Annotated in this window: 427 protein-coding genes, 5 tRNA genes, 2 other RNA genes and 5 pseudogenes (2 of these 439 running past the window's edge); 250 read left to right on the top strand and 189 right to left on the bottom strand. The window is 65.7% G+C overall.

Annotated features, from left to right (window positions below):
* The 6 genes from ACOGXA_RS07805 to ACOGXA_RS07780 form a co-directional block, all read left to right on the top strand.
* Positions 1-217, top strand: the 3' portion of a protein-coding gene (locus ACOGXA_RS07805; RefSeq protein ID WP_419926699.1) for a trans-sulfuration enzyme family protein. The gene continues 1,028 nt to the left of window position 1, outside the view; only the last 217 of its 1,245 coding nucleotides appear in the window; the start codon falls outside the window, past its left edge; it ends in the stop codon at positions 215-217.
* Between the two features lie 12 nt (positions 218-229).
* Positions 230-1,027, top strand: coding sequence for a DNA-formamidopyrimidine glycosylase family protein (locus tag ACOGXA_RS07800; protein WP_419926954.1), 798 nt, complete (start codon positions 230-232; stop codon positions 1,025-1,027).
* Between the two features lie 62 nt (positions 1,028-1,089).
* A complete protein-coding gene (locus ACOGXA_RS07795) occupies positions 1,090-1,371 on the top strand; it encodes a hypothetical protein (RefSeq protein WP_419926698.1) in 282 nt (93 codons plus the stop codon).
* Positions 1,371-1,598 (top strand): hypothetical protein, encoded by a 228-nt coding sequence (locus ACOGXA_RS07790; protein ID WP_419926697.1) that lies wholly within the window; start codon positions 1,371-1,373, stop codon positions 1,596-1,598. The genes ACOGXA_RS07795 and ACOGXA_RS07790 overlap by 1 nt, the downstream gene beginning before the upstream one ends.
* A gap of 9 nt (positions 1,599-1,607) precedes the next feature.
* Positions 1,608-2,210, top strand: a complete 603-nt coding sequence (locus ACOGXA_RS07785) for a DUF4202 domain-containing protein (RefSeq protein ID WP_419926696.1) — start codon at positions 1,608-1,610, stop codon at positions 2,208-2,210.
* Between the two features lie 61 nt (positions 2,211-2,271).
* A tRNA-Gly gene (locus ACOGXA_RS07780) sits at positions 2,272-2,347 on the top strand.
* Positions 2,348-2,379: 32 nt separating this feature from the next.
* Here the strand turns inward: ACOGXA_RS07780 and ACOGXA_RS07775 are convergent.
* The 6 genes from ACOGXA_RS07775 to ACOGXA_RS07750 form a co-directional block, all read right to left on the bottom strand.
* The gene (locus tag ACOGXA_RS07775) at positions 2,380-3,309 is read right to left on the bottom strand and encodes a hypothetical protein (protein ID WP_419926695.1); all 930 of its coding nucleotides are present in this window, start codon (positions 3,307-3,309) and stop codon (positions 2,380-2,382) included.
* 5 nt (positions 3,310-3,314) lie between these two features.
* Positions 3,315-4,292 (bottom strand): LLM class flavin-dependent oxidoreductase, encoded by a 978-nt coding sequence (locus ACOGXA_RS07770; protein ID WP_419926694.1) that lies wholly within the window; start codon positions 4,290-4,292, stop codon positions 3,315-3,317.
* Between the two features lie 10 nt (positions 4,293-4,302).
* A complete protein-coding gene (locus ACOGXA_RS07765) occupies positions 4,303-5,253 on the bottom strand; it encodes a DUF7065 domain-containing protein (protein WP_419926693.1) in 951 nt (316 codons plus the stop codon).
* Positions 5,254-5,295: 42 nt separating this feature from the next.
* A complete protein-coding gene (locus ACOGXA_RS07760; RefSeq protein WP_419926692.1) occupies positions 5,296-5,706 on the bottom strand; it encodes a type II toxin-antitoxin system VapC family toxin in 411 nt (136 codons plus the stop codon).
* Positions 5,703-5,960 (bottom strand): antitoxin family protein, encoded by a 258-nt coding sequence (locus ACOGXA_RS07755; protein WP_419926691.1) that lies wholly within the window; start codon positions 5,958-5,960, stop codon positions 5,703-5,705. Before ACOGXA_RS07755 ends, ACOGXA_RS07760 begins: the two co-directional genes overlap by 4 nt.
* Before the next feature lie 106 nt (positions 5,961-6,066).
* On the bottom strand, positions 6,067-6,753 hold the full coding sequence (locus ACOGXA_RS07750; protein ID WP_419926690.1) for an alpha/beta hydrolase: 687 nt from the start codon (positions 6,751-6,753) through the stop codon (positions 6,067-6,069).
* Between the two features lie 82 nt (positions 6,754-6,835).
* On the opposite strand from ACOGXA_RS07750, the gene ACOGXA_RS07745 reads away from it, so the two are divergent.
* The 3 genes from ACOGXA_RS07745 (at position 6,836) to ACOGXA_RS07735 (ending at position 7,977) form a co-directional block, all read left to right on the top strand.
* A tRNA-Cys gene (locus tag ACOGXA_RS07745) sits at positions 6,836-6,909 on the top strand.
* Positions 6,910-6,975: 66 nt separating this feature from the next.
* Positions 6,976-7,356, top strand: a complete 381-nt coding sequence (locus ACOGXA_RS07740; RefSeq protein WP_419926689.1) for a TA system antitoxin ParD family protein — start codon at positions 6,976-6,978, stop codon at positions 7,354-7,356.
* A gap of 39 nt (positions 7,357-7,395) precedes the next feature.
* A complete protein-coding gene (locus ACOGXA_RS07735; RefSeq protein ID WP_419926688.1) occupies positions 7,396-7,977 on the top strand; it encodes an AAA family ATPase in 582 nt (193 codons plus the stop codon).
* Between the two features lie 98 nt (positions 7,978-8,075).
* On the opposite strand, the gene ACOGXA_RS07730 is transcribed toward ACOGXA_RS07735, so the two are convergent.
* The 4 genes and pseudogenes from ACOGXA_RS07730 to ACOGXA_RS07715 all read right to left on the bottom strand — a co-directional run bounded on the left by ACOGXA_RS07730 (position 8,076) and on the right by ACOGXA_RS07715 (position 10,904).
* Positions 8,076-8,861, bottom strand: coding sequence for a nucleotidyl transferase AbiEii/AbiGii toxin family protein (locus ACOGXA_RS07730; RefSeq protein WP_419926687.1), 786 nt, complete (start codon positions 8,859-8,861; stop codon positions 8,076-8,078).
* The gene (locus ACOGXA_RS07725) at positions 8,854-9,642 is read right to left on the bottom strand and encodes a hypothetical protein (protein ID WP_419927065.1); all 789 of its coding nucleotides are present in this window, start codon (positions 9,640-9,642) and stop codon (positions 8,854-8,856) included. Before ACOGXA_RS07725 ends, ACOGXA_RS07730 begins: the two co-directional genes overlap by 8 nt.
* Before the next feature lie 39 nt (positions 9,643-9,681).
* Positions 9,682-9,840: pseudogene (locus tag ACOGXA_RS07720) on the bottom strand (transposase); the annotation flags it as partial.
* A 254-nt stretch (positions 9,841-10,094) separates the two neighbouring features.
* On the bottom strand, positions 10,095-10,904 hold the full coding sequence (locus tag ACOGXA_RS07715) for a DUF6226 family protein (RefSeq protein WP_419926686.1): 810 nt from the start codon (positions 10,902-10,904) through the stop codon (positions 10,095-10,097).
* Between the two features lie 597 nt (positions 10,905-11,501).
* Here ACOGXA_RS07715 and ACOGXA_RS07710 point away from each other — a divergent pair.
* Both ACOGXA_RS07710 and ACOGXA_RS07705 read left to right on the top strand, forming a co-directional pair.
* Complete coding sequence (locus ACOGXA_RS07710; protein WP_419926685.1) at positions 11,502-11,990, top strand: cation:proton antiporter regulatory subunit; 489 nt, start codon at positions 11,502-11,504, stop codon at positions 11,988-11,990.
* 3 nt (positions 11,991-11,993) lie between these two features.
* Complete coding sequence (locus tag ACOGXA_RS07705) at positions 11,994-13,220, top strand: cation:proton antiporter (RefSeq protein WP_419926684.1); 1,227 nt, start codon at positions 11,994-11,996, stop codon at positions 13,218-13,220.
* 111 nt (positions 13,221-13,331) lie between these two features.
* On the opposite strand, the gene ACOGXA_RS07700 is transcribed toward ACOGXA_RS07705, so the two are convergent.
* The gene (locus tag ACOGXA_RS07700; protein WP_419926683.1) at positions 13,332-13,643 is read right to left on the bottom strand and encodes a hypothetical protein; all 312 of its coding nucleotides are present in this window, start codon (positions 13,641-13,643) and stop codon (positions 13,332-13,334) included.
* A 100-nt stretch (positions 13,644-13,743) separates the two neighbouring features.
* Between ACOGXA_RS07700 and ACOGXA_RS07695 the strand changes: the two genes are divergently transcribed.
* From ACOGXA_RS07695 to ACOGXA_RS07680, 4 genes are all read left to right on the top strand, one after another.
* A tRNA-Val gene (locus ACOGXA_RS07695) sits at positions 13,744-13,817 on the top strand.
* 4 nt (positions 13,818-13,821) lie between these two features.
* Positions 13,822-14,694 (top strand): DMT family transporter, encoded by an 873-nt coding sequence (locus ACOGXA_RS07690; protein ID WP_419926682.1) that lies wholly within the window; start codon positions 13,822-13,824, stop codon positions 14,692-14,694.
* Positions 14,695-14,777: 83 nt separating this feature from the next.
* Entirely contained in the window at positions 14,778-15,020 is a 243-nt protein-coding gene (locus ACOGXA_RS07685; protein WP_419926681.1) for a FitA-like ribbon-helix-helix domain-containing protein, read from the top strand.
* A gap of 10 nt (positions 15,021-15,030) precedes the next feature.
* A complete protein-coding gene (locus tag ACOGXA_RS07680) occupies positions 15,031-15,453 on the top strand; it encodes a type II toxin-antitoxin system VapC family toxin (protein ID WP_419926680.1) in 423 nt (140 codons plus the stop codon).
* 5 nt (positions 15,454-15,458) lie between these two features.
* On the opposite strand, the gene typA is transcribed toward ACOGXA_RS07680, so the two are convergent.
* Positions 15,459-17,330 carry a translational GTPase TypA gene (typA, locus tag ACOGXA_RS07675; protein ID WP_419926679.1) on the bottom strand — a complete coding sequence of 624 codons (1,872 nt, stop codon included), beginning with the start codon at positions 17,328-17,330 and terminating at the stop codon, positions 15,459-15,461.
* Between the two features lie 121 nt (positions 17,331-17,451).
* The gene (locus ACOGXA_RS07670; protein ID WP_419926678.1) at positions 17,452-19,140 is read right to left on the bottom strand and encodes a PQQ-binding-like beta-propeller repeat protein; all 1,689 of its coding nucleotides are present in this window, start codon (positions 19,138-19,140) and stop codon (positions 17,452-17,454) included.
* A gap of 67 nt (positions 19,141-19,207) precedes the next feature.
* On the opposite strand from ACOGXA_RS07670, the gene ACOGXA_RS07665 reads away from it, so the two are divergent.
* Positions 19,208-19,393 carry a carboxymuconolactone decarboxylase family protein gene (locus tag ACOGXA_RS07665; protein WP_419926677.1) on the top strand — a complete coding sequence of 62 codons (186 nt, stop codon included), beginning with the start codon at positions 19,208-19,210 and terminating at the stop codon, positions 19,391-19,393.
* A gap of 21 nt (positions 19,394-19,414) precedes the next feature.
* Positions 19,415-19,768 (top strand): carboxymuconolactone decarboxylase family protein, encoded by a 354-nt coding sequence (locus ACOGXA_RS07660; protein ID WP_419926676.1) that lies wholly within the window; start codon positions 19,415-19,417, stop codon positions 19,766-19,768.
* Between the two features lie 27 nt (positions 19,769-19,795).
* Here ACOGXA_RS07660 and ACOGXA_RS07655 read toward each other — a convergent pair whose 3' ends face one another.
* The 3 genes from ACOGXA_RS07655 to ACOGXA_RS07645 all read right to left on the bottom strand — a co-directional run bounded on the left by ACOGXA_RS07655 (position 19,796) and on the right by ACOGXA_RS07645 (position 22,950).
* Positions 19,796-20,383 carry a hypothetical protein gene (locus tag ACOGXA_RS07655; protein WP_419926675.1) on the bottom strand — a complete coding sequence of 196 codons (588 nt, stop codon included), beginning with the start codon at positions 20,381-20,383 and terminating at the stop codon, positions 19,796-19,798.
* A 286-nt stretch (positions 20,384-20,669) separates the two neighbouring features.
* Positions 20,670-22,022, bottom strand: coding sequence for an IS1380 family transposase (locus ACOGXA_RS07650; RefSeq protein WP_419924313.1), 1,353 nt, complete (start codon positions 22,020-22,022; stop codon positions 20,670-20,672).
* Complete coding sequence (locus tag ACOGXA_RS07645) at positions 22,012-22,950, bottom strand: hypothetical protein (protein ID WP_419926674.1); 939 nt, start codon at positions 22,948-22,950, stop codon at positions 22,012-22,014. Before ACOGXA_RS07645 ends, ACOGXA_RS07650 begins: the two co-directional genes overlap by 11 nt.
* 116 nt (positions 22,951-23,066) lie before the next feature.
* On the opposite strand from ACOGXA_RS07645, the gene ACOGXA_RS07640 reads away from it, so the two are divergent.
* Positions 23,067-24,764 (top strand): DNA methyltransferase, encoded by a 1,698-nt coding sequence (locus ACOGXA_RS07640; protein WP_419926953.1) that lies wholly within the window; start codon positions 23,067-23,069, stop codon positions 24,762-24,764.
* On the opposite strand, the gene ACOGXA_RS07635 is transcribed toward ACOGXA_RS07640, so the two are convergent.
* From ACOGXA_RS07635 to ACOGXA_RS07625, 3 genes are all read right to left on the bottom strand, one after another.
* Positions 24,761-25,933: an epoxide hydrolase family protein gene (locus tag ACOGXA_RS07635; protein ID WP_419926673.1), complete on the bottom strand. Its 1,173-nt coding sequence runs from the start codon at positions 25,931-25,933 to the stop codon at positions 24,761-24,763. The two genes, ACOGXA_RS07640 and ACOGXA_RS07635, sit on opposite strands and share 4 nt — an antisense overlap.
* Positions 25,934-25,988: 55 nt before the next feature.
* The gene (locus tag ACOGXA_RS07630) at positions 25,989-27,587 is read right to left on the bottom strand and encodes an ABC transporter permease (protein WP_419926672.1); all 1,599 of its coding nucleotides are present in this window, start codon (positions 27,585-27,587) and stop codon (positions 25,989-25,991) included.
* Positions 27,588-27,715: 128 nt separating this feature from the next.
* Entirely contained in the window at positions 27,716-28,792 is a 1,077-nt protein-coding gene (locus tag ACOGXA_RS07625; RefSeq protein WP_419926671.1) for an ABC transporter ATP-binding protein, read from the bottom strand.
* Between the two features lie 106 nt (positions 28,793-28,898).
* Between ACOGXA_RS07625 and ACOGXA_RS07620 the strand changes: the two genes are divergently transcribed.
* On the top strand, positions 28,899-29,675 hold the full coding sequence (locus ACOGXA_RS07620; RefSeq protein WP_419926952.1) for an alpha/beta fold hydrolase: 777 nt from the start codon (positions 28,899-28,901) through the stop codon (positions 29,673-29,675).
* Positions 29,676-29,693: 18 nt separating this feature from the next.
* Here ACOGXA_RS07620 and ACOGXA_RS07615 read toward each other — a convergent pair whose 3' ends face one another.
* Together ACOGXA_RS07615 and ACOGXA_RS07610 are read right to left on the bottom strand one after the other, a co-directional pair.
* Entirely contained in the window at positions 29,694-30,893 is a 1,200-nt protein-coding gene (locus ACOGXA_RS07615; RefSeq protein WP_419926670.1) for an acyl-CoA dehydrogenase family protein, read from the bottom strand.
* A gap of 33 nt (positions 30,894-30,926) precedes the next feature.
* On the bottom strand, positions 30,927-31,874 hold the full coding sequence (locus ACOGXA_RS07610) for a DUF222 domain-containing protein (protein WP_419926951.1): 948 nt from the start codon (positions 31,872-31,874) through the stop codon (positions 30,927-30,929).
* Here ACOGXA_RS07610 and ACOGXA_RS07605 point away from each other — a divergent pair.
* Entirely contained in the window at positions 31,815-32,099 is a 285-nt protein-coding gene (locus ACOGXA_RS07605) for a hypothetical protein (RefSeq protein ID WP_419927064.1), read from the top strand. The two genes, ACOGXA_RS07610 and ACOGXA_RS07605, sit on opposite strands and share 60 nt — an antisense overlap.
* A gap of 122 nt (positions 32,100-32,221) precedes the next feature.
* On the opposite strand, the gene ACOGXA_RS07600 is transcribed toward ACOGXA_RS07605, so the two are convergent.
* From ACOGXA_RS07600 to ACOGXA_RS07590, 3 genes are all read right to left on the bottom strand, one after another.
* On the bottom strand, positions 32,222-33,343 hold the full coding sequence (locus tag ACOGXA_RS07600; RefSeq protein WP_419926669.1) for a hypothetical protein: 1,122 nt from the start codon (positions 33,341-33,343) through the stop codon (positions 32,222-32,224).
* A 64-nt stretch (positions 33,344-33,407) separates the two neighbouring features.
* Positions 33,408-34,226, bottom strand: coding sequence for a sugar phosphate isomerase/epimerase family protein (locus ACOGXA_RS07595; RefSeq protein WP_419926668.1), 819 nt, complete (start codon positions 34,224-34,226; stop codon positions 33,408-33,410).
* Between the two features lie 9 nt (positions 34,227-34,235).
* Entirely contained in the window at positions 34,236-35,306 is a 1,071-nt protein-coding gene (locus tag ACOGXA_RS07590; protein ID WP_419926667.1) for an LLM class F420-dependent oxidoreductase, read from the bottom strand.
* Between the two features lie 62 nt (positions 35,307-35,368).
* Between ACOGXA_RS07590 and ACOGXA_RS07585 the strand changes: the two genes are divergently transcribed.
* Positions 35,369-36,592, top strand: coding sequence for an aspartate aminotransferase family protein (locus ACOGXA_RS07585; RefSeq protein WP_419926666.1), 1,224 nt, complete (start codon positions 35,369-35,371; stop codon positions 36,590-36,592).
* A 1-nt stretch (position 36,593) separates the two neighbouring features.
* Here ACOGXA_RS07585 and ACOGXA_RS07580 read toward each other — a convergent pair whose 3' ends face one another.
* The 5 genes from ACOGXA_RS07580 to ACOGXA_RS07560 all read right to left on the bottom strand — a co-directional run bounded on the left by ACOGXA_RS07580 (position 36,594) and on the right by ACOGXA_RS07560 (position 41,576).
* Positions 36,594-37,382 carry an SDR family oxidoreductase gene (locus tag ACOGXA_RS07580; protein ID WP_419926665.1) on the bottom strand — a complete coding sequence of 263 codons (789 nt, stop codon included), beginning with the start codon at positions 37,380-37,382 and terminating at the stop codon, positions 36,594-36,596.
* 257 nt (positions 37,383-37,639) lie between these two features.
* Entirely contained in the window at positions 37,640-38,437 is a 798-nt protein-coding gene (locus ACOGXA_RS07575; protein ID WP_419926664.1) for an SDR family NAD(P)-dependent oxidoreductase, read from the bottom strand.
* Positions 38,438-38,479: 42 nt separating this feature from the next.
* Complete coding sequence (locus ACOGXA_RS07570; RefSeq protein WP_419926663.1) at positions 38,480-39,565, bottom strand: Zn-dependent alcohol dehydrogenase; 1,086 nt, start codon at positions 39,563-39,565, stop codon at positions 38,480-38,482.
* Positions 39,566-39,656: 91 nt separating this feature from the next.
* Positions 39,657-40,862, bottom strand: coding sequence for a DegT/DnrJ/EryC1/StrS family aminotransferase (locus ACOGXA_RS07565; RefSeq protein ID WP_419926662.1), 1,206 nt, complete (start codon positions 40,860-40,862; stop codon positions 39,657-39,659).
* Between the two features lie 150 nt (positions 40,863-41,012).
* Entirely contained in the window at positions 41,013-41,576 is a 564-nt protein-coding gene (locus ACOGXA_RS07560; protein WP_419926661.1) for a M48 family metallopeptidase, read from the bottom strand.
* 96 nt (positions 41,577-41,672) lie between these two features.
* Here ACOGXA_RS07560 and ACOGXA_RS07555 point away from each other — a divergent pair, with 96 nt between their 5' ends.
* Entirely contained in the window at positions 41,673-42,785 is a 1,113-nt protein-coding gene (locus ACOGXA_RS07555) for a DUF1214 domain-containing protein (protein ID WP_419926660.1), read from the top strand.
* Here the strand turns inward: ACOGXA_RS07555 and ACOGXA_RS07550 are convergent.
* On the bottom strand, positions 42,763-43,920 hold the full coding sequence (locus tag ACOGXA_RS07550) for an amidohydrolase family protein (RefSeq protein WP_419926659.1): 1,158 nt from the start codon (positions 43,918-43,920) through the stop codon (positions 42,763-42,765). The two genes, ACOGXA_RS07555 and ACOGXA_RS07550, sit on opposite strands and share 23 nt — an antisense overlap.
* 66 nt (positions 43,921-43,986) lie before the next feature.
* Between ACOGXA_RS07550 and ACOGXA_RS07545 the strand changes: the two genes are divergently transcribed.
* From ACOGXA_RS07545 to ACOGXA_RS07520, 6 genes are all read left to right on the top strand, one after another.
* Positions 43,987-44,328, top strand: coding sequence for a hypothetical protein (locus tag ACOGXA_RS07545; protein ID WP_419926658.1), 342 nt, complete (start codon positions 43,987-43,989; stop codon positions 44,326-44,328).
* 55 nt (positions 44,329-44,383) lie between these two features.
* Positions 44,384-46,390, top strand: a complete 2,007-nt coding sequence (locus tag ACOGXA_RS07540; RefSeq protein WP_419926657.1) for an acetoacetate--CoA ligase — start codon at positions 44,384-44,386, stop codon at positions 46,388-46,390.
* Positions 46,391-46,430: 40 nt separating this feature from the next.
* Positions 46,431-46,895 (top strand): pyridoxamine 5'-phosphate oxidase family protein, encoded by a 465-nt coding sequence (locus ACOGXA_RS07535; protein WP_419926656.1) that lies wholly within the window; start codon positions 46,431-46,433, stop codon positions 46,893-46,895.
* Positions 46,896-46,993: 98 nt separating this feature from the next.
* Positions 46,994-49,345: a transglycosylase domain-containing protein gene (locus ACOGXA_RS07530; RefSeq protein ID WP_419926655.1), complete on the top strand. Its 2,352-nt coding sequence runs from the start codon at positions 46,994-46,996 to the stop codon at positions 49,343-49,345.
* Positions 49,342-50,064, top strand: coding sequence for a zinc ribbon domain-containing protein (locus tag ACOGXA_RS07525; RefSeq protein WP_419926654.1), 723 nt, complete (start codon positions 49,342-49,344; stop codon positions 50,062-50,064). Before ACOGXA_RS07530 ends, ACOGXA_RS07525 begins: the two co-directional genes overlap by 4 nt.
* Before the next feature lie 22 nt (positions 50,065-50,086).
* On the top strand, positions 50,087-50,587 hold the full coding sequence (locus ACOGXA_RS07520) for a hypothetical protein (protein WP_419926653.1): 501 nt from the start codon (positions 50,087-50,089) through the stop codon (positions 50,585-50,587).
* Here ACOGXA_RS07520 and rnpB read toward each other — a convergent pair.
* Both rnpB and ACOGXA_RS07510 read right to left on the bottom strand, forming a co-directional pair.
* Positions 50,581-50,954, bottom strand: an RNA gene (gene rnpB / locus ACOGXA_RS07515) — RNase P RNA component class A. The genes ACOGXA_RS07520 and rnpB overlap by 7 nt on opposite strands.
* A gap of 61 nt (positions 50,955-51,015) precedes the next feature.
* On the bottom strand, positions 51,016-52,455 hold the full coding sequence (locus ACOGXA_RS07510) for an FGGY family carbohydrate kinase (RefSeq protein WP_419926652.1): 1,440 nt from the start codon (positions 52,453-52,455) through the stop codon (positions 51,016-51,018).
* 45 nt (positions 52,456-52,500) lie between these two features.
* Here ACOGXA_RS07510 and trpD point away from each other — a divergent pair, with 45 nt between their 5' ends.
* The 8 genes from trpD (at position 52,501) to ACOGXA_RS07470 (ending at position 60,317) form a co-directional block, all read left to right on the top strand.
* Positions 52,501-53,553 carry an anthranilate phosphoribosyltransferase gene (gene trpD / locus ACOGXA_RS07505; protein WP_419926651.1) on the top strand — a complete coding sequence of 351 codons (1,053 nt, stop codon included), beginning with the start codon at positions 52,501-52,503 and terminating at the stop codon, positions 53,551-53,553.
* Positions 53,553-54,845 (top strand): hypothetical protein, encoded by a 1,293-nt coding sequence (locus ACOGXA_RS07500; RefSeq protein ID WP_419926650.1) that lies wholly within the window; start codon positions 53,553-53,555, stop codon positions 54,843-54,845. Before trpD ends, ACOGXA_RS07500 begins: the two co-directional genes overlap by 1 nt.
* Positions 54,842-55,873, top strand: a complete 1,032-nt coding sequence (gene queG, locus ACOGXA_RS07495) for a tRNA epoxyqueuosine(34) reductase QueG (RefSeq protein WP_419926649.1) — start codon at positions 54,842-54,844, stop codon at positions 55,871-55,873. The genes ACOGXA_RS07500 and queG overlap by 4 nt, the downstream gene beginning before the upstream one ends.
* A 3-nt stretch (positions 55,874-55,876) precedes the next feature.
* Positions 55,877-57,019 (top strand): glycosyltransferase family 4 protein, encoded by a 1,143-nt coding sequence (locus tag ACOGXA_RS07490; RefSeq protein WP_419926648.1) that lies wholly within the window; start codon positions 55,877-55,879, stop codon positions 57,017-57,019.
* 94 nt (positions 57,020-57,113) lie between these two features.
* A complete protein-coding gene (locus ACOGXA_RS07485) occupies positions 57,114-57,620 on the top strand; it encodes a hypothetical protein (protein ID WP_419926647.1) in 507 nt (168 codons plus the stop codon).
* Positions 57,613-58,074: an SRPBCC family protein gene (locus ACOGXA_RS07480; RefSeq protein WP_419926950.1), complete on the top strand. Its 462-nt coding sequence runs from the start codon at positions 57,613-57,615 to the stop codon at positions 58,072-58,074. Before ACOGXA_RS07485 ends, ACOGXA_RS07480 begins: the two co-directional genes overlap by 8 nt.
* 29 nt (positions 58,075-58,103) lie before the next feature.
* Positions 58,104-59,279 carry an aminotransferase class I/II-fold pyridoxal phosphate-dependent enzyme gene (locus tag ACOGXA_RS07475; RefSeq protein WP_419926646.1) on the top strand — a complete coding sequence of 392 codons (1,176 nt, stop codon included), beginning with the start codon at positions 58,104-58,106 and terminating at the stop codon, positions 59,277-59,279.
* 6 nt (positions 59,280-59,285) lie between these two features.
* Positions 59,286-60,317, top strand: coding sequence for a 6-phosphofructokinase (locus ACOGXA_RS07470; protein WP_419926645.1), 1,032 nt, complete (start codon positions 59,286-59,288; stop codon positions 60,315-60,317).
* A 43-nt stretch (positions 60,318-60,360) separates the two neighbouring features.
* On the opposite strand, the gene ACOGXA_RS07465 is transcribed toward ACOGXA_RS07470, so the two are convergent.
* Genes ACOGXA_RS07465 through ACOGXA_RS07450 form a run of 4 tightly spaced genes read right to left on the bottom strand, consistent with a single transcriptional unit; the run spans position 60,361 to position 64,153 of the window.
* Positions 60,361-61,161, bottom strand: coding sequence for a GerMN domain-containing protein (locus ACOGXA_RS07465; RefSeq protein ID WP_419926644.1), 801 nt, complete (start codon positions 61,159-61,161; stop codon positions 60,361-60,363).
* Positions 61,158-62,591, bottom strand: a complete 1,434-nt coding sequence (locus ACOGXA_RS07460) for a sensor histidine kinase (protein ID WP_419926643.1) — start codon at positions 62,589-62,591, stop codon at positions 61,158-61,160. The genes ACOGXA_RS07465 and ACOGXA_RS07460 overlap by 4 nt, the downstream gene beginning before the upstream one ends.
* Positions 62,592-62,602: 11 nt before the next feature.
* Positions 62,603-63,283 carry a response regulator gene (locus ACOGXA_RS07455; protein WP_419926642.1) on the bottom strand — a complete coding sequence of 227 codons (681 nt, stop codon included), beginning with the start codon at positions 63,281-63,283 and terminating at the stop codon, positions 62,603-62,605.
* Between the two features lie 45 nt (positions 63,284-63,328).
* A complete protein-coding gene (locus ACOGXA_RS07450; protein ID WP_419926641.1) occupies positions 63,329-64,153 on the bottom strand; it encodes an inositol monophosphatase family protein in 825 nt (274 codons plus the stop codon).
* Positions 64,154-64,177: 24 nt separating this feature from the next.
* Between ACOGXA_RS07450 and ACOGXA_RS07445 the strand changes: the two genes are divergently transcribed.
* Complete coding sequence (locus ACOGXA_RS07445) at positions 64,178-65,215, top strand: threonine aldolase family protein (protein WP_419926640.1); 1,038 nt, start codon at positions 64,178-64,180, stop codon at positions 65,213-65,215.
* Between the two features lie 129 nt (positions 65,216-65,344).
* Here ACOGXA_RS07445 and ACOGXA_RS07440 read toward each other — a convergent pair whose 3' ends face one another.
* From ACOGXA_RS07440 to ACOGXA_RS07405, 8 genes are all read right to left on the bottom strand, one after another.
* The gene (locus tag ACOGXA_RS07440; protein WP_419926639.1) at positions 65,345-65,632 is read right to left on the bottom strand and encodes a hypothetical protein; all 288 of its coding nucleotides are present in this window, start codon (positions 65,630-65,632) and stop codon (positions 65,345-65,347) included.
* A gap of 97 nt (positions 65,633-65,729) precedes the next feature.
* The gene (locus ACOGXA_RS07435) at positions 65,730-66,140 is read right to left on the bottom strand and encodes a hypothetical protein (protein WP_419926638.1); all 411 of its coding nucleotides are present in this window, start codon (positions 66,138-66,140) and stop codon (positions 65,730-65,732) included.
* Positions 66,141-66,200: 60 nt separating this feature from the next.
* Entirely contained in the window at positions 66,201-67,511 is a 1,311-nt protein-coding gene (locus tag ACOGXA_RS07430; RefSeq protein WP_419926637.1) for an AAA family ATPase, read from the bottom strand.
* Between the two features lie 126 nt (positions 67,512-67,637).
* Positions 67,638-70,772, bottom strand: a complete 3,135-nt coding sequence (locus tag ACOGXA_RS07425) for a type I restriction endonuclease subunit R (RefSeq protein ID WP_419926636.1) — start codon at positions 70,770-70,772, stop codon at positions 67,638-67,640.
* Entirely contained in the window at positions 70,769-72,019 is a 1,251-nt protein-coding gene (locus ACOGXA_RS07420) for a restriction endonuclease subunit S (RefSeq protein WP_419926635.1), read from the bottom strand. The genes ACOGXA_RS07425 and ACOGXA_RS07420 overlap by 4 nt, the downstream gene beginning before the upstream one ends.
* Before the next feature lie 17 nt (positions 72,020-72,036).
* Positions 72,037-73,581 carry a type I restriction-modification system subunit M gene (locus tag ACOGXA_RS07415; RefSeq protein ID WP_419926634.1) on the bottom strand — a complete coding sequence of 515 codons (1,545 nt, stop codon included), beginning with the start codon at positions 73,579-73,581 and terminating at the stop codon, positions 72,037-72,039.
* A gap of 494 nt (positions 73,582-74,075) precedes the next feature.
* Complete coding sequence (locus ACOGXA_RS07410) at positions 74,076-75,440, bottom strand: KAP family P-loop NTPase fold protein (RefSeq protein WP_419926633.1); 1,365 nt, start codon at positions 75,438-75,440, stop codon at positions 74,076-74,078.
* 171 nt (positions 75,441-75,611) lie between these two features.
* Positions 75,612-75,761, bottom strand: coding sequence for a hypothetical protein (locus tag ACOGXA_RS07405; protein ID WP_419926632.1), 150 nt, complete (start codon positions 75,759-75,761; stop codon positions 75,612-75,614).
* A 496-nt stretch (positions 75,762-76,257) separates the two neighbouring features.
* Here ACOGXA_RS07405 and ACOGXA_RS07400 point away from each other — a divergent pair, with 496 nt between their 5' ends.
* Complete coding sequence (locus tag ACOGXA_RS07400) at positions 76,258-76,947, top strand: DUF6338 family protein (protein WP_419926631.1); 690 nt, start codon at positions 76,258-76,260, stop codon at positions 76,945-76,947.
* A 370-nt stretch (positions 76,948-77,317) separates the two neighbouring features.
* On the opposite strand, the gene ACOGXA_RS07395 is transcribed toward ACOGXA_RS07400, so the two are convergent.
* A complete protein-coding gene (locus ACOGXA_RS07395) occupies positions 77,318-78,763 on the bottom strand; it encodes a HEPN domain-containing protein (protein WP_419926630.1) in 1,446 nt (481 codons plus the stop codon).
* 318 nt (positions 78,764-79,081) lie between these two features.
* On the opposite strand from ACOGXA_RS07395, the gene ACOGXA_RS07390 reads away from it, so the two are divergent.
* The 7 genes from ACOGXA_RS07390 (at position 79,082) to ACOGXA_RS07360 (ending at position 83,813) form a co-directional block, all read left to right on the top strand.
* Positions 79,082-79,261, top strand: a complete 180-nt coding sequence (locus tag ACOGXA_RS07390) for a hypothetical protein (RefSeq protein WP_419926629.1) — start codon at positions 79,082-79,084, stop codon at positions 79,259-79,261.
* Complete coding sequence (locus ACOGXA_RS07385; RefSeq protein WP_419926628.1) at positions 79,261-79,608, top strand: hypothetical protein; 348 nt, start codon at positions 79,261-79,263, stop codon at positions 79,606-79,608. The genes ACOGXA_RS07390 and ACOGXA_RS07385 overlap by 1 nt, the downstream gene beginning before the upstream one ends.
* Positions 79,601-79,843: a hypothetical protein gene (locus tag ACOGXA_RS07380; RefSeq protein WP_419926627.1), complete on the top strand. Its 243-nt coding sequence runs from the start codon at positions 79,601-79,603 to the stop codon at positions 79,841-79,843. Before ACOGXA_RS07385 ends, ACOGXA_RS07380 begins: the two co-directional genes overlap by 8 nt.
* 219 nt (positions 79,844-80,062) lie before the next feature.
* Positions 80,063-81,358, top strand: coding sequence for a DUF222 domain-containing protein (locus tag ACOGXA_RS07375; RefSeq protein ID WP_419926626.1), 1,296 nt, complete (start codon positions 80,063-80,065; stop codon positions 81,356-81,358).
* A gap of 166 nt (positions 81,359-81,524) precedes the next feature.
* The gene (locus ACOGXA_RS07370; RefSeq protein WP_419926625.1) at positions 81,525-82,046 is read left to right on the top strand and encodes an NUDIX hydrolase; all 522 of its coding nucleotides are present in this window, start codon (positions 81,525-81,527) and stop codon (positions 82,044-82,046) included.
* Positions 82,047-82,059: 13 nt separating this feature from the next.
* On the top strand, positions 82,060-83,322 hold the full coding sequence (locus tag ACOGXA_RS07365; protein WP_419926624.1) for a DNA polymerase IV: 1,263 nt from the start codon (positions 82,060-82,062) through the stop codon (positions 83,320-83,322).
* Positions 83,323-83,417: 95 nt separating this feature from the next.
* Complete coding sequence (locus ACOGXA_RS07360) at positions 83,418-83,813, top strand: DUF3040 domain-containing protein (RefSeq protein WP_419926623.1); 396 nt, start codon at positions 83,418-83,420, stop codon at positions 83,811-83,813.
* Positions 83,814-83,885: 72 nt separating this feature from the next.
* Here ACOGXA_RS07360 and ACOGXA_RS07355 read toward each other — a convergent pair whose 3' ends face one another.
* From ACOGXA_RS07355 to ACOGXA_RS07340, 4 genes are all read right to left on the bottom strand, one after another.
* Positions 83,886-86,315: a transglutaminaseTgpA domain-containing protein gene (locus ACOGXA_RS07355; protein WP_419926622.1), complete on the bottom strand. Its 2,430-nt coding sequence runs from the start codon at positions 86,313-86,315 to the stop codon at positions 83,886-83,888.
* Complete coding sequence (locus ACOGXA_RS07350; RefSeq protein WP_419926621.1) at positions 86,312-87,580, bottom strand: DUF58 domain-containing protein; 1,269 nt, start codon at positions 87,578-87,580, stop codon at positions 86,312-86,314. Before ACOGXA_RS07350 ends, ACOGXA_RS07355 begins: the two co-directional genes overlap by 4 nt.
* 13 nt (positions 87,581-87,593) lie before the next feature.
* Positions 87,594-88,553 (bottom strand): AAA family ATPase, encoded by a 960-nt coding sequence (locus tag ACOGXA_RS07345; RefSeq protein WP_419926620.1) that lies wholly within the window; start codon positions 88,551-88,553, stop codon positions 87,594-87,596.
* Between the two features lie 78 nt (positions 88,554-88,631).
* On the bottom strand, positions 88,632-89,435 hold the full coding sequence (locus ACOGXA_RS07340; protein WP_419926619.1) for a DUF2889 domain-containing protein: 804 nt from the start codon (positions 89,433-89,435) through the stop codon (positions 88,632-88,634).
* Between the two features lie 68 nt (positions 89,436-89,503).
* On the opposite strand from ACOGXA_RS07340, the gene ACOGXA_RS07335 reads away from it, so the two are divergent.
* A complete protein-coding gene (locus ACOGXA_RS07335; protein WP_419926618.1) occupies positions 89,504-90,733 on the top strand; it encodes an MFS transporter in 1,230 nt (409 codons plus the stop codon).
* Between the two features lie 87 nt (positions 90,734-90,820).
* Complete coding sequence (locus ACOGXA_RS07330) at positions 90,821-91,927, top strand: Zn-dependent alcohol dehydrogenase (protein WP_419926617.1); 1,107 nt, start codon at positions 90,821-90,823, stop codon at positions 91,925-91,927.
* 39 nt (positions 91,928-91,966) lie between these two features.
* Here the strand turns inward: ACOGXA_RS07330 and ACOGXA_RS07325 are convergent, their stop codons facing one another.
* Positions 91,967-92,821 (bottom strand): TIGR03619 family F420-dependent LLM class oxidoreductase, encoded by an 855-nt coding sequence (locus ACOGXA_RS07325; RefSeq protein ID WP_419926616.1) that lies wholly within the window; start codon positions 92,819-92,821, stop codon positions 91,967-91,969.
* Positions 92,822-92,887: 66 nt separating this feature from the next.
* Between ACOGXA_RS07325 and ribA the strand changes: the two genes are divergently transcribed.
* Positions 92,888-93,496 (top strand): GTP cyclohydrolase II, encoded by a 609-nt coding sequence (ribA, locus tag ACOGXA_RS07320; protein ID WP_419926615.1) that lies wholly within the window; start codon positions 92,888-92,890, stop codon positions 93,494-93,496.
* Positions 93,497-93,503: 7 nt separating this feature from the next.
* On the opposite strand, the gene ACOGXA_RS07315 is transcribed toward ribA, so the two are convergent.
* From ACOGXA_RS07315 to ACOGXA_RS07275, 9 genes and pseudogenes are all read right to left on the bottom strand, one after another.
* Positions 93,504-94,247, bottom strand: a complete 744-nt coding sequence (locus ACOGXA_RS07315) for a glucosamine-6-phosphate deaminase (RefSeq protein ID WP_419926614.1) — start codon at positions 94,245-94,247, stop codon at positions 93,504-93,506.
* Between the two features lie 16 nt (positions 94,248-94,263).
* A complete protein-coding gene (locus ACOGXA_RS07310; RefSeq protein WP_419926613.1) occupies positions 94,264-95,025 on the bottom strand; it encodes an ATP-binding cassette domain-containing protein in 762 nt (253 codons plus the stop codon).
* Positions 95,022-96,233: an alanine racemase gene (locus ACOGXA_RS07305; protein ID WP_419926612.1), complete on the bottom strand. Its 1,212-nt coding sequence runs from the start codon at positions 96,231-96,233 to the stop codon at positions 95,022-95,024. Before ACOGXA_RS07305 ends, ACOGXA_RS07310 begins: the two co-directional genes overlap by 4 nt.
* Before the next feature lie 2 nt (positions 96,234-96,235).
* Positions 96,236-97,246: an ABC transporter permease gene (locus ACOGXA_RS07300; protein ID WP_419926611.1), complete on the bottom strand. Its 1,011-nt coding sequence runs from the start codon at positions 97,244-97,246 to the stop codon at positions 96,236-96,238.
* Positions 97,247-97,256: 10 nt separating this feature from the next.
* The gene (locus ACOGXA_RS07295; RefSeq protein ID WP_419926610.1) at positions 97,257-98,393 is read right to left on the bottom strand and encodes a substrate-binding domain-containing protein; all 1,137 of its coding nucleotides are present in this window, start codon (positions 98,391-98,393) and stop codon (positions 97,257-97,259) included.
* Between the two features lie 56 nt (positions 98,394-98,449).
* On the bottom strand, positions 98,450-99,697 hold the full coding sequence (locus ACOGXA_RS07290) for a M20 family metallopeptidase (protein ID WP_419926609.1): 1,248 nt from the start codon (positions 99,695-99,697) through the stop codon (positions 98,450-98,452).
* Positions 99,694-100,653 carry an ROK family protein gene (locus tag ACOGXA_RS07285; protein ID WP_419926949.1) on the bottom strand — a complete coding sequence of 320 codons (960 nt, stop codon included), beginning with the start codon at positions 100,651-100,653 and terminating at the stop codon, positions 99,694-99,696. Before ACOGXA_RS07285 ends, ACOGXA_RS07290 begins: the two co-directional genes overlap by 4 nt.
* 39 nt (positions 100,654-100,692) lie before the next feature.
* Positions 100,693-100,815 (bottom strand): annotated as a pseudogene (locus ACOGXA_RS07280) (MarR family transcriptional regulator); the annotation flags it as partial.
* Between the two features lie 168 nt (positions 100,816-100,983).
* A complete protein-coding gene (locus tag ACOGXA_RS07275) occupies positions 100,984-102,003 on the bottom strand; it encodes an LLM class flavin-dependent oxidoreductase (protein WP_419926608.1) in 1,020 nt (339 codons plus the stop codon).
* Between the two features lie 113 nt (positions 102,004-102,116).
* Here ACOGXA_RS07275 and ACOGXA_RS07270 point away from each other — a divergent pair, with 113 nt between their 5' ends.
* Positions 102,117-102,644 (top strand): pyridoxamine 5'-phosphate oxidase family protein, encoded by a 528-nt coding sequence (locus ACOGXA_RS07270; RefSeq protein ID WP_419926607.1) that lies wholly within the window; start codon positions 102,117-102,119, stop codon positions 102,642-102,644.
* A 27-nt stretch (positions 102,645-102,671) separates the two neighbouring features.
* On the opposite strand, the gene ACOGXA_RS07265 is transcribed toward ACOGXA_RS07270, so the two are convergent.
* Positions 102,672-104,621, bottom strand: a complete 1,950-nt coding sequence (locus tag ACOGXA_RS07265; RefSeq protein ID WP_419926606.1) for an ABC transporter permease — start codon at positions 104,619-104,621, stop codon at positions 102,672-102,674.
* Entirely contained in the window at positions 104,618-105,673 is a 1,056-nt protein-coding gene (locus ACOGXA_RS07260; protein ID WP_419926605.1) for a quaternary amine ABC transporter ATP-binding protein, read from the bottom strand. The genes ACOGXA_RS07265 and ACOGXA_RS07260 overlap by 4 nt, the downstream gene beginning before the upstream one ends.
* Before the next feature lie 68 nt (positions 105,674-105,741).
* Between ACOGXA_RS07260 and ACOGXA_RS07255 the strand changes: the two genes are divergently transcribed.
* The gene (locus ACOGXA_RS07255) at positions 105,742-106,326 is read left to right on the top strand and encodes a TetR/AcrR family transcriptional regulator (RefSeq protein ID WP_419926604.1); all 585 of its coding nucleotides are present in this window, start codon (positions 105,742-105,744) and stop codon (positions 106,324-106,326) included.
* Here the strand turns inward: ACOGXA_RS07255 and betA are convergent.
* Positions 106,320-107,972 (bottom strand): choline dehydrogenase, encoded by a 1,653-nt coding sequence (gene betA / locus ACOGXA_RS07250; protein WP_419926603.1) that lies wholly within the window; start codon positions 107,970-107,972, stop codon positions 106,320-106,322. The genes ACOGXA_RS07255 and betA overlap by 7 nt on opposite strands.
* 78 nt (positions 107,973-108,050) lie before the next feature.
* Entirely contained in the window at positions 108,051-109,037 is a 987-nt protein-coding gene (locus tag ACOGXA_RS07245) for a glycine betaine ABC transporter substrate-binding protein (RefSeq protein WP_419926602.1), read from the bottom strand.
* An 88-nt stretch (positions 109,038-109,125) separates the two neighbouring features.
* Here ACOGXA_RS07245 and ACOGXA_RS07240 point away from each other — a divergent pair, with 88 nt between their 5' ends.
* Complete coding sequence (locus ACOGXA_RS07240; RefSeq protein WP_419926601.1) at positions 109,126-109,578, top strand: nuclear transport factor 2 family protein; 453 nt, start codon at positions 109,126-109,128, stop codon at positions 109,576-109,578.
* A gap of 20 nt (positions 109,579-109,598) precedes the next feature.
* Here ACOGXA_RS07240 and ACOGXA_RS07235 read toward each other — a convergent pair whose 3' ends face one another.
* From ACOGXA_RS07235 to ACOGXA_RS07220, 4 genes are read right to left on the bottom strand one after another with little or no spacing between them, the layout of a single operon-like run.
* Entirely contained in the window at positions 109,599-110,810 is a 1,212-nt protein-coding gene (locus ACOGXA_RS07235) for a DegT/DnrJ/EryC1/StrS family aminotransferase (RefSeq protein WP_419926600.1), read from the bottom strand.
* A 17-nt stretch (positions 110,811-110,827) separates the two neighbouring features.
* A complete protein-coding gene (locus ACOGXA_RS07230) occupies positions 110,828-111,307 on the bottom strand; it encodes a nitroreductase/quinone reductase family protein (RefSeq protein WP_419926599.1) in 480 nt (159 codons plus the stop codon).
* Positions 111,308-111,324: 17 nt separating this feature from the next.
* Positions 111,325-112,191: an amidohydrolase family protein gene (locus ACOGXA_RS07225; RefSeq protein ID WP_419926598.1), complete on the bottom strand. Its 867-nt coding sequence runs from the start codon at positions 112,189-112,191 to the stop codon at positions 111,325-111,327.
* A 15-nt stretch (positions 112,192-112,206) separates the two neighbouring features.
* Entirely contained in the window at positions 112,207-113,409 is a 1,203-nt protein-coding gene (locus ACOGXA_RS07220) for an amidohydrolase family protein (protein ID WP_419926597.1), read from the bottom strand.
* Positions 113,410-113,632: 223 nt separating this feature from the next.
* Here ACOGXA_RS07220 and ACOGXA_RS07215 point away from each other — a divergent pair, with 223 nt between their 5' ends.
* From ACOGXA_RS07215 to ACOGXA_RS07200, 4 genes are all read left to right on the top strand, one after another.
* On the top strand, positions 113,633-115,327 hold the full coding sequence (locus ACOGXA_RS07215; protein ID WP_419926596.1) for a methylmalonyl-CoA mutase family protein: 1,695 nt from the start codon (positions 113,633-113,635) through the stop codon (positions 115,325-115,327).
* Positions 115,324-117,522, top strand: a complete 2,199-nt coding sequence (gene scpA, locus ACOGXA_RS07210; protein ID WP_419926595.1) for a methylmalonyl-CoA mutase — start codon at positions 115,324-115,326, stop codon at positions 117,520-117,522. Before ACOGXA_RS07215 ends, scpA begins: the two co-directional genes overlap by 4 nt.
* A complete protein-coding gene (gene meaB, locus ACOGXA_RS07205) occupies positions 117,519-118,493 on the top strand; it encodes a methylmalonyl Co-A mutase-associated GTPase MeaB (protein ID WP_419926594.1) in 975 nt (324 codons plus the stop codon). The genes scpA and meaB overlap by 4 nt, the downstream gene beginning before the upstream one ends.
* A gap of 304 nt (positions 118,494-118,797) precedes the next feature.
* Entirely contained in the window at positions 118,798-119,757 is a 960-nt protein-coding gene (locus tag ACOGXA_RS07200) for a hypothetical protein (RefSeq protein ID WP_419926593.1), read from the top strand.
* Positions 119,758-119,882: 125 nt separating this feature from the next.
* Here the strand turns inward: ACOGXA_RS07200 and ACOGXA_RS07195 are convergent, their stop codons facing one another.
* The 5 genes from ACOGXA_RS07195 to ACOGXA_RS07175 all read right to left on the bottom strand — a co-directional run bounded on the left by ACOGXA_RS07195 (position 119,883) and on the right by ACOGXA_RS07175 (position 126,155).
* A complete protein-coding gene (locus ACOGXA_RS07195) occupies positions 119,883-120,677 on the bottom strand; it encodes an amino acid ABC transporter ATP-binding protein (protein ID WP_419926592.1) in 795 nt (264 codons plus the stop codon).
* On the bottom strand, positions 120,674-122,098 hold the full coding sequence (locus ACOGXA_RS07190; protein ID WP_419926591.1) for an amino acid ABC transporter permease: 1,425 nt from the start codon (positions 122,096-122,098) through the stop codon (positions 120,674-120,676). The genes ACOGXA_RS07195 and ACOGXA_RS07190 overlap by 4 nt, the downstream gene beginning before the upstream one ends.
* 3 nt (positions 122,099-122,101) lie before the next feature.
* A complete protein-coding gene (locus ACOGXA_RS07185; RefSeq protein ID WP_419926590.1) occupies positions 122,102-123,649 on the bottom strand; it encodes an ABC transporter permease subunit in 1,548 nt (515 codons plus the stop codon).
* A gap of 105 nt (positions 123,650-123,754) precedes the next feature.
* On the bottom strand, positions 123,755-124,876 hold the full coding sequence (locus tag ACOGXA_RS07180) for an amino acid ABC transporter substrate-binding protein (protein WP_419926589.1): 1,122 nt from the start codon (positions 124,874-124,876) through the stop codon (positions 123,755-123,757).
* Positions 124,877-124,985: 109 nt separating this feature from the next.
* Positions 124,986-126,155: an LLM class flavin-dependent oxidoreductase gene (locus ACOGXA_RS07175; RefSeq protein ID WP_419926588.1), complete on the bottom strand. Its 1,170-nt coding sequence runs from the start codon at positions 126,153-126,155 to the stop codon at positions 124,986-124,988.
* A 91-nt stretch (positions 126,156-126,246) separates the two neighbouring features.
* On the opposite strand from ACOGXA_RS07175, the gene ACOGXA_RS07170 reads away from it, so the two are divergent.
* Positions 126,247-126,735 (top strand): NUDIX hydrolase, encoded by a 489-nt coding sequence (locus tag ACOGXA_RS07170; protein WP_419926587.1) that lies wholly within the window; start codon positions 126,247-126,249, stop codon positions 126,733-126,735.
* An 11-nt stretch (positions 126,736-126,746) separates the two neighbouring features.
* Here ACOGXA_RS07170 and ACOGXA_RS07165 read toward each other — a convergent pair whose 3' ends face one another.
* Together ACOGXA_RS07165 and ACOGXA_RS07160 are read right to left on the bottom strand one after the other, a co-directional pair.
* Positions 126,747-127,004: a hypothetical protein gene (locus ACOGXA_RS07165; RefSeq protein WP_419926586.1), complete on the bottom strand. Its 258-nt coding sequence runs from the start codon at positions 127,002-127,004 to the stop codon at positions 126,747-126,749.
* Positions 127,001-128,029 carry a glycosyltransferase gene (locus ACOGXA_RS07160; protein ID WP_419926585.1) on the bottom strand — a complete coding sequence of 343 codons (1,029 nt, stop codon included), beginning with the start codon at positions 128,027-128,029 and terminating at the stop codon, positions 127,001-127,003. The genes ACOGXA_RS07165 and ACOGXA_RS07160 overlap by 4 nt, the downstream gene beginning before the upstream one ends.
* 58 nt (positions 128,030-128,087) lie before the next feature.
* On the opposite strand from ACOGXA_RS07160, the gene ACOGXA_RS07155 reads away from it, so the two are divergent.
* Positions 128,088-129,245, top strand: coding sequence for an MGH1-like glycoside hydrolase domain-containing protein (locus tag ACOGXA_RS07155; protein ID WP_419926584.1), 1,158 nt, complete (start codon positions 128,088-128,090; stop codon positions 129,243-129,245).
* 56 nt (positions 129,246-129,301) lie between these two features.
* On the opposite strand, the gene ACOGXA_RS07150 is transcribed toward ACOGXA_RS07155, so the two are convergent.
* Both ACOGXA_RS07150 and ACOGXA_RS07145 read right to left on the bottom strand, forming a co-directional pair.
* Positions 129,302-129,868, bottom strand: coding sequence for a septum formation family protein (locus tag ACOGXA_RS07150; RefSeq protein WP_419926583.1), 567 nt, complete (start codon positions 129,866-129,868; stop codon positions 129,302-129,304).
* Positions 129,869-129,911: 43 nt separating this feature from the next.
* Positions 129,912-131,291 carry a sortase gene (locus ACOGXA_RS07145; protein ID WP_419926582.1) on the bottom strand — a complete coding sequence of 460 codons (1,380 nt, stop codon included), beginning with the start codon at positions 131,289-131,291 and terminating at the stop codon, positions 129,912-129,914.
* 75 nt (positions 131,292-131,366) lie between these two features.
* Between ACOGXA_RS07145 and ACOGXA_RS07140 the strand changes: the two genes are divergently transcribed.
* The 3 genes from ACOGXA_RS07140 to ACOGXA_RS07130 all read left to right on the top strand — a co-directional run bounded on the left by ACOGXA_RS07140 (position 131,367) and on the right by ACOGXA_RS07130 (position 134,115).
* Entirely contained in the window at positions 131,367-132,902 is a 1,536-nt protein-coding gene (locus tag ACOGXA_RS07140; RefSeq protein ID WP_419926581.1) for an AMP-binding protein, read from the top strand.
* A 138-nt stretch (positions 132,903-133,040) separates the two neighbouring features.
* Positions 133,041-133,655, top strand: coding sequence for a hypothetical protein (locus ACOGXA_RS07135; protein ID WP_419926580.1), 615 nt, complete (start codon positions 133,041-133,043; stop codon positions 133,653-133,655).
* A complete protein-coding gene (locus tag ACOGXA_RS07130; RefSeq protein WP_419926579.1) occupies positions 133,648-134,115 on the top strand; it encodes a TIGR02391 family protein in 468 nt (155 codons plus the stop codon). The genes ACOGXA_RS07135 and ACOGXA_RS07130 overlap by 8 nt, the downstream gene beginning before the upstream one ends.
* A gap of 92 nt (positions 134,116-134,207) precedes the next feature.
* Here the strand turns inward: ACOGXA_RS07130 and ACOGXA_RS07125 are convergent, their stop codons facing one another.
* The 3 genes from ACOGXA_RS07125 to ACOGXA_RS07115 all read right to left on the bottom strand — a co-directional run bounded on the left by ACOGXA_RS07125 (position 134,208) and on the right by ACOGXA_RS07115 (position 137,053).
* Positions 134,208-134,489, bottom strand: a complete 282-nt coding sequence (locus ACOGXA_RS07125; RefSeq protein WP_419927063.1) for a hypothetical protein — start codon at positions 134,487-134,489, stop codon at positions 134,208-134,210.
* Between the two features lie 417 nt (positions 134,490-134,906).
* On the bottom strand, positions 134,907-136,541 hold the full coding sequence (locus ACOGXA_RS07120) for a fumarate hydratase (RefSeq protein WP_419926578.1): 1,635 nt from the start codon (positions 136,539-136,541) through the stop codon (positions 134,907-134,909).
* 23 nt (positions 136,542-136,564) lie between these two features.
* Positions 136,565-137,053: a hypothetical protein gene (locus tag ACOGXA_RS07115; RefSeq protein ID WP_419926577.1), complete on the bottom strand. Its 489-nt coding sequence runs from the start codon at positions 137,051-137,053 to the stop codon at positions 136,565-136,567.
* 42 nt (positions 137,054-137,095) lie between these two features.
* Between ACOGXA_RS07115 and ACOGXA_RS07110 the strand changes: the two genes are divergently transcribed.
* From ACOGXA_RS07110 to ACOGXA_RS07070, 9 genes are all read left to right on the top strand, one after another.
* Complete coding sequence (locus ACOGXA_RS07110; RefSeq protein WP_419926576.1) at positions 137,096-137,896, top strand: hypothetical protein; 801 nt, start codon at positions 137,096-137,098, stop codon at positions 137,894-137,896.
* Positions 137,897-138,010: 114 nt separating this feature from the next.
* Positions 138,011-138,508, top strand: a complete 498-nt coding sequence (locus tag ACOGXA_RS07105; protein ID WP_419926575.1) for a flavin reductase family protein — start codon at positions 138,011-138,013, stop codon at positions 138,506-138,508.
* 6 nt (positions 138,509-138,514) lie between these two features.
* Positions 138,515-139,033: a gamma carbonic anhydrase family protein gene (locus tag ACOGXA_RS07100; protein ID WP_419926574.1), complete on the top strand. Its 519-nt coding sequence runs from the start codon at positions 138,515-138,517 to the stop codon at positions 139,031-139,033.
* Between the two features lie 52 nt (positions 139,034-139,085).
* Entirely contained in the window at positions 139,086-140,489 is a 1,404-nt protein-coding gene (sufB, locus tag ACOGXA_RS07095) for a Fe-S cluster assembly protein SufB (RefSeq protein WP_419926573.1), read from the top strand.
* Entirely contained in the window at positions 140,489-140,860 is a 372-nt protein-coding gene (locus tag ACOGXA_RS07090; RefSeq protein ID WP_419926572.1) for a hypothetical protein, read from the top strand. Before sufB ends, ACOGXA_RS07090 begins: the two co-directional genes overlap by 1 nt.
* Positions 140,857-142,128, top strand: a complete 1,272-nt coding sequence (sufD, locus tag ACOGXA_RS07085; RefSeq protein ID WP_419926571.1) for a Fe-S cluster assembly protein SufD — start codon at positions 140,857-140,859, stop codon at positions 142,126-142,128. Before ACOGXA_RS07090 ends, sufD begins: the two co-directional genes overlap by 4 nt.
* Complete coding sequence (locus ACOGXA_RS07080; protein ID WP_419926570.1) at positions 142,125-142,466, top strand: non-heme iron oxygenase ferredoxin subunit; 342 nt, start codon at positions 142,125-142,127, stop codon at positions 142,464-142,466. The genes sufD and ACOGXA_RS07080 overlap by 4 nt, the downstream gene beginning before the upstream one ends.
* Positions 142,459-143,253, top strand: a complete 795-nt coding sequence (sufC, locus tag ACOGXA_RS07075) for a Fe-S cluster assembly ATPase SufC (protein ID WP_419926569.1) — start codon at positions 142,459-142,461, stop codon at positions 143,251-143,253. The genes ACOGXA_RS07080 and sufC (ACOGXA_RS07075) overlap by 8 nt, the downstream gene beginning before the upstream one ends.
* Entirely contained in the window at positions 143,244-143,543 is a 300-nt protein-coding gene (locus ACOGXA_RS07070; protein ID WP_419926568.1) for a 4a-hydroxytetrahydrobiopterin dehydratase, read from the top strand. Before sufC (ACOGXA_RS07075) ends, ACOGXA_RS07070 begins: the two co-directional genes overlap by 10 nt.
* A 585-nt stretch (positions 143,544-144,128) precedes the next feature.
* Here the strand turns inward: ACOGXA_RS07070 and ACOGXA_RS07065 are convergent.
* The 7 genes from ACOGXA_RS07065 to ACOGXA_RS07035 form a co-directional block, all read right to left on the bottom strand.
* Entirely contained in the window at positions 144,129-145,004 is an 876-nt protein-coding gene (locus tag ACOGXA_RS07065) for a nucleotidyl transferase AbiEii/AbiGii toxin family protein (protein ID WP_419926567.1), read from the bottom strand.
* Between the two features lie 289 nt (positions 145,005-145,293).
* A complete protein-coding gene (locus tag ACOGXA_RS07060) occupies positions 145,294-145,956 on the bottom strand; it encodes a hypothetical protein (RefSeq protein WP_419926566.1) in 663 nt (220 codons plus the stop codon).
* 348 nt (positions 145,957-146,304) lie between these two features.
* Positions 146,305-146,586 carry a Rieske 2Fe-2S domain-containing protein gene (locus ACOGXA_RS07055; protein WP_419926565.1) on the bottom strand — a complete coding sequence of 94 codons (282 nt, stop codon included), beginning with the start codon at positions 146,584-146,586 and terminating at the stop codon, positions 146,305-146,307.
* Between the two features lie 94 nt (positions 146,587-146,680).
* Complete coding sequence (gene sufU, locus ACOGXA_RS07050; protein ID WP_419926564.1) at positions 146,681-147,151, bottom strand: Fe-S cluster assembly sulfur transfer protein SufU; 471 nt, start codon at positions 147,149-147,151, stop codon at positions 146,681-146,683.
* Between the two features lie 79 nt (positions 147,152-147,230).
* A complete protein-coding gene (locus ACOGXA_RS07045) occupies positions 147,231-148,463 on the bottom strand; it encodes a SufS family cysteine desulfurase (RefSeq protein ID WP_419926563.1) in 1,233 nt (410 codons plus the stop codon).
* A 37-nt stretch (positions 148,464-148,500) separates the two neighbouring features.
* Positions 148,501-149,259, bottom strand: a complete 759-nt coding sequence (sufC, locus tag ACOGXA_RS07040; RefSeq protein WP_419926562.1) for a Fe-S cluster assembly ATPase SufC — start codon at positions 149,257-149,259, stop codon at positions 148,501-148,503.
* A gap of 71 nt (positions 149,260-149,330) precedes the next feature.
* Positions 149,331-149,939 carry an MBL fold metallo-hydrolase gene (locus tag ACOGXA_RS07035; protein ID WP_419926561.1) on the bottom strand — a complete coding sequence of 203 codons (609 nt, stop codon included), beginning with the start codon at positions 149,937-149,939 and terminating at the stop codon, positions 149,331-149,333.
* Between the two features lie 157 nt (positions 149,940-150,096).
* On the opposite strand from ACOGXA_RS07035, the gene ACOGXA_RS07030 reads away from it, so the two are divergent.
* Genes ACOGXA_RS07030 through ACOGXA_RS07015 form a run of 4 tightly spaced genes read left to right on the top strand, consistent with a single transcriptional unit; the run spans position 150,097 to position 152,628 of the window.
* The gene (locus ACOGXA_RS07030) at positions 150,097-151,212 is read left to right on the top strand and encodes an acyl-CoA dehydrogenase family protein (protein WP_419926560.1); all 1,116 of its coding nucleotides are present in this window, start codon (positions 150,097-150,099) and stop codon (positions 151,210-151,212) included.
* A gap of 29 nt (positions 151,213-151,241) precedes the next feature.
* Positions 151,242-151,679 (top strand): hypothetical protein, encoded by a 438-nt coding sequence (locus ACOGXA_RS07025; protein ID WP_419926559.1) that lies wholly within the window; start codon positions 151,242-151,244, stop codon positions 151,677-151,679.
* 2 nt (positions 151,680-151,681) lie between these two features.
* Positions 151,682-151,873 (top strand): hypothetical protein, encoded by a 192-nt coding sequence (locus ACOGXA_RS07020; RefSeq protein WP_419926558.1) that lies wholly within the window; start codon positions 151,682-151,684, stop codon positions 151,871-151,873.
* The gene (locus tag ACOGXA_RS07015) at positions 151,870-152,628 is read left to right on the top strand and encodes an alpha/beta hydrolase (protein ID WP_419926557.1); all 759 of its coding nucleotides are present in this window, start codon (positions 151,870-151,872) and stop codon (positions 152,626-152,628) included. Before ACOGXA_RS07020 ends, ACOGXA_RS07015 begins: the two co-directional genes overlap by 4 nt.
* Positions 152,629-152,742: 114 nt before the next feature.
* On the opposite strand, the gene ACOGXA_RS07010 is transcribed toward ACOGXA_RS07015, so the two are convergent.
* Positions 152,743-153,318, bottom strand: coding sequence for an HhH-GPD-type base excision DNA repair protein (locus tag ACOGXA_RS07010; RefSeq protein ID WP_419926556.1), 576 nt, complete (start codon positions 153,316-153,318; stop codon positions 152,743-152,745).
* A 45-nt stretch (positions 153,319-153,363) separates the two neighbouring features.
* Here ACOGXA_RS07010 and ACOGXA_RS07005 point away from each other — a divergent pair, with 45 nt between their 5' ends.
* The 18 genes from ACOGXA_RS07005 (at position 153,364) to ACOGXA_RS06920 (ending at position 170,968) form a co-directional block, all read left to right on the top strand.
* Positions 153,364-153,570 carry a hypothetical protein gene (locus ACOGXA_RS07005; RefSeq protein ID WP_419926555.1) on the top strand — a complete coding sequence of 69 codons (207 nt, stop codon included), beginning with the start codon at positions 153,364-153,366 and terminating at the stop codon, positions 153,568-153,570.
* 96 nt (positions 153,571-153,666) lie between these two features.
* Positions 153,667-154,176 carry an HNH endonuclease gene (locus ACOGXA_RS07000; RefSeq protein ID WP_419926554.1) on the top strand — a complete coding sequence of 170 codons (510 nt, stop codon included), beginning with the start codon at positions 153,667-153,669 and terminating at the stop codon, positions 154,174-154,176.
* 105 nt (positions 154,177-154,281) lie between these two features.
* Positions 154,282-154,950: a lipoyl protein ligase domain-containing protein gene (locus ACOGXA_RS06995; RefSeq protein WP_419926553.1), complete on the top strand. Its 669-nt coding sequence runs from the start codon at positions 154,282-154,284 to the stop codon at positions 154,948-154,950.
* A gap of 182 nt (positions 154,951-155,132) precedes the next feature.
* A complete protein-coding gene (locus ACOGXA_RS06990; protein WP_419926552.1) occupies positions 155,133-155,540 on the top strand; it encodes a division/cell wall cluster transcriptional repressor MraZ in 408 nt (135 codons plus the stop codon).
* A gap of 266 nt (positions 155,541-155,806) precedes the next feature.
* Positions 155,807-156,787, top strand: coding sequence for a 16S rRNA (cytosine(1402)-N(4))-methyltransferase RsmH (gene rsmH / locus ACOGXA_RS06985; protein ID WP_419926551.1), 981 nt, complete (start codon positions 155,807-155,809; stop codon positions 156,785-156,787).
* A 98-nt stretch (positions 156,788-156,885) separates the two neighbouring features.
* Positions 156,886-157,167 carry a hypothetical protein gene (locus ACOGXA_RS06980; RefSeq protein ID WP_419926550.1) on the top strand — a complete coding sequence of 94 codons (282 nt, stop codon included), beginning with the start codon at positions 156,886-156,888 and terminating at the stop codon, positions 157,165-157,167.
* Positions 157,164-159,176 carry a peptidoglycan D,D-transpeptidase FtsI family protein gene (locus ACOGXA_RS06975; protein ID WP_419926549.1) on the top strand — a complete coding sequence of 671 codons (2,013 nt, stop codon included), beginning with the start codon at positions 157,164-157,166 and terminating at the stop codon, positions 159,174-159,176. Before ACOGXA_RS06980 ends, ACOGXA_RS06975 begins: the two co-directional genes overlap by 4 nt.
* Positions 159,173-160,627, top strand: coding sequence for a UDP-N-acetylmuramoyl-L-alanyl-D-glutamate--2,6-diaminopimelate ligase (locus tag ACOGXA_RS06970; RefSeq protein WP_419926548.1), 1,455 nt, complete (start codon positions 159,173-159,175; stop codon positions 160,625-160,627). Before ACOGXA_RS06975 ends, ACOGXA_RS06970 begins: the two co-directional genes overlap by 4 nt.
* On the top strand, positions 160,624-161,655 hold the full coding sequence (gene mraY, locus ACOGXA_RS06965; protein WP_419926547.1) for a phospho-N-acetylmuramoyl-pentapeptide-transferase: 1,032 nt from the start codon (positions 160,624-160,626) through the stop codon (positions 161,653-161,655). The genes ACOGXA_RS06970 and mraY overlap by 4 nt, the downstream gene beginning before the upstream one ends.
* Positions 161,652-162,974, top strand: coding sequence for a UDP-N-acetylmuramoyl-L-alanine--D-glutamate ligase (murD, locus tag ACOGXA_RS06960; protein ID WP_419926546.1), 1,323 nt, complete (start codon positions 161,652-161,654; stop codon positions 162,972-162,974). Before mraY ends, murD begins: the two co-directional genes overlap by 4 nt.
* On the top strand, positions 162,971-164,137 hold the full coding sequence (gene ftsW / locus ACOGXA_RS06955) for a putative lipid II flippase FtsW (protein ID WP_419926545.1): 1,167 nt from the start codon (positions 162,971-162,973) through the stop codon (positions 164,135-164,137). Before murD ends, ftsW begins: the two co-directional genes overlap by 4 nt.
* Positions 164,134-165,339, top strand: coding sequence for an undecaprenyldiphospho-muramoylpentapeptide beta-N-acetylglucosaminyltransferase (gene murG / locus ACOGXA_RS06950; RefSeq protein ID WP_419926544.1), 1,206 nt, complete (start codon positions 164,134-164,136; stop codon positions 165,337-165,339). Before ftsW ends, murG begins: the two co-directional genes overlap by 4 nt.
* Positions 165,340-165,344: 5 nt before the next feature.
* On the top strand, positions 165,345-166,718 hold the full coding sequence (gene murC / locus ACOGXA_RS06945; protein WP_419926543.1) for a UDP-N-acetylmuramate--L-alanine ligase: 1,374 nt from the start codon (positions 165,345-165,347) through the stop codon (positions 166,716-166,718).
* Positions 166,715-167,662, top strand: a complete 948-nt coding sequence (murB, locus tag ACOGXA_RS06940; protein ID WP_419926542.1) for a UDP-N-acetylmuramate dehydrogenase — start codon at positions 166,715-166,717, stop codon at positions 167,660-167,662. Before murC ends, murB begins: the two co-directional genes overlap by 4 nt.
* Before the next feature lies 1 nt (position 167,663).
* The gene (locus tag ACOGXA_RS06935) at positions 167,664-168,455 is read left to right on the top strand and encodes a cell division protein FtsQ/DivIB (RefSeq protein WP_419926541.1); all 792 of its coding nucleotides are present in this window, start codon (positions 167,664-167,666) and stop codon (positions 168,453-168,455) included.
* 105 nt (positions 168,456-168,560) lie between these two features.
* The gene (ftsZ, locus tag ACOGXA_RS06930; RefSeq protein ID WP_419926540.1) at positions 168,561-169,646 is read left to right on the top strand and encodes a cell division protein FtsZ; all 1,086 of its coding nucleotides are present in this window, start codon (positions 168,561-168,563) and stop codon (positions 169,644-169,646) included.
* 30 nt (positions 169,647-169,676) lie between these two features.
* Positions 169,677-170,336, top strand: coding sequence for a YggS family pyridoxal phosphate-dependent enzyme (locus ACOGXA_RS06925; protein WP_419926539.1), 660 nt, complete (start codon positions 169,677-169,679; stop codon positions 170,334-170,336).
* Positions 170,337-170,449: 113 nt separating this feature from the next.
* Positions 170,450-170,968, top strand: coding sequence for a cell division protein SepF (locus ACOGXA_RS06920; protein WP_419926538.1), 519 nt, complete (start codon positions 170,450-170,452; stop codon positions 170,966-170,968).
* Between the two features lie 54 nt (positions 170,969-171,022).
* Here the strand turns inward: ACOGXA_RS06920 and ileS are convergent, their stop codons facing one another.
* Positions 171,023-174,208 (bottom strand): isoleucine--tRNA ligase, encoded by a 3,186-nt coding sequence (ileS, locus tag ACOGXA_RS06915; protein ID WP_419926537.1) that lies wholly within the window; start codon positions 174,206-174,208, stop codon positions 171,023-171,025.
* 100 nt (positions 174,209-174,308) lie between these two features.
* Here ileS and ACOGXA_RS06910 point away from each other — a divergent pair, with 100 nt between their 5' ends.
* The 3 genes from ACOGXA_RS06910 to ACOGXA_RS06900 are packed head-to-tail and all read left to right on the top strand — an operon-like array spanning position 174,309 to position 176,245.
* A complete protein-coding gene (locus ACOGXA_RS06910; RefSeq protein WP_419926536.1) occupies positions 174,309-174,767 on the top strand; it encodes a TraR/DksA family transcriptional regulator in 459 nt (152 codons plus the stop codon).
* A complete protein-coding gene (lspA, locus tag ACOGXA_RS06905; RefSeq protein ID WP_419926535.1) occupies positions 174,757-175,311 on the top strand; it encodes a signal peptidase II in 555 nt (184 codons plus the stop codon). Before ACOGXA_RS06910 ends, lspA begins: the two co-directional genes overlap by 11 nt.
* Positions 175,292-176,245, top strand: coding sequence for an RluA family pseudouridine synthase (locus tag ACOGXA_RS06900; RefSeq protein WP_419926534.1), 954 nt, complete (start codon positions 175,292-175,294; stop codon positions 176,243-176,245). Before lspA ends, ACOGXA_RS06900 begins: the two co-directional genes overlap by 20 nt.
* 50 nt (positions 176,246-176,295) lie before the next feature.
* On the opposite strand, the gene ACOGXA_RS06895 is transcribed toward ACOGXA_RS06900, so the two are convergent.
* Positions 176,296-176,739, bottom strand: a complete 444-nt coding sequence (locus tag ACOGXA_RS06895) for an RrF2 family transcriptional regulator (RefSeq protein WP_419926533.1) — start codon at positions 176,737-176,739, stop codon at positions 176,296-176,298.
* 120 nt (positions 176,740-176,859) lie between these two features.
* On the opposite strand from ACOGXA_RS06895, the gene ACOGXA_RS06890 reads away from it, so the two are divergent.
* The 16 genes from ACOGXA_RS06890 to rfbD all read left to right on the top strand — a co-directional run bounded on the left by ACOGXA_RS06890 (position 176,860) and on the right by rfbD (position 195,132).
* Positions 176,860-178,047 carry an alkaline phosphatase family protein gene (locus ACOGXA_RS06890; protein ID WP_419926532.1) on the top strand — a complete coding sequence of 396 codons (1,188 nt, stop codon included), beginning with the start codon at positions 176,860-176,862 and terminating at the stop codon, positions 178,045-178,047.
* 44 nt (positions 178,048-178,091) lie between these two features.
* Positions 178,092-178,595 (top strand): proteasome activator, encoded by a 504-nt coding sequence (locus ACOGXA_RS06885; RefSeq protein ID WP_419926531.1) that lies wholly within the window; start codon positions 178,092-178,094, stop codon positions 178,593-178,595.
* A gap of 534 nt (positions 178,596-179,129) precedes the next feature.
* Positions 179,130-181,847, top strand: coding sequence for a choice-of-anchor R domain-containing protein (locus tag ACOGXA_RS06880; RefSeq protein WP_419926530.1), 2,718 nt, complete (start codon positions 179,130-179,132; stop codon positions 181,845-181,847).
* A 222-nt stretch (positions 181,848-182,069) separates the two neighbouring features.
* A complete protein-coding gene (dnaE, locus tag ACOGXA_RS06875; RefSeq protein WP_419926529.1) occupies positions 182,070-185,597 on the top strand; it encodes a DNA polymerase III subunit alpha in 3,528 nt (1,175 codons plus the stop codon).
* 151 nt (positions 185,598-185,748) lie between these two features.
* Positions 185,749-186,417 carry a hypothetical protein gene (locus ACOGXA_RS06870; protein WP_419926528.1) on the top strand — a complete coding sequence of 223 codons (669 nt, stop codon included), beginning with the start codon at positions 185,749-185,751 and terminating at the stop codon, positions 186,415-186,417.
* 88 nt (positions 186,418-186,505) lie between these two features.
* A complete protein-coding gene (locus ACOGXA_RS06865) occupies positions 186,506-187,066 on the top strand; it encodes a nitroreductase family protein (protein WP_419926527.1) in 561 nt (186 codons plus the stop codon).
* Positions 187,063-187,554 carry a nuclear transport factor 2 family protein gene (locus ACOGXA_RS06860; RefSeq protein ID WP_419926526.1) on the top strand — a complete coding sequence of 164 codons (492 nt, stop codon included), beginning with the start codon at positions 187,063-187,065 and terminating at the stop codon, positions 187,552-187,554. The genes ACOGXA_RS06865 and ACOGXA_RS06860 overlap by 4 nt, the downstream gene beginning before the upstream one ends.
* 45 nt (positions 187,555-187,599) lie before the next feature.
* Positions 187,600-187,989, top strand: coding sequence for a Zn-ribbon domain-containing OB-fold protein (locus ACOGXA_RS06855; protein WP_419926525.1), 390 nt, complete (start codon positions 187,600-187,602; stop codon positions 187,987-187,989).
* A 79-nt stretch (positions 187,990-188,068) separates the two neighbouring features.
* A complete protein-coding gene (locus tag ACOGXA_RS06850) occupies positions 188,069-189,271 on the top strand; it encodes a thiolase family protein (protein WP_419926524.1) in 1,203 nt (400 codons plus the stop codon).
* A 45-nt stretch (positions 189,272-189,316) separates the two neighbouring features.
* Positions 189,317-190,387, top strand: a complete 1,071-nt coding sequence (locus tag ACOGXA_RS06845; RefSeq protein WP_419926523.1) for a zinc-dependent alcohol dehydrogenase — start codon at positions 189,317-189,319, stop codon at positions 190,385-190,387.
* A 12-nt stretch (positions 190,388-190,399) separates the two neighbouring features.
* On the top strand, positions 190,400-191,215 hold the full coding sequence (locus tag ACOGXA_RS06840) for an SDR family NAD(P)-dependent oxidoreductase (protein WP_419926522.1): 816 nt from the start codon (positions 190,400-190,402) through the stop codon (positions 191,213-191,215).
* Positions 191,215-191,460, top strand: a complete 246-nt coding sequence (locus ACOGXA_RS06835) for a NifU family protein (protein ID WP_419926521.1) — start codon at positions 191,215-191,217, stop codon at positions 191,458-191,460. Before ACOGXA_RS06840 ends, ACOGXA_RS06835 begins: the two co-directional genes overlap by 1 nt.
* Positions 191,461-191,550: 90 nt before the next feature.
* The gene (locus ACOGXA_RS06830) at positions 191,551-192,657 is read left to right on the top strand and encodes a glucose-1-phosphate thymidylyltransferase (RefSeq protein WP_419926520.1); all 1,107 of its coding nucleotides are present in this window, start codon (positions 191,551-191,553) and stop codon (positions 192,655-192,657) included.
* Positions 192,658-192,662: 5 nt separating this feature from the next.
* Complete coding sequence (locus tag ACOGXA_RS06825; protein WP_419926519.1) at positions 192,663-193,223, top strand: dTDP-4-dehydrorhamnose 3,5-epimerase family protein; 561 nt, start codon at positions 192,663-192,665, stop codon at positions 193,221-193,223.
* 70 nt (positions 193,224-193,293) lie between these two features.
* Positions 193,294-194,256, top strand: coding sequence for a dTDP-glucose 4,6-dehydratase (gene rfbB, locus ACOGXA_RS06820; protein ID WP_419926518.1), 963 nt, complete (start codon positions 193,294-193,296; stop codon positions 194,254-194,256).
* 30 nt (positions 194,257-194,286) lie between these two features.
* Positions 194,287-195,132, top strand: a complete 846-nt coding sequence (rfbD, locus tag ACOGXA_RS06815) for a dTDP-4-dehydrorhamnose reductase (protein WP_419926517.1) — start codon at positions 194,287-194,289, stop codon at positions 195,130-195,132.
* Between the two features lie 75 nt (positions 195,133-195,207).
* Here the strand turns inward: rfbD and ACOGXA_RS06810 are convergent, their stop codons facing one another.
* On the bottom strand, positions 195,208-198,126 hold the full coding sequence (locus tag ACOGXA_RS06810; RefSeq protein WP_419926516.1) for a SpoIID/LytB domain-containing protein: 2,919 nt from the start codon (positions 198,124-198,126) through the stop codon (positions 195,208-195,210).
* Positions 198,127-198,445: 319 nt separating this feature from the next.
* On the opposite strand from ACOGXA_RS06810, the gene ACOGXA_RS06805 reads away from it, so the two are divergent.
* The 4 genes from ACOGXA_RS06805 to ACOGXA_RS06790 are packed head-to-tail and all read left to right on the top strand — an operon-like array spanning position 198,446 to position 205,396.
* Positions 198,446-201,424 (top strand): glycosyltransferase, encoded by a 2,979-nt coding sequence (locus tag ACOGXA_RS06805; RefSeq protein WP_419926515.1) that lies wholly within the window; start codon positions 198,446-198,448, stop codon positions 201,422-201,424.
* A complete protein-coding gene (locus ACOGXA_RS06800; RefSeq protein WP_419926514.1) occupies positions 201,417-202,244 on the top strand; it encodes an ABC transporter permease in 828 nt (275 codons plus the stop codon). Before ACOGXA_RS06805 ends, ACOGXA_RS06800 begins: the two co-directional genes overlap by 8 nt.
* A complete protein-coding gene (locus tag ACOGXA_RS06795; RefSeq protein WP_419926513.1) occupies positions 202,241-203,467 on the top strand; it encodes an ABC transporter ATP-binding protein in 1,227 nt (408 codons plus the stop codon). Before ACOGXA_RS06800 ends, ACOGXA_RS06795 begins: the two co-directional genes overlap by 4 nt.
* Positions 203,468-203,482: 15 nt before the next feature.
* Complete coding sequence (locus ACOGXA_RS06790; RefSeq protein WP_419926512.1) at positions 203,483-205,396, top strand: methyltransferase domain-containing protein; 1,914 nt, start codon at positions 203,483-203,485, stop codon at positions 205,394-205,396.
* Between the two features lie 6 nt (positions 205,397-205,402).
* On the opposite strand, the gene ACOGXA_RS06785 is transcribed toward ACOGXA_RS06790, so the two are convergent.
* The 5 genes from ACOGXA_RS06785 to ACOGXA_RS06765 form a co-directional block, all read right to left on the bottom strand.
* Positions 205,403-206,470 carry a glycosyltransferase gene (locus tag ACOGXA_RS06785; RefSeq protein ID WP_419926511.1) on the bottom strand — a complete coding sequence of 356 codons (1,068 nt, stop codon included), beginning with the start codon at positions 206,468-206,470 and terminating at the stop codon, positions 205,403-205,405.
* Positions 206,467-207,327, bottom strand: a complete 861-nt coding sequence (locus tag ACOGXA_RS06780) for a hypothetical protein (protein WP_419926510.1) — start codon at positions 207,325-207,327, stop codon at positions 206,467-206,469. Before ACOGXA_RS06780 ends, ACOGXA_RS06785 begins: the two co-directional genes overlap by 4 nt.
* Positions 207,320-207,646 (bottom strand): hypothetical protein, encoded by a 327-nt coding sequence (locus ACOGXA_RS06775; RefSeq protein WP_419926509.1) that lies wholly within the window; start codon positions 207,644-207,646, stop codon positions 207,320-207,322. The genes ACOGXA_RS06780 and ACOGXA_RS06775 overlap by 8 nt, the downstream gene beginning before the upstream one ends.
* The gene (locus ACOGXA_RS06770; protein WP_419926508.1) at positions 207,643-209,037 is read right to left on the bottom strand and encodes a glycosyltransferase family 2 protein; all 1,395 of its coding nucleotides are present in this window, start codon (positions 209,035-209,037) and stop codon (positions 207,643-207,645) included. The genes ACOGXA_RS06775 and ACOGXA_RS06770 overlap by 4 nt, the downstream gene beginning before the upstream one ends.
* Before the next feature lie 65 nt (positions 209,038-209,102).
* A complete protein-coding gene (locus ACOGXA_RS06765) occupies positions 209,103-210,863 on the bottom strand; it encodes an acetyl/propionyl/methylcrotonyl-CoA carboxylase subunit alpha (RefSeq protein ID WP_419926507.1) in 1,761 nt (586 codons plus the stop codon).
* A 98-nt stretch (positions 210,864-210,961) separates the two neighbouring features.
* On the opposite strand from ACOGXA_RS06765, the gene ACOGXA_RS06760 reads away from it, so the two are divergent.
* A complete protein-coding gene (locus tag ACOGXA_RS06760; RefSeq protein WP_419926506.1) occupies positions 210,962-211,696 on the top strand; it encodes a biotin--[acetyl-CoA-carboxylase] ligase in 735 nt (244 codons plus the stop codon).
* Here ACOGXA_RS06760 and ACOGXA_RS06755 read toward each other — a convergent pair.
* From ACOGXA_RS06755 to ACOGXA_RS06745, 3 genes are all read right to left on the bottom strand, one after another.
* Positions 211,671-212,510 (bottom strand): aminotransferase class IV, encoded by an 840-nt coding sequence (locus tag ACOGXA_RS06755; RefSeq protein ID WP_419926505.1) that lies wholly within the window; start codon positions 212,508-212,510, stop codon positions 211,671-211,673. The genes ACOGXA_RS06760 and ACOGXA_RS06755 overlap by 26 nt on opposite strands.
* On the bottom strand, positions 212,507-213,523 hold the full coding sequence (locus tag ACOGXA_RS06750; RefSeq protein ID WP_419926504.1) for a chorismate-binding protein: 1,017 nt from the start codon (positions 213,521-213,523) through the stop codon (positions 212,507-212,509). The genes ACOGXA_RS06755 and ACOGXA_RS06750 overlap by 4 nt, the downstream gene beginning before the upstream one ends.
* Before the next feature lie 77 nt (positions 213,524-213,600).
* Complete coding sequence (locus tag ACOGXA_RS06745; protein ID WP_419926503.1) at positions 213,601-214,185, bottom strand: DUF222 domain-containing protein; 585 nt, start codon at positions 214,183-214,185, stop codon at positions 213,601-213,603.
* A 171-nt stretch (positions 214,186-214,356) separates the two neighbouring features.
* Between ACOGXA_RS06745 and ACOGXA_RS06740 the strand changes: the two genes are divergently transcribed.
* The 4 genes from ACOGXA_RS06740 (at position 214,357) to ACOGXA_RS06725 (ending at position 222,321) form a co-directional block, all read left to right on the top strand.
* On the top strand, positions 214,357-216,009 hold the full coding sequence (locus ACOGXA_RS06740) for a hypothetical protein (RefSeq protein ID WP_419926502.1): 1,653 nt from the start codon (positions 214,357-214,359) through the stop codon (positions 216,007-216,009).
* Entirely contained in the window at positions 215,934-217,598 is a 1,665-nt protein-coding gene (locus tag ACOGXA_RS06735) for an Eco57I restriction-modification methylase domain-containing protein (RefSeq protein ID WP_419926501.1), read from the top strand. The genes ACOGXA_RS06740 and ACOGXA_RS06735 overlap by 76 nt, the downstream gene beginning before the upstream one ends.
* A 5-nt stretch (positions 217,599-217,603) precedes the next feature.
* A complete protein-coding gene (locus ACOGXA_RS06730) occupies positions 217,604-220,915 on the top strand; it encodes a helicase-related protein (protein ID WP_419926500.1) in 3,312 nt (1,103 codons plus the stop codon).
* A gap of 116 nt (positions 220,916-221,031) precedes the next feature.
* Positions 221,032-222,321, top strand: coding sequence for an LCP family protein (locus tag ACOGXA_RS06725; RefSeq protein ID WP_419926948.1), 1,290 nt, complete (start codon positions 221,032-221,034; stop codon positions 222,319-222,321).
* Here the strand turns inward: ACOGXA_RS06725 and ACOGXA_RS06720 are convergent.
* Positions 222,279-223,256, bottom strand: a complete 978-nt coding sequence (locus ACOGXA_RS06720; RefSeq protein ID WP_419926499.1) for a GDP-L-fucose synthase family protein — start codon at positions 223,254-223,256, stop codon at positions 222,279-222,281. The genes ACOGXA_RS06725 and ACOGXA_RS06720 overlap by 43 nt on opposite strands.
* Before the next feature lie 61 nt (positions 223,257-223,317).
* Between ACOGXA_RS06720 and ACOGXA_RS06715 the strand changes: the two genes are divergently transcribed.
* The 5 genes from ACOGXA_RS06715 to ACOGXA_RS06695 all read left to right on the top strand — a co-directional run bounded on the left by ACOGXA_RS06715 (position 223,318) and on the right by ACOGXA_RS06695 (position 228,788).
* Positions 223,318-224,451 (top strand): glycosyltransferase family 4 protein, encoded by a 1,134-nt coding sequence (locus ACOGXA_RS06715; RefSeq protein ID WP_419926498.1) that lies wholly within the window; start codon positions 223,318-223,320, stop codon positions 224,449-224,451.
* Between the two features lie 49 nt (positions 224,452-224,500).
* The gene (locus ACOGXA_RS06710; protein WP_419926497.1) at positions 224,501-225,631 is read left to right on the top strand and encodes a glycosyltransferase family 4 protein; all 1,131 of its coding nucleotides are present in this window, start codon (positions 224,501-224,503) and stop codon (positions 225,629-225,631) included.
* Positions 225,632-225,671: 40 nt separating this feature from the next.
* Positions 225,672-226,931: a glycosyltransferase family 4 protein gene (locus ACOGXA_RS06705; RefSeq protein WP_419926496.1), complete on the top strand. Its 1,260-nt coding sequence runs from the start codon at positions 225,672-225,674 to the stop codon at positions 226,929-226,931.
* 31 nt (positions 226,932-226,962) lie between these two features.
* Positions 226,963-227,730 (top strand): hypothetical protein, encoded by a 768-nt coding sequence (locus ACOGXA_RS06700; protein ID WP_419926495.1) that lies wholly within the window; start codon positions 226,963-226,965, stop codon positions 227,728-227,730.
* Positions 227,731-227,801: 71 nt separating this feature from the next.
* Positions 227,802-228,788: a sugar phosphate nucleotidyltransferase gene (locus tag ACOGXA_RS06695; protein WP_419926494.1), complete on the top strand. Its 987-nt coding sequence runs from the start codon at positions 227,802-227,804 to the stop codon at positions 228,786-228,788.
* A 6-nt stretch (positions 228,789-228,794) separates the two neighbouring features.
* Here ACOGXA_RS06695 and cofE read toward each other — a convergent pair whose 3' ends face one another.
* The 4 genes from cofE to ACOGXA_RS06675 are packed head-to-tail and all read right to left on the bottom strand — an operon-like array spanning position 228,795 to position 232,417.
* Positions 228,795-229,490 (bottom strand): coenzyme F420-0:L-glutamate ligase, encoded by a 696-nt coding sequence (gene cofE, locus ACOGXA_RS06690; RefSeq protein ID WP_419926493.1) that lies wholly within the window; start codon positions 229,488-229,490, stop codon positions 228,795-228,797.
* Positions 229,487-230,443, bottom strand: coding sequence for a 2-phospho-L-lactate transferase (cofD, locus tag ACOGXA_RS06685; RefSeq protein ID WP_419926492.1), 957 nt, complete (start codon positions 230,441-230,443; stop codon positions 229,487-229,489). Before cofD ends, cofE begins: the two co-directional genes overlap by 4 nt.
* 29 nt (positions 230,444-230,472) lie before the next feature.
* A complete protein-coding gene (gene gmd / locus ACOGXA_RS06680; protein WP_419926947.1) occupies positions 230,473-231,465 on the bottom strand; it encodes a GDP-mannose 4,6-dehydratase in 993 nt (330 codons plus the stop codon).
* Between the two features lie 25 nt (positions 231,466-231,490).
* The gene (locus ACOGXA_RS06675) at positions 231,491-232,417 is read right to left on the bottom strand and encodes a GDP-mannose 4,6-dehydratase (RefSeq protein ID WP_419926491.1); all 927 of its coding nucleotides are present in this window, start codon (positions 232,415-232,417) and stop codon (positions 231,491-231,493) included.
* 109 nt (positions 232,418-232,526) lie between these two features.
* Between ACOGXA_RS06675 and ACOGXA_RS06670 the strand changes: the two genes are divergently transcribed.
* Genes ACOGXA_RS06670 through ACOGXA_RS06655 form a run of 4 tightly spaced genes read left to right on the top strand, consistent with a single transcriptional unit; the run spans position 232,527 to position 239,025 of the window.
* On the top strand, positions 232,527-232,862 hold the full coding sequence (locus ACOGXA_RS06670; RefSeq protein ID WP_419926490.1) for a hypothetical protein: 336 nt from the start codon (positions 232,527-232,529) through the stop codon (positions 232,860-232,862).
* Positions 232,862-235,798: a glycosyltransferase gene (locus tag ACOGXA_RS06665; protein ID WP_419926489.1), complete on the top strand. Its 2,937-nt coding sequence runs from the start codon at positions 232,862-232,864 to the stop codon at positions 235,796-235,798. The genes ACOGXA_RS06670 and ACOGXA_RS06665 overlap by 1 nt, the downstream gene beginning before the upstream one ends.
* Positions 235,795-237,333, top strand: coding sequence for a DUF5719 family protein (locus ACOGXA_RS06660; protein ID WP_419926488.1), 1,539 nt, complete (start codon positions 235,795-235,797; stop codon positions 237,331-237,333). Before ACOGXA_RS06665 ends, ACOGXA_RS06660 begins: the two co-directional genes overlap by 4 nt.
* A gap of 30 nt (positions 237,334-237,363) precedes the next feature.
* Complete coding sequence (locus ACOGXA_RS06655; protein WP_419926487.1) at positions 237,364-239,025, top strand: AMP-binding protein; 1,662 nt, start codon at positions 237,364-237,366, stop codon at positions 239,023-239,025.
* 8 nt (positions 239,026-239,033) lie between these two features.
* On the opposite strand, the gene ACOGXA_RS06650 is transcribed toward ACOGXA_RS06655, so the two are convergent.
* The 3 genes from ACOGXA_RS06650 to ACOGXA_RS06640 all read right to left on the bottom strand — a co-directional run bounded on the left by ACOGXA_RS06650 (position 239,034) and on the right by ACOGXA_RS06640 (position 242,048).
* Positions 239,034-239,765, bottom strand: coding sequence for a helix-turn-helix domain-containing protein (locus ACOGXA_RS06650; RefSeq protein ID WP_419926486.1), 732 nt, complete (start codon positions 239,763-239,765; stop codon positions 239,034-239,036).
* Positions 239,766-239,835: 70 nt separating this feature from the next.
* The gene (locus ACOGXA_RS06645) at positions 239,836-241,041 is read right to left on the bottom strand and encodes a CaiB/BaiF CoA transferase family protein (RefSeq protein ID WP_419926485.1); all 1,206 of its coding nucleotides are present in this window, start codon (positions 241,039-241,041) and stop codon (positions 239,836-239,838) included.
* The gene (locus ACOGXA_RS06640; RefSeq protein ID WP_419926484.1) at positions 241,038-242,048 is read right to left on the bottom strand and encodes a D-2-hydroxyacid dehydrogenase; all 1,011 of its coding nucleotides are present in this window, start codon (positions 242,046-242,048) and stop codon (positions 241,038-241,040) included. The genes ACOGXA_RS06645 and ACOGXA_RS06640 overlap by 4 nt, the downstream gene beginning before the upstream one ends.
* A gap of 326 nt (positions 242,049-242,374) precedes the next feature.
* Here ACOGXA_RS06640 and ccmA point away from each other — a divergent pair, with 326 nt between their 5' ends.
* The 10 genes and pseudogenes from ccmA to ACOGXA_RS06590 all read left to right on the top strand — a co-directional run.
* Positions 242,375-243,079: a heme ABC exporter ATP-binding protein CcmA gene (gene ccmA, locus ACOGXA_RS06635; RefSeq protein ID WP_419926483.1), complete on the top strand. Its 705-nt coding sequence runs from the start codon at positions 242,375-242,377 to the stop codon at positions 243,077-243,079.
* Positions 243,069-243,737, top strand: a complete 669-nt coding sequence (locus ACOGXA_RS06630) for a heme exporter protein CcmB (RefSeq protein WP_419926482.1) — start codon at positions 243,069-243,071, stop codon at positions 243,735-243,737. The genes ccmA and ACOGXA_RS06630 overlap by 11 nt, the downstream gene beginning before the upstream one ends.
* Entirely contained in the window at positions 243,734-244,522 is a 789-nt protein-coding gene (gene ccsA / locus ACOGXA_RS06625) for a cytochrome c biogenesis protein CcsA (protein WP_419926481.1), read from the top strand. Before ACOGXA_RS06630 ends, ccsA begins: the two co-directional genes overlap by 4 nt.
* Positions 244,519-244,665: a hypothetical protein gene (locus ACOGXA_RS06620; protein WP_419926480.1), complete on the top strand. Its 147-nt coding sequence runs from the start codon at positions 244,519-244,521 to the stop codon at positions 244,663-244,665. Before ccsA ends, ACOGXA_RS06620 begins: the two co-directional genes overlap by 4 nt.
* Positions 244,658-245,212, top strand: coding sequence for a cytochrome c maturation protein CcmE (locus ACOGXA_RS06615; RefSeq protein WP_419926479.1), 555 nt, complete (start codon positions 244,658-244,660; stop codon positions 245,210-245,212). The genes ACOGXA_RS06620 and ACOGXA_RS06615 overlap by 8 nt, the downstream gene beginning before the upstream one ends.
* Before the next feature lie 37 nt (positions 245,213-245,249).
* Positions 245,250-247,211, top strand: coding sequence for a heme lyase CcmF/NrfE family subunit (locus ACOGXA_RS06610; RefSeq protein ID WP_419926478.1), 1,962 nt, complete (start codon positions 245,250-245,252; stop codon positions 247,209-247,211).
* Between the two features lie 64 nt (positions 247,212-247,275).
* Positions 247,276-247,797 carry a TlpA family protein disulfide reductase gene (locus ACOGXA_RS06605; protein WP_419926477.1) on the top strand — a complete coding sequence of 174 codons (522 nt, stop codon included), beginning with the start codon at positions 247,276-247,278 and terminating at the stop codon, positions 247,795-247,797.
* Positions 247,794-248,312 (top strand): cytochrome c-type biogenesis protein, encoded by a 519-nt coding sequence (locus ACOGXA_RS06600; protein WP_419926476.1) that lies wholly within the window; start codon positions 247,794-247,796, stop codon positions 248,310-248,312. The genes ACOGXA_RS06605 and ACOGXA_RS06600 overlap by 4 nt, the downstream gene beginning before the upstream one ends.
* On the top strand, positions 248,305-249,408 hold the full coding sequence (locus tag ACOGXA_RS06595) for a tetratricopeptide repeat protein (protein WP_419926475.1): 1,104 nt from the start codon (positions 248,305-248,307) through the stop codon (positions 249,406-249,408). The genes ACOGXA_RS06600 and ACOGXA_RS06595 overlap by 8 nt, the downstream gene beginning before the upstream one ends.
* 144 nt (positions 249,409-249,552) lie before the next feature.
* Positions 249,553-250,662, top strand: a pseudogene (locus ACOGXA_RS06590) (IS256 family transposase); the annotation flags it as partial.
* Here the strand turns inward: ACOGXA_RS06590 and ACOGXA_RS06585 are convergent.
* Positions 250,616-251,809: an IS110 family transposase gene (locus ACOGXA_RS06585; RefSeq protein WP_419926946.1), complete on the bottom strand. Its 1,194-nt coding sequence runs from the start codon at positions 251,807-251,809 to the stop codon at positions 250,616-250,618. The pseudogene ACOGXA_RS06590 and the gene ACOGXA_RS06585 overlap by 47 nt on opposite strands.
* A 254-nt stretch (positions 251,810-252,063) precedes the next feature.
* Between ACOGXA_RS06585 and ACOGXA_RS06580 the strand changes: the two are divergent.
* Together ACOGXA_RS06580 and ACOGXA_RS06575 are read left to right on the top strand one after the other, a co-directional pair.
* Positions 252,064-252,282 (top strand): annotated as a pseudogene (locus ACOGXA_RS06580) (transposase); the annotation flags it as partial.
* A 122-nt stretch (positions 252,283-252,404) separates the two neighbouring features.
* Positions 252,405-254,753 carry a GmrSD restriction endonuclease domain-containing protein gene (locus ACOGXA_RS06575; protein ID WP_419926474.1) on the top strand — a complete coding sequence of 783 codons (2,349 nt, stop codon included), beginning with the start codon at positions 252,405-252,407 and terminating at the stop codon, positions 254,751-254,753.
* On the opposite strand, the gene ACOGXA_RS06570 is transcribed toward ACOGXA_RS06575, so the two are convergent.
* Genes ACOGXA_RS06570 through serC form a run of 3 tightly spaced genes read right to left on the bottom strand, consistent with a single transcriptional unit; the run spans position 254,746 to position 256,755 of the window.
* A complete protein-coding gene (locus ACOGXA_RS06570; protein ID WP_419926473.1) occupies positions 254,746-255,018 on the bottom strand; it encodes a hypothetical protein in 273 nt (90 codons plus the stop codon). The two genes, ACOGXA_RS06575 and ACOGXA_RS06570, sit on opposite strands and share 8 nt — an antisense overlap.
* 43 nt (positions 255,019-255,061) lie before the next feature.
* The gene (locus ACOGXA_RS06565; RefSeq protein ID WP_419926472.1) at positions 255,062-255,628 is read right to left on the bottom strand and encodes a YqgE/AlgH family protein; all 567 of its coding nucleotides are present in this window, start codon (positions 255,626-255,628) and stop codon (positions 255,062-255,064) included.
* A gap of 2 nt (positions 255,629-255,630) precedes the next feature.
* Positions 255,631-256,755 carry a phosphoserine transaminase gene (gene serC, locus ACOGXA_RS06560; RefSeq protein WP_419926471.1) on the bottom strand — a complete coding sequence of 375 codons (1,125 nt, stop codon included), beginning with the start codon at positions 256,753-256,755 and terminating at the stop codon, positions 255,631-255,633.
* 99 nt (positions 256,756-256,854) lie between these two features.
* Between serC and ACOGXA_RS06555 the strand changes: the two genes are divergently transcribed.
* From ACOGXA_RS06555 to leuA, 4 genes are all read left to right on the top strand, one after another.
* On the top strand, positions 256,855-258,036 hold the full coding sequence (locus ACOGXA_RS06555) for a pyridoxal phosphate-dependent aminotransferase (protein ID WP_419926470.1): 1,182 nt from the start codon (positions 256,855-256,857) through the stop codon (positions 258,034-258,036).
* Positions 258,033-259,946, top strand: coding sequence for a prolyl oligopeptidase family serine peptidase (locus ACOGXA_RS06550; RefSeq protein ID WP_419926469.1), 1,914 nt, complete (start codon positions 258,033-258,035; stop codon positions 259,944-259,946). Before ACOGXA_RS06555 ends, ACOGXA_RS06550 begins: the two co-directional genes overlap by 4 nt.
* A gap of 69 nt (positions 259,947-260,015) precedes the next feature.
* The gene (gene serA / locus ACOGXA_RS06545) at positions 260,016-261,596 is read left to right on the top strand and encodes a phosphoglycerate dehydrogenase (protein WP_419926468.1); all 1,581 of its coding nucleotides are present in this window, start codon (positions 260,016-260,018) and stop codon (positions 261,594-261,596) included.
* A gap of 179 nt (positions 261,597-261,775) precedes the next feature.
* On the top strand, positions 261,776-263,479 hold the full coding sequence (leuA, locus tag ACOGXA_RS06540) for a 2-isopropylmalate synthase (protein WP_419926467.1): 1,704 nt from the start codon (positions 261,776-261,778) through the stop codon (positions 263,477-263,479).
* 4 nt (positions 263,480-263,483) lie between these two features.
* Here the strand turns inward: leuA and ACOGXA_RS06535 are convergent, their stop codons facing one another.
* Genes ACOGXA_RS06535 through greA form a run of 5 tightly spaced genes read right to left on the bottom strand, consistent with a single transcriptional unit; the run spans position 263,484 to position 269,299 of the window.
* Positions 263,484-265,778: a beta-propeller domain-containing protein gene (locus tag ACOGXA_RS06535; RefSeq protein ID WP_419926466.1), complete on the bottom strand. Its 2,295-nt coding sequence runs from the start codon at positions 265,776-265,778 to the stop codon at positions 263,484-263,486.
* A 57-nt stretch (positions 265,779-265,835) separates the two neighbouring features.
* Positions 265,836-266,429: a 3-isopropylmalate dehydratase small subunit gene (leuD, locus tag ACOGXA_RS06530; RefSeq protein ID WP_419926465.1), complete on the bottom strand. Its 594-nt coding sequence runs from the start codon at positions 266,427-266,429 to the stop codon at positions 265,836-265,838.
* Complete coding sequence (gene leuC, locus ACOGXA_RS06525) at positions 266,426-267,826, bottom strand: 3-isopropylmalate dehydratase large subunit (RefSeq protein WP_419926464.1); 1,401 nt, start codon at positions 267,824-267,826, stop codon at positions 266,426-266,428. The genes leuD and leuC overlap by 4 nt, the downstream gene beginning before the upstream one ends.
* Positions 267,827-267,860: 34 nt before the next feature.
* A complete protein-coding gene (locus ACOGXA_RS06520; RefSeq protein ID WP_419926463.1) occupies positions 267,861-268,769 on the bottom strand; it encodes an alpha/beta fold hydrolase in 909 nt (302 codons plus the stop codon).
* Between the two features lie 56 nt (positions 268,770-268,825).
* Entirely contained in the window at positions 268,826-269,299 is a 474-nt protein-coding gene (greA, locus tag ACOGXA_RS06515) for a transcription elongation factor GreA (RefSeq protein WP_419926462.1), read from the bottom strand.
* A 56-nt stretch (positions 269,300-269,355) separates the two neighbouring features.
* Between greA and ACOGXA_RS06510 the strand changes: the two genes are divergently transcribed.
* The 5 genes from ACOGXA_RS06510 to ACOGXA_RS06490 are packed head-to-tail and all read left to right on the top strand — an operon-like array spanning position 269,356 to position 274,867.
* The gene (locus ACOGXA_RS06510; protein ID WP_419926461.1) at positions 269,356-270,336 is read left to right on the top strand and encodes a 3-isopropylmalate dehydrogenase; all 981 of its coding nucleotides are present in this window, start codon (positions 269,356-269,358) and stop codon (positions 270,334-270,336) included.
* Positions 270,337-270,391: 55 nt separating this feature from the next.
* Complete coding sequence (locus ACOGXA_RS06505; protein ID WP_419926460.1) at positions 270,392-271,312, top strand: branched-chain amino acid transaminase; 921 nt, start codon at positions 270,392-270,394, stop codon at positions 271,310-271,312.
* A complete protein-coding gene (cimA, locus tag ACOGXA_RS06500) occupies positions 271,299-272,951 on the top strand; it encodes a citramalate synthase (RefSeq protein WP_419926459.1) in 1,653 nt (550 codons plus the stop codon). The genes ACOGXA_RS06505 and cimA overlap by 14 nt, the downstream gene beginning before the upstream one ends.
* Positions 272,952-272,993: 42 nt before the next feature.
* Entirely contained in the window at positions 272,994-273,518 is a 525-nt protein-coding gene (locus tag ACOGXA_RS06495) for a hypothetical protein (protein ID WP_419926458.1), read from the top strand.
* A complete protein-coding gene (locus tag ACOGXA_RS06490; protein ID WP_419926457.1) occupies positions 273,515-274,867 on the top strand; it encodes a glutamate--tRNA ligase in 1,353 nt (450 codons plus the stop codon). The genes ACOGXA_RS06495 and ACOGXA_RS06490 overlap by 4 nt, the downstream gene beginning before the upstream one ends.
* Before the next feature lie 55 nt (positions 274,868-274,922).
* Here the strand turns inward: ACOGXA_RS06490 and ACOGXA_RS06485 are convergent, their stop codons facing one another.
* Positions 274,923-275,585 (bottom strand): Abi family protein, encoded by a 663-nt coding sequence (locus ACOGXA_RS06485; RefSeq protein ID WP_419926456.1) that lies wholly within the window; start codon positions 275,583-275,585, stop codon positions 274,923-274,925.
* A gap of 196 nt (positions 275,586-275,781) precedes the next feature.
* Between ACOGXA_RS06485 and ACOGXA_RS06480 the strand changes: the two genes are divergently transcribed.
* The 6 genes from ACOGXA_RS06480 (at position 275,782) to ACOGXA_RS06455 (ending at position 281,684) form a co-directional block, all read left to right on the top strand.
* Positions 275,782-275,853 (top strand) — tRNA-Gln (locus ACOGXA_RS06480).
* A gap of 111 nt (positions 275,854-275,964) precedes the next feature.
* Positions 275,965-277,536 carry an ABC transporter substrate-binding protein gene (locus ACOGXA_RS06475; protein ID WP_419926455.1) on the top strand — a complete coding sequence of 524 codons (1,572 nt, stop codon included), beginning with the start codon at positions 275,965-275,967 and terminating at the stop codon, positions 277,534-277,536.
* A gap of 67 nt (positions 277,537-277,603) precedes the next feature.
* Positions 277,604-279,835: an ABC transporter permease gene (locus ACOGXA_RS06470; protein WP_419926454.1), complete on the top strand. Its 2,232-nt coding sequence runs from the start codon at positions 277,604-277,606 to the stop codon at positions 279,833-279,835.
* On the top strand, positions 279,816-280,580 hold the full coding sequence (locus tag ACOGXA_RS06465) for an ABC transporter ATP-binding protein (protein ID WP_419926453.1): 765 nt from the start codon (positions 279,816-279,818) through the stop codon (positions 280,578-280,580). Before ACOGXA_RS06470 ends, ACOGXA_RS06465 begins: the two co-directional genes overlap by 20 nt.
* On the top strand, positions 280,577-281,311 hold the full coding sequence (locus tag ACOGXA_RS06460) for an ABC transporter ATP-binding protein (RefSeq protein ID WP_419926452.1): 735 nt from the start codon (positions 280,577-280,579) through the stop codon (positions 281,309-281,311). The genes ACOGXA_RS06465 and ACOGXA_RS06460 overlap by 4 nt, the downstream gene beginning before the upstream one ends.
* On the top strand, positions 281,304-281,684 hold the full coding sequence (locus ACOGXA_RS06455) for a hypothetical protein (RefSeq protein ID WP_419926451.1): 381 nt from the start codon (positions 281,304-281,306) through the stop codon (positions 281,682-281,684). Before ACOGXA_RS06460 ends, ACOGXA_RS06455 begins: the two co-directional genes overlap by 8 nt.
* Positions 281,685-281,705: 21 nt before the next feature.
* On the opposite strand, the gene ACOGXA_RS06450 is transcribed toward ACOGXA_RS06455, so the two are convergent.
* The 3 genes from ACOGXA_RS06450 to ACOGXA_RS06440 all read right to left on the bottom strand — a co-directional run bounded on the left by ACOGXA_RS06450 (position 281,706) and on the right by ACOGXA_RS06440 (position 285,077).
* Positions 281,706-282,809 carry a phosphotransferase family protein gene (locus ACOGXA_RS06450; protein ID WP_419926450.1) on the bottom strand — a complete coding sequence of 368 codons (1,104 nt, stop codon included), beginning with the start codon at positions 282,807-282,809 and terminating at the stop codon, positions 281,706-281,708.
* Between the two features lie 7 nt (positions 282,810-282,816).
* Positions 282,817-284,010 carry an LLM class flavin-dependent oxidoreductase gene (locus ACOGXA_RS06445; RefSeq protein ID WP_419926449.1) on the bottom strand — a complete coding sequence of 398 codons (1,194 nt, stop codon included), beginning with the start codon at positions 284,008-284,010 and terminating at the stop codon, positions 282,817-282,819.
* 80 nt (positions 284,011-284,090) lie between these two features.
* Positions 284,091-285,077 (bottom strand): NADPH:quinone oxidoreductase family protein, encoded by a 987-nt coding sequence (locus ACOGXA_RS06440; RefSeq protein ID WP_419926448.1) that lies wholly within the window; start codon positions 285,075-285,077, stop codon positions 284,091-284,093.
* Between the two features lie 46 nt (positions 285,078-285,123).
* Between ACOGXA_RS06440 and ACOGXA_RS06435 the strand changes: the two genes are divergently transcribed.
* From ACOGXA_RS06435 to ACOGXA_RS06420, 4 genes are all read left to right on the top strand, one after another.
* On the top strand, positions 285,124-285,939 hold the full coding sequence (locus tag ACOGXA_RS06435; RefSeq protein ID WP_419926447.1) for an enoyl-CoA hydratase/isomerase family protein: 816 nt from the start codon (positions 285,124-285,126) through the stop codon (positions 285,937-285,939).
* Positions 285,940-285,941: 2 nt separating this feature from the next.
* Positions 285,942-286,682 (top strand): NIPSNAP family containing protein, encoded by a 741-nt coding sequence (locus tag ACOGXA_RS06430; RefSeq protein WP_419926446.1) that lies wholly within the window; start codon positions 285,942-285,944, stop codon positions 286,680-286,682.
* Between the two features lie 330 nt (positions 286,683-287,012).
* The gene (locus ACOGXA_RS06425; protein ID WP_419926445.1) at positions 287,013-287,444 is read left to right on the top strand and encodes a hypothetical protein; all 432 of its coding nucleotides are present in this window, start codon (positions 287,013-287,015) and stop codon (positions 287,442-287,444) included.
* A 47-nt stretch (positions 287,445-287,491) separates the two neighbouring features.
* Complete coding sequence (locus ACOGXA_RS06420; protein WP_419926444.1) at positions 287,492-288,391, top strand: nucleotidyl transferase AbiEii/AbiGii toxin family protein; 900 nt, start codon at positions 287,492-287,494, stop codon at positions 288,389-288,391.
* 159 nt (positions 288,392-288,550) lie between these two features.
* On the opposite strand, the gene ACOGXA_RS06415 is transcribed toward ACOGXA_RS06420, so the two are convergent.
* Together ACOGXA_RS06415 and ACOGXA_RS06410 are read right to left on the bottom strand one after the other, a co-directional pair.
* Positions 288,551-289,717, bottom strand: a complete 1,167-nt coding sequence (locus ACOGXA_RS06415; RefSeq protein ID WP_419926443.1) for an amidohydrolase family protein — start codon at positions 289,715-289,717, stop codon at positions 288,551-288,553.
* Between the two features lie 250 nt (positions 289,718-289,967).
* The gene (locus tag ACOGXA_RS06410) at positions 289,968-290,708 is read right to left on the bottom strand and encodes a maleylpyruvate isomerase family mycothiol-dependent enzyme (protein ID WP_419926442.1); all 741 of its coding nucleotides are present in this window, start codon (positions 290,706-290,708) and stop codon (positions 289,968-289,970) included.
* A gap of 119 nt (positions 290,709-290,827) precedes the next feature.
* Between ACOGXA_RS06410 and ACOGXA_RS06405 the strand changes: the two genes are divergently transcribed.
* From ACOGXA_RS06405 to ACOGXA_RS06355, 11 genes and pseudogenes are all read left to right on the top strand, one after another.
* Positions 290,828-293,836, top strand: a complete 3,009-nt coding sequence (locus ACOGXA_RS06405) for an ABC transporter permease subunit (RefSeq protein ID WP_419926441.1) — start codon at positions 290,828-290,830, stop codon at positions 293,834-293,836.
* Between the two features lie 73 nt (positions 293,837-293,909).
* Positions 293,910-295,367, top strand: coding sequence for an ABC transporter substrate-binding protein (locus ACOGXA_RS06400; protein WP_419926440.1), 1,458 nt, complete (start codon positions 293,910-293,912; stop codon positions 295,365-295,367).
* Between the two features lie 93 nt (positions 295,368-295,460).
* A complete protein-coding gene (locus tag ACOGXA_RS06395) occupies positions 295,461-296,618 on the top strand; it encodes a CaiB/BaiF CoA transferase family protein (protein ID WP_419926439.1) in 1,158 nt (385 codons plus the stop codon).
* Positions 296,619-296,664: 46 nt separating this feature from the next.
* A complete protein-coding gene (locus ACOGXA_RS06390) occupies positions 296,665-298,242 on the top strand; it encodes a FadD3 family acyl-CoA ligase (RefSeq protein WP_419926438.1) in 1,578 nt (525 codons plus the stop codon).
* Between the two features lie 19 nt (positions 298,243-298,261).
* On the top strand, positions 298,262-299,071 hold the full coding sequence (locus tag ACOGXA_RS06385; RefSeq protein ID WP_419926945.1) for a sulfite exporter TauE/SafE family protein: 810 nt from the start codon (positions 298,262-298,264) through the stop codon (positions 299,069-299,071).
* A gap of 114 nt (positions 299,072-299,185) precedes the next feature.
* Entirely contained in the window at positions 299,186-299,449 is a 264-nt protein-coding gene (locus tag ACOGXA_RS06380; protein WP_419926437.1) for a helix-turn-helix domain-containing protein, read from the top strand.
* A complete protein-coding gene (locus ACOGXA_RS06375; RefSeq protein WP_419926436.1) occupies positions 299,450-300,397 on the top strand; it encodes a PhoH family protein in 948 nt (315 codons plus the stop codon).
* Complete coding sequence (gene ybeY / locus ACOGXA_RS06370) at positions 300,394-300,915, top strand: rRNA maturation RNase YbeY (RefSeq protein WP_419926435.1); 522 nt, start codon at positions 300,394-300,396, stop codon at positions 300,913-300,915. Before ACOGXA_RS06375 ends, ybeY begins: the two co-directional genes overlap by 4 nt.
* Positions 300,912-301,754 carry a hemolysin family protein gene (locus ACOGXA_RS06365; RefSeq protein WP_419926434.1) on the top strand — a complete coding sequence of 281 codons (843 nt, stop codon included), beginning with the start codon at positions 300,912-300,914 and terminating at the stop codon, positions 301,752-301,754. Before ybeY ends, ACOGXA_RS06365 begins: the two co-directional genes overlap by 4 nt.
* Before the next feature lie 37 nt (positions 301,755-301,791).
* Positions 301,792-302,403: a DNA-3-methyladenine glycosylase family protein gene (locus ACOGXA_RS06360; RefSeq protein WP_419926433.1), complete on the top strand. Its 612-nt coding sequence runs from the start codon at positions 301,792-301,794 to the stop codon at positions 302,401-302,403.
* Between the two features lie 121 nt (positions 302,404-302,524).
* Positions 302,525-302,710, top strand: a pseudogene (locus tag ACOGXA_RS06355) (transposase); the annotation flags it as partial.
* A gap of 19 nt (positions 302,711-302,729) precedes the next feature.
* Here the strand turns inward: ACOGXA_RS06355 and ACOGXA_RS06350 are convergent.
* The 5 genes from ACOGXA_RS06350 to smpB form a co-directional block, all read right to left on the bottom strand.
* Positions 302,730-303,413 carry a nucleotidyl transferase AbiEii/AbiGii toxin family protein gene (locus ACOGXA_RS06350; protein ID WP_419926432.1) on the bottom strand — a complete coding sequence of 228 codons (684 nt, stop codon included), beginning with the start codon at positions 303,411-303,413 and terminating at the stop codon, positions 302,730-302,732.
* 5 nt (positions 303,414-303,418) lie between these two features.
* Complete coding sequence (locus ACOGXA_RS06345) at positions 303,419-303,739, bottom strand: hypothetical protein (protein WP_419926431.1); 321 nt, start codon at positions 303,737-303,739, stop codon at positions 303,419-303,421.
* Positions 303,740-304,099: 360 nt separating this feature from the next.
* Positions 304,100-304,237 (bottom strand): hypothetical protein, encoded by a 138-nt coding sequence (locus tag ACOGXA_RS06340; RefSeq protein WP_419926430.1) that lies wholly within the window; start codon positions 304,235-304,237, stop codon positions 304,100-304,102.
* A 137-nt stretch (positions 304,238-304,374) separates the two neighbouring features.
* Positions 304,375-304,763: a transfer-messenger RNA gene (gene ssrA / locus ACOGXA_RS06335) on the bottom strand.
* 113 nt (positions 304,764-304,876) lie between these two features.
* A complete protein-coding gene (smpB, locus tag ACOGXA_RS06330; protein WP_419926429.1) occupies positions 304,877-305,377 on the bottom strand; it encodes an SsrA-binding protein SmpB in 501 nt (166 codons plus the stop codon).
* Between the two features lie 62 nt (positions 305,378-305,439).
* On the opposite strand from smpB, the gene era reads away from it, so the two are divergent.
* Positions 305,440-306,378: a GTPase Era gene (gene era / locus ACOGXA_RS06325; protein ID WP_419926428.1), complete on the top strand. Its 939-nt coding sequence runs from the start codon at positions 305,440-305,442 to the stop codon at positions 306,376-306,378.
* 10 nt (positions 306,379-306,388) lie between these two features.
* Here the strand turns inward: era and ACOGXA_RS06320 are convergent, their stop codons facing one another.
* Complete coding sequence (locus ACOGXA_RS06320; protein WP_419926427.1) at positions 306,389-308,272, bottom strand: ATP-dependent DNA helicase; 1,884 nt, start codon at positions 308,270-308,272, stop codon at positions 306,389-306,391.
* Positions 308,273-308,388: 116 nt separating this feature from the next.
* On the opposite strand from ACOGXA_RS06320, the gene uppS reads away from it, so the two are divergent.
* The 7 genes from uppS (at position 308,389) to dnaG (ending at position 315,236) form a co-directional block, all read left to right on the top strand.
* Positions 308,389-309,111, top strand: a complete 723-nt coding sequence (gene uppS / locus ACOGXA_RS06315) for a polyprenyl diphosphate synthase (RefSeq protein WP_419926426.1) — start codon at positions 308,389-308,391, stop codon at positions 309,109-309,111.
* A 52-nt stretch (positions 309,112-309,163) separates the two neighbouring features.
* Positions 309,164-309,877, top strand: coding sequence for a DNA repair protein RecO (gene recO, locus ACOGXA_RS06310; RefSeq protein WP_419926425.1), 714 nt, complete (start codon positions 309,164-309,166; stop codon positions 309,875-309,877).
* Between the two features lie 52 nt (positions 309,878-309,929).
* On the top strand, positions 309,930-310,169 hold the full coding sequence (locus tag ACOGXA_RS06305) for a type II toxin-antitoxin system HicA family toxin (protein WP_419926424.1): 240 nt from the start codon (positions 309,930-309,932) through the stop codon (positions 310,167-310,169).
* 22 nt (positions 310,170-310,191) lie between these two features.
* Positions 310,192-310,383, top strand: a complete 192-nt coding sequence (locus ACOGXA_RS06300) for a hypothetical protein (RefSeq protein ID WP_419926423.1) — start codon at positions 310,192-310,194, stop codon at positions 310,381-310,383.
* A gap of 65 nt (positions 310,384-310,448) precedes the next feature.
* Positions 310,449-311,786 (top strand): glycine--tRNA ligase, encoded by a 1,338-nt coding sequence (locus ACOGXA_RS06295; RefSeq protein WP_419926422.1) that lies wholly within the window; start codon positions 310,449-310,451, stop codon positions 311,784-311,786.
* A 10-nt stretch (positions 311,787-311,796) separates the two neighbouring features.
* Positions 311,797-313,317 carry a putative PEP-binding protein gene (locus ACOGXA_RS06290; protein ID WP_419926421.1) on the top strand — a complete coding sequence of 507 codons (1,521 nt, stop codon included), beginning with the start codon at positions 311,797-311,799 and terminating at the stop codon, positions 313,315-313,317.
* A 41-nt stretch (positions 313,318-313,358) separates the two neighbouring features.
* Entirely contained in the window at positions 313,359-315,236 is a 1,878-nt protein-coding gene (gene dnaG / locus ACOGXA_RS06285; RefSeq protein WP_419926420.1) for a DNA primase, read from the top strand.
* Positions 315,237-315,244: 8 nt separating this feature from the next.
* On the opposite strand, the gene ACOGXA_RS06280 is transcribed toward dnaG, so the two are convergent.
* The 6 genes from ACOGXA_RS06280 to valS all read right to left on the bottom strand — a co-directional run bounded on the left by ACOGXA_RS06280 (position 315,245) and on the right by valS (position 324,097).
* Entirely contained in the window at positions 315,245-316,204 is a 960-nt protein-coding gene (locus ACOGXA_RS06280) for a ribonucleotide-diphosphate reductase subunit beta (RefSeq protein ID WP_419927054.1), read from the bottom strand.
* Positions 316,205-316,332: 128 nt separating this feature from the next.
* The gene (locus tag ACOGXA_RS06275) at positions 316,333-318,747 is read right to left on the bottom strand and encodes a ribonucleoside-diphosphate reductase subunit alpha (protein WP_419926419.1); all 2,415 of its coding nucleotides are present in this window, start codon (positions 318,745-318,747) and stop codon (positions 316,333-316,335) included.
* Between the two features lie 157 nt (positions 318,748-318,904).
* Positions 318,905-319,945, bottom strand: coding sequence for a sulfate/molybdate ABC transporter ATP-binding protein (locus tag ACOGXA_RS06270; protein WP_419926418.1), 1,041 nt, complete (start codon positions 319,943-319,945; stop codon positions 318,905-318,907).
* Positions 319,942-320,742 carry a molybdate ABC transporter permease subunit gene (modB, locus tag ACOGXA_RS06265; RefSeq protein ID WP_419926417.1) on the bottom strand — a complete coding sequence of 267 codons (801 nt, stop codon included), beginning with the start codon at positions 320,740-320,742 and terminating at the stop codon, positions 319,942-319,944. Before modB ends, ACOGXA_RS06270 begins: the two co-directional genes overlap by 4 nt.
* A gap of 56 nt (positions 320,743-320,798) precedes the next feature.
* Positions 320,799-321,533 (bottom strand): molybdate ABC transporter substrate-binding protein, encoded by a 735-nt coding sequence (modA, locus tag ACOGXA_RS06260; protein ID WP_419926416.1) that lies wholly within the window; start codon positions 321,531-321,533, stop codon positions 320,799-320,801.
* Positions 321,534-321,547: 14 nt separating this feature from the next.
* The gene (gene valS / locus ACOGXA_RS06255) at positions 321,548-324,097 is read right to left on the bottom strand and encodes a valine--tRNA ligase (RefSeq protein ID WP_419926415.1); all 2,550 of its coding nucleotides are present in this window, start codon (positions 324,095-324,097) and stop codon (positions 321,548-321,550) included.
* A 345-nt stretch (positions 324,098-324,442) separates the two neighbouring features.
* Between valS and ACOGXA_RS06250 the strand changes: the two genes are divergently transcribed.
* From ACOGXA_RS06250 to ACOGXA_RS06225, 6 genes are all read left to right on the top strand, one after another.
* The gene (locus ACOGXA_RS06250) at positions 324,443-324,958 is read left to right on the top strand and encodes a hypothetical protein (RefSeq protein WP_419926414.1); all 516 of its coding nucleotides are present in this window, start codon (positions 324,443-324,445) and stop codon (positions 324,956-324,958) included.
* Between the two features lie 45 nt (positions 324,959-325,003).
* The gene (locus ACOGXA_RS06245) at positions 325,004-326,215 is read left to right on the top strand and encodes an alpha-hydroxy acid oxidase (protein WP_419927053.1); all 1,212 of its coding nucleotides are present in this window, start codon (positions 325,004-325,006) and stop codon (positions 326,213-326,215) included.
* Positions 326,216-326,278: 63 nt separating this feature from the next.
* Positions 326,279-326,530, top strand: a complete 252-nt coding sequence (locus tag ACOGXA_RS06240; protein ID WP_419926413.1) for a type II toxin-antitoxin system Phd/YefM family antitoxin — start codon at positions 326,279-326,281, stop codon at positions 326,528-326,530.
* Entirely contained in the window at positions 326,527-326,874 is a 348-nt protein-coding gene (locus tag ACOGXA_RS06235; protein ID WP_419926412.1) for a type II toxin-antitoxin system VapC family toxin, read from the top strand. The genes ACOGXA_RS06240 and ACOGXA_RS06235 overlap by 4 nt, the downstream gene beginning before the upstream one ends.
* A gap of 124 nt (positions 326,875-326,998) precedes the next feature.
* Entirely contained in the window at positions 326,999-330,166 is a 3,168-nt protein-coding gene (locus tag ACOGXA_RS06230) for a helicase-related protein (RefSeq protein ID WP_419926411.1), read from the top strand.
* On the top strand, positions 330,166-333,600 hold the full coding sequence (locus ACOGXA_RS06225; protein WP_419926410.1) for a type ISP restriction/modification enzyme: 3,435 nt from the start codon (positions 330,166-330,168) through the stop codon (positions 333,598-333,600). Before ACOGXA_RS06230 ends, ACOGXA_RS06225 begins: the two co-directional genes overlap by 1 nt.
* Before the next feature lie 73 nt (positions 333,601-333,673).
* On the opposite strand, the gene ACOGXA_RS06220 is transcribed toward ACOGXA_RS06225, so the two are convergent.
* Genes ACOGXA_RS06220 through ACOGXA_RS06210 form a run of 3 tightly spaced genes read right to left on the bottom strand, consistent with a single transcriptional unit; the run spans position 333,674 to position 337,041 of the window.
* Positions 333,674-335,047: a KAP family P-loop NTPase fold protein gene (locus ACOGXA_RS06220; protein ID WP_419926409.1), complete on the bottom strand. Its 1,374-nt coding sequence runs from the start codon at positions 335,045-335,047 to the stop codon at positions 333,674-333,676.
* A gap of 2 nt (positions 335,048-335,049) precedes the next feature.
* Positions 335,050-335,340, bottom strand: a complete 291-nt coding sequence (locus ACOGXA_RS06215) for a ribbon-helix-helix domain-containing protein (RefSeq protein WP_419926408.1) — start codon at positions 335,338-335,340, stop codon at positions 335,050-335,052.
* Between the two features lie 51 nt (positions 335,341-335,391).
* Complete coding sequence (locus ACOGXA_RS06210) at positions 335,392-337,041, bottom strand: ADP-ribosylglycohydrolase family protein (RefSeq protein ID WP_419926407.1); 1,650 nt, start codon at positions 337,039-337,041, stop codon at positions 335,392-335,394.
* A gap of 287 nt (positions 337,042-337,328) precedes the next feature.
* Between ACOGXA_RS06210 and ACOGXA_RS06205 the strand changes: the two genes are divergently transcribed.
* Positions 337,329-337,781 (top strand): ASCH domain-containing protein, encoded by a 453-nt coding sequence (locus tag ACOGXA_RS06205; RefSeq protein WP_419926406.1) that lies wholly within the window; start codon positions 337,329-337,331, stop codon positions 337,779-337,781.
* A gap of 52 nt (positions 337,782-337,833) precedes the next feature.
* On the top strand, positions 337,834-338,256 hold the full coding sequence (locus ACOGXA_RS06200; protein WP_419927052.1) for a DUF222 domain-containing protein: 423 nt from the start codon (positions 337,834-337,836) through the stop codon (positions 338,254-338,256).
* A gap of 119 nt (positions 338,257-338,375) precedes the next feature.
* Here the strand turns inward: ACOGXA_RS06200 and ACOGXA_RS06195 are convergent, their stop codons facing one another.
* Both ACOGXA_RS06195 and ACOGXA_RS06190 read right to left on the bottom strand, forming a co-directional pair.
* Positions 338,376-339,176, bottom strand: coding sequence for a nucleotidyl transferase AbiEii/AbiGii toxin family protein (locus ACOGXA_RS06195; RefSeq protein ID WP_419926405.1), 801 nt, complete (start codon positions 339,174-339,176; stop codon positions 338,376-338,378).
* Positions 339,173-339,976, bottom strand: a complete 804-nt coding sequence (locus tag ACOGXA_RS06190; protein ID WP_419926404.1) for a type IV toxin-antitoxin system AbiEi family antitoxin domain-containing protein — start codon at positions 339,974-339,976, stop codon at positions 339,173-339,175. Before ACOGXA_RS06190 ends, ACOGXA_RS06195 begins: the two co-directional genes overlap by 4 nt.
* A 706-nt stretch (positions 339,977-340,682) precedes the next feature.
* Between ACOGXA_RS06190 and ACOGXA_RS06185 the strand changes: the two genes are divergently transcribed.
* Complete coding sequence (locus ACOGXA_RS06185; protein ID WP_419926403.1) at positions 340,683-341,309, top strand: HAD-IA family hydrolase; 627 nt, start codon at positions 340,683-340,685, stop codon at positions 341,307-341,309.
* Here ACOGXA_RS06185 and yihA read toward each other — a convergent pair.
* The 6 genes from yihA to ACOGXA_RS06155 all read right to left on the bottom strand — a co-directional run bounded on the left by yihA (position 341,299) and on the right by ACOGXA_RS06155 (position 346,150).
* Positions 341,299-341,895, bottom strand: coding sequence for a ribosome biogenesis GTP-binding protein YihA/YsxC (gene yihA / locus ACOGXA_RS06180; RefSeq protein ID WP_419926402.1), 597 nt, complete (start codon positions 341,893-341,895; stop codon positions 341,299-341,301). The genes ACOGXA_RS06185 and yihA overlap by 11 nt on opposite strands.
* A 30-nt stretch (positions 341,896-341,925) precedes the next feature.
* On the bottom strand, positions 341,926-343,230 hold the full coding sequence (locus ACOGXA_RS06175; protein WP_419926401.1) for an acyl-CoA dehydrogenase family protein: 1,305 nt from the start codon (positions 343,228-343,230) through the stop codon (positions 341,926-341,928).
* Between the two features lie 49 nt (positions 343,231-343,279).
* Positions 343,280-344,458: an amidohydrolase family protein gene (locus tag ACOGXA_RS06170; RefSeq protein WP_419926400.1), complete on the bottom strand. Its 1,179-nt coding sequence runs from the start codon at positions 344,456-344,458 to the stop codon at positions 343,280-343,282.
* 62 nt (positions 344,459-344,520) lie between these two features.
* The gene (locus ACOGXA_RS06165; RefSeq protein WP_419926399.1) at positions 344,521-345,552 is read right to left on the bottom strand and encodes an NADPH:quinone oxidoreductase family protein; all 1,032 of its coding nucleotides are present in this window, start codon (positions 345,550-345,552) and stop codon (positions 344,521-344,523) included.
* 2 nt (positions 345,553-345,554) lie between these two features.
* Complete coding sequence (locus tag ACOGXA_RS06160) at positions 345,555-345,854, bottom strand: HigA family addiction module antitoxin (RefSeq protein ID WP_419926398.1); 300 nt, start codon at positions 345,852-345,854, stop codon at positions 345,555-345,557.
* Between the two features lie 5 nt (positions 345,855-345,859).
* Positions 345,860-346,150, bottom strand: coding sequence for a type II toxin-antitoxin system RelE/ParE family toxin (locus ACOGXA_RS06155; protein WP_419926397.1), 291 nt, complete (start codon positions 346,148-346,150; stop codon positions 345,860-345,862).
* A gap of 236 nt (positions 346,151-346,386) precedes the next feature.
* Here ACOGXA_RS06155 and ACOGXA_RS06150 point away from each other — a divergent pair, with 236 nt between their 5' ends.
* On the top strand, positions 346,387-346,797 hold the full coding sequence (locus ACOGXA_RS06150) for a flavodoxin family protein (protein WP_419927051.1): 411 nt from the start codon (positions 346,387-346,389) through the stop codon (positions 346,795-346,797).
* A 63-nt stretch (positions 346,798-346,860) separates the two neighbouring features.
* Here ACOGXA_RS06150 and ACOGXA_RS06145 read toward each other — a convergent pair whose 3' ends face one another.
* Positions 346,861-347,370 carry a protein-tyrosine phosphatase family protein gene (locus tag ACOGXA_RS06145; protein WP_419926396.1) on the bottom strand — a complete coding sequence of 170 codons (510 nt, stop codon included), beginning with the start codon at positions 347,368-347,370 and terminating at the stop codon, positions 346,861-346,863.
* Between the two features lie 68 nt (positions 347,371-347,438).
* Here ACOGXA_RS06145 and ACOGXA_RS06140 point away from each other — a divergent pair, with 68 nt between their 5' ends.
* From ACOGXA_RS06140 to ACOGXA_RS06120, 5 genes are read left to right on the top strand one after another with little or no spacing between them, the layout of a single operon-like run.
* Complete coding sequence (locus tag ACOGXA_RS06140) at positions 347,439-347,663, top strand: type II toxin-antitoxin system HicB family antitoxin (RefSeq protein ID WP_419926395.1); 225 nt, start codon at positions 347,439-347,441, stop codon at positions 347,661-347,663.
* Positions 347,585-347,902 carry a type II toxin-antitoxin system HicA family toxin gene (locus ACOGXA_RS06135; protein WP_419926394.1) on the top strand — a complete coding sequence of 106 codons (318 nt, stop codon included), beginning with the start codon at positions 347,585-347,587 and terminating at the stop codon, positions 347,900-347,902. The genes ACOGXA_RS06140 and ACOGXA_RS06135 overlap by 79 nt, the downstream gene beginning before the upstream one ends.
* Positions 347,892-348,494: an SDR family NAD(P)-dependent oxidoreductase gene (locus ACOGXA_RS06130; RefSeq protein ID WP_419926393.1), complete on the top strand. Its 603-nt coding sequence runs from the start codon at positions 347,892-347,894 to the stop codon at positions 348,492-348,494. The genes ACOGXA_RS06135 and ACOGXA_RS06130 overlap by 11 nt, the downstream gene beginning before the upstream one ends.
* Before the next feature lie 32 nt (positions 348,495-348,526).
* The gene (locus ACOGXA_RS06125; RefSeq protein ID WP_419926392.1) at positions 348,527-348,781 is read left to right on the top strand and encodes a type II toxin-antitoxin system Phd/YefM family antitoxin; all 255 of its coding nucleotides are present in this window, start codon (positions 348,527-348,529) and stop codon (positions 348,779-348,781) included.
* Complete coding sequence (locus ACOGXA_RS06120) at positions 348,781-349,203, top strand: type II toxin-antitoxin system VapC family toxin (RefSeq protein WP_419926391.1); 423 nt, start codon at positions 348,781-348,783, stop codon at positions 349,201-349,203. Before ACOGXA_RS06125 ends, ACOGXA_RS06120 begins: the two co-directional genes overlap by 1 nt.
* A 242-nt stretch (positions 349,204-349,445) precedes the next feature.
* On the opposite strand, the gene ACOGXA_RS06115 is transcribed toward ACOGXA_RS06120, so the two are convergent.
* Positions 349,446-350,732: an amidohydrolase family protein gene (locus ACOGXA_RS06115; protein WP_419926390.1), complete on the bottom strand. Its 1,287-nt coding sequence runs from the start codon at positions 350,730-350,732 to the stop codon at positions 349,446-349,448.
* Between the two features lie 95 nt (positions 350,733-350,827).
* Between ACOGXA_RS06115 and ACOGXA_RS06110 the strand changes: the two genes are divergently transcribed.
* On the top strand, positions 350,828-351,643 hold the full coding sequence (locus ACOGXA_RS06110) for a coniferyl-alcohol dehydrogenase (RefSeq protein WP_419926389.1): 816 nt from the start codon (positions 350,828-350,830) through the stop codon (positions 351,641-351,643).
* An 18-nt stretch (positions 351,644-351,661) separates the two neighbouring features.
* Here the strand turns inward: ACOGXA_RS06110 and ACOGXA_RS06105 are convergent, their stop codons facing one another.
* The gene (locus ACOGXA_RS06105; protein ID WP_419926388.1) at positions 351,662-352,180 is read right to left on the bottom strand and encodes a DUF7700 domain-containing protein; all 519 of its coding nucleotides are present in this window, start codon (positions 352,178-352,180) and stop codon (positions 351,662-351,664) included.
* Positions 352,181-352,253: 73 nt separating this feature from the next.
* Between ACOGXA_RS06105 and ACOGXA_RS06100 the strand changes: the two genes are divergently transcribed.
* Positions 352,254-354,332: an acetate--CoA ligase family protein gene (locus ACOGXA_RS06100; RefSeq protein ID WP_419926387.1), complete on the top strand. Its 2,079-nt coding sequence runs from the start codon at positions 352,254-352,256 to the stop codon at positions 354,330-354,332.
* 17 nt (positions 354,333-354,349) lie between these two features.
* On the opposite strand, the gene ACOGXA_RS06095 is transcribed toward ACOGXA_RS06100, so the two are convergent.
* The 4 genes from ACOGXA_RS06095 to ACOGXA_RS06080 are packed head-to-tail and all read right to left on the bottom strand — an operon-like array spanning position 354,350 to position 359,047.
* Positions 354,350-355,213 (bottom strand): NAD(P)-dependent oxidoreductase, encoded by an 864-nt coding sequence (locus ACOGXA_RS06095; protein ID WP_419926386.1) that lies wholly within the window; start codon positions 355,211-355,213, stop codon positions 354,350-354,352.
* Positions 355,214-355,218: 5 nt separating this feature from the next.
* Positions 355,219-356,799 (bottom strand): PEP/pyruvate-binding domain-containing protein, encoded by a 1,581-nt coding sequence (locus ACOGXA_RS06090; protein WP_419926385.1) that lies wholly within the window; start codon positions 356,797-356,799, stop codon positions 355,219-355,221.
* Entirely contained in the window at positions 356,796-358,034 is a 1,239-nt protein-coding gene (locus ACOGXA_RS06085) for a M24 family metallopeptidase (RefSeq protein ID WP_419926384.1), read from the bottom strand. The genes ACOGXA_RS06090 and ACOGXA_RS06085 overlap by 4 nt, the downstream gene beginning before the upstream one ends.
* 11 nt (positions 358,035-358,045) lie before the next feature.
* Positions 358,046-359,047, bottom strand: a complete 1,002-nt coding sequence (locus ACOGXA_RS06080) for a zinc-dependent alcohol dehydrogenase (protein WP_419926383.1) — start codon at positions 359,045-359,047, stop codon at positions 358,046-358,048.
* 95 nt (positions 359,048-359,142) lie between these two features.
* Between ACOGXA_RS06080 and ACOGXA_RS06075 the strand changes: the two genes are divergently transcribed.
* On the top strand, positions 359,143-359,514 hold the full coding sequence (locus ACOGXA_RS06075) for a VOC family protein (RefSeq protein ID WP_419926382.1): 372 nt from the start codon (positions 359,143-359,145) through the stop codon (positions 359,512-359,514).
* Positions 359,515-359,533: 19 nt separating this feature from the next.
* Here ACOGXA_RS06075 and ACOGXA_RS06070 read toward each other — a convergent pair whose 3' ends face one another.
* Entirely contained in the window at positions 359,534-360,313 is a 780-nt protein-coding gene (locus ACOGXA_RS06070; protein WP_419926381.1) for an SDR family NAD(P)-dependent oxidoreductase, read from the bottom strand.
* Positions 360,314-360,440: 127 nt separating this feature from the next.
* On the opposite strand from ACOGXA_RS06070, the gene hisD reads away from it, so the two are divergent.
* The 3 genes from hisD to ACOGXA_RS06055 are packed head-to-tail and all read left to right on the top strand — an operon-like array spanning position 360,441 to position 364,136.
* Positions 360,441-361,715 carry a histidinol dehydrogenase gene (hisD, locus tag ACOGXA_RS06065; RefSeq protein WP_419926380.1) on the top strand — a complete coding sequence of 425 codons (1,275 nt, stop codon included), beginning with the start codon at positions 360,441-360,443 and terminating at the stop codon, positions 361,713-361,715.
* Positions 361,716-361,728: 13 nt separating this feature from the next.
* Positions 361,729-363,084 (top strand): dihydroorotase, encoded by a 1,356-nt coding sequence (locus ACOGXA_RS06060; RefSeq protein WP_419926379.1) that lies wholly within the window; start codon positions 361,729-361,731, stop codon positions 363,082-363,084.
* Between the two features lie 44 nt (positions 363,085-363,128).
* Entirely contained in the window at positions 363,129-364,136 is a 1,008-nt protein-coding gene (locus ACOGXA_RS06055; RefSeq protein WP_419926378.1) for an amidohydrolase family protein, read from the top strand.
* Between the two features lie 4 nt (positions 364,137-364,140).
* Here ACOGXA_RS06055 and ACOGXA_RS06050 read toward each other — a convergent pair whose 3' ends face one another.
* Positions 364,141-364,809 (bottom strand): dienelactone hydrolase family protein, encoded by a 669-nt coding sequence (locus tag ACOGXA_RS06050; RefSeq protein WP_419926377.1) that lies wholly within the window; start codon positions 364,807-364,809, stop codon positions 364,141-364,143.
* A gap of 21 nt (positions 364,810-364,830) precedes the next feature.
* Complete coding sequence (locus ACOGXA_RS06045) at positions 364,831-366,051, bottom strand: M24 family metallopeptidase (RefSeq protein ID WP_419926376.1); 1,221 nt, start codon at positions 366,049-366,051, stop codon at positions 364,831-364,833.
* A 143-nt stretch (positions 366,052-366,194) separates the two neighbouring features.
* On the opposite strand from ACOGXA_RS06045, the gene ACOGXA_RS06040 reads away from it, so the two are divergent.
* Positions 366,195-367,406, top strand: coding sequence for an FAD-dependent monooxygenase (locus ACOGXA_RS06040; RefSeq protein ID WP_419926375.1), 1,212 nt, complete (start codon positions 366,195-366,197; stop codon positions 367,404-367,406).
* Between the two features lie 15 nt (positions 367,407-367,421).
* Here ACOGXA_RS06040 and ACOGXA_RS06035 read toward each other — a convergent pair whose 3' ends face one another.
* The 3 genes from ACOGXA_RS06035 to ACOGXA_RS06025 form a co-directional block, all read right to left on the bottom strand.
* Entirely contained in the window at positions 367,422-368,330 is a 909-nt protein-coding gene (locus tag ACOGXA_RS06035) for a DMT family transporter (protein WP_419926374.1), read from the bottom strand.
* A 14-nt stretch (positions 368,331-368,344) separates the two neighbouring features.
* Entirely contained in the window at positions 368,345-369,298 is a 954-nt protein-coding gene (locus tag ACOGXA_RS06030; protein ID WP_419926373.1) for a cyclase family protein, read from the bottom strand.
* A 116-nt stretch (positions 369,299-369,414) separates the two neighbouring features.
* On the bottom strand, positions 369,415-370,611 hold the full coding sequence (locus ACOGXA_RS06025; protein ID WP_419926372.1) for an NADH:flavin oxidoreductase: 1,197 nt from the start codon (positions 370,609-370,611) through the stop codon (positions 369,415-369,417).
* Between the two features lie 94 nt (positions 370,612-370,705).
* Here ACOGXA_RS06025 and ACOGXA_RS06020 point away from each other — a divergent pair, with 94 nt between their 5' ends.
* Positions 370,706-372,448 carry a CocE/NonD family hydrolase gene (locus tag ACOGXA_RS06020; protein ID WP_419926371.1) on the top strand — a complete coding sequence of 581 codons (1,743 nt, stop codon included), beginning with the start codon at positions 370,706-370,708 and terminating at the stop codon, positions 372,446-372,448.
* Positions 372,449-372,459: 11 nt separating this feature from the next.
* Here the strand turns inward: ACOGXA_RS06020 and ACOGXA_RS06015 are convergent, their stop codons facing one another.
* Both ACOGXA_RS06015 and ACOGXA_RS06010 read right to left on the bottom strand, forming a co-directional pair.
* The gene (locus tag ACOGXA_RS06015; RefSeq protein WP_419926370.1) at positions 372,460-373,023 is read right to left on the bottom strand and encodes a carboxymuconolactone decarboxylase family protein; all 564 of its coding nucleotides are present in this window, start codon (positions 373,021-373,023) and stop codon (positions 372,460-372,462) included.
* A gap of 1 nt (position 373,024) precedes the next feature.
* Positions 373,025-374,122: a ring-opening amidohydrolase gene (locus ACOGXA_RS06010; protein ID WP_419926369.1), complete on the bottom strand. Its 1,098-nt coding sequence runs from the start codon at positions 374,120-374,122 to the stop codon at positions 373,025-373,027.
* Positions 374,123-374,203: 81 nt separating this feature from the next.
* Here ACOGXA_RS06010 and ACOGXA_RS06005 point away from each other — a divergent pair, with 81 nt between their 5' ends.
* From ACOGXA_RS06005 to ACOGXA_RS05995, 3 genes are all read left to right on the top strand, one after another.
* Positions 374,204-375,394 (top strand): amidase family protein, encoded by a 1,191-nt coding sequence (locus ACOGXA_RS06005; protein ID WP_419926368.1) that lies wholly within the window; start codon positions 374,204-374,206, stop codon positions 375,392-375,394.
* Between the two features lie 177 nt (positions 375,395-375,571).
* Positions 375,572-376,981, top strand: a complete 1,410-nt coding sequence (locus ACOGXA_RS06000) for a Fic family protein (RefSeq protein WP_419926367.1) — start codon at positions 375,572-375,574, stop codon at positions 376,979-376,981.
* Between the two features lie 67 nt (positions 376,982-377,048).
* Positions 377,049-377,477, top strand: a complete 429-nt coding sequence (locus tag ACOGXA_RS05995; RefSeq protein WP_419926366.1) for a RidA family protein — start codon at positions 377,049-377,051, stop codon at positions 377,475-377,477.
* Positions 377,478-377,502: 25 nt separating this feature from the next.
* Here the strand turns inward: ACOGXA_RS05995 and ACOGXA_RS05990 are convergent, their stop codons facing one another.
* Positions 377,503-377,682, bottom strand: a complete 180-nt coding sequence (locus ACOGXA_RS05990) for a hypothetical protein (RefSeq protein WP_419926365.1) — start codon at positions 377,680-377,682, stop codon at positions 377,503-377,505.
* 14 nt (positions 377,683-377,696) lie between these two features.
* Here ACOGXA_RS05990 and ACOGXA_RS05985 point away from each other — a divergent pair, with 14 nt between their 5' ends.
* The 8 genes from ACOGXA_RS05985 to ACOGXA_RS05950 all read left to right on the top strand — a co-directional run bounded on the left by ACOGXA_RS05985 (position 377,697) and on the right by ACOGXA_RS05950 (position 385,944).
* A complete protein-coding gene (locus ACOGXA_RS05985; RefSeq protein WP_419926364.1) occupies positions 377,697-378,644 on the top strand; it encodes a DUF1989 domain-containing protein in 948 nt (315 codons plus the stop codon).
* Positions 378,645-378,685: 41 nt separating this feature from the next.
* Complete coding sequence (locus ACOGXA_RS05980; RefSeq protein ID WP_419926363.1) at positions 378,686-379,180, top strand: (2Fe-2S)-binding protein; 495 nt, start codon at positions 378,686-378,688, stop codon at positions 379,178-379,180.
* Positions 379,181-379,253: 73 nt separating this feature from the next.
* Positions 379,254-380,327 carry an alpha/beta hydrolase family protein gene (locus ACOGXA_RS05975; RefSeq protein ID WP_419926362.1) on the top strand — a complete coding sequence of 358 codons (1,074 nt, stop codon included), beginning with the start codon at positions 379,254-379,256 and terminating at the stop codon, positions 380,325-380,327.
* A gap of 3 nt (positions 380,328-380,330) precedes the next feature.
* On the top strand, positions 380,331-381,521 hold the full coding sequence (locus tag ACOGXA_RS05970; RefSeq protein ID WP_419926361.1) for an NADH:flavin oxidoreductase: 1,191 nt from the start codon (positions 380,331-380,333) through the stop codon (positions 381,519-381,521).
* The gene (locus tag ACOGXA_RS05965; RefSeq protein ID WP_419926360.1) at positions 381,521-382,372 is read left to right on the top strand and encodes an FAD binding domain-containing protein; all 852 of its coding nucleotides are present in this window, start codon (positions 381,521-381,523) and stop codon (positions 382,370-382,372) included. Before ACOGXA_RS05970 ends, ACOGXA_RS05965 begins: the two co-directional genes overlap by 1 nt.
* Entirely contained in the window at positions 382,369-382,848 is a 480-nt protein-coding gene (locus ACOGXA_RS05960) for a (2Fe-2S)-binding protein (RefSeq protein WP_419926359.1), read from the top strand. The genes ACOGXA_RS05965 and ACOGXA_RS05960 overlap by 4 nt, the downstream gene beginning before the upstream one ends.
* The gene (locus ACOGXA_RS05955; protein ID WP_419926358.1) at positions 382,845-385,154 is read left to right on the top strand and encodes a xanthine dehydrogenase family protein molybdopterin-binding subunit; all 2,310 of its coding nucleotides are present in this window, start codon (positions 382,845-382,847) and stop codon (positions 385,152-385,154) included. Before ACOGXA_RS05960 ends, ACOGXA_RS05955 begins: the two co-directional genes overlap by 4 nt.
* Before the next feature lie 31 nt (positions 385,155-385,185).
* Positions 385,186-385,944, top strand: a complete 759-nt coding sequence (locus ACOGXA_RS05950) for a glucose 1-dehydrogenase (RefSeq protein WP_419926357.1) — start codon at positions 385,186-385,188, stop codon at positions 385,942-385,944.
* 19 nt (positions 385,945-385,963) lie between these two features.
* On the opposite strand, the gene ACOGXA_RS05945 is transcribed toward ACOGXA_RS05950, so the two are convergent.
* From ACOGXA_RS05945 to ACOGXA_RS05905, 9 genes are all read right to left on the bottom strand, one after another.
* Positions 385,964-386,773 carry an isochorismatase family cysteine hydrolase gene (locus ACOGXA_RS05945; protein ID WP_419926356.1) on the bottom strand — a complete coding sequence of 270 codons (810 nt, stop codon included), beginning with the start codon at positions 386,771-386,773 and terminating at the stop codon, positions 385,964-385,966.
* 88 nt (positions 386,774-386,861) lie between these two features.
* Positions 386,862-389,156: a xanthine dehydrogenase family protein molybdopterin-binding subunit gene (locus ACOGXA_RS05940; RefSeq protein ID WP_419926355.1), complete on the bottom strand. Its 2,295-nt coding sequence runs from the start codon at positions 389,154-389,156 to the stop codon at positions 386,862-386,864.
* A gap of 19 nt (positions 389,157-389,175) precedes the next feature.
* Entirely contained in the window at positions 389,176-390,699 is a 1,524-nt protein-coding gene (locus ACOGXA_RS05935) for an ABC transporter ATP-binding protein (protein ID WP_419926354.1), read from the bottom strand.
* The gene (locus ACOGXA_RS05930) at positions 390,692-391,852 is read right to left on the bottom strand and encodes a M24 family metallopeptidase (protein ID WP_419926353.1); all 1,161 of its coding nucleotides are present in this window, start codon (positions 391,850-391,852) and stop codon (positions 390,692-390,694) included. Before ACOGXA_RS05930 ends, ACOGXA_RS05935 begins: the two co-directional genes overlap by 8 nt.
* Entirely contained in the window at positions 391,845-394,013 is a 2,169-nt protein-coding gene (locus ACOGXA_RS05925) for a xanthine dehydrogenase family protein molybdopterin-binding subunit (RefSeq protein ID WP_419926352.1), read from the bottom strand. The genes ACOGXA_RS05930 and ACOGXA_RS05925 overlap by 8 nt, the downstream gene beginning before the upstream one ends.
* An 11-nt stretch (positions 394,014-394,024) precedes the next feature.
* Positions 394,025-395,392: a RidA family protein gene (locus ACOGXA_RS05920; protein ID WP_419926351.1), complete on the bottom strand. Its 1,368-nt coding sequence runs from the start codon at positions 395,390-395,392 to the stop codon at positions 394,025-394,027.
* Between the two features lie 151 nt (positions 395,393-395,543).
* Positions 395,544-396,740 carry a BMP family lipoprotein gene (locus ACOGXA_RS05915; protein WP_419926350.1) on the bottom strand — a complete coding sequence of 399 codons (1,197 nt, stop codon included), beginning with the start codon at positions 396,738-396,740 and terminating at the stop codon, positions 395,544-395,546.
* 74 nt (positions 396,741-396,814) lie between these two features.
* A complete protein-coding gene (locus tag ACOGXA_RS05910) occupies positions 396,815-397,747 on the bottom strand; it encodes an ABC transporter permease (RefSeq protein ID WP_419926349.1) in 933 nt (310 codons plus the stop codon).
* Positions 397,747-398,715, bottom strand: a complete 969-nt coding sequence (locus ACOGXA_RS05905; protein WP_419926348.1) for an ABC transporter permease — start codon at positions 398,713-398,715, stop codon at positions 397,747-397,749. Before ACOGXA_RS05905 ends, ACOGXA_RS05910 begins: the two co-directional genes overlap by 1 nt.
* Positions 398,716-398,925: 210 nt before the next feature.
* Here ACOGXA_RS05905 and ACOGXA_RS05900 point away from each other — a divergent pair, with 210 nt between their 5' ends.
* From ACOGXA_RS05900 to ACOGXA_RS05870, 7 genes are read left to right on the top strand one after another with little or no spacing between them, the layout of a single operon-like run.
* A complete protein-coding gene (locus tag ACOGXA_RS05900) occupies positions 398,926-399,333 on the top strand; it encodes a hypothetical protein (RefSeq protein WP_419926347.1) in 408 nt (135 codons plus the stop codon).
* 3 nt (positions 399,334-399,336) lie between these two features.
* A complete protein-coding gene (locus tag ACOGXA_RS05895) occupies positions 399,337-399,711 on the top strand; it encodes a cupin domain-containing protein (RefSeq protein WP_419926346.1) in 375 nt (124 codons plus the stop codon).
* Positions 399,708-400,562, top strand: a complete 855-nt coding sequence (locus ACOGXA_RS05890; protein ID WP_419926345.1) for a nitrilase-related carbon-nitrogen hydrolase — start codon at positions 399,708-399,710, stop codon at positions 400,560-400,562. Before ACOGXA_RS05895 ends, ACOGXA_RS05890 begins: the two co-directional genes overlap by 4 nt.
* On the top strand, positions 400,559-401,401 hold the full coding sequence (locus tag ACOGXA_RS05885) for an FAD binding domain-containing protein (protein WP_419926344.1): 843 nt from the start codon (positions 400,559-400,561) through the stop codon (positions 401,399-401,401). Before ACOGXA_RS05890 ends, ACOGXA_RS05885 begins: the two co-directional genes overlap by 4 nt.
* Positions 401,398-403,686, top strand: coding sequence for a xanthine dehydrogenase family protein molybdopterin-binding subunit (locus ACOGXA_RS05880; RefSeq protein ID WP_419926343.1), 2,289 nt, complete (start codon positions 401,398-401,400; stop codon positions 403,684-403,686). The genes ACOGXA_RS05885 and ACOGXA_RS05880 overlap by 4 nt, the downstream gene beginning before the upstream one ends.
* The gene (locus tag ACOGXA_RS05875) at positions 403,683-404,159 is read left to right on the top strand and encodes a (2Fe-2S)-binding protein (RefSeq protein ID WP_419926342.1); all 477 of its coding nucleotides are present in this window, start codon (positions 403,683-403,685) and stop codon (positions 404,157-404,159) included. Before ACOGXA_RS05880 ends, ACOGXA_RS05875 begins: the two co-directional genes overlap by 4 nt.
* A complete protein-coding gene (locus tag ACOGXA_RS05870; RefSeq protein ID WP_419926341.1) occupies positions 404,156-406,360 on the top strand; it encodes a xanthine dehydrogenase family protein molybdopterin-binding subunit in 2,205 nt (734 codons plus the stop codon). Before ACOGXA_RS05875 ends, ACOGXA_RS05870 begins: the two co-directional genes overlap by 4 nt.
* On the opposite strand, the gene ACOGXA_RS05865 is transcribed toward ACOGXA_RS05870, so the two are convergent.
* The 4 genes from ACOGXA_RS05865 to ACOGXA_RS05850 all read right to left on the bottom strand — a co-directional run bounded on the left by ACOGXA_RS05865 (position 406,341) and on the right by ACOGXA_RS05850 (position 411,415).
* Positions 406,341-407,846 (bottom strand): AMP-binding protein, encoded by a 1,506-nt coding sequence (locus ACOGXA_RS05865; protein ID WP_419926340.1) that lies wholly within the window; start codon positions 407,844-407,846, stop codon positions 406,341-406,343. The two genes, ACOGXA_RS05870 and ACOGXA_RS05865, sit on opposite strands and share 20 nt — an antisense overlap.
* A gap of 65 nt (positions 407,847-407,911) precedes the next feature.
* A complete protein-coding gene (locus ACOGXA_RS05860) occupies positions 407,912-409,063 on the bottom strand; it encodes an acyl-CoA dehydrogenase family protein (protein WP_419926339.1) in 1,152 nt (383 codons plus the stop codon).
* 25 nt (positions 409,064-409,088) lie between these two features.
* On the bottom strand, positions 409,089-411,077 hold the full coding sequence (locus ACOGXA_RS05855; protein WP_419926338.1) for an acetate--CoA ligase family protein: 1,989 nt from the start codon (positions 411,075-411,077) through the stop codon (positions 409,089-409,091).
* Positions 411,074-411,415, bottom strand: coding sequence for a cupin domain-containing protein (locus ACOGXA_RS05850; protein ID WP_419926337.1), 342 nt, complete (start codon positions 411,413-411,415; stop codon positions 411,074-411,076). The genes ACOGXA_RS05855 and ACOGXA_RS05850 overlap by 4 nt, the downstream gene beginning before the upstream one ends.
* Before the next feature lie 62 nt (positions 411,416-411,477).
* Between ACOGXA_RS05850 and ACOGXA_RS05845 the strand changes: the two genes are divergently transcribed.
* Positions 411,478-412,503, top strand: a complete 1,026-nt coding sequence (locus ACOGXA_RS05845; protein WP_419926336.1) for a ketopantoate reductase family protein — start codon at positions 411,478-411,480, stop codon at positions 412,501-412,503.
* Here the strand turns inward: ACOGXA_RS05845 and ACOGXA_RS05840 are convergent.
* The 4 genes from ACOGXA_RS05840 to ftsH form a co-directional block, all read right to left on the bottom strand.
* A complete protein-coding gene (locus ACOGXA_RS05840) occupies positions 412,500-413,279 on the bottom strand; it encodes an enoyl-CoA hydratase/isomerase family protein (RefSeq protein WP_419926335.1) in 780 nt (259 codons plus the stop codon). The genes ACOGXA_RS05845 and ACOGXA_RS05840 overlap by 4 nt on opposite strands.
* Complete coding sequence (locus tag ACOGXA_RS05835; RefSeq protein ID WP_419926334.1) at positions 413,272-413,883, bottom strand: class I SAM-dependent methyltransferase; 612 nt, start codon at positions 413,881-413,883, stop codon at positions 413,272-413,274. Before ACOGXA_RS05835 ends, ACOGXA_RS05840 begins: the two co-directional genes overlap by 8 nt.
* An 86-nt stretch (positions 413,884-413,969) precedes the next feature.
* Positions 413,970-414,395 (bottom strand): hypothetical protein, encoded by a 426-nt coding sequence (locus tag ACOGXA_RS05830; RefSeq protein WP_419926333.1) that lies wholly within the window; start codon positions 414,393-414,395, stop codon positions 413,970-413,972.
* Positions 414,380-416,413, bottom strand: coding sequence for an ATP-dependent zinc metalloprotease FtsH (gene ftsH, locus ACOGXA_RS05825; RefSeq protein WP_419926332.1), 2,034 nt, complete (start codon positions 416,411-416,413; stop codon positions 414,380-414,382). The genes ACOGXA_RS05830 and ftsH overlap by 16 nt, the downstream gene beginning before the upstream one ends.
* A gap of 52 nt (positions 416,414-416,465) precedes the next feature.
* On the opposite strand from ftsH, the gene ACOGXA_RS05820 reads away from it, so the two are divergent.
* From ACOGXA_RS05820 to mtnA, 6 genes are all read left to right on the top strand, one after another.
* A complete protein-coding gene (locus ACOGXA_RS05820; protein ID WP_419926331.1) occupies positions 416,466-417,248 on the top strand; it encodes a CPBP family intramembrane glutamic endopeptidase in 783 nt (260 codons plus the stop codon).
* A 37-nt stretch (positions 417,249-417,285) separates the two neighbouring features.
* On the top strand, positions 417,286-418,446 hold the full coding sequence (manA, locus tag ACOGXA_RS05815) for a mannose-6-phosphate isomerase, class I (protein WP_419926330.1): 1,161 nt from the start codon (positions 417,286-417,288) through the stop codon (positions 418,444-418,446).
* A 34-nt stretch (positions 418,447-418,480) separates the two neighbouring features.
* Positions 418,481-418,717, top strand: a complete 237-nt coding sequence (locus ACOGXA_RS05810; protein WP_419926329.1) for a Trm112 family protein — start codon at positions 418,481-418,483, stop codon at positions 418,715-418,717.
* Positions 418,718-418,769: 52 nt separating this feature from the next.
* Complete coding sequence (locus tag ACOGXA_RS05805; protein ID WP_419926328.1) at positions 418,770-419,801, top strand: SIS domain-containing protein; 1,032 nt, start codon at positions 418,770-418,772, stop codon at positions 419,799-419,801.
* A gap of 145 nt (positions 419,802-419,946) precedes the next feature.
* Positions 419,947-421,383 (top strand): adenosylhomocysteinase, encoded by a 1,437-nt coding sequence (ahcY, locus tag ACOGXA_RS05800; protein WP_419927050.1) that lies wholly within the window; start codon positions 419,947-419,949, stop codon positions 421,381-421,383.
* 68 nt (positions 421,384-421,451) lie between these two features.
* A complete protein-coding gene (mtnA, locus tag ACOGXA_RS05795; protein WP_419926327.1) occupies positions 421,452-422,372 on the top strand; it encodes an S-methyl-5-thioribose-1-phosphate isomerase in 921 nt (306 codons plus the stop codon).
* 45 nt (positions 422,373-422,417) lie between these two features.
* On the opposite strand, the gene ACOGXA_RS05790 is transcribed toward mtnA, so the two are convergent.
* Together ACOGXA_RS05790 and ACOGXA_RS05785 are read right to left on the bottom strand one after the other, a co-directional pair.
* Positions 422,418-422,798, bottom strand: coding sequence for a PIN domain nuclease (locus tag ACOGXA_RS05790; RefSeq protein ID WP_419926326.1), 381 nt, complete (start codon positions 422,796-422,798; stop codon positions 422,418-422,420).
* Positions 422,795-422,998: a hypothetical protein gene (locus tag ACOGXA_RS05785; protein ID WP_419926325.1), complete on the bottom strand. Its 204-nt coding sequence runs from the start codon at positions 422,996-422,998 to the stop codon at positions 422,795-422,797. Before ACOGXA_RS05785 ends, ACOGXA_RS05790 begins: the two co-directional genes overlap by 4 nt.
* A gap of 217 nt (positions 422,999-423,215) precedes the next feature.
* Here ACOGXA_RS05785 and ACOGXA_RS05780 point away from each other — a divergent pair, with 217 nt between their 5' ends.
* From ACOGXA_RS05780 to ACOGXA_RS05710, 15 genes are all read left to right on the top strand, one after another.
* Entirely contained in the window at positions 423,216-423,878 is a 663-nt protein-coding gene (locus ACOGXA_RS05780) for a ComF family protein (RefSeq protein WP_419926324.1), read from the top strand.
* Positions 423,869-424,201: a ribosome hibernation-promoting factor, HPF/YfiA family gene (gene hpf, locus ACOGXA_RS05775; protein WP_419926323.1), complete on the top strand. Its 333-nt coding sequence runs from the start codon at positions 423,869-423,871 to the stop codon at positions 424,199-424,201. The genes ACOGXA_RS05780 and hpf overlap by 10 nt, the downstream gene beginning before the upstream one ends.
* Before the next feature lie 75 nt (positions 424,202-424,276).
* Positions 424,277-426,976 (top strand): preprotein translocase subunit SecA, encoded by a 2,700-nt coding sequence (secA, locus tag ACOGXA_RS05770; protein ID WP_419926322.1) that lies wholly within the window; start codon positions 424,277-424,279, stop codon positions 426,974-426,976.
* A 22-nt stretch (positions 426,977-426,998) separates the two neighbouring features.
* Complete coding sequence (prfB, locus tag ACOGXA_RS05765) at positions 426,999-428,099, top strand: peptide chain release factor 2 (protein ID WP_419926321.1); 1,101 nt, start codon at positions 426,999-427,001, stop codon at positions 428,097-428,099.
* Positions 428,100-428,223: 124 nt separating this feature from the next.
* Positions 428,224-428,901 carry a cell division ATP-binding protein FtsE gene (gene ftsE, locus ACOGXA_RS05760; protein WP_419926320.1) on the top strand — a complete coding sequence of 226 codons (678 nt, stop codon included), beginning with the start codon at positions 428,224-428,226 and terminating at the stop codon, positions 428,899-428,901.
* 53 nt (positions 428,902-428,954) lie between these two features.
* Positions 428,955-429,848, top strand: a complete 894-nt coding sequence (locus ACOGXA_RS05755; protein WP_419926319.1) for a cell division protein FtsX — start codon at positions 428,955-428,957, stop codon at positions 429,846-429,848.
* A 146-nt stretch (positions 429,849-429,994) separates the two neighbouring features.
* On the top strand, positions 429,995-431,077 hold the full coding sequence (locus tag ACOGXA_RS05750; protein WP_419926318.1) for an S-(hydroxymethyl)mycothiol dehydrogenase: 1,083 nt from the start codon (positions 429,995-429,997) through the stop codon (positions 431,075-431,077).
* 146 nt (positions 431,078-431,223) lie between these two features.
* Positions 431,224-431,616 carry a hypothetical protein gene (locus ACOGXA_RS05745; protein ID WP_419926317.1) on the top strand — a complete coding sequence of 131 codons (393 nt, stop codon included), beginning with the start codon at positions 431,224-431,226 and terminating at the stop codon, positions 431,614-431,616.
* A gap of 45 nt (positions 431,617-431,661) precedes the next feature.
* Entirely contained in the window at positions 431,662-432,312 is a 651-nt protein-coding gene (locus ACOGXA_RS05740) for a protein-L-isoaspartate(D-aspartate) O-methyltransferase (RefSeq protein WP_419926316.1), read from the top strand.
* Positions 432,313-432,396: 84 nt separating this feature from the next.
* Complete coding sequence (locus ACOGXA_RS05735; protein ID WP_419926315.1) at positions 432,397-432,813, top strand: Mov34/MPN/PAD-1 family protein; 417 nt, start codon at positions 432,397-432,399, stop codon at positions 432,811-432,813.
* Positions 432,814-432,823: 10 nt separating this feature from the next.
* Complete coding sequence (locus ACOGXA_RS05730; RefSeq protein ID WP_419926314.1) at positions 432,824-433,774, top strand: PLP-dependent cysteine synthase family protein; 951 nt, start codon at positions 432,824-432,826, stop codon at positions 433,772-433,774.
* A 190-nt stretch (positions 433,775-433,964) separates the two neighbouring features.
* Complete coding sequence (rph, locus tag ACOGXA_RS05725) at positions 433,965-434,696, top strand: ribonuclease PH (RefSeq protein ID WP_419926313.1); 732 nt, start codon at positions 433,965-433,967, stop codon at positions 434,694-434,696.
* Positions 434,693-435,289, top strand: coding sequence for an RdgB/HAM1 family non-canonical purine NTP pyrophosphatase (rdgB, locus tag ACOGXA_RS05720; protein ID WP_419926312.1), 597 nt, complete (start codon positions 434,693-434,695; stop codon positions 435,287-435,289). Before rph ends, rdgB begins: the two co-directional genes overlap by 4 nt.
* Positions 435,290-435,301: 12 nt before the next feature.
* Positions 435,302-435,386 (top strand) — tRNA-Leu (locus ACOGXA_RS05715).
* A 78-nt stretch (positions 435,387-435,464) separates the two neighbouring features.
* Positions 435,465-436,055 carry an ATP-dependent Clp protease proteolytic subunit gene (locus tag ACOGXA_RS05710; protein ID WP_419926311.1) on the top strand — a complete coding sequence of 197 codons (591 nt, stop codon included), beginning with the start codon at positions 435,465-435,467 and terminating at the stop codon, positions 436,053-436,055.
* Here the strand turns inward: ACOGXA_RS05710 and ACOGXA_RS05705 are convergent.
* From ACOGXA_RS05705 to ACOGXA_RS05690, 4 genes are all read right to left on the bottom strand, one after another.
* A complete protein-coding gene (locus ACOGXA_RS05705) occupies positions 436,033-436,515 on the bottom strand; it encodes a hypothetical protein (protein WP_419926310.1) in 483 nt (160 codons plus the stop codon). The genes ACOGXA_RS05710 and ACOGXA_RS05705 overlap by 23 nt on opposite strands.
* 2 nt (positions 436,516-436,517) lie before the next feature.
* Positions 436,518-437,201 carry a ribulose-phosphate 3-epimerase gene (rpe, locus tag ACOGXA_RS05700; RefSeq protein ID WP_419926309.1) on the bottom strand — a complete coding sequence of 228 codons (684 nt, stop codon included), beginning with the start codon at positions 437,199-437,201 and terminating at the stop codon, positions 436,518-436,520.
* Between the two features lie 65 nt (positions 437,202-437,266).
* The gene (locus tag ACOGXA_RS05695; RefSeq protein ID WP_419926308.1) at positions 437,267-438,031 is read right to left on the bottom strand and encodes an SDR family NAD(P)-dependent oxidoreductase; all 765 of its coding nucleotides are present in this window, start codon (positions 438,029-438,031) and stop codon (positions 437,267-437,269) included.
* 4 nt (positions 438,032-438,035) lie between these two features.
* The gene (locus tag ACOGXA_RS05690; RefSeq protein ID WP_419926307.1) at positions 438,036-438,803 is read right to left on the bottom strand and encodes a hypothetical protein; all 768 of its coding nucleotides are present in this window, start codon (positions 438,801-438,803) and stop codon (positions 438,036-438,038) included.
* A gap of 77 nt (positions 438,804-438,880) precedes the next feature.
* Here ACOGXA_RS05690 and ACOGXA_RS05685 point away from each other — a divergent pair, with 77 nt between their 5' ends.
* From ACOGXA_RS05685 to ACOGXA_RS05670, 4 genes are all read left to right on the top strand, one after another.
* Positions 438,881-440,044, top strand: a complete 1,164-nt coding sequence (locus tag ACOGXA_RS05685; protein WP_419926306.1) for an aromatic ring-hydroxylating oxygenase subunit alpha — start codon at positions 438,881-438,883, stop codon at positions 440,042-440,044.
* Positions 440,045-440,108: 64 nt separating this feature from the next.
* Positions 440,109-440,369, top strand: coding sequence for an antitoxin (locus ACOGXA_RS05680; RefSeq protein ID WP_419926305.1), 261 nt, complete (start codon positions 440,109-440,111; stop codon positions 440,367-440,369).
* Positions 440,353-440,661 (top strand): type II toxin-antitoxin system PemK/MazF family toxin, encoded by a 309-nt coding sequence (locus ACOGXA_RS05675; RefSeq protein WP_419926304.1) that lies wholly within the window; start codon positions 440,353-440,355, stop codon positions 440,659-440,661. Before ACOGXA_RS05680 ends, ACOGXA_RS05675 begins: the two co-directional genes overlap by 17 nt.
* A 129-nt stretch (positions 440,662-440,790) precedes the next feature.
* On the top strand, positions 440,791-441,213 hold the full coding sequence (locus tag ACOGXA_RS05670) for a hypothetical protein (protein ID WP_419926303.1): 423 nt from the start codon (positions 440,791-440,793) through the stop codon (positions 441,211-441,213).
* 41 nt (positions 441,214-441,254) lie between these two features.
* Here the strand turns inward: ACOGXA_RS05670 and ACOGXA_RS05665 are convergent, their stop codons facing one another.
* The 3 genes from ACOGXA_RS05665 to ACOGXA_RS05655 are packed head-to-tail and all read right to left on the bottom strand — an operon-like array spanning position 441,255 to position 446,505.
* Complete coding sequence (locus tag ACOGXA_RS05665; protein ID WP_419926302.1) at positions 441,255-441,962, bottom strand: type ISP restriction/modification enzyme; 708 nt, start codon at positions 441,960-441,962, stop codon at positions 441,255-441,257.
* Positions 441,959-442,084 (bottom strand): hypothetical protein, encoded by a 126-nt coding sequence (locus tag ACOGXA_RS05660; RefSeq protein WP_419926301.1) that lies wholly within the window; start codon positions 442,082-442,084, stop codon positions 441,959-441,961. Before ACOGXA_RS05660 ends, ACOGXA_RS05665 begins: the two co-directional genes overlap by 4 nt.
* Positions 442,081-446,505: a type ISP restriction/modification enzyme gene (locus ACOGXA_RS05655; RefSeq protein WP_419926300.1), complete on the bottom strand. Its 4,425-nt coding sequence runs from the start codon at positions 446,503-446,505 to the stop codon at positions 442,081-442,083. Before ACOGXA_RS05655 ends, ACOGXA_RS05660 begins: the two co-directional genes overlap by 4 nt.
* Before the next feature lie 205 nt (positions 446,506-446,710).
* Here ACOGXA_RS05655 and ACOGXA_RS05650 point away from each other — a divergent pair, with 205 nt between their 5' ends.
* Positions 446,711-447,970 (top strand): DUF222 domain-containing protein, encoded by a 1,260-nt coding sequence (locus ACOGXA_RS05650; RefSeq protein ID WP_419926299.1) that lies wholly within the window; start codon positions 446,711-446,713, stop codon positions 447,968-447,970.
* A gap of 148 nt (positions 447,971-448,118) precedes the next feature.
* On the opposite strand, the gene ACOGXA_RS05645 is transcribed toward ACOGXA_RS05650, so the two are convergent.
* Positions 448,119-448,940 carry an enoyl-CoA hydratase-related protein gene (locus ACOGXA_RS05645; RefSeq protein ID WP_419926298.1) on the bottom strand — a complete coding sequence of 274 codons (822 nt, stop codon included), beginning with the start codon at positions 448,938-448,940 and terminating at the stop codon, positions 448,119-448,121.
* Between the two features lie 84 nt (positions 448,941-449,024).
* Here ACOGXA_RS05645 and ACOGXA_RS05640 point away from each other — a divergent pair, with 84 nt between their 5' ends.
* A complete protein-coding gene (locus tag ACOGXA_RS05640; protein WP_419926297.1) occupies positions 449,025-450,224 on the top strand; it encodes an amidohydrolase family protein in 1,200 nt (399 codons plus the stop codon).
* Between the two features lie 40 nt (positions 450,225-450,264).
* Here ACOGXA_RS05640 and aceE read toward each other — a convergent pair whose 3' ends face one another.
* Entirely contained in the window at positions 450,265-452,961 is a 2,697-nt protein-coding gene (gene aceE / locus ACOGXA_RS05635; protein WP_419926296.1) for a pyruvate dehydrogenase (acetyl-transferring), homodimeric type, read from the bottom strand.
* Between the two features lie 45 nt (positions 452,962-453,006).
* On the opposite strand from aceE, the gene ACOGXA_RS05630 reads away from it, so the two are divergent.
* Positions 453,007-453,465 (top strand): ribonuclease H family protein, encoded by a 459-nt coding sequence (locus ACOGXA_RS05630; protein ID WP_419926295.1) that lies wholly within the window; start codon positions 453,007-453,009, stop codon positions 453,463-453,465.
* Between the two features lie 233 nt (positions 453,466-453,698).
* Here ACOGXA_RS05630 and ACOGXA_RS05625 read toward each other — a convergent pair whose 3' ends face one another.
* Positions 453,699-454,595, bottom strand: coding sequence for a TIGR01777 family oxidoreductase (locus ACOGXA_RS05625; protein WP_419926294.1), 897 nt, complete (start codon positions 454,593-454,595; stop codon positions 453,699-453,701).
* 99 nt (positions 454,596-454,694) lie between these two features.
* Between ACOGXA_RS05625 and ACOGXA_RS05620 the strand changes: the two genes are divergently transcribed.
* Together ACOGXA_RS05620 and lpdA are read left to right on the top strand one after the other, a co-directional pair.
* The gene (locus ACOGXA_RS05620; RefSeq protein WP_419926293.1) at positions 454,695-454,997 is read left to right on the top strand and encodes a lipopolysaccharide assembly protein LapA domain-containing protein; all 303 of its coding nucleotides are present in this window, start codon (positions 454,695-454,697) and stop codon (positions 454,995-454,997) included.
* A 196-nt stretch (positions 454,998-455,193) separates the two neighbouring features.
* Positions 455,194-456,464 carry the 5' portion of a dihydrolipoyl dehydrogenase gene (lpdA, locus tag ACOGXA_RS05615; protein WP_419926292.1) on the top strand. Its footprint extends 127 nt past the window's final position, so the window shows 1,271 of its 1,398 coding nt (coding positions 1-1,271); it begins with the start codon at positions 455,194-455,196; its stop codon lies beyond the right edge, outside the window.

The raw sequence follows: 456,464 nt of genomic DNA, 5'->3' as shown, positions 1-456,464 counted from the left end.
AGTGAGGCTGGCCCAGGTCGCCACTTCCCTTGGCGGCCCAGAGACCTTGGTCACCCACTCGGCGTCCACCACCCACGCCGGATTGACGCCCTCGGAGCTGGAGGCAGCCGGGATCGGACCGGGCACCATCCGGGTCTCGGTGGGCCTGGAGCACGGCGATGATGTGGTCGCCGACTTGCGGCACGCCGCCGACAAGGCCACCGCCGAAATCCACTGAGGGGCGGATCCCCTGCCTGAGATCATCGAGGTCGAGTACTACCGTCGGGCTGCCGAAGCGGCGGTGGGGCGCACGGTCGCACAAGTGCATGCTCCCGATGACTGGTTCATCAAAGGAGGCGCTGACGCCGACGCGCTGGGCCTGGCGCTAGACGGACGGACCGCGGCCGGAGTGCGCCGGGTCGGAAAGCTCCTGATGATTGACTTCGGCGACCCCGGCAGCTCGCCGAGTGCTGTGCTTGGCTTGCGGTTCGGCATGACCGGGAGGCTGGTGGTGGATGACCACGCCGTGATCGAGAAGCTGGAGTATTCCAGCGCTCGCGAAGCTCCCGAGTGGCGGCGCTTCGAGCTGGGTTTCGCCGACGGGGGGACTCTGGCCATCGTTGATCCCCGGCGCTTGGGCGGCGTGGAGTTGGACCCCGATGTCTCCCAGCTCGGCCCCGACGCCTACGGGCTCAGGACGGGGCAGCTGGCCGGCGCTCTCGAAGGCAGCCGCACTGCGCTGAAGGCCCGGTTGCTCGACCAGCGGCGAGTGGCCGGGCTTGGCAACCTGCTGGTGGACGAGATCTTGTGGCGGTCTGGGCTGGACCCGGCCCGGGAGGCGGGTTCGCTGAGCACGGCCGAGCAGGAGCGGCTGGCCGAAGCGGTGTGTACCACGGTCGACGAACTGGCTGAGCGGGGAGGCTCTCACACCGGCGATCTCCACGTGGCCCGAGTCCGGGGCGGGTCTTGTCCCCGCGACGGCGAGCTCTTGGATCGACGGACCTTCGGCGGCCGCACCACTTACTCCTGCCCCCGACACCAGCGGTGATCGGCCCCGCGGCGGCAATTTGCCGCGCGAGACTGGACGCTGTGCAGATGAGGTGGCCGGCGATGGGGATCCTTGCCCTGGCGCTGTTGTGGGGGACTGCCGCATGGGGAACAGCGGCGGTGGCCTCAGACCTATCTGATCCGACCGCACAAGAGCAGCCGGCCGAACCCCCGTCGCCGTCTGATTCCGACGACGAGGTTCGCCTGGTGATGGCCCTGTTGATAGCGGTGGCCGTGATAGCCCTGTTGGGCACGTTGGTTTATTGGGTGCGAACCGGTGACAGCCCCCGGCTGGGTAGCGGCGATTCGCCGGACGGCCCAGAGCCAGAAGATACGCTCGGCTGATGGCCGACGAATTGGACGTGGAGGCGATGATCAACCGGTTCCGGGAGCGGGCCGAGGCGGTGAGGAGCCGCCCGCTGCCCCCGGTGGGTGGTGAGGAGCGGACCCTGTTCATCCGCCGGGCCCAGGAGGACTTCCAGGATTTCGCCATAATCGGCGACGCCACCGGTGCCATTGAGGACGGCTTTCTGATTTTGCGGGTAGACCTGCGCCCGCCCGCCGACTCTTGATCTCGGGAAATGGGAGCTGAAGCCACCGCCGCGAGCGAGCGGCTGAGCGCCGCGCTCGCCGCCATCGACGCGGCCAACGCCGACGATCCCCACACCATCGTGGTGGACGGGGCGGCCCGGCCCAAGGAACTGGCCCACGCCGAGCTGATGACCGAATGGGTGCAGCGTCTCGATCCCGATGCCGACGACGCCCAGCTGGTGGCCGCCCGAGCCCACCATTTGCGGCGCTGGGCTCTGGCTCGATCTGACTACCCCGAGGGCCGGGCCGGCTACCTGCGGTGGCGGGCCGCCCAGGCCAGGCGCCACGCCGCCGAGGTGGCCGACATTGTCACCGCGGCGGGCTATGACGACGACTTCGCCGCCGACGTGTCGGCCATCGTAGCCAAGCAGGGCCTGGGTACCGACCCCCGGGTGCAGACCCACGAGGACGCCTTGTGCCTGGTGTTCCTGCAAACCCAGTTCGACGATTTGGCCGACAAGCTGGGCGACGACCGCATGGCCGAAGTCCTGGCCAAGACCCTGGTCAAGATGAGTCCTGTCGCCCGCCGTATCGCCCAAGACCTGGATTTGGGCGACCGGGCCGCGGCCCTGTTGGGGGCAGCGAAGGGCTGATTCCGGCATTGGCCTATTGCAATGGGTGTCTAGTTGGCTGCTTGCTATGCTGGGCAGCCCTGCGGATGTAGCTCAGTTGGGAGAGCGACACCTTGCCAAGGTGTAGGTCGCCGGTTCGAGCCCGGTCATCCGCTCCAAGCTGATGATTCCTGTCAAGCGTTTGCGCTGATCAGGAAGTTGCGAACCGGTAGGCCTCCGGCGGCGTGGCCTCGGGGTCTTTGAACAGCATCACCCGGCAGGGCCCCGCGTCCAACCCCTTGGGGCACTGGATCACCGGCCACGGCACCCCGGTGCGCTCCATGGGCACCACAAAGTGCATAACCGCCACATGGGTGCGGTAGACGGGGGCGGGGCCCTGTCCGAAGGTGAGAGGGTGATCCTCGGCAACCACGGCTAAGTCCAGGTTCTCTCCGTAGCAGCCGTCGGACACCTGCCGCCCGCAGGTGCCGCACGGGTGCAGGGTTATTGTGAAGGCGTCGTCGGTCTCGGTCACGGTGATGTCGGCGAAGTTGCCCTTCTGCATGGCGGCCCACTGCCGCACCCGCACCTCGGCCGGTCGGGCCACGTCGTGGGGCATCCACCCCAGCAGCGTCTGCTCACCGGAGAAGCGGATGCTCTCCTCCAGCACATCGGGCCCCCAGGCTCGGTACACCTGCGACAGCACCGACGCCACCCGGTCGCGTTCCACATCGTGGATCCGGCGGTAGCTGGCCTCCAAGGCGTCGAAGGCGGCCATGGCGGCAACGTGATCGCCTGCTTCGATGAGCTGCGCGATGGCGTCGGCCCGGTCGGGCTGGTGGCGGCCGGTGATGTCCTCGTCGGTCAGCCCATGCAACAGCGCCGACCGGTAGGCGTCGTCGGCCGAGCCCACCTGCGCCAGGCCGTCTGTGCCGTAGCGCTCGGCCACGAACCGCTGGGTGGTGGCGATCCACGCGCCGAATCCGTCGGTGAAGTTCCGGTAGGCCCGGTCGATGCGCCGAAACACCTCGATGGCGGTCTCTGGGCTGTCGGCTAGTGCCTCAACCAGATCGGCCCGGGGCGGTTGGCTGAGCTTGGCCAGCTCTTCCGGGCTCAGCAGGCGCTCGCCGGCCTCACCCATCGCCGTTATCCATCGGCAGCCAGCAGGGGCATGACCTTGTTCTTGGTCAGTTCCAGGCTCTCCCAGCCGATGGCCGGGTCGATGCCGCCCACCAGCGGGTGCAGCATGGCGCTGCCCTTGTCCCGCACCAACTGCGCGCACTGCTCGGGGGTGACCACATCCCACTGCCCGCTGGCCGCCAGGCCGGCCACATCGTGGGCATCCACCGCGGTGAGGTTGTGGTGGTCGTCGTACTGCCAGCTGTTGTACAGCCCAGCGTCGTAGAGGGCGTGGCGCTCGATGGCCGCCCAGGTGCGCTCGGGGTCCTCGGTGACCATCACCATCGACGGGCCGTCGGGCACGATGGCGAACGGGGTCTCATACCCCAGCCGGGCTGCTTCTTCGTAGTAGAGGTCGGCCAGCGACTGGTCGGGGGTGGATGGGGAGAAGGGCAGCCCCAGCCGGGCCGCCCGCAGGGCCGAGGCCCGCACCGAACCGCCTACCATGAGCACCGGATGGGGCTCGGTGACCGGCTTGGGGGTGACCCAGATGGTGCGGCCCTCGTGCTCGAACGGCTCGCCCGACCAGCACTTCAAGATGAGCTTGATGGCCTCCTCGGTGTCGCGTCCCCGGCGGGTGCGGTCTTTGCCGAACATGTCGAACTCGAACTCCCGGTAGGCCACCCCCATGGTCACCGACAGGCGTCCCGGCGCCATCAGGTCGATGGCCGCGATGTCCTCGGCGATGCGGATGGGGTCGTGGAACGGCAGCAGCAGCGCCGAGATGGCCACCATGATGTTGTCGGTGCGGGCCAACGCGGCGCTGGCCAACACCAGCGGGGAGGCCATGAACCCGTCCTCTGCGCCGTGGTGCTCCGACACGATGACCGTGGAGATTCCATTGTCGTCGCACCACGACACCATGTCCAGGTACTCGCGGTGCAACTGGGCGTGGGTCACATCGGCGAACGGGGGAACTCTCAGCTCGAATCGGCAGGTGAACATGGCGCAGAGACTACTGGCGGAGGCTGCGGCGGTAGCGGGACCACTGGTCGGGGCGCCAGCAGTCCTGGTCTTCGCCCCAGCCGATGCCGCCGTCGAAGTTCCAGGCGGTGGTGCTCACCCAGGTGAGCATCTTGGGGTAGGGGTTGAAGATGATGCGGCTCACCGGGGTGCCGGTTGCCCGCAGCTCCCGGCCCAGTTCGTCGGTGGCCTCTATCTCGAAGGCGGTAGCGTAGCCGTGCTCGGAATCGCGCTCCACCCGGCGCTGGCCACTGACGATGTCTGCTCGCACCCCGTCGCGTAGGTAGTAGCCCGCGTTGATCGGATCGCTGTCTTCTTGGGGCAGCGAGTAGCACAGAAAGGCGCTCTGGCCCGACGCGGTGGCAAAGGAGTAGCCGATGCGAAAGCCCCGCAGGTCGCTACGGGGCCCCCAAGACCGGTCCCGCATGGCGCAGCAGTCCACTTCGATCTCTTCGCCGTGCAGGCGGAAGCTCCCGGTGACCCGTCCGGGCTGGTCGATGTGGCTGGCGATGGTGAACGGCGGCTCGCCCCGGGTGAACACATGGGGCGGGGTGAGTGCGTCGAAGCGCAGCTCGGCCTCGAACATGTCGCCCCGGCGATAGCGGTAGCCCAGCTCGTAGCTGGTGAGCGGCTCAATCACCTTCACCCGCATCCCGGTGGGCAAAACGGCATCGCGGAGGTCGAGCCCGTCGGGCAGCGGGATGCTGTGGTTGTAGTCGAAGAACGGAACCTCCCACGGCAGATGCGCGGTGTCGTCCCACGCCATGGCCCCGCCCCCGGCAATGCCCAGGTTGGGGCGGATCCAGGTGTACAGGTAGCCCATCATGTTGCGCTCAGGCACGCAGAAGGCGTACCAGCACGTCTCTGTCTCCCACGGATCGTCGGAAGGGGGGTGGAAGTTGTCGTCCTCCGGCCCGATCAGGGCATCCTCTGCTGCTCCCATGCGGTGGCTCCTCTATTCCAATGGATTTGCGATCTGTATTTGTTATCGGAGCAGGGCAGTGAATCCCGCTTGCTCGAAATCCCGGTCGTAGGCGAGGGCATCGGTGATGTTTCGCTCCTCCATGACGAGGAAACTCACGCAGTCTGTGAGGCTCCACCGCTTATCGGATCGGGCGGCGTAGCGTTCCACGGCGGCTCGGAACTGTCCGTCCGTCTGCGGCACGATCTCGACGTCTGGATCTTGTTCCATTTCCCGAACCATCTGCACTGCAAACCGGCGGCGAAACTCGTCCGCAGCGGCTAGGGCGTTAAGTGTCTCTGTCAGCACCAACTGTGTCGTCACTACTGCGATGGCCCCCAGGTTGCCTGCCACGGTTGCCGCCCGCTCATTCAGCGCGTCCCGGGGCCTCCAGAGAGCGATCCAGTAGCCCGCGTCCGCGAAGACGGCGTTCATGCATCCTCCTCTTTGGGATGACCGTATAGGTAGTGCTTCTTGTTCATGGCGAGGTCGGCGGGGAGGCCGTCCCTCGCGTCGGGGGGCATGGACTTGTGGAGTTCCTTGACCCGCAGAGCAATTGCGGCCAATCCTCCACCTGCTGTAGGTGCGTCGTCGATCGAGACCGTCACCTCCCTGCCCTCCTCGATGTCGAGGGGCTCCGTAGGTGTGAGCACGCCGTTGGCGTAGGTGGCCTTGACGGTCGTGGTCATAGCTGGTCCTCCTGGCGAGCGGCTGCTCCTTAGCCTACCGAGCCGTCTCATCGAGCCGAGGCCGCGGGATCAGGGCGTCCTCAGCTGCTCCCATGCGGTGGCTCCTCTATTGGTTGGCGTGCTCGGCGAATCGGGCCGGTATCCAATCGGCGAGCGTAGCGGCGATCTCATCGGCCACCGAGGCCAGCCCGTGGTCGGCGTCGGGGTAGACGATCAGCTCGCCGCCCCCCGCCAGCGCCCGCACCGCCTCGCTGGCGTATACCGGCAGGATCTGGTCCATCCCGCCGTGCATCAACAGCAGGGGAGTGCCCCCCAGCGCCGCCGCGTTCTCGCACCCCGCCGACTGGGTGGCCAGCCCAACCACCCCCGCGGTGTGGTCCCCCAGGGCGATCCCGGCCTGCACTGCTACCGCCCCTCCAAAGGAGTGCCCCATGAAGATGAACCGCCGGGCCTGCTCCCGAGCGGCCAAGTCGGCTGCTGCGGCCGCGTCCAACAAGCAGCGCTCGATGATCCCCGGCCGCCGGTAGTGAACCCGGATCACCGCAATGCCGTCTGCGGCCAGCCCCTGGCCCAATTGCAGATAAAGCGCCCGGGCCGGCCCCAGCAGCCCCCCGATGGCCCCGCCCAGGGTGACCACCACATCGGTTGCATCTCGAGGCCCATGCCACAACAGCGTCAACAGCCCGTCAGGGCAGTACACCTCCAAGTGCCGCAGCTCCGGCCCCGCTTCGGCTTCCACGATCCCCATCACGTCGAGCAACTCCAAAGGAGAGCGAACGTCGCCATCACTCATGCCCGAAACCCTAAACCCCTGTGTGGCCCCACCGGGCCGATCCCGTACACTGTCAGCGCTGGCCGCTCCGGCGGCCACACCTGCGTCGGTGCCCGAGTGGACTAAGGGAGTGGCCTGCAAAGCCATGATTCACGGGTTCAAATCCCGTCCGGCGCTCTAGAGGGCTTCGTAGGCAGCGCATTCTTGTAGCTGTCTGCTACGGTGGGGCTAGGAGGTTTTGGCATGGCTCTGAGCAATCCCATCCGCATCGACGACGGCATTTACGCTTCTGCCAAGGCGGTGGCCCCGGCCATGGACCGCAGCGCCGCCCAGCAGGTTTCCCATTGGGCGCGGATCGGACGTGAGATGGAGAGGTCGCGCGAAATCCCCCACCGCGAAATTGCCGCCGTCCTAAACGGCGAAGCCCGCTTCGACGACCTCGACGATCCCCGCGCCCAGGCGATCGTTCGGGCTTCTTGGGCCGAGCAGATGAAGCAGTGGCGCGAGACTCTCGATCTGGAGGCGGAGTTCATCGCCAAAGGCCTCCCGTACGCCGAGCTGAACGAGAGCGGCGAAGTCGTCGTTCACGATCCCGCCGACCCGACATTGGCATCTAGACGCTGATCTTGGTGGCCGGGTCGTCTGCTGCTGCGGGCTGAGCGGATGGGCGGTGCCCGGACGCTGATCTTGGTGGCCGGGCCGAACGGCGCCGGGAAAACACTGTTCGCCGGTCGGTTCGCCGCCGAGTCCTGCCTTGAGTTCGTGAACGCCGACGTGATCGCCGCCGAGCGGTGGCCCGGCGAAGAGGAGTCTTATGGCTATGAGGCCGCCGCCGCGGCTGCAGAGCGGCGCTCTGAGCTGATCGCCGCCGGACGGTCGTTCGTTGCCGAGACTGTGCTCTCCCACCCGTCCAAGATCGACTTCGTCCGCGCCGCCTTGGACGCCGGATACACCGTGGGCATGCACGCCGTCATGGTGCCGGAGGACCTCGCTGTCTCACGGGTCCGCAACCGCGTCCGCTCCGGTGGGCACAGCGTCCCCGAGGAGAAGATCCGGGGCCGATGCCGGCGGCTGTGGGGACTCGTGGCGGAAGCGGCGGGTATGTGCGACGAAGCCTTCTTCTACGACAACACGTCGGCCCGCAACCCGTTCAGACTGGTGGCGGAGCTCGACAGGGGAGTGCCGGTCGGAGTTCTCGCCTGGCCGGACTGGGTGCCGCCCGAACTTGCCGCCCTCGGCCGCTGACCGCCTAGCGGCGAGCAGAGAGCGCTTGAAACCCAAGGCAGTTCTCTAGTTACGTTTCATCGGCTGGCCAGTTAGCCAGGATTTGGGTTTATCTGTGCTTAGCGGTTCTTATCCGAGAGGGTTCCGAGGGACTCGTCGAAGTCTGGGGTGAGGCCGGCGGCGCTGATCCTGTCGGGAGGGTCTTGGGTGGTCGGGCCGCTGTGTTCTATTCGCATTTGGTGTAGGAGCTGTTCCAGGGCGGGTGCGCGATCTGCGAGGTACTGGAGAACCTCGACTTTGCGATCTCCGAAATGGGGATCGTGGTCGAGGTCTCCAGGGCTTTCGAGAAGGCTGATGATGCGGGCGGCGTCGGTGGATGCGGGGGTGATGCCGTAGCGGTGCATGTGGAATCGCAGCCCGTCTTCGAGTGTGTAGGGGCCTGCTGTGTCTATGGCCACCAGGTCGACGTAGTCGCGCAGTTTCGGCCGGTACATGATCACGTCGAGTTTCGAGGCGAGCAGGTCTGGCAGGGAGGCGACGGGCAGTCCGTCTAGCTCAACGGGCTGTTTGAGGGTTTTGACGTAGCCGGGGTTGGCCCCCCGGTGCGGTGTCTTGAACACCTGCACTTGCACGCCGTCGACTCTGGCGTGCATCTGGTCGGGGCCGCTGGTGTAGATATCGATGCTGTCCGCGGCCTTCTCGAACTCCCTGGCAAGGTGGTCGCCGGAGAAGCCATCGGCGGTCATATAGTCGAGGTCGAAGGACACGCGGTGGCGCAGATGGATGGTCAGGGCGGTGCCGCCCGTCAAACAGCCTTCGAGCGGATGCGTGGCCTTTTGCAGGATGGGCCACACTGCCCGCATTTGGTCTGGGAGCACGTCCTTCCATGCGTCGATCTCAGCCATCGGCGCGCTGGGCGATGGCCTTGTCGATTCTGGCCGCGATCTCGCCCGTGTCGTAGCCGCGCATGTCCCGGCATCTACGCAGGTCGTCGATGGGGAGGCATCTCAGCGCCCAAGTGCGCGCCACCGGGTCGGGGCCGTCCAGCAGGGAAGTTGCCACGAAGAAGGCGTCGTCGGGGAGCCTCAGGTCCTTGGCGCTCGCCCCGTTCCAAAACAGGCTCCAGAACTCGGGCGGCACCCGCTCAGGGCAGGTGTCGTCGTCCCGTCGGGGCCGCGGTGGCAGGTACGCCAACGCTGTCACGCACTCTTCGGTGAGGTCGAGCGACCACAGGACGGTCTTCAGCGATCCATAGCCCCAAGGGACGCTGGCGTCTTCTCGCCGCGCAAAGCCCTTTTCGGCAAGGGCGTTCAGACATCGCCGCGCATGGTCTTCGGACAGTCTGGCTTCGATGGCCACCTGGCTGAGCGCTGTGCCCCTGATCCTGCCCCTCAGGACTCCCATTACGGCCCGCTGGCCTCTGCTCAGGCCAGCGACAGGGCTGGCATCTGGATCGAACGTGCAGGGCAGGCGGCTCCGAAGCGCCGCTTCGGGATCGCTGGGCTGATTCACCAGTGCCTTCAGGCGGCCCTCTCCGGGCGGCTGCCCTGTCATCTCCAATGCAGCGGCCATGCGCTGGGCGGCAGGAGCGGACACATCGAGTTCGCGTGCCAGAACCGCAGGGCGGATATCGGAAAGCCAGGCCGCTTTGACCCACTTGGAGACACCGACTCTCGATCTGTGCATGGCCGTTCCCGTTGTGACCGTGAAGTCGTACCGGCATGAACGACACCTCCACGTCGAGCGCCCAGGCCGAAACACCGGCTCTCCGGCTTTGCACCTCGGGCACTCCACGCCACTCGGCCACCTGACCCCAACGAGGCGATCCCAAGCGGATCCCTCGGAATGAGCCCGCTGGGTGGAGGGGGCGCAAGCGGTATCCATGCCCCAATTCTACCAGAAGCATGGGGAATTATCGTTCAAAACGTCGGGAGTGAGTCGATCCGCTTTCCGCTGCAAAACCCTAGGGGAAAGAGAGCTATCTAGACTCTTCCGCCTCTCGGAATACGGGCCTGGTTAGCCTCCCCGTGTTTCACGCAGGAGGTGGGTTACCGTAGCGGCAATGGCTTTCCAGTTTGAGTGGACCGGTCGCACTCTTCGGGTTGTGCTTTCTGGGTGGGACCGCTTTGTGAGAGTTGTCATTGCTGGCCGTTGCCACTGAGCCAGGATGATCCGTGGAGCTGGTGCCATCCTCTTGGGCGCGCCAAGATCTTCTTGACCTTGTTTCGGTTGTTGCGGCGGCGGCCTGACTTTTGGGCGATGGCGCTTCGAAGGGCGTGGAGCCATCTGGGCCTGCATTGCCGGTTGGTGGTGAAGTAGTCGTCGGTGGCCGCAGCCGGACTGGCCCCAAACCGGCGTCCCACGAATCTCCTGAGGTTCATCCGGCGCCGATGGAAACCCGACCAGCCCATTTCGTCCTCCGAGTAGACGGTGATCTCGCGTTTGCCTCGCCAGAGTTTGCGGTATGTGCCGGTCACCACGCAGATCACGTATTCGTCGAGTTCGTCGAGGGCGTCTTGGGATCCAGAGTCGCATGCATCGCATGCGCAGTCGGGCACCACTTCCAAAACGGCGGCGGGGTCGCCGGCACCTAGTGCGACGGCTGGCCATTCAACTTCTTCAAAGCCGGTCATTGCCACAACTAGGGGGATTGCGCCCGGGGCCAGCGGCACAGCCCTAATAGTGCGGGCCGCGGGGAATTTCGGCGGCTCCTGCCAGGCCACTTCCGCTTCTGCCTCTATCTCTGCGAGGCCCGCGGCGGCCAGCGCTTCGAACCAGGCCTCGACCCGGGCGGCCAATATCTTCCACCTTTGCGGGTTCGTAACCCGGGAATACTCCTCTTCCAAGGGACTGCGATCAGGGTGAGGATCCCGCCACCCGGACAGCCCGCGTCCCGTCTCGACAAACGCAGCATCCACCGCGGCCACTAACTCATCGACAGAACCCACCGCACCATCATGACCCCACTCGCATCAGCTCACGCAGCGATTTCAAACCTGGCCCTCGTGGAGGGCTTCGGCCGCGGTGGTCGGCTTTCTGTATGGTTCGGCGATGGAGAGGGCGGCTTTTTGAGCGGAGATAGTGTCGAGAAGTTGGGCAGTCGGCTTGGCTAAGTGGTGCGAGATGCCAGAAGGTTGGCGAGTTGGGTTGCGGCGCGGTGGCCGACGGTCGAATCGCATCGGAGCAGGCAGTGGCCAGCGCTTCGCTCAATGAGCCGATGCCTCGTTCAGGCATGTACAACTTGCCGCCGCTCAGCACCGTTTCTCCGATGTAGGCCTGCATCAGCGCCTGGCTGGCGGGCTCGGCATCGCCCAAGATCACTTTAAGGGGGCCGCTGAGTGTCACCCGCACCGACTATGACTACCCGCCTAGTGCTCATGTGAACGGCCCCCTTCTTGCCACCATCCATTGGGCAGGCGCTGGCTATGAGGCGTTAGCACCGGGTGGACCGATGCGTCCTGTACTGCGAACCACAGACCCCTGTGGTTGCGCTGTTCTGTCAAGATTGGTGTTACCGCCTTGACGACGACCGGGAGGAGAGACCAGTGGGAAAGGCCACCGAGACTGATTTGCCCGGTGTGGGGGTTCGCTTCGACCTGGACACGAACGCCGGCCGCGCCGTCGGCGTGGTCGTTCATCAGACCGGTCGGCGCGATCTGGTGATCTATGACGAACGGGATGTTGATCGCGCCTGCGAGAGCGTGGAGCTTACCGAGGAGGAGGGGCACACCCTCGGTGAGTTGCTGGGAGGCAACCCGGTCTTGGAGCATCTCGATGACGTCGTGCACCGGCTTGAGGATCTCGTGATTTCTTGGGTGAAGATCGACTCGAAGTCGTCTCTCGCCGGGCTCACCCTCGCCGAGGCCGGGCTTAGGGCACAGACCGGTGCGGGCGTCGTCGCGCTCGTCACCGACGCAGGCTCCATCCCCATCCCGGGGGGAACCGACCGTCTCGACCCCGGCGACACCGCGGTTGTGGTCGGCGTCCCGGCCGCGGTGAAGGCCGCCACCAAGCTGCTGACTCAATCGGGCTAGCCCATGCACACGGCTGGCGATCTGTTTGTGATCGAGCTCGGGGCGGTGGTGCTGGTCTTGGCCTTCGTCGCCCGCTTGGCCCGACGAATTGGCCTGCCTGCGCTTCCGCTGTACCTGCTGGTGGGACTGGCCCTCGGCGACGGCGGCCTCGTCGAGTTGCCGGCGTCGACGGAGTTCATCGAGGTGGGCGCCGAGATCGGCGTCATCTTGATGCTGCTGATGCTGGGACTCGAGTTCTCAGCCCAAGAGCTGATCGACAATGTGCGACGGTCGACGCTCGCCGGGATCGTCGACCTAGTCCTCAATTTCCCTCCCGGTTTCCTAGCCGGCCTGCTCTTGGGATTCGACCCAATCGTTGCCGTCCTGCTCGGCGGAGTGACCTACATCTCGTCGTCGGGCATTGTGGCGAAACTCGTGGCCGACCTCGACCGCATCGGCAACCACGAGACATCGGTGATCCTGAGCGTGCTGGTCATCGAAGACCTCGCCATGGTGCTTTATTTGCCCATCGTGTCGGGCGTGCTATTCGGCGGGTCGCTGTTGAGCACCACCGTCACCGTAACCGTCTCGTTGCTCGTGGTAATTGCCGTGCTCGGTGCCGCCTACCTGTTCGGCGACCGGCTGAGCGCCATCGCGTTGAGCCAATCCAGCGAAGCGCTGTTGTTGACCCTGCTCGGCGGCACGCTTCTCTTTGCTGGCATTGCCGGACGACTCAACCTGTCAACGGCGGTGGGAGCCTTCGTCGTGGGTGTCGCGCTGTCAGGCGACATAGTCTCGCATGCCCGCGGGCTGCTGTTGCCGCTGCGCAATCTCTTCGCCGCGGTCTTCTTCGTGTTCTTCGGCCTGCAAGTCGACATTCGCCTCCTTCCCGACGTTGCCGTCGCGGCAGTGGTCATCGCCGTCGTCACCATTGCTACCAAGTTCGCCACCGGCTGGATCGGAGCAGGACGAGCCGCCATCGGAAAACCCGGCCGGGCCCGTGCCGGAGCCGTCCTCATCGCCCACGGGGAGTTCTCAATCGTCATCGCAGAGCTCGGCATTACTCGCGAGAGCGACCTCGGAGCGCTTGCCGCCACCTACGTCATCATCCTCACCCTCGTCGGCGCGGTGCTCTACCAGTACTCCGACTCAATAACCCTCCGCGCACCGACCAGGAGCGCTCGTCTCCGGCCAGGGACATCCCGCCTGGCGCTAAGGACTCGCAGGCGTCGACGGTCGCCAACGCGCTAGCCGCCTTGCCCCGAGCTGAGATTCGTTCTCCGACCTTTGTGGCCAATTGGAATGGCGGGGTTTTGCAGGTGGTTGCACTGACAGACTTGGCGCCGATGCTGTTGTCGGCGGCTACACCATGCTGGTGACGTTGCCTCCGCCGATGGCGACGATTCCGGTGGCGTTCAGTCCGCCGATGGCCACGATGCCGATCGAGTTGACCCCGCCCAGCGTGACCAAGCCGATGGCGTTTACGCCACCCACCGTTACGATGCCCATTGAGTTGACCGCGCCAAAAGTCACCAGGCCCATCGCATTCAAAAAGCCCAGCGCCGCGATGCCAAGGGCGTTGATGCCGGCCAGGGCAGCGAGCCCGATCGCGTTGAAGCGATTGAGAGCGACAAAGCCGACCGTGTACTTCTCCATCGTGGTATCGCCTGACATCTTCGCTCCTCAAAAGTGATTCGACTGCTTGTGTGGCACTAGTTCCTATCACATATGCATCGGCGTACTCGGCGGTGATCCTGCTAGCCTGACTCATTCCGGGCCGTTAGCTCAGTTGGCTAGAGCACCTGCATGACGCGCAGGGGGTCAGGGGTTCGAGTCCCTTACGGCCCACCGAATGGATGTCGCCCAGTCCAGTGATCGACGGCGGGTGGGCTGGTTGCTCGCCGGGGTGGGCATGCTGTCGGTGTCCACCGATTCGCTGTGGATCCGGCTCTCGGAGGCCGACGGCATTGACGTGGCGTTCTGGGTGGCGTGCTGCTCGGTGCCCCTTTACACCGCGCTGAGCCATCGGGTGGACGGCTGCTGGCCGCTGGAGGCGTTCCGCCGCCACCCCTGGCAGCAGCTGGTAATGGGTGCTTTGACCGGTGGCAGCCAGTTCTGCTTCGTCATCGCCGTCACCCAGACCCGGGTGGCCAACGTGGTGGCCATCGTGGCCGCGGTGCCGCTTTTGGCCGCGGTGAGCGCCTGGATATGGCTGCGGGAGCGCATCTCCCGGGCGATGGCCATCGCCATCACCATCACCATGGCGGGAATAGGGGCGATTGTGTCGAGCTCGGTGGGCGAGCCCACCCTGAAGGGCGACCTGCTGGGGGTCTTGGCCATTCTGGGTTTCTCGGTGAGCCTGACGATGTGGCGCCGGTATCCCGACATGAGCCGCTTGGTGGGACTGTCCATAGGCGGGGTTATGACCGTGGCGGCCCTGGTGTACTCGGCGTCGCCGCTCTCGCTGGACGTACGGGCCTACCTGTCGATCGCCGCCATGGGCCTGGTGTTCAACCCCTTCGGCCGATTGGCGCTGTCCAACGCGCCCCGCTTCGCCCCGGTGGCCGACGTGGCCTTGTTCTCGCCCATTGAGACGGTGGCCGGCACGATATGGGCCGCCGCTTTCTTCAACGAACTGCCCCGGCCCGTCGCCGCCATCGGGGCTGCCGTCGTCCTGGTTGGCGTGTTTTATGGCACCGTCGCCACTACTCGGGCCAAAGCTTGAATCGCCTGGGGCTAGCGGAAAAAGTGATTGCACTGCAATCATATTGCCAAGGTAGGCTGACGGAAAGCGATCGAGGGCCGTAAATGGCGAGCATCACCATTCGCAATCTTGACGACGAAGTGAAGATCAGACTTCGCATTCGGGCCGCCAGTCATGGTCGGTCGATGGAAGAAGAGGCTCGTCAAATCTTGCGCGACGCCGTTGAGCAGAGCGTGGGCCCCACGAATCTTGCTGCTGCAATTCGCGAGCGCTTCGCCCATCTCGGTGGGGTGGAGTTGGAGTTGCCCTCAAGAGAGGCCATGCCAGAGCCGCTTCGTTTCGAATGAGGTAGGCGCGGTGATTGTTCTCGACACCAACGTTGTCTCTGAATTGATGCGTCCGCTGCCGAATCCGGCAGTTGAAGCGTGGGTGGCTGACCGTGCAGCAACGACATTGTTCCTCTCCGCTGTGAGTGGGGCAGAGTTGCTCTATGGCATCGCCATCATGCCTGCGGGGCAGCGTCGAGACGCGCTGGAAACAGAGGTTGAGGCGATGCTGTGCGAGATCTTCGCCGGTCGTGTGCTGCCGTTCGACAGTGACGCGGCACGCGCCTACGCAAGAATCGCTGCCTCCTGTCGGGCCTCAGGACGTCCTGTGTCCCAATCCGACGGCCAGATCGCCGCGGTCGCCCGTTCTCGCGGCATGGCCGTGGCGACGCGCAACATCCGACAATTCGAGGGCATGGCAGTCGATATCATCGATCCCTGGGCGGGGTGCTGACCGGGTCATCGGTTTTCTATTTGTTTGGCCTGGCGCTTCTTGTTGCGGACGCGGGTGCCGGCGTCGAGGGTTGTCTTGCGGAGGCGGATGGAGTGGGGGGTTACCTCGATGCACTCGTCGTCGGCGATGAACTCAAGGGACTGCTCGAGCGACAAGATGCGGGGCGGGGTCAGCCGGACGGTGTCGTCGGAAGCGGCGGCGCGGACGTTGGTCTGCTTCTTCTCCCGGCAGATGTTGACGTCCATGTCCTCGGGGCGGGGGTTCTCGCCGATCACCATGCCCTCGTACACCTCATCGCCGGGAGCGACGAAAAGCGAAGCCCGTTCTTGGATGGCAGCCACGGCGTATCCGGTGACCGGGCCCTTTCGGTCGGCGACGATCGAGCCTGAGCGACGGGTGCGAAGCTCGCCCATCCAGGGGGTGTAGCCCTCGAACACATTGGCCATCAGGCCGGTTCCTTGGGTCTCGGTGAGGAAGTCGGTGCGCAGGCCAATGAGGCCGCGGGCCGGCACTATGTAGTCGAGCCGAACCCAGCCGGTGCCGTGGTTCGACATGTTCACCATAGTGGCCTTGCGTTCTCCCAGAAGCTGGGTGACTGCGCCGACGAAGCTCTCGGGGATGTCGATGGTGACCCGCTCGGTGGGCTCGTGGAGCTTCCCGTCGATGGTGCGAGTGACCACCTCGGGTTTCCCGACGGTCATCTCGAAGCCCTCACGGCGCATGATCTCCACCAGCACCGCGAGCTGGAGCTCGCCTCGGCCCTGGACCTGCCAGGTGTCGGGGCGGTCGGTGTCGAGAACCCGGATCGACACGTTGCCTATCAACTCGGTGTCGAGGCGGTTCTTGATGAGGCGAGCGGTGAGCTTGTCGCCTTCGAGTCCCGCCATGGGAGACGTGCTGGTTCCGATCGTTATGGAAAGGCTGGGCTCGTCCACCGTGATGCCGGGAAGCGGGGCGGGGTTGGCGAGATCGGCCAGCGTTTCGCCGATGGTGATTTCGGGGATGCCGGAGATGGCGATGATCTCGCCGGCACTGGCCACCTCGGCGTCCACCCGGTTGAGGTCCTCAGTCACGTAGAGATCGGTGACCTTGGCGGTGGTGATCGTTCCGTCGGTGCGGCACCACGCCACGTCCTGGCCCCTCTTGACGGTTCCGTGCATGACCCGGCACAGCGCGATGCGCCCCACATAAGGGCTGGCATCAAGGTTGGTGACCCAGGCTTGGAGCGAGTGCTCGGGATCGTGGCGGGGTGCGGGGACAGCCTCGATCAGCGTCTCGAACATGGGGCGCAGATCAGTGCCCCCTCGATTTGGGTCGAGCGTCGCGGTGCCTTGGCGGGCGTTGCAGTAGACGATGGGGAAGTCGATCTGGTCTGCGGATGCGTCGAGATCCAGGAACAGCTCGTATACCTCGTCGACAACTTCGGAGATGCGGGCATCGGGCCGGTCGATCTTGTTGACCACCAGCACGACCGGCAGCTTGAGCCCTAGTGCCTTGCGAAGGACGAAGCGCGTCTGTGGCAGCGGGCCCTCGCTCGAGTCGACCAGGAGGAGGACCCCGTCGACCATGGTCAGGGCCCGCTCCACCTCGCCGCCGAAGTCGGAGTGGCCCGGCGTGTCGACGATGTTGACCTTGATCTCCTCGCCGCTGTCGCGGGTGTAGCGGACTGCGGTGTTCTTGGCCAGGATCGTGATGCCCTTCTCCCGCTCAAGGTCCATTGAGTCCATAACGCGCTCGGCCACTGTCTCGTTGGACCGAAAAGCTCCCGATTGCCAGAGCATCGCATCGACGAGGGTGGTCTTGCCGTGGTCGACGTGGGCGATGATCGCCACATTGCGCAGGTCGGAGCGCGCCGCAAGGTAGGGGTCTTGAGCCATTGTGAGCCTCACGTGCCGATGGCGCCATCCCAGAGCGGGACCTTGGCAGCGGCGATACTGTCGCAGTTTATGGCGGGACCCAACATCCTACTGGTGATGGCCGATCAGTTGGCACCGCGCACTATTGCTTCAGCCGCAGGGCCAGCAGGTGGGGGACTTGGGGTTCCTCGACCAGGCCGATGGGGTAGATGATCATGTCGCCGGCCACCGAGGGCCAGCCGTTGGTGGCGCCTTGAGCCTGGTGGCGCCACACGACCTCGCCAGTGTGTCGATCGAGGGCCAACAACTCGCCGAAGAAGGCGGAGGTGAACAGCAGGTCGTTCACCACCGTCATGCCGCCCAACACGTCTGCTGAGGGAACTTCGGGGAGCTTGGAGATGATCTCCACATCCCAGACGATGTCGCCGGTGGCGATGTCGATGGCCACCACGTTGCTGGGCCGGGTGAACAGCTGGGTGCCCTCGCCGCCACTGGTCACCTGGTCGGACTCGTAGTAGGAGGGGGCGTTCACGACCGCGGCGTAGAACACGCCGTCGGCGACGGCCACCGGGGTGACCATGCCGCCCTGGGCCCCGGGCAGCACCTCCACCGGAGCGCTGAAACCATTGAGATTGTCGTTGCGGTGCACACCCACCGAGGTCCGCCACAGCACCTCGCCGGTGGCGGGGTCGTGGCCGAAAGCCACCCCGCCCTTGCCGGCCGACACCAGCACATCGTGGTCCAGGCCGTGGTCCTCGGCCTCGGCCAGCGTCACCAAAACGTGGTCCCGGTCGAAGATGTCGTGGGGGAAGGCCTGGAACCCCCAGCGCAGCTCGCCAGTTTTGACGTCCAGCGCGACGGTGCCGCTGGTCCAGCGGTTGTCGCCCGGGCGGCTCGAACCCGCGGGCCAGCCCGGGGCGCCGGGGAACGGGTAGGGGTTGCCCACCCCGTAGAACAGAGTGCCGGAGTCGGGGTCAAGCGCCGGCGGGTACCACGCGCCGCCGCCGCTGTTGATATCGGGGTTGCCCCACAAGGATTCGTCCTCGACGGTGGCAAACGTCCACACAACGTCGCCGGTGGCCTGGTCCAAGGCGTAGATGGTGCCCCGCACCCCGGCGGGGAAGCCGCTGGTAGAGGCGAACACCATCCCGTCGTGAACGAAGGGCTGCACGTTGAGCTCGCTGCCGCCGTCTGCGATCTCAGTGGCCCAGATCTCCTCGCCGGTGTCAGCGTCGTGGGCCGCGACCATCTGGCCCCGCAATCGGTTGCCGATCTTGATGGCGAACACCTTGCCCCAGCCCACCGCCGCCCCTGAAGGGCCGTACATGCCGCCCCGGTTTCCCGCCGTCCACAGGTTCTCTCCAGTGGTGGCGTCGAAGGCGTGGACTCCGCCGTCGAGTCCGGCCACAAACACCCGGTCGCCCAAGATCAACGGCGAGGTGGCCAGGTTGCCCCACGTGCTCCCGCCGGGGACATCGCCTGTCCAGGCCACCTCCAGGCGATCGACGGTGGTGGAGTTGATCGGGCTATTGAACACCGCTCGAGTGGCGGCGAGGTCGCGGTTGGGCAGCGGCCAGTCGTCGGCGTGCGCGACCACCTCGGGCGGGCTGCCCAGAAGCGAGGTTTCAGCCGCCGGCTCGGGCCCGGAATTCGTCTCGGGGGACGCCGAGGGCGTCGCCTCAGCGGGTGCCGCCTCAGCAGATTCTGGTGGCGTTGACGCCGGCGGGGTCGGATCTATTGCGTCCTCCGACGATGCGCAGGCGGCCAGGACCAATACGGCCGTGATCGCGGCAACGGCCATCCGCCGAGCGGCATAAAACCTGCTGCCCATGCCCCGACTGTAAGTGCTCATCGGGTGCGAGCCATTACTGTGTTGGCACCCCAGCCAAGGAGGAGGCATGGCACGAATCAAGATCCCCGATGGCCCCGAGGAGGAGCTGCATCGGTTGTGGATGATGACCCCGGAGTTGTCCGGCCCGGCATCGGCGTTCAGCGGCGCGGTGTACAACGAGAGCAAGCTTCCCGTGCGACTGCGGGAGCTGCTTCGAATGAGGATTGCCCAGATCAACCAGTGCGTGGTTTGACTGGACACTCGCATTGCGTCGTTGGCGCAATATGAACTGAGCGAGGACGACTACCTCAACGTCGGCAGTCGGGACGACTACGACGGCTTCAGCGAGGCCGAGCGCGACGCCCTGGAGTACGCAGAGAAGTTCGCCACCGACCACCTGTCCATCGACCAGGAATTCATGGACCGAATGGTCGGCCATTTCGGCGACGAACTGGTGGTGGAGATGACCCTTGCCATCGGCTGCTGGATCGCCTTCGGGCGCCTCAACCAGGTGATGGACGTGGTGGTGTCCTGCCCGCTGCGGATGAAGGGCCCCGACGAGGCTCGCGAGGTGCAAGAGGCTGCCGACGGCGACCTCCTGGCCATGCGCTCCGCCCGATTCGCCTAGCGAGTATCGCTGCCAGACAGCAGCGGCCTAGCGGAATCGAACCTTCTGGATGTCAAGGGCGTCTAGTCCCTCTTTGCCATCTTGTCTGAGCCAATCTTCTTGACCGAGCCACATAGGGAGCAAGACCCCTTCGATATCTGGTGTGAGTCGATCTTCGGCTAAACACCTAACTAAAGCCGCGGGCAGTTCCCCGAGTGCTCGAAGTGCCCAAAGACGGGCATTGCGACCGCCTCCGCACGCCTCCAACAACGAGTCGACACAACCATGGCGCTGGAGAAGTTGAGCGGCAGCGGAGGCCTGGATTGCGTCGCCTCCTTCCATCCAGCCGACAAGTGTTCGCTGGAGATCACTTGACAGCTCGTCAACAGCCGAGATCGCATGCAATGCGACTATGGGTTCTGGATCGACGATTCTGTCGAGCAACAGTTCCGGTCTTCGTGCTGCACCCTGACCCATCCCCCAAGCCGCCGCCGCCCTCAATTCACTTGGAAGATCTAATGACGCCGCGATTTCAGCAAGAGCTTCGGCAGCAGCATCAGATGGGAGTTCGGAAACTGCAAGAACCGCTTCCATCTGCTGATCGGCTTCTGTCATAGGGTTGTAGATTTGCTGCATGATCTGGCTGATCCACGCACTTGGTTCAAGTCGAGCCAGAGCAACTTGGGCTTCAAGCCGGATCCTCCAGTCCTCTAGCCCTGATTGTTCATGAGAATTGAATAGTCCCGGGTTTCGTGGGGGCTCTGTTCTTTGGGCGGGTGGGGTTTGTGTGTTTTCGTGTGGTTTCGGTGTTGGGGTTGGGGGGTTGGTGAATTCCTCTGGTGGTCGGGGGGTCTGGTGGGGGGTTTGGGGCGCGTCGGGTCGGGGTTTGGGGCCGGGGTCGGGGTGGGAGCGGGGCGTGGGGCTATGGGCCGTGGGGTTGGCAGGCGTGGAGGAGTTGGGGGGTTGTGGGCCACCAGTCGAGCAGGCGCAGGGTCCATTTGCGGGAGGAGCGGACGAGGCGGGCGGGTGCGTGCCATAGCTGCCATCTGAGGCGTTTGGGGGCTGCTTGGGCTAGGGGTCCGGTGAGGCGGAGTTGTTGGAACCATCTCACGAGAGCCAGGCTGAGCGCGACGAGCTGTGTCCAGGCGGCGTTGGCGTCGAAGTCGGTGAAGGGCATGCGTTTGAGGCCGGAGTCTTTGAGGTCTGAGATGGTGTTCTCAATGCGGGCGTGGCCTCTCATGTGGGCGTCGAGTTGGGCGGGGTCGCCTGCGGCGTCGGTGTAGAACCCGCGGTAGCGCCAGTTGCCGGAGTCGAACAGGGTGCGCTGCGCTCCGGGGTGCAGCGGCTCTCGGCGGGCGATGAAGCGGGTGCGCTCGGGCCAGCCGGCCAGATCGACGCTGCCGGTGAGGTCGGCGACCTGGGCCCGCCTCGAGGGCTCGCCGTCGGCGCCGAGCGCCGGCTGCCACTTCCCGGCGTCGAAGCGGACGCGGTCTATCGCCGCTGTGACCTCGAAGTTTGAGCGGGCTGTCATGAAGAACCCGATGTTGCGGTCCCGGCAGGCCTCGGCGATGCCGACAGAGCAGCCCGCCGCGTCGACCCGCAGGTGCACCTCCCCCAAGGGCGCATGCCCGTCGCCTGGGCGATGGCCCCTGGCGACGGCGGCGGGCAGCTGCGCGATGGCGGCGTCCATGACCTCTATGTGGTCCAAGATGTGGTTGGCCGCGGCGTTGCCCGCCCGCAGCTTTATCGACAAAGGCTCCCCCTCGTCTGTGGCGCACAGCATCGGGTGGAACCCGAACCCGCCCTTGAAGTGCGCAGCCGCTTGCTGCTTGTTCTCGGAGTGGACCTCCACCAAAGTCGAGTCGATGTCCAAAACCACCGGGCCCGCAGCGTCGCCGCGGCGCTCCCACACACCGGCCCGCACACCGGCCACCGCCCCCAACACAGCCTCTGTCGCGCCGGGGCCCAAACCGCGCAGCGTCCGGTACAGAGTCGAGTCAGAAGCCACCTCGCCGAACAGCACCGGCTGCGCCCGCAGATGCTCGATGTCGCTGCAAGCCTCACCGCCACCGGCCAACATCAACAACGAATGCGCCAGCACCTTGCCCCGGTCATGAACCGGCGCCCGCTCCCCGCCCCGGGGCACCGCCGCCGACAACGCCTCCCCCAGACCCAAACCATCGGCGAAACGCCCCAAAGCGAACAAACCCGAATGCGCCGCCACCTGACCGCCGCCGCCCGCCACCCTCACATCGCGCGTGCTGCTAACCTGCATCCCGGAGATGCCCCTCTCTGTGGAACCAAAACGTGCCTAACAACACACATCGTCCCACACCAGAGGGGCTTTTCCGCGGACGCGCACCCCCCAACACCACACCCCCATGAACAATCAGGGCTAGACCATTTTCGCCAACCTCAGATAGAACGCCGATGAGCCCAGGATGTTGCAAAGCTCCTGCTGCCTTTACCGCCGCAAACCGTTCGACGACGTCGCTTGAGCGCAGGGCAGCCACCAAGTCCCAAGATTCTCCTGAACACACCGGGTTTGATTCTTGTTCGACAACCCCTGCTAGAACTTTCTCGTCTCCTTGAAAGAACTCGCCGCGCTTCGAATAGACGAATCTCGGGCCTGTCCAGTTCCGCCAGTGCCAGTACCGCTGCACCTTGCCATCTTCTCCCTCGAAGACGATGCGATCTTCATCGTCGACACGGACAAACCGACCTCGCTTGGCCGGCACCCAACTCGGCCATGTCAGGGTGACCTCTGAACCCTCCGATGCCGCTTTTGGGGCGGACCTCTTGGCTTGCGTGATGCTTGCCCGCAGGGCTCCAGTCGCAAAGTAGACCGGAGGACCGCAGTAAGGAGGGTCCTGCTTGATATCGGCCATGAGGAAGGCGAACAGGTCTTCGTCCCGCATGCCACCTGCATCCCACTCGCGCCCAGGAGTATCCGAGTGCGACAGCATGATCTTGAGCTTCGACTTTGCCCGCGATTCGACCCTTAACCCGCAACGCACACAAAGCAGGTCGGGCAACCGAAGCCGCTTGACCTTCGTCTGCCAAACCTTGTTGGACATGGCATAGCGCTCAAGCTCTATCGGCTGGTGGTCGTATCGGCCTCGAAGGTGGTCAGCTACTGCGGCAGTGCCGATTGCGCCGACCGACACGAAGCGTGCGAAGTCAGCGTCTTCCTTGAATCCCACTAGGTCCTACTTGCGCTCATGCCTGCCGGAGTGTACCGACGCATTACCCGTTGCTGTCACCCCTAGTAGGTAAGGTCGGAGCCGTGAGCAAGACCGTGCTTCGAGACCTGCCTTCGATGGTGGCAGTCAAGCGCAGCGACCCCGTCTACATGGCCCACGCGTACCTAACCAAAGTGCCGGTGGCGGGCATTGTGCCCTTCCTCGAGGCGTTTACCAGCGAGGGCGAAATCGTGCTCGATCCATTCGCGGGCTCGGGAATGACCGGTGTTGCCGCGCTCATGACCGGTCGTCGGGCTCGGCTCTTCGACGTCTCGGTACTCGGACGCCACATAGGGACCAACTATGTGAACCAGGTTTCGGAAGAGCACCTGCGCAAGCGGGCCGATGAAGTCATTGACCAAGCAAGAAAGCGTGTGGGCCAGGTGTATGGCGTGAAGTGCGGCCTCTGCGGGGATCACTCAGAGGTCGCCAAGACGGTCTGGTCAGCAATCATGGAGTGTCCAGCGTGCGGACAGGATTTCAACTTTTACTACTGCTTGGAGGCTGCCGACTGGAAAAAGTCGCAGATGGTTTGCCTTAGCTGTGATGCGTCAGTGACGAGTAGGTGCCGAAGGCTCTACGAGAGGCCGGTGGTGGATTCGATCTCCTGTGATTGCTCCCGGACCCAGATCGAGCAACCCCATCGATCTCCGATCGAGGAAGCAGATCCATCCGGCCTCAAGTGGCCTGAAGTGGCCATCGAGAAGTCCCGCCAGATGTATGTTGCCTCTGCACTGGGCCGACATGGCCTGACTTCGGTTTCATCGTTCTACTCGCATCGCAATCTCTGTGCCCTGGCTGCGCTACGCGAGGCGATCGACGAAATTGACGAAGAAGACCTGCGTGAGAAGTTGCGGTTTGCCTTCACGGCCATACTGACCAGGGCAAGCAAACGGTACCAGTGGTCTCGCCAGCGTCCGCTCAATGCGGCGAACGCCAACTACTACGTCGCTCCGGTGTTCTACGAGTGGAACGTCTTCGACCTGTTCAACAGGAAGGTCGATGCTGCAATCCGCTCCGACCGGTGGATCACCGAAGAACGCCGTACTCGCCTCAATTGGGACACAGACCACAGGCTAGATGTCACTTACCAGCGCGCGAGCGCGGAGTCTCTACCTCTCGAGGACAATTCTGTCGACTACGTGTTCACCGACCCACCATTTGGGGCCAACATCTTCTATTCGGATATGAACCTCTTCCAAGAGGCATGGTTGTCGGAGTTCACTGATCCAGAAAAAGAAGCTGTGATTGACCGGGTAGACACTGGCGCGGTCAGGACTGCCGAGCGATACGAGCAGATCATGACTGATGCACTGCGAGAGTGCCTCCGTGTTGTGAAGCCAGGAGGGTTCATCACTCTGCTCTTTGGCAACAGCTCAGGAAAGGTGTGGCAGCTCCTCCAGCGGTCCATAGCAGCCGCTGGCCTAGAGGTGGTCCCTGAACTCATCGCCATGCTGGACAAGGGGCAACGGTCGGTGAAGGGACTGGCATCTGGGTTCGAGAACACAGCCACACTCGATCTCATGCTCACCATGCGCTCAGCCCAAGGTCCACCTCGTGAGCTAGTAGACCCACCGCTCATCGTGATTGAGCAGATCGTCGAACAGCACTTGACCGAACAGGCAGAGGTCAGCCCAAGCCTGCTCTATCTTGAGCTGCTTCGCCACGGATTCCGATCAGGCTGGAATCTCAGCCAACTCGATTTGAGCAGCGTGGTCAGGATCATTGAGAGTGCTCAGCGGACGGTAGACCGTCGTACTGCTCTGGTGGTCTAGGGGCGGAACAGGCGGCCGAAGGCCCGCAGGTCTTCGGTGAACAGTTCCGGCTGTTCGAAGGGGGCGAAGTGGCCGCCTTTGGGCTGAACCGACCAGTGGACGATGTTGTAGCGGCGCTCGGCCCATGCCCGGGGGGTTTGCAGCAGCTCCCGGGGGTAGGCGGCATGGCCGGTGGGAACGGTTATCTGGCCGGCCCAGGAGTCCAGCGCAGAGGTGCCGGTGCGGGCCGACTCCAGGTAAAGCCGCCCCGATGAGGCTGCGGTGCCGGTGATCCAATACAGCATCACGTTGTCGAGCAGCTGGTCTTTGGTGAACACGCTCTCAAGGTCGCCGTCTTCTAAGTCGCACCAGTGCTGGTACTTCTCGATGAACCAGGCGGCCAGCCCGGCGGGGGAGTCGTTGTGGGCCATGGCCAGGGTCTGGGGCTTGGTGCTCAACATGGCCATGTACCCGGTGCCCCCGCTGATCACCTCGAAGGATCGGGCCATGGCGGCCTGCTCGGCCTCGGTCACCCCCTCCATCACCTTGGCCTGATCGGCTGACTCCTCAGCGGTGGGCTGAGCGAAGAGCATGTTGAAGTGGGCGGCGATGAGCCGGTCGGCGTAGGCCTCGGCCATCCGCCGGGTGACCAGTGCCCCCCAGTCGCCTCCCTGCACTATGTAGCGGTCATAGCCCAGTTGTTCCATTACCCCGGCGATGGCATCGGCGCAGCGGTGCATGTCCACGCCCGGGTTGGCGGTGGGCCCGGAGAAGCCGTAACCGGGCAGCGAGGGGACCACCAAATGGAAGGCGTCGGCCGGGTCGCCGCCGTGGGCCGCCGGGTCTGACAGCGGCCCCAACATCTCCCGGAACTCCACCACCGAGCCCATGTATCCGTGGATCAGCACCATGGGCAGGGCGTCGGGCTCGGGAGAGCGCACATGGTAGAAGTGGACCCGCTCGCCGGCCGCGGTGGCGGTGAACTGGGGAAAGGCGTTGAGATACGCCTCCCGGGCCTGCCAGTCGTAGCCGTCGGCCCAGTAGTCGCATAACTCCTGCATGTAGGCCACCGAAGCGCCGTCCTCCCATCCGGGCCGCACGGTGTCGGGCCACCGGGTCGTGGTCAGACGCCGGTGCAGGTCATCCAGGTCGGCTTGGGGGATGTCGATCTCAAATGGCTCGATGCTCATTCCCGCAGCGTGTCACGCTGGTGTTGCCGAATCGAAATGGCCGGGTCGAAATCGCCTAGTCGAAATGATCGGCGCGGCGGACGACGAACAGCCAGGTGAGCACGGCCGAGAGCACCACGAGCACCCCCGACCACACTCCGGCTTCGGCCACGAAGGCCTCTTCGATGCTGTTGAAGGCCTTGGTGGTGAGGGTGGGGAAGTCGAACGGGGCGATGAGCAGCGTGATGGGCAGCTCCTTCATAACCGACAGCATCACCAGCCCTCCTCCGGCCAACAGCCCCGGCGCCATGAGCGGCAGCTCCAGCGACCGGAAGCGGCGGACCCAGTTGGCCCCCAGGGTGCGGGCGGCGTCGGTCAGCCGGTTCGACACCGAGGAAACCGCTACTTGTGAAGTGCGCATGGTCTGGCCGCCGAAGCGCACCACGTAGGCGAACACCAGCAACACCAGGGTGTTGCGCAGATGGCTGCCGACATCGGTTTTCAGCGTCCAGAACAACAGCGCCAGCCCGATGAGGATCCCGGGCAGCGCGAAGGACGACACGATCACCCCGTTGGCCGCTGTGCCGATCCGGGATCGGTAGCGCACCACCAGATAGGCGGCCGGCAGCACTGCTGCCACCGCCACCACCGCAGCCACCACACTGCCGAAAGCGGTGTTCCAGGTCGGTGTCCACACGTCGTCCCAACCCACCAGCAGATCCCGTCCGCCGGAAGCGTCGAGCCGGATGCCGTCGATGGTCCAATCGGCCAGCGATGCCAGCGGGCCGAACAAGCTCACCGCCACCACGGCGACAAGGAACGCCACCGCCAAGGGCCTGGCCCGGCCCAGGGGATACACCACCGGGCGCCTCGAGCGCACTGGAGCGGCTACCTCATATCGCCGGGTGGCCGCTCGCTCGATCAGCACCACGATGGCGGCCAACACCAGCAAGATTACGCTGAGGGCCAGCGACACCGGCTGGTTGTTGAGCCGGGTGGTGTAGATGGCCCGGCTGAGGGTGTCGTAGCGCATTAGCTGCACCGCGCCGAAGTCGCTGATGGCGTAGAGGAACACCAGCAGGGTGCCGGCGCTGATTGCGGTGGCGGTCTGGGGCAGCACCACCCGCCGGATGATGGTCGGCGGACCGTCGCCTAGCAGCCGGGCGGACTCCTCCACCGATCCGGGCAGCCGGCGCAGCCGGGCGGCCACCGGCAGGTACACATAGGGATAGGTGAATAGGGTCAGCGCCAGCCACGCCCCGAACAAGCCCCGCATCTCCACGTCCCAAGCCACCCCCACATTGTCGAGCCAGTCGGCCAACAGCCCGCCGGGGTTGAGCGTGCGGATGAGGGCCGCGGCGCCGATGAAGGTGGGGAACACCAGCGGCAGCGGCAACAGCGTCTGCCATAGCCGCCTCAGAGGCACGTCGCAGCGGGTGGTCAGCCAGGCCAAAGCGGTGCCCAACACCGCGGTCGCGGCCGACACCAGCACCGCCAGCCGCAGTGTGCGCAGCAGCGGCCCTTGCGTGCGCTGGGAGAACAGCACCCCCAGAGGGTCGCTGCTGAAGGTGAAGTTTCGCCACACCAGATAGCCCGCGGGGAAGGCGAACCCCGCGGTCACCACCACGGCGACGACCCTCAAGAGCGCCGGTGACCGGGCGGTCGGCAATGACACAAGGGCCGACATTATCCACAAGCGCCAGCAAAGGTAAAGCTTGCTTTACATATCCGAGGCCGACTGTGGCTTGCAAGCGGCTCTCAGTTGTCGGTCGGGTTCGGAGGGGGCGGAGTTGGCGCCGCCGTTCAAGGCAGCCGGGCGTCGGGTTGCCGGTCGGGTTCGGAGGGGGCGAAGGCTTTCGCTGGTGCCCCGGTGTAGGCGGGGGACACCGGGGCGCCGGGGGCAAGGCTCAAAGTGCCGTTCACCCGGGCGCGGAGGCGGGCGCCGATGGGGCCGACCACGGTGGCCATGCCATCGGGTCCCCGATATTCATAGTGCTCCACGGTGTGCTCGGAGGCGCGGCCGCCAGTCGACAGCTCTACGTCCTCGGGCCTCACCGCCACTTCAACCGGGCCGTTGTTGGGATCAAGCAGGGGGATGGGGCCGAAATCGGTCTCGGCGACATCGCCGGCAGCTACCCCGGGATACAGGGAGACATCACCCACGAATGCCGCCACCCACGGGGTGGCCGGGTTCTGGTAGACCTCAGCCGGAGTGCCGGTCTGCACGATCCGGCCCGCGTCCATTACCGCCACCCGGTCGCCCAACACCAGCGCCTCCTCGCGATCGTGGGTCACGAACACAGCGGTCATCTCCGCGTGTCGCAGCAGTTCCCGCACCTCTGAGCGCACCTCGCGCCGCAAGGCCGCGTCCAGGTTGGAGAAGGGCTCGTCCAGCAGCAATACCGTGGGCTTGGGCGCCAGCGCCCGGGCCAGAGCCACCCGCTGCTGCTGGCCGCCCGAGAGGGTTTCGGGGGCGCGGTCCTGCATTCCCGGCAGGTTGACCAACTCCAGCGTTTTCGCAACTTCCGCGGCCCGCTGGCGGCGGGGGATCCCGTAGCCCACGTTTTGGGCCACATCCAGGTGGGGGAACAGCGCCCAATCTTGGAACACCATGCCCACTTGGCGGTCTTCTGGCCTCAGCCAGGCCCCGTCCCCGTCCACCTTGGTCCCGTCCAGGCTGACGCTCCCATGGTCGGCCCGCTCCAGTCCGGCGATGAGCCTCAGCAGTGTGGTCTTGCCGCATCCGCTCGGCCCCAGAAGCGACAGCATCTCTCCGGCGTGCAGCGTCAGGGTGAAGTCGGCCAGCACCGTCGTGGCGCCGAATGACTTGTGGATGCCCTCGACGGACAGCAGCGGCGGGGTGGTTTCATCGACAGCCATGTCCGCCGACAGGCTAACCGGCATCCTCGGAATTCGGCGGGCCAAGTGATCCGTGGTGCCCTGCTCGTCTCGCCGACAGGCCCCTGAGTTACAGTCCGAGGCCGTGATGGTCTCCACCGGCGACGGGCCAATCGAGGTGCGCCTCCGCGGCGAGGGGCCGCTGGTGGTCATGCTGCCGTCGATGGGCCGGGGGGCGGGCGACTTCGAACTTCTGGCCGCCGACGTGGCCGCGGCGGGCTACCGGGTGGCCTGCCCCGAGCCCCGGGGCCTGGGGGCCAGCGCGGTGCCCGACCGGGAGGAGACCCTGTCGACGCTGGCCTCAGATGTGGCCGCGGTCATCTCCGAACTCGGCGGCGGCCCCGCGGTGCTGGTGGGGCACGCCTACGGGAACCGCATCGCCCGCATGACCGCCACCGAGCATCCCGATTTGGTGGAAAGCCTGGTGCTGTTGGCCTGCGGCGGGTTCATTCCGGTCACCGAGGAGATGGGCGTGGCGATGAGGACGATCTTCGACACCCGCAACCCGCCCAACGTTCGCCTCGATGCGGTGGCTCGGGCGTTTTTCGCCCCGGGAAACGACGCCAGCGTGTGGGCCGGCGGCTGGTACGGGTCACTGGCCCGCCATCAAGAACAGGCCACCGTGAACACCCCAGTTGGCGATTGGTGGGCCGGAGGCACCGCCCCCATGCTGGCCGTGCAGCCCGCCGACGACCGGCTGGCCGTGCCCGCCAACGCCGAGGCCCTCGTGCAAGCAGTGGGCGACCGGGTGGAGGTGGTGGTCATCCCCAACGCCGGCCACGCCCTTTTGCCCGAGCAACCCGAGGCGGTGGCCGAAACGGTGATCGCCTGGCTCGACCGCCGCCGGGCCGAGGCGCGCGCCTAGTCGGGTTCCGGCGCTCGGCTAGTTGCGGGGGACCTCGTTCCAGGGGATGGCCTTGTCCACCCGGGGTTCGCCGGGGAGGCCGAGGATCTGCTCGCCCAAGATGTTGCGCATGATCTCGGTGGTGCCGCCTTCGATGGAGTTGGCCCGAGACCGCAAGAAAGCATGGCCGATCCCGTTCTCGACACCGGTTTCCGACACTACGTCGGGCCGGCGGAAGGCGTAGTCGAAATCCACTGAGCCGGCCAGGCCCTGGAGGTTTACGCACTCTTCGAAAATGTCCTTGTTCAACTCTGCGTGGATGGCCTTGGCCACCGAGCCCTCAGGACCAGGGTTGCCGGCCCGGCGGTTCTGCGACGCCCTCATGTTGGTGAGCCGCAGGGTCTCGGCCTGGCTCCACAGCTGCATCATCCGGTCTTGGCGGGTCGCCGTTCGCTGTTCAGCAGGCAACTTGGCCCACACCCGGACCAACTCGGCGATGCTGCCCGAGCCCCGCTTGGGCGAGCCCCCGCCCCCGATCACGGTGCGCTCATTCATCAGCGTGGTGAGAGCCACCCGCCAACCCTCTCCCTCATCGCCGATGCGGTCGGCGTCGGACACCCGCACGCCGGTCATATAAACCTCGTTGAACTCGGCCTCGCCGGTGATCTGGCGCAGCGGGCGCACCTCCACCCCCTCGGCGTGCATGTCCAGGGCGAAGTAGGTCATGCCCTTGTGCTTGGGGGCATCGGGGTCGCTGCGGGCCACCAGCATGCCCCTGTCGGCCAGGTGAGCCAGGGTGTTCCACACCTTCTGGCCGTCAACTGTCCATACCTCGCCGTCGCGTACCGCCCGAGTGGCCAATCCGGCGAAGTCGCTCCCCGCTCCCGGCTCGGAGAACAGCTGGCACCAGCGCTCCTCGCCAGTGAACATCGGTCGCAGGAACCGGCGTTTTTGCTCGTCAGAGCCGTGGGTCACGACGGTGGGCCCGGCCAGCGTGAAGAAGAAGGCGCCGGCATCGGCCGGCCCCGCTCCAGCGTCTCGCAGTCGCCCTTCGATATGGCGCTGGTAGCGAGGGGCCAAGCCGAGACCGCCAAAGCCCGCCGGGAAATGGACCCAGGCCAGCCCGTAGTCGTACTGGTAGCCCCGGAACTCATCCACCGACATGACGGCGGGATCGTGTTCAGCCAAGAGGGAGTCGATGGCGTCGTCGACTTCTGCGGGGATTGCGTCAGTGCTCACAGGGCCAATCTAGCTTTACGTTAGCGAAGAAGGTCATCTGATCATCACCTTGCGGGATTGCCCGCGTGGACTGTTGTGCCTGTGGGTTTTGCGGTGGCACTTGGGGCAGAGCAGAACAAGATTGGGAACGTCGGTGGGGCCTCCGTCTTCCCAGGGCAGGATATGGTGGAAGTCGCAGGCTTGAGGTCTCAGCCCGCAGTTGGTGCAGGCTCTGTCTCGTCTGATTATGGCGAATCTCTGGGCTCTTGTGGGAGCCCGCCGAGCGCGTCCCATGTAGAGGGGCTGTGAGTCGGCATTGAAGATGGCCGGCAGGATCTCTGCTTCGCAGGCCAGACGGCGGATCTCGTCCAATTCCACGGGTGTTCCGTCAATGAGGCTGGCGCTCTTGAGCTGTCGGGTTATGGCGTCGTAGTCGGCGGTGAGGATCAGCGTAGTCTTTTGCGGCTTCGGCGCAGTATGCATCCAGTCGCCGCAGCCAGGCCCTTCGCAGCCGCAATCTTCCTCGCCTTCGGAGGCCACGCGAGCGCTATTTCTGGACTTGCCGGGTTCCTGGGTTACCAGTGCCACCAGAGCGTCGGCGTTGCGCTGCTCGAAAGTGCGCTGGCCGCCGGTTTGCGAGTCGTGCTTGAGCATCTTGGTGCTCATGGCATCCAGAGCAACCCTGAGTCGCTCGCCTGCGATCTGATCGAACTCGGCGTGCAGCACCACCATCTCGAGGTCGCCGTCGAACACCTTGGCCGTGCGGCGTGCCCTTTGATGCTGGGTCCGAGACTTGCCCTGTCGGGCCAGCCGGCGATCCTCCCAGCTGGCGACTGTTCGCTTGAAATTATCGCAATCCTGCCTGAGGGCCAGCGCCACCAATTCGAGTTGCTCTTCTTGGTTCATGGGACAGCGGCTATGCGAGTCAGCTAGCAACTCAGCATGGTCAAGCGTGATGCGCCTGTCTTGAACAGCTTCCAAAACAGCGGGAGCATCGGCCAGCCGCTTGGCCGTTCTGGCCTGACGCGACCGCTTGTGTCGGGGCAGTTCGAATTGCTCGCACATCGCATCCACGGCATCCTTGCCCATCAACTCGCCCAACCGCGCCAACAAAGCCGCCAGGTAACTTTCAATCTCGCGGCGAGCGCAGTTGGCCTGCAACGCCAACTTGATAACGTCAGAGGCATCGCAATCAGAGAAGTCAACCAACTCAATGCCAGCTGCTAGACCGACACCATTGTTGTTAGAAACCTTAGCTATGGATCCTAGTTCCATGTATGTATTTTATCGGGCTGGATGACACATCCCACCACGAATTATAGAATTCTTCTTGGTACTGTGAGGTTATTCTACTCACCAACCAGAGTAAGTTGTGTGCCATATGTCAAGTCAGCCACATCACAGACTAGCTCAATTTTCTGGATAACAGCTTTGACATTAAGGTTTGCACCCATCCACCAACCATCGCCGAGATTCTTATAGTCGTAATCCTCATGGAGTGTTTGGAACAGCTCGCTGCGCTGTTTGGAGATGAAGACTCTCTTCCTAGTCCGATTGCGGGGGTCACTATAAAGGCGGCTCAAAAAGCTGAGGTCTTGGCTTTGAAGGTCCTTCACTATGGCCATCAGGGTAGCGATAGCATTTGAGCACTGAACTTCGTTGCCGTGTAGCCGATACCCAGCAATCTTGATTGAGTGGTTAGCAGAATTTGTTTGTCTTGTGCTTCGACCCTGTTGGGAAGATGGTGTTGTTGTGGTCCTCGATGTCCTTCGGCCAGATGAAGTCTGGCCTGAAGGTGAGCGGGAAAGCTGGCAGAGAAACCCTTCCACGTCCTCGTTGCGAGGTCGGACTCCACATACGCTCTCAACCTCTTCAGCGAGAAGATCAATGAGCAGTTCGTTGGGTGGATTGAGCAGGTGTTGCCAGACATCGGGGAGAGCCTCCCTGGCCTGTGCTCGACGGCGGGCATCTTCATGGAGGGTTTCGGCATCGCGTTTGGCCGATCCGGAAGCCACTTGTTCCTTTGCCAAGAACTTGTGAAACAACTCCCCGAGCCTAGGGGGTTGATTGCCCCCTACCGCGCTGAGTTCAATTCGATTGAAGCGACGGCTAGCAGGTTCACCGGCTGCCATGCTCAAGTAGAAGTCCCAGATGCTGCCGTCGGTCAAGACCAGAAGTGGGATTCCCTGGTTGGCTGCATAACTGAAGAGCTGCTCCTCTGCCTTGAGACTCAGATTGCCCAATCGCTTGGCCTCAACGAATACCTGGGGTTTCTGGTGTATCAGCAGCGCGAAGTCCACAAAACCGTTGTCTACCTGGTACTCGGGCACGAATTCGCCGGGGTCTGTGTCATTCCAGCCCAGCGCCCTCAGGACTGGAACGATCACGGCCTGCTTGATTTGAGCCTCATTCTTCAGCAAACCCGACTCCACATGCCGGGTCGCCTGTTCAAGTACCTGCGGAAACTCCATCTCTGTCCCCCGTCCTGTTCTCGCATGTGGCTGAACACCCTACTTGTTGTTCTCCCTTTGGGGTTCAGCTGGGATTGGGTCGCACCATCTTTAGGCTTGTCATTGCCCGGCGGGCCGCCACATGGGTTTCCAGGGCGTTGAGTTCGTCCGAGAAAACCTCGACGGCGACTGGGGCATCGACACCGCGGTCGACCAGATCAGCGAGCAGCCCGGCGATGTTGCCGTGGCCGTCGCCGGGCAGAAGGCGGTGGTGGATGCACTCGTAGGCCAGTTCGTCATCGGATGGCCTGATGGCCGGCACCGGGCCGGTGTCTCCGATCTGGATGGCTTTGATCATGGCCGGGTCGATGGCGGTGTCGAGCTGGCCCCGTTCCGGTCCCCGCCACAGGTGCCAGGTGTCGAGCAGGAGTCCGGCGTTGGGCCGGTCGGCCCGAGCGACGATCTCGGCGGCCACCCGGTGGTCGTCCAGCGGCGACCAGGCGAATGGCTCTATCAAGGCCAAGATGCCGTGCTCAGCGGCTTGGTCGGCGATCTCAGCCAGGGTGGCCGCGGCTTGTTCCGGGTGCTCGCCCGGCAGCCAGTCGGAATGCTCCAACACCGTGATTGACCGGGCGCGCAAGGCCGCGGCTGAGGCCACCGCATCCTCGGCGCCCTCTGGCGACCGCATTGTCATCACCACTCCGTCGTACTCGGCGACCCGAAGGCTCAACTCGTCCAACAGGCCGAGAATGGCAGCATCGTCCCATCCCCGCTCATGGAGTTTGCGGTGCTCCCACCCGTAGATCGACAGCCGGGCAAACCCAGCCTCAGAAGCAGCCCGGGCCTTCTCTTCCCACGGCACCCGGCCTAGCGTTCCGGTACAGATATACGGGGGATGGTCCACGGGTCGGGGCTACGAAGAGCTGTCCAGCCTAGGTTTCGCCTCGGCGAGCTCGGCGATGTAGGCCAACTCCTCGTCGGTATCGGCCCGGATGGTGAGGCCGGTGGCCTTGGTGTCGCTCCAGCGGGAGAAGCGCTCCTTGATGCGCTGGCGGGAGCCGATCAGCGCACCGTCGTCGATGTATTCGTCGGGCACGGTGGCCACCGCCTCATCGCGGCGTCCGGCCATGAACAGCTCCTGGATGCGCTCGGCGGCCTCGCCGAAGCCCCGCCGCACCATTGCGTCGCGGTGGAAGTTGTGCTCCCGGGTGCCGTAGCCCCCCACCAGAAAAGCGAACTGGGGCTTGGCCTCATCGATGGCCCCCTGCACGTCATCGGTGATCGACACCCGGGCTCCGGCTTGGATCTCGATGTCGTCCCAGGTGCGCCCCGCCCGGTCGAGGCCCTTCTGGATGGCCTCGGTGTAGAGGTGGGCGCTGCCCGGCGTGTACCCCAGCGGCAGCCACCCGTCGGCCAACTCGGCCATCAAAGCGGTGTTGGCCGGCCCGCCGGTCGCCAAGAACACGGGGATGCCGGGATTCATGTGCAGGATCGACTTGAGCGGCTTGCCGATACCCAAGGCGCCGTCGCCGTCGTAGGGCAGGCTGATCTGCGATCCTTTGTGGGTCACCGGCCCCTCTCGGGCGAACACCTTCTTGATGATGGACACATAGTCGCGCAGCACGGCGTTGGGCTTGCCCCACGGTTGGCCGTACCACCCCTCCACGATCTGGGGACCCGACAGACCCAGCCCGCAGATGGCCCGCCCCTCCCCGGCCAGCGCCTCCAGGGTGCCGAACTGCATGGCGGTGGTAACCGCCGGGCGGGCCGCCACCTGGCACACCGCGGTGCCGAGGCGGATGTGGCGGGTGTGGGCCGCGATCCAAGCCAGCGGGGTGATGGCGTCGGTGCCATATATTTCTGCCGACCACACCGAGTCGTACCCCAGCCGCTCGGCCAGCTTCACCCTGGCCAACTGCTCTTTGGCCAGCGGAATATCCAGCCTGGCCTGGTTCCAAAGATCGACCCCGATTCCCAGCTTCATATGCCCTGACTATCCCACTCCCGGTGGCCGGTGGGTGAATTGGCGCTGGGTAGACTCCGACGGTGCCTTCAAAGTTCCTGCACCCCTTCTCTCCGGCCGCGGCCGAAGATTTCATCACCATCGTTCGGGCCGAGGGCTGCACGCTGTGGGACGACCAGGGCAACCGCTATCTGGATGCCCTGGCCAGCCTGTGGTATTGCCAGGTGGGCCACGGCCGGGCCGAGATCATCGACGCGGTGGCCGGCCAGATGCGGTTGCTCGACGCCTACCAGACCTTCGCCCCGTTCACGAACCAGCCGGCCGAGGAACTGGCTTCGATGGTGGCCGAGCGGTCGCCGCATCCCGACGGCCGGGTGTTCTTCTGCGGCTCGGGCTCCGAGGCGGTGGACTCCGCCCTCAAGATCGCCCGGGGCGTGCACCAGCTGAGGGGAGAGCCCCACCGCCAGGTGATCATCCGGCGCACCGACGCCTACCACGGCACCAACTTCGGCGGCACCTCAGCCCAGGGCATCGCGGGCAACCGGGAGGGCTGGGGCGATCTGGTGCCCCACTTCGTGGAAGTTCCCCGAGACGACATCGAAGCGGTGAGCACCGTCATGGCCGCCAACGAGGGAAAGGTGGCCGCCGTCATCACCGAGCCGATGCAGGGGGCTGGGGGAGTGTTCCCACCCCAAGACGGCTACCTGAGGGGATTGCGGCGGCTGTGCGACCAGCACGGCGCCCTGCTCATCATGGACGAGGTGATCTGCGGTTTCGGGCGCACCGGGCAGTGGTTCGGCGCCCAGCACTATGGCGTCGTTCCCGATCTGATGACGTTCGCCAAAGGGGTCACCTCCGGGTACCAGCCGGTGGGCGGGGTGATTTGCAGCCGAGAGGTGTGCGACGTTTTGGAGCAGCCCGGCTTGGTGCTGAGAACCGGGTACACCTACGCCGGGCACCCCACCTGCATGGCCGCCGGGGTGGCCAACCTGGCCCTCATGGAAGAAGAGGGGCTCGTTGAGCGGGTGCCGCACTTGGCCGACAAGCTGACCGAGGGGCTGGCCGCACTCCAAGCCGACGGTCTCATCCGAAGCTACCGAGGTGCCGGAGCGGTGTATGCCGCGGAGCTGGGCTACGACGCCGCGGCTGCCCGGATGCGGCTGTTGGGGGCCGGAGTGGTGCTGCGGCCCATCGGAACTGCCTTGGCCTTATGCCCGCCCCTGGTCATCACCGACCATGAGATAGGCACCCTTTTCGACACGATGGCCGACGTGCTGGCCGAGGCGCCTGAGAAGGGTGAGGCCTGAATCAGCCGATCAGCTGGCCGGCGTCGACTCGGATCTCTAGGCCGGTCACACCTCGGCCCCGCTCGGAGGCTAGGAACAGCACGGCCTCGGCGATGTCCTCAGGGTCGACGTGGCGGTTCAAAGCGGCGGCCCGAGCGGCCCGATCGGAGACCTGCTGGGCGGTCTTGCCGGTTTGGTCGGCGATACCGTGCCACAGCCGGTCGAGGTTGTCGCCGGTGATATAGCCCGGCGTGACGATGTTCACCCTGATGTTGTGGGGGCCGAGCTCCCGGGCCATCACCATCGAAGCGGTGTGCATGGCCGACTTGGTGGAGGTGTAGATGGCCATCTTCTCGGGCACCGAGTGGGTGCTCAGGGTGCCGATCTGCACGATCGAGCCCCCGCCGGCAGCCTTCATGTGGGCGGCGGCTCGGCGGCTCACCTCCAAGGTGCCGATCACGTTCAGCTCGAAGGAATGGCGGTAGTCCTCCCAGTCGATGTCGGCCACCGCGGCCCGGGCCCCGCCGGCTGTGGCCACGTTCACCACCGCGTCCACTCCGCCCAACTCGGCGGCCGCGGTGTCGGCCAGGGCCGCGGCCGAGTCCAGGTCGGCGATGTCGGTGGGGATCGCCAGAACTCTTCGTCCCGTGGCCTCGGCCACCTCAGCGGCCAGCGCCGAAAGAGGCTCGGCCCGGCGGGCGGCCAGGGCCAAATCAGCGCCGTCGGCCGCCATGGCCAGCGCGCACGACCTCCCCACCCCCGGCCCCGCCCCGGTGATGACGGCCACCTTGCCGGCCATCGAGCGGTTCATCTGGTTCCTTTGCGCGTCACGGTGCCTCGGTCCGATGCTGGCGGTTTGGTTTGCTGTTCACGGTGCCTCGGTCCGACGCCGGCGGTTTGGTTTGCTGTTCACGGTGCCTCGGTCCGACGCCGGCGGTTTGGTTTGCTGTTCACGGTGCCTCGGTCCGACGCCGGCGGTTTGGTTTGCTGTTCACGGTGCCTCGGTCCGACGCCGGCGGTTTGGTTTGCTGTTCACGGTGCCTCGGTCCGACGCCGGCGGTGTCGGCGCTATGCAGTCTCGGGCATGTCGGGGGCCCAGTTGGCCCCGTTGATGTGGCTGCCGCCGTCCACGTACAGGGTGTTGCCGGTGAGGTATTGGGCGTCCTCGGTCGACAAGAACAACGCCACTGGGGCGATGTCTCCCTCGGGATCGCCCATCCGGCCCATGGGGTTGGCCGCCTCGGCGTTGCGGATGAGATCGGGCATCATCTGCTCTACCCGGCGAGCCGACGCGGTCTTGGCCCCCGGGCAGATCACGTTCACCACGATGCCGTAGGGGGCCCACTCCCGGGCCGCAGTGCGGCTGAGGGTCCGCAGCGCCTCCTTGGCGCAGTTGTACTCCAGCGTGCCCATGTGGGCGTTCACCCCGTTGAGCGAGCACAGGTTCACGATCCGGCCGTACTGCTGATCCCGCATGACCCGAAACGCAGCCTGCATGGCCCACAGCGGGCCGTACAGCCCCACATGTATGGCATCGTCCATGAGCTGGTCGGTCTTCACCTCCACCCGGCACAGCTCCCCGCCGCCCCAGGCATTGTTGATGAGCACGTCGAGGCGGCCCCAGTGATCCACCGCGGCGTCCACCATGGCCAGCACCTCGGCCTTGTCGGCCACGTCTGCCCGCAGCGGCCGGGCGTCGGCGCCGAACTCGTCGTGCAGCTCGCCGGCCACCCGCTCGGCGGCCGCGTTGTCGATATCGGTGACCAGGAGTCGGGCCCCCTCAGCAGCGAACCGGCGGCAGATCCCGCGGCCGATGCCGTCGCCTCCGCCGGTTACCACCGCCACGCGGTCGTCGAGTTGTCCCATGGTCGTGCTCCTTTCAGATATCGATTGCGGAAGAGGGGGAGGTCAAAAAGCGATGACCGAGCGCAGGGTCTCGCCGGCCTTCATGGCCGCATAGCCGTCGTTCACCTCGGTGATGTCGATGGTGGCCGACACCATCTCGTCGAGCTTGAGGCGCCCGTCGAGGTAGAGGTCGATGAACTTGGGCATGTCCAGGCGGAAGCGGTTGCCGCCCATGAGAGACCCCTGGAGTTTCTTCTCGCTCAAGATGATCTCCCCGCCGGGGATGGTCACCTGGCTGGTCATGGGCAGCATGCCGATTATGGTGGCTGTGCCGCCGACGCCGATCATGGCCCAAGCCTGCTCGGCGGTGGCCGACAGCCCGATGGCCTCGAAGGAGTAGTCGGCCCCGCCCCCGGTGATCTCATGGACCGCAGCCACAGGATCAACCTCGGAGGCGTTGACCGTGTGGGTGGCGCCAACGGTGCTGGCCATCTCCAGCTTGGAGGCCACCAGATCTACGGCGATGATGGGCGTGGCCCCCACGATGCGGGCCCCCTGCACGGCCGACAGGCCGATGCCGCCGCAGCCGATCACCACCACGCTCGACCCCGCAGGCACCGCTGCGGAGCGCATGACTGCGCCCAACCCGGTGGTGACCCCGCAGCCGACGAGCGCGGCCCGGTCCAGCGGCATGTCGTCGCGGATCTTGACCACTCCCCGCTCATGCACCAGCAGTTCCTCGGCGAACGATCCTAGCCCGGCGAAGGCGATGCAGCTTCGGCCGTCGTCGAACCTAAGCGAGGGGGTGGGGCGGCCCGAGCGCATGGTGTCGCCGTCGAGGCACAGGTAGGGCTTGCCGTCGAGGCACATGCGGCAAACTCCGCACCACATGGACACGCAGGTGATGACGTGGTCGCCGGGCTTCACGTAGGTCACGTCCTCGCCCACCGCGGCCACCACCCCGGCCGACTCGTGGCCCATGACCATCGACTCCGCCACCGGCCAGTGGCCGTCCATGAAGTGCAGGTCGGAGTGGCACAGCCCGGCGTGGGTGGTGCTGATGAGCACCTCGTTGGGATTCGGCTTGTCGACGGTCAGGTTCTCGACGACCAACTCGCCGGGGCTGGTGTGCAAAACGGCGCCGCGCATGGGGTTCTCCTTGGTTTTGGCTTTTGGAAAGAGTAAACGCGCCCGGCCGTGTCGGCAGTGTCCGAGCGGCGGGGCAGCTTTTGGAGATTGGCTAGAGACCGGCCAGGAAGTCGTCTACGAGGCTGATCACGTAGCCGATGTCGTCGTCGTCTAGGGAGTGGTTCATGGGGAGCACCACGCCCCGCTCCATGATGGCGTCGGCGCTGGGCAGACCTCCGGCGGGCTGTCGGAAGTCCACACCGGCCATGAACGGCTGGCGGGCGGCGTTGCCGGTCCACACCGTGCGGGTGTCCACGCCGTTGCCGTCAAGGTGGGCTTGCAGATCGGCCCGCGCGAAGCCGGCGTCGGTGGCGATGGTGAGCGGGTAGCACAGCCAGGCGGTCTCCAGCCCCTCGGTCTGGCGGGGGAGGCGGAAGCGGTCGGCGTGGGCGGAGAAAAAGTCGGTGTAGAGATCGAAGCTGCGGGTGCGGCGGGCGAAGTTCTGGGGCACTTTGCCGAGCTGTTGGCGACCGAAGGCGGCGCCGATCTCGGAGGGCTCGAAGTTCCAGGCCAGTTCGTCGAAGATGAACTGGTTGTCGTAGTGGATGCCGTCGAGGTCCTCCCAGAAGTCTCGGTTTCGGCGCTTGGACCCGTAGAAGTGAAGCTCGGAGCGCCGTCCCCAGCGCCGCAGCAAAAGGCCCCGATCCCGCAGGCCCTCGTCGTCGAGCAGCACCATGCCGCCGCCTCCGGCGCAGGTGATGATGTGCGACGAGGCGAAGCTGGTGACCGTCAGGTCGCTGCGGGCGCCGGTGGGGGTTCCCCGCAGTGTCGGCCCCAGGGCATCGCAGCTATCCTCGATGACGAACAGCCCGTGGCGGTCGGCGATGGTCCGGATGGCGTCCCAGTCGGGGGCGTTGCCAATCAGGTTGGGGGCCAAGATGGCCCTGGTGTCGGGGCCGACCAGGGCCTCAATGGAGTCGATGTCGATCTGGTAGGTGTCGGGGTCCACATCGGCGAACACCGGCACCAGCCCGGCCCGCACCAACGGGGCCACATCGGTGGAGAACGTCACCGCCGCGGTGATCACCTCGCTGCCCGGGGGCAGGTCGGCCAGCTCCACCGCCAGATACAGCGCCGATGAGCCAGAGTTGCACATGAGCCCCCTCTGCTTGCCGAACCGCTCAGCCACCGCCCATTCGAAAGCGGTGACATTGCGCCCCGGCCACAGGGCCGCTGCCCCGCCCCGCAGCACCTCCACCACGGCTTCGATCTCGGCCTCATCGTGAACACTGGCCGCATAGAAGATCCGCTCGCCCATCAGCCCTCAGTCTGCCCTACCCGCGTTGTGGAGCCATGATCAGCGCAGCGGGCCAAGCCTTTGCCGAACTGGTCGGCAAATTGCGCTCAAACAGCGTGGTGCTCAGACAGTGTTGCCCTCAGACAGCGTGGCGCTCCGACAGCGTGGCGCTCAAACTGTGTGGCAGGGGTCGGAGTGGCCGGCGGACATGGCTTCCAAAAAGCCGGAGGCGCGCTCTTGGCGGGGGAAGCGGTTGGCCAACTCCCAGAAGGCGGGGCTGTGGTTGGGCTCGTGGAGATGGGCGATCTCGTGGACGATGACTGCGTCGAGCACCCACCCGGGTACCCGGGCCAAGCGGGTGGAGATGCGGATGGTGCCCCGGGCCGAGGTACACGACCCCCAGCGGTCGTTCTGCTCGGCCCAGGTGATCGACACCGGAGGCTGAAGGCCGTAACGCTGGGCCAGCTTGGCGGCGCGCTCGGCCAGGTTCACCCCGCCGGCTTCGGCGACTCGCTTGCGCTCCAGGCGAACAACCAGACTGGCCACCATTTCGGCCTCGGCATCGGGGGTCATCCCCGCGGGAACCCGCACCTCGATGCAGTCGGGCTGGATCTTGGCCGCAGCCGTCTTCCGGCGCTTTGGACTGCGGATGACGCGGACTGGCAGCCGGGGCAGCGCCTCTGGGACGGCGTCAACGGCAGCGCCCAAAGCCGGGTCCAAGAGGGTCGAACTCACGCTGCGACCATACCCACGAGAGATGACGGTTTGGTGGATGGTGGCGAGTCCAAGCGGGCGCGGTAACGTCCGGCGAAAACCAAGGGGGAGATTGAAATGGCCGATCAAACCAAGACCCAGGCGGCGTGGTCCGAGATGGTTGACGCCCTGTCGGAGGCAAGCGAACGCTTCTGCGGCGAGGAATGGGGGGTGTCCGGCGACCAGGACATTGCCGACAGCCACCGCCTGGTGCTGCACATCCTCCAGTCGGCATTATTCTCCCACGCCGAATTCGACCCCGAGCGGCCGGTGTGGCGCCGAATCGTGTCGCCCACCCGCAAGTTCACCGGCGACAACGCCGATGCGGTGTACTTCGAGGCCCCGGTTAGCGGCGACCTGGCCTACCGGGTCACGGGGAATCTGACCGGCGCGGTCTACACGTCGTTCACCGTGGAGCTGGGCTCTGCCGACGGCAAGTACGCCACCGGCACCGGCGGCGTGCTCAACGACGATGACATCGACGTGGACGCCGACGGCAACTACGAGGTGTTCTTGGGCGGCGAGCCCCGGGATCGCAATTGGCTGGACCTGCCCCCCGACGCGGGCCGGATCACCACCCGGCACTACTTCGAGGTACCCAAACCGGCCGCGGCCGACGAGTCGCTCCACATTCCCCTCACCATCGAGTGCCTGTCGCCGGTGGGCCCGGCCACGCGGTGGACCGACGAGACGGTGGCCGAGGCCATCAACCGGGTCAACAACCACGTGCTGGGCAAAACCCTCCAACAGCCCATCCCCGGCACCTACCCCATGCCGACGTGGGTCAGCCGCGAGCCCAACGTGCTTCCCGACCCCCAGCCCCCCGGCACCATGGGTTTCGCGGCCTTCGACGCCTACTACACCCTGGGCCGGTATGTGCTCGGCCCCGACGAGGCCCTGGTGATGACCGGGCGCTGGCCGGAGTGCAAGTTCGGCAACGTGTGCCTGTGGAACGCGGCTGGCCAGACCTACGACTACGCCAACCGTGTCACCAGCCGCAACCGGGCCAACACCACCTTGGAGGCCGACGGCTCGTTCAAGATGGTCATCGCCCACGAAGATCCCGGTGTGTACAACTGGCTGGACACCGAGGGCCGCCCCTCCGGCAGCATCTTCTGGCGGTTCTTCCTCCCCACCGGAAACGTGGAGCGGATCGAACCGGAGTTGGTCAAGCTCTCAGATCTGCGCTGAGCGCGCTCAAGGCATCGACGTCGAACCCGTAGAGGTCGGCGGCGTTGCCCCCCACCAGCTGGGCCAGTTCGCCGCCAGGCCGCTCGGCGAACTGCTCGACCAGCATCTCCTGAGAGTGGGGCCACGTGCCCTCGATATGGGGGTAGTCGGAGCCCCACATCATCTGTTCGGCGCCAAGCAGATCCACCACCTCCACTTCACCGGGATCGGTGAAGCCTGCCCCTAGGAACACCTGGCGGCGAAAGTACTCGCTCGGCTTGAGCGTCAGGTCTCGTCGGAGTTGGTCGAACATTCCCAGCTCGTAGAAGTGGTCCAACTCGTCCAGCGTTGCCGGGGCCCAGGTAGACCCCTGCTCGTTCATCACCATGCGAAGTCGGGGGTGGCGCTCGAAGGCGCCCGACCACATGAGCAGCCAGAACGGGCGGTGGGCATACCAGCTGATTTCGGTAAGGAAGATGCCCAGCGAGCCGGTGAAATCTCCGTAGTTGGGGGTCCAGCCGGAGTGGGTGTGAACCGGCAGCTCCTCATCCGCGCTGGCCGCCCACACCGGCTCATATCGGGGGTGGTTGTACAGCGGGTTGTCGCCGGTGCCGCTGCACAGCAGCACGCCCCCGAAAAGCCCCAGATCTCGCATCTGTTGGATCTCGGCCACTGTGGTTTCGATGTCGTCCACTGTGATCAGGCCCACTCCGGCCCGGCGCCCGGGGGCTTCGTTGCAGAAGTCGCCCAGCCAGCGGTTGTAGGCCCGGCATCCGGCCAGCCACAGGGCCGGGTCCTGATCGTACTGATAGGTCATTAGTCCAACGTCGAAGGGTGTCACCGAAGGGTCGCCCGCTCCGGGATACAGCACCTCGGCCACTGTCCCGTCGGCCTCGAGCTCCCGCAGCCGCCGGGCCGAATCCCAGCCACCGCCAACGCCGCCGGCGGCCACCTCCTCGATCGTGCCGAATTCTTCTAGGGCTTGCTCGCTGTAGATGGCCGCGCCGGTGTGCTCAGCCCTCCTCCTCTTTTTGCCTTCGGTGTCGCCGAGCCACTGGTCGTACGCGTCTTCGAAGCCGGGATCCAGATACTGCCGGTAGGTGTCGGGCAGCGCACTGGCGTGGCAGTCGGCAGAGATCATCATCAGGCCGTCCATGCCCCAATTGTGGCCGCCGACAGTGGGGTGCGCGGAATCAGGCCGCCGGTCGGGGAGAATGTCGGGATGCAATTGCTGGGTCAGACACCTGAGCTGCCCGACGGGCTGGACTGCGTCGACCCCGATCTGCTGGAAAAACTGCGCAACGGAGTGATCGACAAGCTCCCCGAGCGCGCTCTCGACTGCTTGCCCGCAAATGTTCGGGATCAGATCCCCGACGAACTGGTCGAGTTCGCCACGACCAATCCTGAAGTGGCGCTGGTGGCAGTGGTCGTCGCCGTGGTGGCCACGCTGGTGTTTCTGCGCAAGCTGGCCAAGCGGGCCTTCATCGTCGCCCTCGTGGCCGGAGTGGTCGCAGCCGCGGCCTGGTGGTGGTGGCTGGCGGAGCCCAATATCGTCTGGCCATGAGGTTCGAGTGCCACCGCGGTTTGCCGGTGTCTGATGGTGCGGGGAGCAGGGGGAAATGAGCAGCCGGCCGCTATGGGCCCCCGATCCAGATCAAGCTGCCCAGACCAACCTGGCCCGATTTGCCGCCGGGGTGGGGATCGACGTCGGGGCCGACGGGGGATACGAGAGGCTGCACCGGTGGTCGGTGGAAGACCTGGGCGGTTTCTGGTCGGCGGTGTGGGACTTCTGCGGGGTGGTGGCCTCAGAGCGGGGGAGTGCGGGCGTGGTGGAGGCCGAGCACATGTCCGACGTGCGGTTCTTCGACGGGGCCCGGCTCAACTTCGCCGAGAACCTGCTGGCCGGCGACGATGCCGAGACCGCCATGGTGTTCGCCAACGAGGCCGGCGACTATTCCGAAACCAGCCGAGGCGAACTGCGGGCGCTGGTGTCCCGGCTGGCCGGGGCCATGCGAGCCCAGGGGGTGGGCCCCGGCGACCGGGTGGTGTGCTGGATGCCCAACGTTGTCGAGGCCTATGCCGTGATGCTGGCCGCGGCATCGATCGGTGCGGTGTTCTCATCCACCTCGCCCGACTTCGGCACCGCCGGAGTGCTCGACCGCTTCGGTCAGATCGAACCGGTGATCCTGATCGCGGTTGACGGATACTCCTACGGCGGCCAGCGGTTCGACTGTCGAGAACGCCTGGCTGAGATTCGAGCCGGCCTGCCCACCGTGGGGGTCACTGTGGTGCTGAACCGCACCGGTCTCGACGACCCGCCCAGCGGCACCGTGGACTTCGACGCCTGGATCGAGTCCCATCCCGCCGGGCCGATCCAATTCGAGCAGCTTCCCTTCGACCACCCGCTGTACGTGCTGTACTCCTCGGGCACCACCGGTCGGCCCAAGTGCATCGTGCACCGGGCGGGCGGGATCCTGCTCAAGCACCTGTGCGAGCACCAACTGCACTGCGACGTGCGCCCCGGCGACCGGGTGTTCTACTTCACCACCACCGGCTGGATGATGTGGAACTGGCTGGCCTCGGCGCCGGCCTCGGGGGCTGCTGCGGTGGTCTGGGACGGGAATCCCGTGCATCCCCATCCGGACACCCTGTTCGACCTGGCCGACCGCGCCGGGGTCACGCTGTTTGGAACGTCGGCCCGCTATATCGACTCACTGCGCAAGGCCGGGGTCTCGCCCCGCCGCACCCACAGCCTGGGCGCGCTGCGCACCATCTGCTCGACCGGCTCTCCGCTGTCGCCCGGCGCTTTCGGATACATCTACAACCAGGTGAAAGACGATGTGCATTTGGCCTCCATCTCGGGAGGCACCGACCTGTGCGGCTGCCTGGTGGCCGGCGACCCCACCGGGCCGGTGTGGTCGGGTGAGATCCAGCGGCCCGCTCTGGGCCTCGACATCCAAGTGCTCGACGGTGACGGCTCGCCGCTCGGTCGGGGCCAATTCGGCGAGCTGGTGTGCGCTTCGCCGTTCCCATCGCAGCCTCTGAGGTTCTGGGGCAAGGGGGGCGACGAGCGATACCGCGCCGCCTACTACGGGCGGTTCGAGGGCCGCTGGCACCAGGGCGACTACATCTGCGCCACCGAGCACGGCGGTTTCGTGATCTCCGGCCGCTCCGACGCCACGTTGAACCCCGGCGGGGTGCGAATCGGCACCGCCGAGATCTACCGCCTGGTGGACGCCATGGACGAGGTGGTCGAAAGCGTGGTGGTGGGCCAGCCGGTTGACGGCGACACTCCGGCAGCAGGCGAGGAAGGCGAAGCTCCGGTCGGCGGCGACACCCGGGTGGTGCTGTTCGTGAAGCTGGCGGACGGCGTTGTCCTCGACGACGATCTGGAGGCGGCCATCCGCGCAGAGATCCGAGCCGGCGCCACTCCTAGGCATGTGCCGGAGGTGATCGGCGCGGTGGATGACATTCCCCGCACCCGCAGCGGCAAGACGGTTGAGCTTGCCGTGCGCGACGCTATCTGCGGGCGGCCCATCGCCAACCTCGAGGCACTGGCCAACCCCGAGGCCTTGGACCAATTCCGCACAAATGACAATCGTCCGGCGGGCCCGGGCGCTGCTTGATGAATGACCGCGGCAATGTTCGGTATGCGAAGCTGAGAACATGGCAAAGCGACGCGACAAGATCCGCCTCACTCCCGAAGAGCTAGAAGTCTTCATCGATGAGCAGAAGAGCCTCCAGGTGGCCACCATCAACCAAGACGGGACCCCCCATCTCAGCACCCTGTGGTTCGCGGTGGTGGACGGCGACATCGTGTTCGAGACCTACACCAAGTCGCAGAAGATCAAGAACCTGGAGCGGGACAGCCGCATCGCCCTGCTGCTGGAAGACGGGCTCGAGTACGACAAGCTCCGCGGCGTGGCCATCAACGGGCATGCCGAGCTGCACACCGACCCCGAGATGGTCCACCGCTACGCCTTGGAGGTCATGGCCCGCAACAACCCCGACATCGAACGGGAAATGCTGTCGAAAGCGGCTGAGGGCATGGCTTTGAAGCGCACAGCAGTCGTGGTCAAGGCCGAGAAGACCATCAGCTGGGACCACACCAAGCTGGGCGGTTCCTACTGAAGGCCGGGAGGCACCTGCTGAGCCCGCCCGGGCGCCCGCACCGTCGCCGGTAGTGCGCGCCCACTGTCGACTGACCGGCCGGTAGCGTTGGGGGCCTGGTGAAGGACTTGCTGAGGTGGCTGTCCCACCTGCTCCGGCTCGCGGTGCTCATGCCCATGCTGGCGCTGGCCTTGGCCGCCACCCTGTTCGTGGCATGGCCTCCGGCGGCCGATGTGCTGAGGTCGTGGGAGTCCACCCCGGTGGAAGTGAACCTCACCGAGAACGTGAGCCTGAACGAGCTGTCCATCCGCTCCTACGTCTACGACGCCGACCGCCGGATCATCGATGTGTTCAGCTACGTAGAGAACCGGGGGCTGGTGGATCTCGACGACATCTCCGAGCAGGTGAGGCACGCGGTGATCGCCATCGAGGACGAGAACTTCTACCTGCACACCGGCATCGACCTCAGCGCGGTATTCCGGGCCGGCCTCGAGAACGTCGGCGCCGGGGGCATCACCCAGGGCGGGTCCACCATCACCCAGCAGCTCATCAAGAACCTGGTGGTGGGCAACAAAGTCGAGGCCGAGCGCAAGCTCCAGGAGATGGCCATGGCCAAGCGCCTGGAGCGGGAGATGGGCAAAGACGAGATCCTCCACCTCTATCTCAACACGGTGTACTTCGGTCAGGGCGCCTACGGCGTGCAGGCTGCCGCCGAGGTGTACTGGGGGCTGGACGCCGCCGATCTGGGTTGGGGGGAGGCTGCGCTGTTGGCTGCTCTCATCAGCAACCCCAGTGGCTATGACCCCATCTACAACCCCTTGGGGGCCCTGCGCCAGCGGCGCATCGTGCTGAACCGGCTGGCCGTGCTGGGCTATATCACCCAGGAGCAGGCCGACCTGTTCCACCTCCAGCCGCTGCCCACCGAGATTGACGAGATCGAACTGCCCCCTAGGAGCTACTTCGTGGAGGAGGTGAAACAGCAGCTCCTAGACGACCCCCGGTATCTGGGCGGGAGTCCTGAGGATCGCTTCAACCTGGTATTCAACGGCGGCCTCAGCATCCACACCACCTTCGACCCCGTCGCCCAGCAACAGGCCGAGGCCGCGGTGGCCGCCACCCTGGTTGAGTACAACGAGGGAGAACACGGCGGCGTGGAGGCCACCATGGCCCTCGTCGCCCTCGAGCCCGATACCGGGGCGGTGCGAGCGGTGGTGGGCGGACCAGGATTTGCCCAGGATGAAGAGGAGTTCAACCTGGCCACCCAGGGCACCCGGCAGCCGGGGTCGGCGTTCAAGACGTTCGTGATGATGACCCTGTTCGAGCAGGGGTACCAGCCCAGCGACCGGATCAGCGGGCGGGGACCGTGCCAGATTCCCAATCCCGGCGGCGTCCCCGACCCCTATGTGGCCAACAACTTCGCCAGCTCCCCGGGCCAAGTGGATACCATCACCGATCAGATCAGGGTCTCCTCCAACTGCGCGTTCTTGCGGCTGGGGCGGGCAGCGGGAATTGGGCCGGTCATCGACACCGCGTCGAAGATGGGCATCACCACCGAACTCGAGCCGGTGGCGTCGCTCCCGCTGGGCTCCGAGGAGGTCCACCCCATCGATATGGCGTCCGCCTACGGGGTGATGGCCACCGGTGGATTCCGCTATGAGCCGTACTTCATCGAGCGGATTGTCGACCGCCAGGGCAATGTGCTCTACCAGCATGAGCTGTCGGGCCAGCGGGTGGTGTCGCCGCGCTCGGCCTGCTGGGCCACCGATGTGCTGGAGAACAATGTCATCAACGGCACCGGGCGCCGAGCCCAGCTGCCCGCCCAGACTGCCGCGGGCAAGACCGGCACGACCGAGGAGTCGGCCGATGCCTGGTTCGTCGGGTTCACCCCTCATCTGGCCACCGCGGTGTGGCTGGGCAACCCCAACGAGCGCATTCCCATGCGCCGGGTGACCGGCAGCTCCTATCCGGCGATGGCTTGGGGGCGGTTCATGACCAGCTACCACGAGGGCCGGGCTGTGGTGGACTTCCCGAACTGTCCCGGCGAGCCTCGGCTCAGCGACCTGATCGAGTTGGAAGACGTGTTCACGGTGGGCGTGCCCTGCGCGACACCGCTCGCGCCCGAAGACCCCGAGGTGATCGTGCCGGTAATCGTGCCGGTGGACACCGACGACGACGGCACCCACGACACCTGCGTCGACCTGTTGATCACCGTGGGCGTCGAGCCCTGCGGGTTCAGCGAATTCGCGGTGGAGGGCGGGGAGCCCATCCCGCTGTACTGCGGGACCCCCTCGTCAATCGAGGTGGAGTGCCCCGACGGCCAGTTCCCCTTCGACGCCGATGACGACGGCATCGTCGACACCTGTGTGGGATCGGTGGCCGGCTCAGAGTCGCCGGCCGAACCCGGCGCGCCGGCCGAACCCGGCTCCAGCCCTGATGTCGAGGACGCGGCTGAACCTAGTATCGAGCCGTGAGCAACGATCAATTCCAACGCCTGTTGTCGGTGCAGGATCATGACACCCGAATCGACCAACTCCGCCACCGCCACGGCACCCTTCCCGAGAGGGCCGCGCTGGCCGCCCGCCAACAGGACTGCAAGAGGATCTTCGAACAGCGGGAGTCCATGCAGGTCGAACGGCTGGAGCTTCAGCGGATCCTCAAGCGGAACGAGGACGAACTGGCTGCCCTGGAAGACCGAGCCAAGCGGGATCGCGACCGGCTGTACTCGGGGGAGGTCACCGGCACTCGCGAACTGCTGACCCTCCAAGAGGAAGTCGACGGGCTGCGAGCCCGCTGTTCCACCATGGAGAGCGATGCCTTGGAGCTCATGGAGGCCATCGAGGAGATCGACACCCAGGTGAAGGCCCTGGGGGCGAGCCTCGAAGCAGCCGAAGCCGAGGCGGTCGCCGCCCAACGCCGGCTCGAGGAGGCCGAGGCGGTGGTGCAGGCCGAGGTCGACCAGGAGGCCGCGGCCCGCTCCACACAGGCCGCCGACATCGCGGAGGCGGCGCTGGCCAAATATGAGAGCCTGCGGTCCAGCATGGGCGGAGTGGCGGTGGCCCGGCTTCGCAACGGAACCTGCGAAGGCTGCCACTTGGCGCTGTCGGCCATGGAGGTCGACCGCATCCGCCACGCACCGGTCGACGAGATATGCCACTGCGAGGAATGCGGCCGCATCTTGGTGCGCGCCTAGCGGCCTAGCCGAGACCCGCCCGATGTTCTTCTGGTTCGCGGCCCTCAGCTTCGTGCTGGTGGCGCTGGTGTTCGACTCTCCGGTGCTGGACTTCCGGGTGGTGATGCTCGGATCGGTGCTGCCGGTGGTCGAACTGCTGGTCGGCGGTCCGTGGGCGCTGCACATCCTGCTTGGCCCACTGGTGGTTCTGGTGGTGGTGATGCTGGTAACCCACCGGCGCCGCCTGGTCCGGCGCCGCTGGCTGGGCCTGCCCATCGGGCTGCTCATGTACCTGGTGCTGGATGGGGCGTGGCTCCGCACCGAGCTGTTCTGGTGGCCCGTGCTGGGGGTTTCAGTGGACAGCGCCGACTTGCCCGAGTTCAGGCCGCTGGGTGTGCTCGTAATCCTGGAGCTGGTCGGCCTGGCCGTAGGGGCTTGGGCGGTGCGACGTTACGGCCTCACCGACCGCCAGCGACTGCGGCTGCTGTGTACCCAGGGTCGGCTCGACCGAGCCCAGATGGGTACAACGCGGCGCCGACGGTGAGCCGGCCTGTAGGCGGGATTCTGTCCAGGTCCTCGCGGACCGTGGGTGGCCATCCATCTATGCGGCCTACCCGGGGACTGCCCCTGGCGGGGCGGCGGGCCACCTAGTCCCCTGCTTGGCCTTGCTCCCGGTGGGGTTTGCCGAGCGAGCCGGGTTGCCCCGGCCCCTGGTGCGCTCTTACCGCACCGTTTCACCCTTGCCTGTGCCCGGAAAACCGGGCCATCGGCGGTCTGTTCTCTGTGGCACTTTCCTTCGAGTCGCCCCGACTGGCCGTTAGCCAGCACCGTTGCCCTGCGGAGTCCCGACCTTCCTCGGCACCGAGGCCCGAAAGCCCGGGCCCCGACGCCGCGGCCACCCGGCCGGCTCACCGTCGCAACCAGTCTGCCAGCCCCGCCATCTTGAGGCGAAGGGGTTTTGGCGGTTGATTCCTAAAGGCCGATATCGGAGAGCTCGGGGTACCAGCGGGAGGCCCGCTCCACGGCATCTTGCCAGCGGTCGCGGTCCACAGCCCCCTGCGGCTCGACCACCGCGCGGGGCGACCAGGATTCGGCCACCGCCTGCCAGCTCGACCACTGGCCCAGCGCCCGCCCGGCCAGCACCGCCGCGCCCAGCGCAGTGCCCTCCGGCACCGGGCACAACTCCACGGTCCGGCCCAGGGTGTCGGCCAGGATCTGGATGAACACCGGATTCTGCGACATCCCGCCGTCCACTCGGATCTGCTCAATGCGGTAGCCGCTGTCTGCCTCGGCCGCTTCCATCAAGTCGGCGGCTCGCTGGGCCACCCCGTCGAACACCGCCCGCACAATGTGGGCCGCGGTGGTTCCCCCGGTGATGCCGAACAGCGCGGCCCGGGCGCCGAAGTCCCAGTGCGGAGTGCCCAGTCCGTACAGGGCCGGCACATACACCACCCCGCCAGAATCGGCCACGCTGCCGGCCAACTCGGCCGACTCGGCCGCGTCGGCCAGCAGGCCCGCGTCGTCGATCAGCCAGCTCATGTTCGACCCGGCGGCGATCATCATGGCCTCCACCCCCCAAACGATGGCCCCGCTTTCCTGCCAGGCCACGATGGGGAACGTTCCCCGGTCGCTGCGCTTGTCTGAGATCGGCCGGTCGGGGCCGGTACACACGTCGAGGAAGGCGCCGGTGCCGAAAGTGAGCTTGGCCAGTCCTTCGAGCACGCAGCGCTGTCCGATCAGCGATGACTGCTGGTCGCCGATGATCCCGGCGATCGGAGGGGCACCGGGCAGGGCAGCGGCGGTGCCCACCACTCCGGTGGAGTCCACGATCTCGGGCAGGCAGCTGCGGGGAACTCCGATCCTGTCGGTGATCTCGGCCGACCAGCAGCTTCCGTCATCGGCCAGCATCCCGCTCATGGCCGCGTTGGAGGGGTCCACCACATGGCTGGCGCCTTGCGACAGGCACCACACCGCCCAGGTGTCCACGGTGCCGAAACAGAGGTCCCGGGTGCGGTCGGGGTCGTGCTGGTCGAGCAGCCAGACCAGCTTGGTGGCCGACTCGTTGGGCACCAGCCGGAGCCCCTCGGCCTGCCACCCCAGGCATTCGCCCACGGTGCGGAGATCCTGCCAGCCCAAGGCCGGGCCTACTGGTTCGCCGGTTCGGCGGTCCCAAACCACCGCCGATCCCCGCTGGTTGGTCACAGCCACGGCGTCGACGCCCCCCACCTCTTCGATCACCTCAGTGGCGGTCTGGAGGATGACTCCGGCCATCTCGTTGGCGTCGAACTCCACCAGTCCCGGCTCGGGCAAGTCAGGCGGCGTGCGCCGCTGGCGAAAGCAGGTCACCCGGTGCCCGTCGGTCACCGCCGAGCGGATGCTGCTGGTGCCCACATCGATAACGCAGATCTTCATGAAAGAGATTGTGGCAGGGCGGCGATGATGGTCCACACTAAGACAATGAGCCTCGATGAGCACGGGGGGTGGGCTGGGATATTCCGGCGGCTGACGAGGGGTGAGCATCTCGTCGAGGAGGTGGCCCACGCGGCCATGACCGAGATTCTGGGCGGGATGGCGACACCGGCGCAGATGGGGGGATTCGCCATTGGCCTGCGTACCAAGGGAGAGACCGCGGAAGAGCTTGTGGGGTTGCTGTCGGCCATGAGGGCGGCGTCGGAATCAGTCCCGTTGAACCCCGCCGGCCTCATCGATACCTGCGGGACCGGCGGCGACAACAGCGGCAGCATAAATGTGTCCACCGCCGCGGCGCTGGTAGCCGTCGGCGCGGGGGCCAGAGTGTGCAAGCACGGCAACCGTTCGGCCTCGTCGCTGTGCGGGTCGGCCGATGTGCTGGAGGAACTAGGCGCGGTCATCGACCTCGGCCCGGTCGGAGTGGCCCGGTGCGTGGCTGAAACCGGCTTCGGTTTCTGCTTGGCGCCTCGATTCCACCCGGCCATGCGCCACGCCGGCCCGCCCCGCCGGGAATTGGGGGTGGGCACGGTGTTCAATTTTCTGGGACCGCTGGCCAATCCGGCCGGGGTCAGGCGCCAGTTGGTGGGAACCAGCGACCGGGCCATGGCTGAGATCATGCTGGAGGTGCTGGCCGCCACCGGTTCGGAGCGGGCCATGGTCGTACACAGCCACGACGGTTTGGACGAGCTGTCGACCACTGGCCCGACCGATGTTTGGGAGCTGCGCGACGGCGATGCGCTCCGCCACACAGTAGATCCAGCAGAGCTCGGTTTGGCGCCGGCATCCCTACATGACCTGAGGGGAGGGGATGCCACGGTCAATGCCGACTGCCTGCGCCGGGTGTTCGACGGCGGTGGGGGAGCGCACCGGGATATCGTGGCGCTCAATGCGGCTGCGGCCCTGGTGGTGGCCGAGGTGTCCGACACATTGCCAGAAGGGCTGGAGGCAGCCGCGGCATCTATCGACCGCGGCTCGGCCAAGCGGGTTCTTGAGAACTTCGTATTAGCCTCCAACAGAGCCCGCACCGAGGAGGAAGAATGATGGAAACGGGAGATAGTCCTACAAGTGAAGCGCTGAAGGAAGCACTGATTGCCGTAGTGGAGGCGGCTCGGGAACAGCAGAAGGAGAAGCCTCCGGTGGACCCGCCGACGCGGTTGAAGCAGCTCCTGACATTCAAGAAGTTCTCGGAGCGGGCTTTGGGCCAAGTGCGCCAAGTGGTGGAGAGCGACGAGGAGTTCCGAAGGCGGATGGCAGAGGCCGTCGACGAGGAGAAGACGGGCCGGGCCGGGTGGCTGTGGCTGGCCCGCCCGGACGGCTGGGAGCAGGAGTGCGCAGAACTGGCCGCCGCTGCGGAACAGGAGTCGGAGCAGGTCGCGGATGCCCAGAGCACCCAGGCGCTTGAACAGAAGCTGCAACGGGCCGAATCCGCTCGGAAGAAGGCCGAGCGTCAGCGGGAGAAGTCCGACCGCGACCGCGACGCGGCGCGAACTGGAGCGACCCAGGCTCGCACCGAAGCCCGCCGGGCCGCCGACAAGGCGAAAGAACTGGCCGAACAGATGAGCCGGATGCGGGCCGAGCGGGACGATGCCCACAAGTCCTTGGAGCGTGCGGAGCGCACGGAGGCCCGCACCGAGGCCAGGCTCAGGAGTTCGCAGGCCCAGATCGACCGGCTCAAGAAGGAGCTGCGGGGCGCCCGGGAGCAGCACCGGGCCGAAGTTGACAGCCTCAAGCAGCGGCTGGCCGGCGCGGAGGGCGAGCTGGCGCTGGCCCGCGCGGCCGGGTTCGAGCCCCCGGCCGAGGCCGAGGCCGAGTCTCCGCCTCCGCTTACCCGCCGGACGCCGGTCTCGTTGCCTCCCGGTGTGCTCAAAGAGGCTGTGGAGGCCGCCGAGCATCTGCTGCGGACGCCCAAAGTGGTGATGTTGGTGGACGGTTACAACGTGACCTTCAAGAACTGGCAGGAGATGCCGGTGCGGGAGCAGCGGGTGCGGTTGTTGCAAAAGCTCGACGAATTGAGCGCCCGATACCCTGAGGCCGAGATCGTGGTGGTGTTCGACGGCACCCAGACCGACTACGACTACATCTCCACCACCGCTCGCTCGCTGGGGCCGAAAGTCCATTTCTCAGAGCCGGGAGTGGAGGCCGACGACGTCATCATCAAGTGGTGTCGCGACTATCCGTTCTGGCAGCCGCTAGTGGTGGTCTCCCACGACAACCGGGTTCGAGAGAGCGCCCGGGAATTAGGGGCCAATCTGGTGCAGCCCAGCAATCTGCTCATGTTGATGGGAATTGAAATGGAGATCGAGGACGGCTTCCTGGGATTCGTGGGCCAGTGAGCACCCTCGACGCCGATGAGGTGATCGCAGCCGGTTTGGCTGCGGGCCTCGACGCCGTTGGAGTGGCCTCAGCCGAGCCGTTCGAGTCCACCCGAGTCGCGCTGTTGGAGCGGCGGGAACAGGGCCTGCACGGAGGCATGGCCTTCACCTATCGCAACCCCGACCGTTCCACCGACCCCTCCCGGACCGTGCCCGGTGCCCGCTCTTTGGTAGTGGGAGCCAAGGGGTATCGGCGTTCGACCCCAGAGGTGCCGGATCGGGCCGCGGGGCGGGTGGCCGCCTACGCCCGAAGCGACCACTACGCCAAGCTGCGAGCCTCCCTGGGCCACATAGCCGAGATGCTGCGCGGTGTTGGGCACAAGGCTTCGGTGGCGGCCGACGACAACGCCTTGGTGGATCGGGAGGCGGCTCGGCGGGCTGGGCTGGGATGGTACGGCAAGAACAGCAACATCTTGTTGCCCGGGCATGGAAGCTGGTTCGTGCTGGGCTCGGTCATCACCACCGCGGTGCTTGATCCGTCGACGCCGGTCCCCGATCAGTGCGGGCCGTGCCGGCGATGTTTGGACGGCTGTCCGACCGGGGCGATTGTGGCCCCCGGCGTCGTTGACTCCCGGCGCTGCCTGGCGTGGCTGGTGCAGGCCGAGGGGGACTTCCCCCTCGAGTTCCGCAAGGCCCTGGGCGACCGGATCTACGGCTGCGACGACTGCCAAGAAGTGTGCCCGCCCAACCGGCAGACGCCGTCGGCTCGCGATGTCGGCGACGACACTGCGTGGGTGGACCTGGTTGAGCTGCTGGGGTTGGAAGACGATGAGCTGATGGCCCGCTACGGCCGTTGGTACATACCCCGACGCGAGCCCCGCTACGTGCGGCGCAACGCTTTGGTCGCTTTGGGCAACTCTGGGCGGGGGGCCGACCCCGAGGTGGTTGAAACCGTGGGCCGCTATCTGTCGGATCCCGACCCCATGCTGGTGCGCCACGCAGATTGGGCCGCCCGCCGCCTCGGCGTGGGCGCAGCGGCGCCGGTTTGACCAATGGCCCGACACTTGCTGGTCACCAACGACTATCCCCCCAAGCTCGGGGGCATTCAGAACTACCTGTGGGAGCTGTGGCGCCGACTGCCGCCCGACGAGTTCTGCGTGCTGACCCGCTCCCATCCCGGAGACGCCGAATGGGATGCCCGGCAGGACCACCAGATAGTGCGCTCTCCCCGCCAGTTCCTTCTCCCCACTCGGGAGATGGCTGAGGAGATCACAAAGCTGGTGGCTGAAATCGGAGCGGAGCTGGTTCTCTACGACCCCGCTGTTCCCCTGGGAGCGCTGGCCCCGCGCCTGCCCCACCCCTACGGCGTGATTCTCCACGGTGCCGAGGTGACCGTCCCAGGGCGGCTGCCCGGCACCAGGCAGCTCTTGGCCCAAGTGCTGCGCGGCGCGCAGGTGGTTGTCACCGCCGGCCGGTATTCGGTGGTCGAGGCCGAAAGGGCCGCGGGCGGGCCGCTGCCCGCAGTCATCGTGCCCCCCGGCGTGGACATCGAGCGCTTCAAGCCCCTCGATGCCGTCCAGCGGCGAGAAGCCCGCCATCGGTTCGGGCTGCCCGCCTACGCCCCGGTCGTGGTGTCGATCAGCCGCCTGGTGCCTCGCAAGGGCATGGATGTGCTGATCGCGGCGGCGGCCCGCCTGGCCGACCGGCATCCGGGGCTCACCCTGGCGGTGGCCGGGGCGGGGCGCGACCGGGCTCGGCTGGACCGCCTCATAGGCCGCACCGGCGCCCCTGCCCGCCTTCTCGACCGGGTGGCCGACTCAGATCTGCCCGACCTCTATGGCTGCGCCGACGTGTTTGCCATGATGTGCCGCCAGCGCTGGGGGGGCTTGGAGCAGGAGGGCTTCGGCATCGTGTTCTTGGAGGCGGCCGCCGCAGGAGTGCCGCAGTTGGCCGGAGACAGCGGGGGGGCAGCCGAGGCGGTGGAACACGGAAGGACCGGCCTGGTGGTGGACCGGCCCAGCCATCGCGATGGCGTGATCGCCTCCCTGGACGCCCTTCTGTCGGACCGGGTTCGCCTCCAGCAGATGGGGCTGGACAGCCGGCTGAGGGCGGTGGCCGAGTTCTCCTACGACCACATGGCCGAGCGGCTTCGCACCGTGATCGCCGAGGTCATCGTCCGCGGAAGGCACCGCTGATGGCGATGGGCGACTGTGGGGCAGGGTGAGCTGGCGATGGGCGACTGTCGGGCAGGGTGAGCTGGCAATGGGCGACTGTCGGGCAGGGTGAGCGATGTCCACCGGTTTGCCCGGACGCCTGGTTCCTTCGGGAGTCGAGGGCCGGGGCCTCATTCGAGCGTGCTGGACAGGCACCGGTGCGTTCACCGCGACGGCCGCCGCCGCCACCGTGTCTCCCGACCCGATGGCCGTTCCCATGGCGGTGGTGTCGCTCGGATTGCTGGCCGCCGGGTGCGCGGCCATGCTCTGGGCCTACCAACGGGCCCTGGGCCGCAGCCGCTACGAGCTGATAGGCGTGGGTGGTCTGTATTTCCTGGCTGGCTGCGCCCCCCGCTCGGTGCGGCTCTCGATGATGGCCGCGCTGGCCTGCGAGGCGGCCGTGGCGCTGGCCGCCGCCTCAGTTCGCCCGTTCACCGCCGCCGCGTTCGGTATCCTGGTGCCTGTGTATGCGCTGGGCTTGTCGGGCGCCTGGGGGGCCAGGCACGGAACCTTCCCGCCACGGCCCTCCGACAGCACAACCTCAGAGTGCGGCTACCCCAGCAGGAACGGTGACGATGTTTGACCAGGCCACCAAGAGCATTTCCATCGAGGCATCGCCCCAGCGGTGTTTCGAGGTGGTGTGCGATTTCGAGTCCTACCCCCAATGGGCCACCGAGGTGAAGAATGTGGAGGTGGTCCGGCGGGATGACGACGGCCGGGGCGGTTTGGTGTCGTTTCGGGCCGCGGCCATGGGCCGCAGCACCAACTACCTGCTGGAGTACTACTACGGATCCAACCCGCTGCGGGTGTCCTGGCGGCTGGTGCAGGGCGACCTGACCCGGCGCCTCGACGGGGAATACTGCTTCAACCCGGTGCCCGGCGAGCCGGATCGCACCGAGGTCACCTACCACCTGGCCGTCCAGATGGTGATGCCCCTTCCTGGTTTCGTGAAGCGAAGAGCCGAGGCCCGGGTCATGCGAACCGCCCTGGACAACCTTCGCCGCCGGGCCGAATCCGGTGTCGGGAAACCGCAGTAGATCAGCGTCTCGGAAAGTAGATTGGTGTTGTGGAGTTCCGTCGGATCAACAACCTGCCCCCCTATGTCTTCACCATCATCAATGATCTGAAGGTGGAGGGCCGCCGCGCCGGCCACGACATCATCGACCTGGGGTTTGGCAATCCCGACCTCCCGTCGCCGGATATCGCGGTGGAAAAGCTGGCCGAAGCGGCCGGCAACCCCCGCAACCACCGCTATTCGGCCAGCAAGGGCATTCCCAAGCTGCGCGAGGCAGTCGCCGGCTACTATGCCCGGCGATTCGGGGTGTATCTCGATCCCGATACCGAGGTGATCAACACCATCGGGGCCAAAGAGGGTTTCTCCCACCTCATGTGGACTCTGCTCCAGCCGGGGGACGCGGCCCTGGTCCCGTCGCCGTCCTATCCGATCCACCTGTACGCCCCGCTGTTCGCCGGCGCCGAGGTGCGTGAGATCCCGCTGAGCACGGGAACCGATTTCTTCGGGACCATGCAGGAGCGCTGGCGGTACTCGTGGCCCAAGCCGCGCATCATCGTGCTGTCGTTCCCCCACAACCCCACCACCACGTGTGTGGACTTGGAGTTCATGGCCGGAGTGGTGGCCTTCGCCAAAGAGCACGATGTGCTGCTGGTCCACGATTTCGCCTACGCCGACCTGGGATACGACGGCTACCTGCCCCCGTCCATCATGCAGGTGGAAGGGGCCAAAGACGTTGCGGTGGAGCTCTACTCCATGACCAAGTCGTTCTCCATGGCCGGTTGGCGGGTGGCGTTCATGGTGGGAAACCCCCAGGTGGTGGCGGCGCTGGCCAAGCTCAAGTCGTATCTGGACTACGGCACGTTCCAGCCCATTCAGATCGCGGCAACGGTTACCCTGAACGAGGCCCCCGGCCACCCCAAAGCGGTGTGCGACATATACCAGAGCCGCCGAGATGCCCTGTGCTTGGGGCTGAACCGCCTGGGCTGGGAAGTGGCGCCGCCGAGGGGGACCATGTTCGTGTGGGCAAAGATCCCCGAGCCCTATCGGGAGATGGGGTCGGTGGAGTTCGCCTCGTGGCTGGTTAGGGATGCCCGAGTGGCGGTTTCGCCCGGCGTGGGCTTCGGTCCCGGCGGAGAGGGGCATGTGCGGTTCGCCCTGATCGAGAACGAGCAGCGCACCGCGCAGGCCGTCCGCCAGCTTCGCCAATCTCTGACCAAGCTGGGTTAGCCCTCCATGAGAGTAGGGGTGCTGACCGGAGGCGGCGACTGCCCTGGGCTGAATGCGGTGATCCGGGCCATCGTGCGCAAGGGCGAGCGCCACTACGGCGACACCGTGCTCGGCTTTATGGACGGGTGGCGGGGGGTGCTGGAGGGGGAGTTCATCGACTTGGACGTGGAAAAGATGCGAGGCTCCCTGCCCCGGGGCGGAACCGTTCTGGGCACCTCTCGGATGTCCCCCCGGATGCTCGACGACGGGATCGAGCGGGTGCGCTCGACCATGGAGGCGACGGATACCGACGCCCTGATCGTCATCGGGGGTGAGGGCACGCTGTCGGCGGGCGTCGGGGTGCAAGAAGCGGGAGCGGCCAACGTGGTGGGTGTGCCCAAGACCATCGACAACGACATCGGCCTCACCGAGCTCACCTTCGGTTTCGACACCGCCGTTGGGGTGGCCACCGCGGCCATCGACCGGCTGCACACCACGGCCGAGTCGCATGATCGGGTGATGGTGGTGGAGGTGATGGGGCGCAACGTGGGGCACATCGCCACCTGGGCGGGCATTGCCGGAGGGGCCACGCTCACCCTGATTCCCGAGGAGCCCTTCGACATCGAAGCGGTGGCCGAGGCCATCATCCGGCGCCACCGGCGGGGTCGATGGGCGTCGATCGTGGTGGTGGCCGAGGGTGCCCGGCCCATAGAGGGGACCCTGGAGATGCCCGAGCCGGAGATCGACCAGTACGGCCATGCCCGGCTGGGGGGAGTGGGCCAGGTGGTGGCGGCCGAGATCGAGGGCCGCACCGGTTTCGACACTCGGGTAACGGTGTTGGGCCACGTTCAGCGGGGCGGCACCCCTTCCTCGCTGGACCGGGTGCTGTGCTCGCGGTATGGAATTGCGGCCATCGACGCCGTCCACGACGGCGATTGGGGGTCGATGGTGGCCCTCCGCGGCGGGGAGATCGCCCGGGTGCGGTTGGCCGATGCGGTGGCCGAGCTGAAACCGGTCAGCCCCGACCTCTACCAGGTGGCCAAGGCCTTCTTTCCCTAGATCCCCTGGAGCGGTCCGTCTGCCAATCGGCCATGGCGTCCTGCTAGCCGTCGCTATTCGCCCCGTCGTCGCCGGCGGCGGAGAAGTCGAGTTCGAACCCGGGAGGCAGGGTGGGGATCGGGGCCGGGGTTGGAGTGGGCTCGGGAGTCGGCTCGGGGGAGGGCACCGGTGTTGGTGTCGGTGTCGGCGTGTCGGGGACGGGGGCCGGCTCCGCGCTCGGGGGTGGCTCGGGGGTGGGCTCAGGCTGATAGTCGGGGTCGACCGACTGGAAGCCGTCGCGCGTCACCGGAACGTCGCTCTCGCCGTCGTCGGTGGGAAGCGGCACGGGGTTGCCGTTCAGCAGCAATGAGAAGCGGGTGGCCCCGGTGGTCTCGGTGGACGTGAACACCAACTGCGCCACGGCTAGCTGGCGGTTCTCGCCCTCGAGGCGCTCCTCGAACACCTCCGATTCCAGGGCCACGGTCACGAGGTCGTTGGGTTGGTCGGCGTCGACGGAGACCACTTCGACATCGGCGGGCAGAGCGGTGGACAAGGCCTGTTCGGTCTCCGCTTCGTTGGGCGCGGAGAACAGGGCTTCCAGCACTGTGATGGGCCGGGCCGGGCTGGCCACTTCGCGTCTCGCGGCCCACAGCAGGTTGTTCTCGTCGATCAGATAGATGAAAACCTCCTGGGTGACCAGGGGGGTCGGTTCGGGAGGCTCAGCGGTGGCCACCAGGTTGTCGGGGAGCCGGGACAGGTCCAGCGCACGGGGACGGCTGTCCTCGGGCACTGAGCAGGCGGCAGCCACCAGAGCGGCCGCGGCCAGGCCCGCGAGCAGGCGGCGGGGCAAAGCTGGCCGGGTCATAGGACGGCGATGGGAAGGTGGACAACGAAGCGGGTGCCTGAGAGGCCGTCGATCCGGTTCTCACACCAGACTCGACCCTGGTGGAGGCGCACGTGCTCGGCTACCAGCGCCAGCCCCAAGCCCACGCCAGTGCTGGCCCCTCGCTCTCCGGCTTCTCGGCCCCGGGAGAACCGGTCGAAGATGTGTTCCCGCTCGTCGGCGGCCACGCCCGGCCCGGCGTCCTCCACCACGATCTCGATGTTCTTTCCCCAATGCCACAGGACGATGCCGGTGGCGCCTCGAGCGTACTTCTGAGCATTGTTCAAGAGGTTGTCGATGACTTGCATCAGCCGGCGCTTGTCGGCTTGCACCCGCACTCGGGCGGTGGCCGGATCGCAGAGGATGGGCACGGCGACCGGGCTGGTGGCCGACACCGCGTTCTCAACGAACTCAAGCAGATTGAACACGTCGAGGTGCAACTCGGCGGTGCCCACGTCGAATCGGGAGATCTCCAGCAGATCCTCTACGAGGTGCTCGAATCGCCTGACGTCCTCGGTCAAGAGGTCCAGCGCGGTCCGGGCCCGCTCGGGCAGCTCGGCCCGACGGGTGTTCATGACCTCCACCGAGGCGGAAAGGGTCATGAGGGGCGACCTCAGTTCGTGGCTCACTTCAGAGGCGAACCGCTCGTCCTGGGCGATCCGGTGCTGGAGGGCGCCCACCATTTCGTTGAAGGAGTCGGTGAGCGCGGCCAGCTCCCGGGCGGCCCCGGCCTCCAGACGAGTGCTGAGATCGCCGCGGGCGATCGACTGGGCAGCTTCGCCGATGCTCACCAGCGGGCGCAGCAGGCGGCGGCTGGCCCAGATGCCGACCCCGGCCGACGCCAGCGTCACACCCGCGCCGGCGCTGGCCAGAATGATTCCCAGCGAGCCCAGGGTGTCCTCGATCTCGTCCAACGGCGTGGCCTCGTAGTAGGAGGCGTTGCTGTCGGGGATGGGGATGCCCACCACCAAGAAGGGCTTGCCCCTGACCCGGTAGCGCATCTGAGCCGGCCTCCCGCCTTCCACCGTGCGGCGCAGTCGCTCGTCTATGTCGCCTGATTCGAACTCGAAGGACTGCTGGAACCAGTCGCCGCCCACCCGCAAAACCGGGCGGGAGCCTTCCGGTGTGGCCAGCGTGCTGATCAGGTTCTGGAGGGCTTCCGACTCTGTGTCGGGATTGAGGCGGCGGCTGACCGTGGAGGCGTTGAACCCCACCGTGGCCAAGGCGTCGTTCTCCCGCCCGTTGAGCAGGTTTTGGCGGGTCAGCGCGAACACGGTCACGCTGAGCAGGGCCGACAGCAAGAGGGTGGTGAACACGAAGGCCAAGATGATGCGGGTGCGGAGACCCAACCGCCGGGCCCGGGAGCCCGCCCGGTGCCAGATGGGGGGACGGTGTCCCGGACGAGTGGGCATCGGCTGCGCCCTCACCCCTGGAGCTTGTACCCCAGGCCGCGGACCGTGACCACATACCGGGGGTTGGCCGGGTCGGTTTCGATCTTGGTGCGCAGTCGCCGGATGTGGACGTCCACTAGACGGCCGTCGCCGAAGTATCCGAGATCCCACACCCGCTCGAGGAGCACTTCTCGGCTGAGCACCTTGCCCGAATTGGTGGCCAGCTCCACCAGGAGTCGGAACTCCGTCTTGGTGAGGGGGGCCTCTTCGCCGCTGACGGTCACCATCCCCTGCTCGGGCATTATCTCCAGCTGCCCGAAGCGGAGGTCGGTCATCGCGGTGTCGGTGATTCGCACTCGGCGCAGCAGGGCGCGGATGCGGGCGGAGAGCTCCTTGGGGGCGAAGGGCTTGGTCAGATAGTCGTCGGCCCCTGCCTCCAGGCCGGCCACCACGTCATGGGTGTCGGCTCGGGCGGTGACCATGATGATGGGCACGTCGCTGGTCCGGCGCAACGTGCGGCACACCTCGAATCCGTCGATGTCGGGAAGCATGATGTCGATGAGCACCACATCGGCGGGCGTCTCGGAGAACGCGGCCAGCGCCTCCTGGCCGTTGGCTGCCTCCTGGACCTCCCAGCCCTCGTCCTCGAGAGCCAGGCGGACCGCGGTACGAATCCTCTCGTCGTCCTCAATGGCCAAGATGCAGGTTTCCACCCTTGAATGGTGCCCGATTTTCGGCCGTCATGGGTAGCAGGGGGCTTATAGCTGGTCGGCCTCGGCGTCTTGCAGCAGGTCGAGAAGGGCGTCGGCCACCGCGGGGGCAGCGGCGAACACGAAGTCGGGGCTGGGGGGGTTGCCGTGCAGATCTTGAACGACCGCACCGGCCTCGCCGGCGATGAGCGCTCCGGCGGCGTAGTCCCACGGGTTGAGCCCCACCTCGAAAAAGGCGTCCACTCGGCCGCAGGCCACCGTGCAGAGGTCGACCGCGGCGCCGCCCACTCGCCGGATGTCGCCGATGAGCGGCAACAGCTCTCCCAACACCTCGGCTTGGCGCCGCCGCCGCTCGTGGGCATAGGAGAACCCGGTGGCCACCAGGGCCAGGGCGGGGTCGCCGTTGGGCCGAACGGCGGTTGGGCGTCCGTTGAGCCGGGCCCCGCCTCCCCGGTGGGCGGTGAAGGTCTCGTTCAGCACGGGGTCGATCACTGCGCCCGCCACAACTTGGCCGTCCGCCTCGGCAGCCACCGACACCCCGAAGCCGGGATGGCCGTAGACGAAGTTCACCGTGCCGTCTATGGGGTCGATGATCCAGCGAACGCCGCTGGTGCCGTCTCGACCGGCGCCCTCTTCGCCCAGCATGGCGTCATCGGGCCGATGGGCCGTCAGGAAGTCGACGATGGCGGCCTCGCAGGCCAAGTCCAGGTCGGTCACCAAGTCGGTGCGCGACGATTTGGCCGTGATCTGGCGTTGGGCGCCGATCTCGGCCCGCAGCAGAGATGCCGCCACTCCTGCGGCCTCAGCGGCCAGCTTCTCCAAGCGCTCCCACTCTGGATTCGCCGCCGTGGACAAGGGTTCAGGTTCTGGCACGGTTGAAACTCTACGCTCATTGCCATGTCATCTCGTGGAGTGGTGGACCTGCGCTCGGACACGCTGACCCAGCCGACCGAGCCTATGAGGCAGGCCATGGCCTCAGCGCTGGTGGGCGACGACCGCTACGGGGAGGATCCCTCGGTCAATCGGCTGGAGGAGCGGTTTGCGGCGCTGGTGGGCAAGCCTGCTGCGGTGTATGTGCCGTCGGGCACGATGGGCAACCAGATTGCCCTGCGGCTGCACGGAACACCGGGAAGCAACGTGGTGGTGGGCAGGCGGCAGCATCTGATGTCCTATGAGAGCGGGGCTGCTGGATTGAACAACGCCTTCCAGATCTACGCAGTGGACGATGCCGGCGGTGTGATCGATGACGCGGCGGCGACCGAGGCGGTGGCCGCGGGCCGCGGTGGCTTTTGGCCACCGGTGTCGCTGATCTGCGTGGAGAACACCCATCTGGCCTCGGGCGGCCTGGCCCTCGGGACCGAGGAGCTGGTGGCTGCTGCCGCGCTGGGGCCGCCGGTGCATCTGGACGGCGCCCGGTTGTTCAACGCCGCCATCGCCCGGGGAACCACCGCCTCGGAGTTGGCCAGCTCGACAGCCACGGTCATGTCGTGTGTGTCAAAGGGGCTGGGCGCGCCGGTGGGGTCGCTTTTGGCCGGGCCGGCCGATCTGGTGGACGAGGCCCGACTGCACCGGCGGAGGCTGGGCGGGGCCATGCGCCAGGCCGGGGTGATAGCCGCTGGCGGCCTTTACGCGCTGGACCATCACATCGACCGTCTGGCCGATGACCATGCCCGGGCCGACCGTTTGGGCCAGGTGGTGGCTGAGCGGTGGCCCGGCGCCCGGTTGGGCGAGTCGGAAGCGGCCTGCGGGCGCCCGCTCACCAATGTGGTGGCCTTTCGCCATCCCGATTCCCTGGGATTGTTGGACCACCTCCGGCAGGCCGGTATCCGGGCCGGGCTGCTGGCGCCCGGCATCGTCCGCTTCGTCACCCACTTGGATGTGGACGACGCCGACATCGACCGGGCCGTCGCCACGCTGTCTTCTGCTCCTGATTAGAAGCGCCGTCCGCAAAGGGGATTCCGCAAAGGCGATGCGGCACCGGTCCCTGCGGGGACTTTGCCGACGTGTCTGGTGCGGGGGGCCATGCAGCACGCGGTGCCGGTTCCTGCGGAGACTTTGCGCCGGTTAGCGGCGATCGCGGTCTTGGCGGCGACCTCCGAACCGGCGCCACTCGTCCATGGCCCGCAGGGTGAGGATCGCCACCACGGCCAAGCCCACTGCCCCGGCCACCGCACCGATCAGAGCGCCGAGCCCAGTCCACAGTCCGCAGTCGCCGTCGCACTGGAGGTCGATATAGGCGAACCCGATCAGCCCGCCGCACAGCCCCCCGAGCAATATCGCCGCAAACGCCAACCAGCGAGCCCCTCTCGGAGGCGCAGCCGAGCGTTCCCCAGGAGAAGCCGGATCGACCATCCGCCCATGTTACGGGGGCGGTACACCAAGTATTCGTGTTGAGTCCCAGTTGCTGTGAACAGGTGGATCGGGGCTGCGGCTTGAACGGGTTGCGCGACTAGCTGTGCGCCGACAACTCGTCATCGAGCGTCCACACCTCGACCCTGGCGTGGGCCGTCTTCGTCTTGAACTGATCCCGCTCGACCAGTATCGCCACATCCCCGGTGCCTAGTCGTCCGTCTCCGAGAAGAGTCACGAGATCCGATCCTGTCGAATCGCCGTTCAACAGGTCATTGACAAAGTCCTCGTCCATTGCGGTTTCACGGAGGATCCACGGAGGGTCTGGCGTGTTCGCGGCCTCAATGAGCTTTCTCAACTGCTCTGCAAGGGCCCGCCGACCGGAGGACCGTTGGGCTATGTGGTTGCCCGCTTCGATGAGTGCAGTCGCTGTGAGTATCAGCCGCTGACCTTGGTCTCGTCTCTCGTCGAACTCGACGGCGGCGTTTGTGGCCTGGTCGATACCGTCCATGCCAATAAGGCGGAGGATGACGGACGTGTCGACAAAGACGACATGCGGTACGGCCATGTCCTAGCGGAGCCCCAACACGTCCACTAGCGAACGACTGCTTTGCTCACTTTCGTTACTAGGACGAAGTTGGTCTCGCACAGCAGCGATGCCGAGTGGCGAGCGGCCTACAACCTCGAAGTAGTCGGGAAAGTCGGTGAGCCTTGTCGCTGTGCTCCATCCGTCGGGGCGGCGGCTGCACACGACCACGCTTGAGTGGTCTGCGCCGTCGAGCGCATCGAGGATTGCCGGGCTATGGGTGGTAGCTAGTGTTCGGACTCCGCTTTTCGCCGACTCCTTGAGTTGGTTGAGGAGCACCGCGGCTTGCGATGGGTGCAGACCGCTCTCGATCTCCTCCACGACAAGCATTCGTCCGCCAATGATTGATTCTTCAGATCCGCTGCTTTGGCGCGAGAGGTCGAGGAGTGCTGCCGCGATGGCCAGGAATCGCAGGGTGCCGTCGCTCAACAAGCGGGCCGGCGTCTGTTGGTCAGTTGGCCCGATCTGCTCCTGGATCGTGATCATCACGTCGCCGAGTTCGCTAGCCACCGCGTTCATCTCTGAGACCTGTGCCTCCGACAGCGAGCGGATCATGTCGAGCAGAACCGAACGGGTCGCACCATCATTGAGGAGATTTGCTAACACTGGCGAGAGGTTTTCTGCATTCCTGCGGAGCCGTACGTCCTTCTCGGGGTGGTATTCACGCATCTGGTGTGGAACCGGATCGAGAATAAACACGCTTGAAAGCGCCTCGAGCACCTGTTCAGCTATGTCCCGCACATGGCGGCCTGCCTGTGAAGTGACAGGCACTCGAGTCGCCACCTGTGCGGTCAGAAGCTGCGAGGCTCGAAAGGTAATTTGAGGATTCGGTCCCTGTTTGCTGTTGTCCCATCGTGCCACGATGTCGCCCGAGTCTGGTTGGGGCGGGTCTGTCTTCAACAAATCCTGGGGCTCACCGCGGCGAGGACCGCCGCGGCGTTTGGTCCATAGCCTCTCGGTGAGGATCTGCACTGACGGACGTACCGAGATTTTTAGGTCCAAGTGATACGGGACTCTGTTGATGACAACTGAACAACCGACTTCAAACGAGTCATTGCCCATTGGAGCGCACCCCTCGGATCCGCCGCGCACCAGGGGTCCTGAACGACCACCGTCTAGTGCATCTCGCAGCGTGGCACCGCTGGCCAGCGAGGACATTACGGCAAGGGCATCAAGGATGTTCGACTTGCCACTGCCGTTGCGCCCTACGAGCAGGGTGAGGGGCCCAAGCGGAATAGACGTCCGTCTCATGTTCTTGAACGCAGGGAGGCGCAAGCTCGTCAGCGTGGCTGCCACAGCGATGATGCTAACCGCGCGGCATCGGGCACCCACCCATGTTGCGGGGGCGATCAGCTATACACCCACTCCCCGTTGTTGTGGTCCCAAGCGCTCAGCCGCTTGGCGACCGTGGCCCGATCGCGATCAGCCGTACACCGACTCCCCGTTGTTGTGATAGCTGGTGTAGATGTGGTCGAAAACGGCATCGACTTTGCGGTCGAAGAGCTCGCGTTCGTAGACGTCGGGCAGCTCGGCGTCGAGGATGTCCTTCACCGTGGTCTTGACGGCTGAGCGGGTTTGTTGTTTGCGCTTCCAGTCGAGGACGAGCTTGTCGGCGATGTGGTCGAGCAGTTTCTTGGCGGCGCCTTTGACTTCGATGGCTTGGGCGCGGGTGAGGTCGGGTTCGGGTTTGGTGAGCAGGTCGAAGATGGCGAGTTCTTCTTCGGTTATGCCTTCTCGTACGGCGCGTTGTTCCTCGTCGGAGAGTTCGTCGTTGATGGCCTTGAGCCGCCGCAGGAATTCTTCGAGGTTGTGGGTTCCGGCGTTGTATTCGTCGATGAGGCGTCGGAACCGCTCGGCGAGGTCGTGGCGGGTGGGGTTCTTGCGCACCGCGTCATCGAGGCGTTCTTCGATGTTCTTTTCGATGGCTTTGGCGGCGGTGCGCTTGCGGCCCTCGAAGCGCCCGATGAGCTGTTCTAAGTCGAGTTGGTTCAGGTCGATGAGCGGGTCGGCGCCGGCGGTGGCGATGATGTACTCGTTGGCGGCGACGGAGCGGTCGAGCAGTTCCGACACCGAGTCCATGACGCCGGATATGTCGGGGGCCTCGGTGGACGATTCGATCTTGGAGGCGATCGTGCGGATCACCGCCACCCGGTGAGCGACTGCCATGGCCTCGGGGTCGGGCAAAAGGGCTTTGAAGGTCTTCCGGACTTGGCGGGCCAGCGTTACGTAGCGGCGGCGGGTTTGCTCGTCGACGAGCAGGGCTTCGACGGCGGCCTTTTGGAGTGCGATGAACTCGAAACCCGAGGTGGCTTCCATGGCGGCGATGTCGATGTCGTTGTCGTTGCAGAAATCGATGACTTCGGCCAGCGCGGCAGCAAGTTCGGCGGCCAGCTCGTCTTTGGGCCGGATGGGGGAGTCGATCCCCGGCCCGGCGCCGTAGATGGCTAGGGCATTCTCCAGGTTTCGGAACACGCCGATGTAGTCGACGATGAGGCCGTTGTCTTTGTCAGGGAACACCCGGTTGGCCCGGGCAATGGTCTGCATCAGGGCGTGGTTGCGCATCGGCTTGTCGAGGTACACCGTGGAGGTGGATGGCGAGTCGAAGCCGGTGAGCCACATGGCGCACACGAACACCAGCCGGAACGGGTCGTCGGGGTCCTTGAACTTGGCGTCGAGGTTTTCTTCGACCATGCGCCTGCGGTGTTTGGCGATGTCGAGTCCGGCCTCGGCCATATCGGCCACCTCGTTTTGCGCTTGCGACACGACGACGGCCATGTCGGTGGTGGCCATGAACTCGATCAGCGACTCCAGATGGACGCGCCCCAGCTCGGGCGCGTCGGCCAGCTCGGCCTCCAGTTCGGCCCGGTAGCCGGCCCATTCGGCCTCGACCAGGCCGTGCATCCGCACCGCGGTGGCCTTGTCGATGGCCACGTACATGGCCTTGCCCCTGTACCCCCGGTTGACGAAGTGGCGGACCAGATCGGCGGCGATCTCCTCGAGGCGCCGGGGCCGGGTGACCAGCTGGTACTGCCGGGAGAACTGGCGGGCCACCGCCTTCTCCTGGGCATCGTCCAGCGCGGCGGCCTCCAGGAGCTGCTCGAGCTCGTCGTCGAAGTCGTCGTTCACCAGCTGGAGCTCGGGGATGCGGTTCTCATAGAACAGCGGAACAGTGGCGCCGTCGGCGATTGAGTCCCGGAAGTTGTAGATCGACACGTAGTCGCCGAACACCCGTCGGGTCTCTTCTTCGCTGACGATAAGCGGGGTGCCGGTGAACCCGATGAACGACGCGTTGGGCACCGCCTGGCGCATGTTGGCGGCCAGCGTGTCGTACTGGGAGCGGTGGGCCTCGTCGGTGATCACCACGATGTCGTCGCGTTCCGACAGCACCGGCATCTGCTGGCCCCTCTTGGGAGGGATGAACTTGTGGATCAGCGTGAACACATACCGATGATCCTGGCCTAGCAGCTCCCGCAGATGAGCCGACGTCTCGGCGTGGACCTGCTGGCCCGAGGTGATCACCCCGCAGTCGGCGAAATCCCCATAAAGCTGATCGTCGAGCTCTGAGCGGTCGGTGACCATCACGAACGTCCAGTTGCCCGGCTCTTGGCGCAGAACCTTCTGGGTGAACCACAGCATCGACAACGACTTGCCCGACCCCTGCGTGTGCCAGAACACCCCGAGCCGCCCCTCTCGCCGGCCCACCTCCCGCAACGCCTCCAGCGAGTTGTTCACTCCTAGAAACTGGTGGTTCTTGGCCAATGCCTTCACCAGACCGCCCGGCCGCTCCATGAACGCGACGAAGTTTTCCACCAGATCCAACAGACGCTGCGGCTGACACGTCCCCCGCAGAGCGGTCTCCAGCGAAACCACACCCTGCTCGCCCTCCGAGTCGATCTTCTTCCACTCGGCGAAATGCCCCCAATCCGCAAACGTGGAACCGACCAGCGTGTCGCCGCCATTGGAGAGCATCACGAACCCGTTGAACCAGAACAAATGCGGAACCGTGTCCCGGTAGTCCCGCAGATTTCCGTCGAACGCGTCGCGGACGCTCTTGTGCGACACCTTTAACTCCACCAGCACCAGCGGGATGCCGTTCACGAACAACACCACATCAGCCCGCCGCCGATACATGTCACCCGCAATCCAAAACTGCGACACCGCCAACCAGTCGTTGGCCCCAGCGCGATCCCAGTCAATGAACCGGACCACCACCATCTGCCGCTCGCCATCGCTGCCGGTCATCTCGACCCTTGCTCCATCCCGCAAGAGGGAATAGACCTCCCGGTTCGCCCGAACCCGATCCATCGCCGACCGATCCCGTACCAGTTGCTCGACGGCCTCATCCAACGCCGACTGCGGCAGCCCAAGATTCAAGGAGCGCAGCACATCCTTGAGCCGATGGCTGAGCACCGGCTCCGACTGGGAATCCCGCCCCAGCGTCCCCGCCGGCCCCAAATCCTCGTCGAACCCGTCCACCACCTCCCACCCCAAATCCGCCAACAACCGCAACGCCGGCCGCTCCACCAGCAAATCCTCACTCAACCGCCCCGGACTCACGCCCCCACAGCCTCCAACCCCAAATCAAGCTCCGACACATCGAGCTCGCCAGACACCAGACGTGGCAAAAGCAGATCGCGAGCCTCGCGCAATACCCGGTTTTGCGTCGCAAGGTTCTTTCTCAGGTAGTTCATCGGTCTCACTGCCTCGCTGAAGGCCTGCTCAACTCCGTGGGTCGGGTGAGGTATTCTGTAGCCCATCAGAATCTTGGTGTTCGCTCTCGGCATCCTCGTCCCGTTTGAGGTTGCAGTTGCGACTCCAACAAATTCATCGCTTGAAGCAATTGCCAACGCCCGGCTTTGGAAGATCTCCTCGATGGGCCTGAAAATGATTGCATCGGTCGAACAGCAACCAGAGGTAGGTGCATCAACCACCTTGTGAAAGTACGGGCGGATCTTTCCAAACAAGATGTCGCCTTCGTCGAAGAATTTTCGACGGCTTCCTACGTCATAGGCGCTCTCCCAATCTTGCAGTGTTGTAGATCGCCTCGGGAAATGCTCAAGGCCCACGACTGGGGTTCTCACTGCGATTTCTTCTGGAGCAGCTGTTTCCGAGACTTCGGCGACGAGGTCTGCGAACTCGCCAACCTCCCACCCTTCGGGGATCGGGCCGAGGTCGGAGTCGACCAGCCCGACATCCTCATGCCCCGGAAACCGGAAGTACACAAACCACTCCCGATACAACAACCGAGCCATCTCCTCCAAAACCTCAATCCGCCGCCGATTGTTCTCGATCAGGTCGTTGAGCGAGTCCAGTACTTCCACGATGGCATCTTGCAAGGCAAGCGATGGATACTGCACCGGCAGCTGTTGAACGACCCCGGCGCTCAGATTGGACATCGTCGCCCCTACCGCGTGGCCCTTCAACCACCCGATGGTTTGGTCGAGTCCGAGGAAATAGAAGAGATACCTAGGGCGGATATTCACAGACCCATTGACGGAAATCCGCATGGATCCTGTGCCACAAAGCCAGCCTTCCTCTGCTTCACTGGTCCAAGCTCGGCGACCGATGTCTCCTCGCCTGCCGAGCACAATGTCACCCGTGCGCAACATGTGTGAACTCAGGCGCTCGACCACCTCAGCGTCGACTCGCGCGATCGCAGACGAATCGATCTTGCCGTCTGACATGTCCTTCGGCATTACGACCGGTGTGGCGGCAGGGTCATCGATGTAGTCGCTCTTGTGGAGTTGCGTGCCGAACGGGCCGGTACGGACCTCGCCTCCTGCTTGGCAGGCGAGATCCCCCAACGTAGAGGTCGTCCACGTCACTGGCGCAGCACCCTGTCAATTTTCGTCTGCACGAAATCCGACAACGCCGTCGCTTCTGCTGTCAAAGTCGCGAACTGCTCTTCAAGGAGTTCCATCGTGGCGAAAAATTCGATGTCATCGACACCGTGGGAAGCAAGTCCGACATACCTGCCCGGGTTCAAGCTCCAGTCCTGTCCCTCAATCTGCTCTACCGTCGCGACAGCACAGAGGCCGGCAACGTCTGAATAAGAGCCTTCGGAGAACCTGTCGCTGAGCATCTCTCTACTACCGGCGTCGAACTCCGGCTCTCCGCCTCGCCAGAGTCGGACGATGTTGGCGAGGAACTCGATCTGCTGGGGTGTCCAGTCTCGGTGAGCCCGGTCGATTGGGTTGTAGATCTCTCTTGCGTCAATGAAGAGCACTTGGTCGGCTTGGTCGGTGTACTTCTTGCCGCGGTCGAGGAACCACAGGGTCACGGGCAAGGTCACGGTGTAGAACATGTTGGTGCCGACGGCGATGATCACGTCGACGCTGCGGTCCTCGATCAGCTTGCGGCGTATCTCGAGTTCGCTGCCTCGGGCGTCTGATGCCGAGTTGGCCATCACGAACCCGGCCCTCCCGTTTCGGTTGAGCGCGGAGTAGAAGGTCTGGATCCACAGGTAGTTGCCATTGTCGGGCTTGGGCAGCCCGAACGGGAACCGGGGGTCGTCTTCGAGCTTGGCCTTGTCGATCTTGTTGACATTGAACGGGGGATTGGCCATCACGAAGTCGAACTCGCCGACCGCGTCGTGGAGGTCTTCGTAGTAGGTGTTGCCCTCTTTGATGTCGCCGGCCAGACCGTGGGCCGCGAGGTTCATCTTGGCGAGCTTGACGGTGTCGCCGGTCTTCTCCTGGCCATAGACCGACAGCTCCCGGCTGGGGTCGCTGCGGTGGCGCTCCACGAAGTGGGCCGACTGTATGAACATCCCGCCAGAGCCGCACGCGGGGTCGTAGATCTTGCCGTGGAACGGCTCGAGGATTTCCACGATGAGCCGCACGATCGAGGTAGGGGTGAAGAACTCCCCGCCCTTTTGCCCCTCCGAGAAGGCGAACTGACCCAAGAAGTACTCGTAGATCAACCCGAACCCGTCCCCCTCGATCGCCTCCGGCAGACGGCTCAACAGCCGCAACAGCTCTCCTAGGATGTCGTCTGGGATGCGCGAGTAGTCCTTCGGCAGCACCCCCTGAAGGTCCGGGTTGCAAGCCTCTATGCCAGCCATCGCCTGGTTGACCGCTCTGCCCACATCGGCACCCTCAGGCAGGTCGAGCAGCCCCTCAAACCGCGACTCCTCCGGCAGATACAGCGCCCCAGCAGCCTGGTAATCCTCCGGCCCAATCGGCCGCCGCTCAGACCCCGACCCCACCACCTCCGCAGCCTGGGCAAACCGTTCATCCGCATACCGCAGAAAGATCAGCCCCAACACCGGCGACGCATACTCCGAAGCCTTCAACCCCGAGTTCGCCCGAAGCTGATCCGCCGCCTCCCACAACTTGTTCTGAAGCTCACCAAGATCCGTCGCCACGCCTGCCCTCTCTGTCGTGCCATTCTTGCCGCGCCTGCAAGCTCAGATCACAATGCAGCCCAATTCAGTCGCGGGAATCGGCGTGGACTTGCCTCGGGAGGTCACCCTCTCACAACCCAAGACCCCGTTCTTGAGAAGACACCGGTATCTTCAGGTCTTGGAGAATCAAGTTTCCAAGGAGGCATATCGGTGGGAGTGGTTCAAGCGGGAAAGAGCGCGCGCTCGCCACAGGGAATCTTGGTTGAGTGGGCCAATGAGCAGGCTCCTTGGGCACGCGTCCTCGTCATGGCCGTGTATGAAAAGCGCGGGCCTGTCGTGAGCGGCCTCCATCGGTTGGTTGCTGCAACACGCCGGACATCGTGGCCGACCCGCTGCAACCACTGATGGAGTTCCCCCCACCTGAAATGCATTCAACTACATCCATCGAAAGAGCCTGCCGAATCCTCACCTGGAAAAAACAACAGGGTCCGGTCATGGTCAATGCTCCCGGTTCATCAGGTTGTCATTTCTACTGCTGCCAGTACCACCTGTGGAACCTGGCCGTTGAGGTGCCGCATGATCTGTTGCCTGAAGCTGTTATAGCGGGAATAGGTCTCCCGGTGGTTTTGGAAGGAGTAGAGGTCTGCTATCTCTTGGAACTGTTCCTCGGTGACCTGATTCCCACCAGTTTCCGCTGAGAGCAAGTCAAAATACGCGGTCATCGCGAACGCTGCGTGAGCCGATTCCGGTTCGGCTCCCAAGAGATGGCTGTGCAATCGCAACATGGCCGAATGGGGATTCGCCTTTGCCTCAGTGAAGAGCCGGTAGCCCTCCGGGTCGAGATGTCGCAGGATCAACAGCGCCAACGCGGCTCGAACACACTCGGCGTACCGCTCCGGGCTGTTGATGCGCCAGCTTGCCGCCGATTCAAGGCCGACAGCCATCGTCCACCGGAGAGCCTGAGCGACCCGTTGCAAGTCCCTCAGAGCGCCGCCGGTTGCCAGCGCAGTGGTCGTCAGCAATCCGTCGATGTAGCCGCGGCTGGTGTCTGCTTCTACTTCGATCTCCAGGTGCTCCCGCAGGTGGTTGACCAAGCCGGATAAGTCGTCGCTGCCCGTTGCGCCGGGGAGACTCATCCGCAGGTCGAAGAAGCGCTGCAAGTACCGCTCAGAGCCGTATGCGCTTCCATAGACCGCTTCCAGCCCTTTCGCCGTCTCTTCTAGGTTGATTGCCAGCACTACAACCACCCCTGGCACTGCCAGCAGGTTGTGAATGGCCCCCAGATATTCGACGACCTGCTGGGGCAAACAGCGGTCCAGTTCGTCCACCAGCACTACCAGCGGGCCGTCTGCTTTTTCTGCTTCTTGTTCCAGCGCCTTTTTGAATCGTCGGACGCAATTGCGGTACTCAGGCAGGCCGTTTGGGAATGCTTGGTCCTGGGCGATTGCCTCTGCCGCCTCGGTCACAACTTCGCCGACCTTGAGTGGCAGATTCTTCCCGGCAGCCACGACTATGGCTTTCGCCGCTCCAAGCAGTTTGGCACGCCGGTCCTCTTCCACTACTTCAGCCAGTGCCGAGGCGAGATTGAACACCGGGTCAGCCGTGTAGCTCTCGGTCCAGGCGTTGAACTCGGCGACCCTAACTTCCTGCTGCTCTAGGTAGGCCTTGCACATCATCAGAAACGCAGTTTTGCCAGTACCCCACCCCCCATCGACGGCGATTACCGCATGGTCGGAGACCGATCTGCCGAAATCGCAAAGCAGCCTCACCCGCGGCCCACGATCCAACAGATCATTGGCAAAGGGGCTGGCCACTTCTGCGACAAACTCGGGAACAGCAATCTTCACCGTCTTGCTCACCCCTTCTGTTGCTTCCTCCATGCCCTCCTCCTTTCGCTGCTTGGACATCAGACTCCTTGCACATCGCCAGAATCTTGTTATCGCCCGCAAGTGATCTAGTTGCAGGTGGCTAGCTATCTCGCTGCGAGTGTATGGGCCTGCGGTGACAGTTTGAGGGGATGCCACAGAAGAGCTCAGACTCCTCCAGAGGGGTCACGCCAAGTGCAAGCCGACGATTCTTCGGTCTTTTGTGGCGTCCCATTCAGCGATGGACTGGACGCCCTCCCCTACGAAGGTCACCGCTGTTTCGGTCTCGAAGATGAAGGCAAGGCGGCGATCCACGCCAAAGGTCTCTTCAGGCATCCTCGAGAAGCTACGCGTCTGTGGTCACTGCGACTTCATGAATTCGAGAGCAAGCTGCTGCTGCACCCCCAGCCCGTCATCGGCGTCGTCCCCGATGTACCGAAGCCATCTTTTCCGCCCTCGGAGATGACGAGTTCTTCAACCCGGAAGAGGCGTTCGACTTCGACGCGATGCCGGAAGAGCTTACCGAAGGGCTATCCAAGCAGCAGGAGCACTAGAAAACACTGTCTGAGCAGCCAAAATAGCCTGTCCGGCTCTGGATTATCTGCCCTGGAGCCGTCCGTGGGTATTGATTCGCAGGAAAGCACCGCTAATCTAATGTCAATGGTGCGGCTCACGGACTGGAGTTGACATGGGCGAAAAGCGCGAGGTTTTCGGGCAGCGGCATGTGAGGGACAGAAGCAGGACCAGCGACGAATCGCGCCAAAGACGGGCTGAGGCCCACAACGCCAGATCACAGAGCCAAGGCAGTGCTCAGAGGGGCACTCAGCAGTAGGTGACCGGCGCATTCACAGGAGTGCTGGCCCTGGGACTGGTCCTAGTCCCAGGCTTCAGCTACAGGATTGGCAGGGAATCCGGCAGGCAGTCAGGCCTTGCCGCCAAGAGGCCTCTGGGATTCAGAGAAACGGCGCTGCTGATCGTCCCGGGTTTCTTAGCGACATTTGCCGGACTCTGCGTATTCGCCGTCATAAGAGCAGCCAGTCCCTCGCACACTCCTGACATAGGGCGGATCGCGGACGATCCCGGCCAGTACCTGAGCAACCACCTGTCCTACGTGTTCTGGTGGTGTGCAGTGGTTCTGGGGATATCCAGCGGATTGGCCCTTGTCGGAGGAAGGGCTGTAGCCGGCTGGCTGGACAGACATGGACGGACACAGCGCTCCTCGTGGAGCGACTGGTTGGAGCACCCAGAAGGCGACACAGTTGTGTACTGCCACCTCACTGACGGATCGGTGGTCGCCGGTATCCTGCTCAGCTTCAACGAGGACTACGAGGAAACAGAGGAACGAGATCTGTGCCTCCTCGATCCTTGGTACTGGCCACTTGAGGACTCGGACGAACGAGGCGAGCGCTACGAATGGTACGACGACATAGCAATCATCAGCGCGTCCCGCATCCAGTTCCTGAGAACGTCATCAGTCCCGGAAGACGGGCCGGAGGTTGATGACGCGGAGGATTCAGACTGAACTGCACATGCGCGTTTGCCCGGCACCACTACGCTTGGCGCGTAGTGGTGCCGGGCGCGTCGACCTCTCTCTGATCTCGACGGCCGCCGCCAACGCAATGGAATTAAGAGGCTTCGCGGATAGGCGACACGGATCTCGGTGGATTCCGTTCGGACCGCGATGTGCCCCAGCAAAACTGCAGGTCAAGGAACTGGAGTCGCAGTCCGGGGTTCAGATGTTTCCGCAGGTCAGCGCCTATCCGCTCGGCCCCTAAGAGGCAGGCGCTGAGAGCAGGCGATTGATCTTCGATTACGGCACGCCACTATCGGGTATACGTCCCTCGGTATCCGTTGCAACTCACCACACCACCTCGACAGCAATCCCCACCAGGTTAGGCGGTGCCTGATGCGTGGCGGGCCTCGAGGCGTCGCAGTTGATTCTTGAAGGTGAAGTTTGGGAGGATGATGGCGTCGCATTCCGCCGTTGCGATTCCGAGTGCTTGGAGCAGGGAATGGCGCAGTAGCCACTGACTGCCGATGAGCACGTCAATCTGACCGGTTGGATCTTTCGGCTTCGTGTTGGCATGCGCTGCTCTCGTGCGGAATTTGTTGATGTCTGGGACCAGGTTGGGGTAGGCCTCCAAGATGGCTCGTCCCGTGTCCCCACAGCTTTGGGCGATCTCGTCTGTCTTTTCAATAAAGCTCTTGTTCCGGGTAGTCGCCAGCCGGTTTGAGAGGAGGTCCTTGTGGCTGGCGGGCACGGTATCTTGAAGTCGAGTCAGTATCTCCTTCGTGGCGGCGTCTTCAGAAACGCTTCCATCGAAGCAAGCAGCGTGAAGGCTCTCGAGGCCGTTGCAGGCATGCAAGAGAGAGTCATCGAACGAAAAACCTGATGTCTTCGCTTGGGAGTCCGCGAGACGCTCGAAAGCCACGCGGAGCTTGTCATTGCCCTGGACAGTAAACCAGCCTCCTAACAAGGCCTCGAAAGTCACTCCCGCCTCTTGTAACCCGACACGGGTGACAAGCATCTCCAACTGTCGGGGGACGATGCCCTCGTCCGCGTCGTCCTCGTCTACATGGTCCAATGCCTGTGGAATCCGAATGTCGATTTCAGTGGGGCGCTCTCGCCCGAACCTCTCCAAGAGATGTGCGCGGATGCTTATTGGAAAGCTCGGGCGCATGGCGAGCAGCGACATCAGGTCATTGATGGGACGAATCCACTTTTCGGCTACCTGCTGGAGCTTCAGCGTGTCGGAGATCGTGATTGATGCGGACGCGTTTGCAACGAAGCGGCTGTCGGATGACGACCAACTAAAGCCATGACGAAGCCTGACCGAGCAGTCCTGCACCAGGCTCTCTTCGTCGTTCCATGTCCCATGGAACGACATGACATGCGCGTCAGCATCGAAGGTGAATGGACTATTCCTGACGTCTGTCGCCCACGCAGCGAGGTCGCGGAACGAGATGGAGATTTCCTCGACCTCCGAGTCGGGGCCTACCCATGTGCCATCCCCTTCGACAATGGTGCTCACCGCCCAGCGCTGCACCCCATCGCGGATGCTTGAGGACTGCATAATCGAGTTGGTGTCGTAGCACCCAAGCAAGCTGTATGACTTCCCAGCGCTGTCCGTGCCCCTGATGGTGACAAGGTCGTCTTCGGTCATGACAACGGGACTTCCCGTATGTTGCCAAATTGACTCAGCAGTCAGACTTCCGATCGTCTCCAAAGCCCAATCAGACATTCCATCAGCCAGGAGATCTCCCGCGACGGTGTGTATTGGAGGCTTGTAATTTTTCGGCGGACGCTTGCGCGCCTCGATCCACCACTCTCCGTACAACTAGCCGCTGCCTCCTTGAGGCGTACTACTCCTGTCGCCCGTTGACCAGCGCAAGGCACCCGACACACATGGGGGATGTTCTGCGCTCGTGCTGAGCATACGCCCCGTCGCCCTCATGTCCTGCCGATTTGCCGCCGGAGCCACATCGCCCCAATTCGGTGAGTCACGCTTCGCAAGTCACCCACTTTTCGTCGAGGCAAGCACTACAAGGCGGAGCTGTGTCCAGGCCACGACTGAAGTTCGAGGCTCCCCAATCGGGATTTGTGAATCCATTTCGCATCCGAGGCGCAGAGTTCGAGCCGCCTATCGTGTTCTTGCATGGCCGACAAGCAGATCTACGTGATTGCTGGCCCTAATGGTGCGGGAAAGACCACGTTTGCGATGAGGCATCTGCGAAGCGAGGCGCCTGGTCTGCACTTCGTCAATGCCGATCTCATTGCCGCCGGGTTGTCGCCGCTTAGTCGCGGAACAGGTGTGGAAGCCGCAGCCGCCGGCTGATGCTGGCCGAGATCAACAGTCTGGCTGGCCAGGGGCGCAGCTTTGCTTTCGAGACCACCCTGGCGGGCCGCAGCTACTTGAGGCGCATCGATCGATGGCGATGCGACGGTTATTGGGTTGTTCTGGTGTATCTGAGTCTTGGCAGCCCCGAGGATGCTGTGCGGCGGGTAGCTGAGAGGGTGAGACAGGGGGGCCATCCGGTGCCTGAAGATGTGGTTCGCAGGCGCTTCGATGCTGGACTGCGGAACTTGTATGAGCACTACATTGGTAGGGTTGACGAGTGGAGGGTGTTGGACAACTCTGGGCCGGTGCCGCTGCTCGTCGAGCAAGGCATGAACCGTGACTGATCCGAGCGATAACGACCAAGAGGTCTTTGCCGACCATCCTCCTGTCTTGCGCGGCGAGGAATTGACCGAATCCATCTTGCGGTCGCTGAGGCTGGCCGCCAAGGACGCGCACCTCTTGGCTTATCAAACCGGCACAGGGGTCGTGACGCGGCACAATGGCAAAGTGGCGGTCGTGCCCCCCGACCCAGCCATGTATGAAGACCTCATTCCGCCTCCCTTCCAATCGAGCGATTAGGGGGACTCGGCAGGGCTCGAAGGCGTACGCGCCGCATGGACTGAGGGCAGATACAACGCGTTAGCGGGGCATTGCACATATCGTGTGTCTCATACTGTCGCCCCGTAATGTGGGCCTTGTTGTTTATGTTCAAGTCGAAGTCAATGAATTCCAGGATGTATTCGCCTGTATGCGCTTATCCAAGGGGTTGTTGTCACTGGGGTGGGTATACTTGCATGTATGGAGTTTAGGTCCTGTGAACAGGGGAAACAGGTTGGTTGCGGGCCGTCGGGGCTGGTTTGGCCGGAGGCGGTTGATGTGGCTGGGCTGTCGTTGTCGGAGTTGCGGGCGCGGTTGGGGTTGATCAAGAAGGCCGAGGCCCGGCTGGCGGCGATGAAGGCGGCTGCGCTGGCTGAGTATTCCTGCCGGGGTGGCGAGGGTTTGGCCCGTCGGGTGGTGTTGGAGGAGTTGCAGGCTTCCAAGCAGCAGGCCCGCCGCGAGGTGGAGGCGGCTTCTCAGCTTTCTGGGGTTCCCGAGACTCTCGACGCTCTGGGCGCCGGGGAGATTCCCGCGGCCCACGCCACCCAAATCGCCAGGGCTGCTTCGCAGGGGCCGGTTGACGAGTCCGTGTTGGTGGAGGCGGCCCGGCGCGAGGATTTCGGCACTTTCTCCCGAACGTTGCGCGACCATCAGCATGAGCGGTCGGGCGATGACGGCAAGTCGTTGATGGCCAAGCAGCGGGAGCGGCGTTCGTTTAGTTTCTTCAAGTCTGCTGACGACGGCATGTTCGTTTTGAACGGGCGGTTCGACCCGGTTGCGGGGAATCGTATGGAGGCGGCGCTGGCCGATGAGGTGCGCCGTCTGGCCAACAGCAGCAAAGATGGCGACCAGACGGCGTTCGACCAGCGGATGGCCGACGCCTTGGAGAATCTGGTCTGTGCTGACACCAAAGACCGCAGACCGCAGGGTGCCACCTTGATCTTGACTGCCGAGTGGGACGCTTTGAACCAGAAGCTGGCTGATGCCCGCCTGTGCGACGGCACGCCTTTGCCTGTGTCTGAGGCTCTGCGGCTGGCCTGCAACGCCGACATCGTGCCTTCTGTGTTCAACACCAAGAACCAGGAACTGTGGGTAGGGCGCAAACACCGCTTGGCTACCGAGGCTCAGCGGGCTGCGCTCATCATCCGCGACAAGCACTGCATCGGCTGCGGGCGATCAGCGGTATGGTGCGAGGCCCATCACATCGAAGAATGGCTGACAGGCGGCCGCACCGACATCGACAACCTGGTGCTCGTCTGTAGAAGCTGCCACCACAACATCCACGACGACGGCTGGACGGTACAACGAAACCGAATCGGCACCTACGAACTGCGACCACCGCCAGCGCCCTACGCCGACTTCCCCCCTGGGCAGGCACGCTCGGGGCCATCCCATGCAAGATCGCAATCCAGCCCCGATGCCCTTACGGACACCTTCCCCGAAGTGGGAGTCACGACCTGGCGGCCTGAGAGTTCCAAGCAGCTGCTGTTGAACTGACGCAGGATTGCAGAGTTGATGTGCCACCTTGCGGTTCTTGATCTCGCAGCCAACGCCAAGCTCAAGGTCGAGTTCATTGCCAGACTCCTGCGGTTGAACTGATGCTGCGCTGGGCAGGCTGCATTGCTCGCGGCGTGCTGTCACCGGATCGGGCCATACTGGGGGGATGCCGGAGGGGTTCCCGGAATTGAGGCCGAAGCGAGTTCGGGATTGGCAGGTAGCGGGGGGAGTTGTCCTTCAGGGGGAGCAGATGCTGCTTGTGCGCAACCGGCGACGCAACGACTCGGTTGAGTGGAGCACTCCCGGAGGGGTAGTCGATCCTGGAGAGACCTTGTTGGAGGCGCTGGACCGGGAGGTGCTTGAAGAGACCGGCATCGAGGTTCACGTGTGGGAGGGGCCGCTATATGAGATCACCGTGGATTTCGCCGACCTGGGCTGGTGGCTGCGGGTGGAGGTCCATCGAGCGGTGGACTGGAAAGGCGAGATCGTGCTGGAAGATCCCGACGGCATCGTGGAGCACGCTGATTTCTTTGACCTCGATGATTGTGAGGCCCGCTTGGTCCAGAGCCCTCGCTGGGTGCGGGAGCCTCTGTTGGAGTGGTGCCGCCAGAGCCCCGAGCAGATGGTGAGCTACCGCTACGAGGTGACCGGCACCGAGATCGACGGCCTCGCGGTCACAAGGCTGTAGCGAGGCTCCAACAATGGCGATGGAGAAGTCCAGGGAGAAGTCCAGCAGTGACAGCATCCAGACTCAGTCGGGCACCATCCTGCACGTAGACATGGATGCCTTCTTCGTGTCGGTGGAGCAGATTCGCCGTCCCGAGCTTCGGGGCCTGCCGCTGGCGGTAGGTGGGCTTGGCAACCGGGGTGTGGTGGCTTCGGCTTCTTACGAGGCCCGGGCCTATGGGGTTCACTCAGCCATGCCCTCGGGGCAGGCGCGGCGGCGGTGCCCTGAAATCGTGTTCTTGCCCGGCGACCATGAGCTGTATCAGGAGGTGAGCGGGCGCATTATGGAAATCCTGCGGTCATTCACCCCGCTGGTGGAGCCGTTGTCGGTGGATGAGGCATTCTTGGACGTGTCCGGCGCCCATCGCCACCCGGTGGAAATCGGCCATCTCATCCGAAGGAGGGTGCTCGCTGATGAGGGCATCAACTGCGCGGTAGGGGTGGCCGCGGTCAAGTTCTTGGCCAAGCTTGGGTCGAAGCTGGCCAAGCCCACCCCCACGCCGGAGGGGCCGTCGCCCGGGGTAGGGGTGTTCGAAGTTCCCGCCGGCGAGGAGCGAGCATTCTTGGCTCCCCGCCCGGTCACCGACATCTGGGGGGTGGGTCCAGTCACACTGGCCCACCTAAACCGCATCGGGGTAGCCACCATAGGGGAGTTGGCCGAGTTCCCCCTGGAGAGGCTGGAGCAGGTTGTCGGCAAGGCCCACGCCCGCCATCTGCACAGCCTGGCCAACGCGTTGGATCCCCGTCCGGTGGTGCCGGATACGGCGCCCAAGTCGATGAGCCGCGAGGAGACTTTCGCCCGCGACCTGCACTCCCAAGAGGAACTCGGGGCTGAGTTGGTGGCGCTCAGCGATTCGGTGGCCTCCCGGCTGCGGGCCGCGGGAATGGCGGGCAGGACGATTACGGTCAAAATCCGCTTCAATGATTTTCGCACCATCACCAGGTCGCGCACCTTGGCCAGCGCAGTCGATTCTGGGGTGGTTCTGGCTCGAGAAGCCAAGCAATTGCTGAAGGCGGTGGATGTGGCGCCGGGCGTGCGCCTCATCGGGGTAGGGGTGTCCGAATTGGAGGATCCCGACCATCGCCAGCTCTCCCTAGACGATGTGGGCACCCCCTTGTGGCACGACGTCGACCGGGCCATCGACCGCATCAGGGACCGTTTCGGGGGAGAAGCCATCGGCCCGGGCGGAACAAAGGCGGCTGGCCCCGGAACAACGGGCTGGCTCCGGCCGAACTGAGCGGACATGCCGGCTCAGCTAGGCCCTGCTGAACCTCAGTCACAGTCTGAGCCTTAGGCATTGTCTGATGGGTCGGCCTGTGAGACACTAAACAGGTGCCACTATCCGAGGACGAGCAACGCATCCTCAGCGAAATAGAGGAGCAGCTTTATGAAACCGATCCGGCGCTGGCCCGCGAGGTCGGCCGGACCACGGTGTTCACCCACCCGGCCCGCAATCTTAGGTTGGCCATACTGGCCTTCATCGCCGGGCTGGTGTACATGATCCTGACACTGTCCACATCGTTTTGGCTGTCGTTCCTGGGGTTCTTGGTCATGCTGGCCGCGTCGCTTTGGGGCTGGAGCAATCTGCGGCAGCTCGGACGGTTCGGGCTCCAGCAGATCAGCGACAGCATCAGCCGGGGCGACGTGAGCAGCTACCTGCGGTCGCCGGGCAGCCGCATCCTCAACCGTTTGCGCCGCGGCGGCGCCGAGCAAACCGGCCGCGACTAACCCGAACTCGCTGGTGAATCAGGCAAGTCTGAATCAGGCAAGCCAGGGGTTCCCGCTGAATCAGGGCATTTGTCAGCGCCAATCCCGGTGCCTTGAGCTGAACCTTGAGCCGAACAAAGGGCGAGGACTGTAAGCGGCCATCAGCTTCTGCCGGCGGCTCACCCTGAAGTTGACCTCGGCCCGCACCGACAGCGACCAAGTCCGGGCCAGCCACTGATTGCGATCGGAGGGCTCTGTCGGAGCGAAGGTCGCGGCCGCGGTCAGCTCGCCCAGTTGCCGCAGGTCGGGGCTGTGGAGCGGGATTTGCTCAATGGCCCGACGGGCGAACTCGGCGTATGTCTCGTCGAGCCGGGGGACCATGCTGATTTGGGCCAGCGACTCAACCGTCTCATCCCAAAGCAACCTGATCTTCCCCCGGTTGCCCTGGACTCTTAGGAATCTCCGCTGATTTCGGATTTGCTTGAACCAGGGAATGAGCAAGATCGTCAAGACCACCAGAAGAGAGGCGGAGATGGCGATCCAAGTCCTCCAGGTCAACCCGCCCCGGCCGCTGCCGGCCGGTGGCAGTGTGCCTCCTAGATCGTCCAACTCGGGGGGGATAAGACTCTCGAAGTCGGTCGGAGGGTTGAGGGAGTCGGCCTGGTCGGTAGCTGAATCCTCCTCAGGCAGCGCCACTTCGGATCCGCTGATCGCCTGGTTCTCGGCCAAACCGGTGTAGTTCTGAGCGCCGGGAGCTCCTCGGCCCGGGGTGGGCTCGAAGGCCACCCAGCCGACACCAAACAGATGGACTTCGGGCCAAGCGTGGGCATGCTTTCCCCGCACCACATAGTGATTGGGGTCGTCCAAGTCGGCCTCGCCCACGGTGAAGCCCACCGCCACCCTGGCCGGCAGTCCCAGCGACCGGGCCATGGCGGCAAATGTCCCGGCGAACTGCTCGCAGTATCCCCTCCGGGTGTCCAAGAACTCTTCGATCCGGTTGGCGGAGTGGCCGGAAGCCGCATTGGCGTCGTAGACGAAGCCCCCGTTGCGGAAGAAATCTTGCAGGGCCAGAGCCTGCTCGTAGCCTGACTCGGCCCCCGCGGTCAGCCGTTCGGCCAGAGCCTTCACCTGGGGGCTGAAGCCGGACGGCAGCGCGGTGTATGCGGAGATATATTCGGCCGCGTTTCCGGCTGAGTTTCCGGCTGCGTCAAGGGGGATGGATTTGAGCACCTCGGGGTCGAATCGGGGCAGCGCCGACGAGACGGTGTAGGTGAGTCCGTTGGAGGTGGCCAGCGAGCGGCCCACGATGAGCGTGGAAGACGAGGGCTCATAGCTGATATCGCTGTTGCTGATGTCGCTGCTGCTGATGTCACTGCTGCTGATATCGCCGTTGCTGATGTCACTGCTGCTTGTTTTTCCATTGCTTGTGCCGTCAGTGCCCACCACTAGCGACCGGGGTTCGAACGCGGCGGGCAGCCACACGGCGCCTAGCTGTTCGATGCTGAACTCCTGGACCGATTCCTGCACGCTGGAGCCCGACTGAAAAAGCGACGGGAGCTGCGTGGGCCGGGCCGCGTAGTCGGCTCGGGATGTCCACACCTGCCCGTCGAACCGGTCCAGCGAGGTGAGGCGCCAATATGACCGCTCTTGTGACTTCACTCGGAACATCACCGTCTCGGATTGGCTCACCAAACGGCCCCTGATGTCCACCAGAGGGCTGATCACCACCCTCCCCGAGCTCCTCCTGTCCCGCTCCACGGCCTCGGCGAGGTCGATGATCGGGTCTTCGTCGCTGCCCAGAACCGGTCCGGCGGCTATCGCTGCTGCCAGAGCGACGGCGGCAATAGCCGCACTGCCGGCCAACAGCGCCCGGCGTCCGGTTGACGCCCGCCCGTCGCCTCCCAGCCAAACGGCATCCCCGGCGCGCGCGGCCACCCGGTGGACCGAGGCGAACGCCAGCAGGGCCGCAGTGAACACCCCGATGGTGAGAATCCGATGCTGATCGCCGCCCACCAGCCCCACGAAACCGAAGGCAAGAATCGGCAGAACCATGGGCTCGAAAACGGTCCGCGTCCGCATTGCGGTCCAATCGTTGACAAAGGCAACCAGCCAAACCGCGGCCATAGCGCTCACGATGAAACCGTCCAACGGCTCTACGGGAGGGCTGAGGTCGCCGAATGCGGTCCAGGCCTCCTCCAAATCATCGGCCAGCGCAGTCCGGGTGCCTCCGGTGGGCAAACCCCAGAACGCGGTGTCCCAGTAGAGGGTCCAGGTGACCGTCGCGACCAATCCCACGCCGGTGGCCAGAGTCGAGATCAGCATTCCCCAGCCGATGCGGCGAACGGCCAGCGCCAGCAGATGGCTGACCGCAGCAGCGATGGCCACGGGCAGTATCCAAGCGCTGCCCTCGAAGGTGCGGACAAGGCTGAAGGCGGTGGCCGCGGTCAATGTCGGCCCGGCGATTTCCAGCCCGGCTTCCCACCCGGCCGATTGTCTGCGGTTGGATCCTCGAGAGGGGATCATGGCCGGTTATCGGCGATGGGCGAGGGGGTCGCACTGGGCTTGGCCGAGGGGTGCTCGCCCGAGTCCGTCGGCGCGGCCCACGCGTCGGCGAAAGCCGATGGCTGGTCAACCAGCACCAAGGTCGTGCCCGGTATGAACGCGTTGGGCAGTGGCCCCGATTGGGCTGACCCTCCGTTGGCGAACAGCACCACCGTCTTGGAGTTGAAGTGCGAGTCCAGCGATATAAGCGACCCCGGCTCGGTTCCGTCCACCGCCGCCGCAACCAATACCACCAGTCCGCCGCCTTGCCCTCGGCTTAGCCAGTCGATGGCCCCGAACAGGCTGCCCTGATCGGGATTGACCAATGCCAGGTGTCCGAAGATCTTGTGCAGGTGGGCGGAGTCCGACCCGTAACCGCTGTCGAAATCGGCTGCGGTCACCAGCCGGATCTGATCTCCCCGGCGCTGGCTGGCCCGACAGATGCTGGCGGCGGCCGACACCATGGCCTCGAATCGCTCTCCATCTACGAAACGCGACTGGGAATCCCTCACAGCAGCCCGGGTGTCTAGAAGAACGGTGGTGTGGGTGTGGGAGAACTCTTCGAACTGGCGGACGATCAGCTCGTCGTGGTGGGCCGACGAACGCCAGTGGATGCGCCGCGGGTCGTCGCCCTTCTGGAAGGGCCGCAGTCCGTACAGCTCATCGCCGCTTTGGGCCATGGGGCTGCGCCGTACTGCGTCGAATGTGTTTCCCGGCAGGCGAGGAGGGGGGCTGATGGGGAGTACGGCGGGGTAGACCAGGGCCTCGACAGGCTCGCCGGCCTCGAAGCGCCGAGTTGAGATACCAAGCGGATCGGCCAGTGTCAGGGCGAGGGGGCCGGTTTTCAGCCGTCCCCGCTTCGCGGTGGGCAGCCGGTAGGCAACCGTCAGCCCGTCTCGGCCCGGAATCGGCGCCGCCATCATATCGGGCGACCAGACAAGGTCGGAAGAGGCCTCGGTGGAGAAAGTCTGGCTGTCGGCAAGCCGCAGTACCGGGCTGCGCAGGCGGCTGGGGTTGGCCAGTTCAATGCGCACTTGGCAGTCGTGGCCGACATGCACCTGCTGTGGTTCGAGCGAACGCGCGGTCACCCGCAGCGGTTGGCGGACTCTGACGTAGGCCAGCGAGAGGATTGCCACCGCGGTGCCGGCCACGCCCACGGCCAGCAACTCGTTGATGCCGAGCAAACGGCCTGCCGCCCCCAGCAGAGCGGAGGCGATCAGCAGCAGCCAGCCCGTTGGGGTGAGCACGTTCGGCGGGGCCCTAGTCGACGGGGGCCGGAACTGAGCTCATGATGTCGTCCACGATCTGAGCGGGCGGTGTGCCCTGGGCTCGGGCCTGCGGGTTCAATAGCAGCCGGTGGGCCAAAACGGGCACGGCCAGTTGCTTCACGTCGTCGGGGAGCACGTAATCGCGCCCCTGCGACGCCGCCCGCACTCGGCTGGCCCGTTGCAGCCCAAGGGTGGCCCGGGGGGACATCCCCAAAATCAGGCTGGGGTGCTCCCTGGTCGAATTGGCGATCTGCACCAGATAGCGCTTGACGCCCGGTGCGGTGAAAACCGCGTTGGCCTGGTCGGCCAACTCGCTGACTGCTCGGGAGTCCACCATGGGGCGAAGGGCATCAAGCGGGCTGTCGGCGCCGTGGGCGTCGAGGATGTCCAGCTCGGCCTGTTTCGAGGGGTAGCCCACCTGGATTCGCATCAAGAATCTGTCGAGTTGGCTCTCGGGCAGCGGATAGGTGCCCTCATGCTCCAGCGGATTCTGGGTGGCGATCACCATGAACGGCCGAGGGAGGCCGTGGGTGGTGCCGTCCACGGTTACCTGGCGCTCCGCCATGGCCTCCAATAGCGCCGATTGGGTTTTCGGAGAGGCTCGATTGATCTCATCGGCCACCACGATGCCGGAGAACACCGGCCCAGGCTGGAAGTCCAGCGTGTTGGCCGCTCGATTCCAGATTGTGGCGCCCACCACATCGGAGGGGAGCAGGTCGGGGGTGAATTGAATTCGGCCGAATTCGGCCTGGACGGTAATGGCCAGGGCCTTGGCCAGGCTGGTCTTGCCGACGCCGGGGGCATCCTCGATGAGCAGGTGCCCCTCGGCGAGCAGGCAGGTCACGGCCAGCTCCAGCACACTGGGCTTCCCCAAGATGGCCTGGCCGATGTTGGCTGTGATGGATTGGAACTGCTCGGCGAACAGATTCTCCTCTGCTCTGCTCATCGCCATGTTGCTGAGTCTCCCGGGTGTGGCAGCAGCTGGCCTGGGGGCTGGTGGGCTCTGCTCATCGCCATGTCGCTGAGTCTCTCAGGTAGCGCGGAGTTGGGGCCAGCGCGCGGGCATGTCTGCCAGCATTCCGTCGGGACTGGGGCCGTGGTCGCGCAAGGTACCTCGACGCCGGAAAGCGACTTGGTAGCGCTCGGGTTGGGAAGTCCAGCACACGTTGGCCACCAGACCCGATTCAATGGCGTCGTCGCAGTCCTCCAGTTCGCTGCGCCGGGCCCCGGACAGCCAGGTAGTGCGCTGGAGCACCCATGCGGCTTCGGCGCCGTCGGCGTCGAACATTTGCTCGCACCAGCGGACGAAGCCGCCTTTGAGGGCTCGGCCGGCGAACGGCTCGGGTGACGCGATCTTGAGGGTTTCGGCCATCTGCCAGCGGAGCACCTCTCTTCCGTCCTGGACGATCCAGGCAGCGAAGGGGGGCTGGTCCCAGTCGGGCACCGTGGCGTCGTACTGGCGAGTGCCTAGCTTGCCCCGGGCGGCGTGGAGCACCCCGAGCACGGCCGCATCGTAGAGGTGGGTGCATTGCTGGCGGACCTCGGTCCAGGCGAAAACCTCGGAGGCGGCTTCGGTGAGCGGGCAGCCCACCAGGGCTTGGAGCTGGTCGAGCGCCCCCGAGCACGGCTCCCAAGGCATCCGAGGGCCGGCGGCGGCCACTCCGGTGATCCTGGCCCCATCGTGGGTGAGGGCCGCCTCATAGTGGTGCATGTCGTCTTCGAGGCCGACCACCACGGTGTTGAGATCGGGGGCGACCATGCGCAGCCGCCGGCGGAACGCACCGCTGCCGTGTCGATTGCGGATCAGCTCAGGCTGGAGTTCATGCTGGGGCACCGGCTGATGTTCGCACACCATCGCTCCGCGACCAGATTTGTCATCGGGGCAAGTACTGTCGGCTGATCGTGCCCGCCCAGCGTCCCGCGTTTCGCGCTCTGTCGCATAGATCGTTCCGGCTTTTCTTCATCGGGGTGTCTATCGCCACCACGGGTCAGTTCATGCAGTCGCTGGCCGTGCCCTTCTACATGAACGAGCTGACCGACTCGAATTTCTGGGTGGGGGGCTCGGCTTTCGCGGTGCTGGTCCCGTCGCTGATCATGACCCCGGTAGCGGGCATCTGGAGCGACCGGATCAGCCGCAAGGCCATCTTGTTCGGGTCGTTCCTGACCCAGTTGGCCTGCTCGGCCGCGTTCTTGGTTCTGTTCGCCTCCGACCAGCTGACCCCGTGGCTGATGATCGGGATCCAGGTGGTGGTGGGGATGGCGTCGGGGTTCCAGTGGGCCCCCACCCAGGCGATGACCGCGCTGCTGGTGCCGCCGGAGGACTTGCTGTCGGCGGTTCGGTTCGTGTCACTGTCATTCACCGCCGGGCGGGCACTCGGCCCAGGCCTGGCCGGGCTCACACTGCTGTATTGGGGGCCGGGTCCGGCGTTTGCGGTGACCATCGTCGGCTTTGCGGCCAGCCTCTTGCTGATGGCCCCGATGAGGCTTCGCGTGGCGGCGCCGGTTGAGCAGGAGCCGTTCTGGTTGCAGTTCCGTCACGGCATGGAATACATCTGGCGCCGCCCGGAGATGAGGCTGGCGGTGTCCACGTCGTTCGTCGTGGCCGGCATCGGAGCGGTATTCGCCTTTGCCCTGGTGGCCAGCGTGGCCGACGACGTATTCACCCTGGGCGACGGCGGGCTGGGTTGGCTCACGGCTACGTTCGGATGCGGATCGCTGGCGGCGGGCCTGTATGTGACCCGACACGGCGACCGCCACCTCCGCTCCCGAGTGGAGATGGCCGCGGTGGGGGTGTACGCCCTGGGGGTGCTGCTGGTGGGGGCCACTCCCTGGGTGGTGTTCGGGCTATTGGGCTATTTCGTGTTCGGGGCGGCCCACATGGCCCACGGGGTGACGATGAACAGCGCCCTGCAAGTGCAGGTGGACGAGGAGTATCGGGGTCGTGTGATGTCGGTATGGCTGATGTCGGTATTGGCCGGTCTGCCCATCGGCTCGCTGATCGGCGGGTTATTGGGCGACCTGGTGTCGATGCGGTTCGTGCTGCTGCTCTTCGGAGGCCTGCTGGCCTTGTTCTGGCTCATCACCGTGGTGCGGTCCGACGGCTTCGCCGGCCTTGATGTCGGCGCCGAATGAGCTGCTGGCTCGGGGTGAGCCCCGCGGTGGTGCGACAAGTACCGTGGTGTGGGCTGTGGAAGAGACTGCTCTAAGGGAGGCGAGGGCGTGAAGACACGGGCTGCGGTGTATCGGGCGCCGAACGCGCCGCTGGACCTCGTTGAGCTGGACATTTGCAATCTGGCGGCCCAAGACGTGCTTGTGCGGATAACCCACAGCGGCATCTGCCACAGCGACCTTCACGTGTACCACGGCAACCGCGACTGGGAGACCCCCATGATCTTGGGCCATGAGGGAGCCGGTGTGGTGGAGCAGGTGGGCGAGGGCGTGTCCGGGATAAAGCCCGGCGACCGAGTGGTGCTGTCGCTGGTGGCCAGTTGCGGGCGGTGCCGGTCGTGCGCCTCGGGCTACGCCAACCGCTGCCAGGTGCTGCCTGCCTTCCCCATCGGCACCTACTACGACGGCGGCCACCGCTTCGAACGGGACGGGGAGGTACACCACTCGTTCTGCACGGTGGGGTCTTTCGCCACCCACGCCGTGGTCCACTTCTCCAAGGCGGTAAGGGTGCCCGACGACGTGGGGCTGGACGTGGCCTGTTTGGTGGGCTGCGGGGTGCCCACCGGGCTGGGCTCCGCGGTCAACACCGCCCAGGTGCGCCGGGGCAGCACCTGTGTGGTCTACGGCTGCGGCGGTGTGGGCCTCAACGTGATCCAGGGCTGCCGGCTTATGGGCGCGGCCGAGATCGTGGCGGTGGACCTGTTGGCCGACAAGCTGGCGCTGGCCGAGAAGTTCGGGGCCACCCACACTGTGAACGCGTCGGACGACGACCCGGTGGCCGCGGTGATGGAGATGACCGGGGGCCGGGGGGCCGATTACGCCTTCGAGGTAATCGGCACCGGGGCCACCTACATGAACGCCTGGAACTCCATCGGCATGGGTGGTTTGGCGGTCATGGTGGGCGGGCCGCCGGCGGGCACCCCGTTTCACATCGATGCCAACGAGATCTACTTCGGCAAGGCGTTGACCGGCAGCATGTACGGCAACTCCTCGCCTGCTCGGGACTTTCCGTGGATCTTCGACCTCTACCGATCGGGCGAGCTCCTGCTCGACGAGCTCATCACCCAACACCGACCCCTTGACGACGTGACTGCCGCCCTCGACGAGTTGGACACCGGCGGCGTGGTCCGCACTGTGCTGGACATCGGCGAGGAGTGAGGCGTCAAGCACCCCGCCCGGCGGATTATCGCCGGGCGATCAAGAACAGCCGAATTCCTCGATCCAGTGGGTGTAGTCGTCGAGCACCGGCAGCACGTCGTCGGCTGAGCCGCCGTGGGGGAACCTCAGCACCACCTCGGTGATGCCGAGATCGCGGTAGTAGGCCAGCTTTCCGGGGTCGGGGTGGGTGCCGTAGGTGATGAGTTCCAACTCGTCGATGCTGCGGCCGGCGGTGGCCATGGCCTGGGCCAAATCTGCCAGTGCGGCCCGCATTCCGGCCCCGCCGATGGGCATCCATCCGTCGCCGAATTCTGCGATGTGGGCGAACGTGGTGGGCCCGGGGGCCGCGCCGATGACGGTGCGGATGCGGGGCTGCTGGATCGGCTTGGGCCAGCACCACGAGGGCTCCATATGAACGAACTCCCCGTGGTACTCAGCGGCCTCGTTCCCCCATAGTGCCTGGGCACAAAGCAGGTGCTCTCTGACCAGCGCTCGGCGTCGACTTACGTCGATGCCGTGGTTCTCCATCTCCTCGTGGTTCCACCCGTAGCCGATGCCCAGCACCAGTCGGCCTCCGCTGATCCAGTCGAGTGTGGCGCACTGCTTGGCGAAGGCAATGGGGTCGTGTTGGGCGGGCAGCGCCACTCCCACTCCCAGACCGACGGAGTCGGTGGCTTGGGCGCAGGCGGCCAGGGCGATATAGGGGTCTAGCGTCCGGAAGTAGGTTTCAGACAGCTCGTCGGTGCCGGTGGGCGGCGGGGTACGCCGGCTGGTGGGGATATGGGTGTGCTCGGGCAGGTAGATGCAGGCGTAGCCCCGGGCCTCGGACTCCTGGGCTAGGCGTATCGGCGACATCGACCGGTCGGTGGTCTGCATCATCACCCCGAATCGCATGGCAAGAGCGTATGTCGCTTGGGCTGCCAGTTTCGCTGCTGGCAGGGGTACTCTCAGGGCCACCTCATGACACGCCAACCGGAGATCAGGCTGATCGCCACCACTGAGGTGCCCACGAACTGGGGCCGGTTCACCTGCCACGCCTTCGAGTCCATGGACGATGGTGAAGAGCACGTGGCGTTCGCCCTCGGTGACGTGGACTTAGCCGACGAGGTGCTGGTACGAGTACACAGCGAGTGTCTAACCGGCGATGTGTTCGGCTCGTGGCGCTGCGACTGCGGGGCCCAGCTCCACGCGGCTATGGATTCCATTGCTGCCCGCGGCACCGGTGTTCTGGTGTATCTGCGGGGCCATGAGGGTCGGGGCATCGGCATCGGCCACAAGGTGCAGGCCTATGCCCTTCAAGACCAGGGTCGCGACACGGTAGACGCCAACCTGGAACTCGGCCTGCCGGTGGATGACCGTACCTATGGCATTGGAGCCGCCATCTTGGCCGAGCTGGGGGTCAAGCGAGTGGAGCTGATGACCAACAACCCCACCAAGCATGACGGCCTGGCCTCTTTCGGCTTGGAGATTGCCCGCCGCGTTCCTCTAGAAGTGGCCCCCAGATCCGAGAACATGGACTACCTCCGCACCAAACAACAGCGCCTCGGCCACCTGCTGGATCTGGCATAGCCGACAATCAGCTCTCTGGCCTTAGATTCGAAAGAAGCGAGGCCGCCTCGCGATCGAGGACCACGGCGACATTGGGGTGCAATTGGACCGCTGAGGCCGGCGTCTCAGTTGAAACCGGGCCTTCCAGGGCATCGCGGACCGGGCGGGACTTGTGCGATCCCTGAGCCACGAGCAGGATCTGCTTTGCTTGCAGGATGGTCCCAATCCCCTGGGTAATGGCATTGCCGGGGACATCATCAAGCGAGTCGAAGAATCGGGCGTTGTCCCGCCGTGTCGCTTCGCTAAGCGAGACCACGTTGGTCTTGGCATCGAATGGCGTGCCGGGTTCGTTGAAGGCGATGTGGCCGTTGCCCCCGATCCCGAGAAGTTGGATGTCTATGCCGGCGGCGCGCACGAGGCGGTCGTAGCGCCGGGCTTCTCCGTCGAGGTCGGGTGCTTGGCAATCGGGGGCAAACACCGCGTCATTCCGCAGGTCGACAAGTTCGGTGAAGCTCCTTGTGATGACGTTTCGATAGGTCTGGGGATGGTCGGCATCGAGGCCGATGTATTCGTCGAGCAGATAGACCGTGGCTTCGGAGAAGCTGAGCGTGCCCTCTCGGCATCGCCGGGCCAAAGAGCGGTAGACCCCTACCATCGTGCTGCCGGTGGCCAGTCCGATGCCCGGGTGGGGAGTCGATCGAATAGCACCCTCCACGATGTCGGCTGCCCTCTCGGCGGTGGCTGCGGCATCGGCGAGGATATGGACGCGCACCATTGGTCCTCGGCGCTCACCCTGTGCCGCGGGCACCGGTGATGAACGACACCAAGTCGTCCTTGGTGACATCGGGAACGTCGACTTCGGCGCACTTCCGGCCTTGGTAGAGCACAACTGCCTGGTCGCAGACCGCCAGCACTCTGTCCATGTTGTGGGTGATGAGCAGAACCGCCACGCCCTGATCGCGCATGTTGGCGATGAGATCGAGAACTCTCTGGGTCTGCTCGACGCCGAGTGCTGCGGCTGGCTCGTCGAGCAGAACGATCTTTTGGCCCCACGCCACCGCTCGGCCAATGGCGACCGCTTGGCGCTGCCCGCCGGAAAGCGAGCCGACTGGGCGCCGCAGCGACGGGATCCGGATGTCGAGGCCTGACAGCGTGGCCGCGCATTCCTCGCGCATACGCCTCTTGTCGAGCAGGCCGATGCGCGCACCCAGCCATCCGCCTCGGGTTTGCTCCCGATTCAAGAAGAGGTTTTCCGCCACGTCGAGCGGGTCGATGACCGACAAGGCTTGGTGAACTGTCTCGATGCCCAGCTCTCGCGCATGACGCGATGAGTTGATGCGATGCTCGGTGCCCTCGACAAAGATGCTGCCCGCGTCGGGCTGATAGAGGCCCGCAAGACATTTCACCAGCGTTGATTTGCCGGCGCCGTTGTCGCCTAGAAGCGCGGTGACTCGACCGTGGTGCAACTCGATGGATACGTCGTTGAGGGCCTGCACGGCCCGGAATGATTTTGAGATTCCAGAGGCAGCCAGCGCGGGAGTCATGCTCATCGGCTGCCCCGGTTCACGGGGTTACCCAGCACATCTGAGATACCGGCGACCGACGGCGCTCCAGACCGCACACCGGCCACGCCCGCGACAAATGCCCTCGTCACGAAGGCCTGGATGCGGAAGCCAAACACCACCGTGTCGCCCTCGCTGACCGTGCGATCCGATTCGGGGTTCAGTTTGGCGTAGTAGTCGATGGCCGCAGGGTCGGGCATATCCACGGGAATGGGCTTGGTGGCCGCCTCTCCGGGGTCGCGCGCCACCACAGCAGTGGTCTGGTAGTCCCCGAAGACCGGGTCGATGTAGAGACCGCCGCCGAAACAGAATGGCATGCCCTGGTGGATGTGGGCGACCTCGCTGACGTAGCACACCGCGGGCTGCTCGGGCAGGTCGTCCACCGCATGCAGGGGAGTGGTTCCGGTGAGCCCGTGCCCCGGCTCCACCTGGGTGGCACCTGCCTCCGCCAGCTGGGCCAGCACCGCGGAAGACGTCGTGCCCGGGGCGTTGATCTGGAGTTGCCCCTGGTTGTTAGGGCCTAGGTACTGCCCGGCCGACTCCGCAGCCCGGGCCAGGGTTGCCATGTTGGGAGTGGTTCGGGCTCGGCCGGTGGCCGGGTCGAAGAGCAGCGCCGGAAACGTGGTGAGTCCGGCGAACCGGGCCCCAGAAAGCCCGGCGATGTGGGCGATCATTGCGGGCAGGTCTTCGAGCGGAATACCCCCCTCGTGGCCCGGGTAGAACTCATCGCCGGGAGCAAAGACCCGTACCAGCAGATCCTGGACCCGTCCGATGCGGGAGGCGGCAGCCGATGCCTCTGCCGCCTTGTTGGGCGTGAAAACTGTCCAGTAGTCGGGATGCATGGCCACGGCTTCGCGGGCTTCGCCCGCGGCCACCTGCACGAGATGCCCAATGTGTCCGAGGTTGTGCCCGTTGGCGGATATGGGCCGGGCGCAGGCCATGTCCACAGCCACATAGCCGTCCACCCCAGCACCGGTGATGGCATCGAGGACGTCTGGTGCCCTTCCGAGTTGTTTGGTCATGGCGTACACCGTCAATCCCAGCTTCTTGGCCTCGTACATGAGGTGCGAGGTGTTGGCTGCCACCGCGTCGAGGTCGATCACGTAGCTGTTGGCCGGGATGGAACCGGCCTGATGCAACGCCACAACGGCTTCCACGAAAGCCGGGTTCTTGCGCAGCAGCGATCTCAGGAACACGGTCAGCTCTCCTTGGCTTCTCTCATACTCAGCGCTACGGCCAAGATGATGATCACTCCTCGGGCAATGCGCTGATCGGCTACTTCCAGCCCCATGAGGATCAGACCGTTGTTGAGCATGGCCATGATGAGGGCACCGGTGACGGCTCCGATAACCGAAGCCCTCCCTCCGAACAGGTTGGTCCCGCCGATCACCACCGCGGCGATCACGGTGAGCAGGTAGTCCTCTCCGAAGTTGTGGCGACCGATGCTGAGTCGGCCGGCGAGGAGTACCCCGGCGAAGCCCGCCGCGGTGGCACTGGCCACCAGCGCGGAGATCTTCACTCGGGCGGTGTTGATCCCGACTGCGTTGGCCGCGTCGCGGTCGGCGCCGGTGGACAACACATGGCGTCCCCAGCGCAGGTGGTGCAGCGCGATGTGACCAAGGCCGCCGACAACGATGATCCAGATGAGCAGCGAGGAGACAGGACCCAGTCCGCCGGCGCCGAACAGCCCGCTGAATCTGTCGTTGCGGATGGGCAGCGACTGCAAGTCGTTCCAGTTGCGGGCAATCCCACTGATGATGCCCAACATGCCCAGCGTGACTAGGAATGACGGGATTCGCACCTTCACCGTGATCAGCCCGTTTACGAGGCCGACGAGCACTGACGCTCCCAAGGCCACCAGCACGCCGACCAGGAATCCATAGTTGCCCACCATTTCCGCGGCCACCAGTGATGAGAGTGCCACCACTGAGCCTACGGAGAGGTCGATTTCCCCCGCGGCCAGGGCGAAGGCCATCCCAACCGCCATGACCGCGATGGGGGCTGCTTGCCGGCCGATATTGAGCAGATTGGAGGAGCTGAGGAAACCGTCGTCGTGCAGGATGATGCTGAACGTCGCCAGAATCAGAGCGAACGCAAAGTAGACGACGAACCGGCGGAGGCCGCCGTCATGTTTGTAGCGGTCGATCCAGGCCTCGACCGGGGAGGGGAGTCCGGTCGAGGCCTGTCTGTGGATCGATCTCCTGGTCACCTGTCCAGGTCTAGCCGCCGAGGGCGTCTAGCACCTGTTGAGGCGGATCAGCGGCCAGCGACACCCTGTATGCATCGACGATGTTGTCGGCGGTTACCTCTATGGCAGGTACAACCACGAAGGGCGGCGCTTCTTTCCCGAGCAGGCCGTAGGCGCCCTCGGTAGCCATCGTGCGGCCGATCTCATAGGCCTCGTCGGCCGCGATGCCCACGATGTTGCCGCCTTCCACGAGGTCGAGGGAGACGTTGGTGTCCAAGTCAATGGTCACCACCGCCACATCGCTGGCACCCACCGCCCGCAGCGCGGCGAGCACGCCGTCGGCCGGTCCGGCCGACCACGGAGCGTAGATGCCGTCGAGGCCGGGATTGCGGGTCAGCATCGTAGAGGCGATGTCCTCCGCGGTCGCAGGGTCGGCCAGGCCCTGCTCGGCCACGATCTGGATTCCGGGGAAGTTGATCTCGATCCAGGCCTTGAACGCCTGGTCGCGCTGGTTGGTCACGTAGAACGGGGCATCGTGGAAGATGAAGCCGATCTCGCCTTCACCTCCGAGCGCGTTGCCGAGCAGATTGGCCGCGGCAATGCCCATAGCGGCCAAGTCGTCGGTCACCACCCCCACGAACTCCTCGCCCTGCGTATACCCCTCGGGAGTTGTCGACAAGAACACGAGTTGAACGCCTGCCTCTACCGCGGGCCGGAAGCCCTCTGCCGCAGAGACCGGATCGATGGTGAGGCTGAGGATGATGTCGGGGTTCAGGGCCATGGCGGTTTCAACGTCATTGGCCTGCTGGGCGGCGTCGAAACCGGCCTCGGTCTCGACCACCACCTCGATGCCCATCTCCGCGAAAGCGTCTCGCGCCCCTTGGCTCACCGCGTCGGTGAACGCGCCGGAGATGTGCCAGAGAAGGGCGGCGGTGTAGTCGCCCTCTTGTATCTGGCTCAGCTCGCCGGCGGTCAGCGCTATGTCGCCTGACGGACTGGCCGGCTCGCCGTTCGGCCCCTGGGTTACCGGGGCCTCCATCGCCGGGGCGTCTTCAGTCGGTTCGGGAGCGGCTGTGGGCGCGGCGGTAGCTGGAGCAGCCGGGGCATCGCTTTCGCTGTCGTCGTCGTTGCCGCAAGCTGCGGCCAACAGAACGAAAACAGCAAGCAAGGCACTGAGCGCGAGCCATCTCGATCTCTTGTGTGGGTGCATGGGTTTCTCCTTCGTTAGGTGGTTGGGGCTGGTTCGAGACCGCACCACGACGCCACGAAGTGGGCCAGGGTGCGGGTGGCGGCTATGAGTTCGTCGATCTCCACGTGCTCGAACGGTGTGTGGCAGTTGGATATGTCACCGGGCGCGAAGTACACGCCGGGCACACCGAGGGAAGCGAGGAATGACTTCTCCGACCAGAACGGCGCGGCTTCGATCCGGGGCGCTTCGCCCGTTACCGCTGAAATGGACTCCCCCAGAGCCTGTACCGCGGCATGGTCGGTGGGTATCTCGTCTGGAGTGCCGCCCACCGGGTGGTCGCGAGAGGCGGAGAACTCTACCGAAGCCTCTACTTCGTGATCAGAGGCCACCTGGGCTGCGATGTCTCGGATGGCATCCGCCGCGGCATCGAGGCGCTCGTCAGGGAGGACCTTGCGGATCAACGACAGGTGGAACTGTCCGGGAACAGCGATGTTCCCTCCTGAGTTGACCTCGGTCACAAGCAGAAATGCCGGCCCTATCAGTGGGTGCTGGGGCTGGGCGCGCAGATCATCGGAGTGCGTCCAAAGCGCGGACAAAAGGCGGTGCCCGGCCCAGAGGGCGTCCACACCGAGTTCGGGGCGTCCGAAGTAGGCCGATTGACCGGTCAGCGTGATTTGGGCGATGAGAAAGCCCATTTGAGCGGTGTAGATGGCCGAGGTGGAGGGCTCGGTATAGATGAGGAAGTCAGGCGGGTGATCTTGCGGAATGACCCCATCGGCGATGGCAGTCTTCATGCCGGCCGAAACGCCGCTGCCAGGCTGGCCCGACTCCTCATCGCAAACGAACAGCGCAGTGGCGCGGCCCTTCGGTTGGCAGCCAGTTCGACCGATCGCTCGGAAGGCCTCAAGAATGGCGCAGATGCCTGCCTTTTGGTCTGCGGCCCCTCGGCCCCAGATCGCCCGGTCGATGATCGGGGCCGCATAGGGATCAGCTCGGTCGGTCCCAGCCCAGTGCGCCTTCCAGTCGTCGGCATGCACGGTGTCGAGATGTCCGGCCAGAACCAACGAGGGACTTGTCTGTCCGGCGCTGGCGTAGACATTTGGGCGGTAGTCGGCGCAAGGGGAGAGCTGGGCTCGTTCCCAAACCCCATCTTGGAGCTGCTCATGCACCCAGTGGGCGAAGTCCCCCTCATGGGGAGTCACGCTGGGGATGCGGACGGCCTCTTGGACGAGTTCGATGAGTCCGTCGGGGTTGACGGCATCGGCAACGGCCTCAGGGGTCACCGCTGGCTCCCGAGGGTGTCGGTGACCAGTGACTCATGCAGCTCATCGAGCGCCCACGACACAGCCCCGAGGAATGTGGCGCGCCGGCCGAGCGTTGAAGCAGAGATTTCCACCGGTTGGGAGTGCCGCCGATATAGCTCGGCATTGACCGCCTCCACAAACACCTGGTTGGCCCCCACGCCGCCGCCGAACACAATCCGCTCCGGATCGATGATCAGGCACAACTGCATTACTGCGGTCGCCATGGCTGACGCCGCGTTCTCCAAGACATGCACGGCTGCCGGGTCGCCCTGGGCGGCTGCGTCGAAGATCTCCGGAACGTCAGCACTGCCGTGCAGCTCAGTCGGGTACCCGGACTCAGCTGCCTGCCCGAATTGCTTGCGGATGGCCGGTGCCGACGAGACGTCTTCCAAGATGAGGGGGGCATTGGAGTCGGCGGGGGAGCCATGGAGCTCCAGCGACCCGACCTCTCCGGCCGCTCCCGTCCCCCCGCGGTACAGTTCCCCGCCCGCGATGATTCCCATTCCGATTCCGGTGCCAATGGAGATGGCGGCAAAGTTGGTCTGGTCTATGTCCAGGTCTGCCTCGGCTAGAGCAGCCAGATTCACGTCGTTGTCCACGCGGACTTCCATGTCGAGGAGTTCTTCGAGTTTGGCTCGTACTTGCAGACCCTCGAATCCCGGCAGATTCAGCGCCTGTTCGACACCGTCGGAATGCGGGCGGTAGATGCCGGGAACGCCGATACAGGCCGATCCGGCCTGCCCGCCGATCTCTGACAGCATCTGATGGGCCGTTTCCGCCACGCGGTTGAGCGCAGTCTCAGCGTTTGGCCCGGTCTCCAATTCCCGTTCGGCGACCACTGTCCCCAAGAGATTGGCCACGCCGACAATGATTTTGGTGGCGCCGATATCGGCCGCCACAACGAAACCTGCCTCCGGCACGAATTCGTAGAGCATGGCCGGCCTGCCCACGCTTCCGGTTGTGGTTGGCACTGGGGACAGACGGATGAGCCCCGAGGCCTCAAGATCTGCCACCAGATTTGAGACAGTCGGTTTGGATAGCCCAGTCACGCGGGCTATGTCGGCTCGCGAGATGCCATGTGGCGCGGCGTCGAACATGGCATCGACAATCCGCTGGCCGTTCAACAGCCTGAGCAACCGTGAATCAGAGGCCCCTCGCACTAGTTTGTAAGCATAACTAACAAATAAGGCGACCGCAATAGCAATTACGTGGGATTTCCGGTTCAGATTGGTTATCCGATGCGATTGCGGGGGGACGATCGAGGGTCAGCAGAAAACGGGGGCGATGTGCTGGGCGAAGGCGCGCATCCAGGTTTCCTTGTCGTCCATGAACTGGGCCAACACCATTTTGTTCACACCCCGCTCGGCCAGTTCGGCCAAGCGGTCGATGCAGTATTCGGGCGGGCCCGCGATGGTGCCCCGGCTGGCCAGGAATTCGGTGAGTCCGTGCTTGTCGGCCAGCCCGGCATTCACGTTGGCGCCATCGGCGAAGGCGTGATGGCGGCTGTCGTACTCGGCCATCATGGCGGCCACCCGGGGCTTGATGTGATCGGGCAGGCCCTTGCCGTCCATGTGGAATCGGTACACATGGTTGGCGGTGCCCGCGATCAAGAACTTGATCTGCTCCAAGCCGGCCTCCTCCGACTCGGCGAACAGCAGGTTGGCGAACCACCACACCTCGATCTCTTCGGGGTCCCGGCCCACTGAGCGGGCGCCTTCGGCGATGTTGTCCAGCACGATCTCGCACACGTCGGCGGGCAGGCTGTTGGACAGGATCACCCCGTCGGCGATCTGGCCGGCCATGTACTGGGTGCGAGGCCCTTCCGCCGCGATCCACACCGGGACCGGGGCCGGACCCCAGCGCATGTGCAGTTCCCTGCCTTCCCAATGAGCCACCTGGCGATTGCTGAGCGCTTTGACCGCCGAGGTGTAGTCCCGCAGATAGTCCACCGACGCCGGTTTCTCCCCGATGTTCAACAGCGCGCTGTCGCCCGAGGCGATGCCGTAGCGGAACCGCCCCCCGGAGATCTGCTGGAGCGCCATGGCGGTGGATGCGGCCGCCGCCGGGTGGCGGGTGACGGGGTTGGTGACGGTGGTGGCCAGCAGGGCGTTTTCGGTGTTGTCGGCCGCCACGGTGAGGGTCATGAACGGATCGGCCCACAGCGACTGGGAGTCGCCGGCCACAACCATGGAGAACCCGGAACTCTCGACTTGGCGGGCCCAGGCCCCGTAGGTCGAGAGGTCTTCGGGGACCTTGCCGGTGCCGAATGCGATGGAGGCGCTCATGGTCTGAGACTAGATGCCTTGCCTCGTGGAAGCCTTTTGCCGCAGTCCACTGGGCAAGATCACCCGATCCCAAGTACAAACAATGGTCGTAGGTTGAGCGGGCGGAGGTGCCCATGAGCGACGAACATCGATCCGAGGCGGCGGCAGCCGACTATGAGGATGTGACGGGGTGGGGTTTGGGTGCCGACGCCGAGGAGGCCATGCTGGCCGCTCAAACCGAGTGTACGTTCATCTGGGCCAACAAGGAGGGGTGGCCGGTGGGGGTCATCATGAGTTTCATTTGGCGCCAGGGGCGCTTCTGGCTCACGGCCAGCGGCCAGCGAGCCCGCATCGCCGCGGTGCGCCGCGACCCCCGAGTGTGCATCGTGGTGACCAGCACCGGTGCCGCCGGGGTGCCTCAGCGGCAGACGGTGACCTACAAGGGCATCTGCCGCCTCCACGACGACGATGAGACCAAAGCCTGGTTCTATCCCGATCTGGCTGCCGCCTTGCATCCCGACGAGGAGGTGCAGCGCCACTTCGCCCGATTCTTGGATTCCCCCCGGCGAGTGATCATTGAGGTGGAGCCCACCCAGCGCATCTCTTTCGATGGCACCAAGCAGGAGGCCGCCACCGCGGCGTGGATCGAAGACAGCCAGTAATCGCCTACGGCTGAGCAGCTGAGCGGCTCAGACCGCCGCCGGGGGGCGGAGGCGATCGGCGATGGCCCGGGTGAGCCGGTCGAGGATGCTGGCCAACAGCACGATGGCGATGCCGGCCTCGAATCCCCGGCCCACCGCGTCGCTGCGCCGCAGGCCCCTAACGGCCTCCAAGCCCAGCCCGCCGCCGCCCACCAAGCCGGCAATCACCACCATGGCCAGAATCAGCATGATGACCTGGTTCACCGCCACCATCAGCTCGGGGGCGGCCAACGGCATCTCCACCCGTCTAAGGCGTTGCCCGCGAGTAGCGCCGAAACTCTCGGATGCCTCGTGGATCTCCGCGGGCACCCGGCGCAGCCCGAGGTCGGTGTAGTGGACCGCCGCGGGAAGGGCGTAGATCACCGAGGCGATGATGCCGGGGATGCGGCCCACATGGAAGAGGGTGATCACCGGAACCAGCAGCACGAAGCTGGGAATCGTCTGGAAGAAATCCAGAACTGGTTTCAAGGCAGATCGGAGCAAGTCATTGTGGGAGGTGAGAATCCCCACCGGCACGCCGATGGCCAAAGTGGCGGCCACCCCCACGATGGTCTGGGCCAAGGTGTCCATCGACAGTGCCCACATGCCCAAAAAGCCTATGGCGAACAGCGCGGCCCCGATGCCGACGGCCAAGCGAACCCCTTTGGCCCACAGGCCGAGGACGACCCCGATCCCGATCATGGCGGGCCAGGGGATGTCCGACGCCAGCAACTCGCGTAGCGGGGTCACGAACTCGAGGGTGACGAAGTCGCTGAACGGGCCGGTCCCGATGCCCGAGCCGCCGATGTCGTACAGATTGTCTCGGGCCCAATCGGAGACGTCATTCATGTAGGGGGCGAACTGCCAGTTAAGCGACTCAGGGAACTCGTTCCACCCGGCGATTCCTCCGACAAGGGCGACGACCGACGTGCCCGCGGCCAACCACCGCATGAGCCGGGCGTCGCGGCCGGGGTCCGCAGTGGCGATACCGGTGGAGAAGCGATCCAAGACGATGGCCATGATCACGATGGCGATGCCGGCTTCGGAGGCTTTCCCTACGTTGATGTTCTGCATGGCCCGCAGCACCACTTGGCCCAGCCCTCCCGCGCCGATGAAGGCCGCGATGACCACCATGCTCATGGCCAGCATGGTGGTCTGGTTCATGCCCGCGTAGATGGCCGGGCGGGCTTGGGGGAGCCGCACCAGCCGCAGCGTCTGGCGTTCTGTGGCTCCGAACATCTCCGATGCTTCAACCGTGATCTGAGGAACGGTGCGCAGCCCAACCTCGGTGAGGCGGACCACTGGGGCCAGGGCGAATATCACGGTGGAGATCAGGGCCGGAACCCGCCCGAACCCGAACAGCAGCACGAAGGGGATTAGGTAGACGAACCCCGGCATGGTCTGCATGGCGTCGAGGGTGGGACGGACCATTCGAGCGACGACATCGCTGCGCCAGGCCGCGATGCCAAGTGGGATGCCGATGGCCATGGAGATGAGCACCGACACTCCCATGAGGGCCAGGGTGGCGAACGACTCCTCCCAGAGATCGACCACCCCGATCAAAGCCACGCCGGCCAGCCCCAGCGCACCGGCAACCCGGCCCCGAGTCCACCACAACCCGATGCCGGTGAACAGCGGATAGGAGTACCACGGGAACCATTTGAGGATGGACTCCAGCCGGCGGATGCCCCAGTCGATGGCGTCGGTGACGGGGTTCAAAAAGACGGTGTAAAGCCAGTGAGAGGTTTGGTTGTTTATCAGCCACCGCCGAGCCCGGTCGATGGGGTCGGCTAGCCCGACGTCCCAGGAATCGGGAAACACGCTGAAATTGGTGAACAACCGAAACACCAGAACCAACACGACAACGGTGCCGGTGGCCAAGACGAAACGGGCCAAGCGGCTGTCCGGCGCGGTCCTCAGCCCAGTGGTTTTGGAGCGGGCTTCTTCCACCGCCGTCATGGGCGGTTCTCAGAGATCACGTCGGCGACATCGTCCCCGTGGAGCAAACCCATTGGAGTGTTGTCCTCATCGCACACCACCACTGGGTTGGTGGAACCGAGCAAATGGGGGAGCGCATTCTCCAGCGGGGTGGCCAACGAGACTTGTGGCCATCGGGGTTCGACGGTCCTCCCGTCGAGAGGCCGCATCAAGGAGCAAGCCTGCAAGACCTTGGCCACTGGGGCATCCTGGGTGAAGGCCCGCACGTAGTCGTCTGCCGGGTTGGTGAGAATCTCCACCGGGGTTCCGACCTGCACAAAGGCGCCATCGTTCATGATGGCGATCCGGTCGGCCAGCTTCAGCGCTTCGGCGAAATCATGGGTAATGAACACCAGCGTCCGCTGGAGCTTCATCTGGAGGTCGATCAGCTCATCTTGCATGTCCCGGCGGATGAGAGGGTCTAAAGCAGAGAACGGCTCGTCGAAGAACAACACCTCGGGATCGACGGCTAGGGCCCGGGCCAGGCCCACCCGCTGCTGCATGCCGCCGCTGAGCTGCTGGGGATAGTGGTCGCCCCAACCCTCTAAACCAACCGTGTCCAACAGCTCTCGGGCTCGGTCTTGCCGGGCTTGGCGATCCACTCCCTGCACTTCGAGCCCGTAGGCCACGTTGTCCACCACTTTACGGTGGGGGAACAAACCGAAATGTTGGAACACCATCGCCATCTTCTGGCGGCGCAGCTCGCGCAGCGTGGCGTTGTCTGCCCGGGTGAGCTCGGTGCCGCACAGCTCGACCATTCCCTCGGTGGGCTCAACCAAATGGGAGACGCACCGGATGAGGGTGGACTTGCCCGAGCCGGAGAGGCCCATGACCACGAACGTCTCCCCGGGGGCTACCTGGAAGTTGACGTCTCGAACGGCGACCACGCTGCCGGTGTCGGATTGGATCTCCTCACGAGTGGCCCCGGCTTCTGCCATAGCCTGGGCCTCGCGGGGTTTTCGGCCGAAGATCTTCCACACGCCCTCGACCTTGACTTGTGCCGATACTTCAGCTGTGCCTGGCGCAGTGTCCATCGTCGCCCCTGAAACAGACATTACCGGCCGCGCGGACGGGTATCGGTTTGGCCTAGCCTGACACCGCGATGGCGGAGGCGAGAGAGCGGTCCAGAAGTCAGCCGGTGCAAGAGCGCGCCGTTATGACCCGCGACCGGATTCTGCAAGCGGCCACCGAGGTGATCACACAGGAGGGGGTGTCGTCGCTGACCCTCGACAAGGTGGCGGCCCGAGCCGGGGTGAGCAAGGGCGGTTTCCTCTACCACTTCGGCTCCAAGGACGCGCTGATCATCGGGCTGCTCAACCAGGTGATGGGAGTGCTCGACCACGAGCTCAATGTTCTGTCCGAGGGCATCGACTCCCGCGAGGGAGCGTTCGCACTGGCCTATCTCGATTATGTGCGGGAGCCGACCCAGGCCGCCACCGATACCGCGGTGTCGATTCTGGCCGCGGCTGCGGTGGACGACGATCTGCTGGACAGCACCCGGGCGACCTTCCGACGGTGGCAAGATCGGCTGCGGAACGACGATGGGATCAGCGATGTAGAGGCGCTGCTGGCCCGCATTGTCGGCGACGGGCTGTGGCTTATCGACCTGTTCGGATTGGCACCGCCCAACGCGGAGGAGCGCCGCAAAGTGCTCGACCTTGTCTCGGACATGATCGCCGATCATTGAGCGGCTCGGGACCTGATCGGCCCAGCGGAATAGAACGGGGCATCCTGGGGGGGAGTCGGCTCGTTGCCCAGAATGAGGTCGGCTGCTTTCTCGGCGATCATCATCACCGGGGCGTAGATGTTGCCGTTGGTAACGGTGGGCATCACCGAGGCGTCGACCGCCATCAGCCCCTCAGTTCCGTGGACTCCCATGGTCTTGGGATGCACCACCGACTGGCTGTCGGTTCCCATGCGGGCCGTTCCAGCGGGATGCAGCGCGGTCTCGGCGTCGCGGGCCACCCAGTCCATGATCTCCGGATCGGTGGAGACGTCGGGTCCCGGTGAAAGCTCTCCGGCGTTGTAGGGGGCAAAAGCAGGCTGGTTCATAATGTTGCGGGTCACCCGGATGGTCTCCACCCACTCGCGGCGATCCTGTTCGGTGGACAGGTAGTTGAACTGGAGGGCGGGCTTCACCCGGGGGTCGCGCGACTTGATCCGAAGACTTCCCCTGGCGTCCGAATACATGGGCCCTACATGAACCTGGTAGCCGTGCCCGCTGCTCGGCGACGAGCCGTCATAGCGGATAGCCAGTGGCAGAAAGTGGAACATGAGGTTCGGGTACGACTCCTCGGAGTTGGACCTCACGAATCCGCCGCCTTCGAAGTGGTTGGTGGCGCCGGGCCCTCTTCGGGCCAGCCATTGCAATCCGATCCAGGGCCGGCGCCACAGTTGGAGGGCGGGCTGCATGGACACCGGTTGGCTGGAGGCGTACTGGATGTACACCTCTAGGTGGTCTTGGAGGTTCTCGCCCACTCCAGACAAATCGGCCACCACCGGGATGCTCAACGAATCCAGCAGGTCAGCCGGGCCCACGCCGGAGAGCTGAAGCAACTGGGCCGAGCCGAATGCCCCGGCGCACAAGAGGACCCTGCTGCCCCGGGCGATGTGCTTGCGTCCCCGTCGGTGGTACTCCACGCCGATCGCCCGGTTCCCGTCGAACAGCACTCGGCTGATGAGGGCGCCGGTTTTGGTCTCGAGATTCTTGCGGTGCATCACAGGGTGCAAATAAGCCCGTGATGCCGAGAGCCGCCGACCCCGGTAAACATTGCGGTCGAAGGCGGCGAAGCCCTCTTGGCGGTACCCGTTGACGTCGTCAGTCAGTTCATACCCGGCCTCCTGCACCGACTTGAAGAAGGCCGCGTAGAGAGGGCTCTCAGCGGGCCCCCGCTCCAGCACCAGCGGGCCCTCGCCGCCCCGCCATTGGTCGGCTCCCGACAAGCAGGTTTCCAGGCGCTTGAAGTAGGGCAGGCAGTGGCGGTAGTCCCAGTGCTCCATGCCGGGTTCGGTGGCCCACTTGTTGTAATCGGCGGGATTTCCCCGCTGGAAGATCATGCCATTGATGGAACTGGAGCCGCCTAGCACTTTGCCGCGGGCGTGGTAGACCCTTCGGCCTCCCATGTGGGGCTCGGGTTCGCTTTCGTATTTCCAGTCGTAGAAGCGGTTTCCGATGGGAAAGGCCAGGGCCGCGGGCATGTGGATGAACACATCCCACTTGTAATCCCGCCGCCCCGCTTCCAAAACCAGGACTCTGTTGCCCGCGTCTGCGCTCAGTCGGTTGGCCAGCGCGCAGCCAGCAGAGCCGCCTCCCACGATGATGAAGTCGTACAACGACTGCTCCTCGATGAAAATAACAGAACCGGTGTCGGCGGCTCCCGCAAGCCGCCGACACCGGTTCTCAGCTGGAGCTTAGGAGGGGAGCCAAGCGCTCCAGATGCTTTCGTTGTCCTCGATCCACGCTGCCGCAGCAGCGTCCACCGACTGACCGTCGTTCTCGATAGCGGCCAGCATTTGGATCTGGTCGGCGCTGGTGTAGTTCATTGCCCGCAAGAAGGCATCGGCATCAGGGGCGTTTTCAGCCAAGTCGCTGCTGATGATCTTGAACAGCACGTCTGCTGGGTAGTCGCAGTCAACATCTTCAGGTGCGCTCGCCGCGGCCTCGCCGCATGCGTCGGTGTACTCGGGCAGGAGCACATTGGTGAGGTCATAGTTGTTGAATGCCGAGTGCGGCGTCCACAAGTAGACCAGGATCGGGTCTTGACGGCTGTATGCCGAGTCGACCGCGGCCAGGATTGCGGCCTCGGAGCCGGCGTAGACCACCTGGAGAGGCAGGCCTAGGTTGTTGATGATCGCCTCGTCGAACTGCACGAAGCTTGGATCGCCGCCCAAGAACTGTCCGAGGTCACCGGTCTCGGCGGTGGCGAACATCCCGGCTAGCTCAGGATTGGCGAAACCCTCCCAAGTAGCTAGTTCCGGGTACTGGTCCACCATGTAGGTGGGGATGAACCAGCCGATCTTGCCGACAGGTCCGAGCAAGCCAGCGTTGTCGATGTTTGCATCTGGATTGTCGATGAAGTCGACGATGTCCTGGGCGTGCCCAGAAGGCCAGATTTCGAGCGATACGTCGATGTCGCCGATGTTGATGGCTGGCCACTGGGCGTTCTCGTCGATGTCCACCCGAGCAACGTCGTATCCGAGTTCACTCTCAAGCAACTGGGCGGCCACCGCGGAGTTCGCCGCAGCCCCGTTCCATCCATTTACTGCAATCGTGATCGTCTCCTGCGAGCCCCGGGAGTCGTCGTCGTTGCCGCAGCTGACGGCGACGAGCGCCAATACAGCCAAGAGCAGGGCGACAAGCCTCCAGCTTCGAAGTGATTTGGTCTCATTGGTCCGCATGGGATCCCCCCTACTGTCAAATGCCAAAACAGGCTAGCTGGACTGTTTTGTAAGATAGCACATGTGACAGCCGTGCGCTAGAAGGTCCTTGCCATTTGGCAAGGTGGGCCTGCGGCAGGCCAAGCTGGTCATTCCGACAACAGGTTTCGACGACTGGAGAATGACCATGGCTGATCTGCCGGCAGATCCCAGCGAGCTGGTGAGCCAATTCTGCGCCGCGTGGGCCAATGGCGACGCCGACGAGCTCATGGCCTACTTCAACGACGACGCCGTCTACCACAACGTGCCAATGGATCCCCTAGAAGGGGCCGAGGCCATTCGGGCGTTCTTGGAGGGATTTTTCCCCGCCTCCGGGGGCATCTCGTTTGAAACCCACCATCAGGCGGCCAATGGCAATGTCGTGCTGAACGAGCGGACCGACTACATCAACACCGCCGACGGCCAAGTGGCTCTTCCGGTGTGCGGGGTGTTCGAAATACGCGACGGGCGGATTGCCCGCTGGTCGGACTACTTCGACATGGGCCAGTTGGGCCGCACCTGAGCAATCGGCTCCGCAGGGCGCTAGCCGCCGAACAGCTCAGCGAGGGTGTCGACCACGTAGCCGACGTCGTCCGACCCCATGCCGTGGTGGGTGGGGATGCACAGCGCGTTGTCCATCACTAGGTTGGCGTGGGGAAAGCCATCGACGGGTCCCCGGTGCTCGATGCCCGAGAAGCCGGGTTGGCGGAGGATGTTTCCGGTCCACACCATACGGGACTGCACGTTTCGGTCTTCGAGATAGTTCTGCACATCGGTGCGGTCGTAACCTGACTCGGGCCGAAGGATGAACCCGTAGCGCATCCAAGTGGTCTCCAACTCGGGCGTTGTGCGGGGAAGGATCACCTTGTCGGTGTGGTTGACCAGCAGGTCGTTGTAGCGATCGAAGGCGTGGCGGCGGCGGGCGTTGAACTCCTCGAGCTTGGAGAGCTGCACCAGTCCATAGGCCGCGCCCAGCTCAGAGGGCTCGAAGTTGTAGCCCAGGTCGTCGAAGATGAAGATCTGATCGTACATTGTCCCGTCGTCCAACGGGCCCCATCGGGTGTCCTGCCCTTTGCGGGAGCCATACAGGTACGACTCCGAGCGCCGCCCCCAGCGGCGCCGGGTCAGGCACTTGTCGTGCAGCTCGGGATCGTCCATGGCCACCATGCCGCCGTTGCCCGCACAGGTGAGCGAGTGGGAGATGGCGAAGCTGGTCAGGCTGATGTCGCTGCGGGCGCCGATCCGGGTTCCCCGCAGCCGGGTGTCCAGCACATCGCAGGAGTCCTCGATCACCTTCAGCCCGTGCTCGTCGGCGATGGCCCGGATTGCGTCCCAATCGGGGCAGTTGCCCATCAGGTTGGGGGTCATGATGGCCTTGGTGCGGGGTCCGATCATCTCAGCGATGCGGCTCACATCGATCTGGTACGTGTCGGGCTCCACGTCGACGAAAACTGGAACCAGGCCCAACTGCACGATGGACGACACGTCGGTGGAGAAGGTGAGCACCGAGGTGATGATCTCGTCTCCGGGCTCCAAGTCGAGCAGGCTGATAGCCAGCAGCAGCGCCGAGGAGCCGGAGTTGACCATCACCCCTCGTTCCTTGCCCAATATCGTGGACACCTCGTCTTCGAAGCGGGCCACGTTCTCGCCGATGTTGAGGTTGCCAGAGCGCAGCACCTCGAGCACGGCTTCGATCTCGCGCTCGTCTTGGATAGCCCCCGCGGGCGGCAGGGTGCGGACTGGTCGGTCGGTCACGATTGAACTCCTTTGACCTATGCCGGGCGCTGTTCCACCAGCCGCACCAGGGGGATCTGGCGATGGGGGGCTTTGGCCTGGTAATCGGCATACCAGGCCCGGTCGGCCACCAAGCCTTCCCAGGTGGCCTGGTAGTCGTCGCCCTCACAGATGTCGGCCACCGCCCAGAACTGCCGGCCTTCGTCGGTGACCAGCAGCTCGGGGTTGGAGTCCTTGTCGGCCAGGTTGAAGTACCACGAGGGGTGGGCCTTGGCCCCGGCGAAAGACGCCACCACAATGCGGTGGCCATCGGGATCGCGCCAGTAGGGCAAGGCCACCTTGTGCTCTTTGCCCGAGCGCCGGCCGATGGTGCGGATAAGCACATGGTGCATGCCCACTTGGGCCCACACCATGGGGTCGTCGCTCGACTCCATGGCCTCCACGTGCATCTTCGTTATGACCGGGATCTCCTCCAAAGAGGGTGTCTCCCAGGTCTGCTCTACTCGCTGATCGCTCATGTTCTGTCTCCTGTGGCTCAATCCAACTTGAGAACTCGGCGGGCGTTCTCCCGCAAAAAGCCAGGCCAAACCTTGTCGCGGAAGGGCACGTCTTTCATGTCGGTCATGATCCGCTCCAACGACAGGCCCATGGGGAAGTAGCCGGCGTAGATGATCTTCTCCGCGCCCCGGGTGTTGGCGTAGCGGATAATGGCCTCGGGGTAGTGCTTGGGGGCGAACGCCGAGGTGGAGTAGTGCAACCCGGGCCACTTCAGCATGAGCTTGACGGCCAAGTCCTCCCACGGCTCGCAGCCGTGGCGGGTGACGAAGGTGAGCTCGGGGAAGTCGTACATCACCCGGTCGATGCGCTCTACGTGCTGGGGAGAGAACGGGAACCGGGGGCCGGGCACGCCGGCGCACACGAAGATGGGCAGATCCAGCTCCACGCACTTGGCGTAGACCGGATAGAACTTGGCGTCGTCGATGGGCACCTGGGGGAAGCAGCCCGCCGGAAACGCCCCCACCGCCTTCACGCCCCACTCCCTATGGAGCTGGTCTATGCGCCGCACCTGGCCCATCACATCGTTGGGGTCGACGCTCATGGTGGCGATGAAGCGCTCGGGATGGGTCTTCAGCGCCCGTTGGCCGGACTCGTCCTCACAGGAGATGAGGGCCAACTCGATGTTGAACCGGTCCATCTCCTTGAGCGTTACCTGAACGGGGTCGTCATCGGTGCCGTACAGCTCTTTCGGCACGCCTTTGAACATGTACTCAACCGGGAAGTCGAACTCCTCCGATGTCTGGGCGTCTTTGGTCTGGGTCCGGATGAAGTCGTAGGTGGAGAAGTCGGGCTTGGGGAACCCGATCATGGTGTCGATGATCGGGATGTCTGTGGGCATGGCCATGGTGTGCTTCCTCTCTCAGGCGGCCAGTGCGGAGCGGGGAGTGATCACATCCCACGCGTTGTCCCGCATCATGGCCTTGGCCTCGGCGTCGGTGAAGTTGGGGATGTCGTAGATGAAGTCGGTGGGCACCTCCAGCCCCTCGGCGTGGGGGTAGTCGGAGCCGAACAGCATGTGGTCGGCGCCCATCGTCTCTTTGATCAGGTCGATGTCGTCCTCGTAGTAGGGCGACACCCAGACGTGGTTCACGAATTGCTCCACCGGATCGGTGCGGAACTCCTGGGGCATCTTGCCGTAGGCGATCTTCAGCTCCTCCACCAGCCGGGGGGCGAACATGCCCCCGTTCTCGATGCAGGCAATCCGCAGATTGGGGTGGCGGTCGTAGAGGCCATGGCATACCAGGGCGGCCATGGTGTCGAAGATCTGGCGGTCGTGGCCGGTGATCTGCTTGAACGTGGAGGTGCGGAACGACTGGAAGTCGGCGGTGGGCTCCCACCGCTCGTTGTAGTCGTGCAGGCCACCGTCTCCGCCGTGCATTCCCACGGTTATTCCGGCCTCGGCGATGCGGGCCCACACCGGGTCGTAGTGGGGCATGCCCGGCGAGCGGTCGCCTCCGTCGGGAGTGGGCACCGGCCCGGGCACCATCACCACCATGCGGGCATCGTTGGCCAAGGCCCACTCCACTTCGGATACCGCCCAGTCCACGTCGATCATCGAGATCACTGGGGCGGCGAATATGCGCTCTTGGTAGGCGAATCCCCAATCTTCGGCCAGCCACCGGTTGAATGCGGTGAAGGCGGCGACCACGGCCGGAGGGTCGTGGCGCAGTGACTGCTCCATGCCCACGCCCAATGTGGGGAAGAACAGGGCGGCTTCGATGTTCTGAGCGTCCATCAACTCCAGGCGCTTGTCGCGGTCCCGGTACTCGGGCCGTTCAGAGATGGGGTCTAGCTCGCCGAACATGGTCTTCACGTCCACCCCGTCTTTGTTGCGGCCCCGGAAAAAGTCTTGAAGCGCCCCCGGCTTGGACACCGGGTCGAACGTGGGGTTGGGTATGAAGCGGTTGACCTTGCCCGCCACCAGCAAGCGCTCTTTGCCGTCGATGGTGGCCCACTGCATGCAGCGCTTATTCATGGCCGGGTCGATGTGTCGGATGAAGGCGTCGGTGGCCTCGTAGTAGTGGTTGTCGGCGTCGAACGCCTTGAACGGCAGGTCTGCCATGTCGCTACCTCGATTTTGGAAGGGGGTGGGATGGGGGAGGAACCCAATGAGTTTCCTTCTCGCCGGTTATCGGCAACAAGTTGCGGTAGCCAATGGCCCACTGGGTCTTGGCTTTTCAAGGCGGGTTCGCCGGGGGCACCTGGCGGCAGAACACCCAGACCCTCACTGGGTCTTGGCTTTCCAAAGCGGGTTCGCCGGGGGGGCTACGCGTATCATCGCGGCTGTGAGCGATGCCGTGATGAGCTTGGCCGGGGATTTCGACCTGGCGGGGCGGGACCAGTGGATGGCGCTGGTTGAGCAGGTGCTGCGGGGGGCGCCATTCGACAAGAAGCTGGTTCACACCACCTATGACGGCATTGCAATTCAGCCGCTCTACACCGGTGCCGACCACGCGGGCGATCCCAGCCTGCCCGGCGTGGCGCCGTTCACTCGGGGCAGCAGGGCTGCCGGCGGCGCGTGGCAGGTTCGACAGGCCCATGCCCCTGCCACCGGCAATGAGGCCGTACTCGCCGACCTCGACGGGGGCGTGGATGCCATCGAACTGCTGGTCGACGGTTCAAGCAGCGTCGATGAGATCGACAGGCTGCTTCGGGGAGTTCCCGATTCGGTGCCGGTCATGCTTGGTCCGGGAAGCGAGGCCGCCGATGCCCTGGTCGGCCTGTGGGGGCGAAGGGGTGTGACCCCGGCTGAAGCCAGAGGAGGGTTCGGGGCTGATGCCGCCGATCCCAGGGTGGGGGCGGCGGTGAGCCGGTCGCTGGACTATCCCGACGTGGTGGCCGCGGTGGCCAATGGGGCGCGGTTGGCCGACCAAGGCGCCAGCGAAGCCCAAGAGCTGGCCGGCTCGCTGGCCCACGGGGTGGCCTATCTGCGGGCCTGTGAGGACGCAGGCATCGATTTGGGGGAAGCTGCGGCCAAGCTGGAGTTCCGCTACGCCGCCGGGGTTGACCAGTTCTTGACCATGGCCAAGCTGCGGGCTGCCCGCAGGCTGTGGGCTCGGGTGACCCAGGTGTGCGGCATCGAGCCCGCCGTGCAACGCCAGCACGCGGTGACCGCCGGGGCCATGATGAGCCGCCGCGACCCGTGGGTGAACTTGATCCGCACCACAGTGGCCTGTTTCGCCGCCGCGGCGGGTGGTGCCGACGCCATCACCGTGAGCCCGTACGACGCGGCCATCGGGGCGCCCGACCCGCTGGGTTTGCGGATCGCTCGCAACACGCAGCTCTTGCTGCGAGAGGAGTCCCACATTGATCAGGTGATCGACCCTGCCGGCGGTTCCTACTACGCCGAGTCGCTGACCGATGCCCTGGCGGCCACCGCTTGGGGCTTGTTTCAGGAACTGGAAGCGGGTGCGAATCTAACCGAGTGCATCGAAGCGGCCCACGCGGCCCGTAGCCGCGATGTGGCCACCCGCCGTCTGCCGCTCACCGGGATAAGCGAGTTCCCCGACTTGGACGAGCCAGAGGTGGAGAGGCCGCCGATGAAGGGGGTTCCCGGTCTTCGCCGGCTGGCAGAGCCGTTTGAGGCATTGCGGGATGCCGCCGATGCCGCCCCATCTCGCCCAACCGCGTTCTTGGCCAATCTAGGGCCGATGGCGGTCCACAGCGCCCGGGCGGCGTTTGCCGCCAACCTGCTGGCTGCTGGCGGCATCGGTGTTCTGGGAAACGACGGCTTTGACACCCCAGAAGAAGCGGTCGCAGCCTGGGCAGCCTCGGGCTCGCTCATCGCCGTGGTGTGCTCGTCGGATGAGGTGTACCAGGAAAATGCCGCTGCCGCGGTGGCCGCCCTCAAAGAAGCCGGATGCGGCTATGTGCTCCTCGCCGGACGCCCTGATGACCGATGGGGGGCCGATGGCTGCATTTACATGGGGTGTGACGCAATAGCCGCCCTCCGATTCCTCCACGAAAGGCTGGGCCTGTGACCATCCCAGATTTCACCGGGGTGGACCTCTATGGCGAACCGGCGCCCAGCGCAAACGGAGCGAGTTGGGCCGATCTGGTGGCCGAGCAGTCTGGAGAGGCCCCTGACCGACTGACTTGGGCCACGCCGGAGGGATTCGACGTGCGCCGCCTGTACACCGCCGAGGATCGGGCGCCGCTGGATTTCTGTGACACCTACCCCGGGCTGGAGCCCTACCTGCGGGGTCCCTACGCCACCATGTACGCCACCCAGCCGTGGACCATCCGCCAGTACGCCGGGTTCTCCACCGCCGAGGATTCCAACGCCTTCTACCGGCGCAACCTGGCTGCTGGCCAGAAGGGCTTGTCGGTGGCCTTCGACCTGGCCACCCATCGCGGCTACGACTCCGACAACCAGCGGGTGAGCGGGGATGTGGGCATGGCCGGGGTGGCCATCGACTCCATCGCCGACATGCAGATCCTGTTCGACGGCATTCCGCTGGACCAGATGACCGTGTCGATGACCATGAACGGCGCGGTGTTGCCGATCATGGCGATGTACATAGTGGCTGGAGAGGAGCAGGGGGTAGAGCCCCAGAAGCTGGGTGGGACCATTCAAAACGACATCTTGAAGGAGTTCATGGTCCGCAACACCTTCATCTACCCGCCGGTGCCGTCGATGCGGATCATCTCTGACATATTCGCCTTCACCTCGGCCAACATGCCCAAGTTCAACTCCATCTCCATCTCCGGCTACCACATGCAAGAGGCCGGGGCCACCCTTGATCTGGAGCTGGCCTACACCCTGGCCGACGGCGTGGAATACGTGAGGGCAGGCCTGGAGTCCGGTCTGGACATCGACGCCTTCGCCCCCCGGCTCAGCTTCTTCTGGTGCATCGGCATGAACTTCTTCATGGAGGTGGCCAAGCTGCGGGCCGCCCGCCTGCTGTGGGCCAAGCTGATGCGGCCTTTTGATCCGGCCAACCCCCGGTCACTTTCGCTTCGCACCCACAGCCAGACCTCGGGGTGGAGCCTCACCGCCCAAGATGTATTCAACAACGTGGTCCGCACCACCATCGAGGCCATGGCCGCCACCCAGGGACACACCCAGTCGCTGCACACCAATGCCCTGGATGAAGCGCTGGCCCTGCCCACAGACTTCTCGGCCCGGATCGCCCGCAACACCCAGCTCCTGTTGCAGCACGAGTCGGGCACCTGCCGGGTGGCCGATCCCTGGGGCGGCTCCTATTACGTGGAGCGGCTCACCCACGACCTGGCTCAGCGGGCGTGGGAGCACATCAGCGAGGTGGAGGCCGCGGGCGGCATGGCTGAGGCCATCGAGGCCGGTATCCCCAAGATGCGCATCGAGGAGGCCGCCGCTCGCACCCAGGCCCGGATTGACTCCGGCGTCCAGACGGTGGTTGGCGTGAACCGCTATCAGGTGGGCGGCGAAGAGGGCATCGAGGTGCTGAAAGTGGACAACGCCGAAGTGCGGGCCTCCCAGATCGCCCGGCTGGAGCGGCTGCGGGCCGAGCGGGACAACGACGCCTGCGGACGCGCCTTGGACGCGCTTGCCGCGGGGGCCGGGCGCCCAGTCGGCAGTCGGGATTCCAACCTGCTGGCCTTGGCGGTCGACGCGGCCCGGGCTCGGGCCACGGTGGGGGAGATCAGCGACGCGCTGGAGAAGGTGTATGGTCGCCACGCGCCCCGGATCCGCACCATCTCCGGGGTATACCAATCAGAAATGGGACAAAGCGACGACAACGGCGGCGGCACCGGCGAGGTGAGGGAAGCGGTAGCTGGTTTCGCGTCCCGAATCGGGCGCAGACCCCGCATACTGGTGGCCAAGATGGGCCAAGACGGCCACGACCGAGGCCAGAAAGTCATCGCAACCGCATTTGCCGACCTCGGCTTCGACGTGGACGTCGGGCCACTGTTCCAGACCCCGGCCGAGGTGGCCCGCCAGGCGGTGGAGGCCGATGTACACATGGTGGGGGCTTCGTCGCTGGCCGCTGGGCATTTGACTCTGGTGCCCGAGCTGCGGGCTGAGCTGAAGCAGCTGGGACGGGGCGACATCATGATCGTGGTCGGCGGGGTGATCCCGCCCAGCGACCACGACGAACTGCGGGCTGCGGGGGCGGAGGCGATCTTTGGGCCGGGCACAGTTATCGCTGATGCCGCCCTGGAGCTGTTGGTCGCTTTGGACGAGCGTCAGTGATCGACCTCGACGCTTGCGTCGAGGGGGTGCTGGCCGCCGATCGCACCTGGCTGGGCCGGGGGGTCACCCTGGTAGAGAGCACCCGACCCGAGGACCGGGTGGCGGCCACCGAGCTGCTGAATCGGCTTCTGCCCCACACCGGTGGAGCTCGACGGGTGGGAATCACCGGTGTGCCCGGGGTGGGCAAGTCCACTTTCATCGACGCGTTGGGAACCTTCCTCACCTCACAAGGACACCGGGTGGCCGTGCTGGCGGTTGACCCGTCCTCGTCGGTATCGGGGGGCAGCATTCTCGGCGACAAGACCCGAATGCCCAACCTGGCCATAGACGACTCCGCGTACATTCGGCCGTCGCCTTCCTCGGGATCGCTGGGCGGGGTGACCCGCACCACCCGGGAGACCATGGCGGTGGTGGAGGCGGCCGGATTCGACGTGGTGCTGGTGGAGACCGTGGGCGTGGGTCAGTCGGAGACCGCGGTGGCCGACATGGTGGACTTCTTCTTGGTGTTGATGCTGCCGGGCGCTGGCGATGAGCTCCAGGGCATCAAGAAGGGAGTGCTGGAGCTGGCCGACGCCTTGGTGGTGAACAAAGCCGATGGCGGCAACGAGATCGCCGCCCAGCGTGCGGTGCGGGACTACCGGGCGGCGCTGTCCCTGACCGCCCCGGCCAATCCCAGCTGGGTTCCCCCCGTGCTGGCAGTCAGCGCCATCGAGGGCACCGGGCTCGACCAGGTGTGGACCCAAGTCCAGGCTTACTTTAAGGTGCTGGCCGACTCCGGTGAGCTCGCTGACCAACGGGCCGGCCAGCAGGTGCGCTGGATGTGGGCCATGGTGGACGACCGCATCCGAGACCACCTCAAGTCCTCCCCTGAAGTGGCCAACATCGCCGATCTACTAGAGCAACAGGTGGCAGCCGGCCAAGTGGCCGCCGCCGCCGCCGCCGATCAGGTTCTCGCCGCTTTCGACATCTGATCTAGGTGTTTGCGGTTCTTGCACCATTTGCTGGAGGCGACGCTTGGCGCGCCGGAAGTCCGCGTCGGCGTTGCGGCCCGCCCCAGCAGCCTTGGCCCTCTCAGCAGCGTCTTTGGGCTTGAAGCTCTTGTGCGACGTATCAGAACTCCGCTACCGTGGTCACAAGAACAGCAGCCTGTATACGGAACACTGAAGTTTCGTATGCAGGACTGGCACACGACATAGGGAGTTCAAGATGGTACCGCTGTCCCCCCGCACATCCTCATCGATAGGGCACAAATCATCTGCGTTGATCACAGCGACGGTGGCGCTGTTCTTGGCGGTGCTGCTGATCTCGCCCGCCGCCGCCCAGGAGGCTGACACCGGCCTGCCTGACTCGGATGTCGCCGATCCATGGGTGAATGCGGAAGGCATCCCAATCTGTTCGGCCGACATTCTGCCCCTTGTGTCAGTCGAGATTGTTGATCCTACTGATCCCCAGATGCAACGGAAGATCACTGTGCAGATAAGACCGAATCGCAGCGAACTCTGCAAGGGCAGTACGAACCCGCTCGGGTACACCACCATGCCGCCCGGCATCAACGAGCCGCAAAAGCCGTTGCCGATGGTCGAGCGCTCAGTCGTGACGTACAACGAGACCACAGATGCCTGGGAGACAACGCGCCAGACAGTGCCCGATATCTTCGCCGTCAACAAGGCATGGGAAGCATACAACAGGGAGGTCCTGGCTCGAGATGCGGCCCGGAAAGCCTACTCCGACTACGTGAACCCCAATCCGCCCGACGGCTACGTGAAGCCCACCGAACCGCCGGAGAAGCCAACCCCGTGGCAGTCGTGCGGCGAAACCGCCAATGACTGCAACACGTATGATTCAAAGTATGGTGAGCCTGGAAGGGACTACAGTGCTTCGGGCGGAAACACGGCGCCCACAGCCACGAGCACGTACACTACCAGTACCGATTCGGACGGCGATACGACGGCTACGGTCACGCCGGTAATGGTCACTCGCAACACCGACCTAACTGCTCGGGAACAAGCGAATAAGACGTGTACCAACAACTGTGAAAAGGCCGGAGATAAGGGTATGGCCTACCCGGCGATCTTCAAGCCGGACAATTGGATGGAGAATGCCGGCGAGTTCTTCGAGGCTTACGATCAACTCGACGACGGGGGAAATGGATCGCCGTTCTACACCTGCGAATACATGTATCCAGACCACAAGCCGGACGAGTTCACCTGCTACCTCCAAACACCGGGTTCGTAATCCCGCCAGCCAGGCGGCAAGCGGCCTCAGTCAGCAGGGAATCAACGTTCATTCCGCCAATGGTACCGGGAGACCGGATTGCTCTGTTTCCGACCCCACTGGGCCGCGAACAGCGAGTGCGGAGGCTAGAGGATCTGGGACAGGAAGAGTTGGGTGCGTTCTTCTCGGGGGTTGGTGAAGAAGTGCTCGGGCTCGCCCACTTCGACGATCTCGCCGTCGGCCATGAAGATGACCCGGTCGGCAGCCTCCCGGGCGAAGCCCATCTCATGGGTTACCACGATCAAGGTCATGCCCGTCTGTGACAGTTCCAGGATCACCTCGAGGACCTCGGAGATCATCTCGGGGTCTAGCGCAGAGGTGGGCTCGTCGAACAGCATGATCTTGGGCTGCATGGCCAGCGATCGGGCGATGGCCACCCGCTGCTGCTGACCGCCGGAGAGCTGGCCGGGGAACTTGCGGGCCTGCTCGGGGATCTTGACCCGCTCCAACAGCTCCATTGCCCTGTCTTCGGCCTGCTTCTTGGGCATCTTCAGAACTTGTCGGGGCCCCAGGGTGATGTTGTCGATCACGGTGAGGTGGGGGAACAAGTTGAACTGCTGGAAGACCATCCCGGTTTCCCGGCGAATGAGGGCGATGTTGCGCACGTCATCGGTGAGCTCGATGCCGTCCACCACGATGTGGCCCCTGTCGTGGTGCTCCAGCCGGTTGATGCAGCGGATGAGCGTGGACTTCCCCGATCCCGATGGCCCGATCACCACCACCACCTCGGCGGCGCCCACCCTCATGTCGATGTTCGAGAGCGCCTTGAACGTTCCAAAGAACTTGTCCACGCCGGACATTTCGACCATGGTCTCTCGCCCACCGATCTGGGTCGCGTCGCGGTTTACGCTGGCAGTGGAATTGCTAGTTGTATCTGTCATCGCTCTCCGACTCCGAGGTGGCGCTCGAGGCGCTGACTCTCTTTGGACATGGTGTAGCTAAGCGCCCAGTAGGCGATAGCCACGAACACCAGGGTTTCTGCAATTGCAGTAGTTGAGAACTCTTGCTGAGAGTGGACTAGCTCTCGGGCTCTGTAGAACTCCACCACACTGATGATGGCGAACAGCGAACTGTCCTTGAACAGGCTGATGAACTGCCCCACCATTGCCGGGATGACCGCCCGTAGCGCCTGAGGCAGAACGATGAGGCGCATGACTGCGGGGGGTTGAAGCCCGATGGCTTGGCCAGCCTCGATTTGGCCCTTGGGCACGGCTTGCAGGCCGCCTCGCACCACCTCAGCCAAATATGCCGAGCTGAAGATGGTGAAGGCAATGAGGGTTCGGGTCGTCAGCGAGAGTGGCGTCTCCACGTCTAGGAAGAAGTCGATGAAAATCTTCGCCACAAACAGGAGGGCAATAAAGGGAACGCCACGGAACAACTCGATGTAGCCTACGCAGAGCCAACGGACCACAGGCAGCGAGGAGCGCCGCCCGACAGCCAAGAGCAGGCTTAGCGGGAAGGACAAGGTGATGGCGGTAACTGTGGCCACCAAGGTGAGGTAAAAGCCCGACCAGTGGTCCCAGCTTATGCCGGACTTCTCGCCTATGAGCCAGTAGGCAATGCGGACGACAGCAATCGCGGCCACGATGGCTGTGATGCGCCAAGCGCTGCGGTGCCAAGGCGTGTCTGATTCCATCTTGGCCGTGGCTTGCATGGCGACAAATGCGCCTAGACCCGCAGTCCACCACCAAGCGCTGCCGTGTGTGCCCGAAACCACCTGGAAAGACGCTATGGACAACAAGGCCGATGCGTACCAAGAGGGCTGTCTAGCAGTACGTGGCAGTCGCATGGCCATCGACCGCGCCAAAAGACCTATTACCAGCGTGGAAAGTGTGAACAGCGTCGGCCAGATAGTGCGGGTGAACAGCAAGATGAAAGCCAGCAAGAAGAGGACTGGCCAATACCGGCGGAACAGACCCAAGGGCTTGGTCAGGCGAAATTCCACGCCGGTGTCTTGGGCTCGATCTCTGCTTTGCGCGGTTGAGGTCCCCCATGCCAGGCCAATTGCTGTTGCCACCAGGTACATCTGAGCCACAAGGCGCCATTGCTCGTCGCGGGGGTATGTGCCTGTCATGAGCAGCGTGAGGTTTTTCTGCACCGCCTCCCACTGAGCCGTGACCAACATGAAGCGACCGCCGTAGTAGAGGAGAATCGCCCCCAGCACAGTTGCGATTACCGAGACAAGGCCGTTGTACCAGGTGTTGAAGAGGTGTTTGCGCGCCCAATCAACCGCAGAAAGCTTGGCATCTGGGGGAAGGCTCTCTTTGGGGTCGGGACCAACAGGCGGTGCGGGCGTCGTCATTCCCTATCTCTCCTTTAGCTGAAGAGATCGGTTGTACACATTCAAAAGCGCCGAAACCACGAGGTTGATGGTCAAGTAGACCACCATCAAGATGAGCACGAGTTGAGGGGCGGGGAAGTTGATACCCCAGGCTGTGACCGCAACCTGCGTCAGGTCTGGATAAGCAACCAGGATGCCAAGGGAGGTGTTCTTGATGAGGTTGGCGCACTCACTTATGTAGGGGGGTATGGCAATCCTCTGGGCTTGGGGCAAGACGACATGGCGGTAGCGCTGACCTGTCTTCAGCGCTACCGACGTTGCTGCTTCGGTTTGGCCCTTGGGCACAGCGAGTATTGAACCCCGGACTATCTCGGCCACAAAGCTGGCGGTGTACAAGCCCAAAGCCAGGGTAAGAGACATGTAGCCGGAATTGGTGCTGAATCCCCCTACCACTCTTCGGCCAGATTCAGAAACGGCCGGCCAAGACCACGAATATGGCAAGCCTGTGGCGAGGAAGGCCAGCACGGCGATCACCGCAAGGGTGGCTAGCGACCAAATGACGCGGCGGTGGGGAATGCCGGTGCTGTCATTGCGTCGGGTGCGCCAGACCCAAACTGCCCCGGCGATGATTGCCGCAGCCAGCATGGCTAACCAGAAGGCGGCCAAATTGCCGTCTTCTGAGAGCGAGGGGATGGCCCAGCGGTCCTTGCTGACGATGATCCAATTGCTGTCTGAGCCTGGCAACTTGCCCTGCCACGGAGGATTGGCGGCGTTGAACCGTGGAAGAGGGCCGTAGGTAAAGATGGCAAACCCGAAGAAGACGATCACCACCAACGGGGGGATGTTGCGCAGGGTTTCCACGTAGATGGCTGCCCCCTTGGCCAATAGCCAGTTGGACGACAGGCGGGCAATTCCCACGAATAGTCCTACAAGGGTGGCTATGAAGATACCGACCAGTGATGCAGCAATGGTGTTCTTGAAGCCTATGAAGAGCGCCTTCCAAACGGTGTCCCGCACGTTGAAGCCGAAGGCGTCGCGGAGGGCCACTCCGTAGGGTTTGTCGAGGAAGTCGAAATCCTTGGGCAGGCCCAGCTCGTCCATCTTCACGATGAGGTTGTGGAACATCCAGCGGATGAGCGCTACCACCACGATCAGTGCCATTACTTGGCTGGCCACACGCAGCACGCGCACATCACGCCAAAGGGCTGGGGTGGCCGGTATGGGCACTCGTGGATCGCTGGTAGGGAGGGTCCTCTTTTCGACGCCATCCAGTACCGTGCGTATTCCAGCTACGGCCTTGCCTGGGGTCTGGCCAATTCGCACGGCGTCAATAGCCATGATTGCAACGGCGGCCGCGGGAACCGGCACGAGGAAGAACCAGGCAAGGACCAACTCTGGGTGGTCGCTGTATCCGTCGAGCAGCCTGAAGCCGAGCTGCCAGACCGACACCACCCCCACAAAGGCCAGCACCAGCAGATCGACCGCCCAGGCAATAGCCCTGCGGCCGATCGGTGCAGACGGGACTCCGGTGAGATCAGCTTGGGTATCGGCGGTTCCGGCAGTGCTGCTCATAGCAATGTGGCCTAGAACACTAGACGAGGGAAGCCCGCCGGTCACCGACCGGCGGGCTTATCAGCAAATCAGTTGCCTCCTGTCAAGAGGCGGGAGGATTTTCCCCTAGCGGTAGGGCGGGACGTACATGAGCCCGCCGTTGGACCAGAGGTCGTTCACACTTCCATCGAGGACGCCCAACTGCGGATAGCGGTTGAAGATCTCCTCGTAGTTGCCAACCTGCTCCACCACGTTCACCGCAAAGTCGGAGGGCAGGCCGAGCCCGGGATCGAAGCCGTCGCGGCCCAGGAAGTTCAAGATGTTGGGATCGGTGCCGGAGTAGCTGCCGATGTTGCTGGAGTCGAGTCCGAACTCCCAGGCCTGCACGGTGGCCATGGTGGCCCAGTTCACGACCTGGGCCCACTGGGTGTCGCCGTCACGCACCACGGTGCCGAGGGGCTCCTTGGAGATGAGCTCGGCCATGATGTGCTGGTCGGGGCCATTATTGCCCTCGATCTCGAACTTGAACACGCCGAGCACGCTGCTGTCAGCAGTCATGGCCTCGCACTGGCCCTGTTCGTAGGCCGGCACCAGGGTGTCGAAGCCTTCGAACGTGACTGGGTTGAACAGGATGCCCCGGGCCGCGAACACCGCGGTGAGGTTCAGCTCGGTGGTGGTGCCGGTGCTCACGCAGATGTTGGCCTCGGCCAAGTCGTCGAGCGTGGTGAACCCGGTGGAGGCCGGCACCATTAGGCCCTGGCCGTCGTAGTAGGTGGTGAACAAGAAGTTGGCGCCCTCGGTGCCGTCACGGGTGGCAGTCCACGTGGTGTTGCGGTTCATCACGTCGAACTGGCCCGATGCCAGTGCGGTGAAGCGCTCGGCGCTGGTGACCGGCACGATTTCCACGGCATCGGCATCGCCGAAGACAGCAGCGGCTACCACCCGGCACATGTCGATGTCGAAGCCTTCGTACTCGGCGTTCTCATTCAACAGAGCGAAGCCGGGCACGTCGTCGCGGGAGCCGCACAGCACATGGCCGCGGTCCATGACGTTCTGCAAAGTGCCATCGTCTTGGACTAGTTCGACAGTGGCTTCCGGGGCCTCAGTCGGCTCAGGTGCCTGTGTGGCCGCCTCGGTGGCCTCAGGGGCCGCGCCGTCGCTGTCGTCGTTTCCGCACGAGGCGGCAATCAACGAGAAGGCCAGCACCACCCCGAGCAGGGCCAGCAAGCGTTGAACGGATTTCTGCATGTCTTTGCTCCCAACGTTGGACTCAAGGGATGGTGAAACGCTAGCGGCTGGATTGCATCCTGACTAGGCCCCCCGAGATTTGTAACGGTTTCTTCAAGAAAGTGGCAGATCAGCCCTCGGCGGCGGCCATGGCGGCCTCGCGCTGGCGGGTCGAGCGGTGTACCGGGTCGGTGTCGAATACCGGGATGACGTGCTTGCCGAAGTTGGCGATGGTCTCGCGCACCACGTCCATGGGCAGCGTGGAGGTGAGCGGGCTAATCACGTATTGGTCGGCGCCCACCCGCTCGTACTGGCGGGACACATGGATGCAGTCCTCGGCGTTGCCCACGCACAGCGAACCGCCATCGATGGCCATCTTGACGTCGTCGTGGGTCGGCTCGGGTATGACGGCGGGCCACTCGGGGATGCCCTCTGGCTTGGGGAAGGTGTCAAGCCACCGGTACACGAGGCACTGGTAGTAGTACATGTGGCTCCGGGTGGACAGGTCGATGGCCATCTCCCGATCGTCGAGGCAGATCCCGAAGCCCACACACATGACGTTGTCGTGTACGTAGTCACCCACCGGGTTCTTGCAGCTCGCGATCTCGTTCTTGTAGATCTCGATCAGCGGGGCGATCTCGTCGGGTGTTCCGATGGTGAAGCACAGCACCCCGATGCCCAGCTTGCCCGCCTTCTCGAAAGTGCTCGGGCTTCCGCAGGCCACCCAAAGCGGGGGGTGAGGCTTGGTGACCGGCTTGGGGAAGATCTCCCGGGGCGGCATAGAGAAGCTGTCGCCCTCGTAGCGGTACGCCCCCTCGCGCCACATGTGGGGGATCTGGGCGATGGACTCATCCCACAGGCCGCGGGTGATCTCGGTGTCGGCCAGGCCGGTGGCCGGGTCGCGGGGCGCCCCGGGCATGCCGAAACCCATCACCTCGGTGGAGGACGACCCCCGGCCGGTGCCCAGCTCGAAGCGGCCATTCGACAGCACATCGATCATGGCGGCCCGCTCGGCCGAGCGCACCGGGTGGTTCACCGGGGCGGTGATGTTGAAGATGGCCGAGCCCAGATGAATGTTCTCGGTGGTGGACGCCACCGCCGACAAGAACACCTCGGGGGCCGACATGTGGGAGTACTCCCGCAAGAAATGGTGCTCGGAGGCCCAGATGTACTTGAACCCGTTGCGGTCGCAAAGCTGGGAGATCTCCAGGTTGTCGCGGATGCGCTGGGCCTCCCAGTCGGGATTGTCCTCGTAGCCGAAATCGGGCACGAAGCACTGGGCGAAATATCCGAACTCCATCTTGGGCCACCCCCGGGTGTTGGCTTGTTTGGCGGGACTGTACCGGAAACCTGCTGCCGGCTATCCATTCGGACGGGTATGGTCGGCGCCCATGGCATGGACCCTGCGCCGCCCCGCAGCCCGAGTGGTGCTGCTGGACCGGCAAGGACGCATTTTCTTGATGCAGGCCAGCGACCCCGTTGATCCCCACAAGGGGCCGTGGTGGGAGATTCCCGGGGGCGGTCTGGGGCCGGGGGAGGACTCTGCTGCTGGTGCCCGCCGGGAGCTGTGGGAGGAGACCGGATTCACCGACGTGGAAGTCGGCCCCTGCATTTGGACCCAGCATGTGGAGTTCGACTTTGCCGGCATCCACTTCGATTCCAACGAGCGCATACATGTGGCCTGGTGCCCCGATGGCGGCGAGTGGGACCCCCAGCATCTTGAGGCGCTGGAAGCGGCGGCGTTCGAGAATGCCCGTTGGTGGAGCTTGGAGGAGGTGCTGGCCTCAGAGGAGAAAATGCTGCCTGAAAGGCTACGCGAGTTCTTGCCCGCAGTGGTTGCCGGGCGGTTGCCCGAGGCGCCGATAGACATAAGCCCCTAGGGCAAGAGCCCCTAGGGCAAGGGCTCCTCGCGGTCGGCGGCTCGTACCGCGTAGGAGAAGATGATGGCGGGAGCGAGCACGAGCGAGCCGACGAGGAGGCAGGTGATGATGGCGGTGACCATGCTGCCGCGGAAGCTGGTGGCGAAGCCGGTGAAGAACAGGGCGGCGGCGGCCAGATAGAGCAGGTAGCCCAGCCGCTGGCCGATTGCGGTCAACCGGGCGATTAGTCGTCGGCGGTTGGCCAGATCGTCGGTGCTCTGATCGCTCATGGGCGCCATCCGGCGTCATCCAGCAGTGCGACCAGGTCGGATCGGACTCGTTCCAGGGAGAAATGCCGGCAGGCGATGGCTTGATTCTTGTCCAGCAGGCCGGCATCGGGGCAGTCCAAGAACGCCTGCACCTCGTCGAGGCGCTCGGGGGAGAACCACCGAAAGCCGAACTCGGCCAGCTCGCGGGCCACCGGATAGCCGCCCACGACGCAGGGCCGTCGCCATATGGCCGCCTCCACCGGGGGATTGCCGAACCCCTCCCAGGTGGAGGGGAACACAACCAGATCGGCGGCTGCGTAGATGTCGGGGGTTCGGGCCACGGGCCGGTGGATGACCGGGCAGCGGGCCTCGGCCAGCAGCCGGTTCAGGGTGGCGCCGTAGCCTTCTTCGGCTTGCCCCATCAGCCAATAGGCGCCGCCCACCGCTTCGGCGATGGCGATGGCCGCAGGGATGTTCTTGCGGGGGATGGCTCGAACGGGGTGGGCAACCAGCAGGGTTTCATCGGCCACTCCCAGCTCTTTTCGCATCGCGGCCCGGTTGCCCTCGGGTTTGTGGGTGTCGAAGCCGTTGTAGATCACCGTGGTTTCGATTCCCCGCTGGGCGAACTGTTCGGCAGTGAGTCGGTTGATGACCACATGGCGCCAAGAGGAATGGTGGGCGGGCAGTTCGGTTACCGAGGCGAACCGCTCTCGCTGCCACGGAGGATCGTGGTGGTGCAGGATGGCGGGACGACCGGCCAGTGTTCGGGCAACGGTGCGAGCGGCCGGGAGGTTCAGCGGGATGGTGCAGAGGTTTTCCACCACAACCAAATCGACGTCGGCCACCGCAGCGGAGAACGCGTCGGGGTCCGGCCCATCAAGCTGGCCGATGCCGAGACCGGGGATCAGCCGGTCAACTGGGCCTTCGCCGGCCACCGTCACCATGTCGAAGCCGATGTCGGCCAGCATCTCCTGCCAGAGCCGGGCCACGACGGACACGCCGTCGCTCAACCCCAGTCGAAATGAGACGATCGCGCCGCGGGCCATTCCCGCGAGGTAACCAGATGTGCCCCTCTTGTGAGACTTTTTTGTGAGACTTGGGGGGATGGAAGGGCCAGCCGAACAAAGTCGCTCGGAGGTGCGGGAGGCGGCGCGGGCGGTTTTGGAGGCCCACTGGGTTCCCGAGGGCTACGCCGCGCCGAATCCTGCGACCTACCCGTGGCAGTGGCTGTGGGATTCGTGCTTCCACGCGGTGTGCTGGGCTGGCCTGGGCGACGACCGCGCCCTGACCGAGCTTCAGACGGCGCTGTCGGTTCAGAGCGAAGACGGATTCGTCCCCCACATGAACTATGCCCGCAATCCCGGTGCGGCAGTTGACTTGTGGGGACGGGAAGGCGCCTCGTCCATCACCCAGCCCCCCATGTACGGGCATGCCGTTGCCGAACTGGTGCGCCGGGGCGCCTATGTCGATCCCGAGACCGTGGCCCGAGCCGAGCACGGCCTGCGGTTTCTGCTGTTCGACCGCCACCGCCTCCCCAGCGGGCTGGTGGCGCTGTGCCATCCGTGGGAGAGCGGTGCCGATGACAGCCCCCGCTGGGATGACAACTGTCCGGGCGGTTTCTCTCTGGAAGCTTGGCGTCGGACCAAGAACCAGCTGGTGATGTCGATCGAGCGCAGCTCGGCACGCTCCCCGGTGGCCAATCCCGCGTTTGAGTCAGCGTCGGCGGGGTTCAACGCTTTGGTGGTGTTCAACGCCTGGGAGCTGGCCGCGGTGGCCGGGCGGTCGGAGGCAACCGACCGGGCTGACGAACTGGCCGGCCACCTGGCTGCTCGCTGGGACGGCTCTCTCCGCACCTGGGCAGACGCCGGCGCGTGCGAGTCGGGCTCGGGGCGGGCGCGCACATTGGACGGCCTGCTGCCGATGCTGGTTTCCGCCGAGCCCGAACGGATCGACGCGGTGGCTGCCGACCTGGTTGATTCGGCGGCCTACGGCGGAGGCTGCGGGCCGGCGGGTGTTCACCGCCAGGAGCCCGGTTTCGATCCCCGGGCGTATTGGCGAGGACCGGCATGGCCCCAGCTCAGCTACCTGATGTGGGTGGGATTGCGCCGACACGGCCGGGTTGAGGCCGCCGAGGCGGTGGCCTCAACCACGGTGAGGGGGGCGATGCGGAGCGGCTTTGCCGAGTACTGGGACCCAGACAACGGTGCCGGGGGTGGCGCTGTGCCGCAGTCGTGGGCGGCTTTGGCCGCGCTGATGGCATGACGCTTTCTCGCGGCTCAGAATCACTTGGCCCAGAGCGGGCATTTACGAGCAGGCATTCAGAGGCCGATGTTTTCCACATCGGTCTTTAGGAGCCACCGATTGCGGTCGAACAGATAGCAGGAGATCCGGCGGTGATAGTTATCGCCTTCCCAGTCGGTTCGGCTAGGGGTGATCATGCCGATGTCGAGCTCTGACAGCTCATAGACCAAGCCCACAAACGGCTCGAATTGCTCATAGCACTGCATCTGCCCCCAATCGTCGACCGCCTTTTCTCCGGGATATGGGGCGCCGGGCGGGGCGTCGTGGATCACTATGGCGTACACCTGGGCGTTGTGGGGCCGGGTGCAGCCGATGGCGGTGGTCAACTGCGCGGGCAGGTCGTTGCGGTCCAGATACCGGTACTGGTTGAAGCAGGTTCCCACCAGCAGGTCGTAGGGCTCGGTGACGATCCCCTCGAACCGGTCCCGCAGATCCTCCTCAGTGGGCAGCAGATCGGGCTCGGCCGTGGGCTCGACAAAAATCTCGTTGGGCCGGGACTCCTCGGACTCGTCGCCGCCGCAGCCGGCAGTGGCCAGTGCCAGTGCCAGCGCCACGGCCATCAGGACGCGGTTCGCGCTCGGCATCTTGTGGCCCATTGACCCGTGGTGTGAACCGTGGCCCATTGGATCAGTAGGAGGGGAGGATCCGGTCGATATGCCAGAACGCCATGAACAGCACGACTAGGAAGGGTAGGGCGGACAGGGCGTAGGCGGGCAGCCTCCTCCACCGGTGGCCCGCGAACAGGGCGGAGCTCCAGACTGCCAGCGCGGCCAAACCCCACAAGATGGCCGGCGCCCACGCATCGGTGTCGCCATTGAGTCCCTCGCCGAAAGAATCGGTTGCCGGGGCGGGCGGCTCCGCCGCTGGCACGGGGCTGCGCGGCTCGGTTGGCGGCTGATCTCCGGCGGTGGTTATCGGCGCTTGTTCAGGAGCCTCTTCGGCGGCCTCCGCGGTCGGGGTTTCAGCCGGAGCCTCCTCTGATGCCGCTGCCGTTGGCCCATTGGTGTCCGTCGCGGGGTCGCCGGCGGAGCTGTCAGTGGTCGGGGCTGTGGCGGGGTCGGCCGCAGTTGGGGTCGGGATAGGGGTGGCTGCTTCGGCAGGATCGGCCGGTTCGGCGGGATCGGCCGGCTCGCTTACGTCCTCATCGGCCAACTGCACGTCGGCTTGACCCTCCTCGCCGAGTTGGCGATAGGAGGGAGCGGGCTCGCTCACCAACTCGGCCACCACGATGATGCGCTGGCGGGCCGAGCCCTTGGGATGGCAGGCGGTGAGGGTGAGGCGGTTGGGGTATTCGCTGAAATCCTGGTCGAGCACCTCGACTGCGCTGGGCGCCACGATGATGTGACCGTTGCCGTTTCCCAGGTCTGCCACTTGGTAGACGAACCTTCCCTGGATGGTTTCAACGAAGATCTGGTTGCCGGGGACCAGCTCGTCGATTTCCCCGAAGGGGGCCCCATAAGTGGTGCGGTGCCCGGCGATGGCCGCGTTTCCCGCCTGGCCGGGCAGGGCGGTGTTGGGGTAGTGGCCCGGGGCCTTGCGGAGGTCGCTGACCCGGACTCCCTCGATCACCGTCTTGGACACCCCGAGGGAGGGGATGTGGATCCGGGCGACGGGCGATCCCCAGTCGGGGTAGAGCAGGTCTAGCCAGGCAGGATCAGGAGTGGGCTCGGGAGTGGGCCCGGATGTGGCGGTGGGTTGGGGAGTGGCTGTCGGGGTCGGGCTTGCCTCTACCGGGTCGGGCTCTTCGACAACAAGCGTGTCTTCATTGGGTTCAGGGGTGGGCTCGGGGGGAGGTTCGAGGGTGGCGGTCGGTACCGGGACGGGAGCCGGGGGGCTCAAGGTCCCTGAAGCCTCCAGCAGGCTGGAGAACTCGCTTTCTAGATCTTGCTGGGCTCGAGCCTCGATGACACCGGTACCCCATAGCTGGAAGATCCCGAACAGCAGGATGATGAGCCCGACGGAGATGACGGTCTTGCCGACCACTCCTAGAACCCGCGCAACCGTCACGACCGGAATTGTACGAGTGGACTGGGGCGAACCCACAGCAGGCGCTCTACGCCATGCGGTGGATACGGTGGGGGCATGAAGGTTGCTTTGTGCGTGGGGGACTTCCTGGACCGGGCCGAGTCGGTGTACGGCGACCGGGTGGGCATTGTCGACGAGCCAGATCAGCCGGCGGAGAGCTGGGGGGAGCTGACCTATGCCCGGATGGCCGAGTTGGCCCGGGCTCAAGCCGCATCTTTGGACGAGCACGGGGTGGGTTTCGGCGAGAGGGTGGCCATCGTCTCCCACAACGCCGCCCGGCTGATGGTCTCGCTCTTCGGTGTGAGCGGGAGCGGCCGAGTGTGCGTGCCCATCAACTTCAGGCTCAACCAGGACGAGATCGGCTATATCGTGGAGCACTGCGGGGCGTCGATGCTGCTGATCGACCCGGAACTGGCCGACACGCTGGCCGATGTGGACTGCCGCCACCGATATGTGCTGGGCGACGAAGCTGATGACGCCCTGTTTCGGTTCGACGTCGAGCCTGAGCAGTGGACGCCCGATGAGGACGCCACCGCCACCATCAACTACACGTCGGGCACCACCGCCCGCCCCAAGGGCGTGCAGATGACCCACCGCTCCCTGTGGCTCAACGCAGCCACTTTCGGCTGGGCTGCCGGGGTGAGCGACCGGGATGTGTACCTCCACACTCTGCCCATGTTCCACTGCAACGGGTGGGGGATGCCCTATGCCGTCAGCGGGGCCGGCGCCCGCCACATAGTGCTGCGCAAGGTGGACGGCGTGGAGATCCTGCGCCGGGTGGAGCGCCACGGGGTGACGTACCTGTGCGGAGCGCCCGCAGTGGTGGCCGCGGTGCTGGACGCGGCCCAGGACTGGGAAGGGGAGATTCCCGGCTCGGGCCGGGTGCGGATGACCGTGGCCGGCGCCCCTCCGCCCACCCGCACCATCGAGCGGATGGAGACCGAGCTGGGCTGGGAGTTCATGCAGCTCTACGGCCTCACCGAGACCGCTCCCTATCTGACCATGAATCGACGTCGAGCCGAGTGGGACAAACTGAATCCGGCCGAGCGGGCCGTCAAGCTCTCCCGTCAGGGTGTCCCCGCTTTGGGCATATCGCTGGACGTCGACGAATCCGGCGAGGCGCTGGCTCGGGGCAACCATGTTATGACTGGTTATTGGGAGCAGCCCGAGGAGTCCGCTAAGGCCCTGGCCGGGGGTTGGTTCCACACCGGAGACGGCGGGCATATCGACGAAGAGGGCTACCTCACCCTGTTGGACCGCAAGAAGGACGTGATCATCTCCGGCGGGGAGAACGTGTCGTCCATCGAGGTGGAGGACGCCCTGTTCGCCCATGAGGCGGTGGCCGAGGCGGCCGTCATCGGGGTCCCCGATGAGAAGTGGGGCGAAACCGTGAAGGCCCTGGTGGTGCTGTCGCCCGGAGCGGCGGCCTCCGAGGCCGAGTTGATCCAGCACTGCCGCAGCCGCCTGGCCCACTACAAGTGCCCCACCTCAGTGGAGTTCCGCGGCGAACTGGCCCGCACCGCCACCGGCAAACTCCAAAAATACCGCCTCCGCGAGCCCTACTGGACAAGCCGCGACCGCCAGATCAACTGATCTTCTGCCCTCCCAGCGTTCTCGGCGGAACCGAGGATTCAACTGGTGCAGCACCTTGGTACAATTCTGGGAAAGGCATGTCCGACTTGGCGCTGTCGGTCAAGTTCTCGCAATAGAGTCGTACGAAAGGATCAAACGGTGCCAACCGACCTGGATGACTTGGCTGGGATCGTCGCCACAGCCAAAAGAGCAACTGAAGAGTTGTCGGATGCCGATCTTCGCCGGGTTGCATTTGAACGAGTGCTGGATCACCTTCTCAAGAACGGAGAATCCAGTCCCGCAGGCGAGTCTGCCAAAACGGTTGCGGTCCAAGCAGCTACGCCGGTCAACGCAGCTACACCGAGCGCCGATGGCGTGTTCGCAAAGGAGCAGCAGCGCGTTGACGCTATAGCCCGCTATTTCAAGATCGAGCCAGAGGAAGTTAGGCACATCTTTGAAACCTCAGGCGAGGAGCCTGTCTTGCAAGTCCATTCGGGCGGATTGGCCGATTCTCGGGCTGAAGCGGCCCGCGAGATCGCACTTCTTGTTGGTGGGGCGCGAACTGCCTTGGGCCAGGAGACTTCAACTTCCGATATCCGCTCAGCGGCCGATGGCTACGGGAAACTTGACACTGGCAACTTCATGAAGACATTGGGTGCCATGTCGGAGATCTCAGTCCTTGGTCGACACGGTTCCCCGAATCGGGTTGTACGGATGAAAGTGCATGGTGCCGAAAAAGCCCGGACTCTTGCCCAGCGGCTGATCGGTGGCTAGCGCAGCGGCACGGGGGGAACAGGAATCACCAACTGAAACTGCAATCGGATCTCCACCGATCCACGTAGGGCGGTTTCACTTCGAGGTTGAACGGGCTCTAGCCCTGTTCGAGGATGGCCATCACGACGAGGCGGTGCGAAAGGCCTCCCAGCGGTTCATCAACCGGGTGCAGGGATGGGTCAACCGGCCCGACCTTGACGGTGTCGCCTTGATCAACAAGGTCTTCTCTTCGGACGCCCCGCTTCTGATATTCAACGACCGCTCTACTCCCATTGAGCGAGACGAGCATGACGGCTACAGGTACCTTGCCGTGGGCTTGGCCAGCGCACTGCGAAATGTTGTCACTCATCATGATGACTATGGTTTAGATCATGAAGCAGCGTGGGAATGGCTGGTGTTTATCAGCGCCATGCACCGTCGTCTGGATCAGGCCGAACAGGTGACTGAGCATTCAGCTTGACCATGCCAGAATGGCGATGCGAGAAGGCTGGCTTGGCGAATTGGATGACATGAGCCCTTCTTGGGAAGCGGCTAGGCGGAGCGGGCGGACAATCAGCTCAGCAGATTCTCGACGGCGCTTTCCATTGATCTGCCCTCGGGGGAGGTTTCAAGCCAGGCTCGAAGGTTCTTGCGGGTAGTCGCAACGGTGGCCTGCTCATTGTCGGCGAGGATTGCATTGAGCTGCCGCTTGGCCGCCTCCTGGGCCGCTGTGCCGGCGTTGCACACCACGAGATGGTTGTCCTTGTCGATGGGAAGCACAGCTCGAAGAGGCGGCAGCGTGACGTAGGGGGCGACGGTCTCTCCAAGATGCACGTCGACCAGGTGGGACTCCATCTACTGTGCCGGGAGTTCTCAGCTCGATGAGGGGGAGGCTGCGCCACGGCTCTTTCGCCTGGCTGCTGACTCGGGGCCGTGTGCGCGCGATGCCGGGGCGCGTCATCTTCGACGGTGCGCCTTATGGCCGCGACCAGGAAAGAACCGGATCCGCAGGCGGGGTCGAGCACCCTGTCGCGCAGCGGCTCGGCCACGGCTGACTCCACGATGGCCGCCGCCAACCAGGGAGGGGTGTAATACTCGCCAAGCCTCTGCCGCTCAGACGACGGGATAACTGTCTGATAAAGGACTGAGGCGAGGTCGGCCTGGTATCCCCCCTTCTGCGACTGAACCTTAGAGGCGATATCCGCCTTGCGTTTGCTCGGATGGTGCGGGCGCGCGCCTCAATCAAGGCATCGGCATCGGAAAATAGGCGGCCTAGCCCAGCGAAACTGGGGTAGACACCTCGGTGAAGAAGTCGTTGCCTTTGTCGTCGGTGATGATGAAGGCGGGGAAGTCCTCCACTTCGATCTTGTATACCGCTTCCATGCCCAGCTCGGGGTACTCCAGCACGTCCACTTTGCGGATGGAATCCTTGGCCAGCCGGGCCGCGGGGCCGCCAATCGAGCCCAGGTAGAACCCGCCGTGGCGGGCGCAGGCGTCTATCACTTGGCGCGACCGGTTGCCCTTGGCCAGCATCACCAGGCTGCCCCCCGCGGCCTGGAACTGGTCCACATAGGCATCCATGCGCCCCGCTGTGGTGGGGCCAAATGAGCCGGAGGCGTAGCCCACGGGGGTCTTGGCCGGACCGGCGTAGTACACCGGGTGGTCGCGCAGGTACCCGGGCATGGGCTCGCCGGCGTCAAGCCGTTCCTTGATTCGGGCGTGGGCGATGTCTCGGCCCACCACCAAGGTGCCGGTGAGCGACAGACGAGTTTTCACCGGGTGCTTTGAAAGCTCGGCTCGGATGTCGGCCATGGGCTGGTCCAAGTCGATGCGCACCACCTGGCCGCTCAGCTCATCTTCGGTTATCTCGGGGAGAAAACGGGCCGGGTCGGTCTCCAGTTGTTCCAGGAATATCCCCTCCGCGGTGATCTTGCCCAGAGCCTGGCGGTCGGCCGAGCACGACACCGCAACTCCGACAGGGCAGGAGGCGCCGTGGCGGGGCAGCCGGATCACCCTCACGTCGTGGCAGAAGTACTTGCCGCCGAACTGGGCCCCGATCCCGAAGTTCCGGGTCAGCTCCAAAATGCGGTTCTCCCACTCCAGGTCGCGGTAGGCGTGGCCGGTGGCCGACCCCTCGGTGGGCAGCGTGTCCAGATAACGGGCCGAGGCGTATTTGGCCACCTTAAGCGTGTACTCCGCGGAGGTGCCGCCGATGACCACCGCCAAGTGATAGGGCGGACAGGCGGCCGTGCCCAGGGTGCGGAGCTCCTCGTCCATGAACCGGGTGAGCGAGCCGGGGTTGAGCAGCGCCTTGGTCTCCTGGAAAAGGTACGACTTGTTGGCCGAGCCTCCGCCCTTGGCCATGAACAGGAACGAGTAGGCGTCTCCCGGCGTGGCGTAGATCTCGATCTGGGCGGGCAGGTTGTTGCCGGTATTGCGCTCCTCGAACATGGACAGAGGGGCCAGCTGCGAATAGCGCAGGTTCGAAGTCTGGTAGGTGTCAAACACTCCTCGGGCAATGGCCCGCTCATCGTCGGCGTCGGTCAGCACTCGCTCGCCCTTGTGGCCCACCACCACCGCGGTCCCGGTGTCCTGGCAGCCGGGCAGCACCCCGCCGGCGGCGATGTTGGCGTTGCGGAGCAGCTCGACAGCCACAAACCGGTCGTTGGCCGAGGCCTCGGGGTCGTCCAAAATGGCGGCCAGTTGGGCCAGGTGTCCGGGCCTCAGCAGGTGGGCGATGTCCCTCATGGCCTCGCTGGTGAGCAGCCGGATGCCCTCGGGGTCGACTTGGAGGAACTGGCGGTCGCCCAGCTTGATGGGCGATACGTAGTCCGCAGTCAGCAGCCGGTATTCGGTGGTGGTGTCAGGCTCCTTGGGGAGCAGTTCTGTGTAGGCGAATTCGGCCATTTGCTCGCCTCTGTCGGCTCATCTCAGCCTAGTGCCGGGGTGCCGCTGAACGGCGATGGGTCTCCGGCATCGGGAATCACGGGAGGTTGCCAGCTCATCGCCTTGCTGAGTTGCGCCGCGAAGTTTCTCCAGTCGGGCGGGTTCCAGCCTTCGGCGGACGCCCGCAGGTTGAGCTGGTGGTCGAGGTGGACGATGGCGGGCAGCGACTCCAGCCCCAGGGCTCGCACCACTGAGCGGTCCTGATCGGCGAACGCCAGGATCTCCTCGGCCCACGGCCCCAGGAACTCCTGGGCTTCATCAGGCGATGCGGTGACCAAGAACGCCACTCGGCAGTCGGCACCGACAAAGTTGCGCAGAACACGGCCAGCGGTGTCGATCATCCACGAGCTCTCGTAGGTGTACGGGTCGAGCACCACCATGACCAGGTGGAAGACGGTAACCCAGTCGCCAATGGGGCGGGGTTCGCCGGTCAGCGGCCTCAAAGCCACATCGGCGTCAAGCGTGGTGGACATCGCATTCGAAGTTACCCCAGGACAGTGGCATAACCTCATGTCGTGCACCCGATAGAGCACCTTCGCTATGTGGCCCGGTCGTCAGGGGTGGGTCAGGAATCCCTGGTTCGGGAGACGGCGGGAGCGCTGTTGAGTTTCGGCCACGACCCCGCCGGGCTGGTCACGACCTGCCGGCGCATGATCGCCCGCCAGCCCTCCTCGGGTCCCCTCATGTGGCTCGCTTCTCGGGTTCTCACCGCGGCCGACCCCTGGTCAGAAGTCCGGGCGTGTATGCAGGCAATCACCGAGGACAGAACCGCCCGCATGCTGTCGCGCGAGTTGCCCGCCGAGGTTGCTGTCTGCGTGCTCGGATGGCCCGACCTGATCGGAAGCGCCTTGCGGCTGAGAGGTGATCTGCGGGTACTGGTCGTGGATGTGCTGGGGGAGGGCCACCATTTGGTGCGCCGTTTGTCTGAACAGGACAGCTGGGTTGATGAGGTGGACGAGAGCGGGCTGGGAGCGGCGGCGGCCTCATCAGATTTGGTGCTGTTGGAGACGACCGCGGCGGGCCCCGACGGGTTCTTGGCTGTTTCCGGTTCTCGGGCCGCAGCAGCAGTGGCCCGCGCCGCCGACGTGCCTGTTTGGCTGGTGGCCGGCAGGGGGACAGTCTTGCCGGGCCCGATGTGGAGCTCGCTGACCGAGAGGGCATTGGGAATGGTAGAGGCGTGGGAGGCTGACGAAGAGGTTGTACCCCTAACGTTGGTGGACGCAGTGGCTGGTCCCGACGGACTGGTCTCAGTGGCCGAAGCGGTTTCCGGCACCGACTGCCCGGTGACCCCTGAGCTGTTCTGCGCAGCCATTTGACCGGCCACCGCCTGCTTCGGCCATGGGCGCGCTTCTCGACGCGGGGTCGTTAGAGGGCAGGCACTAACCTCCGTGCTGCCAGGGGCAAAGTCTGCCCCTCTCCGAGGAGTCCATGTGTCTGACAGCCCGCCGTTCGACTCGGCCAAGTTTCGCCAAGTGCTCGGACAGTTTCCCACCGGTGTGACCGTGGTGACTGCCTCGGGGCCCGACGGACCCGCCGGGCTGGCCATCGGCTCGTTCGGCTCGGTGTCGCTCGACCCGCCGCTGGTCATGTTCATGCCGGGCAAGTCGTCCACCAGTTGGCCGGCCATCGAGGCTGCGGGCCATTTCGGGGTGAACATCCTGGCTGAGGACCAAGGGGAGATGTCGAACCTGTTCGCCTCCAAAGCCGAGGACAAGTTCGCCGGCTTGGAGTGGGCGGCGAAGATCACCGGCGCTCCCATCTTTGAGACCTCCCTGGCGTGGATCGATTGCGAGATCGACCAAGTGGTGGAGGGCGGCGACCACTGGATCGTCCTGGGCCGGGTGTTGGATCTGGGCGTCCAGCGAGACGACGTGGGGCCGCTGGTGTTCTTGGCCGGCAAGTACGGCTCGTTCGACCTGATGGGCTGACGGGCCATGCCTCTGTATGCACTGGGGGACTTCGAACCCGAGATCCACCCAGGGGCGTTCATCCATCCCCAGGCGGTGATCATCGGCCGGGTGAGCGTTGGAGCCGAGTCCACAGTGTGGCCGGGCGCGGTGCTCCGAGGCGACGGAGCGGGCATCGCTATAGGCGCCCGTACCTCCATCCAAGACAACGCCGTCATCCACAACACCGAGGATCTGCCCACGGTGGTGGGCAGTGATGTGACCGTCGGCCATCTGGCCCACCTGGAGGGCTGCACGATAGAGGACGAAGCCCTGGTTGGAACCGCCTCGGTGGTTTTGCACGAGGCGGTGGTGGGCCGGGGGGCGTTGGTGGGGGCCAGTGCGGTGGTCACCAATCGGATGAGGATCCCCCCGCTGGCACTGGCCGTTGGCGTCCCCGCCAAAGTGCGGGAAGGCTTCATGTCTGAGGGGCAGAATCGAGAAGATGCCCAGAGCTACGTAGACCGCGGCCGCCGATATCGGGCAGAGATGCGCTTATTGGGCTGATCGCCGGTAGTATTCCGCTTAGACACGTCGCACCCGTAGCTAGGATTTGGATATGTCGTCGGAAGCCCTCGCCCTTGATCTCGGCCGATACAAGCTCGGCTGGAGCGACGAGGAAGATTACGTTTTCAAGCCCAAGAGAGGGCTGAACACCGACATCGTGCAGGAGATGTCGTGGATGAAGAGCGAGCCCGAGTGGATGCGGAACTTCCGCTTGAAGTCGCTCACCCGGTTCGAGAAGCGGCCTATGCCCTCGTGGGGCGGCGACATGTCGGGCATCGACTTCGACAACATCTACTACTACATCAAGCCCACCGAGGGTTTGGCTGACGACTGGGATGCGGTGCCCGACTCGATCAAGGACACCTACGAGAAGCTGGGCATCCCCGAGGCCGAGCGCAAGTACCTGGCCGGGGTGACCGCCCAGTATGAGTCCGAGGTGGTGTACCACCGCAACCGGGAGGACTTGGAGCGCCAAGGCGTGCTGTTCTGCGACATGGACACCGCGCTCAAGGAGTATCCCGAGCTGGTGCAGGAGCACTTCGGCTCCATCATCCCGCCGGGCGACAACAAGTTCTCGGCCCTGAACTCCGCGGTGTGGTCGGGGGGCAGTTTCATCTATGTGCCGCCCGGTGTGACGGTGGAGATGCCGCTTCAGGCCTACTTCCGGATCAACGCCGAGAACATGGGCCAGTTCGAGCGGACCCTCATCATCGCCGACGAGGGCTCGCAGGTTCACTACATCGAGGGGTGCTCGGCCCCGGTGTACACCAGCGACTCGCTGCACTCCGCGGTGGTGGAGATCCTGGTCAAGAAATCGGCTCGGGTCACCTACACCACCATCCAGAACTGGTCCAACAACGTGTACAACCTGGTCACCAAGCGGGCCAAGGTCGAGGCCGAGGGCCACATGGAGTGGATCGACGGCAACATCGGCTCCCGCCTGACCATGAAGTACCCCGCGGTGGTGATGGTCGGTCCCAAGGCCTCCGGCGAAGTGCTGTCGGTGGCCTACGCCGGTCCCAACCAGCATCAAGATGCCGGGGCCAAGATGACCCACGCCGCCCCCGAGACCACCTCCAAGATCGTGTCCAAGTCGATCTCCAACGGCGGTGGTCGCACCAGCTACCGGGGCTTGGTCCGGGTGGAGGACGACGCCTACGGGTGCCGCAGCCATGTGCAGTGCGACGCGCTGATCTTGGACGAGGACAGCGTGTCCGACACCTACCCCTATATGGAGGTGGGCACCCGGGACGCCGAGATCGGCCACGAGGCCACCGTCTCCAAGGTGGCCGATGAGCAGCTGTTCTATCTGATGAGCCGGGGGCTGACCCAGGAGCAGGCCATGGGCATGATCGTCAACGGCTTCATCGAGCCCATCACCCGAACCCTGCCGATGGAGTACGCCGTGGAGTGGAGCCGGCTCATCGAGTTGCAGATGGAGGGATCTGTCGGCTGATGCCCATGCGGCAGGATTGCAAGTACTTCGAGAGCCGGTCCTACCCCAATGGGGAGACCGTGCGGAAGTGCGATTTGGACTTGGCCCCCGAGGCCCCGTGGCGCTGTCCCGACGACTGCTCGGCCTATGAGCGCCGCATGGTGGATGTGAACTGGTCTCACGGCACCTTGGTAACACCTCCCACTCCCGAGGCCCCGGCCAGCGTGGGAAGCGATGAGAGCATCGGCGCCCTTCTGGACGCCGCCGAGGACATTGTCAACGAGGCCGGCCCCCGGGTGTTGGCCGAGCTGGAGAAAGAAAAGTCCCGGCGACGGTTGAGAGCGGGCGGCGGCGGAAAGGCCAAGCGGCGAAAGCGCCGTCGGCGTTCGTGATCGATTCACAATTCACTCCCGATGCGGCCGGTGCCCTACCCGGCCCCGATTGGCTGGCCCGCCGTCGAATGGCTGCCGCCGAGCAGGTGGCTGCTGCTCCCATGCCCTCGGTGGAAGAAGAACTCTGGCGGTATACCCCCATCGGACAGCTAGATCTCGGCCGCTATCGGATGGCTTCCGACGCCGGTGCCCGATCTCCGACCTCTGCTCCCGGACACTGCGCGATCGTAGACACCAGCAACGGGCGGTTGTGCGGCGTGGAGCTGGCCTCTGAGGCGGCCGACCAAGGGGTGGAGGTCCGCCCGCTGGGCGATGGCGATGCCGAGTTGGCCGCATCGGTTGACGTCGACCTGTTTGCCCTTATGAATGCCGCGTTCTCCGTTGAGCCGCTGCTGGTGCGGGTGCCCCCCGGAGCAAATGTGGAGGGGCCCATCGTGGTGCGCCACTGGGTCGACGCCGACGGGGGTGCGGTTTTTCCCCGGCTGATCGTGGACGCCGGGGCCGATTCCTCGGTCGAGGTGCTGGAGCTGTACGGCTCAGCCGACGTTGCCGCGTTCGTGAGCCCGGTGGTCGAGATCAGGGTGGCCTCCGCCGCCCGGGTCGGCTACCTGACTTTGCAGGAACTCGGGCCCAAGGTGTGGCACATCGGCTCGCAAGTCAGCCACATCGGCTCGCAGGCCCACCTGCGGGCGTCATCGGCCGCATTGGGCGGCGAATACGCCCGGATGCGGCTGGACACCCATCTGTCCGGCCGAGGGGCTACCGGTGATCTGATCTCGCTGTATTTCGGCGACGGCGACCAGACTCTGGACTTTCGCACCTTCCAAGATCACGCCGCGCCCGACACCACCAGCAGCCTGTTGTTCAAGGGAGCGGTGGACGATGCATCCCGCTCGGTGTACACCGGGCTGATCAGGGTTCGGCCCAACGCCCGGGGGACCAACGCCTACCAGACCAACCGGAACATCAAGCTGTCGGAGGACGCTTGGGCCGAGTCGGTGCCCAACCTGGAGATCGAGAACAACGAGGTGCATTGCAGCCACGCTTCTGCGGTGGGCCCTATCGACGGTGAGCAGCTGTTCTACCTGGAGAGCCGGGGAGTGCCCACCGAGGCCGCCGAGCGGCTCATCGTGACGGGGTTCTTCGACGAGGTGCTCGACCAATTTCCTGTCCTCGAGGCGGTGCCTGCGGTGCGAGATCGGCTCCAGTCCAAGATCGAGGGGTTTAGCCATCACCATGCCATCGAGAGAGGCGGGTCGGGGGCGTGACGGGGGATCGAGTGGTGCTGTGCCCGTTAGACGAGTTGGGCGACGGCGAAGCCCGGCGGTTCGACGTCGAGGATGGCGGCTTGGCTCACCAGGTGGCGGTTGTCCGGTTGGGAGACGACCTGTACGCCCTGGGCGACATATGCAGCCATGCCGATTACTCGCTGGCGGAGGGCGAAGTGGATGCCGAAGAGGGCACCATCGAGTGCTGGAAGCACGGCAGCCTGTTTTCCTTGGCCACCGGGGAGGCCGAGACTCTGCCCGCCACCCGCCCGGTGCCCATCTACAACGTGGGCGTGGAGGACGGTCAGATCTGGTTGGAGGTCGGCCAAGATGAGTAGGCCCGCAGAGAGCGAATTGGTTGTCTCGGGCCTGCATGTCCGAGTCGGCGGGCAGATGGTGCTGAATGGGGTTGACCTGCGGGTGGCGTCCGGTGAGGTTCATGCCGTGATGGGGCCCAACGGCTCGGGCAAGTCGACCTTGGCCTACGCCATCATGGGCCGTCCCGGCTATGAGGTCACCGCGGGGTCGCTCACTCTGAATGGTGTTGATCTGGTGGAGCTTTCCCCGTGGGAGCGGGCCCACGCTGGCCTGTTCTCCACTCAGCAGTATCCCACCGAGGTGCCGGGTGTGGGTTTGGAGGTCATGCTGGAAGAAGCGGTGGCCGCTACGGGCGGAGACCGCAGCGCTGTAGAGGCCCAAGTGGCTGTCGAGGCCGGGCTCGTCGGCTTCGATCCCGAGCTGTTGTACCGGTCGTTGAACGTGGACCTGTCCGGGGGGGAGATGAAGCGCAGCGAGGCGGTGCAACTCGGCGTGCTCCGCCCCCGTATCGCCATCTTGGACGAGCTAGACAGCGGCCTCGATGTGGATGCTCTGGCCGCGGTGAGCCATCGCATCGAGCAGGCCACCCACCAGGACAATTTGGGCGTGCTGGCCATCACCCACTTCAGCCGCCTTTTGACGGTGCTCCATGCTGATGTGGTCCACATCCTCATCGACGGCGTAATCCGGGAGACCGGTGGCCCGGAACTAGCCGCCCAACTGGAGGACACTGGCTACGATCCGTGGGTCGATGACCGCTCTGTCGCCCCCGTTGAAATACACCTAGGAGGAGACCCATGGCCGTAGACGCCGATGCCAAGAGACTGCTCAGCGATGATGAGATCACCGCCGCCTTGGAAAACCTTCCCGGATGGGAGCGCCAAGGCGAAAAGCTCGCCGCCGCGTTCCAGTTCGCAGACTTCTCCGAGGCCTTCGGCTTCATGTCCCGAGTGGCGCTGATCTCCGAGCGCCTGTTCCACCACCCCGAGTGGTCCAACGTCTGGTCCACCGTGGAGATCGCCATCACCAACCACGCCGCCGGAGGCCTCACCGAGCTCGACTTGGAGTTCGCCCGCCGCGTCAACGCGATGGGGTGAACCTGCCTGATCAGGCTATATGCCGGGAGGAGGGGCATTATCTCTGGGCCCGGGGGCTCAGGCAGAGTTGGCAGCTTGCTTGAGCACAGGCACACCGAGCGGCTCGTTGGCAGAGAACTCGGCGTGCCCGAAACCGCAGCGGTTCCTACCGCTGCGAGAGGGACGCGCCGCCCTAGGTGCAATAGGCCGATGAAGCAGGTTCCGGGGCGGTGTATACGCCCCGACGGGCACAGCGGAAGATGCCGCTCGAAATAAGAAAACTGGCAATTATTTGGGGATTATCTCCGATTCTAGCCGTGTTCCGTCACTCATGGCAGTTGCCGCACCTCCCGTCGTCGTGCAGAATGTCGGGATAGACGGTCTCTCGATGGCACGATGAGCACTCATGCCGACTAGGGGCAGGCTCAGGTTGGTCTGAGCAGTATCCGACGACCCGATGTGCCTGCTGGCCACCCCGATTGGTCGGGGCTGCGCCTGGGCAGCCCAATTCTGCGCCAGCGAGCGCTTGGACGAGATGACATCTCGCACGCCAACCGTTGTCCCGTTGTCCGAACACGAGGTGGAAAGCCGCAGGACGGGTTGGGTTCAGATCCGATGAGCGCTGCTGTGGATTATTGCAATAGCATCCTCGAACTCGATCCAGTCCTCGTCGCTGTAGACCAGATTCCTGATTCTCGGATATGCACCTCTGAGAGCTTCGTTAGATGGGTGGCCTGATTGGAATGCCTTGGCTGCTGCAAACCCATCCTCGGGCCGAGGCGTTGCTCTGCCGGCGAGGCCTGGCGGAATCGACTTCACCACGATTTCGTGCATCTCGGATACGAGAGAGGCATTGAGCTCGGCCCTTACCTCGACATGGGAGAGCAAGCGGGCAAGGTCGTAGATGTCGCGGGCCCGAGTAGCGATCTGCTCGGGGTTGTCCGATTCGCTTCTCCAGTTCAAAGCATCAAGTTTGTCCACAACTGCGATTGCCGGGTCGGCCGTGAGGACTTCGAACGGCTTGAGGTGCGGGTATTCCTCCAGCAGCGCGGGGTCCAGTTCGGATGCGGCTTCGCCGGCAAGTGAGGTAACCGATCTCATCCCGCACATTCCCGGGGGTTGCTCGCGAATGCTCATCTCGACGAGGACTGAGCCGAAGGTCATGCCCAGAACGGCCCCGCTTCCCGGAGTGGCCGACGCATAGGTGATGGCAGAGGTGGCGAAATTGGTGCCTTCTCGTTTGTGGTCAATGTCCAACGGGATGCCCTCGTCCAGCCTGGTATGGAGTTCCTTTCGGGCTTTCTTCCGCCGGCTGTGCCCGAATTCCCGGCCGGGCGGCGGGATGATGTTCACATCAACATCCTCCGAGAAGCGGTTGAGGAAGGGGTACGCCTTGGCCAGGGACGTTCCCCCCTTGAAGACAGTGCGAACATCTGGGTATGCCTCGGACGGGGCAATGGCGTGTCGGATCGCCTCGGTCACATAGAGATCCTTCTCGACGATACGCGGCAGCAGGCGTGGTTGGTGGATTCTCTCGGACAAGACATCGAGGATGTCTTCCCACGTTCCCGTGTCTTCGACTAGGGCGCTGACCCCCCAGGTGGGGATAGCTGTCAGCCCAAGGTCTGCGGCGATGCCGAGGACTGTGCCTCCGAGAGCGGGAGCGGCAGCTCTGCCGGAGCCGTGTTTGTGGCAGTATTCCGAGTTCTTCTGGGCAGGCAATCGACAGGGTCGGTCGTCGCCGCCCGGGATCGGCACCCGTCCCCGGCATCTACGCGGCAATCGCTGGTCCCTCTGTGCTCGCCACCTCGCCCAGGTCGCGGCAGCGCCCCTGGAACAGGGGGCCGAGGCCGCGTTCAGAAGATGCGGCGTCAAGGAACAGGGCGATGCGGACGGGGGCGCTGTAAAACCCCCGTGCTTTGTTGTCGCCGTACTTCTCCATGGCTTCTTCCCAACCCACTTCGGCCCAGGCGTCGAAGCACCTTGCGGCCTCGATGAGCGAGACTTCCCACCTGTTCAGAGCCAGGCGCTTCTCGTTAGAGCGGCCCTCGTATTTCGTAGCGCTGTCCGGGGCCTGCGGCGGGCGGCCCACAACAGCGATCCACCGGCTCGGCGGCACTTGCGTGCTCCAACCGATCTGGTTGATGAGATCGGGCCCGGTGAGCCCCGACCCGGGCCCGGCGATGAGCCAAGGCAGTGCCTCGCGCGCCTCGACAGGGATCGGCGCCTGCCTGCGCTGGCCCAATCGGCGGCGACAGTAGATGCTGCGAACAGCGCGGGCCACAAGCGGGTCGTCTCCCCCGCACAGTCTGCCCAACGCCATCTTGATCGCGGCCCTGGACTTGCAGGGGAAGGCTTCTTGCACCTCGTCAAGGGTGAACAAAGCAGCCACGGGCAGGCGTTCGGCCCATTCGCGTATCTCGCCATATGCCATCGCCCGCCTCCCAAGTGCGTTACTTCATTGTAGCAGGTATGGTGTGACTTATCCCGCCCCTGAAGGGGTGGGAGGCGATATTGCCCATTTCTGCCATCCTTACAACGTAGAAGAGCCATCATCTAAGTCACGGGCTAGTGCGATCCCGAGGGTCTTTGGAGCTATCGCAGCCATGGAATTAGAAGATATTCAGAGAATGTTGGACCACGGCATGTTCTCGGGTCCGGCACGACTCGGGCCGATCGCTGACGCAATCAGTCGGAATGGCAGGACCCGCGCCAGAGCGACAGAACTTTGACTCGTATATTGCAGGGCACGCTTTTGACTTTTGCCCACGGCGTCAACACCCTAGTGGCCCCGATGCTGGCACACGTTGTAAAACGCCCGAAGCTCACCATCGAGACCGCGGATGGCAAGAATCGGCTGCCCGGCGATGGCTTCGGCTACAAAGCTGCCCCGGGCGCGGAGTTTCTCGCTATGGCAGATCCACAGCCAGCTCCGACTGATGATCGCTGATTGGTCGGCGTCGAACCACCGCTTCTTGGTGTAGGCATCGGCGTGCAGCGAGAGCGAAGAGCTGGGGTCGGGATGCCAACCCTGCCCGATGTCTGCAACAGCCCCTTCGCTCATTGGGCGTCGTTTTGGTTTGGAATACGGCCCCGCAGCACTGATCCCAAACTAGCAGTATTGAACGACCGTTCAAGACAGAACGGCGTAGCCGAGATCAGGCGGTGGTTTGGGCTTCTTGGAGGGCTTGGGTGAGGGTGTGCCAGGACAGGGTGGCGCATTTGATCCGCACGGGGAACTTGACCACGCCCTTGAGGGCCTCGAGGTCGCCCAGCTTGATGTCGGCGCCGTTGCCGTTGACGGGGGCCGGGTCGCCGGGGTCGGGCTCGATGGACATCATGGACTTGAAGGCCCGGTTGAGCCGATGCAGCTCCTCGGTGGTGCGGCCTTTGACGGTGGCCGACATCATCGAAGCCGATGCCTGGCTGATCGAGCAGCCCTGGCCGCCCACCTTGATGTCGTCGATCACCCCGCCGGCCAAATGCACATAGACGATCACCTCGTCGCCGCACAGGGGGTTGAAACCCTCGGCTCGGACCGCGGGAGGAGTGTCCAGCTCTCCCCGATTGCGGGGATTGCGGTAGTGGTCGAGGATGATCTCGCGATAGAGGTCTTCTAGGTCAGGCATGGCGGCGAGCCACCAGTTTACGAGCGGAGGCTCGGAGATATGCAGTCATTCGGTGCTCAGTCATTCCGTACCCAGGACTTCACTCGATGAAGAACGCGTCGGCGTCGGAGAGAGCATCGGCCAGGGCGTCGACATCGGACTCGTCGTTGTATACGTACATGGAGGCCCGACTGGTGGCGGTGCAGCCCAGCACCCGCATGAGCGGCTTGGCGCAGTGGTGGCCAGCCCGCACGCATACCCCGGAGCGGTCCAGCACCTGGGCCACATCGTGAGGGTGGATCCCCTTGTACTCGAACGACAGCACCCCGCCGCGCTCAGCCGGCTCGGTCGGCCCGTGGATGGTGATGTCGTCTCCGTAGCGATTGGCCAGCGTCCGAAGGGCATAGCCGGTTAGGGCCACCTCGTGCTCTCGCACCTGCTCCATGCCCAGACCGGTCAGATAGTCCACCGCCGCCCCCAGCCCCACCGCCTCGGCGATGGGCGGGGTGCCGGCCTCGAACTTCCAAGGGACCTCAGCGGTGCTGAACCCCTCCTTGGTCACATTCAGGATCATCTCGCCCCCGCCGAGGAACGGCGGCATGGCCTCCAGCAGCTCGGATTTGGCCCACAGCACCCCAATCCCGGTGGGCCCGCACATCTTGTGGCCGGTGAAGGCCACGAAGTCGGCCCCCATCTCCACCACGTCGGTGGGCAGATGCGGGGTGTACTGGCTGGCGTCCACCATCATGAGGGCCCCGGCCCGATGGGCGGCGTCGGCCAGTTGCCGGATGGGGTTGATGGTGCCCAGCACATTGGACACCGCAGCCACGCTCACCAGGCGGGCCCCGTCAAGGAGGCGGTCTAAATCGGTCAAGTCGAGGTGGCCGTCGCTGCTGATCGGGATCCAGCGCAGCTCGATGCCCAGCTCGGCGGTCAGCATGTGCCAGGGGACGATGTTGGCGTGGTGCTCCAACTCGGTGATGACCACCGGATCGCCCGGCCCCAAGTTGGCTTTGCCCCAGGTTCGGGCCACCAGGTTGATGGCCTCGGTGGCGTTCTTGGTGAAGATCACCTCGGAATCCCGGGGGGCCCCGATGAAGTGGGCCACCTTGGACCGGGCCTGTTCAAGGGCCTCGGTGGCCTCTACCGCCAGTTGGTAGGAGCCCCGGTGAACGTTGGAGTTGAAGCGCTCGTAGTAGTCGACGACGGAGTCGATCACCGCCTTGGGCTTGTGGGAGGTGGCCGCCGAGTCGAGATAAACCAGGCGATGGCCGTGTACCTGTCGGCACATGATGGGAAAGTCGCCCCGGACGGCGGCAGGCTCTAGCGCCATGCCCCATGCCCTTCACCAACCGAGGGGGCAGCCGATCTCAGCGCCATGCCTCGTACCCCTCGGCGTCCAACTGGGCGGCCAGCTCGAAGCCGCCGCTGGCCGCGATCTTCCCGTTCATCAAGATGTGGACGTGGTCGGGCTTCAGATGGTCGAGCAGGCGGCGGAAGTGGGTGATGGCCAGCACCCCCATGTCCGGGCGGGTGTCCCGCACTTCCTGCACCCCGCTGGCCACGATCTTGAGGGCGTCGATGTCCAACCCGGAGTCGGTCTCGTCCAAGATGGCCATCTCCGGCTCCAGGATGGCCAACTGGAGCACCTCATTGCGCTTTTTCTCGCCTCCGGAAAACCCGTCGTTTAGGTAGCGGTCGGCGAATGACGGGTCCATGTCGAAGCGCTCCATCCACTCCATCACGGCCAGGCGCAGCTCCAGCACCGACAAGTCGATCCCCTTGCGGGCCGACAACGCCTGGCGCAGGAAGTTCATCACCGACACCCCGGGAAACTCTTGGGGGTATTGAAAGGCCAGGAACAGACCGGCCTTGCCCCGCACATCGGCGGGCCAGTCGGTGATGTCGTCGCCTTTGAAGCGGATCCGCCCTCCGGTCACCTCGTACTCGGGGCTGGCCAACAGCGTGCTGGCCAGGGTTGACTTGCCCGAGCCGTTGGGCCCCATGAGGGCGTGAACCTCACCGGCCCGAACGGCGAGGTCGATGCCCGACAGGATCGGGGTGCCGTCTTCAGCCGTGGCGACGTGCAGGTTCTCGACCTCGAACAGCGGGGCCTCGGGGCGGCTCACCGGATCAGTCTACGCCGGTATTGGGACCACCCCTATCACCGGAAAGCGGGAACACCGTCCGATGGGTCGGCTTACCAGCCCCGGTCGATCCACTCCTGAAGATGAGGGGCCTCGGTGCCGATGGTGGTCTGATCGCCGTGGCCGGGCAGCACCACGGTTTCGGACGCCAGCGGGGAGAACATCCGCTGCTCGATGGAATCGATGATGGTGTCGAAATCACCGCCTTCAAATCCGGTGGCGCCGGGACCGCCGGGGAAGAGGGTGTCGCCGGAGAACAGAACGGGCGACCCCTCGAGGCGAAACGACATGGATCCCGGGGTGTGGCCGGGAGTGTGGACGCAGTGCAAGCGGAGCCGGCCCACCTCGACCACCGACTCGTCCTCGAGCAGATAGTCGTAGGAGTCGAGCATGGCGGCATCCTCGGCGGTCACTCCCACCTCATAGCCGGCGTCGCGCACTGCGGGAATGGCCTGGATGTGGTCCCAGTGCCCGTGGGTCTCCAAGACGGTGCGGACGCCGAGGGACGAGCACAGCTCCAGGAGCCGCTCGTGCTCGTTGGCGGCGTCGATCAGCACCGCATCGCCGGTTTGGCGGCAGCGGACGACGAAGACGTTGTTGTCCATCGGGCCCACCACCACTTTGTGGATCTCGGCCTGGGTGTCTTGCCAGTGCAGGGTCATGGCTGCTCTTTCTGCTCTCGTGCTCGCGTTGAGGAAATGATTGTGCCCCATCGATCGGCTCGGTGACAGGTCATCAGCGGGGAGGGCAGCGAGCCAATCGACAGGGCAGGGGGTTGCAGCGTGGCTACTCGTGCTGTCGTCTAGTAGAAACAGGGCCGTGAACTTTGCCTTCAGCGAGGAACAAGAAGAGCTGCGGCGCTTCGTCCGGCAGTTCTTAGAGGACAAGTCACCCGAGTCGGCGGTCCGAGAGCAGATGGACACCGAGAAGGGATACGACGACGCGGTCTGGAACCAGATGGCCGAGCAACTCGGGTTGCAGGGGCTCATCATCCCCGAGGAGTACGGGGGCAGCGGTTTCAGCTATGTCGAGCTGATCGTGGTGCTCGAGGAGATGGGCCGGGCGCTGCTGTGCGCCCCGTTCTTCTCCAGCGTCGTGTTGGCCGGCAACGCCCTCATCCACAGCGGCGACGAGGAGGCGAAAGCCGCCCTGCTGCCGGGCATCGCCGCCGGCGAGACGGTGGCCGCGCTGGCCTTCACCGAGGAGAACGGCCGGTGGGACGAGTCGGGCATCACCGTGGAAGCCGACTCCGGCGGCGCAGGCTGGCGCGTAAGCGGCACCAAGATGTTCGTGATCGACGGCCACACCGCTGATGCGGTGCTGGTGGCGGCCCGAACCTCCAGCGGGGTCAGCCTGTTCTGGTGTCCCGGCGACGCCGAGGGGTTGACCCGCACTGCGCTGTCCACCATGGACCAGACCCGCAAGCAGGCCCGTCTCGACTTCGACAACACCCCGGTCACCCTCATCGGGGCCGAGGGCGGGGGCTGGCCGGTGCTTGAGCGGGTGCTCGATCTGGCCGCGGTGGCCCTGGCCGCCGAGCAGGTGGGCGGCGCCCAGATGTGCCTGGACATGTCGGTGCAGTACGCCAAAGACCGAGTGCAGTTCGGACGGCCCATCGGGTCGTTCCAGGCCATCAAGCACAAGTGCGCCGACATGTTGCTGGAGGTGGAGTCGGCCAAGTCGGCTGCCTATTACGCCGGCTGGTGCGCCTCGGAGCTGAACGACGAGCTTCCCTCGGTGGCCAGCTTGGCCAAGGCCTATTGCTCGGAGGCCTACTTCCACGCCTCGGCTGAGAACATCCAGATCCATGGCGGGATCGGCTTCACCTGGGAGCATCCCGCCCACCTGTACTTCAAGCGGGCCAAGTCGTCGGAACTCCTCTTCGGCGATCCCACCTATCACCGCGAGCTCCTGGCTCAGCGCATCGGCATCTGACGCTCTTACTGGTACTTGCCGCAATCCTGGTGGTCGGGCTGGCCGCCTATGCGGTGATGCGAGCGTCGTCCCGGTTGGCCCACACTCGTGCGAGGGCGGTATACGACTTGCTCGAGGCGGTTGGCTTCGTGGCCGAGCGCCTCCCCGAGTCGCTGTCGGCCAAGCTGAGCTACGACGATGTGGAGGCGGTGCTCTTGTGGCGGCTGGATCTTCTGCGGCTGCGGGGCTCGGCCACCTATGGGCGGGCCGATGTGTCTGCCGCCGCGGCCGAGGGCCGGGATGGGCATACGGTGACCAGCGATGACGACTCGGTGGACTATGTGCTGGCCAAGGCCGCAGAATCCGGTCGAGACATCGACGCATTGGATGTGGTGGTGGTGCTCGACCTAGAGGGCCGGTATCTGGAGGCCATTGGCGCCCTCGGGCCCCCAGCCGAGGATACGGGCGGCCAAGACGGTACGGTTTAGGCATGGACAGGCCGCGGTCGTTGGAGGGCTTCCGGTATGTGGGGGACAAGCGCTCCCAGCTGGTCTACGACTTGGATGAGGTGAGCGACGAGTCGGTCATCGAGGAGTTGGTGGCATCCGAGCAGTACCTGGTTTTCGGACCGGACAACCTGGCCGAAGCCCGAAACCGCGGCTATCGGCCTCGGGCGGTGTGACTCACTGGCAGACCACCAGCGGCCTCAAGCTGGTCGGGCATTTGGCTCTGCCCGAGAACCGGCGGATGCGGGCGCTGCCCAGTGTGGTGCTGTGTCCCGGTTTCCCGTCGGCCGCCAACGGGGGCTCGAGGGCGGCCGAGCGGATCTATTCGCTGGCCGATCGAATCGCGCAGAACATGGAGTGGGCCGCGCTGGTGCTCAACTACCGGGGATGTGGCGACAGCGAGGGCGATTTCTCGCTGGACGGATGGGCCGACGATGTCCGCAGTGCGGTCGAGTACATGGATGGGTTGGAGCAGGTTGAAGGGGTCTGGCTCGCAGGGTTCGGCATCGGCGGCGCGCTGACGGCCTTCGTGGCCCAAGATGACCACCGGGTCAGGGGAGTGGCCGCCATGGGCGCGCCCGTCGACTTCGCCCACTGGGGGCTCGATGCCTCTGGGGTGGTGGAGTATGCCCGCTCGCTGGGCATCATCTCCGCGCCGGACTTCCCCGACTCGGTGGACTCATGGGCCAAAGCGGCCCAGTCGATCCGCGTCGACCGGTGCGCCGCCGAAATCGCCCCCCGGCCCATGCTGGTGCTGCACGGCTCCGACGACCGGCAAGTGTCGCCCCTCGACGCCCGGGCCATCGCCGACGCCCACGGCGACGCGGGACTGCGGATCATCAGCGGCGCCGGCCACCGCCTCTACTCCGACCCCCGCTGTATAGCCATCCTCTTAGGCTGGCTCGACTCCCAAATCACCCTCATCCCCTGAGTTTCGAGCCCGCGCGTATTCCTGGGGTGGGGTGAGGGAAAGCTCAGTACCGGTGGATAGCATCTCCTGCGCAGCGGCACCGATCCCCACAAACCCAAAGCGGTGGATTCAGGCTTATTCTTGCTTGGTTTTGCCTTTGGCTTTTTGGGCTTTTTTCCAGGCTCTTACTTGGGCGAGGGCTTCGGGGCTGTCGATGTCGGCGACGGTGCGGGGGGTGGGGTCGGCGAATGGGCCGGCGGCGGATTCCCAGCCTTCGGGGGTCACCCCGAAGCGCTTGGCCAGCACGGCCAGGAAGATCTTGGCCTTCTCATCGCCGTAGCCGGGGAGGGCTTTGAGGCGGTTGAGGAGCTCTTGGCCGGAGGCGGGCTCGGTCCATACCCGGGCGGCGTCGCCGTCGTAGTGGTCGACGAGGTGGCGGGCCAGCTCTTGGGCTCGGCGGGCCATCGATCCGGGGAACCGATGCAGGGCGGGCTTCTCCTTGAAGGCAGCCTCGGCTTTGTCGGGGTCCATAACGGCGAGGCGATCGGCAGAGAAGTCGTCGGGGATGCGCTCCTTCAATCGGAAGGGCGACTTGAACGCCCACTCCATAGGGATCTGCTGGTCGAGCATCATGGCCAGCAGCAGGGCGAATGGATCATCGATGAGGAGTTGGTCGGCGTCGTGGTCGCCGGTGACGGCAAGTGTTCCCATCCGCCCATCGTACCGGGCGCACATCGGAGGGCGTAGCCTGACCTTGTGGCCCGAATGGTTGCGACCCTGCTCTTCCACCCCGGCATTTGGCTCACCGCGGTGAGGCAGGCACGGCGATTGGGGATGGTTCCCGACCCCGACTATCTGCGATTTCGGATGGTCACCATGTACGGCGACGCCGCAGCACAGCCCCGCGGCGATGATCTGATCTCCTACTTGCGGTGGTGCAAATGCTGGGAGCGATCCCGGTGAGAACATGCTGAACTGCCGCTTTCGGAGGCGCGAAGCAGGGGTGCCTTCTCAGTAAACCGCGCAAGGCCGCCCCGCTGGTTCACTATGGTTTTCCCCATGAGCCGGGCGCTGGTGCTTAACGCCTCTTTCGAGCCGCTGAGCGTGGTTTCCCCCCGGCGCGCCGTCATCTTGGTCATGGCCCGAAAGGCCGAGGTGGTGCTGGAGTCTGGCGAGCAGTTCCGCTCCGAGCGGCTCGAGGTGCCGGTGCCGTCGGTGGTCCGGTTGCGCTACTACGTGACGGTGCCGTTCTTCCGCACTGGTGGGCTCAGCCGCCGGGGGGTGTTCGCCCGCGACGGCTATCGCTGCCAGTACTGCGGTCGCCATGCCGATTCCATCGACCACGTCCGGCCCCGCAGCCGGGGAGGGGCCCACTCGTGGGAGAACGTGGTGGCCGCCTGCCGGCGATGCAACATGGCCAAGCGAGACCGGCTCCTCTCCGAGACCCCCATGCGGCTGATGCGCCCGCCGGCTGAGCCGCCCCGCTCGGCGTGGGTGGCCTCCGCGGTCGGCCATGTGCCTTCCGACTGGCTGCCCTATCTGGATCCAACGGCCGAGTCCGTCGCCTAGGGCTGTGCCGGCATATGCGCGCAGGTCCTCCGAGTGCCGGCAGCTTGCTGAGAACGCGGGGCCGCGTCCCGACCGCCCGCGTGGCCTCATCGACGGCATAGACCCATGCCGGCCGACGGCGGGTGGGACACTCATCGCTTGAGCGGGTCGGTGGGGGAACTGCACGGCCGAGACCCCGAGCCCCATGCCAGTCGGCAAGTGTGGCTGATGTCGCCCCTCGACGCCGCGCTGGTGCTGGGCTCGGCCCAACGCGCCGAGTTCGCCGCGGGCCAGAGCTCCGGGGGGTTAGCCGTGGTGCGGCGCCGCAGCGGCGGAGGGGCAGTGTTGTTGGCCCCCGATGACTCGGTATGGATCGACGTGGTGATCGGCCGCGACGACCCGCTGTGGGAAGACGATGTGAACCGGGCGCCTCTGTGGCTGGGAAAAGCGTGGGCCGCAGCCCTGGCTTCATTGGGCATCGCCGGCGGGGAGGTGTTCCCCCGCTACCAGCCCGGACGGTGGGGCCGGCTGGCTTGCTTTGCCGGCCGGGGGCCGGGAGAGGTGCTGGTCGAAAGGGCCAAAGCGGTGGGGATCTCCCAGCGCCGCACCCGGACAACAGCCCGGTTCCAGACGCTGGTCTACCGACGCTGGGAACCTGAGAAGCTGGTCGACTGCCTGGCTGTGCCTCCCGGCCAGCTTGATGAGTTCCGAGATGCCATGTCGATGACGACATGGACGGTGACGGCCCTCGCCGAGGAGATTCAGGCCGCCTTGGTGGCCTCCCTTCCCCAGTAGAGGCCCCAAGCGGGACCGCCTCTGACCCTAGGAATCCTGAGGGCGTCCTGGCTGCGATGAGCCCGGCCGCGGCGACACGAGGCTGGTGTTTTCCGGAGCAGGTTGCACGGTGGGGCTGTAGGGGATATTGTGGGCCGAAGTGGGAGATAAGGGGAAAGCACTCAGCCGCCTCGGAGGGCATCATGCTCACCGGTGAACATCGGCGGTCCCTCGACGACAAGGGTCGAATATCACTGCCGCCTGCTTTTCGCTCGGTGCTGGCCGAAGGGGCCTATGTGGCGATCTATCGGCGCTGCCTGGGGATCTGGACGGCCGGCGAGGCCCGCGGGGCTTTGGAGCGGCTCGAGGCCGCGGTGCGGGCCGGGGAGGCCACCAGCGATGAGCTCCGGCGGTTCTCTTCCAGCCTCGAGCCGGTGACCGTTGACGCCCAAGGCCGGTTGAGCCTGCCCTCTTCCAAGCGCGAGGTGCTGGGCATAGGCAAGCAGGTTGTGTTGGCCGGGGTATTCAACCGCGGCGAGGTGTGGGACGCGCCGGAATGGGAATCGCTTCAGTCGAGTCTGGGTGAAGCCGATGTGGATCGGTGGCTGTAATGCGGGTCGATGGAGCACGGCTTGTAACGGAGATCGCGATGTGAGCCACAGCCCTTGGGCCGCTAATGGGCAGTCCTCCGTCCGACGAGATGGAAGGCCCCTACTCCGCCCGCTTGCCATCTGACACAACCGGGGAGAAATCCCGGAGTGCAGTCGCCGGGCGGAGGACTGCCGATTAGCGACATTCTTGCCGTTCGATTCCACCGGACGCAAAAGCTGATCCCTCAACAGCAAGCCAACGTTGCGGCGAAGGAGACGAAAAGACCATGAACGGGGGGACACTGAGAGCGATCGATCGTCGATTCGTCCATCACCCCGTCATGGTGGCCGAGGTGGTCGAGCACCTGTCAGCGGTGCCATCGGGCGCCATTCTCGATGCCACGGTGGGTGGAGGCGGCCACGCCAGAGCCCTGTTGAACGCCCGACCCGACCTTTCGCTCATCGGTCTGGATCGGGACCCGGCGGCTGTTGAGACCGCGGCCTCTGCCCTGGCCGGGCGGGGTGCGGCAATCCGCCAGGCTCGATTCGATGATCTGGGCGATGTGCTGGACTCCCTCGGCTCGCCCATCGTGGTGGGAGTTCTGTTCGACCTCGGGGTCAGCTCGCCGCAGCTCGACAGTGCCGAACGGGGGTTCAGCTACCGGCAATCCGGACCGCTGGACATGAGGATGGATCCCGCCCAAGAGCAGTCGGCCCACGCGGTGGTCAATGGCTGGGCCATCGAGAAGCTGGCCGGCATCCTGCGGTCCTACGGCGACGAGCGTTACGCCAACCGCATCGCGGCGGCCATCGCGGCGGCCCGGCCTATTGCCTCGACCACTGATCTGGCCGATGTGGTGCGCGATGCCATTCCCGCACCGGCCCGGCGGCGGGGAGGGCATCCGGCCAAGCGGACCTTCCAGGCCATCCGCATCGCGGTCAACGATGAGCTGAGCCAGATCGAGCCCGCTCTGGACACGGCCACCGACCGGCTGGCACCCGGCGGCCGGGGGGTGGTCATCAGCTACCACAGCGGGGAGGACCGCATTGTGAAGCGGTTGCTGCGCCGCCGGGCGGGGCTGGACGATGAAGCCCGCTTTCGGGGTCTGCCCCGGCCTGCCTCCCAGACGCCGCCCGCCATCGAGCTGGTTCCCCGGGGCAGCCGCCGTCCGAGCCCGGCTGAGATCGCCGACAACCCGAGAGCTTCCAGCGCCCGCTTCCGGGCCTTTGTCAAGCGGAGTGCAGCCTCCGATGGGGGGGAGGCATGATGGCTGCTCCGCAACAACACCCCCGCCCGGCGCCGGCTCGGCCCGCCGCCCATCCCCGCCGGCACCTCCAGCCTGCCCCGGGGCCCCGTCGGAGATTGATGTCCCTGGTGGGTTGGGCCACCGCGGCAACGGTGGTGATCGCCCTGTTCGCTCTCGCCCTGTTCCACGCGGTGATCGTCGATCGCCAGGCCACCCTTGATGATCTGAATGGGCAGCTCGAAGATGTCCGGGTTGAGAACGAGAGGCTGCGGCTCTACGTGGCCAGGGCCGAGGCCCCCGACCGCATCAAGTCGGAGGCTCTGTACCGATTGGGGATGGTGGAACCCGACAGCCGGGTCTATCTGCTGCCGGTGGAGCTGGCCGGGGGTGGAGCGGGGTGACCAACTCCGAGAAGGCCGTGGGGACTCGCTCCCAGCGCCGGCGGGGGGCGGCGATCGTGGTGGTGTTCGCCCTGGTGGGGCTGGCCTTCAGCGTTCGACTGGCCGACCTTCAGCTTTTTCGCTCCGACGCCTACGTGGAATACGGCCAGCAGCAGCGGATTCGAACCATCAAGCTGACCGCCGACCGAGGTTCCATCTTTGACCGCAATGGAGTGGAGCTGGCCATATCGGTGCCCCAGATGACCGTATGGACCGACCCAAGCCAAGTGGATGATCCCCCAGCAGCGTCAGCCGCTCTCGCTCCCGTGCTGGAAATGGACGAGGGGCGGCTTCTCCAGCTTCTGAGCGAGCCCGACCAGCATGCCTATCTGGCCCGCACAGTGCCAGATGACGTGGCCGCCCGGGTGGCCGCCCTCGAGCTGGGCGGCGTGTTCCTGGTGGAGGAGTCGGCCCGGTTCAATCCAGCCGGCGCCCGTTTGGGCCAAGGCGTGGTGGGGGTTGTGGACGTAGACCACAAGGGCATCAGCGGCCTCGAGTACCAGTACGACGACTTGCTGGGCGGCGTGCCCGGCGAGATGGTGTTGGAGAGCAGCCACGATGGGCGCACGATCCCCACCGGCGCCCAGAGGATCAAGCCCGAGGAGCCGGGCGCCGACCTGTATTTGACCATTGACCGCTCGCTTCAGTTCGAGGCTGAGCGGGCGCTGAAGCGCCAAATCGACCAAGTCGATGCAGCTAGCGGCACCGTCATCATCATGGATCCCACTACAGGCGAGATTCTGGCCATGGCCTCGGTGGGGCGCGATGGTGAGGGCAACCCGGTCTCGCTCGGCGAGAACCGGGCGGTGACCTGGTCGTATGAGCCCGGGTCGGTGATGAAGAGCGTGGTGTTCTCCGGTGTGATCGAGGCAGGGCTGGGCGCGCCGCACCATGTGCGCGAAGTCAATCACTGGCTTCAGCTCTACGACCAGGAGTTCACCGACCACACCGAGTACGGCACCGTGCTTTACAGCATGGAGGAGATACTGGGCCGTTCGTCCAACACCGGCACCGTGGAATGGGCTCTGGTGCTCGGCTCCACCCGCTTGGCCGCCTACCTGTCCAAGTTCGGGCTGGGATCGGCTACGGGACTGGGATTCAAGGGTGAGTCATCCGGGTTGGTGCCCGAGCTGTTGACCTGGAGCGGCACCGACGTGGGCAGCTTCGCGCTGGGCCAGGGCATTCTGGCCACCCCGATGCAGGTGTTGATGACATACAACACCCTGGCCAATGGCGGGGTGCGGGTACCGCCCACTTTGGTCCGCTCAGCGGTCGGGGCCGATGGCCAGGACATCCCATTGGGGCGGGGCGAGCCGGTGAGAGTGGTGTCGGCGAGCACCGCCGCGCAGATGACCCAGATGCTGGTCACGGCGGTGCGGGAGGGGACAGGGCGAAATGCCCAGGTTGAGGGCTACACCATTGCCGGCAAGACCGGCACTGGACAGAAGGTGCTGTCTAGCGGTGGCTACGAGGACAGCGAGGGCTTCAGCCGCTACACGGCCACGTTCGCCGGCTTCTATCCGGCAGAAGATCCCCAGCTCTCGATGGTCGTGGTGATCGACGAGCCCGTCGCCAATTTCTACGCCAGCCAAGCCGCCGCTCCGCTGTTTTCCGAACTGGCCAAGTATTCGCTGCAACGTCTCCGTATCGCGCCGCCCGCCGACATCGTGATCGTCACGCCCAAACTGGGGCCCGCCCCCACGCCCCAGCCGCCCCCCGCCCCCACGCCCGAGCCGCCCCCGCCGGCCACGCCCGAGCCGGTCCCCGCGCCTGAGCCCGCGCCTGAGCCGCCCCCGCTGGCCACGCCCGAAGCCTCTGCTGAGGCTGCGCCCGCGCCCACGACCGCCCCGACAGCGGCGGCCACATCTGAGCTGATACCGGAAAACTCCGAACAACCGGCAGCATCCCCAGAGTCGGGGGCGCCCGACCCCGCGCCCAGTGAGCCGTCCCCACCAGAGGATGGGCCATGACAGCCCCGGCCGTGGCGCTGCACCAACTGGCGGAGGCCGCCCCCGGCCTGGCCGGCCGCCGCGGCGAGGCCGCGATCACCGGGCTGGCCCATGACTCGCGGGTGGTGGAACCCGGCGACTTGTTCTTCTGCGTGCCGGGGGCCGACCACGACGGCCACCACTTCGCAGCCGACGCAATTGTCCGGGGAGCGGCGGGCCTGGTGGTGGAGCGCCCGCTGGGGCTGGGGTGCCCCGAAGTGGAGACCGCTTCAGTGCGTCGGGCCATGGGCCCCATGAGCGCGGCCTTCTACGGCCATCCGTCGCGCTCCATGATCGTGACCGGGGTGACCGGCACCAACGGCAAGACAACGGTTGTCGGCCTGTTGGGCTCGGTGCTGGCCGTCGCCGGCTTGCGGACCGAGGTCCTCGGCACGCTGACGGGTGCGAGGACCACCCCGGAATCCCTCGACTTGCAGCGCCAACTGGCCGGTTGGCGAACAGCCGGCGTGGATGCGGTGGTTATGGAGGTGTCCAGTCATGCTCTGCACCAGCACCGGGTGGACGGCGTCGGCTTCGATGCCGCGGTGTTCACCAATCTCACCTCTGAGCACCTCGACTATCACGGAACCGTTGGCGAATACTTCGCGGCCAAGGCCCGGTTGTTCGCCCCCGACCTAGCCGACCGAGCGGTGGTCAACCGAGGCGACGAGCACGGTGCCCGGCTGGCGTCCACGGCCCGCATCCCCACCGTGGTCTACGACCCCGGCAGCCTGCCGGTTCGACTCAAGTCCCGAGGTCTGACCATGCGATGGCGAGGCCAGGATGTCAATTTGCCTCTGATCGGCCGGTTCAACGCGGCCAACGCCTTGGCCGCGGCTGAAGCCGCACTCCTGCTCGGCGCCGGCGTGGGCGAGGTGGTGGCCGGGCTGGAATCGGCTGCCCCGGTGCCGGGCCGCTTCGAAGTGGTCGAGTCGGATCGCCCGTTCACGGCGGTGGTGGACTATGCCCACACCCCCGACGGCCTGGCCCAGGCGCTGGCTGCCGGCAGGGAGCTGGTGGCCGGGTCCGGGAGTCTGAGAGTGGTGTTCGGCTGCGGAGGCGACCGCGACCCCGCCAAGCGGCCTCTTATGGGCCGGGCCGCGGCCGCGCTGGCCGATGAGGTGGTGGTGACCTCCGACAACCCCCGCTCTGAGGACCCAGAGGCCATCATCGCCGATGTGCTGGCCGGGGTTTCCGAGCATTTCGGCTACCCGTTGGCCGAACTGCTGGGCGGCGGGCCCACGAGCCCCGGAAGGGTCTCGACGGAGCCCGACCGCCGAGCGGCCATTGCCCGATGTCTGGCCGGCGCTGCTGCGGGTGATGTGGTGATCGTGGCCGGGAAGGGGCACGAATCCACCCAGGTCGTGGGCGACCGGGATCTCCCCTTCGACGACCGCGCGGTGATTCGAGAGGCCTTGGGTGCTGGCCGATGATCCGCCTGCTCCTAGCGGTCGCCATCGCCGGCGCGGTCTCGGTGGTCGGCACCCGTCTGCTGATCACCTTTCTGCGCAGGCACTCCATCGGCCAGCCCATCCGCCAAGACGGTCCCCAGGGCCATGTCAGCAAGGCGGGCACGCCCACTATGGGCGGGGTGGCCATCGTGGTCGGCGGGCTGGCCGGGTACGCCTTCAGCCATATCCACAGCGGCATCTTCACCCGCACCGGCTTGATCGTGATGGGCGCCGTCGTGGGATCGGCCATCGTCGGTTTCGTCGACGACTGGCTCAAGGTGACCCGGGCGCGCAACCTGGGTCTGGGCAAGTGGACCAAGATATTGGGCCTCTTGAGCGTGGCGGTGGGATTCGCGGTGTTGATGATCCACCTCACCGACGTGCGCACCGAGCTCTCCTTCACTCGGTACAACTCACTGAACATCGACTTGGGGCCGTGGGGCTGGGGACTCTGGGCGGTGCTGCTGATCCTGGCGACCAGCAACGGGGTGAACCTGACCGACGGCCTCGACAGCCTGGCCGCGGGGGCCTCGATATTCTCCTTTGCCGCGTTCGTGCTCATCGGCTTCTGGGCCTTCCGCAACCAGGACATATACGGCATCGCCCACGCCTTGGATTTGGCCGTTCTCGCCGCGGCCCAGTTGGGCGCCAGTGCGGGATTCATGTGGTGGAACGCCGCTCCGGCCCGCATATTCATGGGTGACACCGGATCGCTGGCCTTGGGTACCGGTATCGCCGCGCTGGCTTTGGCCACCAACACCCACCTGCTGTTGCCCATCATCGGCGGCCTGTTCGTGATGGAGACCTTGTCGGTGATCATCCAGGTGTTCAGCTTCCGCGTGTTCGGCACCCGGGTGTTCCGCATGGCCCCCATTCACCACCACTTCGAACTCGGCGGCTGGCCGGAGACCACGGTGATCATCCGACTCTGGATCATGACAGGGTTCGCCACTGCGGTGGCGCTCGGACTCTTCTATGCCGACTTCGTTTCCATCGGGGGGGCGGATTGAGCCAGGCGACGGTGCTCTTGGTTGGCTTCGGCATAACCAACCGGGCGGTGGGCGCCCAGTTGAAAGCGCGCGGCTGCCGGGTGATTGCCACCGACGACGCCGCCGATGGCCAACTCCGCAGCCAAGCCGCCGCGCTGGGCGTCGATCTGCGGGAGCGACCCGCTCCCGATGACTGGCCCGATCTGGTGGCCGGTGCCCGAGCGGTAGTTCCCACCCCGGGGCTGCCCGAGTCCCATCTTGCGCTCGGCGCTGCGGCCGCCGCGGGCACACCGGTGGTCTCCGAGTTCGACTTGGCCCAGAGATGGGATTCCCGTCCGACCCTGGCGGTGACCGGCACCAACGGCAAGACCACGGTGACCCTTCTGGCTGCGGCCATGCTGGAGGCTTCCGGCATCGCGGTGAGGGTGGCGGGAAACACGGAGACCCCGCTGGTGGAGGCCATCGCCGATCCCCAGTGCGATGCGTTCGTGGTGGAGGCGTCCTCCTTCCGGCTAGGCCACAGCCGGTGCTTTCGGCCTTCGGTAGGGGCATGGCTGAACTTCGCCCCCGACCACCTCGACGTCCACGCGTCGCTGAGCAGCTATCGGGGGGCCAAGGCCGCGTTGTGGCGCCGGGCCGGCGAGCACACCACCGCGGTGGTGAACGGCGATGACCCGGTGGTCGTCTCCCACACCCCCGGCAGGGGCCGGGTGCTGACGTATGGGCTCAGCGAGGGCGACTATCACGTCAACGGCGGGGCGCTGTGGGCGGAGTCGGAGAAGTTGGCCGACATCGCCGAGTTGCGCCGGTCGCAGCCCCACGAGCTGTCCAATCAACTGGCCGCGGCGGCGGTGGCCATGGCCGGGGGCGCCCACCTGGAGGGAGTGAGGACGGCCATGGCGACATGGGCCGGGCTGCCCCATCGGATGGCGTTGGTGGCCGAGCACGGCGGCGTTCGCTACTACGACGACTCCAAGGCCACCACCCCCCATGCGGTATGCGCCGCAGTTAGGTCGGCCGCGCCGGCGGTTCTCATCGCCGGAGGCCGCAACAAGGGCCTCGACTTGAGCCCGCTGGCCGAGGTCGCCGACGGGGTGCGCTCGGTGGTGGCCATCGGCGAAGCCGCGTCCGAGGTGGAGAGGGCTTTTGCCGGTCGGTGTCCGGCGGTGCCGGCCTCGTCGATGGACGAGGCGGTGGGATTGGCGACCGAGCGGGCCCGGATCGGCGACGCGGTGCTGCTGTCGCCGGGCTGCGCCTCGTTCGACTGGTATGGCTCCTACGCGGAGCGGGGCGACCACTTCGCCCGTGTGGTTCGAGCGATGATCGGAGGATCGCCATGACAGCCATTGCTCCCCGCATCCCCAAAAGAGGCTGGGCGGCAGCGCTCCTTTCAGCGCCGGTGGGCCAGGCCACCGCGCCGTTCTACCTGCTGTTCGGATCGGTCATAAGCCTCACGGCCATCGGCCTCGTCATGGTGTTGTCGGTATCGTCGGTTACCGGTCTGTATGTCGGCCAGTCCACCTGGTTCACCTTCCAGCGCCAGCTTGTCTGGAGCGTTGGCGGGTTGGTCGCCTTGGTTCTGGTGATGCGGGTGGACTATCGGTACTGGCGGAAGTACGCCAGGGCCATGGTGGTGCTCACCATGGGATTGCTGGTGGCCGTTTTGGTGCCCGGGATCGGCACGACGGCCAAAGGGGCCACTCGATGGATCTACTTCGGCCCGATCAGCTTCCAGCCCTCCGAGCTGGCCAAGCTGGCCATGGCCTTGTTCGCCGCCGCGTGGCTGGCCGACAAGGCGGGCCGGGAAAGCGATGCCCGCATCACCATCCGCCCTGTGCTGGTGGTGTGCAGCCTGATGGCCGGGTTCATCTTGCTCCAGCCGAATCTGGGCACCGCGGTGATCGTCGGGTTGATCGCCTTCGCCGCGTTGTTCATGGCCGGCGTGCCCCTTCTCCCGCTGGCCGGGTGGTCGCTGCTCAGCGCCGGGGCGGCCGCGCTGGCTGCTTGGGGGTCGGGCTACCGACGCGACCGGGTGCTGTCGATGCTCGACCCCTGGGCCGATCCCCTGGACTCCGGCTGGCAGACCATCCAGTCTCGGGTGGGCATCGCGTCTGGCGGCGCCACCGGTGTGGGGCTGGGGGAGAGCCGGATCAAGTGGGGATTCCTGCCCGAGGCCCACACCGACTTCATCTTCGCCGTCCTGGCTGAGGAGATGGGCTGGCTGGGCGCCGTGTTCGTTATCGCCTTGTTCGCCGGCTTTGTGATCTGCGGGATCGGGGTGGCCCTCCGCAGCCCCGACCGATTCGGGCAGGTATTGGCCGCGGGCATAACCATGTGGGTGGGTGCCCAGGCGTTCGTGAACATAGCCGCGGTGGTGGGGGTGCTGCCGGTCACCGGGGTTCCCCTGCCGTTCTTGTCGGTGGGCGGTTCTGCACTGTTGATGAACATGGCGGCCGCCGGCGTGCTGTTGAACATCGCCCGGCAAATCCGAGTCGAACCGTGAACCTCCCATACCAGCCGGGCGGGTCGACACCAGATGAGGCGCCGGTCGGGGCGTCCGGGTGCCGCCGGGCCTGGGCGGCAATTGCCGGGGGGGGAACCGCAGGCCACGTCCATCCCGGTTTGGCCGTGGCCCGGGCCTTGGTGCGCCGCGGTCATTTGCCCGAGAGCATCCACTTTGTGGGATCCATCCGGGGGGTGGAGCGCGATCTGGTGCCGGGGGCCGGATTCGAGCTGACCCTGCTGCCCGGACGGGGCCTGGAGCGGCGGTTGTCATGGCAGAACCTGTCGTCGGCCTGGGGGCTGGCCCAAGCCGTGGTTCAGGCCGGCCGCCTGCTGCGACGGCTCCGGCCGGCGGTAGTGCTGGGCCTGGGCGGCTACGCCAGCGTGCCCTGCGCGCTGGCCGCTCGGCAGCTCAAGATCCCATTCGTGGTCGCGGAGCAGAATGCCGCTCCAGGCATGGCCAACCGCCTGGCCGGGCGCTGGGCCCGGGCGTCAGCGGTGTCGTTTCCGGGGACCGAGTTGCCCCGCCCGGTGCTCACCGGCAATCCGGTGCGCGATGAGGTGCAGAATGTGGATCGAGACCGAGATCGGGCCGGTGCCCGGTCCACCCTCGGGGTGGGGGGCGAGCGCCGACTGGTGGTGGTGACCGGAGGGTCGCTGGGGGCCGCCCGTATCAACCGGGCGGCGTTCGACGCCGCTCGCCGCCTGGCCGATCGCCGCGACCTGGCCATCCACCACGTTGTGGGTCGCAGAGACTGGCAGGATCTGGCCCATTTGCGCCCCGACCTGTCCGACGCCTCGCTCGACTACCGAGCGGTTGAGTTCGAGGAGGACATGGCAGGGGTGTACGCCGCGGCCGACCTGGTCGTGGGCAGAGCCGGTGCGACCAGCGTGGCCGAGTTGGCCGTCGTCGGACTGCCCTCGGTGCTGATTCCGCTGCCGGGGGCGCCTGGAGACCACCAGACGGCCAACGCCGCTGGGCTTGTAGCCGCTGGAGGGGCGGTGATGGTGTCCGACGCCGAGCTCGATGGCGCCCGTCTGGTTTCCGAGGTCGACGGTTTGCTGGCGACCCCTCAGCTCCTCGCTTCCATGGGCATGGCTGCTGCCGGATTGGGGCGCCGCGATGCCGACAATCGGGTAGCTGATCTGCTGGAGGAGTGTGCTCGCCAACCCGTACCGCGTCGTCGGAGGAAGCAACAATAGGGCATATGGTAAATCTGAGCTCAGCGGCCCGGGTTCACCTCTTGGGCGTGGGCGGAGCAGGCATGTCGGCCATCGCCGTCGTGTTGAGCGCCCTTGGCTGCCAGGTGAGCGGCAGCGACATAGCCGACTCCCCGGTGCTCGACCGCCTGCGCGCTCAGGGGGTGGATGTCTTCGTCGGCCATAACGCCTCCCAGGTGTCGGGGGCGGACCTGGTTGCCCGCTCCAGCGCGATCGGCGACGACAATCCCGAGGTTGTCGCCGCTTGTCGGGCCGGCATTCCGGTACACCGCCGGGCTGAGATCCTGTCGGCCATAACCGCAATGCGCTCCACGGTGGCTGTTGCCGGCACCCACGGCAAGACCACCACTGCGGCCATGCTGTCCCATGTGCTGGTGGCGGCCGGCGCCGATCCCGGTTTCGTGGTCGGCGGGGTTATGGCCGATGGCAGCATCGGGGCCCGATGGTCTGGGAGTCCGTGGTTCGTGGTGGAGGCCGACGAGAGCGACGGGACATTCGGAGAGCTGATCGTGAGTCGGGCAGTGGTGACCAGCGTTGAGCCCGACCACCTGCGCCCCGACCGCCCTCAGGCCGATCTGGAGGCCGAGTTCGCCCGGTTCTGCGCCGGCGCTGCCGATGGGCTGGTGGTGTGCGCCGACGACGTCGGCGCGGTGAGGGTCTCTGAGGGATGCGACCGGGTCCTCTATGGCACCGGACCTGATGTCGAATACCGCTGGAATGGCCTGCGCCGCGACCGGCACACGGTGGTCGGCGAGGTCTTCTGCCGCGATGAACCGCTGGGCTCGGTGATCGTGCCCATGCCCGGAGACCACAACGCCCTCAATGCGCTGGGGGCGCTGGCCATGGCCCGCGAGCTGGGGGTGGACTGGCCCGACGCCGTCGGGGCCTTGGCCGGGTTCGGAGGGGTGGCCCGGCGGTTCGAGCGTCGAGGCGAGGCCGCTGGGATCGACTTCATCGACGACTATGCCCACTTGCCCACCGAAGTGGCCTGTGCGCTGAAGACCGCATCCGAGGGCGGCTGGGATCGGGTGGTTTGCGTGTTCCAGCCCCACCGCTACACCCGTACCTCGCAGCTGTGGACGGCCTTCGCCCACTGCTTCGAAGCCGCCGACAAGGTGATCATCACCGACGTCTACGCCGCCGGGGAGCCGGCCCTCCCCGGGGTTTCCGGGGAGCTCATCTGGCAGGCGGTGGCCGACGCCCATCCGGGGCGGGATGTCGCCTACGTGGCCCGCCTCGATGACGCCGCCGATCACCTGGCCGACATGCTGCGCCCCGGAGACCTGTGCTTGACCCTGGGGGCCGGTGATCTGACGAGAGTGCCAGACCAGGTGATCTCGACGCTTGCCGGGCGGCGATGAGTGCCGCGGACTGGGACCGGCTGGCTGGAGACCTGGCCCGGGTATTGGGAGCAGAAGCGGTGTGCCGAGAGCGCCCGATCGGCCCCCACACCACATACCGGGTGGGAGGTGCGGCTCGGGTTGGGGTGACCTTGGCTGTTGACGCCGACAAGGCCGCGCTGGCCGAGGCGCTGGCCGCCCACCGCGCCGACGTGCTGGTGGTGGGCAAGGGCTCCAATCTGCTGGTGGCCGACGCCGGGTTCGACGGCGTGGCCGTGTGGCTGGGCGCCGGACACGACTGGGTGGAGATCGATGGCACCGAGCTCAGGGCCGGGGCTGCGACAGGGCTTCCGGTGATGGCCCGCCGGAGTGCGGCGGCCGGGTTGACCGGCTTTGAGTGGGCTGTCGGGGTGCCGGGCTCGCTGGGAGGCGGGGTTCGCATGAACGCCGGTGGCCACGGCGCCGATATGGCCGCATCCCTGACACGGGCCGAAGTGGCCGATCTGGGGGGCGGCGGTGTGGAGCAGTGGGATGTGGCGCGGCTGAATCTAGGATACCGGAGTTCCGCGTTGGCGGACCACCATTTGGTGGTGTGGGCCGAAGTGGGGTTGGCCGCAGGCGACGAGGCGGCTTCCCAAGCCCTGATCGCCGACATAGTGGCGTGGAGACGCGGGAGTCAGCCCGGAGGTCAGAATACGGGCTCAGTGTTCGCCAATCCCCGCGGCGACCACGCGGGGCGGATCATCGACGCCGCAGGCCTGAAGGGGTGCCGGGTGGGCACCGCCCGCGTTTCCGACAAGCACGCCAACTTCTTCATCGCCGATCGGGATGGCTCGGCCGACGATGTCTTCGCACTCATGTGCGATGTCTTCGCGCGAGTCGAGGCCCGATCGGGCGTTTCCCTGCGGCCGGAGACTCGTCTCGTCGGTTTCGGCCCAGGGCCGTGGAGCGGTCGGGCAGGCTGAGATGCCCTCAGTGCAGACCCCTGACGGCGGGCTGGCCGATCACCGCCCTCCGGTTGATCCCCGGATCGAGGCCCGGCGCAATGACGTTCTGAACCGTCGCCGGCTTCGGGCATGGATCACCGCGGGGATTGCCGTCGTTTTGGCGGCCGCCGCCTTCGGGGTGTTCCAGAGCCCTCTTTTGGATGTGGACGAGATCGAGGTCATCGGCGCGTCGCGCACTGGCGCCGACCAGATCCTGGAGGCCGCGGGGGTGGAGGTGGGAACCCCGCTATTGGGGCTGGACCTGTCGGGTCCCCGGAAAACCATCGCCGCTTTGCCCTGGGTGGATCAAGTCCGGGCCAGTCGGACATGGGGGGGGAAGGTAACCCTTGAGGTCACCGAGAGAGAAGCGGTGGCCCAGATCCCAGTCGATGGGGGATGGGCGCTGGCCGATTCCCTGGGAAGGGTGCTCCAGCAAAGCCCGACTCCTTGGGAACTGCCGGTGGTGTTGGTCAACCCGGTTCCCCAGCCAGGGGGTTGGCTGCGGGATGCGGCATTGCCCCTCTTGGAGGCCAGCGAGGCCCTGATCCCTCTCAAAGGGGATGGCATCGGCTCGATCACACTGGTGGGCGGCCAGGTGGTGGTGGAGCTTCCCGGAGACGGTGAGGCCTATTGGGGAGCGCGAGACGACCCTCGCGGCAAGGCGACCGCGCTGGCCACCGTGCTGGAAAGGGTCGACTTGAACTGCTTGGAAAGGGTGAATCTGAGCGTCCCGGAGCTCCCCGTCTTGACCCGGCAGGACAACTGCCCTTAAGCTGGATGTACCTCAACTAGAGGAATAGGTTCTGAAGCCTCAATCTCTCATTCATATAAACCATTTGTTGAGAGTTAAGGTTTGAGCTTTGGAGTGAGGAATCCCATGATTGAACCCCAGAACTATTTGGCAGTCATTAAGGTCATCGGCGTGGGCGGCGGCGGGGTCAACGCGGTTGACCGCATGATCGAGTCCGGCTTGCGCGGCGTCGAGTTCGTGGCCGTCAACACCGATGCCCAGGCTCTGCTCATGAGCTCAGCCGAGGTGAAACTCGATATCGGCCGAGAGCTGACTCGAGGTTTGGGCGCGGGCAGCGATCCCGATGTCGGCGCCCAGGCCGCCACTGACCACCGCAAGGACATCGAGGAGGCGCTCAGCGGCGCCGACATGGTGTTCATCACCGCGGGAGAAGGCGGCGGCACCGGCACCGGGGCGGCGCCGGTCATCGCGGAGATATCCAAGGGCCTCGGCGCGCTCACCATCGCGGTGGTGACCCGTCCGTTCGGCTTTGAGGGCCGCCGACGCTCGGTGCAGGCCGAGGGCGGGATCCAGGCCCTCAAGGACAAGGTCGATACCCAGATCGTCATCCCCAACGACCGGCTGCTCACCATCTCCGACGACCACACCTCGGTTGTGGACGCGTTCCGCAAGGCTGACGAGGTGCTGTTGCAGGGGGTGCAGGGGATCACCGACCTGATTACCACGCCGGGGCTCATCAACACCGACTTCGCCGATGTGCGAATGGTGATGCAGGACGCCGGATCTGCGCTCATGGGCGTCGGCATCTCCTCCGGCGAGGGTCGGGCGGCCAGCGCGGCCCGCAAGGCCATCGCCAGCCCGCTGCTGGAGGCCTCCATCGAAGGTGCCCGCGGGATCCTGCTGAGCATCTCGGGCGGTCAGGATCTGGGCATCTTCGAGGTCAATGAGGCCGCGGAGATTGTTCAGGGGGTGGCCCATCCCGACGCCAACATCATCTTCGGCACGGTGGTGGACGATGCGATGGGCGACCACATCAGGGTGACGGTGATCGCCGCCGGGTTCGACCGGTGGGAAGGCGAGCGGGCCACTCGGATGTCGGTTGCCGACTCTTCGGGCCCGTCAGATGTGGCCGATGTGTTCGGTGGCGCCGACGACGACCTCTTGGCCTCCGATGTCGAAGACGAGTTCGACATCCCCTCGTTCCTCCGGTAGCCCGATGGCCTGCTTCGGCCGGCCGGTGCGGTGACCAGCGCGCCAGAAGTCGCCCACCGACTGGGCGCGCTGCGGGAGCGGCTGACGCGCGTCGGGGGCGACCGGGTGCGGGTAGTGGCGGTGACCAAGGGCTTCGGCCCCGAGGCAGTGTTTGCTGCGATGGGCGCCGGCCTGATGGAGGTGGGGGAGAACTACGCCCAAGATCTGCTGGCAAAAGCAGACAGCGTCGGCGAAGGGCGCGACGACGGGCGCCGACCCCGCTGGCACTTCATCGGCCGGCTCCAGCGCAACAAGATACGCAAAGTCGCGAGCTTGATAGACCTCTGGCAGAGCGTGGACCGCACGGAGACCGCTATTGAGATTGCCCGGTGGGCGCCGGGCGCCCGCGTGCTCGTCCAGGTGGACACCGCCGGCGTAGGGGGCCGCGGGGGATGCCCTGCCCAGGACACTGCTCAGCTCGTCGCCGGCTGCCGACAGGCCGGCCTCGAGGTTGCCGGGCTGATGGCGGTGGGAGAGCCCGGCCCGCCCGAGCGCGCCCGGCCCGGTTTCCGCCTGCTGGCGGCCCAAGCCGCTGATCTCGGCCTTCCCGAGCTCTCCATGGGCATGAGCGCTGATATGGAGGTGGCGGTGGAGGAGGGTTCCACCATGGTCAGAGTGGGCACCGCGCTGTTCGGGCCTCGCCCCCGTTGAGGCCCTCCGCCCCCTGTGGAACGGGGATCAGAGCCCCATGACCCCGATCTGCGGGCTGATTCGGGTACCATCGGCAGGATTAGGTGAGCGACTGCCGAGAGGGGGATGCGCATATGTCATCCATGTGGCAGAAAACAAAGTTCTGGCTCGGATTCGGGACTGAGGAGGAGTTCCCCTCTGGGAGCTACATGGACCAGGAGCCCGACATGCGCCTCGTGGCGCCGACATCCGAAGACCGCTATTCGCCGGTAGGCGATACCGGCTCGGTCCGACCGATACCATCGAGCGACCCGTCTGGGGGCGAGACGAAGTCCGAGCAGCCCCATACCAGCTTCGTGCGCCCCATTCCCTCGGTGTCTTCCAAGCCGTCGGTGGTGACTCCCGCCTCTTTCGACGACGCCAAAGATGTGGGGGACTGCTTCCGAGGCGGACAGGCGGTCATCGTGAACTTGCAGCACGGCAGCCGAGAGGTGGCCCGGCGGCTCATCGATTTCGCCAGCGGCCTCTGCTATGGGCTGGATGGCCGCATGGAGCGGGTTGCCGACCACGTCTACCTGCTGACCCCCTCCAACGTTGAGGTGTCGGCCGAGGAACGGCGCCGCATGGAGCAGACCGACTACCAGAACTCCTGACCGAAGCCGGCCGCTTATGGGCCTTGGCCGGCTCGATCGGCTGATGGCCGGCGACTAGTCGGTCTTTGCCAATTCGATGCGGAGCGGGCCAGCGGCGATGGCCGGCGTGCCGGCGAGAACCGGCGCCACGCCGGAGACGACCAGTTCAGGCCCGGCGGATGCCAAGACCTGATCGCAGACGTAGGCCTCATGGGCTCTGATCGCGTCGATGATCTCCCTGTCGGCGGTGAGGGTCACGGTGATCCGATCGGTGACGTCGAGGTCTTGGTTCTTGCGCTCGGCTTGGATCGCCCGGACCACGTCTCGGGCAATCCCCTCGGCGGCGAGTTCGGGGCTGACCGCGGTGTCCACGGCTACCAGGGCATCGTTGGTGCGCAGTGCGGCGGCGCTGGTGCCCTCGGCCGGGTTGAGGGCCAGTTCGAACTCGGCGCCTGACAGTGTGTGGCCGGCTGCGGTGACGGTGCCATCGGGGTTGTGGGCCCACCGGCCCGATCGGGCGGCGGCGAACACCTCCTGCACGCTCTGGCCCAGGCGGGGCCCCAGCACCTGGCCGTTGGGACGGAGCACGAACTGGCCGTAGGCCGTCAGGTCGTCGCTGAGAACGACCTCCCTCACGTTCACCTCATCGGCGATCAGGTGGGCGAACGGCGCCAGAGCGCTTACCTCTCTACCGGCCACGGTGAGCGACATCAGGGGCTGGCGGACCCGAATCCCCTCGTCCTCTCGCACCCGCAGCCCCGTGGAGCACACATCGCGGGCCCGGTCCATGGCCGCGGCCAGCTCGGGGTCGGCTGGCAGCTCGGCGGGATCGGGCCAATCGCACAGATGAACGCTCGAGTCCCCGGTGAGGCCCCGATGGATCTCCTCGGACACCAGGGGCAGGAACGGGGCCAAGAGCCGGGTCAGGGTGGTGAGCACGGTGTACAGCGTGTCGTAGGCATCCTGTTTGCCGTCGGCCGACGATGGGCGGGCCGGCGCCCAGAACCGGTCTCGGCTGCGACGGATGTACCAGTTGTTGAGGGAGTCGATGAACCCCTCCAGCTCAGAGGCGGCGCCGGGCAGGTCATAGGCGTCCATGCGCTGGGTGACCGCCTCGGCCAACTGGCGGGTCTTGGCCAGGATGTAGCGGTCCAACAGCTCCTCGGAGCTGGCTCGGGGCTTGGCGCGGATGCCGTCGGCGTTGGCGTACAGCGCGAAGAAGTAATAGGCGTTCCAGATGGGGATGATCACCTGGCGCAGCACGTCGTCGAGCCCCGAGTCGTCGAGGCGGAGGTCGCCGCCCCGGACGATGGGCGAGCCCATCAGGTACCAGCGCAGGGCGTCGGAGCCCTTGGTGGCGAAGACCTCCTCGGGCTCGGTGTAGTTTCTGAGCTTCTTGGACAGCTTCCTGCCCTCTGCGTCGAGCAGGATGCCGTGGCAGATCACGTTGTTGAACGCCGGCCGGTCGAACAGGGCAGAGGCCAGCACGTGGAGGGTGTAGAACCAGCCCCTGGTCTGATTGATGTACTCCACTATGAAGTCGGCCGGGAAGTGGTGCTCGAACCACTCCTTGTTCTCGAACGGATAGTGGACCTGGGCGAAGGGCATCGACCCCGACTCGAACCAGCAGTCGAGCACCTCGGGGACCCGCCGCATGGCCGAGGCGCCGGTGGGGTCGTCGGGGTTGGGGCGGGTGAGCTCGTCGATGAACGGCCGGTGCAGGTCGACGGGCCGAACGCCGAAGTCCCGCTCGATCTCGTCTAGGCCGCCGTACACGTCGATCCGGGGGTACTCGGGGTTGTCGCTGCGCCACACCGGGATGGGCGATCCCCAGAATCGGTTCCGGCTGATCGACCAGTCCCGCGCCCCCTCCAGCCAGGTGCCGAACCTGCCGTCTCGCACGTGGCCCGGCACCCAGTTGATCTGCTGGTTCAGCGCCAGCATCTTGTCGCGGATCTCGGTGACCCGCACGAACCACGAACTGAGTGCCCGGTAGATGATCGGCTCGTCGGTGCGCCAGCAGTGCGGGTAGTTGTGCTCTTGGGTGGCGTGGCGCAGAATCCGCCCCTGCTCCTTGAGCCGGGCGATGATGCCCCGGTTGGCCTCGAACACGTTCATGCCCGACCAGTCGGCCACCTCGGCGGTGAAGCGGCCCTGGTCGTCCACCGGAACCACCACGGGCACCCCGTTGGCCTCGGCCGCCTGCTGGTCGTCCTCGCCGAAGCCGGGGGCGGCATGGACCACGCCGGTGCCCTCGGCGGTGTCCACGAACTCGGCCCCCACCACCCGGAAGGCGCCGTTGGAGGCCAGGGGCGCGAAGTAGTCGAACAGGGGCTGGTAGCGCCGGCCGATCAGCTCGGTCCCGGCTACCGCGCCCACCACCCGGCTTTGTCCCAGCTCGGCCCCATAGGCCTCCAGGGTGGCCGCGGCCAGCACCACATGGCCGCCGTCGTGCTCCACGATGGCGTATTCCACTTCGGGTCCCACGATCAGCATGAGGTTGGATGGGAGGGTCCACGGGGTGGTGGTCCAGGCCAGCATGCGCATCGGCCCCGGGTCGCCGGGCTCGGGCAGCAGGTCGAAAGCCACGGTGATGGCCGGGTCCTGCCGGGGCCGGGTGGCGTCGTCCAGCCGTATCTCGAAGTTGGACAGCGGGGTTTCGGCGGCCCAGGAGTAGGGCATCACCCGGTAGGCCTCATAGACGAGGCCCTTGTCCCACAGCGTCTTGAACGCCCACATGACCGATTCCATGTAGGGCAGGTCCATGGTCTTGTAGTCGTTGTCGAAGTCCACCCAGCGGGCCTGTCGGGCCACGGTGGTCTCCCACTCCTGGGTGTAGCGCTGCACCGATTGGCGGCAGTAGTCGTTGAAGCGGTCGACGCCGTAGGCGGTTATGGCGGCCCGCCCCGACACCGCCAGCTCCTTCTCGGCCTCCATCTCGGCGGGCAGGCCGTGGCAGTCCCATCCGAAACGGCGCTCCACCCGGCGGCCCCGCATGGTGCGGTAGCGGGGGATCACGTCTTTGACGTAGCCGGTGAGCAGATGGCCGTGGTGGGGGAGTCCGTTGGCGAACGGGGGGCCGTCGTAGAACACGTACTCGTTTTCGCCGTCGGCGCCGGCGGGCCGCCCCTGCACCGAATGGGCGAAGGTCTGGTCCTGGACCCACGATTCCAGCACCCGGCGCTCGATCTCGGGGAAGGAGGGCTTGGGATCGACTTCGGGGTAGGGGGTGGTCGGGTCGGTCAAAGGGCCTCCAGGCATGGCGGGAAACCACAAAATAACCGGTCAAAAAGCAGGTTCGGACATTGTTTAGCCCCCCTGGGCCATTGGGAAGCGAATGGCGGCTACACTCCCGCCTGCGATGGCTGCCAAGAAGACCGCACCAAAACAGCCGGCAGAGAAAAAAGCCGGCGACCGCGGGCCCGCGGCGAAGAAGCCCGCGGCCAAGAAGCCGCTCTTCGATGCCAAGTACCTGGACAAGCAGCGCCGGTTGCTGCTGGAAGAGCGCAGCCGCTATGTCACCTCGGCCACCCGGCTCAAGGCTGAGGCCGACTCCCTGGTGGAGGAGCGGGAGCCCGGCGACGTCCAGTTCGACGAGGAGTCGGGCGAGGGCGACACCCTGGCGGTGGAGCGGGAGCGCGACCTGGCGCTAAGCGCCCACGCCCGGGCCGCGGTCGATCAGATCGACGCCGCCCTGGCCCGGATCGAAAACGGCAGCTACGGCATTTGCCTGGTGTCGGGCAAGCCGATCCCCCGCCAGCGGCTCAACGCCATTCCGTGGGCGGCTGAGCGGGTTGAGCACAAAGCCGGTGGATTCTAGGGCTGATTCCCCGGCCGGGGCAGAGCCCCGGTCTAGCCGGCGCCACAACCAGGTATTGCTGGTGGTGGCTGCGTTGGTGGTGGCCGTAGACCAGTTGACCAAGTGGTGGGCGCTGGAGGCCCTGGACGACCGGGACATCGACTTGGTGTGGACTTTGCGGCTGCACTTGGTTCACAACACCGGGGCCGCCTTCGGCCTGGGCCAGGATCTCGAGACCGCCATCGCGGTGGTCGCCCTGCTGTTTGTGTCCGTGGTGGCCTGGGCCAGCTGGGGAGGCCGCCGCCTGACGCTGCCGCCGGCGCTGTTGGGCATGGTGCTGGGCGGGGCGGTGGGCAACCTGGCCGACCGGGCGGCCAGGGCCGGCGACGGGTTCTTGGGCGGGGCGGTGGTGGACTTCGTCGACCTCCAGTGGTGGCCGGTGTTCAACGCGGCCGACGCCGCCATCGTGGTGGCCGGGATCACCCTGGTTCTGATCGCTCCCCGCCATCGCCGGCCTGAGCCGGTGTCTGCACAGGTCCCGCCCGATGAGTCCCTTGAGCCTTGAGGGAGTTGTGCCCCAGGCGCTGGCCGGCGAGCGCCTTGACCGGGTGGTGGCGCTGGTGTGGGAATGCAGCCGAGCCGAGGCCGCCCGCCTGATCGATGGCCAAAAGGTGGCGATAAACGGTGCTCCAGCCGACGGGCGGTCGCAGCGGATGGTGATCGGCGATCAGATAATGCTGCTGGAGGCCCCGTCGGCGGGCCGGCTGGCACCGGGGCCTGACCCTTCAGTAGAGATCGAGGTGCTGCACGCCGACGAACAGGTGATCGTGGTACACAAGCCGGCCAATCTGGTGGTCCACCCCGGATCGGGCCATGGGTCGGCCACGTTGGTGAACGGCCTGCTGGCCCGGTTCCCCGAGATTGCCGAGGTGGGCGCGCCGGAGCGGCCCGGTATTGTCCACCGGCTCGACAAGGGCACCTCGGGGCTGCTCATGGTGGCCCGCACACCGGATGGCCATGAGGCGCTTACCGCGGCGTTGGGCCGGCGGGAGGTTCATCGGGGCTATACCGCCCTGGTAGCGGGAATGCCGCCCGACGACCGGGGGGTGATCGACGCCCCGGTGGGCCGCTCTGCCCGCCACCCCGTCAAGATGGCGGTGGCCGCCGACGGCCGCCCGGCTCGAACCCGCTATCGGGTTGCGGCCCGAATGCCGGCCGGCGCCGAGTCATCCGACGATGTGGTTGCCTATGACACCGCCTGTTTGGAACTGGAGCTGGAAACCGGACGCACCCATCAGATCAGGGTGCATCTGGCCGCCATCGGCCACCCGGTACTGGGCGACGACCTCTACGGCGGCCCGACCGTCGTCGGCATCGGCCGCCCTGCGCTGCACGCCCGCACCCTGGCCTTCGACCATCCCGGTACCGGCGAACGGCTCCATTTTGAGGCCGAGCTTCCCGCGGACCTCTCCCGGCTCTACCGGCTTCTCCAACAGTAACTGGGAGATCAGTCGATACCGGGGCCACAGGAGCAGGCGCTGAGGGGGCGTCAGTCGGTTCCGGGCCAGGGGAGCAGGCCGCTGGCGGCCATGGCGATGTCGGCCAGGGTGTAGTCGCTGAGCAGGTCGTGCATGATGTCGCCGGCGTGGGTCCAAATGGCCAGCAGCACGCACTGGCCCTCGTGGTCGCAGGCCCCGTCTTGGTGGGGTTCTCCGAAATCGCCGAGCACGATTGGCCCGTCCACTGCGCTGACGATCTCGCTCAGCTTGATCTCGTCGGCCGGGCGGGCCAAGGCGTAGCCCCCGCCCGCCCCCCGTTTGGAGCGGACCAGCCCTGCCCCTTTCAGGGCTTGGAGGATCTGCTCCAGGTAGGGCTGGGGGAGGCCGGTGCGCTCGGCGATGTCGCGCACCGAGGTGGGGCCGGCCTCTTCGGCGTGCAGGGCCAGCGACAGCAGCGCCCGGCTGGCGTAGTCCCCCCGCGTCGATACTCTCACCGCCCCTCACCCTAGTGGTGGCTGTTTGCCGGTGATGTGCTGGTGCCATTGGCTGGCACTGTGTTCGGGGCATTGCAATGCGGGTGGTGGGCGGTGGTGGGCGGTTAGGTTGAAGGCTCGATGGGTAGTGACCGCGGCAGCGACAGGCTGGATACCGGCGATCCGGGGAGAGGTTTCCCGGTGCTGCCCGACTACCGGGGGGCTTGTCTGAGCAACGTGGTGCCCGCCCTGCTCGGCCCGCCGGACGCCTCGGGCTGGCTGCCCGCGCCGGCCCGCGACGCCAAGGCAGTGGTGCTGTTGCTGGTGGACGGCATGGGGTGGGAGCAGCTTCAGGTGCGGGCTGGGCTGGCCCCGGTGCTGTCGGCCATGGAAGGCGGCCCCATCACCACGGTGGCGCCCACCACCACCACCACGGCGCTGACCTCGCTGACCACTGGCGCGACCCCCGGCGAGCACGGCCTGATCGGCTACCAGATACACATCCAGGGACAGGTGTTGAACGCCTTGCGATGGACGGCGGGGCCGAAGAAGGCCGATGCCCGCAAGACGATCGTGCCCGAGCAGGTGCAGACCCGGCCCCCTTTCTTCGGGCGGCGGGTGCCGGTGGTGGGCCGCAGCGAGTTCCGCGGGACCGGCTTCACCCGGGCCCATCTCGACGGGGTCGACCACCGGGGCTACAAGCTGACCAGCTCTATCGCGGTGGAGGCGCAGATGCTGGTGGACGGCGGCGCACCGCTGGTGTACGCCTACTACGACGGGCCCGACCGGGTGGCCCACGAGTACGGATTCGGCCCCCACCTGGACGCCGAGTACGCCGATGTGGACCATCTGGTGGCCCAGCTCCTGGCCGCGCTGCCCCCGGAGGCGGCGCTGGTGGTGGTGTCCGACCACGGTCTGGTCATGGTGGGCGACGCCACCGTGGAACTCGACCGCGAGGTGCTGGCCCTGTCGGCGGTGGTCTCGGGGGAGGCCCGGTTCCGCTGGCTGCACGCCCGGCCCGGCCGGGCTGCCGAGCTGTTGGCGGCGGCCGCCGACCGCTACGGCCGCTACGGCCTGGTGGCCGGGCGGCAGCAGGTTCTGGACGAGGAGTGGCTCGGTCCCCGGGTGAGCCCGGAGGCTCGGTCGCGGATGGGCGATGTGGTCTTGGCGCCGCGCGACCCGGTGGCGTTCACCGAGCCCAAGCCCCCGGCGAAAAATCCTTCGGGCAAAGAGTCGAAGGCGGCGTTCCAGTTGATCGCCCGCCACGGCTCGCTGACCTCGGCTGAGATGCTGGTCCCCTGTCTGGCCGCCTACGGAACCCGGGGCTGAACAGCGTTGCCCGGATCTGGGTGGCAGCGGGTAGATTGCCAGCCATGTCCGACACCCGCCAGCCGATGCCTGCTGAGCCCGCCGAGGTTGTCCACGATGGGGCGCTTCCCGATAGCGGGAAGACTGAGCCCGAGACGGCCAGGGAGGCCATAGAGCAGCCGGCCAAGGTGATGAGGGTCGGCACGATGATGAAGCAGCTCTTGGAAGAGGTTCGCCAGGCTTCGCTGGACGAGTCCAGCCGCGACCGGCTGCGGGAGATATACGCCACTTCGATCGAGGAGCTGGGCTCGGCGCTGTCCCCTGATCTGAGCGAGGAGCTCGACCGCCTGATCCTGCCGTTTCCCCAAGACCACCCCCCCAGCCAACCCGAGCTCCAGGTGGCCAAAGCCCAGTTGGTGGGGTGGCTGGAGGGCCTGATCCAGGGCATCCAGGCCGCCCTGTTCGCCCAGCAGGTCTCCGCGCAGCAGCAGCTTGCCAACATCCGGGCCGAACTGCCCCCCGGCGCCCCTGTCCCCGGCCCCGACCGCGCCCCGGGCACCTATCTCTAGTGGTGTGTCGAGTGTTTGGTTGCGGTGTTGGTTGGTGTCGTGTCGTGAGCATGTGTGCTGCGTTGCGGACTGTGGCCGGACGCATCCCTGTCGGCCGAGCCATATCGCGTCCGGACCCATTCGACTGGGTTCGTGCCAGGAGTCGACCCCCTGCGCCTGAACCAGCTTGTGGATGAACACGAGAACGAAAGCGACTTTGCACGATTCGGCTGTCGACCCGGGCTTCGGCCCGGGTCATTCGCGTGGCGCACGGCAGCGCCCAAGGCGGCCGGCAGGGCGCTGGGGCTATGGCGTCGTTGACCGGGTGTGTGTGGGTCCGTATGCTGGCTGCATGTATTGCTGCGCGTGTTCCGGCGTCGGGATGTGTTCAGCGCTTGGATGCTGCAAAGATATCGCAGGCCGTTGAAGGCTGAGCGGGAGGGTCATGTTGTGAGCGTGTTGGCTGGTTCGTCTGTTGTTGGTGTTGTTGATGGGTCTCTCCGTTCGGGGGGGGGGGGGGGGGGGGGGGTCGTGCCTGTGAGGGGCCGATGCCGCGTGGTGCGCGTGTTGGCGGTGTTGGCGGTGTTGGCTGCGGTGCTGGCTGTGTCGCCGTCGTCGCCTGCTGGGGCGCAGTCGCCGACTGAGTCGGTGTTGGTGAGCAATCTGGGCCAGAGCGAGGGGAACGACTACGAGTTGCCTTTGTTGGATGCTGCGCAGGCGTTCTCGACGGGCGGCAACGCGTTGGGTTACACGTTGAGCAGTGTCCATGTGCAGTTTGCTCAGTTGACTGATGCTGCTGCGGTTTCGAAGTTGTCGGTGTCGGTGCATGCTGAGGCGGACGGCCGCCCCGGCGGTGTTGTCGGGACGTTGGCGTGGCCGGCTTTCTCGCCGTTCAGCAGTGTTCAGAGGCTGCGTTTCGCGGCGCCGGGGAGCGGCATCAGCCTCGCGGCGGACACCGAGTATTTCATTGTGCTCGACAACCATGGCAGTCTTTCGGGCAACAACCGTGTCGACAGCGCGGCTTCAAACAACGAGGACTCGGGCGGGACGCCCGGCTTCAGCATCGCTGACAGCAGCTTTGTGCGTAGCTCCAGTGTCAGCAGCGGCTCGTGGTCCGCCCCCCGCACGGAGACCATGAAGATCGGGGTGAACGGGTCGGTGAATGAGGCGTCGGATCTGTTGGTGTCGGCGCCTTCGGTGGTGTTTGTGGGTGAGGGTGAGACGGTGTCTGTGCGTTTGGATTTGGCTAAGGAGGTGACTTCGCGGGTGTCGGTGACGGCTGCGTCGTCTGATCCGTCGCGTTTTTTGGTGAATCATCCTGCGGTTTTGTTCATGGGCCGCAAGTATGTGAATGGCCATAACGCGCGTAACGGTGTTGTGGGCGAGAAGGTGCAGGATGGTTATGTTGCGGGCCCTGGTCGTCTGCATGAAAAGACTACCGGTACTGGGGTTATCAGAGAGTGGGTGTTTACCGAGAGGCGTGCGCGGTCTGGGTCGGTGAGTTTCGATTTCACTGCTGCGGATTGGGCGGGTTACACGTCTATTGACGAGCCTGCGCTGCACAAGGGTTATCGGGTGGTGGAGGTGACTGGTGTGGCTTCTGGCGCGGATGGTTTGCCGGCGAATGGGCCTGACGCGAAGTTCCAGTTGTTGTTGTCGTCGTCGGACGCGTCGGTGGCGTTCGCGCCGGTCACGGTGGTGGTTAAGCGCTCCCGGGGGTTGGATCCGGTGTTCGACCCTGATCCGCGTTTCAGTTTCCACTGTCGCGAGCGGGAGTGTCTGCGCGTCGGGGAGGGCCGCACCGTTCAGTACACGGTGCGCAACTCCAACATTCCCGCGCCGGGGTCGCCGTTGACGATCACCCCCACCGGCGAGGGGCTGTCGTTCGACCCTGCGGTGGTGTCGTGGACGCACCGCGATCACGATGAGGTGCGCACGGTGACGGTGACCGCCGCTCACGACGACGATGTGAGGTCCGAGACCCGCATCATTCGTCATGTGTTCAGCGAGAACTGGGACACGTCGGGTTCGCTGTCGAAGATCCTGCGGCGAAGCGAGTCCAAGGCTCAGGCGGAGTCGGACTTCAACATGGCGGTGGCGGTAGTCGACGACGATCTGAGGGGCTTCGATGCTGTGGGCGCCGATGGGGCGGTGATCGGTCAGGTCAGCGTGTTGAGCCGTGCGGGCGAGAGCCGTTCGGGGCTGGGACGGTTCTGGCTCAGGGTCGACGGGCCGCCCGACTGCGAGGGCCGCTCTGCGGGGTTGTGCTGGGATGTGCTGCGCATCCGGCTGCGCACCGGCCGCCCCGACGGGTCGTGGGACAACGCGCCGGTGGCCGCGACGGTGCATCGCGCCGATCAGGCGGGCGCCAGCCCGTCGTCGTACACGAAGGTCGCGGGGCCCAGGCACTGGTTCGCCATGCATGTCAAGCCGGGCCACTGGGACAGGCTGTTGCGGGTCGATTTGACGCTGGATCCGGCGTTGTACGGTTCCACCGGCGCCTATGACATCTCGATGAGCCTGGAGCGGGCGAACGGCGAGCCGTCAGCGCACCGCCAGGTCACGGTCAGCTACGGGCCGAACCTGGAGACCTCTCCCAGCGTCGACGACAACAGCGACCCGGTGTCCGACGGCCAGCAGGCACCCCCCCACGACCAGGACGGGGCCGATCAGCAGCAGGCCGTCCCCGACGCGGACAGCGGCGACGGCGCGGGCATCTCGCCGGCGCTGGTCGCGGAGGTCGAAGCGCACATCGCGTCGTTCAGGGCGCGCCGCCACCAAGCAGGGGTGCGCGACTGGACAGCGGTGCTCGACCGGCTCGAGGGCCGCAGCGGCGGCATGAGCGACGACGACATAGCGGCGTGGCTCGCCCGGGCACGCCGTCACGGCTGGGCCGACGGCATCGGCACACTCCCCAAAGTGCAGGCAGCCCTCACCGTCCAGGCAGCCGCCCAAACCCAACAACAACAACAACAACAGCAGCAGCAGGATCCGCCGCCGGTCGTAGTGCCCGAGGTGACCGTCGCGTACGTGATGGACCCGGCGCTGATCGCTGAGGTCGAAGCGCACATCGCGTCGTTCAGGGCGCGCCGCCACCATGCAGGGGTGCGCGACTGGACAGCGGTGCTCGACCGGCTCGAGGGCCGCAGCGGCGGCATGAGCGACGACGACATAGCGGCGTGGCTCGCCCGGGCGCGCCGTCACGGGTGGGCCGACGGCATCGGCACGCTGCCCAAAGTGCAGGCAGCGCTCACCGCCCAGGCAGCCGGATAAGCCCAACGACCACAGCAGCCTGCCGGCGACACGCTGCCTAACACCGCAACCAAACACTCGACACGCCGCTAGCTCATGGCCAAGTAGCCGTGTACCAGGGAGAACACGCGCCCTCAGCCGGTGATAAGCACGAGTCGCCGGGTGTTGGTATGGTCGGGGCAGGCCAAACCACAAGCCTGTAAGTTATCCACATACAGGCCACACATCTTCCACAGGAACGCAGTGTCCGATTCCTTTACCCACCTCCACGTCCACACCGAGTACTCCATTCTCGACGGCGCCTCCCGGGTTGGTGACCTGGTCAAGGCGGCGGCTGCCGACGGGCAGCCCGCGCTGGGGATCACCGACCACGGCAACATGTACGGGGTCATCGACTTCTACCGGGCCTGCCGGGCCGAGGGCGTCAAGCCCATTATCGGCACGGAGGCCTACATGGCCCACGAGAACCGGTCGGAGCGCCCGCCCCGGCGGGGCAAGATGGACGACGGCGGGGGCAGCACCGAGGGAGGGGCCAAGCTCTACTACCACCTCACCCTTTTGGCCGAGGACAACGCCGGTTACAAGAACCTCATCCAGCTGTCCAGCCGGGCATTCCTCGAGGGCTACTACTACAAGCCCCGGCTGGACTGGGATCTGTTGGCCGAGCACAGCGATGGCCTGATTGCCACCACCGGCTGTCTGGGCGGGCACGTGCTCCAGTCCCTATTGCGCGACGAGTACGAGGAGGCGGTGGCCAAGGCGGCCCGCCTCCAGGACATCTTCGGCAAGGACAACCTGTTCGTGGAGATCCAGGATCACGGCATCCCCGAGCAGCAGAGGACCAACCCCGAGCTGCTTCGGCTGGCCGAGCAGATCGGCGCCCCCCTGCTGGCCACCAACGACAGCCACTACACCCATCGATCTGACGCCGAGGCCCACGACGCCCTGCTGTGCGTGCAGACCGGCTCGCTGGTCAGCGATCCCGACCGCCTGAGGTTCCACGGCAACGAGCACTATCTCAAGTCGTCCGCCGAGATGCGAGGCCTGTTCGCCGAGCTGGGCCCGGCCTGCGACAACACGCTGTGGATCGCCGAGCGCGCCGACGTGGAGATCGAGTTCGGCAATCCCCAGCTGCCCGACTTTCCCATCCCCGAGGGTTTCGAAACCGCCGACGACTACCTCCGGGAGCTGACCTTGAAAGGGGCTGAGTCCCGCTGGGGCCGCCCGCTCTCCGACGGGGCCGCCGACCGGCTGGCCTACGAGCTCAAGGTCATCTCCGACATGGGCTTCTCCTCCTACTTCCTCATCACCTGGGACTTGATCCGCTACGCCCGCGAGCGGGGCATCCGGGTGGGCCCGGGCCGGGGCAGCGCCGCGGGGTGCGCGGTGGCCTACTGCCTGCGGATCACCGACCTGGATCCCATTCGCTACGACCTGCTGTTCGAGCGGTTCCTCAACCCGTCGAGGGTGTCCATGCCCGACATCGACATGGACTTCGACTCCCGCTACCGGGACGAGATCATCCGCTACGCCACCGAGAAGTACGGCCGGGACCACGTGGCCCAGATCATCACCTTCTCCACCATCAAGGCCCGGGCCGCGGTGCGCGACAGCGCCCGGGTGCTGGACCTTCCCTATTCGCTGGGCGACAAGCTGGCCAAGGCCATGCCCCCGCTGGTGCTGGGCCGCGACACCCCGCTGTGGGCCTGTTTGGAACCGACCGAGGAGTACGCCGACGGATACAAGGCGGCGGCCGAACTGCGGGAGATGCGCGAGAGCGACGAGGACGCCCACAAGGTGATCGATGTGGCCCGCGGCCTAGAGGGCCTGCGCCGCCAGGACGGCATCCACGCCGCCGCGGTGGTGATCACCAAGGAGCCGCTTACCGAGCACCTCCCCATCCAGCGCAAGGCCTCACCGAACCAGAGCCTCGACGAGGTGCCCATCGTCACCCAGTATGAGATGCACGCGGTGGAAGACCTGGGCCTGCTGAAGATGGACTTCCTGGGCTTGCGGAACCTGGACGTCATCGAAGATGCGCTCGGGCTCATCGAGCAGTCCCTGGGCACTGCGATGGACATCGACAACGTATCGCTGGACGACTCGGCCACCTACGAGCTGCTGGCCCGGGGCGACACCATCGGGGTGTTCCAGCTGGAGAGCCCCCCGATTCGAGCGTTGATGCGATCCCTGAAGCCCACCTGCTTCGACGATGTGGCCGCCCTGGTGGCCCTGTATCGGCCCGGCCCGATGGCCGCCAACATGCACCACGACTACGCCGATCGCAAGAACGGCCGCCGGCCGGTGGAGTTCTTCCACGAGGACGCGTCCGACATCTTGGCCGACACCTACGGTCTTATGATCTACCAGGAGAGCGTCATGCGGGTGGCCCAGCGGTTCGCCGGCTATTCCCTGGCCGAGGCCGACAACCTCCGCAAGGCCTGCGGCAAGAAAGACCGCGAGCTGATGGCCAAGGAGCGGGACTCCTTCGTGGAGGGCTGCGATCAGCACGGCTACGGCACCGATCTGGGCACGGAGCTGTTCGACATCATCGAACAGTTCGCCGACTACGCCTTCAACAAGAGCCACTCCTATGGCTACGGCCTGATCGCATATCAGGGGGCCTACCTCAAGGCCAACTACCCGGTGGAGTACATGGCCGCCCTTTTGACCAGCGTGAAGAACAAGCTGGAGAAGGCGGCTGTGTACCTGGCCGACTGCCGCCAGCGGGGGATCAGGGTGACCCTGCCCGACGTGAACCTCTCCCATTCCGACTTCGCCGCCATCCGATCGCCCGGCGGCGAGCCGTCCATCTCCTTCGGGCTCTCCGCCATCCGCCAAGTGGGGGCGGGCGCGGCGCAGATGATTCTGGACGAGCGGGCCGAGAATGGCCCGTTCGCCGACTTCTACGACTTCTGCCAGCGGGTCGACCCGATGGTGCTGAACAAGGGGGTCGTGGAAGCCCTCGTCAAAGCGGGCAGTTTCGACTCGCTGGGCCACCCCCGCCAGGGGCTGCTCAACGTGTTCGAGCCGATCATGCGGCGAGGCATCCAGCAGCAGCGCGAGCGCGAGCAAGGGGTGATGAGCCTGTTCGACGAGGGCGCCCTCGATTCCGTCTACGAGGACATCGCCATCCCCGACACCGAGTTCGACAAGGCCCGCCGACTGGCCGCCGAGAGGGAGATGCTGGGGCTGTACGTGTCCGATCATCCGGTCATGGGCTTGGAGGGGGTGCTGGCCCGCAGGACCAGCCACCGGATCGACCAGCTTGTGGATGTCGAGGAGGGCACCCGGGTCAAGGTGGGCGGGGTTGTCAGCAACTTCAGCAAGAGGTGGACCAAGCGAGGCGACCAGATGGGGTCGTGCGAGCTAGAGGACCTCTACGGCAGCCTGGAGGTGACTCTGTTCCCCAAGGCCCTTGCCGAGCACGGCCACAAGATCGAGAACGATCTCGTGGTTGTCATGGAGGGGAGGCTGGAAAGCCGCGACGAAGAGCCCAAGCTTCTGTGCAGCCGAGTGGAGCCGGTGCGCCTCGACTGGGCCAACGGCCTGGGGCCCCTGCGGGTGAATCTCCCTGCTCGCAGGCTGACCCCCGATCGCATCGACGGCCTCAAGTCGGCTCTTGCCGGCCATCCCGGCAAGTCCGAGGTGATTCTCATGCTCGGCGCCGACAAGGGCATCAAGCTCTCCTCGGCCTATGGGGTGGACGCGGGAAGCGGTTTGATCGGCGAGCTGCGGGAGATGCTGGGCGAGAACGCCATCGCCGTGTAGCCCGACTAGCTGGCATTTTGCCGGGGGCAAGCCCATCGGTGAAACCCTTGTGTTCCTGCGGGTTTGCGCGCCTACCGGGGCGGTTGATGGACTATAGGGGTGCCCACGGGGGGATCTGTGGGAAAAAGCGAGCGAGGAGAGAGAGCAGCGCATGGCAATAGACGTCGAAACCAAGGACTGCACAGCGGTCACCGACGCTGAGCTGGCCGAGATGGCGGACATGTGTGCTGACGGCCCCAATCCGTTCTCGGTGGGGCTGCTCTCCAAGCAGACCGAGGAGTGGGTGCTGATCTCCACCGCCCGGGAGAACGGGAAGCTCCGAGGATTCTCCTTCTCCACGCTGGAGCGCATCGGCGGGACGCCGAGCGTGCTGGTGGGGCTGGCGTCGGTGGCCCGCACCTCTAAGCGCAGCACCGTTCTCCGCCAGATCACCGAGGCCCAGCTCCACCGGGCGCTGATGGCCTTCCCCGACGAAGACGTGCTGATGGGCACCCAGTTCGACAACCCCGGCGGGTTCGACACCTTCAAGCCCCTGGTGGACATCGTTCCCCGCCCGGGGCACAAGGCCTCCGGGGAGGAGCGGGCCTGGGGCCGCCGGCTGGCCAAACGGTTCCACATCAGCGCCTCCCGGTATCTCGACCGGGACTTCCGGGTGGTGGGCAACGACAACCAGGCCTGTCTGCTCGACTACGAGACGGCCAAGCCCGACAGCATCGCCCCCGAGGTGGTCGCCCTGTTCGACAAGGTGGACCGCGGCGGAGGCGACACCATGATCGCCTTCGGCTGGATCATGGCCGAGAACCTGCTCAAGTACGCCTGAACAAGCTGGCCGTAGACCCGGTGGCCGTGGGCCCGGTGGCTGTTGGGCCGCGCCTGCCATGAGCGGCTCACCTCCTACTCGGCGGCCGATGTGCCGCGACTTCCTCGCCGATCCGCTCCCCGATGGCTCAGTGGCCGAGCTGCTCGACCAGGCCCGGCGCTCACCGTCGGCGGGCAACACCCAGGCCGTGGAGTTCTGCGTGGTCTCCGACCCCGAGCAGTACTGGCGGCTGACCCTCACGCCCGAGCGCCGAGCCGAGTTCCCCTGGCCCGGTTTGCTGGCCGCACCCGTTCTGGTGGTGGTGCTCACCAACCCCGAGCGGTACCTCCGCCGCTACTCCGAGCCCGACAAGGCCCATACCGGCCTGGGCGACAGCGCCGAGGCCTGGCCGGTTCCCTACTGGTGGGTGGACGCCGGCATGGCAGTCCACAGTCTCCTGCTGGGAGCATCGGCAGCCGGCCTGGGCGCCTGCTTCTTCGGCGTTTTCGAACATGAGGCGGCCGTTGTCGAGGGCCTCAGCATCGCCAACGACCGCCGCATAGTGGGCACCGTGGCGCTGGGCTACCCGTCGTCAACTAGGCCCAGCCGCTCCGCGGCCCGCCCCAGGCGGCCATTGGACGAGATCATCTACTACGGTTCCCGGCCATGAACATGCCTGATCCCGTCGACCGCCTGGCCATCGAGGACACCATCGTCCGTTACACCATTGCCATTGACGAGAAGGACTGGGACCTCCTCGACACGGTATTCACCCCCGACGCCCATCTGGACTACTCCTCGTCGGCCCCCGGCGTGGACGACGCCAACGCCGACTATCCCACGGTCAAGCGCTGGCTTCAGACCGCGCTCTCCCTATTCCCCATGACCCAGCACATGGTGGGCAAGACCTACGTCCGCAGCTGGGACGGCGACACCGCCCAGTGTACGACGCTGTTCCACAACCCCATGGGCGCGCCGGTGGCCGACGACGGCAAGACCTTCGACCCCAACGGCGCCAAGCTGTTCATGTTCTACGTGGGCGGCTGGTACCACGACACCGTGACCCGCACCCCCGACGGTTTCCGCATCGCCAAAAAGGTCGAGCAGTCGGGCTACCACGATGGCGGATTCCCCCAGGGTTTCGGCGTCCCCGAGTAGCGGCGGTTGGGTCGGCGAAGGGGCCGCTGGGGTAGTCTGCCCGTCGTGCAGATCCCCCTGGTGGAATATCTCGTCTTGGACGACGGCCCCTATTTGCAGGCCAACGAGTGCGAAAGCTGCGGTGCCCGGTTCTTCGGCCGCCGCAACGCCTGTGCCCAGTGCGGGGGGCGGGAATTCAGAACCGCAAGGGTGAGCGACACGGGCACGCTGCGGACTTTCAGCATCGTGTACCGGGCTGCCCCCACCATCCCCACGCCCTACGTGTCGGCCATCGTCGTCACCGACGACGGCACCTCGGTTCGATCCAACCTCATCAATGTGGCATCCGATCCAGCCAAGATCACGCTGGGCATGAAGGTGAAGCTCGACACATATGTGGTGGGCACCGACGACGACGGCCAACAGGCCGTTGCCTTCGGGTACGCCCCGGCGTGACAATCTGACCCTAGGCTGATCCGACACAGGGATCGGCCAGGCCGACCACGAGACCCAACCAACCGACAGGAGGCCGAAAATGGCTCAAGACATCTGGGTTCTGGGAACGCACATGACGGCGTTCGGCCGCTACCCCGACCAGGATGCGGTGGACTTGGCCGCCACCGCGGCCTTGGGGGCGCTCGACGACGGCGGGGTGGCCATTTCCGACGTGGACATCCTGGCTTGCGGGACCCTGTTCCAGGCCAACTCCGGCATGGGCCAGCAGGTGCAGAAGCAGATCGGCCAGACCGGCATCCCCGTATACAACGTGGCCAACGCCTGCGCTACCGGGGCCACCGCCCTGCGCACGGTGATCATGGCCATTCGGGCCGGCGAGGCCGACGTGGGCTTGGCCATCGGCGTGGAGCAGATGGGCAAGATGGGCCTTCTGGCCGGCGGCGCCCGCAAGGAGAAGAACGTGTACGAGCCGTCGGGACGCTACGGCGCGGTCATGCCCGTTGACGGCATCTTGGGCACCGACACCATGCCCGGCGTGTTCGCCCAAGCCGGCATGGAGTACTCAAACGACAACGACGGGGTGGGCTTCGAGCAGTTTGCCAAGGTGGCCCAGAAGAACCACGCCCACTCCACCCTGAACCCCCTGGCCCAGTATCAGAAGGAGTTCACCCTGGAGGAGGTCATGGGCTCGCCCATGCAGTCGTACCCCAACACCCTGCTGATGTGCTGCCCCACCGGCGATGGCGCTGCCGCCTGCGTGTTGGTGGGGGAGGAGCGTTTCGCTTCGCTGAGCCGGGAGCAGCAGTCCCGGGCGGTGAAGATCTCCGCCTCGGTGCTGACCACCGACCCCTATGTGGAATCGGGGCAGATGCAGCCCGACGTGAACACCCTTACCCGCAACGCCGCCCAGGCCGCCTACGAGCAGGCCGGGGTGGGTCCCGAGGACCTCAGCCTGGTGGAGTTGCACGACTGTTTCGCCACCGCCGAGCTCATCCACTACGACAACCTGGGCTTGTGCGAGCCGGGCGGCGCGGGCGACTTCATCGACCGGGGCGCCCCGTGGCGCGACGGCGAGACCCCGGTGAACGTGTCCGGCGGGCTCATCTCCAAGGGCCATCCCATCGGGGCCACCGGTGTGGCCAATGTCTACGAGGTGGCCACCCACCTGCGGGGCGAGGCCGGCGATCGCCAGGTGGCCGGGGCCAACGTGGGCCTGGCCCATGTGATCGGCCTGGGGTCAAGCTGCGGTGTCCACATTCTGGAGAAGAGCGGGATCAGCTGATTCCGCGTTCGGCGGCCCGCGAGCTCCGGTAGGAAGGCGGCGATCATGAGCGGAACCTGTCGGGGAGTGGTGTTCAACGGCGACGGCACCTACGCCAAGCGCGACGACTTCGCCGTGCCCGAGCCGCCCCCGGGCGGCGGTGTGCTGAGAGTGGAAGCCGTGGGCATGTGCGGCAGCGACCTGGCCCAGCTCCACGGCCACCAGCACGTCCCGGGCGAGAAGTCCCCGCTGGTTCCCGGCCACGAGATTGTGGGCCGGGTACACGAGCTGGCCGATGGCGCCGACTTGGGGGTGGCAGTGGGCGACCGGGTGGCGGTAGACCTGAACGTGCGGGTGCCGCCCACCGAGGCCAACCCGTTCGGCCTGGGCAACCTGTACGGCTACACCATGGGCACAGACGACGACCACGGGCTGTGGGGCGGCTACGGGGAGTACATGGGATTGCTGCCCGGATCCCACCTCATGAAGCTGACCGAAGACGTTGACGCAGCCGAGCTGACCCTGTTCGAGCCGCTGGCCAGCGTGTGCAACTGGTTCAAGATGATGCCGGTGGCCGAGGGCGAGACCGTGGTGGTGCAGGGCCCGGGCCACATGGGGCTGGTGTGCGCGGCCGAGGCCAAGCGCCGGGGTGCCGAGACGGTGATCGTCACCGGGACCGATGCCGACGGGCTTCGCCTCGAGGTGGCCCGCGACGTGGGCGCCGATGTGACCATCGACGTGACCAAGACCGACCCCGTCGCGCTGGTGGCCGAGATAACCGGTGGGGCCATGGCCGACATGGCGGTCGATTTGGCCGCTGATACCGCCGCGACCGTCCCGTTGTGCCTCGATTTGGTGCGCCAAGGGGGCAAGGTGCTCTTGGCCGGGTTGAAGAACATGGCCCCGGTGGAGTTGACCAGCGATCTGATCGTGCTGAAGGGCCTAACCGTGCAGGGCGGTTCCGGATCCAGCCATGGCTCTATGGAGGAGGCGGTGGCCATCTTGAACACGGGGGAGTTCCCCACCGGCCCGCTGCTGGGCGAGGTGTTCGACATCGATCGGATCGACGAGGCCATGGCCATGCTCCAGCGCACCGCCGGCCGCGATGCGGTGCGGGTCGGGCTCAGGCACGGCTGAAGCCACAGGAGCATGGGCATCGAGATCGACCACTCGGGCAAGGTGGCGCTGGTCACCGGCTCGGGAGCGGGCATCGGCCGGGAGATCGCCCGGTGGATGGCCCGGGCCGGCGCCTCGGTGGCGGTGAACGACGTTCGGGCTGGTCAGGCCGAAGAGACGGTGGCCCGCATTGCCCGCGAGGGGGGCGATGCCGAAGCGTTCGCGGCTGATCTGCGGGACGATGCCGCCATCGACCGGCTGGTGGCCGATGTGGCGGCCTGGGGAGGGCGGCTGGACATCGCAGTCAACAATGTGGGGATGATGGCGGGGCGGGGGACCGCTCGGTTCGTGGACATGGACGGGGCGTTCTGGCGGGACATCGTCGACCAGAACTTGGTGCTCACCGCGCTGTGTGCCCGGGCCGAGGCCCTGGTGATGATGGGGCAGGGCGGCGGGGTCATCATCAACGTCAGCTCGGGAGAGACGACGCGGCCTTCGCCCATGATGTCGAGCTACGCCGCGGCCAAGGCGGCCATCAACCACCTGACCTGGTCGGCGGCGGTGGAGCTCGGCCCCCACAACATCCGGGTCAACGCCATTGCTCCCGGCACCACGCTCACCGAGGAGGTCAGAAGGGCCTTCCCGCCCGGCCACCACGATGCCATCGTGGCCGCCACCCCGCTGCGTCGGGAGACCCTGCCCGAGGAGTTGGGCCGACTGTCGGTGTATCTGGCCTCTGACCTGGCCCGCTGCATAACCGGCCAGCTCATTTTGGCCGACGCCGGTGCATTCTTGTCTCGAACCCGGCCCCCGAATCTCGGACAAGATGCCAGCCAGGAGACGCCGTGATGGATCAAGCCCTGTTAGACGAAGCCGTAGATGAATTGCGGGCGCTGGTGGCCCTCGACGGCGGTGACGTGGAGTTGCTGTCGGCGTCTGGCGGGGCTGTGGCCCTGCGCCTCATCCTCGAGGGCGCCGAGTGCCGCGAGTGCGTGATGCCCAAGGAGTTCCTGGAGCAGATCGCCTTGGACATGGTGAGCACTCGCCTGGCTGAGGTGGGCGCTGTTACCATCGACGACCCCCGAGAAGCCTGAGCGCGCCGTCGGCGACTGGCCGGGTGGGGTCGGCCGGGTCGAGTTGGCGGTGTCGCGGCGGCAGCGGGCGGGCCGTACACTGGCTGGCGCATGAAGGGGTTGATCTTGTCGGGGGGCGCGGGCACGAGGCTGCGCCCGCTGACCCACACTCGGGCCAAGCAGTTGGTGCCCATCGCCAACAAGCCGGTGCTGTTCTACGGCATAGAGGACATGGCCGCCGCGGGTATCACCGACATCGCCATCGTGGTGGGCGACACCCACCAGGAGATCGAAGACGCAGTGGGCGACGGGTCGCGCTTCGGGGTGACGGTGACCTACATCCGCCAAGACGCTCCATTGGGACTGGCCCACTGCGTACACGTCGCCCGCGGGTTTTTGGGCGATGACTGCTTCGTGATGTATCTGGGCGACAACATGCTGGAGCAGGGGCTCGGCGAGTTCGTCGAGCGGTTCGAGCAGGGGCGCCGACACCGCCCCAGCCTGCTGGACGACGCCGCCGCCGGGCCGTGCCGGGCCCAGATCCTGCTGACGCCGGTTCAGAACCCGTCGTCGTTCGGAGTTGCTGAGATCGGACCCGGCGGCGATGTGGTTAACCTGGTGGAAAAGCCCGCCGACCCGCCCTCAGACTTGGCGCTGGTGGGGGTGTACATCTTCGACGCCGCCATCCATGAGGCGGTGGCGTCTATCGAGCCATCGGCCCGGGGCGAACTGGAGATCACCGATGCCATTGACTGGCTCATCCGCAACGGCCATCGGGTGAGCCACCAGATGCTGGACGGCTGGTGGATCGACACCGGCAAGAAGGATCCGCTGTTGGAGTGCAACCGGCTGGTGCTCGACACTGTGGTCCGCAAGGTGGGCGGCGCGGTGGACGACGCCTCCCGGGTGGAGGGCAGGGTGGTGGTGGCCGAGGGCGCCAAGATCGTGAACTCCACGGTCAGGGGACCGGCGGTGATCGGCGCCGATGCCCGCATCGAGAACGCGTTCATCGGGCCGTACACCTCTGTCGGCGCCGACTGCGTGATCGCCGATGCCGAACTGGACCACTCGGTGGTGATGGACGGGAGCCATATCGCGGGCATCAGCCGCATCACCGACTCGCTGATCGGCCAGCAGGTGCGGGTATCCCGCTCGCCGGAGCGCCGCCCGGCTGTCCGGCTGACGCTGGGCGACCATTCGCAGCTACAGCTTGGGTAGGGAAAGTGGCCGAGGTAAGCCCCTGCGATGCGATCTCGGGCGTGTTCATCGTGTACCCCGACATCCACGGCGACCAGCGGGGGGTTTTCGTGGAGACCTACCGGCGGGAGTGGATCCCGGGCGCCGGGGAGATGGTCCAGGCCAATCGGGGCGACCGGCTGGCTGGCTCGGTGGTGGGCCTGCACTATCACCGCCAACAGGCCGACTACTGGTATGTGCCCTTCGGTCGGGCCCGCGTGGTGCTCCATGACCTTAGGTCGGGTTCGCCCTCCTGCGGGCGCACCATAGAGGTGCCCCTGGGCACCGAGTTCGACGGCGCCAACCGCCATCTCGGGGTGTACATCCCCCCTGGCGTGGCCCACGGGTTCGCGGCGCTGACCGATATGACCATCACCTACCTGGTTGACCGCTACTACAACCCGGCCGACGAACTGGGCGTGGCGTGGGACGACCCCGACATCGCAGCCGATTGGGGGGTGGAGAACCCGGTGCTGTCCGACCGGGACCGGGCAAACCCCCGACGGGCGGATATTCCCGACCATTTGAGGCCCCGGTGGGAGAGATGAGCCTGGCGGGCCGCGGCCATGGCGAACATTCCCGGAGCGTCCAGGCCTCGACTGAGGCTGGGGGCGTGGCGTGAGGCTGTTCATCACCGGGGGCGCGGGGTTCGTGGGCGCCAACTACGCCCGCTGGGTGATGTCCCACTCCGACGACGACATGGTGGTGTACGACGCCCTTACCTACGCCGGCAACCGGGACAACCTGCGGGATCTCGAGGGCGACCGCCGCCTGGTGTTCGTGAAGGGCGACGTGTGCGACCGCGAAGGGGTGGCCGAGGCCATGGCCGGCTGCGACGCCGTGGTCCACTTCGCGGCCGAGAGCCATGTGGACCGCTCCATCGTCAGCCCCGACGCCTTCGTTCGCACCAACTGCGGTGGCGTCAACGTGGTGTGCGACACCGCCCGGCGCCTGGAATTGGAAAAGGTGGTGTGCGTCTCCACCGACGAGGTGTACGGATCGATCGAGGCGGGTTCGTTCACCGAGGCCGACCGGCTGGCGCCCAGCTCGCCCTACTCGGCTTCCAAAGCCGGAGCCGACCTGATCGCGCTGGCCTATCGGAAGACGTTCGGACTGCCGGTGGCCGTTACCCGGTCGTCCAACAACTTCGGCCCTTACCAGCACCCGGAGAAGGTCATCCCCCTGTTCACCACCAACCTGCTGGACGGGCTGGCGGTGCCGTTGTACGGCGACGGCCAGAACGTGCGGGACTGGTGCCATGTGGAGGACAACTGCGCGGCCATTGACATGGTGCTGCGCCAGGGGCTGCCGGGGGAGGTCTACAACATCGGCGGGGGCAACGAGCTGGCCAACCGCGACCTGGCGGCCCGCCTGGTGGAGCTATGCGGGCAGGACGAGTCGCTCATCAGGCCAGTGGCCGACCGGCTGGGCCATGACCGGCGGTATTCGGTGGACACCGCCAAGATCCAGAGGCTGGGATGGCGGCCGGTCTGGGAGCTGGACGAGGCCCTGGCGGCCACCGTTTCCTGGTACCGGGACAACCGATGGTGGTGGGAACCGCTGAAGAAGGCCCTGCCATGATGGCGGCGGCACCGTGAGGGGGGCTGGCCGATGAGGGTGTTGGTTACCGGGGCCGGCGGGCAGCTGGGCCGTGACACGGTCGAGCGCTTCGCCGCTTCGGGCCACGAGGTGGTTGCTGCCGGGCGCCGGGAGCTGGACGTCACCCGTCGCGATCAGGTGCTGGGTGCCGTTGGCGGCATCGGCCCCGATGTTGTGGTCAACTGCGCGGCATACACCGCGGTGGACGCCTGCGAGACCGATGTCGGCCGGGCCTACCAGATCAACGCCCTGGCGGTGCGCCATGTGGCCGAGGCCGCCCGCCGGTTCGGCGCCCACCTGTGCCACATCTCCACCGACTACGTGTTCTCCGGCGATCAGTCCGAGCCCTACCACGAGTGGGATCGGCCCGATCCCCGGTCGGCCTACGGCACCAGCAAGCTGGCCGGCGAGCACGAGGCCAGCGGGGAGGCCACCGTGGTGCGAACCTCGTGGCTGTGCGGTCGCCACGGATCCAACATGGTGAGCACGGTGTTGCGGCTGGCTGCCGAGGGCGGGCCGATGCAGTTCGTGGACGACCAGCGGGGCATTCCGTCGTTCACCGCTGATGTGGCCGCGGTGATCGAACGGCTGTGCGCCGACCGCCGCCCGGGCGTGTACCACGTGACCAATCAGGGGCCGGTGTCCAGGTATGAGTTCGCCCGGGAGATCATGGCCGCCGCCGGTCGCGATCCCGACCGGGTGGCGCCCATCGCCACCGCAGAACTGCAACCGCCCCGCCCCGCGGCGCGCCCGGCCAACTCGGTTCTGGAGAACCGGGCGCTGGCTCTCGCCGGCCTAGACCTCCCCCCCGATTACAGGGTGCCGCTCAGAAGTCTGGTGGCCCTATTGCTGGGCTGACTCCCGGCGCCACCCACCCCCTCCCCCCGAAGGCGGGCGGTGTGTACGGTTTTCTTGGGAACGGGGGCCGCGGCGTCAATCTGGCTGGGCGTCGAGATGGGGTTGGCACTGGTCGAGGGCTTCTTTGTCGGGCTCCCCCAGAGTCTTGGGGCCCTGTATGCAGGCCAACCGCAAGAGCAGGGCGAACTCGCCGGGACTGTCGAGCGCCACACGCTCTAGGGCCCGCTGTCGGGCGGCGGCCTCCCTGCGAGTGCGGGGGAGGGAGCAGACGTCGGCTATGCCGTCGCCGTCGCTGTCGTGGGGGTAGGTGGTGGGTCCGCCCAGGCTGTAGTTCAGACAGAAGTCGGGGCCGTCTATGACCCCCGAGAAGTAGAGCCCGTCTCCGGTTTCGCCCGGCGATCCGTCGTTGCTGATGGGCGGCGCCGGGGCAGTGGACACGGGCGGGGGCGAACCGGTGTCAGCCGGCGCATTGGCCGAGCGCGTTCGGTGCTGCTGGCATTCGTCGGCCGGCTCTTTGTCGGGCTCGCCGAGGGTCTCGGGCACCGAGAGGCATTCCTCGGCCAGGTAGGCGCTGAAGCGTTCCCTGAATCCCGGCAGCATGGCCATATTCTCCAGGGTCTGCTGTCGGGCGGCGGCTTCCCGGCGGGTGCGGGGGAGGGAGCAGACGTCGGCTATGCCGTCGCCGTCGCTGTCGTGGGGGTAGGTGGTGGGTCCGCCCAGGCTGCGGTTCAAGCAGAAGTCGGGGCCGTCGATGATCCCCGAAAAGAACACGGCATCATCGCGCGGCGCCTCCCCTGGCGGGGCCGGCTGGGATGTGTCGGCGACGAGCGTGTCTACCGGGAGGCTGAATGCGAACTTGGTGGACAGCAGTTGTCCCTGCCCGCGCTCTCCGGCCGCGGTGTTGATCCGGCTCTGAAGCCGGCTGCCGGTGACGGTGACGGTGCGGGTGGTGCCCGTGATCCGTATGTCGGCCTTGTCCACCCGGCCCGACACCCCGGCGCCGCCGGAGATCTCCATGCTCTGAAGCTGGCCCACCGAGGTGTCGGGGTGGTCGTTCAGCCACTGGTTGAAGTCGCGCACCCCATAGGCGCGTTCCCAGGTGGCATGGGGGCTGTTTTGGGTGTCGAATTCGTCGGGCTTGGCCGGCAGGTAGGGGAGGTCGGCGTGGAACACGTAGCTGCTGCGCTCGCTGTGGCCGCCGTTGGAGGAGGAGTAGAACGCCCGAATCGGCGCCCCCTCGTAGAACAGCACTTGGCCCGCGGTGTTGGTCACCGCTTGGAGCCATGTTCCGGCGCTGGCGTGCTTCTCCCGGGTGTCGCCCACGAATGCCTGATCCCACACGGTGGAGTACAGGTCGAACGGCCTGGTCCACGAGGCTGACGCCCGCCGTTCCCGGAGCGTGGCGGTGGCATAGCTGCGAGCGGCGATGGCTTGGACTTCTTGGGCGATCAGCGGCCAGTCCAATGGCACCTCCGCGATGCCCCGCAGGTAGTCCTCCATGGCCATCGAATCGAGGACCACGTAGAACTCGGTGGGTGTCCCGCCGGTGGGAACCAAGTTGATGCGCCCGTGGGAGTAGGAGCGTCCGGTGTTGGAGACAGCCACCGAGGTGTCGGTGGCGAAGTGGAGTTGGGCGGTTTGCCCGGCGCAGCCTGCGCCGCAGACGTCGATGCCGCTGTGGACGATGTGCCAGTGGTTGCCATGGCGGGTGACGGCGACGGGGGTTCCCGCAGGTATCCGGATGTCGCCCTGGCCGTCGATGGTGATGCGGTTGGGGCCCCCGGGGGTCAGCGTGGTGCCGGCGGTGGTGGCCAGCAGAATGCGAATGGCATCCTCGGGGTACACCGGCTCGGGGGGCGGTCCGAGCTCCGGTTCGGGGATCCCGAAGATGGCGTTGTGGGGGTCGTTTAGGTATTTGTCGATGGTGAGGGAGTCGAGGGTGATGTGGAACCGGTTTGGGTCTTGGGCGGTGGTGGTGAGGTTGATGCGCCCGTGGGAGTAGGAGCGTCCGGTGTTGGATACGGCTACGGCGGTGTCGGTGGCGAAGTGGAGTTGGGCGGTTTGGCCGGCGCAGCCGTTGGGGCAGATGTCGATGCCGTTGTAGGCGATGTGCCAGCGGCCGTCGGCGCGGGTGAAGGTGATGGGGGTGCCCGCGGGGGGTCGGGTTGCGTCCTGGCCGTCGTGGGGTATGTCGGTGTTGTCGATGGTGACGCGGTTGAGGCCCTCGGGGGTGAGGGTGGTGGATTGGGCGGTGGCCAGCAAGACGAGCGGGGGAGTCTCGGGTGCCTCTTGTTGTGAGGCCGGATGGTTGTGGGGGTCGTTTAGGTATTTGTCGATGGTGAGGGAGTCGAGGGTGATGTGGAACCGGTTTGGGTCTTGGGCGGTGGTGGTGAGGTTGATGCGCCCGTGGGAGTAGGAGCGTCCGGTGTTGGATACGGCTACGGCGGTGTCGGTGGCGAAGTGGAGTTGGGCGGTTTGGCCGGCGCAGCCGTTGGGGCAGATGTCGATGCCGTTGTAGGCGATGTGCCAGCGGCCGTCGGCGCGGGTGAAGGTGATGGGGGTGCCCGCGGGGGGTCGGGTTGTTTCCTGGCCGTCGTGGGGTATGTCGGTGTTGTCGATGGTGATGCGGTTGAGGCCTCCGGGGGTGAGGGTGGTGGATTGGGCGGTGGCCAGCAAGACGAGAGCGGGATCTTCGGGCGAAGTCGGTGTCGGCGCCCGGACCGGGGTTGGCGCGGGCGTCGGCGTTGGCCTGGGGTCGGGGCCGCCCTCGGGACGCCCGTAGTTCTCGACCAGCTCGGCGCCCTCGTAGTAGTAGTTCAAGATGTCGGCGACGAGATGCCCGGCGAGGGCCCGGGAGTAGGTCCCCCACTGGCTCATGCCCACCCCGTGGCCCCAACCGCTTCCCGAGAAGGTGATCTCCGCGTCGGGGTCGACCACGAGCGCCGGCTCGGGATCGGAGCTGTCTTGGGCAAGAACCGGTGCTGAAATCAGCATCGAAGCCGCGATCGCCAGGGCCGACGAGGCGGCGAGTAGCAGAGATAAGCGAGGGCACCTCATCGGCGCCGGCCGCTGCCAGGGCATAGAACGTCCAAAACGGTTGGCCGCCCGCCCTGACATGCTCCCAGTTTCGCCCCCTCTCATCAAGTACCCCCCGCGGTGAAGCGCGGTCGCGGGGGCCAGCGGCGGTAGGCGGAATGGTTCGGCGGGTGAAAGCCGGTCCTCGGTGTCCGGGTAGGGTGTCGTAGTGGTCCGGCGCCTTCTTGAGCGAGTTCTGCCTCCGGGGACCCGTCGCCGAAGGCTGATCAGCGGGTTGATGGTGGTTGTTCGGGAGGGTCGCAGTGCCGCGGTCCGCACCCGAGACGAGTGGCAGCGGCGCCGGGCAGGGGCCAGGCATGAGCCCGGTCGGCAACCGGGACGGGAATCGTCGGCCCAGTCGTCGGGGTTCGCCTATCAAGACTGGTTCTGCCGCCTGCCGGCCGATCCCAGCATCTTGGCGGTTCAGCGCCAGTGGTTCGAGGAGTGGCCGCGCCCGCGGAGGGTTTGGGGGGTGGTGGTGGACGACGGGGGCGATGTGGCCGCCTCTGAGGCCTCGCTGCGAAACCAGTCGTGGGGGTTGGTGGAGGTGGTCAAGGCCGAACCGGGCGGATTGGCCGATGAGTTCACCCGACTGTCTCAGGAGCATCCCGACGACTTGGTGGTGATGCTGCGGGCCGGTGACCGGTTGCGGGCCGACGCCGCCTACCAGATGGCCCAGGCGGCGTGGCGGGATCCGTGGCTGGAGTTGGTGTACTGGGACGACGACCTCTCTGATCTGGCCGATGTGTGGGACTGGTACCTCGACGGCAGGCCCGAGGGCGTCTACTCCGGCAGCGATTTGGCCAAGATTGGCGACCCACGCATCAAACCGGGTTGGTCGCCCGACCTTCTGGGGTGCGCGAACTACATCGGACGGGCATTCGCGGTGCGGGCCCGGCGCCTTGGGCCGGAAACCGCGCTTCGCCATCAGGGCGCGGGATCCGATGACGACGCATTGTGGTGGGATGTGCTGCTGGGTTTGGATGTGGGCGAACAACAGGTGTGCCGCCTGCCGGCGGTGTTGCAGGCCCTGAGCCGCCGGTGCGATCAAGTCGAGCCCCACCACCGGGAACTGGTGGACCGCTGGCTGGCCCGCCATCGCTGGCCTGCCAGAGCCGAGGCCGGGCCCAACGGCATCCACTTGACGTGGTCGCCGGATCGCACCGCCCAGGTCAGCGTCATCATCGCCAGCCGCCACAACCGAGAGATGCTGGCCGGTGCGCTGGCCCTGATCCGATCGGCGGGCCATCTTGGGCTGGAGCTGGTCATCGCGGACAACGGCGGGCGCAGCGAGGAGAACGAGGGGTGGTACGAGGCCCATGCTGCCGATCTGTCGCCCCAGATCATCTGGTGGGACGAGCCGTTCAACTACTCGGCGGTCAACAACCGGGCCGCGGCCCAGGCTACCGGCGACGTGCTGGTGTTCTTGAACGACGACACCTCGCCCGGTCACCCCCAGTGGCTCCACAACATCATTGGCTGGGCCCAACGCCCCGAGATCGGGGTGGCCGGGCTCCAGCTCATCGACGACGACGGTCTCATCCAGCACGGCGGGGTGGTCATCGGGATGACCGGTTTGGCCGGGCACCTGTTCCAGGGCATGGCACCGCACTCCGACAGCCTGCTCGGGTCGACAGACTGGACTCGAAACACAGTGTCGGTCACCGGGGCCTGCCTCGCGGTGCGCCGGGCGGTGTTCGAGGAGGTCGGGGGGTTCGACGAGCGCCTGGAGCTGTGCGGCAGCGATGTGGTGCTCGGGTTGCGGGCCCGGCAGGCCGGGTACCGCAATGTGGTCTCCCCAGCCACCCCTATCACCCACAAGGAGGCGGCCACCCGAGGCGCGCATGTGCCCGAAGGCGACGTGTTCGCCAGCTATTGGCCATACCAGCGGTGGCTGATGGGCGGTGACCCCTATTTCTCCCCGAACCTCAGCGCGGCCCATCCCGAGCCGGTGCTGCACTGCGAGGAGGAGCCGGGGGTGCTCAAGCAGCTCGCCCAGATGCTGGGGCGTCAAATGGAGGTCTTCTACCAGCGCAACGAGGCGGGGGAGGCCCACGCCCTGGCGCTGGTCTCCAAAGCCGACCGAGGCCTGGCCGAAGCGGTACGCCAAGGCCACCGGGCGGTTGGACGGCGCCGGGAGGTGGGAACGGTCAACTGGTTCGTGCCCGAGTTCCAGAACCCGTTCTACGGCGGCATCCACACCGTGTTCCGCCTGGCCGACCACCTCGCCGCCCATCACGGGGTGGAGAACCGGTTCATGGTGATGGCGGGCCCGGTGGACCACGACGAGCGGTGGTATCGGTCGGGGATCTCCGCGGCCTTCGCCTCGCTGGCCGACAGCCCCATCGCCTATCACGACTCATTCGCCTTCGATCCCGGCGAGGTGCCTCCGGCCGACGCGGCCATTGCCACCATGTGGACCACTGCCTACTTCGCGGCCCGCACTCCCGGCCAGGTCCGCCGCTTCTATCTCATCCAGGACTTCGAGCCCATGTTCTACCCGGCGGGCACGCTGTATGCCTTGGCCGAGCACAGCTACCGATTGGGACTCTACGGACTGTGCAACACCGGGCATCTGGCCGACATGTACCAGGATGGCTACGACGGGGTAGCCCGCCATTTCTGGCCCGCGGTGGACGGCTCGGTCTTCCACGCCCGCGGCCGCATCGAGCCCGACCCCGACCGCCCGGTGACCGTGTTCATCTATGCCCGCCCCGGCCATCTGCGCAACTGCTGGGAGCTGGCCGCCCGGGCCGTGCGCCTGGTGAAGGACGAATTGGCCGACGGCGTGCGCATCGTGACCGCCGGGTCGTGGGCCTTCCCCGAGCACATGGACGCCCTCATCACCCACATGGGCCAGCTCGACTACCGGGAGACCGGACCGCTGTACCGCACCTGCGACATCGGAGTGGCCCTCACCACCTCCGAGCACCCCTCCTATCTGCCGTTGGAGCTGATGGCCTGCGGCGCCGCGGTGGTTTCGTTCGAGAACCCGGCCGGCGACTGGCTGCTGCGCCACGACCACAACTGCATGCAATCGCCTCAGACCGCCGACGGGCTGGCCGCCGAGATCGTGGCCCTGGCCCGAGACCCCGACCGCCGCCGGCGGTTGGCCGAGCAGGGCCTGGCCGACATCGCCGCCCGCCACGCCCGCTGGGATCAGAACCTGGCCGGCGTGTACGACTACCTGTGCGATCCCGAGCCCGGCCATGACTGAGATGACCAGCCGGGGCGGTGTTCTCGAGATCTGGGGCTACCGCGAGCTGATCGGTCGGCTGGTGCAGCGGGAGCTGGGGGCGCGCTACAAGCGGTCGGTGCTGGGCTGGCTGTGGTCGATGCTCAATCCGGCGGCCACGCTGGCCATCTACGCCCTGGTTTTCGGGGTGCTGCTGAAGTTCGACCCCCCTCGGGCGGGCAACGGGCGCTTCGACAACTTCGCCCTCTACCTGTTCTGCGCGCTGGTCATGTGGAACGCCTTCCACGGAGTGATCACCGGGGCGATGAGCTCGCTGCTGGATCTCGGCTCGCTTCTGGGCAAGGTGTACTTCCCGCCGGAGGCGCCCGCGGTCGCCGCCCTTTTGACGGTGCTGTTCCAGGCGGGCATAGAGGCGTCGATCCTCATGCTGATCCTCATCTGCCTGGCCAACGTGAGCTGGACATTCCTGCTGTGGCCGGTGCTGCTGGTGCTGCTGGCGGTGTTCGCTCTGGGCATCGGACTGGTGCTGAGCGTGTGGAACGTGCGCTATCGCGACGTGGGCTACCTGGCCACCATCGCCTTGCAGTTCCTCTTCTACGTGACCCCGATCGTCTACCCGCTGTCGCTCATCCCCGAGCGGGCCATGGGGCTGCCGGTGCGCGACATCATCCGGCTGAACCCCTTGTCCCAGTTCACCGAGGCTTCCCGAGAGCTGCTGTACGGGCTGGACTGGCCCGGTGTACTTCGATTGGGGCTTATGGCCCTGATCTCGCTGGCAGTGGGCACAGCCGGCTGGCTGGTGTTCAAAGCCCGAACCCGCGACATCGCCGAGGAGCTATGAGCGAGAACGCCGTGGTCGTAGACGGCGTGTCCAAGCGCTTTCGTCTGACCACCGACCGGCCGCTCAGCCTGAAGGAGGCGTGGACCGGTATGCGGCCCGGTTCGGGCCGCCGGTTCCGCCGGGTGCGCAGCGAGCCGTTCTGGGCCCTTCGAGACGTCAGCCTGGCGGTGCCCCGGGGCTCGATGTACGGGCTGGTCGGCCGCAACGGGTCGGGCAAGTCCAGCCTGCTGCGGATCATGGCCGGCATCTACCGCCCCACCGAGGGCCGGGTCGAGGTCCAAGGCCGGACATCGGCCCTATTGGAGCTGGGGGCGGGGTTCCATCCCGCGCTGAGCGGGCGCGAGAACATCTACCTCAACGCCTCGGTGCTCGGGGTGCCCAAATCCCAGATCGACGAGCGGGTGGATCGGATCGTGCAGTTCGCGGGCCTCGAGGAGTTCATCGACAGCCCGGTGAAGATCTACTCCAGCGGCATGTATGTGCGGCTGGGCTTCGCGGTGGCCGTCCACGTCGATCCCGAGATCCTCATCGTCGACGAGGTGGTGGCCGTGGGCGACGAGGAGTTCCAGCTCCGCTGCTTCAGCCATCTTGAGGCGCTGCGGGCCCAGGGGGTGACCATCGTGCTGGTCAGCCACGACCTGGGGATGCTGCGGGCCAACTGCGATCAGATGGCGTGGCTGAACCGGGGGCTGGTGGCCGCGGTGGGCGAGCCGCAGGAAGTGATCAACGCCTACCTCGATACCATCGACACCGAGGCGGCGGCCTCAGTGGGCCATCGGCCCCGCCCCGCCGGCGAGGGGACAAGCCCGCTGGCCATCACCGATCTGGAGTTCTATGACGAAGCCGGTCACCGGCCCAAGACCTTTGCATCCGGCGACCCGCTGATCGTGCGCATCCACTACCTCGCCTCCGAGCCGATAGATGACCCGGTGTTCTCGCTCGGCTTCTACGACCACAACAATCTCCATCTGGCCGGTCCCCGCTCCCATGTCGGCGGGTTCCGCCCCGGAAAGCTGGACGGAGGGGGGTGGGTGGAGTTCCGCCTGCCCCGCATCCCGTTCCGCTCGGGAGCGTTTCATGTCAATGCCGCCGTGCAGGATTCTGATGCCTCCTTCCTCTACGACCGCCGGGCCCGGGAATTCTGGCTGCAAGTCTCCGGAGAGCCCGACCCCGGGGCCAACGGGCTGTTGAACCTGGACGGCGACTGGCGGGCCGGGTGCTGAGCTTGGGGTGCACCGGTGGGCCCTGAGCCCCGCCCGGTCACCTCGATCGGCGGCTCGCTGCCCTATGCCGACGGGGCCGAGGCTGAGCTGCTGGCCTTGTTCCGGTCGGTCGATGACCGCCGAGTTGGGTCGGATGAGCTGGCCGCGGCGATTCGAGATTGGCCCACCGCCTATCACCTGGCCCCGGAGCGGGCCGTCCTTTTGGCTCCGCTGGCCATCAGCCCCGATGACCGAGTGCTGGACGTCGGGGCGGGCTCGGGGGTCAACACCCGGATCTGCGCCGACTTGGGGGCTGCGGTGACCGCGGTGGAGGCCAGCGCGGCCCGAGCGGAGCTGATCGCCCACCGCTGCGCCGGGCTTGGAGGCGTCGAGGTCTTGTGCGGCCCGCTCGAAGGGCTGGGGGCCGACCGTCGAGAGGCCTTCGACGTCGTGCTGTTGGTGGGGGTGCTGGAGTATGCCGGGACCAGCCCGGGCGGAGGCGATGGGCCCTATGCGCTCCTCGAGCAGGTGGTGGATGCCCTGGCCCCGGGCGGGGTGGTGGTGCTGGCCATCGAAAATCGCCTGGGACTCAAGTATCTGCTGGGATTTCCCGAAGACCATTTGGGCCTGCCCTGGGCGGGTTTGGAGGGCTACCGCGACGGCGAGCCGACCACTTGGTCTCGACGGGAGCTGGCCCAGATGCTGGCTGACGCCGGATTGGCCGCCCAGAAATGGCTGTATCCGTTTCCCGACTACAAGCTGCCCGCCGCGGTGCTGGCCGAGGAGATATACCACCAGCCCGGCGGGGTCGACATGGTGGACCAATTGGTGGGCCACCCCGCAAGCAGCGAGTACTCCCGCCCGGTGCTGGTCGCCGATGACCGGGCCGCCCACATAGGGCTGCTGGAGGCGGGCCTGGGGCCTGACGTGGCCAATTCCTTCCTGGTTGTGGCTGGCCGGCATCCCGACGCGGTGGCGGAGCGGGTTGATCCGGCGGTGCTGGCGTGGCGGGTGGCGCCTGACCGCCGACGGCGCTGGAGCCAGCAAGCAGCGGTGGTCAACTCGAATCAGGGTTTGACCATGAGACGCCGCCTGACGGCCGATGATCGAGCCGGCGATTTTGAAGGGTGGCTCGGGCAAGTTGAGGTGGGCGAGGAGCCCTATGTCGTAGGCCGCAATCTCGAGCAATGCCTGCTGGAGCGCGCCCGCCAAGGCGACGGCGACGGGATAGCCGGGCTGTTGCGGGCCTGGCGGGCGGAATTGGCTGCTCACGAGACGCCGGTTGGCTCGGTTTCAGCGCCCCACCCCTATCTGCCGGCCGATGCCGCCCGGGTGCTGCCTCCCGAGTGGCTGGATGTGGGGCCCGACAACTTCGTGGTGACTGCGGACGGTCTTGTGTTCGTGGACCGGGAATGGGTGGCCGCCGGCGGGGTGGATGCTCGGCTGGCCGTGGTCAGAGGGCTTTGGAAAGCAGCGTCGGCCATGTTGAGGGCCCGCTGTCATCTGCCCTGGCCGGTCACCTGGAGCAACGACCGCCTGGTGGCTCACTTGGGCAGCTTGGTGGGCGAGGACATCGAAGGCGAGCTGATGGAACAGTGGCGGCAGGCCGAGGAGGATTTGATTCGCCGGGTCTACCGCCAGCCCGCAGTTCGATTGGCGGAACTGCACGATGCCGGAAACCGCTCCCGGATGGATCTCCTGGGGTCGCCGCTGGCCCCGTACCGGCGCATGGAGCACTTGGTCCACCGCCAGCAGGAGCTGATCGCCGAGCTCACCGGCCCCCGCCAGATGTCTGCGGACTTGGAGCAGGCCCAAGCCCGCCTGGCCCGAGCCGAGGCGGAGTTGGGGCAACAGCGGGCAGAGCTGGCTGCGGCTCAGGCCCGCCTGGCCCGGGTGGCCTGGCGGGAGCGGATCCACAACAAGATCGGCGGGCTGATTCGACGAAGTTGACTACTCCTAGAGCAAGTCCTTCAGGGCGGTCCACATCTGCTCGCGGGTGACTGAGATATCGAATCGCTGGGCCGATTCAATGCCTTGGTCGCGCAGACACTGGTTGAGCCGGCCGTCGCCCAGCACCCGGTGCAGGGCCAGGGCCATGGTCAGCGGCCGCTTGTCTTTGAGCACGATGCCGGAGTCGCCGACCGTTTCGGCCACCGCGGCCGCGTCATAGGCCACCACCGGCAGGCCGCTGGCCATGGCTTCCACCAGGGGTACCCCGAAACCCTCGTGTTCTGACGCGCAGGCGAACACATCCGACGTCTGATACCAATGCAACAAGCCTTGATTGGAGACTTTGCCGGCGAAAACCACCCGATCATGAACATCGAGCCGCCGGGCGAGGTATCTCAGGGATTGCAGGTATCGGGGCGGGGAGGCGTCGCCCACCAGCACTAGCCGCGACCGGGGCCGGAACCGGGAAAGGACGGCGAAGGCGGCGATGAGGTCGTGCTGGCACTTGTTGGGCACCAGCCGCCCCACGAACAGCACGGTCCCGCCGTCCTCAGATGCCGCCGAGCCATCAGATGCCGCCCCGTTGTTTTGAGCAGCTCGGGCTGTGGCGCCGGACATCTGCCACAGCACGGGTGAAACCACCACGTCGTCGATGCCCAAGTCTCTGAGCTCTTGAGCGTTGTACTCGGAGTCGGCGATGCCCCGAACAGTGAGGGCTGCCAATTGGCCTAGTTGCTGGCGTCCCCGCTCAACGCTCTTGGCCAACTCCGGCTGCCAGGCGCCGAAGAATCTCGAGGGTGTGATGTTGTGGTAATTCAACACGATCGGGATATTGCGCCGGATCACCTGCTGGGCAACCTCCGAGCCGATGGAGTGCTGGAGTATCGCCATCCGGCCATCGGCCTTCCATTTCTCGATGGAGACGGTGCCCCTGGCTGACCGGGTTTTGCGCTCGACCACGATGCGAACTCGCATTCCCCTGTCCTCGATGAGTTCTCGAATCAGACGGGTGTGGTTGCTAGTGGCGTCCCCCGAGGCCATCTGCGGAACCAAAATGTCGACAGCAGGGCTCATGGCTGGCTTTGGACGGAGTCGCGCGACGGGCTTGTCGAGCGGTCGGCCACGACGATCTCCGTTATGCGGGTGTCAGAGCAGGGCACTAGGCGGGCGTTGAAGCCGGCCCGCTCCAAGAGGTGCCGCCACGAGGTCGGCGAGATGCCCAGCCCTGATCCCAGTTCCGAATCGACTCGGCCCCGGTTTGTCGGATCGGCCACCGCCACGATGATCCGGCCGTTATCGCCGAGCTTCCGACCGGCTTCGTGGATCACCCCCAACAGGTCGCTCACCGGCAGCTTCTCCACGAATCCCGCCAGAATGATCGTGCCGAATCCCTCATCGTCGGCCTCGACCATGGCGCCCTCCCCCCCAGAGAGCACCAGGCAAGGCCCCGGGCCCGCCAAACCGGCCACGCAAGCCACCACGGCGGGTGAAAGCTCAGGGGGGTCGTCCAGCCAGTCCGAGGCCGACTGGCCAGAGAGAGCCACCGGATGGCCGGCGGCGGCCTCCAGTTTTCCAAGGCGGGCTTCGAGGCTGCGCAGGTGCCGCATGAGCATTTCGGCAAACACGTTGAACTGGTCGGTCAAGAACCGGACATACCAGTAGGCCAGTTTGCGGATCACCCATTTGATGCCGCGCAATCCCCGACGCGATCCGATGGGCACCTGTGGATCGAGCACGGCCAGTCTCGCGGTCTGGTCCAAGGGAGGGCCGTCGCCGTCAACAGGAGCCTCAGTAGGGGCGACGTCGGCCCATGTCTGCTCGATCTCGAGTTCGAACTGGGCCAGGGAGCGGTCGCCGCGGCGCTGCTTCTCGGCTTCAGCCTCGATGGCCGCGCCGACCCCTTCGGCATCCGAGAGGTCGGGTCTAGGCATCTGGGAGCGGTCTTCGGGCGATTCGCCGAGCGAGCCGGATGATGGCCGGACGGTTCAGGTCAACGCGCAGGCGGAGGATCTCGGCGTCCCGCTCCGCGATTCGGGTGTCCCGCTCCGCGATTCGGGTGTCCCGCTCGGCGACGCGGTCCTTCCACTCCGCGATGCGGGCGTCCCGCTCGGCCACCTGGTCTTCCAGTTCGGCGACCCGGTCGCGAAGATACTGGCATTGAACCTCGGCCCCGAGGGCTTGATCTCGCAGGCGAAGAATCTCGTGGCGGAGCTGCTCGCGGTCCTCGCCATCGATCAGGTCGGGGGTCATGGGTGAATCCTAGGAGGGATTCCCAGCCGGTATTCATGGATCTGAGACTCATGCATCCTCGATTGGATCACCGGGCCGCGGGAGGGCCATGACGCATCGGGATCAACTGGGCCGAGGTGGTCGGCGTTGCGGTTCTTGTGGTCCGGTTCGTCGGGCCTGTGGTAGCCGGGGTGGTACCACGGATCGTCCACTTCGCCCCATCGATAGATGAATCTGCCCCATTCCCACGGCTCGATAACCCGCTCTCGGCTGGCGCTCTCATGGTGGACCAGCACCGCAGCGGGCTCGACCACCACTCGGAATCCCGATCGGCGCAACCGCAGGCACAGGTCGATATCGCCATAGGAGACGGGATACTCCTGGGACAGGCCGCCGACGGCCAGAAGATCGGGTCGGCGAGCCAGCAGACAGGCGCCGGTCACGCCGATTGTGTCGCGGGCCACATCGCCGCCGTGGGCGGCTGTATCGGCCAGCTCGTGGTTCTGAAAGGCGTGAAGGGGGTGGGCGCCGTCGATCACCATGCCCACGTGCTGCACCGTCCGGTTGGGATAGAGCAGTGCGGCGCCCACCGCGCCCACGGTGGGATCCTGGAGGTGTGCGGCCATGCGGCCCAGCCAGTCGGTCGTCTCGGCCTCGATGTCGTCGTTGAACAGCAGCACGAGCTCGCCCCGGCTGGCCAAAAGGCCGCAGTTGACGGCTTTGGAGAAGTCGAAAGGCCCGGCGCCGCGGTGTGCGACCTGCACCGGCAGGCCGTCAGCCTGTGTAGGCAGGTCGCCCTGGTATTCATCGCCGATCACCACGATTGCCTCCAACGGCGGGGGGTCGAGAAGCGCGAGCGTCTCCAGGCAGCGGGCCAGCATCGGGGCGGTTGACCCCGGAAGGGAGCGCCCAGCGCTGGGGATGATGATCGACGTGCTGGCCTGGCCCGGGCCAAAGGCGCTCCGGCGGCGAGTGGCGGGCCGGGGGCCGGGCTCGAACCGGGGGTCGTCGGCCACGAGTTCTGCCGGGGGGCCGGCTGGACCAGCGTGGCGGGTGAGCACGCTCGGGACATGGAGAACCACTGCGTTGGATTCGGCCAATCGGCGTTCCACTTCCTGGGGGCCGCCCGCCGGGTCGAACTGTGGCCAGTTCGCCCGGACGGCGAGGGGCAGGCACACGCCCGGCTCGGATTGCACCCTGGTGGGCGACCACGCCGGCCGGGCTTGACGCCGATCACCCACCATGATGTCCCAGTAGATTGCGACCGCCTGGGGGTGTTCGGCCATTGCTGCCAGGATCTCTTGGCCAGCCCTGGGCTCGAGCTGGGCGTCGCCGGGCAGATGTACAGCTATGTCGTCGGGGTCGAGGCCGATGTCGGGTGAACCTGGGGCGATGACTTTGAGCGCGGCCATGAAGCTAGATCGATGCTACCGGTGGTTCAGCCTTGCAGACAGCCCCTGCCTCGTCTCCAGCCTCGCTATTCGATGACCGCGACCACGTCTCCGCTGCCCACCGAGTCGCCCTCGGCGACCCGGATCTCAACCACTGTGCCGGGCTTCTCGGCGCAGACGTTGTTCTCCATCTTCATGGCTTCCAGCACCACGATGGCGTCTCCCGCGTCCACCGAGTCGCCTTCGGCCACCATCACCTTCACGATGGTGCCCTGCATGGGAACTACCACGTCGCCGCTGCCCCCGGTGCCCCCGCTCTTGCCGGCGCCCGCCCGCTTGGGGCGCTTGGCCGCACCGGTTGCCGGAGCCGCGGCTGCCGCGGTCTCCGGCACCCACATCCGCACCGAGAAGCGCTGGCCGTTGACCTCCACATCGATGTCTCGCTGCACCCGGGGCTCGTCGCTGTCAACCTCTGGTGGCGCAGTGGCGGCCGCCCCGACCCCGGTGAGGTCGAGGGTCTCCTCCACCCACTTGGTGGAGTGGGCCAAGGCGGCGAAATCGGGGTGGGCCAGAATGGCCGCATCGGCGGCGATAGTGGTGGCCACTCCGCTCACCTCCAGCTCATCGAGGGCCCGCAGGGTGCGGGCAATGGCGGTGGGCCGGTCCCGGCCCCAGCAGATCAGCTTGCCTACCAAGTTGTCGTAGAACTGGCTGATCTCGTCGCCGGCCTCGTAGCCGCCGTCCCAGCGGGTGCCGAAGCCGCTGGGCAGGCGCAGGCCGGCAATCGGCCCCGGCGACGGCAAAAATGCACCCTCGGCGGGGTCTTCGGCGTTGATGCGCACCTCGATGGCGTGGCCGGAGATGGCCACTTCCTCCTGGGTGAACGGCAGCGGCTCGCCCGAGGCCACCCGGATCTGCTGCTCCACCAAGTCGATCCCGGTCACCAACTCGGTGGCCGGGTGCTCCACCTGGAGCCTGGTGTTCATCTCCAAGTAGTAGAACGCGCCGTCCTCATACAGGAACTCCACCGTTCCGGCATTCACGTAGTCGCAGCCGTGGGCCACCTTGACCGCGGCCTCCCCCATGGCGGCGAGCACATCGGGGTCGATGCCCGCCGCGGGGGCCTCCTCGATGAGCTTTTGATGACGGCGCTGGGCCGAGCAGTCGCGGGTGCCCAGGTACACGCAGTTGCCGTGGCCGTCGGCCAGCACCTGCACCTCCACATGGCGGGGCCTCTCCAGATATCTCTCCATGTAGATCTCGTCGCGTCCGAAATAGCTGAGCGCCTCCCGCTGGGCCGACTCGATGGCCTCGTCCACCGCGCCCTCGTCGGACACCACTTTCATGCCCCGGCCGCCGCCCCCGTAGGCCGCCTTGATGGCCACCGGGTAGCCGTATTCGGCCCCGAAGGCCCGCACTTGGGCGGGGTCGGTGATGAGCTCGGTGGTGCCGGGCACGCCTTGGACCCCCACCCGCTCGGCGGCCTGGCGGGCGGAGATCTTGTCGCCCATGATCTCTATCGCCTCGGGGTTGGGGCCGATGAACGCCACCCCCCGGGCGGTGATGGCCCGGGCGAAGTCGGCGTTCTCGGAGAAGAACCCGTAGCCGGGGTGGACGCCGTCGGCCCCGGAGCGCTCGATGATCCCGAGGATGGCCTCGGTGTTCAGGTAGCTCTCGGCCGCGGTCTGGCCGCCCAGCGCGTGGGCTTCGTCGGCCATGCGCACGTGGAGGGCGCCGCGGTCGAGATCGGAGTACACCGCCACCGTGGCGATGCCCATCTCCCGGCAGGCCCGGATAACCCGGACGGCGATCTCCCCCCGGTTCGCGACCAGAACCTTGGACAACACGGCAATATGGTGGCAGAGAGTTTCTTGAACACGCGAATACTGGCCGATGGGAATATGGGAGCAGGGGTGAGGATGTGAGGGGAGTCTCAGGGTTTCGGGTGGAATGGGTTGCTGAAACCGGCTCGACCAATGCCGACCTCCTGGCTGCGGCCCGTATCGGCGCCGAGCCCGGCAAAGTCCTGGTGGCCGACTACCAGCGCTCCGGACGAGGCCGACGGGGGAGAACCTGGGATGCGTCTCCGGAGTCAGGCCTGTTGTTCTCGGTGCTGACAAGGCCCAGGCTCGCCGTTGAGTCGTCCCACTTGGCGACCACCGCGTTGGCCCTAGCAGCAGTGGAGGCGTGTCGGGCTCAAGCCGGGGTGCGGCCGGGGCTGAAGTGGCCGAACGATCTGGTTGTGGGCGATCGGAAACTGGCCGGCGTGCTGGCCGAGTCAATTATGGCCGGGGGACGGCTGGAGGCGGTTGTGGTGGGCATGGGTCTCAACGTGCGCACGGGTGCTGCGCCTTCCGAAGCTGCCGAAACCTCCGTAGCCCTTGAGGATGTGTGTGGTGAGGTGATCGACCGCCGAGAGCTGCTGGCAGAGATTCTGACCGGTTTCGCCTACTGGATGGAGAGAATCGAGGTAGCAACCGGCCAGGCTGCGTTGATGGCGGCGGCGCGCCGCGAGTCGGCCACTTTGGGCTGCCGAGTGTCGGTGGAGCTCGGCGACGGAACGGTGTTGGAGGGTTTGGCCGAAGACTTGGATGAGCGGGGTGCGCTACTTCTGGAGGGGGGGATAAGGGTTGTGGTTGGAGATGTTGTCCGCCTCAGGGGTCAATCTGGGTCGCTTTGAGGTGGGCGAAGGCTTGGGCGGCGGCTTGGGTAACGGGGCCGGGGGCGGCGGGCAGCCGCTGGCCGTCGACGGCGTGGACTGGTTGAACGTCGCGGGTGGTGGAGGTGAGAAACGCCTCGTCGGCGGCGGCGAGGGCGCTGAGGGGCACGTCTTGTTCGACCGCGCCGGTCAGATCGATCACCAGTTGGCGGGTGATGCCGGCCAGGCATCCCGAGGCCAGCGAAGGGGTGATGAGCTGGCCCTGATAAGCCAGGAACACGTTGCTGCCGGTGCCCTCGCAGAGAAGTCCCCGGGTGTTGGCGAAGATGGCCTCGCCGGCCCCGGCCGCCTTGGCCGCGGCCAGGGCCCGCACGTTGGCGCCGTAGGAAACGGTTTTGAGGCCGGCCAAAGGGCTGTGCTCGTTGATGGTCCATTCGACGGTGGCAACCGAAGTGGTGTCGGGCCACGGGGCTTGGGGGGTGGCGGCCACCGTGGCGGTGGGCGGGCTGTCGCCCCGGTTGCTGCCCAGCGGCCCGGTGCCGCTGCTGACGGTGACCCGCAACCGCCCCTCTTCGAGCTGGTTGGCCGCGGCCACCGCAACCATTGCCTCTTGAAGCACATCGGCGTCGGGCACCGCCACGCCCAGGTGCTCGGCCGAATAGGCCAGCCGCTCCAAGTGGCGGCGAGCGGCGAACGGCATGCCCCGCACGATGACCAGGGTCTCGAACACCGCGTCTCCCACCAGCCAGCCGTGGTCGAACGGGGAGATCCGGGCTTGGTCCTCGGGAACCAGCGCCCCGTTGATCCAAACGATGCGGGGCTCAGCAGAGCTCATAGGTGGATGTACTCCCCGGTGGCCACAGCCAGCAGCCGCTCGGCCTTCAACTCGGTTTCCCGCCACTCGTCATCGGGGTCGCTGTCGTAGGTGATGCCGCCGCCGGTGCCCAAGTGGAGGTGGCCGTCTTCGATCCACAGCGTGCGGATGGCCACGTTCAAGTCGCCCTTGCCCCGGTCGGCGTCCACCCAGCCCACGGCCCCGCAATACACCCCGCGGGCCTGCGGCTCCAAGGCGGCAACGGCGTCGAGCGCAGCTAGTTTGGGGGCGCCGGTGACCGATCCGGGGGGGAATGTTGCCGAGATCAGCTCGGGCCACCCGCAGCCGGGGCGCAGTCGCCCTTGAACGGTGCTAACCAGGTGTACGAGCCCAGGATGGTGCTCCAGGGAGAAGAGAGCGGGCACGCTGATCGTTCCGTAGTCGCAGACCCGCCCCAGATCGTTGCGCACGAGATCCACGATCATCAGATTCTCGGCTTGGTCTTTGGGGGTAAGCCCAGACGGCTCGGCCGCGGTTCCCTTGATGGGGGACGACTCCACCCACCGACCGTCGCGGACCACAAACCGCTCCGGTGAGGCCGAGGCGATGTGCACCCCGTGATCGGGCAGGCGCAGCACTGCGGCGTAGGGTGCGGGGTTGCCCTCGGCTAGGGCCGCCCCCAACGCGGCGATGTCGGTGTCGGGATCGATGAGCGGCGCGCTCAGCCGGCGGGTGAGGTTCACCTGATAGACGTCGCCGGCGCCGATCATCTCCCGGATGGCCGACACACCGGCGCCGAAACCGGCCCGATCCAATGAGCTGGTCCAGGTGTCGGCCGGGAGGCCCTTCCAGGGACGGCCCTTCCAGGGGCGGGCGGGGCGCACCGAGTCGAAGCGGGCGCACACCGCTTTGCCGTGGAAGTCGATGGCCACCGCCCAGAACCCGCTCGACTCCAAGGCGGTTAAATCGTCGGTGACATCGGCCAGCCTGGAACACAAGTGGTGTCCCACCACGGCAACAGCCGCCACCTCCATCGGGTTCAGTGTACTTGAGCATTTGCGAAGCTTGTCTCTGCTAATGGGAGAGCAACCTCAGGGGGAAGCTCGAGGATTCAACACATCAGCACGGAATCAGCGTGTACGGGTTGCCAAGTTGTTGTGCCGGTGTCGGGGAATGGGTCGGGTGGGGGATGGGTTTGCCAGCGGCCGGTGCCGGGGTCTTGCGTGACTTGGAAACCTTGTTCGTGGATTTCGTGGTGGCAGTCGTTGCAGACCAAGACGAGGTTGGGGTAGTCGGTGGGCCCGTTGTTCTTCCAGAACTTGACATGATGGGCGAAACACCGGCTCGGGGCGCCGCCGCAGCCGATACAGACTTGGTCGCGTACCATCAAGGCGATGCGCTGGGCGTCGGTGGCGGTACGCCTGCTGCGCCCGAGCCACAGATTCTGAGTCTTGGCGTCGAACACCGCGGGGAAGATGTCTGCTTTGAGGGCCAGCCGGACGAGTTCTTTCATCGGCAGCGGGGTGCCGTCGCCGAGGCGGGCGTTGACCAGTTCCCGGCTGGTGGCGTCGTAGTCGGCCACCAGCACTAGGGCAATGCCTCTGGCCGAGCCCTTGATGCACACCGAAGCCCCGCAACCGTCTACAGCGGAGTTATGGGCCTCGGTGTGTTCGGCCTGGTCAGGGGCAAACCTCATGGCTGTAAGCATATCATCAACCGGTGACAATAACCCTGTGAATATCTGGTAAAAGCAGAGAAATACTTAGAAAATATGAAACAATAGCAACATTGGTCACAAAGACGTTATTGTCGTCTCGACTCATTGGGCGGGCTGGCTCGGGAGCGGTATATGCCCTAGCTTGCTCGGATGCCTGGGCCATCCGACCAGGAGATGCAGGAATATATGGACGCCGATGATTTCGGCGGTTTGTTCCGGCGGCTTGGTTGGGACAACCCCATTCATGGCTTGGCTGTCGCCGTTGAGGCCGAGGAATCGGTTTGGGACGCAGAGGCAGTGGCCGACAAGCGGGGCGTGACGGTTTGGTCGGTGGGGTGCAGCGAGATTCCGCTTCGGTCGGTGCAGCATAAGATCGTGAAGGCGGCGAAGCGTTTGTCGCGTGACCAGCTCGTGGTGTTCGCCTCACCGGGGGAGCAGCTTTGGCTGTGGCCGGAGCAGCGTCCTTCCGGGGTGGGGCATCGGCTCGTGGATCACCACTATCGCCCGCACCACGGCAACGATGCTCTGCTGCAACGCCTGCGCGATGTTTGTTTCACCATGGCTGAGCAGCCGGAGCTGACCGCAGTAAGGGTGCTCGAACGGGTGCGGCGGTCGTTCAACGTGGAGAAGGTCACCAAGTCGTTCTTCCGGGAGTTCAAAGACCATCATGAGCGACTGGCCGAGCATATCGAGGGCATTCCCAGGCCAGACGACCAGCGCTGGTATGCGTCGGTGCTGATGAACCGTCTCATGTTCGTGTACTTCATCCAGCGCAAGGGCTTCGTGGCCGGCGACACCCACTACCTCCGCAAGCGGCTGGGAATGGTGCGAGAGCGCCTCGGGGACGACCGGTTCTACGCATTCTTCCGCCAGTTCCTGCTGCCGCTGTTCCACGAGGGGTTGGGAAGCCCGCCTGCGGCCCGCCGCTACGACGATGCGGCGATCGAGCAGATCATTGGCGATGTGCCCTATGTGAACGGTGGCATCTTCGAGCCCCACGCGCTGGAAGGCGCTTACTGCATCGAGATTCCCGACACGGCTTTCGAGAAGCTGTTCGACTTCTTCGACCAGTGGCGCTGGCATCTCGACGAGCGGCCCACTGGCGATGCCAAGGAGATCAACCCCGACATCTTGGGATTCATCTTCGAGCAGTATGTGAACAAGAAGCAGCAAGGGGCGTATTACACCAAACCAGACGTAACCGGTTACATGGCCACCTCGGCCATCATTCCGGCTATTGCCGACAGGCTGGTGGATGCCGGCCTCGAGAGTCCGTGCGAGCTGTTGTCCAGCAGCGGCGACGACTACTTGCACGACGCTATGGGTTACGGAATCGATGTGCCCTTGCCTGAGGGCGATCTGCCGCCCAGCGAGTTTCCTGACGGGGGGCTGGACATCACCTTGCCCGGCGAGCGGTGGTGCGACGTGAGCCATCGCCGCAAGCGATACGCCGAGCAGAAAGAGCTGGTGGATTCTGGAGGCGTAGCCGACATCAACGACGCTGTCACGCAGAACCTGGATCTTGCCGCGCTGCTGGCCGACTACCTCTATTACACGCTCAACTCTGCCGACGAGTGCCAGCGAGCGTTCGAGGTGCTCCGCTCTCTGACGGTTTGCGATCCCACAGTGGGATCGGGAGCGTTCCTGCTGGCCGCCCATGACGTGCTCGACCCCCTGTACACAGCGGTGTTGAATCGCGCCGAAGAGATTGCCGCGGGGGGGGGGGTGTGGAAGCCCCATTTCTCCGAGAGGCCCGGGCCCACACCAGCACGCGCTACTGGCTGCTTAAGACTCTCTGCCTGAACAACCTCTACGGCGTCGACCTCATGGCCGAGGCAGCCGAGATCGCCAAGCTGCGGCTGTTTCTGAAGTTGGCCGCCCAACTCGACAACGCCTCCCACATCGAGCCGCTCCCCGACCTGGACTTCAACATCAAGTCCGGCAACCTCCTTGTAGGAATCGCCGACGCTGAAGATATCGAGCGGCGGTTCTCAGACAGGGGAGTGCTGCCCTTCGGGATCGCTGAGGTGGAGGACGCCGTGGAGTCGGCGGCGGTGGCCTACGAGGAGTTCGTAGCGATTCAAGATTCAACCGACGATCTAGCGGCTCTGCAACGGGCCAAAGGCCTCCTCAGAACCCGCATCGGTCAGGTAGCCGACCAAGCCGACCGAGGTCTCCACAAGATGCGAGGCGATGCAGCCCCGCTCGAAACCTGGAAGGAAACCCACAAGCCCTTCCATTGGTTCGCCGAGTTCCCCACCGTCTGGAGAAACGGCGGCTTCGACGCGATCATCGGCAACCCGCCCTACATCGGACTCAAAGGCAAGAAACGCAGTCAGTTCGACTACAAGTGGATTGGGTATGAGACCGGTAATTGTCCAGACATCTACGCCGTCTGTGCCGAGCGCGCATCTACCTTGTTGAACGACAAAGGACGATTTGCGATGATCGTAATGCACTCGCTGTGTTACAGCAACGATTTTGAGTTGTTGCGGAATAACCTAAGTGTACAGTTCTCTACTTTGTGGCTGTCCTCTTACAGCAGAGCTTCAGATAGTTTATTTTCTGGTTCTGCCAAGGTGAGAAATAGTATAGTTATATCTGGCAAAGGAGGTAAACGTAGGATATACACGACAAGGTGTCACCGCTGGTTGACTCCTAGCCGCCCATATTTGTTCTCTTCGATTGAATACGGCAATCCTTCACGAGTACTTTTCAATTGTGGAGACGCAACCAAGTGGCCGTTTATAGATGATGGAGATGTAGTCGATGCCTTTACATCACTTGCAGAGATGTGTGCTCCACTTGTAAGCGTTAACAACAAGAGTGGCCAGCTATTTGATTTGGGTGTCAAGAAGGTCGCTGCTGTTCAAACATTGGGAGCATTTGTCACGGAACCCCCAGTAGTCGATCCCATATCCAGGCGACCTGTAACCACAAACTCAAGTCAGCCCTCGTGGTTCAATTTCCAGAATGAGCGTTCTCGAGACTTGGCCTTGCTTTGCCTGGCCGGTCGATGGGGGTACTTGTGGTGGCTGATGTTCGGAGACGAGTTCCATGTCACACGGAGCGTGCTATCCGCACTTCCGTGTGACATTGAACGCTTAGCAGCGTCTCACCACCCTCCGTGTGACATGGAACTCGTGAGTTTAGTTCAGCGTATGTTGGGGTTGTCCAGGGAGCTTCAAGACGAAATGGTGAAGTATGTGGAGTTCAACCTAAGAGGCAGTGGAAACGCAAGAATGCTGGTGGGCAGATACATGATGTGGAAGCTGCGCCACATCACCGATGAGGCGGACTGGTTGTTGGCGCAGGCTTGGGGGTTGACGAGGGAGCAGTACGAGGCGGCGGGCAATCTGCGAGACCGGATGACGTTTGGGAACAGGGAGTAGTCCTGGTGCCTCTCATCCTCGACAACATCGACACTTCGCTTGAGGAGGTGATGCTCAAGTCGCTGGCGTCGTCGCACTCGGTGGACGCGGCGGTGGGGTATTTCAACCTTCGGGGCTGGCGGCTCATTGCCGATGGGGTAGATGCCCTGCCGGAGCGTGGTGGTAATAGGCCCAAGGTTCGCCTGCTGGTGGGCATGACGGAGACCCCCCACGAAGAGATGCGTCGCTTGATGAGGCTGCGGGGTGAGCAGCCGGTGACCAATGAGGTGGCTGAACAGCATCGCCATGAGGCGGTAAAGGAGCTTCGAGCCCAACTCCAGGTCGGCCTCCCCACGGTCGAAGACGAGAAGGCGCTGCGGAAGTTGCGTCGGCAGATGGCTGAAGGCGATGTGGAGGTGCGGCTATTCCTGGCTCACCGCCTCCACGCCAAGCTCTATCTGTGCCACCGCGACGACACCGCGGCGCCCAGGGTGGGCTATGTCGGGTCGTCCAACCTCACCAGGGCCGGGCTTTGGGAGCAGGGCGAGCTGAACGTCGACGTGCTCGACACCGATGCCACCGCCAAGCTTGCCGCCTGGTTCGAGGACCGCTGGGTCGACCAGTTCTCGGTGCCGGCGAACATTGAGTTGATTGAGCTGCTGGATGAGTCATGGGCATCGGAGACGCCGCTCGATCCTTACCTGGTGTACCTCAAGATGGCCTATCACCTGTCGCATGAGGCCCGTGAGGGGCTCATCCAGTACGGGCTGCCAGCCTCGATGGCCGAGAGGCTCCTGGAGTTCCAGGCTGCGGCGGTGAAGATCGCGGCCCGGATCGTGAACCAGCGGGGCGGGGCGATGGTGGGCGACGTGGTCGGGCTCGGCAAGACGATGGTGGGCACGGCTATCGCCCGACTCCTTCAGGAGGAGAACGGGTTCGAGACGCTTGTCGTGTGCCCGAAGAACCTGGTGGGCATGTGGGAGTCGTATCAGCACGAGTTTCAGATTCACGGTCGGGTGCTCTCGCTGTCGATGGTCACCCGAGAACTGCCCGACATGCGGCGGCACCGGCTGGTGCTCATCGATGAGTCACACAATCTGCGCAATCCCAAGCGTCAGGACTACCAGGCCCTTCACGACTACATCACCGAGAACGATTCCAAAGTGCTGCTGCTCACCGCCACCCCCTACAACAAGGGGTTCGCCGATGTGGCCGCTCAGATCGCGCTGTTTGCAAGACCCGACGACGACCTGGGCATACGCCCCGAGCGGGCTGTCGCCGAACACGGCGAGGCAGAGTTCGCCGCGATGTGCGAAGGCCGCACCTCGTCGCTGGCCGCATTTCAGGCATCAGAGCACCTCGAAGACTGGCAGGACCTGATGTCGCAGTTCCTGGTGCGGCGCACACGTCGATTCATTCAGGACAACTACGCCTACGAGGACGAGAACGGCCGTCCCCACCTCAGTTTTGGCGACGGGCGGCCCTTCCATTTCCCCGAAAGAGAGGCGGTGCCGCTCGAGCGGGAGGTGGTGCCCAGCGATCCGGCCGCGGCCATGATGGACCAGCGCACCATCGACGCGATAGCCGAGTTGCTGTTGCCCCGCTACAACCTGGCCCGATATCTCGATCCCCGAGTGGCGCCGACCGAGGACGAACAGGAAGTGATCGACGATCTCCGCAACTCCGCCAACGGGAACCTCAGCGGGTTCAACCGGATCATGATGTTCAAGCGCCTCACCTCTTCGGGGCCGGCGTTTCTGGCCACGCTTCGCCGCCACGCGCTGCGAAACCTCGTCGCTATCCACGCCATCGACCACCGCTTGCTGCTGCCGGTGGGGTCGGTGGACAACGCCCTGTGGTCGGCCGAGTTCGACGCCCAGGAGGGCGACCTGTTCGAAGAGGGGCTGTTCAATGTCGACGAAATGCCCGACCTGTCGGTTCCAGCTAGGGCCTACCAAAAGCTGGCCCAGGCCAGGCCCGGTCGGATCCGGTGGATGCGGCCTCAGCTCTTCGCAGAGGAGTTTGGCGAGGCGTTGCGCTCCGACACCGACGCGATACGGTCGCTTCTCAGCCACTTTGGCACCTGGGATGCCGACAACGACGGCAAGATCGCCTCGCTGGTGGAGTTGATCACCCGGCGCCACCCCGGTGAGAAGGCGCTGGTGTTCACGGAGGCGGCAGACACTGCGGATTACGTGGCCGAGGAATTGATCCGTCGCGGCATCGAAGGGGTGGCCGCGGTCACCGGGGACTCGGAGAACCCCACCGCGCTGGCCCGCCGTTTCTCGCCCAGGGCCAACCAGGGCGTCACCGCAGGTCGAGACCAGCCCGAGTTGCGGGTGCTGATATCAACCGACGTGCTCTCGGAGGGCCAGAACCTTCAAGACGCCCGCATCGTGGTGAACTACGACCTTCCCTGGGCCATTGTGCGATTGGTGCAGCGGGCCGGTCGGGTGGACCGCATCGGACAACGAGCCGAAGTGGTGCTGGTCTATTCGCTGATGCCCGCTGGGTCGGTGGACGAGGAGATCAACCTCCGGGACCGCATTCGCGGGCGGCTGGAGGAAAACGCCGAACTGCTGGGCTCTGATGAGAAGTTCTTCGGTGACGATACGGAGCGGGCGGTCATTTCCGGGCTCTACGACGAGCACTCCGACTTCCGATTCGCCGACGGCGGCGAGGACGTCGATCCGGTGTCTATGGCCTATGAGATCTGGCGGCAGGCGGCCGACAGCCATCCCAGGATCGCCAAGCGGGTTGAGTCGCTGCCCAACGTGGTGTACGCCGCCATGCAAGCCCAGACCGGTGGGACTGCCGAAGGGGTGGTGGTGCACTCCCAATCGGCGACCGGGGCAGACGCCTTCGCCTTCACCACAACCGATGGCGAATCCCGGCGCATCACTCCACAGGAGGCACTGCACCTGTCCCGCTGCGAGCCCGAAACGCTTCCGGCCGCCTGCATGGAAGATCACCACGACATGGTGGCGATTGCACTCGACGGCCCGCTGCGGGCACCCCCGAACAGAGCCACGGGCGCGCTGTTGGGCGTGAGGGAGAAGTGCTGGCGGAAGCTGAACGACCATCGTGCAACGATTGCCCCGAGCCTGTTCGTCGACCCCGATGAGCTTGACGCCGTTCTCGATGCGATCAACGAGCGGCCCCTCTATGAAGCGGTGAAGCAGAAGCTGTCCAACGCCATCCGCAATCGGACGCCCGAGGATTTGGCCGCGCTGGTGATCGATCTCCACCGAGACGGCCGGCTCTGCCTCCCCGCGCCCCGAAGCGGCGTCGGAACCGAGCCGAGCGTCATCTGCTCGATGGGGTTGTGGAATCCCTGAGTCCGTCTTTTAGCTCGGCGGGGCTGCCTCTGTGAAAGGGGTGCTTGCTTTTACACTGGCAGGCGATGGGTCGCAGGAAGAGAGCGCGGAAGAGGACAAGGGGGCAATTGGCGATCGTGGTCGCCGGATTGCTGGTGTTCGCCGCCGCGGTGGGCGGGGCGGCGGGGCTGGCCGTGGTGAAATCTCAGATAAGCAAGATTCCCCGGGTGTCGGTAGGCCTTTCGCTGTCCTCCGAAGAGCAGAGCGACTCGGAGGCCCAGAACTTCTTGCTGGTGGGGGTGGACAGTGCTGCGGGGATCGACCCCGACAGCCCGATTCACATCGACCGGGACGTCAACACCCTGCTGACCGACTCGGTGATCCTGGTGCGCATTGATCCTGATGCCGACCGGGTGGCGATGCTGTCGATCCCCCGCGACCTGTGGCTGCCGATCGCCGGCAAGGGATGGAGCGAGCGGGTGAACGCCGCTAGGGGCATTGGCGGGCCCGGCACCCTGATCGAAACCGTGTCGGATTATCTGGGGGTGCCGATCCACCACTACGTGGAGATCAACTTCGCCGGGTTCCTCAGGATCGTGGAGGCAGTAGACGGGGTGCCGGTGGATGTCGCCCAGCCCATCCGGGACGATTCGGTGGGGCTGAGGATCGAGCAGGCCGGGGTGGTGACCCTCGACCCCGACGCGGCGCTGGCCTATGTGCGGACCCGTCGACCGCTGACGCTGGTCGAGGGGGGCAACCCGGCGGTCGACGACGATTGGGTGCGCCTCGGCGTGTGGAACGACTTGGAGCGCAACCAGCGCCAGCAGGACTTCATGGTGGCCACCCTCAAACGGGCGGTGGAGAAGGGCATCCGCAATCCGCTGACCCTGCGACGGGTGGCCAACGAGCTGTTGGACGGCGACAGCCCCAGCGTCACCCTGGACGACCGCATCACCGTAGGCCAGCTCGTGGATTTGGGCGATGAGTTCCGGTCGTTCCAGGTTGATCAGATCGAGCGCCGCAAGCTGCCGGTGGTCGATGCCACCATCGAGGGCAAGCAGGTGCTTCTGCTGGTGGAGGAGGCGGCCCAGCCGGTGCTGGAGTTCTTCCGGGCGGGGAGCCTGGCCGGGGTCCGGGTGCGAGTGTTGAACGGTACTGCGTCGGGCACTGTGGCCGGGGTGGAGGATGCTTTGGAGCGGGCCGGGTTCTCCGTGGTGGAACGGGTCAACGCCGACCGGTTCGACGTGGGCAGAACGGTGGTTCGCTATACCGGGGCATTCGAGGAAGAGGCGCAGACGCTGGCCCGCTATGTGGTGCCCGCGCCGCTCTTGGAGCCAGTGAGCGAGATCGACGGCGCCGATGTGGAGTTGGTGGTGGGCGCGGACTACGCCGCGGTCTCCGGCGCGCCTCGCGACTCGGCTTCGTGACGGTTGGCCAGATACCACCGATAGGTGCGGCCCAATCCCTCGGCGAACGGGGTGGTGGCCTCGAAGCCGAACAGCTCCTTGGCCCGGGCGGGGTCGACGCAGCGGCGGGGCTGGCCGTCGGGTTTGGCCCCATCCCATTCGATGCGGCCCGCGAATCCGGTGATCTCGGCCACATCGTGTATCAGCTCTTTGATGGCGACCTCATGGTTGGCCCCCAAGTTGACCGGGGCCGCTCCCCGGTAGTGCTCGGCGGCGAGCAGGATGCCCTCGGCGGCGTCGTCCACGTAGAGGAACTCGCGGCTGGCCGTGCCGGTGCCCCACACCTCGATGGTGTCGTGGCCGGCTTCGACAGCATCCACGCATTTCTTGATGAGCGCGGGGATGACATGGGACACCGACGGGTGGAACTTGTCGCCCGGGCCGTACAGATTGGTGGGCATCAGATAGATGCCCTGCTGGCCGTACTGGTCTCGGTTGGCCTGGAGCTGCACGAGCTGGGCCAGCTTGGCCACCCCGTAGGGGGCGTTGGTCTCTTCTGGGTATCCGGTCCACAGAGAGTCCTCGGTGAACGGGACCCTGGTGTGCTTGGGGTACGAGCATATGGTGCCCACCACCGCCAGCCGGTCGGTTCCCGCCAGTCGGCACTGCTCGATGACGTTTGTGCCCATGAGCAGGTTGTCCAGGTACAAGTCGGCGGGCCGCTCCTGGTTGGCGCCGATGCCCCCCACCCGGGCGGCCAGGTGGATGACCACATCGGGTTGGGTCTCGGCCAGCAGCCGGCGGGCGTCGCCGGCAGTGCGCAGGTCGTAGTCGGCGCTGGACGGGGCGACCAGCAAGGCCGGTCTCCGCTGGTTGACCAGTCGGCAAACTGCTTGGCCCAAGAATCCGGTTCCGCCGGTGATCAAGACTCGCTTGCCGACCCAAAAGCCGCTCATCTGAAGTCACACTAGTGGCCCGCGGCGTACACATTGAGTTGGGGCTGGCAGACTCAGAGCAGTGAGAGTGGCGATCACGCTGGAGCAGTGCTGGCACCGGGTGCCAGGGGGGACGGCAACGGCCGCATTGGGATGCGTGGAGGCATTGGGGCGGCTGCCGGCGCCGCCGGAGATGGTGGGAGTTTCGGCCTGGCATCGAAATCCTGCGGGCGAGCCGTTCGTTCCCGGCATCTCGGTGGAGGCGGTTCGGCTGCCCCGAGCCGCCTTGTACTGGGGCTGGCACCAGATGCGACGGCCTTCGTTGGAGCGGGCGGTGGGGCCGGTGGACGCGATCCACGCCACCGGCATGGCGGTGCCTCCCCGGACGGCGCCGCTGGCGGTGACGGTGAACGACCTGGCGTTCTTGCGCCATCCCGACCACTTCACGCCGCGGGGTGTGCGGTTTTTCGCCCGATCGCTCGATCTGACCCGCACCGAAGCCGACCTCGTGGTGTGCCCGTCGCAGCACACGGCCGATGACTGCGCTCGGGCGGGGATAGACGGAGACCGGGTGCGCCTGGTGCCGTATTGGGCTGACGACCGCCTGGTGTCGTTGGGGGAGGCCGACGAGGTGCGGCGGAGGTTCGGCCTGGCCGATCGGTTCGTGCTGTGGGTGGGCACAGCAGAGCCTCGCAAGAACCTGGCCGGGCTGCTCGAGGCCTGGAGGATGCTGGGCCGGACCGCCGAAGACCTTGTTCTGGTGGGCCCAAAGGGGTGGAAGTCGGGCCTGGGCGGGGAGTTGGGTTCGTCTGGCCAGTCGGGCCTGGGCGCTTCGTTGGGTTCGTCTGGCCAGTCGGTCCGCCGGCTGGGGTTTGTGGCTGAGGCTGACAAGCGGGCTCTGATGCGGGCCGCTGCGGTGGTGTGCTTTCCGAGCCTGACCGAGGGGTTCGGCCTGCCGGTGCTGGAGGCGATGGTGCAGGGGGCGCCGGTGGTGACGTCGGCGGTGGGGGCCACCGCTGAGGTGGCCGGCCCCACTGGAGTGCTGGTGGATCCCTCCAGGTCGCAGGAGATTGCCGAGGCGCTGGCCGGGCTGCTCGACGACCCCGATGATGCCGCCCGCTTGGGCAAGCAGGGCCGCGAGCGAGCGCTGGCCGAGTTCACCTGGCAGCGCACGGCAAGCGGGCTTCTCGATGTGTACCGGGAGCTGGCCGGGTGATGGGCGATCGGGTGCTGTTGGCCGGCGTGTGCCGGGAGCTGGCCGGGTGATGGGCGCGTCGGACCTGGCGGTCTCGGTGGGGGTGAACCTGCTGTGGCTGTGGTCGGGCAGAGTGGGGGGCGCCGAGGATTATGCGGTCAGGCTGCTGTCGGCCATTCCGCCGGACGCGCCGACGCGGCTGACGTTGTTCGCGCCGAGAGGGTTTGCCGAGTCTCAACCGGCGCTGGCCGAGCGCCACGAGGTGGTGGAGTCGCCGGCGGCGAGGAGTCGGCCGCGGCGGGTATTCATCGAGAACACCTGGCTGGTCGCCCAATGCCGTCGCCGCGACATCGCGGTGGTCCACCATTTTGGGGGGACTGTGCCCTGGGCGGGTATCCGGCCGGCGGTAGTGACCGTCCACGACTTGCAGCCCCTGGACCATCCCAGGCACTTCGGTTTGACCAAACGGCTGTACTTGCGGATGATGCTGCCGTGGTCGGTGCGCCGGGCCGAGGCGGTTGTGACGGTGAGCGAGTTCTGTCGGCGCCGCTTGGTGGAGCGCCTGGGAGCTGATGCCCGCCGGGTGGCGGTGCTGCCCGCGCCGGTTGATTCGCCCTCTGGCGGACCCAACCGGCCCTTGGCCGCTGCCGTGCCGGATCTGACTCACCCGTTCGTGCTGTATCCGGCGGTGGCCTATCCCCACAAGAACCACGAAGTGCTGCTGCGGGCGCTGGCCCGATTGGCCGCCGACGGGGTGGACGTGGAGTTGGTGGTCACCGGGGCGCCCGGCCCCCTGGATGCCAAGCTGGACCAGATGGCCGTCGATCTGGGGGTAGGGCATCGCTGGCACCGGCTGGGCCGCATTCCCCGCCCGGTGTTGGACGGCCTGTACCGGCAGGCGGTGGCCACGGTGTTCCCGTCGAAATACGAGGGCTACGGCCTCCCCGCGGTGGAGGCCATGGCCCGGGGCTGTCCGGTGGTGGCCGCCGGTGCCGGGGCGCTGCCCGAGGTGGTGGGGTCGGGCGGGCGACTGCTGGCCGCCGACGACGATGCCCGGTGGGCCGAGGCCATCGGCGAGCTGGCCACCGATCCCGTCGCCCGCCGGGTGCTGGTCGAGGCGGGTCAGTCCAGGGTTCGCGAGCTGGCCGAGTTCGACTCGGCCGCGGGGCTGTGCGCCCTCTACGCCTCCCTGGCGCAATGATGGATCGCCTCAGCGGTCTTGGTGGCGAGGCGTTTGATCCATGAGCGGGCATCGTCTCCGCATCCTGGTGCTGTGCCCTCACTATGAGCCGGACTCCGCTCCCACCGGAGAGGTGATTAGCGCTATCTGCGGGCAATGGACGGCCCGCGGCCATCAGGTCGAAGTGGTGACCAGCCTTCCGTGGTACCGGGACCATGCGGTGGCCGAGGGATGGTCGGGCCGCCTCGTTCGGACCCAGCGGGAATCGTGGGGGCGGATCCGGCGCTGGCATCCGTTTCCGGCCGACAAGGGGCGTTTGGCGGCCCGGGCGGCCGCATTCGCCGGGTTTACCGTGCTGGCCGGGGCCGACGCCGTCGTCGCGGCGCGCCGCTGCGATGCAGTGCTCGCCATGTCGCCCCCGCTCACTCTGGGGGCTGCGGGATGGGCCGCAGCCCTGCGGGGAAGGGTGCCCCTGGTGTTCAACGTGCAGGATGTGTTCCCCGATGCCGCGGTGGAGACCGGCGTTCTGCGCAGCCCCCGGGTGGTGGCCGCGGCCCGCAGGCTTGAGCGCTGGATGTATCGGCGGGCCGATGCGGTGACTGTGCTCTCGGAGGGCATGGCCGTCAACGTGCGGGCCAAGCTCGGCGACAGTGACAGCCCGGACAAGGTGGTGGTCATCTCCAACGCGGTCGACCCCGCCCGCATCACCCCGTCAGATCGGCACAACCCATACCGGGCCGATTTGGGGCCGGGGGGCGACTCGGACAAAACGGTGGTCATGTACGCCGGGAACCTGGGGCACTCCCAGCCTCTGGAACTGGTGGTGGCCGCGGCCGAGCAATTCGCCCTCTGGGGGCGGACCGATGTCCAGTTTGTGGTCAACGGCGACGGGGTGAACCGCTCGCCGGTGGCCGCCGCGGCCGACCGGCTCGACAACCTGCACCTGGTGGGCTGGCAGCCGCCGGAGCGACTGGGGGAGGTGCTGGCCGCCGCTGATCTGCAATTGGTTCTGCTGCGGGCCGGGTTGGGCGAGTCCAGCGTGCCCTCCAAGGTGTACTCGGTGCTGGCCGCGGGCCGTCCGGTGCTGGCCAGCGTCGACCGGGGCAGCGAGGTGGAGCGGCTGCTGGCCGCCTCGGGCGCCGGTCGGACGGTCGACCCCGACGATGCTGCTGCTTTCTGCGCGGCGGTGGCCGAGATGGTCGACGATCCGGCCGGCCTGGCCGCGATGGGCCGGCGGGGGAGGGCATTCGCCGAAAACGCCGTCGGTCCCCAACAGGTGGCCGAGCAGTACTTGGAGTTGTTCGGGCGGCTGATGCGCTGATCGGGCAATCAGGCCGGTAGCCTGTTCAGCCGTGGCAAGAGCCTCTGGTTCTCGAAAGGTGGCGCGGGCCGCGTCGATGGGCGGCGTCGGACAGCGGCGGCGGCCTATCGGCTTTCCCGCCGTGGTGGTGCTCATCATCTTGATCGGCATCGGGGTGGTGGCGTACGCCCGCTTCCTGCGCGAGGCCGAGGCTCGCCCCGGCCTCAGCGACCATTGGCACTCCGCCTATGGAGTATGGGACTGCACCGCCGGCGATGGCGAGGGCGCGTTCCAGGCAATCTTCCAGGGTCGGCAGAACAGCCAGGGCTATCCCTACGACCCCGAGGGCATCCACTCCCACTCTGACGGGCTCATCCACATCCACCCGTTCACTGCCAACGCCGCGGGCGAGGACGCCATCATGGCCAAGTTCTTCGAGTCGATGTTCGTGACCATGGACGTGAACGGCATCACCGCCTCCGAGTTCGGGGTGATCAGCGCGGTGGGCGCAGAGTGCGATGGGCAGCCGGCTGTGATGCAGATCGTGCGCTGGTCGAGCGCGCTCACCGCGGTCGCCGCCGAGCCCGACGAGCGGATCTACGAGGATTTCGGCGATGTCCGCTTCAAGAGGGACGGCGAGGCCTTCACCATTGCCTTGGCGCCTCGGGATGCGGAGGTGCCGCTGCCCCTCGCCGTAGGCGATCTCCTCGGGGTGTCGCCTTCGCTGGTGGCCAATCTCTCCCAACCCGAGGGGCCGGTTGACTTCGACGAGAGTATCGACGAGAACGTTCCCGGCGTCAGGGTGGAAGACGACGGTTGAGTGGGCTGGGTCGCGCCATGATCCCGGTTGCCCGAGCGTGGCCGTTTGCTGGGCAACAGGGCTAGCCCACAGTGGACGCGGTTGTGCTGGTCGGCGGCTTCGGCACCCGGCTTCGGCCCCTGACCCTGACCCGTCCGAAGCAGATGCTGCCGGTGGTGGACCGGCCCATGATCGAGCACGTGGTGGGGAGGCTGGGCCAGCAGGGAGTCACCCGGGCGGTGCTGTCGCTGGGGTATAGGCCCGATGCCTTCGAAGCCGCCTATCCCCAGCGCCGCTGTGCCGGAGTGGAATTGGTTTACGCGGTGGAGCCCGAGCCGCTGGACACCGCGGGGGCCATTGGCTTCGCGGCCCGCACCGCCGACGTCCAAGACACGTTCATCGCGGTGAACGGCGATGTGATCAACCGGTTCCCCCTGATTGATCTTCTGGCAACCCACCGCCGGGCAAGCGCCCAAGCCACCATCGCGTTGGCCCCAGTGGCCGATCCTTCCCGCTACGGGGTGGTGGTGTGCGATCCCGACGGCCGGGTGCGAGCATTCTTGGAGAAGCCCCCGGCCGAGCAGGCCCCCAGCAACCAGATCAGCGTGGGGATCTACGCCTTGGAGCCCTCGGCGCTCGGCTCGGTGCCCGAGGGCGCACGGGCCTCGATCGAGCGGGAAGTGTTTCCCCGCTTGGTGGATCAAGGCGAGATGTACGCCGTGTCGTGGGAGGGATTCTGGGTGGATGCCGGCACTCCCGAGGCCTATCTGGAGGTGCAGCTCGCGCTGTCGGATGGCGGGTGGATCCACCCGAGGGCAGTGATCGATTCCGATGCCTTCGTCTCAGGTTCGATTGTGATGGAGGGAGCGAAGGTGTCCTCGGGAGCATCGGTCACCAACTCGGCGCTGCTTCCTGGCGCCACAGTGGGCCGACGGGCAGCCGTCGAGCGCTCTGTCGTGGGCTTTGGGGCCGAGATCGGAGACGGGGCCCGGCTCAGCGATCTCTCGGTGGTGGGAGACGGCGCGGCTATTGCCCCCGCCGCAGTTTTGAGCAGCGAGCGGGTGCCGGGACCAGGCTGACAACCGCTAGCGGAACATGTCCTCGGCCGGAGAGCGGACCAAATCGGCTTGGATGCTGCCTGGCCCGAGCCAGGCCGGGTTGATGCCCCGGATGACGGCCACCGGGATGCCGTCGGCTTTGCCCATGACCAACTCCGCGGCGGCGGCCAACTCGTCGGCGATGGCCACTTCGGTCACCTGGAGCTCTCGGCCCGAAGCGTCGGGAGTGCCCCGCAGGTCGAGAATGGGTCGGATCCCGGCCACTCCGATGGCCACGTCGGCTACTCCCCGCCGCCAGGGCCTTCCAAAGGTGTCGGAGACGATCACCCCCACCAGCACTCCGGCTCGGGCTCTGATTCCGCTGCGGATGCGCCGGGCCGAGCGGTCGGGGTCGTCGGGCAGCAGCGCGGCCCGATCTGCGGCCACGTTGGACCGGTCGACCCCGGCGTTGGCGCACACGAATCCGTGCTTGGTCTCGCTAATAATGAGGTCGCCTCGCCGGCGCAGCACCCGCACCGACTCCTGCTCCACCACCGGTTTGTGCGACAGGGGATCGTCGGGGTCGACCGCGACGACGGCGTTCTCGGCCTTGGACACGATCTTCTGAGTCACCACCACGACATCGCCGTCGGCCAATTCCGCCGCCTCGGCGATGAGGCCGGCCAAGTCGTCACCCGCTTCTATCTCCGGCAAGCCCTCCACCCCGGCGATCTCGAGCCTCATGTGCTGGATCCTGCTTCGGCGCAGCCCAACACCACGCGGGCCAGCTCGATGGACGATTCGACTCCGTCCATGACGGTGGGCGCCACTACACAGGTCACGCCGGCGGCCTCCACGCCGGCGGCCAGGTGGGCATCGGCCTCGTCGATCACCAGTGTGGCGGCCACATCCCGATACAGCCGGGCCACTCCGACTGCCGAACACTCGTGGCCCAGCTCCCGCATGAGGCGGTCGGCCGGCCCCTTCAGCGCAGCACCGCCCACGATGGGCGACACCGCCACCACCGCGTCCCGGCGGTCGGCCAATGCCCTCCGCACTCCGGGCACTTCCAGCACCGGTCCGATGGACACGATGGGATTGGAGGGGGCGATGACGATCTGCCGGGCCCCGGCCAGGGCCTCGATGAGGCCGGGCGCGGGCTGGGCGCTCTCCGACCCAGCCACTCGGACATCGGTCACGGCCACGTCGTGGCGGCGGCGCACGAAATAGTCCTGGAAGCCGATCTCACCCTCGTCGACGGTGGTGACCCTGGTCTCGATTCGGTCATTGGTGACCGGCACAACGGCCAGCTCCAAACCCCAGGCCGCAGCGATTTCTGCGGTGACGGCGGCCAAGTCGGCCCCTTGGCCGAGGCGGTGGGTGCGATACAGATGGGTGGCCAGGTCGCGGTCGCCCAGCCTGAACCAGGTGATCCCGCCGTAGCGGTCCAAGGCGTCCATGGCCTGCCAGGTCTCGCCGGCCAGACCCCAGCCGGTTTCCGGGTTGACTGCTTCGGCCAGGGTGTAGACCACAGTGTCCAAGTCGGGGCTCACATGGAGGCCGTGCAGCACAGTGTCGTCGGCGGTGTTCACCACCGCGAGCTGCTCGTCGGGAGGGTGGGCCCGTATAAGGCCGGTGAGCAGCTTGGCCGCTCCCACCCCTCCGGCCAGCGTGACCACGCTGGGGGTGGGTGACACCCCTTGAGCTTGCCCTGTTGCGGGTCTGGTCACGAAATCCCCTTGAGCTTGCCCTGGAGCAGGTCCAAGTCGGCGTCCACCATCATGGCGACAAGGTCATGGAATCCCACTTCGCGGCGCCACCCGAGTTCGGATGCGGCCCGGCCGGCGTCGCCCACCAGCAGGTCTACCTCGGCGGGGCGCATGAACGCCTCGTCGATCACCACATAGCTCCGGTAGTCCATGCCCAGATGGGCGAAGGCCAGTTCGCAGAACTCCCGCACCGTGTGGGTCTCCCCGGTACACACCACGTAATCGCCGGGACGGTCCTGCTGGAGCATCAGCCACATGGCCGTCACGTAGTCGCCCGCGAATCCCCAGTCGCGTTTGGCCTCCAGGTTCCCGAGGCGCAGTTCGCGCTGGCGGCCCAGCGAGATGGAGGCCGCCGCGTGGGAGATCTTGCGAGAGACGAACTCCAGGCCCCGGCGGGGGGACTCGTGGTTGAACAAAATGCCCGAGCTGGCGTGGAGGCCGTAGCTCTCGCGGTAGTTGACCGTGATCCAATGGCCGTACACCTTGGCCACGCCGTAGGGACTCCGGGGGTAGAACGGCGTGGTCTCGGTTTGGGGCACCTCCCGCACCTTGCCGAACATCTCGCTGCTGGATGCCTGGTAGAAGCGAATGGTCGGATCCACGATGCGGATGGCGTCGAGCAGGCGGGTCACCCCCAGGGCGGTGGTCTCCCCGGTGAGCACCGGCTGGCCGAAGGAGGTCTGCACGAACGACTGGGCCGCCAGGTTGTACACCTCGGCGGGCCGGTGCAGGCGCAGAGCCTCGATGAGGGAGGCCTCGTCGAGCAGGTCGCCGCTGACGATGGCGATGCGGTCTTGGAGGTGGGCGATGCGCTCGAAGCTGACCGTGCTGGATCGCCGCACCAGGCCCACCACCTCGTACCCCTGGTCGAGCAGCAACTCGGCCAGGTATGAGCCGTCTTGGCCGGTGATTCCGGTGATCAGCGCCCGGCGGGGCCGGTGCTCATCCATGGCGCTCCCCGGTTGGAGGGGGAGCTCAGCCACCGACCTCTCCCGTCTGGGGGGAGTGGCGCCTGCGCACATCGGCCAGCAGGTCGGCCAAAGTGTCCGCCAGGGCAATTTCGGGGGCCCAGCCGGTGGCCGTCCGGAGCTTGGCGTTGTCGCCCCGCATCACCGGCACATCCACCGGGCGGAACAGGCGCTGGTCCTGCTCGAGAACCAGCGGTGCCTCGGCCAGGCCCAGCAGGATCTCGGCCACTTCGGACGCGGCCACGTCCCGGCCCGAGCACACGTTATAGGCCTCGCCAGGCACCCCGTCTTCCACCAGCAGGCGGTAGGCCCGCACCACGTCGCGCACATCGGTGAAGTCGCGCCGGGCCGACAGGTTGCCCACAGGCACCCTGGTCTTGCCGTTTTGCTCGTTGTGGACGATCCGAGCGGCCAGCGCGGGGGCCAGAAAGCGGCTGCTCTGACCGGGGCCCAAGTGGTTGAAGGCCCGAGCCCGGACAACCCCGAGGCCATGACCCAAAAAACCCTGGATGCACACCATCTCGGCAGCAGCTTTGCTGGCCGCGTAGGGATTCACCGGCCGGAGAGGGGCTTGCTCGTCGAGTGGCAGGTCCTCGGGAGCGACCAGTCCGTATATGTCGCTGCTGGTCACCGACAGCAGGCGTCCGACACCGGCGTCGATGCAGGCTCGGACAACGTGCAGCGTGCCGTCGGCGTTGGTCTGGAACGTGCCGATGGGGTCGTCCCACGAGGCGGCTACGTCGCTTTGGCCGGCCAAGTGGTACACCGCATCCGGCCTCGCCTCCCCGATCAGCTCGGATACCGCGCCAGCGTCCTCGATGGGGGGATTGCCGATCACGCGATCGACTTCGATCACGTCGTCGGAACATGCGTTCAGATGAGCGACGAGGTGAGTTCCCACAAAACCCCGCGACCCGGTTACCAGGGCTCGCATCGCCAGAAGTGTGCCACTTCATGGGTGCCCTTGCCGTACTCGGTGTCGAGTCGCCAACAGCTCGGTGAGGTGCCTCCTGTGCCGTCGGGCGGGCCGATACGGTGTTGAGGTGGGCGAAGCGCGGCCAGATCAGGAACCAAGAACCGAGAACGACCCCCTGGTCGAGTGCATTCAAGACGGCATCTACACTGCGGTGGGCCTCGGACTGCTGGCCATCAATCGCTTGCAGGCCGCTCGAAGGGATCTGTCCGACCAGATGCCCGGCGACTTGCGGGATGCCTTTGCCGAACTGGCCGACCAGATTCCCGACGACGTCCGCCACGCCGCCGCTGAGGCGGCCCGGCAGCTTCCCGACTCCGTTCGCACTGTCTTGTCCGATGCCGTCGAGCAGGCCCCCGCTCTGGCGGCCGCCCTCCGGGAATTCATCAGGCGCACTGAACCCTGATGGAAGCAAGATCCGACATAAGGATCCATGTCGTGATCGTGAGCCACGATCCCGGTTTGTGGTTCGACGAGATGTTGGAGTCGGTTGCCGCCCAAGACCATCGCTGGGTGGATGTGACAGTGGTCGACACCGGCAGCGAGGCCGACCCCACAGCCCGGATCCACCGGATCCTGCCCGGCGCCACCGTCCGCCGGCTGGATTCCAACCCCGGCTTCGGCCCGGCGGCCAACCTCGTCTTGGAAGCCGAGCCCGCCTCGGGGTTCATTGCGGTGTGCCACGACGATGTGGTGCTGGCGCCCAATGCGCTGCGGCTGCTGGTCGAGGAGTCGATTCGCTCAAACGCCGGGATAGTCGGCCCCAAGTATCTGGACTGGGATGATCCGTCTGCCATCCGCCAGGTGGGCCTTCTGGTGGACAAGACCGGGGCGCCGGTCCCCACGGTGGAAGCGGGAGAGCTGGATCAACAGCAACACGACGCAGTTCAGGACATGTTCGCGGTGCCGGGAGGGTGCGTGCTGATGCGCGAAGACCTGTTCCGGGCGGTCGGCGGCTTCGACCCGGAGATGTCGTTCTGCTACGAGCATGTCGATATCTGCTGGCGGGCCCGCACCGTGGGAGCGCGGGTCATGGTGGCCCCCTCGGCGGTGGTTCGCCACCGACAACGGCTGCACGAGCGCCTCCCCCCTGGACTGGTTGGCCGGCTCTACCGCCGCCACCGGGTGCGGACCCTGCTGTCGGTCTACGGTTTCTGGCATTCGCTGCGGGTGGTTCCCCAGGCGATGATCTCCTCGGCCGTCGGGTTCTTGGCCGCGGTGCTCACCGGGCATATGAGCCAGGGCCAAATGATTGCGGCATCGTGGGGTTACAACCTGGTGCGCCCGGGATCGATCAGACAGCGGCGTCGGGAGGTGAGCCGGGCCCGCCATGTCGGAGACGCCCATATCAGGCTGTCCCATGCCCGGGGCTACGCCCATCTGGCCTCGTCTATGACCGATCCCGGGGGGGCGGCGGGCCGGGTTGGTTTCAGCCGCGAGCTGTCGACTCGGGGCGCCCTTTTGTCTCGGTTGAGCCGCTCGCGGGCGCCGGTGATGGTGTGGCTTGCCGCATTGGTTCTGGTGTTGCTCGGTTCCCGAGGCCTCATCACCGGGGGCATTCCCGCCGCGGGCGGGCTGGCCCGGCTGGGATCCAGCTCCGACCTGCTGAGCGGCTGGTGGAGCGACTTCCGCCCTGTCGGACTGGGCCAAACCGGGTACGCCCCCACCGGGCTGGGGGTTTTGACCCTGCTGAGCTGGCTGTTCTTCGGAGAGACCGGCCTGCTGCGCACGGTGCTAATCGTCGGCATGGTTCCGCTGGGGGGGCTGGGGATGTGGCGGCTCATGCGCCCGTTCGGCACTCTGGGGATCCAGATAGTGGCCCTCGCGGCATATACGGCCAGCCCGGTGCCGTACAACGCCCTGGCCAATGGGGTCTGGGACGCTTTGTTGCTCTACGCCGCAGTGCCCTGGCTGATGCGGGCTGCGCTGGCCGGGGCGAGACTCACCCCCTTCGATCCGTCGGATGCCATCCCCGGTCGGAGCGCCCCGCAGCCCTCGGTCGCGGGGAATGACCGCACTAGGCCGCTCGGTTCGCGGCGATCAGCGCAGCGGCCCCTGGTTGGGCGGGAAGTCCTGGCCGCCGGCCTGCTGTTTGCCCTGGTCGTTGCCATGGTGTCGGAGGCATTGATGGTGGCGGCTCTGGTGCTGGCGGGCCTGCTCGTGGGTTCGGCTCTGGCCGGGACCGCCGAGGGGATGGTGCGGATGGTGCTGGTGGCGGCGGTCGGGGCGGCCATAGCCGCAGTGCTGAACCTGCCCTGGTTGCTGGACGGCTTGCCGTCGTTGTTCGGCGACAGGCTGGGAGGCGGTCGCGGGAGCTCTTGGGCTGAGCTCCTCCGGTTTGACACCGGGCCATTCGGCGATGACCGCCTCGGCTGGGCCTTGCCGATTGCCGCGCTGCTCCCTTTGGCTGTGGCCCACGACTCTCGCCTGGCATGGGCAGTGCGGGGATGGACGCTGTACTTGGGCACCGCGGCCGTAGCCCTGGCCGCTGAGCAGGATTGGTCGCCGGTGCCCCTGCCCCGGCCCGAGGTCATCTTGGTGCCCGGCGCCGTGGGCTTGGCGATCGCCGCGGCCATGGGGGTGGCCGCATTTCAGGTGGATGTGCGCCGTTACCGATTCGGGTGGCGGCAGATCGTGCCGCTCACCGCCCTGGTTGCCCTGGTGGCGGCGATGCTGCCCATGTTGGCGGTTGTCTTTGACGGCCATTGGAACGCAACCGACGACGACTACGCCGATGTGGTCCCGTTCAGCGAGCACACCGCCGGAGATGGCGGTGGCCAGGAGGACCGAGTTCTGTGGATCGGCCATCCCGACTTGTTGCCGCTGGGAAGCTGGAAGCTGGAAGACGGCTTGTCGTTTGCCGTGTCGGGCAGCGCCGCCTTCCCCACTGTGGCCCAGCGGTGGGTCGGCGAGCTGGACGACCGGACCCGCCAAGTGGGGGAAGCGATCCTCGGTGCGCCGTCGGCGGGCACCAAGCGGTTGGGCGCCGAGCTCTCCCGGTGGGGGATCGACACGATTCTGGTGGCTGAGCGCTTGGCGCCCGCGCCCTATGGCGACTTGTCGCAGCCCGCGCCCGAATGGCTGTTCGACATGCTCGACGGTCAACTCGATTTGGCGCCGGGCAGTCTGACCGCAGGCATCGCCACCTACCACAACACCGTCCTGGAAGCGCCCGCGGCGGAACTCTCGGTTGCCGGGCCGCCCGACGACAGCGCCTCTGGGCTCACTCGGCTGCTTCTGGCGGTGCAGTTGGCATTGTGGGTTGCGGCTTTGATCGGGCTGGCCCGCCTCAGCACCGACGAGGAGCGCCAGCGCAGAGCGCCCCGGGAGCGGGCGCGGTGAGCGGCGGGGCCGTGCGCTGGCCCTTGGTGGTGCTGGCGGTGGTGGCGGTGGTCGGGCTTGCGGTGGCCGACAGGGGTGAAGACCAGTCGCCGGCCAGCGCGGTGCTGGCGGGCCTGGGGGTTACCAGCGCGGCACCCGGCCCAGAAGCGGAGGGAGGGGTTTGGTACTGCGGGGAGGGCACGTCGAGGCCCGGTGAGTTCGCCGATCACTCGGTGATCGTGGCCAACCCCTCGGCTGTTGCGGTCACTGCCGCGGTGTCGGTTTTCCCCGCGACGCCGGCAGGCTCGGTGTCGGCGTCGGCGGCGCCCCGAGAGGTGACGCTGGCGGTGCCGGCCAGATCGGAGGCATCCCTGCGGCTGGCCGAGGTGGTGGAGTCGCAGTACACCGCGGCGCTGGTTGAGGTCGACTCAGGACAGGCGGTTGTCGAGCAAAGGGTGCAGGGCCCAACCGGCATGGACGTCATGGCTTGCGCCACCCGCTCGTCGGCAGTCTGGCATTTTGCCGCCGGATCGACTCGGCGAGACGCCCGGCTGGGGTTCACCCTGTTCAACCCGTTTCCCGACCGCGCCGTGGTGCAGTTCACTTTCTCCACCGATGCAGGAGTCCGCAAGCCCCAGTCGCTCAGAGGGGTTCTGGTGCCGGCTCGGTCGCTGGTGGTGGTAAATGCCACCAACGTGGTACCCCGGTTCTCGTCGGTGTCCACCACTATCGAGTCGCAGGCCGGGCGGATCGTCGCCGGCAGGCTCCAGCTCTTCGACGGCACCGAGGGGCTGGAGGGGCTGACCGCGGGTCCGGGGATCCCGGAACCCCAGACGCAGTGGGTGTTTCCCGGCGGGCCGACCGACTCCGGCATGGTCGAGCACATCGTCTTGTACAACCCTTCCCAACAGGTGGCCTCTGCCTTTGTCGGCATCCGGTTGGATACGTCCGGCTCCGGCGGCGCACCGGCGCCGTTCGAGGTGTCGGTGCCGCCCCGCCAGCAGATCGCCTTGGTCTTGGGTGATATCGGGGCCTATCCGCTTCCCCCCGAGCCCTTCGCCTATAGCGTGGCCGGCTCGCTGCCCGACGGGGTTGGGATCTGGACCGCGTTGCAGGTGTATAACGGGGTTCCCATCGTGGCCGAGCGGGTGGCTGCCGCGCCGGCAACATCGGCGCCTGCGGGAGTGGCGACCGCCGCGGGGAGTCCGGTCACCGCGGTCCGGCACCTGATCGCGGGGAGCCGGGCCGGTGGGGCCGAAGTGGTGTTGGCCGTGGTCAATCCCTCGCCTGACTCCATCGCGCTGGTCACCGTGTCGAAGATCGCCGACGGCCAAGCCGCTCCCGTTGCCCAGCTGGATCCCTTGGAGGTGGCGCCGCACAGCCGTGTGGTCGTGCCGGTGGATCGGCTGGCCGACGGCGACTCCTACGCGTTGCTGGTGGAGGCCAGTCAACCGGTGGCAGTGGGCCGTTCGCTGCTGGCCAGGGAGGGGACTGGCTCGGCTTCCAGCGCCGCCACCCCCTTCGATCCCATCGCCCTCGACCCCTCAGCTTTCTAGCCCTTCTCCCTGCCTGTCTACGATCCAGTCATGGATGCCCCTGCCGAATCCCAGCCCACCGTGCGAGAACTGGTCTTGAGCCGGGCCGATGATGACCGCCTGGCCATGCTGTTCGAGGACGAGCAGCACACCTACCGAGAGTTCACTGCCGGGTGCATCGCCCGGGCCCGATTGCTGCTGGACCGCCGGGGGGAGGGGCCATTCCACGTGGGAGCTCTGCTGGACAACGGGCCGGAGTACTCCATGCTGCTGGGTGGAGCAGCCGTGGCGGGAGCAGCGGTGGTGGGCATAAACCCCACTCGGCAGGGAGCGGAGCTGGCCCGCGACATCACCCACGCCGACTGCGGCCTCATCATCACCGAGGGCCGCCACCGGGGGCTGCTGGAGGGTCTGGATCTGGGCGCGGCCAACGGACGGGTGTTGGATGCGGACACGCCGGAGTGGGCCGCGGGCTTGGCTCGCTTTGCCGGCGCCGAGCCGCCGGGAGCCGAAATCGACCCGCTGGCCCCCTACCTGTTGTTGTTCACGTCGGGCACCACCGGCGACCCCAAGGCGGCCATCTGCTCGCAGGCCCGTCTAGCCCGGATCGGCCAGGTCATCACCGACATGCGAAAGCTGACGTCCGACGACGTGTTCTATCAAGCCATGCCCATGTTCCACTCCAACGCGCTGATGGCCGGCTGGATCCCATGCCTGGCTGCGGGGGCTGTGGCCGCTTTCCGCCGCCGGTTCTCGGCGTCGGGGTTCCTGCCCGATGTGCGCCGGTTCGGCGTCACCTATTTCAACTACGTGGGCAAGCCGCTCACCTACATCCTGGCCACCCCCGAGCAGCCCGATGACGCCGACAACACTTTGAGGATCGTGTTCGGCAACGAGGGCGCGGTACACGACCTGGAGCGGTTCTCCCGCCGATTCGGGGTGCCGGTGGAGGATTCCTACGGCTCCACCGAGGGGGGAGTGGCGGTGAGCCGCACCCCCGACACGCCGCCCAACGCGCTGGGCCGAGCCGACGACAGCGTGAAGATCCTCGACCCCGATACCGGCGAGGAGGCGCCGCTGGCCGAGTTCGACGACACCGGCAAACTGCTCAATCCCGATGAGGCCATCGGCGAGCTGGTGTCGATGGCGTCGGCCCCGGCATTCGAGGGCTATTGGAACAACCCGGAGGCCGACGAGGAGCGGACCCACGGCGGCATCTATTGGTCGGGTGATTTGGCCTACCGGGACGCTGAGGGGTTCGTGTACTTCGCGGGCCGGAACTTCGACTGGCTGCGGGTGGACGGCGAGAACTTCGCGGCCGCTCCGGTTGAGCGCATTCTGGTGCGCCACCCTGATATCGACTTGGCCGCGGTGTTTGCCGTGCCCAGCTCCACGGTGGGCGACGACGTCATGGCCGCGGTGGTGCGCCGTCCGGGAGCGGCCTTCGACCCGGAGGGTTTCGCCCGCTTCCTGGCCGGCCAAGATGATCTGGGCACCAAATGGGCCCCTCGCTACGTGCGCTGGGCCGACACCCTTGTCCAAACCGAGACCAACAAGATCCTCAAGCGCACCCTGCGCCGGGAGCGCTGGGAATCGGGCGACGAGACCTGGGCACGCGAGGGCGACGGCTATCGCCGGTTGGCTTCTGGCGACCTCGAGGCGATCAGAGCGGAGTTCGAGGCCCGAGGCCGTCTGTCGGTGCTGGATTTCTAGCGTTCTCGCTAGCCCGTGGTGATCTCGGCGACAGCCCTTATGGTGGCGGCCACAAGGGCCCGCTGGTCGGCGTCGATGGCCTCGTAGGCCTCGGCCATCCGGTCTGAGGTGATCTCCTCGGCCCGGCGGTGCTTGCTTTTGAGGGGCTCGGGGTCGGGGAAGGGCTCGCTCCAGCCGAAGAACTGGGCGTGCTGGGGGTTGGCTTGGGCGATGATGGCCTCTACCGGGGTGAGGCCAGCGGCGCTCAGGCCATGGACGTGGAACCCGAAGCGCAGTTCTCGCAGCACCTGGATGGCCAAGCCGGCTGCGGCGGCAGGGTCGTCGGGCACCGGCATGGCCCGCCAGCCGGCGTAAAGGGCCTGGCTCATGGGCTCGGTGGCGTCGATCACCATGCGGGCCGCAGCGGCGAAGCCGCCCAGCCCGTCGAGGTGGCCGAAGGTGTCGGCCGCCCAGTTTCCGATACCGGCGGCGAAGGCGGCGGCCGCGTCGGCGGGCGACCCCTGCCCTTTGGTCTCGTTCCAGCCTGCTTCGATCATGGCCGGGTGGAACAAGGCGAAGCCCGACACCACCACGTCAGATGCCACGTCGCCCAGCACCCCGCCCCGGGCGCCGATATACCGGGCCATCCCGCTGAACCCGGCCTCGCCGAGAGCCTGGCCCACCGCGTCGGCGGCATAATAGCTGCGCCCCATAGCCGCAATGGGCATTCCCGTAGCTGCGGCTGTTTCCTCTGGAGTCATCTTGGCCTCCCCTTCCTGGTCGGCGCGGGGCAGCCCCCAGCGCCTTCGCCACTCTCGGCCCGCAGCGTAGTCACACCAGGCCGTCGGCTTGGGCTTGGGCCAGGCGCTCGGCGTCCCAGCCCAGCAGCTCGGCGTAGACCTCGGCGTTGTGGGCGCCGATGGGGGGGCCGGGGTGGCTGATGGTGCCGGGGGTCTCGCTGAGCAGGGGTGCGGGAGAGGCCATTGGCACCGCGCCCAGCACCTCGTGGTCCACCAGGGTGACACTGTTTCTGGTCAGCACCTGGGCGTCGGCCAGCAGGCCGGGCAGGTCGTGGACCGGGGCAACCGGGATGCGGGCCTCGACGAAAACGGCCACGGCCTCGTCTAGGGGGCGCTCGGCGATCCAGTCGGCCACCAGCGCATCAAGCTCGTCGCTGTTGACCTGGCGGTCGGCCATGCGGGCGAATTTGGCCTGGTCCTCGGGGCCGCCCCGCCCGGTCAACGCCAAGATGCGCTCCACCTGGCGGTCGGTGGTGCCCGACAGGCACAGGTGGCGGTCGTCGGCCGTGCGGTAGATGTTGCGGGGGCCGCCGGTTTCGAGGCGCGATCCGAACCGGGCTGGGGGCGGATCGTCGCCGTCGGGGTCCCAGGCGGCCAGGGTGCTGCCCAGCAGGGTCAAGACGGGCTCGTACATGGACACGTCCACGTGCTGGCCGCCTATCCCGTTCACATCCCGGCCGTAGCAGGCCACCAGGGTGCCGATGAGTCCGAAGATCCCGGTCAGGGTGTCACCCAGCGGGATGGAGGTGAGCATGGGCGGGCCGTCGGCCTCCCCGGTCATGTGGGTGAGCCCGGCGAAGGCCTCGGCCATGGTTCCCGCACCCGGCCGGTCGGCCAGCGGCCCGGTGTGGCCGTAGGGGCTCACCGACACCATGACCAGGCCGGGGTTGATGGCCCGGAGGTGATCCCAGGTGCAGTCCCAGCGCTGGAGCATGACCGGGGAGTAGTTGTGGACCAGCACGTCGACCTCGGCCACTAGCCGGCGGAGGATGTCGCGGCCCTCGGGGCGGTTGAGGTCGCAGGTGATGGCCCGCTTGTTGCGCGACACCATGGCCCACACCAGCGACTCCCCGTTGCGGCTGGCCCCGATGCGGCGGAGGGCCTCTCCGGACGGCGGTTCGATCTTGATGACATCGGCGCCGAAGTCGCCCAGGAATGTGGCCACCTGGGGCGCGGCCAAAAAAGATGAGATGTCCAGCACCCGCAGCCCGGCCAATGCCCCCCCGCTAGGGCTCATTGCTTGACCTTGCCCGTGACGAAGGGGAGGTCGGTGGGCAACTGCATGGAGGTCACCTCGTTGACGAGCGGATCGCCGGCGAGGAGTCGGCGCAGGTTGTCGCAGAACAGCTCGGCGCCCCGATCCCATCGGCCGATGCCCCCTCCGGAGGAGTGGGGGGTCAGCACCACCTTGGGATGAGACCAATAGGGGTGGTCGGGATCGAGGGGCTCGTCGTTGAACACATCAAGGATGGCGGCGGCCAGGCTGTCGTCGTTCAGTGCCCGAAGCAGCGCCTCGTCGTCCACCAGCTTGCCCCGGGCGATGTTCACCAGCACCGCCCCCGGCTTCATGGCCGACAGGAAGCCGTCGTCTACCAGGTTTTCGGTTTCGGGAGTGGCCGGGGCGGCCAGCACCACCACGTCGGCCTCGGGCAGGGCATCGGGTATCTCGGTGGGCGAGATCATGGCGTCAACCGGCTCATCGCCGGTGGGATGACGGCGCACACCGGTCACATGGGCCTCGAACGCCCGGGCCCGGTGGGCGGTTTCTGCACCGATGGACCCCAGCCCGATGATCAGCCAGCGGGATCGCCACACTTCGCGGAAATTGCGGTGTTCCCATCGGCCATCGGCCTGGGCGGTCCGCCAGCGCTTGGCGTCTTGGAACACGTCGAGAACTGCTCGCAGCACGAACTCAGCGATGGGAATGGCGGTGAGGTGGGCGTTGCATAACCGAGCGCCCCGGCTCAACAGGCGTTCGTAAGGATCGAGATCTACCCCGGCCGCGGCCGACTGAAGCCAGAGGAAATCGGGTGCGCCCTCTACGATCTCGAAGAATCGGTCCAGAATTCCGCCGAAGAACAGGTCGCTCGACAGCCACGCCACCTCCGGGTGGGCATCAAAGGGGCCTTGAAGCCGCCCATCGTCGGCCAGACGCAGCCACTGGAGACCATGTCCTTCGTTGTCCAGCGCGTCGAAATGGCTCCGGTGCTGCTCATACGCCTTCTCGGTTACCAGAGCGAACACATCGCCGATGCTATGGCATTGAGGGGCGAGCGACGGAGTGGTGGCAGAGAATTGCGCCCATTTCAGTAAATTTCATCTAATATTGACACAGGCGAGTCCTGTTGCAATACTCCGAACAGGGCTCGCCCCTGGCTAGGGCGAGCCTTAGGCCGGGGAGATCTACCCTCCCCGGCCGTTAGGGCTAGATCCGAAACCTAGCGGGACACCTGCTAACGGGCAAGCAATTTTCTGGCTCAATTGTTGCGACTTCGGCTACTCCGGGAATCGCTGTTACGACGGGTTTGGTTTCTGCGATCAGAAAGCGCCCCTGTAGCCTGAGTGGAGTTGTGGAAAGTGCTGTCCGGCTCCGGGCCGCTGTGACGTTATTGGGGCGGTTTCCCGCCTTGGCCGGAGTTGATCTCGACATCTCGCCCGGGGAGATCGTCCTGTTAAAGGGGCCGAACGGGGCAGGCAAGACCACCCTGTTGCGATTGTGTGCAGGACTGTGCTCGCTGGCCTCGGGCCAGGGGTGGGTGCTGGGCCACGATCTGAGCGATGAGCGTCGGATGGTGCGGCGTCGGGTGGCGCTGTTGGGCCATCGCACCGGGCTCTACGACGATCTGACCGTGGCCGAGAATGTGGCGTTTTGGGCTCGGGCTGCGGGGGCCGGTGGCGCCGACGTCGACGAGGCAATTGAGCGGCTCTCGCTCACCGGGCGCCTGGCCGATACCCGGGTGGGCCGGCTGTCGGCAGGTCAGCGTCGCCGGGCCTCGATCGCCTCGCTGGTGGTGCGGCGGCCAGAGTTGTGGCTGCTGGACGAGCCCCACGCTGGCTTGGACCAGCAGTCGCGCGACACGGTGGACGTACTGGTTCGCAGCGCGGCTGCGGCGGGCGCCACGGTGGTTTTGGCCACCCACGAACTAGAGCGGATTCAGGTGCTCGAGCCTCGGGTGGTGAGCGTGGTAGGCGGGATGGTGAGCGAGGGGAGCGACCCGGCTGATGCGCCACACGGCGAGGATGCTTCCGCCGAGGGAGGCCGGCGTGTTCCGTGACGCATGGCTGATCGCGGGCAAGGACCTGAGGATCGAGATGCGCGCCCGGGTGGGGATCAACCAGATCGTGCCGTTCGCGGTAACGGTGCTGGTGCTGTTCGCCTTCGCGCTGGACACCGATCAGGAGGCGTTGCGGACCTATGCCCCCGGGCTGTTCTGGGTGACGGTGCTGTTGGCATCGCTGTTGGCCATCGGTCGCTCGTTCGCGGTGGATTTGGCCGACGGGGCCTCCGACCGACTGCTGCTGTCGGGGATCGACCCCATCGCAGTGTTCGGGGGTAAGGCGGCGGCCATCACCATTCAGCTGTTGGTGCTGGAGGTGCTGTTGGCAGCCGGCGTGGTGCTCTTGTTCGACGTGACCGTGTACCGCTACGGCCTCTTGGTGTGCGCGGGGCTGGCCGCCGCCGCCGGGGTGGCCGCCGCGGGCACGCTGTATGGGGCGCTGGTAGCCGGGCTGGGGATGCGGGAAACTCTGCTGCCGGTGCTGTTGTTGCCGGTGGTGGCCCCGGTGCTCATCGGGGCCACCCGGGCATTTCAGGACGCGTTCGGCGTGGCCGGGGCCGAAGGGTGGGCCTGGTTGGGCCTTCTAGCCGGTTTCGCCGCAATCTATGGGGTATTCGGAGCCTTGAGTTACGGGGCTCTTTTGGAGGAAGCATGAGCACCGTGGTGGCTGCCACCACCTCGTCGCAGGCGACGAGAGTCCTGGGCTGGTTGACACTGGCCGGATTTGCGGTGCTGGTGGCCCTGGCTTTCGCCTGGGTGCCCGAGGACACCCGTGTTACCGAGCAGGGCGACGTGGTGGGCCAGTTCGACGCGGTGCGCTTGATGTTCGTCCATGTGCCGTCGGCCATCTTGGCCTACACCGGGTTCGGGTTGACCTTTTTGGCCAGCCTGGCCTATCTGCGGTGGCGCACCGACTGGTGGGACATGATGGCCCACGCCTCCGCCGAGATCGGCGTGGTGTTCGGAGTGCTGACTCTCGTGACCGGCTCTATCTGGGGGCGTCCCACCTGGCAGACCTGGTGGGAGTGGGGCGACGTGCGGCTGGTGACCGCACTGGTGATGGTGCTGGTATTTGTCGGCTACCTGGCGGTGCGCCGCATCCCCGCCGATACTGCGGTGAGGGCTCGGCGGTCGGTGGTGATCGCCCTGGTGGGGGCCGTGAACATCGTGATCGTGAACCGGTCGGTGGACTGGTGGGAGAACCGGACTCTGCATCAGCAGTCCACGCTCACCGCCCGCAAGATCCGTGATGAGACTCTGTTCACCCTGTCGTTCTCGTTCGCAGTGGGGATGGTTCTTTTCGCCTGGTTGCTGCTGCACCGCTTCCGCTTGGCCTACCTGGAGAGCCAGATCGAGCAGCTAGAGGTGGACGAGGCCTTGGAGGAACGGCGAGCCGAGGCACAGGCGCAACTGTCGGACGAGTCAGAGGAGCGGCCATGACCCATATGGGCTATCTGGTTGCCGGGTGGAGTATCACCGTGGGCGCGGTGGTGGCCTATGCCGGGTGGGTGCTGATGCGGGGCCGATCGCTGGGTCGAAGGGTGCCCGAGAACCGCCGCCGCTGGATGATGCCCGATGACTGACTCTCAGGCCGAGGAATTGGTGGATCCGGGCGAGGCCATGGATCTGAGCCCCCGACCGGCCCGGCCCGCACGCCGAGGCTTCCGCCGGTGGGGGCCGGTGCTGCTGGTGGCCGCGGTGCTGTTGGTGATCGGTTTCGTGCTGTGGAAGGTTCTGGCCGACGCCACGCTGGTTTTCCGCGAGGTGGACGATGCGGTGGAGGACCGGGAGGAGTTGGGCGACGATCGGTTCCGGATGATCGGCTCCCCAGTCAGCGGGTCTCCACGAGATGTGACTCTGGACGACGGACGCCCGGCGACGGCCTTCTCGGTGACCCTCGACGGGGTGGTGGCCGACGTGATTCACGTTGGCGCAGTGTCCGACCAGTTCCAGCCCGAGGTGCCCGTGGTGATCGACGGTCGCTGGGTGCGAAGCAGCGACTACGGCGGTGTGGCCGACGACGGCTGGTACTTCGCCAGCGACCGGATGCTGGTGAAGCACGACAACGACTACCGGGTGGACAACCAAGACCGAATCGACGACGCCGAAGAGCGCGGACAGTACGAATGACTGACGGCGGTTCATTGCTGAAGGGCGACCGCCGGCGATGAACACAACCCTCGGGGTGCTGGGCATCTCGGTGGCGATGGCTTCGGCCGCCATCGGGGTGTTCATGGTGGCCGCCCGCCGGCTCGAGCGGGTGCGGCTGTGCGCCTGGCTGGTGCTGGGCGGCGCGGCGCTTTCTGTCTTCGCCATGGAGCGGGCCCTCATAACCCGGGACTTCTCGGTGTCGTATGTGGCGGAAAACGGCAGCCACGCCACCCCCGCGCTGTTCAACGCGGCCACGTTGTGGGCCGCGCTGGAGGGCTCCATCCTGTTGTGGGCCCTTATCTTGGCCGGGTACCTGGTGCTGGTGGCCACCAGATTCCGCCACCGCCTCGGCGACCCGCTGGTGGGATGGGCCATGGCCGTGCTGTTCATCGTGTGCCTGTTCTTCTTTGTGCTGATGTTCAACTGGCCCAACCTGGACCTGGCCCAACCCTTCCGCCGGGTGGATGTGCCGCCGGGCTACGACGGTCCCGGCCCCAATCCGCTATTGCAGAACCACTGGCTGATGGCCGTGCACCCGCCGATGCTGTACCTGGGCTATGTGGGGTTCACCGTGCCGTTCGCCTTTGCGGTGGCCGCGCTGGCCACCGGACGGCTGGGGGAGGGGTGGCTGGTCGAGACTAGGCGGTGGACCCTGTTCGCCTGGGCCTTCCTCACCGCGGGAATCATCTTGGGGGCGTGGTGGTCGTGGGACGTTCTGGGCTGGGGCGGCTACTGGGGCTGGGATCCGGTGGAGAACGCATCATTGCTCCCGTGGCTGACCGGCACCGCCTATCTGCACTCGGTGATGGTGCAGGAGCGCAGGGGAATGCTGCGGGTGTGGAATCTGTCTCTGGTGTGCGCCACGTTCGCGCTCACCATCCTGGGCACATTCTTGACCCGCTCGGGATTGGTGGACTCGGTTCACGCCTTCTCAGCCGATGCGGTAGGCCCGGCGCTACTGGTGTTCTTCGCCCTGGTAGTGGTGGTCACCGTGGGGCTCATCGCCTGGAGGGGCGACCGGCTGCGCTCGCCGGGACAGATCGACTCGGCGCTGTCTCGGGAGGCCTCGTTTCTGGCCAACAACCTGCTGTTCGGGGTGTTCGCCTTCGTCGTGCTGTTGGGGACGGTGTTCCCGCTGATCGTGGAGGCCCTCAATGGCGACCGGATCAGCGTGGGCACCCCGTTCTTCGACCGCATGACCATGCCCGTCGGTCTGCTGTTGCTGTTCTTGATGGCGGTGGCCCCGGTGCTGCCGTGGCGCAAGACCACCGTCGAGCGGCTGTCGGAGCGGCTTATGTGGCCGGGGTGGGCGGCAGTGGCCGGCCTGCTGATCGCCCTTTTGGTGGGGGCTCGGGGGTTGGCGCCCCTGCTGGCGTTCGGCCTGGCCGGATTCGCGGGGGGCGCGGCGGTGCGCCAACTGGTCTTGGCCGCCCGGCGGCAGGGATGGCGGGGCCTGGTGGGCCGGGCCAACGGCGGCATGGTGGTACACATCGGAGTGGTCGTGGTGGCGGTGGCGCTGGCCGCCAGCAACAGCTACCTGCACCAGAGCGAGCTGACCATCGCTCCGGGGGAGGCGGCCTACGTGAGCGGGCATGAGATCGTCTTCTTGGGCACTCAGGAAAAGGTGTTCGACAACAGGGTCAAAACCGAGGCGGTGGTGCTGGTGGACGGCACGGTGGTGCGGCCGGGGGTGAGCCGGTTCGCCAACGGGGGAGTGGTGCGCACACCCGGCACCAAGTCTTCGCCGGTGCGGGACATCCAGGTGGCGGTTCTGGACCTGCCCGACGCCCCCGGCGGCCCGGCCGGGGTGCGGGTGACCGTCCAGCCGCTGACGCTGTGGCTTTGGGTGGGCGGGGCGATCATGCTGCTGGGCGCGGCGCTGTCGGCCTTCCCCGGTCGCCGCCGGTTGCCCACCCAGCCGGTGTCGGCGCCGGTGCCGGGAGCGCCCCTTCGAGATCGCGAGGTACCGGTTGCCTGACCTGTCGCCATTTGACGACCAGCCTGTCGACTCTGAAGGGCATGAGGAAGGATCGTCCCCGCGGTTGCAGACCGTCCGGTGGGCGGTGCTGGCGGTCGGGGTGCTGGCCGTTGCGCTCATCGTGGTGTTCGCGGTGTCGGAGCGGGGGAGAGGCGGTCCGCCGGTGCCCGACTTCGCCCCCGAATTCGCCGGGGACACCCTCGACGGAGGCAGCTTCGACATGGCCGCGCAGCGAGGCCGATGGGTGGTGGTCAACTTCTTCTCCACCTGGTGCGTTCAGTGCGTGGTGGAGCATCCCGAACTGGTGGCGTTTCGCGATCGACACCGGGATGACCCCGACGTGCGGCTGGTGAGCGTGGTCTTCCAGGATGACGTGGACGTCATCTCCCGGTTCTTCGCTGAGCAGGGAGGAGACTGGCCCGTAGTTATTTCCAACACTGGTCGCATCGCCATCGACTTCGGGGTGACCGCCGTGCCGGAGACCTATCTGGTTGATCCTTTTGGTCGGGTGGTGTCCAAGTTCACCGGCGGAGTCACCTTGGGTGGGCTCGAAACCCAGTTGGCTCGTGCAGGGGCCACCCTGTGATCTCCCGTCGCCGCAAGGTGGTCCTGTCGTGGCTGCTGGCCGGGGTGGCCGCCGCCACCATGTTGGCGTTTGGGGTGGTGGACGGCCGGGATGACCGCACCAACGCCGAGCGGGCCCATGACATCGGCGCCACCATCGCCTGTCCCCAGTGCGTCGGGCAGTCGGTGGTGGAGTCGGACGTGGCCATCGCCAGGGAGATTCGAGCCGAGATCGGCCGACTGGTGGTTGCCGGGCACAGCGACGACGACATCCGGGCCCGTTTTGCCGAGCGCTATGGCAACTGGGTCGTTCTGACGCCGTCGCGCTCGGGGGTGGGCGGGCTGGTCTGGGTGATTCCGGTGGTCGGGCTGGTCGTTGGGGCGGGGTTGCTGGGGGTGACCCTGAGCCGGTGGCGGCGGGCTGCACAGGGCGACGACTCAGTATCGGAGGAGGAACTTGCCTTGGTGGAGTCGGCGCGCACTGCGAGAGCTGGTCGCCAGCCATCCGATGCCGAGGGAGGTGTGGAGGGTGGATGATCCTCGAAGGCAGGAGCAGGAGTTTTGGCTTGAGTCTTTGGAGGATCTGGACGAGGAGCTGGCCGCGGGGGATTTGGACCCCGAGGACCATCAGACGCTGAGCCGGAGCTATGCGCGGAGGGCGGCTGAGGCGCTTCGGGGAGGCAAAGGTCAACCTGAGCAGCCGGACGGTGGGGGACGGGGAAAGCTGATCGCAGTGGTGGTTGGGCTGGTGCTGGTAGGCGTAGTGGCCGGTGTGTTGCTGGGCCGGGCGGTGGGGTCGCGGCATTCGGGCGACACCATTACCGGCAACGACGCAGTGACCAGCGTGCCCGGGTTGTTGAGGAACGCGGAGGAGTCGGCCGCGGCCGGTGACATTGCCGAGTCCATTGCCATCTACGACCGGGTGCTGGAGCGGTCGCCGTCGAATCCCACTGCGCTGGCCTACAAGGGCTGGTTGCTGGCCTTGGAAGGGCAAGAGGCTGAGGCTGCCGATGTGCTGGCCGATGCGGTGGTGGCCGCCCCCGACTATCCCGATGCCCGGGCATTTCGGGCCATCCTGCTCTATCGCACCGGCGATTGCTTTGGCGCGGCGGGTGAACTGGCCGCCTTTGATGCCACCAGTCCCCCCGAGTTCATTGCCCAGCTAGTTGAAGCTCAAGGCCTGCGAACCAACATCGCCTTATGCCAGATCGTCTTGCAGGCGGAGGAGCAGTTCCAGTCGCTGGCCGACCTCGGCCTCGCCGCCGATGATGCCGTGGCCGCGGCCCGCGCCCTGTGGGATCCGACATCTCCCAGCCTGGGCGACCCCGCCCTGGCGCTGCGGGTGTATGAGGCGGTGCTGGCCGACCTCCCCAACCATCCCGGGGCTCTGACTTTCAGCGGAGTCTTGCTCATCCAGACCGGCCTAGATGACCAGACCGCCGAAGGCGCCCGCCGCATCCACCAGGCAGTCGAAGCCGCCCCCAACTACCCCGAGGCCCGCCTCTGGCGAGCCTGGCTCTCCATCGGCCTAGGCCAAACCGACCAAGCCCTCGCCGACCTCAACCACCTAGACACCCTCAACCCCCCTGCCGAGATCACCCGCCTAGCCGCCGACCTCCGCACGAGACTGTAGGGGGTTGTCAATTTTGGATTTTGTGGATTAGCTCTCGAGTGTAGGTGTTGGGACTGTCAGGAATTTTGTGTATCGGGCGTGATCTGAGGGTCCGCGGTTTGGTGCTGCGGGCCGGGAAGGATCATGTCTGTGACTGATCAGGATATGCCGGCTGTGCCGGCGAACGAGGCCGCCGGTGAGGCGGCGATGCAGGACTGGGCCGAGCTGTTGGTCGAGCGTGCCCGCGCCGAGGGCGTGGAGCTGACCGGCGACGGCGGGCTGTTGACGGGGCTGGTACGCCAGGTCCTCCAGACCGGGTTGGAGGTCGAGATGGCCGGCCATTTGGGCTATGAGCGCCACGCTCCGGAGGGCCGCGGGTCGGGGAACTCGCGCAACGGCTCTTCGCCCAAGCGGGTCACCACCGAGATCGGCGAGATCGACCTTCGGGTGCCCCGTGACCGGGCGGGGACTTTCGAGCCCGTCGCGGTGCCCAAGCACAAGCGCCGCTTGGACGGCCTGTCGGGCAACGTGATCAGCCTCTACGCGAAGGGGCTCACCACCGGCGAGATCCAGGCGCACCTCGAAGAGATCTACGACACGTCGGTGAGCCGGGAGACGATCTCCAAGATCACCGACGAGATCGTCTCCGACATGGCCGTTTGGCAGAACCGGCCCCTCGACGCGGTGTACCCGGTTCTGCTGATCGACGCGATAGTGGTCAAGGTCCGCGACTCGCAGGTCGCGAACCGGCCCGTCTATGTCGCCATCGGCGTGGATCTGGGCGGCGAGCGAGACGTTTTGGGCCTGTGGCTGGGCCCATCGGGAGGCGAGGGCGCCAAACAGTGGGCGGCGATGCTGGGCGAGCTCCGCAACCGGGGCCTGGCCGACGCGTTGATCGTGTGCTGCGACGGGCTGAGGGGCCTGCCGGAGTCGATCCGCATGACCTGGCCCGAGGCGACGGTGCAGACCTGCGTGGTGCACATGGTGCGCAACAGCCTCAGATACGCCTCCAAGAAGCACTGGGGCCAGAGAACCAAGTCCATGCGCGAGATCTACACCGCCCCCACCGTCGGGGCCGCCGAGGCCCGCTTCGAGGCGTTCGCCCAAGACTGGGAGGACACCTACCCGGCCATGATCCGAGCCTGGCGCAACAGCTGGGACGAGTTCACACCGTTCCTGGAGTTCCCCGCCGAGCTGCGCCGGGTGGTCTACACCACGGATGCAATTGTCAAGCAGGGGGTGCGGGTTTTTGGGGCTGCCAGTGGGAGACGAGGACCTCGTAGGCCCGCTCTTGTTGCTCGACGAGGGCTTTCTCGGCGTCTCGCAGCTCTTTGATGTGGTAGTCCCGCGACGGCCCGGCGGTCGGCCCGCGGCGGGATTCGGATCCGGCGGCGAGCTCGAGGCCGCGGCGCTTGTGCGCGACCAGGCTGGGGCGGGCGAACGCGTAGTCCTCGCCTTTGGTGACCAGGTGCCAGCACAGCACCGCCATTTTTCGGGCGGTGGCGACGGTGGCGATTTGGAAGCCGCGGCGCTGATGGATGCGCCGGTGGAACGCCCGCAGCGGCCCGGGGGCTCGCGCCGCGGAGAACGCTGCCTCGACCAGCATGCCTCGGGCCTGGCCGCGTCCGGCTTTGGTGATCCGCCCGTGGGCGGCCGGGCTGTTTCCCGACTGGGACACCCTCGGGTTCAACCCGAGGTAGGACACCAGGCGGTCCGGCGACTCGAACCGTGAGAAGTCGCCGACCGCGGCAACAATCGACATCGCCGCGGTCACGTTGATCCCCGGCACCGTCATCAGCCGGGCGATCACCGGATCATCCAGGGCGTCGGCGGCGATGTCCTGCTCAACCTCGGTGAGCTCTGCGCCATGGAAGTCGATCTGGCGCAAGAGCGCCTCGACGCTGCGCCGCTCGTCGCCCGGCAGGTCCTGGCCGGCGAGCCAGCGGCGGCCGGCGCTTCCGAACAGATCAGAGTGCGGGCACGTCGCCACCAGGTTCCGCGACAGGATCGCATGCACCCTGTTCTTCAGCCTGGTCCGCTGCTTCACCAGATTTGTCCGCTGGGCGACCAGACGCCGGCGGCGGCGGGTCCGGTCGTCGGCCACCCACGTCTCCGGCAAGAAATCCGCCGCCAACAGCTGCGCAAGGATGCGGGCATCCACCTTGTCGGTCTTGACTTTCGCCTCCGCTATCGCCCGAGTCTTGCGCGGGTTCGACACCACCACCCGGGCCACGACCCCGCGCAGCATCACCGCGATCGCGTCCGAGTTCGTCGTCGCCTCCAAAGCCACCTCGTCGCCAGGCTCCAAGAACTCCTCCGCCCAAGCCCGCAGGTCCTCCGGACGCACACCGATCCTCCCCTCGTCGCGGCACACCCCCGCTTCGACGACGGCGATCTGCGCAAACGAACGATGCACGTCCATCCCAATCCACCGCATATGACAGCTCCTCTCAGACATCAATGAGGAACCGCCGGGCGGACACGACAAAAACGGATTCGCGCTCACAGCGCAGCCGGGCCAGTCGCAGGGGCGGCCAAGTACTAACACGAGCTCGCAGCTCACTGTGTAAGGACGGCCTGCCCTAGCTGTTCCTCCTCAGCACCCCGAACCCGGCAACCCAGACCCTACCGGCCAAAGCAGCAAGCGCCCGAGACGCCGCAGATTTCATACCCGATACCAACGCCGTAGAGAGCCTCAACGCCAGGTTCCGACGAGCGGTACGCCACCGAGGGCACTTCCCCAACGAGCAGGCCGCCATGAAAATCCTCTACCTTGTCGCCACCACCAAACGAAAGAACCGCAGCAACCTCACCGGCAAGACCAACGGCTGGAAAGCCATACTGAACACACTGACCATCCACTACGGCGACCGGATCGCCGACCACATCAAATGAAAACCATCACGACCTGTTACACAAAAAAACTGACAGACCCTTGGTGGGGTGACTGAATCGACCACCAAAGCTGTTATCCTGCGTCCCCTTAGGGCTGCAACAGCAACTGGGAGCGGAGGGGTATGGAGCAGGAGAAGAGGTTTGAGAGCAATGAGAAGCCGCTCTCAGACCTGCTCAAGATGGCGGCATCCGGTCGCCTTCAACTCCCGGATTTCCAGCGCGGCTGGGTCTGGGATGACAACCATATAGTGAGCCTGCTGGCGTCTATCTCGCTTTCCTACCCAATCGGAGCGGTCATGACGCTCCGTACTGGCAATCCCGACGTGAAGTTTCGGCCTCGGCTGCTGGAAGGTGTCGAACTTGATCTTGATCAGGAGCCAGAATTTATGCTCCTTGATGGTCAACAACGCATCACTTCGCTGTTTCTGGCTCTCCATTCGCCAAGGCCGGTTCCTACCCGTGATGCCCGGGGCCAGGACATGCTCCGCCACTACTACGCAAGTATCGACGCCTGTATCGATCCGAACGAGGATCGGGAGGACGACGGCATCATCAGTGTGCCGGAGGGCCGCAAAATCACTACAGACTTCGGGAGGCAGGTCCAGCTAGATCTGTCGTCGCGAGAAGCTGAAATCGCAGCTGGCTACTTCCCATTGGACATCGTTTTCGATGGCAACGCAACCATGGACTGGCAGGTGGCGTACCTCAGCGACGGACCCGGCGAGTCTTCGGCGCGTCTGGAGAAGTGGAAGCTGTTTGCCGAGGCTGTGGTCAAGCCGTTCACCTCCTATCAGGTGCCGGCCATTGAACTCGCGAAGTTCACGCCAAAGGAGGCCGTTTGCCAGGTCTTCGAAAAGGTCAACACCGGCGGCGTGTCCCTCACTGTCTTCGAACTCCTAACGGCAACATTTGCTGCCAGCGAGTTCAACCTGCGCGAAGACTGGAACACACGCAAGAATATGTTCGACAGGTTCCCCGTTTTGGGTCAATTCTCTGCAACCGACTTTTTGCAGGTTGTGACGCTTCTTTCAACCTACGAAGCCCGAACTGTTCATATCGCAAATGGGCAGGAAGGCGATCGCGCTCCGGCAGTCTCCTGCAAACGCAAAGATGTCCTTCGCCTTGATCTGATTGACTATGACAAATGGGCTGACCTCGCCACGGAGGCAGTACTTCAGGCTGTTCCCTTCTTGCACTCCGAACACATTTTCTCGGCGCGGGACCTGCCGTACACAACTCAGCTTGTGCCACTTTCCGCGATTCTGGCTGAACTCGGACACGAGGCTGAGGGCCATGCAGTGAATCAGCTATTGCGGCAGTGGTACTGGTGCGGCGTATTCGGGGAAATGTATGGCGGTGCGACCGAGACCCGGTTTGCCAACGATCTCCAAGATGTCATCGCATGGATTCGAGGTGGTGCTATCACTCCACGCACGGTACAAGAAGCGCAGTTCCAAGCCACTCGACTGCTGACTCTACGCACACGAAACAGCGCCGCCTACAAGGGTCTGTACGCGCTACAGATGTTGCGCGGCGGCAGGGACTTTCGTACAGGGAAGCCGATCGACGTGCATGCCTATTTCGACGACAACATTGATGTGCATCACCTTTTTCCCAAGAAGTGGTGCACTAGTAATGAGATTGACTCCGGAATTGCTGACAGCGTCGTGAACAAGACCGCAATCGATGCACGGACAAACAAGGTCATTGGTGGGGATGCCCCGAGTCGGTACCTGGCAAAGTTAGAAGAGCGTGATCGGATTGAACCAACTGACCTTGATGCAATTGTGCAGTCACACGACGTCGATCCGCTTGCGCTACGTCAGGACGATTTTGAGTCCTTCTTCAATCAGCGTTTCGAGCGACTCGTAGTCCAGATCGAAGAGGCGATGGGCAAACCAGCCAATCGCTCGGCGGAGCGAGATGAGAGTCCTTTCGCATCGAACAGTCTTGATCCAAAGCGTGTGGCAGCCTCGGTCAAGACTCTAATCGAGACAGGTGAGAGCCAAGTCGTTGAGTTTAAGTCCACCGCTCTCAAGAATCTCCACACCGGTGTTAAGGATCCGGCGATGGTTTGGAGCGTCTTGAAGACAATCGCGGCCTTTATGAATGCCAATGGCGGAACACTGTTGGTCGGTGTCGACGACGGAGGTGCGGCTGTTGGAATCGAGGAGGATTTTCCCTTCGTGAGCGGGAATCATCGTGACGGGTGGCAACTCTGGCTGACGTCAGTAGTCAGCAGTTCCCTCTCCGAGACGGCTGCCTCAGAGCTACGGGTCACTTTTGCCGCACTCGAAGAAAAGACAGTTGCTCGGATCGAAGTCGGACCCTCAGCCAGACCAGTCTTCGCGACCCCGGCGAAGGGTGAGAAGAAGGATGCCTTTATGGTTCGAGTGAACAACTTGACAAAGGAATTCCAGGGCCAAGATCTTCTTGACTACCAGGCGAAGAGGTGGCCCGGAGTTAGATGACTCGCTGTGCCCGCATAGACTCGGCAATCCCCACCTGGCTGACGGCACTCTCGCTTCCGCCACTGGAGGTCCACACCCTGGTTTGCGGGGTCTTCGCGTTGAAGCGGGGGCACCCGGGAAAGTTCATCATCATTGGCTCTAACCGCGAGATCTTTTCCAGATTCCCGCAGAGCCTGTATACGGGTAACATGTTCTTGACTTTGCCGAATGCAAGGAATGTATCCTCATCGTGGAATGTCATTACCCACTCATCGGCGTCCATCATCTTCTCGATTAGAAGCAAGTTCTTTTCTAGCCGTTCTCACCAGTCAGTTGTGGCTGGGGTGGGTGGGGTAGTGGGTGAACCAGGAGATGGGGGAGGGCTGGCGTTGGAGGACCGCAGGCCAGAGTTCTCCGGGCTGGGTGGTGAGGAGGTCGGCGGGGTCGGCGTCGACGACGAACCAGGCGCCGGATTCGATCTCTCCTTCAAGCTGGCCGGGCGACCACCCGGCGTAGCCCGCGAACAGGCGGATGCCGTCGACCACTCCGGCTTCGGCCACCTCTTCGATCTCGGTTTCCAGGTCGAGGGTGCCCACCAGCCCGACCAGCGCCGTCCACCACCCCTGAAGGGGGTTTTGGCGCACCCTGGCCAGGGCCACCACCGACTCATTGGCCACCGGGCCGCCGATGAACATCGTGGTCGGCGGGGCCAGATAGGGCGCCCATTGGGGGAGGGCATCGCTCACCATCATTCCCGATGGGCGATTCAGCACCACCCCGGCGGCACCCTCCTGCTGGTGGGTCAGCATCAGCACCACGGTGCGATCGAAGTTCCCGTCGCCGATGAGCGGGGTGGCCACCAGCAGCTTTCCGGTGGTGTCAGCCCCATCTGCCATGCCTACAACGATTCCACCACGTAATCGATGCAGCCGCACAGCGCGGCGATGTCGGAGGGGGGAATGGCGGGGAACAGGGCCACCCGGAGCTGGTTGCGCCCTAACGCCCGGTACGACTCCACATCGACCACGCCATTGGAGCGCAGCACGCCGGCAACCTCATCGGCCGAGACGTCCTCGAAGTCGATGGTGGCCACCACATGGCTGCGAACGGCGGTATCGGCCACGAACGGTGTGGTGAAGCTGCGGCTCTCGGCCCAGGTGTAGATGACGTCGGCCGATTGGTCGCAGCGGGTGGCGGCCCACTCCAGCCCGCCGTTTTCGTTGATCCACTCCACCTGGTGTACGGCTAAGAACACGGTGGCCAGCGCCGGGGTGTTGTAGGTCTCGTCCTTGCGAGAGCTGTTGAGCGCGATGCTCAAGTCGAAGAACGGCGGGATCCAGCGGTCGCCTGCCGCTATCCGCTCTATGCGCTCCACCGCGGCGGGGGAGCAGCAGGCCAGCCACAGTCCACCGTCGGCGGCCAGGCATTTCTGGGGGGCGAAGTAGTAAACGTCGGTTTCGGCAGGATCGAAGCGCAGCCCGCCGGCGCCCGAGGTGGCGTCCACCAGCACCAGCCCATCGGGGGCCGGGCGGCGCAGTTCCATCGACACCCCGGTGGAAGTCTCATTGTGGGTCAGGGCGTAGGCGTCCACCGTTGGGTCGGCCACCGCCTCAGGGCAGGTGCCGGGCTCGGAGGTGATGACTACCGGGGCTTCCAAGTGGGGGGCGCCCGCCACGGCGGCGGCGAATTTGGAGGAGAACGCCCCAAAACTCAAGTGCTGGCTGCGGTTTTCGATGAGGTTGAACACGGCGGCGTCCCAGAACCCGGTGGTGCCCCCGTTGCCCAAGGCCACCTCGTAGCCGTCGGGCAAAGAGAGCAGCTCGCCCACCCCGGCCCGGAGCCGGTGTACCACGTCTTTGACGGTGGACTTGCGATGGCTGGTGCCGAGCAAGCCATCGGCGGCCGCGGCCAGGGCGGCGGCCGCATCCGGGCGCACCCGAGACGGCCCGCTGCCGAAGCGGCCGTCTTCGGGCAGCAAGTCGGGGGGGATGGTGATCTTGGGGGTTTGGGCAAGGTTGCTCACAGAGTCCTACGATACCGAAGCTGAGCGCTCAAACGGCGTTGTTCGCCTTGGCGCCAATTGAACATCCGCTCCTGAGTGGCGGTGTGAAAAGCTGCGCTCATGGCTCGCATATCCCAGCGCATTTCCGCCATCGCCCCTTCGGCCACCCTGGCGGTGGACGCCAAGGCCAAGGCGCTGAAGGCCCAAGGGGCGCCGGTGATCAGCTTTGGGGCCGGCGAGCCCGACTTTCCCACCCCGGCGGCCATCTTGGCTGCGGCCCGAGCAGCGGTGGACGACCCGAAGAACCACCGCTACTCCCCGGCCGGGGGCCTGCCCGAGTTGCGAGAGGCCATCGCAGCCAAGACCCTCCGGGATTCGGGCTACGAGGTGGCGCCGTCGCAGGTGGTGGTGACGAACGGGGGCAAGCACGCAGTGTACAACGGCTTCGCCGTGCTCTTGGACCCCGGCGACGAGGTGCTTTTGCCTTCGCCTTACTGGACCACCTACCCCGAGGCCATATCGCTGGCCGGCGGGGTCGGCGTGGAGGTGCCCACCACGGCTGATGACGGGTTCATGGTGACCGTCGAGCAGCTTGAGTCGGCTCGCACCGCTCGCACCAAGGCGCTGGTTTTCGTGTCGCCGTCCAACCCCACCGGTGCGGTGTACCCCCGAGATCGGGTAGAGGCCATCGGCCGCTGGGCTGCCGACAACGATGTGTGGGTGATCACCGATGAGATCTACGAGCATCTGACCTACGACGACCATGAGTTCAGCTCCATCCCGGTGGTGGTGCCCGAACTGGCCGACCGCTGCCTGGTGCTCAACGGGGTGGCCAAAACCTACGCCATGACCGGCTGGCGGGTGGGCTGGCTGATCGGGCCGCCCGACGCAGCCTCCGCCGCGGTTAGCCTTCAGTCGCACCAGACCTCGAACGTCTCCAACGTGGCCCAGCGGGCCGCATTGGCCGCGGTCAGCGGGCCGTTGGACGCGGTGGCCGAGATGAGGGCGGCGTTCGACCGGCGGCGAAGGGCCATGCACAAGATGCTGAACGGCATCGACGGGGTGACCTGCTTGGAACCACAGGGGGCGTTCTACGCGTTTCCGTCGTTTGAGGGCGTGCTAGGTCGTCTCGGCATTCCCGACACCACCGCAGACCTGGCCGGATGGATTCTCGAGGAGGCCCAAGTGGCCATTGTGCCCGGCGAGGCCTTCGCTGGCCCCGGCTATGCCCGGCTGTCGTTCGCCCTCGGAGACGACGACTTGGGCGAGGGCATCGGCCGCATCGCCGATCTGTTGCAGTGACTCAGCCGACAACCCTGCCCTACGGCAGCTGGCCATCGCCCATTTCGGCCCAATCGATGGTGGCCGGCGCCGCACTGCCGGTGAGCCTGTGGGGCCAAAAGGGCCGGATGTGGTGGACCGAGTCGCGCCCGGCCGAGTCGGGCCGCAACGCGCTGGTGTGCGACGGCGCCGACCTGTGGACCTCGGCTTCGGTGCGGACTCGGGTACACAGCTACGGCGGCGGTGCATGGTGGCCCGACGGTGCCGACGGGGTGTATGCCTGCGACGACGCCGACGGGCGCCTGTGGCATGTGTCGTCCGACGGTGCAGCTCGCCCGGTGACGCCCGAGCCCAGCTTCGCCCACGGTTGGCGCTACGCCGACGGTCGGGCCCACGGCGACGCCACGGTGTGCGTGCGGGAGGACCATCACGCGGCACGCGCCGCCCGACAAGAAGGCCGCACCTCAGAAGAGGCCAATCAAATCGTGCTCCTGAGCGGCGATGGATCGGGCGAGCCCGAGATCGTGGCCACCGGGGCCGACTTCTACGCTTGGCCCCGACCTAGCTCCGACGGGCAGCGGCTCACCTGGGTGCAGTGGAACCATCCCAACATGCCCTGGGACCACACCGAGCTGTGGGTGGACGGCCAGTGCGCGATATCGGGCATGGGCTCGGTGGTGGAGCCCCAGTGGGGCCCCGACGGCCGCCTCTATGTGGTGAGCGACCACTGCGGCTGGTGGAACCTGTACTGCGTGGAAGGGAGCGATCTCGTTCCGGTTCTGGAGATGGATGCCGAGATGCACCGCCCAGCCTGGGTGTTCGACGATCCCAGCTACGCGGTGTGCGGCGACAGCACGGTGGCGGTGGTGGCCATGCGGGGATCGCTGGCCGAACTGTGGCGAATCTCCCCCGACGGCGCCGAGCCTGAGCTGCTCGAACTTCCGTGGACATCGTATGCCAGCGTCCGTCCTGTCGGGCCCCATGCCGTGTGCGCCATTGCCGCCGCGCCGACCCAGGAACCGACCGCGGTCCGAATCGATGTGGCCGATGGGTCGTTCGAGGTCATCCGCCCGCCGGCTCGGGCCGCGGTCGTCCCGGAATATCTGTCCCGCCCCCGCCCGATCAGCTTCCCCACCACCGACGGGGCCGAGGCCTACGGGCTGCACTACCCGCCAGCCCACCCCACCGCCAAGGCGCCTCTAGGCGAACGGCCCCCGCTGCTGGTGCTGGGCCACGGCGGGCCCACCGGCGCGGCCCGCAGCCAGCTTCAGCTCGGCATCCAGTACTGGACCAGTCGGGGGATAGCGGTGGTGGATGTGAACTACCGGGGCAGCACTGGCTATGGAACCGCCTACCGGGAGGCGCTCCAAGGCCAATGGGGCGTCAGCGACGTGGACGACTGCGTGGCCGCGGCCCGCCACCTGGTGCGCAGCGGCGAGGTGGACGGCGACCGGCTCATCATCCGGGGCTCCAGCGCGGGGGGCTACACCACCCTGTGCGCGCTGGCCTTCCACAAGGTGTTCGCCGCCGGGGCCAGCCGCTACGGCATCGCCGATCTGGCTGCACTGGCCACTGACACCCACAAGTTCGAGGCTCGCTACATGGACACCCTGGTGGGGCTGTACCCGGAGGAAGCCGAGGTGTACGAGGCCCGCTCGCCCATCCACTTCACAGACGACTTCGAGGCACCCATGATCGTGCTCCAGGGCTCAGAAGACGTGGTGGTACCGCCCAACCAGGCCGAGATGATCGTGGCCGCGCTGGAGCAGCGGTCAATCCCGGTGGCCTACCTGTTGTTCGAGGGGGAGCAGCACGGGTTCCGCCGGGCGGAGAACATCGTGGCTGCCCTAGAAGCAGAGTTGGCGTTCTTCGCTGAGATACTGGGGTTCGATTTGGCTGACGATATTCCGCCGGTCGATATCCGCCGCTAGCCGGATTTGGATTCGCTGCTTCCCATTGGTCCCTTCCTGATCACAGAAAGCGGTCTATTGTGAGCACCGATGGCTCAGGTATTGGTTGCAGAGAAGATCGCCGACATCGGGGTGGCCAAGCTCCGCCACGCCGGCCATGAAGTGGAGGTCCGCACGGGGATGTCCCCCGACGAGTTGCTGGAAGCGGTCTCGGGGGTCAATGCGCTGATCATCCGGTCGGCCACCCAGGTGACTGCCGAGGTGTTCGAAGCGGGCCGCGATCTGGTGATCGTGGGCCGGGCCGGCGTGGGCTTGGACAACGTGGACGTGGAAACCGCCACCGAGCACGGGGTGCTGGTGGTGAACGACACCTTGTCCAATATCATCTCGGCCGCCGAGCACACCATGGCGTTGATCATGGCCCAGGCCCGGAACATTCCCCAGGCCCATGCCGCGCTGACCGATGGTCGCTGGGAGCGCGGCCGGTGGGAAGGCATCGAGCTGAGCGACAAGACCTTGGGCATCATCGGGCTGGGCCGCATCGGCCGGCTGGTAGCCGAGCGGGCGATGGGCTTCGCCATGCGAGTGATCGCCAGCGACCCCTATGTGTCCGAGGAGATGGCCCTCCACAGCGTGATGGCCCTGGTGTCGCTGGAGGAGCTGATAGCCCAGTCCGACTTCATCACCATCCATGTTGCCCGCACCCCCGAGACCATCGGGCTCATCAACTCGGAGCTGCTGGAGCTGGCCAAGCCCAACCTGAGGATCGTCAACGTGTCGCGAGGGGGGATCGTAGACGAGGCCGATCTGGCCGAAGCCGTGTCATCGGGGCGCATCGCCGGCGCCGCCCTGGATGTATTCGACGGCGAGCCCATCACCGAGTCGCCGCTGTTCCACCTCGACTCTGTGGTGGTCACCCCCCACCTGGGGGCCAGCACCGAGGAGGCCCAGAGCAAAGCGGGCGACGCCATTGCCGAGCAGGTGATGTTGGGGCTGGCCGGGGAGTTCGTTCCCGCCGCGGTGAACGTCCCGGCCAAGAACGTTCCCGACGTGCTGCGGCCCTATCTGCCGCTGGCCGAGCAGCTTGGGCGCTTGTTCGGGAACCTGTGCGAGCGGCTGCCCGAGGTGCTGGAGGTGGAGCTCATCGGCGAGATCGGCAAGCCCGACAACACGGTGGCGGTGATGTCGGCGGTCAAGGGCTTGCTGAGCGCGGTGTCGGACATGCCGGTCAGCTATGTGAACGCGCTGACGATGGCCACCGAGCGGGGGATGGATGTGCGGGCGATCAGCACGCCCAAATCCAAAGACCACGTGAACCTGCTCACCGTGCGGGGCGGAGGACACAGCCTCGGCGGGCATCTGACCGGGGCCCGTCAAGAGCCGGTGCTGGTGCTGGCCGACGACCACGCCGTCCACATGCCGCCCGCGGCCCACATGATCTTGCTGTCCAACGACGACCGCCCCGGCGTGATCGGCGCGGTGGGCACTCTGCTGGGCGACGCCGGCATCAACATCAACGACATGAACGTGGGCCGGGCGCCTACCGGGGAGGGGGCGTCCATGGTGATCGCAACCCCCCAGCCCGTGCCCAAGGAAGTGGCCGACGCCCTGGTGGCCATCGACGGGGTGCAGTCCGCCCGCTACATGGGCCTGGCCCGGGCTGAGGCCTGATGGGTGCGGCCCGGTGTTTTGTAACCACTGTGATCTCAGCATAGGATTGGACTGATGAGCCGCATGCACACCCACCTGCTGCTCTTGTAGGGCGAGCACCCAGAGGTGCTCGCCCCGACCCCCTGATCCCGCAAGGGCAGGGGGTTTTTTCGTGAGTCGACTCCAAAAAGGCCATGCCCATGAAAACCGGATTACACCCCCAACAACCGTCGGGAATGCCGATCCACAAGTACCAGGCGTTCGAGCCGGTAGATCTGGTCGCCCGGACCTGGCCCGATGCGGTGCTCACCGGTGCCCCCCGGTGGTGCTCGGTGGATCTGCGCGATGGCAACCAGGCCCTCATCGAGCCCATGAACTCGGAGCGGAAGTGGAAGATGTTCACCGCACTGGTGGAGGCCGGGTTCAAAGAGATCGAGGTCGGCTTCCCCTCGGCTTCGGAGACCGACTTCGGGTTCGTGCGGGAGATCATCGAGCAGAAGGCCATCCCCTCCGATGTCCGCATACAGGTGCTCACCCAGGCCCGCCAGGAACTCATCGAGCGCACCTACGAGGCCATCGACGGCGCGGCCGACACCATCGTCCACCTGTACAACTCCACCTCCACCGTTCAGCGCCGGGTGGTGTTCGGCCTCGACATGGACGGGATCACCAAGATCGCCACCCAGGCATCGGAGTTGTGCCGGTCGCTGGAGTCGCAGGTGCCCGCCACCGAGGTGTTCTACGAGTACTCGCCCGAGTCGTTCACCGGCACCGAGCTTCCCTTTGCCAAGCGGGTGTGCGACGAGGTGACAGAAATCCTGGCCGACGGCCATGACAAGCCGGTCATCATCAACCTGCCGGCCACCGTGGAGATGTCCACTGCCAACATCTATGGCGACATGATCGAGTGGATGCACCGCAACCTGGCCCGCCGAGACCGCATCGTGCTGAGCCTGCACCCCCACAACGACCGGGGGACCGCGGTGGCCGCCGCCGAATTCGGTCTCATGGCCGGCGCCGACCGGGTGGAGGGAACCCTGTTCGGCAACGGGGAGCGCACTGGAAACGTGGATGTTGTGAACCTGGCCATGAACCTGTTCAGCCAGGGGGTGGATCCCGAGCTGGACATATCCGACATAAACGGGCTGCGCCGGGTGGCTGAGGACTGCAACCAGCTTCCCATCCATCCCCGCCACCCCTATGTGGGCGACTTGGTGTACACCGCCTTCTCCGGATCGCATCAAGACGCCATCAAGAAGGGGTTCGAGGCCATGGAGGAGACCGGCCAGACCCTGTTCGAGGTGCCCTACATCCCCATCGACCCCATGGATGTGGGCCGCACCTACCAAGATGTGGTGCGGGTGAACAGCCAGTCGGGCAAGGGAGGGGTTTCCTACCTGCTCCAGGCCGAGGTGCAGTTGGATCTGCCCCGGCGCATGCAGATCGAGTTCAGCCGGGTCATCCAGCAGATTGCCGAAGAGACCGGCGAGGAGATCACCGCCGACCAGATCTACAACGAGTTCGCCACCGAGTACCTCGATCTGGATGAGCCCTACCGGCTGAACGGCTACGAGTCGGCCCAGAACGCCCGGGGTGCCGACCGCACGGTGGTCACCGCCCGGCTCACCACCGGCAACGAGCAGGTGGTGGTCCACGGCGAGGGGGCCGGCTCCCTGGACGCCTTCGTGGGCGGGCTGAACGAGATCATCGACACCCCGGTCAAGGTGGTGGACTACAGCGAGCACGCCCGGGGCGGTGGCACCGACGCCGAGGCGGTGGCCTACATCGAACTTGTGGTGGACGGACGGGAGCTGTGGGGCTGCGGCATCCACACCGACATCACCACAGCTTCTATGCGGGCCATTGTGAGCGCCCTGAACCGGGCTTGCGCGGGGTTGGGGTAATCCCTCAGTTCGAGCTCAACTCGAGCTGGTCCTCGTAGGCGAAAGTGGTGAGGTGGTTGGCTTGGAGGGCTTGTTCCGACATGGTCCAAAGGGTGTCGGCCACCACCAGCAGGCGCTGGATGGGCGGAGTCCAGATCCAGCAGATGATCAGCTCCTCATCGTCGGCGATCTCCAGAGAGGGGAACTCGTCGCGGATCCATTTCGATTCATCTGAGCAGTCCTGATCGGGATAGCTGTCGGGGGCGCCGGCGGGGCAGATGCGGATCTCGTTCTCGCCGCCGAAGGCTCGGGCCACTTCTTCGTGGTCCACCGGGCGGCAGCCTTCGAAGGCGATCTGCTGCTCTCGATGCGACACCCGGCCCAACTCGGCCACGCCGTCGCGGTTCACCCGAAGGGCCACCGCTCCGAAGAAGCCGTCGCCGCCGTCGTAGTCGTAACGGGTGAGGGGGATGGCCACCATTTCCTCGGGGCCCCAGTACAGGAAGGCCCTGTGGTCCCACTCGGCTTCGCTGTGGGCATTGGGGAACACGATCACGTCTAGCTCGGTTGGGTTGGCCGGATCGCTCACGTCGAACAGCGACACTTTGGTGCCGCGGGTGCGGCCGGTGTCGCTGGCGTCTTGGCCCACTCCAATCAGCAGGCCATCGCCTATCGGGTGCAGATAAGTGGAGAAGCCGGGGATTTTCAGCTCGCCGGCCACTGACGGTGCAACGGGGTCGGAGAGGTCGATCACATAGAGGGGGTCGACCTGGCGGAACGTGACCACGTAGCCAGTGTCGCCCGCGAAGCGGACCGAGAAGATGCGCTCGCCCCGGCCCAGATTGCCAACCCTGCCCACCTCGGTGAGCCCTCGGCCCTGCTGCTCAAGCACCACCACTTGGCTCTCAGAAGTCTCGGTGTCCCACGGCTCGCCAATGGTGGTGGCCACCCGGAAGTAGCCGTTGTGCTCGTCCATGGAGAACTGGTTGAGGAGGTGTCCCTCCACCGTGCCCGAGGCCTCATAGCGGGCGGGACCGTCGGTCGACACCGAGAACTTGTGTACGACGGTGGTCCACTCCGTGGGCGCTGAGATGCTGACCGAGTCTCCGTCAACGACGGGCTCGGCCCACACCGGCTCGCTGGTGGCCAGATACAGCGAGTGGCCGGAGCCGTACAGGGTGTGGCCATCAGCCAGCACCGAGGCGGCGTCGCCGGTGCCCAACGGCTCGGCCAAATTGAAGCTCAACACCGACAAAACGGTGAAGCCGGAGAACTCGGCCGGGGCGTAGAGCTGATCGCACTGGGGAAGCAGGCCGCCTCGGGTGCCGTCGGGACCGTCGAAGCGGTAGGCCGGCAGCCAGGCGTCGAGATCGGCGGTGGCCGCGATCTCCTTGTTGACCCGCTCGGCGGGCCCTTCAGCGGCCGGACTGCTGGGGTACACGAACTGGAACTGCGCGGGGTAGCTCGAAAGCGACATCCACACCACGTCGCCCACCGAGCGGGCGCTCAGGTACTGGCCCTCTATCCGGAGCTCGGACACCACCTCCATGGATGCCGGGTTGGACAGGTCCACTTCCTGGATGAGTGCTGTCGGGCTGCCCCGGAGGGTGATGTCCTCGGTGATGCCGTGGCCGCCTTCGAGGTTGTCGGCCGCCACCGGCTCGAGCCGGTCGGCGTAGCTGGTGGAGAAAACCATGGCCCGGTCTCCCCGGATGAAGATCTCCTGACCCCAGCCCGAGCCCGATTCCCCGGCCAGATCGACGCTGCCCAGGTACTGGGGCTGATCGCCGGATACGTCCACGTAGTGGAGCCGGCCCCGGGCTGCGGCCAGGATGCGGTTGCCGTCGGTTTTGATGATGTCGGGCTCATCCACTCCGGCCACCTGCACGTTGGTGGCCGAGAAGTCCCCGTCGCCGCCGGCGGCAACGGCGCCAGCCGAGTCAGCCGGCGCTGGCTGGGCCGCTGAATCGTCGGCCATCATATCGGCTTCGGCCATCTCCTCGACCGCGAATGGCTCGGGGAAGCCGAAGCGAGGGCCATCGTCGAGGCCGTAGGCGCCGACTCGGGCGACGGTCTCGGTCCGCAGATAGTTGAGCAGCGTGCTGCAATCCCCGAAGCTCCGCAGTGCTGACAGCAGTTCGATGTCGTCCAGCACCACTGTCGGCTCTGGCGTGCCGTCTGGCTCTCCAGTGGCATCGCCGGTGGACGGGCCAGGTGTGCCCCCGGTGATACCCGGTGAATCGGCGGTGTCTGACGAGCAGGCCCCGGCCATCAGCGCCAGGGCAACTACGACGAGGGCAATCCGTGTGAGCTTCTTCATGTCCCATATGACGACGCGTCGGCGCGTCTGGGTTCCCGGATAGTTGATGTGCTCAAGCTAGGCCATCGCCGGCAACCACGCGGGGCGGGTGGACTCAAAGGAGTCGATGGCGTCGGCGTGGGCGAGGGAGAGGCCGATGTCGTCGAGGCCCTCCAAAAGGCGGTGCTGCACCGAGGTTTCCAGGGGGAACGCAGCGCTCACGCCGGCCGCGGGGGCAGACAAGGTGAGCTGCTCGACGTTTACGGTTATCTCGATTGAGGGATCGTCGGCCACCGCGTCGAGCAGGGTGCGGGCCACTTCTCCGCTCACCTGCACCGGAACCAGGCCGTTCTTGGTGGAGTTGTTGCGGAAGATGTCGCCGAAGCGAGGGGAGATGACCGCCTCGAAGCCGTATTGCTGGATGGCCCACACCGCGTGCTCCCGGGAGGAGCCGGTGCCGAAGTTGGGGCCGGCCACCAGGATGCGGGCATCAGCGAAGCGGGGATCGTTGAGCACGAAGCCGGGGTCTTCGCGCCACTCTGAGAACAGGCCCTGCTCGAAGCCGGTGCGCTCCACCCGCTTGAGCCAGTCGCTGGGGATGATCTGGTCGGTGTCCACGTCGCTGCGGTCCAACGGCAGCCCAGGGGCGGTGATTGTCCGAACCGGCTTCAAGACAGGTCTCCTGGAGTGGCGAAAGTGCCGGCCACCGCGGTGGCGGCGGCCACCGCCGGCGATACCAGGTGGGTGCGCCCGCCTTTGCCCTGGCGGCCCTCGAAGTTCCGGTTGGAGGTGCTGGCACAGCGCTCGCCGGGGGCCAGCTTGTCGGGGTTCATGGCCAAACACATCGAACAGCCCGGTTCTCGCCAATCGAACCCCGCGGCTTTGAAGATTTGATGCAGTCCTTCAGACTCGGCCTGGGCTTTGACCGCGCCGGAGCCGGGCACCACGAATGTGCGCACGCCGGGACGCACCCGGCGGCCCTGCACCACCGAGGCGGCAATCCGGAGGTCCTCTATGCGGCTGTTGGTGCAGGAGCCGATGAACACGGTGTCCACCGGTATGTCCCTCACTGGGGTGCCCGGCGCCAAGTCCATGTACTCCAGCGCCCGGGCGGCCGCCTCCCGTCCGCTGCTCTCCGCGAAGCTCTCGGGGTGGGGCACGGCGCCAGTGATGGGGGCCACCTGCGAGGGGTTGGTGCCCCAAGACACGTGGGGAACCAGCTCAGCGCCGTTGATCTCCACCTGCTTGTCGAAGACGGCGTCGCTGTCGGTGGACAGGCTGCGCCAGTCGTCTAGGGCGGCAGTCCAAGCGGTGCCGGCGGGAGTGTTGGGCCGTCCATCCAGGTATTCGAAGGTGGTGTCGTCGGGGGCGATCAGTCCGGCCCGGGCGCCGGCCTCGATCGACATGTTGCACACCGTCATGCGCCCCTCCATCGACAGCGACTGGATGACCGATCCCCGGTATTCGATCACCGAGCCGATGCCCCCGCCGGTGCCGATGCGCCCGATGATGGCCAAGATCACGTCTTTGGCCGTGCAGGTCTCCGGCAGCGTGCCGTTCACGGTCACCGACATGGTGCCGGGCCGCTGCTGGGGGAGGGTCTGGGTGGCCAGCACGTGCTCCACCTCGCTGGTGCCGATGCCGAAGGCCAGAGCGCCGAAAGCCCCGTGAGTGGAGGTGTGGCTGTCGCCGCACACGATGGTCATGCCCGGCTGGGTGAGGCCCATCTCCGGCCCGATCACATGGACGATGCCCTGGCCCGGGCTTCCCATCGGGTAGAGGGTGATGCCGAACTCCTCGCAGTTGGCCCGCAGCGTCTCCACCTGTTGGCGGGAGACGGGATCGGCGATGGGCCAGGCGATGTTGTCGGTAGGGACATTGTGATCCTCGGTGGCCACCGTGAGGTCGGGCCGCCGCACCGACCGGCCGCTCATGCGGAGCCCGTCGAAAGCCTGCGGCGAGGTCACTTCGTGGATGAGGTGCAGATCGATGTACAGCAGGTCGGGCTCGCCATCGGCTTGATGCACCACATGTCGGTCCCAGATCTTCTCGCTGAGGGTTTGGCCCATTGCGGCTCCGGTTTCTTGCGTTTCCGGCCTGAGGCTATCGGCTGGCCCCAGAAGGGGATGGGTCAGACGAAGATCGGCTCTGGGGCCGGCTTTGGGCGGGTATCCCCACCGCGTCGAGGGCTTTGTGCGTGCAGCCCCAGAAGCTGTCGAAGTCGGTTACCACCGATGCGTGACCGCCCCGATACGAGAAGGCGTTGGTTTCACCGACGGCGCCGGTCAACTCCAGTTGGAGCTCGTCGGGAACCACCTGGTCGCCGAGGGTGCGGATCTGGGCGATCGGCATGGGCAGCTCCGCGATCCACCCCGACGAGTCGAAGTTGAACAGCTCGGTGCCGGCGTCCAGCAGCGCTTGCGGGTCGCCTTTGAGGATCTCGGCTTGGGCCCACCTTCCGATATTGGTACCGATCACGTTGAACACGGTCTGCTCCCAGCCCCAGTACCTCAACTTCACGGGTGCCAAACGGGAGGCGGCGGCCACCACGGGGAGCAGCGAGAAGCGGATTGCCCGCCATCCCCGGCCCCGGAAGCTGGTGGCGGTGGCCCCCAGAACCAGCCCGCTGATCCGGTTGGGCGCGGCCCGGGCGACCAGTTGGGCGATGGCGCCGCCCATGGAATAGCCCACGGCCACGAACCGGTCGATGCCCAAGGCGTCGACCACGGCCAGAACGTCGTCGGCGCATTCGGACAACCGGAATCGCCGGGTCGCAAGCCCCAGGCCATGGCCTCGGTGATCGAATGCCACCACCGAGGCCCGCTCTGACAGCGGCTCGAAGGCCGGGTACCAGTTCAGATCGGCGGTCACCGTCCAGCCATGCAGCAGCACGACGGTGGGGGAGCCCGGCGGCCCCTCGGTCCGTCGGACGAACACCCGACCCCGTCCAGGCAGGTCGATGAACTCCCCCGGCGGCAGGCTGGGGCCAACCGGGGCGCCGCTACCGCTCAAGGGAGACCGTCCGACTCGTTCCCCGGGGGGTGTCGCCGCTGCTGCTCAAGGCGCCGCTACTGCTCAAGGGACACGATTTGCACGGCTAGCGTGCCCCCGGCGGGGCTCTCGTAGGACAAGGTATCGCCCACTTTTGCCCCCAAGATGGCCGACCCCATCGGAGAGGCGGGGGAGATCACGTCGAGGCCGTCATGGCGCTCCTCGATCGATCCCACCAGATAGGTCTCGACGTCGTCGGGATCTCCGTCATGGGCCACGGTGACCACCGATCCCACCGCAACAGTGGTCCCGTCACCCGCCTCAACGATCCGGCTATTCCTCAGCATCGACCCGAGCTGGGCGATACGGGTCTCCATTTTCCCCTGTTCGTCCTTGGCCGCGTGATAGTCGCCGTTCTCGCTCAGGTCGCCCAGCTCGCGGGCCGCTTCGATCTTGCGGGCGATGTCCACCCGTCCCACCGTGGTCAGCTGCTCGAACTCGGCTTTCAGGCGGTCGTGCGCCTTTTGCGACAGCTCATGGGTCTCCGGCATGGCGAACTAGTTTAGTGTTCGCATTCAGAGTCGCCGTATTCGTATCCTGATGGGCCATGCCCCACGTTCTCGGAGTCATCGGCGGTGACGGCATCGGCCCCGAGGTGGTTGCTGAGGGGCTGAAGGTGCTCGCCGCGGCTGGTGTGCAATTCGACTCGGTGCCCTATGACCTAGGGGGTGCTCGCTACCTCCAAGACGGCACCGTGCTGACCGACGAGATCTTGGATGAGTGGCGGGGGCTGGACGCACTCTTCGTGGGGGCGGTGGGAACCCCGGACGTGCCCCCCGGCGTCATCGAGCGGGGACTGCTGCTGCGGATGCGGTTCGAGCTCGACCTGTACGTGAACCGCCGACCGTTCCGGGATCCCGACGGCTCTTTCGAGTTCGAGGTCATTCGGGAGAACACCGAGGGCGCCTACGCCGGCGAGGGCGGTTTCCTGCGCCGCCATACCCCGGCGGAGGTGGCCACCCAGGGATCGGTGAACACCCGCTTCGGGGTGGAGCGCTGCGTGCGCTATGCCTTCGAGCTGGCTCGCGGCCGTCCTGGGCGCCACCTCACCCTGGTACACAAGACCAACGTCTTGACTTTTGCCGGCGACCTGTGGGAGCGGACGTTCAACGAGGTGGCCGAGGAGTATCCCGACGTGGCCACCGCATACAACCATGTGGACGCGGCGTGCATCTACCTTGTGGAAGACCCCAAGAGATATGACGTGATCGTGACCGACAACCTGTTCGGCGACATCCTCACCGATCTGGGCGGAGCTGTCTCCGGGGGCATCGGGCTGGCCGCCTCGGCCAACCTGAACCCCGACCGCACCGGGCCGTCGATGTTTGAGCCGGTTCACGGCTCGGCACCCGATATTGTGGGAACTGGCCGGGCCAACCCCACGGCCGCGATCTTGTCGGCGGCCATGATGGTTGATTTCCTAGGCGAGACCGATGCCGCGAGCCGGATTCGGGCTGCCTGCGCCGATCCGACAACACAAGTCGGGACCACCGCCCAGATCGGCGATGCCATCTCCGAGCGGGTGTGAGCCCGGCGCCGATTTACGCCGACAAGAGCCGTATCGCGGAAAGGACTTGAGAACGATGCCAATCGAGACCACTGAGAAGGTGTGGATGGACGGCGAGATGGTGGACTGGGCCGATGCCACCGTACACGTGCTAACCCACACCCTCCACTACGGCAACGGCGTGTTCGAGGGCATCCGGGCCTATGAGACCGACGAGGGCGCCGCGGTTTTCCGGCTCACCCCCCACATCCGCAGGCTGTTCGCCAGCGCCAAGATCCTCCAGATAGACATCCCTTATACGGTGGACGAGCTGGTGGCTGCCACCAAGGAAACTGTTCGGGTGAATCAGATGAAGAGCTGCTACATCCGCCCGCTGGCCTATTTGGGCTACGGGGAGATGGGGCTGAACCCGCTGCCGTGCCCGGTGAACGTGTCCATCGCGGTGTGGCCGTGGGGCACTTATTTGGGCGATGAGGGTGTCAGCAACGGAGTGCGGCTGATGGTCAGCTCCTGGCAGCGCCACGACCCCAACTCGATGCCCACTGCGGCCAAGGGCTGCGGGCACTACATCAACAGCCAACTGGCCAAGGTGCAGGCGGTGAAGGCCGGCTATGACGAGGCGGTTCTGCTCTCTCCGCAGGGCTACGTGAGCGAGTGTACCGGCGAGAACCTGTTCGTGGTGCGCGACGGCACCATCGTCACCCCGCCCACCTCGGTGGGGGCGTTGGAGGGGATCACCCAGGATGCCATCCGAGCGATGGCCGGCGATCTGGGCATCCCCTACGGGGCCGACAACCTGCTGCGCAGCGACCTCTATCTGGCCGATGAGGCCTTCTTGTCGGGCACCGCGGCCGAGGTGGTGCCCATCCGGTCGGTGGACGACCGCGAGATCGGCGACCCCGGCCCGGTCACCCGCAAGATCCAAGAGGTGTTCCAGGACGCGGTGCGGGGTCGGCAGGCCCAGTACCGCCACTGGAACGAGCATGTCGACCGTTGATGTGAGCGGAACTCGGTCGCTGCCCTCGGCAGTGGAGATCTACGACACCACGCTTCGCGACGGAAGCCAGCTCGAGGGGATCTCGCTCACCGTAGAGGACAAGCTGCGCATTGCCCGCCAACTCGACCATCTGGGCGTTCACTACATCGAGGGCGGTTGGCCCGGCTCTAATCCCAAAGACGACGAGTTCTTCGCCCGAGCCCGCCACGAGCTGAGTCTGGAGACCAGCACCCTGGTGGCTTTCGGCTCCACCCGCCGGGTGAAGGGGCGAACCGACGAGGATCTCACGCTGGCCAATCTGGTGGGCTCGGGCACCGAGGTGGCCTGCATTGTGGGGAAGTGCTGGGAGTACCACGTGGTTGAGGCCCTGCGGACGACCTTGGACGAGGGAGTGGCCATGGTGGCCGACTCGGTGCGGTTCTTGAAGGACCGCGGCATGCGGGTGTTCTTCGACGCCGAGCACTTCTTCGACGGCTACCAGGACAATCCGGCGTTCAGCCTGGCGGTGCTGGAGGCGGCCGCGGTGGCCGGGGCCGATCGGCTGGTGCTGTGCGACACCAACGGGGGCTCGCTGCCCATGAGGGTGGAGGACATCGTGGGCGCAGTGGTCGACTACTTGGACACCCCGGTGGGGGTACACCTCCACGACGACACCGGGTGCGGAGTGGCCAACGCCCTGGCCGGGGTGCGGGCCGGGGCTACCCAAGTGCAGGGCACCATCAACGGCTATGGCGAGCGCACCGGAAACTGCAACCTGGTGCCCATCATCGCCAACCTCAGCCTCAAGATGGGGGTGCAGACCGTTCCCCCCGATCGGCTGGAGCGGCTCACCGCGGTGTCGCACCACGTGGCCGAGTTGGTGAACTTCCCGCCCGATCCCCAGCAGGCCTACGTGGGCTCATCGGCATTCGCCCACAAGGCCGGCCTCCACACCAGCGCCATCGCCCGCCGACCCGATGCCTATGAGCACATCGACCCGGCCGCGGTGGGCAACGGAACCCGGTTCGTGGTGTCGGAGATGGCCGGGCGCTCGACAGTGGAGCTCAAGGCTGAGGAACTGGGCCTCGATCTCGAGGCAAAGGCCATCGGCGAGATCGTGGACACCCTCAAGAAGCTGGAGCACGCGGGCTACCACTTCGAAGTGGCCGACGCCTCCCTGGAGTTGCTCATGAGGGGGGCATCGGGGTGGACACAGCCCTATTTCGAGTTGGAGTCGTTCAAGGTAGCCACCGAGCACCGGTCGGGCACTGGTGCCCGGGCCTGGAACGAGGTGGCGGTGGAGATGGACACCGAGGCCACCGTGAAGCTTCATGTGGGGGGTGAGCGCATCGTGGCCACCGGGGAGGGAAACGGCCCGGTCAACGCCCTGCACGCCGCGCTGATGCTGGCCCTGGGCGACCGCTATCCGGCATTTCGGTCGATATCCCTCATCGACTACAAGGTGCGGGTTCTGGACACCGAGGCGGGAACCGCCGCGGTGACCAGGGTGATCATCGACTCCACCAACAGCGACCGGGTTTGGACCACAATCGGGGTGTCCACCAATATCGTGGAGGCCAGCTGGCAGGCCCTGGTGGACAGCCTGGTATTCGGGCTGCTTCACAGCGAAGACGGTGCCGGCAGAGAAAGCGAAGAGTAGCGATGGCCGCGCCCGACTATGTCGAAGATCCGGAGGTTGGCGATGGCCGCACCTGACTATGTGCCCAACGAGACCGCAGTGGCCGACCGCCACTACGTGTCGCCTCCGAGGCGGCCCCAGCCATGGGTGGCCGACCGGCCGGCGGAGTTGACCGACGGACAGCCCACCGGCGACGGACTGGGGGTGCCCGGACCCGATCAGGGGTATGCCCTGCGGCTGGCCCGCCGCTTCGAGGGCCAGATGCTGATGGCCCCGGGCGAGCAAACCGCCGATGCCATCGCCGGATGCGTGGGGGTTGCCTTGAAGAGGGCGGCCTCTTTCGGTCGGGCCCCGGTGTCCGCTGATCTGGAGGTGGCCTTCCGGGTGTTCGGGTTCCTGCCCCCCGCCCCCGACGAGTTGCTGCTGGCCTGGCGCAAGGAGCTGTTCGCCGGTATCAGCCATCCCCACCACTATGCCGAGGCCCGGCGCCTGGCGGGCTTGGTCCCCGAAGCGGTACTGCGGCTGCCCCCCGGCGAGGTCGAGGCCGCCTGCGACGCAGTCAGGGCCGATCTGCTGACCCGCCGGTGAGCCCGGCCGACAAGCCCCGGGTGCGGTTCGCGCCTTCGCCCACCGGCTACCTCCACGTCGGCTCGGCCCGCACAGCCCTGTTCAACTGGCTTTATGCCCGCTCTGTCGGCGGCACCATGGTGCTGCGGATCGAGGACACCGATGAGAGCCGCAACCGCCCCGAGTTGACCGACGCCATCTTCGAGTATCTGGCCTGGCTGGGCATCGACTACGACGAGGGGCCGTACTTCCAGTCAGAGCGCCGGGAGCGCCACCGACAGGCCGTGCAGCAACTGCTGGACGGCGGCCGGGCCTATCTGTGCGACGCCGACGACAGCGAGATTCCCGGGACCGAGATGGCCGCCGGCCGGGCGGTGCGGTTCAGAACCCCGGAGGGGGCCACAGCCATCGACGACCTGATCCGGGGCGAGGTTGCCGTAGACCATGCCCAACTCGGTGATTTCGTGATCTGGCGCTCCGACGGGTCGCCCACGTTCGTGCTGGCCAATGCGGTGGACGACGCCGATATGGCCATCACCCATGCCATCCGGGGTGAGGACCTGCTGTCGAGCACCCCCCGGGCGGTGCTGGTGGCCGAGGCGCTGGGGGCTTCCCCTCCGACATACGCCCATTTGCCCCTTCTGGTGAACGAGCAGCGCAAGAAGCTGTCCAAGCGCCGCGACGACGTGTCGTTGGAGAGCTACCGGCAGCAGGGCTATCTGGCCTCAGCAATGGCCAACTACCTGGCCCTTTTGGGCTGGGGGCCGCGCGACGGGGTGGAGATACGGCCCATGGCCGAGATCATCGGGCAGTTCCGCCTCGAGGATGTGAACAAGGCGCCCGCGTTCTTCGACCTGGCCAAGCTGGAGCACTTCAACGGGGTGTACATCCGCGAGCTCGAACCCGATGAGCTGCTGGCCGCCCTCGAGCCCCATCTGACCGGCGACGGCGTGCCGTGGCCCCCTGAGCGCTACCGGCCCGAGGTGGCTGCCTCGATGATCCCGTTGGTGCGGGAGAAGCTGCGCACCTTGTCGGACATAGTTCGCCAGGTGGACTGGCTGTTCTGCCCCGAGGTGCCCATGGACGAGAAGTCCTGGGACAAGTCGGTCGTGCGGGGCAAGGCCTCCGCCGAGATCCTCGACGGCGCCATTGCCGCCCTGGCCGACTGCTCCTGGGATCCCGATACCGTCAAAGACGCCGTGTTCGCCGTGGGCGAGGCCAATGGCGTCAACCGCTCCAAGTCGCAAGCCCCCGTCCGCGTGGCCGTCGCCGGCCGCTCAGTGGGCCCTCCGCTCTTCGAGCCCATGGTGTACCACCTCACCCGCCAAGAAGTCCTCCGCCGCCTCCGAGCGGCCCGCTCCCGCCTCTGAGGACCCTGGTCCAAAGCACTGTTCCCGCACGAGAGGAGGCACACTGTGGACGCGGTTAGAACTTCTGCACGGCATCAGGCTTGATGTTGAGAATGTCGGGCACTCGGCTGTGGTGGTCTTGCCAGTCAAGGGTCGGTCTGCTGAGAAGTCCGATGACGATGCGGATCCGCTGGTAGTCGTCTTTGAGACTGCGCTGGAAAATCGGTTCATGGTGGGCGATCCTGTTTCTCAGGGTGCGAAGTCGGTCGAGCGTGTCGTGGAGTCCTCCGCGGTCCTTCACTCGAGGTGCGAAGATGTTGTGCAGATCGGTCCGCCAGATTGTCGTGTCGTAGGCATTGGCGAACAGCGTCACCCAAAACCCGAAGGGCAATGCCGCGACTATTCGGCCAGGGGTGGGCCGCTTGTGGAGGTCGTTGAGATGCTGGATTGCTTCATCGGTTTTGCCCTGTTCAGCTGGACGAAGAAGCAGTGGATTCTCGAACCAGCGCGTACCGTGGGCTTTGCTCATCGCGTCGTGGACCGCATTGCGAAGTACGATCTCGAGTGTTTGCAATGGCCCGTAGAAGGCAGCGGCAGCGGCAGTATTCCATGTGTAGAGCTGTAATGCCGCCGCGTCGGTGTCGACACCCTGTCGGTAGGTGTCGAAGCGGGTCGAGGAGACAGATGAGACGAGGCCACTCACAGCGCTGACGCTGTAGTTGTATGGTTGATCGGCCACGGGGTGTCACGATACAGTAGTGGTGTACGCCCCCATCAGCCTCTCCCCGGTTCACCGGGTGAAGCGGTTGGGGGCAGATTCTGTTTTGCAGTACTTGGACTCCGAGCGGCCCGCTCCCGCCTCTGAGCCTCCGCTCTCAAGCGTTTCTTAAGCGTTGTTCCCACGGGGGAGCAGGGGAGTACACTGGCTGCTGCTCTCGGGAGTGGTGTAATAGGCAACACACCGGGTTCTGGTCCCGATATTGGGGGTTCGAGTCCTCCCTCCCGAGCTTCGCACCGCCGCAGGTGGCAAAGAGTTGGCGGCGTGGGTAACAATGTCTGCCACGTTCTATAGCCGGTACGCCGTCAGAAGGGCGCACCGGTTCGATGAAGGGGGAAACGTGAAGCATTTCCGTTGGATTATCGGCCTGCTGGCCGTGCTCGCTCTGGTTGCCGCGGCTTGCGGGGGGGGCAATGACGATGACGATTCGGGCTCTTCCGCATCTACTGCCGCGCCCACCGAGGCTCCTGACGACATGGATGAGTCGATGGACGACGACATGGACGACGACGACATGGATGACTCGATGGACGACGACATGGATGAGTCGATGGGCGACGACATGGGCGACGACGACATGGATGAGTCGATGGACGACGACATGGGCGAGTCCGACCCTGAGCCGGTTGCCACTGAGGAACCGGAGGTCGATCCGTGCGAGGCCGTGGACCTCGAGGCCACCGATATCGGGATCACATCCGACACCATCACCGTGCTGGTCATGGCCGATGTCGGCTCCCCGTTGGCGCCCGGCCTATTCCAGGGCTCCATCGACGGTGTCAAGGCCTGGGCCAATCATGTGAACGCCGAAGGCGGCTTAGCCTGCCGGCAGATTGAGGTGATCGAACACGATTCGGCCATCAACCCCACTGAGACCACCAACGGTTTCCTGGTGGCCTGCGAGGACGCGTTCGCCCTGGTCGGCACTACGGCACTGTTCGCTCTCGACACCACCGACTTGCAGTCCTGCCCCGATGCCCAGGGCAACGAAATCGGAGTGCCTGACTTCGCCTACATCACCACTGAGCCCCCTCACCAGTGCTCGGTCGTGACGTTTGCCACCAGCCGGCCCAACAGCGAGTGCCCCTACGCCGGCACTGGCGACCGGGCCGTGCAGAGCCAGGTGGGTCACATCCAGTGGCTCCAGGAGAACATCGAAGCCAATCTCAATGGCGTGTACCTGGTGCCCTCCGACCTGCCTTCCACCATCGCCACGTCTATGCCTCAGGTGCGATCATTCCAGGAGATCGGAGTCGTAATCGATGGTGAGCCCGGCGTGAGTGGTTTCACCACGCAGTCGGAGTACGGTGCCTACATCCAGATCATGCGGGATTCGAATTCCAATCTCGCCTACTCCGGCTCTGACGACCAGTCGATGATCAAGTGGCGCAGTGAGGCCGAGGCTCAGGGCCTCGACGTCGACAGCGTACTTTGGATGTGCCAGTTGGCCTGCTACACCCCCAGCTTCCTTGAAGCCGGCGATGTGGTTGAGAACACCTACATGTGGATTTGGTTCTTGCCGTTCGACGAGGCCGACACCAACCAAGAACTGGCCGACTTCATGGAGGCCATCGATGACCCGTTCCCGCCAGCATGGGCTGCGGGCTCCTGGGCCGACGGCGTGCTCTTCGAGCAGGTCGTGAATGAAATCGTGGCCGAGAGCGGCCCCAACGCTCTGACCCGTCAGGCGGTACTGGACGGCGCCCGCAGCCTGACATCCTTCGATGTGAACGGCTGGTGGGGTCCTGCGGACTTCTCAACCACTGAGAACATCATGCCCTGCTTCATGCTGATGCAGGTGCAGAACAACGAGTTTGTCCGGGTACATCCCGCAGAGCGGGGCGAACTGGACTGCAACGCCGACAATGTGGTTCCCCTGACCAGGGACTGGGGCGCCGAGTTCGGCGGCTAGCCGGAAGAGGCGCAGGGAGGTCAGGAAGGGCTGAGCTCTCGTGATATTTGGGGTACGTGACTCGGTTGTGGTTGCTACCGCCCTGGGGACGTTGGGGGCGGTGATCCTTGCCGTGCTCACCTGGAAGGGCGCCCCAGTCACGAGCGAGACCTTCCTGGTCACCACCTACATCGGGCTCTTCCTGGGGGCCCTGTGGGCCATGTATGCCACCGGACTGGTGGTGGTGTACACAACCACCGGGGTGTTCAACTTCGCCCAGGGCGCCATCGGAGTATTCGCCGCTTTCCTGTATTGGGAACTCCATGTAAACCGGGGCTGGCACTCCATCCTCGCACTGTTCGTGGTGGTGGGGCTGTTCGCCCCTGCATTGGGCGTTGTGCTCGACATCGTGATCATGAGGCGCCTGCGCACCGCGTCGTTGGTGGTGCAGCTCATGGTCACCGTGGCGATAATGGTGCTGCTCCTGTCAGTGGTGGGCGATATCTGGGAGGCTGATACCCCCCGCAGGGTGCCCTACCTGTTCGGAATCAACAACGGCATCGACTTGGGGCCGGCCCAGCTTCCCTGGCACCGGCTCATCGTATTCGTAGTGGCCATTGCCATCGCCGTGTCGATGCGCTTTCTCCTGCGACGTACCCGCATCGGCACCGCCATGCGGGCGGTGGTGGACAACCGGGAGCTGGCCGCCCTCAACGGCGCCCGCCCCAATGTGGTTTCGTCCACATCGTGGGCACTGGGCTCCATGATGGGGGCGCTGGGGGGCATTCTCATTGCCCCCGAGCTGGGACTCGACCCGGCCACCCTGAACAACGTGGTGATAATCGCCTTTGCCGCAGCCGCGTTCGGCGCGCTGAAGAACCTGCCCATGGCGGTTATCGGCGCCATGCTGATCGGGCTGTTGCGCGCCCACACCGGGGCGTGGCTCGACTTTGGGCCTGATTTCCGCTTCGCTCACCTTTCCGTCGCCCCACTGCTGTTGCTGTTCGTGGTTATCGCCTTGCCCCAGGCCCGTTTGGAGGTGGGCCGGTTGGCCCATCACCTTCGCCGCCACGAGCGCTACACCAACTGGTGGGAGGGGCTCTTCGGCTGTGGGGTGGTCATCCTCTTGGCCGCCGCGTTCTCCGGCGGATGGCTGGACTTCGGTATCTGGGATCCAGGTGCATGGGGGAGCCGGGAGCTGAACTCGGCCGATGAGGCCATGGCATTGGCCCTGATCGGCTTGTCGTTGGTTCCGTTGATCGGCTGGGCCGGCCAGATCAACTTCGCGCCATTGGCCTTTGCTGGATTCGGTGCCTTTGTGTACTTGAAAGTGATCGGTGGAGGGTGGGTCACGTTCCTGGGATTGGACCGCCTGGGATTGGACCCCCAGCACATCAGAGATATCGACAACGGTTACTGGATTCTCGCAGTAGGACTGCTTTGCGCGCCGCTGGGCGCCCTTGTAGCCCTTCCCGCCGCCCGGCTGCGAGGGCTGTACCTGGCCCTCATGACTATGGCCTTCGCCCAGGCCATGTCGCTGATCTTCTTCCCCCATCCGTGGGTCATGCCCATCATCGGGACCGGTCGGCAGTTCCCCCACATCGAGCTGTTCGGCGTCACCTTCGACGACCGCCGGGGCTTCTTCATGGTGATGGTGAGCGTCTTCGCCATTCTTGTGTATGCGTTGGTTCTGTTGCGACGGTCACGGTATGGCCGAAGATGGATGGCCATCAACGACTCCCAGGCGGCCGCGGCAACCTTGGGGGTGCCAGTGGTATGGACCAAGGTAGTTGTGTATGCGGTGTCGGCTTCCATGGCGGGAATCGCCGGGGTATTTTGGGCCACCGTGTCGGGCAATGTCGACAGCGTCCAGGGATTCGACCTCCTCTTGGGTTTCAACATCGTGCTGTTGGTAGCGGCTGCGGGGGTGTCCATTCCCATGGCCGGGATCTTTTTGATATTCATCCCGTTGTTCAAGGGTTTTGGCCTTCGATTGGAGGACGCCGGCAACGTCGACTTCCTGGTCACCCTGCTCGACATCATGACGACTTACGGACCCGGGTTGATGGTGCTGGGCATGGTGTTCAACCCCCGAGGGGCCATCTTCGAGATGGGCCGGGGCTTCTCGCCCATCCTGCCGTGGCGCAGCGATGCCCGAGCGGAGATTGCCGCGGAGAACGCCCAGAAACGCGAGCCGGAGATCGGCGAGTTGGGCCTCGAGCGGCCGTTCACCCCCGAAGAGGTGATCGCCATCGACCGGCGGTTGGAGATCTTGGATGACGTGGTGCCGAAGGAGGGCTATGGCACTTCTCGAAGCTGAGCAAGTGGTCATGCGCTTCGGCGGCGTGGTGGCCCTCGACAGCGCCTCGGTAGACATCGACCCCGGCGAGGTGACCGGGCTCATCGGCCCCAACGGCGCGGGCAAGACCACCCTGTTCAACGTGGTGACCGGCTTGCTGCCCCCCACCAGCGGCAAGGTGAGATTCGACGGTGTCGACATCACCCGAGCCGGAGTGGCCAAGCGGTCGCAGATGGGCATCGCCCGCACCTTCCAGAAGCTGGAGGCATTCAACACGCTGAGCGCGTTCGACAACGTGCGGGTGGCGGTGGAGAAGAACCATCGCGGCAAGTGGAAGCACCGGCGGGTAAGCGATGTGGCCCACGAGATGCTGGGCCGAGTGGGCCTCGACGATGTGGCCGATGTGACCGTGGGCACGCTGCCAACCGGCAGTGCCCGATTGGTGGAGCTGGCCCGGGCTTTAGCCTGCCGGCCCCGGGTGCTGCTGTTGGACGAGCCGTCCTCGGGCCTCAATGAAGAAGAGACCACAGCCATCGGCCAAATGCTGCTGGAGCTCGTCGGCAACGAGGACAACGACCTGGCGGTGTTGCTGGTGGAGCACGACATGAGTTTCGTTATGGGGGTGTGCGCCCGCATCCATGTTCTGGACTTCGGCAAGATCATCGCGGTGGGCACTCCCTTGGAGGTGCAAGCCGATTCCGCGGTTCGGGCCGCTTATTTGGGCGGCGACGAATTCCGAGGGGCCTACGCGGGGGCCGACGAATGAGCGCAGAGCCGGCGACCCCGCTTCTGGAGTTGGTGGGTATCCGGGCGGGCTATGGCACCATCGATGTGCTGCACGGGGTGGACCTGCGGGTCATGCCCGGCACGGTGTACGCCCTCTTGGGACCCAACGGGGCGGGCAAGACCACCACCCTGGGGGTGGCCAGCGGCCAGATCGAGCCCCACGCTGGGTCGGTGCTGCTCGACGGCCACGAGGTGAACGGGGTCTCTCCCGACCGCCTGGCCCGAGCCGGGGTGTGCTTGATCCCCGAGGGCCGGGGTATCTTCCCCAACCTCACGGTGGCCGAGAACCTGCGAATGTGTACCTACGCCGGGGTGTCATACAAGCAGGTGCAGGAGCGGGCCTTCGCCCAGTTCCCCCGCTTGCAGGAACGGCGCAACCAGATGGCGGGCACGCTGTCGGGAGGCGAGCAGCAGATGCTGGCCATGTCGCGGGCGCTGTCCACCGACCCGGCCATCTTGATGCTGGACGAGCTGTCGATGGGGCTGGCCCCAATCATCGTGGAGGAGTTGTACGAGCAGGTGGCTTCACTGGCCGAAGCCGGACTGTCCATCCTCATCGTCGAGCAGTTCGCCCAAGCAGTGTTAGGAGTGGCCAATGAGGCCGCCATCATGCTCCACGGTCGCATCCAGCGCACTGGGCCGCCAGCAGAAATCGCCGAAGAATTGACCGCCGCCTACCTAGGCATGTCCACAGGAGAAGACCATGAGTGACGCAACTGACGCCCCGGGCGATCGGGGCCGGCTGGATGAGTTCCACCAAGAGGTGGGCAAGCTCCGGGCTTCCGGCGGGCGGGCCAATCCCGATCGCTGGGTGTTTCGCATCGGGTTGATCCTCACGATTGTCGGGCTGGCCTTTACCGTGGTCTCCTTCTTCTTGACAGGCAAGCCCTACGACACGGAGGGCGGCAATCTCCATCAGTCCAACCACATCGACCTGGTGGTCTCCGCCATATTCGGCCTCACCCTCACCTTCATCGGCCTGGTGATGATCACGATCAGCTCGTTCAAGCGCTTTATGCGTTACTGGCTGGTTCGCCTCATCTACGAATACCGCGAGCAGACCGACCGGGTAGTCGGCAGCTAGCCCACCGCTGGCCGACCGGGCTCAGAGCTCGTCCAGCAGGGCTCTGAGGCAGTCGCTGGAGGGGTTCTCCAGCCAGAAGGGGTTGTCGGCGGGCATCTCGCCCCGCAACACGGTGCGGTTCATCACCCTCACCACGATGGCGGTGTAGCGGGCCGCGGCGAAGACCTCGTACCAGGTGGTGTCTCCTGGGTCATGGCCCGCGTGGGCGGCATACAGATCACGCTGTTCGGCCCGGGTGGGCTCGCCCTCAAGGCGGGGCTGGTCGCCCATGTGCTCATGCGACCACCGGTCGAACATGAGCCACCACCCCAGGTCGACCAGCGGCGAGGCGATGCAGGCCGCCTCGAAGTCGGTGACACAGGCCGGCTCGAAGTCCTGCCAGATGATGTTGCCGGGACGACCGTCGCCCCAGTTCAGGCACAGCCCGTCGTTGGAGGGCATGTTCTCGTGCAGGTAGGCGAACCCGGCCTCCAGCACCGGGTGGTCTCGGCCGTTCAGCTCCCGGTTGGCATAGTCCTGCCAGATCCGCACCTGGGTGCCGGTGCCCGGCCGGGCACCGGTGGCCACCAGCCAACCGAGATCGGCCGCCTCCCAATCGATGGCGTGGATCTGGGCCAGGGTCCGCAGCCCCCGGTCCACCAGATGGCGGCGCTGTTCCGGCCGAGCATCGAAGAAGAAGCCCGCACTGGTGTAGATGGGATCTTCCCGGGGGATGTCGCCGTCCACAAAACCCATTACGAAGAACGGCCCGCCGAGCACAGAGTCGTCGGCTTCGTACCCGATCAGCGGCGCGATGGGGGCGTTGCTGTGGTCGGCTACCGCGGCCATGACACGGTATTGGATGTCCACTTCCACATCCAGCTCTCCAGGGGCCTGCTGGGGGTACACCGGCGGCTCGGGCAGCTCTCGGCGGACCACGTAGCGCTCGACAGCCGGACCAGCGCCCCGATCCACGGAGGCGTCGAACAGCAGCGTCTCCGCCGAATATCCCCCCGACGGCGCCTCGAAGGGGCCGACGTCCACACTGGAAGCCCCCAGCCGTGGGGCCAGCCATCGGGCCAGCGGTTCTCGCAGCTCGGATCGGTCGTTGCGCAATCCCAGGATGTCTGGGCCGGAATCGCTCATTGACCGACTAGTTGTATTCCTCGGCTCGGGGAACCTCGTATAGCGGGTCGGGTGTCATCTCCAGGGGGCCGCCGTGCTCGATCCGCTGGCGGGTGCTGCGGTGCAGCGGGTCTTTGTCCAGTTTGGGGATCACATGGGTGCCGAAGAGGCGGATGGTCTCCAAGACGTGCTCGTGGTCGAGTTGGATGGGGAAGCCGAACGACACCTGATCGCAGCCGATCTCGTCGTAGCGCTTCACCTGCTCCAGCACCTCGTCGGGGTCGCCGCACAGCAAGAAACCGGCTTCGATGCGCTCCTCCACATCCTCCAGCGTGGGCTCGGGAACCAGCTCGGGATAGGTCGGCAGGCCCTCGGGCTTGGGGAAGGTGTCGTGGTACTTGAACACCAGCGACTGGAGGTAGCTGAGCTGCATCTGCTCGACCACCAGCCGGCGGGCCTGCTGCCCGTCTTCCAGGCACACCAGGCCGTTGGCGATCATCACGTTGTCGTTCACGTACTCGCCCGCGGGCTCGGCGGATGCGATGGCGCTCTTGTAGGCCTCCACATGGGGGGCCATGTCGTAGATGGCCGACACGTTGAATCCCAGCACGCCGAGGCCGTGACGGGCGGCCTTCTCGTAGGTGGGGGTGTTGCCCGCCGCCACCCACATGGGCGGATGCGAGTGGCAGTAGGGCTTGGGCAGCACATTGAATGTGCCCCAGGTGCCGGTGTCGGGGGTCTGGAAGGCGGCGCCGTCGGGGTGGGAGTAGGCGGTGCTGCCCCAGATCTTCTTGAACTCCCAGATCACCTCGTCCCAGTTGGCCTTGGTGTTGGACGGGTCGAGGCCGAAGCCGCCGATCTCGTGGCTGCCCGCCCCCCGGCCGGTGCCGAACTCGAAGCGCCCCTTGCTCATGTGGTCGAGCATGGCCACCCGCTCGGCCAGCTTGATGGGGTGGTTCACGATCGGATTGAGATTGAAGATGCCCGACCCCATGTGGATCTGGGAGGTCTGGGCGAAGGAGTAGGCCATGAACACCTCGCTGGCCGAGGTGTGGGAGTAGTCCTCCAGGAAGTGGTGTTCGCTCACCCACACGTACTTCCAGTTGTGCTGGTCGGCTACCCGCACGATCTCCAGTTCGTTCTCAAAGGACTGATGCTCCCAGAAGGGGCTCCGAGCCCCGCCCCGGCGAGGCGATCCCTGCAAGAAAATGGCGAACTCCACGGTGGTCCTCCCGCTATTGCCTTTGCTGCTTGGGCCCGCAGACTACTTCTCGCGGGGTCGAAATTGCCCACCGTCGGCAATCAGCCGCCCACATTCAGCACCACTCGGCCGATCACTTTGCGAGACTCGAGGGCGCTCATGGCCTCGGGCAGTTCCTCGAACGGGTAGGTGGCGGTGACCACCGACCGAATGCTGCCGGCATCCCACAGGGCGCTCAGCTCAGCATGGTCGGCCAGCCGCTCCTGTCGGCTGTAGCGCGACGGGATGGCCCCCACCACCGAGTAGTTGCGCTGCACCATGTGGCGAACATTCACCGGCGCCCACTCGCCGCTGGCGAACCCGATGAGCACGATGCGGGCGTCGCGGGCCACGCATCGGGAGGCCGCGGTATAGGCGTCGCCCCCCACCGGGTCGTACACCACGTTGACCCCTCGCCCGTCGGTCAGATCCATGACCGCGGCGGCGATGTCGCCAGCCCGGTGGTCCACGGTCTGGTGGGCGCCGAAGGCGGCCGCCACCTCGCAGCGCTCCGGCCCGCCGGCCACCCCGATCACCCTCGCTCCCCGCGCCGCGCCCAGCGAGCAGGCGGCCGCCCCGGTGCCCCCGGCCGCGCCCAGCACCAGCAGCGTTTCGGCCGGCGCCAGCCCGCCCCGGCGGACGAGGCCGATCCAGGCGGTGTGGTAGGGGATCAGGAATCCGGCCGCGGCGGCGTCGTCCATGGAGTCGGGCACCGTGAACGCGGAGGCGCCCAGTCCGAGGCAGCGCTCGGCGAAACCGCCGTCGCCGGTCTGGAAGGAGGTGACGGCCATGACCCGCTGGCCGGGTTCCAGGGCTACTCCGTCGCCCGCCTCGACGACGGTCCCGCACACCTCTTGGCCGAGGGTGAACGATCCCTCCGAAGGGCCCAGCGGATACACCCCCCGGCACATGAACACATCGGGTAGGCCGACGCCCACTGCCCCCACCTCCATCGAAAACGTCCCCTCCCCGGGGTCGGGGGCGTCCCTGCCGGTCAGCCGCAGCACCTCTTCCGGTGCACCCGATCCCTCAACCACCCAAGCTCGCATCCGTCTAGCTTTCCCCACCTGGACCGCAAAGTGCGAAGCTAACCCCATGGCCGATCGCTACGGGTTGGAAACCATCGCCACCGAAATCGACTCCTCCGGAGTGCTCACCGCCACCTTGAACCGGCCTGACCGGGGCAATGGCCTCGACAAGCAGATGCACCTCGACCTGCGAGACCTGTACCGCCGCATCGCCGCCGACGCCGGTGTGCGGGCGGTGGTGCTCACCGGCGCGGGCCGGTCGTTCTGCGTCGGCGCCGATTTCGCCGTGATGGAGGAGAACCTGGAAACCGGCTATCCCGAAGGCCGCCCCGACCTGCTCGACGACGGCATCGACATCGCCCGGGGCGCGCTTCGGGTTCGCCAGCCGATGGTGGCTGCGGTCAACGGCCACGCCATCGGGCTGGGCGCGTCGCTGGCCTTGTTCTGCGACATCGTCTACCTGAGCGACGCCGCCCGCATCGGCGACCCCCATGTGAATGCCGGACTGGTGTCCGGCGACGGGGGAGCGGTGCTGTGGCCGCTTTTGGTGGGGCTCAACCGGGCCAAGGAGCTGCTCATGACCGGCGACCTGCTCGACGCCGCTCAGGCCGAGCGCTTCGGGCTGGTCAACCATGTGGTAGCCGCCGACGAGGTGCTGTCGGCGGCGGTCGCCATGGCCCGGCGGCTGGCCGCCGGTCCCCGCCACGCCATCGAGTTCAACAAGCGGCTGTGCAACAAGGAGCTGGAAGACCGGGTGAACCGCCTGTACGACTTGGCCTTCGCGCTAGAGGCCATCACCTTCGACACCGACGACCACCGGGAGGCGGTGGATGCCTTCTTGAACAAGCGCACCCCGGACTTCAACCGCGGCGAAAAGGGCTGACCGTGGCCAACCACAAGCTCTACATCCACGAGTTCATCGACATCATCGGCCAGAACCGGGCCAACTACATGCACCACATGACGGCCAACTGGTCGCCCATAGCCCAAGACGAGCGGCACCAGCTCTGCTACGGGGTTTGGGGCATCGTGGGCACCACCAGGGGTTGGCCCCAGGTGCTGAACCTGTGGGAGGAAGACGGCTGGGACGCCATGGCCACCTCGTTCCGCCACGAATGCCAGGGCGCCGGCATGCAAGACCCCAAGCTGGCCAAGTGGTGGTCCCAGGCGGCCGACTACCGCCGCTCGGGCACCGACCGGCTGCTGGTGCCCGCCCCCTGGACCAGGACTATTGAAGAACTATGCGCCGACGGGGTGACCGGCGAGTGCTACGCCCACGAGCAGGTGAGCCTCAAGCGGGGCGCGTCAGCCGAGTTCCTGGAGCGGGTGCGCACCGACGCCGTTGCCGCCTATGGCCCCTTCGGCTGGGAGCTGGCCGGCGCGTGGGAGACGGCCATGGTGGCCGACGATGAGGCATTCTTGCTGTGGGCCATCCCCACCTGGGAGGCCTGGGCCGCCTTCGAGAAGGCTCAGCGCGCCGACCCGGGCTTGGCCCGGTGGCAGGCCGGGATCAACCACCTAGTGGAAGGCTGGCACCGATTCCTGCTGGTCGACGCCCCCCTCAGCCCCTTCCGCACCAGCCGCCAACCCCACCGCAGCGACCGGATCGACTACGTGGATCTCTAGCGGATTCGGTGGTGCCAGCCAGGCCCGCATCAATCCCCAACTTGCGCACAGACGTTTCCCGCGCTTCCGCGGATATGGTGCCCAGGCAGACAATAGAGTGCTTGAACTTGTGGCAGAATATCGCTACATTTTCCTGTCATGAAGAGTTCGGTTTCTTCGATGGTCGATGAGGTGGTCGGATCATTGCCAGCGCACTCGTTTGTGTGTGCGAGAGACTTCGACGCGCCGCGAGGCGCGGTTGACACGGCCCTGTCGAGGTTGTGTGCATCTGGGGGGTTGGTGCGGGTTCGCAAGGGCTTGTACTGGAAGGGGGTCTCAACGCGGCTTGGGATGTCTCGTCCAACGGTGGGGGAGGTTGCCTTGGAGGTGGGTGGACCAGGATCAGGTCCGGCGGGAGTTGCTGCCGCTCATTGGCTCGGCCTGACCACGCAGGTGCCAGCGACATTTGAAGCCGCGGTTCCAACTCGGGTGCCCAAGGGATGGGAGGCCGTCCGTTTCAGCCAGCGGTCTTTGGGTCGGCTGCTGCGCGAACTGTGGCCCACCGAAGTGGCGTTGATCGAAGTTCTGCGGGCAGGCCCAGCAGTGGTCGAACACCCGTGGGCCGCGGTCGCCGTGGCTGTCGGAGGTCTCGTCGACCGCGGAGAGATGCGCCCGCGGTTGGTTGACGAGCAGATCGGCGATGAGCCTCACGTGGAGACGCGGCGGCGGTGGAGCGATCTGATCGGGTCCACACCGCCGTTGGCTATGAGCTTGACCATATGAGGTGGCGACTCCGCGAAGACCCGGGGGCCGTGGGGATCGCAGCATCGGTGATTGAAGAGAGCACGGGTATCCCTGCTGCTCATGTGGAAAAGGACTTTTGGGTCACCGAGGCCTTGCGGGCTGCGGCTGCGCGGGCCGCCAGTGAGAAGACCACGATTGTATTCAAGGGCGGGACGAGCCTGTCGAAGGCCCACCGCCTGATCCGTCGATTCTCTGAAGACATTGACCTGTTAGTCGTGGTTCCGGGAGATTCGAAAGATGCCGCCGACCGATGCTTGAAGGCCATTACGGCGGCAGTCGGCAAGGCTCTTGGGGTCGAGGGAGCCGTTGACGCCACTACTGCTACGAAGGGTCGCAAGCGGACGACCTGCTTTGAGTATCCGGTCAGGCACCGCCAAGGCGGCTTGCGTCCTAGTGTCCTCTTGGAGTTGGGCGCGCGGGGCGGCACGCTTCCCGCAGAAGCGATGACTATCGGCTCGCTCATTGCCGAAAACGGCCGCGACGTGGGTCTTGACATGGGATTTGAAGAGGCGGCTTCGTTCCAGATACGAGTACTTCACACTGCCCGGACTTTGGTAGAGAAGTTGATGATTCTCCACCATGCCGCCGTGCTGGGCGACAGGGCGGAACGGATCCGTCTTGCACGCCACTACTACGACGTCTGGTGCCTCCTTAATGACGCCTCCACGTTGTCGGCTCTCACAGTTTGGCCGTGCGACGCCCTTGCACGAGAGGTAGAGACGTTTACCATTGCTGCCGGCTTGGACACGTCGCCACGACCATCTGGCGGGTTTGGTGCGTCTCCCGCCTTTTCTGCAAGAACACGCGCAGTGCGAGAGGCATACCAACGACAGGTGCTCGACCAGCTTGTGTGGGGCCCCGCCGAAGAGAAGCCAACGCTAGATGAGTGCTGTGACCTTGTCGTCGCTACCGGCACCAGCCTGTAGTTGAGCGTGGTGTGCTCTCAGCAAATTGGCTTGCGTCAAAGCAAGAGGGAACCTCGCTCCCAAGCCCGCTCTTATTGAGGATCGGAGGGCATTCCCAAGTGTTCCCACAAGTACGCGCAGGCTCCAATTACGAGTACTTGGGCAGTCTTATTCAGCTAGCTAGACCGCGATCTTGTACAGGTCGGCGGCGTTGTCTTGGAGCACCTTGCGGGCTACATCGTCGTCGACGTCGCTGAGGGCATCTGAGGCTTGTTCGAGGCCGTAGGGGTACAGGCAGGTGGGGTGGGGGAAGTCGGTCTCGAACAGCACGTTGTCGGGGCCGATCTGGTTGATGAGCAGGTCGGGGGACAGGTCCTCGAACCAGTAGCAGCCGAACATCTGGCGGCGGAAATACTCGCTGGGCCGCAGGCTGAACTTGGCCTGCACGTCAGTGCGGAGCTGGTCCATCTGATAGTCCAGCGACTCCAGCACGAACGGGATCCAGCCGATGCCCGACTCCACCGACACGATCTTGAGCATCGGGTGCCGCTCCAGCACGCCGGAGAAGATCAGGTTGGCCAGCACCCGGGCGTTGGTCAGATACATCATGGCTGAGCCGATGGCCAGCTTCTGATCGTCGCCCTGCGACGGCCACGGCGAGGTGCCGAACCAGCCCATCGAGCTCTCGCTGGCCCCGATGTGGAAGTTCACCGGCAGCTCGTGGTCGCAGCAGAACTCCCAAAGCGGCCGCCACGGCTCCTCGCCCAGATCGGGCAGCCCCCGCAGCTGCGGATCGCTGCACATCACGATGCCCCGCAGGCCCAGGCCCACGATGCGCTCGGCCTCGGCCAGCGAACCGTCTATGTCCCACCACGGGATCAGCCCCATTGGGAACAGCCGCTCTCCGGAGCTCTCCTGGATCTCGGCCATGGCGTCGTTGTACACCGACACGCACAGCCGCTTGAGTTCCACGTCCTCGATCTGGCCGAACTTCTGGCTGCCGAAGCCGGCCAGGTTGGGATAGATGATCTGGGCGTGGATGCCGAGCTCATCCATGACCTCCACTCGGGCGTCCATGTCATAGGCCCCGGGGTGGATTTCGTCGATGGTCCAGCCGAAGAAGTCGGTGCCCAACGCCTTGCTGCCGTCGGGGCGCACCACGCCGCTGGCGGTGGCGAAGCCCAGCGGCTCCCCGTCGAGGATCCAGTGGGGCCGTCCGTCCACATCGGCGACCCTCGGCAGCCGGTCGGCGTAGGCCGCTGGCGCCCGGCTGCTCCACAGGTCGTGGGGCTCGGTCAAATGCGTGTCGACGTCGATTACTCGAAGCTGATCTCGGGTTGCGGTCATGGTTTAGTTTGGCACGATTTTGGTTTGGTTGGCTTGGTGGCGGGTTCTGTCTTGTGGAGCGAACCGGCGGGGCGGCGGGCTGGTTTTGACGGGGTCGTGGTGGCGGGGCCTGTCCCGGCCCAGCCCGCCGTCCTCGCAGAGCTGCGGGCGGCGGGCGCCCTGAGCCGGGCCACCCACCACCACGACCCATATGTTTGGCCCGCCGCCCCGCCTACCGGCATAGCCCGAGCAATCGACTGGTTGTTGTTGGTTAGGGGGTTGCTCCGTCGGATAGGTAAGCGCGGGCCACCTTTAACACTTTGTTAGCTAGGGGGCCGGTGGCGATTAGGTCGGAGTCTTTGGGATTCATGCGGCGGGTGGATACTCGGCACCAGTGGCTGGCTGGGCCGGTGATGGATTGGGGCGCGTGGGGTTCGCCGTAGGTCCATGTATCGCCCGACGGGGAGGTCAGGTCCAGGCGGAGCTCTGACAGGAGGGCCGGGGGAGTTACTCCTTGGCTTTGGAAGGCGTAGGGGAGGGCTCGATAGCCGATGTGGGCCACATGGCGGAGACGGTCGGTGTCCGTCGGCTCGATGCCCGCGGTGGTGAAGCAGTCGAGGCCGTGGGCCCAGGTCTCCATGAGCCGGGCGGTGGCGAAGGAGCGGCAGGTCATGGGGCCGTTGCCCCAGATCACGGGGGCCTTGGCATCGAGAACGGCCATTGCCTCAAAGCTGGCTGCCCGAGATGACCGCCAGTTGTCCAGCGCTTCGGTCGGATCGTCGGGCAGGGGGCGGTCGGGCCAGCGGCCGGTGGGGGAGAACACTTGATCGCTGTGGCCGGTAAGCGCCAGCAAGGCGGCATCCTCGCTCACATCGAGGTGGTGGATCTGGTGGGCCAGCGTCCACCCCGGCGACGGCGTTGGTTTGGCCCACATTTCCGGTGACAGGGACGCAACCAGGTCGTCCAACACCTGATGCTCCGCGGCGAGGTCCTCCAACAACACGTCGTCCATGCAACGAATGTACTGATCGAGGTTGGGGGTTGCCCGGCAGCGGTCGGGCCAACGAATGTACTGATCGAGGCAGGCCACTAGAGTGGCGCAGGTCGAATAGTACAGGGGGAAATAATCGGGTGGGCGAGTTCATCAATTTGCTAGTGAGCGGGGCCATTACCGGTGCCATCTACTCGCTGATCGCCGCTGGGCTCACGCTCAGCTACACCTCAACCGGCATTTTCAACCTGGCCTACGGGGGGATCGCCTACACCTCGGCGGTGCTCTATTTTCAACTCATCAATGCCCTGGGCATCGAGAGCCTGGGTATGCGGCTGCTGTCGTTCTTCCTCGTAGTGGTGGTGTTCTGCCCGCTGCTGGGCCAGCTTCTGAACGTGGCGGTATTCCGGCCCCTAGCCCGGGCCAACGACGCGGCCAAGGTCATGGCCACCATCGGGATTCTGGTGGCCTTGCCCGCGCTCACCGACTTGATCGTCGACTTGGGCACCAAGACGTGGAATTGGGGTCTCCGGAGCACCGACTATGTATTCCTCACTCCCGGGGTGTGGAAGGTGCCCAGCGAGACTTATACCTACCGACCCCTGGGCAGTTTCGATCTGCGCATCACCAGCAACCAGTATGCGGTGCTGGTGGTGGCGGTGGTTGTCGCGGTGGCGCTGTGGGCGCTGATGCGCCACACCCGCCTTGGCCTTCAGATGCGGGCGGCGGTGGACCGCCCCGACCTGGCTGGATTGCGGGGGGTCAGCGAGTCATTCACCTCGTCGGCCGCCTGGATCATCGGCACCATGCTGGCCGGGCTGGCCGGAGTGGTCGGCGCCCCGGTGTTCAACTCGCTCGATTCCAATCAGTACAACGTGTTCATGTTCATCGCCACCGCGGCCGCGGTGGTGGGCGGACTTCGATCCATACCGCTGGCGTTTGCCGGTGGCGTGGCCTTGGGAGTGGTCACCAGCTGGGTGGGCAAGTACGCCACTTTCGCCCAGGACATCCGCGGCTTCAAGAACTCAGTGCCGTTTGTGGTGCTGTTGGTTGGACTGCTATTCATGGCCCGGGAGCGCACCCGCCGCAGCGGGGTGGTGGCCGACGCCCCCCCCGCAACCGACTACACCAGCGACCTCCCCGCGTGGCGGGTGCGCCTGCCCTGGGTGCTGGGCGCGGCGTTCATCGTGCTTCAGGTCTTCGTGTTCGCCGACCAGTTCTGGCTGGGACTGTGGGTCACGGGCCTGGCCTTTGGCTTGGTGTTCATGTCCTGGGTGCTGCTCACCGGCCTTGGCGGCATGGTCAGCCTGGCCCAAGCCGCATTCGTGACCATGGCCGCCATGACCGCCGGCCTGATCTTGGACAAGACCGGGCTGCCGTTCATTCCCGCGCTGGTCGTGGGCGTGATAATCGCCGGAGTGCTTGGAGTCATCGTGGCCCTTCCCGCTCTGCGGTTGGGCGGCTTGCCGCTGGCCCTGGCCACCCTGGCGATGGCCTTCATGAGCGAGCGGGTGCTGTTCGAGTGGAGCTGGTTCAAAAACGGCCAAGGCACCAAAGGGTGGGACATCCCCCGCCCCGAGCTGGGCCCTTTCGACTTCGAGGATGAGAAATCCCTTGCGGTGCTGCTGGTGATTCTGGTGCTGGCCGCGGCCTGGTTGGTGCGGAACCTCCAGCGCTCGGTCACCGGTCGGGCCATCATCGCGGTGCGCAACTCCGAGCCCGCCGCGGCCACCTCGGGCCACTCGGTGGTCCGCACCAAGCTGGCGGTGTTTGCCCTCTCCGCGCTGTTGGCCGGGTTCGGCGGGGTGTTCTTCGCCACGTTCATCGGCAATGTGACCCCGTTCACTGCGACTACTCAAGCCGGGCTGTTCTGGCTGGCCGTGGTGATCTTGGTCGGTATCCGCCGGCCCGGCGCCGCGGTCATGGCCGGCATCATGGTGGCGGCCAGCGGCCACACATTCGGCACCGGTTGGCACTGGGAGTGGATGGAGTCGTGGCACGTTGTGCTGGTGGCGTCGGTTTTCGGGGCGGCGGCGGTGGCCACCGCTATCCGGGATCGCCAAGTCGGGCTGCCGTTCTCGCCCCCCATACTCGGCGTGTTGGCGGTACTGGCCTTCATCTGCCTGGCCCGGGTGTACTCCTGGTACCCCATCGACTGGGACGGGTTCGACCAGTACGACGAGGCCCGCAACATCACCGCCTTCATGTTCGGCCTCGGCGCCATGCAACTTGCCCGCGAGCCTGATGGAATATTGGCGTTCACCGCCGCGCAGAACCGAGCCCGCCGCGACGCCTGGCGCAGGCGGATCGCGGCTTGGAGTGCGGGAGGATTCGACGGCAAGCGGGCCCCAGTAGCTGCCACTGCACCGGCCGCGGTCATGGTCGCCTCCGAGCCTTCCGAGATTCCTGAGTCAGCCGAGCCATCGGGCGACCAGTACGTTGGCGACCATCCGCCGGCGTTGGAGTTGGTTGACGTGCGGGCCAGCTACGGGTTGGTGGAGGCCCTCCACGGGATCAACCTGTCTGTTCCCCGCGGCGAGATCACTGCCCTTTTGGGACCCAACGGCGCGGGCAAGTCCACCACCTGTGCGGTGGCATCGGGCCTGCTGGCCGCCACCCATGGCGCGATTCGATTGGACGGAGAAGACATCACCGGCTTGCGAAGTCATCGCCGGGCCCGTCGGGGCGTGGTGTTGGCCCCCGAGGCCCGGGGCATCTTCAGCGGCCTGACCGTGCGCGAGAACTTGCAGCTCTGGCTGCCCGACCCCGCCGACCGGGAGCTGTGCTGCGATCGGTTCCCCATCCTGGGGGAGCGCCAGAACCAGCTTGCCGGCAACTTGTCGGGGGGAGAGCAGCAGATCCTCACCCTGGCGCCGCTGTTGGCCCATCCCCCCGAGGTGCTGATCGCCGACGAGCCTTCGCTGGGGCTGGCCCCGTTGATCGTCAATCAGATCCTCGAGCTGTTCGTTGAGTTCAAGGAGCGGGGCGTGGCTCTGCTGTTGGTGGAGGAGAAGGCCCGCGACGTGCTGGAGATAGCCGACTCGGTGGCGTTCATCAGCTTGGGCCACATCACTTGGCACGGCCCCCGCTCCGAAGTGGACCACGACCAGCTCGACGCTGCCTACCTCGGAGAATCAACTTCTTCTTGACACCGGCCCAGCGAGGGTGACAGCCGCGAGCCTCTGTCCTACTATGTCGGAAGCCCAACATTCGGAGGGGGACATGAAGAAATCCTTGCTGTACAAGCTTCTCGCGCTCTTGGCTGCATTCACGTTGGTGGTAGCCGCTTGCGGCAACGACGATGACGACGGCGATGGGGCTGCCCAGCCCCCGGCACCCGCGGCCGAAGACGAGCCGATGGACGATGACGAGTCGATGGACGATGAAGAGCCCATGGACGATGAGCCGATGGACGATGAAGAGCCCATGGACGATGAGCCGATGGACGATGAAGAGCCGATGGACGATGAGTCGATGGACGACGGTGAGATGGCAACCTCTCGCACTTGGGGCGCATTTTCCTACGAGGTTGACTTCGAGCCCTCCACCCGGGGTGTAAGCGACGACACTGTGCGCCTCGGTGCGATGACCCAGGATGCGCTCTACGGCGGATTCACTGACGGCATTAATGCCCGCCTCGGACGGGCCAACCGCGACGGGGAGCTGCCCGGCGGTCGGCAGGTCGAGTTGGTCCAGTACGTGGACGACGGCAGCGATCCGCAGGCCAACTTCGAGGGGGCCCGCAGCATGGTGGAGAACGACGAGGTCTTCGGCATCATGGTCACCTCGGCGGTTTCGCTTCCCCAGACCACCGACTACCTGGCCGAGAACCAGGTGCCGTTCACCGGCTGGGGATTCATGCCCGGCTTCTGCGCTCCCAACGACTGGGGCTTCGGGTTCAACGGCTGCCTTAGCGGCTTTGCCTTCGGGGTCGAGGGTGCTGATCCCCTCGTGTCGGTCCAGAACATCTGGTACGACTTCTTCGGCACAGAGGACATAGTGGTCGGCATCTTCAACAGCGATGACGACGCCGGACGCGCCGGCCATGCGCTGTACGAAACCCTGTGGGCCGGCAAGCTGGCCTTCAACGATTTCGTGCCCACCCAGACCGCAGGGGGCATCACCGATCCCACCCGATTCGTGAACACAGTGCTAGAGCACGAGCCCGACTTGGTGATTCTCTCCACCGACTTCGCCGGTGCCATCACCCTCAAGGCGACTATCGCCGCTTCGGGATATGAGGGCCCGGTGGCTGATTACCTGACCTACGTTCCCGGCCTCCCCGGGTCCAGCCCCGACTTGGGCCAGGCTTTGGAAGGCGGCTACGCCGTGACCCAGGTGCCCCCGATAGACGACTCCGAGCCGGCCATCCAGCAGCTTCTGGCCGACTATGAAGAAGTCGGGGCCTTCCCCGGCTTCGGCAGCCTGGTGGGCTATTGGTCGGCTGACCTGATGATCCAGATGATCGCCGCCGCGGGCGAGGATCTGAATACCGCCAGCTTCTACCAGGCGGTCAACATCGACGGCTTCGAGACCACCCAGCAGTCCGGCGCCCTCGGCCCGGTGAAGTGGCCGGCCGACCACGTGGTCGCCCCTGACTGCACCGGCATGGTGCAAGTGGTGGATGCCGACTACGTGGTGGCTCACCCGTTCGTCTGTTACGGCGACCCCGGCCGCTAATCCATCTGAGTCAATAAAGACTGTGCCGTGCCCGATCGGCTGCCCCACCGGCGGCGGGTCGGGCACGGCCGCGTCTGCGGCTTCTAGTCGGCGATGACCGGCGGGCCGCTGGACGGCATTCGGGTGGTGGACCTCACCCGGATCTTCTCCGGGCCGATCTGCGGACGGGTGCTGGCCGACCTGGGCGCCGACGTCATCAAAGTGGAGCCCCCCACCGGCGACCTAACCCGGCCGGTCCCGCCGGTGGACTCCGACGGTATAGGGATCACGTTCAGCCACATGAACGCGGGCAAGCGCAACATCTGCGTCGACCTCAAGGCTGAAGGCGCCCCCGAGCTGGTGGCCGCGTTGGCCGATCGGGCCGATGTGCTGTTGGAGAACTACCGCCCCGGGGTCATGGCCCGTTACGGGCTGTCGTATGATGAGCTGTCGGCCCGCAACCCCCGGCTGGTGTTCTGCTCCATAACCGGATTCGGCCAGACCGGGCCGTGGACCCATCGCCGAGCCCACGCTCCCATGATGCACGCCGTGGCCGGCACCATAGAGCTGGCCGCTCGCCTCCGGGAGGCGGATCCCCTCCAGGAAATCCACCAGCACGGCGATCTCTACGCCGGGTTCATTTCGGTGTCCGCGGTGCTGGCCGCGCTCTACCAGCGAGAGCACACCGGCACCGGCCAGCACCTCGACATCGCTATGGCCGAGACTCTCGTCTACGCCAACGACCAGGCGGGCAACGACATTTCGGGCTACGACGGGCCGAGGGATTTCGACACTTGGAACTACGCCATCGCCCGCACCGCCGACGGCCAGGCGGTGTCGCTGATCGGCAATCCTGAAACCATGCTGCCCCGGTGGGTGGCCGCTCTGGGAGGCGATGCCGACGATTGCCCCGAACAACCCACCCGTGAAGAGGCATTGGCCGTGCTGCGAGGACTGGTGGCCGGTTTTTCAACCTACGAGGAATTGGCCGAAGTGGTGGAGCGCCAACCGCTGCCCGCGGCCCGCATCAGCTCGGTAGCGGAGCTAGCCGCAACCGATTGGGCCACCGACCGGGGACTCATAGCCGAAATACGCCCCGGCATCCCGGTGCCGGCCAAACCTTTCGCCATGAGCGGCGCCACCGTGGGAGTCACCCACCGATCTGCTCGACTGGGCGAGGACACCCGCTCGGTATTGGCCGACGATCTCGGCTTGGGCACCCACGAAATTGCCCAGCTCATCCACCAAGGCGCAGTCCGATCCGCCGACTAGCCGGCCAACTCCGTTGAGCCGAAAGCAGTGAATTAGGGTCGCAGCCATGTCCGAGGGATCGTGGGCCACTATCTGCGAGTTGGTTGACGACGCGGCCCGGCGGTTTCCCGAGCTGGAGGCCCTGGTGGACGGCGACGTGCGCTGGACCTTCCCCGAGCTGCGCGACCGCATTCGAGCCTCGGCCCGGGCGCTGATGGCCTCGGGAATCGAGCCCGGCGACCGGGTGGCAGTCTGGGCGCCCAACATCTGGGAATGGGTGGTGGCCGGGCTGGGGGTGCATTTGGCCGGGGGTGTGCTGGTTCCGGTGAACACCCGGTTCAAAGGCCGGGAGGCCGACTACATCCTCCAGCGATCCGGCGCTCGCATACTGTTCACCGTCACCGACTTCTTGGACACCGACTACGTGTCTTTGCTGCGGGCCGCCGATGGCGGCCAGAGCCTCGATGAGATCGTCGTGCTGCGGGGCACCGTGCCCAAGGGGACTACTGGGTTTGCCGAGTTCCTGAAGCGGGCCGAACAGGTGGCCGAGGCCGACGGCGACGCCCGAGCGGCAGCGGTGAGCGGCGACGACCTCTGCCACATCATGTTCACCTCGGGCACCACCGGCCTGCCCAAAGGGGCCATGCTCATCCACTCCGCCATCTGTCGGGGCTTCAACTCGTGGTGCGAGGTGATAGGGCTGCGGGCCGGCGACCGCTACCTGATCATCAACCCCTATTTTCACGCCTTCGGCCTCAACTCGGGCATCCTGGCCTGCCTCATGACCGGGGCCACCAACATCCCCCATGCGGTATTCGACGTCCCGCAGGTGATGGCCCGGGTTCCCGAGGAGCGCATCTCCATGCTCCCCGGACCGCCGGCCATCTACCAGACCATCCTCAACCACCCCGATTTGGACAGCTTCGACATGTCCACCCTGCGACTGGCGGTGACCGGGGCGGCCGCCATCCCCGTGGAGATGATCGTGCAGATGCGGGCCCGGCTGGGGTTCGAGACCATCGTCACCGGCTACGGGCTCACCGAGGCTTCGGGCATCGCCACCATGTGCCGCCACGACGACGACCCCGAGACCATCGCCCGCACTTCGGGCCGGGCAATCCCCGATGTGGAGGTGCGGGTGGTGTACGACGATGGCAACGAGGCGCCTCGGGGCGAGCCCGGCGAGATCGTGATTCGAGGCTACAACGTGATGCTCGGCTACCTCGACGACCCCGAGCAGACCGCAGAGGCCATCGACGACGACGGCTGGCTGCACACCGGAGACATCGGTGTTATGGATGCCCAGGGCAACATCGACATAACCGACCGCAAGAAGGACATGTTCATCGTGGGCGGGTTCAACGCCTATCCAGCCGAGATCGAGAACATCATGCTGGCCCACCCCCAGATCGGCCAGGTGGCGGTGATCGGGGTGCCCGACGATCGGCTCGGCGAGGTGGCGGTGGCCACCGTGGTGGCGGCCCCCGGCGCCGATCCCACTGAAGACGAGATTGTCTCCTGGTGCCGACAGGAGATGGCCAACTACAAGGTGCCCCGCAGAGTGGGGTTCGCCGACGCCCTCCCCCTCAACGCTTCGGGCAAAGTGCTGAAGTACGTGCTGCGCGAGCAAGCAGCCGCCGAGTGAACGCGCCGGACCCAAGCAGATCCCCCGACAGAGCCCTAGCCCTGTTCGCATGAACAGTTCGCGGGCAGGAGCAGTCTGGGTTGGGGTGGCCACTGGCTTTTTGTCGGGGCTGTTCGGTGTTGGAGGCGGGATACTCATGGTTCCCTGCTTGGTCTTGCTGTTGGGCATGGATCAGCGCCGGGCCCACGGCACCTCGCTGGGGGCCATGGTGCTCATCTCCGCATCCGCCCTCGGCGGGTTCCTGCTGGAAGGCTCGGTGGCCTGGCTGCCCGGCTTGTTCATCTTCGCCGGGTCCTCGGTGGGAGTCACAGTTGGCACCTCGCTGCTGAACAGCGTGCCCATCCGGATGCTGCGGATCGGGTTCGCCCTGCTGCTGTTGGCCACTGCGGCCCGCTTCTTGGCCGTCGCCCCCGAAACTGACGGCCACAGCGATATCACGGTGGGCCTGGCGCTTGCCTATGTCGCCTGCGGCCTGGCCACCGGACTGCTGTCGGGGACTATGGGGGTGGGTGGGGGGGTAATCATGATCCCGGCCATGATCCTGCTGTTCGGGTTCGTGGATGCCGCCGCCAAGGGCACCTCGCTCTTGGTGATCCTCCCCACTTCGATCATCGGCACCCTGCGCAACCGCCGAGGCGGCAACCTCGATGCCAGGACTGCCCTGGTCGTCGGCGCCTCTGGGGTGGCCTCGGCGTTCATCGGCGCACTCGGGGCCAGCGAGCTCAGTCCCCGGCTGTCGGCCTACCTGTTCGCCATCTTGCTCTTCGTCAGCGCGGTGCAGATGCTGCGCCATGCCAACGATGCTCTTCCGCCCGCAGAGGCAGTATGAGAAACCCGCTGCCGTCGATCCCCTGCGGCGATTGCAGGCCGCTTTGAGCCTTGAATCTGCGCAATTCCACAAGTTTTATGCCCGGCCAGTGGGGATGGGATAAGGTTGGCGTAGATGAGCGAATCCCAAATTGTGTGGCTGAATACCGAGACCGCGGCCAAGCGGCTGGGGATCACCACCAGAACTCTGTACCGGTTCATCAACGAGGGCGGCCTTCCCGCGTATCGAATGGGTCGGGTTATCCGGGTCCAACAGACCGATGTGGATAGATTCATCGAGCGCAGCCGCATCGAGCCCGGCACGCTGGGTCACTTGTACCCTGATCCCGTCTCCGCCAGCGATGACGACGCGAGCGGCGACGCAGATGCCAGCTCCTGAATGACCACCGCCGCGCCGGTCACCATAGACATTCCGCGCAACGGGCTCATGGCCACCCTGCTGGGTGAGCGCGACCAGCATCTCCGCCAGATCGAGCAGTCGTTTCCCGACGCCGACATCTTCGTGCGGGGGAACCGGATCACGGTGTCAGGCCAGGGCGCCGGCCAGGTGGCCGGCCTTTTCGACGAGATGGTCCAACTCGTGCAGGGCGGCCACCAGCTCGATGCCCGTATGCTGGGTCGGGCGATCCAGATGGCGGAAGCCGAGGAGAGCCTCTCCGGGGTGATGGACACCGATGTGCTGCGGTCGGGCCGGGGCCGGGTGATCCGCCCCCAGTCAGCGGGCCAGCGCAGCTATGTCGATGCCATGCGGGCCAACATCATCACCTTTGGCATCGGCCCGGCGGGCACCGGCAAGAGCTGGCTGGCGGTGGCCACCGCGGTGCGGGAGCTGAAGGCCCGCACCGTGGAGCGCATCATCTTGACCCGGCCGGCAGTGGAGGCGGGGGAGCGTCTGGGCTTTCTGCCCGGTGACATGATCGCCAAAGTCGATCCCTACCTGCGGCCGCTCTACGACGCCCTCTACGACATGCTCGACGCCGAGGAAGTGCAGTCCCTGGTCGACCGGGGGGTCATCGAGATCGCCCCGCTGGCCTACATGCGGGGCCGAACCCTCAACGACAGCTTCATCATCTTGGACGAGGCCCAGAACACCTCCCCCGAGCAGATGAAGATGTTCTTGACCCGTATCGGGTTCGGCTCCAGGGCGGTGGTGACCGGCGACGTGACCCAGGTGGATGTGGACCGGGGCCGCAGCGGGCTGGACTCCCTGGAGAAGATTCTGGGGGGAATCGACGGCCTGTCGTTCGTGCATCTGACCTCAAGGGATGTGGTGCGCCACCGCATCGTCGCCGACATCGTGAACGCCTATGAGCGGGCCCAGCAGTGAGGACCGACGGGGACACCGGCCCTAAACCCAGCGGGACCGCTTTTGATTCGGGGGTTGTGGTGGTGGACGTCCGCCAACAAGACCTGCTGGTGGACGAGGGCCGGTGGGCGGGGCTGATGCGCCGGGTTATGGCCGAAGAGCAGGTGGCGGCGCCCTGGGAGGCGGGTCTGGTGTTTGTGCCCGCCGACGAGATGGCCGCCGTCAACGCAGCCCGCCGGGGCATCGATCGGCCCACCGACGTGCTCGCCCTCGGCGTCGACGACGGCTGTGCTCTCCGGGCTCGCGATGAGCCCCGGCTGGTGGGCGACGTGGTGATCTGCGCGAAGGTGGCCGAGGCCAACGCCAAAGCCCGCAACCGGGCCGTCGATGACGAGATCGCCTTGCTGGTGGTTCATGGCACCCTGCACCTTCTGGGCTACGACCACGCCGACGACTTCGATGCTGAGAAGATGGAGCATCGCGAGCAGGAGCTGCTCGCCCTGTCATCGGCGTCGAGCTCGCCGGCCGGGTCACAATGAGCGGCCCCGGCCGAGCCAAGCCGCCGCGGCGACTGCTCCGAGCCGGCTGGCGGCGGGAGGCGCCGCAGGTGTCCGAGGAAGAGCTGCTGGCCGTGGCCGAGGCGGCCGAGGCGTCCGACGCCATCGAGCCCGAGGAGCGGGAGCTGATCGGGCAGATAATCGAGTTCGGCGACACAGTGGCCCGCGAGGTGATGGTGCCCCGAACCGACATGGTGGCGATGAGCGATCAGCTCACGGTGGAAGAGGCCATCGGCATCGCCATCGAGCACGGCTACAGCCGGGTCCCGGTGTACGCCGAGGGGATCGACGACGTGGTTGGGGTGGTCCACGCCAAAGACCTGATGCGGGCCGAGCGCGAACAGGGTGCCGGCGCCCCGGCGGTCGCGGTGGCTCGGGCCCCCCGCTTCGTGCCCGAGACCAAGCGCATCTCCCGTTTGCTGCGGGAGATGCAGGCTGAGAAGTTCCACATCGCCATCGTGGTGGACGAATACGGGGGCACCGCCGGAGTTGTCACGCTGGAAGACCTCATCGAGGAGTTGGTGGGCGAGATCGTCGACGAGTTCGACGTGGAGGAGCCCATGATCGAGCGAGTGGCGCCCGGAACGGTGCGGGTGAACGGGCGGGTGCCCATAGACGAGCTGAGCGAGGTGTTGGAGGCCCCGCTGCCCAACGGCGATTGGGACACCGTGGGCGGTCTGATCTTCAACACCCTGGGCCATGTGCCCGACGAGGGGGAGACGCTGGTGGTGGACGGCTGGGAGCTACTGGTGGAGCGGGTCACCGGTCGCCGCATCGCCCGGGTGGTCGTGAAGCCGGTTGCCGCCGCTTCTCCGACTTGATCTGAAGTTCAGATCGAGGTTGGCGCAGGAGCAGGAAGTGGGCAATGTGGGCCTGACCGAGGCCAGCCGGGCGCTCAGTAACGCCTCTGAGGTAATGGCCGGGCTCGTGCAGCGGTTCGGCCCGGCCCGTTTCGGGCCCAAGCCCACCGTGGAGCAGCGCTTCGAGGTGCTGAGCCGCGAGATCGCCTACCAGCAGCTCGCCGGCAAGGCAGCGGGGGCCATATGGGGCCGGGTGCGGGGGCAGATGCCGGAGTGGGCCCCTGGTGCGGTGCTGGCCCTGGGGGAGGCGCCGCTCCGGTCGGCGGGGCTGTCGGGGGCCAAGACCCGGGCGATGCTCGATTTGGCCGCGCACTGCGAGCAGGGCACGTTGGACTTGGCCCGACTGGGCCGGCTCTCCGACCAGGAGGTGATCGACCAGCTCACCCAGGTCTGGGGCATCGGCACATGGACCGCCCAGATGTTCCTGATCTTCTCGCTGCGCCGCCTTGACGTGTGGCCGGTGGGCGACTTCGGGGTGCGCAAGGGATACGGACTGGCCCACGGCTGGACCGAGCCTCCCACCGCCGAGGAATTAGAACCCCTCGGCGACCCCTTCCGCCCCTACCGCAGCGTCGCCGCCTGGTACTGCTGGCGAGCCACCGAGGTCTGAGACCTGAAGCTGCCGGTCTGAAACTAGGAGTGCATCGCGGAATGGCGTGACCCCCTGTGGTTGGTCAATCTGCTATGAGAGTCCGTTGTCCAGTATTGCTGGATGGAGGAGGATCACGAGTATGGCTAGCCGGAGGCGGCACGCGCCCGAGCAGGTTGTGCGCAAGCTCAGGGAGGCTGACCGGCTGTTGGGCGAGGGCGCGTCGGTCGCGGATGTGGCCCGGCGCCTGGATGTGTCGGAGGCCGCGTTTCACCGGTGGCGCGACGACGTGCCGGTTCCAGTTCATGGGGGGTCGGCAGGCGAGGATGGTGGTCCTGCAAGCTGGGTTAGAGTCCGTGGTCGATATCGGTCCCGGACTCAGGGGATCTGTCGGTGGGGGAGCGTACACTTGTCTGTTGTTCCAGCCGGGCGTGCGCGGCGTAGACGAATGCTCTCAGGCTGGGATAGTCCATGGTGTAGTCGTCGAATTCTGCGGGTTCGATTTCGTCGAACTGGGCTAGGGCTCTCAGTAGCAGATGGGGGCGGAAGCCCAGGTCTTTCCGTCCGGCCAGCTCGCAGAGTTCTTCTATGCTGAACCGCTCAGCCAGTGATTGGAAGTCCACATAGTCGCGTGCTTCGGCGCGGGCTCCCAGGGCCAGCACTTTGTCGGCGGCCAGTTCTGGTGTTGCCAAGACCGGGCCCTCGGTGGTGGCCCGGGCTGGGAGCAGCCGATAGTCGGTGGCGAGGTCGATTGCTGTGGACTCGGCGCCGGATTCGATCTGGAGCCTGGCGAACGTCGTCTCCACCCGCCAGGGGGTGACCTTCAGCCCGTCGGCTTCGAGGGCGGCACGGGCTGCTTCGTACAGTTCGGTGACGTCGTTGGGGTGCGGGGCAAAGAAGTCCAAGTCGTTGGTAGGCCGCTGCACAACGCCGCTGGCGATCAACGCCCCTCCGCCGGCCAATGCGAAAGCCCCGGACTCGGGCAGATCCGAGATGATGCGCCGGACGCGCTGTTGAAGGTCGGTGAGCACCAGTGCTAGCCGATGAGCCCCTGCTGGGTGAGCCAGCGGCTCCACGCCAGTCGCACGTGCGGCGACAGGTACAGCTCTTCCCAAATCTCGACCAGCACATCGAGATCGATGAACCACCGCACGTCCTCGTCGAGGCCCTCCGTCATCACCCTCGCATAGACACGGCGCAGGCTTCGGGGACGGCCCAAGTCGTAGGTGTAGGGCGGGCTCCAAGCGATATGGGCGGGCAGCTTCACCACACCCGTCGCCTTGGGAAGCGTCCGGTCTTCCATGTCGTCGGGAATCGACACCGGCATACGGCTCAACGGCCTCACCTGACCAGCCATGCCACCAATCATAGACCCGCCAACAGAAAACCCGCCGCCACCAAAACTGGCCCTGCGGCCATCAGATACTTGACAGCCGCGACCCCTGAAACTGAGGTTCCCTCTGAGCTTCCCCCCTAATCGTGGAGAGGTGCTCTATGAGGAGAGTCATGCCGCGTATGCGAAGAGAGTTCGATCCGGAGTTCCGTGCGGGGGCTGTTCGGATCGTCGAAGAGACCGGCTGTCCGGTGGCCCCTAGGGGTGCCCGCCACCGGGACTGTTGCCTGCCGTCAGCGGTCTGTCCCTACTGTCTCCACCGCTTCTGTTGCCGGGCTGCGATGGGGACCGGCCCCGTGTGTACTTATTTTCGACCAGGAGGGGTTAGGGGCCGAGGAGGGCGGCGGGGATGACGGCTGTGCCGTCGGTGCGTCGGTAGGCGGTTGGTCCGGTGGTGATGATGGCGGCGTCGAGGAGGTCGTCGGCCGATCTCGCTGCGGAGCCAGTTGAGGTGGCGCACATCTTTGCTGCTCACGGTTTGGGTGAGCTTGGTTTCGACGGCGACTACCCGGTCGTCGGGACGGGCGACGATGAAGTCGATACTGGCGCCATCCTCAGAATCTACGGCGGCCTAGCCTGGTCCCCCGGTTGAATTCACAGAGTGGAGCTGGGGGGAATCGAACCCCCGTCCGCTGGGCGGCGCCTGGCTGTGATACGACCATTCCCGGTGTGCGGCGTCGATGGCAGCCGCACCGCCGGGTCGGGCAGCCCCCGCTAGGGGGCCCGCCACCGAGTCTGTTCCCCGGAGTCAGCGGTCTTTCCCGCCGTCAGTGGTCTGTCCCGACTGTCTCCACCGCTTCTGTTGCCGGGCTGCGATGGACCGGCCCCGCGTGCCGTTGCCGGTCGCGATGACTCTCTACACCTGATGGATCAGGCTGCGAGAGGGACACGGTCAGTGTCGGTTATTTGGTTGCCCCGTTTTGCGAGTCTGAGCAACTCGGGTCGCACAGCGCAGCCCCCGGTCCCAACGTCGAAACCGATCAGCCCCGTGTGCACTTGTTGTCAAGGTGCTCCGCCATGATACCGGCTTGTCCAGGCCGCGGGTCCCAGGATTTGTCTGTGCGGCATCGAGGTGTCGGGCCGACCAGGCAGAATTGCCGGTCAGCCCTGTTGGGCCGCTCGGCCCAACTCGCGGCGGGCTTCGCGGCGGGCGTCTTGTTCGGAGATGGCTTGGCGCTTGTCGGCCCGGCGGCGGCCTCGGGCCAGCCCGAGGAGCACTTTGGCCCGGCCCTTTGTGAAGTAGAGCGAAAGGGGCACCATTGTCAGGCGATCTTGTTCGAGGCGGGCCTTGATGCGATTGAGCTCGCCCCGGTGCAACAGCAGCTTCTTGGGCCGGTCGGGGTCGTGGCCAGTGGCACCGTCAGCGTGGGAGTAAGGGGCGATGTGCAGCGACTGGAGCCACAGCTCGCCATCGGCCATGCGGGCGTACGACTCGGTGAGCGTCGCGTTGGACTCCCGCAGCGACTTCACCTCCGAGCCCACCAGCACCAGGCCGGCCTCGTACTCGTCGATGATCTCGTAGTCCCGCCGGGCGCGGCGATTGGTGGCCACCACCTTGGCGCGCTCCTGGACGCTGCTTGATTCCGGCTTGCTTGCGGCCATCAGCTCACGGTACCCGGGCAGCAGGGGAGGGGCAGCGGCAATTCACCGGTAGTCTGGGCGCCGTGGCCGACCAGAGAGACATGTCGACAAGCGACCCGGTCGGCGATCTTGGCGGGCAGAATCCGTGGGACGGCTTCCGGTCTGGTTTCGCGACGTTCTTGGGGCGGCCCAACTCCGGCAAGTCTTCCCTGGTCAACGCCATTGTGGGCACCAAGGTGGCCATCGTGTCCGACAAGGCCCAGACCACCCGGCACGCCATTCGGGGGGTGCTGCACCGCGACGAGGTGCAGGTGGTGTTTGTGGACACCCCCGGTATCCACAAGCCCCGCACCGCGCTGGGCGAGCGCCTCAACGCCACCGCGGCCGACGCGGCCGGCGGTGTGGATGTGGTGTGCCTTTGCATCGACGCCACCCGGCCGCTGGGCCGGGGCGACCGGCTCATAGCCGAGCAGCTCAGCGGCGACTCCATCGTGGTGGTGACCAAGATCGACGCCGCCCCCCGCTCCAAGGTGGTGGCCCAGTTGGCTGCGGCCGGTGAGCTGGGGTTCGCCGAGTACTTTCCCACCTCAGCCCGTACCGGCAAGGGGGTGGGCGCCCTCGTCGAGCGGCTGTGCGAGATCATGCCGCCCGGTCCGCCGCTGTATCCGCCCGACATGGTGCGCGACATGCCCGAGGCCCACTGGGTGGCCGAGTTGGTGCGCGAGCAGCTCTTGGCTGCAACCCGCGAGGAGCTGCCCCACTCCATCACCGTGGCGGTGACCGAATGGGAGTGGCCCCGCATCAAGGTGGAGATACTGGTGGAGCGCGAGTCCCAGAAGCCCATGGTGATCGGCAAGAAGGGCTCAGTGTTGAAGAACGTAGGCACCGCGGCCCGGGCCCAGCTTCCCAAGGGCGTGTTCTTAGAACTGCACGTTGGGGTGGAGAAAAACTGGCAGCGCCGCCCTGAGATGCTCGATCGCTTCGGCTACGGGCCGGGGTCTATGGCCAGCCCCGATCTGTAGCGGCCGTCATTCAGACTCCGTCCCGGATCATCCTCAACAGGGAGACGGCTCGGTGGCGGTCGGCGGTGCGGGGGAAGGGGGGCAGGGCGTCGACCAGCGTCCAGCGGTAGCCGGCCCGGGCCATTCGGGAGTCGAGCACTGCCACCACCCCCCGGTCGTCGCCCCGGCGGATGAGACGCCCGGCGCCTTGGGCCAGCCGGGTGGCGGCCCGGGGCAGGTCGACGACCCGGAAGGCGTTGCCGCCATAGCGCTCCCGCCGGGCCTCCAGCAGGGGGTCGTCGGGCCGGGGGAACGGCAGGCGGTCGATGGTCACCAGGGACAGCGACTCGCCGGGCACGTCCACCCCTTGCCACATGCTCATGGTGGCGAACAGGCAGCTCTCCACCTCGGCGGTGAAGCGCCGCAGCAGCTCCGGTTTGGGCAAGTCGCGCTGGGTGTAGATGGGGAAGTCGAGCTGCTCTCGCAGCACTTCGGCGGCCCGGTCCATGGCCCGGTAGCTGGTGAACAGGGCCAGGGTGCGGCCACCGGCGGCGGTGATCAACGCGGCCAGCTCCTCATGGAGGGCCGGCTCGTAGCCAGGCTTGCGGGGATCGGGCAGGTGTCGGGCGCAATACAGCAACCCATTGGCCTCATAGTCGAACGGGCTGCCCACGTCGATGGCGCGGTGATCGTCGGGGTCGAGGCCCAGCACCTCGCCCAGGTTCATGGGGATGGTGGCGCTGGTCAGCACCGCGGTGGTGTGCTCCCATAGGTGCTCGGTCAAGAGCTGGCCCAGTTGTATGGGGGCTATTCGCCAAGCGGGTGACGACTCGGTGCCCGATACCCAGGCGACCTCGGAGGGTTTGGCGTCTATTGCCCGGTTCAGATCCTCGGCCAAGGCCCCGGTGGCCAGTACCGCCCGCAGTTTGCGGGGACCCACATCGCTGGGTCCGTCATCGGGCACCGCCCGCAGTTCTGCTGCCGCCTGTTCCACCCGACCCCGGGCCAGCACCGCGGCATCATGAAGCTCGGTGGGCAAGGGAGCGGGCAGCGGCTTGTCCCGGAACGGGGCCAGGGCATCTCTCAGCCGCACGCCGGCATCCTCGAGGTCGCCCGCCGCGGCCGATTCGGCCACCACCGCTCGGACGCTGCGGGCCAACTCGTCGAACCGGCCTCCGCTCAGCGACAGTCCGGCGGTGTCGGAAACGATGTCTTCCAGGCCATGGGCCTCGTCGATGACCACCGTGTCGTGTTCGGGCAGGATCGGAGTGTCGCTGAACAGGTGCAGGCAGTAGAGATGGGTGTTCACCACCACGATGTCGGCCACGTCAGCCCGGTGGCGGGCCTTCTCAGCGAAGCAACTCGACCCCGAGGGGCAGCGCTGCGCCCCCGGACACTCCCGGCCCGACACGCTGAGGGCATCCCATGCCGCCGCCGAGGGCTCGAAGTCGAGTTCGGCCCGGTCGCCGGTGTCAGTCTGCTGGGCCCACGCGGCCAGCCGGGAAATCTGCGCCCTAGGTCCGTCGGCGACGCCCAGGCTCAGCTGCTTGTCGTCGATGTGCTCCTTCAGGCGTTGCAAGCACAGGTAGTTGGACCGGCCCTTGAGCACGGCGAAGCGCACCGGCAGGCCCAGAGCGTCGGCCAATTGGGGGAGGTCTTTGTCGACGAGCTGGTCTTGAAGGGTCTTGGTGGCGGTGGCCACCACCGACGGGCCTTCGCCCAGTACCAGGGGAACCAGATAGGCCAGCGACTTGCCGGTTCCGGTGCCTGCTGCCACCACCAGATGGCGGCCCGAATCCATCGCTTCGGCCACCGCCTCGCTCATGTCCCGCTGGCCCGGTCGACGCTCTCCTCCGCCGTCCAACGACGACACGGCTGCCTCAAGGGCTTCCTCGACGGCAATGATTTCCGGCATCGCCCCGACGCTAGCGGTGGCCAGTGCCGCAGTTGTGGTGAATCGATATTGACAAGACTCTGCCGATAAGACTGCTCCGCATCCTGTCGGCAGCCGCGGGGGAGTACCGTGCAGGTGTGGGCGTGTCCGACCATGGCCTTGACCTAAGCCGGATTCCCCGCCATGTCGGCTGCGTCATGGATGGCAACGGGCGCTGGGCCGAGCAGCGGGGCATGGCCCGTACCGAGGGCCACGAGCAGGGCGAGCACGCCCTTTTCGATGTGATCGAGGGAGCGCTGGAGCTGGGCATCGAATGGCTCACGGTTTACGCCTTCTCCACGGAGAACTGGAACCGCCCTGACGACGAGGTCCGCTTCTTGTTGAACTTCAACCGCACCATCCTGCGGCGGCGCTGCGACGAGCTGAACGAGATGGGAGTGCGGATCCGTTTCGTGGGACGCCGCGACTGGCGGGTGCCCAAGGGCCTCATCAGGGAGATGGACGAGGCCATAGAGCTCACCCATAACAACAATCGGATGACGCTGGTGATCGCCTTCAACTACGGCGGCCGGGCCGAGATCGTGGATGCGGTGCGCCGCATCGCCGCCCAGCGGATCCCGGCCCGGATGATCAACGAGCGGACTATCGTCCGCCATCTCTACGACCAGGAGATGCCCGAGCCTGATCTGATCATCCGCACCTCGGGGGAATACCGGATCTCCAACTTCTTGCTGTGGGAGCTGGCCTACTCAGAGTTGGTGTTCTCCGACGTGTTGTGGCCCGACTTCACCCGACGCGATCTGTTTGCCGCCATTGCCGAGTACCAGCACCGCCACCGCCGCTTCGGCCGGGTGAGGTAAGGGGTACCCGGCGAGCCCCCCCGCCGGACCAGTTAGTGAGATACTGGCGCCGGTGAGCCTCTATCGGGACCAGGGCATCGTGCTTCGCACCTACAAGTTGGGCGAGGCCGACCGCATCGTGGTGTTCTGCACCCGGGACCACGGCAAGGTGCGGGCGGTGGCCAAGGGGGTGCGCAAGACCCGCAGTCGGTTCGGGGGGCGCCTCGAGCCCACCAGCCATGTGCAGCTCCAGCTCCACCGGGGTCGAAGCGAGCTCGACATCGTGACCCAGACCGAGTCGGTGGACCAGTTCCGGGCGGTGCGGGAGGACTTGGACCGGCTGGGCAAGGCCATGGCCATGTTGGAGGCGGTCGACCGGGTGGGGGTCGACCGGGAGTCCGACGGCGCGCTGTACCGGATGCTGCTCGGCGGGCTGCGGGCCCTGGACGCGAGCGACTCCCCGCTGGTAGTGCCCGCCTTCTACCTCAAGCTCCTGGCCCACGACGGGGTGGGCCCCGAGGTGGGCGGGTGCGCATCGTGCGGGGCCACCGACGATCTGGTTTCTTTCGACTACGGCAGCGGTGGCGTGCTGTGCCGCAACTGCCGCCGCGGATCCCCGCTATCACCCGATGCGCTGGACTTGATGCGCATGGTACTGGGCGGCAGCCTCAGCGCCGCGCTGGCCGCGCCCCCCTCGCCGGCCACCGGCGAAGTGCAGCACCTCGCCACCACCGCCATGGAACACCACCTAGAACGCCGCCTCCGTGCCGCCAGCGCATATTCCTGATATATCTTGAAAACAGTGGAAAATATAGTTAACGCATCATACCCTGCTGGGCATGTCGCTTCCGGTCTCCCGGTTTCCAGCTTTCAAGCCCGATCAGGTGCTTCGGCTGCTCCGCAGAATCGGATACCAGAAAGTCCGCCAGAGAGGTTCGCACGTTCTACTGAGGGCAGAGGGTAGGCGGCCAATCATCCTCCCACTGCACAAGGGGAGGACGGTGAAGCCCAAGCACTTGCGCGCGATGCTGGCCGACAAGGCGGGGCTATCTGACGACGAGATTGAAGCGCTACTCTGAAGTTTCCGATGGAGGACAGGACATGGCGAAGGTCGTAATCACCAGGGACAACGAAGGCAGCGGAGATTGGCTAGCCGAAGGCGACATCGGCGAGTCCGCCTATTTCGCCAACGCCGCTACCCTTGGAGAACTTGAGACCTTGATCCGAGAAGCCGGAGAATTGGTAGGCGTTGAACCAGAAATTGTCATCGCCCCAGATCCCGTCACCGCCTGATCTAACTCCATATAGCGCCGTTTTCGGTGTCAGTCCTGTCACCGGGGGCCGGTAGCCTGCGGGCCATGAGCAGCGGAGATGTCGCCGAGGGTGCGGGCGACGATGTGATGGACAGGGTGGTGAACCTCTGCAAGCGGCGGGGGTTCGTGTATCAGTCGGCGGAGATATACGGCGGTTTCCGCAGCGCCTATGACTATGGCCCGCTGGGTGTGCTGCTGCTGCGCAACGTGAAGGACGCCTGGTGGCGGACCATGGTGCAGCTCCGCACCGACGTGGTCGGCCTCGACGCCTCCATCCTGTCGCCCCCTGAGGTGTGGGAGGCGTCGGGCCACCTCACCAACTTCACCGACCCCCTGGTTGACTGCCGCAACTGCGGCACTCGCCACCGCGAGGACCAACTCGAGGATTCCGAGGCCTGCCCGAGTTGCGGACAGCGGGGCCAGCTCACCGAGGCCCGGGAGTTCAACCTGATGTTCCGCACCCAGGCTGGCCCGGTGGCCGGGGCCGGGGCCGACGTGTACCTGCGGCCCGAGACCGCCCAGGGCATGTTCATCAACTTCGCCAATGTTTTGAACACCGCGCGCAACAAGCCGCCGTTCGGCATCGCCCAGATCGGCAAGTCGTTCCGCAACGAGATCACACCGGGCAACTTCATCTTCCGCACCCGGGAGTTCGAGCAGATGGAGATGGAGTTCTTCGTGCCCCCCGACGAGGCCGCGGCGTGGTTCGAGTACTGGTGCGGTGCCCGGATGGACTGGTACACCGGCCTGGGGATCCCCGCCGACAGGCTGCGGCTGCGGCCCCACGACTCCGACGAGCTCAGCCACTACTCGGCCGGCACCGCCGATGTGGAGTACCTGTTCCCCTGGGGGTGGGGCGAGCTGGAAGGTATCGCCAACCGCACCGACTACGACCTCACCCAGCACGCCCAGCACTCCGGCGTCGACCTGGACTACTACGACCAGCAGGCTGACGAGCGCTACCGCCCCCACGTGATCGAGCCGGCCGCAGGGGCCACCCGCACGATGATGGCGTTTCTCCTAGCCGCCTATGACACCGAGGAGGTGCGGGGGGAGACCCGCACCGTGCTGCGGCTGCACCCCCGGCTGGCACCCTACAAGGCGGCGGTGCTGCCCCTGTCGAAGAAGCCCGAGCTCCAGGCGGTGTCCGAGGAGGTGCTGGGCTTGCTCCGGCCCCGGTGGATGACCGACTACGACGTGACCCAGTCGATCGGCCGCCGCTACCGCCGCCAAGACGAGATCGGCACCCCGTATTGCGTGACCGTGGACTTCGACACCCTGGACGACCGGGACGTGACCGTGCGCGACCGCGACACTATGGACCAAGACCGGGTGCCCATCGACGCCTTGGCCGAGCACCTGGACGCCAAGCTCGGACTGTGAGGCGGACGGGGTGACCAGCCCGGTCGTTGCCATGGTGCAGGCCGCCGAGCGCGGTGATCTGGACCGCACCGAAGCGGTGTTGCGGGTTTCCCCCGACGACGTGGAACACCTTCTCCACGCCAAGATGACCGACGGTCCTTCGGCCCCGGTGGCCGCCCGAGGGGTGGCCGCCTCACCGGGAGCGGCGTCGGGCCGGGTGTGTCTGACCGTGGACTCGGTGTTGGATGCCGAAGACGAGGGCATTCCCGCGGTGTTTGTCCGTCCGTTCACCACCCCGGCCGATGAGGTGGCCATGTCGGCCGCGGCAGCCATCGTCACCGCCAAAGGGGGCATGGCCAGCCACGCGGCGGTTATTGCCCGGGGTTGGGGCATCCCCGCGGTGGTGGGGGTTGAGACCCTGGCCGTGGATGTCGTCGGGGGAGCAGCCCGACTGGGCGATGTGGAGCTGCGCGACGGCGACCCCATCACCATCGACGGATCGGCGGGCACGATCATGCTGGGCGCCGCCGAGGTGGGCTCAGTGGAGGTTCCCGGCGAGCTGTTCACCTTGCTGGGGTGGGCCGACGAGCTGCGGGGAGGGCGCCTGGCCGTGCGGGCCAACGCCGACGACGCCGCCTCTGCCCGGCTGGCCCGCCAATTCGGGGCAACCGGGGTGGGGCTGTGTCGGACGGAGCACATGTTCTTGGGGGAGCGGTTGCCGCTGATTCAACGGGCCATCACCGACGGCGGAAGGGCGTCACTGGACGCTCTGGTCGAAGTCCAGGTGGACGATCTCGTCGAGCTGTTGGGAGTCATGGACGGTCTGCCGGTGACCGTCCGCCTGCTCGACCCGCCCCTGCACGAATTTCTGCCCGATCACCCGGAGTTGGCCGAGAGCAATCCCATGCTCGGTGTGCGGGGCGCCCGGTTGGGGGTGCTGCGCCCTGAGCTGTACCGGGCCCAGGCCGCCGCGGTGGCCGAGGCTGCCGCCCGGCGCGTGGAGGCGGGGGGCGATCCGCGGGTGCAGATCATGGTTCCCCTGGTGGTGGGCGGCCCTGAGCTGGCCCATGTGAGGGTCGCGGTAACCGACGAGATGGCAGGATTCGAGAGCCGCCTGGGAAGCCGGCCCATCCCGGTGGGGGCCATGATCGAGACACCCCGCTCGGCGCTGGCCGCGGCCGAGCTCGCCGACTGCGCCGACTTCATGTCGGTGGGCACCAATGATCTGACCCAGATGACCTTTGGGTTTTGCCGCGACGACATCGAGGCGAAGATCATGCGCCCCTACATCGAGCACGGCCTGCTGGCGGTCAACCCGTTCGAGACCTTGGATGAATCCGGGGTGGGCAAGTTGGTGGCCGACGCGGTGGTCAGCGCCAGAGCTGCCCAACCGGGAATAGAGATAGGAGTGTGCGGCGAGCACGGCGGCGACCCGGCCTCGATCGCGCTGCTGGCCACCGCGGGGGTGGACTATGTGTCGTGTTCCCCGCACCGGGTGCCCGTGGCCCGCCTGGCGGCGGCCCATGCAGTGATCGCCTCGGGCTCTGGCTAGCGGCTGCCCAAGCTGTCATCAGTTCGGCGTAGTCTCACACTGTGGGCATCCACGACGAAGACGTGGCCCGGGTGAGAGAGGCGACGGACATCGTCGCGGTCATCGGCGAGTACGTACAGCTGAAGCGGGTCGGGCGCCGCTGGCAGGGTCTTTGCCCGTTCCATGCCGAGAAGACCCCGTCGTTCTCGGTGAATGCCGAGATGGGCGTGTACCACTGTTTCGGCTGCAAGGTCAGCGGCGACGCCATCACCTTCGTGCGGGAGGTGGAGCACGCCGATTTCCCCGAGGCGGTGGAGCGCCTGGCCGGTCGCTCGGGGATCGTCCTGCGCTACACGTCGCCCGGCGAGGGGGCCGACCGCTCTAAGCGGGGCAAGCTCACCGAGGCCCTCGAGCAGGCGGTGGAGTGGTACCACCAGCGGCTCTTGACCGCCCCCGACGCCGGTTTGGCCCGGCGCTACTTGCGAGAACGGGGCTACGACGGCGACGTGGTGCGCCAGTACAAGCTGGGATGGGCGCCCGACGAATGGGATGCTTTGGCATCAGATCTGGGGGTGGGAGCCGACGGGGGCATGTCAGTGCAGGTGTTCTCCGACGCCGGTCTGGGGTTCCGCAACAAGGGCAGGCGCATACAGGACAGCTTCCGGGCTCGGCTGCTCTTCCCCATCTTCGACCCCAGTGGCAAGCCGGTGGGATTCGGCGGGCGGGTGCTGCCCGGCGGGGAGGGTCCCAAGTACAAGAACTCGGTGGACAACGCCGTCTATCGCAAGTCCCGAGTGCTGTACGGCTTGAACTGGGCCAAGCAGGACATCGTGAACGCCGGCGAAGTGATCGTGTGCGAGGGCTACACCGACGTGATCGGCTTCGCCCAAGCGGGCATCTCCCGAGCGGTGGCCACCTGCGGCACGGCCCTAACTGAGGACCACGTGCGGGTGCTGCGGCGGTTCGCCCCCCGCATCGTTTTGGCCTTTGATGCCGACTCGGCCGGCCAGACCGCGGCCGAGCGCTTCTCCCAATGGGAGCACGCCTTCGAGCTGGAGGTGGCGGTGGCCGACCTCCCCCCGGGGGCCGACCCCGGTGAACTGGCCCAGAATGACCCCGAGCGACTGGTGGCCGCGGTGGATGGTGCGATGGACTTCATGGACTTCCGTATCAACCGGGTGCTGGGTGATGCCGACCTGGGCACCGTCAAGGGCCAGGTTCGGGCAGGGGAGCGGGCCGCCCGGCTGGTGGCCGAGCACCCCAATCCCGAGATCCGGGACAAGTACCTGGTGGAAATAGCGGATCGGTGTTCGGTCAGCGCCGACCATCTGCGGGGGGTGGTGGCCGGTGCCCGCCGCAGCGGCACCCCAAAGGGGTCCCGCCCCGCAGCCGACGACGCCCCCCACCCGGCCGGCGCAGGCGACGAGCGCGGCGGTGACCGCGGTGACTACTCGGTTTACGGGGGCAACGGGGCAGACGGGAGCCCCGACAGCCTCCCGCCCAACAATGTGGAGCGCCAGGTGCTGTGGCTGGCCGCCCACGAGCCCGGTGGGGTGTGGTCGGAGATCGTCCCTGAGATGTTCCACCATTCGCTGTACCGGAGCGTGTTCGAGGCTTTGCTGGAGTACCCCGACATAGACACGCTCTTGGCTGAGGCCGAGCCGAGCGTGACGGCCTTCATGCGGGAGCTGCTGGTGGACGAAGACGAGGGGCTGAGAGACAGCGCGCGCCGCCAGCAGGTGGTCATGGCGATTTTGCTGCATGAGTCGGCCGAGCGGGAACTGGCCTACCTCGAGCGCCAAGCCCGAACCGGGTCGGCCGACGAAGACCTGATGCGCCGGGTAGCGAGCCTGAAGACGGCGATGGACAAGCTCCGCGGGTCGGAGTGGGCATCTGATCCGGCCCGAGCGCTGCTGGAGCTGCTGCGTCCGGGGGTGTAGGTGGGGGCCTAGAAGTCCTCGTCGAAGGCGACGTCGCCCTCGACGCCCACCTGGTAGGAGGCCACGGTGCGCTCGAAGAAGTTGGTGAGCTCCTGCACGTCTTGGAGCTCCATGAACGAGAACGGGTTCTTGGCGCCGAACTGCTTGGGCAGGCCGAGTTGGGCCAGGCGCTGGTCGGCCACGAACTCCAGGTAGCGGCGGGTGTCGGCCACCGACATGCCGGGCACGCCCTGGCCCAGCAGATCCTCGGCAAACTGGTGCTCGCAGTCCACCGCCTCGGAGATCATGGTGGCTACCTGCTCGCTCAGCTCGGCGTCGAACAGATCGGGCTCCTCGACCCGCACGGTGTTGACCACCTCCAAGGCGAAGTTCATGTGGCAGCTCTCGTCGCGGAACACCCAGTTGGTGCCGGCGGCCAGTCCGTTCAACAGCCCCTTGGACCGCAGGAAGTACACGTAGGCGAACGCGGCGAAGAAGAACAGCCCCTCGATGCAGGTGGCGAAGCAGATCAGGTTCAACAGGAACTGCCGCCGCTGCTGGGGGGTTTCGCACTGCTCGATGTCGTCCATCGAGTTCATCCACCGGAAGCAGAACTCGGCCTTCTTGCGGATGGAGGGGATGTTGTCGATGGCCGCGAAGGCGGCCTCCCGCTCGGCGAGGTCGGGGATGTAGTTGTCGAGCAGGGTCAGATAGAACTGAACGTGCAGCGCCTCCTCGTAAAGCTGCCGGGACAGGTACATCCGAGCCTCGGGGGAGTTGATGTGGCCGTAGAGGTTAAGCACCAGGTTGTTGGCCACGATGGAGTCCCCGGTGGCGAAGAACGCCACCAGCCGGCTCACCAGGTGCTTCTCCGCGGGCAAAAGGGTGCGCTCCAAATCGACCAGGTCGTCGGAGAAGTCGATCTCATCCACCGTCCAGGTGTTCTTGATGGCGTCGCGGTACATGTCGTAGAACTGCGGGTAGCGCATGGGGCGCAGCGTCAGATTGAATCCGGGATCGAGGATGCGCCCGTTTGCCGGTGCGGCCAGAGGGGCTGGCCCGGGGTCGGGGGCGGAGCCCAGTTCTTCGGTGCGGAAGGGGGTTTCAGCTAGTGCCATCAGTCGCATGCCTCGCAGGTCTCGGGGTTCTCCAGGGAGCAGGCCACGGCCTCTTCGTCGGGTACCGGGGCGGCGGCGGCATCCGGCGCTCCGGAGGTGGTCTGGTTGATCCGGGTCGCCGGGCGGGAACGCAGGTAGTAGGTGGTCTTCAGCCCCGCCTGCCAGGCGTGCCGGTACATGGAGCTGAGCTTGCCGATGGTGGGCGACTCCATGAACAGGTTCAGCGATTGGGACTGATCGATGTATGCCCCCCGGTCGGCGGCCATGTCGATGAGCGACCGCTGGGGGATCTCCCAGGCGGTGCGGTACACCGCCTTCAAACCGTTGGGGATGCGGTCGATGCTGGCCACCGACCCCTCTGATCGCTTCACGTCGGCGATCATCTGGTCGTCCCAAAGTCCCAGCTTTTGGAGGTCGTTCACCAGGTATCGGTTGATCTGCAAGAACTCCCCGGAGAGGGTCTCCCGCTTGAACAGGTTGGACACCTGGGGCTCGATGCACTCGAAACAGCCGGCAATGGAGGCGATGGTGGCGGTGGGGGCGATGGCGATGAGCAGGGAGTTGCGCAGACCGTGCTCGGCGATGCGGTCCCGCAGCGTCTGCCACCGAGCCGGGTCGGATGATTCCTTGTCCCACAGGTCGAACTGGAGGTGGCCATCGGCTGCCCGGGTCTCGGAGAAGGTCGGATGGGGGCCGTGCTTTTCGGCCAGCACGGTGGAGGCCCACAGGGCGTTGAAGTAGATCTCCTCGGAGATGCGGGCCGACAGACGGCGGGCCTCGTCGCTGTCGAACGGCAGCGCCAGGTGGAAGAAGACATCTTGAAGCCCCATCAGGCCCAGCCCAACCGGACGCCACTTGGCATTGGAGTTGGCCGCCTCGGGGGTGGGGTAGAAGTTGATGTCGATCACCCGGTCCAAGAAGGGGACCACCGAGCGGACTACCTCGCCGAGCCGCTCGAAATCCATCTTGCCGCCGTCGGTGTCTACGAACGCTCCCAGGTTGACCGACCCCAGGTTGCACACTGCGGTCTCGTCGGCGCTGGTGACCTCGATGATCTCGGTGCAAAGGTTGGACAAGTGTACCGTGCGCCCTTCTTTGCCGGTCTGGTTGCAGCGCAGGTTGGAGGCATCTTTGAACGTCATCCAGCCGTTGCCGGTCTGGGCCAGACTCCGCATCATGCGGCTGTAGAGCTGGCGGGCGGGAAGCTGGCACTCGTACAGCCCGGCGGCCTCGGCCTCCTCATAGGCATCCCGGAACTCCTCGCCGTAGAGGTCGGTGAAGTGGGGCACCTTCTTGGGGTCGAACAGCGACCACTGCCAGTCTTTCTCCACCCGCTCCATGAACAGGTCGGGAATCCAGTTGGCCAGGTTCAGATTGTGGGCCCGCCGGTTGTGGTCGCCGGTGTTCTCCTTGAGCTCCAGGAAGTCCTCGATGTCGGCGTGCCAGCTCTCCAGATACACGCAGGCCGCGCCCTTGCGCTTGCCGCCCTGGTTGACGGCGGCCACCGAGCTGTCCAGGGTCTTGAGCCACGGCACGATGCCGTTGGACAGGCCGTTGGTGCCCCGGATGAGCGACCCCTTGGAGCGGATCCGGTGCCAGGCCACGCCGATGCCGCCGGCAAACTTGGACAGCCGGGCGATGTCGGTGTAGCGCTCGTAGATGCCCTCCAAGCTGTCGGCGGGGGAGTCGAGCAGGTAGCACGACGACATCTGGGGGTGGGCGGTGCCCGAGTTGAAAAGCGTCGGGCTCGACGGCAGGTAGGCCAGCGAGCTCATCAGGTCGTAGAAGCCGATGGCCTCCTCGGCGTCGGCCGACAGGCCGCAGGCCACCCGCAGGAAGAAGTACTGGGGGGTCTCGATCACCTGGCGGGTGTCGGGGTGGCGCAGCAGGTAGCGGTCGTACACCGTGCGCAAGCCGAAGAACTCGAAGTTGCGGTCTCTCAGCGAGCTGATGGAGGCATTCAGCGCGGGGGCGTGCTTCTCGGCGAAGTCGGCGGTCTCATCGCTGATCAAGCCCAGGCTGTGGCCGGATTTGATCGATTCGGTGAACCAGGGGATGTTCTGGTTGCGGACCTCCTTGTCGATGCAGGTGGACAGGAGCCGGGCAGCCAGCTTGGAGTAGTTGGGCTCGGTGACGATGAGCCCGGCTGCGGTGCGGATGGAGAGCTCGTCCAGCTCTCGGGTGGTGGCCCCGTCGGCCAGCGCGGATATCGTCCGGGTGGCCACCCGCATAGGGTCGACGCCCACTAGGCCCTCGGCGCAGCGGGCCACGGCGTTGACTATCTTGTTGACGTCCACCGGCTCCAGCTCGCCGTTGCGCTTGCGCACCCGCATCCCGGTGTCACTGGCCCCGTTTTGGCAGGCATCTGCCCCATTAGTGGTCACTGCGGCCAGTGGCTCCTGTACGAGTGTCATCAGTCCCCCCTGAGAACGAGGCTTTTCAGCGGTCAGCGCTAAGTCTCCCCAGTGTAATTACATGGGGAAAATTACGCAATAGTCCTTGCATCTTAGGCCTGTGACCAGCGAGTTCAGAATGGGGCTGGAGAAAGGTGGGCGTGAAGGCGCGCGCGGACTACGCGTCTCGAACGGTCAACTCGGTGGCTTTGAGGGCGGCCCAGCACCGCGAGCCGGCGCGTAGGTCCAGCTCGCCCACCGCTTGGGGTGTGACCCATGCCTGGCAGGGCGCCGGCGCCCCTAGAAGCACCCTGACCCGGTCGCTCTCGGGCTGGATCCGGGACACCTCGGCCTCCCAGGTGTTGCGGGCGCTGGTATGGGGCTGCACGGTCGACAAAGTGACGGCCGCGGGGGAGAAGGTAACCAGCACCGGGCCGGACATCGGCGTGGCCGAGGTGAGGGCGAGGCCGCAGTCGAGGGCCACACGGGTACCGGTGGCGCGGCCCGTGAGCAGGTTCACGTCCAAGAGCCCGGCGGTCCATGGGGTGCGGGGGTCGGCGGCCACCGCCCCGGGGGTTCCTGCCTGCACGATCTGGCCCTGCTCCATCACCAGGAGCTGGTCGGCCAGCACCCGGGTCTCCACCGGGTCGTGGGTGATCAGCACGCGGGTGGCCTCGATGTCGGCTAACAGGTGGCGCACGTCGATGCGGGTCTCAGCGTCGAGGGAGGCCAGGGACTCGTCGAGCAGCAGCACATCGGGGCGGCAGGCCGCGGCCCGGGCCAATGCCACCCGCTGGGCTTGTCCGCCGGAGAGCTCGGCGGGGCGCAAATCGGCCAGGTCGGCCAGGCCAACCTTGTGCAGCCACTCCTCGGCCTGCTGTCGGGCCGGGCGGGAGGCCAAGCCCGCGCACCGCGGGCCGAACGCCACGTTGTCCACCACGCTGAGGTGGGGAAACAGCAGGTTGTGCTGGCTGTGCAGGGCGATGGGTCGGCGGTCGGGGGGCACGTGGATTCCTCGGGCCGGGTCGTCGACCACTTGGCCGGCCAGCACCACCACGCCTTTCTGCACGGGAATCAGTCCGGCCAGCACATGGATAAGAGTGGTCTTGCCCGCGCCGTTGGGGCCGACGATGGCGGTGCAGCTTCCCGCGGGCGCGTCGAACTCGGCCTGGACGGCGAAGTCTCCGGCTGCGGCCCAAATGTCGGCCCGGATGCTCATGGCTGGGAGATCTCCGGCGAGGGCCGATCTTGCCGCCAAGGGGAGCGGGGGGCGATCCAGCGGTGGCGCAGGCCGATGAGCACTAACAGCGACACCCCGATGAGCAGTACCGACATGGCGATGGCCGCCTCGGGCTGCCCGGCCTCGTTGGCCTGGGCAATGGCCAGGGGCAGCGTGCGGGTGCGGCCCGGATGGTTGCCGGCGAAGGTGATGGTGGCGCCGAACTCGCCCAGTGCCCTGGCCCACGACAGGGTGATGCCCGCGGCCAGCGACGGGGCCAGAAGCGGCAGGGTGATCCGGCGCAGCACAGTCCAGCGTCCGGCGCCCAGGGTGGAGGCGGCCGATTCCAGGCGGGGGTCGAGCTGGCGCAGTCCGGCCTCGGCGGTGATCACGAAAAACGGCATCGACACGAATGCGGCGGCGATCACCGCGCCCGCGGTGGTGCCGATGAGGGTGTCCACCCCGAAGCCGTTGTGCAGGGCCCGGCCGATGAGCCCTCGACGGCCGAGGGCGAAGAACAGGGCGATGCCGCCCACCACGGGGGGCATCACCATGGGCAAAAGCACCACGGCCCGCACCAGTGCCCGTCCCCGAAACTCCAGCCGGGCCAGCACCCAGGCCAGAGGCAGCCCCAGCACCACTGACACTCCGGCGGCCACCAGCGACACCACCGCCGACACCCGGAGGGCTTCCAAGGTGGCGGTTTCGCCCAGAGTGGTACCCAGCGAAGACCACGGCGTTCGCTGCAACAGGCCCACCAGGGGCAACGCCAGTACGGCCATCGCGATGACGGCCATCACCAAGACAGCGATCGGTGGCCGGCTGTTCGGCTTTTTGGCGCTGGAGCGGCCGGTCATGGTGATTCGAATCCGTGGCTACGAAGGATGCGCTGGCCGTCGGGACCTAGGACAAAGTCCACAAACCCGGCGGCAGCGGCCCGGTCGCTGACCGCGGCCACCGGGTAGTCGTTGAACCTGATCTGGGGACCGAGGGGCACTGAGGCCACTTTGTTGCCGCCGGCGGCCACGTCGGTGGCATAAACCAGCCCCGCGTCAGCCTCGCCGAGCATCACCTTGGTGAGCACGGCCCGCACGCTGGTCTCCTCGGTGTCGGGTTCGGCGTCGACCCCGGCGTCGGCCAGCACCGCCTGGGCGAGGGCCCCACAGGGCACCTCGGGGGCGCACACTGCCAATACCAAGCCGTCGTCTGACAGGTCGGCCAGCTCCGTGACGCTGCCGGGATTGCCGGAGGGCACCACCAGGGCGAGCCCATTTCGGGCGAACGCCACCGGGGGGGCGACGGTGCGCCCCTCGGCCACCACCCGGCTCATGTTGGCGCCGTCGGCCGCGGCGAACACGTCGGCCCGGGCGCCGGCGGTGATCTGGGCGGCCAGCCGGGCGCTGCCCGCGAAGCTGAGTTCCACGTCGATTTGCGGGTTGGCGGCCTCGTACTCGGCGGCCAGATCCTCGAACGCCTCCGACAGCGACGCTGCCGCGTACACGGTCACTGTGGTCTCGCCTCCATCTCCGCATCCTGTCACCAACCAGGCGAGAATCCCGGCCAGCGCGCCGAGAGTCCGCAACGGCATGGCAATCCGCTTCGTCAGGCCGCGGTCTCGGTTTCCAGCTCTGCGGTCACCGACAGTCCCGGTCCCACCGCAGTGAGCAGCTCCTGGCACCGCCCGGCGTCGGCCACGTCGCCGGCCACCAGCCTCAGAATGGCCAGCCGCTCCGCGGTGTCGGTGACGGTGGCGGTGGCGATCGGTATCGACAGGCGCACCTTGGCGTCGCTTTTGATGCGGCGGATCTCCCGCAGGGCGTCGGCGGCCACTGCCGCGGCCTGGGGGTTCACTTCGCCTGCCGCGGCCCGCAGTTCGGCGGCGGCTGGCCAGGCCGAGCGGTGGACCGAGCCTTGCTGCCACCACGACCACACCTCTTCGGTCACATAGGGCAGGAACGGGGCGAACAGCTTGAGGTAGGCGGTGAGGGCGGCTTCCAATGCGCCGCGGGCCGACTCGCCCTCCGGCCCTCCCCGTCCGCCGTAGGCCCGGTTCTTCACTAGCTCCAGGTAGTCGTCGGTGAAAGACCAAAACGATGTCTCGGCCAACTCCAGCGCCCGAGCGTAATCGCCGTTGTCGAATGCAGCGGTGGTGTCGTCCACCAAATCGGCCAAGTGGGCGAGCAGCGCCCGGTCTAGGGTCTCGGTGGGCTGGGCGCGTGTGTCGGGCGCGGCGTCGAACCCCAGCACGAATCGGCTGGCGTTGAGGATCTTCACCGCCAGCCGGCGGCCCACCTTCATCTGGCCCTCCTCGAAGGCGGTGTCGGTGCCGGGCCGCCCCGACGACGCCCAGTAGCGGAGGGCGTCGGCGCCGAACGCCTCCAGGGTGTCCATGGGGGTGACCACGTTGCCCTTGGATTTGGACATCTTCTTGCGGTCGGGGTCGAGCACCCAGCCCGAGATGGCCGCGGTGGACCACGGCAGCCCGCCGTGTTCGAAATGGGCCCGGGTCACGGTGGCGAACAGCCAGGTGCGGATGATCTCGTGGGCCTGGGGACGCAGGTCCATGGGGAAGGTGCGCTCGAACAGGTCGGGGTCGTCCTCCCAGTAGCAGGCGATTTGCGGGCTCAGCGAGGAGGTGGCCCAGGTGTCCATCACGTCGGGGTCGACGGTGAACCCGCCAGGTTGGTCCCGCTGGTCCTCGCTGTATCCGGGGGGTGTGTCGGAGGAGGGGTCTACCGGGAGGCGGGCTTCGTTGGCGGCGATGGGGTGGTCGTAGTCGATCTCGCCGTCGGGGCCGAGCGGATACCAGATGGGGAAGGGCACGCCGAAAAAGCGTTGGCGGCTGATGAGCCAGTCGCCGTTGAGGCCCCCCACCCAGTTCTCGTAGCGGACCCGCATGTGCTCGGGCACCCAGTTGAGCTGGCGGCCCCTATCGATCAGGGCGTCGCGCAGGGCTTGGTCGCGCCCGCCGTTGCGGATGTACCACTGGCGGGACGTGACGATCTCCAGCGGGCGCTGGCCCTTCTCGAAGAACTTCACCGGGTGGGTGATGGGCCGGGGCTCGCCGATGAGCTCGCCCGACTCCTTGAGGAGCTCGACTGTGCGCTGCTGGGCGCCACCGATGGTTCGTCCGGCGATCTCGGCGTAGGGGGTGGGGTCGATCCCTACGGGAGCGTCGGCCACCAGGCGTCCTCCCCGGTCGACGATGGCCCGCACCGGCAGGTTCAGCTCCCGCCACCAGGTCACATCGGTGGTGTCGCCGAAGGTGCATATCATGGCTGCCCCGGTGCCCTTCTCAGGGTCGGCCAGGGTGTGGGCCACCATGGGCACCTCCGCTTTGAACAGCGGGGTGGTGATGGTTTGCCCGAACAACTGCTGGTAGCGCTGGTCGTCGGGGTGGGCCACCACCGCCACGCAGGCGGCCAGCAGCTCGGGGCGGGTGGTGTCGATGGGAAGGTCGGCGCCGTCGGGCAGCCGGAAGGCCAGGCGATGGTAGGCGCCGGGGCGCTCCCGGTCTTCTAGCTCGGCCTGGGCCACCGCAGTGCGGAAGGTAACGTCCCACAGGCTGGGCGCCTCGCTCTGGTAGGCCTCGCCCCGGGCCAGGTTGCGGAGGAAGGCCCGCTGGGAGGCCCGGCGGCTGCGCTCGTCGATGGTGGCGTAGGTGAGCGACCAGTCGATGGAAAGGCCCAGGCGGCGCCACAGCGCCTCGAAGGCCTGCTCGTCGGTGGCGGTGAGCTGCACGCACAGCTCCACGAAGTTGCGCCGAGAGATGGGGAGCTGGTCTTTGCCGGGCTCGTCGGGGGGCTGGAAGTCGGGGTCGTAGGGCAGGGAGGGGTCGCAGCGGACCCCGAAGTAGTTCTGCACCCGGCGCTCGGTGGGCAGGCCGTTGTCGTCCCAGCCCATGGGGTAGTACACCTGCTTGCCCTGCATTCTGTGGTAGCGGGCGAGGGTGTCGGTGTGGGTGTAGCTGAAGATATGGCCCACGTGGAGGGCGCCGCTGACGGTGGGGGGAGGGGTGTCGATTGAGTACACCTGGTTCCGGGTGGCGGTGCGGTCGAATCGGTAGGTTCCGTCGGCCTCCCAGATTTCGTCCCATTTGGCTTCCAAGCCCTCAAGTTTGGGCTTCTCGGGGACGTTGCGGGGGGCGGTCATCGCTTGGTCATGGTACTTGTGTACTCGTTGCGGGTAGCAGTCGTTACGGGGCTGGTTGGGCGTAGTTGTTGGTGTCGTTTCCTCGTACTAGGCGGATGTCAAGGCGGGGGTTGAAGGTGCCGATGGTTTTGGTTTCTCCTTGCCAGATGTCCCCACACCTGCGAGTACGGCGGAACTGCGGGGTTCCCCTCCAGTCCCTATCCTGTGGTGTTGACGTATGGCAACAGCGTTGTATATTGTCAACATGCCGCGGAGCAACTTTGCCCGCCATCTCCGTCGCGAAGTGAGTCGATGCAGGCACGAGTAGGGAAATGAGAGATCGAGATGCCGCTACATGAGTTCACCATGATTGTTGAAGGCCCTGACTTGCAGGACGAAGGCGTGATAGAAGCGCTCTTCGAAGCGGGATGCGACGACGCGCTGGTCGGGCGGACTGACGGCGTCCAGTACCTAGATTTCGGGCGGGTGGCCGATACATTTGAGGAGGCAGTGTTCACCGCCGTTGCCGACGTGGAATCCGTTGACGGGGTCAAGGTCGTCCGACTGGCTGAGATCGGTCTTCTGTCCATGTCCGACATTGCTGCTAGAACTGGACGCACTCGCGAGAGCATCCGGTTGCTCGTCGCTGGCAAGCGGGGTCCGGGTGGATTTCCCCCACCGGTTACCGATCCGAGGAGCAGGTATCGAATGTGGTGGTCCGACGAGGTGCACTGCTGGTTCAGTGAGAGCTTGGGCGAACAGGTCGAGCGTTGGGATAGCCAAGTGATTGCCGCGGTAAATGCCGGTCTGGAGTTTCGGCGCCGCTTGTCGGGGGTTTCGGCACCACACCGGGCCCATTTGAAGAGCCTGGCTGGAGTTTGACATCCACTGGCAGAGCAGAGATGTAGTTGAATCAGTGACGTGGGCATGATCCGGACGCTGCGGTCGGTGGCGCGGTTTCGGCGGTTTGAGCCGAATCGGGCCAGGCGGCGGCTTAGCCGGGCAGCGTCGGTGGCTGATCTTCGGGAACTTGCCCGCAAGCGGCTGCCTGCTGGGGTGTTCGACTACATCGACGGGGCGGCTGAGGACGAGCTGTCTATGGAGCGCAACGCTGCGGCGTTCGATCGATGGGAGTTCATGCCCCGGGTGCTGCGGGACGTTTCTGAGCTGGACACCTCGGTGGAGCTGCTGGGCCGGCGCCATCCGGTGCCATTTGCCCTGTCGCCCACCGGATTCACCCGCATCGTGTGCCCCGACGGGGAGCTGGCCGTGGCCCGGGCCGCGGCCCGCAAGGGCATTGCCTATTCGCTTTCCACTTTGAGCACTCGCTCCATCGAGGAGATCAGAGAGGTGAGCGACGGCCCGCTGTGGTTCCAGCTCTACTTCTGGCGCGATCGGGGCTTGGTGGCCGAATGGCTCCAGCGGGCGGCCGACTGCGACTACGAGGCCCTGCTGGTGGCGGTGGACACGCCAGTGTTCGGCCGCCGAGAGCGCGACGTGCGCCGGGGCTTCACCCTGCCGCCCACCCTGGGGCCCGACACTGTGCTGGACGGGCTGCGCCGCCCGGGCTGGACATGGTCGCTGCTTCGGTCTGAGCCCATCACCTTCGCCAACCTGACCGGGGTACAGGGCTACGACGGCAGCTCGGCTTTGGGTTTGGCCGAGTTCGCCCACAACCAGTTCAACCAGGCGCTCTCGTGGGACGACTTGGACTGGCTGCGGGAGCGCTGGAACGGGAAGCTTGTTCTCAAGGGGGTGCAATCGGTAGGCGATGCCCAAATTGCTGCCGAACAGGGCGTTGACGGGATAATCCTGTCCAACCACGGCGGCCGCCAGCTCGACGGAGCGCCCCCCATCCTGGAGCTGGCGCCCCAGGTGGCCGACGCAGTGGGCGGCACCCTCGACATCATCTGCGACGGCGGCGTCCGCCGGGGCAGCCACATCGCCATGGCCCTCGCCCTCGGCGCTGATGCCGTCATGTTCGGCCGCCCCTACCTCTACGCCCTAGCCGCCGCCGGCGAACCCGCCGTCGACCACCTCCTAGACCAGTTCACCGAGGACCTAACCCGCACCCTCGCCCTCCTCGGCGTCCCCAAAGCAGCCGACCTGACCCCCACCGCCGTCCGTCGGCGGATATGAATGACTCCCAGCATTGAGTGAATTGGTCTGGTCTAGTCTGACCAACACAGGTAGCATCTCTTCATGGTGATCAACGTGTACGAGGCCAAGACCCATCTGTCGAAGCTGCTGGATCGGGTCGCCGAGGGGGAGGAACTCGTGTTGGGCAAGGCCGGCAAGCCCATGGCCCGGTTGGTGCCCTACCGGGAGGCTCGACAACCTCGCAAGCCGGGCCGCCTGGCAGGAAAAATATGGATCGCCCCTGACTTTCGCGAAACTCCTGAGGACATCATTGCTGCTTTCGAAGGTGACTTCGACAATGAGGATTGGGAGTGAACCTCCTCCTCGGCACCCACGTTCTGCTGTGGTGGTCCGATGAGCAGAGGATATCCCCCGAGGCTTTTGAGGCGATCTCCGATGCCGACAACATCGTGTATGTGAGTGCGGCCAGCATCTGGGAAATCAGCATCAAGAGTGCTCGCGGAAAGCTGAAGGTTGATGATTCCATCTTTGATGTAAGGAATGACGATTTCGAACCCCTCCCCATTACCCATGCCGACGCCCGACTGGCCGGCTCTCTGCCCGATCACCACCGGGACCCGTTCGACCGGATGCTTGTCGCCCAAGCGCTGGCCCACGACCTCGTGCTCGTTACCCGAGACCCTGAAATTCAGCTATAAGGAGCCAACACCCTCCCCGCCTGATTCCCATACCAGTATCCGAGAGTTCCGTCCATCGCAGTGCGCCCATTGCCTGAACCCATGGAGTGCCGAAACTGTCACTTCCTTGGGGTAGCTTGCTGGCGTGAGCGATAGGGGCGGCGGGGAGCTGTTCATTGTTGACAACAGTGTGTCGGGGTGGACGGGGCTGCAATACCTCCAGCAGTGGACCGATATCGCCGACTCGTTCGACATCGCCACGGGGTTCTTCGAGATCGGGGCGCTGCTGGCCCTCGACGGCAAATGGCAGCAGCTCGACAAGATCCGCATCCTCATGGGCGACGAGGTATCGCTGAAGACCCGCAATGCCTTCGCCGAGGCGATCAAGCGCCGGGTCGGGCGGCTGGACGACAGCCTGGAAACCGAGAAAGACGACAACCCTTTCCTTGAAGGCGTGGAGGCAGTGGTTGAAGCCTTGAAAGAGGGCAAGATCGAGTGCCGGGTGTACCGGCGGGACAAGTTCCACGCCAAGGCCTACATCACCCACGCCAAGTTTGACGTGGTCGGGGCCCAGGCACTGGTCGGTTCCAGCAACTTCACCCGAGCCGGGCTCACCGAGAACGTCGAGCTGAACATCCAAATCCAGAGCGGCCGGGAAGTCGCCCAGCTCCAAGATTGGTTCGACATCCACTGGGAACTAGCCGAAGGGGTCACCGAGGATGTGCTTCGGACCATTACCCGCCATACCGCCGAGTTCACCCCCTTCGATGTCTACGCCAAGGCCCTCCACGAGTTCTTCCGGGGCCGCGAGCTAACCGCCGGCGATTGGGATGAGTCCCACTCGCGGATGTTCCCCCACCTCGACCAGTACCAGCGGGAGGCCTATTGGTCGCTGATGAAGATCGCCCGCCAATACGGAGGGGCCTTCCTCTGCGACGGCGTGGGCTTGGGCAAGACCTTTGTCGGGCTGATGCTGGTGGAGCGGCTGGTATTGCATGAGAACAAACGAGTCGTGATCTTCGCCCCAAAGGCAGCCAAGGAGGGCGTGTGGGAACCGCACCTGCGCCGGTGGCTTTCGCACATCGGCGGTTTCGGCGGCGGGGCCGATTTCTCCAACCTCACTGTGTTCAGCCACACCGACCTGAGCCGCACCGGTGATTACCCCGAGCGGTTCGAGCGAATCTCGGAGCTGGCCGACGCGGTGGTCATCGATGAGGCTCACCACTTCCGCAACCCCGGTCGCCTTGGCCGCCGCCCCGAAAGCAGCGACGAACCCGATCTCCGCTCCCGCTACTGGCGTCTCTACGACCTGCTGGAAGGCTCGGCACGTCCCAAACAGGTGTTCATGCTCACCGCCACGCCGGTCAACAACCGCCTGGCCGATTTCCGCCACATGGTCGAGCTGTTCACCCGGCGCAACGAGGCCTACTTCGCCCACAGCCTGGGGGTTCACAATCTCACCGGCCACTTCAACGTCATGGAGCGCCACTTGCAGGAATCGCTGGGCGGCGAAGGCGTCGATTTCACCGAGGGCTTCACTCTCGAGGCTCGAGAAGCCCTCGCGGACGATGAGATATTCGGTGCGCTGGTGGTGCAGCGGAGCCGTGCCTACGCGAAAGCCAGCCAGATCCAGGAGAAGGGGGAGTCGTCGGCGTTTCCCGAGCGGAAGTCCCCCAGAGTGGCCGAGTACTCCATTCGGTCTTCCTATGGCGAGGTGCTCGACCTGTTCGAGAAGGCCTTTGAGAAGAAGGATCCGCTCTTCTCCCTGGCCATCTACTACCCGCTGGCCTACTACATCGGGCCCGACGACAGCATCGACCCCTTCGAGGAGAACCGCCAGCGCCAGGTGGTAGGCCTCATCCGCACCTTGTTCCTCAAGCGGTTCGAGAGCTCGGTGTACGCCTTTGAGAAATCGCTCGACCTGCTGTTGCGAAAGCTGCTGGCCTTTGTGGAGGTCCACAGCGAAACCGACTCGGAGAAGAAGCGCTACGACCGCTGGAAGCGCCAACATGCCGCGGTGATCGGCTATCACCCCGAAAGCCAACTCGGGCTGCCGTTCGCAGGCGTAGGCGAAGAGGCAGACGCCGAAGAGGATGTCATCCCCCCCGAGCTGCTTGACGCTGCTGCCGACAGCCGGCTGTCGCGCGATGAATACGATGTCACCGAGATGTTGAGCGAGGTCTTTCTCGACCTCGAACAGATTTCCCAGTTCCTGGAGCTCACTAGCCGGTTCACCCCCGCACAAGACGACAAGCTCAAAAAGCTCACGCGGTTGCTGCGCAGCAAGGACCTGGCTGACCGCAAGGTGCTGGTGTTCACCGAATTCGCCGACACTGCCCGATATGTCGCTCGGCATCTGAGGAGCGAGGGCATCGAAGGCGTGGAGCAGATCGATGGTGCATCGACAGTCAATAGGGCCGAAGTCATCCGCCGGTTCGCCCCCTATTACAACGCCAGCAGCTCGACAGAGTTGGCCGCCTGTGGCGACAGGGAGATCAGGGTGCTGGTGTCCACTGACGTGCTGTCTGAGGGTCTCAACCTCCAAGACGCCAGCCGGCTCGTCAACTACGACATCCACTGGAACCCGGTTCGGCTCATGCAGCGCATAGGCCGTGTCGACCGGCGCATGGCACCCGAAGTCGAAGCCCGGCTTGTCGCCGATCACCCGGGGTTGGAGGGCGAGCGACACCAAGTGCTGTTCTGGAATTTCCTCCCCCCCGACGACCTCAAGAATATGCTCAGCCTGTACGAGAAGGTCACCCGCAAGACCTTGCTGATCTCCAAGACCCTGGGCATCGAGGGTCGCAAGCTCCTCACCCCCGAAGACGACTATGAAGCACTGCGGGAATTCAACGCCTCCTACGAGGGCGCCCGCACCGCGGTCGAGGATATGCACTTGGAGTACCAGGCCTTGATCAAAGAGCACCCCGACTTGGCCGAGCGGCTCGACGGGTTCCCCGGCTCGGTGTTCTCCGGTCGCCAGAAGCTCAGCAAGGGCGCCCGCGGGGTGTTCTTCTGCTACGGACTGCCCGCGCTCGACACCGAACAGCAGGCCTTCACCCTGGAGGCCGGCCCAACTCGGTGGTACCTCTGGGACCTCGACCAGGAGAAGGTCTTGGAGTCGCCCGGCGAGATCACCGGGTGCATCCGCTCCAAGCCCAACACCCCTCGCCGCTGCACCACCGACCGCCCGATCTTGACCGAGGTCCGCAAGCTGGTGCTCGGCCATGTCCGCGACACCTATCTGAAACAGGTGAACGCCCCCCTCGATGCTCCCAGGCCCAAGCTGATGTGCTGGATGGAGCTGAACTGATGCCCACCGAACTCCAACGCCGAATCGACGTGCTACGGGGCATTCGCACCTTCGCCCAAGTGTCGGTGTATCTGCGAGACGAGCTGGGCTGGCCCCTAGAGGGGGCCGACTTGGAGGACGAGAGCCTCGACGACCTCACTTACGACTGGGACCCCGCCGAGCTGGGCGTCCCCGCCGACAAGCTCCGCGACGTCGTGAGACTCCAGCAGATGCGCCCGCTCACCGCCGACCAGCCCTGGGGTGTGTTCCTGGTGCAGTTCGACGGGCCGCGCCTGCCCATCACTCAGCTTCGGCGGCTGCTCCAGGCGCTGGTCACCCGCCAGCGCCGCGTGGGCAACGGCACCCGCCCGTCATGGGCGCTAGACGATTTGCTCTTCATCGTGTTCACCGGAAGCGACCCCGCGGTCGAGATGCACTTCGTCGCCTTCTTCGACGACGGTGACCGCCTCCCCAAAGTCCGGTCTCTGGCCTGGCGGCCGGCCCAGTCGCCCCACCCGCACTTGACCCGTTTGGCCGAGGAGCTGATGCCATCGCTCGTGTGGCCAACTGAGACAAATGATGCCGACCAGTGGCGCCACGACTGGCGGGATGCCTTCAAGTTGATGCCTGGCCAGGCCATCGGCGACGCCGCCCGCCTGGCCGATCGCATGGCCCGCACAGCCGCCGACCTCCGGGATCAAATCCAAGATGCGTTGGCTCGCGAGCAGTCCCACGAGCGAGCCCACCAGCAGATCGGCCCGTTCACCACCTTGATGAATGAAGTGCGTGCCCAGCTTGTGTCCGATGTGGACGGCCCCAAGTTCGCCGACATGTGCGCCCAGACCCTGGTGTACGGCACGCTCACCAGCCGGATCACCGACCCCGAGGGTTTCGGCTCGTCGCCCATCTTCTCAGCCGTCCCGCTGGCCAACCCGTTTTTGGCCGCTTTTTTCGAGCAGGTCCACGACGAGGCCGCTGCCCTCGACATGGCCGGCAGCGGGATCAACCAGCTTGTGGCCGACCTGCGCGACACCAACGTGGAGTCGATTCTCGACCAGTTCGGGGCCACCGCTAAGGGCGGCGACCCTGTCATCCACTTCTACGAGGAGTTCCTCAAGAAGTACGACCCCAAGATGCGAGCCGACGCTGGAGCCTTTTACACGCCCCAGCCGGTCGTGGACTTCATCGTGCGAGCCACTGATGAAGTGCTGCGCTCCCGCTTCGGTTTGCCGATGGGCATTGCCGATCCCGCCTCTTGGCGGGAGGTAGCCGACCGCAATGGCTTTGACGTGCCCGACGGCCTAGACCCCGACCGCCCGTTCGTGTCGATGGTCGATCCCGCCACCGGTACTGGCACATTCCTGGTGGCCTGGCTCCGCCAAGCCAAGCGGTCGTTCCTGGGAGCGGGTGGTGCCTCCGACGATTGGCCGCGGCATCTGCGCGACCATGTCTTGCCCCAGATGCACGCCTTCGAGTTGATGCTGGGTCCCTACGCCATCGCCCACCTCAAAGTCGCTCTGGAGTTGCACAGCGAAGGCGTGGACGACGGCGAACCCAAGGTGCTGCTCACCGACGCCCTCGACCACACCCCCCGCCAAGGCCAGCTCCAAACTATGAGCAACCCCGTGGCCGAGGAAGGTGAGCGCGCCGCGGAACTGAAGGAATACGAACGCTTCTCTGTTGTGCTCGGCAACCCGCCCTATGACCGCGAAGAGAGGGAGGTCGGAGCGGTCGGCAAGCGCAAAGGGGGTGTGGTCCGCCACGGGGTGCCCGGGATCGACCCGCTGCTCAACGAGGTGACCAGGCCTATGAAAGACGCCGGGTTGGGCATACACCTCAAGAACGTCTACAACGATTACGTCTACTTCTGGTGCTGGGCCGCCTGGCAGGCCACCCGGCTACCCGAAGGCCCCGGCGTGGTTGCCTTCATCACTGCATCTTCATACCTCGACGGCGTGTCCATGGGTGGCGTCCGCCACCTGCTCCGACAGGCCTTCGACGAGCTGTGGATCGTCGACCTCGGCGGCGAGGGCCGCGGCGCTCAGACGGAAGAGAACGTCTTCGACATTCAAACCCCTGTTGCCATCGCTGTCGGTGTTCGCACTGGTTCGGAGCGCTCGGGCGACTGCGCGGTGCGCAGCCACCGCGTCGCTGGCACCCGCGAACAGAAGCTGACGGGGTTGGGAGCGCTGTCTTTGGCCGATGTGACCGAGCAGATCACCGGTACCGGCCTGGACGACTTCATCCCCCGAAGCGACGCTGCGTACTACGACTGGCCGCAGGTGACCGACTTGTTCCCGTGGATTCACTCGGGTTGCCAGCTGAAACGAACATGGCCCATCGCTGAAACAAAGTCTCTTTTGGAGCGCCGATGGCGAGAACTGGTTTCCGCAGTTCCACGGCACCGGGGGGAGATGGCCAAGGAGACGGGATTTCGCCACATCGGGAGCACTCCGAAATCCCTGCTCACCCCCTACAAGGCTCTGCCGTCATTGAGTTCTTTGGACAGAGGGGATGATCCAGAAGACATCATGCAGTACGCCTACCGGAGCTTTGATCGCCAGTGGGTAATTGCTGACCATCGACTTGCTGACAGGGCCAGACCCGAGCTCTGGCGTGTCCGCGGCCCTCACCAGGTATTCCTCACAACCTTGACCTCCACCAAGCTCGGCCGCGGCCCCGCTCTAACCGTGACCCCCTACGTCCCCGACCTTCACCACTTCAGTGGTCGCGGTGCCAAGAATGTCATACCCCTCTACCGCGACAGCAGCGGCCAAGTAGTCAACATCACCGAAAGCCTGCTCGAAGCCCTGAGCCAGCAGCTCGGCATTCTGGTCACTTCCGAGGACTTGCTGGTCTACGCCTACGCCCTCGGCGGCACCGCTGCCTTCAGCGAGCACTTCGCCAACGAGTTGGCCGAGGGTGCCGGCCCCATCCACCTCCCCATCACCACCGATGCCGACCTGTTCCAGCAAGCAGCGTATTTGGGTCGCGACCTGCTTTGGCACCACACCTGGGGCGAGCGCTTCGCCCCACCCGGCCAATCCCGTCTCCCTGCTGGCCCCGCCCAAGAGATCGCCCCTGTGGAGGCCATGCCCGAGCAGTTCGCCTACGCCATCGACACTCAGTATCTCATCGTCGGCACGGGAGTCTTCGGCCCCGTCAGTCCTGAGGTATGGGAGTTCGAAGTCTCCGGCTTGCGAGTCCTCCGCTCCTGGCTGGGCTACCGCATGAAGAACCGTAAAGGCCGCAAGTCCAGTCCCCTCGACAACGTCCGTCCAACCCACTGGACCCAATCCGACGAACTCCTCCGCCTCCTCGCCGTCCTCGACCACACCGTCCAAGTCACCCCCACCGCCGCCAAACTCCTCGAAGACATCCTCGCCTCCCCCCTTATTCCCGCCACCACCCTCCCCACCCCAACCCCCGCCCAGAGAAAACCGCCAAAACACTGATGGTGGGACGAGCCATAGGGCTTCCCAATGTCGGCCAAGTGCGCACAGAAGCAGACTGGCTGGCTGTATTGGCTTATATTTGCTCGCCTGTGGATGGCTTATAGTCTCGGAAACACACTAAACGACGAACCCAGTTGAAGGTTCTCAAGTCTATACCGATAATGCGACTACCCATCGTGGCGGCCAACTCGTCGCTGCATTGCGTGGCTTTTTGATAGTCTCGTGAAATGTTCTCACTTATCTCTGCTACCTTACCGCTAGAGGCTGTGCTCATACCTGCTATCAAGATTGATTCGAGTTGACCTCTTGGCGTGAACGGCCAGTCGTTTATGTTATCCTCATATGGTTTGCCGAGAACCTTGCATATTGCGGCGATTGCAGCGAATCCGTCATCGTCATCTCCATCAACGATGCCTCGATAGGCATCTGGGGCTATGACTTGCAGTGTTGTTAGTGCAGCTATCATGAGTGTCGGTTGCGGAGCAGAAGGACGAGGATGAAAACCTGGTTCTACAGAAGCGATAGGTGCTACAGCTCGAAAAATTGCCTGTTCTAGATCGCGAATGCTGCATCCCGTAGCTTCAATCGCCAGTTGCAGGACTTTGCCTGCATCTGCATCGGTGCCCATAGGCGAGTTCGCCGCTGAAATGCGAGTATGCAGTCCGGCTATCTCCAAGGTGTGTTCAAGGAACTCAGAGAGATGCTGCTCATCGGGCTTGGTTAGCAGCACATATTGGTCAGCGAAACGGCGCAAGTAACGGTCTGCTGTGAAGTTCGGCCCGTAAATGGATTGAACGGTGTGGCAGAGTTCTTTCAAGTTAGCGGCAAGCACGACAACCACACCAGGAACATCGAATAGGTGCCGGACAGTTTCCAATACTTTTAGCGCGTAGTCTGGACGACACCTGTCCAACTCGTCAATGATGACTACAAGAGGACCGTTATCTGATGACGCTGCAAGTTGGAGTTGAGTCCTGAATTCGCCTACTGCCTTTTCGATCTCTTCCCACTGATCAATGATCTCAGGCTTGGAAATCTTCATGGCATCTACATCTACGATTCCACGACTAGCCATCTTGCTGACGTGAACAAGTGCATTTCCCGCCGCTTTCTTCACAGCCTTCATTTTGGATTTGTCGATCTGTGTAGATATAGCTGCAACCAGATCCGCGAGTGGTATCTCGGTATGGCTTTGCTTCCACGCGTTGAACTCGGCAACTCTTGGGTCTTGAGTTTGCAAATGGGCAGTGGCCATCTTGACGAATGCCGTTTTTCCCGAACCCCACTGGCCGTCAAGCAGGATGATTGCTCCGTGTTCTCCAGCGTTCTGAATCACATCGCAGAATGATTTTATATCGTGTTGGCGATTCAGCCGGTCATTTGCAAAAGGGTCATCAGCGTCTACAACGAACTCAGGTGCCCGCAATTGCAAATCGCCTCGTCTCACCCCTACTCGCAGTTCTCCAAGAGCATTCTGGTTTGAGCCTCTGCTAGTGCTGAGTCGAGACTGGTATCGTGTTTGCTGGCGTACTCATTGAGGTTGCTGGTGATTTCTTCGGCGCTCCAGTCCAGCCACTCGGGTCTGCTGGGACCATCTGATAGCTGATCAGGGTCGCCATGGGCACGGACGAGCATCTTCAGAGCTTGGGCGTAGAGGTCTGAGCGGGGCTGCTCTTGGCGGCTGGCGAGTGATTCGACCTGCTTGTAGAGATCATCAGGAATGGTGACGGTCACGTCCACGGCCTCAGCATACCGAGGGCAAGTGTCAGGCCGACAGGAATCGGGAGTGGGTCAGCGGCGCAGGTCGTCGCGGAGGGATGTCACCAAGGCGACCAGATCGTTGATGGTTCCGTCTCGGGCTGCGCGTCGGACGGTGTAGCCGAGTTGGGTGTTGTCGGCGATGTGTTCCTTGGCGTGCTTTACGGCTGCGTCGAGGTCTAGTCCGCGGTCCAGTGGAGCCTCATTCGGAGGGCAAGACTTATTCTTGGGGGTCTTGGCAGTTTTGTGCGGGCGAGGGGTGGAAGGGGGTAGGGGTGGGTTCGGCGATTCCAGAATGTTGCCAGCTTTGCGGGAGGGGAGTTCGGGGCGGCGTTTGATGAGGAGCGTCTGGCCGAATTCGGTTTGGACCCACTGCCAGGCGAAGTCTTTACGAGGCCCCCAGGACGGTAGGGAATCCTGCTCTTTTACCGGGCCGAGGCCTTCGACGACGAGATGTCCATTTTCGGATACCAGCGCGTCGGCTTGGGTTTGGGGTGCGGTCCAGGTGAGGGTGTCCGGGTAGGGGTGGCTGTTCACTTGCTGACCTTGGGAGATGGCGGTGAGGCGGTCGGCCTCGTTCAGCAGGTAATTGCTATCGAGAGGTTCTTCGGGGAGTTGGGCGGTTGCATCACAGGCACCTAGCAGAGCGCCTGCCATGGTGGCAATCGTGTCGGTGTCGGTGCCGAGCGCGTTTGCAGCAGCTGCGCAACCCTCGTATGGGTTGTCCGCGAGCACGGCGAGTGCCGCGGCGGCCACGGTGGTGAGGATGCCGCTGCCCTGCTGTCGCTTGTCGGCGAGGCCAAGACGGTCGGAGACTGCTCGGTAGGTCTCGGTGAGGCACGATTTGGTGTCGACGGCAGTTGCGGCGTGGTGGATAGCGTCGCAGAGTTCGACAACGGTGGCTTGCCAAACTTCTTGGAATTGCTTGCCGCTCTCCCGCTCCCAGAGGCCGACCCACATAGCGCCGAGGCTCTGATGGCCCTTGATCAGCGAGAGGGCATCGCCCAGGTTGGCGGCGATGGCCCCGCATTCCTCCAATGTTGGGGCGGTGCCTGTTCGAAGGCAGTGGGCCAGGGTCGAGGCATGGAAGCAAGCTCCCACGATGGCCCGGGGATGTCCGTGGGTGCAGACGCTGTCGACGATCACGTCGAGCAGGTAGCCGCCGTTGAGGTCGGCAGATGCCCATACATGAGGCTGGATCCGCATGGCAGCACCGTTGCCGCCGGCATCGCACCAGCCGGAGAAGGTGTTGGCGTACCACAGGGCATTTGGTGCGCCCAGGTTCTTGGCTGCGGCCTTGGAGGCCCGTCCGCCGCCGAGCGCGTAAGACGGCCAGACGGCAAGTTCGATGCGGGCAAAGGTCTCCACGTCGAAGCCGTGATTGCCGATCGAGCGGCTTACCGCCATTCGAAGCTGAGTGTCGTCGGACCAGCATCCGGCGGGTAGCACTACGTCCACGCCTCCCCGGCCCCCTACCCTTCGTCTCCAGTCCATGAGCCGGTCTAGCGGAGCCCCCTGAGTTCTGCGCTTGAGGCCCTTTTCGTCCACCAACTCGCTGATGAATCCGAGCGCATCTCCATATGCGGCCCACAACATGGAGTTCCGAGTTCGAGCGACCCGGTTGTTGTCAGTCTCGCAGAAGAGGTCTGCCTGCTCTGGCGGAGTTCGATTGGTCATGGTCATCGGAACGCCTCCGGTTCGAGGGCGATATAGGGGGTGTAGCTTGGGAAGTTGGCCAAGGTGCCAACCACGGTGTCGTATGTGTCCTCATCCTCAACGGTAATCGTGTGGAGATGAGGGCATTGAACATGATCGAAACAGTCAATCCTGGGTCGCCGTACTATGAGCGGGTCATCGAACTTGGGAACGCCAGCAGCGCGACGTTGCGTATCTTGCTGTATTCGGCGATCAACGAGGCCGCGGTCGACGGCAGAGTGTCCGGGCACTCTACGAGGAAGGGTTGAGACCAGATGATTGATGAGTTGGGTGGGATCGACCAAGACCGGATGGTTGTCCTGTCTCTCAAGCCGAGATTCGCCGAAGCGATCCTTGCTGGCGACAAGACGGTCGAGTTCCGCCGCACGGCACCGAAGATCGATGTCCCGACGCGGGCGCTGTTGTACGCGACGACGCCGGTGCGGGCGCTGCTCGGCACTTGCATTGTCGCGGATGTCCAATCTGGCGACCTCGCCGTCTTGTGGCGCGAGCACAGATCACGATGCGCCTTGACCTACCACGAGTTTCAGCGCTATTTCGAGGGCGTGGAAGTAGGCACAGCTCTAACGCTGGCACAGCCGCAATCGCTCAGCAGTAAGGTGCCTCTCCAAGACTTGCGGGCGAAGCCAACAGGCTTCCGGCCTCCGCAGAGCTTTGCCTACGTCGACACCAATACCGGCAACCGGCTCTTGCGGATGGCCGCCTAGTTCAAGGCCGCACTGACCCTGACCAGACCTCGGTTTTTGGTCAGGTTTACCAATCTCAAGAGGTCTGCCGGTTACGGGGCTCGCAAGCAAAGAAATTCTTGAAACTTCGGCCTTCGAGCAGCGCAACGCAGACGCGCTCGTCACGCTGATTACCCAGCAGCCGGCCGACGCTTCGGCAAATGAGTCTGCCGGTGAAGGCGGCGGCGTTCGTCCGCAGAAGACGGTGCTCGTGGTGTCAGCCGAGCACGACGCCCTCGAAGGCCGGCTCACAAGCGCGGGGCTGATCGACGGAACGCCCATCGACATCGATGAGCTCCGCCGCCTGGCCTGCGACGCGGCGATCGTTCCGATGGTCTTCTCAGCCGACGGGCAGCCCCTCTATGTGGGCAGAGCCCAAAGAGCGGTCACCAAGGCCCAGAAGCTGGCCCCCTACCGCCCACCACAGCAACCCGGCAAACGACGAATAGCGGCCTGAGCGCACGCAGAACGCCTCACCGGCAACCACATCAGTGAAACTCGGACGCTCCCCCTGAGCAACCCCCGGTTGAGTGCCCCGGCAGGCCCGACAGTGACACTCGGCGATTTTGTCTGCCCCTAACGTTCATCCCGAGCCTTGTTCGTTGCGATCGCTTGGATGATTGATTTAGCAACTTCGGCTCCGGCGTGGACGGTGTAGTCGGCGGGCCATTCCGGCAGCAGGAGCGACAAGTCTTGAGCGAACGCTCGGTCCTCCAGTTTTGCGTCGAGATTGGCGAATGCCCGGTTCTCAGTCCAGCCGTTGGGTCGGTAGGTGCCAAAGCAAGCTGCGATGTCTTGTGGCAGCACACCGGCTTGTTCCACCGTCAGCCAGAGGTCGAAGAGGTCACGGCCCTTCTTGCGTTGGAACAGAGCGCGGATCTTGGTGGCGGCCAGTTCTTCGAGCGCAAAGGTGGATACATCGGCGTGGCCTGTGAACCACGGGCTGTCGACGTTGAGCCTTCTGGACGTGGTTGGCCGTGCTGGGGAGCGTTCGAATGTGTTCATCTCGATCTTGATTCGCATCCTGTCGCCGTTGACAAAGGTCGACTCCAGCCTCACTTTGGGATGCTGGCGCACATCAGTCCGCGCCTGGTCGAATCCGACTGCGCCAGCGATGTCGCGGATGGCATCGAGGACCGTGCCGATGCCGCCGGCTGAGCGCCGCACGTAATCCAAATCTTCGCTGTACCGCCAGGGTCGGTCGAGCCAGAGTTTGTGGAGGCAGGTGCCCCCTCGGAAAACCAGTTCGTTGCCGAGGAGCGGATGGTTGGCAATCTCGGCGATAAGGCGTGACAACACCAGGTCCTGCTCGACTTGTTCGAGTGCGGGCCAGGGGACGCGCTGCTGCCAGTGGGCGATATCTGCCTGGGTGATCACAGGTCGTGCTCGAGTTCGGTGTTGGCTGTGATGTGCCAGCGCGGGTCTCGGTGGCCTGGGCCACCGCTGGGAGATAGAGCCCGGTAGCGGGTGTCTTCTACCAGCTTGTGCAAGGGTCCGGTGTCGAAGCCGGTGTTTGTCTCGTGAGCCATGAAGTCAATGAGATACCCGGCTCTCTGGACCACTGCTTTTGGAAAGAAAGCGCCGGCAGAAGCCAGTGTGTCGGGGTCTAACTGCCCCTCGGCCAGGAGGTCTCCAACGACGGTTGCCACATTCGAGAGCCCTGCTCCTTCTTGTGGTACCTCGACGAGGTCGAAAACGGTCACCTCGGGGGTCGAGACCCAGATTCGCCCGGTCGGGACGTTGTGTGACTTGCGGGGTCGGTCGGCGGCCGTTGACCGTTCGATGAACCGGATGCGCCCGCGTCCGACCTTGCGCTCGCGGAGCTTGGCCGGTGTCGCCACCTGGGTCACCATGGGGGCTTGATGCGAAGCGCCGCAAATGGCAGCGGCGGACAGGAATCCGACGTAGTACGGATGCCCCAGGTGCTCCATGAGCTGATGGATGAAGTGGGTCGGCGGGGGGGACCCCGCGCTTCGATACTCAGCGGGCACTGGAATCCACCCGCCTTTGGTGACCGAGACCAGCTTGCCTGCCTGTCGCGGACGCTCAAGGCTTGCCGATACTGATTCTGGTTCGACATCCAGAACGCGAGCCGCTTCAGTGGTGGAGATGAAGTGCCGCCCCTGTCCGATCAGCCAGTCGGACAGTTCGCTGGGGGCGATGCCGTCCTTGAGCATGTCGTCTAGAGTATCAAAGTCCAGCAATACACCGGCGTTTGATACCCATGACGGCGATTCGCAGCGCCCCAGTACTGCGCTGGCCGGTGCAGGGTCAAAATTGGGCTACACCCGGTTGCACCATTGAGGGCTCCCCCGGCCTCGGGCGTATACCTCTCCTGAAGTGAGAGTGCAAGCCCCCACTGGCTCAGGCTGAAGTAAGGATTTACTGCTATGGATGCACGCGGGAGGCAGGTGACTTCCTGGGTCTGGTCTCAGGCGGGGGGAGCTGTCGCGATTTAGCGAATTCCACCGCTCCTGGGGAACTCCAGAAGTTGTTGGCTATCTCTGCGCGATGACCGCTGACCGTATTGCTCGCCACCGCCATCGTCCACGCACCGGGGAAGAGATCGAGATCGGAGCAGCGACATGGTTTCGGCAAGCCGACTTGGTTCAACAATAGGAATCGCTACCTCGAACGGGCCGAAGGCCGTGTAGCCTACCCATTTTCGACCACCACAATTGAGCGTGGCCTGCGTACACTGCGTGATCAAGGACTCATTGATGCAAAGCGGACCATCCGGAATCCGGAGACAGGCCAGCGGTTCAGCTCAGGCTCGCGCATGGTATACAAGAATGAGTTCTCAAGAATTGGCCAAGCTGAGGTAGTTGATCTTGCCTCATTTAGATCAGCCAGATCAGCAATTTGAATAGGTAGGGTCAGGCGGTGCTTGAGGCGGTGTTGTTTGATATGGGTGGGGTGATTGTTTCGGGGCCTTGGGAGGGGTTTGCGGTTTATGAGCGGGCCAATGGGCTGCCGGAGGGGTTGATTCGGCGAATCAACTCGACTGATGCGGATAGCAATGCTTGGGCGCGGATGGAGCGGGGGGAGATCGGGCTAGAGGAATTCGCTGCCGCGTTTGAAGCAGAGGCGGTGGCGCTGGGGTATCGGGTGGATGGGTTGGCGGTGCTCGATGGGCTGGGCGGCGAGCTGCGTCCTGCCGTTTCTGAAGCGGTGCGGCGGTGCTCGGAGCGGTTGAAGACCGGGCTGTTGACCAATAACTATGCGCCGATGGCGTCGTCGGAGCGGTCGGCTGAGATGGTGGAGGTGATGGGGTGGTTCGACGTGGTGGTGGAGTCGTCGGTGGTGGGGGTGCGCAAGCCCGATCCAGCGTTTTACACCATGGCCTGCGAGGCGCTGGGCGTGGAGCCCTTGGGGTGTGTGTTCTTGGACGACTTGGGGGTGAATCTCAAGCCGGCTAGAGCCATGGGGATGACCACCATCAAGGTGGTGGACCCCGACGAGGCGCTGGCCGAGCTGGAGGCCGCGGTGGGGTTTCCGCTCAGGGGTTGAGCCGGAGGGCTGAGTTGATCTCGGCCCGGAGCTCGGGAATTCCCTGGCCTTTGGCGGCGCTGGTCCAAATGACATCGCCGGGGGCGACCCCGAGACCCTGGGCCAACTCGGCTTTGCGGGCACCCCGGCGGGATGCCTTCACTTTGTCGGCCTTGGTGGCCACCGGTTGCAGGGGTACGTCGTGGTGCGCCAGCCATTCCACGGTCTGGAGGTCGAGCGGGGTGGGGCCGATGAGGCCGTCCACCAGCAGCAGCACCTCCACCAGTTTGGGCCGGTCGAGAAGGTAGCCATCCATCATCTTCTGCCATCCGACCCGCTGAGCCTTAGGGGCCTTGGCGAATCCGTATCCGGGCAGGTCAACCAGCCAGCGGCCGGGCTCGCCATCCAATTCGAAGATGTTGATCAGTCGGGTGGCCCCCGGTGCCTTGGACGTGCGGGCCAGTCCCTTGCGGTTGGCCACCGAGTTCAAAAGCGAAGACTTGCCCACATTCGACCGCCCCACCAGCGCCACCTCGCAGCGGGACTCGGGCAGCTGGCGGGCATCGCTGGCCGATTTGAGAAAACTCAGCGCCAGCGGCTTGGACATGCTGAAAGGCTACTGGGCTAGCTGATTTTCCTAGCTGTTCATGACCTCGATGTCGAGCAGGTCGGCGAAGCGGTCGAGGGCGGCGGCTCGGCGGGTGGGGATGTGCTCGGTGGGGTGGCCGTCCACCGCGGCGTGCTCCTTGAGGGTGCGGCGGGCGATGGACACCTTGTGTACCTCGTCGGCCCCATCCACCAACCGGGAGGCCCGGGCGTTGCGGTACATCTCCTCTAGGGGCATGTCGGCGGAGTAGCCCAGGGCGCCGTGGACTTGGATAGAGCGGTCGATGGCGTTGTACAGCATCTTGGTGCCGTACACCTTGATCATGGCGATCTCAGTGCGCGACGCCGATGAGCCGTGCTTGTCCATGTGCCAGGCGGCGTGCAGGCACAGCAATCGGGCCGAGGCGATGTCGATGCGGGTTTCGGCGATGAAGTCCTGCACCATCTGCTTGTCGGCCAGCAGGCTGCCGTGGGCGAACCGGGACAGGGCCCGCTCGCACATCATGTCCAGCGCCCGCTGCGACTGGCCGATCCAGCGCATGGCGTGGTGGATGCGGCCGGGGCCTAGGCGCTTCTGGGCCAGCACAAAGCCGTCGCCGGGGTTGCCGATCAGGTTCTCGGCCGGCACCCGCACGTCGCGGTAGATCACCTCGGAGTGGCCCATGGGGTGGCGCGCGAACTGGCCGGGGTAGGGGTGGTGCATGTTGGGCACGTCCCGCACGATCTCCAGGCCCGGTGTGTCGGTGGGCACCACGATCATCGACGACCCCTGGTAGGGGTGGACGTCGGGGTTGGTCACCACCATGGCGATCAGGAAATCGGCCCCCGATCCACCAGAGGTGAACCACTTGTGGCCGTTGATCACCCAGGTGTCGCCGTCGCGCACCGCGGAGGTCTCCAACAGGGTGGGGTCGGAGCCGGCGGTGTCGGGCTCGGTCATGGAGAACCCCGAACGCATCTCTCCGGCCAACAGCGGCTCCATCCACTTCTTCTTCTGCTCTTCGCTGCCACCGATGGCCAACAGCTCGGCGTTGCCCGAATCGGGGGCGTTGTTGCCGAAGATGGCCGGCGCGATCGACGACCGGCCCAAGATCTCGTGCATCAACCCCAGCTTCACCTGGCCGAAGCCCTGGCCTCCCAGCTCGGGGTCGAGGTGGCAGGCCCACAGCCCTCGGTCCTTGACCTGCTGCTTGAGCGGAGTGGTGAGCGCAACCCACTGCTCGTCGGTCACCCCCAGCTCGATGGTCTCCAGCGGCAGGATGTGCTCATCTAGAAACGCCCGGGTCCAGTCGAGTTGCTCCTGGAACTCGGGCTCGGTCTCGAAATCCCAGGCCATGTGAGGCCCCTTTCAGTCGGGGTAGAGGTTGCGGCCGGCTCGGGTCCGGCTAGTTGGCCAACTGCGATAGACCGGCGCCGTTGTCGCACATGATGCGGCGGACGTCGGCGTCGCTGAACCCGTCGAGGTCGTTGACGAACGACACCGGGTCGGCCAGGCCCTCGGCGTGTGGGTAGTCGGAGCCGAACAGCATGTGGTCGGTGCCGATCAGTCCGGCCAGCTCGTGCAGGTCGTCCTCGTAATAGGGAGACACCCACACCTGGTTGCGGAACGTCTCCACCGGATCTTCGTCGAAGGCGTAGCGGTGCTGGCCGTAGGTCTTGGCCAGCTTCTGGATGAGGGGCCGCACCCAGTACGAGCCGGTCTCGATGGTGGCCACCCGCAGGTTGGGGAACCGCACCAGCACCCCGTCGGCCAAAAGCGAGGCCATGGTGTCGCTGATGGGGGAGTGCGACAACAGGCTCTGGAGGGGGTTGTAGCGGAAGGCCTCGGTCTCGGTTCCGAGCCCCCAGCGGTGGTTCATGAACGAGTAGCCCGAGTCGCCGGAGTGGAACGACACGCACACGCCGTGGTCGTTGAGGAACTGCCACACCGGGTCGTGGTCGGGATGGCCCAAAGAGCGGTAGTTGCCGTGGCCATCGGGCACCGAGGAGGCCCGGAAGTTCACCACCCGCAGCCCCCGGCCGACGGCCCACTCCAGCTCGCCCAGCGCCCAGTCGACGTCCACCAGACTCAGGTACAGGGCGGTGAACAGTCGCTCTTGGTAGGAGAAGCCCCAGTCTTCGTCAAGCCAGCGGTTGAAGGCCCCGAAAGCGGCGGTGATGGCCCCTATGTCGTGTTCCAGGCAGGCCTCCATGCCCACCCCCAGGGTGGGGAACATGAAGCACCCGCCCAGCCCCTGGGAGTCCATGAGGGCCAGGCGCTCGTCGCGGCTGCGGTAGGCGGGGCTGATGGGGTCTAGCTCGCCGAAGGCCTCGCGCATGTCGCTGGCCGAGGTCTTGGCCCGGAAGTACTCGTCGAGGATGCCGGGCTTGGCCACCGGGTCGAAGGTGGGGTTGGGGATGAACCGGTTGATGCGCCCGGCCACGATCAGCCGCTGCTTGCCCCCGATGTCGGCCCACTGCATGCAGCGCTTGGCCATCTTGGGGTCGATGTGGCGGGTGAAGGCGTCGGTGGCCTCGTAATAGTGGTTGTCGGCGTCGAAGGCGAGATACCCGAGATCGGTCATAAGACTATTTTGGCCTGTTTGTTGGGCAAGCGACCACCGGCGAGGCCAGAACCGGGCTTGGATCAGCAGACCACCACTATGCGCCCGGTGGTGAGGCGGTCTTCCATCTGCTCGAGGGCTGAGGGGAGCTCCTCGAAGGCCACGGTGCCGCCCACCAGCGGGGCGATCCGACCCTCGGCCAACCGACCGCAGAGCTCGTCGTGGATCCGGTCGCCCAACGATCGTGGGTTGATGTTGAACCCGGCCATGCCGCCATAGACCGCCGGGTTGCTGCTATAGGCCAACAGCACCCCACCGATCGAGACCTGCCCGAAGCACAACAGCCTCGGGGGGAGGCCAACGGCATCCTCGGCCTCGATCTTGCTGGCGAAGCCGATGATCATCAGGCGTCCGCCCCTGGTCATGGACCGTAAAGAGGCCTCGGTAACCTTGCCGCCCACTCCGTCGAACACCAGGTCGACTCCGGCCCCGCCGGTGATGTCTCGCACCTCGGTGGCGAAGTCGCCGTCGCGGTAGTTGACTGCGGCCTCGGCCCCCAGGGAGCGCACCAGCTCGCACTTGGCCTCGCTGCCCGCGGTGCCGATCACCCGGGCCCCGGCGGCCACCGCGAGCTGCACCGCGGCCGAGCCCACCCCACCGGCCGCGGCGTGGATCAGCACCCACTCTCCGGGCTGGACCTGACCCCGCTCATGCAAACCCAGCCAGGCCAAATGGAAAGGGAAGAAGAATGCGGCCGCCTCGGTGTCGTCCAACGACTCTGGGGCGTCGAACACCATGTCGGGCTGGGCGATCACCTTGTCGGCGTAGCCCCCGAAGGCCGACTCGGCGGTGGCGTGTACCCGGCGTCCGAGCCACTCCTCGGCCCCTTCCCCAGCCGCGTCAACCGTGCCCAGCACCTCCATGCCCAAGGTGTAGGGGAGCTCGGGGTTCACGGTGCGGTAGCGCCCGTGGCAGCCGTCGATCTCGTTGAAGTTCAGCACCGTCCGAGTGGGCGCCACCCGGATCTTGCCCGGCTCAGGCACCGGCTCGTCGACGTCGTCCAGCCGCAGCGCCTCCGACGGCCTCCCATATTGATGAACACGCCAAGCTCGCATGACTAGACAGGCTCGTAGCGCTTGACGTCAACCTCATCGGCTCGGGCTCGCATCATCGCGGCGTCGTACCATGCCTGCATCCGTAGGAGCATCTCCATGCCCAGGTCGAAGGCCTTTTCGATTCGTAGCGCCATATCAGGAGAGAGTGCAGCATTGCCGTTCAACAAATCGGACAGCGTTGCTCGGCGGACCCCTAGGATCTCGGCAGCCTGGGTAACGCTCAAGCTGAGTTCCTCAATGATCTCAGTGCGAACAAAGTCACCCGGATGCGATGGGGTCATGTTGATTTCGATTTCGTTCATTGGCATCAGTGGTAGTCCTCCAAATCCAATCTGTCGATATAGCCACCCTCTTCTTCAAAGGTGATTCGCCAATTGCTTGATACTGAAACGCTCCATTGGTCTTGTCGGTTCCCCGAGAGCCGGTGTATTCGCCACCCACGAGGAGAATTGGCTGCGAAATCGTCCATGCTGTTGGCCAGGATCAGAGCCGTGAGGATTTTTCGCACCCGTTCGGTCAGGTCGCGTGGAAGAAACCGAGGGTTGTCGTTGCTGAGCAGTTGACGTAGTCCGCGGTGGCGGACTGAACGAACCTTCACCCATCAAGTGTACGGTATCACCGTTCAGTTTCCTTTCGGCAAGAAGTTACCCAACACCGGGCGGGGGTAGGGGTCGCTGGATGGCTGGCCGACTGGCGGGTGGGCACCCGCCGGTTCGACTCGATGGACGTGGGCACAGCTGCGAGTTGGGCCTCAATCGCCATCGAAGCGGGAGTACGGTCAGGGCAGTGCGAGTGCTGGTCGTTTCCCACACCAAGACGGGGGGCACCCAGGCCATGACCGAAGCGGTGGTGGCCGGGGCCGGCCATCCCGACATCGACGGGGTGGAGGTGGTGCAAGCAGCCGCACTGGAGGCCACGCCCGACGACGTGATGGCTGCCGACGGCTATCTGCTGGGCACCCCGGAAAACTTCGGCTACATGAGCGGCGCCCTCAAGTACTTTTTCGACACCGTGTACTACGACTGCCTCGACCACACCCGGGGCCGGCCATATGGGCTTTTCGTACGGGCCGGCAACGACGGCACTGGCGCGGTGCGGGCGGTGGAGCCCCTGGTCATCGGCCTGGGATGGAAGGCGGTGGCCCCACCGGTGCTGGCCGTGGGCGAGCTGACCGACGCCCACCTTAACGCCTGTCGGGAGTTGGGTATGACCCTTGCCGCCGGCTTAGAGCTGGGCATCTACTGAGCAAACGGCCGCTAGCCGCATTCAGCTTGCATGGCTGTCGGTTGATGTGACCGTTGGAAAGGGTCAGCACTCGGGGGCCAGGCGGGTGATCTGAGCCTGCTGGGCTGGAGACTGCGGACCGGCCGCCGGACGGGCTGCCCGCACCGCGGCCACCGCGTGGTCGAGGTCCATCCCCCGTGAGGTGAGGACCGAGATGCACACGATTCCGGCTCGGCCGTACCCGGCGCCGCAGTGGACGATGACCCCGGTGCCCTGGTTGAGGTGCTGGTTGATGGTGTCCACCAATTCGCGGGTGTTGTCGTCGCCGGTGACCCCTTGATCGACCATCGGCACGTGAATGGCCTGGTGAGGCGAGGGATTGGCCAGCCACGCGGGGTAGTCGGGGAAGCGCATGGCGATCTCGGCGTCGGTGAGCAGACATACCATCACCTCGGCCCCCACATCCTCCAGTGCCGCCGCCGGATCGGGCCCGGTCACTGCGAACGCTGCGGCATGGAGGTTCCCGCTCGCGCCCGGCACCGGGATCCGGTGAATCCCCCCGGCCATCTGATACCGCGCCGCCCCCACCTGCACGCCGCCACCCTAATGGTGGGTTGAGAACATGGTTGAAAGAAGAAGCCTTCGAGGGTAGGTTGCGAAGCGTGACGTTACTTGGGACGGAGATCGTCTTCGAGGTCAATGAGGATGAGGTGGATGGCGGTTATTCCGCCAGTGCCATTGGTTACGGCATCCACACGCAAGGACAGACCATCGAAGAAATCCGCAAGAACATCCGAGAAGCCTTCGAGTGCTATTTCGACGGGGAAATGGCTCGCCCCAAATTGATCCGCCTGCACTTTGCTCACGGCGAGGTCTTGGTTCTTTGAAGCTGCCGCGCGATGTGCGCGGAGCCGACCTGCAAAGAGCACTTCAAAGGCTTGGATATCAGACCACTCGACAGAGCGGCTCGCATGTTCGCGTGACGACCAAGGTAGACGGAGAGCACCACGAGGTGCTTCCCCTGCTCAACCCCGTCAAGGTCGGAACATTGTCGAGCATCCTCAAGAGCGTCGCATCACATCACGAGATGACAGTGGAGGAGTTGTTGGAGTTGCTTGATCTTTAGCTCAATGTCGCGGCTGGGTCGGCTTGATCTGGTGGTGAACGTGGCCGGAGGGCTGGGACCTGAGATGGGGTGGGCGCCGCTGCTGGAGTTGACCGAGGCATCGTGGCGGCGGTCGATGGACGTGAACCTGACCGGGGCGTTCTTGGTGGCCCAAGCCGCCGCCCGCCAGATGGTTAGCCAGGGCGATGGCGGTTCGATTGTGCTGCTTTCGTCGCATGCCACTGTGGCTGCGGCTGTCGGCACCTCGGCGTTTGCCGCGGCCAAGGCAGGGGTGGATCGGCTGATAGCCGCATTGGCCATGGAGGTAGCCCCCCACCAAATCAGAGTCAACGGGGTGCGCCCCCTAGGGGTGAACCCCGACGCATCCGACAGCGGCCACCCCTATCTCGACCAGACCGTGGCCCAGTCGGGCGGCGACCGCGGCCAATGGGTGCGCTCCAAGATCGCCCTCGGCCGCCTCCAAGACCCCGACGAAACCGCCGCCGTCATCGCCTTCCTGCTTTCCGACGAGGCCTCGTTCATCACCGGCGAATGCATCACCGTCGCGGGTGGGGCTCGTTGGGAGCTCGGCCAAAACATGAAATATAGCTAGATTCACAAAGTTGAAAGCGCCATAATGGTGGTGTGGAAGCAGGTATTCGAGAGTTACGGGACAATCTGAGTCGTTACCTCACCGCGGTTCGAGCAGGGACCGAGGTCACCGTGACCGATCACGGGAGGGCAGTGGCGCTCTTGGTCCCTCTTCATGAGCCTCGACCCATCGACCGGCTGATTGATGATGGGCTGGTCATTCCGGCTCAGGTGGCGAAGACACGATTGGGCCACTCCAGGATCAAGGGCAAGGGAACAGTGAGCGAACTCGTAGCCGAACAGCGCTAGTGATCGTCTACTTCGACACGTCCGCGTTCATCCCCCTGATCATCGAAGAGCCGAATTCTGATTCCTGCGAGCGACTTTGGAATGAAGCAACGCGGACCGTCAGCGTGCGTCTCCTCTACGTCGAGACCCGAGCCGCGTTGGCCCGGGCTCAACGACTCGGGCGGCTAACCCGAAGAGGGCTTGCTTCTGCGGTTGCTCTACTTGACGACCTCAGCGCCCAGATCGATCACATCGAGATCACCGACCGACTGGTCCGAACTGCTGGCGCCTTGTCCGAAGAGCAGCAACTCCGCGGCTGCGACGCCGTTCACCTGGCCGCCGCACACGCAGTTGCCGACGTGGACACAATCTTTGCCAGCGGCGACCAACAACTCATCGCCGCCGCATCTCGTCTTGGACTCACCGTGGCGCCAGCCCCCTAGAGCGGCCGCCAGCTACTCCAGCTTCACTACAGCAGTTCAGCGGTTTCCAGCAGGGGGGCTTCAGCCATGGCGACTTGGACGTCGACTTGGACGGCGCAGGCGGGGCAGTACAGGCGGCGTAGCTCGAAGCGGTCGGCGCCGGGGCGGGCTGAGGGCCAGGGGGTGCGCTCGTCTATGGGGGATCGGGCCAGCGGCCGATGCGCACAGCTCCGAAGGCCGGAGCAGTCAGTTTGAGCGCTGCCTCAGCGGTTGGCGGCCTTGTTCCGGGAGGTGAACCCGGCCAAGTCGCGGTCTTTGCCCTCGTGACGGCCCTTGTCCATCGACTGCACCGAGATGTCGTGGTCAACAGCCGAGGCCCGCAGCGCCCCCACGGTGCAATCGGCCCGGTTTCGGTGGGCGAAGGGGTCGTATTGGTACCAGGACATGGCGTTGAGATGGGTCATCTTGTCGACCTCGTCGTCAGGCACCCCGGTCAGCGTCTCGGCCAGCAGCTCCGGAGCGTTGGGCCAGGTGGAGTCGCTGTGTGGATAGTCCATCTCCCAGCAGATGTTGTCGATGCCGATCTCGTGGCGCAGCACCACGCCCACCGGGTCGTTTATGAAGCAGGTCAAGAAGTTGCGACGGAACACCTCGCTGGGCAGCAGGTTGTCGAAGTCCTGCCCGGTCCACAGGTGGTGCATGTCGTAGGTGCGGTCGGCCCGGTCCATGAAATAGGGGATCCATCCGGTGCCGCCCTCCGACAGGGCGATCTTTATGTCGGGGAAGCGGCGGGGGATTGAAGACCACAAAAGGTCGGCGGCGGCTTGGCTGATGTTCATGGGCTGAAGCTGGATCATCACGTCCATGGGGGCATCGGGCGCGGTGATAACCATCTCTCCCGAGGAGCCCAGGTGGATGGAGCACACGGTGCCGGTGTCGCTGAACGCCTCCCACAGCGGGTCCCAGTAGTCGCTGTGGAAGCTGGGCTCGCCCAGCTTGGCCGGGTTCTCGGTGAAGGTCATGGAGTGGCAGCCCAGCTCGGCCACCCGGCGCACCTCGGCGGCGCACTCCTCAGCGCTCCAGATCATGGGCAGGGCCATGGGAATGAACCGGCCCGGATAGGCCCCGGCCCATTCGTGGATGTGCCAGTCGTTGTAGGCCCGGATGAGGTCGGCGGCGAACTCCTTGTCGGGGTGGTTGGCGAACAGCCGCCCGGCAAAACCGGGGAACGACGGGAAGCACATGGAGCCCAGCACCCCGGCGGCGTCCATGTCCTTGACCCGGTCGTGGACGTTGTAGCAACCAGGGCGCATCTCGTCGAAGGCGGTGGGCTCGATGCCGTACTCCTCCTTGGGCCGGCCGGCCACCGCGTTCAGCCCCACATTGGGGATGATCGAGCCGTTGAACGACCACACGTCGTCGCCCGAGTTGGTGTGGATGACTTTGGGGGCCTCATCTCGCCATTTGGCCGGGAGGTGCTGGTCGAACATCTCGGGCGGCTCGCACAGGTGATCGTCCACGCTCACCAGGATCATGTCGTTCAAATCCACAGCGTCCTCCGTCGGTCTTCGTCGCTCGCCAGTGTGACCCCAACGATACTTGTCGCAGTAGAATTCGCCAGCCGATCAACCCCAGGAGGCCCCCGATGTCCAACCCCATGAGCTACGAAGGCCGCAACGTCGTGGTCACCGGTGCCTATTCCGGCGTGGGAGCCGCGCTGGTGGAGCTGCTGGCCGATTTGGGAGCGGCGTCGATCACCGCGCTGGACATCAAAGAGCCCGCGGGGCCGATCACCCGGTTCATTCCCACCAACATGGGCGACCCGGTGGCGGTGGACGGGGCGGCCGCGGCCATCGATGCCCCTGTTCACGTGCTGTTCAACAACGCCGGCATCGCGGCCACCTTCTCCCCTGAGGATGTGATGAAGGTGAACACCCTGGGGCTGATGCGGCTGACCGATGCCCTTTTGCCCAAGATCCCCGCCGGTGGCGCGGTGGTCAACACCGCCTCCATCGCGGGTATGAACTGGCCGGCCCACCAGGCCGAGATCACCGAGCTGCTGTCGATCGACAACTGGGACAAGGCGGTGGCCTGGGTGGAGGAGCACCCCGAGGTGGTGGCCGACGGCTACATGTTCTCCAAGGAGTGCGTGCAGATCTTCACCATGCAGGCCGCCAAGGGAATGCTGGCCAACGGCGTGCGCATCGCCAGCGCCTGTCCGGCCCCCATCGACACCCCGCTTTTGCCCGACTTCAAGAAGACCATGGGCGAGGGCATGATCGATTGGACGGCCGCCAATGCCGGGGGTCGCTACGTGACCGCCGCTGAGGTGGCCAATCTGCTGGCCTATCTGGGATCGGATGCGGCGTCGTTCGTGTCGGGAGTGAACGTCAACATCGACAACGCCTTCCAGGGCTCGATGATCACCGGCCAGGTGGATTTCGAAGAATTGGCCGGCTAGCGCGCTAGGCCACGGCCGCTAGACGGCGGCCGCCAAACGAGCCTGAAGCTCGGCGGCGTAGGCCGCTACCTGGTCGGCCACATCGGCCAGCGCATCGGCGTCAAGACCCTTGGCCAGCTCAGCCCCGCCGGCCTGGGCCAGCATGGGGGCCAGTTCGCCCGAGCGGATCTTGTCCACGGCCCACTCGGCGATGGGGCCGTGTGCGGTCTCGTCGAAGGGGATGATGTGGTTCCGCCCGCCGCCGAGGTGGTTGTAGTGGTAGTGGGGGGCATCCTCGAACAGGTCGAAGCGCAGGAACTCCCACTGGCCGTCGGCGTCGAACACGTGCAGCGACACCCCTCGGTCTTCGATGCCCAGCGGTGCGGTGCGGCGCAATTCCTCGACGTAGGCCTCGTCGCCCCCGTAGTACTCCACCAGCGCCTCGGGTGTGAGGTCGCGGTACTCCACCCCGATCTTGATCACTCCGGCGGGAAAGTAGGTGGTGTGGGCGTCATCGGGCCGCATGGGCGGCATCTCATAGACGTGGCCGATTTCCATGGCGGCCAGCGTAGCCTGCCGGTTCGGTTCTGCCTCTAGGTGCGAAGTGCCCGCTAACTACCATCGGTTTCCCATGGCCCAGCGCCGAGCCGACTTAGAGGAGTTCTTCCACCCTGACGGGGTGGCGGTGATCGGCGGAGTCGACCGCACCCAAACCGAGGCTGCGCTGCGGGGGGCGATGGACGCCCGGTGGGGGACGGGAAACTGGCATCTGGTCAACCCCAAAGGCGGGTCGATCGGGTCGGTGCCGGTCTATGAGTCGGTGGCCGACGTACCCGAGCCGGTGGCGCTGGCGGTTATCTCCACTCCGCCCGCGGTGTGCGCCTCGGTGGTGGACGAGTGCGGCGCGATCGGTATTCGCTACGCCCTGGTGTTCTCCTCGGGATTCAGCGAGGTCGGCCCCGAAGGCGCCGCGCTGGAGGCCAAGCTGGGGGAAGCGGGTCGGCGCCACAACATCCGCATCTTCGGCCCCAACACCAACACCAACGCGTTCGAGCCCGTGCCCGAGGTGCCCAACTTGCGGGGGGGCAAGATCGGGGTGGTCACCCAGTCGGGCCACAACGGTCGGCCCATCGTTCAAGGTGTTCACTTCGGCATCGGGTTCAGCCGCCAAGTGCCGTGCGGCAACGAGGTGGACCTGGAGGTGAGCGACTTCATCGAGTACTTCGCCTACGACGACGACACCGCGGTTATCGCCGGCTACATCGAAGGCTTCCGGTCGGCCGACAAGCTGCGCACCGCGCTGGAGGCCGCCAATGCCCAGCACAAGCCGGTGGTGCTGTTGAAGATCGGGGCCACCGACGCCGGGGCGCGCATGGCGTCGTCGCACACCGGGCACCTCACCGGGTCGGACGCGGTGATCGACGGGCTGTTTGAGCAGTACGGGGTGGTGCGGGTACGCGACCTCGACGAGCTGCTGGAGACGGCCGCCCTGTTCGCCAAACTGGGTCCCGAGGTTGGCGAAGGCGCGGGGCTGTATTCCATCTCCGGGGGCTCGAGCACGCTGATGGCCGAGGCCGCCGAGCTGGCCGGGGTGGCGGCGCCTCCACTGGCCGAGAGCACCCAAGAGAAGCTGCATCGCCACATCCCCGGGTATCTGACGGTGTCCAACCCCGTGGACAACGGGGGCACATTCATCGTGAGACAACCGGCAGGTATCCGCCGACAGGTGATACGGGACATCAACGATGACTCAGCGGTGGGCTACACGGTTATCGGCATCACCGGGGCGGTCCCGTCGATGACCGACCCGCTGGGCGACGACATCGTGGCCCTGGCCGATGAGGTGGACAAGCCCATCATCGCTACCTGGAACTCCTTCAAGGTGGACGAAGTGGGCTTCGAGCGGCTGGTTGAGGCCGGATTACCGCTGTTCCGCTCCTTTCGGGGGTGCTTTGCTGCTCTGGCCGCCTACCACCGCTACCAGCGTCACCGGGCCGCATTCCGGGTGCGCCCGCCTTTGCTCGATGCAGTGCCGGAGGCCGCGGAGGCGACCCTTAGAGCCTCGGTGCCCGACACCGGGGCGGTGTTGAGGGCTTTTGGCCTGCCGTTGGCCGCCGGCGAAATAGCGCCCACCGCGGCGGATGCCCGCCAGGAAGCCGAGCATATTGGCTTGCCGGTGGCGGTGAAGATCGCCTCGGCCGACTTCCCCCACAAGTCCGACGCCGGACTGGTGGTTCTGGGAATGGACACCCTCGACGAAGTGGAACAGGCCGCCCAGTCGGTGCTGGACCGGGCTAGGGCCTCCGCCCCAGACGCCGTCATCGAGGGGGTAGAGGTTCAGCAGATGGTGTCAGGCGGCACCGAGATGATCGTGGGCGTGACCCGCGATCCCACTCTCGGCCCCGCCGTCATGGTGGGCACCGGCGGCGTGTTCGCCGAAGTGCTGGCCGACACCGCGATACGACCGCTGCCCCTCGACGAGACCGACGCCTACGAGATGATCCGCTCACTCCAGGGCTTTGCCCTGCTCGACGGCGCCCGTGGCCGACCCCTCGCCGATGTGGACGCCCTGGTAGAGGTGATCATGTCCACCGCCACCCTGGCCACCGCCCTCGGCGGTCGCCTAACTGAACTCGACCTCAACCCCGTCGTCGTTCTCGACCGCGGCCAAGGCGCCGTCGTCGTCGACCACCTCATGATCCTGGCCTAGGGCCAACCGGCCGATCGCTAGTTGAGCTCTGCGAGCAGTTGGCGCAGGGCTGCCGCGTCAAGATCGCCGAGCCCTGCTTCGGCCGCGGCTTGGTAGAGGGGAATAGCAGCGTCGAGCAGGGGGGTTGGTGAGTCGAGACTCCGGGCGTAGTCGGCAATGATGCCGGCGTCTTTCAGGATGATGGCCAAGCGCGCAGACGGCGGGTCATAGGTGCCAGCCGCCATCATCGGGCCCCGGATCTCGAACATTGCCGATGAGCCGACACCGGCTGCGATCACCTCTTGAACAAGATCAGCATCCAGTCCGCAGGCACTGCCCAGTTGGTGGGCCTCGGCGGCGGCCAGCGTGTGTATCGCCACGAGCAGGTTGGCCACGAACTTGATCCGGGAGCCGTTGCCGAAGGTGCCGAGGTAGAAGGTCTGCTTGCCGACGAGGTCGAAGATTGGCGTCACCCGTTGGTGCGCTCGCTCATCACCGCTGGAATACACCACGAGGGTGGCATCGGCGGCCTGGAGCCCGGTTCCGCTGACGGGAGCGTCAACCAGATCGACGCGGCTCTCAGCCAGGAGGGCGCGGGCCGCTTCCTTGTCGGCCAGCGGCAGCGTTCCCATCTCGACGGCGACCGAATCTGGTGAGGCACTCTCCGCGAGTTCGGCCGCGACCTCCGACAGGGCCCCAGGGGAGGGGAGGGACAAGAGGATGATCTGGGTTTGTCTGGCGACGTCGGCTACCGACTCGGCAACCGATCCGGGGAACTCGCACCGTCGAGCGAGATCGATGTCGAACCCGACAACCTGGTGGCCTCCGGCGAGTATGTGGCGCGACATGGCCGACCCCATGACACCGAGTCCGATGATCCCGACCGGGGCTCTCTCGGTCACGTTGCTCAGTCCTTGGCCACGGCCACGCGGCCGGCGTCGCCGTCGAGCATGCCCAACCGGGGGCCGGCCTTGACGATGTGGGCGATGGGGCAGTTGATGACCGCGGGAACCGTCAGCGACCGGGCGACCTCGAACAGGTGGGCGGTGGGTGCGCCCCCGACGGTCACAAACCCGGCCGCATCCCACAGGAGGGGAGAGAAGTTCTGAAGCGGATACTGGGTAACGATGATGTCACGGGGCTGCACGTGACCAGTCTGCTTGGAGCTGTCGAGCCACACCATTCGGCCCGCACCCACACCTCCGACGCTGGACTCGCCCTCGTAGACATCCCCCTGGAGAGCCAGCACCCCCGCCAGGACCGGCTCCCAACGGCCCATCCCGCGTCGCGGAGGAGCAACATCGGTGCTCATGAGGTACTCGACCATGCCCAGCAACTTCTGGGCCAGAGCCAAGTCGACTGATTGCAGTTCCCGGAGCGCGTCGATGGATTCGTTGGGACGGTCGCTCCGCATTCGCCGGAGCACCAGTTCAGCCTGCGCCAAAGCCTGTTGGACGGGCTTTCCCCATGCCTGGGCGGTCAGCGTTGCCGCAATCTCCCGGGCCTCCTCGAGTACAGCATTTCGGTCGCCCGTCGGGATGTATGCCGCGGCTTCGAGTTCGGCGGGGGCAGCCGACAGCCAGCCCAGCACCAGTTCGTCGCCGAGCGAACCCGGGTAGCGCTGTGCTAATTGCACGAACTCGAGTGCGAAAGGATGGGCCAGCGCCGCGGGAACAACCATTGCCTCCTCGACTTCGTGTACGGCCGAACGCTGGACCTGTAACAAGATGAGGGCGCCTTCCACGATCGCCCACTCGATGAGGTTGGAGCCCAGCGCGTCGGTGACCCGCAGGGCCAGTTCGGCAATGGCCCGGGTCTGATCCTCGCCCATCAATTCGACGCACTCGGCTCCTCGGAGGATGCCCCTCTCGAAGACGGCCCGGACCCCGGGCACCCAACCGGCCATCAAGTCCCGCGGCGAGCCCTTGACGGCGTTGACGGTCACCGCGCCAGCGGCATCGACGATGGCTGCCCCGCCAAAGTCGGGCTGCACCTCAGGCTGGACCACCACGCCCATCGGCGCGCTCCCCGGTGCCATCTCAGCGGCCTCGAATCGCTCCAGCACTTCGATGGCGAAGCTGGTAGCCCACACACTTTTGGCGGCTTGGCCGATTTCGCTGGGTTCGATTTCGGGAACCGAGGTGAACGCCCCCGACCACTCACCCCCGCCTTCGAGGACACTGGAGGATCGGACGATGAAGGGGGGCTGGAGCCCGGACGCGAACCGCTCGACCTCTTCAATCAGCGAATCGGGCAACTGGTGGCCGATGATGGCCATCCTCGCCCCTCCGGTACCGCGGGAATCGAACACCTCTACCGCTCGGCCGAGGGCCTCCTCGGAGCATGCCGGAGGGATGACGAACCCATCGAGCACCGGGAAACCCGCGGCGTGGGCGCGGGCCAGACCGGCGCCTTTGGCACCGCTGACGGCAACTTCAACAGCAGTGGGATCGTCGAGACCGCGGACCCGAAAGCGGTCTGCGGTCATCCGGCTCGGATGATCTCGTGACTTTTGTAAGTGGACAGCATCTCGATACCGGTGTCGTTGACCACCAGCATCTCTTCGAGCCGGACCCCGAACTCGTGGAGTTTGCCGTGCTGGGTTTCGAGGGCGAAAACCATGCCCGGCTGGATCTCCTGGGGATGGTCGAGCGACCAGATCCTCGAGATCACCGGCTGGTCGTATTGGGCCAAACCAAGGCCGTGGCCCCACAGGTTGGCGGCGGCTTCGTCTTCTTCCTCGTAGCCCCAGATCTCCTTGGCCGACGGCCACACCGCGGCAATGTCGGCAGTGGTTACCCCCGGCCGGACTTGTTCGATTGAATCCCAGAGCCATTTGGAGGCCAGGTCGTAGTACTGCTGATGCTCCTCGGTGGGCTCACCGCCCACGCAGTAGGTCCGGTAGACGCACGACTTGAACCCGTTCCACGTCAGCGCGGCGAGGTCGATGATCACCATGTCGCCCGGGCGGATGATCCGGTCGCCGTGATTGCGCCAGTTGGGCCAAGCGTTCGGCCCCGACGAGACGATCACGTCCTCAACGTTTTCCATGCCCGGGAAGTTGTAGAGGTACTCCATGGTGAACGCGGTGACCTCGTTTTCGGTGATTCCGGGCTTCAGCCACTGGGTCAGCTCATAGTGGGTCACGTCGCAGATCGAGCCCACCATCTGCATGGCCTTCTGCTCATTGGGGCTCTTGATGGCCCGGGCCTCCATCATGGGGGTCATGCCGTCAACCCAGTTGAGGCCCCGCTCTTCGAAGGCGCGAATCATGTTGAGGTCCATGAAGTCGACGCCCAAGGGCTGATCGGAGACACCGGCATCCTCCAGATCGTTCATCAGCGCATTGGTGAACTTGGCCACCTGGGCGGTCGAAGCCGGTCCGGCGGCGCCCTTGATCCAGGCGTAGGAGTAGCGGACGTTCTCCTTGGGGATCCAGGGCGAATGCTCGCGGATGTGGTAGCCGATGTCGCCCTGCTCATACAGGATCGGCTCGTTGCCCTCGGTGAGCACGGCATAGCGCAGTCCGGGCTTGAGCTGGTTCCAGCCGGGGGTCATGGTGGACGTCACATAGCGGATGTTCTCGTCGTACATCAGCAGCATCGCTCCGAGGCCATGGCGGCGCATGGCTTCTCGTGCTCTTCGCAAGCGCCACTCGCGGACTTCTTGCCAGTTGATGCCCTCACGCCAGTCAGTAGCGAGAACGCCGAATGCTTCTTTCATGTTTGCTCCATTCATTCCACTTCCATCAGCACCTTCAGCGTTGATGAGTCTTGGGTGGCGGCCAGGGCTTGGTCGACGTCATCGAGGCCGAATCGCGACGAGATAAGGGGGACTCCATTGATGATTCCATCGGCAACCAGGGCGATTGCCTGCTCGTAGTCCGCCATCGTGGCTCCCCGCGGGTTTCGCAGTGTCAGCTCTTTGTAATAGAGCTGATAGTAGGGCAAGCCATCTCCGATGCCGGTGGTGGTGCCAAAGAACACGACCGTGGCGGCCGACCCAGCTAGCTCGATGGCCTGGGAAAAGGTCTGCACAGTTCCCACCGCTTCGAAGACCACGTCAGATCCCCGACCGTCGGTGAGCTCGGCCACTACCGCGCCTGCCTGATCGGGGGCAGCAGCCGCCGTCGCGCCGTGCTGGAGCGCGAGCTCTCGCTTCCACTCCGACCGGGTCACTCCGATGACTTGAGCTCCCTGGGCGGCGAGGAGTTGGGCGATGAGCTGGCCGGACACGCCGAGGCCGAGGACCACGGCGGTGTCGCCCGGCGAAACCGGTGCCTTCGATACCGCGTGTACGCAGGTGCCCAGCACCTGGATGACGCCAGCCGCATCCGCGGTCACGTGATCGGGGACGGCGAGCAGTTGGCGTTCTGGGATAGCCGCGTAGTCGGCGAACAAACCGTCGAGCTCTCGGCCCAGGAGCCCTCCGTTGGGGCAGAGGTTTGGGTACCCGCGACGGCACAGCTCACAGTGTTCGCAGAACAATCCGGGATTGATGAGGACCCGCTGGCCTGCTCCGAAATCCGCGGTGGGCCCTGCGATCTCGATGGTGCCGATTCCCTCATGGCCCATCACACGGGGCATCTCGACCGGGATCTTGCCGGCCGCGATGCTCAAATCGGTACCGCACAGCCCCAGAGTTTCCATCCTGATCACTGCCGACCCCACTGATTCAGGCAGGGGCCTGTCTACGACCTCGACCACCCCGGGCGCGGTGAGTTGCGCGGCGCGCATTGGATGAGACTAGTTGTGAAGCGCCGCTCCGTAGTCGCCTGCGGCGGAACTAATGTTGGCCATTGCCCCCATGAACGAAGGTGTCATCAGCTCTCATGCCGCGACTCACCAAGCTCGACCACGGATCAATCTGCGTTGGAGATGTCGATGAGGCGGTCGCCTTTTATGGCGACGTGTTGGGCCTGGCCCAGGTTCCGCGACCCGATTTCGGCTTCCCGGGCGCCTGGTTCGACGCCGGCGGCACCCCCGTACACCTGACCACCGACGGCACCTTGAGAGGCGCAGATTCCCCGGTCAGGGCGAATGAGAGCCACCTGGCGTTTCGGGTTGATGACGTCGAGGCAATGATCGAGCATCTTGATGGTCACGGCGTTGCCGTTTGGGAGCTCCCCGATTCGCCGGCCGCTCTCCGCCAGGTTTTCTTCAACGATCCCTGGGGCAACATGATCGAGATGATCGTGTACTGACTGGCCAGGGTTACCCCGCTCAGTACATCACCAGTCCAGCGGTCACGTTGACGTCGTTCCCGGTGATCCCCGCGGAGTCATCGGAGGCCAAGAAGACGACGGTTCGGGCCACGTCTGCGGCGGTGACCAGCCTCCTCAGCGGCGTCATCTGCTCGGCGGCTGAACGGACGGCAGCCACGGGGCGGCCCTGCTGGGCTGCTTGTTGCTCGAAGACCCAGTCGATCCGCTCGCCTTCCACAAAGCCAGGCGAGACGAGGTTGACCCGAATCTGGTGCGGTCCAACCTCCACGGCCAGTGTGCGGGTGAGTCCGATGAGGGCCGCCTTGCTGGCGGCATAGGCAGTGCGGTTCAGCAGCGGGCGCTTGCCGGTGATCGAACCGATGCTGATGATCGAGCCGGACCGGCGCTCGATCATCGACGGCAGCACGGCCTGACAGCACAAGAAGACCCCGTTCACGTTCACCGCGAAGGTCTGCTCCCAATCGGCAGGCTGCACCTCCCACAGCGGCGCCGAAGGACCGCCGATCCCGCTGTTGTTCACCAACACGTCGATGCAGCCCCACCGAGACAAGACCTGGCTGGCGAGCGAGGCCACCGCGTCGGGGTCGGAGACATCGGTTTCAACCACTTGGGCTTGGCCTCCGGCGGCTTCGATCATGTCGGCCACTTCCTTGAGCGCTCCCACTGAGCGAGCGGCCAAGACCATGCTGCCCCCTTCTCGGGCGCAGGTAAGAGCGATCTCCCGGCCAATTCCCTGGCTCGCACCGGTGACAACGACGACCTTCCCGTCGAGCTTCATGGGGTACCTGCTTTCGGTCGGGCCATTATTGCCATGCTGATATCGTCGTACATCGCCAGCCGCGATGCATTGCATCGGGGACTGGTCACCACCCAAGAGCCATCAAACCGAGAGGTGAGGGGCGACTATGGCCGAGACCCTCAAGGACGCCACCGCCAAGGGCTCTCCCGGCACAGACCCTGAACTCGCCGAGCGGGTGGCTAGGATCATTCAAGACATCGAAGATCGGGGCGCTGAAGCCGTCCGGCAGTATTCAGCGGACTTCGACGGGTGGTCGCCGGAGTCGTTCCAGCTCACCGCTGAAGAGATCGAGCGGGTCGTATCCGGCGTCGACCCTGCCGTTCTCGACGACATCAGGTTTGCCCAGACCCAGATCAGGAACTTCGCCCACGCCCAGCTCGAATCTCTCTCTGATGTGGAAATAGAGACCTTGCCGGGAATCACGCTCGGACATAAGAACATCCCGGTGGCCAATGTGGGCGCCTATGTGCCGGGCGGGCGCTATCCCATGGTGGCCTCCGCGCACATGAGCGCGGTCACCGCCAAAGTGGCGGGGGTGCCCCGGGTGGCCGCCTGCACGCCGCCGATCCAGGGCTCGGTACCGGCCGAAACCATTGCCGCCATGCATCTGGGCGGTGTCGATGAGATTTATCTGCTGGGCGGGGTGCAGGCCGTGGCGGCCATGGCCCTGGGGGCCGATTTCATAGAGCCGGTCGACATGCTGGTCGGCCCGGGCAACGCGTTCGTGGCTGAGGCCAAGCGGCAGTTGTACGGACGAGTGGGAATCGATCTGCCGGCCGGGCCGACCGAGACGCTGCTGTTGACCGACGACTCAGTCGACGCCGAGATGTGCGCCACTGATCTTCTGGGCCAAGCCGAGCACGGACCGACCAGCCCGGCGGTACTGCTGACCACCTCCCGCGAGCTCGGGCTGGCGACGATCGAGGAGGTGGAGCGGCAGCTTGAGACGCTGCCAACGGCAGACGTGGCGTCCGAGGCCTGGGCCGACTACGGAAGGGTGTTCTTCTGCGCCGACCACGCGGAGATGCTCCAAATGGCCAACGAGCTGGCGTTCGAGCACGTGCAGGTGATGACCACCGACGACGACTTCTTCTTGGCGGGCCTCACCAACTACGGAGCCGTCTTCCTCGGACCCATGACCAACGTGTCCTACGGCGACAAGGTCATCGGTACCAACCACACCCTGCCCACCCAGTCGGCCGCCCGCTACACCGGGGGCCTCTGGGTGGGAAAGTTCATCAAGACCGTGACCTATCAGCGCGTGACCAACGCCGCATCCAGCGTCGCCATCGGCGAATACTGCTCCCGGCTGTGCGCCATCGAGAACTTCGCCGGCCACCAAGCCCAAGCCGATCTGCGGGTACGCCGCTACCGCGACTGATCGGATAGCCGAAATGACGTTCGATCTTGCTGTCCGGGGCGGGACGGTGGTGACCGCTACCGGCCGACAGCGCGCCGATGTGTACGTTCTGAATGGCCGCGTGGCGGCAGTCCTCGACCCGAACTCACCCGAATCCGCCGATGCGGTACTTGAAGCCGACGGGCGGTTCGTGCTCCCCGGGTTGGTCGACACCCATGTGCACCTGATGGAGCCGGGCGATTCGACCCGAGAGGACTTCCCTACGGGAACTAGGGCAGCCGCTCGACAGGGCGTGACCACCATCGTGGAGCACACCCACGGCTGGCCGCTCACCGACGCCGGGCGATTTGAGGAGAAACAGCTCCACCTGCGGGATCGGTCGTATGTGGACTATGCGTTGGCAGCCCACGTCTTCCCGGAGCATGTCAGCGAGATCCGCAGTCTCTGGGAGGCGGGCGTGGCTTTCTTCAAGATCTTCACCTGCGCCACCCACGGGGTTCCCGCGGTCACGCCCGAGATACTGCTGGAGGTATTCGAGGAGTTGGCCGGCCTCGACGCGGCCTGCCTGGTTCACTGCGAAGACGATGTGATGACCGCCCGAAACGAGCGCCGCCTGAAGGCCGAGGGCCGCATCGATCCGGGAGTCATCCCCGAATGGCGGTCGCGGGAGGCAGAATTGGTGGCGGTGGGGTCGGCCGCCCTGCTGTCCAAGGTCACCGGTGTCCGGGCCACTGTGGCCCACGCCAGCAGCGTCGACGTCGTCGACCTGATCCAGCGGGAGCGGGCCGCTGGATCACCGATCGTGGCGGAAACCTGTCCCCAATACCTCTACCTCTTCGAGTCGGAGATCCACGAACACGGCCCGTTCCGCAAGTTCACGCCGCCAGCGCGGATCCGATCGACCGAAGACCAAGATCGGATGTGGAACGCCTTCAACGACGGCTCGATCAGCCATCTCTCCACCGACCATGCCCCCTCGACCGAGGCCCAGAAGAGAGAGGGCACCATCTGGGAGTGCCATTTCGGCCTGCCTGGATTGGATACCACCATGCCCCTCATGGTGGATGCTGCCCTGAGGGGGCGAACATCGCTGGAGCGGCTGGTCGAGGCCTATGCCCAGCGGCCCGCCGAGCAGTATCGACTGCATGGCAAAGGCCGAGTAGGGGTGGGCTTCGACGCCGACCTCGTCATCGTCGATCCCGATGCCGCGGGGCAGATCACCAACGAGGACGTCGTGTCTCGCGCCGGTTGGACGCCGTATGCCGGTCGCGGCGTGCGCGGTCATGTGGAGGCGGTGTTGCTGCGCGGTCGAGTCATCGAAGACGGGGCCCCGCCCCGGGGCCGGTTCATACCGGGTCCGGGGCGGCCAGCCACTTTTCCCATCACATAGGGTTCGGGCTTGTACTAGGAGAATGCGGTCAGGGGGGACCAGGAGTGGCTCAACAAGCGCCCACAATCGACGTTCACTGCCATCTGGCCACGCCGCCGGCTGGTGAGCTGCTCAGCCCCCACGGGCGGCCTCAAGACGAGCCCTACATCTACTACATGGGCCAGGAATCACTGGACCAGAACAAGGTCATGATCCCCAAGATCTTCGATGCTCTGACAAAGCCCGAAGCTCGGATCGAGCACATGGACGAGATGGGAGTCGACATTCAGGGCCTGTCCACGTTCGTCTCCGAGTACGGGTATTGGGCGCCGCCGCCCGTGGGCGCCGAAGCTGCTCGACTCCAAAATGACAACCTGGCTCAGGCGGTGTCCGACCGGCCGTCTCGCTTCTCGGCGTTCGGTGCCACCGTCCCCCTCCAAGACGTCGACCTGGCCATTGCCGAGATGGACCGGGCGGTCGGCGAACTGGGCTTCAAGGGGTTGCAGATCGGCGGCACCATCGCGGGCCGCAACCTCGACGAACCGGGCTTTCGGCCGTTTTGGCAGGCAGTGGCGGCCAAGGGGATCCCGGTCATCTTGCACCCGAACGGGTACGAGGAGAGCCACCGATTCGGCGACTACTTCATGACCAACTGCATCGGAAATCCGCTGGAGACCATGGTGGCCGCCACCCGCATGATCTTTTCGGGGCTGTTTGAGGAGCTTCCCCAGCTCAAGCTGGTTCTAGTTCACGGAGGCGGCTACCTCCCCTTCTACGCATCGCGTTCCGACCACACATGGGAGGTCCGCCCCGAGACCAGGGTGAACATCCCCGACCATCCGCCCAGCCACTACATGAAGCGCCTCCTCTACGACACGATGGTCTTCCAGCCGCTCTACCTCCGCCACCTCGTCGATGTGGTGGGCAGCGACCGGGTGATGGCCGGCACCGACTTCCCCTTCGACATGGGTGAACCCGACCCGATGGGGCTCATCGACCGCACCGACGGCCTGACCGATGCCGACCGGGTTGCCATGAAGGGCGCTAACGCCGCACGGGTTTTCGGCCTGTAGGCAGCTATCCCCCGAGGTGCAAGAGGAGGAATTCGTTGGTTCTCTGCTGAGCTAGGGCGGCGGCGGACGGGTGATAGGAGTCGCGGATGTCGCAGTTGAATCCGTGGTCGGCACCGTCGTAGACGTGTACTTCGACCTCGGGATGGGCGGCGGCGATGGCGGCGACGTCGTCGAGCGGGATCATTGGGTCGAGCTCTCCGAAGTGCAGCATGGTGGGGCATCGGGGCGCGACGTCTATGAAGTCGCGGATCTGGCCTCCGTAGTAGCAAACGGCGGCCTGGATGGGGACGTGGTTGGCGGCCAGCCAGGCGACACCTCCGCCAAAGCAGTATCCCACCACGGCAACCGGGCGCGACTGGCCGACGCTGTTGACCGCGGCAGAGATGTCGAGCGGAGTTGTGGCCCAGTCCACTTGGGAGCGGATCGCCAGGCCGGTTTGCAGACCTTCGGGGGTGTAGCCGAGGTCTACCCCTCGTTGGGCCCTATCAAACATTGCTGGCGCGATGGCGAGGTATCCCATGTCGGCGTAGGTCTCGACAACCGACCGGATGTGAGCGTTGACCCCGAAGACCTCTTGCACAATGACCACGGCAGCCGCGGCATCGAGGCGACCCGCCACATAGGCAGACAGCCGGTGGCCGTCGGCGGCCTCGAGTTCTACGACCTCACCCATGGTCGAGCCTTGGCCTGAGAGTCATAGCAAAAGCCTTTCCTCGTATTCGACTCTGGAGAGGACACGGGGCTCGCCATCGGTAATCAGCACCATGTCCTCGATTCTGACCCCGCCGCCGCCGGGAACGTCGGGCACCCACACGAGCGGTTCGACCGCGAAGACCATGTTCGGCTCGAACGGGTACACGGTGGCACCGGGCATGTTCTCGCCTATGTAGGGCGGCTCGTTGGCGCCCATGCCGATTCCGTGGCCGATGAACAGGCTGAACAGGTGCTCTTCGAGGCCGTGGCCGCCGATTGTCTCCACGATGGCATCAGCGGCGTCCTGGTTGGTGAAGCCCGGCCTCATCTTGTCGATGCCGGCCATGAGCCCCTCATAGACGGCCGTGTAGATCTCTTGTTGGCGCCGGGATGGCTTCCCGATGATCGTGGTCCGTCCGATGTCGGCGAAATACCCATTCCACATGGCGCCGATGTCGATGAAACAGAGGTCCATGTTCCTCGTGAGCTTGTCGGTGGCCAGCCGATGAGGGGGCGACATGTGCTCGCCGGAGGCGACGAACGGGGTGATGACGTGGGCCATCTCGCCACCGAGATAGAACAGCGTCTGCATGGCATCGCCGGCGATCTCCAGCTCGCGCCGGCCGGCTCGGGTCTCGTCGAGCGCCCGTTGGGTGACCGCGTCGCCGATGGCGCACGCCTCTTCGATGATGTCGATCTCGACGTCGGACTTGATGAGCCGGGCTCGTTGCATGAGCTGATCGCCATCGACCATCTCGAGGTGGGGGAGATGGTTGCGGAGGGCCTCGATGAACGAGATGTTGGCGGCGTCGAGACCCAGCCGCCTGCTGTCCAAACCTCGGTTCTGGAGGATGGGCCGGAGAATGTCCTTCACGAACCCGTCCACCAACTCGGCCTGCTCCATGATGGGGATGGCGTGCGCTTCGCCGATCCACGGCATGCCCAGGCGTGCCTTGTCGATCTCGCCGCCCGAGCACAAGAGCACGGGATCGTCGTCGGGTTGGAGCAGAGCGCCGTTCAGCGCGGTGGTCTTACCGGCGATGAGCTGTGCCCGCAGCGAGGTCAGATACCGGACGTTCTCGTCCTTCCAGACCAGCAGCCCATCGACGCCCTGGTTTCGCAATTCGCTCTGCGCGGCCTCGACGCGCTCGATCCGCAGTCGAGGCATGTCGTATCGGGCTTCCCAGTCGACTGCGAATGGCCCTCTTGCGTAGCCCGCCATCAGTACTCCGATCGGGGATGGGGGAGTGACACAGCCTACAAAGACGGACGATTGCGTCGCCCCCGTCATCGGAGTGCATCGCTATCGCACGCCACTTATTCTTTGCCACCACTAGTCACCAAGCTTCGCTGGGGAACCGCTGCATGACATCGCCGGGGATCAACCCGCTCCAAATCGCCATCGCCGGCGGGTCCATCGGCGGGCTGACGGCCGGCATCCTCCTCCATGAGCTGGGGCACGACGTCCACGTCTATGAACGGTCCACCAGCGCGCTGGAAGGCCGAGGCGCGGGCATCGTCGTGCTGCCGATGACCGAGCGCTACTTCACCGAGAGGGGCTCGGCGCTGGGGGAAGGCCGCGCCGGCGCCGCCGATGTGGCGTTGACCCTCACGTACTGGACTTACGTCGATCAGTCCGGTGCCATTGTCGATGCTGCTCCCACGCACAACCGGTTCACATCCTGGAACACCCTCTACCGGGCGCTGCTCGAGGTGCTGCCCACCGATCGCTATCACTTGTCCCACGGCGTTGCCGGATGCGCTCCGACGCCGGAGGGGGTGACCATTTCGTTCGAGTACGGCGAGTCGCGTGGCTGCGATCTGCTGGTGGCCGCTGACGGCATAGCCTCGACCGTGCGCAGCATCGTCTCACCCCATACCACGACCGATTACGCCGGGTATGTGGCGTGGCGGGGCACCGTGCTGGAGAGCGACCTTGAGCCGAGCACCGCGGCGATCTTCGAGGACGCCATGGTCTATCAGGTGCTCGACAACGCTCACATTTTGGCCTATGCCATTCCCGGTCCCGGGGACTCGATAACTCCGGGGGAGCGGGCGCTCAACTTCGTGTGGTACCGCAATGCGCCGGGGTCGGAGTTCGAGGAGCTCATGGTGGATCAAAACGGGGTGCGCCGCCCCGCCACCATGCCGCCCGGCTTGGCCCAAGACCGTTTTGTGGCTGCTCTGCGCCAAGACGCAGAGCGGCTGCTGGCTCCCCAGTTGCGGGAACTGGTCTTGGCCTGCCAGGAACCGTTCATCCAGGCCATATTCGACATGGCCGCCGACCGATTCATGCATGGCCGGATCGCGCTCATCGGCGATGCGGCTACTGCGCTGCGCCCCCACGTGGCTGCCGGAACGGCCAAAGCGTGCGCCGACGGATGGGCGCTGCGCGACCATCTGGCCACGGGCGACGACCTGGATGGGGCGCTGGCTGATTGGGAGCGTCAGCAACTCGACCTGGCCCAGACTGTGGCCGCCAAGTCGCGGCGCATGGGCGAGCGGGCGCAATTCGAGTCGACCATGATTCCCGGCGATCCGGCGTGGCGGTTCGGTCTGTTCGGTCCGGGAGACTGAGCCGGCTGTCCCCACTCATTTGCCTGCGGGCTCACGAAGGCGCGGCTGGCGGAGTCCGACCAGTGAGTTGGCCACCAGAACGGCGATGACAACCGCCCCGCCGATCAGAGCCTCAGCATTGGGTTGCTCTTCCAGAATCCACCACACCCACAAGGGGCCGATGATCGTCTCGAGAATCATGAGCAGACCGGTCTCAGGGGCTGAGAGTCGTCTCGGGCCGTTTCCAATCAGGGCAAAAGAGATGGGAAGCACCAGAATCCCGCTGGGAAGCAGAACGGCAACGTCTTCACCAGAGATGCCGAACGGATCAGCAAAGGAGGCGGCGAAACCAGCGGCCAACAAGGCGCCGATCCCCCAAGCCGGGACCATGCTGACGTGGCTGTTGCGGCGCATGACGGTGAGGCCGATGGCCATGGCCAGGGCGGCGCCCGCGGCGGCGAGATCGCCGCCGATGCGGCCGGTGCCGATGCTGCCGAAGAAGATGTAGAGGATCGCTCCCAAGCTGGCGGTCACGGCCAGCCAGACCCGCAGGGGGACAGGTTCGCCGAGGAAGATCCTGCTGAGCACCGCAGCAAACAGCGGAGCGGTGGCGAAAATGACCAGCGTGTTGGCCACGCTCGTGCGGGTGATCGAAGTTGCGAACAATGTGAGCTGCGATCCGAACAGCATGGCAACGACGAGCCCCACGCGACCGAGAGAGCGATATTGGGCTGGTGTGCCACCTCGCGACCACACTGCCGTTGCGGCCACGATGGTCAGGCCCATGAGGAGGCCGCGCCAGAACACGATGGTCCATACGTCGGCATCCACGAGCCGGATGAAGAGGCTGTCGGGCGACAGGACCAGGACGCCGAGGGTGGTTAAGAGCAGCCCGATGGCGTGGGATGAGAGCCGCGTTGGGCGACCTGCGAATCCTTCTACCACCTCTTGCTTGGTCTCTACTTGATTGCCTGGGGGTTGAGAGGCGACCCCACGGCGCGGGGTATGACCAACGGCGGGGCGACGAGCTGGAACTCGTAGACGCCGTCTTCGGCGCAGTCGGCCGCCAGTTCGTCGAGGTACCAGATCTCCCCGACGAACAGCCCCATGCTGACCACCATCACCAAGTGCAGCGGCTGAAAGCTGCCCTCGATCTCGTTGGGACGCACCTCGGCACCCCAAGTGTCGGTGGCTATCGCCGCCACCTCTCGTTCGGCCAGCCAGGGCGCGGCCAAAAGCGACAACCCGGGGGAGTCGCCGGCCGAAAACCCATCCCAGCCCGGAAGCTCGCGTCGCCGGGCCATGTCACCGGTTCTGATCAAGACGATGTCGCCGGTGCCCACCTCGACGCCGTGGTGCTCACAGGCTGCGTCCAGATCATCGCCGGTAATGCCATCGCCGGGTTGCAGGTACTCGACGCCGCGCACTTGCGGAATGTCCAACAACACGCCGCGCGACACCACCGTCTTCTGATTCTCGATGCCGTTCTTCTCGGCGCCGCTGCTTGACACCAGCCGGGCGTCGAAGCCGTTGTACATCTTCCCGTCGTAGAAGATGTGGGCCAGGGCATCCCACTGGGTGCCACCCTGCAAGAACAAGAACAGCGTGTCGTCGGCAACCCCCCAGCCCATCGGCCAATCCTGGGCGCCCTCGACGTGATCGGTGCCGGTGGCCACCATCTGATGAATCGGGTTGACTCGGCCGAACGCGCCGGTCTGAGGCCCGTTCCCGTCCAGGGGCAACTCCAGCGAGAAGACCTTCCCCTGGCGAACGAGACCGGCCGACTCGACGATTTTCTCGGGGGTTATGTGGTTCAGGGTCCCGATTTCGTCGTCGTCGCCCCAGCGGCCCCAGTTGCGGTACTCATCGCAGTAGTGGTTCAACAACTCAACGGTGATATCCGGTGCAGCCATACCCTCGACTCCTCCCTCGGGTGTTCACCGGCCACGAAGCCGGCGAACGTGGCGTGGGTGCATACTTTCATTCGAGTATCAAGTGTGCACCTGATTCCAGCACTGTAGAGATTCGGTTAGTGGACACCACCGTGAATCCGGCGCCGAAGGTGGGCCGCCGCAGCGTGGAGGAGCCGCACACGCGGCGTGCGCCAGCACTGCAAAGGATGGGTCCCTTCGTTCTCGAGGCAGAGATTGCACGAGGTGCAATCCAACCGGCCGCGACGGCCGGCCTTGATCTGGGCCACCACATCCGGCTCCCGTATGAGAGGCCGGGCCAAGCAGACGAAGTCGCAGGATCTTTCGGCCAGCACCCGCTCGACCGTCTCGGTGGTGCGGATCCCGCCCACGAGCAGCAACGTCAAGTCGGGAACGGCCTCGCGGACGGCCCGGGCGAACGGCTCGAAGTACGCCTCGCTACTCGGCGGCGAGAACATCCGGTGGTAGAGGTGGTCGGCCAAGGCCCGCCGCCCATCGACGGCCACGTACTTGTGGCACGAGTCGGCGCCCGTGGCCATGAGTCCCACGCTCACCTCGACGCCATCGAGTCCGAGGCCGGCCAGAGTCCGTACCCGCTCGACGCTTTCGGCAAGCAGTAAGCCGTTGTCCACCTCATCGACCATGCCGACCTTGGCGGTCACCGGGAAATCGGGCCCGACCGCCTCGCGGATCGACTGGTACACCCGAGCCAGCAGCAGTGATCGCCGCTCGGCATCGCCGCCCCACCGATCAGAACGGGTGTTGGAGTGCGGAGAACTGAACGAGCTGATCAGGTACCCGTTGGCGGCATGGATGTGGATCCCGTCGAACCCCGCGTCCACCGCTCGGGCAGCCGCCGTGCCGAAAGCGTCGACCACCTCTTCGATCTCGTCGTTGCGGGCTGGCTCGGCCACCGACCCCGTCAGGGCGTTGGCGACCGAAGACGGGGCTAGTTGGGCAAGGCCGGGCATCCCGCCCTGGTTTCCCGCGTGGGCGAGCTGAGCGAAGATCCGCCCACCAGCGTTGTGGACGGCGTCGGTTAGCTGGGCCAGGCCGGGGATCATGGCGTCGTCGTGGATCCCCGTCTGGTTGGGCAGGGATTGGCCGCCAGGGCAGACGAAGGCATGCCCGAGGAGTGACAGCCCCACACCGTTGGCGGCCAGCGTCTGGTGGAGCTCGATTAGCGCCGGCGTGACTGCGCCGCTGTCGGTGGCCATTGTCTCCGATGTCGCCGCCCGGACGAAGCGGTTCTCGATCTCGAGGCGACCGATTTGCCCGGGCGTGAAGGCATGCATAGGAGCTTCCCAGTTGGAGTTTTGGAGAACAGTTCTGAGAAGGCTCCTAGACTGCGCGGGCTGACGCAAGCGGCCCAATCCAAAGAGGGGACTCATGAGCACCAGCAGCGAAGTTCGAGACGGCATGCGGATCGACTGGGATGTGGCCGTCGAGATGGACGACGGCCTTCAGTTGCGAGCCGATGTGTATCGCCCCGACGACGACGGCAAGTACCCGGTCATCTTGAGCTACGGCCCCTACGCCAAGGGACTGGCCTTTCAAGAGGGCTACCCGAGCGCCTGGGACCGCATGGTCGAGGAGCACCCCGATGTGGCGGCCGGTTCGACCAACAAATACCAGAATTGGGAAGTGTGCGATCCCGAGAAGTGGGTGCCGGAGGGCTACGCGTGCGTTCGGGTGGACTCCCGGGGGGCGGGCCGCAGCCCCGGCTACATCGATCACTTCTCACCCCGCGAGACCCAGGACTTCTACGAGTGCATCGAGTGGTCCGGCGTGCAGCCCTGGTCCAACGGCAAGGTCGGCCTTTCGGGGATCTCGTACTACGCCATCAACTCGTGGCACGTAGCCTCGCTCCAGCCTCCCCACCTCACCGCAATGATCCCCTGGGAGGGTGCCGCCGACTGGTACCGGGACATGACCTACCACGGGGGAATCCTGTCGACCTTTTGGGACAACTGGTACGACATGCAGATCAAGACCGTGCAGCACGGCGTCGGCGAGAACGGGGCGAGAAGCATCGTGACCGGTGAGCTGGTCGCCGGCCCCGAGACGCTGAGCGAAGAGGAGCTGCGGGCTAATCGGTGCGATTTCGGCAACGAGATCGCCTCGCACCCGCTCGACGACCAGTACCACCAAGACCGGTCTCCCGATTGGTCGAAGGTGACCGTGCCGTTTCTGTCGGCGTCGAACTGGGGCGGGCAGGGACTCCACCCCCGGGGCAACATCGAGGCCTACATCCGGGCCGCTTCCACCGAGAAGTTCCTCGAGTGCCACGGCATCGAGCACTGGACCGAGTACTACACCGACTACGGCGTTCAGCTCCAGAAGCGATTCTTCGCCAAGTACCTCCAGGGCGACGACGCCGCCTGGGACGATCAGCCGAGGGTGCAGCTTCTGGTCCGCCACGTTGATCGCTTTGTCGAGCGGGCCGAATCCGACTGGCCCATCCCGCGCACCGACTGGACCATGCTGCATCTCGACCCGTCCGACCAGACGCTGGCGCATGACCCGGTCACGACACCGGCGACGATCTCCTATGACGCCATGGGCGACGGGCTCACATTCTTCATGGCGCCGGTCGAAGAGGAGACCGAGGTGACCGGTCCGCTCTCGGCCAAGCTCCACATCTCGTCGTCCACCATTGATGCTGATTTGTTCTTGGTGTTCGGGGTCTTCGACCCAAATGGGGAAGAAGTGACATTCATGGGAGCGATCGACCCCCATACGCCCATCGCTCAAGGCTGGCTGCGGGCATCGCACCGCAAGCTGGACGAGTCCTTGTCGGAGGTGTGGCGGCCTTACCACACCCACGACGAGGAGCAGCCGCTAACACCGGGGGAGATCTATGAGCTGGACATCGAGATCTGGCCGACGTCGATCGTGATCCCTGCGGGCTATCGCATCGGCTTCTCGATTCGAGGTCGTGACTACGAATGGGCCGGCGATACCACCGGGCTCAAGCTGTCGAACTTCAAGAACGAGCTACGCGGGTGTGGCCCATTCCTGCACGACGATGTCAGGAATCGCCCGCCGGAGATTTTCGACAATCAGGTCACGGTGCATTTCGGCCCCGACCATCCCAACTGGGTTTTGGTGCCGCGCATTCCGAACGGCTGAGCGGGGAATCGTCAAGCAGGCGGCTCAACCTCGAAAGTGTTCATGAGCTGGGCCAGCATCCCGTAGTAGCCGACGACAATCATCAGCTCGACGACGAGGTCTTCGCCTAGCGCCTCGACTGCTTGGCGATAAACGTCGTCGCTGATGGCTCTGCTGTGCAGAATCGACTGGCAGACGTCGTAGGCCGACTCTAGGTCGGCGGCCTCCAAGTCGGGGCGGGTTCCGGCCCGCAGGGCGGCGACCTGTTCATCGGTCAGCCCGACCCGCAGCGCGATCGGCTCGTGGGCCCACCGCTCGAACTCGCAGTCGTGGTATGTCGCCACCGCGAGAATGGCCAGCTCGCGCACGGGCGCGGTGAGGTTGCCGTGGAACCTGAGCGCGGCACCGAGTTGCTGGACTGCGTCGCCCACCCGAGGGCTGTACAGCAATGCATTGAAGGGACCGATCAGGGCGCCGCTTCCGTCGGCCAGCGGGAACGAGGCGTCCTTGGCCCGATCGCCCCCCGCGATGGAGTCGTAGAGGGCCCGCTGCTCGGGGTTGAGGTCGGCGGGAGGCAGGCCGGGCAGTCGCGCCATATCAGCGCAGGTCGACGATGGCGGCCACCGATCCGCCCCCCGCGGGGCCGGATTGGAGCCCGGCAACCGAGACGAACACGGCAGGATCTCCCAGCGCGGCGGCGGCAACGCCCCCCACGGCGCCCTTGGTGTGGTGGGTGTGGTGGATGTCCGAGTCGTTCTGCGAAACCTGGCGCCGCCCTCGGAGTCGGCCGCTGGGATGGACCTCACATTTGATGAAGCAGTTGACCACGCGGCCGTCGAGGTCTTCGGGGATGGGCCGTTCGGGCAGGTCGAGGCCGGCGGAGCGAATCGCCCGGTAGATGCCGGGGAAGTCGAGGTTGTCCTCCATGATCGAATGGCCCGCCCGGTAGCGGCCGCCGACGCCGAGGCGGTTCCCGACCACCACCACCTGAGCCTGGGTCTGTTCAACGCCTGACGAGCACGAGGCCACCGACGAGTAGACCGAGAGGTCTTTGGCGATCTGGTCCTCGCGGGGCCGCTCGATCTCGCCGAGTGCAGTGGCGATACCCAGAGCCGAGGTGGCGTTGGAGACCGCCATCGATTCCATGGTGTCCTCCAGCGCCACCGTCTGGCCCCGGGCATGGGCATCGGCGATCCGCTCGGCGGTCAGCAGCGGCGTCTTGGTCTGCACATAGTGGACATCGGCCGGATCGTCGATACCGGCATCGGCGACGGCCAGGTTCACCGCGTCGGCCACCTTGTCGAGCATGGCCAGGCGACCGATCTCCTCAGGCAGGATCGGCACAGAGACTGCTTGCCCGACGGTGAGGCGCTTCTCGTTTGCCGGCTCAGCCGGGCCGTCGACTTTGGCGAACACCGTCATGTGGGGCGAGATCACCCCGTCGGTGCCGCCGGACCAGGCGATGGGCACTTGGAGCGCCGACTCTTGGGAGTGTCCGCAGTGCTCGACGAGGAAGTCGCGAAGCACCCTGTCGGCCAAAATGCGGGAGAAGTCGTTGACGCCGCCGTTGCCCTCGACCTTGCCGACCACCCCGACGATCTGATCGCCCCGGAAGGCGCCCCCCGCGATGGCCTGTTCGAGCCCGGCGGTGTCCGTGACGTGTTCGAATGGGATCTTGCGCACTTCAAAAGGCATCGGACGGACGCTCCCTCGGTTTCACTAACGTTGAAGGTCCCTAGATATTGGCAGACTGCGGGACGAAGGATGGAAAGGACCATGACCCCTGACCCGACCGACGTCGGGGCCTTCGTGCCCAACAGCGTTGCCATAGGCGGCTCCGAAGAAGGCAGTCTGCGGGGCCGCACCTTCGTGGCCAAGGACCTCTTCAGCCTACAGGGCCATCGAAGCTCGTTCGGCCACGAGCGCTGGCGGGCAACCCATGCCGAACCGTCAGAAACATCGCCGATCTTGACCCGCATGCTCAACGCCGGCGCCGACCTCGTCGGGCTGACGAAGCTGGATCAGCTGGCATACTCGCTGATCGGCAACGTGGGCGAGGGGGCGCCGCCGCCCAATGCACTCGACAACCGGCTCTTCTGCGGAGGCTCATCGTCGGGGTCAGCCGCGGCAGTGGCGGCAGGACTGGCCGACATCGGCCTCGGCACCGACACCGCAGGCTCGATCCGGGTGCCCGCAGCCGCGTGCGGCCTGCACAGCATCAGGCCATCGCATGGTTTGATCGCCCCCCATGGGGTGATCCCGCTAGCGCAATCATTCGACGTTGTTGGAATATTCGGACTTCGGGCCTCGACCATCGCCGATGCGCTCAAGGTGCTCGCGCCGCAGGCTGCCAACCTCGTCCCGCCCGTCGGGGTCAAGCTCGCCGCCGACGTCTTCGGCACGGCTGACGCCGACACCGAACGAGTCGGAAGGTCGGTCGCCGAGGCCGCGGCCTCCATCATGGGAGTGCCATTCGAAGAGGTCGAGTTCGGCCAGTTCACCAGCACCGATGTCGGAGACTTGTTCGCCCGACTTCAAGGACGGGAAATCTGGTCGAACCACGGTCGCTGGGTCGAAGAGCACGGCTCAACTCTGGCCCACGATGTGCGGTCGAGGCTGGAGCGATGCGAGCGCCTTTCCCGAGATCCAGCGGAGGTCAAGGAACAAGACCATCAGGAGAGGTTCAGATACGCCAAGGCATTCACCGCCGCAGTCGAACCGGGAACAGTCTTAGTGCTCCCGGTGATGCTCGAGCACGGTCCAATGCGAGCATGGGATGACGACCGGTTGGCCCAGTTCAGAAGCGGGTGCTTCCGGCTCGCCGCACCCAGCAGCCTCACCGGAGCCCCCCAGGCGGTGTTCTCCGTCCGCCACCATGACGAATCCCGGTCGGTTGGCATCGGCCTGCTCACCGCTGCCGGCGCAGATCATCGCCTGCTGGATCTGATGGTCTCGCTAGGTGAGTGAGGGGAGAGTTCGACGCTTCAGCAGGGCGTTGGGCGTAGTGGGGTGGGGGAGCGTCCAGCCGACTTACCATCGCTTTCCGCCCTTTCACACCCACTTTGCGACATCAGTGCTTTGTTTTGGGGCCAGATAGAGGGCTATTTGCCGTTTAGTGGGCGTATAATGTGTGTCTGGGCGGATATGTGGGTTTTCGGCAAGAGAAGCATGGGTAGATATGTGACGCGGATGTGGCCTCCTGGCGGCGCCCACGAGTACGGCGCTTATGTGCCTCATCCGCTGGTCGGATGGGAGCCGAGTCTGAGTCGCCGCGTCCGCGACCGGATCGCTTCCGCCGATGCGGACATACTCGACGCTCTTGCAACGACAACCGCCAACAGGTCGTATCAGTGGGCCGCTGACAGCATCATGGCGCAAGGCGAGAGCCTCAGCTCCAGTGCCATCGAAGGCATTTTTACCAGCTTGGAAGGAATGTCGATGAGCGGCGGCGAGGGCGGCGACCCATCAAGCAGGGCGGCAGTGGGCAATTGGGAGATGCTGGAACAGGCTTTGGGAATCGCTGAAAGCGGCGAACCCCTGACTGTTGACCGCTTGTGCGACCTGCACGACACGCTGATGGCGAAGACTCCCAGCCCGCAGCACGGCGGGCGACTCAGATCGGGTCCGATATGGATAGGCGCGCCGGCCGTGTCGGGAATGGGGCCGATCGGGGCCCAGTTCGTTCCCCCGCCGGCTGAGGAAATCAGGCCGCTGCTCGGCGATCTGCTCGACTACATCAACCACAGCGGCCACTCGCCCGTTCTGAAGGCAGCTGTCACCCACGCCCAGTTTGAGACCATTCACCCATTTCCCGACGGCAATGGTCGCATAGGGCGAGCGCTTATCCCGATCGCCTTGTTTGGCGGCCAAGGCCAGTATGCCATACACCTGCCGATCAGCAGAAACATCCTCGCTGATCGGCCAAGGTACTACGCAGCCCTTCAACACAGCCATTGGGAAGGGCCCCCGCACGACCCTCAACGCGGAGCGGCGCTGGAACCCAGGATCGGGATGTTCGCCGACTGCGCCCAGGAGGCCGCCGAGCAAGTCCGCGCAGCGGCCGCCCTCACAGAGAGGCTGATGGTAGATTGGCTGCAACGACTCGGCGGCACCCGCCACGATTCGGCGGTGTGGAAGATCGCCTCCGAGATTCCCTTTCAGCCGGTGTTCACCGCTGACACGCTCTTCGCAGCACTGGAAGGCCGCACCTCCATCACGGCCATACGACGCGGGATCGGCGATCTCGCCAAAGCGAACATCGTCAAGAAAATGGGAAACAGCGGCAAGACGCAGGTATGGCGAGCGGCCGAGATCGTCGAGATAGCCGAAAAAGTGCTGCGGACAAGCGACATAGCCTCCGCAGCATCCCAAACGCTCCAGCGGATTGATGCGGGTGGCGTGGCCCCCGCGGCTATGAGCGGAACTGGGAAACGGGCACGGTCGACAGAGAAAAGCCACCGCGGAAACGCATGGCAATGCTCCAGAAAAAGCTCGCGAAGCAGCAACCGATGCGTTCTCCCCGTCGACCACGAAGGACGCCACCGCTACGAATGAAGCATGGGCGGTAGGGTTTGCTGGCCAGGCTTCTGCTGGCCGCATCCCGTGTGGAGGTTCGAGTTCGATGGTCGACAAGCACGTGTTGCGCCCGGCGGGGGTGTGGGATCCGTCGTCTGCGGGCTTTGAGCATCCTCAGCCGTTCTCCCAGGGTGTCGTGTGCGGCTCCGGCCGGATGGTCTTTGTTGCCGGGCAGGTGGCTCTGGATCCAGAGGGCGCGGTCATCGGGGTGGGCGATCCGGCGGCTCAAACCGAGGTGACGTTGGAGAACCTCCAGCGGGTGCTCAACGAGGGCGGGGCAACGCTGGGAGACGTGGTGCGGTTGACGGTGTTCCTCACCGACATGGCTCACCTTCCCGCGGTGCAAGAGGTTCGGGCGCGGTACTTCCCGGTGGACCCCCCGGCGAGCTCGACGATTGAGATCAGCGCGCTCGTCGTCCCTGAGCTGATGGTCGAGATCGACGCCATCGCGGTGGTGGATCATCCCCTGAATTGAGCCGGAGGTTCTCTGGTAAATTGCCTCAGACAAGCGCAATTTGAACGAGCGGAGACCAGTCATGTCCGACGAAGATGATGGATATTTCCGAGAAGTTGTGGTCCGTCTGAACCAGCAGCAACTTGAACTGGTCGACGATTCCGTTGATGAAACCAGTTCCGGTGACCGAGAAGAGCTCTTGCTCCGAGCTTTGCGGGAGTTCCACAAGGAACATGCTTCATGACCGAGCGAAAACTGCTGTATGAGCATGTTATGGAACCGGCCACCGGCAAGGCCGTAGAGCTCCTGGCCGGACAGGTGATGCGACTCGAGCAGATCGGAGTGGCCGGTCAGTGCGCCGACTTCAACTGCTTCAACCTCCACGATTACAAGGAGTACTTCCACACCGGTCGCACCCGGCACATGCACGGAATGCACCCGACCACGGGCGACTTCTTATGGTCGGCGCCGCCGCGGGATCGGCCGATAGCGGCGATCATCGCCGACACCGTCGGAACCAACGATGTGCTGTATCCGCGGTGCAGCGGCTTGCTGTACGAATACCAGTTCGGGGTGGAGCCCCACACGAACTGCCACGACATCCAGGCCGAGGCGCAAAGGGAATACGGTTTGACCAGCGACGATGTGCATGACTCGTTCAACTTCTTCATGCACACCGGCGTCGACCAGGCCGGACACCCTTTCATCGCCGAAAACGTGGCCAAGCACGGCGACTACGTGGAGATCATCGCCTTGATCGACCTGCTGGCCGTGCCCAACGTGTGCGGCGCTGACACTTTCGCCACCAGCAGCTTTGAGTTGAAGCCACTGCGGCTGGCCATCTACGAGGGCCTGTCCGAAGACCTCGCCCAGTTCGAAGGCCGGCCCGAGCTGGTCAAATACAGATCCCAGCTCATCACGGCAGACTTGGCCGCCCAGCCCATCAAGGCTGATCGCGAGCTCTACAAGGACGACTCCTACGTCCCGAACTACGTGAACTACCCCATTGCGCTCACCGACGTTCCCGTCAGCTTGAGCCCGGAGCACCAAACCATGCTCGATGAGCTGGTGGCGACGGGAGAATTCGGTGAAACCGATGCCGATGTGCTCCGGTACGTGTTCTTCAGCTGGTGGATCGTGAACTACATGAAGGGTCCGAAGCACTTGGATCAGGCGGCCTCGGACTAGTTGGGCCGCTGGTGAGCGATCACTGCCCAGAGAGAACTTCAATGAAGACCCACCCGATCACGGTCGAAGTCAATGGTGAGATGTACGAGCGCTCAGTGCCGCCCCGCTTGTTGCTCTCGGACTTCATACGGCACGAGCTTCACCTGACCGGGACGCACGTTGGCTGTGAGCACGGCGTCTGCGGGGCTTGCACCGTTCAACTCGACGGCGACGGCGTTCGGTCGTGCCTGCTCTTCGCGGTGCAAGCCGATGGTTCGGCCATCCGCACCGTCGAGGGCATGGCGACCGGCCCGGACCTGCACCCGCTCCAGGCGGCCTTCAGCGCGGCCCACGCGCTGCAATGTGGATTCTGCACCCCTGGCCTGCTCATGGCGATCGACTCGATGCTCCATGAGATGTCCACGATGACCGAGCCCGAGATTCGGGAAGCGCTCAGCGGGAACATCTGCCGCTGCACTGGCTATCAGGGCATCATCGAAGCGGTCATGGCCACCGTTGCCAGCCAACCGGCCGTTCCAAACACCGACCGCGAGTGAGTCGTCTAGTGTCCCAGGACAGGGGTGAAGAAGCCGATGACCCGAAATCCGCTCTCGAGAATGCAGGCAAGCCATGGGCAGTGACGACCTAGTTCCTGAGAAAGTGGAGGCAATCCTCAACCCGGGAAGGATGCTCTCCGACGGCATTCCCTACCCCGACTTCGCGGCGGCCCGGGCACTGGATGATCTGGCTGAATGGCTGCCGTTCTGGGCTGAGACCGCCAAGCGGTACGAAGCTCTCGGGTTGGCTGCACTCGAGGCCGGTAACCGGGTAAGCGGGGGCGAATGGTTGTGGCACTCGTCGCTGTCATGGCACTACGGCCAGCTCATGTGGTTCCACGAGCCCGAGCGCCGCGAGCACGGCCAGCACAAGAAGGTCGAGATGTACAAGCTGGCGGCCCCCCATCTGGTGGCTCCGGCTGAGCGGGTGGAGATCGAATTCGAATCGACGACCATCCCCGGCTATCTCCGCCTCCCGGAAGGACCCGGCCCGCACCCGTGCGCGGTCCTCATCGGAGGCCTGGAGTCCACCAAAGAGGAGAGCTACCACTTCGAGGCGCTTTGCCACCGCCGTGGGTTGGCAACCTTCGCCTTCGACGGTCCTGGTCAGGGCGAGATGTACTTCGACGTGAAACTCTGCGCCGACTTCCATCGCTACACCTCGGCTGTTCTCGATGCCATTGCCCCCCGTCCGGAGGTGGACGGCGACCGAATCGGCATTCTCGGCCGCAGCCTGGGCGGCTACTACGCCATGCAGTCGGCGGCCCTGGACAAGCGGCTGAAAAGCTGCGTGGCTTGGGGCGGGTTTTCCAACATGGCCGACTTCGACGGCATGCCTCCCCATACCCGCGGCGGATTCGTCTACGTGTCGGGGTTCGAAGACCTCGACGAGGGCCGCGCCTATCTGCAAGAGACGTTCGACCTCTCGCAGACCATTGGCGATCTGACTTGCCCCACCCTGTTGATCCAGGGGGTCCACGATCCCATCTTCCCTCCGCACCAGACCGAGCTGCTACAGGCAGGACTGGCCCACAACGATTTGGCCGAGATCGTGGTTGAGCCCGATGGGGACCACTGCTGTCACAACATGGGCCCCGTGGTCCGGCCCCGCATGGCCGACTACTTGGCCCGGACACTTGGGGAGTAGCCGATGTCGCTGCCTGCGGTGTTGAGACCCGGAGAAATCGCAGGAGTGGAGACCCGCAATCGGATCATCCGATCGTCCACCTCCGAGACCATGGCCGACGACAGCGGCATCATCACCCAGCAGTACCTCGACCTCCACACCAGGCTGGCTCGCCATGGCGTAGGGCTCATCTTCACGGGCCACTGCTCGGTCCACCCTCGAGGCAACTACATCCGAGGCATGACCGCACTGGACCGAGACGAGGTCATCGGGCCGATGAGGAAGCTGACCGACGCGATCCACGCCGAGGGCGGAAAGATCTTCGCCCAGCTCAACCACGCGGGAAGCCAAAGCCGTGACGAGTCGATTGAGCCCCTGGCCCCTTCGGTCGTCGAGAATCCGCAGTTTCACCGCCTGCCCTTGGCCGCGGCCAGATCCGACGAGATTTGGGAGGCCATTGAGGGATTTGGCAACGCGGCCCGGCGGGTGAGGGAGGCCGGCTTCGACGGCGTCCACGTCCATGCGGGCCACGGGTATCTCCTCTCGGAGTTCCTGTCGCCCGCCACCAATCGCCGCGAGGACGAGTGGGGAGGATCGCTGGAGAACCGCCAGCGCCTGCTGTTGGAGACGTACAAGGCCATGCGAGCCGCCGTGGGTGACGACTTTCCGATCACCAACAAGATCGGGCTATGGGACTACGTGCCCGATGGTTTGACGGTTGAAGAGGGCCGGGCCACGGTCACGATGATGGACAATGCCGGAGTCGACGCCCTAGAGATCTCCGCCGGCCTGATGTCGCCCAAGGCGGAAAGCGCGGCCCGATACGTCGGCGTGACTCGAAGACGAGCGCTGCAAGACAAGCTGCTGCATCGGGTGCTCGCGGCCCCGGTGAAGGAGGCGTACTACCGGGAGGAGGCCCGTCGTCACCGAGCCGCGGCCCGGGGGAAGACGATCCTTGTCGGCGGCGTCCGCACCATCGAGTTGATGAACGAGGTAATCGAAGACGGGTCGGCCGATTTTGTTTCCCTGGCTCGCCCTTTTATCCGCGAACCCGATCTGGTTCGCCAGATCGAAGCGGGTCGAACCGGCATGGTGGACTGCGTCTCGTGCAACATCTGCCTCATGCACGAGGGATCGGTGCCGCTGAAGTGCTGGCGCGAGTCCAATGTCGACCTCGTGAAGCACGCCTGGGCCCGCATTCGAGGGGAGGTCTGATGAAGCCCCCCGACTTCGACTATCTGGCCCCGACATCGATCGGTGATGCGGTCAAAGCGCTCAGCAGCGACTCTGAGGCCAAGGTGTTGGCCGGGGGCCAAAGCCTGATTCCGCTTCTGGCCTTCCGGTTGGCCGGCCCGTCGCTCCTAGTGGACCTGGCCCGAGTGGAAGGGCTCGACCACATCAGCGAAGAAGGCGATCGCTTGATCATCGGGGCGATGACGCGGCAACGCCGAGCCGAGCGCGATCCCATGGTGGCCGATCGCTGCCCGCTGCTGGTTGAGGCGCTGGGCCAGGTGGGGCACCCGCAAATCCGGTCGCGGGGCACGGTTGGCGGAAGCGTGGCCCACGCCGACCCCGCGGGGGAGTTGCCCGGGGTGGTTCTGGCTTTGGGGGGCCGCGTACACGTCACCGGCCCCGTGGGGGATCGGACCATCGAAGCCGAGGAGTTGTTTCAGGGGTTCTTGAGCACCGCTATCGCCGACGACGAAATCTTGACCGCGGTCGAGTTGCCCGCGTCGGGGCCGCGGACTGGATGGTCGGTGGTGGAGATCGCCCGCCGCCCAGGCGACTATGCGCTGTGCGGCGCGCTCTGCCAGCTCGAGGTCGGAGACGATGGTGCCGTCGTCGACGCCCACCTGGCACTGATCGGCGCCGGGGATCGGCCGATGCGGGCCACCGCGGTGGAGGCGGCAATCCTAAATGGGGCGAGCCCGACCGAGGCAGCCGCGCAGGCGCCCGAAGGCCTCAGCCCCGGCAGCGATGTACACGCCTCGAGTGACTACCGGCTGCACCTGGCCGCGGTGACCAGCCGACGAGCACTCACTCAAGCCCTGGAGCGCGCCGTATGAGCGATCACGCTGTCACGATCAAAGTAAACGGGGTCGATAGGTCGGACTCGGTGCCGGCCCGCCTCACGCTGGCCGATTTCCTGCGAGAGCGTTTGGACCTCACCGCGACCCATCTGGCGTGCGAGCACGGAGTGTGCGGGGCGTGCACCGTTCTCGTCGACGGCGAGACCGCCCGAGCATGCCTGCTGCTCACCGTTCAGGCCGACGGTAGCGAGGTCACCACCCTCGAAGGCCTGACCGCCGGCGACGAGCTCGGTCCCATCGAACAGGCGTTTTGGGCCAAGCACGGAATGCAGTGCGGCTTCTGCACCCCGGGGTTCGTGATGACCATCTCCGAACTGCTGGATGAGAATCCCACCCCGACACGGGAGGAGATTATCGAGGGCCTAGGCGGGAACCTGTGCCGCTGCACGGGCTACGTCAAGATCGTGGAAGCAGTGGAAGAAGCGGTGAGCCTTCGGGGAGGAGGAGCATGAGCTTGTTCGGTGCCAGTATTCGCCGAAAGGAAGACCCCCGCCTGCTTCGGGGCGATGGCCGGTATCTGTCCGACATAAAGCTGCACGACCTGGTTCACGCGGTGTTCGTTCGAAGCCTCCACGCCCACGCGCTGATTCGGGGAATCGATTCGAGCGCGGCGGCGGCCGATCCGCGGGTGGTCAGCGTCATCACGGCCGACGATCTCCCGGCCGGGCTGCCTCCGTTGCCCTGTATCGACGCCGAGGAGACCACCAAGCCTTTCAACCAGCCCATCCTGGCCACCGAAAAGGTCCGGTTCGTGGGCGAGCCGGTGGCGCTGCTGGTTGTCGAGGGCGACCGCTACATCGCTGAAGACATCGCGGGGCTGATCGACGTCGACTATGAGCCGCTGCCCGCGGTTTCGACCGCCACCGCCGCGGTTGCCTCCGATGCCCCGCTAGTTCATTACGAATCCAATGTGGTTGACGTGCTGGAGTACTCGTTGGGTGACGCCGACTCGGCGCTGGCGGCCGCGCCCCACACGCTCAGTGAGCGGTTCGCGACCCAGCGGTATGCGGGCACGCCGTTGGAGACCAGGGGAGTGATCGTCGAATGGGACGAGCCGCGCCAGGGCCTAACCATGTGGTCGTCGACTCAGGTTCCCCACAGCCTGAAGGCCACGCTCGTCGGCTACCTGGGGCTGCCGGAGAACGCGGTCCGGGTGATCGCCCCCGATGTCGGCGGTGCCTTCGGGGTGAAGCTCCAGCCCTATCCCGAGGAGATCGTCCTCGGCTTGGCCGCCAGATCGGTCGGCCGCCCCATCAAGTGGGTGGAGGACCGATACGAGCATTTTCTGGCGTCCACCCACGGACGCGAGCAGTATCACGATGTCGACGTGGGCTATGACGACGACGGCAGAATCCTGGCCATCCGCGACCACGCGGTAACCAACACCGGCGCCTACCTCCAGCGGTTGACCCTGGTGGAGCCCTTCATCGGGGTTTCGATGCTCTCAGGGCCCTACGTCATCGAGCATCAGCAACTGTTGTCGACGGTGGTCATGACCAACACCACGCCCCTCAACCCATTCCGAGGCGTCGGCCACGTTCAGGCGGCGTTCACCATGGAGCGCATCATCGATGTGGTGGCCGCCGCCGTCGGCATCGACCCGGGCGAAGTGCGGAAGCGCAACATGTTCTCAAAGGATGTGTTCCCGCTGCATCGCGGGATCGGGAACGTTCTGGCCGGAGACATCATCTATGACTCGGGTGACTACCAGGAGTGCCTGAGCCGTGCCCTCGCGGCCGCCGAATGGGACGAATTCCGCGGCGAACAGAAACGGGCCCGGGCTGAGGGCCGCTATCTGGGCATTGGCATCGGCTGCTTCGTTGAAGAGACAGGTCTCGGCCCCTACGAAAGCGGACGCGTCCGGGTAGAGCCGTCCGGCCAAGTGATCGTGTTCACTGGCGCTTGTAGCAGCGGGCAGGGCCACGACACCGTTCTCGCCCAGATCACCGCCGACGAGCTCGGCGTCGAATTCGACGACATCGTGGTCGTACACGGAGACACCGACCTGGTGGCCAGCGGCGTGGGCACCTACGCCAGCCGGAGCGCGCCCATTGGCGGAACCGCTGTGCGCCATGCCGCTGGATCGATCAAAGAGCAGGCGATCAAGATCGCCGCCGAGATGCTGGAAGCCTCGCCACAGGACCTCGAGCTGGAGGATGGCGAAGTCCGCGTCAAGGGGTCCCCGGCCAGCTCAGTGTCGCTCGCCCAGGTGGCGGGAAGGGTGGCTCCCGGCCAGCCCCTGCCCGAGGGGGTCGATAGCTACACACTGGATGCAACCGACGTCTATCACCCTCCGACGAACACCTTCTCCTATGGCTGCCACGTTGCCACCGTAGAGGTCGACATCGAGACCGGTGTGGTCACCCTTATTCGCCATGTGGTGGTCAATGACTCCGGGACGTTAATCAACCCACTCCTGGTCGACGGCCAGGTGCAGGGCGGAGTGGCGCTGGGCATCGGCGGCGCGCTCCTCGAGGAAATCGCCTACAGCGACGACGGCCAACCGCTGAATGCCAACTTCATGGACTACTTGGTTCCCGCCATCGGCAATATGCCCGAGATGGTCGTCGAGCACATGGTGGTCCCCACACCCCTGAACGCCGATGGGATGAAGGGCGCGGGGGAGGGCGGTGCGGTTGGCGCCCCCGCCGCAATCGCCAATGCCGTGGCCGACGCCCTGCTCCCGCTGGGAGCGAAGATAACTGAAACGCCGCTGGGACCGGAAACGGTCTACCGGGCGCTTCAAAACGCCAGCTAGCTGGCCCTAATCCGAATTGGAGAACATCGAGATGGCTGAACAGGCATTAGCCGGAAAAAAAGCGATTGTCACCGGCGGGGGGAGGGGGATAGGCGCAGCCATCGCGCTGGCGTTCGCCGAGGCGGGCGCCGACGTTGGGGTGATCGGTCGCACGGCGGAATTGCTCGACGAAACGGCGGCGGCGGTTGGCGAGCTCGGCCAGACCGCCAGGGCTAGGGCCGCCGACCTCACCGATGTCGGCAGTATTCCGGGCGTGTTCGCGGAACTGGCCGATGAGCTCGGCGGCTTCGACATCTTGGTGAACTCGGCCGGCGTGCAACTGACCGCACCGGCGCTCGATGTGTCCGAGCAGGATTGGGACGCCACCATCGACGCCAATCTGAAGGCCCTGTTCTTCTGCTGTCAGGCCGCGGGCAGTCGCTTCGTCGAGTCGGGGGCAGGCAAGATCATCAACCTGGCCTCCACGTTCAGCGAGGTCGGCTTTCCCGGATTCGCCGCCTATTGCGCCTCCAAGGGCGGCGTCATGCAGCTGACCCGGACACTGGCCTTGGAGTGGGCCCCCCACGGTGTGAATGTCAACGCCATCGCGCCCACCGCGGTTCGAACCGAGATGAACTCCTACCTCCTCGACGACCCGGGCTTTCTTGAGGCATTCCTTCCCCGGGTTCCCGCCGGGCGCGTCGGACAGCCGAACGATATTGCCGGCTCGGCCGTTTTCTTGGCCTCGGCGGCGTCAGACTTCGTCCACGGGCACCTGTTGTATGTTGACGGGGGCTACACAGCCGTCTGACTGCTGTCTGACTATTCGATCAGGCGAAGACCTCGGCGTCTTCCAGGACGCTGGATGCCTCGGTCATCTTCACAACGCCGTCCAGCTCCCATGGGACGGCCACGCCTTTGCGGGCGTACCACTCGCGGATCAGGGCGGGGCCATCGGTGACCAGCCCAAGGTGCAGTGAGGTGACCAGCAGCGCTGCGGCCTCAGCCTCCTCGCTGGCCCCGGCCACGATGTCGCCGGGCACGATGACCCGAAAGTCGCGGTTGGCGGCATCGAAGGCGGTCGATAGCACACAAGCGTCGGTCATCGTCCCGGTGAGGACCAGGTTCTTGATGTCGAGTTGGCGGAGCAAGAATTCGAAATCGGTGGGGACGAACGACGAGAGGCGTTTCTTGGTCCGGATGTAGAAGTCGCCTTCTTCCTCCTCGACCATGATGTCCAGCCACTTCGTGCCCTCCCAGCTGTGCTGGTCCATCGACGGGTTCGGCGGCAGATACAGCTCGTACAGCACCCTCCAGTTGGCCATGCGGTTGTACTGCTTGGAGTTCAAATCGTCGATCCCGCCGTATCGCTGCCAGTGCTGGACATGGATGATCGGGATGTCGATGGTCCGGGCCATCCGGTGGAACATGTCATGGGCGGGGATTTTCGCCCGGGCTCGCGGGCACGGACAGGTCAGATCGTCCTCGGGTCCGATGTGGCCGCGGTGCATGTCGATGCAGGCGATGGCCGTCTTGTCCGGGTCGAGCCAACGCTCGAACGCATCCTCGAAATTGCTGGTACCCGAGGGTAGAACGACGCGGTCTCGACCCTCCAAGTATGCGTACATCTCAGTCTTCATGGGCGGCTCGGCTTTCGTGTGGTGCCCCGTGGGGCTGGGCTGATGCCAGATTGAACTTAATCGCTAGGGGAGCAGAGCGCCACAAGCCCTAACCCTCTTGTTGGGCTACGAGCTGAGCCAGCACCCAATCAGGAGTGATCGGTAGCGCGCCCACCGCGCCGGGATCGCCGAGCGCATGGCCCACCGCGGCGGCGATCGCCCCGCCGGCGCCGGCGATGCCGGCCTCGCCGGCGCCCTTGGCACCCAAGGGGTTGGTCGGGGTCGGGGCGTTCTCGAGGATCGCCGTCTCTATCGGTGGCAGGTCGGCCGCGGTGGGCATCAGGTAGTCCATGAAGTTGGCCGCTTGGGGCTGTCCGTTCTCATCGAAGGCGAACTCTTCGAGCAGCGCGCCCCCCAGTCCCTGCGCGAATCCTCCGAGCACCTGCCCTTCGACCAGCTTCGGGTTGACCGCCTTGCCGACCTCGCATCCCAGCCACACTCGATTCAGTCGCACCTGCCCCGACTCGGAATCGAGCGAGGCATCGACGATCACCGCCCCGTACGGATAGTTCATCCGCTCGTCGAAATGGACTTCACGGGCGCCGAGTCCCGGGTCCTCACCCCGTTGGGCCGCCTCCAGTGTCCCACACGCTTCGGCGACCCGGCCGAAGGTCACAGATTTGGACGGAGCCCCCGCGACATGCACCCGACCGTCGGCCAGGATCAGATCATCGGGGGCGGCTTCGAGAAGGTCGGCGGCAATCCGCTTGGCCTTGTCTGCGGTGTGGCGGGCCGCGGTTTGCACGGCCATGCCACCGATCACCGTCGAGCGGCTGGACCACGAGCCCACGCCGTCGGGGACCAGGTCCGAGTCTCCATGGATGACTTGGATGCAGGCAGGGTCCACGCCCAGCTCATCGGCGGCAATCTGGGCCATCACCGTCTCGATGCCCTGACCCGAAGACGCACCTCCGATGAATATCCGGACGGCGCCGGTCGTATCGATGTCGACTGCGCCCGTCTCATAAAAGCCCAGCCCGCTCTTGTCCATGAATATCGACAGTCCGATGCCCCGGCGGTCGCCGTTGGCGTGGGAGATGTCGTCTCGCCACTCGGCGTATTTGGCTCCGGCCTGATCGATCAGCCCGATGAAATCGCCAGAGTCGAGGAGGAACGACTCGCCGGCTAGCTCGAACCCGGGTTCATAGGGAAGCTCGCTGGCCGTGAGCAGATTCCTACGGCGAATCTCAACCGGATCGAGGTCGAGTTCAGCGGCGGCCAGGTCGAGTAGTTGCTCTCGGGCCACGGTGAGTTCATAGCGACCCGGCGCTCGATAGGGGCCCACCGGGGTCTTGTTGGTGGTGAGGACGTGGATCTTTGACGCGTAGGCGGGCAGGCGGTAGGGGCCGGGGATCATTCCCAGAGTGAGCTCAGACACGATGACCCCGGTGGGGCGGATGTAGGCCCCTTTGTTGTGCCAAACCTCAGCTTCGAGCCCCAGCAGGCGACCCTCGAAGTCGAAGGCGCCCCGCATGTGGTGGGTCTGTTCGCGAGCGTGGTTGGTGGTGGTGAGGTTCTCTGCCCGGTCCTCGATCCATTTGACCGGGCGTCCGGTCAGAACAGCACCGTAGGCAACCAGAAAGTCCTCGGGGAAGAAGTCGCCGCGCACCCCGAAGCTCCCACCGGCATCGGTCGAGCGCATGTGAATGCTGGCGGGCGGTCGCCCCAGCAAGCGGGCCAAGACCTTGCGGTGATAGTGCGTTACCAGGGTGGCACCCCATACCGTGAGCTCGTCGCGGCCGGCGTCGAAGTCGCAGACCAGTCCTCTGGTTTCGAGGGGTACTCCTGAGTGGCGTCCGATGGCGACTTCTGTGGTCACTACCCGTTCTGCTTGTTCGAACGCCGCCCCAATGTCGCCGTATCCCTTTTCGAGGACGCAGAGCTCATTCGAAGAATCAGGCCACAGCGACTGCTCGATGGGGGCGCGGAGCATGTCGACCACGGCATCTAGCGGCTCAATGTCGACGATCACGGCCTCGGCCGCATCCTCGGCCACATACGGGTCTTCGGCGAGGACAATCGCTATCGGCTCGCCCACGTAGCGAACCCGGTCCTGAGCCAGTACCGGTTGAAGCGCCTGTTCGAGTCCGAGACCGTCAAACGGCAGCCGCAGCGGAATGGGCTCCACGTGGGCGACATCGACCCCAGTGAGGACCAGCCGAACACCGGCCATAGTCTCGGCCGCGGAGGCATCTATTCCGGTCACCCGTCCGTGGGCATGGGTCGATCTCACGACCCGCATCCAAAGCTGGCCCGGCAAATCGATGTCGTCTACGAATCTACCCGCGCCGCGTAGGAGCCGGGGGTCCTCGAGCCGGGCTACAGAGTCCCCGACGAAACCCATGGCGCTCCTCCCTTAGACGCTACGACACTCCCGTGGGACTGCCCGCCATGGCCAATGCGAGCTCATCCATGGTCAACTCGTCCACGTTGCGCTCCAACACGACGCGCCCGCGGTACATCACCACCACACGGTCGCTCAGCTTGAGAAGCTCTTCCAGATCCAACGACAACAGGAGTACGGCCGCACCAGCTTCTTTGACCTGGAGCAGCCGACGGTGTACGTAGTCGACCGCGCCGACATCGAGCCCCCACGTCGGGTTGTCGGCGATGAGTACTTTCGGATTCCGGGAGAACTCGCGGGCCAACACGACCTTCTGCTGGTTGCCGCCGGAAAGGGTGCCCGCAAAGAGATCCGAATTGGCGGGTCGGACGTCGTACTCTTCGAGCAATCCGTCGGCCTGTTCCTTGATGCGCTTCCAGTCGAGCAATCCTCGGCGGGAGAACCGGCCCGCGGGGATCTCGTTTATGGCCAGGTTCTCGGCCAGGGACATGTCAAGGATCAGCCCCCAGCCGTGGCGATCCTCAGGGATGACCGCCAAGCCGCTGTCGCGGAGCCTGGCCGGTTCAGAGCCGGTCACGTCTGCGCCATCGATCACGACTGTGCCAGATTCAAGGGGACTCAGCCCCGTGATGGCGCTGACGACATCGCGTTGCCCGTTCCCTTCGACCCCGGCAACGCCGAGGATCTCACCGGTTCGGACCGACAGGCTCAAGCCATCGAGGGAATTGCCCCCGACCCCGGTCGTCACCAGCTCTCTTGCCTCAAGAAGGGTTTCAACCTCGTCGCCAAGCGATGTGTGGTCCACCTTGACGGCGGTGATGTCCTGGCCGGTCATCGCACGGGTAAGGGTGCGCTCGTCGAAGTCTCCTCGCTCTACTTCGGCCACCTTCTGGCCGGCGCGAATCACGGTTACCCGGTCGGCCACCTGGGTAACCTCGGCCAGCTTGTGGGTGACCAGCACGATCGAATGCCCCTTGGAGCGCAGATCTTCGAGAATGCCCAAAAGGTTCTCGATCTGCTGGGGCCCCAGCAGCGATGTCGGCTCGTCGAGGATCAGGATGTTCGCGCCCCGGTAGAGGACCTTCAAGATCTCGACCCGCTGCTGAAGGTCGACCGGGAGATCGCGAACCGGGGTGGAGGGAGGAAGCGGCATGCTGTACTTCTCGGCCAGCGAGGAGATCTCCCGGCGAATGGCCAGAGGCCTGAGGCGAAGATCGAGGGCTGGGCGCGATCCGAGCACGATGTTCTCTGCCACCGTGAATGTGGGGACCAATGAGAAGTGCTGGTGTACCATCCCGATCCCCAGGTCGAGCGCGTCATGGGGGGACTGGATGTCGGCTGGTTGACCCCTGACGAACATGGAGCCGGAGTCCGGGAGGATGTGGCCGAACATGACGTTCATGAGCGTGGTCTTGCCGGCGCCGTTCTCACCGAGCAGGACATGAATCTCACCGGCCCGCACATCAAAGTCGATACTGTCGTTGGCTCGGACGTCGCCAAACCGCTTGGAAATGCCGTGGAGCTCTACAACGCTCTCAGCCACAGCGAATCAATTCCCTCGGGTGTTTCTGGGTCACCTCAACTCCATCCGGCCGCAGCCACATCGAGTCTCCCACTTGAACACCTGCTCGCGCCCGAGGGGCGATGACATTCGGCTGAACGACCACAACTGAGCCGTCGGGATAGGTCCAATCGTCCGGGTGCGTGGCGCCGCGGTTCTGGCGGGTGCGGACGATGGGCGCCAGATAGCCGCCACCCCCATAACCGTGTACGAGATCGTCCCAGATGTCGAAACCCGCGTCGTGTATCGACTCAGCCCGGTCAAGGACCTCGCCGATTGTCGTTCCGGTGCGCATCGCGCTCACGATGCTCGAGTAGGCGGCTTCTGCCACCTCGTACATCTCCTGGTAGAGCGGCGTGGGCGCCCCCTCGATGCACAGGGTTCTCAGGATCTGTCCGGTGTAGCCCCAAAAGGTGGTGCTGATCTCGGTCACCAAGACGTCGCCGGCCTTGATGATCCGGTCGGGCTGGTATTGGTGGGGCACGAAGAACTCGGGATCGGCCATCGGGGTGGTCAGGGTGAAGTGAATTAGGTTGGTGCCCCGGCGATCCAGATAAACGTCTTCGATCACTTTGGCCAACTCGTACTCGTTCATTCCGGGAGCGGTGTTCGACGCCAGCGCCGCAACGGCGTCGTCGTTCATGTTGGAGGCGATGCGGATGTACTTCATCTCCTCGTCTGTCTTGATAAGGCGAAGCGCGAAGTAGTCGGGGTTGAGGTTGACCAGGCGCTCTGATCCGAAAGCGGCGGCGTCGGTGAAGGGAACCACGCCGATCGTGCCGATGCGGCGGAAGCCGCCGAGGCGCTCGGCGACGCGGGCCACCAGGTCGGAGTGGTCGTCGCCGCCAAAGCTGATGTTCTCGATCACCGAGATGCGCTCGGCATCCGGCAGGTGATTCCAGAGCCGTACCACGAGCTCAGGATCATCGTCGCGGGGCACGATCAAGTACACCGGGAATAGCGGCGGCCAATTGCAGTAGTACTGAACCGACGTGTCGTGCGGCCCCGTTGCCCCGCCGATCAGGACTGCATCCAACTCGTGGCGATCCATGAGTTCTCGGAGCTGGCGGTACCGATGGGCCATCTCCTCGGACGAGTATCTGGGAAAGCCGTTGACTTGCGGGATCTCATCCATTGATGGCCCTCCAGATCTTCTCAGGGGAGAGGGGCATATCGAGATGTTCTACACCCCATGGAGCAATAGCGTCGAGAACCGCGTTGTGTACCGCGGGCGTCGAGCCGATGGTTGTGGCCTCGCCGATGCCCTTGACGCCGAGCCGGTTCAACGGAGTAGGGGTAACCATGCTGTGGGTTTCGTACGAGGGCAGCTCTCCAGTAGAGGGGGCTAGATAGTCGAGCAGCGTCGACGTAACGGGCTGTCCGTCAGCGGTGTAGCTCATCTCCTCCCAAAGGGCCTGCGCCACTCCTTGGGCGATCCCGCCATGTTGTTGGCCCTGGGCCAGCATCGGGTTGACGACGTTCCCGCAGTCGTCCACGGTGATGTGGCGTATCACCCGAACCGCGCCGGTTTCACGATCGACTTCGACCACCGAGACGTGCGCGCCCGAGGGATAGGTGCGGGCGCCTTGGTCGAAGTCAAACTCGACGGCCAATGGCGCCAGTTCCGCCCAGGGGATCGCGGTGGCGGGGCTGCCGATGATGCCGACCCCGATGCCGTGGTAAACGACCATATCGGCGGCATTGGCCTCCAAACGCTCGGCGGCAAGCTGGCATGCCTGGACGACCACGGCGTCCGCAGCCTTGTCCACTGCGCTGCCGGCCAACTGGAGCGAGCGGGAGCCGTAGGTCCCATTCCCTCGCGGCACGATCCCAGTGTCGGACTGGATCACCCGGATTCTCTCCATCGGCAGGCCCAGTTGTGCGGCTGCGATCTGGGCGTATGTGGTCTGGTGGCCTTGTCCGTGAGACGAGACTCCACTGAGGACGGTGGCGCTGCCATCGGGCTCGATAGCGACGGAGGCGAACTCCTCGGTGGGTCCGTTGCCGGTCACCTCGATGTAGGTGGACACCCCGATGCCTAGTAGCCACTGATCGTTGCGAGTCCGACGGAGCCGCTGCTCTCGACGGAGTTCTTCGTAGCCTGAGAGCTCGACGACGCGGTCGAGCACCCCGCGATAGTCACCGGAGTCATAGACAGCTCCGCTGGGAGTGACGTGGTTGGTGTGGTGCCGTTCGAGAAGATTGCGCCGGCGAATCTCCACCGGTTCCATGTCGAGCTCACGGGCGAGCAAGTTGATGGAACGCTCGAGAAACGCGGTCGCCTCCGGCCGCCCTGCTCCTCGGTAGGCGCCGACCGGGGCGGTGTTGGTCACCATGCTGCGAGCCTTGAAGTCAACCCGGGGAATCCGATACGTCCCCGTACACATGAGCCGGGTGTAGTTCGGGAGCCAGGCGCCGACGTGGGGATATGCTCCGGCGTCGGCGATCACTTCGACCCGAAGCCCGGTGATCGCTCCGTTGTGCTTCGCGCCCAGGGCTACATGCTGTATCTGTCCCCTTCCCGGGGTCATATTGAGCAGATTCTCGGATCGAGTCTCTTGCCAGGTCACCGGCCGTCCGCGTCGGTGTGCGAGCGCGGCGACAACGATGTGCTCGGGATAGGTGTGGCCCTTGGCGCCGAATCCTCCGCCGACTGCTGGTGCGATCACCCGGACGCGATCTGGCTCGAGACTGAGGGCAGTTGCGACCGACGATTGGATGTCCCAGGGAAACTGGGTGGACACCCAGATGCAAAGACCGTCTCCGTCGCCGTCTGGTACGACCAAGATGCTGTTCGTCTCCAAGGGGACGGGAGCCAGCTTCTGATTGACAAACGTGGCCTCAACAACCACGTCCGCGTCTTCGAGCACTGAGGGATCCACCAGCGGTTCGACTTCGAATGCCACTTCGCGGCTGTCCTCGGGAGAGACCACGGCTGGGAGCGGCTCGATCTCCACATCCACATCGCTGGCCAAGTCCTCCGCCTCTGCCGCGCTTTCGCCGATGACCACTGCGAGCGGATCGCCGACGTAGAGGACTTGGTCGACCGCCAGCAGATCACGTGCGTATCGGTGGGGGGTTGGCGGCCACGGCACGAGCTTCGGCAGCCCTAGCGACGCGGCGGTGTGAAAGTCCCCCTGGCCGGTCACCCTCGCGAGGTTGCCGTGGGCGACGGGGGAGCGAATGAAGCAGGCGTGAAGAGTGCCGCTGGTAACGAGGTCGGCGGTGAACGGACGGCTGCCCGTCAGCAGCCCCCGGTCCTCGACGCGTGGGACGGAGTTGCCGAGGATGCTCAACTAGAGGGTGCTCAGCTAGGGGGCACGTAGGCGATTAGGTCCATGAGGAACTGGGCGCCCGGAACTTGGAGCGGTCCGCCGATCTCCAGTGTCGTGGAAGCCGGTCGGTCACCGGGGAAGTAGGTAGACCACTCTTCAATCGACTGCTGGAAATGGGTGAAATCATCGTGGAAGCATTGGCGCCGGACAATGTTCTCGACGCTGGTACCGGCCGCCTCGCAGATCGCCGAGACGTTGTCCATGATGTAGGCCATCTGCAACCTCGGCGGCTGTTTGTACCAGGGGAACTCAGGGTGGCGCTGCACCGACTCGGGGAGATTGCCCATCTCGTCGTGGGCAATTGCGGTGCTGAAGAACAGAAAGTCGCCCGCTTTCACGGCTTGGGGCTCGTGCCAGGGGGATTCCACCGCATGTGAGGTCTCGATGGTCTCCTTCTGGATCGACGCGTCGTCGGCCAGCACTTTGAGGGCGACCTCGACGCGGCTGCCCTTGCCTCCCAATCCCATGTAGGGGATCACGACGCGGGCCGGAGGGTTCTCGGGGAACCACTGCTTCCAGACGCGCTCCATACCCTCGAAGTCTCCCGGGCTGGCCAGATACACGGTCGCCTTCACGGTGTTCTGTATCGAGCCGCCGGCGGCTTGGACGATCTTCTCCAATTTCTGGAGGACGTAATCGGTCTGGCTCTCGATCTCGGAGCCGTACCAGAAATACGGGTTGACGCGGGCTTCGGGGGCGACGCCGCTGGGCGTGCCCATGTCGTTGCCCTGCATGTAGTCGCCCATCCAGTCGACCGGGATCTCTCCAGCACAGAAGATCCAGTCGCCGCGCCGAACCGCCGGGGAATAACCGGCCAGCGGCGATGGGACGCCTTCAGGAACTTCGAAACCCTGGGTGCCCCCGCCGGGAATGGCGATCATGTCGACTTCGAGGATTGTCTTGTTGACCAGGAGTCCCGTCTCGCGGATGCCCATGCCCGTCGATGCCGGCCGCGGGGGATGGACGAACTCATCGCGAGTTCGCAGGTACGGGGTGATGCTGATCTTCGGCCAGGCGTTCCCCTCCCAGAACTCTTCGATGGTCGGATGGGGTGAGCTGAACCATTGGTAGATCCGCACGATGTCGGTGGCGATGTCGCAACCCGCCGCCTCGAGGGTCAATTGGAGGTTTTCCAGCACGTACCGAGATTGAAGTTCGAGGGCGTTGTACCCGTTGGGGTTCCGACCGTCACCGCCAGCCTCCGGTGCGAGACCGGTAACGAAGTCTGATGCCAGCTGGCCGGCGATGAATACCCAGCCGCCGGCTTTGATGGCGGGGCTGTAGGGCATTAGGGGCATGGGTTCGCCGCCCCAGACGGCTACCCGATCGTTCTCAGCCATGATGTCCTCTCCTGTTCAATTCTGGTTGTTCGCCATTGTGGCGCGGGGTCGTGGCGGCCAGCATCCGAAGCATCGCCATGGAACTCCCCCGGAGGCCGAAACCGCAGTTCCATGCCCCCGGGCAAGCCCATTGCTCAAAACCGCCGTTGGGCTAGCGCGGCGTGCAGCCGAGCGCGGTCACATCGATTTCCGCAGCAGATCCTGATGCGCCGATGGTCGGATCGCCGGCAGTCTCGTCGGGGATCCTGATCTCCCCCGAGCGGACCTTGGCATCGATGTCTTCGTATACAGCCTGGTCTTCTGCGCTGAGGGCATCGGCGTTGTCGTATAGCGGCGCCGCGATGATGCCCGGGGTGTTCGTAACGTCGAACTGATGGTACGAAGAGGGACCGATCTCACCAGCGTAGGCCCGCTCGATCATCACTCGGCCGGCATCGGCCAGTCCGTGGATGGCCGATGTGATCACCACGTCGGGGGCGATATCGAAGCTGTCGTAGTAGGACGGCACCACCCAGACCTGGGAGTCGGCTTCTTGCGCGGCGTCGATGATGCCCAGCACCGCTTGGTCGGTTGCGGAGAGGATCACGTCGGCTCCGCCGGCAATGAGGGACTGTGCGGCTGCCTTGGCCACGGCAGTGTCGCCCCAGGTGTTGATGAACTCTTGCGAGAAGCTGATATTGGAGTCCACACACCGAGCGCCTAGGTGGAAGGCCTCGGGCTGACGGGTCAGCGCCGGGAACTCGAATCCGTTGAGTGAGCCGATCGAGCCGGTTTCGGTAACAAGAGCAGCAATGACCCCGGTCAAGAAGTTGGCGTTGTGCTGGTCAACCTCGACCCAGCACAGATTGTCCGGTGCTGGCGGCGTCGCGTCCGTCGGATGGTGCGGCGCCATGCATACCTGGGTGTCGGGGAAGTTCTCGGCTACTTGGATCGCGGGGTCGACCATGGCGCCATGGGCGAAGAGGATGAAGTCGTATCCCTCGTCAGCGAACGCCGATCCCTGCTGTACGTAGGCGTCGGGCTCATTGAGCAGCTCGACGAATTCAACCTCGATGTTCGGGTTGTCGGCTATCGCCGTCTGCGCTCCGTCATACCACGCGTTCGACCAGCTGAGGTCGTCGTTGGTTCCTGGGTAGAAGAACACGACGCGGTACGGTTCCATCGGCTCCGGTTCTGGCTCCGGCTCTGGTGCCTCCGTCGCGGCCGGTGCCTCCGTCGCGGCCGGCGCTTCGGTAGCGGCCGGCGCCGTAGGCTCGCTCTCTTCATCGTCGTCGTTGCCGCATGAGGCAACGACCAGCACGAATGCAAAAAAGATAGCCAGTACCTTCAAAAGTCGATGACTTGACATGTCCCCCCCCTAGGTTTAAAGGCCTTGCAGCCTCTCCTGAATATAGATTGCGACTGACGGGAGCGCCAGCGAGCTTACGCTCGGCCAGCAGTTTCTCTCCGCCACGGGATGCCCACCGCGGCCGGATACCGACTGCCGCGGGACAGCAACACCGCCAGCACGGTCGCAACGTAGGGAAGGGCCAGCCACACTTGGTGGGGGACGCCATCGAGCAGGTCTACCTGGCCGGCAATGAACTGAAGTGCCTGGCTGAGGCCGAACAAAGCCGATGTGGCCAGCGCCAGAAACGGATTCCACCGGGCTACCACGACGACACCGAGGGCGATGAAACCACGGCCTTCGGTCATGCCCGGCACGAAGCCGCCCGCGGATGACATGACCAAGGCGGCCCCCCCGAACGCGGCCAAGCCGTTGGCGAGGATCACTGCCGGATAGCGCAATCGCTGTACGTCAAGCCCTCCGGACTCGGTTGCGTGCGGGCGCTCGCCCGCGGCGCGGGCATACAAGCCCCACCAGGTGCGGTGCATCAAATAGAAGACAAGAACGACGATGGCGAGCGTTATCCAGAACACTGAGTTCTGTCCGTTGAGCACGTCTCCGACTTTGGGGATATCGCCGATCAGCGGGATATCCAACGGTGAGAGCGTGGGACCGATCTTTCCCCCGACGAATCGATCGTGCAGCACCCCGGTGAGGCCAAACGCGAACACATTGAACAGCAGGCCGGTGACGATCTGGTCCGTCCCGCGGTTGACGTAGAGGAACGCCAAAACCACTCCGGCACAGATCCCGGCGAACCAGCCGAAGGCCAGGGCCAGCGTGACGCTCTCGGTCTCGATACCGACGAGGGCGGTGGCCAGCGCGCCGATCAGCATGGACCCTTCGATGCCCACGTTGAGCACGCCGCTGCGCTCGGAGATCGTTTCGCCGAGCGCCGCCAGCAGAATCGGCACCATGAGCTGCAAGCCAGTGGCGAAGAAGGCGATGATGATTGCTTCGGACGGCATCAGTCGGCCACATTCTGGGCGTAGCGGAATCGAATGGCGCCGGTGACCATCAACAAGATCACGAAGACCGCGACAATGATGTCTCCTAAGGACGGCGAGATGTCCGCCGAAGCCTGGAGGCTGTTGCTCCCCACCCGCAGCAGGGAGAACAAGAAGGCGGCCGGGATGATCAGGGACGGCTTCAGCCGTGCCAATAGGGCGACGGCGATGCCGATGAAGCCGAAATTGCTAGAGAAGTTGAGGTCGAGGTCGTCGAAGATCCCCGCTACGGCGACCCCACCGGCCAACCCGGCGAACCCGCCCGCGACCAAGAAGGTGAGCAGCGTGACCTGCTTTGTCCGCACGCCGGCCAGCCGCGCCGCGTTGGCGTTGGCCCCGATCGCACGGATGGAGAAGCCAAGCGATGTCTTCGTCATCAGCAGCCAGGCCAAAGCCGCCGCCCCTACAGCAATGAGCACGCTGATATCGACGGTGCCGTCATCCCAGATTGTTGGGAATTGGGCATTCTCGGCAATCGAGACAGTCTTCTGGCTGAAGGGGTCAGGCCAGACTTCAGCGATGATGTAGTTGGCGACGAACACGGCGACGAAGCTCAGCATCAGCGTCGTGACTATCTCGCTGGCGCCGTAAAACGCCTTCAATGCCCCGGGGATGAGCCCCCAGATCGCCCCGCCGAGGAACGATCCCAGGATGACGATTGCTATGAACAGCACCCTCGGAGTGCTAGACGGCAACTCGATTCCCAGGGCCACTGCGGCGATGGCGCCGGCGAACATCTGCCCTTCGCCTCCGATGTTCCACAACCTCGATGTGAAGGGCAGGGCCGCGGCCAGGCCGGTAAGCGCCAGGATGGACGCGATCATGAGGGTTTGGCCGAGGAAGAACGGCTCGATGAGCGATCCCTTGATAATCGCCTTGGCCGCTTCCCACGGGTTGGCCCCGATGGCGAGAATCAAAACAGCGACCATCGCGAGCGTGATTGCCAGCGAGAGGATCGTGTTCACAGAGGGAGGCAGCTCAGAGCTTGGCGGGAGCTTCCACCATGGTCGTGCCGGTTGCCCGATATTTTCGGCTTGGCTCACCTACTCACCCCGTTGTCGGTAGTCGGGAGATTAGTCGCAGCATTCGGGAATCGCTCAAAAAGGCTGAACCACCAGAAACTCGACGATTGAGGGGTCGTGGTAGCGTTCAATCTCATCGAAGACGTGCGGCATGGACGAGTGCAAGTTGTCCGAGCCTCTGAACCCGGGCCAGGACTGCCGGTGGTCGAGACCGGTGGATCGGCTCATGCGGTCGTGTGGCCCGGCTCGGGGGCGCAACAACGCTCGATGCACCTCATCACCCTCGAACCTGGCGGTCGCACGGTCGACTTGAGCCATGAGTCGGAGTGCGTCTACCACGTCTCTAGAGGTTCGGGCACCATGGTCGACCTCGACACCGACGAAAGTTGCGACGCCACCACCGGTTCAATGTTCCTGATCGAACCGGCAACGAATTACCGATTCACTGCGGGTGCAGGAGGGGCAGTGCTCTTGGGCGGTCCCTGTCCCCCCGATCCCGCGCTCTACGCCCATCTAGGAGATTGAGCAATGGCCATCAAGCAATTCCACCGAGATGAGCCCGACCACTACATGCCGTTGATCTCCAAGGACGCCCGCCTAGTGGTTTGGCCAGGGGTGGGCTCCGAGATGGCGAACATGAACTACGTGGTGCTCGAGCCCGGCGAAGAAAACGTTCCCCATGCCCACTCAGAATCGGAGGACACGATTTTCATCCTCGAGGGCCGCGGGTCAGTGGCCGACCTCGACAACGAGAGTGTCCTCGAATTCGAGGCCGGAGACACGGTCCACGTGCCCGCCGGAGTGAAGCATGCCGTTCGGGCCGACCGAGACAGCCGGATCGTCAGCGTTGGCGGGCCATGCCCCCCAGACCGACACCTGCTCAAGCTGAGTGGCGCCCTATGACGCGCCCCGTCTCGATCGGGCTGGCCCAGTTGGGCAGCCCACCGGGAGACGCAGGTGTCAATCGAGGTGCCACGGCCGAAGCAGCGAAGTTGCTGTTCGACCAGGGAGCCCAGTTGGCGGTTCTGCCGGAGTTGGCCGTGCCCTGGTACACGGTTGAACCCGACGAAGTGGCCCGCACGGCGGAGCCTCTGTGGGGGCCAACCGTCGATGCTTGGGCCGCGGTGGCTGCCGATCACTCGGGCCTCGTCGTGGGGGGCTTCTGCGAGCGCGACGGCGAGGCGTTTTACAACACTGCCGTCGTCGTCGACCAAACCGGGGTCATCGGCCACTACCGCAAGCTGCACTTGTTCGCCGGGGAGAAGAGGTGCTTCACGCCGGGCGATAGGGGCCTCCCGGTAGTCGAGACTCCCGTGGGGCGAATTGGCCTGTGCATTTGCTACGACCTGCGATTCGTCGAGGTTGTCCGGGTGCTGGCGCTGTCGGGGGCCGAGCTCATCTGTGTGCCCTCAGCGTGGATCACGGGCTTTGACGCGGAGCGATGGGATGCCGACGGCTTCTGTCCTCAGGCTCATGGCGCCTTGTTGCAGGCGAAACTGAGCCAGGTGTTCATCGCCTGCGCCAGCCAGGTGGGAGCGCTTTCGGGATTCGAGTTCCTGGGGTCGTCGTTGGTGATCGACAGCTTTGGCAGAGTGGCAGCCGGTCCGATGTCGGGAACCGAAGACGAACAGCAAGTCGTCACCGTCGACCTCGACGATGTGGAGCGTGCTGAGGACCGAGGATCGCTGATCCGGCCGCAAGCCGACCGGCGAACCGACGTCTACGGCCTGTCGTATGACGGCTCGGTACTGTGAAGCCCGCTGCCTTCAGGTACGAACGGCCTCGTGACGTAGCCGGAGTTCTGGACCTTCTGGCCGAGCACGGCGACGAGGCCAAGATCTTGGCCGGAGGGCAGAGCTTGGTTCCGATGATGAACTTCCGCCTGGCCCGGCCGGAGATGATCATCGACATCGGAGCGGTTTCCGGCCTCGACCAGGTGACGAGAAACGGAGACCACCTCGCGATTGGCTCCCGAGTGCGCCATATCGAGCTCGAGCGCCCCGACTTCGATGGGCCATTGAGTTCGTTGCTGGCCGTGGCGGCCCGCTACGTCGGCCATATCCCTATCCGGCTGCGGGGCACTTTCGGCGGTTCCATTGCACACGCCGACCCGGCGGCGGAATGGTGCCTGCTGGGTCAAACCCTGGATGCCGACGTTGCCGTGGCCTCTGCTCGCGGGAAACGGGTTATCGCCGCCGCCGACCTGTTCAAGTCGGCCTTCATCACCTCGATCGACGACGACGAACTGCTCACCGAGGTTCGCTTGCCCTGGCTGTGCCCCGACTGGAAAACCGGGTTCTCGGAGTTCAGCCGCCGAGCGGGCGACTTCGCGGTGGTTGCAGTGGCCACCGCCATAAGGCTTGCCGATGGCCAGGTCGCCGAGGCGCGAATCGGGGCTGCGGGAGTGGGGGCAACCCCCATTCGCCTGTCTGGGGCCGAGTCGGAGCTGGTTGGCCAGCCTTTCACTGCCGATGCCATCGACGCAGTATCGGAGCTGGCCGGCGAGGAAGTAGACCCCCGAGGCGACATCCACGGGTCCGCCGACTATCGGCGCGATCTCGTGCGGGCGCTGACCCGGCGAGCGCTCTCGTGACCCTGAGCGACACCTGGGTCGGGCGTTCCATTCGCCGGGTCGAGGATCCCGCGCTGGTGCGCGGTGATGGCCGCTACGTCGGCGACGTGGCGGTCGGTATGGCGACGGCACGCTTCGTCCGCAGTGCGTCGCCGACCGGTTTGATTCGATCCATAGATGGACCCTGCTGCACCGCCGCCGACCTCGACGCGGCCGGCGTCGGCGAGATCGAGGCTGTTCTTCACCGGCCAGACTTCGTCAAGGTCAGCCAACCTCTGCTGGCCCGCGACCGGGTGCGCTACGTGGGTGAGCCTGTCGCCGTGGTCGTCGGGCGATCGCCGGAAGAGGCCGAAGACCTGGCCGAGCAGGTCATAGTCGAAATCGACCCAGACGACGAGCCACTGGTCCATCCGTTTGAAGCGACCACCAATACGGTTGTCGAAGGGCAGTTCGCCACCCCGGAAATCGATGATGCCCTCGACCAAGCGGATTGCCTGGTCGAGATGGTGCTCACGTCTCATCGACAGGCCGCGCTGCCGCTTGAGACCCGCGGCGCCACAGCAGCATACGACCGGAGGACCGGGCGCCTCACCGTCCACGCATCCACCCAGGCACCGCATATCCTGCGAACGGCGGTCAGTGATCTGCTCTGCATTCCCGAGGCCGATGTTCAGGTGGTGGCGCCCGACGTCGGCGGTGGATTCGGACAGAAGCTTCCGCTGGCCCGCGAGGATGTGGTGGTCGCCTGGCTGGCATTGCAGAGGCGGGGGAGCGTCGCGTGGATCGAAGACCGATCGGAGAACCTCACGTCGTCTTGGCACAGCCGCGATCAGGTATATCGAGTCAAAGGTGGATTCGCTTTCGAGGGAGAACTGCTGGCGATAGACGCCGAGGTCGCTTGCGACGTGGGCGCCTGGTCGTGCTATCCGGTGACTTGGGGGGTGGAGCCGTTGATGGCAATGGGCGAGCTCTGCGGCCCCTACACAGTGGCACACTACCGGGTCCGTTCACGGGGCGTGAGCAGCCACCGCTGTCCCGTGGCCCCCTACCGGGGTGTGTCTCGTCCGGTGATCACCGCCGCGCTAGAACGGCTGATGGACACCGCGGCGCGCCGGTTGAAGATGGACCCTGTGGAGATCCGCCGCCGGAACCTGGTGACCGAATTTCCCCACACCTCGGTAACCGGTGTGGTCCACGATGCCGGCACCTATGCCGAATCGCTTGACGCGGCGGTGGAGCACTTCGATCTCGACGAGTTTCGCGACCGGCAGGAAAAGGCCCGCAAGGGCGGCGGACCGTTGCTCGGCGTGGGGATTTCCACCTTCGCGGAGCGGACCGGGTACGGCACGCCGGTGTTCGCCACTCGATCCATGGGCGTCACCATCGGTTACGAAACGGTCACCATGAACATGGACCCATCCGGGTTCGTCGAAGCCTGCATCGGAGCTTCCCCGCACGGGCAGGGACTCGAAACCACGCTGGCCCAGGTGATCGCCGATGAACTGGCCGTCGACGTGCTCCATATACGGATCATCCATGGCGACACCGACCGAACGCCCTATGGGTGGGGGACCTTTGCCAGCCGCTCGATGGTGATCGCCGGTGGTGCCGTTCAGATCGCCGCGGGCCGCCTGCGCGAGCGATTGGCGCAGGTGGCGGCGGCGGTGCTCGAGGCCAACTCCGACGACATCGTCTTCAATGCTGGGCGGGCGAGCGTGGCCGGGACCGATGTCGGGGTTCCCATCTCAGAGTTGGCGCGGATCGCTCACCACCACACCGAGCGCCTCGAACCCGGCACGCCGGCTGGGCTGGCGGTGGAAGCCTCCTACGATCCAGGGGGCACGTTCTCGAACGCCTGCCATATCGCTGAAGTGGAGATCGATCCGGAGACCGGCGCCACGACCGTGACCCGGTTTGTGGTGGTGGAGGACGCCGGCAGATTGATCAACCCGATGATCGTCGATGGCCAGATCCGTGGAGGGGTCGCGCAGGGAATAGCCAACGCGCTGTACGAAGAGGTCGTCTATGACGAAGACGGGAACATCTTGACCGCGTCGCTCATGGACTACCTGCCGCCAACGGCGGCCGAGATTCCCGATATCGAGATACGGCATCTGGAGACGATCACTGATGCGACCATCACCGGCGCCAAAGGCCTGGGTGAAGGGGGGACCATCGGGGCCCCCGCCGCGATTCTCAACGCGGTCTCCGATGCTCTGGCTCACCTGGACCTGGCTGTCGATGAACTGCCGGCCACCCCTGATCGGGTGCGGGCGCTCATCCGCTCGCGGGAGGACACTCGATGAGCTCTGATCGAAGGCAACTCACTTTGAGGGTGAATGGCGAGCAGCACAGCGTTGAGGTTGAGCCGAGGCGGACCCTGGCCGACACGCTTCGTGAGAATTGCGGCCTGACCGGAACTCACCTGGGATGCGAGCAGGGAGTCTGTGGCGCCTGCACCATCTTGATGGACGGAGACCCGGTCCGCTCTTGCCTGGTGTTCGCGGTACAGGCCGAAGGCTGCGAGATCAGCACCGTCGAGGGCCTGGCCGGCGATGATTCGGAACTGCACCCGCTACAAGAGGCCTTCTCGGCTCATCATGCCCTCCAGTGCGGGTTCTGCACCCCAGGGTTTCTGATGTTGGCCCAAGGCATCCTCGACCGACAGCCCGACATCGACGACGACGAGTTGCGCGCGGCCCTTTCTTCGAACCTTTGCCGCTGCACCGGATACCAGACGATCATCGAAGCCGTTCGCAGCGTCCGCGGTCAAGAGTGATCGGAGAGTCGGTACGCCGTCTTGAGGACGACCCGCTGCTTCGTGGGCGGGCCAGGTTCATTGCCGATGTCTCGTTTCCCAACCAGGCCCATCTGCGAGTGGTTCGCTCTGAGGTCGCCCGGGGGCTGATCGTCGACATAGATGTCTCCGAGGCGCTTCGGGCCGATGGCGTCATCGGCGTGTGGACGGGGGAGGACCTCGCCTCCGTGCCACTGATCGATTTCCGCCAGATCGGATACGACGAGCTGTTGCCCTACCGCCAACCCGTGCTGGCGCGGGGGTCGGTTCGGTATGTCGGCGAACCGGTGGCCGTTGTCGTGGCCGAGGATGCTTACGTGGCCGAAGATATAGCGGAGTTGGTCATCGTAGACATTGAACCCCACGAGATGGAACCGATTGAGGCCATGGTGCTCGAAAGCGAGTACGGGCTGGTGGATAAGGCGTTCTCCGAGGCGGACCACGTACTGGAACTCGAGTTCACCGTCGGGCGTCACTCGGGCATCCCCATGGAAACCCGGGGTCTGCTGGCACGGCCAGACCCCGATTCAGGACGCTTAGAGCTCCACGGGGCATCGAAGGTCCCGCACTACACCTGCGCCGCCATCTCGGCCATGCTCGACCTGGAACCCCATTCTGTAGTCGGGCGCGAGTGCGCAGTCGGAGGCGGGTTCGGCATACGCGGCGAGCTCTATCCAGAAGATGTGCTGGTGGCGTGGGCCGCCCTCCGCCTGAATCGTCCGGTGAAATGGATCGAAGATCGGCGTGAGCATCTCATTGCCGCCAACCACAGCCGCGATCAGCGCCATCGAATCAGGGCCGCCGTGAACCGGGACGGGCTGATTACCGCGGTCGACGACGAGTTCTGGTATGACCAAGGGGCGTACGTCCGCACCCACGGCGCTACCGTGCCGTCGCTTACCGCGGCGATGCTGCCCGGACCTTACGCATTCCCGGCATACCGGTCTCTGGGTCACATTTGCCTCAGCAACAAGACGCCGGCGGGAACCTATCGAGCTCCCGGGCGGTTCGAGGCAACTTTCGTGTGCGAGCGAGTGGTCGAGGCCGCGGCCCACCTGGTTGGGCTCGATCCGGTCAGCGTCAGGCAGCGAAATCTGATCTCGGTTGATGCGATGCCGTGCGACCGGCAGTTGGCGGTCTTGGGTACCTCCGTTGTGCTCGACTCGGGCGACTACTCCAGAATCCTCGGGCGCCTCGTCGGCCACATCGATTTCGAGCGGCTCGACCGCGAGTTGGCGCACCGGCGGTCGAAAGGCGAGCTGGTCGGGCTCGGCATCGCCATGTTCGTCGAGAAGTCGGGGCTCGGGCCCTTCGAAGACGTCCAGATCTCGGTACGCGGCGATGGATCGGTTGAGGTGGTGACCGGCGCGGCCTCGGTCGGACAGGGGGTAGAAACCGTCGTAGCGCAGATCTGCGCCGATGACCTCGACATGGACTACCGCGATGTGGAGGTGGTCCACGGTCAGACCGACCGCATCGCGCGTGGCATGGGCGCGTTCGCGAGCCGGGTGACGGTCATGACCGGCTCGGCCACCCGCCTGGCCACCGATGCCGTCAAAGGGGTGGCCCTAGACCGTGCGTCGGACATTCTGGAGGCGAAGGCAGAAGACTTGGAGTATCGGGCGGGAGCGATCGGAGTGCGAGGCCAACCCGACAGATCCCTCACCCTGGCCGAGATCGCTTCGGCTGGCGGGGGAACCCTTCGAGCCGAGGCGACCTTCGACACCGACCACATGACCTACCCGTATGGCGCCCACGCGGTGGTGGTCGAAGTCGATCCCCACACGGGGGCGGTCGAGATCGAGCGATATGTGGTGGCCTACGACGTTGGGAGGGCGATCAATCCGATGCTGATCGAGGGACAGATCCAGGGCGGCGCCGCACAAGGCATCGGCGGCGCCCTCTTTGAGGAGTTTCTCTATGACAGCCTGGGCCAGCCGCTGGTGACCTCGTTCATGGACTACCTGTTGCCGACGGCATCGGAGACGCCGCTGGTTGAGGTGCTGCTTTCCGAGGATGCTCCCAGCCCGTTGAACCCCCTGGGGGTCAAAGGCGCGGGTGAGGGCGGCACTAATGCCTGCGGTGCTGCGCTTGCTGCGGCGATCGACCAGGCGATTGGCCGGCCCGGCGCGGTGACCGAGCTGCCGGTAACGCCCTCGATGATCAAAGCGATGATGAAGTAGCCCAGAGCTCGTCGCGGAGTTTGGTGCGGAGGACTTTGCCGGTGGGATCGCGGTCGACGGCGGGGCGGATGATGTAGCGGCGGGGGCGCTTGTAGCCGGCCAGGTGCTCGGCGCAGGCGGCGTCGATGGCCGCGGTTACTTCGTCGTCGGCGAAGCCGTCAGCCACGGCCAGATATACCACCACTTGCTCGCCCCGGTCGGGGTCGGGACCGCCAACCGCGCAGGCGTCGGCCACCCCGTCTACCGCGAACACCACGTCTTCGATCTCGGCGGGGTAGATGTTCACCCCGGCGGCCACGATCACCTCGGAGCTGCGGCCCGACAGGAACAGGTAGCCGTCCTCGTCGAGGTAGCCGATGTCGCCCACCGAGAAGAACCCGGAGTCGTTGTAGGCGTCTTCGGTCTTGTCGTCGGCGTTGATGTAGCGGAAGTAGCGGCCCTCGGGGCGGCGGAAGTACACCGTTCCCGGCTCGCCCGTCTCCAAGACGTTGCCGTTGTCGTCCACGATCTGGATGGCCAGCTCGCCGATGGGGGTGCCCACCGTGCCCGGCCGGGCCAGCCACTCGGATGAGCTGCACATGGTCATGCCGCCCTCGGTGAAGCCGTAGTACTCGGTGAAGATCGGCCCCCACCACTCGATCATGCGCTGTTTGAGCGGAACCGGGCAGGGCTCGCCGCCGTGCAGGACGGTGGCCAAGCGGGAGTGGTCCAGGTGGGCCTTGCGTTCTTCAGACAGCGCCAGGAGCTGGCGGAACATGGTGGGGACCATGATGGAGGCGGTCACCCCGTCGTTGATGACGTCCACCGCCTGATCGGCGTCCCACCGGCCCATGATCCGCATGGGGGCGCCGTTGGCCAGTGCTCCCAGGGCAAACGCCAAAGGAGCGCCGTGGAAGAGCTGGGCCACCATTAGGTGCTTCCCGTCGCGGGGCAGACCCAGCCCTTGGGCCCCCAGTGATGAGAACTCCCACCACTGCTCGAAGGTGGACTCCGAGTCGAGGGTGCGCTCTACCCCTTTGGGCCGTCCGGTGGTCCCCGAGGTGTAGGGGATGCGATATCCGGTGCCCCCGGCCGGGAACGGCGCTGGGTCTTGGGCATCCACCCAGGCGTCGAATTCGTTGCCGATCCACACCACTGGCCGGTCGCCGGCGGCGTCTCGGGCCGCGGGGGCGTCGGTCGCCACCAGGGTTGAGCCGGCGTCATCGAGCACGTAGGCGATCTCGGTGGCGGTCCAGTTGGTCTTGATCGGGGTCATCTTCAGCCCGGCCCGAAAGCAGGCCAGCATGACCTCCACGAACTCCGTGCGGTTGGAGCACACCAGCCCCACGTGATCCCCCGGCGATGCCCCCGCAGCCAACAGCCCCCGCCCAATGGCATGGGTGCGCCGGTCCAGCTCCGCCCACGTCACCCGGTGGGAGTCGTCCTCCAACGCCAAGTCATCCAGTTCCCGCCCCGCCAACTCCGCCAACACCGAGGGCTCGCTCACCCTTTCGACCCTACCGACACCGAATGCCGCCCTTTGAGTCCAGGGCGCGGGCTCGAGGGTGGCAGTCAGGAGGGCTTGGGGCCGAGGCCGATTTGGCGGGCGATGATGTTGCGCTGGATCTCGCTGGAGCCGGCGCCGATGGTGCCGAGGCGGGCGTTGCGCCAGTGGAGCTGCATATTGGAGTCGAGGGTGTAGCCGTAGCCGCCCATCACCTGCATCCCGGTGTAGCTGGCCCGCATCATGGCCTCGCTGATCCACAGCTTGGCCATCGACACCTCCAGGGCGCACTGCTGGCCGGCCGCGATGCGCCGGGCCAAGTCCCAGGTGAGGGTGCGGGCGATGTTCACGTCCACCGCCACGTCGGCCAGCATGTGCTGGATGGCCTGGAATCGGCCGATGGCCTGGCCGAACTGCACCCGGGTGTTGGCGTAGTCGACGGCCTCCTCCAAGATGGCCTCCATCGGCCCGAGGTTTATGGGCAGCGAGGAGAACCGCTCTCGCTCCAGGTTGGCCTGGAGATTGCGATGCCCCTGGCCCTCGGTGCCCAAGATGTTGGCCACCGGGACCCGGACGTCGGCGTAGGTGACCATGTTGGTGCCGCTGGCCCGCTCGCCGATGGTCTCGATGGGGGTGATCTCGATGCCGGGGCTGGTCAGGTCGACCACGAAGAACGTGATGCCTTCCTGTTTCTTCGGCTCATCGGAGGTGCGGGTGGCCAACAGAACGTAGTCGGCGTGGCGGGCGAAGGAGTTCCACATCTTGGTGCCGTTGACCACGAACTCGTCACCGTCGCGCACCGCCCGGCACTTCAGGTTGAAGGCGTCCGATCCGGCGTCGGGCTCGCTGAGCGAGAAGCAGAACTTGTAGCGGCCGGTGGCGATGCCGGGCAGGAACCGCCCGCGCTGCTCCTCGCTGCCGTAGATCTGCAATCCCCCCGACGCGTGGATGGCCGACCGGTAGACCATGATGGCGAACGACATCATGGCTCGGCTCAGTTCGTGCAAAACGATGGCCACCTCCACGATGCCACCGCCCTGTCCGCCGTATTGCTCGGGGATGCCGACCCCCATGAATCCGGCGTCGGCGAACCGCTGGTAGGCGTCCAGCGGGGGCTCGCCCTTGATGTCCCACTCTCGGGCGAAGCCGTCGGGCATTTCTCTGGCCGCAAACGCCCGCACCGACTCCCGCAGCATCTCCTGTTCGGGGGTGAACTCCATGGGCGCCTCGCTCGCTGGACGATGCTCAGTGGCCGCCGAGGAGCACATCGACGGCGGTGATCCCTGAAGTATGCACGATGAGCGGGTTGATCTCGGCCTCTGTGAGGAGGCGGGCGGTGATGCGTCCCAATCTAACCAGCACCTCGGCGGCGGCGTCTCGGTCGCGGCCCGGCTCGCCCCGGTAGCCATCTAGCAGCGCGCCCGCCTTGGTGGCGTCCAAAAGGGCGTGGGCGTCGGCCAAGCTCAGCGGGGCAGGCGCGATGGCCACGTCGTCGACCAACTCGGTGAGCACGCCACCGGGTCCGGCCACCACGCAGGGACCGGCCTCGGGGTCGACCCTGGTGCCGACAATCAGCTCCACGCCGGGGTCGGCCATGGGCTGGGCCACCACCGTTGCTTCAGCCAAGCCCAAATCCCGGCGGCGGGCCTCCAGTTGGGCGGCGGCCTCCGCGATGTCGTCGGGGGCCACGTTGAGCTCCACCAGCCCGAGGTCGGTCTTGTGGTCCAAGCCTTCACCCAGCAGTTTGACCGCGGCGGGCCATTCGTCGGTGTAGTCGGCCGGTGCGCAGGAGGGAGACAAGATGTCGGCCAGCAGATCGTCGAGGGTTTCCTCCGGCCAGGCCAGCGGCGCCTCCGCCGAAGGCAGCTCAGGCGTTCGGTTCTGCCAGGCAGCCAGGCACCGGAACAGAAGGTCGGCTGAGCCGAAGACCGGGATGCTTGCCTCGAGCAGCTTGGGATAGTCCACCGTGTGCCAACCGGGCGCGCTGAACACCGCAACCGGCGTTCCCCGCTCGGCTTGCGCCGCCAAAGCATCGACTTGGCTGTTTATGGACCGATCGGGGCCGATCAGCATTCCGTGTACCAACAAGTCGAGTCCGGGATCGTTGCCCATGGCCTTGAGTGCCGCCGGCATCAGATCGAAGTCGACCACCGACTGTCCGGTGAGATCCAGCGGATTGCGGGGCTCGCCCAACGTCATGGCTTCGCCCAGCGCTGAGTGGGCCGCCTCGCCCAAGGGGGGCACCTCGAAGCCGTTGTGTCGGGCAGAGTCGGCCAGGATTCCCGCCACTGCCCCCGATGACGACAGAATCCCGACCCGCCTGCCCCACTGACCCCGGGCCATGGGCAAGGCGGCCAATTCGGCCAGGTCGTGGGCCATCAATATGCCGTGCTGGCGGCAGCGAGCGGCAAAGGCGTCGTAGTCGCCCACCAATGCCCCGATATGGCCGCGGACCGCGGCGGCGCCCTCAGGAGACCGGCCTCCCTTCAGCACGATCACCGGCTTGCCCTCACTGGTGGCCTCATCGGCGGCGTCGAAGAACCGGTCGGCGTTGTCCAGACCTTCGACGTACACCAAGATCTGCTCGGTGCTGTCGTCTCCAGCCAAGTGCCGGACGTAGTCGCCCACCTTCAGATCGATGCCGTTTCCCACCGCGAATCCCACCGTGAGTCCGAGACCGTTTCCCAGAAGATGCTCGACCAGAGACGAAACCAGAGCACCGCTTTGCGACACCACGCCGAGGTTGCCGGCGGGCAGTTCATCGGCCATGGCGTAGGGGGGAAACCCGGCGGGTATCCGGTCGATGCAGTTGATGACGCCGTTGGTGTTGGGACCGCAGACCGCCATCGGGGTGCCGGCCAAGAACGCCTGCAACTCCAAATCCAGCGGTGACCCAGCCCGGTCGCCCTCTCCGAACCCCCCGCTGAACAAGATGGCTGCCTGAGAGCCGATGGCCTCAGCTTGGCGCAGCATGTCGATGGCTGCGGCGGCCGGGACCAGGACCAGCACTAGCTCAGGAGTTTCGGGCAGCGATCCGAGATCGGGGTAACAGGGCCGTTCCGCCAGCGTGTCGTAGCGGGGATTGACCAGGTAGAGATCAGCCGAGACGTTGTGTTTGAGCAGATTGCTCAGCGCCCACGACCCCAGCTTGTTGCCCCCCGGAGGGGTGGCCCCCACCACCGCGATGGACCGGGGCCGCACCAGCGGGGTGAGGTCTTTGGCCGACGGGCTCATCCGGTGATGGTCAGGCCGGCTTGGCCGGTGCGGACCACCATGAATTCCATGCCCTCGGGGCCCGCCGTGAAGCCGTACTCCAAGTTGGCGGCCAAAAGCAGGGAGTCGGGCGCCTCCACCACCACACCGCTTTCCAGGGTGGCGCTGCCGGCCAGCACCACCATCAACTCGTCCCGGTTGTGGCTGTGGGGTGGCACCACATAGCCGGGGGCCAGCCGGATGGCGTGGGCGAAGAACGACCCTCGGTGCAGCCATGCCTTCATCAGATCGGTGTCGTCGGGGTCGGGGTTCTCCCCGGGCTGGAACCACTCCACATCTCGATATCGGGTGAGGGCCATAGAGAATTGGTAGCACGGCTGGCCGGGTTCCAGCTCTTGGGCGGCCCAATATCATGGCGCTGATGCATGTGGTTGTGGCCGGCGCCGGTGGAATAGGCGGCGCCATCGCGGGCGAGGTGGCCTTCAGCGGCAGGCAAGTGAGCGTGATCGACGCCTGGGCCGACCACGTAGAGGCCATCCGGGCCGACGGCCTGCGCCTGACGGGTCCGAGTCGGCAAGGGGAGCGGACTGCTCGTCTGCCCGCCTGGCACATCGATGAGTGGCCTCGGCTGGCGCCGATCGACCTGCTGGTTATCGCGGCCAAGGCATTCGACAACCAATGGCTGGCCCCGCTGTTGGCACCACGGCTTGCCGATGCCGCCACGGTGATCTCGGCCCAGAACGGGGTCAACGAGCCGTTGCTGGCCGAGTTGCTGGGCTCAGAGCGGGTGATCGGCACGGTGGTGCTGTTTCCCGCCGAGGCATTGGGGCCGGGTCTGGTGAGGCTTGACCGGCATCCCACCCTTCAGATCGGCGAGCTCGACGGAACCCGCACCGATCGGCTGGAGCAAGTGTCGTCGACTCTGGGCCCGGGTATCGACGTTGCGGCCAGCGACAACATCTGGGGGGCCATATGGTCGAAGCTGGTGATGAACTGCATGAGCAACCCCGTCAACGCGGTGCTCGGGGGCAGGGCTCGGGTTTGCCGAGAGCAACCCGGCCCCCGTCGGGTGAGCCTGGCCTGCGGGTCCGAAGCAGTGGCGGTGGGGCAGGCGCAGGGCCATCAGATCGAACCGGTCAGCGGCATCGACGCCGAGCGCATTCTGGTCGGCGGAGCGGGAGGTCCGGGGGCAGACGATCTGGCTGCCGATTGGGAGGCCACCGCGGCCGAGGTGGGCGAGGTCAAGGGGTCAATGCCCACCGACATCGAGCGAGGCCGCAAGACCGAGATCGACTCATTCAGCGGGTTCGTCAGGCTGGAGGGCATGCGGCTGGGCATCCCCACCCCGGCCAACGACGCGGTCTATGAGATGGTGGGTGAGATCGAGTCCGGCGCAAGAGTCCCCAGTCCCCAGAATCTGGGCGAGCTGCTGAAAGCGCTGGGCTAACGGCCCTGCCAGCGGGGTGGGCGTTTTTCGGCGAAGGCCCGGGGGCCCTCCTGGGCATCGTCGCTGGTATAGACCGGCTGGTATATCCCGTCGGCCACCGCGGCCGCCTCAGCCGGGGACAGCCCGGCGGTAGCCCAGACCATGGCTTTGCCGGCGCGCACGGTGAGCGGTGCGTTGGCGGCGATTGCCGCGGCCAAGGTGGCCGCCGCCGACCTCAATTCGGCCGCGGGCACCACCCGGTTCACCAAGCCGAGTTCGTAGGCCCGCTGGGCGCTGATGGGTTCGGCGGTACACAGCAGCTCGATGGCCACTCTAGGGGGGATCAGCCAGCCCAATTGGTTTGCCCACGGCGAGCCCCGGCCCACCTTGGCCTCGAGGATGCCGAAGCGGGCGTGGTCGGCGGCCACGCACAGATCGCACTGCGTGACTAGGTTGAAGCCGCCGGCGTAGGCCACTCCGTTCACCGCGGCGATGGTCGGCTTGGTGACCTCTCCGTTGGCCAGGCGGCCTTTGGCGAGGTGAGAGGGCAACTCCCGCTCGGCTCGGGCGGCCATCTCCTTGAGGTCGGCCCCGGCTGAGAAGGCGACTTCGCCCGCGCCGGTCAGCACGGCCACTGCGATGTCATCGTCGGATTCCACCCGGTCCCACGCGGCGGCCAAGCCTTCTGATACCGCCTGGTTGACGGCGTTGCGGGCCTCGGGGCGGTTGATCGTCACCCAGGCCACTCCGTCTGCTACCTCGAACAAAACGGAATCGCTCTTCGGCCAGTCAGCCATTGCACACCGCTAGGGCCAGGTAATGGTCCTCGCCGTCATCCAACAACTCCAGCGTCCAGCCTCCCTCGGCTAGCAGCGGCCCGATGCGGTCGGGGTCGATGTTCATGTCATGGGCATGAGCGCCTCGCTCTTGGTGGCGAGCGGCCAGAGCGAGGCGGCCGATGGGGTGGAACACGGCCAACCGGGCTCCGGGCTGAGCGATCCGGGCCATCTCCCGCAGCGTGCCCACCGGATCGGGCAGGTGGGGAAGCAGGCCCGCGGCCAAGATCCCGGCTACGCAGTTGTCGCGCACCGGTAGACGGCCCACATCTCCCAACGCGCAAACCGATATGTTCTGCCGCCCCAAGCGGGACGCTTCGTGGAGCATGGCCGGAGTGGCGTCGATGCCGAGAACCGCGCCTTGGGATCCCACAGCATCGCGCATGGGAGCAAGCGCCCGACCTGATCCGCAGCCGGCGTCGACGGCCGCATCGCCGGGAGAGAGCCTCAGCTGGTCAACGGCCAACTTGAACGACACGTCGTCGTCGGGGTGGCGATCCTCCCAGCCAGACGCCCGGGAGGTGAAGAATTCCCGGGTCTGCGCCAAATCCCTCGACAAGCTCACTGGCTCTTCAATTCGAGTGGAAGCCAAGAAAAAGATTTCACTGGCTCTTCAATTCGAGTGGAAGCCAAGAAAAAAATCTCACTGGCTTAGACCGTACCCGGTAACTGGCGGGTCGATGCGACGAGAGCCGACAGCTCCGCTTCGGTGGCTGGGCCGGCCAACGAGGCGCACACTGCACCGGTGCGATCGGCCAGCACGGCCAACGGAACGGCGTCCACTGTGTAGCGGCGGTGCAGATCGCCGTGGCGGCGGAACTCCACCTCCTGCACCGCCAGAGCGTCATCGGCCAGGCTCTCGGCCGCCTTCATCACCGCGGCACAGGTGGAGCAGGTCTTGGAGGTGAACACGGCCAGCAGCCACTCGGTGTTGGGCTGGGCGAAGTCCCATCGCTCCAGCCGGGCGGGGACCGAGTAGGTCGGCGCCGTCGGAGTGGAGGGTCGATAGCGCCGGTAGAGCCAGGCCACGGCCAGGGCTCCAGCGATTACCCCCAGGGCAATCAGGGTGCGGGCCACGTCTCCGGGGGGTCAGGCTCCTCCAGGTTGGCCGCAGAGGCAACGGTGGTCGTTGCGGTGCCCCGCGTGCCCCCCGTGCTTCGGGCGCCCAAAGCAGCCCCGATCACATCGCGGGGATCGCCGGTGGGGCCGTCGGCGCCAACCTCCACGAGACGGCCAACCTCTGCCCCGGAGATGGTCTCGTGCTCCAGCAGAGCCCGGGCCACCAGGTCGAGGCCATTGCGATGCTCGGAGAGGATATCGCGGCACCGGTTCTCCTGAGTTCGCAAGATCTCAGCCACTTCTTCGTCGATCACCCGGGCGGTCTCGTCGCTGTACTCCCGGTTGGTCATCATCTCATCGCCCAAGAACACCTGTCCCGCGCTTCGCCAGGCCATCGGCCCGATGCGTTCGCTCATGCCCCACTCCCGCACCATGCGCCGGGCGAATTCGGTGGCGCCGGCCAAATCGTCGGCCGCGCCGCTGGACGACACCCCGAACACCAGTTCCTCGGCGATCCGCCCGCCCATGCGCATGACCAGCATGTCGTCCAGGTAGTCGCGCCGCAGGGTGTGGCGGTCTTCTTCGGGAAGGGTCATGGTCACCCCCAGGGCCATGCCTCGGGGAATGATGGTCACCTTGTGCAGCGGATCGGCGTGGGGCAGCACCGCGGCGCACACCGCATGGCCGGCCTCGTGATAGGCGGTGATCTGCCGCTCCTCCTCGGACATGACCATCGACTCCCGCCTCTGGCCCATCAGCACCCGGTCGCGGGCATTCTCGAAGTGGATCATGCGTATCTGATCGGACTCGCCGCGCACCGCGAACAGCGCGGCCTCGTTCACCAGGTTGGCGAGGTCGGCCCCGCTCATGCCCGGTGATCCCCGGGCGATCAGCGGGAGGTCCACATCGGCGGCGATCTTCTTGGACCGAACATGGACATTGAGGATTTGCAGCCGGTCGTCGGCCTCGGGCAGCGGGACCACCACCTGGCGGTCGAACCGTCCGGGCCGCAGCAAGGCGGGGTCCAAGATGTCGGGCCGGTTGGTGGCCGCCATCATGACGATGCCCTCGGTGGCCTCGAATCCGTCCATCTCGGCCAGCATCTGGTTGAGGGTCTGCTCCCGCTCATCGTGGCCGCCGCCTAGCCCGGCGCCCCGCTTGCGGCCGATGGAGTCGATCTCGTCGATGAAGATGATCGCCCGGCCCATCTTGCGGGCCGACTGGAACAGGTCTCGCACTCGGCTGGCCCCCACTCCGACGAACATCTCCATGAAATCCGATCCGGTGACCGACAGGAACGGGACTCCGGCCTCGCCGGCCACCGCCCGGGCGATGAGCGTCTTGCCGGTGCCCGGCGGGCCCACCAGCAGTACCCCCTTGGGGATGCGGGCGCCGATCTGGGCGAACTTCTCGGGAAGCTTGAGGAAGTCGACTACCTCGACGATCTCCTTTTTGACCCCCTCATAGCCGGCCACGTCCTCGAAGGTGGTTCCGGGCCGCTCGGTGGTGTAGGTCTTGGCCTTGGACCGGCCGATGGACATGATCCCGCTCATCTGTCCCTGCGCCCGGCGCTGGAACCACCAGAAGATCAAGAAGATCAGCGCCACCGGAATCAAAAGCGGCAGGATGCTGGCCCAGATGCTGCTGCGGGGGGTATGGAACTCGAAAGTGGGGATGTTGGTTCGCAAATCTGCTTCGACCTGCTCGCTCAGCGGGACCGGCCCGGTGGTATGGAATTTGGAGCCGTCCGCCATCGCTCCTTTGATCTCTCCAGTGTTGTTGTTGTACTCTGCTTCTTCGATCTGGCCGGATTCGGCCGAGTCGACGAATGCCTTGTCGACGAATGCCTTGAAGGAGATCTCCTCGCCCTTGTCGTCGCTGCGGAACACGTTGGAGAACAGCAGGGCGGCCAAAAGGCCGAGCACGATGAACCACACCCACCGCGGCATGCGGCCCTGCGGGGACTGCTGACCCGGTCCCCCCTCGGGGTCGCGCCGCTCGGGAGGCGGGGGCGGCGGGGGCGGCGGGGAGGCCATTGGGCAATTCTACGGGGGCTCAATGGCAATGCCACCATTACGCTGCTGGCCGGTGGCGGCTGACGTTCAGAGCAAGGCGCGGGAGATCCGGTGGGGACTGCCCGATGTGTTCATTGGATTGGCGGTCTCCTGGGCGGCGGCAGTGGTGGTCTTGGTTGCCGTGGTGGCGGCGTCCGGGCTGGAGGCCGGCGGAGCGACGGGGACGGGTTCGTATGTGGGGCGCTACGGGCTACTCGACGCCCTCGAAGAGCGGCGCATTGATCCTGCGCTGCCGCTGTGGACCCTGCCGGTGGGGCAGATCGGGTTGTGGGCTGGGCTGGGGCTGACCGCGGCGGTGTCGGCCGCGCTTCGGGGCAACGGCCTGCGCCGGGACTTCGGCTGGTCGATGCGGGTGTCGGATGTCCCCCTGGGGCTGGCAGTGGGCGTATTCGCCCAAATCGTCGTGGTGTTCCTCATATATGCGCCGTTCCAGCAGTTCTTCGATTTCGATGTGAGCGAGGCCGCCCGTCAGATCACCGATCGGGCCGCTTCCCCCGGCGACATCGCCCTGGTAATGCTGGGGGTGGTGGTGGGGGCGCCCGTCTTCGAGGAGCTGTTCTTCCGAGGGCTCACCCTGCGGGCGTTCGAGCGGAAATGGGGCGCGTGGGCCGGGGTTCTGGTGTCGTCGGCGATTTTCGGGGCGGTACACCTCCAACCGCTCCAGTTTCCCGCGTTGATGGCCTTCGGGATCATCGCCGCCCTGCTGGTCAGGCGCTACCAGCGGCTGGGACCGGCCATCTGGGCCCATGTCGGCTTCAACCTGATCGCGGTGATCAACCTCATCTGGCTGGCTTGAGGGGCGCTGCTGCGTGCTTTGCGCCTACCTTGAGGCTGTGAGCAAGCCGGGCGTGCTGCACGGGACGGTGCAGGCCTACGCGTGGGGGTCGCGAGAGGCCCTGCCGCGAATCATGGGTGTGGCGCCCACCGGCGAGCCCCAAGCCGAACTGTGGCTGGGCGCCCATCCCCGGGGTCCGTCGGTGCTGCGGCGCGGCGGCGCAGACCGGTGCCTCGACGAGGTGATCGCCGCCGACCCGGTGGGCGAATTGGGTGCGGAAACAGCCCGGTTATTCCGCGGCGAGCTGCCCTTTCTCCTCAAGATCTTGGCCGTGGAACTGCCGCTTTCGCTCCAGGTCCACCCCAGCCGTCAGCAGGCCCGGGCAGGGTTCGACGCCGAGGATGAGCGGGGTGTCCCCATCGACGCCGGCCATCGGTCTTATCGCGACCGCAACCACAAACCAGAGTTGATCTGCGCGCTGGAGCCGTTCACCGCATTCTGCGGGTTCCGTCCGCCGAGCACCGCGGCGGAGCTGTTCGAATCACTGGAGATCCCCGATCTGGCGCCGGCGATGGGCTTCTTGCGCAAGGGCCAGGTCAAACGGGCGCTTCAGTGGCTGCTGGAGCGGTCCCCGTCGGCCGGTGCGGAGATCGCCGAGAAAGTGGTGGAAGCCTGCGCCAAGCCGGGCCCGTTTCCCAACGAGCGGCGGTGGGCGGTGCGGATTGGCCGTCAGCATCCCGGCGACGCCGGAGTGGCCATCGCCCTGATGCTGAACCTGGTTGAGCTGAGCCCGGGACAAGCCCTGTTCTTGGGGGCCGGCAATCTGCACGTGTACTTGCACGGGGTGGCGATGGAGATCATGGCCAACAGCGACAACGTGCTGAGGGGCGGGCTCACCGTCAAACATGTGGATGTCCCGGCCCTGTTGGATGTGGTGGACTGCACTGCCGGCGAAGTGCCGGTGTCGGCGCCCGACGGTCCGTTCTTCGCATTTCGGCCCCCGGTACCCGATTTCTGCCTCACCCGCATCGAGGTGGCCGACTCGGTGCGATTGCATCCCACAGGGCCGGAGATCGTGCTGTGCGCATCGGGCAGGGTCAGCGCGGCCGGCTTCGAGATCACCGGCGGCCAGGCGGTCTGGCTGCCCGCGGGGGTCGGCGAGTACCGGATCTTTGGAGCTGGACTGGTGTTTCGAGCCCAAACCAACCTATCGGGATAGCACCGCGGGGCCGTCTATCGGTAAGACTGTGACCATGGCGCTGGATCCCCGACTGCTCGAGATCTTGGCCTGCCCCGAGGACAAGGGCCCGCTGCTGTATTTTCCCGACGAGGACGCGCTGTACAACCCCCGCCTGCACCGCCGTTACCTGGTGGAGGACGACATCCCCAACATGCTCATCGACGAGGCCGACGCGGTGGAGGAGGCGGAGCACGAGCGCTTGATGGCCAGGGCTGAGTCTGAGGCCATTGCCTTCACGTTTGCCACATGAGCGATTGGCGCACCGCGGGCAGCCCAGCGGCCATCGAGGATCGGCGCCGCTGATGAGCGAGCGGGTGGACACGCTGGGCATGTGGTCGGCGGTCAACCAACTGCCCGAGCAGATGTTGGACGCGCTCGACCGGACCAAGGATCTGCCCGGTCTGCCCGACCGCACAGAGATCGCCAATGTGCTGGTCCTGGGCATGGGGCCGGGGGGGTTCGCCGGCGACCTGCTGGCGGTAACCGCAGGGCCGTTCATGCCTTTGCCCATCGTGGTGGTGAAGAGCTATCAGCCCCCTTCGTATGTGGATGAGCAGACCCTGGTCTTCGCCCTCTCCGCCAGCGGCGACACGCCGGAGATTGTTCAAGCCGCGGCACTGGCCGCCGAGGCCGGGGGCCGCATGGTGGTGGTGACCGGCGGTGGCCAACTGGCCGAGATGGCTGCTGTTTGGGACGCCCCGCTGGTCAATGTGGATCCCAGGCTGAACCTGCCTCGAGCCGGGCTGAGCGCGCTCACCGTTGCCCCTATGGCCATCCTCGAGCAGATGGGGCTGTTCCCCGGCGCCTCCCAATGGGTGCGCTTTGCCGTGGACCAGATACGCAGGCGCCGGGACGCGGCCAGAGCGCCGGCCGCCTTCCTGGCCCGCCGCCTCGCCGGCACGGTGCCGCTGATATACGGCGGTGGAGGGCTCGGCTCGGTGGCCGCCCGTCACTGGAAGAACATGATCAACACCAGTGCCAAGGCCCCGGCATTCAACGCCGGGGTGCCCGACCTTCTCCACAACGAGATCGCCGGGTGGGGCCAGCACGGCGATCTGACCCGGCAGATATTCGCCATGGTGGTGCTGCGCCACGATCTCGAGCACCCCGAGGTGATGCGGGGCTTCGACGTCATGATCGACCTGATGGACGAAGTGGTGGGAGCAGTCCATACCGTGGAGGCGGCCGGAGAGGGTCCGGTGGCCCAGATCTTCGACCTCATGTACCAGGGGTCGGTCATCGCTTTGGAGATGGCCGCCTCGGTGGGCCTCGATCCCGGCCCGGTGCCGGCCGTCGTGGCCGCTCGACAGGCCCTGGCCGGTCGCACCCGATGACGGCTTCGGCGGCGGTGTTCCTTAGATTCGAACGGGAGATCCCGCAAGGAAGCCAAGACAGCAAGGTTTTTGCGGCGGTATTCCTTGGAACCGAGCGGGAGATCCCGCAAGGAAGCCAAGACAGCAAGGGAGGGTCGCGGTGACCCTGGAGCACGATTTCAAAGTGGCCGACCTGGCCTTGGCTGAGGCCGGCCGCAAGGAGATCCGCCTCGCCGAGCACGAGATGCCCGGCCTGATGGCCCTGAGAGCCCGGCACTTCGACGACCAGTCCCTGGCCGGGGCCCGCATCACCGGCTCGCTCCACATGACGGTGCAGACCGCGGTGCTCATCGAGACGCTGACCGCCCTGGGGGCCCAGGTGCGCTGGGCATCGTGCAACATCTTCTCCACCCAGGATCCCGCCGCCGCAGCAGTGGCCGTCGGCCCCGGCGGCACGCCCGATGAACCCCAAGGGGTTCCGGTCTATGCCTGGAAGGGCGAGACCTTAGAGGAGTACTGGTGGTGTACCGAGAAGGTGCTGCGCTGGCCCGACGGCAGAGGGCCCAATCTCATATTGGACGATGGCGGTGACGCCACCCTGCTGGTTCACATGGGGGCCGATGCCGAGGCGGAGGGCAACGCCGGCGATCCCGATGAGGCCGATTCCGAGGATTTGGCCGAGATACGCCGTCTGCTGGGCCGCACCCTGGCCGAAGATGCCGGGCTGTGGACCGCCATCGCCGCCGGCGTTCGGGGAGTGTCGGAGGAGACCACCACCGGCGTCCACCGGCTCTACCGGATGCAGGCCGACGGCGCCCTGCGCTTCCCGGCCATCGACGTCAACAATTCGGTGACCAAGCAGAAGTTCGACAACCTCTACGGCTGCCGGCATTCGCTGATAGACGGCATAAACCGGGGAACCGACATGATGATCGGCGGCAAGGTGGCCGTGGTGTGCGGCTACGGCGATGTGGGCAAAGGCTGTGCCCAATCACTCCGGGGCCAGGGTGCCCGGGTGGTGGTCACCGAGGTGGACCCCATCTGTGCCCTGCAAGCGGCCATGGAGGGCTTCGAGGTAAAGCGGCTCGAGGATGTGCTGGAGACCGCCGATCTGTTCGTCACCGCCACCGGCTGCCGCGACGTGATCGGCGCCGAGCACTTGGGGCGGATGAAGCACCAGGCCGTGGTGGGCAACATCGGCCACTTCGACAATGAGATCGACATGGCCGGGCTCAACGCGCTGTCCGATGTTCAGCGGATCAACATCAAGCCCCAGGTAGACGAGTACGTCTTCCCCGACGGCCACTCGGTGATCATCCTGTCGGAGGGGCGCCTGCTCAATTTGGGCAACGCCACCGGCCATCCCAGCTTTGTGATGTCGTGCAGCTTCACCAACCAGGTACTGGCCCAGATAGAGCTGCACGCCAACGCCGAGGCCTACGGCACCGATGTGGCCACGCTGCCCAAAGAGCTGGATGAGATGGTGGCCCGGCTGCACCTCGACGCCCTCGGCGTGCGCCTCACCACGCTCACCCCCGCCCAGGCCGACTACATGGGGGTGTCGGCCGAGGGGCCGTTCAAGGCCGACCACTACCGGTACTGAACGCGCTGGTTGGAGTGATGCCGTCGCCGCTGATTGAAGATTCCCCCATTCCGCCCACCATCGAGTGGATGGGCGACCACATCCGGCTCGTCGACCAGCGGAGGCTGCCCGACGAACTGATGCTGGTCGATGTGTACAGCGTCGAGCAGCTATGCGAGCTCATCTTCGAGCTGGCCATCCGGGGCGCGCCCGCGCTGGGAGCGGCCGGGGCCATGGGGGTGGCGCTGGCCTCGGTGCAGGGCCGGGAGATGGCCGAAGCGGCTTCGCTGCTGAAGGCCACCCGTCCCACCGCGGTGAACCTGGCCTGGGGGGTGGACCTGGCGCGGGCCGCCGCCGACCCGGTGGCCGCGGCGGTGCAGATCGCGGTGGACGACGTGGCGGTGAACCAGGCGATCGGGACCCACGGCACTTCGGTGGTGCCCGACGGCGCCCGAATTCTGACCCACTGCAACACCGGATCGCTGGCCTGCGTGGGGTGGGGGACCGCGCTGGGCGTGATCCGGTCGGCCCACGAGGCCGGGAGGCAGCCGTCGGTGTGGGTGGACGAGACCCGCCCGGTGCTACAGGGCGCCCGGCTCACCGCATGGGAGCTGCAACAGCTCGGCATCCCCGCCACCCTGGTGGTGGACTCCATGGCCGGCTCGCTCATGGCTGCCGGCGAGGTTGACCTGGCCATCGTGGGCGCCGATCGCATCGCGGCCAACGGGGACGTGGCCAACAAGATCGGCACCTACCCGCTGGCGGTGCTTTCCCGGTACCACGATGTGCCCTTCTATGTGGCCGCCCCCACCTCCACCATCGACCCGGCCACTCCATCGGGATCGGAGATTGTCGTAGAGCAGCGCCCCGGCACCGAGGTGGTCGAGGTGGGCGGGGTCCGGCTCGCTCCTGAGGGCACGGCCGCCCAAAACTGGGCCTTCGACATCACCCCCGCCGAACTCGTCACCGGCTACATCACCGAACAGGGCATAAGCACGAGCATTGGATGACGGGGGGCTGACCTGGAGCGCAGCTGTTGTGCGCATGGCCGTGGCTCAGATTGGAATGATGTTGATCCTGCGCCGGCTGGCGGCTACGAGGACGATCAGGTCCTCGGGATCAGAGGTGATGATCTCGTCACCGTGATCGGCCATGGCCACCAATGCGGCGTCGATGGCGTCCGACTCGCCGCAGCGGGCGAGCAATACTCCGGCTCGTCGCCCCAACTCCGCATCGAGGGGAACTGCCTCCACCGATTGCAAGGCTCGAGCAAGCCGGGTTTGGCCTCCGGTTCCCCCTCGCCACACCTGGGCGACAACACCGCCGTGGGTCTTTAGCGGGATCGCTGACTGTCGGGCGCCTTTGAACCGCCGTTCCATCAGCTGATCGCCCTTCTCCAGGGCGATGAACGCCCCCGCATCGAAGATGGCGCTCATTCGGCTTGCTGAACTTGGAGCCGTTGCCACTCGGCCACTCTTCTCTCGCCCTCCAGCCTCAAGGCCACCGACGCGTCTCGGTCTCGCTGTCTCTGCTCGGCGATCTCTTCGTCGGTGATGGGGCCATGCTCGGCTTCGAATTCAGCGATCAGCTCATCCATTGCAGCCAGGCGGGCGTCTTTGGCCAACTGTTCGGTCATAGCCTGTCCGGTCCACTCGCTTAACGACCGGCAGACGCCAGCTTGGACGGCTGCCTGAGCACGACGGAGAAGGTCGACTTCCACTGAGATAGTGACGCGTTGCTTTGGCATATAATCATCATACTGAAGTAGTACGATTATGCCAGACCCGGTTTTCTCCGGTCCACCAGCGGGCACTCGGGGCCAATTTGTCACTGGCCGTCTCTAGGGTATGGCCATGTTGTTGATGCGGGTTTGCGCTGGATGCGGAGGGCCGGGGCCGTCGCCGTGCGGGCGGTGCAGGGCTGGTATGCGGGCGGTGGGGGAGATGGCACCGCCGGAGCCGCTGACCGGGCTGTGGGCGGCCTTCGCCTACGTCGGTGCGGGTCGGGAGTTGCTGGCCCGGCTCAAGTACCACAATCAGCGGTCGAGCGTGAGGTGGCTGGCATCGGCGATGGCCGCAGCTCTGCCTCCCGGACTGCCTGCTGTTGCACTGACCTGGGCGCCGACGTCACCCCAGCGCCGTCGCCGTCGGGGATTCGATCAAGCTGAGCTATTGGCTCGGGCCCTCGGACGAGAGGTTGGCCTGCCCGTTGTCTCCCTGCTGAAGAGGGTTGACGCCGCGGGCCAGACCGGCCGGAGCCGCCGCCAGCGGTCGTGCGCGCCGGAGTTCTCGTACCGGCGCCCGCCTCCGGCTTCTGTGTTGCTGGTAGACGACGTGATAACCACCGGGGCCACTCTTCAAGCCGCGGCCACGACCCTCATCAGGGCGGGTTCCGAGCGGGTCTGCGCCGTGGTGGCCGGCACCACGCCGCTGCCCTCCCCACAACAGCCGCCCGGTGCGGTTAACATGAGAACTCACAACTCAACCCCAGCCGAAAGGGAGCCGCAATGGACGTGACCATCAGCAGCAGCGGGATTCAGGTGTCGCAACGACTGGGGGAGGCCACCCGAACCAAGGTGGGCAAACTGAGCCGCTACCTGGCGGGCATCGATCACGCCACGGTCCGGTTCAGCGAGGAGAAGAACCCCCGCATCGCCGAGCCCGGTATCTGCGAGGTCACCCTGGAGGGTCACGGCTATCACATCCGCAGCCGGGTCAACGGGCCGACGCCGTTCGCCGCCCTCGACAGGGCCATCGCCAAGCTGGAGCGCCAGCTCCGCCGGACCAAGACCCGCCGGACGGATCGCCAGCACCACGCCCGGGAGCGCCGGGCCAGCTGAGCCCGGCGCGGGGGCGCAGCAGGGGCCATCTCCGCTGCCTAGATGGATAGGGGGTGGCGGTAGAGTGGGGCCGGCATGAGTGTGTTCAAGAAGATCCTGAACACCGGTGAGGGCAAGAAGCTCAAGGCACTCGAAGAACTGGTGCCCGACATCAACGCGCTCGAACCGGATACCAAGGCGCTGTCGGATGATGCGCTGCGGGCCCGCACCGGGGAGTTCCGCCAGCGCCTGGAGAACGGCGAGGATCTTCACGACCTGCTCATCGAGGCTTTCGCGGTGGTGCGGGAGGCGGCCTGGCGGGTTATCGGCCAGCGCCATTACGACGTTCAGTTGATGGGGGGCGCGGCCCTGCATTTCGGCTGGGTGGCCGAGATGCGCACGGGCGAGGGCAAGACCCTGGTGTCAACCCTTCCGGTGTACTTGAACGGCCTGGCGGCCAAGGGCGTACACGTGGTCACGGTGAACGACTACCTGGCCGCCCGCGACGCCGACTGGATGGGGGCGATCCACCGGTGGCTGGGCCTCACCGTCGGGCTGGTGGTTCCCGGGGAGCGGGGCTCCGAGTTCAAGCGCGAGCAGTACGGCTGCGACGTCACCTACGGAACCAACAACGAGATGGGCTTCGACTACCTCAGGGACAACATGGCCATGTCGGCCGACCGACGAGTCCAGCGAGGCCACAGCTACTGCATCGTCGACGAGATCGACTCCATCTTGATCGACGAGGCCCGAACGCCCCTCATCATCAGCGGGCGCCTGGCCGACGCGGCCAAGATGTACTACAAGTTCGCCAGCGTGGTGCGGGGGCTGCGCCGCGATGTCCACTACGACGTGGACGAGGAGAAGCGCATCGTGGCCCCCACCGAGGATGGAGTCCACGCCGTGGAGCGGGCCCTGGGGGTGGAGAACCTCTACGACTCGGTCAGCGCCAACCTGGTCCACCAGTTCCAGGCCGCGCTGCGGGCCAAGGAGCTGTACCACCGCGACAAGGACTACATCGTGCAGCGGGGCGAGGTGAAGATCGTCGACGAGTTCACCGGGCGGATCCTGGACGGGCGCCGTTGGTCGGAGGGCCTGCACCAGGCGGTGGAGGCCAAAGAGGGGGTGAAGATCAAAGAGGAGAACCAGACCCTGGCCACCATCACCCTCCAGAACTACTTCCGGCTGTACGACAAGCTGGCCGGCATGACCGGTACCGCGGTGAGCGAGGCCAACGAGCTGTTCGGCACCTACGGCCTGCACGTGGTGCCGATTCCCACCAACCTGCCGGTGGTCCGGGCCGACCAGGGCGACCTCATTTACAAGAGCGAGATCGGCAAGTTCAATGCCCTGGTAGACGACCTGGTGGAGCGCTATGGGCGGGGCCAGCCGGTGCTGGTGGGCACCGGCTCGGTGGAGAACTCCGAAAAGCTGGCCGATGTGCTGAACAAGCGGGGCATCTCCCACGAGGTGCTCAACGCCAAGCAGCATTCCCGGGAGGCCGAGATCGTGGCCCAGGCCGGTCGGCTGCATGCCATAACCGTGGCCACCAACATGGCCGGACGAGGGGTGGACATTGTGCTGGGAGGCAACCCCGAGGCCCTGGCCCGCCGGGACGCGGCCGCCGAGGGGCTCGACCCCGCCAGCGCAGAGGGCCAGACCAGGACAGCCGAGCTGCTCGAGAAGTATGAGGCTGAATGCGGGGCCGAGGGCGAGAAGGTCAGGGAGTTGGGCGGCCTCTACGTGCTGGGCACCGAGCGCCACGACAGCCGCCGCATCGACAACCAGCTCCGAGGCCGCTCCGGGCGCCAGGGCGACCCCGGCGAGAGCCGGTTCTACCTGTCGCTGGAAGACGACCTGATGCGGATCTTCGCCACCGGGGCCATGAACTGGGTCATGGACAGGGCCCTGCCCGATGACGTGCCCATCGAGGCCAAGATGGTCACCAAGGCCATCGAGCGGGCCCAGGGCACTGTGGAGCAGAAGAACGCCGAGGCCCGCAAGAACGTGCTCAAGTACGACGAGGTGCTCAACGAGCAGCGCAAGGTCATCTACAAGCGCCGGGCCCAGATCCTGTCGGGCGACGACCTGCGCGCCGACGCCCTGGTGTATCTGGGCGAGGCGGTCGAAGCGGTGATTGCCGGGCACTGCACGTCGGAGGACCCCACTGATTGGGACTTGGAGCAGTTGGAGACGGAGATCCGAGTGCTGTGGCCCACCGGGATGGGGGCCGGCGAGCTGGGTGCAGCCGCCTCCACCGATGATCTCTACGACCTGCTGGTGGGAGAGGCGGTGGCCCATTTCGAGCAGCGGGAGGAACAGGTCGGCCCCGAGGCCATGCGGGAGGTGGAGCGCCAGATCATGCTGCGCATCATCGACCAGCGCTGGCGAGAGCACCTCTATGAGATGGACTACCTGAAAGAGGGCATAAACCTTCGGGCCCTCGGCCAGAAGGACCCCCTCACCGAGTGGCAGCGGGAGGGGTTCGAGATGTTCGGCCAGATGATGGCCGGGGTGGCCCGGGATTTCGTCACCTACATCATGCACGTGGAGATCAACGTGGAGGCCCCGGCACGCGCCGATGACGCCGGCACCAGCAACATCACCGAGTCGGGTCCGGACGACCCGTCCAACCGACCCTCACTGGCCCGCGCTTCGGAGGCCCCTCGGGCGGTGGAGGAGTCGGCGCCCGCCTCGAAGGCGCCGGTGGTGAAGTCGGAATTCGACAAGACCCCCCGCAACGCCCCCTGTCCCTGCGGTTCTGGCCGCAAATTCAAGCAGTGCCACGGGCGCTGACTGCTCGATCTTTGGAAGGCCCGTGCCCGACTTCACCGGCGACCTCGCCCTGCTCCGGTCCAAACTCGACGAAGCCCGGCGCTACCTGCACATCGACGACCTGATCGCCCGCCGCCCCGACCTGGAGAAGGCCGCGTCCGCCCCCGGCCTGTGGGACGACCCCGACCGGGCCAAAACAGTGACCAGGGAGCTGGCCGAGCTGGCCGAGGACGTGGAGCTGTTCGCCGGGCTGGAAGCCTTGTTGGAAGACGCCGACACGCTGCAAGAGCTGGCCGTGGAGGAAGGAGACGAGTCGCTGGCCCCGGAGATCTCCCAGATGCTGGACTCCCTGGCCGCCAAAGTGGACGACTTGGAGCTGCGGTCGCTGCTGGGCGGCGAGCACGACCACTCCGATGCGGTGTGCGAGATCCACAGCGGCGCAGGGGGCACCGACGCCCAGGACTGGGCCGAGATGCTGCTGGGGATGTACCAGGGGTGGGCTGAGCGCCGCGGCTTCGATTTCAAGGTGGACTCCGTGTCTGAGGGGCAGGGGGCGGGCATCTCCTCAGCCGACTTCACCATCTCGGGGCGCAACGCCTACGGCCTGTTGCAGTCGGAGCGGGGAGTACACCGGCTGGTGCGCATCTCCCCGTTCGACTCCGACGCCCGACGGCATACCGCGTTCGCGCAATTCCGGGTGGTGCCGTTCTTTGCCGAGGTGTCCAACGAAGTGGAGATCGACGACAAAGACCTGCGGATCGACACCTTCCGATCTTCGGGAGCAGGCGGCCAGCACGTTAATGTGACCGACTCGGCCGTGCGGATCACCCATTTACCGACCGGCGTAGTGGTGTCGTGCCAAAACGAACGCAGCCAGCACCAGAACAAAGACCGAGCCATGCAGATCCTGGCCGCCCGTCTGGCCGACCTAAAGCGGGCCGAGCGGGAAGCCGAGATCGCAGGTCTAGCCGGCGACTACCAGAAAGCCGAGTGGGGCAGCCAGATCCGGTCATACGTTCTGCACCCGTATCAACAGGTCAAAGACGACCGCACAGCGGTTTCGATCGGCAACGTGGAGGGTGTGCTGGCCGGAGATCTCGACGCGCTGATCGAGGCCTATCTGCGCTGGAGGCGGATGTCGTGAGCATTGCCGGCATCAAAAGGAGAAGAGAGCGTATGCCATCGCGGGCCGGTGATAGCGTGGGTTGGGCTCGGGGGACCGCCGCCCCGGGATCCGCGCCGATCCCGCAGTTCGGAGTTCGCATCGCATGATCAGAATGGAGAACGTCACCAAGGTTTACAAGGGCGAGGTTCTCGCTCTTCAGAACGCCACCTGCGAGGTGCAGCGGGGGGAGTTCATCTTCTTGGTGGGCCCGTCGGGGTCGGGCAAGTCCACGTTCATGCGCCTGCTGAACAAGGAGGAGAGGCCCGATCGTGGCCGGGTCTTCGTGGCCGGTCGGGACATCGGCGAGCTGCCGAGCTGGAAGGTGCCCTTCCTGCGGCGCAACATCGGCTGTGTCTTCCAGGACTTCAAGCTGCTGTCGAACAAGACCGTCGTCCAGAATGTGGCCTTCGCCCTAGAGGTGATCGGTCGCCCCCGCAGCGTGATCAAGTCCAAAGTGCCGGCCATCTTGGAGCTGGTGGGGCTGTCCAAGAAGATGCACAACTATCCCGACGAGCTGTCGGGCGGGGAGCAGCAGCGGGTGTCTATCGCCCGGGCCTTCGTGAACCGGCCGCTGCTCTTGTTGGCCGATGAGCCCACCGGCAACCTCGACCCCAATACCTCCCTGGGCATCATGACGCTGCTGGACCGCATCAACCGCACCGGTACCACGGTGGTCATGGCCACCCACGACCGGAGCATCGTCGACAAGATGCGCCGCCGGGTTGTGGAGTTGGACCGCGGCCAGATTGTCCGGGACCAGTCCCGGGGCGTGTACGAATAGCCGATGGGCTGGAGGGACCCCGGCGGCGGGGGCCGACCGCGGGGCGGGGGCCGATGAGCCTCCGATTCGACTATGTCCTGCGGGAGACGGCCGGCAATTTCCGCCGAAACATCACCCTCACGCTGGCCACCATCATCACCGTCACGATTTCGCTGACCCTTCTGGGCGCCGCACTGCTGTTCGGCGACGCGGCCGACAATGCCACGGTCCGCTGGAAGGACGGGGTGGAGTTCATCGTGTTCATGGAGCCCGATATCAGCCCCGAGCTGGAGTCCGATGTCCGTCGGCAGCTCGAGGACTCCCCCGAGGTCAGCGGGTTCACCTACATCGACAAAGACGAGGCTTACGCCGAGGTGCAGGATCTGCTGGGCGACTCTCCCGAACTGGTGGACGTCATCACCCCCGAGCGGTTGCCGGCATCGTTTCGGGTCAAGCCGACCGACACCCTCCCGGAGCGGGTGGACGAGCTGGCCGCCGCATTCCGCGCCCAGCCCGGGGTGGCCAAGGTGGTTACCGCCAGCGAGACCATACGGGCCATCGAGGATCTGTCCAACGGGCTGCGCCAGAGGGTGATCATAATCGCCATCGTTTTGCTGGTGGCGGCCGCGGTGCTGATCTTGAACACCATCCGAATGGCGCTGTTCTCCCGCCGGAGGGACATCGAGGTGATGAAGCTGGTGGGGGCCACCAACTGGTTCATCCGGGTGCCGTTCATGTTCGAAGGCCTTATCCAGGGGCTGATCGGGGGGGTGATCGCCATTCCGCTGATCTGGTTGACCAACAACTTCTTCAAAGTGATCCACGATGATGTCTCGCTGGAGCTGCTGAGGGGCTTCACCGTCGATCCTTCCCGGGTGTGGTCGCTGGGCTTCCAGATGGTGGGGCTGGGGGCGATCGTGGGCACGGTGGGCTCAGGCATCGCGGTAAGCCGTTTCCTGGACATCTGATCGGTCGGGACAGGGCCCGCCGTTTCCTGGACATCTGACAGGCCGGGATACCGCCCGCATCGGTGAAGGCGGCGGTCGGGGCGTAGTAAGTTCAGCGATGGCGGTCTCGGCTGCGGTGGCCGACGGCCGGGCGAAAGGAGCAGAATATGGCTCAGCAGGTTCGAGCCGTAGTCGCCAAGGCCAAGGGCGACCCGGTCAGCATCGAGGCGGTCGAGGTGCCCGACCCCGGGCCTGGGGAAGCGCTCGTGGCCGTCCGGGCCTGCGGCGTCTGCCACACCGACCTGCACTATCGGGAGGGGGCCATCAACGACGAGTTCCCGTTCCTTCTGGGCCATGAGGCCGCGGGCGTGGTGGAGTCGGTGGGGGAGGGCGTGACCAATGTGGGCCCCGGCGACTTCGTGATCCTCAATTGGCGGGCGGTGTGCGGCAACTGCCGGTCGTGTCTTCGGGGCCGTCCGTGGTACTGCTTCGCCACCCACAACGCCGCCCAGAAGATGACGCTGGACGGCCAGGAGCTGTCGCCGGCCCTGGGCATCGGCGCCTTTGCCGAGAAGACGCTGGTCGCTGCGGGCCAGGCCACCAAGGTCGATCCCGAAGCCCGCCCCGAGGTGGCCGGCCTTATCGGCTGCGGGGTGATGGCCGGGCTGGGCGCGGCCATGAACACCGGCGGGGTCGGCCGGGGCGATTCGGTGGCGGTGTTCGGTTGCGGCGGCGTCGGCGACGCGGCCATTGAGGGGTCGCGGCTGGCCGGGGCACACACCATCATCGGAGTCGACATCGACGACACCAAGTTGGAATGGGCCCGGGAGTTCGGCGCCACCCATACGGTCAATTCCGCCCGGGAGGATCCGGTGGAGCGGATCCGGGAGTTGACCGGCGGGCACGGGGTGGACGTGGCCATCGAGGCCATCGGCCTGCCCCAAACCTACGAGCAGGCCTTCTACGCCCGCGATCTGGCCGGGGTGGTGGTGCTGGTGGGAGTGCCCAATCCGGAGATGCGCATCGAGCTGCCGATGATCGAAGTGTTCGGCCGGGGCGGCGTCCTCAAGTCCTCGTGGTACGGCGACTGCCTGCCGTCTCGGGACTTCCCCATGCTGATCGACCTCCATCTCCAGGGACGGCTGAATCTTGAGCGGTTTGTCTCGGAGACCATCGCACTAGAGGACGTGGAGGAGGCGTTCCACCGGATGGAGCGGGGGGAGGTGCTCCGATCGGTGGTGGTGATCTGAGGCCCCACAAGCGGGGTATCTTGTGGGGCAGTTGACGTTTCTGGGCGGCATAGGTACCCTGTGGTGTTGCGGGTGGGGCTTATGGGGCCTGTGTTTTCTGATCAGACCATTGATCTGCGCTTCTTGGAGAACCTGACATGCCCGACATGAATCCTACGACGATAGCGACTTCGATCATCGTCCTACTGCTGCTGGCCCTGCCGTTCGCGGCCGCTCGGCTGCCGCGTTCTCGCCGGTTCTGGTCGCGTGACATCGAGCATTCGGGCCCCGGTCCGGGTTTCACCTATGCCCTGGTCCCCCCGGGCGGCTATCCCGATGAGGGCAACGGCGACCAGAAGGGCTCATGGCAGTGGTGCCTGGCCTTCATCCCCGAGGAGACCTCCGACGGCGGATCGCAGATGCCTCCTTGGTGGGCCCCGGCGCCGCCGTGGGACGCGGCTGCCGACCGCGGCGGGGATTTCACCCACGATGCCGACGCCCTGCGGGCCGTGTTCGAGAAGACCAGCGCCTACCCAGCGGCGAGGTCATCCCAGGGGTAGGGCGCTCTCCGCCCCGGACGGGGGGCGGATGGAGCATCATTGGACATGGCTGGGGCGGCTGAGGATCGGCACAGGCAGCGGCGGTTGGCCATGGTGCGCCGCCAGATCGAGGGACGGGGAGTGCGCGACCCCCGGGTCTTGGAGGCAATGAGGTCGGTTCCCCGCCATCGGTTCGTGGCCCGAAAGCTGGCCGGCGACGCCTACAAGGACCACCCGCTGCCCATCGCCGCGGGCCAAACCATCTCGCAGCCCTACATCGTGGCCCTCATGGCCGAGGCCGCCGCCATCGGCCCACAAGACCGGGTGCTGGAGGTGGGAACCGGCTCGGGCTACGGGGCCGCCGTGCTGGCCGTGCTGGCCGACTCGGTGGTCTCGGTGGAGCGCCACCGCAAACTGGCCGACTCTGCGGCCAGGGTGCTGGGCGATCTGGGATACGACAACGCCGCCGTGGTGTGCGCCGACGGGTCGCAGGGGTATCGGGAGGAAGCGCCCTTTGATGCGGTAGTGGTCACTGCGGCGGCCTCCGGCATCCCGCCGCGGCTGGTGGAGCAGTTGGCCGACGGTGGACGTTTGGTCATCCCCGTCGGACCGCTGGCCTTCTCCCAGAACCTCACCCTCGTTCGCCGAATGGGGAACCAGACCACCTCCAAGAAGTTCTGCCCGGTGAGGTTCGTCCCCCTCATCGAAGAGTCCTGAGCAGGCGCCCGAGCCCTCCCACCCCAGCGGCCGGCTCTCCGCAGTCCTAGAAGAAGGCCGGGGCGCAGCGGGTAACGTGATCAGGTGCTGAGGTTGAGTGGCGGGGTTTACTCGGAGGTCATCGCCCATGCGCTTTCGGGGCTGCCCCATGAGGCGTGCGGGCTGTTGGCTGCTCCGAGTGGGACAGAGCAGGCAGACCGGTTCTTTCCGGTGCGAAACGCAGCGGAGTCAAGCCAGATCTACCGGCTCGACGATGCCGAGTATCTCCAGGCAGAGCGCGCTGCCGATGCCGAGGGGCTGGCGTTGGTGGCGGTTATGCACTCCCACACCCACACCACTGCCTATCCGTCGCCCACCGATGTGCGCGATGCCTCGGCGTTCGACCCGTTCGGCGCTCTGCTCTATGTGATCGTGTCGTTGAAGGATCCCGAGCCCGCGCTGCGCTGCTACCGCATCCTCGACGGCGAGATAACCGAGGAGCCGGTGGCGGTCGAGGGGTAATCTGAAGCCTGTGGCGGCGCACAAATCGGTTGTAGAGCTCATTGGGAACACCCCGATGGTCGACGTCACCGGGCTATCGCCGAACCCCTCGGTGGCCATCCACGTCAAGCTGGAGGGGGTCAATCCGGCCGGATCGGTGAAAGACCGGGTGGCCCGCCAGATGATCCTCGAGGCCGAGGCCGACGGAACGCTGGAACCGGGCCGCACCATCATCGAGCCGTCGTCGGGCAACACCGGGATAGCCCTGGCCATGATCGCCCGCCTCCGGGGATACCCCATCAAGATCGTCATGCCCGAGAACGTCTCGGCCGAGCGCCGCCAGCTCCTCGAGGTGTTCGGCGCCGAGATCATCTGGTCGCCGGGGGCCGAAGGGTCGAACGGCGCCGTCCGGATGGCCCAGACACTGTCCGACAAGAACCCGGAGTGGGCATTCCTCTACCAGTACGGCAACGAGGCCAACCCCCGGGCCCACTACAACACCACCGGTCCCGAGATTTACGCCGACTGCCCCGAGGTGACCCACTTCGTGTCCGGCCTCGGCACCAGCGGAACCCTCATGGGGGTGGGGGCCTACCTCAAGGAGCGAAAGCCGTCGGTGCAAGTGCTGGCGGTGGAGCCTCCAGCGGGGGAGATGGTGGACGGCCTGCGCAGCCTCGAGGACGGGTTCATCCCCCCCGTGTATGAGAAGTGGGGCGGCGATCAGCTCTTGGACGGGAAGCGCATCGTGCGACCCAAGGAGTCGATCGAGTGGACTCGGCGGCTTTCTGAGGAAGCGGGAATCTTTGCCGGTATTTCCACTGGGGCGGCGCTGGCCGGAGCTGCTCGGGTGGCCGACCGGGTCGGCGAGGGCACAGTTGTGGTGGTGTCGGCCGACGGTGGTTGGAAGTACCTCTCCACCGGGGCGTGGACCGACCCAATCGAACAGGTGGTGGCCCGTGCGGAGTCGATCATCTACTTTTGATCCCAGTGCAAAAATATCTGTTTTCAGGCAGGTTTTCTTTTCCACGATGTGCTATAGGCCATTAGCACTGCTATATTTGTACTACCCAAACCACACCACCATGCTGGAGCGCAGCTCCAGCCGAACGGCCTCGACTCATCCCGCCAGAGTCGAGGCCGTTCCTCTTGGCACGAAGCATTAGGGAAGCGATATGAGAAGCTATGGCCGAACGCCCGACCAGCTGCGGCCCATCAGCTTTGAGCGGGACTTCACCGAGATGGCCGACGGTTCGGTGCTGGTCTCGTTCGGCCGTACCCGAGTCTTGTGTACTGCGTCGGTGGACTCGTCTGTACCCCGTTGGATGAGGGGCCGCGGAAAAGGCTGGGTCACCGCGGAATACTCCATGCTTCCGGGATCGTCCCCCGAGCGGGTCAACCGAGAGGCGGCTCGGGGCCGGCAGTCTGGTCGGACCCAAGAGATCCAACGGCTCATCGGGCGCTCGCTCCGCTCGGTGACCGATGCCGCCAAGCTCGGCGAGCGCCAAGTGGTCTGCGACTGCGACGTGCTGCAAGCCGACGGCGGCACTCGCACCGCGGCCATCAGCGGCGCCTACATTGCGCTGCACGACGCCTTCACCCGGCTCATGGCCGCCGGTCAGGTCGAGGACCATCCGATGATCGAGGCCTGCGCCGCGGTGTCGGTGGGGGTCATCGACGGTGTTCCGTCGCTCGACCTGCCCTATGAAGAGGATGTGGCCGCCGAAGTGGATATGAACGTGGTCATGACCGAATCAGGCCGGTTCGTGGAGGTGCAGGGCACTGCCGAGGGCCGGCCGTTCCATCGAGACCACCTTGACGCGCTGTTGGACCTGGCCAGCTCGGGGATCAGCCAGATCATCAGCCTTCAGAACCGGCTGCTGGACTCCCCGCCCGCTTCGCGTTGAGCCTTTCCCCGGATTCCCGGCCGAAGCTGGTTGCCGCCACCGCCAATCCCCACAAGCTGGCCGAGATCGAGGCCATCTTGGGCGCCGCGGTGGAATTGCTCCCCCGGCCCGACGACCTAGGCGAGGTGGTGGAGGACGGCGACAGTTTGGCGGCCAACGCCCGGCTGAAGGCCGAGGCGGTATCCGCCCACGCCGGCCAGGCCGCGGTGGCCGACGACACCGGCCTGGAAGTGGCCGCTTTGGGGGGCGCGCCGGGGGTGCGGTCGGCCCGTTACGCCGGAGAGCGCGCCGACGATGCCGACAACGTCGCTCGGCTGCTGGCCGAGATGAAGGGGGCGACCGAGCGGTCGGCCCGCTTCCGCACCGTGGCGGTGGTGGTTTTTCCCGACGGCGCCGAGGCGCAGGCCGAAGGGGTGATCGCCGGCACCATCGCCGAGGCCCCCCGGGGAGACCAGGGTTTCGGCTACGACCCGGTGTTCGTTCCCGACGGGGCAGACGGGCGGACGTTTGCCGAGATGTCGGCCCACGAGAAGAACGCCATCTCGCACCGAGGCCGGGCATTTCAGGCTTTGGCCGCTGAGTTGGGCTTGTAGCCTGGTTGCGCCGCGCCAGTGGCGGAATTCGGCAGACGCGCAGGGTTTAGGTCCCTGTGGGCGCAAGCCCGTGTGGGTTCAAATCCCACCTGGCGCACTTTTTTACCGTTGGCCGGTGCTCGTCTTGGGCGACCGGGTGGCCGAGGGAGCGCGACAGCCCGGTACGATTGGCGCCATGACCAACCCCGCCTTGTTCGAGCCTGGCAGTCCCGAGCGCGGCGCGTTCGAGATCTACAACCGGCTGTTGAAGAACCGCATCGTGTTCCTGGGAACCGCCGTGGACGATGACATCGCCAATTACATCACCGCCCAGCTTCTATACCTGGAAGGCGAGGATCCCGAGAAGGACATCTGGCTGTATATCAACTCGCCCGGCGGGTCGGTCACCTCGGGTATGGCCATTTACGACACCATGCAGTTCATCGCCCCCGACGTGGGAACCATCTGCATGGGCTTGGGCGCCTCGATGGGCCAGTTTCTGCTGTGTGCCGGGGCGCCCGGCAAGCGCTACGCCCTGCCCCATGCCCGGATCATGATGCATCAGCCCTCGGGCGGTGTTCGGGGCCAGGCCACCGACATCGCCATTCAGGCCGAGCAGCACGCCTACGTCAAGACTCTGCTGGCTGAGCGCATTGCCACCCACACCGGCCAAACGATCGAGCAGGTGGAGGCCGATTCCGACCGCGACCGCTGGTTCACCGCGGAAGAGGCCAAGCAATACGGCATCATCGACCACGTCATAGTCAAGCGCGGGGAGATGCTCTGATCCGGTCGGAGTCGAAGACGATGGACGGAGTCTCGGGGTTGAGCTCCAAGCCGCAGTGGTCGGCGGCGAACCGGGCCAACTCGGTGGCGGCCTCGGCATAGGCGGACATCTCGGCATCCATCCTCTGTAAGGAATCCTGGCCGGACACTTCGGAGTCGCTGAAGGCGGCCAGAACCAGGCTCACGGTGTCGTTCACCACCGCAAGCGACGGCTTGATTTCCAATGGGGCGGCCCGATGCAGGCGGTCGAGCTCCTCGGCGGCCACCTCGGCGGCATCGGGGTCGCTCGGGGTTAGCGACGCCAGGGCGCCCTCGGGCGCGGCGGCGGCGCTGAGCTTCTCGCAGAACGCGGACAGTTCGATCTGGTCCCCGCCTCCGCACGCCGCGCCGGCCAACAACAATGCGGCAATCGCGGGCAACAGCACCGCCCCAATCGGCAGCCGGCGGCGGGCCACAGGCATGCTCAGCGGGCGGTGGCCGCTTCTCGCAACTCGCTGATGGCGCGATTGAACCCCAATTCGTGGGTGAACACCGCGCTGCCGGCCACGAAAACATCGGCACCGGCACCGGCCGCGGCGGCGATGGTGGTCGGGCCGATGCCGCCGTCCACCTCTACCTCCGCCTGATGTCCGCCCTTGTCGATCATCGCCCTCACCTCGGCCACCTTGGACTCCATTGCCGTGATATAAGACTGGCCTCCCCAGCCGGGGTTGACGGTCATCACCAGCACCAGCCGGCACAGGTCGAGGACATGGGCCACCGCCGAGGCCGGGGTGGCCGGGTTGAGAGCCACTCCGGCCTCCATGCCCAGCTCTCGAATGGCCCCCAGGGTGCGGTGCAGGTGGGGGCAGGCTTCGGCGTGGACGGTGAGCAGTTCGCAGCCGGCCTCGGCGTAGCGGGGGGCCAGCTCGTGGGGCTCCTCGACCATCAGGTGGGCCTCGAACGGCAGCGACACCAAGGGCCGCACCGAGGCGATCACATCGGGGCCCAAGGTGAGGTTGGGAACGAAGCGCCCGTCCATCACATCCCAGTGGATCCGGTCGGCGCCGGCTTTCTCCAAACCGATGCATTCCTCGCCCAAGCGGGCGAAGTCGGCGGGCAGAACCGAGGGCGCGATCAAGACCTCTGGCAAGGGTTCAGGGGCCATGTCCCGACCCTACCCGGTGGCGGCGCGCGAAAAGCGCACCTTTCCCTCGGGGCGGGGTGGGCAGTTCAGCGCAGCATGCCGCCGTCTACGAACACCGGTCGACCGCTCATGAACGACGAGGCGTCACTGGCCAGGAACACCGCGGCGCCCACAAGGTCTTCGGGCGCGCCGAGGCGGCCGAAGATGGTGTCGGTGGCCACCTCTCGCTCGAAGCTGGCCCGGGCCTCAGGATCCCGGGGCAGGATCATGTCGGTGGCCACCGGGCCGGGGACCAGCAGGTTCACCCGCACCCCTCGGCTGGCCCATTCCCGGGCCATGGTGGTGGTCCAGTTGGCCATGGCCGCCTTGACCGCGCAGTACGCGCCGATGCCCTCCATGGGCTGAAAGGCGCCCAGCGCGCCGATGTTGATGATCGACCCGCCACTGTCGGCGGCCAGGTGCTCGAGCGCGGCCTGCGACAAGAACAGCGGCCCTTTGAGGTTCACGGCCAAGATGTCGTCCAACTCCTCGGGGGTGACCCGGGTGGTGAGATGCGGGCGCAGCACTCCTGCGTTGTTGACCAGCACATCGAGGCGGCCGAAGCGCTCCATAGCGGCATCCAGCAGCGGCTGATGCTGGTATAGCCGGCCGACGTCGAGCTCGGCGGCCATGGCCTCTCCGCCTGACGCGGTGATCTGGTCGGCCAGGGCCTGGCAGGCCTCCAGCGTGCGACTGGCGGCCACCACCTTGGCCCCGGCCTCGGCCAGCCCCAGGGCCAGGGCCTGGCCGATTCCCCGGGAGGCCCCGGTAACGATGGCTACCCGCCCGGTCAGGTCGAACTTGTCCGTCATCGCGTCAATCCTGCTCCTGGGCGGCCAGCCAATTCTCCAGGCTGGCGTCCTCCCAGTCGTCGGGGCCGTAAACCGTGCGGGGGAGGGGGGTCATCAGGTGGGTGTCGCCGCCGGTGACGTATTCAGCCGAGCGTCGCTCCCACGCGGTGATCCGATCGTCGGCGGTGCCCTCATCGCACAGGCCGCGGGTGGTGTCCCGGTTCTGGCGGAGGGTGACGTGGGAGGCGATGTCGGTGGCCCACACCATCACCACCTCGTGCTGGTTGTTGAGCACCTCATACAGCCCAGTGGGACGGTGGCCGTAGTCGGCCATGAGGGGCACACGTTCCTGGGCCACCGCGGCCAAGAACTCCAGCGGTGCGCCAGGGTGCACGGTGATGATCTCGTTCACGAACAGGGTGCCGGTGATGCCGGCCTCGGCGATCTCGGTGGTGGTGGGGCTGCCCGGCACGCCCCCGCACAACCGGTCGAAACCGCCGGAGCGCCACTGGGCGGCCTCGTCCCACCAGTCGCCGTAGAACGCCTTTCGCCGCTTCAAGTTGAGCCGGTCGAGGTTCTTGGCCAGGCCTTTCCAGCCCTCCGATCCGATGTCCCAGATGTTGATCACCTGGGGCCAACGCCCCCCGCCCGCGCCCAGGATGTAGAACGCGCCCTGGAGCCCGAACATCTCCGGCATGCGCAGCACCGGGTCTTGCCACAGGTGTTCCATGTAGTCGTACTGGCCCTGTCCGATGATGTCGACCACCTCGTAGAGGTACAGGTCTCGGTTCATGCTGGGGTTCCCAGACGGTTGGAGTTCGTATGGCGCGGCTGCATCATCCGCCGACGTTACCGGCGTAGGCTGCGAGCGTGCGGCGCGAGACCCAGGTGAAGCTCATTCGGGAGCTCTTGGACCACAACGCCGCCGGCACCACCCAGCTGGCCGACGACATGCTGGTGCTGCCTGCTGAGGTCTATGTCAGCGAGCATCACTGGCAGGCCGAGCGGGAGGCCCTGTTCCGCCGCCGCCCGGTGGTGGCCTGCCTGGCGGGAGCGGTGGCGTCTGCGGGTGATTTTGTGTCGCTCACCGCTGGCGGAGTGCCGCTGGTGGTGGTGCGGGGCGACGACGGGGTGCTGCGGGGATTCCGCAACGTGTGTCGCCACCGGGCGTCTTCGGTGGTGAGCGGGTGCGGGACGGGGGCATCGTCGCTTCGCTGCCCGTTCCATGCCTGGACCTATCGTCTCGACGGCTCGCTGCTGGCCCGTCCCCAGGCGGGAGAGGGGTTCGCCGAGACCGACGAGTCGGAGCTTGGCCTGGTGCCGGCGCCGGTGGGGGAGGCCAGCGGGCTGGTGTTCGTGCGGCCTGAGGGCGGCGATCCGGTCAATGCCGCCGAACTCGTTGGCGATGCCGCCCAAGACCTCGGCGATTTCGGAGTGGGCCAATACGTCCCGTTCGACCGGTGGGAGTCGAGTTGGCCCTGCAACTGGAAGCTGCTGGTGGACACGTTCTTGGAGTCGTACCACGTGTTCTCGCTGCACCGCTCCACGGTGGGCCGCTACTACCTGTCCCAGCCCATGACCTACCAGGGGTACGGCCCCAATCTGCGGTTCCAGACCTGCCAGAAGTCGGTCTTGGAACTGGCCGAGGTGCCGGAAGACGAGTGGGATCTGCTCAGCCGGGCCACCGTGGAGTATCTGATCGCCCCCAACACCATCTTGAGCCACAGCGTGGATCACTTCGCGGTGTATCAATTTCTGCCCACCGCCGTCGACCGCACCGACGTAACCATGACCCTCTACACCCCCGAGCCGCCCACCGACCGCACCCAACGCCACTACGAGCGCACCCTGGAACTGCATCAAGAAGTGGGCGCCGATGAGGACTTTCCCCAAGCCGTCAAGATCCAGCAGTCCCTCGACTCGGGCTTGGTCGATGAAACCCTGGTCGGCCGCCACGAAGTAGCCCTAATCCACTTCCACCAAGCGTTGGATGAACTGCTCGAAGGTGGGAACCAACAAGCTGGGGCGGGGTAAAAGCCCTGATTGAAGGGCAGGAGGGGCTTGTGCCCGCTCGCGTCATGCAATAGGGTGCATATGTATGACGATGCTCAGCTTCCGGGTTGCTCCAGAAGAGGCGGCGCGAGCTAGGGAATGTGCAGAATCCATTGGCGTTGCCCTCTCCGAACTGTTCCGCGAAGCGCTGCGCCGCCACATCAACGCCATCTTGGCAGTTCGCGACGCTGAGATTTACGAGAAGATGCCGGTTGCCGAGGAGGACTTGGCGTTTACCAATGTCCAATATTGGCTCCCGGCCGAGGACTGGTCCGACTGGGTGATTGACGATGACGCAGCGGGGTGAGATCTGGTTCGCCCAAACCCCGGGCGGCGACCGCCCAGTGCTCGTGCTCACCCGCGACCCGGTTGCCGCCCGCATCGGCGGTGTGGTCGCCGCTGAGCTAACTCAAACAATCCGGGGTATCGCCTCTGAACTGCCTTTGACCCCTGAGGACGGCGTGCCCGTGGAATGCGTAGTCAGCTTCGACAACATCAACACCCTCCCTCGCAGCGCCTTTCGACGGCGGGTCGCCCAGCTCAGCCCTGCCCGCATGAATGAGGCCTGCCAGGTGCTCAAGGCTGCTACCGGGTGCTAACGGTGGGCGGAGCCCGACTTGATCCACTTCCCCCCAGCGCTGAACAGACGCCTCTGATGCAGAGGGGTGGAAAAGCATCAAAACATATTATTGTTGTGTTGAACCCCTGGGTGCGGTAGGTTGAGGGGCGTGGAAGTAGTGCCACTCAGCGATCTGGCGCCGATTCTGGCCGCAGTGCTCGGACCGATGCTGGCATTCGTGTTGGGGATGATGCGCTATTTGCACAACGACAACAACAAGACCCGCAGTCTCATGTACGAGCTCACCGAGAAGTCCAGCCGGGAGAACCGGGAGCTAATCGAGAAGTCCAGTCGGGAGAACCGGGAGCTAATCGAGCAAGGCCGCGCCGAGAACCGTGACTTCTGCCGGGAGAACCGGGAACTGATCCGGGAGAACCGGGAGCTGATCCGGGAGAACCGGGAGCTGATGGAGAAAAACCACCGGGAGTTGGCTGAGAGCCTAGGAGAGACGCGGGAGCGTCTGGCCCACATTGAGGGCTTTTTGCGACAGTGGCCCTCACCCCCCTACGACGGCAACGCCGAAGCCGCCTGATCGGGCTTCCACAGATCCCACTGGTATGCAATCGGCAAGTCCTACAGCGAGGGCGGCAGGCTGTTGACGATTCGGGTGGTTTCGACGGAGAGGTGGATGAGTCGGCGGAGGTGGCGGATGAGGTTGAAGGGTTCGTCGGCCCAGGTGTGCCATCCGTTGGGGTCGTCGGTGATGCCGGAGGGTTTGTCGTGTTTGTGGCGGAGGCTGTCGATGGCCCAGTCGATGGGGGTGCGGCCCGATACGGTGTAGTGGTGGGCTTCGGCGGGGATGTCGACGAGTTTGCAGCGGTGGTTGATCTCCAGGGTTGAGCGGTCGGTTTTCTTGTCCTCTTTGGCCCAGCGCATCTTCTTGTCGATCCGGTAGGCGGCCGGGTCGGCGTCTCCCTCGTCGGGTTGCCCGTCTACCAGGCAGGTGGCCGGGTGCTCGTCGACAGTCTCGTAGTTGACGTGCAGGTCCATTAGCGCTCGGCCCGCGGCCCGGAACGCCTCGAAGTCGTCGGCCAGTGGGATGCGGGGCAGGTTGCGCTGGAGGTCGTGCTTGTAGCGCTCCCGCCAGTCGGGGGCGTGCATCACCCCGTAGAGGTACTCCCAGATGTCGTCTTTGGTGATGTGGTTGCCGTAGCGCTTGTGGAACTGCTCGAGGCACCAGTCGGTGATGTTGTCGGTGTCATCGGGGTCTTGGGGCACATCCAGGTCGAGGGTGAGCGGGCCGGGGGATTGGCTCAAGTCGAGTCCGAGGGGCTCGTTCATGTCTGCCCACCTAGGTGGGTCTGGCGGGGAATGGCGCGCCCGGCGGGATCCACGGCGTGAAGGTCGGCCAGGAGGGCGACGGCCAGCGCGGCGAACCGGGTGCGGTTGGAAGGGCTGCTCAACAGGATGGCCTCTGGTTGGGCATGGCCCGGGTTTGCTGGCCTGGCCCCATCAGGTGCAGGTCGGGCAGGGTCTGTGAGGCCAGCACCCCGAAGATCGCCATGTTCGACGGCCCGGCCATCATGATCGCCTCCGTCGGGGGACGGCTCGGGTGGGCTGGTTGGTTCCGTTGGCGCTGAGATCGGGGATGGTGTCGGTGGCGAGAGCCGAGAAGATTGCCCGGTTGTTCGGAGCGGCGAGGCAAACTCTCTCTCTCTCTCTCTCTCTCTCTCGGGAACATTGCGGAGACAGTTTTCACGCTGGAGAGGATGCGGTGGTCTTCGTAGAGCCAGAGTTTGGTGAAGGGGCGGTATAGAACTTCGCGGATGCGGGACTCGTCGAAGACCATATTCTCGTTTTTCTTCAGGGATTGGCGGAGCGTGCCGGTCCACTTGATGAGCGACAGGTTTTCGTTCTGGGTGCATTCATCGACTGTGAAATCGGCGGCGAGGTACTCGGCGGCGTCGTTGTAGGCGTCGATCAGGTTTTGAACTCGCTCTTCGAGTGCTTCCCGGGAGAACGAGTACACGTAAACATCTAAATTGGTAGCGAGACCGAGACCATGGACTCCAACCGCAGAGTCGTCTCTAGCGGCTCGGCCGCCGAGTGAGCACACCGGCATCAAGTCGTTGAAGCTGCCGTCGGTGAGGTTGATCCAGTCGTGGGCCTGGATGACGGGTACGGTCTCGAATTCGCTGCTGGTAGCGTCTCCCAAGCTTGCCAGCCATTCGAATTTCTGTTTCAGGGTGGAGCGCTCGGAGACTTCGGCGTAGTGCAGAGTGGCGGGCCGGTCAAGTGGCTTGGCCGGGTTGCGTACCAGCACTGTGATCTGCACGCCGTTGCGCGACCCTGTTCCTTTTCGGACTTCTGACTTCTCGCGGATTTCGATGCCGAAAATCACCTGTCCCTCTCTTGCGCGCTCTTCGTCGGATTTCATGGCGTCGCCCCGCAGGTTGACCACGTAGATGTCGGTGAACTCGTCTCGGAGGGCGGCTCTCATGCCGGCGAGGGAAGTGGCGTTGGACAGGGAGTTGGGGTGGACGAAGGCGATCACGCCGGGCTGGGGGCCGGCGCTGTCGAGGTTGCCAAGCCGGTCGGAGGCCCAGCGGATGGCTTGTACGTAGAGATTGCCGGCCGACTTGCCCGCCCCTCGTCCCGTAATCTCTCGGTGGCGTTTTCCGTAGGTGGTCCGCACTCGTTCTTCCAGGGCTGGGTAGTCGATGTTGGGGTTGTCGTCGCCGGCGGATTTTTGGCCAGCGGACCAGGGAGGGTTGGCGAGGATTACTTGGATGGGGAGTTCGCTTTGCTGCTGGGCGCGGGCGCTGTTGTAGCGGATGGGGCCGGTGCCGGGTAGGCGGCTGTGGTCGTTGGCGGCCAGGGTGTCGTTGAGCACGATGCCGGTGAACGGCTCGTAGTGGCCGGTGCGCTCCCGGTAGCCCTCCTCGATCTTGATGGCGGCCAGGTAGTAGGCCAGAAGCACCACCTCGTTGGCGTGGATCTCATGGAGTGAGCCTTCGCCGGGAACCAGCGGGTGGTGCGTGTTGGTGAACTTGCGCTCAAGGTCTTCGTCTCGTATCAGGTAGTCGCCGTTGCCGTCCTTGATAGTGAGCAGGCGGTTGATGAAGGTGCCGGTGCCGGTGAAGGGGTCGAGGATGTGGACGCCCTCGTCGGTGAGGCCCCGCCCGAACTCCTGGCGGAGCACGGCGTCGGCGGAGCGCAAGATGAAATCCACCAACTCTACGGGGGTGTAGACGATGCCGAGGCGCTGCACCGCGTCGGGCATGGCCTCTTTGAAGAAGGTCTCGTACACCTCCAGCATCACTTTGATGCGGGTGTCGCCATCGACCGCGCCGGCCAGGCGGTTCTCCACGCTTTGGTAGAAGCGGTCGAGGTCTCTGGTCTCGTCTCGCAGGCGCACCTCTTGGGCTTTGAACTCGTCGAGCAGCTCATTTAGGGCTTTGGAGATGGGGTTGCGGTCGGCGAAGCCGCTCTCGGAGAACAAGGCGTCGAACACCGGGATGGTCACCACATGCTGGGCCAGCATCACCACCAGCGACTCTTCGGTTATGTGCTCGCCGATGGTGGCCCTCATCGCCTCGGTGAACTGGCTGAACGCGTCGGCCAGGATCGGATCGTCGCGGCGGGCTTGGCGGATGTGGGCGGCGATGGTGGCGGTGACCCGGGCTACCTCTTGTCCCCAACGGCTCCAGTACTGGCGGTCGCCGCACTTCTCCACCAGCTTGGAGGCCACAGCGTGCTCGAACGGCAGCCGGCCCTGGACAGTCGCGCTCACCCGGCAGCGGTCGTCGCATTCCTGGCCGCCGTCGCATCCGGCTTGGCCGCAGTCTGGGCACACGCCTGCGCCGGGCAGGATTGTCACAGGAAGACGGCCGGTGAGGTCTGCTGTGTTGATGGCCACGTCTAGCCGGTCGTCGTGGGAGCGGAGCGCCTTCAGCACGCTCCACACCTGTTTGAAGTCGGAGCCCGACAGCACGGCGTCGTCGGCCAAGTTCGATCCCGACGGCACCACTACCGGCAGCACCACATAGCCGGTCTGTTTGTCGGGAGAGCGGCGCATGACCCGGCCCACGGCCTGAACCACGTCGATCTGCGAGCGCTTGGGCTCGACGAACAAAACCGCGTCGAGGGCGGGAACGTCCACCCCCTCAGTGAGGCACTTGGCGTTGGTCACAATCCGGCAGCCGCCGCCGACATCTCCCTGCTGGAGCCAGGAGATCACGTTGGCCCGCTCCAGGGCATTCTTAGCCCCATCGGTGTGGCGCACCTCGCAGGCCAGCAGCTCCACGCTCACCTTGTGAGAAGGGGAGATCAGGTCGGCCACCGGCCCCCAGTACTGCTCCACCTGCTGCGAATTGCGGATGGTGTTGGTAAAGGCGATGGCCCGGCGAGCCGCTTCTTCGGGGTTGACCTGTCCGGTGATGCGGCCCTCGGGTGTGCGGGTGGTGGGATCGGCCAGTGCGTCCCAGCAGCCGGTCAGCTTCACCGCCTCATCCACCTTGATCCGCTTGCCGCTCCCGCTGACCTCGAGGTCGTCGAAGCCCTCAAGCACCGGGTCTTCGGCCACCGCGATCACCAGAACCTTGTAATCGGTGAGGTGGCCGCCTTCCACCGCGTCGCCGAACCTCAGGCGGTAGAACTCGGGGCCATAAACCGCCTCGTCGTCCATCGAGTACACGTCGAAGTCTTTGGCGTGGCCCGCGGCTTTGGCCTTGGCCTGGTCGGTGTACAGGCGGGGGGTGGCCGTCATGTAGAGCCTCTTGTCGGCCAGCACCTCGTCCTCATCATGGACCAGTGTGAACGCGCTGGCGTTGGCGGCTTCTTGGATGCCGGTGGTGCGGTGGGCCTCGTCGCACAACACCAGATCGAACGCCGGAGCCCCGTCGGCCTGTGCCTGGGCCACCAACTCCAGCGACTGGTAGGTGCAGAACACCGCGGACATCGCCTCTTTGTCTTCGATTGACAACTTCTCGGCAATCTGACCAGGGTCGGTGGTCACCGGCATGGCCAACTCGGCCATGTCGGCGTCCTCGTCGTTGCGGCCTGCCCGGGTGTCTGAGCAGATGCCGATGTAGCGGTGGGCGATTTCGGGATCGCGCTGGCGGGCCCACTCCCGCATGGTCTGGCCCATCAAGGCGATAGACGGCACCAAATAAAGCACCCGCCCGCCCCGCCCGGCCACCTCCTCGGCGATCCACAGCGCCACCACCGACTTGCCGGTACCGCACGGCAAAACCAGCTTGCCCCGGTCGCGGCTGTTGAACCCGGCGACAACTTTGGCCACCGCGTCGGCCTGGTACGGAAACGGCTGATGGAGGGTAGGGGCGAAAGCCAGCGTTTCGGGGGCATCGAGGAACTCCGACCAATCAGTGGGCCAGTCTTCAATGTCGGCGCCGTAGAGCACCTCGCAGCGAGGCGATGTTTTCGAAACCATCGTTTGAGCAGGGGCGGTCAGCGAAGAGGTGACCACCAAAATCCGCCGGGAGAACACCTCGGCGCTCGACGCGGAGATGAAGGAGTCGATAGCCGCCTTGTCGATGGCCCCGGTTTCGTGGAACTTGGTTTGGATGGCGCAAAGCCCTCCGCCCGAGGCTTCGGTTTGCTCGGCCACCAGATCGATGCCCACATCCTGGCGGTATCCGTGAGCCTCCCGGTCGGGCCATTCCATCCACCGCCACACGTTGTTGAATCGGCTTGGCCCGTACTCGCCCGGATGCCGCAGAAAGGAGTACTGCATCAGCCGCTCGAACACCCGGCCCCGCTCCTGTGCCGTGGTGTACCGCCCCCGCAACTCCTCGAACAGGCCCCGGCCTAACCCGTCACTGTCTCCAGACTGAACCTGCGGGGGGGGGGGGGGGGGGGTCATCGCGGGGTCACACTACCCAAGCACGGATGGCACTGCCGAGACGAATACTGACGGCGTGCCGGGGAGGAATTCGCTCCCATCGAGGCGAGAAGAATGTGGGCCATATTAGATATGTTCAAGCACAATCTAAGCTATAACAAGGAATAATTATTGAAGTCCATATATTCAGACAGTTGTTGTCACTGGGGTCGGTATACTTGCATGTATGGAGTTTATGTCCTGTGATCAGGGGACACGAACGGTTGAGGTGTCATCTCAGGTGGCTTGGCCGGAGGCGGTGGATGTCGGTGTTTTGTCGTTGTCGGGGTTGCGGGCGCAGTTGGGGTTGATCAAGAAAGCCGAGGCTCGCTTGGCGGCGATGAAGACGGCTGCGCTGGCCGAGTACGCCAGCCGGGGTGGTGAGGGGTTGGCCCGTCGTGTGGTGTTGGATGAGCTTCAGGCTTCCAAGCAGCAGGCTCGCCGGGAGGTGGAGACGGCCTCTCAGCTCTCCCGGGTTCCCGAGACGCTCGACGCTTTGGGTGCCGGGGAGATTCCCGTGTCCCATGCCAAGCAGATCGCCAAGGCAGCCTCCCGGGGGCCGGTCGATGAGGCGGTGCTGGTGGAGGCGGCCCGCCGCGAGGATTTCGGCACCTTTTCCCGGACTTTGCGCGACCACCAGCACCAACAATCCGACGATGGTGGGAAGTCGCTGTTCGAGAAGCAGCGGGAGCGGCGGTCGGTCAGCTTCTTCAAGTCGCCCGACGACGGCATGTTCATCCTTAACGGCCGCTTCGACCCGTTGGCGGGTAACAAGATCGAGGCCGCGCTGGCCGCCGAAGAGCGCCGACTGCGCAACGATGATAAGACAGGCTTCGACCAGCGGCTCGCCGACGCGCTCGAGAGCCTGATCTGCGCCGATGCCGGCGACAGCAAGCCTCAGGGAACCACGCTGGTGTTGACCGCACAGTGGGACATGGTCAACAGCCAGATTGCTGATGTGCGCCTGCCCGACGGCGACCTGCTGCCCATGTCTGAGGCGCTGCGGCTGGCCTGCAACGCCGACATTCTGCCCTGCGTGTTCAACACCAAGAATCAGGAACTCTGGGTGGGACGCAAACACCGGCTGGCTACCGAGGCGCAGCGGGCCGCTCTCATCGTTCGAGACAGGCACTGCATCGGATGCGGTCGAGCAGCAGTATGGTGCGAGGCCCATCACATCGAAGAGTGGTTCAAGGGCGGCCGCACCGACATCGACAACCTCGTGCTGGTATGCACAACCTGCCACCACAACATCCACGACGACGGCTGGCAAGTACACCGGAGAGACAACGGCGCCTACGAACTCAGACCCCCGCCCAAACCCTACGCCCACCTGCGGCCTTGGCAATCCAAATCCGACACGCACTCTCAGGAGGCCGACCCATTCCCCGAAACAGGAACCAGCACTGGACACCCGGCCAACCGCCAACCGGTGCTACTCAGCTGACCACGGCGCCTACCGGCGCACGACCGCAGCAGCCTGCACGACCGCCAACCCGTACTCCTGACCTTGGAGAAAATCGACCGGCTGCCGGTGAGAATGGGGATCTAATGGGGTTATGGGGAAATGGCGAATCGTTAGGTAGGGCTGGCCGCTAACCGAATTGCTCGGATTGCCAGGCGAGGGCGGCTTTGAAGCCTTTGGTGCGGATTATGCGGCCGAATTCTTGGGCGGCGGGGGACTGGTGGGCGATTACATTGTGCTCGCGGGCCAGCTCCTGGGCCATGGTTCGGCCCATCAGCTCGATGACCTTGTTGCAGATGGCCTTGTTGGCGGCGGAGATGTCGGCGGGAACGGTGGCCACGCGGCGGGCCAGCGCATGGGTGTAATCGGCCAGCTCGCCGGTGGGCACGGCCTCCAGCACGAAACCGGCCCGGGCCGCGGTGGTGCCGTCGATCATGTCGCCGGTCAGCAGCAGACGCTTGGCCCACTGGGGTCCGGCCAGGTACGTCCACATGTGGGTGGAGGGCGAGGCCATGGATCGCGCGATGGGGTAGCCGAATTTGGCGTCCTCTGAGCAGACCGTCATGTCGGCGTGAAAGGCGATGTCGGTTCCTACCGCCAGGCAATAGCCGTGGACTGAGGCAATTGTCGGGGTTCGCAGTCGCCACATTTCCTCGAACCTGCGGAATGGCTCCACCAGGGCGAGTTCCTGCTCGAAGGAGCGGGAGTCGTAGTCCAAGTCGATCTCGGCGGGGTCGAGGTCTATGCCTGAACAGAAAGACCCACCCGCTCCCTGAATCACGATGGCGCCGATGTCGGGGGCGGCATCGGCGTCGGCCAGGGCATCGAAGAACTGGCCGAGCTGGGCCATGGTCAGGGCGTTGCGCCGCTCGGGGCGGTTCAAGGTGATGTAGCGCACTCGCTCCCGGTCCTCGGCAAGGATGGCGATCCCGGTTGTTGGGGTTTCCGACATAGGGCTGAAGGTAGCGCGTCCGCCAAGGTCTAGAGACTGCTGTCCAAGCAGGCACTGCCAAGAGACCGGCGGTAGCCTGGTTTTGTGGACGAGCTTGGTTACATCCCCTTCGACTGCGACAACCACTACTACGAGGCAGTGGACGCCTTCACCCGCCATGTGGACCCGGCCATGCAGCCCCGTTGCGTGCAGTGGGCCGAGGTGAACGGCCGCCGCTACCACCTGGTGGGCGGCAAGATCAGCCACGCGGTGGTGAACCCCACCTGGGATCCCATCGCCATGCCCGGCGCCATGCACGACTACTTCCGGGGCAACCCCGAGGGCCGAAATCCCGCGGAGATGCTGAGCAAGCGGGAGCCGCTGCCCCGCTACTACGTGGACGACCGCGACGCCCGGGTGGACAAGGTGGCCGAGCAGGGGCTCCAGTCGGTGTGGCTGTTCCCCACCTTGGGCGTGCTCTACGAGGAGCTCATCAGAGAGGACATCGAGGCGGTGTGCGCCCTGTTCGGTGGGTTCAACCGATGGCTGGACGAGCAGTGGGGCTTCGCCTACCGCGACACCATCTACGCCGCCCCCTACATTGCCCTGGGCGATGTGGACTGGGCCTGCCGAGAGTTGGAGTGGGCTTTGGCCAAGGGGGCCCGCACCATCGTGATGCGCCCGGCCGCAGTGTGGACCTCAGAGGGGTTCAAGTCGCCGGGCGACGAGCACTTCGACCCGTTCTGGGCCCGGGTCAACGAGGCCGGCATCTGCGCGGTGGTCCACGCCGGAGACAGCGGCTACACCACCCAGGGCTATGACGTGGACGGCTTCGCCTCAGCCGGAATGGCCAAGCAGCGCAAGTTCAAGCCCAGCATCAAGGCCTACAACATCGAGCGGGCCGCCTACGACTACCTGATAACCCTGTCGCTGGAGAAGCTCTTCGAGCGGTTCACCAACCTGCGGGTGGCCTCGGTGGAGAACGGGTCGCAGTTTTTGAGCGACATGTTCCGCAAGCTGGGCCAGGCGGCCAAGAAGAACATCGGGTGGTTCAAGGAGGACCCGTCCGAGCTGTTCCGCCAACACGTGTGGATCAATCCCTTCTGGGAGGACGACGTGGCCGAGGTGGTCCACTACATGGGGCCCGACCGGGTGATCTTCGGCAGCGACTGGCCCCACATCGAGGGCATGCCCCAGCCGTTGGACTATCTGGTGGAGCTCAAGGACAAAGGCTTCGACGACGCCACCAAAAAGAAGATCCTCCTTGACAACGTCACCGAGCTGAACCAGCTCCAACCCGCCTGACGCCCCTCGGCGCCAGCCCGGGTATCTCAGGCCGCACTGGCTAACCGGTGGGGTCGAAGTGGGGCTGGTCGAGGTTGTAGCGGACGACAGCGTCCTTGGCCACGGCGGCATCGAGGTCGCCCTCGGCGGCCAGGGAGCTCAACACCGCGGAGGCCACACTGCGGGCGTCGGTCTCGAAGAAGCCGCGCAGCGACTCTCGGGTGTCGGAGCGGCCGAAGCCGTCGGCCCCCAGCGGTGTGAAGCGGCGGGGGATCCACCGGGCGATCTGGTCGGGCACCATGGTCATGTAGTCGGTGACCGCCACCACCGGGCCCCGGCCTCCGGCCAGCCGCCGGGTGACCATCGGCACCCGGGGTTCCTCGTCGGGGTGCAGACGGTTCCACCGCTCCACAGCCAGCGCCTCTTCGCGGGCCGCCTTGAAAGAGGGGGCGCTGAGCAGGTCGACCCCGATCCCGTAGCGCTCGGCCAACTCGGCCTGGGCGTCTCTGGCGGCCTGGTGGGCAGTGCCCGAGAAGATGATCGAAGCCTGTTGCTCGGTGTCGTCGAGCGCGTGGTTCCACTGGTAAAGGCCCGACAGGATGTGCTCGTCGCTGATGAAATCGGCTCGGCGGGGTTGGCGGTAGTTCTCGTTGTAGATGGTTATGTAATAGAAGACGTCCTCGCCTCCGCCGTTGCCGTACATCTGGTGCAGCCCCGACCGCACAATGGCCCCCAGTTCGTAGGCGAACGCCGGGTCATAGGCGCAGCAGGCCGGCACGGTGGATGCCAGCAGGTGGCTGTGCCCGTCCTGGTGCTGCAACCCCTCGCCCATCAACGTGGTGCGCCCCGCGGTGGCGCCCATCAAAAAGCCCCGGGCCCGGGAGTCGGCGGCCGACCAGATCAGGTCGCCCACCCGCTGGAAGCCGAACATGGAATAGAAGGAGTAGAACGGCACCATCGGCACGCCCATGGTGGCGTAGCTGGTGGCCGCCGCCGTCCACGAGGCTAAAGACCCCGCCTCGGTGATGCCCTCCTCCAGTAGCTGGCCGTCTTGCCCCTCGGCGTAGGACAACAGCAGATCATGGTCTACCGGCTCGTATAGCTGGCCCTCGGAGGCATAGATCTTGAACTCCCGGAACAGCGAGTCCATGCCGAAGGTGCGAGCCTCGTCGGGGACGATGGGCACCACCCGGGACCCGAAGTCCTCGTCTCGCATCATGTTGCGCAGCATCTGGGTGAACACCATGGTGGTGGACACCTCGCGGCCGTCAGACCCCTCGTCGTAGTCGGTGAACAGCTTGTCGTCGGGTAGCTTGACGGGCCGGCGGATGTTCACCACCCGGGTGGGCAGCGGCCCGTCGAGCTCGCGGCGGCGGGCCATCAGGTACTGGTATTCGGGCGAGTCGGGCGAGGGCTTGTAGTACGGGGGGTTGGCGTCGTCTTGGAGGGCCTCAGCGGGAACCTCCTCCTCCAGGTGGAGCCGGGAGCGCAGATCCATGAGCTGGGCGGTGGTCATCTTCTTGATCTGGTGGGTGGCGTTGCGGGCCTCAAGTCCCTCGCCCAGGGTCCAGCCCTTGATGGTCTTGGCCAAGATCACCGTGGGCCGGTCGGCAGCCTCGATGGCGGCCTTGTAGGCGGCGTGGAGCTTCAGATAGTCGTGGCCGCCGCGGGGCAGCTCTTCGAGCTCCCGGTCGCTCAGGTGGGCCACCATCTTGCGCAGTCGGGGATCGGGTCCGAAGAAGTTCTCCCGGATGTAGGCGCCGGTCTCGGTGGCGTAGCGCTGGTACTCGCCGTCGACGGTGGTCATCATCTTCTCCAGCAGCACGCCGTCGACATCGGCGGCCAGCAGCTCGTCCCACCGCGAGCCCCAGATCACCTTGATCACGTTCCAGCCCGAGCCCCGGAAGTTGCCCTCCAACTCCTGGATGATCTTGCCGTTGCCCCGCACCGGGCCGTCGAGGCGCTGGAGGTTGCAGTTCACCACCCAGATGAGGTTGTCCAGCTTGGCCCGGCCGGCCAGCGAGATCGACCCCAGGGTCTCGGGCTCGTCGCACTCGCCGTCGCCCACGAAGCACCACACCTTCGACTCGCTGGTGTCCTCGATATGGCGGTCGTGCAGGTAGCGGTAGAACCGGGCGTGGTAGATGGAGTTGATCGCCCCCAGGCCCATCGACACCGTGGGGTATTCCCAGAAGTCGGGCATGAGCCGGGGATGGGGGTAGCTGGACAGCCCGTTGCCTCCGATCTCCATCCGGAAGTTGTCAAGCTGCTCCTCGCTCAGGCGGCCCTCCAGGTAGGCCCGGGCGTAAATGCCCGGCGCAGCATGGCCCTGGATGTAGACGGCATCGCCGGGAAGCCCGTCCTCTTTGCCCCGGAAGAAGTGGTTGAACCCCACCTCATAGAGGGAGGCCGATGAGGCGAAGGTGGAGAGGTGGCCGCCGATGCCGTCGGCCCGCTTGTTGGCCTTGACCACCATCACCGCCGCGTTCCATCGGATGAATGCCCGGATCCGGCGCTCTATGTACTCATCGCCGGGGAAGAACGGCTGGTCGGCGGTGGGGATGGTATTCACATACGGCGTCTGCACCGTGACGGAGAGGCCCATGCCCAGCTCGTCGGCCCGGTCGAGGAGCTGGCGCAGCAGGTATCGGCCTCGCTGGCCTCCAGAGGAGCTGACCACTGCGTCGAGGCTGTCCAGCCACTCCCGAGTCTCGTCCGGATCAGTGTCGGGCAGTTGGTGGGAAAAAGTCGCGGCCACGGCACCATGCTTTCAACTCAGGGCCAATCGTGCCAGCATGAGAAGGTGACTGAGCACAATCGATCCACAGTGGTCTATACCGATGGGGCCTGTAGGGGCAACCCAGGTCCGGGGGGGTGGGGCTGGGTGGTGCCCGGCGGACCGTCCGGGTCGGGTGGGGCGCCCCAGACCACCAACAATCGAATGGAGCTGATGGGGGTGCTGGAGGCGCTGAGGGCGCTGGAAGGACCTCTGGAGGTGTACTGCGACTCCACCTATGTGGTCAACTGCTTTCGGGACCGCTGGTGGGAGGGGTGGATCCGCCGGGGTTGGCGGACCAGCGAAAAGAAGGCGGTGGCCAACCAAGACTTGTGGGCCCAGATCATCGAGCAGGTTCAAGCCCGTTCTATTGCCTTTCACTGGGTGAAGGGCCACTCTGGCGACCAGTGGAACGACGAGGCTGACCGCCTGGCCACCGAAGCGGCCGACAACCAGGACGTGATCGAAGAGCAGTCGCTGTTCTGAGATTGAGGACTCAAGGCGAGAATCTCTCAACGAGGTTGTCCAGAGTGGCGGCGATGCTGGCCTTGAGGCGTTTGGGGGTGTGTACGATCATGACGAGCTGGCGCAGTCGGGTCCTGCTGTAATCCGCGTTCCCGAGCCGTCTATTTCAGGATGGCGGGACGGATCGGCCAGCAGGGCCAAGATCTCTCCAGGGGGCGCGGGAACCACTCGGCTGCCACTGATCAATCGAGCCCTCATGACAGGGCTTCCTCCAAGACAGGTTGCAGGTCGGGGAAGCGAAACTGGAAGCCCGCGTCGGCCAAAGCTGTGGGATGGGCCCGGGTGCTGGAAAAAAGGAGTCCGTCGGCCAATTCCTTGCCCAGCAGCAATCGGGGGCCGAAACGGGGGACGGGCAGGGCCGCGGGGCGGCGCAGCACTGAGGCCAGCGCCCGGGTGAACTCCCGGTTGGTGGCTGGGTTGGGGGAGCAGAGGTTGACTGGGCCGGCGATGTCAGCCTCCAGCAGGAAGGCCAGGGCCCGCACCTCGTCCTCCAACGCGATCCATGGCCACCATTGCCGGCCATCGCCCAGCGGGCCGCCCAATCCCAGCTTGAACAGGGGCAGCATTCGGGTGAGGAAAGAGGCATTGTCGGACACCACCAGCCCGGTGCGGGCCAGGGCCACCCGGATGCCGGCGCTGGAGGCCGAATTGGCGGCCGCCTCCCAGTCTGCGGTCAGAGTGGCCAGAAACCCGGTGCCGGGCCCCGATTGCTCGTCGAGCACATCGTCGCCGCGGTCGCCGTAGAAGCCGACCGCAGAGCCGGCCACCAGCGCCGAGGGCGGGTCGTCGGCCGCGGCCATGGCCTCCACCAGCAACTCGGTGGCGTCCACCCGGCTGAGGCGCAGCTCCCGCTTGCGGCGCTGGCTCCAGCGGCGTTCGCCGATTCCCGCTCCGGCCAGGTTGACCACCGCGTTGACCCCGTCGAAGGCATCGTCGTCGATATCGCCGGTGGCCGGGTTCCAATACCGGGCATCTTCGCCCCGAGCCGTGCTATCGCGAACCAGCCGGATCACCTGATGCCCGGCAGACCCGAGATGGCTGACCAGCGCGGTTCCGATCAGCCCCGACGCTCCGGCAATGGCAATTCTCATGTGGCCCAGTGTAGGGGCGCACCGAAGGCATCAGGCCCGAACGCGTCAGAGGCGGCCTCACAGTCGCTGTGGCGGATCGGTGGCGGGTAGCGTGGGGCCATGTCCGAGTCCGAGCACAGGCAGCCGTTCGATCACCAGGGCACAGAGGAGCCCGGGCCGAAGTCCCGGTCGTTCGTCGAAGTGCTCCGGCAGATCAATGCCCGGATGGTGCTGGGCGCGCTGGCCGGCGTGGCGCTGATTGTGTTCATTGCCCAGAACACCGATGAGATTCGGGTCAACTTCTTGGGATGGGACTGGGATGTGCCGCTGTTCCTGCTGCTGTTGATCACCATTGCATTGAGCGTGGTGTGCTCGGAGATCATTGGCTGGTACATGGGCCGCCGGCGGCGCCGCGACCGCTGAGCGGGTTGTGAGCACTCGGCGCCTGATACTCCTGGCCCTCCTGTGCGGAGCGGCCATCTTGGTGGCATTCGCCGTTCAAGCCGTGCTCATCCTGCGCTGAGCTCGCAGCAGGGGCCGGCCCGACGGGACGCCTCGTTGGATTGCCGTTCGAGCCGCGTTCATCCTGGGGAGTCAACCCGCCTATAGGCTGAGGGCCATGAGCAGCAGCCATGACGTGGTGGTGGTGGGCGGTGGGCCCGGCGGCTATGCCGCCGCGTTGTACGGCGCCGCCGCCGGTCTCGACATCGCCCTGGTGGAAAAGCAGAAGCTGGGCGGGACCTGTCTGCATGTGGGCTGCATCCCGGCCAAAGAGCTGTTGGAGACGGCAGCGGTGTACCGCACCGTGGCCCACGCCGATCAGTTCGGCATCTCCGCAGGCCCCCCGACGGTGGACATGGGGGCGGCCCAAACCCGCAAGCAGAAGATCGTGGATCAGCTCCACAAGGGGGTGGGCAGCCTGTTGGAGGGCCGCAAGGTCACGGTGTTGGACGGATGGGGGGCGATCGGGCCCGACCGGTCGGTGTCGATATCGGGCGGAGAGTCGGAGGCCGCGACGGTGACTGCCGATCACGTGATCCTGGCCACCGGGTCGGTGCCCCGCAGCCTGCCCGGGTTCGAAGTGGACGGCGAACGGGTGATGACCAGCGACGAGCTGCTGTCGGTTTCCGAGCTGCCCGGTCGGGCGGCGGTCATCGGCGGCGGGGCCATCGGGTTGGAGTTCGCCTCGCTGCTGGCTGATCTGGGGTCGGAGGTGACGGTGCTGGAGGCGCTGCCCCGGATTCTGATGGGCGCCGACGACGACGTGGTGAAGATGCTGACCCGGGCGTTCAAGAAGCGGAAGATCCAAGTGCGGACCGGAGTGGCGGTGAGCGGCTGTCGCAACACCGGCAGCAGCGTGGAACTGGAGATAGACGGCGGCGACCCCCTGGAGGTGGACGCGGTGGTGGTGTGCGTGGGCCGCCGCCCCTTTACCGACGGATTGGGACTGGACGCCGCCGGGGTGGAGGTGGACGAAGGGGGCTACGTGTCGGTCGACCAATTCTGTAGAACCTCCCTTGCGGGGGTGTACGCGGTGGGCGATGTGGTTCGCACCCCGCAGCTAGCCCACGTGGCGTTCGCCGAGGCCATCATGGCGGTGAAGCACTTGCTGGGGGAGTCGCCGGCCCCGGTCGACTACGCCAACGTGCCGTGGGCCATCTACTGCCACCCCGAGGTGGCCTTCGTGGGCCACACCGAGGCGTCGGCCAAAGAAGCCGGTTTCGACGTGGTTGCCTCGGCGCACCGGTTCATCGGCAACGGGCGGGCCATGATCGTGGGGGAGACCGATGGGCTGGTAAAGGTGATCGCCGAACGCTCCGATGATGGGCCTGCCGGGCGCATTCTCGGGGTCCACATGGTGGGCCCGTGGGTGACCGAGCAGCTCGGCCA

The organism is Candidatus Poriferisocius sp., from assembly GCF_965208475.1.
Lineage (GTDB): Bacteria > Actinomycetota > Acidimicrobiia > Acidimicrobiales > Bin134 > Poriferisocius.
Note: the sequence above shows the minus strand (reverse complement) of the source record. Positions and strands in the feature narration are given on the sequence as shown.

Bases quoted from the DNA above. Each gene is read 5' to 3' on its own strand.
- ACOGXA_RS07795 (WP_419926698.1), top strand. From the start codon at position 1,090: ATGGGGATCCTTGCCCTGGCGCTGTTGTGGGGGACTGCCGCATGGGGA.
- ACOGXA_RS07790 (WP_419926697.1), top strand. From the start codon at position 1,371: ATGGCCGACGAATTGGACGTGGAGGCGATGATCAACCGGTTCCGGGAG.
- ACOGXA_RS07785 (WP_419926696.1), top strand. From the start codon at position 1,608: ATGGGAGCTGAAGCCACCGCCGCGAGCGAGCGGCTGAGCGCCGCGCTC.
- ACOGXA_RS07775 (WP_419926695.1), bottom strand. From the start codon at position 3,309: ATGGGTGAGGCCGGCGAGCGCCTGCTGAGCCCGGAAGAGCTGGCCAAG.
- ACOGXA_RS07770 (WP_419926694.1), bottom strand. From the start codon at position 4,292: ATGTTCACCTGCCGATTCGAGCTGAGAGTTCCCCCGTTCGCCGATGTG.
- ACOGXA_RS07765 (WP_419926693.1), bottom strand. From the start codon at position 5,253: ATGGGAGCAGCAGAGGATGCCCTGATCGGGCCGGAGGACGACAACTTC.
- ACOGXA_RS07760 (WP_419926692.1), bottom strand. From the start codon at position 5,706: ATGAACGCCGTCTTCGCGGACGCGGGCTACTGGATCGCTCTCTGGAGG.
- ACOGXA_RS07755 (WP_419926691.1), bottom strand. From the start codon at position 5,960: ATGACCACGACCGTCAAGGCCACCTACGCCAACGGCGTGCTCACACCT.
- ACOGXA_RS07750 (WP_419926690.1), bottom strand. From the start codon at position 6,753: ATGAGTGATGGCGACGTTCGCTCTCCTTTGGAGTTGCTCGACGTGATG.
- ACOGXA_RS07740 (WP_419926689.1), top strand. From the start codon at position 6,976: ATGGCTCTGAGCAATCCCATCCGCATCGACGACGGCATTTACGCTTCT.
- ACOGXA_RS07735 (WP_419926688.1), top strand. From the start codon at position 7,396: ATGGGCGGTGCCCGGACGCTGATCTTGGTGGCCGGGCCGAACGGCGCC.
- ACOGXA_RS07730 (WP_419926687.1), bottom strand. From the start codon at position 8,861: ATGGCTGAGATCGACGCATGGAAGGACGTGCTCCCAGACCAAATGCGG.
- ACOGXA_RS07725 (WP_419927065.1), bottom strand. From the start codon at position 9,642: ATGCACAGATCGAGAGTCGGTGTCTCCAAGTGGGTCAAAGCGGCCTGG.
- ACOGXA_RS07705 (WP_419926684.1), top strand. From the start codon at position 11,994: ATGCACACGGCTGGCGATCTGTTTGTGATCGAGCTCGGGGCGGTGGTG.
- ACOGXA_RS07700 (WP_419926683.1), bottom strand. From the start codon at position 13,643: ATGTCAGGCGATACCACGATGGAGAAGTACACGGTCGGCTTTGTCGCT.
- ACOGXA_RS07690 (WP_419926682.1), top strand. From the start codon at position 13,822: ATGGATGTCGCCCAGTCCAGTGATCGACGGCGGGTGGGCTGGTTGCTC.
- ACOGXA_RS07685 (WP_419926681.1), top strand. From the start codon at position 14,778: ATGGCGAGCATCACCATTCGCAATCTTGACGACGAAGTGAAGATCAGA.
- typA (WP_419926679.1), bottom strand. From the start codon at position 17,330: ATGGCTCAAGACCCCTACCTTGCGGCGCGCTCCGACCTGCGCAATGTG.
- ACOGXA_RS07670 (WP_419926678.1), bottom strand. From the start codon at position 19,140: ATGGGCAGCAGGTTTTATGCCGCTCGGCGGATGGCCGTTGCCGCGATC.
- ACOGXA_RS07665 (WP_419926677.1), top strand. From the start codon at position 19,208: ATGGCACGAATCAAGATCCCCGATGGCCCCGAGGAGGAGCTGCATCGG.
- ACOGXA_RS07655 (WP_419926675.1), bottom strand. From the start codon at position 20,383: ATGCAGCAAATCTACAACCCTATGACAGAAGCCGATCAGCAGATGGAA.
- ACOGXA_RS07650 (WP_419924313.1), bottom strand. From the start codon at position 22,022: ATGCAGGTTAGCAGCACGCGCGATGTGAGGGTGGCGGGCGGCGGCGGT.
- ACOGXA_RS07640 (WP_419926953.1), top strand. From the start codon at position 23,067: ATGGTGGCAGTCAAGCGCAGCGACCCCGTCTACATGGCCCACGCGTAC.
- ACOGXA_RS07635 (WP_419926673.1), bottom strand. From the start codon at position 25,933: ATGAGCATCGAGCCATTTGAGATCGACATCCCCCAAGCCGACCTGGAT.
- ACOGXA_RS07625 (WP_419926671.1), bottom strand. From the start codon at position 28,792: ATGGCTGTCGATGAAACCACCCCGCCGCTGCTGTCCGTCGAGGGCATC.
- ACOGXA_RS07620 (WP_419926952.1), top strand. From the start codon at position 28,899: ATGGTCTCCACCGGCGACGGGCCAATCGAGGTGCGCCTCCGCGGCGAG.
- ACOGXA_RS07605 (WP_419927064.1), top strand. From the start codon at position 31,815: ATGGTCAAGCGTGATGCGCCTGTCTTGAACAGCTTCCAAAACAGCGGG.
- ACOGXA_RS07600 (WP_419926669.1), bottom strand. From the start codon at position 33,343: ATGGAGTTTCCGCAGGTACTTGAACAGGCGACCCGGCATGTGGAGTCG.
- ACOGXA_RS07590 (WP_419926667.1), bottom strand. From the start codon at position 35,306: ATGAAGCTGGGAATCGGGGTCGATCTTTGGAACCAGGCCAGGCTGGAT.
- ACOGXA_RS07580 (WP_419926665.1), bottom strand. From the start codon at position 37,382: ATGAACCGCTCGATGGCCGGCAAGGTGGCCGTCATCACCGGGGCGGGG.
- ACOGXA_RS07575 (WP_419926664.1), bottom strand. From the start codon at position 38,437: ATGGGACAACTCGACGACCGCGTGGCGGTGGTAACCGGCGGAGGCGAC.
- ACOGXA_RS07570 (WP_419926663.1), bottom strand. From the start codon at position 39,565: ATGCGCGGCGCCGTTTTGCACACCAGCCCCGGCGAGTTGGTCGTCGAG.
- ACOGXA_RS07565 (WP_419926662.1), bottom strand. From the start codon at position 40,862: ATGGGCGAGCGGATCTTCTATGCGGCCAGTGTTCACGATGAGGCCGAG.
- ACOGXA_RS07555 (WP_419926660.1), top strand. From the start codon at position 41,673: ATGGCCGATCAAACCAAGACCCAGGCGGCGTGGTCCGAGATGGTTGAC.
- ACOGXA_RS07550 (WP_419926659.1), bottom strand. From the start codon at position 43,920: ATGGACGGCCTGATGATGATCTCTGCCGACTGCCACGCCAGTGCGCTG.
- ACOGXA_RS07545 (WP_419926658.1), top strand. From the start codon at position 43,987: ATGCAATTGCTGGGTCAGACACCTGAGCTGCCCGACGGGCTGGACTGC.
- ACOGXA_RS07540 (WP_419926657.1), top strand. From the start codon at position 44,384: ATGAGCAGCCGGCCGCTATGGGCCCCCGATCCAGATCAAGCTGCCCAG.
- ACOGXA_RS07535 (WP_419926656.1), top strand. From the start codon at position 46,431: ATGGCAAAGCGACGCGACAAGATCCGCCTCACTCCCGAAGAGCTAGAA.
- ACOGXA_RS07520 (WP_419926653.1), top strand. From the start codon at position 50,087: ATGTTCTTCTGGTTCGCGGCCCTCAGCTTCGTGCTGGTGGCGCTGGTG.
- ACOGXA_RS07510 (WP_419926652.1), bottom strand. From the start codon at position 52,455: ATGAAGATCTGCGTTATCGATGTGGGCACCAGCAGCATCCGCTCGGCG.
- trpD (WP_419926651.1), top strand. From the start codon at position 52,501: ATGAGCCTCGATGAGCACGGGGGGTGGGCTGGGATATTCCGGCGGCTG.
- ACOGXA_RS07500 (WP_419926650.1), top strand. From the start codon at position 53,553: ATGGAAACGGGAGATAGTCCTACAAGTGAAGCGCTGAAGGAAGCACTG.
- ACOGXA_RS07490 (WP_419926648.1), top strand. From the start codon at position 55,877: ATGGCCCGACACTTGCTGGTCACCAACGACTATCCCCCCAAGCTCGGG.
- ACOGXA_RS07485 (WP_419926647.1), top strand. From the start codon at position 57,114: ATGTCCACCGGTTTGCCCGGACGCCTGGTTCCTTCGGGAGTCGAGGGC.
- ACOGXA_RS07480 (WP_419926950.1), top strand. From the start codon at position 57,613: ATGTTTGACCAGGCCACCAAGAGCATTTCCATCGAGGCATCGCCCCAG.
- ACOGXA_RS07470 (WP_419926645.1), top strand. From the start codon at position 59,286: ATGAGAGTAGGGGTGCTGACCGGAGGCGGCGACTGCCCTGGGCTGAAT.
- ACOGXA_RS07465 (WP_419926644.1), bottom strand. From the start codon at position 61,161: ATGACCCGGCCAGCTTTGCCCCGCCGCCTGCTCGCGGGCCTGGCCGCG.
- ACOGXA_RS07460 (WP_419926643.1), bottom strand. From the start codon at position 62,591: ATGCCCACTCGTCCGGGACACCGTCCCCCCATCTGGCACCGGGCGGGC.
- ACOGXA_RS07445 (WP_419926640.1), top strand. From the start codon at position 64,178: ATGTCATCTCGTGGAGTGGTGGACCTGCGCTCGGACACGCTGACCCAG.
- ACOGXA_RS07440 (WP_419926639.1), bottom strand. From the start codon at position 65,632: ATGGTCGATCCGGCTTCTCCTGGGGAACGCTCGGCTGCGCCTCCGAGA.
- ACOGXA_RS07435 (WP_419926638.1), bottom strand. From the start codon at position 66,140: ATGGACGGTATCGACCAGGCCACAAACGCCGCCGTCGAGTTCGACGAG.
- ACOGXA_RS07410 (WP_419926633.1), bottom strand. From the start codon at position 75,440: ATGGAGGAAGCAACAGAAGGGGTGAGCAAGACGGTGAAGATTGCTGTT.
- ACOGXA_RS07405 (WP_419926632.1), bottom strand. From the start codon at position 75,761: ATGCCTGAAGAGACCTTTGGCGTGGATCGCCGCCTTGCCTTCATCTTC.
- ACOGXA_RS07390 (WP_419926629.1), top strand. From the start codon at position 79,082: ATGGCCGACAAGCAGATCTACGTGATTGCTGGCCCTAATGGTGCGGGA.
- ACOGXA_RS07385 (WP_419926628.1), top strand. From the start codon at position 79,261: ATGCTGGCCGAGATCAACAGTCTGGCTGGCCAGGGGCGCAGCTTTGCT.
- ACOGXA_RS07375 (WP_419926626.1), top strand. From the start codon at position 80,063: ATGGAGTTTAGGTCCTGTGAACAGGGGAAACAGGTTGGTTGCGGGCCG.
- ACOGXA_RS07370 (WP_419926625.1), top strand. From the start codon at position 81,525: ATGCCGGAGGGGTTCCCGGAATTGAGGCCGAAGCGAGTTCGGGATTGG.
- ACOGXA_RS07365 (WP_419926624.1), top strand. From the start codon at position 82,060: ATGGCGATGGAGAAGTCCAGGGAGAAGTCCAGCAGTGACAGCATCCAG.
- ACOGXA_RS07355 (WP_419926622.1), bottom strand. From the start codon at position 86,315: ATGATCCCCTCTCGAGGATCCAACCGCAGACAATCGGCCGGGTGGGAA.
- ACOGXA_RS07345 (WP_419926620.1), bottom strand. From the start codon at position 88,553: ATGGCGATGAGCAGAGCAGAGGAGAATCTGTTCGCCGAGCAGTTCCAA.
- ACOGXA_RS07325 (WP_419926616.1), bottom strand. From the start codon at position 92,821: ATGCGATTCGGGGTGATGATGCAGACCACCGACCGGTCGATGTCGCCG.
- ribA (WP_419926615.1), top strand. From the start codon at position 92,888: ATGACACGCCAACCGGAGATCAGGCTGATCGCCACCACTGAGGTGCCC.
- ACOGXA_RS07310 (WP_419926613.1), bottom strand. From the start codon at position 95,025: ATGAGCATGACTCCCGCGCTGGCTGCCTCTGGAATCTCAAAATCATTC.
- ACOGXA_RS07285 (WP_419926949.1), bottom strand. From the start codon at position 100,653: ATGCTCTACGAATTCGTGCCGGAGGCAGGTTTCGTTGTGGCGGCCGAT.
- ACOGXA_RS07275 (WP_419926608.1), bottom strand. From the start codon at position 102,003: ATGAGCGCCTCCATCGCATTCGGCACCGGCAAGGTCCCCGAAGACCTC.
- ACOGXA_RS07270 (WP_419926607.1), top strand. From the start codon at position 102,117: ATGAGCGACGAACATCGATCCGAGGCGGCGGCAGCCGACTATGAGGAT.
- ACOGXA_RS07265 (WP_419926606.1), bottom strand. From the start codon at position 104,621: ATGACGGCGGTGGAAGAAGCCCGCTCCAAAACCACTGGGCTGAGGACC.
- ACOGXA_RS07260 (WP_419926605.1), bottom strand. From the start codon at position 105,673: ATGGACACTGCGCCAGGCACAGCTGAAGTATCGGCACAAGTCAAGGTC.
- ACOGXA_RS07255 (WP_419926604.1), top strand. From the start codon at position 105,742: ATGGCGGAGGCGAGAGAGCGGTCCAGAAGTCAGCCGGTGCAAGAGCGC.
- ACOGXA_RS07245 (WP_419926602.1), bottom strand. From the start codon at position 109,037: ATGCGGACCAATGAGACCAAATCACTTCGAAGCTGGAGGCTTGTCGCC.
- ACOGXA_RS07230 (WP_419926599.1), bottom strand. From the start codon at position 111,307: ATGAGCGATCAGCGAGTAGAGCAGACCTGGGAGACACCCTCTTTGGAG.
- ACOGXA_RS07225 (WP_419926598.1), bottom strand. From the start codon at position 112,191: ATGGCCATGCCCACAGACATCCCGATCATCGACACCATGATCGGGTTC.
- ACOGXA_RS07220 (WP_419926597.1), bottom strand. From the start codon at position 113,409: ATGGCAGACCTGCCGTTCAAGGCGTTCGACGCCGACAACCACTACTAC.
- ACOGXA_RS07195 (WP_419926592.1), bottom strand. From the start codon at position 120,677: ATGACAGATACAACTAGCAATTCCACTGCCAGCGTAAACCGCGACGCG.
- ACOGXA_RS07190 (WP_419926591.1), bottom strand. From the start codon at position 122,098: ATGACGACGCCCGCACCGCCTGTTGGTCCCGACCCCAAAGAGAGCCTT.
- ACOGXA_RS07185 (WP_419926590.1), bottom strand. From the start codon at position 123,649: ATGAGCAGCACTGCCGGAACCGCCGATACCCAAGCTGATCTCACCGGA.
- ACOGXA_RS07180 (WP_419926589.1), bottom strand. From the start codon at position 124,876: ATGCAGAAATCCGTTCAACGCTTGCTGGCCCTGCTCGGGGTGGTGCTG.
- ACOGXA_RS07175 (WP_419926588.1), bottom strand. From the start codon at position 126,155: ATGGAGTTCGGATATTTCGCCCAGTGCTTCGTGCCCGATTTCGGCTAC.
- ACOGXA_RS07170 (WP_419926587.1), top strand. From the start codon at position 126,247: ATGGCATGGACCCTGCGCCGCCCCGCAGCCCGAGTGGTGCTGCTGGAC.
- ACOGXA_RS07165 (WP_419926586.1), bottom strand. From the start codon at position 127,004: ATGAGCGATCAGAGCACCGACGATCTGGCCAACCGCCGACGACTAATC.
- ACOGXA_RS07160 (WP_419926585.1), bottom strand. From the start codon at position 128,029: ATGGCCCGCGGCGCGATCGTCTCATTTCGACTGGGGTTGAGCGACGGC.
- ACOGXA_RS07155 (WP_419926584.1), top strand. From the start codon at position 128,088: ATGGAAGGGCCAGCCGAACAAAGTCGCTCGGAGGTGCGGGAGGCGGCG.
- ACOGXA_RS07150 (WP_419926583.1), bottom strand. From the start codon at position 129,868: ATGCCGAGCGCGAACCGCGTCCTGATGGCCGTGGCGCTGGCACTGGCA.
- ACOGXA_RS07140 (WP_419926581.1), top strand. From the start codon at position 131,367: ATGAAGGTTGCTTTGTGCGTGGGGGACTTCCTGGACCGGGCCGAGTCG.
- ACOGXA_RS07125 (WP_419927063.1), bottom strand. From the start codon at position 134,489: ATGGAGTCCCACCTGGTCGACGTGCATCTTGGAGAGACCGTCGCCCCC.
- ACOGXA_RS07120 (WP_419926578.1), bottom strand. From the start codon at position 136,541: ATGGCCGAATTCGCCTACACAGAACTGCTCCCCAAGGAGCCTGACACC.
- ACOGXA_RS07115 (WP_419926577.1), bottom strand. From the start codon at position 137,053: ATGTCCACCACGCTTGACGCCGATGTGGCTTTGAGGCCGCTGACCGGC.
- ACOGXA_RS07100 (WP_419926574.1), top strand. From the start codon at position 138,515: ATGCCTCTGTATGCACTGGGGGACTTCGAACCCGAGATCCACCCAGGG.
- sufB (WP_419926573.1), top strand. From the start codon at position 139,086: ATGTCGTCGGAAGCCCTCGCCCTTGATCTCGGCCGATACAAGCTCGGC.
- ACOGXA_RS07090 (WP_419926572.1), top strand. From the start codon at position 140,489: ATGCCCATGCGGCAGGATTGCAAGTACTTCGAGAGCCGGTCCTACCCC.
- sufC (WP_419926569.1), top strand. From the start codon at position 142,459: ATGAGTAGGCCCGCAGAGAGCGAATTGGTTGTCTCGGGCCTGCATGTC.
- ACOGXA_RS07070 (WP_419926568.1), top strand. From the start codon at position 143,244: ATGGCCGTAGACGCCGATGCCAAGAGACTGCTCAGCGATGATGAGATC.
- ACOGXA_RS07060 (WP_419926566.1), bottom strand. From the start codon at position 145,956: ATGGCATATGGCGAGATACGCGAATGGGCCGAACGCCTGCCCGTGGCT.
- ACOGXA_RS07055 (WP_419926565.1), bottom strand. From the start codon at position 146,586: ATGAGCGAAGGGGCTGTTGCAGACATCGGGCAGGGTTGGCATCCCGAC.
- sufU (WP_419926564.1), bottom strand. From the start codon at position 147,151: ATGCCTGACCTAGAAGACCTCTATCGCGAGATCATCCTCGACCACTAC.
- ACOGXA_RS07045 (WP_419926563.1), bottom strand. From the start codon at position 148,463: ATGGCGCTAGAGCCTGCCGCCGTCCGGGGCGACTTTCCCATCATGTGC.
- ACOGXA_RS07035 (WP_419926561.1), bottom strand. From the start codon at position 149,939: ATGACCCTGCACTGGCAAGACACCCAGGCCGAGATCCACAAAGTGGTG.
- ACOGXA_RS07020 (WP_419926558.1), top strand. From the start codon at position 151,682: ATGGACAGGCCGCGGTCGTTGGAGGGCTTCCGGTATGTGGGGGACAAG.
- ACOGXA_RS07010 (WP_419926556.1), bottom strand. From the start codon at position 153,318: ATGGGAACACTTGCCGTCACCGGCGACCACGACGCCGACCAACTCCTC.
- ACOGXA_RS07000 (WP_419926554.1), top strand. From the start codon at position 153,667: ATGAGCCGGGCGCTGGTGCTTAACGCCTCTTTCGAGCCGCTGAGCGTG.
- ACOGXA_RS06995 (WP_419926553.1), top strand. From the start codon at position 154,282: ATGCCGGCCGACGGCGGGTGGGACACTCATCGCTTGAGCGGGTCGGTG.
- ACOGXA_RS06990 (WP_419926552.1), top strand. From the start codon at position 155,133: ATGCTCACCGGTGAACATCGGCGGTCCCTCGACGACAAGGGTCGAATA.
- rsmH (WP_419926551.1), top strand. From the start codon at position 155,807: ATGAACGGGGGGACACTGAGAGCGATCGATCGTCGATTCGTCCATCAC.
- ACOGXA_RS06980 (WP_419926550.1), top strand. From the start codon at position 156,886: ATGTCCCTGGTGGGTTGGGCCACCGCGGCAACGGTGGTGATCGCCCTG.
- ACOGXA_RS06970 (WP_419926548.1), top strand. From the start codon at position 159,173: ATGACAGCCCCGGCCGTGGCGCTGCACCAACTGGCGGAGGCCGCCCCC.
- mraY (WP_419926547.1), top strand. From the start codon at position 160,624: ATGATCCGCCTGCTCCTAGCGGTCGCCATCGCCGGCGCGGTCTCGGTG.
- ftsW (WP_419926545.1), top strand. From the start codon at position 162,971: ATGACAGCCATTGCTCCCCGCATCCCCAAAAGAGGCTGGGCGGCAGCG.
- murC (WP_419926543.1), top strand. From the start codon at position 165,345: ATGGTAAATCTGAGCTCAGCGGCCCGGGTTCACCTCTTGGGCGTGGGC.
- murB (WP_419926542.1), top strand. From the start codon at position 166,715: ATGAGTGCCGCGGACTGGGACCGGCTGGCTGGAGACCTGGCCCGGGTA.
- ACOGXA_RS06935 (WP_419926541.1), top strand. From the start codon at position 167,664: ATGCCCTCAGTGCAGACCCCTGACGGCGGGCTGGCCGATCACCGCCCT.
- ftsZ (WP_419926540.1), top strand. From the start codon at position 168,561: ATGATTGAACCCCAGAACTATTTGGCAGTCATTAAGGTCATCGGCGTG.
- ACOGXA_RS06920 (WP_419926538.1), top strand. From the start codon at position 170,450: ATGTCATCCATGTGGCAGAAAACAAAGTTCTGGCTCGGATTCGGGACT.
- ileS (WP_419926537.1), bottom strand. From the start codon at position 174,208: ATGCCTGGAGGCCCTTTGACCGACCCGACCACCCCCTACCCCGAAGTC.
- ACOGXA_RS06910 (WP_419926536.1), top strand. From the start codon at position 174,309: ATGGCTGCCAAGAAGACCGCACCAAAACAGCCGGCAGAGAAAAAAGCC.
- ACOGXA_RS06900 (WP_419926534.1), top strand. From the start codon at position 175,292: ATGAGTCCCTTGAGCCTTGAGGGAGTTGTGCCCCAGGCGCTGGCCGGC.
- ACOGXA_RS06890 (WP_419926532.1), top strand. From the start codon at position 176,860: ATGGGTAGTGACCGCGGCAGCGACAGGCTGGATACCGGCGATCCGGGG.
- ACOGXA_RS06885 (WP_419926531.1), top strand. From the start codon at position 178,092: ATGTCCGACACCCGCCAGCCGATGCCTGCTGAGCCCGCCGAGGTTGTC.
- ACOGXA_RS06870 (WP_419926528.1), top strand. From the start codon at position 185,749: ATGGCAATAGACGTCGAAACCAAGGACTGCACAGCGGTCACCGACGCT.
- ACOGXA_RS06865 (WP_419926527.1), top strand. From the start codon at position 186,506: ATGTGCCGCGACTTCCTCGCCGATCCGCTCCCCGATGGCTCAGTGGCC.
- ACOGXA_RS06860 (WP_419926526.1), top strand. From the start codon at position 187,063: ATGAACATGCCTGATCCCGTCGACCGCCTGGCCATCGAGGACACCATC.
- ACOGXA_RS06850 (WP_419926524.1), top strand. From the start codon at position 188,069: ATGGCTCAAGACATCTGGGTTCTGGGAACGCACATGACGGCGTTCGGC.
- ACOGXA_RS06845 (WP_419926523.1), top strand. From the start codon at position 189,317: ATGAGCGGAACCTGTCGGGGAGTGGTGTTCAACGGCGACGGCACCTAC.
- ACOGXA_RS06840 (WP_419926522.1), top strand. From the start codon at position 190,400: ATGGGCATCGAGATCGACCACTCGGGCAAGGTGGCGCTGGTCACCGGC.
- ACOGXA_RS06835 (WP_419926521.1), top strand. From the start codon at position 191,215: ATGGATCAAGCCCTGTTAGACGAAGCCGTAGATGAATTGCGGGCGCTG.
- ACOGXA_RS06830 (WP_419926520.1), top strand. From the start codon at position 191,551: ATGAAGGGGTTGATCTTGTCGGGGGGCGCGGGCACGAGGCTGCGCCCG.
- rfbD (WP_419926517.1), top strand. From the start codon at position 194,287: ATGAGGGTGTTGGTTACCGGGGCCGGCGGGCAGCTGGGCCGTGACACG.
- ACOGXA_RS06810 (WP_419926516.1), bottom strand. From the start codon at position 198,126: ATGCTGATTTCAGCACCGGTTCTTGCCCAAGACAGCTCCGATCCCGAG.
- ACOGXA_RS06805 (WP_419926515.1), top strand. From the start codon at position 198,446: ATGGTGGTTGTTCGGGAGGGTCGCAGTGCCGCGGTCCGCACCCGAGAC.
- ACOGXA_RS06800 (WP_419926514.1), top strand. From the start codon at position 201,417: ATGACTGAGATGACCAGCCGGGGCGGTGTTCTCGAGATCTGGGGCTAC.
- ACOGXA_RS06795 (WP_419926513.1), top strand. From the start codon at position 202,241: ATGAGCGAGAACGCCGTGGTCGTAGACGGCGTGTCCAAGCGCTTTCGT.
- ACOGXA_RS06785 (WP_419926511.1), bottom strand. From the start codon at position 206,470: ATGAGCCCTGCTGTCGACATTTTGGTTCCGCAGATGGCCTCGGGGGAC.
- ACOGXA_RS06780 (WP_419926510.1), bottom strand. From the start codon at position 207,327: ATGCCTAGACCCGACCTCTCGGATGCCGAAGGGGTCGGCGCGGCCATC.
- ACOGXA_RS06775 (WP_419926509.1), bottom strand. From the start codon at position 207,646: ATGACCCCCGACCTGATCGATGGCGAGGACCGCGAGCAGCTCCGCCAC.
- ACOGXA_RS06770 (WP_419926508.1), bottom strand. From the start codon at position 209,037: ATGGCCGCGCTCAAAGTCATCGCCCCAGGTTCACCCGACATCGGCCTC.
- ACOGXA_RS06755 (WP_419926505.1), bottom strand. From the start codon at position 212,510: ATGAGCTCTGCTGAGCCCCGCATCGTTTGGATCAACGGGGCGCTGGTT.
- ACOGXA_RS06750 (WP_419926504.1), bottom strand. From the start codon at position 213,523: ATGGAGGTGGCGGCTGTTGCCGTGGTGGGACACCACTTGTGTTCCAGG.
- ACOGXA_RS06745 (WP_419926503.1), bottom strand. From the start codon at position 214,185: ATGAGGTTTGCCCCTGACCAGGCCGAACACACCGAGGCCCATAACTCC.
- ACOGXA_RS06740 (WP_419926502.1), top strand. From the start codon at position 214,357: ATGCCTGGGCCATCCGACCAGGAGATGCAGGAATATATGGACGCCGAT.
- ACOGXA_RS06720 (WP_419926499.1), bottom strand. From the start codon at position 223,256: ATGAGCGGCTTTTGGGTCGGCAAGCGAGTCTTGATCACCGGCGGAACC.
- ACOGXA_RS06710 (WP_419926497.1), top strand. From the start codon at position 224,501: ATGGGCGCGTCGGACCTGGCGGTCTCGGTGGGGGTGAACCTGCTGTGG.
- ACOGXA_RS06705 (WP_419926496.1), top strand. From the start codon at position 225,672: ATGAGCGGGCATCGTCTCCGCATCCTGGTGCTGTGCCCTCACTATGAG.
- cofE (WP_419926493.1), bottom strand. From the start codon at position 229,490: ATGAGGCTCGAGATCGCCGGGGTGGAGGGCTTGCCGGAGATAGAAGCG.
- gmd (WP_419926947.1), bottom strand. From the start codon at position 231,465: ATGGATGAGCACCGGCCCCGCCGGGCGCTGATCACCGGAATCACCGGC.
- ACOGXA_RS06675 (WP_419926491.1), bottom strand. From the start codon at position 232,417: ATGCGAGCCCTGGTAACCGGGTCGCGGGGTTTTGTGGGAACTCACCTC.
- ACOGXA_RS06665 (WP_419926489.1), top strand. From the start codon at position 232,862: ATGGAAGCAAGATCCGACATAAGGATCCATGTCGTGATCGTGAGCCAC.
- ACOGXA_RS06655 (WP_419926487.1), top strand. From the start codon at position 237,364: ATGGATGCCCCTGCCGAATCCCAGCCCACCGTGCGAGAACTGGTCTTG.
- ACOGXA_RS06650 (WP_419926486.1), bottom strand. From the start codon at position 239,765: ATGACTCCAGAGGAAACAGCCGCAGCTACGGGAATGCCCATTGCGGCT.
- ACOGXA_RS06645 (WP_419926485.1), bottom strand. From the start codon at position 241,041: ATGAGCCCTAGCGGGGGGGCATTGGCCGGGCTGCGGGTGCTGGACATC.
- ccsA (WP_419926481.1), top strand. From the start codon at position 243,734: ATGAGCACCGTGGTGGCTGCCACCACCTCGTCGCAGGCGACGAGAGTC.
- ACOGXA_RS06620 (WP_419926480.1), top strand. From the start codon at position 244,519: ATGACCCATATGGGCTATCTGGTTGCCGGGTGGAGTATCACCGTGGGC.
- ACOGXA_RS06615 (WP_419926479.1), top strand. From the start codon at position 244,658: ATGACTGACTCTCAGGCCGAGGAATTGGTGGATCCGGGCGAGGCCATG.
- ACOGXA_RS06610 (WP_419926478.1), top strand. From the start codon at position 245,250: ATGAACACAACCCTCGGGGTGCTGGGCATCTCGGTGGCGATGGCTTCG.
- ACOGXA_RS06585 (WP_419926946.1), bottom strand. From the start codon at position 251,809: ATGGACGTGCATCGTTCGTTTGCGCAGATCGCCGTCGTCGAAGCGGGG.
- ACOGXA_RS06575 (WP_419926474.1), top strand. From the start codon at position 252,405: ATGGAGCAGGAGAAGAGGTTTGAGAGCAATGAGAAGCCGCTCTCAGAC.
- ACOGXA_RS06570 (WP_419926473.1), bottom strand. From the start codon at position 255,018: ATGATGGACGCCGATGAGTGGGTAATGACATTCCACGATGAGGATACA.
- ACOGXA_RS06565 (WP_419926472.1), bottom strand. From the start codon at position 255,628: ATGGCAGATGGGGCTGACACCACCGGAAAGCTGCTGGTGGCCACCCCG.
- ACOGXA_RS06555 (WP_419926470.1), top strand. From the start codon at position 256,855: ATGGCTCGCATATCCCAGCGCATTTCCGCCATCGCCCCTTCGGCCACC.
- serA (WP_419926468.1), top strand. From the start codon at position 260,016: ATGGCTCAGGTATTGGTTGCAGAGAAGATCGCCGACATCGGGGTGGCC.
- leuA (WP_419926467.1), top strand. From the start codon at position 261,776: ATGAAAACCGGATTACACCCCCAACAACCGTCGGGAATGCCGATCCAC.
- ACOGXA_RS06535 (WP_419926466.1), bottom strand. From the start codon at position 265,778: ATGAAGAAGCTCACACGGATTGCCCTCGTCGTAGTTGCCCTGGCGCTG.
- leuC (WP_419926464.1), bottom strand. From the start codon at position 267,826: ATGGGCCAAACCCTCAGCGAGAAGATCTGGGACCGACATGTGGTGCAT.
- greA (WP_419926462.1), bottom strand. From the start codon at position 269,299: ATGCCGGAGACCCATGAGCTGTCGCAAAAGGCGCACGACCGCCTGAAA.
- ACOGXA_RS06510 (WP_419926461.1), top strand. From the start codon at position 269,356: ATGCCCCACGTTCTCGGAGTCATCGGCGGTGACGGCATCGGCCCCGAG.
- ACOGXA_RS06505 (WP_419926460.1), top strand. From the start codon at position 270,392: ATGCCAATCGAGACCACTGAGAAGGTGTGGATGGACGGCGAGATGGTG.
- cimA (WP_419926459.1), top strand. From the start codon at position 271,299: ATGTCGACCGTTGATGTGAGCGGAACTCGGTCGCTGCCCTCGGCAGTG.
- ACOGXA_RS06495 (WP_419926458.1), top strand. From the start codon at position 272,994: ATGGCCGCACCTGACTATGTGCCCAACGAGACCGCAGTGGCCGACCGC.
- ACOGXA_RS06465 (WP_419926453.1), top strand. From the start codon at position 279,816: ATGGCACTTCTCGAAGCTGAGCAAGTGGTCATGCGCTTCGGCGGCGTG.
- ACOGXA_RS06460 (WP_419926452.1), top strand. From the start codon at position 280,577: ATGAGCGCAGAGCCGGCGACCCCGCTTCTGGAGTTGGTGGGTATCCGG.
- ACOGXA_RS06455 (WP_419926451.1), top strand. From the start codon at position 281,304: ATGAGTGACGCAACTGACGCCCCGGGCGATCGGGGCCGGCTGGATGAG.
- ACOGXA_RS06450 (WP_419926450.1), bottom strand. From the start codon at position 282,809: ATGAGCGATTCCGGCCCAGACATCCTGGGATTGCGCAACGACCGATCC.
- ACOGXA_RS06440 (WP_419926448.1), bottom strand. From the start codon at position 285,077: ATGCGAGCTTGGGTGGTTGAGGGATCGGGTGCACCGGAAGAGGTGCTG.
- ACOGXA_RS06435 (WP_419926447.1), top strand. From the start codon at position 285,124: ATGGCCGATCGCTACGGGTTGGAAACCATCGCCACCGAAATCGACTCC.
- ACOGXA_RS06425 (WP_419926445.1), top strand. From the start codon at position 287,013: ATGTCTCGTCCAACGGTGGGGGAGGTTGCCTTGGAGGTGGGTGGACCA.
- ACOGXA_RS06415 (WP_419926443.1), bottom strand. From the start codon at position 289,717: ATGACCGCAACCCGAGATCAGCTTCGAGTAATCGACGTCGACACGCAT.
- ACOGXA_RS06410 (WP_419926442.1), bottom strand. From the start codon at position 290,708: ATGGACGACGTGTTGTTGGAGGACCTCGCCGCGGAGCATCAGGTGTTG.
- ACOGXA_RS06400 (WP_419926440.1), top strand. From the start codon at position 293,910: ATGAAGAAATCCTTGCTGTACAAGCTTCTCGCGCTCTTGGCTGCATTC.
- ACOGXA_RS06395 (WP_419926439.1), top strand. From the start codon at position 295,461: ATGACCGGCGGGCCGCTGGACGGCATTCGGGTGGTGGACCTCACCCGG.
- ACOGXA_RS06390 (WP_419926438.1), top strand. From the start codon at position 296,665: ATGTCCGAGGGATCGTGGGCCACTATCTGCGAGTTGGTTGACGACGCG.
- ACOGXA_RS06380 (WP_419926437.1), top strand. From the start codon at position 299,186: ATGAGCGAATCCCAAATTGTGTGGCTGAATACCGAGACCGCGGCCAAG.
- ACOGXA_RS06375 (WP_419926436.1), top strand. From the start codon at position 299,450: ATGACCACCGCCGCGCCGGTCACCATAGACATTCCGCGCAACGGGCTC.
- ACOGXA_RS06365 (WP_419926434.1), top strand. From the start codon at position 300,912: ATGAGCGGCCCCGGCCGAGCCAAGCCGCCGCGGCGACTGCTCCGAGCC.
- ACOGXA_RS06345 (WP_419926431.1), bottom strand. From the start codon at position 303,739: ATGGCTGGTCAGGTGAGGCCGTTGAGCCGTATGCCGGTGTCGATTCCC.
- ACOGXA_RS06340 (WP_419926430.1), bottom strand. From the start codon at position 304,237: ATGTGCGCCACCTCAACTGGCTCCGCAGCGAGATCGGCCGACGACCTC.
- smpB (WP_419926429.1), bottom strand. From the start codon at position 305,377: ATGGCCGCAAGCAAGCCGGAATCAAGCAGCGTCCAGGAGCGCGCCAAG.
- ACOGXA_RS06320 (WP_419926427.1), bottom strand. From the start codon at position 308,272: ATGCCGGAAATCATTGCCGTCGAGGAAGCCCTTGAGGCAGCCGTGTCG.
- ACOGXA_RS06305 (WP_419926424.1), top strand. From the start codon at position 309,930: ATGTCGCTTCCGGTCTCCCGGTTTCCAGCTTTCAAGCCCGATCAGGTG.
- ACOGXA_RS06300 (WP_419926423.1), top strand. From the start codon at position 310,192: ATGGCGAAGGTCGTAATCACCAGGGACAACGAAGGCAGCGGAGATTGG.
- ACOGXA_RS06295 (WP_419926422.1), top strand. From the start codon at position 310,449: ATGAGCAGCGGAGATGTCGCCGAGGGTGCGGGCGACGATGTGATGGAC.
- ACOGXA_RS06280 (WP_419927054.1), bottom strand. From the start codon at position 316,204: ATGCGCTACCCGCAGTTCTACGACATGTACCGCGACGCCATCAAGAAC.
- ACOGXA_RS06275 (WP_419926419.1), bottom strand. From the start codon at position 318,747: ATGACACTCGTACAGGAGCCACTGGCCGCAGTGACCACTAATGGGGCA.
- ACOGXA_RS06270 (WP_419926418.1), bottom strand. From the start codon at position 319,945: ATGAGCATCCGGGCCGACATTTGGGCCGCAGCCGGAGACTTCGCCGTC.
- modB (WP_419926417.1), bottom strand. From the start codon at position 320,742: ATGGCCGTCATCGCGATGGCCGTACTGGCGTTGCCCCTGGTGGGCCTG.
- modA (WP_419926416.1), bottom strand. From the start codon at position 321,533: ATGCCGTTGCGGACTCTCGGCGCGCTGGCCGGGATTCTCGCCTGGTTG.
- valS (WP_419926415.1), bottom strand. From the start codon at position 324,097: ATGACCGCCCCCCGCAACGTCCCCGAGAAGCCCAAACTTGAGGGCTTG.
- ACOGXA_RS06250 (WP_419926414.1), top strand. From the start codon at position 324,443: ATGATTGTTGAAGGCCCTGACTTGCAGGACGAAGGCGTGATAGAAGCG.
- ACOGXA_RS06245 (WP_419927053.1), top strand. From the start codon at position 325,004: ATGATCCGGACGCTGCGGTCGGTGGCGCGGTTTCGGCGGTTTGAGCCG.
- ACOGXA_RS06240 (WP_419926413.1), top strand. From the start codon at position 326,279: ATGGTGATCAACGTGTACGAGGCCAAGACCCATCTGTCGAAGCTGCTG.
- ACOGXA_RS06225 (WP_419926410.1), top strand. From the start codon at position 330,166: ATGCCCACCGAACTCCAACGCCGAATCGACGTGCTACGGGGCATTCGC.
- ACOGXA_RS06210 (WP_419926407.1), bottom strand. From the start codon at position 337,041: ATGACCATGACCAATCGAACTCCGCCAGAGCAGGCAGACCTCTTCTGC.
- ACOGXA_RS06205 (WP_419926406.1), top strand. From the start codon at position 337,329: ATGATTGATGAGTTGGGTGGGATCGACCAAGACCGGATGGTTGTCCTG.
- ACOGXA_RS06190 (WP_419926404.1), bottom strand. From the start codon at position 339,976: ATGCTCAAGGACGGCATCGCCCCCAGCGAACTGTCCGACTGGCTGATC.
- yihA (WP_419926402.1), bottom strand. From the start codon at position 341,895: ATGTCCAAGCCGCTGGCGCTGAGTTTTCTCAAATCGGCCAGCGATGCC.
- ACOGXA_RS06175 (WP_419926401.1), bottom strand. From the start codon at position 343,230: ATGGCCTGGGATTTCGAGACCGAGCCCGAGTTCCAGGAGCAACTCGAC.
- ACOGXA_RS06170 (WP_419926400.1), bottom strand. From the start codon at position 344,458: ATGACCGATCTCGGGTATCTCGCCTTCGACGCCGACAACCACTATTAC.
- ACOGXA_RS06165 (WP_419926399.1), bottom strand. From the start codon at position 345,552: ATGCGAGCTTGGCGTGTTCATCAATATGGGAGGCCGTCGGAGGCGCTG.
- ACOGXA_RS06160 (WP_419926398.1), bottom strand. From the start codon at position 345,854: ATGAACGAAATCGAAATCAACATGACCCCATCGCATCCGGGTGACTTT.
- ACOGXA_RS06150 (WP_419927051.1), top strand. From the start codon at position 346,387: ATGACCGAAGCGGTGGTGGCCGGGGCCGGCCATCCCGACATCGACGGG.
- ACOGXA_RS06110 (WP_419926389.1), top strand. From the start codon at position 350,828: ATGTCCAACCCCATGAGCTACGAAGGCCGCAACGTCGTGGTCACCGGT.
- ACOGXA_RS06105 (WP_419926388.1), bottom strand. From the start codon at position 352,180: ATGGAAATCGGCCACGTCTATGAGATGCCGCCCATGCGGCCCGATGAC.
- ACOGXA_RS06100 (WP_419926387.1), top strand. From the start codon at position 352,254: ATGGCCCAGCGCCGAGCCGACTTAGAGGAGTTCTTCCACCCTGACGGG.
- ACOGXA_RS06090 (WP_419926385.1), bottom strand. From the start codon at position 356,799: ATGACCGCAGACCGCTTTCGGGTCCGCGGTCTCGACGATCCCACTGCT.
- ACOGXA_RS06085 (WP_419926384.1), bottom strand. From the start codon at position 358,034: ATGAAAGAAGCATTCGGCGTTCTCGCTACTGACTGGCGTGAGGGCATC.
- ACOGXA_RS06080 (WP_419926383.1), bottom strand. From the start codon at position 359,047: ATGCGCGCCGCGCAACTCACCGCGCCCGGGGTGGTCGAGGTCGTAGAC.
- ACOGXA_RS06075 (WP_419926382.1), top strand. From the start codon at position 359,143: ATGCCGCGACTCACCAAGCTCGACCACGGATCAATCTGCGTTGGAGAT.
- ACOGXA_RS06070 (WP_419926381.1), bottom strand. From the start codon at position 360,313: ATGAAGCTCGACGGGAAGGTCGTCGTTGTCACCGGTGCGAGCCAGGGA.
- hisD (WP_419926380.1), top strand. From the start codon at position 360,441: ATGGCCGAGACCCTCAAGGACGCCACCGCCAAGGGCTCTCCCGGCACA.
- ACOGXA_RS06060 (WP_419926379.1), top strand. From the start codon at position 361,729: ATGACGTTCGATCTTGCTGTCCGGGGCGGGACGGTGGTGACCGCTACC.
- ACOGXA_RS06050 (WP_419926377.1), bottom strand. From the start codon at position 364,809: ATGGGTGAGGTCGTAGAACTCGAGGCCGCCGACGGCCACCGGCTGTCT.
- ACOGXA_RS06045 (WP_419926376.1), bottom strand. From the start codon at position 366,051: ATGGCGGGCTACGCAAGAGGGCCATTCGCAGTCGACTGGGAAGCCCGA.
- ACOGXA_RS06040 (WP_419926375.1), top strand. From the start codon at position 366,195: ATGACATCGCCGGGGATCAACCCGCTCCAAATCGCCATCGCCGGCGGG.
- ACOGXA_RS06030 (WP_419926373.1), bottom strand. From the start codon at position 369,298: ATGGCTGCACCGGATATCACCGTTGAGTTGTTGAACCACTACTGCGAT.
- ACOGXA_RS06025 (WP_419926372.1), bottom strand. From the start codon at position 370,611: ATGCATGCCTTCACGCCCGGGCAAATCGGTCGCCTCGAGATCGAGAAC.
- ACOGXA_RS06020 (WP_419926371.1), top strand. From the start codon at position 370,706: ATGAGCACCAGCAGCGAAGTTCGAGACGGCATGCGGATCGACTGGGAT.
- ACOGXA_RS06015 (WP_419926370.1), bottom strand. From the start codon at position 373,023: ATGGCGCGACTGCCCGGCCTGCCTCCCGCCGACCTCAACCCCGAGCAG.
- ACOGXA_RS06010 (WP_419926369.1), bottom strand. From the start codon at position 374,122: ATGCCTTTTGAAGTGCGCAAGATCCCATTCGAACACGTCACGGACACC.
- ACOGXA_RS06005 (WP_419926368.1), top strand. From the start codon at position 374,204: ATGACCCCTGACCCGACCGACGTCGGGGCCTTCGTGCCCAACAGCGTT.
- ACOGXA_RS06000 (WP_419926367.1), top strand. From the start codon at position 375,572: ATGTGGGTTTTCGGCAAGAGAAGCATGGGTAGATATGTGACGCGGATG.
- ACOGXA_RS05995 (WP_419926366.1), top strand. From the start codon at position 377,049: ATGGTCGACAAGCACGTGTTGCGCCCGGCGGGGGTGTGGGATCCGTCG.
- ACOGXA_RS05985 (WP_419926364.1), top strand. From the start codon at position 377,697: ATGACCGAGCGAAAACTGCTGTATGAGCATGTTATGGAACCGGCCACC.
- ACOGXA_RS05980 (WP_419926363.1), top strand. From the start codon at position 378,686: ATGAAGACCCACCCGATCACGGTCGAAGTCAATGGTGAGATGTACGAG.
- ACOGXA_RS05975 (WP_419926362.1), top strand. From the start codon at position 379,254: ATGGGCAGTGACGACCTAGTTCCTGAGAAAGTGGAGGCAATCCTCAAC.
- ACOGXA_RS05970 (WP_419926361.1), top strand. From the start codon at position 380,331: ATGTCGCTGCCTGCGGTGTTGAGACCCGGAGAAATCGCAGGAGTGGAG.
- ACOGXA_RS05965 (WP_419926360.1), top strand. From the start codon at position 381,521: ATGAAGCCCCCCGACTTCGACTATCTGGCCCCGACATCGATCGGTGAT.
- ACOGXA_RS05960 (WP_419926359.1), top strand. From the start codon at position 382,369: ATGAGCGATCACGCTGTCACGATCAAAGTAAACGGGGTCGATAGGTCG.
- ACOGXA_RS05955 (WP_419926358.1), top strand. From the start codon at position 382,845: ATGAGCTTGTTCGGTGCCAGTATTCGCCGAAAGGAAGACCCCCGCCTG.
- ACOGXA_RS05950 (WP_419926357.1), top strand. From the start codon at position 385,186: ATGGCTGAACAGGCATTAGCCGGAAAAAAAGCGATTGTCACCGGCGGG.
- ACOGXA_RS05945 (WP_419926356.1), bottom strand. From the start codon at position 386,773: ATGAAGACTGAGATGTACGCATACTTGGAGGGTCGAGACCGCGTCGTT.
- ACOGXA_RS05940 (WP_419926355.1), bottom strand. From the start codon at position 389,156: ATGGGTTTCGTCGGGGACTCTGTAGCCCGGCTCGAGGACCCCCGGCTC.
- ACOGXA_RS05930 (WP_419926353.1), bottom strand. From the start codon at position 391,852: ATGGATGAGATCCCGCAAGTCAACGGCTTTCCCAGATACTCGTCCGAG.
- ACOGXA_RS05920 (WP_419926351.1), bottom strand. From the start codon at position 395,392: ATGGCTGAGAACGATCGGGTAGCCGTCTGGGGCGGCGAACCCATGCCC.
- ACOGXA_RS05915 (WP_419926350.1), bottom strand. From the start codon at position 396,740: ATGTCAAGTCATCGACTTTTGAAGGTACTGGCTATCTTTTTTGCATTC.
- ACOGXA_RS05910 (WP_419926349.1), bottom strand. From the start codon at position 397,747: ATGCCGTCCGAAGCAATCATCATCGCCTTCTTCGCCACTGGCTTGCAG.
- ACOGXA_RS05905 (WP_419926348.1), bottom strand. From the start codon at position 398,715: ATGGTCGCTGTTTTGATTCTCGCCATCGGGGCCAACCCGTGGGAAGCG.
- ACOGXA_RS05895 (WP_419926346.1), top strand. From the start codon at position 399,337: ATGGCCATCAAGCAATTCCACCGAGATGAGCCCGACCACTACATGCCG.
- ACOGXA_RS05890 (WP_419926345.1), top strand. From the start codon at position 399,708: ATGACGCGCCCCGTCTCGATCGGGCTGGCCCAGTTGGGCAGCCCACCG.
- ACOGXA_RS05875 (WP_419926342.1), top strand. From the start codon at position 403,683: ATGAGCTCTGATCGAAGGCAACTCACTTTGAGGGTGAATGGCGAGCAG.
- ACOGXA_RS05860 (WP_419926339.1), bottom strand. From the start codon at position 409,063: ATGGAGTTCACCCCCGAACAGGAGATGCTGCGGGAGTCGGTGCGGGCG.
- ACOGXA_RS05855 (WP_419926338.1), bottom strand. From the start codon at position 411,077: ATGAGCCCGTCGGCCAAAGACCTCACCCCGCTGGTGCGGCCCCGGTCC.
- ACOGXA_RS05850 (WP_419926337.1), bottom strand. From the start codon at position 411,415: ATGGCCCTCACCCGATATCGAGATGTGGAGTGGTTCCAGCCCGGGGAG.
- ACOGXA_RS05845 (WP_419926336.1), top strand. From the start codon at position 411,478: ATGCATGTGGTTGTGGCCGGCGCCGGTGGAATAGGCGGCGCCATCGCG.
- ACOGXA_RS05840 (WP_419926335.1), bottom strand. From the start codon at position 413,279: ATGGCTGACTGGCCGAAGAGCGATTCCGTTTTGTTCGAGGTAGCAGAC.
- ftsH (WP_419926332.1), bottom strand. From the start codon at position 416,413: ATGGCCTCCCCGCCGCCCCCGCCGCCCCCGCCTCCCGAGCGGCGCGAC.
- ACOGXA_RS05810 (WP_419926329.1), top strand. From the start codon at position 418,481: ATGGCGCTGGATCCCCGACTGCTCGAGATCTTGGCCTGCCCCGAGGAC.
- ACOGXA_RS05805 (WP_419926328.1), top strand. From the start codon at position 418,770: ATGAGCGAGCGGGTGGACACGCTGGGCATGTGGTCGGCGGTCAACCAA.
- mtnA (WP_419926327.1), top strand. From the start codon at position 421,452: ATGGGCGACCACATCCGGCTCGTCGACCAGCGGAGGCTGCCCGACGAA.
- ACOGXA_RS05790 (WP_419926326.1), bottom strand. From the start codon at position 422,798: ATGAGCGCCATCTTCGATGCGGGGGCGTTCATCGCCCTGGAGAAGGGC.
- ACOGXA_RS05785 (WP_419926325.1), bottom strand. From the start codon at position 422,998: ATGACCGAACAGTTGGCCAAAGACGCCCGCCTGGCTGCAATGGATGAG.
- ACOGXA_RS05780 (WP_419926324.1), top strand. From the start codon at position 423,216: ATGTTGTTGATGCGGGTTTGCGCTGGATGCGGAGGGCCGGGGCCGTCG.
- hpf (WP_419926323.1), top strand. From the start codon at position 423,869: ATGGACGTGACCATCAGCAGCAGCGGGATTCAGGTGTCGCAACGACTG.
- secA (WP_419926322.1), top strand. From the start codon at position 424,277: ATGAGTGTGTTCAAGAAGATCCTGAACACCGGTGAGGGCAAGAAGCTC.
- ftsE (WP_419926320.1), top strand. From the start codon at position 428,224: ATGATCAGAATGGAGAACGTCACCAAGGTTTACAAGGGCGAGGTTCTC.
- ACOGXA_RS05755 (WP_419926319.1), top strand. From the start codon at position 428,955: ATGAGCCTCCGATTCGACTATGTCCTGCGGGAGACGGCCGGCAATTTC.
- ACOGXA_RS05750 (WP_419926318.1), top strand. From the start codon at position 429,995: ATGGCTCAGCAGGTTCGAGCCGTAGTCGCCAAGGCCAAGGGCGACCCG.
- ACOGXA_RS05745 (WP_419926317.1), top strand. From the start codon at position 431,224: ATGAATCCTACGACGATAGCGACTTCGATCATCGTCCTACTGCTGCTG.
- ACOGXA_RS05740 (WP_419926316.1), top strand. From the start codon at position 431,662: ATGGCTGGGGCGGCTGAGGATCGGCACAGGCAGCGGCGGTTGGCCATG.
- rph (WP_419926313.1), top strand. From the start codon at position 433,965: ATGAGAAGCTATGGCCGAACGCCCGACCAGCTGCGGCCCATCAGCTTT.
- ACOGXA_RS05710 (WP_419926311.1), top strand. From the start codon at position 435,465: ATGACCAACCCCGCCTTGTTCGAGCCTGGCAGTCCCGAGCGCGGCGCG.
- ACOGXA_RS05705 (WP_419926310.1), bottom strand. From the start codon at position 436,515: ATGCCTGTGGCCCGCCGCCGGCTGCCGATTGGGGCGGTGCTGTTGCCC.
- rpe (WP_419926309.1), bottom strand. From the start codon at position 437,201: ATGGCCCCTGAACCCTTGCCAGAGGTCTTGATCGCGCCCTCGGTTCTG.
- ACOGXA_RS05695 (WP_419926308.1), bottom strand. From the start codon at position 438,031: ATGACGGACAAGTTCGACCTGACCGGGCGGGTAGCCATCGTTACCGGG.
- ACOGXA_RS05690 (WP_419926307.1), bottom strand. From the start codon at position 438,803: ATGAACCGAGACCTGTACCTCTACGAGGTGGTCGACATCATCGGACAG.
- ACOGXA_RS05680 (WP_419926305.1), top strand. From the start codon at position 440,109: ATGACGATGCTCAGCTTCCGGGTTGCTCCAGAAGAGGCGGCGCGAGCT.
- ACOGXA_RS05675 (WP_419926304.1), top strand. From the start codon at position 440,353: ATGACGCAGCGGGGTGAGATCTGGTTCGCCCAAACCCCGGGCGGCGAC.
- ACOGXA_RS05665 (WP_419926302.1), bottom strand. From the start codon at position 441,962: ATGAACGAGCCCCTCGGACTCGACTTGAGCCAATCCCCCGGCCCGCTC.
- ACOGXA_RS05655 (WP_419926300.1), bottom strand. From the start codon at position 446,505: ATGACCCCCCCCCCCCCCCCCCCGCAGGTTCAGTCTGGAGACAGTGAC.
- ACOGXA_RS05650 (WP_419926299.1), top strand. From the start codon at position 446,711: ATGGAGTTTATGTCCTGTGATCAGGGGACACGAACGGTTGAGGTGTCA.
- ACOGXA_RS05645 (WP_419926298.1), bottom strand. From the start codon at position 448,940: ATGTCGGAAACCCCAACAACCGGGATCGCCATCCTTGCCGAGGACCGG.
- ACOGXA_RS05625 (WP_419926294.1), bottom strand. From the start codon at position 454,595: ATGAGAATTGCCATTGCCGGAGCGTCGGGGCTGATCGGAACCGCGCTG.
- ACOGXA_RS05620 (WP_419926293.1), top strand. From the start codon at position 454,695: ATGTCCGAGTCCGAGCACAGGCAGCCGTTCGATCACCAGGGCACAGAG.